At 34.6% G+C, this 461,373-nt stretch carries 477 protein-coding genes, 8 tRNA genes, 1 other RNA gene and 3 pseudogenes (2 of these 489 running past the window's edge); 246 read left to right on the forward strand and 243 right to left on the reverse strand.

Annotation, left to right across the window (positions count from 1 at the left end; genetic code table 11):
- The 3 genes from O5633_RS04585 to O5633_RS04595 form a co-directional block, all read left to right on the forward strand.
- Positions 1-245: the end of a PfkB family carbohydrate kinase gene (locus O5633_RS04585; RefSeq protein ID WP_269610929.1), read on the forward strand. Its footprint begins 598 nt before the window's first position; the window shows 245 of its 843 coding nt (coding positions 599-843); the start codon falls outside the window, past its left edge; the stop codon is at positions 243-245.
- Between the two features lies 1 nt (position 246).
- Positions 247-537 carry a hypothetical protein gene (locus O5633_RS04590; protein ID WP_269610930.1) on the forward strand — a complete coding sequence of 97 codons (291 nt, stop codon included), beginning with the start codon at positions 247-249 and terminating at the stop codon, positions 535-537.
- A 94-nt stretch (positions 538-631) separates the two neighbouring features.
- Positions 632-991 (forward strand): hypothetical protein, encoded by a 360-nt coding sequence (locus O5633_RS04595; protein ID WP_269611304.1) that lies wholly within the window; start codon positions 632-634, stop codon positions 989-991.
- Positions 992-1,585: 594 nt separating this feature from the next.
- On the opposite strand, the gene O5633_RS04600 is transcribed toward O5633_RS04595, so the two are convergent.
- The gene (locus tag O5633_RS04600) at positions 1,586-2,152 is read right to left on the reverse strand and encodes a pentapeptide repeat-containing protein (protein WP_269611305.1); all 567 of its coding nucleotides are present in this window, start codon (positions 2,150-2,152) and stop codon (positions 1,586-1,588) included.
- A 106-nt stretch (positions 2,153-2,258) separates the two neighbouring features.
- A complete protein-coding gene (locus O5633_RS04605; RefSeq protein WP_269610931.1) occupies positions 2,259-2,438 on the reverse strand; it encodes a hypothetical protein in 180 nt (59 codons plus the stop codon).
- A 206-nt stretch (positions 2,439-2,644) separates the two neighbouring features.
- Between O5633_RS04605 and O5633_RS04610 the strand changes: the two genes are divergently transcribed.
- On the forward strand, positions 2,645-2,986 hold the full coding sequence (locus O5633_RS04610) for a phenylpyruvate tautomerase MIF-related protein (protein ID WP_269610932.1): 342 nt from the start codon (positions 2,645-2,647) through the stop codon (positions 2,984-2,986).
- Positions 2,987-3,053: 67 nt separating this feature from the next.
- Here the strand turns inward: O5633_RS04610 and O5633_RS04615 are convergent, their stop codons facing one another.
- Positions 3,054-3,455, reverse strand: a complete 402-nt coding sequence (locus tag O5633_RS04615; RefSeq protein ID WP_269610933.1) for a thiol-disulfide oxidoreductase DCC family protein — start codon at positions 3,453-3,455, stop codon at positions 3,054-3,056.
- A gap of 129 nt (positions 3,456-3,584) precedes the next feature.
- Here O5633_RS04615 and O5633_RS04620 point away from each other — a divergent pair, with 129 nt between their 5' ends.
- Positions 3,585-4,313 (forward strand): hypothetical protein, encoded by a 729-nt coding sequence (locus O5633_RS04620; RefSeq protein ID WP_269610934.1) that lies wholly within the window; start codon positions 3,585-3,587, stop codon positions 4,311-4,313.
- 82 nt (positions 4,314-4,395) lie between these two features.
- On the opposite strand, the gene O5633_RS04625 is transcribed toward O5633_RS04620, so the two are convergent.
- The 3 genes from O5633_RS04625 to O5633_RS04635 all read right to left on the reverse strand — a co-directional run bounded on the left by O5633_RS04625 (position 4,396) and on the right by O5633_RS04635 (position 8,167).
- Complete coding sequence (locus tag O5633_RS04625) at positions 4,396-5,451, reverse strand: chlorophyll a/b binding light-harvesting protein (RefSeq protein ID WP_269610935.1); 1,056 nt, start codon at positions 5,449-5,451, stop codon at positions 4,396-4,398.
- Between the two features lie 176 nt (positions 5,452-5,627).
- The gene (locus tag O5633_RS04630; protein ID WP_269610936.1) at positions 5,628-6,740 is read right to left on the reverse strand and encodes a chlorophyll a/b binding light-harvesting protein; all 1,113 of its coding nucleotides are present in this window, start codon (positions 6,738-6,740) and stop codon (positions 5,628-5,630) included.
- A 380-nt stretch (positions 6,741-7,120) separates the two neighbouring features.
- On the reverse strand, positions 7,121-8,167 hold the full coding sequence (locus O5633_RS04635) for a chlorophyll a/b binding light-harvesting protein (protein ID WP_269610937.1): 1,047 nt from the start codon (positions 8,165-8,167) through the stop codon (positions 7,121-7,123).
- A 178-nt stretch (positions 8,168-8,345) separates the two neighbouring features.
- Here O5633_RS04635 and O5633_RS04640 point away from each other — a divergent pair, with 178 nt between their 5' ends.
- Positions 8,346-8,540 (forward strand): hypothetical protein, encoded by a 195-nt coding sequence (locus O5633_RS04640; protein ID WP_269610938.1) that lies wholly within the window; start codon positions 8,346-8,348, stop codon positions 8,538-8,540.
- Positions 8,541-8,655: 115 nt separating this feature from the next.
- Positions 8,656-8,862, forward strand: a complete 207-nt coding sequence (locus O5633_RS04645; RefSeq protein ID WP_269610939.1) for a hypothetical protein — start codon at positions 8,656-8,658, stop codon at positions 8,860-8,862.
- A 91-nt stretch (positions 8,863-8,953) separates the two neighbouring features.
- Here O5633_RS04645 and O5633_RS04650 read toward each other — a convergent pair whose 3' ends face one another.
- Positions 8,954-10,042, reverse strand: coding sequence for a chlorophyll a/b binding light-harvesting protein (locus tag O5633_RS04650; protein ID WP_269610940.1), 1,089 nt, complete (start codon positions 10,040-10,042; stop codon positions 8,954-8,956).
- A gap of 263 nt (positions 10,043-10,305) precedes the next feature.
- Positions 10,306-11,370 (reverse strand): chlorophyll a/b binding light-harvesting protein, encoded by a 1,065-nt coding sequence (locus tag O5633_RS04655; RefSeq protein WP_269610941.1) that lies wholly within the window; start codon positions 11,368-11,370, stop codon positions 10,306-10,308.
- Positions 11,371-11,841: 471 nt separating this feature from the next.
- Between O5633_RS04655 and O5633_RS04660 the strand changes: the two genes are divergently transcribed.
- The 6 genes from O5633_RS04660 to O5633_RS04685 all read left to right on the forward strand — a co-directional run bounded on the left by O5633_RS04660 (position 11,842) and on the right by O5633_RS04685 (position 16,517).
- Positions 11,842-12,099: a TIGR03643 family protein gene (locus O5633_RS04660; RefSeq protein WP_269610942.1), complete on the forward strand. Its 258-nt coding sequence runs from the start codon at positions 11,842-11,844 to the stop codon at positions 12,097-12,099.
- Complete coding sequence (locus tag O5633_RS04665; RefSeq protein WP_269610943.1) at positions 12,096-12,230, forward strand: DUF2256 domain-containing protein; 135 nt, start codon at positions 12,096-12,098, stop codon at positions 12,228-12,230. Before O5633_RS04660 ends, O5633_RS04665 begins: the two co-directional genes overlap by 4 nt.
- Before the next feature lie 105 nt (positions 12,231-12,335).
- Complete coding sequence (locus O5633_RS04670; protein ID WP_269610944.1) at positions 12,336-13,826, forward strand: cryptochrome/photolyase family protein; 1,491 nt, start codon at positions 12,336-12,338, stop codon at positions 13,824-13,826.
- A gap of 121 nt (positions 13,827-13,947) precedes the next feature.
- The gene (locus O5633_RS04675; protein WP_269610945.1) at positions 13,948-14,397 is read left to right on the forward strand and encodes a peroxiredoxin; all 450 of its coding nucleotides are present in this window, start codon (positions 13,948-13,950) and stop codon (positions 14,395-14,397) included.
- An 18-nt stretch (positions 14,398-14,415) separates the two neighbouring features.
- Positions 14,416-15,534 (forward strand): FAD-binding domain-containing protein, encoded by a 1,119-nt coding sequence (locus O5633_RS04680; RefSeq protein ID WP_269610946.1) that lies wholly within the window; start codon positions 14,416-14,418, stop codon positions 15,532-15,534.
- Positions 15,535-15,614: 80 nt separating this feature from the next.
- Entirely contained in the window at positions 15,615-16,517 is a 903-nt protein-coding gene (locus O5633_RS04685; RefSeq protein ID WP_269610948.1) for an oxidoreductase, read from the forward strand.
- Positions 16,518-16,522: 5 nt separating this feature from the next.
- On the opposite strand, the gene O5633_RS04690 is transcribed toward O5633_RS04685, so the two are convergent.
- Positions 16,523-17,116: a hypothetical protein gene (locus O5633_RS04690; protein ID WP_269610949.1), complete on the reverse strand. Its 594-nt coding sequence runs from the start codon at positions 17,114-17,116 to the stop codon at positions 16,523-16,525.
- A gap of 761 nt (positions 17,117-17,877) precedes the next feature.
- Here O5633_RS04690 and psbA point away from each other — a divergent pair.
- Together psbA and O5633_RS04700 are read left to right on the forward strand one after the other, a co-directional pair.
- A complete protein-coding gene (gene psbA / locus O5633_RS04695) occupies positions 17,878-18,960 on the forward strand; it encodes a photosystem II q(b) protein (RefSeq protein ID WP_011294225.1) in 1,083 nt (360 codons plus the stop codon).
- 611 nt (positions 18,961-19,571) lie between these two features.
- A complete protein-coding gene (locus tag O5633_RS04700; protein WP_269610950.1) occupies positions 19,572-20,420 on the forward strand; it encodes a hypothetical protein in 849 nt (282 codons plus the stop codon).
- Here the strand turns inward: O5633_RS04700 and O5633_RS04705 are convergent.
- Positions 20,395-21,186, reverse strand: coding sequence for a tetratricopeptide repeat protein (locus O5633_RS04705; RefSeq protein WP_269610951.1), 792 nt, complete (start codon positions 21,184-21,186; stop codon positions 20,395-20,397). The genes O5633_RS04700 and O5633_RS04705 overlap by 26 nt on opposite strands.
- 765 nt (positions 21,187-21,951) lie before the next feature.
- On the opposite strand from O5633_RS04705, the gene O5633_RS04710 reads away from it, so the two are divergent.
- Positions 21,952-22,089: a hypothetical protein gene (locus O5633_RS04710; RefSeq protein WP_011824146.1), complete on the forward strand. Its 138-nt coding sequence runs from the start codon at positions 21,952-21,954 to the stop codon at positions 22,087-22,089.
- A 222-nt stretch (positions 22,090-22,311) separates the two neighbouring features.
- Here O5633_RS04710 and O5633_RS04715 read toward each other — a convergent pair whose 3' ends face one another.
- Positions 22,312-22,881, reverse strand: coding sequence for a hypothetical protein (locus O5633_RS04715; RefSeq protein WP_269610953.1), 570 nt, complete (start codon positions 22,879-22,881; stop codon positions 22,312-22,314).
- 354 nt (positions 22,882-23,235) lie between these two features.
- Here O5633_RS04715 and O5633_RS04720 point away from each other — a divergent pair, with 354 nt between their 5' ends.
- Positions 23,236-24,039, forward strand: coding sequence for a 5'-methylthioadenosine/adenosylhomocysteine nucleosidase (locus O5633_RS04720; RefSeq protein ID WP_269610954.1), 804 nt, complete (start codon positions 23,236-23,238; stop codon positions 24,037-24,039).
- Between the two features lie 35 nt (positions 24,040-24,074).
- Here O5633_RS04720 and O5633_RS04725 read toward each other — a convergent pair whose 3' ends face one another.
- The gene (locus O5633_RS04725) at positions 24,075-24,254 is read right to left on the reverse strand and encodes a hypothetical protein (protein WP_269610955.1); all 180 of its coding nucleotides are present in this window, start codon (positions 24,252-24,254) and stop codon (positions 24,075-24,077) included.
- A 588-nt stretch (positions 24,255-24,842) separates the two neighbouring features.
- Here O5633_RS04725 and O5633_RS04730 point away from each other — a divergent pair.
- Positions 24,843-26,771 (forward strand): carbamoyltransferase C-terminal domain-containing protein, encoded by a 1,929-nt coding sequence (locus tag O5633_RS04730; RefSeq protein WP_269610957.1) that lies wholly within the window; start codon positions 24,843-24,845, stop codon positions 26,769-26,771.
- 319 nt (positions 26,772-27,090) lie between these two features.
- On the opposite strand, the gene O5633_RS04735 is transcribed toward O5633_RS04730, so the two are convergent.
- The 5 genes from O5633_RS04735 to ychF all read right to left on the reverse strand — a co-directional run bounded on the left by O5633_RS04735 (position 27,091) and on the right by ychF (position 34,010).
- Entirely contained in the window at positions 27,091-28,761 is a 1,671-nt protein-coding gene (locus O5633_RS04735; protein ID WP_269610958.1) for a GspE/PulE family protein, read from the reverse strand.
- A 600-nt stretch (positions 28,762-29,361) separates the two neighbouring features.
- Complete coding sequence (locus O5633_RS04740; protein ID WP_269610959.1) at positions 29,362-30,819, reverse strand: DUF2079 domain-containing protein; 1,458 nt, start codon at positions 30,817-30,819, stop codon at positions 29,362-29,364.
- Positions 30,820-31,321: 502 nt separating this feature from the next.
- On the reverse strand, positions 31,322-32,353 hold the full coding sequence (locus O5633_RS04745; protein WP_269610961.1) for a hypothetical protein: 1,032 nt from the start codon (positions 32,351-32,353) through the stop codon (positions 31,322-31,324).
- On the reverse strand, positions 32,319-32,714 hold the full coding sequence (locus tag O5633_RS04750; protein WP_269610962.1) for a hypothetical protein: 396 nt from the start codon (positions 32,712-32,714) through the stop codon (positions 32,319-32,321). The genes O5633_RS04745 and O5633_RS04750 overlap by 35 nt, the downstream gene beginning before the upstream one ends.
- A 204-nt stretch (positions 32,715-32,918) precedes the next feature.
- Positions 32,919-34,010, reverse strand: a complete 1,092-nt coding sequence (gene ychF, locus O5633_RS04755; RefSeq protein WP_269610964.1) for a redox-regulated ATPase YchF — start codon at positions 34,008-34,010, stop codon at positions 32,919-32,921.
- A gap of 165 nt (positions 34,011-34,175) precedes the next feature.
- On the opposite strand from ychF, the gene O5633_RS04760 reads away from it, so the two are divergent.
- Genes O5633_RS04760 through cysS form a run of 3 tightly spaced genes read left to right on the forward strand, consistent with a single transcriptional unit; the run spans position 34,176 to position 39,781 of the window.
- A complete protein-coding gene (locus O5633_RS04760; protein WP_269610965.1) occupies positions 34,176-35,249 on the forward strand; it encodes an efflux RND transporter periplasmic adaptor subunit in 1,074 nt (357 codons plus the stop codon).
- Between the two features lie 25 nt (positions 35,250-35,274).
- Positions 35,275-38,235, forward strand: coding sequence for a DNA polymerase I (gene polA, locus O5633_RS04765; protein ID WP_269610966.1), 2,961 nt, complete (start codon positions 35,275-35,277; stop codon positions 38,233-38,235).
- A gap of 43 nt (positions 38,236-38,278) precedes the next feature.
- Entirely contained in the window at positions 38,279-39,781 is a 1,503-nt protein-coding gene (gene cysS / locus O5633_RS04770; protein WP_269610967.1) for a cysteine--tRNA ligase, read from the forward strand.
- On the opposite strand, the gene O5633_RS04775 is transcribed toward cysS, so the two are convergent.
- Positions 39,778-41,103, reverse strand: coding sequence for a sodium-dependent transporter (locus O5633_RS04775; protein WP_269610968.1), 1,326 nt, complete (start codon positions 41,101-41,103; stop codon positions 39,778-39,780). The genes cysS and O5633_RS04775 overlap by 4 nt on opposite strands.
- Before the next feature lie 92 nt (positions 41,104-41,195).
- Between O5633_RS04775 and O5633_RS04780 the strand changes: the two genes are divergently transcribed.
- Positions 41,196-42,434, forward strand: coding sequence for a 1-deoxy-D-xylulose-5-phosphate reductoisomerase (locus tag O5633_RS04780; RefSeq protein WP_269610970.1), 1,239 nt, complete (start codon positions 41,196-41,198; stop codon positions 42,432-42,434).
- A gap of 1 nt (position 42,435) precedes the next feature.
- Here O5633_RS04780 and O5633_RS04785 read toward each other — a convergent pair whose 3' ends face one another.
- The 4 genes from O5633_RS04785 to O5633_RS04800 are packed head-to-tail and all read right to left on the reverse strand — an operon-like array spanning position 42,436 to position 46,406.
- Positions 42,436-43,536 carry an alpha/beta fold hydrolase gene (locus O5633_RS04785; RefSeq protein WP_269610971.1) on the reverse strand — a complete coding sequence of 367 codons (1,101 nt, stop codon included), beginning with the start codon at positions 43,534-43,536 and terminating at the stop codon, positions 42,436-42,438.
- Positions 43,520-44,959 carry an NAD(P)(+) transhydrogenase (Re/Si-specific) subunit beta gene (locus tag O5633_RS04790; RefSeq protein ID WP_269610972.1) on the reverse strand — a complete coding sequence of 480 codons (1,440 nt, stop codon included), beginning with the start codon at positions 44,957-44,959 and terminating at the stop codon, positions 43,520-43,522. The genes O5633_RS04785 and O5633_RS04790 overlap by 17 nt, the downstream gene beginning before the upstream one ends.
- Positions 44,960-44,970: 11 nt before the next feature.
- Positions 44,971-45,264 carry an NAD(P) transhydrogenase subunit alpha gene (locus O5633_RS04795; RefSeq protein WP_011294842.1) on the reverse strand — a complete coding sequence of 98 codons (294 nt, stop codon included), beginning with the start codon at positions 45,262-45,264 and terminating at the stop codon, positions 44,971-44,973.
- On the reverse strand, positions 45,261-46,406 hold the full coding sequence (locus O5633_RS04800; protein WP_269610973.1) for a Re/Si-specific NAD(P)(+) transhydrogenase subunit alpha: 1,146 nt from the start codon (positions 46,404-46,406) through the stop codon (positions 45,261-45,263). The genes O5633_RS04795 and O5633_RS04800 overlap by 4 nt, the downstream gene beginning before the upstream one ends.
- A 133-nt stretch (positions 46,407-46,539) precedes the next feature.
- Here O5633_RS04800 and O5633_RS04805 point away from each other — a divergent pair, with 133 nt between their 5' ends.
- The 3 genes from O5633_RS04805 (at position 46,540) to trxB (ending at position 49,035) form a co-directional block, all read left to right on the forward strand.
- Positions 46,540-47,118: an EF-1 guanine nucleotide exchange domain-containing protein gene (locus tag O5633_RS04805; protein WP_269610974.1), complete on the forward strand. Its 579-nt coding sequence runs from the start codon at positions 46,540-46,542 to the stop codon at positions 47,116-47,118.
- A gap of 207 nt (positions 47,119-47,325) precedes the next feature.
- On the forward strand, positions 47,326-47,556 hold the full coding sequence (locus O5633_RS04810; RefSeq protein ID WP_269611312.1) for a hypothetical protein: 231 nt from the start codon (positions 47,326-47,328) through the stop codon (positions 47,554-47,556).
- Positions 47,557-47,658: 102 nt separating this feature from the next.
- On the forward strand, positions 47,659-49,035 hold the full coding sequence (gene trxB / locus O5633_RS04815; RefSeq protein ID WP_269610975.1) for a thioredoxin-disulfide reductase: 1,377 nt from the start codon (positions 47,659-47,661) through the stop codon (positions 49,033-49,035).
- Positions 49,036-49,039: 4 nt separating this feature from the next.
- Here trxB and infA read toward each other — a convergent pair whose 3' ends face one another.
- From infA to petM, 4 genes are all read right to left on the reverse strand, one after another.
- Positions 49,040-49,309: a translation initiation factor IF-1 gene (infA, locus tag O5633_RS04820; protein WP_011294847.1), complete on the reverse strand. Its 270-nt coding sequence runs from the start codon at positions 49,307-49,309 to the stop codon at positions 49,040-49,042.
- Between the two features lie 76 nt (positions 49,310-49,385).
- Positions 49,386-49,601, reverse strand: a complete 216-nt coding sequence (locus O5633_RS04825; RefSeq protein ID WP_269610976.1) for a hypothetical protein — start codon at positions 49,599-49,601, stop codon at positions 49,386-49,388.
- Between the two features lie 52 nt (positions 49,602-49,653).
- Positions 49,654-50,616 (reverse strand): NAD(P)H-binding protein, encoded by a 963-nt coding sequence (locus tag O5633_RS04830; protein WP_269611313.1) that lies wholly within the window; start codon positions 50,614-50,616, stop codon positions 49,654-49,656.
- A gap of 55 nt (positions 50,617-50,671) precedes the next feature.
- Positions 50,672-50,770 (reverse strand): cytochrome b6-f complex subunit PetM, encoded by a 99-nt coding sequence (petM, locus tag O5633_RS04835; RefSeq protein WP_011294850.1) that lies wholly within the window; start codon positions 50,768-50,770, stop codon positions 50,672-50,674.
- Positions 50,771-50,913: 143 nt separating this feature from the next.
- Here petM and O5633_RS04840 point away from each other — a divergent pair, with 143 nt between their 5' ends.
- Positions 50,914-51,885, forward strand: a complete 972-nt coding sequence (locus O5633_RS04840) for an alpha/beta fold hydrolase (protein WP_269610977.1) — start codon at positions 50,914-50,916, stop codon at positions 51,883-51,885.
- 5 nt (positions 51,886-51,890) lie between these two features.
- Entirely contained in the window at positions 51,891-52,400 is a 510-nt protein-coding gene (ilvN, locus tag O5633_RS04845) for an acetolactate synthase small subunit (protein ID WP_269610978.1), read from the forward strand.
- 10 nt (positions 52,401-52,410) lie between these two features.
- Here the strand turns inward: ilvN and O5633_RS04850 are convergent, their stop codons facing one another.
- A complete protein-coding gene (locus O5633_RS04850) occupies positions 52,411-53,121 on the reverse strand; it encodes a peptidylprolyl isomerase (protein WP_269610979.1) in 711 nt (236 codons plus the stop codon).
- Positions 53,108-53,683 carry a photosystem I assembly protein Ycf4 gene (locus tag O5633_RS04855; RefSeq protein WP_269610980.1) on the reverse strand — a complete coding sequence of 192 codons (576 nt, stop codon included), beginning with the start codon at positions 53,681-53,683 and terminating at the stop codon, positions 53,108-53,110. The genes O5633_RS04850 and O5633_RS04855 overlap by 14 nt, the downstream gene beginning before the upstream one ends.
- A 200-nt stretch (positions 53,684-53,883) precedes the next feature.
- On the opposite strand from O5633_RS04855, the gene psbD reads away from it, so the two are divergent.
- Both psbD and psbC read left to right on the forward strand, forming a co-directional pair.
- Positions 53,884-54,960 (forward strand): photosystem II D2 protein (photosystem q(a) protein), encoded by a 1,077-nt coding sequence (psbD, locus tag O5633_RS04860; protein ID WP_011294855.1) that lies wholly within the window; start codon positions 53,884-53,886, stop codon positions 54,958-54,960.
- Complete coding sequence (gene psbC / locus O5633_RS04865) at positions 54,944-56,326, forward strand: photosystem II reaction center protein CP43 (RefSeq protein WP_011824174.1); 1,383 nt, start codon at positions 54,944-54,946, stop codon at positions 56,324-56,326. The genes psbD and psbC overlap by 17 nt, the downstream gene beginning before the upstream one ends.
- Before the next feature lie 49 nt (positions 56,327-56,375).
- On the opposite strand, the gene O5633_RS04870 is transcribed toward psbC, so the two are convergent.
- Positions 56,376-57,032 carry a nucleoside triphosphate pyrophosphatase gene (locus O5633_RS04870; RefSeq protein ID WP_269610981.1) on the reverse strand — a complete coding sequence of 219 codons (657 nt, stop codon included), beginning with the start codon at positions 57,030-57,032 and terminating at the stop codon, positions 56,376-56,378.
- 71 nt (positions 57,033-57,103) lie between these two features.
- Between O5633_RS04870 and O5633_RS04875 the strand changes: the two genes are divergently transcribed.
- Genes O5633_RS04875 through O5633_RS04885 form a run of 3 tightly spaced genes read left to right on the forward strand, consistent with a single transcriptional unit; the run spans position 57,104 to position 59,231 of the window.
- Positions 57,104-57,478 carry an Npun_F0494 family protein gene (locus tag O5633_RS04875; RefSeq protein WP_269610983.1) on the forward strand — a complete coding sequence of 125 codons (375 nt, stop codon included), beginning with the start codon at positions 57,104-57,106 and terminating at the stop codon, positions 57,476-57,478.
- On the forward strand, positions 57,475-58,989 hold the full coding sequence (locus O5633_RS04880) for a cobyric acid synthase (protein WP_269610985.1): 1,515 nt from the start codon (positions 57,475-57,477) through the stop codon (positions 58,987-58,989). The genes O5633_RS04875 and O5633_RS04880 overlap by 4 nt, the downstream gene beginning before the upstream one ends.
- Positions 58,990-58,997: 8 nt before the next feature.
- Positions 58,998-59,231: a 2Fe-2S iron-sulfur cluster binding domain-containing protein gene (locus O5633_RS04885; protein ID WP_269610986.1), complete on the forward strand. Its 234-nt coding sequence runs from the start codon at positions 58,998-59,000 to the stop codon at positions 59,229-59,231.
- 28 nt (positions 59,232-59,259) lie between these two features.
- On the opposite strand, the gene O5633_RS04890 is transcribed toward O5633_RS04885, so the two are convergent.
- Complete coding sequence (locus O5633_RS04890) at positions 59,260-59,901, reverse strand: hypothetical protein (protein ID WP_269610987.1); 642 nt, start codon at positions 59,899-59,901, stop codon at positions 59,260-59,262.
- A gap of 566 nt (positions 59,902-60,467) precedes the next feature.
- On the opposite strand from O5633_RS04890, the gene O5633_RS04895 reads away from it, so the two are divergent.
- Positions 60,468-60,851 carry a hypothetical protein gene (locus O5633_RS04895; protein ID WP_269610989.1) on the forward strand — a complete coding sequence of 128 codons (384 nt, stop codon included), beginning with the start codon at positions 60,468-60,470 and terminating at the stop codon, positions 60,849-60,851.
- A gap of 34 nt (positions 60,852-60,885) precedes the next feature.
- Here O5633_RS04895 and O5633_RS04900 read toward each other — a convergent pair whose 3' ends face one another.
- Positions 60,886-61,335, reverse strand: coding sequence for a hypothetical protein (locus O5633_RS04900; RefSeq protein WP_269610990.1), 450 nt, complete (start codon positions 61,333-61,335; stop codon positions 60,886-60,888).
- A gap of 97 nt (positions 61,336-61,432) precedes the next feature.
- Here O5633_RS04900 and O5633_RS04905 point away from each other — a divergent pair, with 97 nt between their 5' ends.
- The gene (locus O5633_RS04905; protein WP_269610992.1) at positions 61,433-64,159 is read left to right on the forward strand and encodes a trypsin-like peptidase domain-containing protein; all 2,727 of its coding nucleotides are present in this window, start codon (positions 61,433-61,435) and stop codon (positions 64,157-64,159) included.
- Between the two features lie 98 nt (positions 64,160-64,257).
- Here the strand turns inward: O5633_RS04905 and O5633_RS04910 are convergent.
- Both O5633_RS04910 and O5633_RS04915 read right to left on the reverse strand, forming a co-directional pair.
- Positions 64,258-64,344, reverse strand: a tRNA-Ser gene (locus O5633_RS04910).
- Between the two features lie 73 nt (positions 64,345-64,417).
- Complete coding sequence (locus O5633_RS04915; protein ID WP_269610993.1) at positions 64,418-65,443, reverse strand: extracellular solute-binding protein; 1,026 nt, start codon at positions 65,441-65,443, stop codon at positions 64,418-64,420.
- A 147-nt stretch (positions 65,444-65,590) separates the two neighbouring features.
- On the opposite strand from O5633_RS04915, the gene O5633_RS04920 reads away from it, so the two are divergent.
- A complete protein-coding gene (locus tag O5633_RS04920; RefSeq protein WP_269610995.1) occupies positions 65,591-66,256 on the forward strand; it encodes a Fe2+-dependent dioxygenase in 666 nt (221 codons plus the stop codon).
- Between the two features lie 86 nt (positions 66,257-66,342).
- Positions 66,343-66,588, forward strand: coding sequence for a hypothetical protein (locus O5633_RS04925; RefSeq protein ID WP_269610996.1), 246 nt, complete (start codon positions 66,343-66,345; stop codon positions 66,586-66,588).
- A gap of 95 nt (positions 66,589-66,683) precedes the next feature.
- Here the strand turns inward: O5633_RS04925 and O5633_RS04930 are convergent, their stop codons facing one another.
- Positions 66,684-67,931 carry an iron uptake porin gene (locus O5633_RS04930; protein ID WP_269610998.1) on the reverse strand — a complete coding sequence of 416 codons (1,248 nt, stop codon included), beginning with the start codon at positions 67,929-67,931 and terminating at the stop codon, positions 66,684-66,686.
- A gap of 154 nt (positions 67,932-68,085) precedes the next feature.
- Positions 68,086-68,955, reverse strand: coding sequence for a glycine--tRNA ligase subunit alpha (gene glyQ, locus O5633_RS04935; protein WP_269611000.1), 870 nt, complete (start codon positions 68,953-68,955; stop codon positions 68,086-68,088).
- A 464-nt stretch (positions 68,956-69,419) separates the two neighbouring features.
- Here glyQ and O5633_RS04940 point away from each other — a divergent pair, with 464 nt between their 5' ends.
- From O5633_RS04940 to O5633_RS04965, 6 genes are all read left to right on the forward strand, one after another.
- Complete coding sequence (locus O5633_RS04940) at positions 69,420-71,363, forward strand: tetratricopeptide repeat protein (RefSeq protein ID WP_269611001.1); 1,944 nt, start codon at positions 69,420-69,422, stop codon at positions 71,361-71,363.
- A gap of 869 nt (positions 71,364-72,232) precedes the next feature.
- On the forward strand, positions 72,233-72,853 hold the full coding sequence (locus O5633_RS04945; RefSeq protein ID WP_269611003.1) for a hypothetical protein: 621 nt from the start codon (positions 72,233-72,235) through the stop codon (positions 72,851-72,853).
- A 383-nt stretch (positions 72,854-73,236) separates the two neighbouring features.
- Positions 73,237-73,557 (forward strand): hypothetical protein, encoded by a 321-nt coding sequence (locus tag O5633_RS04950; protein ID WP_269611004.1) that lies wholly within the window; start codon positions 73,237-73,239, stop codon positions 73,555-73,557.
- Between the two features lie 218 nt (positions 73,558-73,775).
- On the forward strand, positions 73,776-73,901 hold the full coding sequence (locus O5633_RS04955) for a hypothetical protein (protein ID WP_269611005.1): 126 nt from the start codon (positions 73,776-73,778) through the stop codon (positions 73,899-73,901).
- A 104-nt stretch (positions 73,902-74,005) separates the two neighbouring features.
- Positions 74,006-74,200: a hypothetical protein gene (locus O5633_RS04960; RefSeq protein ID WP_269611007.1), complete on the forward strand. Its 195-nt coding sequence runs from the start codon at positions 74,006-74,008 to the stop codon at positions 74,198-74,200.
- A gap of 563 nt (positions 74,201-74,763) precedes the next feature.
- Positions 74,764-74,907 carry a hypothetical protein gene (locus O5633_RS04965; protein ID WP_269611008.1) on the forward strand — a complete coding sequence of 48 codons (144 nt, stop codon included), beginning with the start codon at positions 74,764-74,766 and terminating at the stop codon, positions 74,905-74,907.
- A 148-nt stretch (positions 74,908-75,055) separates the two neighbouring features.
- On the opposite strand, the gene O5633_RS04970 is transcribed toward O5633_RS04965, so the two are convergent.
- Together O5633_RS04970 and O5633_RS04975 are read right to left on the reverse strand one after the other, a co-directional pair.
- Positions 75,056-75,274 carry a DUF6737 family protein gene (locus O5633_RS04970; protein ID WP_269611009.1) on the reverse strand — a complete coding sequence of 73 codons (219 nt, stop codon included), beginning with the start codon at positions 75,272-75,274 and terminating at the stop codon, positions 75,056-75,058.
- Between the two features lie 42 nt (positions 75,275-75,316).
- Positions 75,317-75,766, reverse strand: a complete 450-nt coding sequence (locus O5633_RS04975) for a hypothetical protein (protein WP_269611010.1) — start codon at positions 75,764-75,766, stop codon at positions 75,317-75,319.
- Between the two features lie 115 nt (positions 75,767-75,881).
- Between O5633_RS04975 and O5633_RS04980 the strand changes: the two genes are divergently transcribed.
- On the forward strand, positions 75,882-76,307 hold the full coding sequence (locus O5633_RS04980) for a nuclear transport factor 2 family protein (protein WP_269611011.1): 426 nt from the start codon (positions 75,882-75,884) through the stop codon (positions 76,305-76,307).
- A gap of 262 nt (positions 76,308-76,569) precedes the next feature.
- A complete protein-coding gene (locus O5633_RS04985; protein ID WP_269611012.1) occupies positions 76,570-76,929 on the forward strand; it encodes a hypothetical protein in 360 nt (119 codons plus the stop codon).
- A gap of 47 nt (positions 76,930-76,976) precedes the next feature.
- Here O5633_RS04985 and O5633_RS04990 read toward each other — a convergent pair whose 3' ends face one another.
- On the reverse strand, positions 76,977-77,165 hold the full coding sequence (locus tag O5633_RS04990; RefSeq protein ID WP_269611013.1) for a hypothetical protein: 189 nt from the start codon (positions 77,163-77,165) through the stop codon (positions 76,977-76,979).
- A 463-nt stretch (positions 77,166-77,628) separates the two neighbouring features.
- Here O5633_RS04990 and O5633_RS04995 point away from each other — a divergent pair, with 463 nt between their 5' ends.
- Entirely contained in the window at positions 77,629-77,904 is a 276-nt protein-coding gene (locus O5633_RS04995; protein WP_269611014.1) for a hypothetical protein, read from the forward strand.
- A 67-nt stretch (positions 77,905-77,971) separates the two neighbouring features.
- Here the strand turns inward: O5633_RS04995 and O5633_RS05000 are convergent, their stop codons facing one another.
- Positions 77,972-78,427 (reverse strand): peroxiredoxin, encoded by a 456-nt coding sequence (locus O5633_RS05000; protein ID WP_269611015.1) that lies wholly within the window; start codon positions 78,425-78,427, stop codon positions 77,972-77,974.
- Positions 78,428-78,621: 194 nt separating this feature from the next.
- Between O5633_RS05000 and O5633_RS05005 the strand changes: the two genes are divergently transcribed.
- Positions 78,622-80,964, forward strand: a complete 2,343-nt coding sequence (locus O5633_RS05005) for a class I SAM-dependent methyltransferase (RefSeq protein WP_269611016.1) — start codon at positions 78,622-78,624, stop codon at positions 80,962-80,964.
- Here O5633_RS05005 and O5633_RS05010 read toward each other — a convergent pair.
- Positions 80,953-81,120 (reverse strand): hypothetical protein, encoded by a 168-nt coding sequence (locus tag O5633_RS05010; RefSeq protein ID WP_269611017.1) that lies wholly within the window; start codon positions 81,118-81,120, stop codon positions 80,953-80,955. The two genes, O5633_RS05005 and O5633_RS05010, sit on opposite strands and share 12 nt — an antisense overlap.
- A gap of 99 nt (positions 81,121-81,219) precedes the next feature.
- A complete protein-coding gene (locus tag O5633_RS05015; RefSeq protein ID WP_269611018.1) occupies positions 81,220-81,486 on the reverse strand; it encodes a hypothetical protein in 267 nt (88 codons plus the stop codon).
- An 83-nt stretch (positions 81,487-81,569) separates the two neighbouring features.
- Here O5633_RS05015 and O5633_RS05020 point away from each other — a divergent pair, with 83 nt between their 5' ends.
- A complete protein-coding gene (locus tag O5633_RS05020; RefSeq protein ID WP_269611019.1) occupies positions 81,570-81,845 on the forward strand; it encodes a SemiSWEET transporter in 276 nt (91 codons plus the stop codon).
- A gap of 80 nt (positions 81,846-81,925) precedes the next feature.
- Positions 81,926-82,087 (forward strand): hypothetical protein, encoded by a 162-nt coding sequence (locus tag O5633_RS05025; RefSeq protein ID WP_269611020.1) that lies wholly within the window; start codon positions 81,926-81,928, stop codon positions 82,085-82,087.
- A gap of 56 nt (positions 82,088-82,143) precedes the next feature.
- Here the strand turns inward: O5633_RS05025 and O5633_RS05030 are convergent, their stop codons facing one another.
- Entirely contained in the window at positions 82,144-82,665 is a 522-nt protein-coding gene (locus O5633_RS05030; protein WP_269611022.1) for a hypothetical protein, read from the reverse strand.
- A gap of 155 nt (positions 82,666-82,820) precedes the next feature.
- Positions 82,821-83,114 (reverse strand): cytochrome b559 subunit beta, long form, encoded by a 294-nt coding sequence (gene psbF, locus O5633_RS05035; RefSeq protein WP_269606448.1) that lies wholly within the window; start codon positions 83,112-83,114, stop codon positions 82,821-82,823.
- A 192-nt stretch (positions 83,115-83,306) separates the two neighbouring features.
- Between psbF and O5633_RS05040 the strand changes: the two genes are divergently transcribed.
- The 4 genes from O5633_RS05040 to O5633_RS05055 all read left to right on the forward strand — a co-directional run bounded on the left by O5633_RS05040 (position 83,307) and on the right by O5633_RS05055 (position 85,142).
- A complete protein-coding gene (locus O5633_RS05040; protein ID WP_269611023.1) occupies positions 83,307-83,558 on the forward strand; it encodes a hypothetical protein in 252 nt (83 codons plus the stop codon).
- Positions 83,546-83,743 carry a hypothetical protein gene (locus O5633_RS05045; RefSeq protein ID WP_269611025.1) on the forward strand — a complete coding sequence of 66 codons (198 nt, stop codon included), beginning with the start codon at positions 83,546-83,548 and terminating at the stop codon, positions 83,741-83,743. The genes O5633_RS05040 and O5633_RS05045 overlap by 13 nt, the downstream gene beginning before the upstream one ends.
- 467 nt (positions 83,744-84,210) lie before the next feature.
- Positions 84,211-84,726, forward strand: a complete 516-nt coding sequence (fldA, locus tag O5633_RS05050) for a flavodoxin FldA (RefSeq protein ID WP_269611314.1) — start codon at positions 84,211-84,213, stop codon at positions 84,724-84,726.
- Positions 84,727-84,902: 176 nt separating this feature from the next.
- The gene (locus tag O5633_RS05055) at positions 84,903-85,142 is read left to right on the forward strand and encodes a CopG family transcriptional regulator (RefSeq protein WP_269611026.1); all 240 of its coding nucleotides are present in this window, start codon (positions 84,903-84,905) and stop codon (positions 85,140-85,142) included.
- Between the two features lie 14 nt (positions 85,143-85,156).
- Here the strand turns inward: O5633_RS05055 and O5633_RS05060 are convergent, their stop codons facing one another.
- The 3 genes from O5633_RS05060 to O5633_RS05070 are packed head-to-tail and all read right to left on the reverse strand — an operon-like array spanning position 85,157 to position 89,061.
- The gene (locus tag O5633_RS05060) at positions 85,157-86,995 is read right to left on the reverse strand and encodes an ArnT family glycosyltransferase (RefSeq protein ID WP_269611028.1); all 1,839 of its coding nucleotides are present in this window, start codon (positions 86,993-86,995) and stop codon (positions 85,157-85,159) included.
- A gap of 6 nt (positions 86,996-87,001) precedes the next feature.
- Positions 87,002-88,105, reverse strand: a complete 1,104-nt coding sequence (locus tag O5633_RS05065; RefSeq protein ID WP_269611029.1) for a glycosyltransferase — start codon at positions 88,103-88,105, stop codon at positions 87,002-87,004.
- A 5-nt stretch (positions 88,106-88,110) separates the two neighbouring features.
- Complete coding sequence (locus tag O5633_RS05070) at positions 88,111-89,061, reverse strand: DMT family transporter (RefSeq protein WP_269611030.1); 951 nt, start codon at positions 89,059-89,061, stop codon at positions 88,111-88,113.
- A gap of 53 nt (positions 89,062-89,114) precedes the next feature.
- Here O5633_RS05070 and sppA point away from each other — a divergent pair, with 53 nt between their 5' ends.
- From sppA to O5633_RS05130, 12 genes are all read left to right on the forward strand, one after another.
- Positions 89,115-89,924: a signal peptide peptidase SppA gene (gene sppA / locus O5633_RS05075; RefSeq protein ID WP_269611031.1), complete on the forward strand. Its 810-nt coding sequence runs from the start codon at positions 89,115-89,117 to the stop codon at positions 89,922-89,924.
- Complete coding sequence (gene aroH, locus O5633_RS05080) at positions 89,921-90,298, forward strand: chorismate mutase (protein ID WP_269611032.1); 378 nt, start codon at positions 89,921-89,923, stop codon at positions 90,296-90,298. Before sppA ends, aroH begins: the two co-directional genes overlap by 4 nt.
- A 96-nt stretch (positions 90,299-90,394) precedes the next feature.
- Positions 90,395-90,970 carry a DUF2808 domain-containing protein gene (locus O5633_RS05085; RefSeq protein WP_269611034.1) on the forward strand — a complete coding sequence of 192 codons (576 nt, stop codon included), beginning with the start codon at positions 90,395-90,397 and terminating at the stop codon, positions 90,968-90,970.
- A gap of 48 nt (positions 90,971-91,018) precedes the next feature.
- On the forward strand, positions 91,019-91,156 hold the full coding sequence (gene rpmH, locus O5633_RS05090) for a 50S ribosomal protein L34 (RefSeq protein WP_269606465.1): 138 nt from the start codon (positions 91,019-91,021) through the stop codon (positions 91,154-91,156).
- 39 nt (positions 91,157-91,195) lie between these two features.
- Positions 91,196-91,582, forward strand: coding sequence for a ribonuclease P protein component (rnpA, locus tag O5633_RS05095; RefSeq protein WP_269611035.1), 387 nt, complete (start codon positions 91,196-91,198; stop codon positions 91,580-91,582).
- A complete protein-coding gene (locus O5633_RS05100) occupies positions 91,579-91,989 on the forward strand; it encodes a PH domain-containing protein (protein ID WP_269611037.1) in 411 nt (136 codons plus the stop codon). Before rnpA ends, O5633_RS05100 begins: the two co-directional genes overlap by 4 nt.
- Before the next feature lie 84 nt (positions 91,990-92,073).
- The gene (gene yidC / locus O5633_RS05105) at positions 92,074-93,222 is read left to right on the forward strand and encodes a membrane protein insertase YidC (RefSeq protein WP_269611038.1); all 1,149 of its coding nucleotides are present in this window, start codon (positions 92,074-92,076) and stop codon (positions 93,220-93,222) included.
- A 57-nt stretch (positions 93,223-93,279) separates the two neighbouring features.
- Positions 93,280-94,758: an AAA family ATPase gene (locus O5633_RS05110; protein WP_269611039.1), complete on the forward strand. Its 1,479-nt coding sequence runs from the start codon at positions 93,280-93,282 to the stop codon at positions 94,756-94,758.
- Positions 94,759-94,881: 123 nt separating this feature from the next.
- Positions 94,882-96,162 carry a serine--tRNA ligase gene (gene serS / locus O5633_RS05115; RefSeq protein ID WP_269611041.1) on the forward strand — a complete coding sequence of 427 codons (1,281 nt, stop codon included), beginning with the start codon at positions 94,882-94,884 and terminating at the stop codon, positions 96,160-96,162.
- Between the two features lie 19 nt (positions 96,163-96,181).
- Positions 96,182-97,264, forward strand: a complete 1,083-nt coding sequence (gene rseP / locus O5633_RS05120; protein ID WP_269611042.1) for an RIP metalloprotease RseP — start codon at positions 96,182-96,184, stop codon at positions 97,262-97,264.
- Between the two features lie 134 nt (positions 97,265-97,398).
- Positions 97,399-97,701, forward strand: a complete 303-nt coding sequence (gene rpsN, locus O5633_RS05125) for a 30S ribosomal protein S14 (protein ID WP_269606477.1) — start codon at positions 97,399-97,401, stop codon at positions 97,699-97,701.
- Positions 97,702-97,885: 184 nt separating this feature from the next.
- Positions 97,886-100,054 carry a polyribonucleotide nucleotidyltransferase gene (locus tag O5633_RS05130; RefSeq protein WP_269611044.1) on the forward strand — a complete coding sequence of 723 codons (2,169 nt, stop codon included), beginning with the start codon at positions 97,886-97,888 and terminating at the stop codon, positions 100,052-100,054.
- A 3-nt stretch (positions 100,055-100,057) separates the two neighbouring features.
- On the opposite strand, the gene O5633_RS05135 is transcribed toward O5633_RS05130, so the two are convergent.
- Positions 100,058-100,972, reverse strand: a complete 915-nt coding sequence (locus tag O5633_RS05135; protein ID WP_269611046.1) for a 3'(2'),5'-bisphosphate nucleotidase CysQ family protein — start codon at positions 100,970-100,972, stop codon at positions 100,058-100,060.
- 1 nt (position 100,973) lies between these two features.
- Between O5633_RS05135 and rsmI the strand changes: the two genes are divergently transcribed.
- On the forward strand, positions 100,974-101,864 hold the full coding sequence (rsmI, locus tag O5633_RS05140; protein WP_269611047.1) for a 16S rRNA (cytidine(1402)-2'-O)-methyltransferase: 891 nt from the start codon (positions 100,974-100,976) through the stop codon (positions 101,862-101,864).
- 295 nt (positions 101,865-102,159) lie between these two features.
- Here rsmI and O5633_RS05145 read toward each other — a convergent pair whose 3' ends face one another.
- A complete protein-coding gene (locus tag O5633_RS05145; protein ID WP_269611049.1) occupies positions 102,160-102,984 on the reverse strand; it encodes a hypothetical protein in 825 nt (274 codons plus the stop codon).
- Positions 102,985-103,303: 319 nt separating this feature from the next.
- On the opposite strand from O5633_RS05145, the gene O5633_RS05150 reads away from it, so the two are divergent.
- From O5633_RS05150 to O5633_RS05170, 5 genes are all read left to right on the forward strand, one after another.
- Positions 103,304-103,377, forward strand: a tRNA-Arg gene (locus tag O5633_RS05150).
- 282 nt (positions 103,378-103,659) lie between these two features.
- Positions 103,660-104,145, forward strand: a complete 486-nt coding sequence (locus tag O5633_RS05155; RefSeq protein ID WP_269611050.1) for a hypothetical protein — start codon at positions 103,660-103,662, stop codon at positions 104,143-104,145.
- Positions 104,142-105,215: an NADH:flavin oxidoreductase/NADH oxidase gene (locus O5633_RS05160; RefSeq protein ID WP_269611051.1), complete on the forward strand. Its 1,074-nt coding sequence runs from the start codon at positions 104,142-104,144 to the stop codon at positions 105,213-105,215. Before O5633_RS05155 ends, O5633_RS05160 begins: the two co-directional genes overlap by 4 nt.
- A 197-nt stretch (positions 105,216-105,412) precedes the next feature.
- Positions 105,413-106,144, forward strand: a complete 732-nt coding sequence (kdsB, locus tag O5633_RS05165; protein WP_269611053.1) for a 3-deoxy-manno-octulosonate cytidylyltransferase — start codon at positions 105,413-105,415, stop codon at positions 106,142-106,144.
- 711 nt (positions 106,145-106,855) lie between these two features.
- Positions 106,856-107,533 (forward strand): sulfotransferase family 2 domain-containing protein, encoded by a 678-nt coding sequence (locus O5633_RS05170; RefSeq protein WP_269611054.1) that lies wholly within the window; start codon positions 106,856-106,858, stop codon positions 107,531-107,533.
- A gap of 192 nt (positions 107,534-107,725) precedes the next feature.
- Here the strand turns inward: O5633_RS05170 and pyk are convergent, their stop codons facing one another.
- Complete coding sequence (pyk, locus tag O5633_RS05175; protein WP_269611055.1) at positions 107,726-109,144, reverse strand: pyruvate kinase; 1,419 nt, start codon at positions 109,142-109,144, stop codon at positions 107,726-107,728.
- Positions 109,145-109,774: 630 nt separating this feature from the next.
- Here pyk and O5633_RS05180 point away from each other — a divergent pair.
- From O5633_RS05180 to kdsB (O5633_RS05200), 5 genes are all read left to right on the forward strand, one after another.
- On the forward strand, positions 109,775-109,903 hold the full coding sequence (locus tag O5633_RS05180) for a hypothetical protein (protein ID WP_269611056.1): 129 nt from the start codon (positions 109,775-109,777) through the stop codon (positions 109,901-109,903).
- 66 nt (positions 109,904-109,969) lie between these two features.
- Positions 109,970-112,027, forward strand: coding sequence for a tetratricopeptide repeat protein (locus O5633_RS05185; RefSeq protein ID WP_269611057.1), 2,058 nt, complete (start codon positions 109,970-109,972; stop codon positions 112,025-112,027).
- Positions 112,028-112,789: 762 nt separating this feature from the next.
- Complete coding sequence (locus O5633_RS05190) at positions 112,790-113,914, forward strand: aminotransferase class III-fold pyridoxal phosphate-dependent enzyme (protein ID WP_269611059.1); 1,125 nt, start codon at positions 112,790-112,792, stop codon at positions 113,912-113,914.
- Between the two features lie 125 nt (positions 113,915-114,039).
- Entirely contained in the window at positions 114,040-114,900 is an 861-nt protein-coding gene (locus O5633_RS05195) for a radical SAM/SPASM domain-containing protein (RefSeq protein WP_269611060.1), read from the forward strand.
- A gap of 367 nt (positions 114,901-115,267) precedes the next feature.
- On the forward strand, positions 115,268-116,053 hold the full coding sequence (gene kdsB / locus O5633_RS05200; RefSeq protein WP_269611061.1) for a 3-deoxy-manno-octulosonate cytidylyltransferase: 786 nt from the start codon (positions 115,268-115,270) through the stop codon (positions 116,051-116,053).
- A 22-nt stretch (positions 116,054-116,075) separates the two neighbouring features.
- Here the strand turns inward: kdsB (O5633_RS05200) and O5633_RS05205 are convergent, their stop codons facing one another.
- The 4 genes from O5633_RS05205 to O5633_RS05220 all read right to left on the reverse strand — a co-directional run bounded on the left by O5633_RS05205 (position 116,076) and on the right by O5633_RS05220 (position 118,826).
- The gene (locus O5633_RS05205) at positions 116,076-116,597 is read right to left on the reverse strand and encodes a KdsC family phosphatase (RefSeq protein ID WP_269611062.1); all 522 of its coding nucleotides are present in this window, start codon (positions 116,595-116,597) and stop codon (positions 116,076-116,078) included.
- 6 nt (positions 116,598-116,603) lie between these two features.
- A complete protein-coding gene (kdsA, locus tag O5633_RS05210; RefSeq protein WP_269611063.1) occupies positions 116,604-117,428 on the reverse strand; it encodes a 3-deoxy-8-phosphooctulonate synthase in 825 nt (274 codons plus the stop codon).
- Positions 117,429-118,451, reverse strand: a complete 1,023-nt coding sequence (locus tag O5633_RS05215; RefSeq protein ID WP_269611064.1) for a KpsF/GutQ family sugar-phosphate isomerase — start codon at positions 118,449-118,451, stop codon at positions 117,429-117,431.
- A gap of 225 nt (positions 118,452-118,676) precedes the next feature.
- Complete coding sequence (locus tag O5633_RS05220; RefSeq protein ID WP_269611065.1) at positions 118,677-118,826, reverse strand: hypothetical protein; 150 nt, start codon at positions 118,824-118,826, stop codon at positions 118,677-118,679.
- Positions 118,827-119,274: 448 nt separating this feature from the next.
- Here O5633_RS05220 and O5633_RS05225 point away from each other — a divergent pair, with 448 nt between their 5' ends.
- Both O5633_RS05225 and O5633_RS05230 read left to right on the forward strand, forming a co-directional pair.
- Positions 119,275-119,427: a hypothetical protein gene (locus O5633_RS05225; protein WP_269611066.1), complete on the forward strand. Its 153-nt coding sequence runs from the start codon at positions 119,275-119,277 to the stop codon at positions 119,425-119,427.
- 150 nt (positions 119,428-119,577) lie between these two features.
- Positions 119,578-121,770, forward strand: coding sequence for a tetratricopeptide repeat protein (locus tag O5633_RS05230; RefSeq protein WP_269611067.1), 2,193 nt, complete (start codon positions 119,578-119,580; stop codon positions 121,768-121,770).
- Between the two features lie 59 nt (positions 121,771-121,829).
- On the opposite strand, the gene O5633_RS05235 is transcribed toward O5633_RS05230, so the two are convergent.
- Positions 121,830-122,312 carry a DUF2214 family protein gene (locus tag O5633_RS05235; RefSeq protein WP_269611068.1) on the reverse strand — a complete coding sequence of 161 codons (483 nt, stop codon included), beginning with the start codon at positions 122,310-122,312 and terminating at the stop codon, positions 121,830-121,832.
- 279 nt (positions 122,313-122,591) lie between these two features.
- Here O5633_RS05235 and O5633_RS05240 point away from each other — a divergent pair, with 279 nt between their 5' ends.
- A complete protein-coding gene (locus O5633_RS05240; RefSeq protein ID WP_269611070.1) occupies positions 122,592-122,966 on the forward strand; it encodes a hypothetical protein in 375 nt (124 codons plus the stop codon).
- Positions 122,967-123,043: 77 nt separating this feature from the next.
- Here O5633_RS05240 and O5633_RS05245 read toward each other — a convergent pair whose 3' ends face one another.
- Positions 123,044-124,711, reverse strand: coding sequence for a glycosyltransferase family 4 protein (locus O5633_RS05245; protein WP_269611071.1), 1,668 nt, complete (start codon positions 124,709-124,711; stop codon positions 123,044-123,046).
- Between the two features lie 245 nt (positions 124,712-124,956).
- Between O5633_RS05245 and O5633_RS11700 the strand changes: the two are divergent.
- Positions 124,957-125,316 (forward strand): annotated as a pseudogene (locus O5633_RS11700) (GDP-mannose 4,6-dehydratase).
- A 3-nt stretch (positions 125,317-125,319) separates the two neighbouring features.
- Here O5633_RS11700 and O5633_RS05250 read toward each other — a convergent pair.
- The 6 genes from O5633_RS05250 to O5633_RS05275 all read right to left on the reverse strand — a co-directional run bounded on the left by O5633_RS05250 (position 125,320) and on the right by O5633_RS05275 (position 134,627).
- Positions 125,320-126,900: a tetratricopeptide repeat protein gene (locus O5633_RS05250; protein WP_269611073.1), complete on the reverse strand. Its 1,581-nt coding sequence runs from the start codon at positions 126,898-126,900 to the stop codon at positions 125,320-125,322.
- A 96-nt stretch (positions 126,901-126,996) separates the two neighbouring features.
- Positions 126,997-128,694: a carbamoyltransferase C-terminal domain-containing protein gene (locus O5633_RS05255; RefSeq protein ID WP_269611074.1), complete on the reverse strand. Its 1,698-nt coding sequence runs from the start codon at positions 128,692-128,694 to the stop codon at positions 126,997-126,999.
- A 9-nt stretch (positions 128,695-128,703) separates the two neighbouring features.
- The gene (locus O5633_RS05260; protein WP_269611075.1) at positions 128,704-130,023 is read right to left on the reverse strand and encodes a tetratricopeptide repeat protein; all 1,320 of its coding nucleotides are present in this window, start codon (positions 130,021-130,023) and stop codon (positions 128,704-128,706) included.
- Positions 130,024-130,152: 129 nt separating this feature from the next.
- On the reverse strand, positions 130,153-130,389 hold the full coding sequence (locus tag O5633_RS05265) for a hypothetical protein (protein ID WP_269611076.1): 237 nt from the start codon (positions 130,387-130,389) through the stop codon (positions 130,153-130,155).
- 286 nt (positions 130,390-130,675) lie between these two features.
- A complete protein-coding gene (locus O5633_RS05270) occupies positions 130,676-132,532 on the reverse strand; it encodes a tetratricopeptide repeat-containing sulfotransferase family protein (protein WP_269611077.1) in 1,857 nt (618 codons plus the stop codon).
- A 271-nt stretch (positions 132,533-132,803) separates the two neighbouring features.
- Positions 132,804-134,627: a tetratricopeptide repeat protein gene (locus O5633_RS05275; protein WP_269611078.1), complete on the reverse strand. Its 1,824-nt coding sequence runs from the start codon at positions 134,625-134,627 to the stop codon at positions 132,804-132,806.
- Positions 134,628-135,308: 681 nt separating this feature from the next.
- Between O5633_RS05275 and O5633_RS05280 the strand changes: the two genes are divergently transcribed.
- Both O5633_RS05280 and O5633_RS05285 read left to right on the forward strand, forming a co-directional pair.
- On the forward strand, positions 135,309-135,500 hold the full coding sequence (locus O5633_RS05280; RefSeq protein ID WP_269611079.1) for a hypothetical protein: 192 nt from the start codon (positions 135,309-135,311) through the stop codon (positions 135,498-135,500).
- Positions 135,484-135,849, forward strand: coding sequence for a hypothetical protein (locus tag O5633_RS05285; RefSeq protein WP_269611080.1), 366 nt, complete (start codon positions 135,484-135,486; stop codon positions 135,847-135,849). Before O5633_RS05280 ends, O5633_RS05285 begins: the two co-directional genes overlap by 17 nt.
- Positions 135,850-136,816: 967 nt before the next feature.
- Here O5633_RS05285 and O5633_RS05290 read toward each other — a convergent pair.
- On the reverse strand, positions 136,817-137,053 hold the full coding sequence (locus O5633_RS05290) for a hypothetical protein (RefSeq protein WP_269611081.1): 237 nt from the start codon (positions 137,051-137,053) through the stop codon (positions 136,817-136,819).
- Positions 137,054-137,143: 90 nt separating this feature from the next.
- On the opposite strand from O5633_RS05290, the gene O5633_RS05295 reads away from it, so the two are divergent.
- Positions 137,144-138,586, forward strand: a complete 1,443-nt coding sequence (locus O5633_RS05295; RefSeq protein WP_269611082.1) for an arylsulfotransferase family protein — start codon at positions 137,144-137,146, stop codon at positions 138,584-138,586.
- Positions 138,587-138,659: 73 nt separating this feature from the next.
- On the opposite strand, the gene O5633_RS05300 is transcribed toward O5633_RS05295, so the two are convergent.
- Positions 138,660-139,703: a sulfotransferase gene (locus O5633_RS05300; RefSeq protein WP_269611083.1), complete on the reverse strand. Its 1,044-nt coding sequence runs from the start codon at positions 139,701-139,703 to the stop codon at positions 138,660-138,662.
- A gap of 562 nt (positions 139,704-140,265) precedes the next feature.
- On the opposite strand from O5633_RS05300, the gene O5633_RS05305 reads away from it, so the two are divergent.
- Positions 140,266-140,388: a hypothetical protein gene (locus O5633_RS05305; protein ID WP_269611084.1), complete on the forward strand. Its 123-nt coding sequence runs from the start codon at positions 140,266-140,268 to the stop codon at positions 140,386-140,388.
- A 149-nt stretch (positions 140,389-140,537) separates the two neighbouring features.
- Here O5633_RS05305 and O5633_RS05310 read toward each other — a convergent pair whose 3' ends face one another.
- A complete protein-coding gene (locus O5633_RS05310) occupies positions 140,538-142,781 on the reverse strand; it encodes a tetratricopeptide repeat protein (protein ID WP_269611085.1) in 2,244 nt (747 codons plus the stop codon).
- A 531-nt stretch (positions 142,782-143,312) separates the two neighbouring features.
- Between O5633_RS05310 and O5633_RS05315 the strand changes: the two genes are divergently transcribed.
- The 9 genes from O5633_RS05315 to O5633_RS05355 all read left to right on the forward strand — a co-directional run bounded on the left by O5633_RS05315 (position 143,313) and on the right by O5633_RS05355 (position 149,726).
- A tRNA-Ala gene (locus O5633_RS05315) sits at positions 143,313-143,385 on the forward strand.
- Between the two features lie 183 nt (positions 143,386-143,568).
- Positions 143,569-144,054, forward strand: a complete 486-nt coding sequence (locus O5633_RS05320; RefSeq protein WP_269611086.1) for a hypothetical protein — start codon at positions 143,569-143,571, stop codon at positions 144,052-144,054.
- Positions 144,055-144,060: 6 nt separating this feature from the next.
- A complete protein-coding gene (locus O5633_RS05325) occupies positions 144,061-144,300 on the forward strand; it encodes a hypothetical protein (RefSeq protein ID WP_269611087.1) in 240 nt (79 codons plus the stop codon).
- Complete coding sequence (locus O5633_RS05330; protein WP_269611088.1) at positions 144,297-144,605, forward strand: hypothetical protein; 309 nt, start codon at positions 144,297-144,299, stop codon at positions 144,603-144,605. The genes O5633_RS05325 and O5633_RS05330 overlap by 4 nt, the downstream gene beginning before the upstream one ends.
- Entirely contained in the window at positions 144,598-144,987 is a 390-nt protein-coding gene (locus O5633_RS05335) for a hypothetical protein (protein WP_269611089.1), read from the forward strand. The genes O5633_RS05330 and O5633_RS05335 overlap by 8 nt, the downstream gene beginning before the upstream one ends.
- Before the next feature lies 1 nt (position 144,988).
- Positions 144,989-145,849, forward strand: coding sequence for a hypothetical protein (locus O5633_RS05340; protein ID WP_269611091.1), 861 nt, complete (start codon positions 144,989-144,991; stop codon positions 145,847-145,849).
- Complete coding sequence (locus tag O5633_RS05345) at positions 145,833-147,026, forward strand: VapE domain-containing protein (protein ID WP_269611092.1); 1,194 nt, start codon at positions 145,833-145,835, stop codon at positions 147,024-147,026. The genes O5633_RS05340 and O5633_RS05345 overlap by 17 nt, the downstream gene beginning before the upstream one ends.
- 446 nt (positions 147,027-147,472) lie before the next feature.
- Complete coding sequence (locus O5633_RS05350; RefSeq protein ID WP_269611093.1) at positions 147,473-149,104, forward strand: phage major capsid protein; 1,632 nt, start codon at positions 147,473-147,475, stop codon at positions 149,102-149,104.
- A gap of 400 nt (positions 149,105-149,504) precedes the next feature.
- On the forward strand, positions 149,505-149,726 hold the full coding sequence (locus O5633_RS05355) for a hypothetical protein (RefSeq protein WP_269611094.1): 222 nt from the start codon (positions 149,505-149,507) through the stop codon (positions 149,724-149,726).
- A 152-nt stretch (positions 149,727-149,878) separates the two neighbouring features.
- Here O5633_RS05355 and O5633_RS05360 read toward each other — a convergent pair whose 3' ends face one another.
- Positions 149,879-150,106 carry a hypothetical protein gene (locus O5633_RS05360; RefSeq protein WP_269611095.1) on the reverse strand — a complete coding sequence of 76 codons (228 nt, stop codon included), beginning with the start codon at positions 150,104-150,106 and terminating at the stop codon, positions 149,879-149,881.
- A 123-nt stretch (positions 150,107-150,229) separates the two neighbouring features.
- Between O5633_RS05360 and O5633_RS11705 the strand changes: the two genes are divergently transcribed.
- A complete protein-coding gene (locus tag O5633_RS11705) occupies positions 150,230-150,364 on the forward strand; it encodes a helix-turn-helix domain-containing protein (RefSeq protein WP_420063628.1) in 135 nt (44 codons plus the stop codon).
- On the opposite strand, the gene O5633_RS05365 is transcribed toward O5633_RS11705, so the two are convergent.
- Entirely contained in the window at positions 150,342-151,649 is a 1,308-nt protein-coding gene (locus tag O5633_RS05365; RefSeq protein ID WP_269611096.1) for a hypothetical protein, read from the reverse strand. The two genes, O5633_RS11705 and O5633_RS05365, sit on opposite strands and share 23 nt — an antisense overlap.
- 669 nt (positions 151,650-152,318) lie before the next feature.
- On the opposite strand from O5633_RS05365, the gene O5633_RS05370 reads away from it, so the two are divergent.
- Positions 152,319-154,745, forward strand: coding sequence for a tetratricopeptide repeat protein (locus tag O5633_RS05370; protein WP_269611098.1), 2,427 nt, complete (start codon positions 152,319-152,321; stop codon positions 154,743-154,745).
- Between the two features lie 149 nt (positions 154,746-154,894).
- Here the strand turns inward: O5633_RS05370 and O5633_RS05375 are convergent, their stop codons facing one another.
- Positions 154,895-155,017 (reverse strand): hypothetical protein, encoded by a 123-nt coding sequence (locus tag O5633_RS05375; RefSeq protein ID WP_269611084.1) that lies wholly within the window; start codon positions 155,015-155,017, stop codon positions 154,895-154,897.
- A 288-nt stretch (positions 155,018-155,305) separates the two neighbouring features.
- On the opposite strand from O5633_RS05375, the gene O5633_RS05380 reads away from it, so the two are divergent.
- A complete protein-coding gene (locus tag O5633_RS05380; RefSeq protein WP_269611100.1) occupies positions 155,306-157,774 on the forward strand; it encodes a tetratricopeptide repeat protein in 2,469 nt (822 codons plus the stop codon).
- A 6-nt stretch (positions 157,775-157,780) separates the two neighbouring features.
- Here O5633_RS05380 and rfbB read toward each other — a convergent pair whose 3' ends face one another.
- The 8 genes from rfbB to O5633_RS05420 form a co-directional block, all read right to left on the reverse strand.
- The gene (gene rfbB, locus O5633_RS05385; protein ID WP_269611102.1) at positions 157,781-158,839 is read right to left on the reverse strand and encodes a dTDP-glucose 4,6-dehydratase; all 1,059 of its coding nucleotides are present in this window, start codon (positions 158,837-158,839) and stop codon (positions 157,781-157,783) included.
- 79 nt (positions 158,840-158,918) lie between these two features.
- Positions 158,919-159,809: a glucose-1-phosphate thymidylyltransferase RfbA gene (gene rfbA, locus O5633_RS05390; RefSeq protein WP_269611103.1), complete on the reverse strand. Its 891-nt coding sequence runs from the start codon at positions 159,807-159,809 to the stop codon at positions 158,919-158,921.
- Between the two features lie 295 nt (positions 159,810-160,104).
- On the reverse strand, positions 160,105-161,235 hold the full coding sequence (locus tag O5633_RS05395; RefSeq protein ID WP_269611104.1) for a DegT/DnrJ/EryC1/StrS family aminotransferase: 1,131 nt from the start codon (positions 161,233-161,235) through the stop codon (positions 160,105-160,107).
- Positions 161,225-162,418 carry an aminotransferase class I/II-fold pyridoxal phosphate-dependent enzyme gene (locus O5633_RS05400; RefSeq protein WP_269611105.1) on the reverse strand — a complete coding sequence of 398 codons (1,194 nt, stop codon included), beginning with the start codon at positions 162,416-162,418 and terminating at the stop codon, positions 161,225-161,227. Before O5633_RS05400 ends, O5633_RS05395 begins: the two co-directional genes overlap by 11 nt.
- Complete coding sequence (locus O5633_RS05405; protein WP_269611106.1) at positions 162,418-163,110, reverse strand: class I SAM-dependent methyltransferase; 693 nt, start codon at positions 163,108-163,110, stop codon at positions 162,418-162,420. The genes O5633_RS05400 and O5633_RS05405 overlap by 1 nt, the downstream gene beginning before the upstream one ends.
- A gap of 12 nt (positions 163,111-163,122) precedes the next feature.
- The gene (locus tag O5633_RS05410; protein ID WP_332299681.1) at positions 163,123-163,878 is read right to left on the reverse strand and encodes a WbqC family protein; all 756 of its coding nucleotides are present in this window, start codon (positions 163,876-163,878) and stop codon (positions 163,123-163,125) included.
- A 243-nt stretch (positions 163,879-164,121) separates the two neighbouring features.
- Positions 164,122-164,481: a hypothetical protein gene (locus tag O5633_RS05415; RefSeq protein WP_269611107.1), complete on the reverse strand. Its 360-nt coding sequence runs from the start codon at positions 164,479-164,481 to the stop codon at positions 164,122-164,124.
- Positions 164,468-164,710, reverse strand: a complete 243-nt coding sequence (locus O5633_RS05420; protein ID WP_269611108.1) for a hypothetical protein — start codon at positions 164,708-164,710, stop codon at positions 164,468-164,470. The genes O5633_RS05415 and O5633_RS05420 overlap by 14 nt, the downstream gene beginning before the upstream one ends.
- Before the next feature lie 291 nt (positions 164,711-165,001).
- Here O5633_RS05420 and O5633_RS05425 point away from each other — a divergent pair, with 291 nt between their 5' ends.
- Positions 165,002-165,151 (forward strand): hypothetical protein, encoded by a 150-nt coding sequence (locus O5633_RS05425; protein ID WP_269611109.1) that lies wholly within the window; start codon positions 165,002-165,004, stop codon positions 165,149-165,151.
- Between the two features lie 70 nt (positions 165,152-165,221).
- Here the strand turns inward: O5633_RS05425 and O5633_RS05430 are convergent, their stop codons facing one another.
- The 7 genes from O5633_RS05430 to O5633_RS05460 form a co-directional block, all read right to left on the reverse strand.
- Positions 165,222-166,199 carry an NAD-dependent epimerase/dehydratase family protein gene (locus O5633_RS05430; RefSeq protein ID WP_269611110.1) on the reverse strand — a complete coding sequence of 326 codons (978 nt, stop codon included), beginning with the start codon at positions 166,197-166,199 and terminating at the stop codon, positions 165,222-165,224.
- A gap of 233 nt (positions 166,200-166,432) precedes the next feature.
- Positions 166,433-167,419 (reverse strand): Gfo/Idh/MocA family protein, encoded by a 987-nt coding sequence (locus O5633_RS05435; RefSeq protein ID WP_269611111.1) that lies wholly within the window; start codon positions 167,417-167,419, stop codon positions 166,433-166,435.
- 31 nt (positions 167,420-167,450) lie between these two features.
- Positions 167,451-168,698, reverse strand: coding sequence for a class I SAM-dependent methyltransferase (locus O5633_RS05440; protein WP_269611112.1), 1,248 nt, complete (start codon positions 168,696-168,698; stop codon positions 167,451-167,453).
- Between the two features lie 2 nt (positions 168,699-168,700).
- Positions 168,701-169,129 (reverse strand): cupin domain-containing protein, encoded by a 429-nt coding sequence (locus tag O5633_RS05445; protein ID WP_269611113.1) that lies wholly within the window; start codon positions 169,127-169,129, stop codon positions 168,701-168,703.
- A 117-nt stretch (positions 169,130-169,246) separates the two neighbouring features.
- Positions 169,247-170,803, reverse strand: a complete 1,557-nt coding sequence (locus O5633_RS05450; RefSeq protein WP_269611115.1) for a radical SAM protein — start codon at positions 170,801-170,803, stop codon at positions 169,247-169,249.
- A 46-nt stretch (positions 170,804-170,849) separates the two neighbouring features.
- Entirely contained in the window at positions 170,850-172,994 is a 2,145-nt protein-coding gene (locus O5633_RS05455; RefSeq protein ID WP_269611116.1) for a tetratricopeptide repeat protein, read from the reverse strand.
- Between the two features lie 11 nt (positions 172,995-173,005).
- On the reverse strand, positions 173,006-173,161 hold the full coding sequence (locus O5633_RS05460; RefSeq protein ID WP_269611117.1) for a hypothetical protein: 156 nt from the start codon (positions 173,159-173,161) through the stop codon (positions 173,006-173,008).
- 629 nt (positions 173,162-173,790) lie between these two features.
- Here O5633_RS05460 and O5633_RS05465 point away from each other — a divergent pair.
- The 4 genes from O5633_RS05465 (at position 173,791) to O5633_RS05480 (ending at position 179,053) form a co-directional block, all read left to right on the forward strand.
- On the forward strand, positions 173,791-175,272 hold the full coding sequence (locus tag O5633_RS05465; RefSeq protein WP_269611119.1) for a tetratricopeptide repeat protein: 1,482 nt from the start codon (positions 173,791-173,793) through the stop codon (positions 175,270-175,272).
- A complete protein-coding gene (locus O5633_RS05470) occupies positions 175,273-175,869 on the forward strand; it encodes a 2OG-Fe(II) oxygenase (protein WP_269611120.1) in 597 nt (198 codons plus the stop codon).
- Positions 175,870-176,254: 385 nt separating this feature from the next.
- Positions 176,255-178,510 (forward strand): tetratricopeptide repeat protein, encoded by a 2,256-nt coding sequence (locus O5633_RS05475; protein ID WP_269611121.1) that lies wholly within the window; start codon positions 176,255-176,257, stop codon positions 178,508-178,510.
- A 51-nt stretch (positions 178,511-178,561) separates the two neighbouring features.
- Complete coding sequence (locus O5633_RS05480; RefSeq protein ID WP_269611122.1) at positions 178,562-179,053, forward strand: NUDIX domain-containing protein; 492 nt, start codon at positions 178,562-178,564, stop codon at positions 179,051-179,053.
- Positions 179,054-179,090: 37 nt separating this feature from the next.
- Here the strand turns inward: O5633_RS05480 and O5633_RS05485 are convergent, their stop codons facing one another.
- Positions 179,091-180,263, reverse strand: coding sequence for a DegT/DnrJ/EryC1/StrS family aminotransferase (locus O5633_RS05485; RefSeq protein WP_269611123.1), 1,173 nt, complete (start codon positions 180,261-180,263; stop codon positions 179,091-179,093).
- Positions 180,264-180,293: 30 nt separating this feature from the next.
- Positions 180,294-181,214, reverse strand: a complete 921-nt coding sequence (locus tag O5633_RS05490) for a GDP-L-fucose synthase family protein (RefSeq protein ID WP_269611124.1) — start codon at positions 181,212-181,214, stop codon at positions 180,294-180,296.
- Positions 181,215-181,731: 517 nt separating this feature from the next.
- Between O5633_RS05490 and O5633_RS05495 the strand changes: the two genes are divergently transcribed.
- The 5 genes from O5633_RS05495 (at position 181,732) to O5633_RS05515 (ending at position 188,096) form a co-directional block, all read left to right on the forward strand.
- Positions 181,732-183,654: a tetratricopeptide repeat protein gene (locus tag O5633_RS05495; RefSeq protein WP_269611125.1), complete on the forward strand. Its 1,923-nt coding sequence runs from the start codon at positions 181,732-181,734 to the stop codon at positions 183,652-183,654.
- 273 nt (positions 183,655-183,927) lie between these two features.
- Complete coding sequence (locus O5633_RS05500) at positions 183,928-184,338, forward strand: cupin domain-containing protein (RefSeq protein ID WP_269611127.1); 411 nt, start codon at positions 183,928-183,930, stop codon at positions 184,336-184,338.
- 14 nt (positions 184,339-184,352) lie between these two features.
- Positions 184,353-185,048: an NAD-dependent epimerase/dehydratase family protein gene (locus O5633_RS05505; RefSeq protein WP_269611128.1), complete on the forward strand. Its 696-nt coding sequence runs from the start codon at positions 184,353-184,355 to the stop codon at positions 185,046-185,048.
- Between the two features lie 12 nt (positions 185,049-185,060).
- Complete coding sequence (locus tag O5633_RS05510) at positions 185,061-186,323, forward strand: class I SAM-dependent methyltransferase (RefSeq protein ID WP_269611129.1); 1,263 nt, start codon at positions 185,061-185,063, stop codon at positions 186,321-186,323.
- A gap of 1,542 nt (positions 186,324-187,865) precedes the next feature.
- Complete coding sequence (locus O5633_RS05515; protein WP_269611130.1) at positions 187,866-188,096, forward strand: copper-binding protein; 231 nt, start codon at positions 187,866-187,868, stop codon at positions 188,094-188,096.
- Positions 188,097-188,110: 14 nt separating this feature from the next.
- Here O5633_RS05515 and lexA read toward each other — a convergent pair whose 3' ends face one another.
- The 6 genes from lexA to O5633_RS05545 form a co-directional block, all read right to left on the reverse strand.
- The gene (lexA, locus tag O5633_RS05520; RefSeq protein ID WP_269611131.1) at positions 188,111-188,719 is read right to left on the reverse strand and encodes a transcriptional repressor LexA; all 609 of its coding nucleotides are present in this window, start codon (positions 188,717-188,719) and stop codon (positions 188,111-188,113) included.
- A gap of 65 nt (positions 188,720-188,784) precedes the next feature.
- Positions 188,785-189,741: an ornithine carbamoyltransferase gene (gene argF, locus O5633_RS05525; RefSeq protein WP_269611132.1), complete on the reverse strand. Its 957-nt coding sequence runs from the start codon at positions 189,739-189,741 to the stop codon at positions 188,785-188,787.
- A 54-nt stretch (positions 189,742-189,795) separates the two neighbouring features.
- Positions 189,796-191,670 carry an ATP-dependent zinc metalloprotease FtsH gene (gene ftsH, locus O5633_RS05530; protein WP_269611134.1) on the reverse strand — a complete coding sequence of 625 codons (1,875 nt, stop codon included), beginning with the start codon at positions 191,668-191,670 and terminating at the stop codon, positions 189,796-189,798.
- Between the two features lie 103 nt (positions 191,671-191,773).
- Entirely contained in the window at positions 191,774-192,868 is a 1,095-nt protein-coding gene (ribD, locus tag O5633_RS05535) for a bifunctional diaminohydroxyphosphoribosylaminopyrimidine deaminase/5-amino-6-(5-phosphoribosylamino)uracil reductase RibD (RefSeq protein WP_269611135.1), read from the reverse strand.
- Positions 192,869-192,870: 2 nt separating this feature from the next.
- Positions 192,871-193,209 carry a DUF3122 domain-containing protein gene (locus O5633_RS05540; protein WP_269611136.1) on the reverse strand — a complete coding sequence of 113 codons (339 nt, stop codon included), beginning with the start codon at positions 193,207-193,209 and terminating at the stop codon, positions 192,871-192,873.
- Between the two features lie 143 nt (positions 193,210-193,352).
- Positions 193,353-193,640: a hypothetical protein gene (locus O5633_RS05545; RefSeq protein ID WP_269611137.1), complete on the reverse strand. Its 288-nt coding sequence runs from the start codon at positions 193,638-193,640 to the stop codon at positions 193,353-193,355.
- A 98-nt stretch (positions 193,641-193,738) separates the two neighbouring features.
- Between O5633_RS05545 and cbiE the strand changes: the two genes are divergently transcribed.
- On the forward strand, positions 193,739-195,025 hold the full coding sequence (cbiE, locus tag O5633_RS05550; protein WP_269611138.1) for a precorrin-6y C5,15-methyltransferase (decarboxylating) subunit CbiE: 1,287 nt from the start codon (positions 193,739-193,741) through the stop codon (positions 195,023-195,025).
- 4 nt (positions 195,026-195,029) lie between these two features.
- On the opposite strand, the gene O5633_RS05555 is transcribed toward cbiE, so the two are convergent.
- Positions 195,030-195,938, reverse strand: a complete 909-nt coding sequence (locus tag O5633_RS05555; protein ID WP_269611139.1) for an NAD(+) kinase — start codon at positions 195,936-195,938, stop codon at positions 195,030-195,032.
- A gap of 95 nt (positions 195,939-196,033) precedes the next feature.
- Entirely contained in the window at positions 196,034-196,996 is a 963-nt protein-coding gene (gene pheS, locus O5633_RS05560) for a phenylalanine--tRNA ligase subunit alpha (RefSeq protein WP_420063634.1), read from the reverse strand.
- A gap of 113 nt (positions 196,997-197,109) precedes the next feature.
- On the opposite strand from pheS, the gene surE reads away from it, so the two are divergent.
- On the forward strand, positions 197,110-197,898 hold the full coding sequence (gene surE, locus O5633_RS05565) for a 5'/3'-nucleotidase SurE (RefSeq protein WP_269611141.1): 789 nt from the start codon (positions 197,110-197,112) through the stop codon (positions 197,896-197,898).
- A 3-nt stretch (positions 197,899-197,901) separates the two neighbouring features.
- Here the strand turns inward: surE and O5633_RS05570 are convergent, their stop codons facing one another.
- Positions 197,902-198,465: a DUF3611 family protein gene (locus O5633_RS05570; protein ID WP_011294926.1), complete on the reverse strand. Its 564-nt coding sequence runs from the start codon at positions 198,463-198,465 to the stop codon at positions 197,902-197,904.
- A gap of 27 nt (positions 198,466-198,492) precedes the next feature.
- Here O5633_RS05570 and O5633_RS05575 point away from each other — a divergent pair, with 27 nt between their 5' ends.
- From O5633_RS05575 to O5633_RS05600, 6 genes are all read left to right on the forward strand, one after another.
- Entirely contained in the window at positions 198,493-199,464 is a 972-nt protein-coding gene (locus tag O5633_RS05575; protein ID WP_269611144.1) for a bifunctional riboflavin kinase/FAD synthetase, read from the forward strand.
- A 147-nt stretch (positions 199,465-199,611) separates the two neighbouring features.
- The gene (locus tag O5633_RS05580) at positions 199,612-200,658 is read left to right on the forward strand and encodes a thiamine phosphate synthase (RefSeq protein ID WP_269611145.1); all 1,047 of its coding nucleotides are present in this window, start codon (positions 199,612-199,614) and stop codon (positions 200,656-200,658) included.
- A complete protein-coding gene (thiS, locus tag O5633_RS05585; RefSeq protein WP_269611146.1) occupies positions 200,655-200,873 on the forward strand; it encodes a sulfur carrier protein ThiS in 219 nt (72 codons plus the stop codon). The genes O5633_RS05580 and thiS overlap by 4 nt, the downstream gene beginning before the upstream one ends.
- A gap of 18 nt (positions 200,874-200,891) precedes the next feature.
- Positions 200,892-201,857, forward strand: a complete 966-nt coding sequence (locus O5633_RS05590) for a DUF1517 domain-containing protein (RefSeq protein ID WP_269611147.1) — start codon at positions 200,892-200,894, stop codon at positions 201,855-201,857.
- A gap of 126 nt (positions 201,858-201,983) precedes the next feature.
- Positions 201,984-202,151: a hypothetical protein gene (locus O5633_RS05595; RefSeq protein WP_269611148.1), complete on the forward strand. Its 168-nt coding sequence runs from the start codon at positions 201,984-201,986 to the stop codon at positions 202,149-202,151.
- Positions 202,152-202,216: 65 nt separating this feature from the next.
- Positions 202,217-202,375 carry a hypothetical protein gene (locus O5633_RS05600; RefSeq protein ID WP_269611149.1) on the forward strand — a complete coding sequence of 53 codons (159 nt, stop codon included), beginning with the start codon at positions 202,217-202,219 and terminating at the stop codon, positions 202,373-202,375.
- Positions 202,376-202,383: 8 nt separating this feature from the next.
- Here the strand turns inward: O5633_RS05600 and larB are convergent, their stop codons facing one another.
- From larB to era, 4 genes are read right to left on the reverse strand one after another with little or no spacing between them, the layout of a single operon-like run.
- A complete protein-coding gene (larB, locus tag O5633_RS05605) occupies positions 202,384-203,031 on the reverse strand; it encodes a nickel pincer cofactor biosynthesis protein LarB (RefSeq protein WP_269611150.1) in 648 nt (215 codons plus the stop codon).
- 3 nt (positions 203,032-203,034) lie between these two features.
- Positions 203,035-203,490 carry a TIGR03792 family protein gene (locus O5633_RS05610; RefSeq protein WP_269611151.1) on the reverse strand — a complete coding sequence of 152 codons (456 nt, stop codon included), beginning with the start codon at positions 203,488-203,490 and terminating at the stop codon, positions 203,035-203,037.
- A complete protein-coding gene (trmD, locus tag O5633_RS05615; RefSeq protein ID WP_269611152.1) occupies positions 203,477-204,703 on the reverse strand; it encodes a tRNA (guanosine(37)-N1)-methyltransferase TrmD in 1,227 nt (408 codons plus the stop codon). The genes O5633_RS05610 and trmD overlap by 14 nt, the downstream gene beginning before the upstream one ends.
- A 5-nt stretch (positions 204,704-204,708) precedes the next feature.
- The gene (gene era, locus O5633_RS05620; RefSeq protein ID WP_269611153.1) at positions 204,709-205,650 is read right to left on the reverse strand and encodes a GTPase Era; all 942 of its coding nucleotides are present in this window, start codon (positions 205,648-205,650) and stop codon (positions 204,709-204,711) included.
- 50 nt (positions 205,651-205,700) lie between these two features.
- On the opposite strand from era, the gene O5633_RS05625 reads away from it, so the two are divergent.
- Positions 205,701-206,213, forward strand: coding sequence for a hypothetical protein (locus O5633_RS05625; RefSeq protein ID WP_269611154.1), 513 nt, complete (start codon positions 205,701-205,703; stop codon positions 206,211-206,213).
- Positions 206,214-206,258: 45 nt separating this feature from the next.
- Here O5633_RS05625 and O5633_RS05630 read toward each other — a convergent pair whose 3' ends face one another.
- From O5633_RS05630 to O5633_RS05650, 5 genes are all read right to left on the reverse strand, one after another.
- The gene (locus O5633_RS05630) at positions 206,259-206,996 is read right to left on the reverse strand and encodes a Bax inhibitor-1 family protein (protein WP_011294938.1); all 738 of its coding nucleotides are present in this window, start codon (positions 206,994-206,996) and stop codon (positions 206,259-206,261) included.
- 75 nt (positions 206,997-207,071) lie between these two features.
- A complete protein-coding gene (locus O5633_RS05635) occupies positions 207,072-208,049 on the reverse strand; it encodes a PhoH family protein (RefSeq protein WP_269611156.1) in 978 nt (325 codons plus the stop codon).
- Positions 208,050-208,092: 43 nt separating this feature from the next.
- Positions 208,093-208,425, reverse strand: a complete 333-nt coding sequence (gene rpsP, locus O5633_RS05640; RefSeq protein ID WP_269611157.1) for a 30S ribosomal protein S16 — start codon at positions 208,423-208,425, stop codon at positions 208,093-208,095.
- An 87-nt stretch (positions 208,426-208,512) separates the two neighbouring features.
- Positions 208,513-209,976, reverse strand: a complete 1,464-nt coding sequence (gene ffh, locus O5633_RS05645) for a signal recognition particle protein (protein ID WP_269611158.1) — start codon at positions 209,974-209,976, stop codon at positions 208,513-208,515.
- A 36-nt stretch (positions 209,977-210,012) separates the two neighbouring features.
- Positions 210,013-212,067, reverse strand: a complete 2,055-nt coding sequence (locus tag O5633_RS05650; protein ID WP_269611160.1) for an IMS domain-containing protein — start codon at positions 212,065-212,067, stop codon at positions 210,013-210,015.
- A gap of 113 nt (positions 212,068-212,180) precedes the next feature.
- Between O5633_RS05650 and pdhA the strand changes: the two genes are divergently transcribed.
- A complete protein-coding gene (gene pdhA, locus O5633_RS05655) occupies positions 212,181-213,257 on the forward strand; it encodes a pyruvate dehydrogenase (acetyl-transferring) E1 component subunit alpha (protein ID WP_269611316.1) in 1,077 nt (358 codons plus the stop codon).
- 14 nt (positions 213,258-213,271) lie between these two features.
- On the opposite strand, the gene O5633_RS05660 is transcribed toward pdhA, so the two are convergent.
- Together O5633_RS05660 and O5633_RS05665 are read right to left on the reverse strand one after the other, a co-directional pair.
- Complete coding sequence (locus O5633_RS05660) at positions 213,272-214,213, reverse strand: RpoD/SigA family RNA polymerase sigma factor (protein WP_269611161.1); 942 nt, start codon at positions 214,211-214,213, stop codon at positions 213,272-213,274.
- A gap of 158 nt (positions 214,214-214,371) precedes the next feature.
- Positions 214,372-215,919, reverse strand: a complete 1,548-nt coding sequence (locus tag O5633_RS05665; protein ID WP_269611162.1) for an NAD(P)H-hydrate dehydratase — start codon at positions 215,917-215,919, stop codon at positions 214,372-214,374.
- Positions 215,920-215,963: 44 nt separating this feature from the next.
- On the opposite strand from O5633_RS05665, the gene mnmA reads away from it, so the two are divergent.
- Positions 215,964-217,178: a tRNA 2-thiouridine(34) synthase MnmA gene (mnmA, locus tag O5633_RS05670; protein ID WP_269611163.1), complete on the forward strand. Its 1,215-nt coding sequence runs from the start codon at positions 215,964-215,966 to the stop codon at positions 217,176-217,178.
- 2 nt (positions 217,179-217,180) lie between these two features.
- Here mnmA and O5633_RS05675 read toward each other — a convergent pair whose 3' ends face one another.
- Positions 217,181-218,653 (reverse strand): apolipoprotein N-acyltransferase, encoded by a 1,473-nt coding sequence (locus O5633_RS05675; protein ID WP_269611164.1) that lies wholly within the window; start codon positions 218,651-218,653, stop codon positions 217,181-217,183.
- A gap of 163 nt (positions 218,654-218,816) precedes the next feature.
- On the opposite strand from O5633_RS05675, the gene O5633_RS05680 reads away from it, so the two are divergent.
- The 3 genes from O5633_RS05680 to sodX all read left to right on the forward strand — a co-directional run bounded on the left by O5633_RS05680 (position 218,817) and on the right by sodX (position 220,289).
- Positions 218,817-219,371, forward strand: coding sequence for an FKBP-type peptidyl-prolyl cis-trans isomerase (locus O5633_RS05680; protein WP_269611166.1), 555 nt, complete (start codon positions 218,817-218,819; stop codon positions 219,369-219,371).
- 74 nt (positions 219,372-219,445) lie between these two features.
- The gene (gene sodN, locus O5633_RS05685) at positions 219,446-219,937 is read left to right on the forward strand and encodes a superoxide dismutase, Ni (RefSeq protein WP_420063629.1); all 492 of its coding nucleotides are present in this window, start codon (positions 219,446-219,448) and stop codon (positions 219,935-219,937) included.
- Entirely contained in the window at positions 219,912-220,289 is a 378-nt protein-coding gene (sodX, locus tag O5633_RS05690; RefSeq protein ID WP_269611167.1) for a nickel-type superoxide dismutase maturation protease, read from the forward strand. Before sodN ends, sodX begins: the two co-directional genes overlap by 26 nt.
- Positions 220,290-220,322: 33 nt before the next feature.
- On the opposite strand, the gene trpC is transcribed toward sodX, so the two are convergent.
- From trpC to O5633_RS05705, 3 genes are read right to left on the reverse strand one after another with little or no spacing between them, the layout of a single operon-like run.
- Positions 220,323-221,210, reverse strand: a complete 888-nt coding sequence (gene trpC / locus O5633_RS05695; protein ID WP_269611169.1) for an indole-3-glycerol phosphate synthase TrpC — start codon at positions 221,208-221,210, stop codon at positions 220,323-220,325.
- Between the two features lie 41 nt (positions 221,211-221,251).
- Positions 221,252-222,694 (reverse strand): dihydrolipoyl dehydrogenase, encoded by a 1,443-nt coding sequence (gene lpdA, locus O5633_RS05700; RefSeq protein ID WP_269611170.1) that lies wholly within the window; start codon positions 222,692-222,694, stop codon positions 221,252-221,254.
- Positions 222,691-223,527: a TrmH family RNA methyltransferase gene (locus O5633_RS05705; protein ID WP_269611171.1), complete on the reverse strand. Its 837-nt coding sequence runs from the start codon at positions 223,525-223,527 to the stop codon at positions 222,691-222,693. Before O5633_RS05705 ends, lpdA begins: the two co-directional genes overlap by 4 nt.
- A gap of 242 nt (positions 223,528-223,769) precedes the next feature.
- On the opposite strand from O5633_RS05705, the gene murA reads away from it, so the two are divergent.
- From murA to O5633_RS05725, 4 genes are all read left to right on the forward strand, one after another.
- The gene (murA, locus tag O5633_RS05710; protein ID WP_269611172.1) at positions 223,770-225,146 is read left to right on the forward strand and encodes a UDP-N-acetylglucosamine 1-carboxyvinyltransferase; all 1,377 of its coding nucleotides are present in this window, start codon (positions 223,770-223,772) and stop codon (positions 225,144-225,146) included.
- A gap of 39 nt (positions 225,147-225,185) precedes the next feature.
- Positions 225,186-225,267, forward strand: a tRNA-Leu gene (locus tag O5633_RS05715).
- Between the two features lie 8 nt (positions 225,268-225,275).
- Complete coding sequence (locus O5633_RS05720) at positions 225,276-226,457, forward strand: aspartate aminotransferase family protein (protein WP_269611173.1); 1,182 nt, start codon at positions 225,276-225,278, stop codon at positions 226,455-226,457.
- On the forward strand, positions 226,436-227,683 hold the full coding sequence (locus tag O5633_RS05725; RefSeq protein WP_269611174.1) for a bifunctional folylpolyglutamate synthase/dihydrofolate synthase: 1,248 nt from the start codon (positions 226,436-226,438) through the stop codon (positions 227,681-227,683). Before O5633_RS05720 ends, O5633_RS05725 begins: the two co-directional genes overlap by 22 nt.
- Positions 227,684-227,699: 16 nt before the next feature.
- On the opposite strand, the gene O5633_RS05730 is transcribed toward O5633_RS05725, so the two are convergent.
- Positions 227,700-229,052: an FAD-binding oxidoreductase gene (locus O5633_RS05730; RefSeq protein WP_269611175.1), complete on the reverse strand. Its 1,353-nt coding sequence runs from the start codon at positions 229,050-229,052 to the stop codon at positions 227,700-227,702.
- Positions 229,045-230,364 (reverse strand): amidohydrolase family protein, encoded by a 1,320-nt coding sequence (locus O5633_RS05735; protein WP_269611177.1) that lies wholly within the window; start codon positions 230,362-230,364, stop codon positions 229,045-229,047. Before O5633_RS05735 ends, O5633_RS05730 begins: the two co-directional genes overlap by 8 nt.
- A gap of 201 nt (positions 230,365-230,565) precedes the next feature.
- Here O5633_RS05735 and O5633_RS05740 point away from each other — a divergent pair.
- The 6 genes from O5633_RS05740 to ftsZ all read left to right on the forward strand — a co-directional run bounded on the left by O5633_RS05740 (position 230,566) and on the right by ftsZ (position 235,734).
- A tRNA-His gene (locus tag O5633_RS05740) sits at positions 230,566-230,638 on the forward strand.
- A gap of 61 nt (positions 230,639-230,699) precedes the next feature.
- Positions 230,700-232,091, forward strand: coding sequence for a tRNA (N6-isopentenyl adenosine(37)-C2)-methylthiotransferase MiaB (miaB, locus tag O5633_RS05745; RefSeq protein ID WP_269611178.1), 1,392 nt, complete (start codon positions 230,700-230,702; stop codon positions 232,089-232,091).
- A gap of 52 nt (positions 232,092-232,143) precedes the next feature.
- Entirely contained in the window at positions 232,144-233,205 is a 1,062-nt protein-coding gene (locus O5633_RS05750; RefSeq protein ID WP_269611179.1) for a D-alanine--D-alanine ligase family protein, read from the forward strand.
- Between the two features lie 36 nt (positions 233,206-233,241).
- Entirely contained in the window at positions 233,242-233,652 is a 411-nt protein-coding gene (locus tag O5633_RS05755) for a hypothetical protein (protein ID WP_269611181.1), read from the forward strand.
- Positions 233,640-234,467: a cell division protein FtsQ/DivIB gene (locus O5633_RS05760; protein ID WP_269611182.1), complete on the forward strand. Its 828-nt coding sequence runs from the start codon at positions 233,640-233,642 to the stop codon at positions 234,465-234,467. The genes O5633_RS05755 and O5633_RS05760 overlap by 13 nt, the downstream gene beginning before the upstream one ends.
- A gap of 163 nt (positions 234,468-234,630) precedes the next feature.
- A complete protein-coding gene (ftsZ, locus tag O5633_RS05765; protein ID WP_269611183.1) occupies positions 234,631-235,734 on the forward strand; it encodes a cell division protein FtsZ in 1,104 nt (367 codons plus the stop codon).
- A gap of 25 nt (positions 235,735-235,759) precedes the next feature.
- Here ftsZ and ffs read toward each other — a convergent pair.
- Positions 235,760-235,856: signal recognition particle sRNA small type (ffs, locus tag O5633_RS05770), an RNA gene on the reverse strand.
- A gap of 42 nt (positions 235,857-235,898) precedes the next feature.
- Between ffs and panB the strand changes: the two genes are divergently transcribed.
- Positions 235,899-236,717, forward strand: a complete 819-nt coding sequence (panB, locus tag O5633_RS05775; RefSeq protein ID WP_269611184.1) for a 3-methyl-2-oxobutanoate hydroxymethyltransferase — start codon at positions 235,899-235,901, stop codon at positions 236,715-236,717.
- Here the strand turns inward: panB and hemW are convergent.
- The gene (hemW, locus tag O5633_RS05780; RefSeq protein WP_269611186.1) at positions 236,659-237,888 is read right to left on the reverse strand and encodes a radical SAM family heme chaperone HemW; all 1,230 of its coding nucleotides are present in this window, start codon (positions 237,886-237,888) and stop codon (positions 236,659-236,661) included. The genes panB and hemW overlap by 59 nt on opposite strands.
- 108 nt (positions 237,889-237,996) lie before the next feature.
- Between hemW and O5633_RS05785 the strand changes: the two genes are divergently transcribed.
- From O5633_RS05785 to cbiB, 5 genes are all read left to right on the forward strand, one after another.
- Positions 237,997-239,106, forward strand: coding sequence for a PIN/TRAM domain-containing protein (locus O5633_RS05785; RefSeq protein WP_269611187.1), 1,110 nt, complete (start codon positions 237,997-237,999; stop codon positions 239,104-239,106).
- 39 nt (positions 239,107-239,145) lie between these two features.
- Positions 239,146-239,820 (forward strand): ATP-dependent Clp protease proteolytic subunit, encoded by a 675-nt coding sequence (locus O5633_RS05790; RefSeq protein ID WP_269611188.1) that lies wholly within the window; start codon positions 239,146-239,148, stop codon positions 239,818-239,820.
- A gap of 59 nt (positions 239,821-239,879) precedes the next feature.
- A complete protein-coding gene (locus O5633_RS05795; RefSeq protein ID WP_269611189.1) occupies positions 239,880-240,482 on the forward strand; it encodes an ATP-dependent Clp protease proteolytic subunit in 603 nt (200 codons plus the stop codon).
- 127 nt (positions 240,483-240,609) lie between these two features.
- Positions 240,610-241,599: a ketol-acid reductoisomerase gene (ilvC, locus tag O5633_RS05800; RefSeq protein WP_269611190.1), complete on the forward strand. Its 990-nt coding sequence runs from the start codon at positions 240,610-240,612 to the stop codon at positions 241,597-241,599.
- A 20-nt stretch (positions 241,600-241,619) separates the two neighbouring features.
- Positions 241,620-242,621, forward strand: coding sequence for an adenosylcobinamide-phosphate synthase CbiB (gene cbiB, locus O5633_RS05805; RefSeq protein WP_269611318.1), 1,002 nt, complete (start codon positions 241,620-241,622; stop codon positions 242,619-242,621).
- Here cbiB and O5633_RS05810 read toward each other — a convergent pair.
- The 3 genes from O5633_RS05810 to O5633_RS05820 form a co-directional block, all read right to left on the reverse strand.
- A complete protein-coding gene (locus O5633_RS05810; RefSeq protein ID WP_269611191.1) occupies positions 242,618-243,370 on the reverse strand; it encodes a sugar transferase in 753 nt (250 codons plus the stop codon). The two genes, cbiB and O5633_RS05810, sit on opposite strands and share 4 nt — an antisense overlap.
- A 67-nt stretch (positions 243,371-243,437) precedes the next feature.
- Positions 243,438-244,655 (reverse strand): glycosyltransferase, encoded by a 1,218-nt coding sequence (locus tag O5633_RS05815; protein ID WP_269611192.1) that lies wholly within the window; start codon positions 244,653-244,655, stop codon positions 243,438-243,440.
- A 133-nt stretch (positions 244,656-244,788) separates the two neighbouring features.
- Positions 244,789-245,151, reverse strand: a complete 363-nt coding sequence (locus O5633_RS05820; protein WP_269611193.1) for an NAD(P)H-quinone oxidoreductase NdhF — start codon at positions 245,149-245,151, stop codon at positions 244,789-244,791.
- A 566-nt stretch (positions 245,152-245,717) separates the two neighbouring features.
- On the opposite strand from O5633_RS05820, the gene O5633_RS05825 reads away from it, so the two are divergent.
- Complete coding sequence (locus tag O5633_RS05825) at positions 245,718-246,011, forward strand: high light inducible protein (RefSeq protein ID WP_269611194.1); 294 nt, start codon at positions 245,718-245,720, stop codon at positions 246,009-246,011.
- Positions 246,012-246,067: 56 nt separating this feature from the next.
- Positions 246,068-246,280 (forward strand): hypothetical protein, encoded by a 213-nt coding sequence (locus O5633_RS05830; protein WP_269611195.1) that lies wholly within the window; start codon positions 246,068-246,070, stop codon positions 246,278-246,280.
- Here the strand turns inward: O5633_RS05830 and O5633_RS05835 are convergent.
- From O5633_RS05835 to O5633_RS05855, 5 genes are all read right to left on the reverse strand, one after another.
- Positions 246,277-246,516 (reverse strand): hypothetical protein, encoded by a 240-nt coding sequence (locus O5633_RS05835; RefSeq protein WP_269611196.1) that lies wholly within the window; start codon positions 246,514-246,516, stop codon positions 246,277-246,279. The two genes, O5633_RS05830 and O5633_RS05835, sit on opposite strands and share 4 nt — an antisense overlap.
- 56 nt (positions 246,517-246,572) lie before the next feature.
- Positions 246,573-246,761 carry a hypothetical protein gene (locus tag O5633_RS05840; RefSeq protein WP_269611197.1) on the reverse strand — a complete coding sequence of 63 codons (189 nt, stop codon included), beginning with the start codon at positions 246,759-246,761 and terminating at the stop codon, positions 246,573-246,575.
- 175 nt (positions 246,762-246,936) lie between these two features.
- Positions 246,937-247,209: a hypothetical protein gene (locus tag O5633_RS05845; protein WP_269611198.1), complete on the reverse strand. Its 273-nt coding sequence runs from the start codon at positions 247,207-247,209 to the stop codon at positions 246,937-246,939.
- Positions 247,210-247,356: 147 nt separating this feature from the next.
- On the reverse strand, positions 247,357-247,683 hold the full coding sequence (locus O5633_RS05850; RefSeq protein WP_269611200.1) for a hypothetical protein: 327 nt from the start codon (positions 247,681-247,683) through the stop codon (positions 247,357-247,359).
- A 183-nt stretch (positions 247,684-247,866) separates the two neighbouring features.
- Positions 247,867-248,142 (reverse strand): HU family DNA-binding protein, encoded by a 276-nt coding sequence (locus tag O5633_RS05855; protein WP_011295240.1) that lies wholly within the window; start codon positions 248,140-248,142, stop codon positions 247,867-247,869.
- A 761-nt stretch (positions 248,143-248,903) separates the two neighbouring features.
- Here O5633_RS05855 and O5633_RS05860 point away from each other — a divergent pair.
- On the forward strand, positions 248,904-250,964 hold the full coding sequence (locus tag O5633_RS05860; RefSeq protein ID WP_269611201.1) for a glycogen debranching protein: 2,061 nt from the start codon (positions 248,904-248,906) through the stop codon (positions 250,962-250,964).
- A gap of 6 nt (positions 250,965-250,970) precedes the next feature.
- Here the strand turns inward: O5633_RS05860 and O5633_RS05865 are convergent.
- Positions 250,971-251,041: transfer RNA gene (locus O5633_RS05865), tRNA-Gly, on the reverse strand.
- A 137-nt stretch (positions 251,042-251,178) separates the two neighbouring features.
- Between O5633_RS05865 and O5633_RS05870 the strand changes: the two genes are divergently transcribed.
- From O5633_RS05870 to plsY, 5 genes are read left to right on the forward strand one after another with little or no spacing between them, the layout of a single operon-like run.
- Positions 251,179-252,531 (forward strand): MFS transporter, encoded by a 1,353-nt coding sequence (locus O5633_RS05870; RefSeq protein WP_269611320.1) that lies wholly within the window; start codon positions 251,179-251,181, stop codon positions 252,529-252,531.
- Positions 252,531-253,280: an MlaE family ABC transporter permease gene (locus O5633_RS05875; RefSeq protein WP_269611202.1), complete on the forward strand. Its 750-nt coding sequence runs from the start codon at positions 252,531-252,533 to the stop codon at positions 253,278-253,280. The genes O5633_RS05870 and O5633_RS05875 overlap by 1 nt, the downstream gene beginning before the upstream one ends.
- 5 nt (positions 253,281-253,285) lie before the next feature.
- Positions 253,286-253,714, forward strand: coding sequence for a DUF3119 family protein (locus O5633_RS05880; RefSeq protein ID WP_269611203.1), 429 nt, complete (start codon positions 253,286-253,288; stop codon positions 253,712-253,714).
- Between the two features lie 16 nt (positions 253,715-253,730).
- Positions 253,731-254,759 carry a DUF3086 domain-containing protein gene (locus O5633_RS05885; protein ID WP_269611205.1) on the forward strand — a complete coding sequence of 343 codons (1,029 nt, stop codon included), beginning with the start codon at positions 253,731-253,733 and terminating at the stop codon, positions 254,757-254,759.
- Positions 254,760-254,779: 20 nt separating this feature from the next.
- Positions 254,780-255,379, forward strand: coding sequence for a glycerol-3-phosphate 1-O-acyltransferase PlsY (gene plsY, locus O5633_RS05890; protein ID WP_269611206.1), 600 nt, complete (start codon positions 254,780-254,782; stop codon positions 255,377-255,379).
- A 1-nt stretch (position 255,380) separates the two neighbouring features.
- Here the strand turns inward: plsY and pyrF are convergent, their stop codons facing one another.
- The 3 genes from pyrF to O5633_RS05905 are packed head-to-tail and all read right to left on the reverse strand — an operon-like array spanning position 255,381 to position 257,706.
- Positions 255,381-256,106: an orotidine-5'-phosphate decarboxylase gene (pyrF, locus tag O5633_RS05895; protein WP_269611207.1), complete on the reverse strand. Its 726-nt coding sequence runs from the start codon at positions 256,104-256,106 to the stop codon at positions 255,381-255,383.
- Positions 256,107-256,114: 8 nt separating this feature from the next.
- Positions 256,115-257,362: a tyrosine--tRNA ligase gene (gene tyrS, locus O5633_RS05900; protein ID WP_269611208.1), complete on the reverse strand. Its 1,248-nt coding sequence runs from the start codon at positions 257,360-257,362 to the stop codon at positions 256,115-256,117.
- A 26-nt stretch (positions 257,363-257,388) separates the two neighbouring features.
- A complete protein-coding gene (locus O5633_RS05905) occupies positions 257,389-257,706 on the reverse strand; it encodes a DUF1825 family protein (protein WP_011295249.1) in 318 nt (105 codons plus the stop codon).
- A 320-nt stretch (positions 257,707-258,026) separates the two neighbouring features.
- On the opposite strand from O5633_RS05905, the gene O5633_RS05910 reads away from it, so the two are divergent.
- Together O5633_RS05910 and O5633_RS05915 are read left to right on the forward strand one after the other, a co-directional pair.
- Complete coding sequence (locus O5633_RS05910; protein WP_269611210.1) at positions 258,027-258,626, forward strand: GIY-YIG nuclease family protein; 600 nt, start codon at positions 258,027-258,029, stop codon at positions 258,624-258,626.
- Between the two features lie 37 nt (positions 258,627-258,663).
- Entirely contained in the window at positions 258,664-260,151 is a 1,488-nt protein-coding gene (locus O5633_RS05915; RefSeq protein ID WP_269611211.1) for a leucyl aminopeptidase, read from the forward strand.
- Positions 260,152-260,155: 4 nt separating this feature from the next.
- Here O5633_RS05915 and msrA read toward each other — a convergent pair whose 3' ends face one another.
- The 7 genes from msrA to purC form a co-directional block, all read right to left on the reverse strand.
- Positions 260,156-260,764, reverse strand: a complete 609-nt coding sequence (gene msrA / locus O5633_RS05920; RefSeq protein ID WP_269611213.1) for a peptide-methionine (S)-S-oxide reductase MsrA — start codon at positions 260,762-260,764, stop codon at positions 260,156-260,158.
- A complete protein-coding gene (gene lpxB, locus O5633_RS05925; protein ID WP_269611214.1) occupies positions 260,761-261,936 on the reverse strand; it encodes a lipid-A-disaccharide synthase in 1,176 nt (391 codons plus the stop codon). The genes msrA and lpxB overlap by 4 nt, the downstream gene beginning before the upstream one ends.
- 3 nt (positions 261,937-261,939) lie before the next feature.
- A complete protein-coding gene (gene lpxA, locus O5633_RS05930; protein ID WP_269611215.1) occupies positions 261,940-262,791 on the reverse strand; it encodes an acyl-ACP--UDP-N-acetylglucosamine O-acyltransferase in 852 nt (283 codons plus the stop codon).
- A gap of 4 nt (positions 262,792-262,795) precedes the next feature.
- Entirely contained in the window at positions 262,796-263,203 is a 408-nt protein-coding gene (gene fabZ, locus O5633_RS05935) for a 3-hydroxyacyl-ACP dehydratase FabZ (protein WP_269611322.1), read from the reverse strand.
- Between the two features lie 63 nt (positions 263,204-263,266).
- Positions 263,267-264,112 (reverse strand): UDP-3-O-acyl-N-acetylglucosamine deacetylase, encoded by an 846-nt coding sequence (lpxC, locus tag O5633_RS05940; RefSeq protein WP_269611217.1) that lies wholly within the window; start codon positions 264,110-264,112, stop codon positions 263,267-263,269.
- Positions 264,112-266,415 carry a BamA/TamA family outer membrane protein gene (locus O5633_RS05945; protein ID WP_269611218.1) on the reverse strand — a complete coding sequence of 768 codons (2,304 nt, stop codon included), beginning with the start codon at positions 266,413-266,415 and terminating at the stop codon, positions 264,112-264,114. Before O5633_RS05945 ends, lpxC begins: the two co-directional genes overlap by 1 nt.
- 54 nt (positions 266,416-266,469) lie before the next feature.
- A complete protein-coding gene (gene purC, locus O5633_RS05950; protein WP_269611219.1) occupies positions 266,470-267,213 on the reverse strand; it encodes a phosphoribosylaminoimidazolesuccinocarboxamide synthase in 744 nt (247 codons plus the stop codon).
- Positions 267,214-267,402: 189 nt separating this feature from the next.
- Here purC and purD point away from each other — a divergent pair, with 189 nt between their 5' ends.
- Positions 267,403-268,707 carry a phosphoribosylamine--glycine ligase gene (gene purD / locus O5633_RS05955; protein WP_269611220.1) on the forward strand — a complete coding sequence of 435 codons (1,305 nt, stop codon included), beginning with the start codon at positions 267,403-267,405 and terminating at the stop codon, positions 268,705-268,707.
- 15 nt (positions 268,708-268,722) lie between these two features.
- Positions 268,723-270,792 (forward strand): ATP-binding protein, encoded by a 2,070-nt coding sequence (locus O5633_RS05960; RefSeq protein ID WP_269611221.1) that lies wholly within the window; start codon positions 268,723-268,725, stop codon positions 270,790-270,792.
- A 2-nt stretch (positions 270,793-270,794) separates the two neighbouring features.
- Here the strand turns inward: O5633_RS05960 and kaiC are convergent, their stop codons facing one another.
- On the reverse strand, positions 270,795-272,297 hold the full coding sequence (kaiC, locus tag O5633_RS05965) for a circadian clock protein KaiC (RefSeq protein WP_269611222.1): 1,503 nt from the start codon (positions 272,295-272,297) through the stop codon (positions 270,795-270,797).
- A gap of 115 nt (positions 272,298-272,412) precedes the next feature.
- Positions 272,413-272,748 carry a circadian clock protein KaiB gene (gene kaiB, locus O5633_RS05970; RefSeq protein ID WP_269611324.1) on the reverse strand — a complete coding sequence of 112 codons (336 nt, stop codon included), beginning with the start codon at positions 272,746-272,748 and terminating at the stop codon, positions 272,413-272,415.
- 172 nt (positions 272,749-272,920) lie between these two features.
- Here kaiB and rplU point away from each other — a divergent pair, with 172 nt between their 5' ends.
- Together rplU and rpmA are read left to right on the forward strand one after the other, a co-directional pair.
- Positions 272,921-273,346 carry a 50S ribosomal protein L21 gene (rplU, locus tag O5633_RS05975; protein WP_269611223.1) on the forward strand — a complete coding sequence of 142 codons (426 nt, stop codon included), beginning with the start codon at positions 272,921-272,923 and terminating at the stop codon, positions 273,344-273,346.
- Positions 273,347-273,373: 27 nt separating this feature from the next.
- Positions 273,374-273,646, forward strand: a complete 273-nt coding sequence (gene rpmA, locus O5633_RS05980; RefSeq protein WP_269611224.1) for a 50S ribosomal protein L27 — start codon at positions 273,374-273,376, stop codon at positions 273,644-273,646.
- 1 nt (position 273,647) lies between these two features.
- On the opposite strand, the gene O5633_RS05985 is transcribed toward rpmA, so the two are convergent.
- Entirely contained in the window at positions 273,648-274,394 is a 747-nt protein-coding gene (locus tag O5633_RS05985) for a class I SAM-dependent methyltransferase (RefSeq protein ID WP_269611225.1), read from the reverse strand.
- A gap of 96 nt (positions 274,395-274,490) precedes the next feature.
- Here O5633_RS05985 and truB point away from each other — a divergent pair, with 96 nt between their 5' ends.
- A complete protein-coding gene (gene truB / locus O5633_RS05990) occupies positions 274,491-275,432 on the forward strand; it encodes a tRNA pseudouridine(55) synthase TruB (protein ID WP_269611227.1) in 942 nt (313 codons plus the stop codon).
- A gap of 50 nt (positions 275,433-275,482) precedes the next feature.
- Here the strand turns inward: truB and O5633_RS05995 are convergent, their stop codons facing one another.
- On the reverse strand, positions 275,483-276,736 hold the full coding sequence (locus O5633_RS05995) for a SpoIID/LytB domain-containing protein (RefSeq protein ID WP_269611228.1): 1,254 nt from the start codon (positions 276,734-276,736) through the stop codon (positions 275,483-275,485).
- A 97-nt stretch (positions 276,737-276,833) separates the two neighbouring features.
- On the opposite strand from O5633_RS05995, the gene O5633_RS06000 reads away from it, so the two are divergent.
- Together O5633_RS06000 and O5633_RS06005 are read left to right on the forward strand one after the other, a co-directional pair.
- Positions 276,834-277,790: a ribonuclease Z gene (locus O5633_RS06000; RefSeq protein WP_269611229.1), complete on the forward strand. Its 957-nt coding sequence runs from the start codon at positions 276,834-276,836 to the stop codon at positions 277,788-277,790.
- A 75-nt stretch (positions 277,791-277,865) separates the two neighbouring features.
- Positions 277,866-278,414, forward strand: coding sequence for a pentapeptide repeat-containing protein (locus tag O5633_RS06005; protein WP_269611230.1), 549 nt, complete (start codon positions 277,866-277,868; stop codon positions 278,412-278,414).
- Positions 278,415-278,494: 80 nt separating this feature from the next.
- Here the strand turns inward: O5633_RS06005 and O5633_RS06010 are convergent, their stop codons facing one another.
- From O5633_RS06010 to serA, 5 genes are all read right to left on the reverse strand, one after another.
- Complete coding sequence (locus O5633_RS06010; protein WP_158467090.1) at positions 278,495-278,686, reverse strand: hypothetical protein; 192 nt, start codon at positions 278,684-278,686, stop codon at positions 278,495-278,497.
- 143 nt (positions 278,687-278,829) lie between these two features.
- The gene (locus O5633_RS06015) at positions 278,830-279,219 is read right to left on the reverse strand and encodes a hypothetical protein (RefSeq protein ID WP_269611231.1); all 390 of its coding nucleotides are present in this window, start codon (positions 279,217-279,219) and stop codon (positions 278,830-278,832) included.
- Between the two features lie 108 nt (positions 279,220-279,327).
- The gene (locus O5633_RS06020) at positions 279,328-279,627 is read right to left on the reverse strand and encodes a 2Fe-2S iron-sulfur cluster-binding protein (RefSeq protein WP_269611232.1); all 300 of its coding nucleotides are present in this window, start codon (positions 279,625-279,627) and stop codon (positions 279,328-279,330) included.
- A gap of 36 nt (positions 279,628-279,663) precedes the next feature.
- Positions 279,664-280,596, reverse strand: coding sequence for a 50S ribosomal protein L11 methyltransferase (gene prmA, locus O5633_RS06025; protein WP_269611233.1), 933 nt, complete (start codon positions 280,594-280,596; stop codon positions 279,664-279,666).
- Between the two features lie 4 nt (positions 280,597-280,600).
- Positions 280,601-282,187, reverse strand: a complete 1,587-nt coding sequence (serA, locus tag O5633_RS06030) for a phosphoglycerate dehydrogenase (protein WP_269611234.1) — start codon at positions 282,185-282,187, stop codon at positions 280,601-280,603.
- Between the two features lie 104 nt (positions 282,188-282,291).
- Here serA and O5633_RS06035 point away from each other — a divergent pair, with 104 nt between their 5' ends.
- The 3 genes from O5633_RS06035 (at position 282,292) to O5633_RS06045 (ending at position 283,947) form a co-directional block, all read left to right on the forward strand.
- Positions 282,292-282,858 carry a hypothetical protein gene (locus tag O5633_RS06035; RefSeq protein ID WP_269611235.1) on the forward strand — a complete coding sequence of 189 codons (567 nt, stop codon included), beginning with the start codon at positions 282,292-282,294 and terminating at the stop codon, positions 282,856-282,858.
- Positions 282,859-283,020: 162 nt separating this feature from the next.
- A complete protein-coding gene (locus tag O5633_RS06040) occupies positions 283,021-283,809 on the forward strand; it encodes a photosystem II S4 domain protein (RefSeq protein WP_269611236.1) in 789 nt (262 codons plus the stop codon).
- A gap of 66 nt (positions 283,810-283,875) precedes the next feature.
- Positions 283,876-283,947, forward strand: a tRNA-Val gene (locus O5633_RS06045).
- Positions 283,948-284,011: 64 nt separating this feature from the next.
- Here O5633_RS06045 and O5633_RS06050 read toward each other — a convergent pair.
- A complete protein-coding gene (locus O5633_RS06050) occupies positions 284,012-284,158 on the reverse strand; it encodes a hypothetical protein (RefSeq protein WP_269611237.1) in 147 nt (48 codons plus the stop codon).
- Between the two features lie 292 nt (positions 284,159-284,450).
- On the opposite strand from O5633_RS06050, the gene murD reads away from it, so the two are divergent.
- From murD to O5633_RS06070, 4 genes are all read left to right on the forward strand, one after another.
- Entirely contained in the window at positions 284,451-285,860 is a 1,410-nt protein-coding gene (murD, locus tag O5633_RS06055) for a UDP-N-acetylmuramoyl-L-alanine--D-glutamate ligase (RefSeq protein ID WP_269611238.1), read from the forward strand.
- 94 nt (positions 285,861-285,954) lie between these two features.
- Positions 285,955-286,263 carry an MATH domain-containing protein gene (locus tag O5633_RS06060; RefSeq protein WP_269611239.1) on the forward strand — a complete coding sequence of 103 codons (309 nt, stop codon included), beginning with the start codon at positions 285,955-285,957 and terminating at the stop codon, positions 286,261-286,263.
- A gap of 115 nt (positions 286,264-286,378) precedes the next feature.
- On the forward strand, positions 286,379-286,801 hold the full coding sequence (locus tag O5633_RS06065) for a hypothetical protein (protein WP_269611240.1): 423 nt from the start codon (positions 286,379-286,381) through the stop codon (positions 286,799-286,801).
- 47 nt (positions 286,802-286,848) lie between these two features.
- Positions 286,849-287,094, forward strand: coding sequence for a hypothetical protein (locus tag O5633_RS06070; RefSeq protein WP_269611241.1), 246 nt, complete (start codon positions 286,849-286,851; stop codon positions 287,092-287,094).
- Here O5633_RS06070 and O5633_RS06075 read toward each other — a convergent pair.
- The 3 genes from O5633_RS06075 to O5633_RS06085 all read right to left on the reverse strand — a co-directional run bounded on the left by O5633_RS06075 (position 287,091) and on the right by O5633_RS06085 (position 289,293).
- Positions 287,091-287,957, reverse strand: coding sequence for an EamA family transporter (locus O5633_RS06075; RefSeq protein WP_269611242.1), 867 nt, complete (start codon positions 287,955-287,957; stop codon positions 287,091-287,093). The genes O5633_RS06070 and O5633_RS06075 overlap by 4 nt on opposite strands.
- 95 nt (positions 287,958-288,052) lie before the next feature.
- Positions 288,053-288,814 (reverse strand): GAF domain-containing protein, encoded by a 762-nt coding sequence (locus tag O5633_RS06080; RefSeq protein ID WP_269611245.1) that lies wholly within the window; start codon positions 288,812-288,814, stop codon positions 288,053-288,055.
- 230 nt (positions 288,815-289,044) lie between these two features.
- A complete protein-coding gene (locus O5633_RS06085; RefSeq protein ID WP_269611246.1) occupies positions 289,045-289,293 on the reverse strand; it encodes a hypothetical protein in 249 nt (82 codons plus the stop codon).
- A gap of 436 nt (positions 289,294-289,729) precedes the next feature.
- Between O5633_RS06085 and O5633_RS06090 the strand changes: the two genes are divergently transcribed.
- Positions 289,730-290,128 carry a DoxX family protein gene (locus O5633_RS06090; RefSeq protein ID WP_269611248.1) on the forward strand — a complete coding sequence of 133 codons (399 nt, stop codon included), beginning with the start codon at positions 289,730-289,732 and terminating at the stop codon, positions 290,126-290,128.
- Between the two features lie 32 nt (positions 290,129-290,160).
- Here the strand turns inward: O5633_RS06090 and O5633_RS06095 are convergent, their stop codons facing one another.
- Positions 290,161-290,529, reverse strand: coding sequence for an OsmC family protein (locus tag O5633_RS06095; protein WP_269611249.1), 369 nt, complete (start codon positions 290,527-290,529; stop codon positions 290,161-290,163).
- Between the two features lie 209 nt (positions 290,530-290,738).
- On the opposite strand from O5633_RS06095, the gene O5633_RS06100 reads away from it, so the two are divergent.
- Positions 290,739-291,110: a hypothetical protein gene (locus O5633_RS06100; protein ID WP_269611251.1), complete on the forward strand. Its 372-nt coding sequence runs from the start codon at positions 290,739-290,741 to the stop codon at positions 291,108-291,110.
- Positions 291,111-291,178: 68 nt separating this feature from the next.
- Positions 291,179-291,373 carry a hypothetical protein gene (locus O5633_RS06105; RefSeq protein WP_269611253.1) on the forward strand — a complete coding sequence of 65 codons (195 nt, stop codon included), beginning with the start codon at positions 291,179-291,181 and terminating at the stop codon, positions 291,371-291,373.
- 99 nt (positions 291,374-291,472) lie between these two features.
- On the opposite strand, the gene O5633_RS06110 is transcribed toward O5633_RS06105, so the two are convergent.
- The 3 genes from O5633_RS06110 to O5633_RS06120 are packed head-to-tail and all read right to left on the reverse strand — an operon-like array spanning position 291,473 to position 291,857.
- Positions 291,473-291,619 carry a high light inducible protein gene (locus tag O5633_RS06110; RefSeq protein ID WP_269611254.1) on the reverse strand — a complete coding sequence of 49 codons (147 nt, stop codon included), beginning with the start codon at positions 291,617-291,619 and terminating at the stop codon, positions 291,473-291,475.
- Entirely contained in the window at positions 291,619-291,738 is a 120-nt protein-coding gene (locus tag O5633_RS06115) for a high light inducible protein (RefSeq protein ID WP_269611256.1), read from the reverse strand. The genes O5633_RS06110 and O5633_RS06115 overlap by 1 nt, the downstream gene beginning before the upstream one ends.
- 11 nt (positions 291,739-291,749) lie before the next feature.
- Positions 291,750-291,857: a high light inducible protein gene (locus O5633_RS06120; protein ID WP_011125327.1), complete on the reverse strand. Its 108-nt coding sequence runs from the start codon at positions 291,855-291,857 to the stop codon at positions 291,750-291,752.
- Between the two features lie 193 nt (positions 291,858-292,050).
- On the opposite strand from O5633_RS06120, the gene O5633_RS06125 reads away from it, so the two are divergent.
- Complete coding sequence (locus O5633_RS06125; RefSeq protein WP_269611257.1) at positions 292,051-292,311, forward strand: hypothetical protein; 261 nt, start codon at positions 292,051-292,053, stop codon at positions 292,309-292,311.
- A gap of 131 nt (positions 292,312-292,442) precedes the next feature.
- Positions 292,443-293,102: a DUF3386 domain-containing protein gene (locus O5633_RS06130; protein ID WP_269611258.1), complete on the forward strand. Its 660-nt coding sequence runs from the start codon at positions 292,443-292,445 to the stop codon at positions 293,100-293,102.
- A gap of 367 nt (positions 293,103-293,469) precedes the next feature.
- On the opposite strand, the pseudogene O5633_RS06135 reads toward O5633_RS06130, so the two are convergent.
- Positions 293,470-293,671, reverse strand: a pseudogene (locus O5633_RS06135) (high light inducible protein).
- An 876-nt stretch (positions 293,672-294,547) separates the two neighbouring features.
- On the opposite strand from O5633_RS06135, the gene O5633_RS06140 reads away from it, so the two are divergent.
- The 3 genes from O5633_RS06140 (at position 294,548) to O5633_RS06150 (ending at position 295,485) form a co-directional block, all read left to right on the forward strand.
- On the forward strand, positions 294,548-294,757 hold the full coding sequence (locus tag O5633_RS06140) for a hypothetical protein (protein WP_269611259.1): 210 nt from the start codon (positions 294,548-294,550) through the stop codon (positions 294,755-294,757).
- Between the two features lie 46 nt (positions 294,758-294,803).
- The gene (locus O5633_RS06145; protein ID WP_269611260.1) at positions 294,804-295,127 is read left to right on the forward strand and encodes a hypothetical protein; all 324 of its coding nucleotides are present in this window, start codon (positions 294,804-294,806) and stop codon (positions 295,125-295,127) included.
- A gap of 187 nt (positions 295,128-295,314) precedes the next feature.
- Complete coding sequence (locus O5633_RS06150) at positions 295,315-295,485, forward strand: hypothetical protein (protein ID WP_269606777.1); 171 nt, start codon at positions 295,315-295,317, stop codon at positions 295,483-295,485.
- Positions 295,486-295,533: 48 nt separating this feature from the next.
- Here the strand turns inward: O5633_RS06150 and O5633_RS06155 are convergent, their stop codons facing one another.
- The 4 genes from O5633_RS06155 to O5633_RS06170 all read right to left on the reverse strand — a co-directional run bounded on the left by O5633_RS06155 (position 295,534) and on the right by O5633_RS06170 (position 299,270).
- A complete protein-coding gene (locus O5633_RS06155; RefSeq protein ID WP_269611261.1) occupies positions 295,534-295,740 on the reverse strand; it encodes a hypothetical protein in 207 nt (68 codons plus the stop codon).
- A gap of 341 nt (positions 295,741-296,081) precedes the next feature.
- Entirely contained in the window at positions 296,082-296,249 is a 168-nt protein-coding gene (locus O5633_RS06160; protein WP_269611262.1) for a hypothetical protein, read from the reverse strand.
- A gap of 593 nt (positions 296,250-296,842) precedes the next feature.
- On the reverse strand, positions 296,843-298,768 hold the full coding sequence (locus O5633_RS06165; RefSeq protein ID WP_269611264.1) for an ABC-F family ATP-binding cassette domain-containing protein: 1,926 nt from the start codon (positions 298,766-298,768) through the stop codon (positions 296,843-296,845).
- A gap of 292 nt (positions 298,769-299,060) precedes the next feature.
- On the reverse strand, positions 299,061-299,270 hold the full coding sequence (locus O5633_RS06170) for a hypothetical protein (protein WP_269611266.1): 210 nt from the start codon (positions 299,268-299,270) through the stop codon (positions 299,061-299,063).
- A gap of 83 nt (positions 299,271-299,353) precedes the next feature.
- Here O5633_RS06170 and O5633_RS06175 point away from each other — a divergent pair, with 83 nt between their 5' ends.
- From O5633_RS06175 to O5633_RS06190, 4 genes are all read left to right on the forward strand, one after another.
- Entirely contained in the window at positions 299,354-299,761 is a 408-nt protein-coding gene (locus O5633_RS06175) for a DUF805 domain-containing protein (RefSeq protein ID WP_269611268.1), read from the forward strand.
- A 1,457-nt stretch (positions 299,762-301,218) separates the two neighbouring features.
- Positions 301,219-301,554 (forward strand): hypothetical protein, encoded by a 336-nt coding sequence (locus O5633_RS06180; RefSeq protein WP_269611269.1) that lies wholly within the window; start codon positions 301,219-301,221, stop codon positions 301,552-301,554.
- Positions 301,555-301,823: 269 nt separating this feature from the next.
- A complete protein-coding gene (locus O5633_RS06185; RefSeq protein ID WP_269611270.1) occupies positions 301,824-301,970 on the forward strand; it encodes a hypothetical protein in 147 nt (48 codons plus the stop codon).
- Positions 301,971-302,139: 169 nt separating this feature from the next.
- The gene (locus O5633_RS06190) at positions 302,140-302,349 is read left to right on the forward strand and encodes a hypothetical protein (RefSeq protein WP_269611272.1); all 210 of its coding nucleotides are present in this window, start codon (positions 302,140-302,142) and stop codon (positions 302,347-302,349) included.
- An 11-nt stretch (positions 302,350-302,360) separates the two neighbouring features.
- On the opposite strand, the gene O5633_RS06195 is transcribed toward O5633_RS06190, so the two are convergent.
- The 3 genes from O5633_RS06195 to O5633_RS06205 form a co-directional block, all read right to left on the reverse strand.
- The gene (locus O5633_RS06195; RefSeq protein WP_269611273.1) at positions 302,361-302,489 is read right to left on the reverse strand and encodes a hypothetical protein; all 129 of its coding nucleotides are present in this window, start codon (positions 302,487-302,489) and stop codon (positions 302,361-302,363) included.
- A 237-nt stretch (positions 302,490-302,726) separates the two neighbouring features.
- Positions 302,727-303,134 carry an ExbD/TolR family protein gene (locus O5633_RS06200; RefSeq protein WP_269611274.1) on the reverse strand — a complete coding sequence of 136 codons (408 nt, stop codon included), beginning with the start codon at positions 303,132-303,134 and terminating at the stop codon, positions 302,727-302,729.
- A gap of 12 nt (positions 303,135-303,146) precedes the next feature.
- Positions 303,147-303,776, reverse strand: a complete 630-nt coding sequence (locus O5633_RS06205) for a MotA/TolQ/ExbB proton channel family protein (RefSeq protein ID WP_269611275.1) — start codon at positions 303,774-303,776, stop codon at positions 303,147-303,149.
- Between the two features lie 74 nt (positions 303,777-303,850).
- Between O5633_RS06205 and O5633_RS06210 the strand changes: the two genes are divergently transcribed.
- Positions 303,851-304,477 (forward strand): energy transducer TonB, encoded by a 627-nt coding sequence (locus O5633_RS06210; RefSeq protein ID WP_269611276.1) that lies wholly within the window; start codon positions 303,851-303,853, stop codon positions 304,475-304,477.
- Between the two features lie 222 nt (positions 304,478-304,699).
- On the opposite strand, the gene O5633_RS06215 is transcribed toward O5633_RS06210, so the two are convergent.
- Both O5633_RS06215 and O5633_RS06220 read right to left on the reverse strand, forming a co-directional pair.
- Positions 304,700-304,966 carry a hypothetical protein gene (locus O5633_RS06215; RefSeq protein ID WP_269611277.1) on the reverse strand — a complete coding sequence of 89 codons (267 nt, stop codon included), beginning with the start codon at positions 304,964-304,966 and terminating at the stop codon, positions 304,700-304,702.
- A gap of 476 nt (positions 304,967-305,442) precedes the next feature.
- Positions 305,443-305,631 (reverse strand): hypothetical protein, encoded by a 189-nt coding sequence (locus O5633_RS06220; protein ID WP_269611278.1) that lies wholly within the window; start codon positions 305,629-305,631, stop codon positions 305,443-305,445.
- 199 nt (positions 305,632-305,830) lie between these two features.
- Here O5633_RS06220 and O5633_RS06225 point away from each other — a divergent pair, with 199 nt between their 5' ends.
- Positions 305,831-307,588 (forward strand): FAD-dependent oxidoreductase, encoded by a 1,758-nt coding sequence (locus tag O5633_RS06225; RefSeq protein ID WP_269611279.1) that lies wholly within the window; start codon positions 305,831-305,833, stop codon positions 307,586-307,588.
- Between the two features lie 414 nt (positions 307,589-308,002).
- Here the strand turns inward: O5633_RS06225 and O5633_RS06230 are convergent, their stop codons facing one another.
- From O5633_RS06230 to O5633_RS06250, 5 genes are all read right to left on the reverse strand, one after another.
- On the reverse strand, positions 308,003-309,922 hold the full coding sequence (locus tag O5633_RS06230) for a tetratricopeptide repeat protein (RefSeq protein WP_269611281.1): 1,920 nt from the start codon (positions 309,920-309,922) through the stop codon (positions 308,003-308,005).
- Between the two features lie 385 nt (positions 309,923-310,307).
- Positions 310,308-310,904, reverse strand: coding sequence for a 2OG-Fe(II) oxygenase (locus O5633_RS06235; protein WP_269611120.1), 597 nt, complete (start codon positions 310,902-310,904; stop codon positions 310,308-310,310).
- Positions 310,905-311,678 (reverse strand): tetratricopeptide repeat protein, encoded by a 774-nt coding sequence (locus tag O5633_RS06240; RefSeq protein ID WP_269611282.1) that lies wholly within the window; start codon positions 311,676-311,678, stop codon positions 310,905-310,907.
- Positions 311,679-311,906: 228 nt separating this feature from the next.
- Complete coding sequence (locus O5633_RS06245; RefSeq protein ID WP_269611283.1) at positions 311,907-313,754, reverse strand: tetratricopeptide repeat protein; 1,848 nt, start codon at positions 313,752-313,754, stop codon at positions 311,907-311,909.
- A 419-nt stretch (positions 313,755-314,173) separates the two neighbouring features.
- Positions 314,174-314,407 (reverse strand): DUF1651 domain-containing protein, encoded by a 234-nt coding sequence (locus tag O5633_RS06250; protein WP_269608780.1) that lies wholly within the window; start codon positions 314,405-314,407, stop codon positions 314,174-314,176.
- A gap of 623 nt (positions 314,408-315,030) precedes the next feature.
- Between O5633_RS06250 and O5633_RS06255 the strand changes: the two genes are divergently transcribed.
- Positions 315,031-315,663, forward strand: coding sequence for a hypothetical protein (locus tag O5633_RS06255; protein WP_269608781.1), 633 nt, complete (start codon positions 315,031-315,033; stop codon positions 315,661-315,663).
- Positions 315,664-315,786: 123 nt separating this feature from the next.
- On the opposite strand, the gene O5633_RS06260 is transcribed toward O5633_RS06255, so the two are convergent.
- Together O5633_RS06260 and O5633_RS06265 are read right to left on the reverse strand one after the other, a co-directional pair.
- The gene (locus O5633_RS06260) at positions 315,787-317,487 is read right to left on the reverse strand and encodes a tetratricopeptide repeat protein (RefSeq protein ID WP_269608782.1); all 1,701 of its coding nucleotides are present in this window, start codon (positions 317,485-317,487) and stop codon (positions 315,787-315,789) included.
- Between the two features lie 12 nt (positions 317,488-317,499).
- Positions 317,500-319,956: a tetratricopeptide repeat protein gene (locus O5633_RS06265; protein WP_269608783.1), complete on the reverse strand. Its 2,457-nt coding sequence runs from the start codon at positions 319,954-319,956 to the stop codon at positions 317,500-317,502.
- A gap of 288 nt (positions 319,957-320,244) precedes the next feature.
- Between O5633_RS06265 and O5633_RS06270 the strand changes: the two are divergent.
- A pseudogene (locus O5633_RS06270) lies at positions 320,245-321,462 on the forward strand (DNA-directed RNA polymerase).
- Between the two features lie 56 nt (positions 321,463-321,518).
- Here the strand turns inward: O5633_RS06270 and O5633_RS06275 are convergent.
- A complete protein-coding gene (locus tag O5633_RS06275) occupies positions 321,519-323,132 on the reverse strand; it encodes a tetratricopeptide repeat protein (RefSeq protein ID WP_269608784.1) in 1,614 nt (537 codons plus the stop codon).
- 104 nt (positions 323,133-323,236) lie between these two features.
- Here O5633_RS06275 and O5633_RS06280 point away from each other — a divergent pair, with 104 nt between their 5' ends.
- From O5633_RS06280 to O5633_RS06305, 6 genes are all read left to right on the forward strand, one after another.
- Positions 323,237-323,371 carry a hypothetical protein gene (locus O5633_RS06280; protein ID WP_269608785.1) on the forward strand — a complete coding sequence of 45 codons (135 nt, stop codon included), beginning with the start codon at positions 323,237-323,239 and terminating at the stop codon, positions 323,369-323,371.
- A gap of 296 nt (positions 323,372-323,667) precedes the next feature.
- Positions 323,668-324,030, forward strand: coding sequence for a hypothetical protein (locus O5633_RS06285; RefSeq protein WP_269608786.1), 363 nt, complete (start codon positions 323,668-323,670; stop codon positions 324,028-324,030).
- Between the two features lie 66 nt (positions 324,031-324,096).
- Positions 324,097-324,528 carry a hypothetical protein gene (locus tag O5633_RS06290; RefSeq protein ID WP_269608787.1) on the forward strand — a complete coding sequence of 144 codons (432 nt, stop codon included), beginning with the start codon at positions 324,097-324,099 and terminating at the stop codon, positions 324,526-324,528.
- Positions 324,509-324,676 (forward strand): hypothetical protein, encoded by a 168-nt coding sequence (locus O5633_RS06295; RefSeq protein ID WP_269608788.1) that lies wholly within the window; start codon positions 324,509-324,511, stop codon positions 324,674-324,676. The genes O5633_RS06290 and O5633_RS06295 overlap by 20 nt, the downstream gene beginning before the upstream one ends.
- Before the next feature lie 158 nt (positions 324,677-324,834).
- Positions 324,835-324,987, forward strand: a complete 153-nt coding sequence (locus O5633_RS06300; RefSeq protein ID WP_269608789.1) for a hypothetical protein — start codon at positions 324,835-324,837, stop codon at positions 324,985-324,987.
- Positions 324,988-325,760: 773 nt separating this feature from the next.
- Complete coding sequence (locus O5633_RS06305; RefSeq protein ID WP_269608790.1) at positions 325,761-327,350, forward strand: hypothetical protein; 1,590 nt, start codon at positions 325,761-325,763, stop codon at positions 327,348-327,350.
- 179 nt (positions 327,351-327,529) lie between these two features.
- Here O5633_RS06305 and O5633_RS06310 read toward each other — a convergent pair whose 3' ends face one another.
- The 4 genes from O5633_RS06310 to O5633_RS06325 form a co-directional block, all read right to left on the reverse strand.
- A complete protein-coding gene (locus O5633_RS06310; protein ID WP_269608791.1) occupies positions 327,530-327,664 on the reverse strand; it encodes a hypothetical protein in 135 nt (44 codons plus the stop codon).
- A 4-nt stretch (positions 327,665-327,668) separates the two neighbouring features.
- Positions 327,669-327,842, reverse strand: a complete 174-nt coding sequence (locus O5633_RS06315; RefSeq protein ID WP_269608792.1) for a hypothetical protein — start codon at positions 327,840-327,842, stop codon at positions 327,669-327,671.
- A 373-nt stretch (positions 327,843-328,215) separates the two neighbouring features.
- Positions 328,216-328,443: a hypothetical protein gene (locus O5633_RS06320; protein WP_269608793.1), complete on the reverse strand. Its 228-nt coding sequence runs from the start codon at positions 328,441-328,443 to the stop codon at positions 328,216-328,218.
- A gap of 198 nt (positions 328,444-328,641) precedes the next feature.
- The gene (locus tag O5633_RS06325; RefSeq protein ID WP_269608794.1) at positions 328,642-328,824 is read right to left on the reverse strand and encodes a hypothetical protein; all 183 of its coding nucleotides are present in this window, start codon (positions 328,822-328,824) and stop codon (positions 328,642-328,644) included.
- Positions 328,825-328,987: 163 nt separating this feature from the next.
- Between O5633_RS06325 and O5633_RS06330 the strand changes: the two genes are divergently transcribed.
- The 4 genes from O5633_RS06330 to O5633_RS06345 all read left to right on the forward strand — a co-directional run bounded on the left by O5633_RS06330 (position 328,988) and on the right by O5633_RS06345 (position 331,755).
- On the forward strand, positions 328,988-330,487 hold the full coding sequence (locus O5633_RS06330) for an FAD-binding domain-containing protein (RefSeq protein WP_269608795.1): 1,500 nt from the start codon (positions 328,988-328,990) through the stop codon (positions 330,485-330,487).
- Between the two features lie 254 nt (positions 330,488-330,741).
- Positions 330,742-331,101 carry a DoxX family protein gene (locus tag O5633_RS06335; RefSeq protein ID WP_269608796.1) on the forward strand — a complete coding sequence of 120 codons (360 nt, stop codon included), beginning with the start codon at positions 330,742-330,744 and terminating at the stop codon, positions 331,099-331,101.
- Between the two features lie 58 nt (positions 331,102-331,159).
- Positions 331,160-331,621, forward strand: coding sequence for a hypothetical protein (locus O5633_RS06340; RefSeq protein ID WP_269608797.1), 462 nt, complete (start codon positions 331,160-331,162; stop codon positions 331,619-331,621).
- Positions 331,622-331,623: 2 nt separating this feature from the next.
- Positions 331,624-331,755, forward strand: a complete 132-nt coding sequence (locus tag O5633_RS06345; RefSeq protein WP_269608798.1) for a hypothetical protein — start codon at positions 331,624-331,626, stop codon at positions 331,753-331,755.
- A 198-nt stretch (positions 331,756-331,953) separates the two neighbouring features.
- On the opposite strand, the gene O5633_RS06350 is transcribed toward O5633_RS06345, so the two are convergent.
- Positions 331,954-332,115, reverse strand: a complete 162-nt coding sequence (locus O5633_RS06350; RefSeq protein ID WP_269608799.1) for a hypothetical protein — start codon at positions 332,113-332,115, stop codon at positions 331,954-331,956.
- Between the two features lie 407 nt (positions 332,116-332,522).
- On the opposite strand from O5633_RS06350, the gene O5633_RS06355 reads away from it, so the two are divergent.
- From O5633_RS06355 to O5633_RS06365, 3 genes are all read left to right on the forward strand, one after another.
- A complete protein-coding gene (locus O5633_RS06355; protein ID WP_269608800.1) occupies positions 332,523-332,687 on the forward strand; it encodes a hypothetical protein in 165 nt (54 codons plus the stop codon).
- A 475-nt stretch (positions 332,688-333,162) separates the two neighbouring features.
- Positions 333,163-333,294, forward strand: a complete 132-nt coding sequence (locus tag O5633_RS06360; protein ID WP_269608801.1) for a hypothetical protein — start codon at positions 333,163-333,165, stop codon at positions 333,292-333,294.
- Between the two features lie 399 nt (positions 333,295-333,693).
- Complete coding sequence (locus tag O5633_RS06365; RefSeq protein ID WP_269608802.1) at positions 333,694-334,245, forward strand: hypothetical protein; 552 nt, start codon at positions 333,694-333,696, stop codon at positions 334,243-334,245.
- Positions 334,246-334,370: 125 nt separating this feature from the next.
- On the opposite strand, the gene O5633_RS06370 is transcribed toward O5633_RS06365, so the two are convergent.
- Together O5633_RS06370 and O5633_RS06375 are read right to left on the reverse strand one after the other, a co-directional pair.
- Complete coding sequence (locus O5633_RS06370; RefSeq protein ID WP_269608803.1) at positions 334,371-334,604, reverse strand: DUF1651 domain-containing protein; 234 nt, start codon at positions 334,602-334,604, stop codon at positions 334,371-334,373.
- Positions 334,605-334,694: 90 nt separating this feature from the next.
- Positions 334,695-334,862, reverse strand: coding sequence for a hypothetical protein (locus O5633_RS06375; protein ID WP_269608804.1), 168 nt, complete (start codon positions 334,860-334,862; stop codon positions 334,695-334,697).
- A 205-nt stretch (positions 334,863-335,067) separates the two neighbouring features.
- Here O5633_RS06375 and O5633_RS06380 point away from each other — a divergent pair, with 205 nt between their 5' ends.
- Positions 335,068-335,541, forward strand: coding sequence for an EVE domain-containing protein (locus O5633_RS06380; protein ID WP_269608805.1), 474 nt, complete (start codon positions 335,068-335,070; stop codon positions 335,539-335,541).
- 1 nt (position 335,542) lies between these two features.
- On the opposite strand, the gene O5633_RS06385 is transcribed toward O5633_RS06380, so the two are convergent.
- The 3 genes from O5633_RS06385 to O5633_RS06395 all read right to left on the reverse strand — a co-directional run bounded on the left by O5633_RS06385 (position 335,543) and on the right by O5633_RS06395 (position 336,725).
- Complete coding sequence (locus O5633_RS06385; RefSeq protein ID WP_269608806.1) at positions 335,543-335,806, reverse strand: DUF2811 domain-containing protein; 264 nt, start codon at positions 335,804-335,806, stop codon at positions 335,543-335,545.
- A 304-nt stretch (positions 335,807-336,110) separates the two neighbouring features.
- Entirely contained in the window at positions 336,111-336,491 is a 381-nt protein-coding gene (locus O5633_RS06390) for a DUF1818 family protein (RefSeq protein WP_269608807.1), read from the reverse strand.
- Entirely contained in the window at positions 336,492-336,725 is a 234-nt protein-coding gene (locus O5633_RS06395; RefSeq protein ID WP_158467134.1) for a DNA-directed RNA polymerase subunit omega, read from the reverse strand.
- A gap of 145 nt (positions 336,726-336,870) precedes the next feature.
- On the opposite strand from O5633_RS06395, the gene O5633_RS06400 reads away from it, so the two are divergent.
- Positions 336,871-338,499, forward strand: a complete 1,629-nt coding sequence (locus O5633_RS06400) for an Hsp70 family protein (RefSeq protein WP_269608808.1) — start codon at positions 336,871-336,873, stop codon at positions 338,497-338,499.
- A 5-nt stretch (positions 338,500-338,504) separates the two neighbouring features.
- On the opposite strand, the gene pyrR is transcribed toward O5633_RS06400, so the two are convergent.
- Positions 338,505-339,056, reverse strand: coding sequence for a bifunctional pyr operon transcriptional regulator/uracil phosphoribosyltransferase PyrR (gene pyrR / locus O5633_RS06405; protein ID WP_269608809.1), 552 nt, complete (start codon positions 339,054-339,056; stop codon positions 338,505-338,507).
- Between the two features lie 160 nt (positions 339,057-339,216).
- Here pyrR and gpmI point away from each other — a divergent pair, with 160 nt between their 5' ends.
- Entirely contained in the window at positions 339,217-340,842 is a 1,626-nt protein-coding gene (gene gpmI / locus O5633_RS06410; protein ID WP_269608810.1) for a 2,3-bisphosphoglycerate-independent phosphoglycerate mutase, read from the forward strand.
- A gap of 10 nt (positions 340,843-340,852) precedes the next feature.
- Entirely contained in the window at positions 340,853-341,083 is a 231-nt protein-coding gene (secG, locus tag O5633_RS06415; RefSeq protein WP_269608811.1) for a preprotein translocase subunit SecG, read from the forward strand.
- 171 nt (positions 341,084-341,254) lie between these two features.
- Here secG and groL read toward each other — a convergent pair whose 3' ends face one another.
- Positions 341,255-342,883 carry a chaperonin GroEL gene (gene groL / locus O5633_RS06420; protein WP_269608812.1) on the reverse strand — a complete coding sequence of 543 codons (1,629 nt, stop codon included), beginning with the start codon at positions 342,881-342,883 and terminating at the stop codon, positions 341,255-341,257.
- A 64-nt stretch (positions 342,884-342,947) separates the two neighbouring features.
- Positions 342,948-343,259, reverse strand: a complete 312-nt coding sequence (gene groES / locus O5633_RS06425; protein ID WP_269608813.1) for a co-chaperone GroES — start codon at positions 343,257-343,259, stop codon at positions 342,948-342,950.
- A 224-nt stretch (positions 343,260-343,483) separates the two neighbouring features.
- On the opposite strand from groES, the gene atpD reads away from it, so the two are divergent.
- Together atpD and atpC are read left to right on the forward strand one after the other, a co-directional pair.
- Entirely contained in the window at positions 343,484-344,950 is a 1,467-nt protein-coding gene (atpD, locus tag O5633_RS06430) for a F0F1 ATP synthase subunit beta (RefSeq protein WP_269608814.1), read from the forward strand.
- 57 nt (positions 344,951-345,007) lie between these two features.
- Positions 345,008-345,415 (forward strand): ATP synthase F1 subunit epsilon, encoded by a 408-nt coding sequence (gene atpC / locus O5633_RS06435; RefSeq protein WP_269608815.1) that lies wholly within the window; start codon positions 345,008-345,010, stop codon positions 345,413-345,415.
- Between the two features lie 50 nt (positions 345,416-345,465).
- On the opposite strand, the gene O5633_RS06440 is transcribed toward atpC, so the two are convergent.
- Both O5633_RS06440 and O5633_RS06445 read right to left on the reverse strand, forming a co-directional pair.
- A complete protein-coding gene (locus O5633_RS06440) occupies positions 345,466-345,966 on the reverse strand; it encodes a 30S ribosomal protein PSRP-3 (RefSeq protein ID WP_269608816.1) in 501 nt (166 codons plus the stop codon).
- A 203-nt stretch (positions 345,967-346,169) separates the two neighbouring features.
- Positions 346,170-347,489 carry an aminopeptidase P N-terminal domain-containing protein gene (locus O5633_RS06445; protein ID WP_269608817.1) on the reverse strand — a complete coding sequence of 440 codons (1,320 nt, stop codon included), beginning with the start codon at positions 347,487-347,489 and terminating at the stop codon, positions 346,170-346,172.
- Positions 347,490-347,585: 96 nt separating this feature from the next.
- Between O5633_RS06445 and O5633_RS06450 the strand changes: the two genes are divergently transcribed.
- The 4 genes from O5633_RS06450 to O5633_RS06465 are packed head-to-tail and all read left to right on the forward strand — an operon-like array spanning position 347,586 to position 352,178.
- Entirely contained in the window at positions 347,586-348,578 is a 993-nt protein-coding gene (locus tag O5633_RS06450) for a CNNM domain-containing protein (RefSeq protein WP_269608818.1), read from the forward strand.
- Entirely contained in the window at positions 348,575-349,897 is a 1,323-nt protein-coding gene (locus O5633_RS06455) for a GTP-binding protein (protein WP_269608819.1), read from the forward strand. Before O5633_RS06450 ends, O5633_RS06455 begins: the two co-directional genes overlap by 4 nt.
- Positions 349,894-350,478: a nicotinate-nucleotide adenylyltransferase gene (locus O5633_RS06460; protein WP_269608820.1), complete on the forward strand. Its 585-nt coding sequence runs from the start codon at positions 349,894-349,896 to the stop codon at positions 350,476-350,478. Before O5633_RS06455 ends, O5633_RS06460 begins: the two co-directional genes overlap by 4 nt.
- The gene (locus O5633_RS06465) at positions 350,478-352,178 is read left to right on the forward strand and encodes an NAD+ synthase (protein ID WP_269608821.1); all 1,701 of its coding nucleotides are present in this window, start codon (positions 350,478-350,480) and stop codon (positions 352,176-352,178) included. The genes O5633_RS06460 and O5633_RS06465 overlap by 1 nt, the downstream gene beginning before the upstream one ends.
- 16 nt (positions 352,179-352,194) lie before the next feature.
- Here the strand turns inward: O5633_RS06465 and O5633_RS06470 are convergent, their stop codons facing one another.
- From O5633_RS06470 to O5633_RS06515, 10 genes are all read right to left on the reverse strand, one after another.
- Positions 352,195-353,307 carry a DUF3326 domain-containing protein gene (locus tag O5633_RS06470; RefSeq protein ID WP_269608822.1) on the reverse strand — a complete coding sequence of 371 codons (1,113 nt, stop codon included), beginning with the start codon at positions 353,305-353,307 and terminating at the stop codon, positions 352,195-352,197.
- Positions 353,308-353,319: 12 nt separating this feature from the next.
- Positions 353,320-353,547: a hypothetical protein gene (locus tag O5633_RS06475; RefSeq protein ID WP_269608823.1), complete on the reverse strand. Its 228-nt coding sequence runs from the start codon at positions 353,545-353,547 to the stop codon at positions 353,320-353,322.
- Between the two features lie 58 nt (positions 353,548-353,605).
- On the reverse strand, positions 353,606-354,556 hold the full coding sequence (locus O5633_RS06480; RefSeq protein WP_269608824.1) for a F0F1 ATP synthase subunit gamma: 951 nt from the start codon (positions 354,554-354,556) through the stop codon (positions 353,606-353,608).
- A gap of 32 nt (positions 354,557-354,588) precedes the next feature.
- The gene (gene atpA, locus O5633_RS06485) at positions 354,589-356,103 is read right to left on the reverse strand and encodes a F0F1 ATP synthase subunit alpha (RefSeq protein ID WP_269608825.1); all 1,515 of its coding nucleotides are present in this window, start codon (positions 356,101-356,103) and stop codon (positions 354,589-354,591) included.
- Positions 356,104-356,165: 62 nt separating this feature from the next.
- Positions 356,166-356,714 (reverse strand): ATP synthase F1 subunit delta, encoded by a 549-nt coding sequence (atpH, locus tag O5633_RS06490; RefSeq protein WP_269608826.1) that lies wholly within the window; start codon positions 356,712-356,714, stop codon positions 356,166-356,168.
- Positions 356,714-357,226 carry a F0F1 ATP synthase subunit B gene (locus O5633_RS06495; RefSeq protein WP_269608827.1) on the reverse strand — a complete coding sequence of 171 codons (513 nt, stop codon included), beginning with the start codon at positions 357,224-357,226 and terminating at the stop codon, positions 356,714-356,716. Before O5633_RS06495 ends, atpH begins: the two co-directional genes overlap by 1 nt.
- Complete coding sequence (locus O5633_RS06500) at positions 357,223-357,684, reverse strand: F0F1 ATP synthase subunit B' (protein WP_269608828.1); 462 nt, start codon at positions 357,682-357,684, stop codon at positions 357,223-357,225. Before O5633_RS06500 ends, O5633_RS06495 begins: the two co-directional genes overlap by 4 nt.
- Positions 357,685-357,813: 129 nt before the next feature.
- The gene (atpE, locus tag O5633_RS06505) at positions 357,814-358,062 is read right to left on the reverse strand and encodes an ATP synthase F0 subunit C (protein ID WP_011125758.1); all 249 of its coding nucleotides are present in this window, start codon (positions 358,060-358,062) and stop codon (positions 357,814-357,816) included.
- A gap of 167 nt (positions 358,063-358,229) precedes the next feature.
- Positions 358,230-358,955, reverse strand: a complete 726-nt coding sequence (gene atpB / locus O5633_RS06510; protein ID WP_269606848.1) for a F0F1 ATP synthase subunit A — start codon at positions 358,953-358,955, stop codon at positions 358,230-358,232.
- Positions 358,956-359,031: 76 nt separating this feature from the next.
- Positions 359,032-359,451: an ATP synthase subunit I gene (locus O5633_RS06515; RefSeq protein ID WP_269608829.1), complete on the reverse strand. Its 420-nt coding sequence runs from the start codon at positions 359,449-359,451 to the stop codon at positions 359,032-359,034.
- Between the two features lie 427 nt (positions 359,452-359,878).
- Here O5633_RS06515 and O5633_RS06520 point away from each other — a divergent pair, with 427 nt between their 5' ends.
- The 3 genes from O5633_RS06520 to O5633_RS06530 are packed head-to-tail and all read left to right on the forward strand — an operon-like array spanning position 359,879 to position 363,157.
- Positions 359,879-361,111, forward strand: a complete 1,233-nt coding sequence (locus tag O5633_RS06520) for an FtsW/RodA/SpoVE family cell cycle protein (RefSeq protein WP_269608830.1) — start codon at positions 359,879-359,881, stop codon at positions 361,109-361,111.
- A 19-nt stretch (positions 361,112-361,130) separates the two neighbouring features.
- On the forward strand, positions 361,131-361,871 hold the full coding sequence (locus O5633_RS06525) for a cytochrome c biogenesis CcdA family protein (protein ID WP_269608831.1): 741 nt from the start codon (positions 361,131-361,133) through the stop codon (positions 361,869-361,871).
- A 5-nt stretch (positions 361,872-361,876) separates the two neighbouring features.
- On the forward strand, positions 361,877-363,157 hold the full coding sequence (locus O5633_RS06530) for a cytochrome c biogenesis protein ResB (RefSeq protein ID WP_269608832.1): 1,281 nt from the start codon (positions 361,877-361,879) through the stop codon (positions 363,155-363,157).
- Here O5633_RS06530 and queF read toward each other — a convergent pair.
- The gene (gene queF / locus O5633_RS06535) at positions 363,146-363,565 is read right to left on the reverse strand and encodes a preQ(1) synthase (protein ID WP_420063635.1); all 420 of its coding nucleotides are present in this window, start codon (positions 363,563-363,565) and stop codon (positions 363,146-363,148) included. The two genes, O5633_RS06530 and queF, sit on opposite strands and share 12 nt — an antisense overlap.
- A 179-nt stretch (positions 363,566-363,744) precedes the next feature.
- Here queF and O5633_RS06540 point away from each other — a divergent pair, with 179 nt between their 5' ends.
- On the forward strand, positions 363,745-363,972 hold the full coding sequence (locus tag O5633_RS06540; RefSeq protein WP_269608834.1) for a hypothetical protein: 228 nt from the start codon (positions 363,745-363,747) through the stop codon (positions 363,970-363,972).
- Positions 363,973-364,012: 40 nt separating this feature from the next.
- On the forward strand, positions 364,013-364,351 hold the full coding sequence (locus O5633_RS06545; RefSeq protein WP_269608835.1) for a P-II family nitrogen regulator: 339 nt from the start codon (positions 364,013-364,015) through the stop codon (positions 364,349-364,351).
- Here O5633_RS06545 and O5633_RS06550 read toward each other — a convergent pair.
- Entirely contained in the window at positions 364,348-365,148 is an 801-nt protein-coding gene (locus tag O5633_RS06550; protein ID WP_269608836.1) for a TlyA family RNA methyltransferase, read from the reverse strand. The genes O5633_RS06545 and O5633_RS06550 overlap by 4 nt on opposite strands.
- Positions 365,149-365,243: 95 nt before the next feature.
- Here O5633_RS06550 and O5633_RS06555 point away from each other — a divergent pair, with 95 nt between their 5' ends.
- The 3 genes from O5633_RS06555 to O5633_RS06565 all read left to right on the forward strand — a co-directional run bounded on the left by O5633_RS06555 (position 365,244) and on the right by O5633_RS06565 (position 368,358).
- Entirely contained in the window at positions 365,244-365,504 is a 261-nt protein-coding gene (locus O5633_RS06555) for a hypothetical protein (RefSeq protein WP_269608837.1), read from the forward strand.
- Positions 365,505-365,548: 44 nt separating this feature from the next.
- A complete protein-coding gene (gene purB, locus O5633_RS06560) occupies positions 365,549-366,844 on the forward strand; it encodes an adenylosuccinate lyase (protein ID WP_269608838.1) in 1,296 nt (431 codons plus the stop codon).
- A gap of 128 nt (positions 366,845-366,972) precedes the next feature.
- On the forward strand, positions 366,973-368,358 hold the full coding sequence (locus O5633_RS06565) for a class II fumarate hydratase (protein WP_269608839.1): 1,386 nt from the start codon (positions 366,973-366,975) through the stop codon (positions 368,356-368,358).
- Between the two features lie 20 nt (positions 368,359-368,378).
- On the opposite strand, the gene O5633_RS06570 is transcribed toward O5633_RS06565, so the two are convergent.
- The gene (locus O5633_RS06570) at positions 368,379-371,156 is read right to left on the reverse strand and encodes a DEAD/DEAH box helicase (protein WP_269608840.1); all 2,778 of its coding nucleotides are present in this window, start codon (positions 371,154-371,156) and stop codon (positions 368,379-368,381) included.
- Between the two features lie 129 nt (positions 371,157-371,285).
- Between O5633_RS06570 and O5633_RS06575 the strand changes: the two genes are divergently transcribed.
- The 5 genes from O5633_RS06575 to bioA are packed head-to-tail and all read left to right on the forward strand — an operon-like array spanning position 371,286 to position 375,913.
- Positions 371,286-372,428 (forward strand): aminotransferase class I/II-fold pyridoxal phosphate-dependent enzyme, encoded by a 1,143-nt coding sequence (locus O5633_RS06575; protein ID WP_269608841.1) that lies wholly within the window; start codon positions 371,286-371,288, stop codon positions 372,426-372,428.
- On the forward strand, positions 372,425-373,153 hold the full coding sequence (locus tag O5633_RS06580; protein ID WP_269608842.1) for an alpha/beta hydrolase: 729 nt from the start codon (positions 372,425-372,427) through the stop codon (positions 373,151-373,153). Before O5633_RS06575 ends, O5633_RS06580 begins: the two co-directional genes overlap by 4 nt.
- Positions 373,134-373,889, forward strand: a complete 756-nt coding sequence (locus O5633_RS06585; RefSeq protein ID WP_269608843.1) for a methyltransferase domain-containing protein — start codon at positions 373,134-373,136, stop codon at positions 373,887-373,889. Before O5633_RS06580 ends, O5633_RS06585 begins: the two co-directional genes overlap by 20 nt.
- The gene (bioD, locus tag O5633_RS06590; protein ID WP_269608844.1) at positions 373,886-374,536 is read left to right on the forward strand and encodes a dethiobiotin synthase; all 651 of its coding nucleotides are present in this window, start codon (positions 373,886-373,888) and stop codon (positions 374,534-374,536) included. The genes O5633_RS06585 and bioD overlap by 4 nt, the downstream gene beginning before the upstream one ends.
- Before the next feature lie 51 nt (positions 374,537-374,587).
- Positions 374,588-375,913, forward strand: a complete 1,326-nt coding sequence (gene bioA / locus O5633_RS06595) for an adenosylmethionine--8-amino-7-oxononanoate transaminase (protein ID WP_269608845.1) — start codon at positions 374,588-374,590, stop codon at positions 375,911-375,913.
- A 57-nt stretch (positions 375,914-375,970) separates the two neighbouring features.
- On the opposite strand, the gene O5633_RS06600 is transcribed toward bioA, so the two are convergent.
- On the reverse strand, positions 375,971-376,411 hold the full coding sequence (locus tag O5633_RS06600; RefSeq protein ID WP_269608846.1) for a J domain-containing protein: 441 nt from the start codon (positions 376,409-376,411) through the stop codon (positions 375,971-375,973).
- Positions 376,412-376,489: 78 nt separating this feature from the next.
- On the opposite strand from O5633_RS06600, the gene rsmG reads away from it, so the two are divergent.
- Positions 376,490-377,236 carry a 16S rRNA (guanine(527)-N(7))-methyltransferase RsmG gene (gene rsmG, locus O5633_RS06605; protein WP_269608847.1) on the forward strand — a complete coding sequence of 249 codons (747 nt, stop codon included), beginning with the start codon at positions 376,490-376,492 and terminating at the stop codon, positions 377,234-377,236.
- Here rsmG and O5633_RS06610 read toward each other — a convergent pair.
- From O5633_RS06610 to rpsT, 14 genes are all read right to left on the reverse strand, one after another.
- On the reverse strand, positions 377,233-378,459 hold the full coding sequence (locus O5633_RS06610; protein WP_269608848.1) for an aldo/keto reductase: 1,227 nt from the start codon (positions 378,457-378,459) through the stop codon (positions 377,233-377,235). The genes rsmG and O5633_RS06610 overlap by 4 nt on opposite strands.
- 15 nt (positions 378,460-378,474) lie before the next feature.
- Entirely contained in the window at positions 378,475-378,894 is a 420-nt protein-coding gene (locus O5633_RS06615) for a ferredoxin (RefSeq protein WP_269608849.1), read from the reverse strand.
- A 15-nt stretch (positions 378,895-378,909) separates the two neighbouring features.
- Positions 378,910-379,302 (reverse strand): DUF1257 domain-containing protein, encoded by a 393-nt coding sequence (locus O5633_RS06620; RefSeq protein WP_269608850.1) that lies wholly within the window; start codon positions 379,300-379,302, stop codon positions 378,910-378,912.
- A complete protein-coding gene (locus O5633_RS06625) occupies positions 379,302-379,505 on the reverse strand; it encodes a DUF2997 domain-containing protein (protein WP_269608851.1) in 204 nt (67 codons plus the stop codon). Before O5633_RS06625 ends, O5633_RS06620 begins: the two co-directional genes overlap by 1 nt.
- Before the next feature lie 89 nt (positions 379,506-379,594).
- Positions 379,595-380,404: a HEAT repeat domain-containing protein gene (locus O5633_RS06630; protein ID WP_269608852.1), complete on the reverse strand. Its 810-nt coding sequence runs from the start codon at positions 380,402-380,404 to the stop codon at positions 379,595-379,597.
- Positions 380,405-380,427: 23 nt separating this feature from the next.
- Entirely contained in the window at positions 380,428-380,553 is a 126-nt protein-coding gene (locus O5633_RS06635; protein ID WP_269608853.1) for a hypothetical protein, read from the reverse strand.
- A gap of 49 nt (positions 380,554-380,602) precedes the next feature.
- The gene (locus O5633_RS06640) at positions 380,603-382,369 is read right to left on the reverse strand and encodes a sodium:solute symporter family protein (protein WP_269608854.1); all 1,767 of its coding nucleotides are present in this window, start codon (positions 382,367-382,369) and stop codon (positions 380,603-380,605) included.
- A 31-nt stretch (positions 382,370-382,400) separates the two neighbouring features.
- Positions 382,401-383,480 (reverse strand): 23S rRNA (adenine(2503)-C(2))-methyltransferase RlmN, encoded by a 1,080-nt coding sequence (rlmN, locus tag O5633_RS06645; protein ID WP_269608855.1) that lies wholly within the window; start codon positions 383,478-383,480, stop codon positions 382,401-382,403.
- On the reverse strand, positions 383,477-383,629 hold the full coding sequence (locus O5633_RS06650; protein ID WP_269608856.1) for a high light inducible protein: 153 nt from the start codon (positions 383,627-383,629) through the stop codon (positions 383,477-383,479). The genes rlmN and O5633_RS06650 overlap by 4 nt, the downstream gene beginning before the upstream one ends.
- A gap of 62 nt (positions 383,630-383,691) precedes the next feature.
- Positions 383,692-387,801, reverse strand: coding sequence for a DNA-directed RNA polymerase subunit beta' (locus O5633_RS06655; protein ID WP_269608857.1), 4,110 nt, complete (start codon positions 387,799-387,801; stop codon positions 383,692-383,694).
- 43 nt (positions 387,802-387,844) lie between these two features.
- On the reverse strand, positions 387,845-389,752 hold the full coding sequence (locus tag O5633_RS06660) for a DNA-directed RNA polymerase subunit gamma (protein ID WP_269608858.1): 1,908 nt from the start codon (positions 389,750-389,752) through the stop codon (positions 387,845-387,847).
- Positions 389,753-389,794: 42 nt separating this feature from the next.
- Positions 389,795-393,082: a DNA-directed RNA polymerase subunit beta gene (gene rpoB / locus O5633_RS06665; protein WP_269608859.1), complete on the reverse strand. Its 3,288-nt coding sequence runs from the start codon at positions 393,080-393,082 to the stop codon at positions 389,795-389,797.
- Positions 393,083-393,338: 256 nt separating this feature from the next.
- Positions 393,339-394,130, reverse strand: coding sequence for a TatD family hydrolase (locus tag O5633_RS06670; RefSeq protein ID WP_269608860.1), 792 nt, complete (start codon positions 394,128-394,130; stop codon positions 393,339-393,341).
- Positions 394,131-394,180: 50 nt separating this feature from the next.
- Positions 394,181-394,477: a 30S ribosomal protein S20 gene (gene rpsT / locus O5633_RS06675; protein ID WP_269608861.1), complete on the reverse strand. Its 297-nt coding sequence runs from the start codon at positions 394,475-394,477 to the stop codon at positions 394,181-394,183.
- A gap of 174 nt (positions 394,478-394,651) precedes the next feature.
- On the opposite strand from rpsT, the gene hisD reads away from it, so the two are divergent.
- On the forward strand, positions 394,652-395,944 hold the full coding sequence (gene hisD / locus O5633_RS06680) for a histidinol dehydrogenase (protein WP_269611325.1): 1,293 nt from the start codon (positions 394,652-394,654) through the stop codon (positions 395,942-395,944).
- On the opposite strand, the gene rpiA is transcribed toward hisD, so the two are convergent.
- Both rpiA and O5633_RS06690 read right to left on the reverse strand, forming a co-directional pair.
- Complete coding sequence (rpiA, locus tag O5633_RS06685) at positions 395,931-396,641, reverse strand: ribose-5-phosphate isomerase RpiA (RefSeq protein ID WP_269608862.1); 711 nt, start codon at positions 396,639-396,641, stop codon at positions 395,931-395,933. The two genes, hisD and rpiA, sit on opposite strands and share 14 nt — an antisense overlap.
- Positions 396,642-396,677: 36 nt before the next feature.
- Positions 396,678-397,823: a trypsin-like peptidase domain-containing protein gene (locus tag O5633_RS06690; RefSeq protein WP_269608863.1), complete on the reverse strand. Its 1,146-nt coding sequence runs from the start codon at positions 397,821-397,823 to the stop codon at positions 396,678-396,680.
- Positions 397,824-398,005: 182 nt separating this feature from the next.
- Between O5633_RS06690 and O5633_RS06695 the strand changes: the two genes are divergently transcribed.
- The 4 genes from O5633_RS06695 to infB are packed head-to-tail and all read left to right on the forward strand — an operon-like array spanning position 398,006 to position 403,860.
- Positions 398,006-398,476 carry a ribosome maturation factor RimP gene (locus O5633_RS06695; RefSeq protein WP_269608864.1) on the forward strand — a complete coding sequence of 157 codons (471 nt, stop codon included), beginning with the start codon at positions 398,006-398,008 and terminating at the stop codon, positions 398,474-398,476.
- 54 nt (positions 398,477-398,530) lie between these two features.
- The gene (gene nusA, locus O5633_RS06700) at positions 398,531-399,970 is read left to right on the forward strand and encodes a transcription termination factor NusA (RefSeq protein WP_269608865.1); all 1,440 of its coding nucleotides are present in this window, start codon (positions 398,531-398,533) and stop codon (positions 399,968-399,970) included.
- Positions 399,967-400,242, forward strand: a complete 276-nt coding sequence (locus O5633_RS06705; protein WP_269608866.1) for a YlxR family protein — start codon at positions 399,967-399,969, stop codon at positions 400,240-400,242. Before nusA ends, O5633_RS06705 begins: the two co-directional genes overlap by 4 nt.
- A 60-nt stretch (positions 400,243-400,302) precedes the next feature.
- Positions 400,303-403,860, forward strand: coding sequence for a translation initiation factor IF-2 (gene infB / locus O5633_RS06710; protein ID WP_269608867.1), 3,558 nt, complete (start codon positions 400,303-400,305; stop codon positions 403,858-403,860).
- Between the two features lie 57 nt (positions 403,861-403,917).
- Here infB and O5633_RS06715 read toward each other — a convergent pair whose 3' ends face one another.
- On the reverse strand, positions 403,918-404,184 hold the full coding sequence (locus O5633_RS06715) for a DUF3493 domain-containing protein (RefSeq protein ID WP_269608869.1): 267 nt from the start codon (positions 404,182-404,184) through the stop codon (positions 403,918-403,920).
- A 34-nt stretch (positions 404,185-404,218) separates the two neighbouring features.
- On the opposite strand from O5633_RS06715, the gene O5633_RS06720 reads away from it, so the two are divergent.
- Together O5633_RS06720 and folE are read left to right on the forward strand one after the other, a co-directional pair.
- Positions 404,219-404,290: transfer RNA gene (locus O5633_RS06720), tRNA-Thr, on the forward strand.
- A 262-nt stretch (positions 404,291-404,552) separates the two neighbouring features.
- The gene (gene folE / locus O5633_RS06725; protein WP_269608870.1) at positions 404,553-405,299 is read left to right on the forward strand and encodes a GTP cyclohydrolase I; all 747 of its coding nucleotides are present in this window, start codon (positions 404,553-404,555) and stop codon (positions 405,297-405,299) included.
- A gap of 63 nt (positions 405,300-405,362) precedes the next feature.
- On the opposite strand, the gene O5633_RS06730 is transcribed toward folE, so the two are convergent.
- Complete coding sequence (locus O5633_RS06730) at positions 405,363-406,553, reverse strand: hypothetical protein (RefSeq protein WP_269608871.1); 1,191 nt, start codon at positions 406,551-406,553, stop codon at positions 405,363-405,365.
- Between the two features lie 295 nt (positions 406,554-406,848).
- Between O5633_RS06730 and O5633_RS06735 the strand changes: the two genes are divergently transcribed.
- Positions 406,849-407,106 (forward strand): DUF3721 domain-containing protein, encoded by a 258-nt coding sequence (locus tag O5633_RS06735; protein WP_269608872.1) that lies wholly within the window; start codon positions 406,849-406,851, stop codon positions 407,104-407,106.
- Between the two features lie 15 nt (positions 407,107-407,121).
- Positions 407,122-407,565 (forward strand): hypothetical protein, encoded by a 444-nt coding sequence (locus O5633_RS06740; protein ID WP_269608873.1) that lies wholly within the window; start codon positions 407,122-407,124, stop codon positions 407,563-407,565.
- Between the two features lie 132 nt (positions 407,566-407,697).
- Here the strand turns inward: O5633_RS06740 and O5633_RS06745 are convergent, their stop codons facing one another.
- Both O5633_RS06745 and O5633_RS06750 read right to left on the reverse strand, forming a co-directional pair.
- Positions 407,698-408,315 (reverse strand): hypothetical protein, encoded by a 618-nt coding sequence (locus O5633_RS06745; RefSeq protein ID WP_269608874.1) that lies wholly within the window; start codon positions 408,313-408,315, stop codon positions 407,698-407,700.
- 157 nt (positions 408,316-408,472) lie between these two features.
- Positions 408,473-409,258 carry a metal ABC transporter permease gene (locus O5633_RS06750; RefSeq protein WP_269608875.1) on the reverse strand — a complete coding sequence of 262 codons (786 nt, stop codon included), beginning with the start codon at positions 409,256-409,258 and terminating at the stop codon, positions 408,473-408,475.
- Between the two features lie 17 nt (positions 409,259-409,275).
- Between O5633_RS06750 and O5633_RS06755 the strand changes: the two genes are divergently transcribed.
- Complete coding sequence (locus tag O5633_RS06755) at positions 409,276-409,716, forward strand: Fur family transcriptional regulator (protein ID WP_011295378.1); 441 nt, start codon at positions 409,276-409,278, stop codon at positions 409,714-409,716.
- Positions 409,717-409,739: 23 nt separating this feature from the next.
- On the opposite strand, the gene O5633_RS06760 is transcribed toward O5633_RS06755, so the two are convergent.
- Entirely contained in the window at positions 409,740-410,435 is a 696-nt protein-coding gene (locus O5633_RS06760; protein ID WP_269608876.1) for an ABC transporter ATP-binding protein, read from the reverse strand.
- A gap of 89 nt (positions 410,436-410,524) precedes the next feature.
- Between O5633_RS06760 and O5633_RS06765 the strand changes: the two genes are divergently transcribed.
- The 7 genes from O5633_RS06765 to O5633_RS06795 all read left to right on the forward strand — a co-directional run bounded on the left by O5633_RS06765 (position 410,525) and on the right by O5633_RS06795 (position 416,184).
- Entirely contained in the window at positions 410,525-412,012 is a 1,488-nt protein-coding gene (locus O5633_RS06765; protein ID WP_269608877.1) for a metal ABC transporter solute-binding protein, Zn/Mn family, read from the forward strand.
- Between the two features lie 54 nt (positions 412,013-412,066).
- Positions 412,067-412,384 (forward strand): hypothetical protein, encoded by a 318-nt coding sequence (locus tag O5633_RS06770; RefSeq protein WP_269608878.1) that lies wholly within the window; start codon positions 412,067-412,069, stop codon positions 412,382-412,384.
- 9 nt (positions 412,385-412,393) lie between these two features.
- On the forward strand, positions 412,394-413,776 hold the full coding sequence (locus O5633_RS06775; protein WP_269608879.1) for a CobW family GTP-binding protein: 1,383 nt from the start codon (positions 412,394-412,396) through the stop codon (positions 413,774-413,776).
- A complete protein-coding gene (locus O5633_RS06780) occupies positions 413,764-414,837 on the forward strand; it encodes a WD40 repeat domain-containing protein (protein WP_269608880.1) in 1,074 nt (357 codons plus the stop codon). The genes O5633_RS06775 and O5633_RS06780 overlap by 13 nt, the downstream gene beginning before the upstream one ends.
- A gap of 146 nt (positions 414,838-414,983) precedes the next feature.
- Positions 414,984-415,127, forward strand: coding sequence for a hypothetical protein (locus O5633_RS06785; RefSeq protein ID WP_269608881.1), 144 nt, complete (start codon positions 414,984-414,986; stop codon positions 415,125-415,127).
- Between the two features lie 127 nt (positions 415,128-415,254).
- A complete protein-coding gene (locus O5633_RS06790) occupies positions 415,255-415,410 on the forward strand; it encodes a hypothetical protein (protein ID WP_269608882.1) in 156 nt (51 codons plus the stop codon).
- Between the two features lie 144 nt (positions 415,411-415,554).
- Positions 415,555-416,184: a 2OG-Fe(II) oxygenase gene (locus tag O5633_RS06795; protein ID WP_269608883.1), complete on the forward strand. Its 630-nt coding sequence runs from the start codon at positions 415,555-415,557 to the stop codon at positions 416,182-416,184.
- A gap of 943 nt (positions 416,185-417,127) precedes the next feature.
- Here O5633_RS06795 and O5633_RS06800 read toward each other — a convergent pair.
- Positions 417,128-417,334, reverse strand: coding sequence for a hypothetical protein (locus O5633_RS06800; RefSeq protein ID WP_269608884.1), 207 nt, complete (start codon positions 417,332-417,334; stop codon positions 417,128-417,130).
- A 353-nt stretch (positions 417,335-417,687) separates the two neighbouring features.
- Between O5633_RS06800 and O5633_RS06805 the strand changes: the two genes are divergently transcribed.
- Entirely contained in the window at positions 417,688-418,197 is a 510-nt protein-coding gene (locus O5633_RS06805; protein WP_269608886.1) for a hemagglutinin, read from the forward strand.
- A 47-nt stretch (positions 418,198-418,244) separates the two neighbouring features.
- Here O5633_RS06805 and O5633_RS06810 read toward each other — a convergent pair whose 3' ends face one another.
- The 9 genes from O5633_RS06810 to ureE form a co-directional block, all read right to left on the reverse strand.
- The gene (locus O5633_RS06810; protein ID WP_269608887.1) at positions 418,245-418,355 is read right to left on the reverse strand and encodes a chlorophyll a/b-binding protein; all 111 of its coding nucleotides are present in this window, start codon (positions 418,353-418,355) and stop codon (positions 418,245-418,247) included.
- A 340-nt stretch (positions 418,356-418,695) separates the two neighbouring features.
- Complete coding sequence (urtE, locus tag O5633_RS06815; protein WP_269608888.1) at positions 418,696-419,403, reverse strand: urea ABC transporter ATP-binding subunit UrtE; 708 nt, start codon at positions 419,401-419,403, stop codon at positions 418,696-418,698.
- Positions 419,403-420,155, reverse strand: a complete 753-nt coding sequence (gene urtD / locus O5633_RS06820) for an urea ABC transporter ATP-binding protein UrtD (protein ID WP_269608889.1) — start codon at positions 420,153-420,155, stop codon at positions 419,403-419,405. Before urtD ends, urtE begins: the two co-directional genes overlap by 1 nt.
- Entirely contained in the window at positions 420,152-421,279 is a 1,128-nt protein-coding gene (gene urtC / locus O5633_RS06825; protein WP_269608890.1) for an urea ABC transporter permease subunit UrtC, read from the reverse strand. The genes urtD and urtC overlap by 4 nt, the downstream gene beginning before the upstream one ends.
- A gap of 3 nt (positions 421,280-421,282) precedes the next feature.
- The gene (urtB, locus tag O5633_RS06830) at positions 421,283-422,440 is read right to left on the reverse strand and encodes an urea ABC transporter permease subunit UrtB (protein WP_269608891.1); all 1,158 of its coding nucleotides are present in this window, start codon (positions 422,438-422,440) and stop codon (positions 421,283-421,285) included.
- 77 nt (positions 422,441-422,517) lie between these two features.
- Complete coding sequence (gene urtA, locus O5633_RS06835; protein WP_269608892.1) at positions 422,518-423,795, reverse strand: urea ABC transporter substrate-binding protein; 1,278 nt, start codon at positions 423,793-423,795, stop codon at positions 422,518-422,520.
- A 146-nt stretch (positions 423,796-423,941) separates the two neighbouring features.
- A complete protein-coding gene (ureG, locus tag O5633_RS06840; RefSeq protein WP_269608893.1) occupies positions 423,942-424,547 on the reverse strand; it encodes an urease accessory protein UreG in 606 nt (201 codons plus the stop codon).
- A complete protein-coding gene (locus O5633_RS06845; RefSeq protein WP_269608894.1) occupies positions 424,547-425,218 on the reverse strand; it encodes an urease accessory protein UreF in 672 nt (223 codons plus the stop codon). Before O5633_RS06845 ends, ureG begins: the two co-directional genes overlap by 1 nt.
- A 20-nt stretch (positions 425,219-425,238) precedes the next feature.
- On the reverse strand, positions 425,239-425,679 hold the full coding sequence (gene ureE, locus O5633_RS06850) for an urease accessory protein UreE (protein WP_269608895.1): 441 nt from the start codon (positions 425,677-425,679) through the stop codon (positions 425,239-425,241).
- A 102-nt stretch (positions 425,680-425,781) separates the two neighbouring features.
- On the opposite strand from ureE, the gene O5633_RS06855 reads away from it, so the two are divergent.
- Genes O5633_RS06855 through ureC form a run of 4 tightly spaced genes read left to right on the forward strand, consistent with a single transcriptional unit; the run spans position 425,782 to position 429,097 of the window.
- On the forward strand, positions 425,782-426,702 hold the full coding sequence (locus tag O5633_RS06855; RefSeq protein ID WP_269608896.1) for an urease accessory protein UreD: 921 nt from the start codon (positions 425,782-425,784) through the stop codon (positions 426,700-426,702).
- Between the two features lie 52 nt (positions 426,703-426,754).
- Positions 426,755-427,057, forward strand: a complete 303-nt coding sequence (locus O5633_RS06860; RefSeq protein ID WP_269608897.1) for an urease subunit gamma — start codon at positions 426,755-426,757, stop codon at positions 427,055-427,057.
- An 8-nt stretch (positions 427,058-427,065) separates the two neighbouring features.
- Complete coding sequence (locus O5633_RS06865; RefSeq protein WP_269608898.1) at positions 427,066-427,386, forward strand: urease subunit beta; 321 nt, start codon at positions 427,066-427,068, stop codon at positions 427,384-427,386.
- A gap of 1 nt (position 427,387) precedes the next feature.
- Positions 427,388-429,097, forward strand: coding sequence for an urease subunit alpha (ureC, locus tag O5633_RS06870; RefSeq protein ID WP_269608899.1), 1,710 nt, complete (start codon positions 427,388-427,390; stop codon positions 429,095-429,097).
- Between the two features lie 20 nt (positions 429,098-429,117).
- Here ureC and O5633_RS06875 read toward each other — a convergent pair whose 3' ends face one another.
- The gene (locus O5633_RS06875) at positions 429,118-429,357 is read right to left on the reverse strand and encodes a DUF1830 domain-containing protein (protein WP_269608900.1); all 240 of its coding nucleotides are present in this window, start codon (positions 429,355-429,357) and stop codon (positions 429,118-429,120) included.
- Positions 429,358-429,513: 156 nt separating this feature from the next.
- On the opposite strand from O5633_RS06875, the gene O5633_RS06880 reads away from it, so the two are divergent.
- Both O5633_RS06880 and O5633_RS06885 read left to right on the forward strand, forming a co-directional pair.
- Positions 429,514-429,693 carry a hypothetical protein gene (locus tag O5633_RS06880; protein WP_269608901.1) on the forward strand — a complete coding sequence of 60 codons (180 nt, stop codon included), beginning with the start codon at positions 429,514-429,516 and terminating at the stop codon, positions 429,691-429,693.
- 266 nt (positions 429,694-429,959) lie between these two features.
- Positions 429,960-430,970 (forward strand): porin, encoded by a 1,011-nt coding sequence (locus O5633_RS06885; protein ID WP_269608902.1) that lies wholly within the window; start codon positions 429,960-429,962, stop codon positions 430,968-430,970.
- Between the two features lie 688 nt (positions 430,971-431,658).
- Here O5633_RS06885 and O5633_RS06890 read toward each other — a convergent pair.
- Together O5633_RS06890 and O5633_RS06895 are read right to left on the reverse strand one after the other, a co-directional pair.
- Positions 431,659-431,931, reverse strand: coding sequence for a hypothetical protein (locus O5633_RS06890; RefSeq protein ID WP_269608903.1), 273 nt, complete (start codon positions 431,929-431,931; stop codon positions 431,659-431,661).
- Positions 431,932-432,091: 160 nt separating this feature from the next.
- Entirely contained in the window at positions 432,092-432,340 is a 249-nt protein-coding gene (locus O5633_RS06895; protein ID WP_011295404.1) for an RNA recognition motif domain-containing protein, read from the reverse strand.
- A 196-nt stretch (positions 432,341-432,536) separates the two neighbouring features.
- Here O5633_RS06895 and rpsU point away from each other — a divergent pair, with 196 nt between their 5' ends.
- Both rpsU and O5633_RS06905 read left to right on the forward strand, forming a co-directional pair.
- Positions 432,537-432,713: a 30S ribosomal protein S21 gene (rpsU, locus tag O5633_RS06900; protein WP_011295405.1), complete on the forward strand. Its 177-nt coding sequence runs from the start codon at positions 432,537-432,539 to the stop codon at positions 432,711-432,713.
- A 58-nt stretch (positions 432,714-432,771) separates the two neighbouring features.
- Positions 432,772-432,996 (forward strand): hypothetical protein, encoded by a 225-nt coding sequence (locus O5633_RS06905; protein WP_269608904.1) that lies wholly within the window; start codon positions 432,772-432,774, stop codon positions 432,994-432,996.
- Between the two features lie 51 nt (positions 432,997-433,047).
- Here the strand turns inward: O5633_RS06905 and O5633_RS06910 are convergent, their stop codons facing one another.
- The gene (locus O5633_RS06910) at positions 433,048-433,566 is read right to left on the reverse strand and encodes an AbrB family transcriptional regulator (RefSeq protein ID WP_269608905.1); all 519 of its coding nucleotides are present in this window, start codon (positions 433,564-433,566) and stop codon (positions 433,048-433,050) included.
- 290 nt (positions 433,567-433,856) lie between these two features.
- On the opposite strand from O5633_RS06910, the gene O5633_RS06915 reads away from it, so the two are divergent.
- Positions 433,857-435,470, forward strand: a complete 1,614-nt coding sequence (locus O5633_RS06915) for a photosystem II high light acclimation radical SAM protein (RefSeq protein WP_269608906.1) — start codon at positions 433,857-433,859, stop codon at positions 435,468-435,470.
- On the opposite strand, the gene O5633_RS06920 is transcribed toward O5633_RS06915, so the two are convergent.
- The 3 genes from O5633_RS06920 to O5633_RS06930 are packed head-to-tail and all read right to left on the reverse strand — an operon-like array spanning position 435,392 to position 437,882.
- The gene (locus tag O5633_RS06920; protein WP_269608907.1) at positions 435,392-436,243 is read right to left on the reverse strand and encodes a CPBP family intramembrane glutamic endopeptidase; all 852 of its coding nucleotides are present in this window, start codon (positions 436,241-436,243) and stop codon (positions 435,392-435,394) included. The genes O5633_RS06915 and O5633_RS06920 overlap by 79 nt on opposite strands.
- Positions 436,244-436,287: 44 nt before the next feature.
- Positions 436,288-436,599 carry an ATP-dependent Clp protease adapter ClpS gene (clpS, locus tag O5633_RS06925; RefSeq protein ID WP_269611327.1) on the reverse strand — a complete coding sequence of 104 codons (312 nt, stop codon included), beginning with the start codon at positions 436,597-436,599 and terminating at the stop codon, positions 436,288-436,290.
- Positions 436,600-436,658: 59 nt separating this feature from the next.
- Entirely contained in the window at positions 436,659-437,882 is a 1,224-nt protein-coding gene (locus tag O5633_RS06930; protein WP_269611328.1) for an LL-diaminopimelate aminotransferase, read from the reverse strand.
- A gap of 394 nt (positions 437,883-438,276) precedes the next feature.
- Here O5633_RS06930 and O5633_RS06935 point away from each other — a divergent pair, with 394 nt between their 5' ends.
- Both O5633_RS06935 and O5633_RS06940 read left to right on the forward strand, forming a co-directional pair.
- On the forward strand, positions 438,277-440,196 hold the full coding sequence (locus tag O5633_RS06935; RefSeq protein WP_269608908.1) for an Rne/Rng family ribonuclease: 1,920 nt from the start codon (positions 438,277-438,279) through the stop codon (positions 440,194-440,196).
- 2 nt (positions 440,197-440,198) lie between these two features.
- The gene (locus O5633_RS06940) at positions 440,199-440,786 is read left to right on the forward strand and encodes a ribonuclease HII (RefSeq protein ID WP_269608909.1); all 588 of its coding nucleotides are present in this window, start codon (positions 440,199-440,201) and stop codon (positions 440,784-440,786) included.
- Positions 440,787-440,800: 14 nt separating this feature from the next.
- Here the strand turns inward: O5633_RS06940 and O5633_RS06945 are convergent, their stop codons facing one another.
- A complete protein-coding gene (locus O5633_RS06945; protein ID WP_269608910.1) occupies positions 440,801-441,313 on the reverse strand; it encodes a DUF1997 domain-containing protein in 513 nt (170 codons plus the stop codon).
- 56 nt (positions 441,314-441,369) lie between these two features.
- Between O5633_RS06945 and pheA the strand changes: the two genes are divergently transcribed.
- Positions 441,370-442,200: a prephenate dehydratase gene (gene pheA / locus O5633_RS06950; protein ID WP_269608911.1), complete on the forward strand. Its 831-nt coding sequence runs from the start codon at positions 441,370-441,372 to the stop codon at positions 442,198-442,200.
- A gap of 1 nt (position 442,201) precedes the next feature.
- Here pheA and O5633_RS06955 read toward each other — a convergent pair whose 3' ends face one another.
- The 7 genes from O5633_RS06955 to rpsL form a co-directional block, all read right to left on the reverse strand.
- A complete protein-coding gene (locus O5633_RS06955; protein ID WP_269608912.1) occupies positions 442,202-443,134 on the reverse strand; it encodes a methyltransferase domain-containing protein in 933 nt (310 codons plus the stop codon).
- A 2-nt stretch (positions 443,135-443,136) separates the two neighbouring features.
- Complete coding sequence (locus tag O5633_RS06960) at positions 443,137-443,799, reverse strand: LON peptidase substrate-binding domain-containing protein (protein WP_269608913.1); 663 nt, start codon at positions 443,797-443,799, stop codon at positions 443,137-443,139.
- A gap of 60 nt (positions 443,800-443,859) precedes the next feature.
- Complete coding sequence (rpsJ, locus tag O5633_RS06965) at positions 443,860-444,180, reverse strand: 30S ribosomal protein S10 (RefSeq protein ID WP_009788866.1); 321 nt, start codon at positions 444,178-444,180, stop codon at positions 443,860-443,862.
- Between the two features lie 123 nt (positions 444,181-444,303).
- Positions 444,304-445,503, reverse strand: a complete 1,200-nt coding sequence (gene tuf / locus O5633_RS06970; protein ID WP_269608914.1) for an elongation factor Tu — start codon at positions 445,501-445,503, stop codon at positions 444,304-444,306.
- A gap of 41 nt (positions 445,504-445,544) precedes the next feature.
- Positions 445,545-447,620 carry an elongation factor G gene (gene fusA / locus O5633_RS06975; RefSeq protein WP_269608915.1) on the reverse strand — a complete coding sequence of 692 codons (2,076 nt, stop codon included), beginning with the start codon at positions 447,618-447,620 and terminating at the stop codon, positions 445,545-445,547.
- 114 nt (positions 447,621-447,734) lie between these two features.
- Positions 447,735-448,205 (reverse strand): 30S ribosomal protein S7, encoded by a 471-nt coding sequence (gene rpsG, locus O5633_RS06980; RefSeq protein WP_269608916.1) that lies wholly within the window; start codon positions 448,203-448,205, stop codon positions 447,735-447,737.
- A gap of 48 nt (positions 448,206-448,253) precedes the next feature.
- Positions 448,254-448,628, reverse strand: a complete 375-nt coding sequence (gene rpsL / locus O5633_RS06985) for a 30S ribosomal protein S12 (protein ID WP_011824478.1) — start codon at positions 448,626-448,628, stop codon at positions 448,254-448,256.
- A 277-nt stretch (positions 448,629-448,905) separates the two neighbouring features.
- On the opposite strand from rpsL, the gene gltB reads away from it, so the two are divergent.
- Both gltB and O5633_RS06995 read left to right on the forward strand, forming a co-directional pair.
- Positions 448,906-453,495: a glutamate synthase large subunit gene (gltB, locus tag O5633_RS06990; protein ID WP_269608917.1), complete on the forward strand. Its 4,590-nt coding sequence runs from the start codon at positions 448,906-448,908 to the stop codon at positions 453,493-453,495.
- Between the two features lie 10 nt (positions 453,496-453,505).
- Positions 453,506-453,832, forward strand: a complete 327-nt coding sequence (locus tag O5633_RS06995; RefSeq protein ID WP_269608918.1) for a YciI family protein — start codon at positions 453,506-453,508, stop codon at positions 453,830-453,832.
- Here the strand turns inward: O5633_RS06995 and lipA are convergent.
- Positions 453,820-454,689 (reverse strand): lipoyl synthase, encoded by an 870-nt coding sequence (gene lipA / locus O5633_RS07000; protein ID WP_269608919.1) that lies wholly within the window; start codon positions 454,687-454,689, stop codon positions 453,820-453,822. The genes O5633_RS06995 and lipA overlap by 13 nt on opposite strands.
- Before the next feature lie 139 nt (positions 454,690-454,828).
- Positions 454,829-456,604, reverse strand: coding sequence for a precorrin-3B C(17)-methyltransferase (cobJ, locus tag O5633_RS07005; protein ID WP_332299673.1), 1,776 nt, complete (start codon positions 456,602-456,604; stop codon positions 454,829-454,831).
- Between the two features lie 639 nt (positions 456,605-457,243).
- Between cobJ and psaA the strand changes: the two genes are divergently transcribed.
- The gene (psaA, locus tag O5633_RS07010; protein ID WP_269608921.1) at positions 457,244-459,550 is read left to right on the forward strand and encodes a photosystem I core protein PsaA; all 2,307 of its coding nucleotides are present in this window, start codon (positions 457,244-457,246) and stop codon (positions 459,548-459,550) included.
- A gap of 21 nt (positions 459,551-459,571) precedes the next feature.
- Positions 459,572-461,373, forward strand: the 5' portion of a protein-coding gene (psaB, locus tag O5633_RS07015; RefSeq protein WP_269608922.1) for a photosystem I core protein PsaB. Its footprint extends 427 nt past the window's final position; only the first 1,802 of its 2,229 coding nucleotides appear in the window; the start codon lies at positions 459,572-459,574; its stop codon lies off the right edge, out of view.

The raw sequence follows: 461,373 nt of genomic DNA on the forward strand, positions 1-461,373 counted from the left end.
AACTTGAACCTAAACCAGACATATACATTTCAACGAAAGGTAAATCAGGTGGAACAATTTTTCCAAAAAATATTAAATACAAATCAATTAAGCCTAGCTCAAAAGAAATAGACACCTATGGATGTGGTGACTGCTTCGCGGGAGCTGTTACTACTGCTCTCTCAGCGAAACTAAATTTAGAGCAAGCCATTAATATTGGTGCCTATTGCGGAGCTGAATGCTCAACCCACTACGGACCTTACTAAAATGAAAAAGCAAGAGAATAAAAACCCAAACCCAAACCCAAACCCAAACCCAAACCCAAACCCAAACCCAAACCCAAACCCAAACCCAAACCCAAACCCAAACCCAAACCCAAACCCAAACAATAATAATTCTATTACTAATAATTTTATAATTCTAATATTTTCAATTATTTCTCTTTTTGTGGAATCAATAATAATAATAATCAGTATATTTAAAAAAGGTATTTTAAAAAAAGAAATCCTCTCAAAAAAAACGAGTTTAGGATTTGACTTAATAATCAAGAAAAAATAAAATACAGAATCAAGATAAATAAATTTAATAATTTGCAATTAACTGGCTTTATTTCTAGAACTTGCTTTAATTAGTAAGGTTATAATTGTCAATAGTGAAATCAATCCCAGTATTTTTAATAATATTCTTTTTATCTATATTCTTAATTTTCAATAAAAGAAAAAAATTTTCTAACAGAAAGAGTTTAATAGAAAGGTTCAAAAAAAGGTTCAAAAATATAAATATTCGTAGAAAAAGGATATCGGAGGAATTTACGAATTCTCTTTTACTTGACCCCTGTAAAAATATCCCTTTGGGTACATGGTATTCAGAGGATGAATTAAGAGAAAAAGCAGATATTCATAGATCTAGATTAAGTAAATTTGGCAAATCAAAAATCAATGGAGAAATGCTTTTCGTCGGGCCAAAAGGGGGGATTTACAAAATAAGCGATGGAAAGAAAAAATATGTGTAAATCTTAAAAGACAAAAATCAATAATTATAAAAAATTTAATTATTGCTAAAATAATAATGAAAAATTACAGTCAATTAAAAATTGAATTTATACCTAACAGTCTCATTTGGCGAGTTAGAGCTATCTAACCTAATTTTTTGGAGCCTTGTTGGTATAACAGTATTATTTGTCATCTCTTTTATTTTATCAACAATTCCGCTTACTAAAAATATAAAAGCCACAAAAAACATTTCTTCAAAAAAGTAAACTTCAAGCCGCCCTCTTGTATTCTGAAAAATCTCGATTCGCCCAATGTATTCTTTTAATAGATAGATTATCAATCGAAATCTTTTTACCTTCTTCTTTCATAGATATTAAATTGCTATCATTTAGAATCTGATTTGAAATTTGATTAGTTGAGTCTTTGGGGCTGGAGATCTTTAGACGGTACTTACGTGCAAAATTTGGAATTGAGAACCCTTTTGCCTTAGTTCTATGTGGCCAAAAATTCTTCACGATAGATTAAATCTCTTTTCTAAAGAAAACCCAAAAAAACAAAATTGCAACTAATTCTATTTTTTTATAACAAACTTTTTTCTGAATTATCCCTAAAAATCAAGCAGCTGGCATAGCAGGTTTATATGATTCTTTATCTCCCACACATTCAAGACTTTCCCTAGTAGAGACACCCGTAGTTGGATTTACACCATCAGCTATTTTACATAGGTTTCTCTGATCTTCACTATCAAGAATTGCAAATGTGAAATCAGCTCCTTCGATTTGAGCACCAGCAAAGCTACTACCTGAGGCGATCATATTTATCAAAACCGCATTTCTTAGATCTGTTTTTTGGAAATTAACCCTGTCCGAAAGAGTATCTGTAAGGTCTATCCCATTAAGATTTGAACCTTTAAGGTCAGACAAAGTTAATGTTGTTCCATGAAGATCAACATCACTGAAATCAGCATCTCTTGCCATTGCACCAGCTATTGAAGAAAGGTGTAGATCTTCTCCATGAAAATTAAATCCAGTGATATCAGACCGAACATAGCTTGGAACTTCATCCCCCTCTCCCTTAACTGCCACGTTTGCACCAGCAAAAACTGGGTTCACTCCAAAGAATATTATTAAGAAGCTAAATACGTATTTAATTATTTTTGAAAAAAGAAGTTCAAAATTCATGAGTAAAGATGTGATTCCATCTGAATAATGCAATTATCTCTCCTATTAAAGATTTTTATATACATTGATAAGACAAATTAATGTAATAGGAAATATCTAATGGTCATTACAAAAGAGGTCTTCCAGAGATGAATTCATGCATTACTGGGTTCATCCAATAAAATCCTACGAATAACATTATAAACACATTAAAAAATATCAAAGCTCCGCCGAGTAAAAAGGTCGGATCATTTGAAGGGTTGACTTCTGTAGTTTCTTCAACAATTGCCTGAAAATTCTGGTTCATTTTTCATCAAAAGACAGAACTAAGTTACTAGAAAAACAAAATTATTGAGGCCCTAACAGGAGAATTAACAATATCTTTCTAATTTTTTAAGATTTTAAAAATATTTTTTACTGAAAACTTTGAATGATGGTTCTTTGTTTGGATCTTTCTCGATTTTAAAAAAAATCTCCCAGTCCAGTATTAGTATCTGTCAAACAGATTAACTTATGCCATTCATTCAAATCAACACATCCTCCAAAAGTGTTTTAGAAAATGATGATTTGCTCCAAAAAGATATTTCAAAAATGATTGCTGATCTAACAAGAAAACCTGAAAATTACGTAATGACGATGATCCAAAGAGATACCAAAATGACATTCGCTGGAACCGATGAACCATGCTGTTTTATCAAGGTTAAATCAATTGGCTCACTAAACCCCTCTTCAATGAGCAAGTCTTTATGCGAGTTAATTGCATCTAAAACAAATATAAATGCGAATCGGATTTATATTGAATTTTTCGACGTTAAAGCCTCAAATTGGGGCTTCAATGGTTCGACATTTGGATGATACATTTATTATCTTTAATAATTAAAACTGAAAATATTTTTAATAAATAAAATAACTATTAATAACATCAGGAGACTTCACAACCCCTTTTATTACATAATTTTTCTATAGAAGGTCGAAGAGTTATTTTTAATCTGTATTTCGCCCATAATCCATAAATAAACTCAATAAATTTATCAAGAATGGGCAATTTTGTTGGAGCATAAATCCAACCTAAACCAATCAAACTGTAAGCCTCTTGAAAAACCTTAATATCCTTAATTACCGAACCATCACTTTTTAAAGCATGGATTCTTTCCATAGCTTGTTTATAAGTAATTCCGTATTTAAGGTCTAGAGGAAGATCAGAACTATCAATATCAATAAATCTTAGGAATCCCTTTTGATTTCTTGATTGCAAGAACTCAACTTCTCTTCTACACAATGGGCATCCCCCATCAAAAAAAATAGTAAGTTTGGGTGTATTCATAAAAAAATTAATTCTTCACTAGGGATTTAATTTAAGAAAGAAAGGCTATCTTCGTTGTTCAATGTAAATAAAGACTTGATAGCAACAAAATAAAGAGCGATCTTGATGATATCTAACTGATAAAAAAAAATGCTTACCCTATTTATTTTCATATTAATCTCAGTATTAGTTGTTTCAGCCTTGCTTTTCTTCAACAAAGGGGAAAAAGCTCTAGAGATTAAAAGCACTCTCAAAGATATATATGAAAATCTTAAAGAACTCCTCTCAAATTTTAAAAAACTTTATGTGATTGTTAAAGAGTTAATCCCAGCAAAATTAGAGCAAGAACCAACTCAACTGAAAGATGAAGCAACAGAGTCGCAAAATGAAGTGACCGTTGAACCTGAAGTGACTGCTGAACCTGAAGTCAAGGCTGAATCTGAAGTGACCGTTGAACCTAAAGTCAACACTGTATCTGAAGTAATTACTGAGCCTGAAGTTAACACTGAGACTGAAGTAACCGCTGAACCTGAAGTATCAACGGAGAATGAAGTAAACACTGAGACTGAAGTAACCGCTGAACCTGAAGTATCAACGGAGAATGAAGTAAACACTGAGACTGAAGTAACCGCTGAACCTGAAGTATCAACGGAGAATGAAGTAAACACTGAGACTGAAGTAACCGCTGAACCTGAAGTATCAACGGAGCCTGAAGTTAACACTGAGACTGAAGTAACCGCTCAACCTGAAATTAACACTGAGACTGAAGTAACCGCTGAACCTGAAGTATCAACGGAGCCTGAAATCTACCCGATTAGTGAATTAGAACCCCCTTCTGAAGATTCAATTGATGAAGAGAATAAATTTAAAAGGGAATAATTTTTAATTAAATATTTTTCCCAATCAAAAAGCCTCATCAAATTTGATGAGGCTTTTTGATTGAAATTTGAGATTGAATCTACTAACTCTCAGTTGTTGCTAGAGAAGCTACTGATCCAACAACACGACGGAAATCAAAGCCCATAGCTCTAAGAGCATGCCAAATATGACCTTGAATAAAGAAGAATCCAAAGTAATAGTGAACATTTGACAAAGCCGCTCTTGTTGTATGGCCTAAAAACGCAGTGCTATCTGAAACATCTCCAGTATCTACCCAATAAGGAGAAATTCCAAATTTCAAAGCTAAAGGTTCTCCATACCAGTCAATTGGATAAACAGTTGTATTTTGTGCACACCAGAATGCAGCAACAATTGCCATCCAGCCAATGCCGGCTAGTGACCATGAAAGGACCGCTTCTGCCGAGAGCAATCCTTTGCCTTTGAATTCGGTGTATTCACCAAGCTGTTTTGTAGCTATGTGCCATGCACCACCACTTATTTGAACGAATGCCAAGAATGCATGACCGCTCATTACTTCTTCAAGACTATCAATGGTTAGGAAGTCGAACTGATGTCCGTAAACCATTCCAAAATCACCATATCCAGGGAAGATTGTTCTGATTTCGCCTATGGCTGGGTCGTAAATTCCATGCCATCTTGCCCACTCAACGAACCAAATATTTGCAACCCCAAAGAAAATCAAATGATGTCCAAGAATGAATGTCAAATTATCTGGATTGTCCCATTCTAGTTTGAATTTCTTAGTGGTAGGAATAGGACCATCTTTCAAGTCCGGATCAAATAAGAGTGAATGAGCTAACCCAGCAGTTCCATATACAGCTGAGAAAATCAAATGGAAAATAGCAATTGTTGCTACACCAGCTCCTGTCCATACACCAGCCTCATCAAAGCCAATGCCAAGAGAGGCTAAATGAGCAAGAAATATGGAACTTTGATGTCCCATTGGTATCTCTGGGTTGTAGCGTGCAAGCTCCCAAAGAGTGCTTCCACCTGCTGCGAAGCAAATAAGACCTGTGTGGCCTATATGTGACCCTATGAATCGACCTGCGCGATTGGTCACCACAGAATTACCAACCCACCACCCGTAGGTGACGTCTGGATTTCCGTAGGTCTGCATAATTAAGGAATTAAAGTCGAAATTTTGGCTACCTTACACTTATTGGAATTGTTTTTACCAGAATAGTTAGAGGTCTTTATAGGTATCTCTCTTTTTTTACAAAAAAAACACTTTTTACTGCAAAAAACAAAAAAAATACCCCCCAATGGGAGGTATTTTTTTATTTTAAATTAAATTTATCTTGGTGCTCTTCCGTTAAAACCTGCGCCTTCAACTCTAACTGTTGCTCCCTGATTGTTACCAATGGCATCAGCAACTTTCTTGAAGTCAAATCCTAAAGCACGAAGAGCATGCCAAAAATGACCTTGCAAAAAGAAGAAACCAAAGTAGTAATGAACATTCACTAAAGCTGCTCTGGTTGAATGACCAAAGAAAGCTGTGGAATCAGAAAGGTCTCCAGTATCAACCCAATATGGAGCAACAGAGAACTGTAATTTCAATGGTTCACCAAACCACTCTGTTGGATATACGGTTGTGTTAGATGCAGCCCAGAAAGCAGCAACAATTGCCATCCAGCCAATACCAGCAAGAGACCATGAAAGAACTGCTTCTGCAGAGAGTAATTCAGCTCCTTTAAATTTACTCCATTCTCCAAGTCTCTTGTTTTCCCATTGAGTTGAACCAGCAACCATATGAATAGTTGCTCCAGTCAATTCAGCAAAAGCTAGGAAAGCATGCCCACCCATTACATCTTCAAGACTATCAATTTCAATGAAATCAAACTGTCGATTCCAAATCATTGTCAAATCAAGGTTGTAATTAACCTGACGAACGGCTCCTATAGCAGGATCGTAGATGCCATGTATCCTTGCCCATTCAACAAACCATATACAGGCAACACCAAAGAAGAACAAATGGTGACCAAGAATAAAAGTTTGATTATCAGGGTTTTCCCATTCAAGTTTGAATTTTCTAGCACGAGGGACTTCGCTTTCTTCAACATCAGCCTCGAAATAGACTGCATGCAAAAGAGCTCCTCCTCCATAAACCATTGACAAGACCAAATGAACAATAGCTATTGCAGCTACTCCTACACCTGTCCATGCTCCTGCCTCATTGAAACCAATTCCAATTGAAGCCAAATGAGCCAAGAATAATGAGCTCTGATGCCCCATTGGGATCTCAGGGTTGTAACGGGCAAGCTCCCAAAGTGTGCTTCCACCAGCCGCAAATGCGATCAAGCCTGTATGCCCAATATGGGAGGCTATAAATCGGCCTGAGCGGTTGGTGACCACAGAATTACCAGCCCACCAATCATAGGTAACATCTGGATTTCCATAGCTCTGCATAATTTTTAAGCGATACAGGCGAAATATGCGTGCAGATTACACGCTGCTGAAATGATATGTGCAAAATAGTTAGAGGTCGTTATTTAGTTTGACTATTTTTGCCCATTTCAATAATTAAAACGATTTTATAGAAGCTGAGATATTAGCTCGAGGAGATAGTAGAAATCTTCCAAATGCAAGTCATAGCTTAATTTAAATACGCAAAATTCTCGACTAATCATTCAAAAAAGCTCAATCCACAAGATCTAACAATATTTGATATAAAAATTTCAACGTTGTAAAACGAATAATTTTTTTAATCGATCGAATTTAAAAGATAAAAATTTGCAAAAAAAAAGAGGAGGTAAATCTCCTCTTTAAAACATATTGTTTTTGATTAATTAATAAAGCTGCGCTGGAAGAGGCTCTTTAAGAACTTTCTTAAAGTCAAATCCCATTGCCCTTAAAGCATGCCATAGATGACCTTGAAGGAAGAAAAATCCAAAGTAATAATGAACATTTGCTAAAGCAGCCCTAGTGGTATGACCAAAGAAAGCAGGACCTCCTGAAAGATCGACACTATCAATCCAATAAGGAGCAATACCAAACTTCAAGATCAAAGCTTCTCCGTACCAAGCTTCAGGATAAACAGTTGTGTTCTGAGCACACCAGAATGCTGCCACTACAGCCATCCAACCAATACCTGCACATGAGAATGAAAGAATTGATTCTGCTGAAAGAAGACCAGCTCCTTTGAATTTGGTGTATTCACCAACTTGCTTGGTTGCGATATGAAAAGCTCCACCTGTTATCTCGACGAATGCTAGGAATGCATGACCGCCTAGTACATCTTCAAGACTATCGATAGCGAGGAAGTCAAACTGATGGTTCCAAATATTTGTCAAGTTAAGGTTGTACTCAACTTGTCGAACAGCTCCTATGGCAGGATCATAAATTCCATGAATTCGGGCCCATTCAACAAACCAAATACATGCCACACCAAAGAAAAGCAAATGGTGTCCAAGAATAAATGTCTGATTATCTGGGTTGTCCCACTCAAGCTTGAACTTTCTAGCTTGAGGAACCTCAGAATCTTGCATATCGCCAACGAATAGGACTGAATGCAATAAACCACCGGCTCCATAAACCATGGAAAGAACCAAATGTACGATGGCAATAGAAGCGACTCCTGCCCCTGTCCAAGCACCAGCCTCATCAAAGCCGATACCAATTGAAGCTAAATGAGCAAGAAAGATAGAACTCTGATGACCCATTGGGATCTCAGGGTTGTATCTTGCTAGTTCCCAAAGAGTACTTCCACCTGCTGCAAAGGCTATAAGCCCAGTATGCGCAATGTGAGCAGCAATGAATTTACCAGATTTGTTAGTAACCCCAGCGTTTCCAGCCCACCAACCATAGGTGACATCCGGGTTTCCGTAGGTCTGCATGATTTAAGATTTTTGGCGTAATACGGTGAGCACACCTTACAGGCAGCTCAATTCAAAAACTACTATTAGTAATAAGGTCTTATACAGCAGTAGTAAAGTTTTTTTTCTTTAAGTTGGCTTAACCCGCAACTAAACTACGTTTTCATGGAAATACTCAAGAAAAATTTAAATATCAAAAATGAAATCTGCTTTACAACTTGAACTGCAAGACCTTCATGGACTTCCATATATTGCAACAATAATTTGGTTTGTCCTTCTTGGAGTTTGTCTTTTAGCAGTGGTTTTTTATCTGTTTCAAAAAAATTACAGGCCCAAGGCAAAAATCGATGAGGGTCTCCCTCCTGCGAAGAAATCACGACCAAAAGGGTTTTAAATGACTAAGAAAATTTTGTTTTTCAATGTTAGTTCTCAAATTAATGTAATATCCTCAAACACGGGTTTGGCATAGTGGCCACCTGGGTTAACAATAAAAACAATTTTTTTACTCAATGATTGATTTTTCTCACCTTCTTGATTTTGCCACTCAGCTTCCACACCCATCAGATATTGGTTTAATCAAACCATCCGGTGGATTTAATATAGCTGCAGCTCTTTGTGGCCTTGGAGCAGTATTTGGAGCTTCTCAATTCTTCTATTATTCTGACGATTCAAAAAGGATCGATCCTTGGGCTAAGCCTGAAAACTACAAAAACTAAAGAAAGTTAAACCTCTTTAATTTTTTTTCACAAAAAAAGAGCCTCATCTAATGATGAGGCTCTTTTTTATTGGAATCTTAAAAACCAATTATTAATCAGAGAGGGTAACCCTAGCGTTATCAAGATTGCTAATTGAATCAGTAACCTTCTTAAAATCAAAGCCTAAAGCACGTATTGCATGCCAAAGGTGACCTTGAATGAAGAAAAAGCCTAGGTAGTAATGAACATTTGTAAGCCAAGCTCTTGAAGTATGGCCACTAACAACTCCCGTCATATCAGCAGTATCAATCCAATAAGGAGATATACCAAATTTAAGAGCTAATGTTTCTCCATACCAAGCCTCTGGATAAACAGTTGTATTTGTTGCACACCAGAAAGCTGCAATAATTGCCATCCAACCAATACCAGCAAGAGACCATGAAAGTACCGCTTCAGCAGAAAGAATGTTCTTTCCTTTGAATTCGGTGTACTCGCCTACTTGCTTAGTAGCGATATGAAAAGCTCCACCTGTTATCTCAACAAATGCTAAGAATGCGTGACCACCCATAACATCCTCAAGACTATCAATAGCCAAGAAATCAAACTGATGATTCCAAATGTTGGTCAAGTTTAAATTGTACTCAACTTGTCGAACTGCTCCTAATACAGGATCGTAAATACCATGAATTCGAGCCCACTCAACAAACCATATACATGCAACACCAAAGAAAATCAAATGGTGACCAAGAATAAAAGTCTGATTATCTGGATTATCCCATTCAAGCTTGTATCTTGCTGCCTGACGATGTTCAGGACGATCATCAGCAAACAACCCCGAACTATTTTGGGTATCTTCGCTAAAGATCAAAGAGTGCAATAGACCTGCACCCGCATAAACCATTGAACAAATCAGATGGAATACGCCGATAAAAGCAATTGATGTGCCATCGAATACTGTTCCAGTTGGATCAAATCCAATACCAATGGAAGCTAGATGTGGGATACTCACCATTCCTTGGTGTCCCATTGGTATATCTGGGTTGTATCTAGCGAGCTCCCAAAGTGTGTTGGCACCAGCTGCGAAACAAATCAATCCTGTATGAGCAACATGCGAGCCAATAAATCGGCTTGACTTATTTGTTACGACAGAATTACCAACCCACCACCCGTAAGTGACGTCTGGGTTTCCGTAGGACTGCATAATTGAGGAAATTGAAGTCGAAATTCGACCTACCTTACATTTAGTGCAATAAATTTGCTTGAAATCGTAAAAGGTCTTTATTTAATGCACAAAACTAATTAACAAAAGAGTCGTGATTATTCATTGATTTTCCCTACAAAAGCAGTGAGAGATGGAAAGTGAGAATCCTTTATTAATATCAGTCAGTTTTTTTTAAAACACAATAAAAAAGCTCCGAAAAAAATTACGGAGCTTTTTTATTGTCTATCCAATAATTAAATCAGCTAGCCATTAAGAGTAACTTTTGCACTATCTAAACTAGCAACAGCATTTGTAACTCTTCTAAAGTCAAAGCCTAATGCACGGATTGCATGCCATAAATGACCTTGTAAAAAGAAAAATCCAAAATAATAATGGACATTAGTCAATGCAGCTCTTGTTGTGTGACCTGCAAATGCGTTGCTATCACTAACATCTGCCGTATCAATCCAATAAGGAGAAATACCAAATTTCAAAGCCAGAGGCTCTCCATACCAAGCTTCGGGGTAAACAGTTGTGTTTGTTGCGCACCAGAAAGCTGCGACAATAGCCATCCAACCAATACCAGCCAAAGAAAAAGAAAGTACAGCTTCAGCAGAAAGAATGTTCTTTCCTTTAAATTCTGTATATTCACCAACCTGCTTAGTAGCGATATGGAAAGCTCCACCTGTTATCTCAACGAATGCTAGGAATGCATGTCCACCCAGAACGTCTTCAAGATTATCAATAGCTAAGAAATCGAATTGATGATTCCAAATATTGGTCAGATTTAGGTTGTACTCGACTTGTCGAACAGCTCCTATGGCAGGGTCATAAATTCCATGAATTCTGGCCCATTCAACAAAAGCGATACAAGCCACACCAAAGAAAATCAGATGGTGACCAAGAATGAATGTCAAGTTATCAGGATTGTCCCATTCAAGCTTAAATTTCTGAGTAGTAGGTCCTGGCCCATCAGCTAAATCACCATCAAAGAGAAGAGAGTGAGAAAGAGCGCCTCCTGCGTATACAAGCGAAGCAATAATATGGACTATTGCTACTGAAGCAACATTCGCTCCAGTCCAGACACCTGCATCATCAAATCCAATTCCAATAGATGCAAGGTGAGCAAGAAAGATAGAACTTTGATGACCCATCGCTATAGAAGGATCAAACCTAGCCAACTCCCATAGGGTGCTAGCTCCCGCAGCAAATGATATTAGGCCAGTATGACCTGCATGAGCTGCAATAAACTTTCCAGCACGGTTAGTAACCCTTGAATTACCAGCCCACCACCCATAGGTGACATCTGGATTCCCGTAGGTCTGCATATAAAATCAGGGGGGATAAATATATATTTTCCAGACTACAAGTTAGTAGACTTTTTAACTATCTAAAACGTAAAGAAACGACCTATGATTAATAATCTAATATCATTTTATACTCGCATATAAGTAAAACTTAACAATCAAATTAGTATTTATTTATACAAGTTTTACTAATAAGATAAGTCTAATAATTTATTAGAAGGATATAGATAAGTTAAACTTAACTATAAATTATTTTGTTAGTTACTGGGAGAGTGCAAGCACTCTCCCAGTGTTGATAGAGAAACGAACTTCGACTTCAATTCCTATCAACAGCAACTGTCATAACAAAAATCAATCCCGAATGCGAGAACAAATAATTCATTTCATACAACCAAAATAAATTAATAGGCAATGGCGTTTTATAAATCCAATAAGATATGAGGGGTATACGTACCTATTTATCGTTTGAGTTTCTAGTACATTAGTCAAGAAATGAACAAAAAAGTCATACTGAAAGATCTAAGTTTCGTAGAGATTGATCGCATCATAGAAATGGCCTGGGAAGATAGAACTCCATTTGATGCAATTCACTTTCAATTCAACCTTAAAGAGAAAGAGGTAATTAATTTAATGCGCTTTAATCTAAAAGCATCTTCTTTCAGGATGTGGAGAAAAAGAGTCTCAGGAAGGAAAACAAAGCATGGCTTCCCTAACTACAAGATAAAGTTCAAGTCATCGAACCAAAAGTGAAAATTAAACTCACAAAAAATTGTCCAAAGTGCCATAGAGATTTTCAATGGAGAAAGAAATGGGCTAAGGATTGGGAAAATGTCATTTACTGCTCTGAAAGATGCAGAAGAAGAAAGAATAAAGACAAATAATATTGATTGATTTTTTTCGCACTTAAAACAAATTCTGGTTATTTTGAATTGGTATTAGTTTCTTAGACACTTTCTAAGAAATAATAAATTTATTAACAAAAGAAAGTGAGAAAAATATTCCTGATTTTTCCAAATCAATTATTCAAAATAAAAAAACAATTTTTTGACGTTAAAAATATTGCCTTAATTCAAGATAGCTTATTTTTTGGTTGTGATTCACAATGGAAACAAAAATTTCATTGTCAAAAAATAATTTTTCATAAAGCCACTATGGACTCTTATGTAGAAGATCTCAAAAGACATGGATTTAATGTGATTTATATAAAGCACAAAAGAGAAACTAGGACTGAAGATAATCTTAATTATCTTGCCAAAAAAGGTTTTAATTATTTCATTACTTATAAAGCATTTGATTGGTCATTAGAAAAAAGGATAAAGGATTTCTCATCAAAGAATAATACAAAGTTAGAAATCAGAAAGAATGAAATGTTTTTAACTTGTCCAGACATATCAAAAGAAATTATTAATCAAAAAAAAATCTATGGTATGCAGAAATTCTATAGGATTCAAAGACAAAAACTAAATATTTTAATTGAAAAAGATGGCTCACCAAAAGGAGGAGAATGGAGTTTTGATAAGATGAATAGAAAAAAACTATCTACTTCAATTAAAGTTCCTCAAATCCGATATATAAAAACAAACAAGTTCTTAGACAATGCTATCAAAGAAGTTTCAATAAAATATAACGACTATTATGGTAAATATGAAAAATTTAATTATCCATTAACACATAAAGAGGCTGAAGAATGGTTAGAAAATTTTTTAGTTGAAAGATTTAATTTATTTGGAGATTATGAAGATTCAATCAATTCAAATCATAGAATACTTTGGCATAGTGTTATTTCTCCATTAATAAATACTGGTTTACTTACACCAAGACAGATAATCGATAAGGCCTGGGATTATTATCAATCTGAAAATATTGGAATCAATTCATATGAAGGATTTATAAGGCAGATTATTGGCTGGCGAGAATTTATTCTATTAATTTATATGCGTAATAATTTAGAGCTTCGAAATGGAAATTTTTGGGAGTTTGAGGATCAACCAATACCATCAAGTTTTTATAAAGGGAACACAGGTTTAACACCATTAGACGATTCAATAAAAAATATTTTAGAAACAGGTTATGCTCACCACATAGAAAGATTAATGATAATAGGCAATTTAATGCTTCTATGTAGATTCCACCCAAATCAAGTTTATAAATGGTTTATGGAACTATTTATTGATTCATATGATTGGGTTATGGTTCCAAATGTATATGGAATGAGTCAATTTGCAAACGGAGGGTTATTTACAACCAAACCATATATATCAGGATCAAACTACATCTTAAAAATGTCTAACTATAAATTCGATAAATGGTGCGTAACTTGGGATAGTCTTTTTTGGACATTCATAGATGACTACAAGCACAAACTAAAAAAACAATATCGCTTATCAATGATTATGAGAAATCTAGAAAAAATGGATATTAATAAAAAACATACTCACAGAAAGAATGCCAATGAATTTATTTCTAAGCTTACTTAGGAAATTAAATTCAGAATTTAGAAAAAATAATCTAATTAGCATATCTAGGTGTTGTTCTTACTCCAATAGATAGCCCTAATGATAAAAATGATTCACTATAGTAAACATTTATTAGGATAGTGTGAAACTAAAAATCGGTGATCAGATTCCTTCATTTTCTTTGAAAGATCAAAACGGCAAAATCAGAGCATCGTATAAATCCAATAAACCACTCGTTTTGTTCTTCTACCCAAAGGACGATACACCTGGTTGCACGATTGAAGTTTGTGGCTTTCGAGACAAATATGACCTCTTTAAAATTTTAGGAGCTGATGTATGGGGGATTAGTAATGGAGATGTTCAAAGTCATCTTAAATTTGCAAATAAGAATAAACTTCAGTACCCATTACTTTGTGATCAAAACAATATTCTTAGGAAACAATTTGGAGTAGCAAAAACCCTCGGTTTTCTAGAAGGTAGAGTTACATATATAATAAATAGTAAAGGAATAATAATACACATATTTGAAGACCTATTGAATGGTCCAGCACACATAAAAGAAGCCATAATAGCTTTAAAAAAACTTCAATAAAAAATAAATAAATTTTAAATGAATATTTTCAATAAAGCTGATTATAAATTAGATACTTTCATCAATAATAATCTCGCCTTATACCACAAATACAGAAATTATGATTATGGTAAGGGAAATAGATCAAATGTTTCTCAGATTTCTAAGTACACATCACATAGAATCCTTTACGAATATGAAATCATTAAAAAATTAAAAATAATTGATAAGAAAAAAAAGTTCATAGACGAAATTCTTTGGAGAATTTATTGGAAAGGTTACCTTGAAAATCATAAATCTATATGGATTGAATATAAAAATTTTAAAAATAAATCATATATTTCATATATGCTAAAAGCTGCTAAGGAAGGTAAGACAGGTATAGATTGTTTCGATACATGGATAGAAGAACTTCGCGAAAATAACTATTTACATAATCACTCAAGGATGTGGTTTGCAAGCATATGGATATTTACTTTAAAACTTCCATGGCAACTAGGAGCTGAATTTTTCATGAAACACTTATTAGATGGTGATGCTTCATCAAACACCTTAAGTTGGAGATGGGTCGCTGGCATGCATACAAATAAAAAGCCTTATATAGCAACGAAAGAAAATATCAATAAATATACAGTAAATCGATTTAGAAATATAACAATAAAAATATCGAACAAAATGAATTTAATCAAAACAAACATACATAAATCAAATAGACTTCCAACCAGAGGAAAATCATCTAATAGTATTATACTGATAATGTTTGAAAATGATCTGGATATCAGGAATAGATCTAAGCTATTTAATTCATACTTAAAAGTTTATCTTATTTGCAATGGAATTATTAATTATGGATTTGAGCTCAGTGAGAAAGTCAGTAAATATAAAGAAAGTTTAATTGAAAATGTCAACAAGCTGATCCCAAACGGAGTTGTATTAAAATCGTCTGAACTGAAAATCTTTTTGGGTGATTATCACTGTATAGATGTTATCTATCCAGGAGTTGGTTATAATCTAGATTTGATAGAAAAATATGCATATCAAAATAAAACCAAGATTAATTATATATATAGAGATGAAGATCTTAAATATTGGAATTATGCAAATTCAGGATTCTATAAATTTAAAAAAAAATTTTATAAATTAAATAATATAAATTAAATAATTTTAATTCCAATAAAACAAAAGAGCCACAAATTAATAGCCCACAATTATAGTAAAGAAAGTTTTTCAAATAAACGATGGTTAGAATGAATCAAATTAAGACCCAAAATGGGAGAGTATTCTTAATAACTGGAGCGAATAGCGGTCTTGGTTATGAAACATCAAAATTTCTTCTAGAAAAAGGGGCAACAGTGATCATGTGTTGCAGAGACTTGTTCAAAGGAGAGAAAGCTAAACAAAAACTTTTAAAATTTAATAGCTCTGGAAAGATTGAACTAGTTGAATTAGATTTATCAGATTTAAAAAACGTTAAGAAAGCTGTTAATTTTATCAAAAAAAAATTTGATAACTTAGATGTTTTAATAAATAATGCTGGAATAATGGCCCCGCCAAAGACCTATAGCAAGCAAGGTTTCGAAATACAGTTTGCGGTTAATCATCTAGCTCATATGAGTTTAACGATGGAATTATTACCCATGCTTAAAGATAAAAGCAATTCTAGGGTTGTGACCGTAACCTCGGGCGTTCAATATTTTGGAAAAATTCAATGGAACGATCTACAAGGCAATCTTAAATACGATCGTTGGGCTTCATATGCGCAAAGCAAACTTGCAAATGTAATGTTTGGGTTGGAACTGAATTCAATACTTAAAGAAAGCAATTCACCAACATCATCACTACTTGCTCATCCAGGATTTGCTCGTACAAATTTACAACCAAAGTCAGTCGAGGCCAACCAATCATGGCAAGAAGAAATTGCTTATAAATTAATGAACCCTATGTTTCAAAGTGCCAAAATGGGAGCATTACCTCAAATAGCAGCCGCTACATTAACCAGTGCTAAAGGAGGAGAGCAATATGGTCCAAAATTCAACTTCAGAGGTTGGCCAAAAATATGTAGAAATGCTCCAGAAGCATTAAAAAAGAGTTCAAGAAAAAGATTGTGGGATATAAGTGAAAAACTTATAAAAAATGTTTAATTCATTTAAAATAAAGAAAGCAATTCCTCTCCTTTATCACATATTTCTTGTTGAGATGGACAATCTATTTTCCCAGTCCACATAATTAAACCTTTTCTAATTGAACAATTACATTTATCATTTCCAGTCAATTCATTAAGTTCATTGCCCGTCCAAGGCGCTGCATTATCGCTAAGCATTATTTCTTGCAATCGATCAGAAAAGGAATTAGTTAATTGATCATAGATCTGAATTGTCTTAAATAAATCATCAAAGGCCATCTTTTTATTAGCAAATTTTCCTTTTTCGAATTCTTTGTCAAAACAACCTCTCATAAATTTTGTACAGTTAATAGCTTCTGAATTATTAAAAGGTTTTGACTTTTGACTTAAATATTCCCTATTTCTTACAATAGATTCAAGCGACAATATTCTTTTTTCAAACTCCTCAAATTTATTACCATGATTAAATTCAGGAGTTTGTAAATCATCCTCAAACAATGACTTATTAAGTAAATCAGTAATGTGCTCGGTTAGGCTTTTACCAGACCTTATAGCTTGTCTCTTAACATTAGCCAATAAGTCTTTTGAGATTTTAATATTGAACTGGCTTTTAGTCATTAATTAAAAAAATATGACTATATTAATTATAATCAATTATTTAGTAATTTCAAGAAAATAATGAAAAACTATAATTCAAAGACAAATACAATTAACGAAAACATAGGTACTCTATGTTTTCTAGTAGATATAGACAATTAGATCAACTAGAAGAAGTAGTTTAAATAGTTGTTTTTGATCAAAATCAAATAATTTTAATATTTTAATCTAGTTGAGAATAGAAGTTAAGCGGTCTGAAAATAAACTCACTTAAGCTACAACTACATAGATAGAAGATGAAAATAAAAGGACATAACTATAACAATAAGTCAAGAACGCATCAGATCAAAAAATCATATTCAAAATCATTTATAAAAAATACTGCCCATAAATAAATAAAATATTAATAAATGAAAATATCACAAAAAAACTACTTGATATGTAAAGCAGGTATAGAATGTATAAATAATGTGGAAATTCCATGGAAGAGCCTACTGTCTCGATAGGAGTTAATACTGATCTACATGATGGAGCAGATACCTTGGAAATTAGCTAATTATCTCCTTGATTAATTCAATTAATTTATATAAAAAATAGATAAAAGACAATTTAACTTATCGAATAAGAAAAAATTATTCACCTAAACAGATTTACTAATTTCCATTAACCAAATTTTGGTGAGTTTACCCATCCTAGATATCTTATTTAGAAGCTAAATTTGGTCCGTCAGATTTTCTGATCTTACTTAATGCCCTTACGGGCAAAACAAAACGTTCTTATTCATGACCACCATTCAGCAGCAACGTTCTTCGTTGCTCAAAGGTTGGCCACAATTCTGCGAGTGGGTTACTTCCACCAACAACCGTATCTATGTCGGTTGGTTCGGTGTATTGATGATCCCTTGCCTTCTTGCGGCAACAACTTGTTTCATCGTTGCATTTATCGCTGCTCCTCCAGTTGATATCGACGGTATCCGTGAGCCAGTAGCTGGTTCATTTATGTATGGAAACAACATCATTTCTGGTGCTGTTGTTCCTTCAAGTAACGCTATCGGCCTTCACTTCTACCCAATCTGGGAAGCAGCAACTCTTGATGAGTGGCTATATAACGGCGGCCCTTACCAGCTTGTAATCTTCCACTTCCTTATTGGTATCTCTGCATACATGGGACGTCAGTGGGAGCTTTCATACCGTTTAGGTATGCGCCCATGGATCTGTGTTGCTTACTCAGCTCCTGTATCAGCAGCTTTCGCTGTATTCCTTGTTTACCCATTCGGTCAGGGTTCATTCTCTGATGGTATGCCTCTAGGAATCTCTGGAACATTCAACTTCATGTTCGTTTTCCAGGCTGAGCACAACATCTTGATGCACCCATTCCATATGGCTGGTGTAGCAGGTATGTTCGGTGGTGCTTTGTTCTCTGCAATGCACGGTTCTTTGGTTACTTCATCACTTATCCGTGAGACAACAGGACTTGATTCACAGAACTACGGTTACAAGTTTGGACAAGAAGAAGAGACATACAACATCGTTGCAGCTCATGGCTACTTCGGTCGTTTGATCTTCCAATATGCAAGCTTCAACAACAGCCGTAGCCTTCACTTCTTCTTGGCTTCATGGCCAGTGATTTGTGTTTGGTTGACATCTATGGGCATCTGCACCATGGCGTTCAACTTGAACGGTTTCAACTTCAACCAGTCTGTAGTTGATACTTCAGGCAAGGTTGTACCAACCTGGGGTGACGTACTTAACCGTGCAAACCTTGGTATGGAAGTAATGCACGAGCGTAATGCTCACAACTTCCCACTTGACCTAGCAGCTGCTGAGTCTACTTCTGTAGCTCTTGTTGCACCTGCAATCGGTTAAGTCTTTAACTTGATATTTCTAAAGCCCTCTTTGCGAGGGCTTTTTTTTTTGCTTTTGAAAATATTACCTTGATTATGAAAATTAAATGCTTAATTAATTATTTTTACTTGATAAGATAGAGAAGATGGATTAATAGTAGTAGAAATATTTTAGTTTCAATTTTCTAAAAAGAATAAAGCCTGGAATAATTTTTTTTTCATTTATTACGCTGACTTTTTATTTTCTTTTATTTAGTTTATAATGATCAAAAAAAGGTTAATCAATAATTTTAATGTTTTTTTGGTTCCAAGCATGACTATATTTTCAGAAAACTTTATAGAAATATACATTAAATTAAATTTGATATCTATTTCTATGAAATAATCTATATAAATACTTTCTTACTGTCAGAGATAACTTAGTAAAGATTTCAGGGTAGGAGATGAGGCTTATAATGATTTGAATAAATTAAGATCTTGCTAATGAATAAAAAGTGGAATAACCTAATTTCTGAATTTCGCAAGAATGGAGGAGTAGCCGAAAATGTATGTCAGAAGGACGGTGTAAATGGAAGAGGTATCTTTCCTATCAATTTCCAAAAGAAATCAAAAATTTATACTCCCGACACCTTAATGATAAATAAAGATGATATTTATTTGGATGATAACAAATTAAGAATCAAAGAAGATAAAAAATATAGTAAAAATATAAAGGATTTTTTTAGCTATTACCAAGATAATTTCTCATGGGGGGAAGGTGGAAGAGAAGCAACAGAGCTTTTCGAAAAAGGTTTAAAACTCTTTAATCCAGACTTAAAAAGTTTATTAAAACACTATTCAATTATAGACATAGAGAAAAGACATGAAGGGAACTGGAATAATGTGATTCTAAAGCAATTTCTTGATGCTCGAGCATTTAAATTTAAAAAATCTTCAATGATTTGTCCAGTATTAGAACTTGTAAATCATGAGGTAATTTCTCTGCCTTTCATAATTCATCAAGAAGGAATAAGCACACCAAATTACCCACCCTTAAAAACTGAAATAACTCATAATTACAGTCCTAAAAGTTCATTAAGTCGTTTTTTTACTTACGGTTTTTTTTGTAAAGAAACAATAGTTTTTTCGATACCTTTTAATATAAATATCAAAGGGAGAGGAATTAACATTTTTTGTAAAGGAAATGATATTAATGATGACTCTATGAAAATAGAAAGATCTGGGAATAAGATTGCAATAGAAGGATTGCCTATTTCCGATATTAATAATCATAAATTACCAGTAAATTATTTTAATGAGTTAATCAAAAGAATAGATGATGCTAATATTAAAAATGACTTATTCCTAAAAATAATTGAATTGAATATTACAACTAGAAAAAATATTTTAAAAAAATTAAATTCTACAGATGATAATATTATTTTACATGAATTTCGTAAACTCTTAGACTATGATATCAGTTCTCTTTCATCTTATAATTAAAAGTATATGATCCATTTATAGACCATGGTTTAAGCTGAATTATTCTTTGAGAACATCTCAAAGCTTCTTTAAAGTTTCCTGTATCCCTTAAAAGAATCCCTAAATTTAAATGAGCATCTATATAATCAGGTTTAAGTTTAATTGCTTTGCGTATTGATAGATTTGCTTCTTTAAATTTTCCTAGGTCTTTTAATATCGTCCCAAGATTATTATATGCCTCTGGATAATCAGATTTCAATTCAATTGCTTTACGTATTGACATCTCTGCTTCAATTAATTTTCCGACTCTAATTAAGATTGTTCCAAGATTATAATGAGCTTCTGGGTAATCAGATTTGAATTTAATTGCTTTACGAATTGACATCTCTGCTTCAGGTAAGTTGCAAAGATCTATCAATATTATTCCTAAGTTTGAATAAGCTTCTGCAAAATCAAATTTAATTTCAATAGCTTTACGCTGGAAGGCTTCTGCTTCTTTATATTTTCCCATTTGTTTCAATATTACTCCATAATTAGAGAAAACTTTATGATCTTTAAAACCTTGATCAACAAAATACTTATAAAGTTTAACTGCTTCAGAAATATATCCTTGAGAATGAAATCTAAATGCTTTAATAATTATTTCTTCTTTAGAATTTTTGGAAGTTATTATTTTAGAAACATCAGGGTTCTGATTAATTTCTCCCAAACAAAATGGGATAGGAAATATTATTGGTTTTTCCCCTTCATTATTATAAGTAATATTATTCTGTTTTTTAATATCCATAATCCTAACAAAGATTAATATCGCTTGTTTAAGGCTCTACTAAATATACACTGTAATATGATAATTGCTATATTATATAAAGAGGTTAATCTTAAGTCTCGATTATGAAAAGAAAAATTTTATTAGACCTAAGTCAGAAAAGGGCGAAAAGATGATAATAGAAAAGCTATTAGATTAGCTCTATTCTTAAAGAAAAAGATGAATTAGTTCCATAATGACAAATCCACTTATCAAGTTAATCTATTATGCACACATGAAACTTTCTACTTATAATTGTTTTTTTTTGAATATCAAAAACCATATTCAGAAACATTCTTCCATGCAGAATAAAACATCTCAGACAAAAATTTATACTATAAAGTTTACTTTGTAATAGGTTTAAAATATTTAAATAAGAGATATATAGATATCGCTAATAATCAAAGTAATTTTCTAACCGACGTCAGAAGAACGACAGTGTGCACCTCATCACGACGTTGATAATTGTAGACGTTAAATTTCTCAGACATTAAATAAAAACCCCGAAAGATCTATTTATACCAAAAAATACAGCGAAATTTCAGGCTTAGATCAGTAAAAATTAAAGTTATACGCTTTCTCAAACTGACGTTTACAACCCCAATGGCTCAATCTAAAAATGAGAAAGATATTCGATAGGTTTTTATAGCCTTGGAGAATCATTCATAGAAATACTTAATATTTGTTGCCCATTAAACAAATATCAGCTAAAAAAAGTATCAACAACTACAACAATGGCTTCGACCCATGATCAATGAAAACCTTGTAGAAATCCTTCTCGCTGCAATTCTTGTTTCAAATACCTATGACAAGGATCAGCCTGTAATTAAATGGGGCGGAATAGTAATAGCAGTTGCTGGTATAGCTTCAGCTTTATTTGGATAAATTTTAAATCCTTTGATTTTGGCATAATTCAAATAGATCAAAATTCTTTAACTGGGCTGCAAGTATCTTGCAGCCTTTTTTTTGATTGAATAAAAACTCACGCATATTTATAACAGTTGATTCTCAGTAAGAATTGCTGTTAGACGTAAGTTAGAACAGCAGAATGAAGTTCGAACAATTCAATCAGAGAATGAAAGTTAAAACAAATCGAATAATGACTAATCATACAAGATTTTTAACCTCCACAGCGTTTAGGAAAGCTTCATTTAATGGTTCTAATGTGCTGTTAGTCCATTCAGATAAAGCACTTCTCATTCCACAAGATCCATTCCTATAGGCATCTGTCATTTCTAAACCAGTTAATTCATGATTTCCTAAGAGGAGTTCAAAGACTAATTCAGGTTGACTATCATAATTGGCAAGACAAGTAGATAATTCGGCGAAAGCATCTTTTAACGAAAGTTTCTTTTCTTTACGATGTAACTCAAATAATTCTCTGGCAATCTCACCATATTTCTTTGCTCCACTATTAGAAAAGATACTATCAGTTTGATTTAAATCTTTTTCTATATCAAGCGAGAAAGCATTAATTATTTTTAGTTGTTTTTCAACTCTTAAAAGTCTTTGTTCAAGAATATCAATATTCGAAGTTGCTTTTATAGAAACTTGTTCTAGTAACTCAGTGATAAAAGCTGTTAGTGTTTTTCCACTTCTAATTGCTTCAGACTTAAGTCTTAGTAGTAGTTTAGGATCAATCTTAATGTTCAACTGTGACTTGTCTTTACCAGTCATCTTTCTTGTATTTTTTCTACTATATCTAATTATTTAGAGAAAACTATTGCTTCTTGCAAGAATTAAATCATTTATCAATTAAGAAATTCGCCAAGAAACATAATTTAAACTTAGAAAGAATTAAAATAGTAGCGTTCTAGCCATTGAGAATCCCTACCAAGACTGAAATGATATACGTTGGACAAAAACTCGATAACGTACATTTATACCAATCGATTACAAGCAAAAATCACGGTTAGACCAAAACACGAAAAAGTTAGACAAGGCTCTATTGATAACCCCAAGTTATAAATAAAAGAAATCGTTGTTAGATTAAATCGCTAAATTATTAGAATAATCTGATACTTAAAAATATTGGAAAAACCACCTTTTAACCCTTCACACATTGGACTGCTGTGTGCCATGCCTGAGGAAATAGGCGCAACTTTAGAAAATTTGCAAAATCCAATTGAGACTCATTGGGGAGATCTTAGAATTACTTCTGGAGAATGGTATGAGCATGGAGAAAATTGTCCTTCTTTATACATCTCTATTGCATGGAGCGGGTGGGGCAAAGTTAGTGCTGCCAGAGCAGCGACAAGACTTCTAGGCACATACTTTAAGGGAAAAAGTATAGATATTATTTTATTTACTGGAGTCGCAGGCGCTGCCAATTCAACACTTAAGCAATGGGACATTGTTATCCCAACAGAATTGGTTCAACATGATATGGATGCTAGACCTCTTTTCCCGAGATATGTCATTCCAGCTCTTAAGCAAGAGAGAATCTCTGCAATAAATAAATGGGTTGAATGGGCTAGCTATGCGATTAAAGATTCAATTTCCAAAAAACACTGCAAGCATTTTGGGAAAGTAGAGAATGGTTTAATAGCTACAGGAGATCGATTCGTAGCAGAGAAATCCTTAATCGATAATCTTTCTAAAGAGCTACCAGGCTTATGTGCTGTTGAGATGGAAGGAGCAGCAGTTGCTCAAGTTGCCTATCAGGAAAAAGTGCCTTGGCTAATAGTTCGTATTATTTCTGACGGAGCTGATAATTGTGCGGCACAAAATTTCAATGACTTTTTGAAAGATTATAAAAAGTCCTCATGGGATCTTATAGAGACCCTTTTAAAGAAATATAAAACAGCTCCTTGGGAAGAAAAGACAGCTAAATAAAACTCTATTGACACCAGTCAAAGACCCTGCCATGACTAGCATTCTGTACGTTGAATAAAAACTCCATCACCTAACCTTGGATATCCATGAGTGTCTTTTGAATCGATATAAATATCATCTCCATCAGTACCAGACAAATCAGGTTCCATACCTTGATAAACAGCTCCTCCTCCATCAGGAGAAAGAGTATTTGCTGGAATGTAGTAAGTCGCCAATTAATTTTTCCTATTCCAAGCGAATCTAATAATACTATCTGTTATATAAGATCTAGCCCCGACCTAACTCTTAGTTGATTTAGTTTGACTCATCACTTATTCTCACTTGTCTCAAAAAACACAACTTTTCGTCTCAAAAGGTTAGACTAAATTTTTAGACTAAACCTTAGTCTAACTTCTAAAAAGCCTTGGTATAAATAAATTTCTAGACGTTGAATAAAAACTCCTATACATCAAGTCATACCAATCGATTACACGCAAAAATCGCGGTTAGACATAAACGTTAAAGTGTTAGACAACCAGAGGAGACGTCTTGTGATTCCAATAAGCTTTGAAATTGAACTATCATTGAAATCCTTCCGGAAAGAGTGTTTACGCGAACCCTCGCACTCTGGATTTAGTGACATCAGCAACAGTTAAGAAGTCAGGCAAGGTTAGAAAATTTTTCGGGAAGCAAGTAAAATATTGAATGTATAAAAAACTAATTTTTACCTTGCTGTTAGTTAATCCCCATGCAAGAAATCCTATATACTATAGAGACGGAGAAAAGAAATTACTCTTTGTAATCGATAACATTGTCTTTTAAAAATGACGAAGATATTAGCTCTACATTTTGGCCATAATTCTCATGCAGTTCTTTTAAATGATGGCCATATAGATTCATATGTACAAAGAGAACGAATTTCATGCACAAAGAATCATGCTGGAGTTGATAAGATTTTAATAGAGAAATGTCTTTTAGATTCGAATATAGATATTAATCAAATTGAACAAGTTGCTATAACAAATACTCAATATCGTGAATTTATTTTTGAAGATTTTGATTATTTTAATTTTGAATATTCTCAAAACGGTGTCAACTCAGAGATTGATAAATTTTTTACTAAAAATAAGGCTAAATATATTAAAACGTATGAAATAGTCCAATCCCTAACTACTAATAAAAATCCAAGATTAACTAAAGCCAACTCAAAACAATATCCACAATTGATTGAATATACTGATCAAATTAATAAGAAGATTAATCTTCCTTCTCAAGCTTACATGCTTACATCTAGATCAGATTTTAGCGAAATAACAAATTCATTTATAAATAAAGCCGACTCATCATTTGATCAGTCTAGAACATGGGCTATTAAAAACTTTTTTATACCTATAAATGTTTATATTAAAGGAAGAAAAATACCTGGATTTTTTGTTGATCATCATTATTCTCATACATACTCATCTTCTGTAAAATCAAAAATCAAAAAGGCATTAGTTCTTAGTGCTGATGGATCAGGAGCTTCCTTATTAGGCAACTTAGCTTCGATTAAAACAGAATCAGGAATATTTCCTTTGGTACATACAAATTTTCGAGGAGGTCAATTTTATGAGGTTTGCGCAAGTTTAATTGGACTTGATTGTGGAAAGTTTATGGGCTTGGCTTCATACGGTAAAAGTAATCCTGAGTTTATAGATTCTATTTCTTTAAAATTAGGTAAAAATATTAATAACTTAACTGAGAAAGCATTTATTGAATATTATCAAAGTTATTTTTCAATCAATATCATTCGTAAACAATATGACCTTTTATCAAAAGAAATAGTTAATTATGCAGCCAATGTTCAATCTATTTTTGAGTTAAGTTTTTTAAAAACCATCTCTACTTTAAATAGTGTAGTGAAAAATATTTTAGATAATCAGTGTGAAGGAATTATATTATCTGGTGGTTCTGCTTTGAATTGTCCATCTAATAGCTCAATAGCAGAAAAGATAGGATATCAAAATGTTTTTGTAGAGCCAAGCTGTAATGATGAAGGTTTAGGCTTTGGAGCTGCCATAGCTTTAGAGAATGTTATTAATAACAAATTATCAATAAATCAAATAAGAGATAATCAAGTTAATTATTCATCTCCATACCTTGGTCCTAAAGCTATTCCTCTAAGAAATGAGATTATTAAACAATTCTCAAATGAATTGATATTTAAAGAAATTGATACTATTCCATGGAGCGACTATGTTGCGAAAATGTTAGTTAATAGTGCTGTAGGGATAATTTTAAAAGATAATTCCGAGATTGGACCAAGAGCATTAGGCAATAGATCCATAATCGCAATTCCAGATAATTATGAAGTTTCTAATAAAGTAAATTCAATAAAAAATCGAGAAAAGTGGAGGCCCTTAGCACCCGCTTGCCTTGAAAAATACTTTAATTATTTTTTCAATGGTCCTAAGAACCCATATATGTTAATGACATGTAAAGCTAAAAATATATATTTCCCTGGTGTTATACATGTCGATGGTTCTTCGAGAGTTCAGTGTGTAGACAAGGACTCAAATAACTTCTACTTAATATTAAATTCTATCGATAAGTTAATAAATAAACCTATACTTTTATTGAATACATCATGCAATCGAAAAGGAGAACCTATTATAAATGATGCCAATATAGCTCTTGAATATTTAAGAACTTCAAAGATTGATTTTTTAGTTACAGATAAATATCTAATAACAAAAAATCATCTCAAAAGCTAGAATAAGATATAATTAAAGAGCTTAATATCCCTTGCTATCAGTGGCTATTATACGTTGAATAAAAACTCCTTAGCATCCAGCTATGCCAACCGATTACAGCGAAAAAAACAGGGTTAGACGTAAGTTAGAAGAGTAGAACGAAGTTAGAACGCAGCGAAGGTCACAATGCAGGGGAGTGAAAAAACTCCTTGGTTTCAGCTTATCCCAATCGATTGCAATCAAAAACTGCTGAAAAAGCTATGAATAAATAATACTGATTCAAATAAAACATGTCTACTAATATTCTTCTTTTAATTGATAATATAAAGAATATAATTGTTTATTTTTTGCAAACTCTTTCAAGCTCTGAAATAGTAGTTAAATGTTTAAATATTAGTTGTTTTCCATACTCTCTTAAAGTTATCATTCCATCTTCTATTGCAATATCTTGTATTTCTAGATCCGTCATTCCCTTTGTAATCGCATTCTTTATATTTCTATTGATAATTAGCAATTCATATACTCCTATTCTTCCTTTATAGCCTATCCCCATACATTCTTCACAGTAAATAGTATTATTTGTATTTCTTTCTTCTTCTGAAATAACAGAGGCATATCTAATTAGTGTATTACTTTTAATACCAGTTTTATTTGAATCTTCTTGCGTTATTTCTCGTAATTCACTACAGGAATTGCAAACACGCCTCACTAGTCTTTGGGCTAAAACCCCCCTAACTGAAGTATTTAACTTATACCTTGGTACTTCCATATCTAACAATCTAGTTAACGAACTTGCGGCACTATTTGAGTGTAAAGTTGTAAAAACGAGGTGTCCTGTTTCTGATGCATCCATGGAGGCATTTGCAGTCTCTGGATCACGAGTTTCTCCAATCAAAATAACATCAGGATCATGTCTCATAAATGTTCTCAGAAGATATGGAAATGTCTGATTTTTAGATTTATTAACTTGTGTTTGAACAATGTCTCCACCTAAATCATATTCAATTGGATCTTCAGCTGTAACTATTTTATTCTCTCCATTGTCTATCTCTCTCAAAGCAGCTGCTAGAGTAGTAGACTTGCCTGAGCCTGTCAGACCAGAAACAATAATAATTCCATTTTGTAAGCTAATTAAATCCCTAAAAGAGTTCCTTACATATGAAAAATCAATTAAAGTATTCAAGTCTAATGAAGACGAATGACTTTTTAAAAGTCTTAAGACCATGGACTCTCCATTTCTTACTGGAACAGTCGAACATCTAAATTCAAGTTTTTTATTTTTGTATTTTTTATAAATTTTCCCATCCTGACTAGCCCTTTTTTCAGATACATCCATATCCGCTAAATTCTTTAAGCTGGCAACTAATTGCAGTCCTTCTTTGCTTTTTATATTTATAAAATTTTGAAGTATTCCATCTTTTCTTACACGTATTTTGTAATTATATTCATTTGGTTCAATATGAATATCAGAAAAATCATTCTTATAGGATTCACTCAATATAAATTCTACTCTTTCCAATACTTCAGAGCCAGATTCTATATCAAATGAATCAAACTCATCCTCCTTATATTTCTTCATAGTCTCTTTCATTAAAAGCGAATTAGATTGTTTATCAGATAAGAAGTTTAATGAAGAATGAGGATCATAAGCTTTGTTTTTTTCCTTAGAATTAATATTATTATGATTTATTTTAGTATTCTTTCTTCTATTATTTATTTTTTCTGATTCTGCTGAGAAAGGTTCCCAGAGCGAATAAAAGAATCCACGATCTGATTTATCTAACTTAAAACCTTCTTGAAGCCCCTTAATAATAAGAATCATCCAAGGCAATGATCCAATAACTTTGTCACGCGCTAAAAATGGATCATTAGAAAAATTATTGATTGCAGAATATATTAAAGGAATAAAATCTGTAGTAATAAAGAAAAGGACTGAATATGCAAAAATTCTCTTTCGATAGTAGCTTGAAATCTTTTTTTCACTATCATTTAAAAGCTGAATTAAAAACATACAGCTTGGGATTGCCCAACACAGAAGGACTTTGTAAGTGCTTGAAAGGATTAATTCTATCAAATTAACCTTAAATAATCTTTTACGATTCTAATTATCAATGGGATTCAAGCAATACAACAATCAAACAATTAATGTTGGCCACAGAAGTTATAGATTACATGAACGGCTTCTTATCCCTCGACCTCACCATTAATGTCTCTTCGAATCTACTAAAAGTTAGAATAAAGTTAGAATGCAAGCCTATCCAGAACAGTGAGAACCCTTGGTATAACTGGACGCTTATACGTTGAATAAAAACTCCATATAGACTAGTCATACCAACCGATTACAGCCATATTTTCATGTTAGACCAAATCGCTAATTTGTTAGAACAAGTTAGAACATCTCATACTTAGGCAATGAGACAAAGATGAGACAGACTGATCGCGACCAATAGATAGCCTTTTATGATGAACGTTGCATTACGCCGTACCGGTTATTTTTTTTCGAACCGACGATTACATTAAGACTCAAAAAGGTATAGGGATCTAAGTTAAAGATAAAAGATCAAACTAGAACCAAAGCCATCCTTGCTTATTTCCACAGTCATTAGCAAAATTAATAATCCTTTTTAAGTTGAAAGACAGAAAGATTTTTAAAGCCTTTTACCTCTAAGAGATTATTATCAGACTTGAGAGAGTAAAAACATTGATCTAAATTCTTTATATTGAAATGAGATAGTGAAGCATTAGGAGCAATGGCTATTAAAGTACCTTTTTTAAATTTTATTCTCTCATTGCAAAATTTAAAATCCTGAGAGGGGCTATGATTTATATGCGTGAATAATGGAGATTGTAAGTAAATCTTTTCATTCTTAAATTTAGATGTAAGTATTCTAAGTTCCTTATCTAGTTCAATATGAAGGTTAGTTATTGGATTTAAGGCTAATGACATTAAAGGAGATGGTTTAGAAAAACAAAGTATTAATGCAAATATAGGAACTAAAGTAAATTTAAAATAAGTAAAGTTTAACTTCCTTAGGAATGGTAATAACTCTAAAATAATTATACCTGGCATACAAGCAAATAACAAAGGAGAGGTTAAATCATCATAATGGTATTGAGAAGAATACATTGGCTGAAAACTTACAATAATATTTTGGAATAATGCTGGTAAAAATATAACTCCATAACGCCAGAATAGAATAGGAAGAAAAAATAATGGTAGCAATAAATGAATAATATATTTTAACTTTAATCCAGAATCTTGAAAAATCCCAAATCGTTCAAGTTTGGAATATCCATTAATCGAGAATAAAGGTATTACTAATTTTATTAAGAACAACATTGTTATTGAACCCATAAAGACAAGAGCTAAACCTAATTTAATTTTTTTATGTTTAAAGATTAAATATAGTCCGAAACCAATAGATACAAACATAGTATTTTCTTTAAATAAAATTAATCCACCTAAAATTATTAACATTTTAATGTATTTTCCCTCCTCCAAAAATATAAAGGCCATCAAGATAAATGGTGCTGCTAAGGATGAAGGATGAAAAGTAAAATCAGTTGCACTTCTCATTGGTAGATATAAAAACCATGATATACCTAATAAAATAGAAACAAAGAATCTTATATTTATATCTGCTGTATAGATTTTAGTTAATCTATACAGTAAGATAGGCAAGCTACAATAGGTTAAAGCTTGTACTAGCAAGATCCATCGTAGATCTGATTTAATCCAATAAAAAGGTATAAAGATTATCATTATTGGCGAAAAATGTTCTCCTAAATGATTCTTCTCTAAAACAGAAGAATAGAAGAATTTTCCTATAGATGAATTGAAAACTATATTGCCATATATACCAGCATCCCATGTCGGTAAACTAAAAGTACTATAAGAGTGAAAAAAGCTAGCTGTCCATACAATAAAAAAAAATAAAGAAATGAAGATTATATAATAAATAGGATTAATCTTTTTACAAAATCTATGTATATTTTTAGCTGATTTATTGATTCGTACAATTAGATTTCGATTAGCAATTAAAGAAGTTATAAATGCAGCAATTGGCACAAAAAGAGCCAAAAGGTGTCCATTTCTTGGCCCAACACCGCTTATCCAGATTAATACTGAAATAATTAAATATAAACACAAAGATGTTGTTAAAAATGCAGAGCTATATTTAGCTTTGTGATAATATTCTTTAATAACTCCCTTCATAAACTTTCAGGTAGATTTTTTACATACTATATACATAAGATAAATTTGATACATCACTTAGCCTTTTAATAGATACAAGTAAGATTCCGAAGCAGGAAATGCCTTTTAAGGACTAATTGATTAGAAATACATAGAAAAATGCAAAAGTTAGAATAACACCAATTCTAATCTTAAAAAACCCTTGGTATCACTTGTCTGCCATACGTTGAATAAAAACTCCTATACATCAATTCATAGCAACTATTTACAGCGATATTTTGTGGTTAGACCAGTACAACAAAAAGTTAGACTAAATCCTTGTCTCATTGAGACAGTAAAAAGATCTAGAATAAACTCCTTACTCTCTGATTTCTTACTAAGCAATCAAAGCAACAGTATCTGCAAAGCCATTAGAGGTTAAGTAATCGGTCATTTGCTGCAGATTTTGATAGTTAGCGTATTGAATATTGCCATCTGCATGCATCACGGCTCTTAAGTAGGCAGAGTTATCTACTTTGCTCCAATAAAGTTCTTGGAACCCATCACCGTCATAATCTCCAACAGTTTTAAGAATGAGGTTATCGAGTTTTAGGTCATTGATGAAAGTTCTCGAACCATCAAAAACACTATCTTTTTCTACCGTTCCATTTGCAACCAATGGATCTTGATAGATACCAACAATCCTTGTTGTTCCTCCGACTCCATGCTTGGTGTAGTCAAAGGCTCCTGTGATTGGATCAATCGATGATGTCACCCATCTTCCACTGATGCTATTGGTAAATACAGCTTCTATTGTTCCATCACTATTAACATCTAATTGGCCCTGAAATTTATAGGAATAAGTCACAGTCGTTGGTGCATCTCCTAAATATCCATGCAGATTTCCGTCATAGTCTTTTATTCCATCTAATAAATACTTGATTCCAACAATTACATCATTAATGTTATCGGCTATCTGTTGTACATCTCCATTACTGGTTTCATTTTTACTTTCTTCATTGCTTTGATTTCCTGAAGTTTTAAAAGCACTTTCTCCATTACTAAGAAATATTCTATTTTTTAAACCTTGTATGCTTGAATTAAATGTAAGTGATGCTAAAAAATCAACTAAATATTTGGCATCTGGATACTTAATAGCAGAAAGAGAAAATTCATATTTCCATTGATTGTATCCATTAGGATCTTTCTGACGATTTATATATGACTCAATAGATTTTGATGGACCTGTTAAGGCTGATATTCGTTTCTCATTTTCTATACTTAAATTGGGATATTTATCCGAAACACCACCACCTGTAATTAAAATTTCCTCTTCAATCCAACTATAACTAAATGGAGATGGTTTAAATAGATCTCTCCAACATCCGTGTGGATCATAAACAATGGTAAGAGCTGGATTTGAATCCACCCCCCCCCATAGATTCATTTTCAGGGTAATAATGTCGAAACATAATATCGCTTCCTAATACGCCTTCAGGAAGAAATATTTTATCTGTATTAACATTGAAATTCTTTATTATTGGATACCCACCGCCTTCCAAATAAGGATGTTCGACTCGGTTCTTTGCATCGACATCTAAGGCTAAATAATATTTATCTGAACCTGATGTAAAAACTCCATCACCTAAAGTTGGATAGCCATGAGTGTCTTTTGAATCGATATAAATATCATCTCCATCAGAACCAGATAAATCAGGTCCTATACCTTGATAAACAGCTCCTCCTCCACCAGGCGAACGAGTATTTACTGGAATGTAGTAAGTCGCCAATTAATTTTTTCTAATCCAAGCGAATCTAATAATACTATCTGTTATAGAAGATCTAGCTCTATCCTGGTTCTTCGTTGGTTTAGTTTAATTCATCACTTATTCTCACTTGTCTCAAAAACACAACCTTTCGTCTCAAAAGGTTAGACTAAATTGTTAGACTAAAACTTAGTCTAACTGATGAGAAGACTTGGTATAACTGAATTTTTAGACGTTGAATAAAAACTCCATAACGTCTCCCTCGTTTACGACATATTCTTTACCTTCACTTCTTAACCAACCTTTGTTTCGGGCCTCAGAGAGAGATCCTGCTTCAAGTAGTTTTTTATAAGAAATTGTTTGAGCCCGAATAAATCCCTTTTCAAAATCTGTATGAATCACCCCAGCGGCTTGAGGAGCTGTCATCCCATCAGATATAGTCCAGGCTTTAGTTTCTTTTTCTCCAGTAGTGAAATAAGTGCTTAAACCCAACAATCGATATGTAGCTTTAATAAGACTAATTAAACCTCCTTCTTCAACTCCTAAGCCATTTAAATAATCATCTCTTTCCTCATCCCCCAATTCAATTAATTCAGCCTCGACTTGGGCTGAAATCTTCACGCATTCAGAACCTTCTTTCGTTGCCAGTTTATTTACTTCCTCTGAAAAGGGATTACCCTTCGCAAGTTCATCTTCCCCAAGATTAGTTGCATAAATAATTGGTTTTTCCGTTAATAAGCCTAGTGGTTTAATTAATTTTTTCTCTTCATCAGTTAACGAAACACTTCTAACTGTCTTTTCATTCTCAAGGGCTTCGCTTAATTTTTCCAACACCTCATCTTCTAACTTTGATTCCTTATTAGTACTTAATTGTTTTTTTAATCTAGTTCTACGTTTTTCTATCTGATTTAAATCAGACAATGCTAATTCTAAATTTATTATCTCAATATCTCTAGATGGGTCTACTGATCCAGAAACATGAATAACTTCATCATCGCTAAAACACCTAATCACATGAACTATTGCATCGACCTCTCTTATATTTGCTAAGAATTTATTACCCAGTCCCTCACCTTTACTTGCGCCCTTAACAAGACCTGCAATATCAACAAATTCTATTCTAGTAGGAATAATTTGCTTACTATTACTAAGTTCACCAAGTAAATTCAAACGTTGATCCGGTACTGAAACAGAGCCTACATTGGGTTCAATCGTACAAAAAGGAAAGTTTGCTGCTTGAGCTTGAGCATTCGCAACAAGTGCATTAAACAAAGTGGACTTTCCAACATTCGGGAGTCCAACAATTCCGGCCTTAAGCATTGAAATGGGTCTTTGAAAGACGCCAGCTGATTAATTTGACTAAATTAAACCCAATAGTGCCCTTTAACAGCGAAAATATAGTTATAAATCTCCAAAGGAAAGTTTTACGCTTTTTCTTAACGTCATCCAAACTTCTAAAACTCTTGAGCACTTGATTTTCACAAAATGATTTGGAAAAACTTCAAAAATAAAAAATTTTTAAGCCTCATTGCGCTTTCAGTCTTAAGTTTTGGTGGAATAAGTTTGAAACTTTCACAAGAGAATAGATCAAATAAAGACATAACTGAATTTACAATCGCAGCTGAAAGCGGCAGCTTGCCGGGCTTAATAACAGCAAGTGGTGAATTAAAAGCTAATAAAAGCGTCAATGTAAGTCCAAAAAGGCAAGGAATACTTGATGAAATTTTCGTGGAGGAAGGGGATCAGGTCAAGAAAGGAGATCTAATTGCAAAAATGGATTTTGGAGACTTGGAATTTAGGATTAACGAAATAAAAGCAAATTATGAGACTCAAAAAGCGAGTTACCAGAGAAGGAAAATGCTTTTCAATGAAGGTGCTATAAGTGCAGAAGAGTATGAAGAATATAAAAATAAATTTTTAAGAAGCGAAGCTAAATTTAAACAAATAGAAGTTGAGGAGAATGAGACAAACATAAGAGCACCATTTAAAGGAGTAATAACGAGCAGATATGCTGTCCCTGGTGCATTCGTAACTCCTACGACTTCTTCTTCTTCATCAAGAGAGGGGGGAGCTACAAGCTCATCAATAGTTAAACTTTCTCAAGGGCTTGAAATAATTGCGAAAGTTCCTGAGAGTGATATTGGAAGAATAAGAACAGGTCAAGATGCAACTATTAGAGTAGATGCTTTTCCTGACAAGCGCTTTAAGGCATTTGTTTCCAAAATCTCTCCAAGTGCAATCAAGAACAACAACGTAACTTCATTTGAAGTTACGTTGTTGTTGGGCAATAGGCCTGAAGATTTACGCCTGGGAATGACATCTGATATCAACTTTCAAACAGGAGCAACCAAAATCAGCACCCTTATTCCAACAGTTGCAATTGTCACGGAAGAGGGGAAGACCGGGGTTCTTATAGTTGGCAAAAACAATCAACCAGAATTTAAAAAAGTTGAATTAGGTACAAGTAGTGGTAGCAAGACTGCAATAATATCTGGGTTAGAACCAGGAGAGAAAGTTTTTATTGATCTTCCTCCTTGGGCTAAAAAAAGAAAAAGTTAATAAACAAACTCACTGTGACTGATTCATGAAAGAAATAAAAAAGCCAACTTTATTATTGATTGATGGCCATTCGTTAGCTTTTAGAAGTTTTTATGCTTTTAGCAAGGGGGGGGAAGGAGGTCTTACAACCAAAGATGGTTTTCCTACGAGTGTTACCTATGGTTTTCTAAAAAGCCTTTTAGATAATTGCAAATCTATAGAACCTAATGGAATTACAATTGCTTTTGATACCGCTGAGCCAACATTTCGCCACAAAGAAGATCCGAACTACAAAGCAAATAGAGATGTCGCACCTGATATATTTTTTCAAGATTTAGACAAGCTTGAAGAGATTCTTAAAGAAAACCTGAATCTCTCAATCTGCAAAGCCCCAGGCTATGAAGCGGATGATGTCTTAGGAACTCTTGCTAACGATGCCGCTGAAAAAGGATGGAGTGTCAGAATCCTCTCTGGAGATAGAGACTTATTCCAATTAGTGGATGATGCAAGAGATATAGCAGTCTTGTATATGGGAGGAGGTCCCTACGCAAAAAGCGGAAATCCTAAACTTATTAAGGAAGAGGGCGTAAGGGAGAAACTTGGAGTCAATCCAAACAAGGTTATTGATCTGAAAGCCTTAACTGGTGATAGCTCAGATAATATTCCTGGAGTCAAAGGAGTTGGTCCAAAAACGGCTATAAATCTTTTAAACGAAAACAATGATCTTGATGGAGTTTATAAATCACTCCAAGAGCTAGAGAAAGAAGGCGAAAAAGCTAAACGAGGCGCCATAAAAGGAGCCGTAAGATTAAAGCTAAAAGCAGACAAAGACAATGCATATCTCTCAAGAAAACTTGCAGAAATATTAATTAAAATCCCTATAAGTCCAAAAATAGAATATAACTTAGAAGGTATTAACGAATCAAAACTAACTGAAAGCCTTGAAAAACTTGAGTTACATAGTTTATTAAAACAAGTTCCAACTTTTAAAGCTTTATTTTCTAAAGAAGGCTTATCAGAGAAAAACAATAGTCGCTCATTAAAAGAAAGTAAGATCGTTAATAATAAGAGCGAGAATATTGAACTAACTAGGCTTAATGAAACAAAAGAGATTCCTCAGATAGAGCCTAAAATTATAGATAATCTGGAAGAACTTAATAATTTCGTTGCACAAATAATGAAACATACTGATACTACAAAACCAATAGCTATTGATACCGAAACAACCAATTTAAATCCTTTTAAAGCTGAACTTGTTGGCTTAGGATTTTGTTTTGGTGAATCATTAAAAGATATAGTTTATATACCAATAGGACATAAAAACAAAGAAGCCGATTTAATAGAAATTAATCAAATAAATCAATTAAAGATAGAAGAAGTTATTGTTGCACTTCAGGGTTGGTTCTCTAGCAATGAAAATCCTAAAACCCTACAGAATGCAAAATACGACAGATTGATTTTGCTAAGACACGGAATCATATTAAATGGCGTGGTAATTGACACTTTACTTGCAGATTATATATATGATGCAACTCTTAAACATAGTTTAGATGAAATTGCTTATAGAGAATTTGGATTTAAGCCCAAAAGTTTTTCTGATGTTGTCAAAAAAGGAGAAGACTTCTCTTATGTGGACATTAAGTCTGCAAGTATGTACTGCGGGATGGACGTTTATTTAACAAGAAAATTAGCAATTATTTATATTAATAGATTAAAAGAAACTAGTATAAAATTAATAAACTTACTAAAAGAAGTTGAACAACCACTTGAGCAGGTTTTAGCGGAAATCGAATCCACAGGCATCATTATTGATACACCTTATCTAAAAGATTTATCTTTAGAGCTAACAAAAACATTAAATACTATCGCGAAAGAAGTTTATAAGGTTGCAGGAAATGAGTTTAACCTTTCATCACCTAAACAATTAGGTGAATTACTTTTTGAGAAACTTGATTTAGATAGGAAAAAATCAAGAAAAACAAAAACAGGATGGAGTACAGATGCAGGTGTATTGGAAAAGCTGGAATCAGACCATCCAATAGTAAAAATGATCATTGAACATCGCACTATAAGTAAGTTGCTTAATACTTATGTAGATGCTTTGCCTCAGCTTATTGAAAAAGAGACAGGAAGAGTACATACAGATTTCAATCAAGCTGTAACCGCTACTGGAAGATTAAGTAGCAGCAATCCAAATCTCCAAAATATCCCGGTCAGAACTGAATTTAGTAGACGAATAAGAAAAGCTTTTATTCCGCAAAAAGATTGGAAACTTCTAAGCGCAGACTATTCACAAATTGAACTTCGTATACTCACACATCTTTCAGGTGAAGAAGTACTAAAAAATGCTTATTTAAAAAATGAAGATGTCCACTCTTTAACAGCAAAAATTTTATTTGAAAAAGATGCGATTGACGCCGACGAAAGAAGAATAGGAAAAACAATAAATTTTGGGGTTATTTATGGTATGGGGGCTCAAAGGTTTGCAAGATCAACGGGCGTTTCATTAATAGAAGCAAAATATTTTTTAAGTAAATTCAAAGAACGTTATCCAGCCGTTTTTCAATTTTTAGAATATCAAGAAAGACTTGCCCTTAGCCAAGGTTTTGTTGAAACATTGCTAGGGAGAAGACGATATTTTCATTTCAATAGAAATGGGCTTGGAAGACTTCTGGGAACTCCACCAAATGAAATTGATTTAACTACTGCCAGAAGAGCAGGGATGGAAGCACAACAATTAAGAGCCGCAGCGAACGCACCTATTCAAGGCTCAAGCGCAGACATAATTAAGCTAGCAATGATTCAATTGCATTCAGCTTTAAGAAAGACTGGATTGGCAGCGAAAATTCTACTTCAAGTGCATGATGAACTCGTGCTAGAAGTTAATCCCAAAGATTTGGAGGAAACAAAACTCCTTGTCCAAAACACTATGGAAAATGCTGTAAAACTTAGTGTCCCTCTTATCGTTGAAACTGGCGTTGGAGTAAATTGGATGGAGGCAAAATAGTTGCTGACAAATTCAATAATTTCTCACATTTTTATCTAAGAAATTGTCCTTAAGATTCACAAACACCTTATCCAAAAAGAAAGAGGATTTTATTTCTATAAATCCTAATCAAGTTAAAATATATTGTTGTGGTGTAACTGTTTATGATCTTTGTCATCTTGGTCATGCAAGAAGTTATCTTAATTGGGATACATTAAGACGATTTTTAATTTGGAAAGGATTTGAAGTTAAATTCGTACAAAACTTCACTGATATTGATGACAAAATTATTAATCGAGCAAATAAAGAAGGATGTTCTACTGATGAATTAAGTGAAAGAAATATTAATGAATTTCACAAAGATATGGATACTCTTTCCATTCTTAGACCAAGTAGCATGCCAAGAGCAACAAAATGCCTTCATCAAATTATTAATTTTATAGAAGAATTAGAACAAAAAAAAGTAGCTTACTCATCAAATGGTGATGTTTATTTTTCAGTAGATAAACATAAAAATTATGGTAAACTTAGTGGAAGAGAAATTGAGAAACAGATAGATAATGCAGCAGGGAGATTAAAAATAAATCAAAAAGAAAGTAAAAAGAACTCGCTTGATTTTGCTCTCTGGAAAGAATCCAAATCAGGTGAGGTTAGTTACTCTTCGCCTTGGGGAAACGGCAGACCAGGTTGGCATATTGAGTGTTCAGCAATGGTTAAACAAGAATTAGGAGAAAGTATTGATATTCACCTTGGTGGCTCAGACCTGATATTTCCTCATCATGAGAATGAAATAGCTCAATCTGAAGCCTGTAATGGGAAAGAGTTAGCAAAATACTGGCTACACAATGGGATGGTTAATGTGGGGGGTGAAAAGATGAGTAAATCACTAGGGAATTTTACAACCATTAGGTCTTTATTAGATGAAGATATTTCACCTATGACTTTAAGATTTTTTGTGTTACAAACTAATTACCGAAAACCCCTAGATTTCACTGAAGAAGCGCTAAAAGCTGCTTCAAAAGGGTGGGAAAGATTAAATAATTGCCTATCTTTTGGATATATTTATAAAATTAAAGATCAACCTAAAAACGAACTAAACCTAAACAAACCTATAAAAAGATCTGCCAAAAGTAAACTTGATAAAGACTCATTTAAATTATTATCAGACTTTGAAAACTATATGGATGACGACCTAAATACATCTGGGGCTTTATCTATACTTTTTGAATTATCACAACCTATTAGAAAGTGCCTAAATTTATTAAAAGGAAAAGATATAAATGAAGTTGACGAAGATATTTTAAATCAAGTTTTTAACAAATGGGAACTACTCACTGAGTTGGCAGGAGTTCTGGGCTTAAGAGTAAATTTAAATCAAGAAAAACAAAAAATCAATACTGAACTTGACACTAATAAAATTGAAGAACTTATCAAGAATAGATCCTTAGCAAAAGCTAATAAAGACTTTTTACTCGCTGATAAAATAAGAGCTGATTTGAAAAATATTGGAATAGATTTAATTGATAAACCTAAAGGGGTTACTGAATGGGAACAACTTTCAGATTAAGCAAATGTTTCTATTGTAGATAAGACTGTTAAATAAAGTCCTATAGCAATAACTGGTGGAGACACCCAGCGCAACATAAACTTTAGATACCTTCTAACTCTTAAATTAGAATTTGAATTTGCAAGATCCTCATCATAACGATTTGGAACAATCCAACCCAAAAGAATTGAAATCAGAAGACCTCCTAATATCAAGAGTGTATTACAGATAGCATCGGACTTGCCTAAAAAGTCTGTAGAAATAGCAGACGGTATTCCAATCAAGAAGATCAATAATGTTGAAGTCCAAACGGCCTTCTTTCTACTCCAATTCAGCCTGTCCATTAAAGAAGATACTGGTACTTCCATTAATGAAATAGAAGAAGTAATAGCAGCTAAAAAGGCCAATCCGAAGAAAACGGCAGCAATAAATCTCCCAAACAAACCAAGATCAGCAAATCCAGTTGGAAGAGCAATAAATAAAGTCCCAACAGTTGATTCACTGATAACATCTTTCAAACCAAAACTCATAACGACAGGGAATGTAATCAGCCCTGCAAGTAAACCCACAGCAGTATCCAAAGTTGCAACTCTCAAAGCTTCTTTAGGAAGATGATTTTTACGATTTAGATATGAAGAATAAGCAACCATAATTCCAATACCCAAACTTAAAGAAAAGAAAGCTTGTTTAAATGCATTACTTATTGTGTTTTTATCAAAAAGTTGAGCTGAATCCCATTTAAGTAAAAACGATGTATATCCTTCCCATGCCCCAGATAAAGTTGCAGCCCATATAGCTAACAACAAAAGGAGTCCAAATAAAAATGGCATTGCCCATTTTGTTAGTTTTTCAATACCTCCACGAACGCCTGCAACAACAACAAAAGCAGTTAACAATAAGCTGATTATTTGACCTACAAATACACTATTACCACTGCTTATTTTACCAAAAAATTCTCCCGCCTCAGTCATATCTGAGGGTAGACCAATAAATAAGGAATGGAAGAAAGTATCAATTGTCCATCCCATTATCACTGCGTAATAAGAAAGAATTCCACAAGAAGCTATGGCAAATAACCAACCGAGAGGCTTCCAATTCTCTCCAGCAGCTTTGATTGGAGCAAGGAAAGGACTACTTGCAGTGCTTCTCCCCAAGACCATCTCTGCAACTAAGACAGGCAGACAAACAACTAAAACAACCAATACATAAAGGATAAGAAAAGCAAGTCCACCCCCTTGAGATGACCTATAAGCAAAGCCCCAAAGATTTCCAAGGCCTACAGCACTACCGGCCGCGGCGAGTGAGAATCCCAGTCCTGATCTCCATTGTTCCCTTTCTTGCATAATAAATCTCTATTAAAATCCAGAAGAAACTGGTAAATATATAACTGGGTTATACCTTTAAATGGGAGACTGGTCATACTTGACTTCACAATGTGAAAGCCATAAGCGTTTTAGGCTCAACAGGATCTATCGGAACTCAAACACTTCAAATTGCAGAAGAGTTTCCTGATCAATTCAAAATTGTTGCACTAACAGCAGGCAAGAATCTTGATTTAGTAATCAAACAAATTGAAACTCATCAACCTGAAGTCGTTTCACTAGCCGATGAGTCTCTTTTGCCAGAGCTGTCTAGCAGAATAAATAGTTTCAATGAAGATTCAAAAATATTCAAAAAGCCCTTATTGATGGCGGGAGCCGAAGGACTTAATACTGCAGCAGCTTGGGGAAGTGCTGATCTTGTTGTAACTGGAATAGTTGGCTGTGCTGGCCTCCTGCCAACACTTGCAGCTATTGAAGCAGGGAAGGACCTGGCTCTAGCAAATAAAGAAACTTTGATTGCAGCAGGACCAGTTGTCATTCCTGCTTTAAAAAAAAGTGGAAGTAGGCTCTTGCCTGCGGATTCTGAACACTCAGCGATATTTCAATGTCTCCAAGGAACGCCATGGGCTGACAATGCAAGACTTTCAACTGGAGTGCCTACTCCAGGATTTAAATCAATACAATTAACTGCATCAGGAGGAGCATTTAGAGATTGGAAAGCAGAAGATTTAGTGAAAGCAACTGTTGAGGATGCGACTAGCCACCCTAATTGGAGCATGGGAAAGAAAATAACTGTAGATTCTGCAACCCTTATGAATAAGGGACTCGAAGTCATTGAAGCGCATTACCTTTTTGGTCTTTCATATGACCAAATCGAAATCATTATCCATCCACAAAGCATCATTCACTCGATGGTTGAATTGGATGATTCATCAGTTTTAGCTCAATTGGGATGGCCAGATATGAAGCTCCCTATTTTGTATTGTTTAAGTTGGCCTGGTCGACTTAAAACACCATGGCCAAGATTAAAGCTTACTGAAATAGGCAATTTAACTTTTAAAGAACCAGATACTAAAAAATATCCATGTATGGAACTTGCTTACAGTGCAGGAAAATTAGGGGGCACAATGCCAGCAGTACTTAATGCCGCTAATGAAAAAGCAGTAGAACTATTTCTAGAAGAAAGGTTTAAATTTATCGATATTCCAAAAGTAATTGAGACGATTTGCGAGAAACATAAATGCGACCTAAATCTAAATCCAAGCCTCAGTGAAATTCTTGAAATTGACATCTGGGCCAGAGAAGAAGTCTTAGATTATTCAGAAAAAAATATTACAAAAATGCATTTTTAGATTAAAAAGTATTTAAAGATAAAAACCATTTAGAAACAACTTGATCCCCCCAACAACCTTGAACCCCATGAAATCCATTGTGTCCTCCTTTCTCAGTAAAAATAAATTGATTAGCTATTTTATTATTAGAAAATTTCATTTTTTCCATTAGTTTTTCAGCAGCTAAAAAAGGTACCCAAGGATCATCTTTAGATTGAATAAATAATGTTTTAGGAAGAGATTTTTTATTTTCTATAAGAGAGAAGAAAGGAGATGCTTTTGCATAATAATCTCCAACATCTTTATATCCCCACCTTGGAGCAGTTATCAAATTATCAAAAGATCTAATATCATTTATTTTTCTTTCTTTATCCTTTCCATTGATTAACAATGCATTCTTTTCACTTTCTTCTATCCCAAAAGGATCTTCTAAAGTTTGCCTAATTAAACGATTTAACAACCATTTTTGATAAATAAAATTTCTTGGTCTTTCAATAGAAGAGCTACATTCATTCAAATCCAAAGGACTACTTATACATACCAATCCATCTAATAAAGACTCATCACAAATGCAAGCATTTAAAAGAATAGTTCCACCCAAAGAGATCCCAGCTCCAAAGACAGGAATATTTTTTGAAGATTGATAGTCTTCAGTTAATTGATATGAAATCTCTCTGGCACGCCTTAATACAGGAATCAAATCACTATTGCATTCAGCAGCATAGGTACCATCAACAAAATCCCTACAAGGATCTGAACCTCTCAGATTAAGCTTCAAAACAGCGAAATTTGATTGCACCAAAGCACTCGCCATTCTGGTCAAACCTCTTCTGCGAGTAGAACCACCAAGACCATGCAGAAGTAGAACTAAACCATGAATGCTCGATACACTTGATGGCTTATCCAAGTAGGCAACTAAGAAGCCTCCTCCTGTCTTTCTACTTTTAAGAGGTGGGACTTTTATACGAATTTCAGATGAATAGGCATTAGGCAATTCATCTGAGGCAAAAGTATCTCTTAGTGTCTGAAGGTCAGGACCGATCCATGGGAGACGCTCTTTAAAAGGGCTTATTCCTAAATCTGAAAGTAAATCTTCTTTTTTTAAATTATCCTTTACTCCCAACTCCAAGCTCCTTTAATTCCAATAAAAGATCTCCAAGAACCTTTTTTGCATCACCAAAGACCATAGAGGTATTTTGCAAATCAAAAAGGTCATTTTTTATTCCTGAATATCCAGCACTCATTCCTCTCTTAACAACAAATACAGTTCTAGCCTCTTGAACATCTAAAACTGGCATTCCATACAAAGGTGAAGTCTGATCATTCTTGGCCTGAGGGTTAACCACATCATTCGCTCCTAAAACTAATACAACATCCGTCGCGGGAAATTCAGGATTGATAACATCCATTTCTTTTAATTGCTCATAAGGAACATCTGCTTCGGCCAACAGAACGTTCATATGACCAGGCATTCTTCCTGCAACAGGATGAATAGCATATGTGACTTCAATGTCGGCGTTTTCTAAAACTCTGGTGACCTCTCTTAGTGTGTGCTGAGCCTGAGCTACAGCAAGACCATAACCAGGAACAATCACTACTCTCTCAGCCGCCTCAAGAGTAAGTGCACATTCTTCTGGGCTGCAACTAGTAATATTTGTATATTCTCCCCCTCCACCTCCTGAAGTAACAGAACTAGCTCCAAGTGCACCCCCAAACAATACAGAAACTAAAGATCTGTTCATGCCATCGCACATCACTTGAGTAAGAATTAATCCAGCAGCTCCAACCATGGCACCTGCGACAATCAACAGTTGACTACCGACAACAAATCCTGCCGCTGCTGCTGCAACTCCTGAGTAGCTATTTAGCAAAGATATAACTACTGGCATATCGGCTCCTCCAATAGGAAGAGTCACTCCAATACCCAGCAAAGATGAAGCAATTACAATAAGAAAAAGACCATTTTGTCCATCGATTGCAAGATACATTCCACCTATCAAAGCAATAACAGCAAAAAGAATATTGAAGAAATGCCTAGCTTTGCTTTGGGTCCAAGAAGGTGTAGACACCCAACCTTGAAGCTTGGCCATTGCAACAATTGATCCAGAGAATGTAATGGCTCCAACAAAGAGTGAAACGACTATTGAGAAATTTCTAATAAGTTCACCGACTACACCATCTGAGCCGTCTGTCGACGGGAACAAAGCCACACCAAGTGCCACCAATAGCGATGACATCCCTCCACAACCGTTAAACAAAGCTACTATCTCAGGCATCGCAGTCATTGGAACCCTTTTAGCAGTTAAGGCACCTAAAAGACCTCCGATTAAAGTTCCACAAATTATCCAAATCCAAGAGTTAATAGAAATGCCTATAGTTCCTTGAGAGTTAAGCAATACTCCAAAAGCAGCCAATATCATTGCCATGGCGGCAAGCCTATTCGCCTCTCTTGCTGATCTAACTTTTGAAAGGCCTTTGATACCTAAAGCAAGCAATAAAACTGCCAGCAGATCAATAGCAAACTTAACGGGAGCAATAAAAGTCATAAGAGATAATCCTATTTACGAGTTTTTTTACGACTAAACATTGCAAGCATCCTGTCTGTAACAAGGAAGCCACCAATCACATTAAACAAAGCAAATCCAAGAGATATTGATCCAATTATTAGTAAAGGTAAATTGTCTCCGGATTTTATTATTAAAGTTAAAGCTGCAAGCATCGTGATGCCTGAAATTGCATTAGCCCCACTCATTAGTGGAGTGTGCAAAGTTGGAGGGACTTTTCCTATTAGCTCTAATCCCAAAAGGCTTCCAAGGAGAAGCACCCAAAGAGCTTCACTAAAAAAACTCATGACCTAGTTCCTCCATTCTCAATAATCTCTGATTTGAGTATTACTCCATCCTTACTAATCAAAGAACCAGCAATAAGCTCATCATCGTTATCAATTAAAAACTTACCCTCTTTAAACATTGGCTGAAGAAGAGACAATAAATTTCTCGAATATAAGGAACTTGCATGGTTTGGTATTGAGCAAGGGAGATTAGAAGCACCCACAATCTTGACCCCTTTCCTAACAATAGTTTCTCCTGGTATTGAACATGCACAATTGCCACCACTAAGCACAGCAAGATCAACCACTACAGAACCAGGACGCATATCATCCAACATATTTTCATCAATAAGTTTGGGAGCTTTTTTACCAGGCACCTGAGCAGTACAAATTGCCACGTCAGCTTCAGACAATTGAATTGCCAATTCTTTCCTTTGTGCAATCAGAAATTCATCAGAAACTTGTTTTGCATATCCGCCTGACTCTGATGGTGTTTCATCAATCTTTGGAAGCTCAATAAATCTTGCTCCTAGTGATTCAACTTGCTCCTTTACTGCCTCTCGAATATCACTCACATAAACCACAGCACCTAGTCTTTTTGCAGTTGCAATAGCTTGAAGTCCTGCCACTCCAGCGCCTAAAACAACAACTTTTGAAGGCTGAATAGTACCAGCAGCAGTCATTAACATTGGAAAATATCGATCAAGAGCACTAGCAGCTAAAAGTACAGATTTATATCCAGCTATATTTGCTTGAGAAGATAATGCATCTGATGATTGAGCTCTGCTAATTCTCGGAAGCAACTCCAAAGATATTGCAGAAATTTTTTGGGATTTTAATATTTCGGCTAATTCTTTATTCCCATAAGGATCCAAAAGGCCAACAAGGAAAGATCCATATTTTAAATGTGACAGGAATTTTTCTTCAGGAGGTTGAACGCAGAGAACAATATCAACTAATTTTTTTACCTCATTATTTTCCTTTTCAACCAATTCAGCCCCAGCCTTCACATAATAATTATCTAGAAAGCCAGCAGCCTCTCCTGCACCTTTTTCAAAAAAAACTTTACAGCCCAAATCCAAAAACTTTTTAACAGTATCTGGAGTCGCTGAAACGCGTGTTTCCCCTAAAGCTGATTCGCAGGGAATTAAGAAACTAACCAAAGTAAAAATATTTATCCTCCTTCAGATTAGGAGAGGAAAGGTTTGAATACCACCATTTTTAGTTAAGAAAGGTTTTCCTAATAGTTTTCCATGGCTATGAAGGAAATGAGAAAATGTTATCGATCAAGAAAAAATGAGCCTCACCGCTATCGAATGTCCTGATGGTGTTTGTCATAGCCATCACGGTGGGCATGCTGTTCCAAGAACAGCCATGCAAAAAAATCTGCAAAGCCATGGAAAAGAATGGTGTGAGCGATTAGCTGAAAGAATTTACGAAATGTCTGTAGACACTTTTTCACAAACAGTGATGCCAAGCCTTCATTCTTCTGGTTGGCAGAGGAAACATCTCGACTGGGAATTCAAACTGGCAAACAAAGAATCTGAACCAGACGAAGCCTTGGTTGAAGGTATCATCAACGCGACTGAAAGTTTTTTAAGAAGTAGCGAGGTACATCGACTATTTATTCAAGAACTTGTGCAAGGCACATTTGCCGAGGCTAAAGATGATAAATTACCATCTAAGGCTGTTAGGAAAGTAATAGAGAATGAAATAATTGTAATGATTGAAGGTAAAAAAGAAGAATTAACTAATAAGATAGCAAAAGCTTTGGAAGAAGAAGCTAATGGTGATTTTGAATTAGCTAAAGATGCTGCGATTGAGGGTATTAATGATGTTGAAAAACTATTAATAAATCATACAGAAGCAGTTTAACTTGTTAGCAAATAAATATCTAAAGAATCGCATTAATTAGCTATCAATATTGCCTCTGCCATAAAAGAACACTTATAAATCCAAATATTAAGGAAATCTTAAATCTTAAGTGATAATTTCGTTTTCCAGACAAAACGCAAATTTGTACCAAAAAACACAAGTTAATCTACCAATGGCATGTCATGGTGTGGTCGTTGGGGATTAATTATGAATGCTTCTTTCAACAAGAGAATAAGTATAGCAAGCTGTTGGGCAGCAAGCAGAATAGCTTTACTTGATAGCGTGGAAAGATATGAAGATAGTTACGCTATCAACCAGGAATTCTGTGAATGGATTACATGTGTCAATACTTACCCTGAGGGAGTAAAAGCCTCAACCCTACAAGTTCCTAATTTTCAAAAAGAAAATTTTGACGCTGATGAACTTTTAGAGCTTTGATTTTCATTAAATTTGAGATTTAAAAATAATCCTTTCTATGCTTTAGATACACTTTCAAGATTTTTTCTTATATCGTGTAAGTCAGTTTGATATTGGTATGGCATGCCAGCCGAGAAAAAAAAATTAAAAACTGAGAATTTAGTAATTGTAGGCTCAGGACCCGCTGGATATACCGCTGCTATATATGCGGCAAGAGCAAATCTTCAGCCATTGCTTATTACTGGTTTTGAAAAAGGTGGAATCCCTGGTGGTCAATTAATGACGACAACATTTGTAGAGAATTTCCCAGGTTTTCCTAATGGAGTTCAAGGACCAGAATTGATGGATTTAATCAAAGCTCAAGCTGTTAGATGGGGGACAAAATTAATTGAAGAAGATGCCATATCAATTGATCTAAGCAAAAGACCCTTTTCTATTGTTACTTCAACTCAAAATATTAAATCAAACTCGTTAATAATCTCCACTGGAGCAAGCGCCAATCGTCTAGGTCTAAAAAACGAGAATTCGTTCTGGAGCAAAGGTATTAGTGCCTGTGCAATTTGCGATGGGGCAACTCCTCAATTTAGAAACGAAGAATTAGCAGTAGTGGGAGGAGGAGACTCAGCCTGTGAAGAAGCTGAATATCTAACTAAATACGGTAGCCATGTACATTTACTAGTCAGATCAAAAAAGTTAAGGGCTTCTGCTGCAATGGCCGATAGAGTAAAAGCCAATTCCAACATTTCTATTCATTGGGAGACTGAGCTTTTAGATGTTTTAGGTAATGAATGGTTGGAGAAATTAAAAGTTAAAAGAAGAAATACTAACCAGGAAGATGAAATTTCAGCTAAGGGGCTTTTTTACGCAATTGGTCATACTCCTAATACGTCTTTATTCACTAATCAGTTAAATACAGACTCAAAAGGTTACTTACTAACAGAACCTGGAAGACCAGAAACTTCGCTAGAAGGTGTTTACGCAGCTGGAGATGTTGCCGATTCGGAATGGCGTCAAGGCATCACAGCTGCAGGCAGTGGTTGCAAAGCAGCTCTAGCCGCTGAAAGATGGCTAACAAAAAATAACCTAGCAACTCTTATCAAACGAGATGAATTAGAGCCATCAAAGGCTGAGACGACAAAAACTTTAGAAGTAAGTAACGAGGAAAATTTTGATCCCGAGAAAACTTGGCAAAGAGGAAGTTATGCACTGAGAAAGTTGTACCATGAGACCAAAAAACCTCTTTTTGTAATATATACATCTAGTAGTTGTGGGCCTTGCCACATACTCAAGCCACAACTTCACAGAGTTCTTAACGAATCAAATGGAAAAGCAATAGGTGTTGAGATTGACATTGAAAAAGATCAAGATATTGCTAAACAAGCAAAAGTTAGCGGAACTCCAACAGTACATCTTTTCAAAAATAAGGAATTAAAAAAACAATGGAAAGGTGTCAAAGCAAGAAGTGAATATAAATCCGCGTTAGATGAACTAGTGAATTAGCTAATTATCTTTTCCTTGGCCCTCCTGGTCTATTACCGCCTTGCCTTCCACCTCCAGGACCTACATTTCTTTCTCTATAGGTAATACGACCTCTTGTTAAATCATAGGGACTTATTTCAACAAGAACTTTATCTCCTGCGAGCAATTTTATTCTAAATTTTGTCAACTTACCTGCTGCCCTACACAAGCATTGATGTCCAGCGGGCTGTTCAAGAGTTACAAGATAGAATCCATTTCCTTGCTCTTTTTCAATCACGCCGGATGTTTCAATCATGTGTTTTTTTTTGCATCACTAATTAACTAAAATGATTGTATTCTAAAAAGTCTTTAATTAACCAATAAATGTATATTTAACTAAAAATGTCTTGCAACTCTCGAGCAGTTTGAAATTGTCCATAATAATAATTCGCGGAAGCTCTTAAACTGGCGTCAGACAAACCATCAAAAGCTTCAAATCCAATACTTTTCCATAACTCATTACCACATAACTTATCTAGTTCTGAAGAAGCTTCTTTAGATAGATTTTCGAGTCTTCTATTAAGGTTCTTGATTTGACTAATTGACATCAGAAGAGAGATTTTCCTTAATAGTACATATTAACTATATTTTTGCAATAGGTCATATTGGGAATTTCTTTTTTTCTTCAATATCAAGATCAACTCCAATATCTTTAAGCCTTTTCAATATGACTCCGTAATATTCTTTTATATACCCCTCCATTGTTGTTGAATCGACTTGATTCAAGCCAAAAGCATCATAAGTATCATCCATGGGTGCATCCAATTTGCCTCCACTACCGCTCAATTCAGAGAAAGAAAGCCTTTCGGCGACATTTAAGGTTGGTTCAAAAAACGATACAACTGATTGAGCAACGGAAATTATTGTTGGAGAAACTTTTAGTACTCTTGCTCTTTTTTCACTGAACTTTTCACATAGATCTACTAATTCTTTAGCGCTCCAAGCTTTAGGGCCAACGATAGGGAATCTTCTTTTTATGGTTTGGGGCCTATCTAAAGCTGCAACAGCAAATCGAGCTATGTCCTGCGTATTCATGTAAGCAATATCAGTGGGATTTCCACTTATCCAAACTGGCTCATTATTTAAAATAGGAATAGCAAATTGACCTATTACCCCTTGCATGAAAGCAACACCTTGCAAGATGGTGTAGTCCAAAGCTGAACTTACCAATAATTCTTCAGTACAGTATTTAATGTCCATTAATGGGATCTTTCTATAATTTTCTGCACCTAACAAAGATAGAAATACAACTCTTTTCACATTTTTTTCTTCGCAAGCATTATATAAATTTAATTTTCCATCCCAATCTATTTCATAAACGCTGCGAGGATCATCTGGTCTGCTAGTAGCTGCATCAATAACGGCATCAACCCCATCAAGAGCGTACTCAATATCTTTTTTGTTTATTAAGTTGCCACGAGTTAATTCACAACCCCACTCTTGAAGAAATGAAGCAGATTTTGGTTTTCTAACCATACAGCGCACTTTATGCCCTGCATCTATGGCATTTTTGGCTATTTGGCGACCAAGAGTTCCTGTGCCACCAATCACCAGAACTTGCATAGTTGAATTCATTACAAGATTGGAGCTTAAATGGGCAAACTATGGATTGTGGAAATTAATCACCTTGAAGTTTCAAAAGAAGTACTCCTCCTAAAAGCCCAACGGGAATTAAAACCCAAAAGACTGCAGCGATTCCAAAAATTTCTGATGCCATTCAGATAATTTAACTCATTTACTATTAAAACCTAAAGCCCTTACATTCAGATAACAATCCAAAGGCATCCACAAGTTTTTAAAATAAACTTAAACTGGAATGAAAAATAATAAAACTCAAAGTTAACGTGAGTTTCGAACTAAATGCAGTCAAATATTTTTAATAAAGACCCTTTCATTGGATCCCCTGACTGGGGTGAATCTAAATATTGGAGCTACAAAGATCTTAGGGTTCACTTCAGAGTGACTGGAAATGAATCTAATCCTCCCATTGTTCTAATTCATGGTTTTGGAGCGAGCAGTGATCACTGGAGGAATAATGCAGAAGTATTTGCTTCAGAAGGTTTTAGGGTCTTCGGAATAGATTTAATAGGTTTTGGAAAATCGGAGCAAAATCTTCAAGGAAAAATAGAGTATTTAGAAAATCAATTTTGGGCAAATCAATTAGCTTCTTTTCTTGATGAAATTGTAGATATAAAAAAAAACGGTAAGGTTATATTAATTGGAAACTCCCTGGGAGCTTTAACAGCAATCACAACCCTCTCTGAGAGACCTGAGTTAATAAAAACAATAATTGCAGCGCCTATACCAGAGCCAGTTTTTCTTAATCCAATTAAATTTTCTTTTCCAAGTTGGCTAATAAAAGTTAAAACTTTTTTGATAAAAATTGTTTTTCATTTTTTTCCACTTAACACCTTAATAAATTTAATATCAAGAACAAAATTAATTACTTTTGCTCTTCAAAGCGCTTATTTTCGTTCAATTTCAAATGACACTCCATTAAAAAGGATAGTTACAGTCCCTGCGAGGAGAATCAATGCCTCCAAAGCTCTTAGAGCTATGTGCATTGGAATGAGCAATCGACCCAATTCTGCAAAAGGTCCATCTATCATTGAAAAGATTAAAAACCTTCCAAATCGACCACCAATTTTATTGATTTGGGGCAAACAGGATAAATTGATACCAATATTTTTAGCAAAAAAACTAATAAAGCTCCATCCTTGGCTTAAATTATATGTAATTAATGAAGCAGGGCATTGCCTCCACGATGAATTACCTCAACATTTCAATCAAATTGTTCTGAAATGGCTGAAGAACTTAAAAACTTCTAAGTAAAAAATATGAAGCACACACTTTCAGTTTTAGTTGAAGATGAATCTGGAGCATTAAGCAGGATTGCAGGCCTTTTTGCACGAAGAGGATTTAATATTGATAGCTTGGCTGTTGGACCTGCAGAAGCAAAAGGAATATCTAGATTAACAATGGTCGTGCAAGGGGACGAATCAACGCTTCAACAAATGACTAAACAACTCAATAAATTAATAAATGTTTTAGAAGTTCTAGATTTAACCACTTTACCAGCTGTAGAAAGAGAGTTAATGCTCTTGAAGGTCTCTGCATCATCAGAGAACAGAGGGAAAATCTTAGATCTTGTTCAAGTTTTTAGAGCAAAAGTTGTAGATGTTTCTGATAATGCTTTGACACTTGAAGTTGTGGGAGATCCAGGCAAACTTGTTGCTCTAGAAAACTTATTGAAACCTTATGGGATTTTAGAAATAGCCAGGACGGGAAAAGTTGCTCTTAAAAGGGCCTCAGGGGTCAATACAGAAATGTTAAAAGCTAAAAAATAATATTTTCCAATCAAGAATCAACTCTTTTTGCTTCAATAATAAAATCTTCTTCTTCAATCAAATCAACTATATTCATACCACTAATCACTTTTCCAAAAACAGCAAACCTTCCATCAAGTTCTGGAAAAGATTTTAGCAATATATAAAACTGCAAACTTGCTGAATTTACTGCTTTTGATCTTGCCATAGATAAATATGATCTTTTATGCTTAAGTTCGATATTATTTATTTGACTAGACGCATCAATTTCTTTTCCATATGTTGGTAAATTATTCGTTTTTAGTTTTATTTCTAAAGGAATGTATCTTATTTTTCCTGTTTTAGTGTCTAGAAAGTTATTTTTATTTTCTATTAAATTATTTTCTCCACCTCTAATTAAAAAGGGATAAGGTTGTTTTATAACCCTATTGAAAATTGTTTTATTATATAAACCTTTTTCAACCAAGTCTATAAAATTACCAACAGTTATTGGGGCCGATTTTCCATAAAGCTCTAATTTTATATTCCCTTTATTAGTTATTAACAAGACATATTCATTTGATGTTAAGCAGGGAGATTTTGTAGATGAACATATATCTATATTTTCATTTTTCTTTAAAGCAGAACAACCAGTTATTAATATCAAATTGACAATTAAAACAATATAAACTGGTTGAAAAAATCTATAAGTTGAATTATTTGAAATCTTTGCAATTTTATTCCTCTTTTTAAATTCCTTCAAGGTTAACCTCTAAAAATCTCGCAATTTCAGCACCTTCATTCTCTAAATCCAATAATGGTTTAGGAGATCCAACTCTTGATATTGGTAAGTCCTTCCTTCCTTTAATTCTTAAAGATACTCTTCTTAGTGGATTAAAACCTTCTCTAACCTCTAATTTCACACCCTTAATCTCATCAATAGGGATTTCTATTTCTATATTCTTCAATAATCCTCTCCTTGATAAAGATAATACTCCTTTATTTTTATCAAATCTATTAACGCCAGAACCATAATCGATACTTATAAGTCTCCAAAAATAAAGAGCCAACAAGAAAGCCGCTACACCATATAGACCCATAACCAAACCTTGAGGGACGAAAATCAGGGTAGAAGGGTTCCCTAGTGGTAGAAGGTCTCTTCCAAAATAACTAGAGAATGATGCCAACAAAAATCCAACACCACCAATGCTGAGCATCGATGCAACTAGATAGTTCGAAACCTTACGTGAACCTTTAATTTTTTGTTCTAGAACCAAACCAGATACTTCTTTTTCTGATTGGCTTAACTTTGATTCAGATGTCATAATCTCATGAAATTGGGAAGCACATCCCTTTCAAAACATTATATAGACTAAGTTTTTGACAATTAATAAGTAGCAATAAAAAAAATTGATTTTATCTCATTTCAATACAAGGGATTTCATCAAGTTAAAGATTTACCCACAAACCCCGTCATCGTTGTTAAAGTCCTCGACGTATACAAAAGCTCAGCAACGCTCCTCCCATGACGATCGCTGTTGGAAGCGCAACAGAACGAGGTTGGTTTGACGCCCTCGATGACTGGTTAAAGCGCGACCGATTCGTATTTGTTGGTTGGTCTGGACTACTTCTCTTCCCTACAGCTTTCCTAGCTATTGGTGGATGGTTTACAGGTACAACCTTCGTTTCTTCCTGGTACACCCATGGTGTAGCCAGTTCTTACCTTGAGGGATGCAACTTCCTCACTGCCGCTGTTAGTACTCCTGGCGATGCCATGGGTCACAGTCTTCTATTCCTTTGGGGACCAGAAGCTCAGGGCGATTTAACACGTTGGTTCCAGCTTGGTGGCCTATGGAATTTCGTTGCTCTACACGGTGCATTCAGTCTTATTGGCTTCATGCTTCGTCAATTCGAAATTGCAAGACTAGTTGGTATCCGTCCATATAACGCACTTGCTTTCTCAGCAGTTATTGCAGTATTTACGGCTTGCTTCCTTATCTATCCATTAGGACAGCACAGTTGGTTTTTCGCTCCTTCTTTTGGAGTTGCAGCAATATTCCGTTTCATCCTCTTCATCCAAGGATTCCACAATATTACGCTTAACCCATTCCACATGATGGGAGTAGCAGGAATTCTTGGAGGTGCTCTTCTTTGTGCTATTCATGGCGCAACAGTTCAGAACACTCTTTACGAAGATTCAAGTCAGTATTCTGAAGGTAAAGCTCAGAGTTCTACTTTTAGAGGTTTCGATCCAGTACAAGAAGAAGAAACTTACTCATTTATTACGGCAAACCGTTTCTGGAGTCAGATTTTCGGTATTGCTTTCTCAAATAAGCGTTTCCTTCACTTCTTGATGCTCTTTGTACCAGTAACAGGTATGTGGGCTGCATCAATTGGAATCGTTGGACTAGCTCTAAACCTTCGTGCTTACGATTTCGTTAGCCAAGAAATCAGGGCTGCTGAAGATCCTGAATTCGAAACTTTCTACACTAAAAATATCCTTCTTAATGAAGGTATGCGTGCATGGATGTCTTCTGTAGACCAGCCACACGAAAACTTTGTATTCCCTGAGGAGGTACTCCCACGTGGAAACGCCCTTTAATAGTTTACTCAACGCTCCTAATCAAAGTCTTGAAGAGACTGGTTATGCCTGGTATGTAGGAAATGCACGGCTAATCAACCTTTCTGGAAGACTACTAGGTGCTCACATTGCTCACGCAGGACTAATTGTTTTCTGGGCTGGCGCGATGATGCTTTTCGAAGTAAGTCACTTCACAATGGATAAACCCATGTGGGAACAAGGCTTAATTTGCATGCCTCACGTGGCCATGTTTGGATACGGTATTGGTCCAGGCGGAGAAGTAACTGATGTTTGGCCTTTCTTCATTGCTGGTGTTATTCACCTAGTCGCATCTGGGATTCTTGGCTTTGGAGGTGTTTTTCACTCTCTTGCTGGCCCAGAAAAGCTAGAAGAAGATTTCCCATTCTTCTCAACAGACTGGAGAGATAAAAATCAAATGACCAACATTCTTGGTTTTCATTTGGTTGTTCTAGGGGTTGGAGCTCTTTTATGGTCCATTAATTGGATGTACATAGGAGGTGCTTACGACACTTGGGCTCCTGGTGGTGGAGAAGTTAGGTTGATCAACCCAACACTTGATCCAAGAATTATTTTTGGATATCTACTATCAACCCCTTGGGGTGGTGGTGGTTGGATGGTTGGTGTTAACTCAATGGAAGATATTGTCGGAGGACATGTTTACCTGGGTGTGATTGAAATAATTGGTGGTCTTTTCCATATCTTCACTCAGCCTTATGGATGGGCTAGAAGAGCCTTTATCTGGAACGGTGAAGGACTTCTAAGTTATGCGTTAGGTGGAATTTGTGTTGCAAGTTTTGTTGCTTCATGTTTCATCTGGTTCAACAACACAGCTTATCCATCTGAGTTCTACGGTCCAACAAACGCTGAAGCCTCTCAGGCCCAGAGTTTTACATTCCTAGTTCGTGACCAACGAATTGGAGCAAATGTAGGTTCAACAATGGGACCAACTGGTTTAGGTAAATACCTAATGCGTTCTCCTACTGGTGAAATCATCTTTGGTGGAGAGACGATGCGTTTTTGGGATTTCCGAGGACCATGGCTTGAGCCACTTAGAGGACCAAATGGCCTCAGCCTCGAAAAGATTCAAAATGATATTCAGCCTTGGCAAGTTCGCCGTGCTGCTGAATACATGACACATGCTCCTAATGCTTCAATCAACTCTGTTGGTGGAATTATTACCGAGCCAAATGCTGTTAACTTTGTTAACTTGCGTCAATGGCTTGCAGGTGCTCAGTTCTTCCTTGGCTGGTTTACTTTTGTAGGCCATCTTTGGCATGCAGGTCGTGCGAGAGCCGCTGCAGCTGGATTTGAAAAAGGTATTAGTCGTTCACAAGAGCCTGCTCTTTCAATGCCTGATCTAGATTAGATCCATTAATAAATAAAAAAGTCCTCTATATTGAGGGCTTTTTTTATGTTCAAAAATATTTGATCTTATTATTTTTTTCTAAAAGCAACTCAGATAAACCTAGTTTTTCTAAATTAATTTTCAACCAAGGCAAGCTAAGTCCAATTACGTTACTAAAACATCCATCAATTTTTTTTATAAATAGTCCTCCATATCCTTCAATTGCAAAACCGCCTGCGCAATTGTATGGTTCTTGAATTGAAGCATATTTTATGATCTCAATATTGGATAAAGTCATAAATTCAATTTTCGTGCTCACAACCCCATCAGAATATTGATTTAATGAATAACTTTCCATATCTAATTTGGAACTATCATGCGAAATTAAATAGTGACCTGTATGCAAAAAACCAGACTTACCAGACATCCTTTGCCATCTGGATATCAATTGCTCTTTATTAATTGGCTTTTCGAAAATTTCACCCTCAAACTCAAACAAAGAGTCACAACCCAATAAAGCTTGAAAAGTATCTAAGTCATGATTTTCTTTTATCAACTTTTTTAATGCACTATCAGATTTACCCTTAGCTAATAATTTGACCTTCAAAATGGGATCTGGTTCTTGAATCTGTGTCTCATCAAAATCACTTACAATAACTTTGTGTCTCAAAGCTATTTGATCAAGTAATTTTTGACGAGCTTTGGATGCCGAGGCAAGAACAAACATAGAAAACTAAATTTTTTAATGCTTAAGATCATTATTGATCTTCTATTTAAAAAATAAATCCATTTAATTAAATGTCGCTGATTGACCAAAAAATCTTTATAAGAGCGAAAAAAGGGATTAGGAATTGTCCCTTTAACTTATTTCTTTTTCAAAGTCTTCAAAAAGAAAGTCTCAGTGCTCAAGACGTTTTTGAGAATAAATCAAAATATTTGAATAAAGAATTTATGTTTATCAATAGTTCTTTATTCATAGAGAATGAATTTCTTAAATTAATTAAAATTGGTGTCTTAAGAAGAGAAGTTGACGGCCAAGGTCTTACTTCAAAAGTTCGTATTACACCAATAGGAAGACAAATTTTAGAAAGCCGTGCAAATTTATTTACTAAAAAAATATCACCTATAAAAAAATTAATTACATGTCTAAAATATCAATTATCAGCAAGATGAAAATAGAACTCAAACGTACTCCAATAATGGTTTTAGGGACCTCTAGTGGTGCAGGTAAAACACTTATCGCTACTGCAATCTGCAGATGTTTAAAAAGAAAAGGGGAACAGCCAATACCTTTTAAGGGCCAAAACATGAGCAATAACGCCTGGGTTGATACTCAGGGAAGAGAAATGGCATATTCACAAGCCCTTCAATCTTGGTCTGCAGGCTTAGAGCCAAGTGCTGAAATGAATCCTGTTCTTCTGAAGCCAAAAGGGGATTGTACAAGTGAAGTAATTCATCTAGGCAAAAGTGTCGGCACTAGTAAAGCAATAAGTTATTACGAAGATTGGTTCGATTCAGGGTGGGAAGCTATTAAAAAAGGCCTAGCAATATTATTAAATAACAAAAAAGATGGAAGACTTATTCTTGAAGGGGCTGGCAGTCCAGTAGAAGTAAATTTGCAACATAAAGATCTTACAAATTTGAAATTAGCAAAATTTTTAAATGCAAATTGTATTTTAGTAGCAGATATTGAAAGAGGAGGCGTTTTTGCTCAAATCATTGGAACAATTGCATTAATGCAACCTGATGAAAAAAGATTAATTAAAGGAATAATTATTAATAGATTCAGAGGCGATAAAGCCTTATTCGAGTCAGGGGTTACATGGATAGAAAAAGAAACAGGAATCCCAGTTTTAGGAATATTACCTTGGCTAAAAGAGATTTTCCCACCAGAAGATTCGCTTGATTTACTTGAAAGGAAACAAATAAATCAAAGTGCAGAAATAGAAATAGCAATAATAAAATTACCTAGAATTAGCAACTTTTCTGATCTAGATCCTTTCTTTAGCGATCCAACTATTGAAATGAGATGGATAGAACCTGGACAAGAGCTAGGAGAACCAGATGTATTAATAATTCCTGGAAGCAAGCAAACAATTAAAGATTTAGAGAGTTTAAATAACTCTGGTTTGAGCAATCAAATAAAAGATTATGCAAAAAAAGGGGGAAATGTTTTTGGCATTTGTGGAGGTTTACAAATGATAGGAAAATCATTAAAGGACCCCCATAACCAGGAAAATATTAATGAGCTAAGGACATTTTCAAATATAGGTATGAATCTTCTCCCAATCAAAACAACCTTTGGAGAGATCAAGCACACTTCACAAAGAGAAGAACTAGTTTTATGGCCAGATTCACAAAATATAAAGGGGTTTGAGATGCATTACGGAGAAAGTGATTTAATCAATAATAAAAAGTCCGATGTTATTTCTCTATTCAAAAACAGTTCTTTAGGATGGGTAGTTGAAAAAAAAGATAAAAGTTTTATTGGAGGAACTTATTTACATGGAATCTTTGAAAATGATGAATGGCGTAGGCAATGGATAAATAAAATAAGACAGAGCAAGGGATTAAATAAACTAAGTACTAAAGAAGAGAAGAATCTCGATAAAAGAGAGAAGTTATTAGATTTACTAACTGATGCCTTTGAAAGAAATATCAACATAGATAATTTAATCAAATGATCTTAAGAATGAAAAATGTAAAAATCAACTGGCCTAATAAGAAATCAACTAATTGCTCTCCAGGAGTTGATTGGTTAAAAGCTGCATATGATGCAAGTATCGATATCCCTACTGGATGCCTAGGAGGAAGCTGCGGGGCGTGCGAAATAGAAGTCAATGGAGAAGTAATAAGAGCATGTATTGCAAAAGTTCCAGACAGAAAGGAACTTAATGTTGAATTTTTCAGTGACCCATATTGGTAAAAAAATATATGTCCAAATTATTAGATAATCAATAATATTTCTCTGCTCTTCTAATAGCTTTAATAGAACCTTTATAATCTCCAATTTTATACTTCGATTCACTAATAATTTCTAGTTTATTTATTACCTCCTTTATCCTTTTATCACTAATTTTCTTTTTATAATCTGCAATTAAATCATATTTACTTTTTTGTATTTTAGAGCCTTTAATCAAGACATTGTATTTAGGTTCTAGATTTATTTTTATAAAAGTACCTAACAAAATATTTTTATAATCTATTTTAGTATTATCTAATTCCTTGGATTTATCGATTTCCAAAAATCTAATTTTTTTTGCTTTTCTTTTATCCTCTATTGCCCCATAAAAATCTCCGTTCTTATACCTAGAATTACTTCTTCCACTAAATGAAATATCTTTAGACCTTTGTTTTATAATATCTAATTTAGCTTCAAAACAAATTGACCTTGAGAAGTCATCTATAGCAGATAGATTATCTCCCAATTTATCATTCAAAAATCCACAATTTAAATATGCTAAAGCAATATCATCTTGGCTTTGAAGACTATCAATATTCTTTTTAATAGATTTAATAGCCCCCTCATAATCATCTGAATCGATCAAGTTAATTGCTTCATCATAAAAAGATGAAGACTCATCTAGTTTTTTCAAATGATTTCCACTTCTTTTTTATTTTAAGCACATTAAATACAGTCAGTTTAAAAGTCTTCAAAAAAATATGCAGGAGAAAAGCAAATGCTGAATGATACGGAGAAGGTGTCAGTCGCTTTAGGTGATTTCAGGACTTCTGGTAGACAGGAGAGGACAAAGAGAATGCGGAGAGGGTGGTAGTCGATTTGCGTTTAGGAGGGACGGTGAGGGCATAAAGAGGAACAATAAGTCGAGATCGGGGTAAAAATCCCACAACAAATCCCACAACATTATTCACATCACTTTTACAGGAGACTCATAAAAACCAGAAGATCAGTCATACCAATCGATCTAAAGAAATCCCACAACACTGGGTTTTATCCCACAACATTTCCAAAAATCCCACAACAAAATCCCACAACATTTTGCGTTTCCACTAAAGCGATTTCAAGTTCGTGCCATCTCAAAAAGATCCGATAAAGTTGGCAAAATCGTTGAAGATGATAAGACTGAAAAAGTTTAAAATCTATTTTGCTCCAATATTGTTCTGGACAATTCTGCTTTCTGGATCCTTAAGTCATAAGGTTGTGGCACAAAGTAAACCTAAGAATATTCAAACTTCTACAGAAGAATTGAATCAAATGTATTCTAAATGTGTAGATAGTTTTGGTCACGGTATTAATAATGGAGTTGTTGCTTTTTGTTCAGACAAAGTAATAACTGAAGCAAAAACAACCATTAATTCAAAACTTTTAGAAGCGGAAGAGAAAATAACTCCTAAAAATGCCTTTCTACTAACAAAAGGACAATTCTTGGAAAGTCAATCTCTTTGGGAGAAATACATGAAATCACAATGCATCTTGCAAACAAAACTGATAGGTATGGCAATGGAAGGATATTGCCCAATGAAAAAATATCTACAGAGAAATAAGGAATTGGATTTCCTTTTATACCGAAAAGGGGAATTCTGAGTTCCCACTGATTCAATTTGATTTTCAATCAGTCTTAGAAAATCATTCTGCAATTATTAGAAACATGCCAAAAGTCATTAATTGCAGAATAAATTGCAGGATTGTTTATTTGCTCTCTTTTATCGCTATACCAAAGGGATCTACCTAACTCAATAAGAAGAACTCTTCTCTTATAACTGGAAGAGTTATTTGATCGCCCACGAACTGGATATTCTCCTCTAAAGCGCACTACTGATTTCCAATTTTTATTGGGATCTGTCCTCCACCAATATCCTGATAAACCTTCAGATACCAAATCCAAATAAATTGGTGAAATTTTTTGCCCTTCATAGACCAATTGACCTTGCCACTCCGTCTTCACGAAATCCTTTTGACTAAGACCAGGGAATTTAATCAATACTTCTGGAGTTACATCACTTCGCCATTCACATGAAAATGCTGGTTCAATCGTAATTAATGCTGCTAATAGTAGAAGTGACTTCATCTCTATATTCTATAAAAATAAAAAAAGGCATATACGAAATACGCTTTAGAATTTGCGAAGAGAGATGCTGATGCCTCATCTGCTTTTAAATTTGTAAATGATTGATCTCGAAAGAAATAGCAAAAAAGAACCTGTTCCAGCGAAGGGAAGAAGAACGAGAAATATCTACACACCCAATCAGACAAGCGACTTCAAACTCAGCAGAAGTAAGTTCTCTGACTTCTTAACTTGTAAAAGATGTTTCTATCTAGATCGTGTTAAAGGTCTTAAACCACCAGGAACTCCAGGTTGGAGTTTGAACGCTGCAACTGACGAATTATTAAAAAAAGAATTTGACCATTGTAGAAAGCAACAAATTCCTCATCGACTTTTTGCGCCTAATGGATTAAAGGATGTTGTCCCTTTTGATCATCCTGAAATGGATCATTGGAGAGATTCACTACGACATGGATTAATACATAGATATAAAAAAAAGAAAAATATTATTTTGTCGGGTGGTATCGACGATATTTGGCAAAATACAATTACGAAAAAGTTAATAGTCGTAGATTATAAATCTCAGGCAAAAAATGCTGAGGTTAATACTGAGGAATATTTAAGTGATCCATACCATCACGGATACAAAATCCAAATGGATTTCTATGCTTATTTACTTTCAGAGATGGGTTTTGATGTTGATAAGACATCATATTTTCTAGTTTGTAATGCTCAAAAAGATAAAGCAGGTTTTAATAAAGCAATGCATTTTAATGAATATTTAGTTCCTTACCAATGGGATACCTCCTGGATAGAAAAAAAGATTGATGAAATGATTACTTTAATGGACCAAAATAAGATTCCAAGTCCAAATCAATGCTGCAATAATTGTGCATACTCAAATGAATATGCACAATTATTAAAAACATCAAAAAATGAAATCCATGTTAAAGATACAAATATAAATTCTTCAAGAAGTAGTCATTCAGAAGAAAAGAAAGTTTCAAAGCAAGAAAAACCTATTGCGAACATAGATAAGAAAGAAGAAATGAATAATTTAGATATAAAAGAGATTCAAAAGAGTGATAATTTAATTGTCAATAAAAACCCAATTACCAACTCAAATTCAAACTTAGAAATAGATCAATTAGCAGAGAGAATAACTGTTCTAATTCATGGAGATTCCTTTTTTGGGTCGGGTGTCTTAATAAGAAATAAAAATAATTTATATAGTGTTTTAACTGCAAAGCATTTATTTTCTAACTTAAAAAATCAAAATACAATAAAAATTAAAACTTACGACAATGTTACCCATTCGCCGATTTTTGAATCAATTGAATTATTCGCAAATATAGATTTAGCAACCTTAATTTTTGAGTCAAGATATTCTTATTTAACTGCTTCAGTTGATTCTGCAATTAATGTAAAAAGAGGTGATGAGATTTGGGTAACTGGATTCCCTCCAATCAATTTAATCACCGAAAATGTAATACCTATGCTTTATCCAGGGAGATTAATTGGTAAGCAAATTAAAACTTTTCAAGGAGAAGAACTTCTTTATAGCAATCCAACACAACCTGGCACTAGTGGAGGAGCAATTCTTAATCAGAATGGAAAATTAGTAGGAATAAATCATGGGGCATGTCCAAATGAAAGAGCATTAGAAAAAAGTATTGAAGTTAGTAGCGGAATTAATCTAGGAATACCAATTGATTATTATCTAGATCGACAAAAACTTCCCTTAAAAAACTCAAATGTATATTTAAATAATGCCCTTATTAAAGTTAATTCTTGTGACTGGTCAGGAGCAATAGTTGATTGCAAAAAAGCACTAGAAATTAACCCAACTAATTATGCGGCGTATATGACCCGTGGACTTGCCAAGAGCGAAATGAAAGATTATCCAGGGGCAATATCCGATCTCGATAAGGCAATAGAAATTAACCCAATGGATTGTGCTTTGTATTACAATCGTGCGATTATCAAGGGCAATTTAAAAGATTGTCCAGGGGCAATATCTGATCTCGATAAGGCAATAGAAATTAACCCCATTTATGTTGATTCGTATTACAATCGTGCGATTATCAAGAGCGTATTAAAAGATTATTCAGGGGCAATATCTGATTGCAATAAAGCAATAGAAATCAACCCAATGGGTTCTGATTTATATAACCTTCGTAGCAAATCTAAGAACGAATTAAAAGACTATTCAGGGGCAATATCTGATTGCAATAAAGCAATCGAAATTAATCCAATAGATTATAAGGCGTATATGACCCGTGGACTTGCCAAGAGCGTATTAAAAGATTATTCAGGCGCAATATCTGATTACAATAAAGCAATAGAAATCAACCCAACTGAATATTTATTGTATTCAAACAGAGCAGTTGCCAAGAACGAAATGAAAGATTATTCAGGCGCAATATCCGATTACAATAAAGCAATAGAAATCAACCCAATGGATTATGTAACTTATAGATTTCGTGGAGCATGCAAGGGTGAGTTAGGAGATTATTCAGGGTCAATATCTGATTTCGACAAGGCAATAGAAATTAACTCAATGGATGATGTAGCGTATTACAGTCGTGCGATTTCCAAGGGCAATTTAAAAGATTATCCAGGGGCAATATCTGATCTCGATAAGGCAATAGAAATTAACCCAATGGATTATAAGGCGTATATGAACCGTGGACTTGCTAAGAGCGAGATGAAAGATTATCCAGGGGCAATAACTGATTACAAAAAGGTACTAAAAATAAACCCCAAAAATGATAATGCATATACCCAAATTTTAATTTGCAAGGGTAAATTAGGAATTTTTTCAGAAGAAATATCTGATTTTAATTAATATGGAAATTTGATTCTAATTCAAGAAAAGTGTCCTCTCTAAAAATTAAAAATTCTAAGAGCAGGTTTGTACATCATCTAAAAAAGATTATAAAAATGCGGAGAGGGTGGGATTCGAACCCACGGATAGTTTTAGCTATCAAACGATTTCGAGTCGTTCGCTTTCGACCACTCAGCCACCTCTCCCCGAAACAAGCTTAAGGCAATCTTCTATTTTCTCTTAATAATAATCAGAATTAAAAATTTAATTTTTAATTATTTAATCCCAACCTGCCTTTCTCATTAGCTTGATTGCTTTTTTATTATTTGCTCCTAATTGATCAATGGTCACACTATCAGGTGTAAATTCTCCAAATTGTTTAACTTCATCCGTTTTATTAAAACCAACTAAGGGATGTTCAAATGTTGGGCCTGCTAATCCACGACTCCCATCAGGAGAAGCAAGGTATTCTAGGAGTTGAATAGCTTCTTCTTTATTTTCAGCATATCTAGCAATTCCACCTGCGCTAACATTCACATGAGCAGGATTAGGAGTAAGAACATTTACTTTTTTAGCCAACCTTTGATCTTTACTACCATTAACACCGGCTAGCATCCTTGAAACATAATAGTGATTAACTATCCCTACTCCACACTTACCCTGTGCAACAGCTCTTATAACTCCTATATCACCGGGGAAAAAAGGCTGCGAAATATTTGAAATCATACCTTTTAACCATTCTTTAGTTTTTGCTTCTCCTTTATTGACAATTTGATTGGCAACTAAAGATTGATTGTATGGACTGCTCCTTTTCCTCACACAAACAAGGCCCTCCAAAGCAGGATTAGCAAGATCTGAATAATCTTTTATTGAGTTTATATCAACTTTTTTAGGATTAGCGACCATAACCCTCACCCTTCTAGTTAATGCATACCACCTTGCTTGAGGATCTCGATATTCGACCGGAACATTTTTATCTAATTCATTAGATCTATATGACTGAAGAAGACCACTTTTTGCAGCATTGCTAATTCTAGCCGCATCAACAAGAAGAATCACATCTGCTTTGGAATTCGTGCCCTCCCTTTTCAATCTTTCAACTAGAGAAATACCTGTAGCCTCAATTAACCGAATTTTTATCCCAGTCTCCTTGGCAAATTTCTTATAGATCTGCTTATCAGTGTTGTAATGCCTGCCTGAATAAATCCTTACTTCTCTATCGGAGGCTTTTGCATAACTAAAACCCGTAAAAACAAGCAAAGAACTCACGACAGCTGAAGTAAAAAGACGCTTGATTAAATTCATTAAACTATAAAGAAAGTTTTTAAATCTTTTAACAGATTAAACAAGAAGAGTGGGATGAATATCCTTTTGCAAGGTTTATACGTATTTTAGTATAAATTGATATTTTCTTTATACTTTAGGATGATTATTAATTCCTAATTACTAAAGATGGAATATTTAACTCATTCTCTCATTGAGAAATCAGAAGCAATTGAAATAACTCAAAAACTAAAAGCAGATAATTCTTCCTGGCAAGATGGGAAAAGGACTGCAGGTAGCCTTGCTGCAGAAATAAAGAATAATTTTCAACTAGATAAAACCTCAAAAATCTCCAAAGAAATTAAAGATCTTGTTGTCATGAAAATAATCTCAAATTCTCTTATAAAAAGCTTTACTCTTCCAAGCCTTATTCATGGTGTAATGTGTACAAAATCACTCCCAGGGAATGGTTATGGAATGCACGTTGATAATCCATATATGCCATCTGGAAGAAGTGATTTGTCTTTTACATTATTTTTAAACGAGCCTGAGAATTATGAAGGAGGTAACCTTTGTATACAAACAATTAATGAAACGAAGCAAATAAAACTTTCTGCCGGAGAAATTATTATTTATCCAAGTACAAAGCTTCATTCAGTGTCTCAAGTTAAAAAGGGAGAACGTTTTGTTTGTGTTGGCTGGATACAAAGTTATATACAAAATAACGAAGATAGAAATTTCTTATTTGGTCTAGATGCAGGAGCAAAAGGTTTACTCGCTAAGCATGGAAGGTCAGACGAATTAGATTTAGTTTTCCAGGCATATAGCAATCTCTTAAGAAGACTTGGAGATTGAGATTAATCCTTTATACAAACAATCGTAAAAAATGAACTTTCATTGATAGACTTTAGCTATCAAAATATATTTAAAATCAACTACATATGTCTAAAAAAACTCCTGTAGGAATATTCCTAGCTGCAGCAGCGGCTTTAGCTACTAATGCAATTATTCCAGACAATTCAATGGCTGGAGAGAAACATGGAGACATGGGTGGTTTAAAAGAATGGACCTCTGATCAAGAAGCAGATGAAGATGGGAAGCTTGATGAAGCAGCTCAAAAAGCTGCTGATAAAGCTAAGAAATCAAATGTCTGCATTCCTATTGGTGAGGGTGAGAATTGCTGGTAAAGCTTTGACATAAAAAAGGTCCACCAGGGACCTTTTTTTAATGCAAAAAAAACGCCCCTTTAAGGGGCGTTTTTAAATGAACTAATTTATTTAGATTAGAACCTGAATTCAGTTAGAAGAACTGCTCCAGTGACGTCTTTGCCTTCAGCTTCAACATCTGTACTACCAAACACTGCTGGTGTAACTGTTACGCCATCATTAACTTTGAAGGAGTAATAGGCTTCCCAAACAGAGTTATCCTCTGAAGGATCAGAACCACCGCCAACAATATTTGTAGCGCTAACTCTTGAACCAACAGCAAGTCCTGCTCTGTTTCCATCCATGAATAGATCTTTCCAATTAAGGCCAACCATCCATCCTGATGCTTCATCTGCATTACCAGTTCCAGCATCATCGATACTAGATGTGTCATAACCAAGCTGAACTGAAGGAAGCGCACCTGTGTTATCTGGCTTCCAATATGCTCTTAAACCAATTGCAGTTTCAGAACTTCCTGAAGCTCTTGACTTACCTTTGGCTGTTGTGAAATAGCTATCAGACCAGCCATTATCTTTGAAAGCAACGGCTCCAGATACTTGCCATTGTGGTGTGCCATATTCAAGCTTAGTCAACAAAGCTGACTTAGCATCATCTCCAAATAAGCCTTGACCTTCTGCAGACTTAGCACCGCCCTGACTTGTATAAGCAGTACTTAATGCCCATCTACCTTCTGAAGGATCTTCAGTTTGCTGAGTCCATGCAGCACCAAAACCAGCTTTAGTACTTGAACCATAAACTGTTCCATTTCCACCAAGACTAAATTGCTTAGTTACTGGCTTATAAATAGAAGGAGAACTTGCAAGCATGTAATAGTTCTCAATTTTTGGTCCAACCCAAACAGTTAGGCTTTCTCCAACTGGGAACTGGTACCAAATCTTGTCAACTTTTAAAGCGTCAGATGTGTTTTTACCAGCTGAAAGATAAGTACCTTGTCCTTTGTCTACAAAGTGATCAGATACATTACCAGCCTTAATTCTTGTATATAGAAGATCTTCACCAGTGAAACTTGTATTCATGTTCAACTGATACATATATTCCATAGTGATGGAATCAGTATCTGTTTCATTATCATCATCAACATAACCAGTGATGAAAGCAGCCTTACCGCTCATCTTTGTAGATGAAGAGAACTGGCCAGCCATGATTTCGCCGAGTTGAGATTCAACACCATCAACACGAGCTTGAATGACTTCAGAACTTAAGTCTGAATCGTTAGATACCGAAGTAACATCGGCATTTGCAGCTAATGGAGCCATTAGGCCCAAAGCAGCAGGAGCTACCAGCAAACGCTGAAAAAGCTTCATTGTGTCCTCACACAAATATTGTCGAATCAATAATAGTGTATTCAATGAGACATTACAGAGCCTAAACCCCTAAAAGTATCTTTTTATACATCACTGGATATTATCCGATCTATCTATTATCTATAAAAGCTAAATTGTTACTTGGTGTTAACAGCTAATTTAAACAAAGAGGAAAATTTAGAGACTCTCTTTCTTCCAACCAAGCCTCAGCAACTTTTCGAGCCAAAGATCGAATTCTTGCAATAATCTTGGTTCTTTCGGTAACAGATATAACTCCTCTTGCCTCTAATAAATTAAATGTATGGCTACATTTTAGAACATAGTCAAGGGATGGAGCAGGTAGTCTCTTTTCTATTAATTGATGAGCCTCCTCCTCATAAATTTCAAAAAGTTTTCTTAAATTATCAGAGTTAGATTCTTCAAAATTATATTGACATTGACCCTTTTCAAAAGGAAGCCAGATATCACCATATTTATTATTTTTGTTCCAGGAAAGATCCCAAATACTTTCAACATTTTGCAAATACATTGCCAATCTTTCAAGGCCATAAGTGATCTCAATCGAGACAGGCTTGCAATCAAGACCACCACATTGTTGAAAATAAGTAAATTGGGTTACCTCCATACCATCAAGCCAAACTTCCCATCCCACTCCCCAAGCGCCTAAAGTTGGAGATTCCCAATTATCTTCAACAAATCGAATATCGTGTTCAGTAGGCGAAATCCCTAATGCTTCAAGCGAAGACAAATAAATTTCCTGTATGCCGTCGAGAGAAGGCTTAATAAGAACTTGATACTGAAAATAATGCTGTGCTCTATTGGGATTATCTCCATACCTACCATCAGTTGGTCTTCGACAGGGCTCAGGATAAGCGACAGCCCAAGGCTCCGGACCTATGGCTCTCAAAAAAGAATGAGGGCTCATTGTCCCTGCGCCCTTCTCTAAGTCATATGGCAGGAGCAGCAAACAACCTTTCTCACTCCAGAAATTATTGAGGTTAGAAATTATGTCCTGAAAGTACACTATACAGTCCTCCCAATGTTTTTGAAGCTCAGATTTAGGAGAACAAGGGGAGAACAACGATTCAAAACAAACTTAGGAGAACAGATGTGCGATGTGTCAAAAGAACGATAGGAGAACGAAATCGTCATTTTCAATTTTTTCCCCTTTTCTTTTACTCAACTAATCCTATCTATTTGTGTAATCAATGACACTCAAATATCCATGAACAATCAAACAGATCGCTCTATCCATAGGGAGTAATATATGTATTTCTCTGCTATCCAATGAATGGAGATGGTTAGATAAAAGAAGTAAGTGGAGGTAAGCGTATGAGTAGAAAAGTTAAATACTATTTGTGAATGGATATGTTGTCACACCTTATTCCTATTTCTCAAAATAGAAAAATAATATAAAGACCTACTTTTATTCTTGCACTAACTTACGCTATAAGTAAAAAAGTGATTGCTATCAAAAGATAAGCATAGATGAAACAATCTGGTGATAAAAATCAAGGGGGAGAAGAAGTCTTTGAAGTAACTACATTCACAATTCCTTTTGCTTTAGAAGAAACTCAAGGAAATCTTACTATTAATACAAATGCCCCTTCGAAACTTTCAAATGAAGAAATAATCAATCAAGCATTGCATTTTCATTCACAAGGAAATATTACAGAAGCAGCAAAATGCTATCAAAAGTTAATAAATAAAGGATTTAGGGAAGCATTTATTTTTTCTAATTATGGAGTCATTTTAAAAGATGTTGGCAAACTAAAAGAGGCTGAATTAGCACAACGCAAAGCAATAGAAATAAATCCATATTACGCAGAAGCACATTCAAATCTGGGAAATATATTGAGACATATTGGCGAATTGAAAGAAGCTGAATTATCAACTCGCAAAGCAATAAAAATCAAACCTGATTACGCAGAAGCATATTCAAATCTGGGAAATATATTGAGACATATTGGCAAATCAAAAGAAGCTGAATTATCAATTCGTAAAGCAATCGAAATAAAGCCTGATTTGAGCTCCGCTCATTTAAATCTTGGAATACTATTGAGAGAGAATGGTAACAATGAAGAAGCAATTAAAAGCCAAAAAAAAGCTCTAAAGTTAAATCCTTTTTCATCCTCTGCTAGAGCTGAATTGATTAGATCTAAAAAAGATATTTGCGATTGGAGTAATCAAGAAATAGAAAATAATTGGCTAGAAAATATTGGAATTGAAGGAGAAGCTGTTAACCCATGGGATTTCTTATTTGTAGAAGATAATCCTATAAAAAGTTTAAAAAGATCCAAAAAATACTATAAAGATAACTATATCAAGAAATCCTTTAAAATAGCTTCTTTTAAAAATAAAAAAATTCATTTAGGTTACTTCTCTTCTGATTTTTACGAGCACGCAACAATGAATCTAATTGCTTCTATTCTAGAATTACATGATAAGTCTAAGTTCGAAATATATTTATACTCATTTACTCCTAAAGAAGATGAATATACTGAAAGAGCTAAAGCATCTGGATGTTTTTTTAGAGATATAAAGAAATTAAATACTATTGAAAGTGTTAAATTAGCAAGAAGCGACAGGCTAGATATAGCAATTGATCTAAAAGGATATACTAAGAATAATAGAATGGATATCTTTTCTCATAGAGTAGCTCCAATACAAATAAATTATCTTGGATACCCCGGTTCACTTGGAGCAGATACTATTGATTATATTCTCTCAGATAAGATTATAATTCCTGAAGAATATGAAAAATTTTATTCTGAAAAAGTAATACGAATGCCAAGTTGTTATCAATGTAACGACAATAAAAAAGAAATATCTATGGAACCTATTAAACGTAATGATTTTAAACTGCCTGAACAAGGATTTGTCTTTACATGTTTTAATGCTAATAGAAAAATATCACCAAATGAATTTAATATTTGGATGAGATTACTTAAAGAAATAAAAGGAAGTGTACTATGGTTATATCAATCTAATTTATTGGCAAGACAAAATTTATACAAAGAAGCCGAAATAAGAAATGTAGATACAAATAGATTGATTTTTGCTAATAAATTGTGCTTGGATAAACATTTAGCAAGATATTCTCTAGGAGACCTTGGACTTGATACATTTAATTGTAATGGTCATACAACGACATCAGATGCTTTATGGGCTGGCTTACCCGTGCTAACAAAAGTAGGCGAGAGCTTTGCTTCGAGAGTATCTGCCAGTTTGCTCACTTCTCTAGGAATCACGGAGCTGATTACTTACAATGAAAGTGAATATGAAGAAAAGGCTCTACACATTGCAAGGAACCCGGAAATACTTCTAAGACTGAAAAGTTTGGTAGCTAACTTAAGATATAAATCTCAACTTTTTAATTCGGAATTATTTACAAAAAGCCTAGAGAATAAATTGGAAAAACTTCTTATATAAATTAATAAATAATATAGATCTTATATATATTAAAAAAAGACAATCCAATAACAAGAAAAAAGGTCATATTTCAAAAGCATTGCAATATTATAAAGAGTTAACAAATCAAGGCTTAAAAGATCACAGAGTATTTGTTAATCATGGAAACATATTGAAGAATCTTGGCAAATAGAAAGACACGGAATTATCAACTCGCAAAGCAGTTGAACTCAATCATAATTTTGGTGCACACATTAGCCTAGGAGTTCCAATAAGACTAGAAAAAGAATGAGTCTTAGTATCCATTGCTTTGAAGGTTTTATCTAATGCTGCACTGAAAATACATTAGTTTTGATAAAACTGTAATTTAAGGTTATAGGTATAACTTGATTGGGCTAATTAACAAGAAGTATTGCAAAAGATCCTGGGCTTAAATAGCCAAACCGAGAAAATTAATTAAAAGCTAAATCAACTACTGAGCATTTAAGCTTGGGTAGTGAGACGAGGAAAAACGGATGACCATATAAGTATATATACTTAGAAGAGAATTATAGCTAAAATATTCAACAGTATAGTCACTCGATAAGCTCTATAAATACCACTAATAGCCATAACAAAAGCAAGATAAGTTCTGAAGAATTATATAAATATTCATTATGCAAACATTGTAGATTATTGATCTAATTATCTGTTGATTAGCCTTAATCTCAGCCGAGGCTAGCATAGTAAATTTATTTATAAATATAAATCATGCATAAATAAACAGAATTCCCCGACGAATGAAGAAGAAAATTAAAAAAAAATCAAGCCTAAGCAAGAAAATAGTACATCAGTATCCATTGTTCCGATTCGACACAAGGCTTATATTAAACAGGTATTTAGTCAAGTCTATGGACTTATCGCCAACCGAAGTGGTTGACCTAGAAAGTATTCCGCTCAATAACGAGGTCATCAGGGGCCTCGTACCCGCCCAGATAGAATTTGTAAAAGAGTCAGTTGTCGAAATAAATGAAGAACTAGGTTATGTTGGACAGTCACTTAGGGCAGTAGCGGCCAACCTCGCAGATATAAAGAGTAATATCAAGCCGGGGAATTGGAGGGCCTTCTTGAAGTCAGGCGCAATCAACTGTTCCGAAAGATTTGCTGTCGATCTTGTAAGCGCATACACAAATTGGCTGGGCGGCTCTGATATAGACGACAATCTACTTGCCTCTCTAACGCCAAGATCGCTAGCACTTATGGGAAGCAAAGGAGTGACCGACAAAGAGCGTCAAAAGGTATTCCAGGCCGTTGAAAATGGTGAAAGAATGACAGAAGCAGCCGTACGAGTCCTGGTGAAAGGGAGTAAAAAAAAGAAGAATGCATATTCCAAAAAGACTGAAAGCGAAAAGGTAAAGTCCCTAAAAGATAAGATTGAAACTTATAGAAAGATAATTAATAATCTACAAGATGAGAACAAGAAACTAAGTATCTTGCTTTCAAATAGAGAAAAAATAGAACCTCTGGTTTAATGAACAGTCCGCAATTACTTACTCTGCAATATCAATTTCAGAATATGAACCACATCAACTCATCTCCAGGAATGATTTTCCCAAAAAAAACCAAACTTTATCATATCGAGAATTCAAGTCAAAGAAAAACGTCAAAAATGCAAGAAAAGTTCAAGTCTAGCAAATCTCTCCTCGAAATGGTGCCCATGGGAAATAGGCAAGTTAAAAATAGAGTGGGTTAACTTCATGAATATGAATTCAAAATCTAGAAATGGTTTTATCCATTTGTACAACCCCAAAGAAGAAGGGCTAGGATCTTACGATGTTAACTATATAAACGCCTACAAAAAAGATAAACATTTAAAAAGTATATATAAGAAAAACGACAAAGAGAGCTACGCGGCATGATTACATTCATCAGAAGTCTTTCAGAGTTAATGGCAATAACAGAGCCGAGAGACAAACAAACGAATCTCTCGATACATAATGAGATCATCAGCACAACAATGGATAGTGCTCAAAGGAAGAGGTATATAAGATCACTAAACAAAAAAGGAGTCGATCTGCCTACCATACCTAAAACAATAAGAAATAAATGGATCAAGAATAAAGAAGCTTTATCAAAATTTATTGATACATTAGATTATAACAATCAAATACAATCATCATATGATCTCACTTTATTAGAAAGACAACAACAGAGAAACCAAAAGGATGTTGCCTAGTTATGAATAAAAACAAAGTCATCTATCTCATAGAATATTTATCAATGGGCTTAGTATTATCATATTTTATTATTCACAATATCTATTTTGTTTTAATTGGAATTACTTTTTCAATATACTTGATTAATATTGAGCTAATTAATAGTATTAAAGGATCGATCTATAAAAGTCTGGATATAAAAAATATATCTAGAAACTTAATAAAAAACATTAAGGAAGTGAAATCTAATTCTAATGAGATAAAAATAACTACAGAAGAAAGCAAGCTTACATTAGTTGAAGCAATAGAAGAATTTGGATTTATACCATCACAAGATACGCATAATGATATTAATGGTGCATAATAAATTATTTATATTTAAATAGTAAATAAAAATGAATTATTTAGCTATTTGTATCTTTACAAATAAATGAATAGAGGGTAATCTGGAATACATGCAAAATATTAATGAACGAAGATCAAAGAAACATAGAAAAGATTTTGATAACAGGTTTATCTGATATTTTAAAACGAACATTGGAGGTAGATCCTGGAGGTCAACTTGCTATTGCCCAAGAGTATAGAGAGTGGATAAACTGTATATCAGCGAGTGATTTCTCAAAACAAGAAATACTTGTTGTAAATAAGTTTACATTTAAATAAAATATGTATTTGAAGGATAAAATCTACAACCATAACTTATAAATTTACTAATAAAACATTTAATATGATCAATAAATTATCTTATATGATAGAAGGTTCTAAAATTTAATATATGAATGTTGACAATTAAAAGAAGTCTTAATTATCAAAAATACTATTCTAAATAATTCACTATATATACTTAAACACAAAAAATATATATAAATATTTTAAAATTGAGTCTTTTATATATTTATTTGCATTTAGGTGCTTCAACTATCTTACATCAATCAAATTAGTTTGTAAATTTAAATTGAGATTATATTATATTATTTAAAAGAAACTATTAATCAAATAAATTACCTTACATAAAAGCATTAAATTGGCCAACACAAACAAGGCAGAGAATTGACAAGTAGTAATACAGATGTATTATAGTGCATTACGTTATTCGGATCGAAGAATCTCAATTTTTTCCACCCGCTCTAACAACATCATTTAGTTAAAAAACATGCTTAATAGAACGCTCAATAAAGGCACGGGGTTCTTCTCGTATTTAGTCAACCAATTAACTGGAGTATCTAATGGAATCATCAAGCACTTCAAGCTGGAAATCAATAACGAGCCTAAAGCTTTCAAGCGGACTAGGAATAGGAACAGAAGCCCTCATAACAAGATCTAAAAGAGAGTTAGTTGAATTTTATTGGACAAATCGAAAGCGGTATTAAGGAGGTTACATAGGCTTCTCATCTGAAGCAAGTAGGTACCATGGGGAATAAATACTGAACTTGAAATTTCTTATTTGTGTTTTTACGGTCTAAATAGATAATTAATTATTAAGCCTATTGAAAATAAAAATAAAAGAATAACTTATTGTTATTCTTTATCATTAATTAGTTGATATGAATTAGGAGCAAGTATTAAAAATACTATCCACCAAACAAAAATAAAAAAGCCAATAATCGAAGTAATTATAATGTTATTAAATATTTTCCAACTAAAAATTGGAACTAAAACTCCGAAACTAATAATAGACCAAGGTTGACACCAGTATGGCTTTGAATCCCAGAATTTTTTTTTTGAATTTGTATCCATTAAAAAACGTGAGAAATTATTAAATATATCCAATACTAGCGATTACTCAAGCTTTTCTTCTTCATCGGGCTTTGCTTCTTCAACAGGCCTTTCTTCTTCAACAGGCCTTTCTTCTTCAACAGGCCTTTCTTCTTCAACAGGCCTTTCTTCTTTAACAGGCTTTGCTTCTTCAACAGGCTTTGCTTCTTCAACAGGCTTTGCTTCTTCAACAGGCCTTTCTTCTTCAACAGGCTTTGCTTCTTCAACAGGCCTTTCTTCTTCAATCGGCTTAATTTCAACTATGTTTTCAATTGAAGAAGAGGTCTCAGGGTTCGTAAAAATCTGAGAACCCTCCTGAACCGAATCAGATTCAGAGTCCTTAAGTAAAAACTTTAAAACATATCGAAGAGAGACAAACAAAGCTATTGGGAGGAAAAGTCCTAAAAGCAATTTATAGAGGATTATTCCTATTCCAAGGACACCAATAGCAATAAGAATGTTCTTCCTGTTCATATGAGCTAATTGAATAGATACTAAATCTAAGCTATTTCTGAGTTATCTTCATCACTTGCCTTTAACACGATGTCTATTTAAATAATCTAAATTGTGATTATTAACATAGAATTCAATGCTCATCAAAGAAAAAGAATTAAAAAAATTCTTTAATTTATCTTATGGAGAACAAGCTCCATCTAGAGAAAAATGGGAAACTTTATATAACAAACAAGTTAAATTCATCGATCCTACCCAAGAAAGAAATGGAATTGATGCATATATCAAAGCACAAGAAGGATTAATCAAAAGATGTGATGATATTTATTTAGAATCACACTCAATTGCCATAAATAAGGATTTTGCTTTCGTTGAATGGACAATGGGATTGAAAATAAAAGGTCTCGAATTTTTATACGATGGAACAACAAGACTAATTTTTGACGAAGAAGGGAAGGTGAAAGAACATAGAGATTATTTTGATTTTTGTTCAGGAACATTTGGTAATATTCCCGTTATCGGAGCATTCTTTAAATGGTTATACTCAAGATTTATTGATTAAAATAATTTAAATTTATTTAATACAGAAATTCAAATCATTGATTATCATTGATTAATTTCAATAAAAGTTTGCTTTATTCTCTTAACAAGCAATTAAACGTTCTCAATTTTTTTTACTTTATTCTAATACTAAAACAATAAAAGAACTAGTATATTTACCTAATTGAAGTCCACGAAAATAATATTTAGTTTTTTTGAATTTTGTTTGATTACGTAATTAAATTTTTTATTAGCTATAACACTAGGGGTGATGGAAGAATTAAATGGGAAGATTAGTTGATTTAATCAAAGAGACTTACGACCATAATGCATGCCTAGAGATCGCCAGTAGTGGTTGCTCTGAAGGGGCATGCACAAGACATAACTATCAAGCTGACACTCTCTTGCTCTATTTGAGTTACTCAGAGGAGATCATCAAATACACGTCAGATAAACTCGGAAGCTCTTTTCTTTCTAATCTTGCAAGAGATTTTGGGTCACCACTAAAAGCAAATAACGATCAAGATGATTTCTCATGGCAAGAGGTAGTATCGGCTTGTCCAAATAAGGACGACTACAAACATGCCCTTGTATGGAAATTTATAGAATTAGTCGCCAAAGAGAAAACTTTAGAACACTACTAATCAGCATCAACATTAATTGAAAATACATTCTCCAGGACTTTAACGATTTAAGCTACAGATAAATTACTTTTCAAAAAAACATCAAACACAGCTCTTATCCATTGAGGTTGAAAAATCAAATAAACTACAATAAAGAACAAAATAGCACCTATTATTCCATAAAATTGAACCTCAATTTCTTCCCAAATCTCCTCAATCCAAATAAGCAAAGATTTATTTTTACTTTCTTTATCCATTGAAAGATAGATTAGAATTCAATTATATACGTAAAAAAAGATATAAAATAATATTTATTAAAAAAACTTTGATTTATATTCAATTGATAAATTGAATATAAAATTATGGTCAAAAATACTCGTCAGTGAAGATTTTTTACTAGATTATAAATAGACACCCAAAACGAAGATTGAAGAATAACCCCTCTATTGAAGAAATTATTACTGTCACTCTAAGCTGTACCTTAATTAGGATGACTGAAATAAATAAAATAGATAGATCCTTTCTTTATCAGGAATTTAAAGAATGGATTATAAATTCAGATAAAAATGAACAGAACCAAGAAATTTTATGCTTGCGGTACTTAAAAAACGATAGAAAGATGTATTAGAATAACTAATTAATTAATTGTCTGTTTGCAGAAAAAAATAAAAAATCCTCGTCCAAGAATAAAAAACACTAATATAAAGTAAATCTAAAGAAATGTTCGCTTCTTTGTTTTCCTTATTTTTCTCTACTTTGCTTTGGGTTCAAGTGCCCCAATGGAGCGATAATTGGTCAAAGTGTGCAGTAGACGTCCCCGACACTGCTTGCCATTGGTATATAGTTTCTCCTGATAATACTTTTGGGAAAGGATTCAATTGGGCAACAGCTCCTTGGTTTGATGCAAACGGTTTGAATGATGTTGCGAAAATCTCGTCTGAAACAGTTCTAGAAAAACTACAATCAGGAGAAAATTCTAGCAAATTAATCTATTGATGATTTCATGAACAATTAAGGTACTAAATATTCAAATCAAATATATAGATAGAATATAGATAGAAAATTAATTTCTTATTTCACCCAATACCCTAAGTGCCTCATTAACGTGAGCAGGACCATTTAAAAGGTCATTAAAAATATGTCTAATAACGCCTTTTGAATCAATAATATAAGTCACACGACCATCCAGCAAGCCAAGAACTTTAGGCACACCAAAAGCTCTTCTCAAAGAATTATCCTTATCACACAATAAGGGAAAAGGAAGTTTATTTTTGTCGGCAAAAGATCTATGACTCGCTTCATCATCCCCACTCACCCCCCATACTTCAGCACCAAATAGTTTAAAAAGATCGTATTTATCTCTAAAGCCACAATTTTCAGCTGTGCAACCAGGAGTATCATCTTTTGGATAAAAAAATAGAACTAGTGGCCTACCTTTAGCTTGCTTATTAGTCCTAGAAACTCCTAGTTGATCAGAGAGTGTGAAATTAGGTATTTGATCGCCTAACTTTAAAGGCATTTGATTCCTTAACTATATTAATTTATTATATAAAAAATCAAGGCATATTGGAGCTAAAAAGAGTTATTAAAATAGCATTCACTCTATAGTTTATAAATAAACAGCTAGTAAGTAGCTTGTAAACTATGGATTTATTAAGCTAAATAATAAGATTTTTAGGTTTTAGTATAATAGCATTAGTTAAATAAAAATCATTGAGTGGTTTCGGGAAAAAGAAAAAAGAGAATAAAGGCTCTTCTAAAAAACTCCAGAATCTTTCAGAACAAGATCTGAAAGCAAAATCAATAAACTATCATATAAGAGGTAACTTAGATGAAGCAGAAAAAGGTTATATAGCTTTTATAAAAAATGGGTATTCTGATGCAGATATAATTTCAAACTATGCACTTATATGTGAAGAAAAAGAAGAAAATGAAAAAGCTATAAAACTATATATAAAATGTAATGAAAGTTTTCCAAATCATATTTACTCAAAATTAAATTTATCTTTCTTATATTATAAACTAAATAATTTAGGAAAAGCAAAAATAATTATTGATGAAGCAATTAAATTAAAACCAAGCCTACCAAATGGATATTGTATTAGAGGATTAATTTTAAAAGGTTTAAATAAATATGACGAGTCAAAATTATCACTTAAAAAAGCAATAGAATTAGATAAGAATTTTATTGATGCATATATCAACCTAGGTTTACTAAATAAAGATTCTAATAAATATGATGAGGCAGAAAAATATTATTTAAAAGCTTTAGAAATAAATAATAAATCTGCTATCGCTCATTTGAATCTAGGTGCATGCTACAAAGAGAAACAAGAAATAGAAAAGGCTATATTACATACAAAGATGGCAATTGATTTAGATAATGAATTAGAAAACTGTTATTTAAATCTAGCTACAATATATAACCAAATTGGTGATTACAAAAAATCATTATTACTTACAAAAAAAGAACTTTTATTAAACAAAAATAGTGAATTAGGTTTTAAACTAATAAGTGAATTAATTAAAAAAGGAGAATTATTAAACACATCAGAAAAAGATAATAGAGAATTACTTAAAAAGATATTTAATAGAAAAGATATTTCTCATCGAGAATTATTTGGGAATATAAACAGTCTAATCTCAAAAGAAATATTAGAAAAATTATCTATTATAAAATCCGGATTGTTTGAAGATCATGAATTTAATATTCTTATTAAGGACAAGGAATTAGTAAAAGCATTATCTCTACTAATATTTTGCTCTCCTTTATGGGAAAAAGTGTTAGGAAATATACGCAAAAATATTCTTATAAGCTATTCAGAAAAAGGTAAGATAAATAATAGTATTCTTAACTTTACTATTGCACTTGGAGCTCAATGTTTCTTAAATGAGTATGTTTATTACATCTCCAAAGAAGAAAAGGATAGACTAAATCAAATCAAGAGAACAATCAAAAATCAAAATAAAAATCAAGACTATAAATTAGCTATAATCTCATGTTACCAATCTCTATTTTCAATAAATGATGAAATAATTAATTTAAATACATATATATCAGATAATAAAGAATTTAATAATCTACTTAATTTACAATTTAAAGAGTTAAATGATGAAAAAAAGATTTCAAACGGAATTAAAAATATAGGTAATATAAATGATTCTATATCTAAGGAAGTAAAAAAACAGTATGAAATAAATCCATATCCTAGATGGAGATATAATTCATATACTAAAGAAAAAAAATTAAATTTTTTATCAGTTATCAATTCTGAAATTTATCCAAATATAATTAAATCTAATTCAACTCAATTAGAAAATAAAAAAATAAATTTACTTATAGCTGGTTGTGGAACGGGAATTCAAATACTTGAAGCATCTCAATATAGTAATTGTGAAATAACAGCAATTGATTTAAGCAATTCAAGTATCTCATATGCAAAGAGAAAGGTCGATGAATATGGATTCAAAAATGTAGATTTTATAGAAATGGATTTACTTGAATTGACATCACTAAATAAAAGATTTGATTTAATAGAATGTTCAGGTGTTCTTCATCATATGAATGATCCTATTAAAGGATTATCAAATCTATTTGATGTTTTAGAACCTAAAGGTTTTTTAAAGTTAGGTTTGTACAGCAAGTATGCAAGAAAAGAAATACTAAAAGCGAGAGAACTAATCAAAGAAAAAGATATTAAACCAAACCTTGATGGAATAAGAAGCTTCCGAAATGATATTCTTAATGGAGAAATAAAACAGTTAAATAAAATAACTAATTGGTCAGATTTCTATTCAACATCAATGTGTAGAGATCTCTGCTTTCACAGTCATGAAAACTGTTACTCACTAATTGAAATTAAAAAAATGTTAAAAATATCTAATCTGGAATTCCTAGGTTTTACTCTCTCAAAAGATATAAAAGATAAATGTCAGAGAGCTAATAAAAATAAAGACTCTTTAAAAGATTTAGAATTATGGGATAAATTTGAAAAATTAAATCCTAATTCTTTTAGAGAAATGTATCAATTCTGGGCTAGAAAATCAATTAAATAGTTGCTCTTCCAATCCTGGAATAAACAATTTACATAGGGAAAAAATAAATAATATCGCAAGAACATTACCCAGCATTGCTATTGCAAACCGAATTCTTAGATCCTTAGCAAATGGTAGAAGGTTTTCCCAAAGTTGTAATAATGGTCCGCCTGCCATTGGGTATTAATGTTTAATTACTCGTAGTTTACAGTGGGACTACCCTATTGGCTACAAGAAAACCAAGATTTAAAGCAAAAAGATTTTGTTTATATCTTTCTATTTTAATTTGCTTCTCATAACAAATAGAAGTATCAAACCTATCAATATTAGTGCTAAAGGGTAAAGGAATATAAAGAATAGATCTGTTAAGTTTTCTGGTCTATTAAGAATAAATAAACCTACTATGAAAATTATTATTGGCAAAAGGATAAGTGATTTTATTAATAGGCCTTCATTCCATTTTTTAATCTCATTCTCTTCATCTAATAAAGTATCCAATTTATCCTTTAAAACTTTATCATTAAAATCAGACTGCTCACTCATAAGATTTTGATACTACTAACGCAAGATGGAACTATATAATAATTTATTATATAGTTCTGATTTATATTTTTTATAACCAAAGCATGAATCACTTTAATTATATAGATTCATTTGGGTTTTTAGCTGCTTTACTAACTACCATAGCCTTTTTACCCCAGTTATATAAAACATGGAAAACGAAATCAGCAGAGGATGTTTCATTAATTATGTTGATTCTATTTATAATAGGTCTTATTTGTTGGATTATCTATGGTTCAAAAATTGATTCAACTCCAATCATAATTGCTAATGTCGTTACCTTTATTTTTAATTTTTCAATTTTAATTTTAAAAATCACTTATACAGAAAGAAAAGAATAATGAATTTGTTTTATATATATTAAATATTTTTTATTGCGCTCCTTTAGAAGCTATAGTTGTAAAAGAATTAAATTAATTAAATGTCAGGAGAAGAACTACAACTAATTGGTAGATCTCTAGCTTTACATCCTCCTGTGATGATAATCACTCTTAGTTTATTCATGTACATAAGAGGTAAAGCTATTGCAAGTAGCAACCCTACAAAAAAGGTTACTCCATTTTTTCCTTTCAGAAACGTCTGAAAATATAATTAATTCTCAACACCTGTAAAAAATAAAATAAATATTTAACTTAGAGATTAACCAAAAGGGTTACTACCCATTAGTGGTCCTACAAATAAAAATTCCATAACCGCTCCAGTTATTGCAACTGGGAAAACCCAAATAGACATAAATCTAATTCCCATGAATTTCATTCCACCTTTCCCTGCGAATGCATCTTTAGTCATTGTGTACACAGTTTCAGTATCTTGAACTGTGTATGCACTTTCACCAGGATTAGAGTAAGGCTGTGCAAAATTCAAATTGTTAATTAGATTTCTAACTTTGTTGTGAAAGACTATGGGCCAAACCCATAAGAAAAATATCCGACTTGCAAATGCAAAAGTATCAGATTGGGGAATACCTAATTGCTGATTAGCTTTATCCTTTGGAAAAGCATCCTCAATAATAGATGAAATTAAATTTTGATCTGTTGGAAATAGCTCTTTTTTATTAACGTTTTCTGGTTGTTTATCTACGGAAACAATATCAGCAGCATTATTTTCTAAAACAGCTGTTGAGCTATTATTTTCATTCAGATTTGTTTCTTGACTTTCCATAACAAACTTTTTTCTTACCAGATTATAAGCTTTCTAAGTCGCTTTTGATTAAAGAAATATATAATTTAAAAATTATCAATAGAAATTTAAAAATCTCTTTTTATTCCATAAAAAAAGGCCTATCAAAAGATAAGCCTTTTTATTTTTATTTTTATTTATGCGTTTATTACACCACGGCGAATAAATTGCATTGCAAAAATAGCGCCAAGGAAAAAAACTGTTGGGATTCCCAATGCGTTTACCGCCAAGGTTCTAACAGTAAAAACTGGGTAGCCACCAGCAGGTCTTCCTTTATCAGCAACGATCGCAGTATCTTCCCAAACTTGCTCGTTTTTAATAGTAGGGCCATTATCCCAAACAAATACTCCCCACCTACGTAACCAATAATCAGCAAAGGCAAGAGTAAAAATAACTGGAGAAAGAACCAGCAATAATTTAAGTGTGTTCATCCATCTAGGATATTTATGTGACAAATCCTGGCATATGAGAGCCAAAAAGGCTTAACAAGAAGAAGACCCTAAGGATTCTGTAACAAATTGGGCCGAATTTAGAAGCTTTAATAACTCTCTAAGTTGACTCGCATTACTTCTGATATGGTGGAACCATTGCCTGTAAAGGGCGTAAATTAATCGGTTTGATTTATGGAATTCGGTTTTAAAGAAATTCTTTTCGGACTAGCTGGAGTCAGCATGGTTGCTTGGGCTGGCATAATTGGCCTCTGGCATACTTATATGTTTCCAAGATTTTTCAAAGAAGATTCCAGTCGAATTAATAGCACTTCTCAAGTAATTGCCGAGGCTCAATCAGCTCCTATAAACAACAGCACAAACAAGCCATGGTTCCTCAGTGACGAGGGGGGGCTCTTACACCTCAAACCGCGATGGGAGCAATAGGTCTTACAGATAGAGGAAAATACAGCAAAAAATCCTTTGTAGTTGCTGATTTCAATCCTGTTGAATCTGGTTATGGAGTTAACAGGCTTTATTCTTCGGTTTTAATTGGTTTGGCAATAAGTACTTTTGTAATCATTTCCTTTGGACTTCAGAGTGGTTTTGGAATGATGGGACCTAACTTATAAATTGATTCAATTAAAACTTTAAAGGATAGACTCAGTAATCAAAATTTAAATTTTCTAATACCCATAGGGCTTCATAAACTCAAGATTTAAAATTATTTAATTTGAAAATCAACTGCTTGAATCTAAAAAATGCAAATGTTTTCAGATAAAGATCTTTAACAAGAGACTTTTTTGACTGATTTTAAAGTCTTTTTCTCAAGTTAATTACAAATCCATAGCAATCAATTTTTCTTTCGAATACTTTTTTAAGTTTTTCCTCTGAGACCCCTTTTATAGACTGGGTTTAAGAATCATGATTGTCACGAGAAACAATATTAGAAATTAGTTTGCTAGAAAGCAAAGCAATAAATATTGACTTATTAATGTATCAAAAATCAATATTTAATAGACAAGAAAATTTAAAAAAAACCAAATCCACTCCAAATGTGCAAAGCTGCTTTAAAATATTCTTGATTTTAAATTGCTCCATGACTGTAGGAATCTACTTCGCTACAACAACAGGTAAAACCGAAGATATAGCTGAACGGCTGCACGGATTACTTGACTCTGCTGAAGGTCCAAAGGATATTTCAGATGTCGATGACCTTAGTGAATTAGCTGGACATGATGGGGTCATTTGTGGAATCCCTACATGGAATACCGGTGCAGACTCTGAGAGATCAGGAACTGCTTGGGACTCAATCCTTGAAGACATTGGAGAACTAAATCTCAGTGGTAAGAAAGTTGCTATTTTCGGTTTAGGTGATTCCTCTACTTACACCGAGAACTATTGCGATGCAATGGAAGAGCTTCACAGGTACTTCAAGCAAGCAGGTGCTTCAATGGTTGGATACACTGCAAAGACTGATTACACTTTTGACGAGTCAAAAAGTGTAGTGGGAGAAGAATTCTGCGGATTACCTCTTGACGAAGACAGTGAATCAGACATGACTGACGAAAGGCTTGCAGGATGGGCTGAAAAACTTAAAGGCGAAATGTTTTAAGCCTTAATCAAAATTGTTAGATCTTCCTGAGAATTACTTAGGAAGATTTTTTTTGCATTTTTAATTCAAATAAAAATGCAAAAAAGAAAAGTTGAAAATATCCCCAAAAAATTCATTTTCTAAAGGTATTCAAAGGAAAGACCCAAAAGGACCAGCGATATCTTAATGTTTTCTTTATGAACTCAAATAATTGCTCAGATCAAAGCGTTTCTATAAACGTAAACCTTTCTTTAAAGGTTGAGACTTTGCGGATTTTGATAGAGATGTCAAACGATATGGGTGCAAGCCTTGAGGATGTCATAAGCTCAATAACTGAAGACTCGGTAATTGATTTAGAGAGGCTTCAGGATGAATTAGGTATTATTATAATCCCAGAAAAATGCAGTGAACAAGATTTAATAAATTCAATTCAATAGATTTTGAAAGTTTTTTAAAATCTTTCTGGTCTAGGGTTTTTCCAAGTAGAAACAAAACCATCTGTTTTCAAAGATTTAGCTCGCCTTTCAAGAATTTCTCTATTAAGTCTCCAAACGCTATATACCCCGAAGTTACCTAAGACTTTTGGATTAAGTCCTTGCCAATAAGGTTTTTCCACTGATCTTTTATCAATAAGTAAAAGGATAGTTTCTGAGCCATTGGAACCATAGATAGGTATCCCTTCCCAGCCTCTTCTCTTCTCATTTTTAAGTCGATCTATAACATTTATCAAAGCATTTTTAGATCTACCTTCAAAAACAATGACCTGATTAGTATAAAAATGAATTGATGGTTTCATAGCCCCTACCATAACTAAAGGCTCGTTTCTATTTTGAGAATTTATAAGTAATTCTGAAGCTTGCCTTAACGGAAGTTGTCTTAACCTATCTGCCAATTCAAAAGTTGGTAACACAATCAGAAAATGGAATACAACTATAGGAATTTGTAAAATCAATAGTTTTCCATATATTTTTCTAGAGGAAAACATAATTCCTAGAACAGCAATTAAAAGGAATATGAATCCAGCTTTTTCAATTAAAAGACTATGGGTTAATTCTTCGGAAAACCTGGGTATCTCCGGATCATTAAGTAGCTGAATCCATAGTTTTGAAGAGAAGAGAATTATGGAAAAGAGTATGGATAAAAATATTGTTAATTTCCAAGCCAAAGATTTTAGGAATTCCTCTTTAAAATCATTAGTTAAGGAAAATGATATTAAAATTGATGCTGCAGGAGTTGCAGGAAGCCAATAGCTAGGTAGCTTTGTTGCTGAAATAGTAAAGAAGACAAAAACAGAAATTAACCAAAAAAATGAAAACTCAAATAACGACTTATCTGGTTTTTTAATAACCCTTCTAGAGCATTTAAATATATTACAAAAATTCTTCCAAATACTTATCAATAAAAATGGAGTAAACGGTAAAGAAGCAATACATAATACTATTAAAAAAAACCACCAAGATTCTCCATGTGAATTTACTACTGACGTAAATCTTTGAAGATTGTGATACCCAAAGAAACTATCTAAAAAAGGTTTGCCCTCTATTAACAATTCAATTAAGTACCAAGGAAAACTAATAATAAAAACAATAAAAAATCCCGGAATTACCCTTAATGTTTTTAAAGTTCTAAAAAAATCATTTTGAAATAAAGCAAAAAAGAAAATTGTTAACCCAGATAGCACCAATGAGACAGGACCTTTAGTTAAAACTGCCAATGACAAAAAGATCCAAGACAGCCACCAAACTTCTCCTTCTGGATTAGCGTATCTTCTCCATTTAAAAAGTAAGCAAACACCTAGAGTGCTGCAAAGCAGAGCATCACTTACGGCAATCCTTCCCCAAATTATTACTAAAGGCGACAATGCAAATAACAACGAAGTAGAAACTGCAGTTCTTCTAGTGAAATTATTTTCTTCTTGGGGATATCTCATCATTGTGTCCCCTAAAACAAGCATTAAAAAAATTGTTGATAATGCCGAGGGAAGTCTGGCAGCCCATGTTCCTAGAGGGTCCCAAGAAGTATTACCTGGAAATGAAAATCCTATCCCCATCAACCAATAAACCAAAGGAGGTTTATCAAAGCGAGGTAGTCCATTTACTTGAGGAGTTAACCAATTTCCTGTTTCTGCCATTGTTCTACTTGCTGCAGCAAACAGGGGGGGTGTTTCGTCAACTAAACCTGTTGTGCCTAATTGAAAAACAAAGATTATTAATCCAAAAAATAAAATACAAAGAAGACCTCTTCTTCTTTGCTTCAAAGTTGGGGGAAATGATTTCGTTAAACTTTTCAATTAATCTTAAAATTCTGCAGATAAATTTTTATTTAAGCCTTTATTAAGCCAATTCTCAACACGTTCTGCAAAAACTTTATTGGTGGCTTTCTTTTCAAACCAATCCCTACAATTTTTTCTTTTGATTTTAGAGACAAGTTTTGTTGCTTTTATCATTCCTTCTATATCATTAGGCTTAACCAAAAAGCCATTGAATCCATCTTCTATCAATTCACCAGGTCCTCCAAGATCATATGCAATCACTGGAACTCCACAAGCCATCGCTTCAACAATAACGTTCCCGTAAGCTTCATTCCATTTAGGAGTGTTTATTAAAGCCCTACATCTTCCTAGTTGTTCCTGAAATTTATTCGTTGGAATGAATCCTTTCCACTCAATAATTTCTTTTTTAAAAATGTTTTCAGTTTTTGATGCATATTCTTTATCTTCAATAAGTCCCCAAACTAATAATTTTTCACCTAAATCATTTGCAACTCTTACTGCATCTTCTAAACCTTTCTCTGGTGCGATTCTTCCAGCCCAACCTAAAGGACCATTTTCATTTTTATTGTATAAATAATTTTTCTTATCAAAACCATTACCAACAATTATTGGATCAGTTTTTAAGTCGTAATCTTTTGATTGTATTTTTGTATGAAAAGCCAACTGAAAAGGGAATAAATGACTTATTTCACTAATAATTTCTTTCATTATTAGTGATTCAGCACCCATACTAATTAAATGAAATATTTTAATTCCTTGAGTCTTTGTTAACCATAACGGAAGCCAATCGTATGCAAAGTTAATAACTGCGTCAGCTTGATTTGCTAAATCAAGCGCAGCTTCCCATAGCTTCGGTAAAACACTATTAGAGGGAATTATAACTGGATCTGTTTTATTCTGATGTTGCCAACTAGGTTGATCAATTCCATCGATTAATTTTATTTCAAGTAATTCACTTTCAAAAGGTAATTTTGACCCTTTTGGTGCAATTAAAATAATTTTATGACCTAATAAAATTAATCCTTTTATAAGAGAAATAATAGTAAGTTCAACTCCACCACCTTTACCACTCCCTAGGCAACCTATAGGTGTGCTTACAAGAATAAGTTTTAATTGCTTATTGACCAATTAAATCAAGCCTCTTCTATTAATTTCTTATTACTATTACCACCCCAGAACCTTCTTCTCTGGCTAACAAATAGTACTGACATTAAAACCAAAACAACTCCAACCCACTGAAGTAGAAAAAGTCTCTCGCCTAACCAAATTCCACCAGTAATCAATGCAAATACAGGAGTTAAAAATGCAAGAGTACTAAAGCTTGTTAATTCTTTACGGCTTGCAAACCAAAAAAATAATCCATAGGCCAATGCGCTTCCAAACAAACTTGAATAAGACATCAAAGTCCATTCAAAAGCAGACCAATCAGGTACCAATGGCCAATTTTTATCGAAGACATGCCAAAAAAGAAGGGGGACGCTGCCTAAAACCATGTGCCATCCTGTTACTGCGACAGGATCACTGTTTTTACAAGCGAAACGAATAAGCACCGTCCCTAAAGCCATAGAGCCGGCTGCGCATATCATCCAAACCTCTCCATGGCTTAAAAAATTACTTCCTGATTCAAATTTGCCAAGCAAAAACCAATTTCCAAGCAACTCAGTAGGAACTCCGAGACAAATTATTCCCACCAAACCAAGTATCAAGCCGATCCATCCAATTGGATTTATTGCATCTCCAAACAAAATTCTTGCTAATAAAGCAACCATCAGAGGTTGGGAATCTATAAGAACAGAACCCAAACCTGCTCCTGTTTCCATTAAACCTTTTGCTAGAAAAATCTGAAAAAGGGTTGCGTCAATCAAAGTAAATACGAAAAACCACACCAAATCATCTTTTGAAATATTCCAACTTCTCTTTAAGAAAGGCACTGAAGCCAAAACCACTAAACCTGCGGGCAAAAGCCTTAGTGAGGCAACAATCTCGGGTCCCGCGGCATTAACCAAAGGCGCCATAGCCGCCATTGAGGTACCCCAAAGAGCGAACGGCAAGATCATCAAAAACCAATTCCAAATGACAAACATAAGGTCAGAAAGCAATCTCCTTTTTAAGATCAATAAAGTTATGCATAATTTGAATGATTTGGCCCTTGAGACGCAAATCCAAAAAAAGGATGGCACGAATCTGTATTGAAGGTCCTATCAATGCAGAAACTCGAAAAAATGTTCTAAAAGCATTAAAGCAAATTGAAGAAAGAGAGTTCCCAGCCCTATTACTTCGCATTGATAGTCCTGGAGGAACAGTTGGTGATAGCCAAGAAATCCATAGTGCTCTCTTGAGACTAAGAGAAAAAGGTTGTCATGTTGTAGCCAGTTTTGGCAATATTTCAGCCTCAGGAGGAGTCTATATAGGAGTAGGTGCTGAAAAAATTGTTGCCAACCCAGGAACAATAACAGGCTCTATTGGTGTGATTTTAAGAGGAAATAACTTATCTAAGTTATTAGAAAAAGTTGGTATTAAATTTGAGACGGTGAAAAGTGGAATTTATAAAGACATCCTTTCACCTGATCGAGCTTTATCAACTGAAGAAAGGGCACTACTTCAATCTCTAATTGATAGCAGTTATGAACAATTTGTTATGGCAGTTTCAAGAGGAAGAAATTTAACACCAGAAGTTGTTAAGAGTTTTGCCGATGGGAGAGTTTTTACCGGAGAGCAAGCTAAAGAATTTGGTCTGGTTGATGAGATTGGTGATGAAAACGATGCAAAATTACTTGCTATTAAAATTGCAAACCTAGATGAAAAAACAAAGCCAATCACCTTTGGTAAATCCAAAAAGAAATTATTAGGGTTTTTACCAGGTGGAAAATTAATCCACAATCTTCTAAATACATTAAACATGGAGTTCGAGGGAAATGGACAAATCCTTTGGCTCTATAAACCATGAATTTCCAAAATGAATTTACTAATCTCTGTGCATTGAGAGGGGCAACGACTTGTGAAAACAATTCTGTTGAGTCAATCACTTCAGCGGTAGAAGAATTGCTAGTTGAATTAGTCTCAAGAAATAATTTGATCCCAGATCAAATTATTTCTGTTACTTTTTCCGTCACATCAGACTTAGATGCTTGTTTCCCCGCCTCTATTGCTAGAAAAAAAACAGGCTGGGAAAAAATCGCACTTTTAGACTGCCAACAAATGTTTGTTAAAGACGACTTATCGAAATGTATTCGACTTCTTGCTTACGTTTCTTTAGCAAATAATCAGACACCCCAAAATCCTTATCTAGGGAAAGCAAAAAATTTACGTCCAGACAGATAAATTAAGATTTTTCCCAACAACCACTTATATTTAAAAAAATCATGCTTATCCACTTGAAAATATTCAAGTGATTTATATTTCTGAAAAATTCAAATTATGTCCAAGAAGAAATCATTATCAACCATCAAGAAATTTGTTTTTATTGGATTTTCAGCTTTTTTGTTTGGAACAGGTGCTTCTCTCTTCACTCCAAAGTCTTCTGCATCCCCAGGATTCTTTGAACACCAATGGGATCCAGAGCCAGGATACAAAAGATTAAAATATTATCAATCTGCTTCCGAAAGAAATGAAAGAGCTACTTATTACCTCTTTCTTAGAGGCAAGGAAAGAAAAGAAGATATTGTCAAATTGACCATTGCAGTTCCAAATTATTTTAAAGCAAAAATTAAGACCAAAAAATTAAGTCTCTGTAAAGTAAAAGTCGGAGGATATACTGAAAGGACTCGTTGTATAGAAAATATTCCTTCTCTAATTGAAGTTAACAATAAACAAACTTCTATTGAAATCTTTCCAGAAAAGCCAATTCCATCCAACAAGGATAATTACGCTGTAGTAATGAAAATATTTAATCCTAGAAAAAGAGGCATGTTTCAATTTCGAGCACTCTCTCAGAAATCAGGAGACATTCCTATCTCAACATATTTGGGCACTTGGAACATAGACGTTCAATGAGCTGATAAATTAACATCTATATCTAATCCAATACGAGAATAAATAAAAATGACAAAAAGGACCTTTGGAGGAACTAGTAGAAAAAGGAAAAGAGTTTCCGGCTTTAGAGTGAGAATGAGATCTCATACTGGAAGAAGAGTTGTGAGAACTCGCAGGAAACGTGGAAGAGCTCGTTTAACAGTCTAAACATTCTTTTAAAGATACTTACAAGTAAAGTTTCTTCTAATGGTTTTACCAAAACATATGCGACTCAAAGGTCATAGATGTTTTGACTTCATTTATAAAGAGGGCTCAAGGTTTTATAGCCCTTCAATGGTTCTAAGGATTACAAAAGCAAATACAAAGCTTCAATCAAAAGGATTTAACTCACATATTGGGTCCTCCATAAAATGTGCCATTTCAATAAGCAATAAAGTAAGCAAAAAATCAGTTACAAGAAATAAGCTTCGACGGTTATTTCACCATCACTTGTCAGAAAGACTTTCTAATATCTCTTATGAAAATGAAGTTTGGGCTTTTATTTCCTTGAAACCTTCTTGCATGAAAAATTCTAATAGTGCGCTGCTTAGAGAATGTGACAAACTACTCTATAAGGCTGGAATAACAAAATGAAAAACGGTCCTAACGAAGACATTTTTTACGAAGGCGGCCCTGCCAATGGTGATTTAATAATAAATTTGATGGCTGGTATAACACTTATAGGTTTACCTTTTACTTTTGGAGCGCTGGTTAGAGCTTTGTGGGTCAGATACAAAATTACGACTCGTCGAATATCTGTTACAGGTGGCTGGCTAGGCAGAGACAAAACTCAAGTTGTTTATAGTCAAATAAGTGAAATCAGGGCAATTCCAAGAGGTTTAGGGTCTTATGGTGATATGGTTTTAGTCCTTAAAGATGGAGCTCGCTTAGAGATGAGATCACTTCCAAATTTTAGAGAAACAGAATCATATATTCTTCAAAAAATAGAAAATTCACCCACCAATAAACTTGTTAAAGACGTTCAGGGCTTTTCAAACTAATGAGCCCTCGCAAATATGTGAGACAAGAACACATCTTCTAAGGCAAACTGGCCTAACAAACTCAATCTTTCTAAATTAAAAACCGTGATCGGGTACATCTCAGACAATCTACTTATCCCGATCCTAGATTTTTTCTACGGATTAGTTCCTAGTTATGGACTAGCGATTGTCGCATTAACTATAGTTATACGTCTAGCACTTTTTCCTCTTAGCGCTGGCTCCATCAGAAGCGCGAGAAGGATGAAGATAGCTCAGCCTGTAATGCAAAAAAGGCAGGCTGAGATCAAAAGTCGCTACGCAAGCAATCCTCAAAAGCAACAAGAAGAGTTAGGGAAATTAATGGGTGAATTTGGTAGTCCTTTAGCTGGATGCCTTCCTCTTCTTGTTCAGATGCCTATCTTGTTTGCATTATTTGCAACTTTGAGGGGTTCACCTTTTGCTGACGTACCATATCTGGTAAATATTAAAGTTCTGCCTTCAGACCAATTAGCTGCTGTAGAACCCAAACCTTTCAAGACAGCAAAACATTCCATATTTATTACTGAAAAAAATCATTTTCCTGTTATTGCATCTCTTCCTGGAGGCACAAAAATAGGTTCAGGTGAGAAAGTTAAAATCAATTTACAAACAATTAGTGGTGATTCATACGTCAACGAATTGCAGAAATACGAAAATGGAGCTAAATTTTCTCCTTCTTGGAAAGTCACAAAAGGAGAAGAGGTTGTACAAGTATCCGCAGACGGAACTGTAAGTGCAATTAATCCTGGTGATGCGACAGTCGAAGCGAAGATTCCAGGTTTAGCAGCTAAAAGCGGTTTCTTGTTTATAAAAGCACTAGGAAATGTTGGCTTTTATGTAGATGGTGCCATTCATTGGGATATTGCCATTCTAGTAGCAGGCTTTGGTTTAACACTTGTCATTTCGCAGGTCCTTTCGGGAAGAGGGATGCCTGTAAACAAACAACAATCAACTGCTAATAAAATTACACCTGTAATGATAACTGGAATGTTTTTATTCTTCCCTCTACCTGCTGGTGTTTTGCTTTATATGGTCATTGCAAATATTTTCCAAGGGTTACAAACTTTTCTTCTTAGTAGAGAATCTCTACCAGAGAATTTACAAAAAATTCTTGATGACCAATTAAAACAGCAAGATAAGACTTCGGTTTCTGTTACTGCAGAAGTAATATCAGATTCAGATAGATTACCTTTTGAACCAAAAAGTAATAAATAATTTCAGGACCAACTTATTATATAAATGATGTCTTATCTATAATCATAGATTCAACTTATGTCTCATTGGGACGAACAACTTGATCTACTAATTAGAGCAAGAACTCCAATTATTTGGATAAGGAGTAATGAAGAAGAAAGAGTTGAAACTCTTTTAAAAAATTCTACTAAGAGACTTTCGCCAAGAAGACTTGCAACTTGGGATTATATAGATGGGATTGGTAATATTCTTAATTCCAATAAAATTGGCTCTAGGCAGCCAATGGCTGTTCTTGAATGGATTAAAAAACTGGATGAAAGTTCTCCAACGATACTTTTGTTAAAAGATTTTCACCATTTTTGTGAAGATCCAGGCATCCTAAGAATGTTGAAAAATTTAACTGTCTATCTTAGATCAAAGCCTCATTCAATAATTATTAGTTCTGGCTTATGGAGCCCGGCAAACGATTTAGAAGAGGACCTAACTATTCTTGATCTCCCTCTACCTAAAGAAAATGAAATCAAAACACTTTTATCAAATATCTCTAAGGCAAGTAGTTCTCATTTAGAGGATAACGTTCTCAAGGAACTTACAAACGCATGTGGAGGTCTTAGTGAATCCAGAATTCGTAAAGTAGCTGCTAGAGCTCTGGCTCAAAGGGGTCAAATTGGCAAAGAAGATTTAATAGAAGTACTGGAAGAAAAACGCCAATCTATTGCTCGTAGCGAGGTGCTGGAATATTGCAAGACAGATAAGTCGCCAAATGATGTTGGAGGTTTACAAATATTGAAAGATTGGTTGAAGCAAAGAAAACAAGCTTTCTCAGAAGAAGCAAAAGATTTTGGATTGCCTTTACCCAAAGGGGTTTTGCTAGTCGGCCCTCAAGGAACAGGAAAATCTCTAGTAGCTAAAGCAATAGCAAATAGTTGGTCTATGCCCTTATTAAGACTTGATGTAGGTAGATTATTTGCTGGCTTAGTAGGAGCCAGTGAAGCACGAACAAGAGAAACCATTCAGCGCGCTGAAGCTATGGCCCCTTGCATTTTGTGGATTGACGAAATTGACAAGGCTTTTGGTGGAGATGGAAGAAGTGATGGAGGAACCAGTCAAAGAGTCCTTGCAAATATTCTTACTTGGATGTCAGAAAAAACTTCTTCTGTTTTTCTTGTGGCCACTGCAAATGGAATTGATAAGCTTCCTGCTGAACTACTCAGAAAAGGAAGATTCGATGAAATTTTCATGCTGGAATTACCCTCTAGGAATGAAAGACATCGCATCCTTGAACTTCATCTTCAAAAACGAAGACCTAATTTACAAATTGATTTAAAGGCTGCTGTTGATAGAACTGAGGGATTCTCTGGAGCAGAATTAGAACAAACTGTCATAGAAGCAATGTATTTTGCATTTGCAGAGAAAAGAGAGCTTCTTGAAGGAGATTTGATACTTGCTACAAGTCAACTTGTCCCTCTTTCTAGAACGGCAAGAGAACAACTTGAATCTTTAAAAGAATGGGCATCTGGTGGAAGAGCAAGAGCTTCATCACCAAAACTTTTTTAGATTTCTAGTTGTTTTTAGTTTTAACAAAAGAAAAAGTAGTTCTTAATCCAGAAGAAATTAACAAGGGTGATTATTTTTAGGAACAATTAACGATTAGGCTAAAGGGACTTAAATATTTAGATAGTGATAGACCAGCGAATTCTTAGGGAGAATCCTAATTTAATTAAGGAAGGACTTATATCAAGAGGAATGGATGTTGATTTAGGCCCTCTTCAAAAATTATGCAAAGATCTAAAAGAGCTTGAGGAAAAAAGAAGCACTTTACAAGCACAGGGAAATTCAATAGGCAAAGAGGTTGGACAAAAAATAAAAAAAGGTCTTTCTCCAAATTCTGAAGAGATCTCAAACCTACGAATCAAAGGAAACCAAATAAAAAAACAAGTTTCGGTTATTGAAGAGGAAGAAAAATCTATTTCACAAAGATTAAATGAACAAATACTTTGTTTACCCAACCTTCCAGAGAAAAATGCTATTAAAGGAAAAAACGAAAAAGATAACAAGGAAATAAGAAGATGGGGTGAACCTTCATCGGGAAATAATCTCAAAGAGCATTGGGAAATTGCTAGTAAATTAAACCTCTGGGATAGTGAGAAATCATCATTAATAGCCAAAAGTCGATTTGTAACCCTTTTCAACCAGGCTGCAAAACTTGAGAGATCACTCATAAACTTCATGCTTGATTTGCATGTTAAAAAGGGATATTTAGAAGTTCTTCCTCCAGCACTTGTAAACACAGCAAGTCTTACTGGATCAGGACAGTTACCAAAATTTGCAGAAGAAAGTTTTCGATGTGCTGATGATGATTTATGGCTTACTCCTACTGCTGAAGTTCCATTAACGTCTCTTCATAGAGGTGAAATAATCCCTAAAGATTTGCTCCCATTAAAGTACGTTGCTTATAGTCCCTGCTTCAGAAGAGAAGCTGGGAGTTACGGTAGAGACACTAGAGGCCTAATCAGACTTCATCAATTCAATAAAGTAGAACTATATTGGTTCTCTAGTCCTGAAAAGTCTAAAGAAGCTTTAGAACAAATGACTTGTGATGCAGAATCTGTGCTGCAAGAACTAGAACTTCCTTATAGAGTAATTCAGCTTTGCACAGGAGATTTAGGTTTCTCAGCAAAAAGAACATACGATCTGGAGGTTTGGCTGCCAGGTGCAAATAGCTTTAGAGAAATATCTAGTTGCAGCAATTGCGGAGACTTTCAAGCTAGAAGATCTTCAATACGAACAAAAGATAACAATAAAAAAAATATACTTTTACATACTTTAAATGGTAGTGGACTGGCGATAGGTCGCACTATGGCTGCGATTCTGGAAAATGGTCAACAATCTGATGGAAGTATCAATTTACCAAAAGCCTTAATACCTTACTTCGGTTCGGACAAATTACAGCCAGAATAACTCAATCAAAATCTAATTAATGAACGTTCTCTTATCTATAGCTGTACTTGGCCTTCTTATTTTTTTTCATGAGGCTGGTCATTTTTTAGCAGCTGTTATTCAAAAAATTAAAGTTAGTGGGTTTTCAATTGGTTTTGGACCAGCTCTTTTAAAAAAGGAAATAAATGGAATTACTTATTCACTTAGATCTCTTCCTTTAGGGGGGTTTGTCTCCTTCCCTGATGAAGAAACAGATTCACTAGTTAAACCCAATGACCCTGATCTTTTAAAGAATAGGCCAATTCACCAAAGAGCAATAGTTATTTCTGCAGGGGTTGTAGCAAATTTATTACTTGCTTGGATTGTACTTATTGGTCAAGCAAGCTTTGCAGGGATTCCTACTCAACCTGAGCAAGGTGTCATAATTATGGGAATTCAGCCAGACGAGCCTGCATTTAAATCAGGATTAGTTGCTGGAGACAAAATAATAAGCGTAAACGGTCAACCATTAGGCAGAGGGAAAGAAGGGATCATAAATTTAGTCAATATTATTCAGACATCCTCAGGGGAAGAATTACTTTTCGAGAGAGTTAATCAAGATAAAAGTGAAACAGTTTCTATAACCCCCTCTGACAATGAAGGAAGTGGAAGGATAGGAGCTCAATTACAACCCAATCTTCCAAATGAATTATCTAAAGCAAAGAATATTAGTGAAATAGTTAATAGTTCAAATTCACAATTTTATGAATTACTAAGTCGAACAGTTATTGGCTATAAAAGTTTGATTACAAATTTTGCTTCAACTGCTCAACAGTTAAGTGGGCCAGTAAAAATTGTTGAAATTGGTGCTCAGCTTTCTGAACAAGGTGGATCAGGGCTTGTCCTTTTTTCTGCATTAGTTTCAATTAATCTTGCTGTTCTCAACTCGTTACCATTGCCACTTCTTGATGGTGGACAGCTAGTTCTTCTTATTCTAGAAAGTATCCGTGGGAAACCAGTGCCTGAGAAAATTCAATTAGCTTTTATGCAATCAGGCTTTGTCTTACTTGTGGGTCTCAGTGTGGTTTTAATAATCCGTGACACAACACAATTATCTTTAGTGCAACAATTTGTTCACAGATAATTATTCTAAAAATATTCTAAAAATATGGATATTTTTTTGTTGTCAAAATATTTTGAAAATAAATTCCAGGCAATATCTTAAAACAATCAGGCAAGGAGTTAAGATGCTATACAAATGTGCAAAATAAGCTCTTAATGGCCAAAAAGTCGATGATAGCGCGTGATGTAAAGCGCAAAAAACTCGTAGAAAGATACGCAGCTAAGCGTAAAACACTTATTGATGCTTTCAAATCAGCCAAAGATCCTATGGAGAGACTAGAGATTCATAGAAAGATTCAAGCTTTACCTAGAAATTGCGCACCAAATAGAATTAGAAATCGTTGTTGGGCTACAGGAAAGCCAAGAGGTGTTTATAGAGATTTTGGCCTTTGCAGAAATCAACTTAGATCAAGAGCACATAATGGAGAATTGCCTGGAGTAGTTAAATCAAGCTGGTAAAAACTAACAGTAAATTCAATTACACCAAGAAGTGGTAAAGATTAAATCTCCCACTTTTTTTTTAGTTTTAGAGTTTCAGTAATTGTGGTAAATGTTTCCTCAAGGAAACAAATCTATCAAGATTTTTACTCAATTAGTCCCATTAAGTGTAAGAATGTCTGAAGACAAAAAGCTATAAAGTCACGTGCAAGGTCAGACAAAATCCGTTTCCTTCGATGGTAGAGAGATAAAGCTCACTACAGGGAGATTTGCTCCACAGGCTGGTGGTTCAGTAATGATTGAATGTGGGGACACCTCCGTTCTAGTAACAGCAACAAAATCTACAGGGCGAGAAGGGGTAGATTTCCTACCTTTAATGTGTGATTACGAAGAAAGGTTATATGCAGCAGGAAGGATTCCAGGAAGTTTTATGCGACGTGAAGGACGTCCTCCCGAGCGAGCAACTTTAATATCAAGGCTTATTGATCGCCCGATGAGACCTCTTTTCCCTGGTTGGATGAGAGACGATATACAAATAGTTGCGACATGTCTCTCCTTAGATGAACGAGTTCCTGCAGATGTTTTGGCTGTAACTGGATCTTCAATGGCAACGTTGATGGCAGGCATCCCTTTCCAAGGTCCTATGGCCGCTGTTCGAGTTGGTCTATTAGGTGATGACTTCGTTCTTAATCCAAGTTATCGAGAAATCGAAAGAGGTGATCTTGATCTTGTAGTTGCAGGGACTCCAGATGGAGTAGTGATGGTTGAAGCAGGTGCTAATCAACTTTCAGAACAAGATGTTATTGAAGCTATTGACTTTGGCTACGAAGCCATAACTGAATTAATCAATGCTCAAAAGGAAGTTTTAAAAGAAGCAGGAATCAAACAAGAGGTACCAGAAGCGCCTCAAGTAGATGACACAATTTCAAACTATTTAGATAAAAATTGTACGAAATCAATTAGTGAAGTTTTGAAAAACTTCGATCAAACAAAAGAGGAGAGAGACAATAAAATTGAAGACATAAAGATAAGTATTTCTTCAAAAATAGATGGACTAAAGGATGACAATGCTGTTAAGAAATCTCTTTCTTTAAATAACAAGTTGTTAGAAAATAGTTATAAAGCTTTAACCAAAAAGTTAATGAGAGATCAGATAATTAAGGAAGGGAAAAGGGTCGATGGAAGAGAATTAAATGAAGTAAGGGAAATTGATGCAGATGCTGCAGTTTTACCCAATAGAGTTCATGGATCAGCTTTGTTTCAAAGAGGTTTAACTCAAGTTTTATCTACGGCAACATTAGGGACTCCAAGTGATGCACAAGAAATGGATGATTTAAACCCTAATACCGACAAGACATACATACATCACTACAACTTCCCACCTTATTCAGTTGGGGAGACTAAACCAATGAGAACTCCTGGCAGAAGAGAAGTTGGTCATGGAGCTTTAGCAGAAAGAGCCTTGATCCCTGTTCTCCCAGCAAAAGATACTTTCCCTTATGTTCTTAGAGTTGTTAGCGAAGTCTTGAGTTCAAATGGCTCTACTTCAATGGCTTCAGTATGTGGGAGTACTTTAGCCTTGATGGATGCTGGAGTTCCTTTAAAAGCTCCTGTTGGTGGAGCTGCAATGGGATTAATTAAAGAAGGAAAAGAAGTAAGAATTTTAACTGATATTCAAGGGATAGAAGATTTTCTTGGAGATATGGATTTCAAAGTTGCAGGGACAGAGAAAGGAATTACGGCCTTGCAAATGGATATGAAGATAACTGGACTTCCAATTGAGACAATTGGTGAGGCTATAAATCAAGCACTTCCTGCAAGGACTCATATATTAGGAAAAATGTTAGAGGCAATTGAGACACCAAAAGATAATCTTTCTCCTCATGCTCCAAGACTATTAAGTTTTAGAATAGATCCAGAACTTATAGGAACTGTTATTGGACCTGGCGGAAGAACAATAAAAGGTATCACCGAAAGAACCAACACAAAAATCGATATAGAAGATGGAGGGATAGTAACTATTGCATCCCATGATGGAGCAGCCGCAGAAGAAGCTCAAAGAATTATTGAAGGTTTAACAAGAAAAGTACATGAAGGTGAGATTTTCTCTGGCTCCATTACTAGAATCATTCCAATCGGCGCCTTTGTAGAAATCCTTCCTGGCAAAGAAGGAATGATTCATATTTCTCAATTATCTGAAGCACGAGTTGAAAAAGTTGAAGATGTTGTAAAAGTTGGAGACCAAGTCACTGTAAGAGTAAGAGAGATAGATAATCGAGGACGCATCAATTTAACGTTAAGGGGAGTACCTCAAAATGGTGGGATGAACAATTATCCTGAGCCAACTCCTACTCCTGTAGCCCCTCTTACTTAATAATTAGACTTTATATTTAGGTTCTTCTAAAGAGAAAAAATCCATAGCTTTTTGACAAATTTTTTGATGAGATTTACCATGACTAGCTATTAAGCAACCAGATTGAGAATAATTTGTTTTTTGGTAAGTCAATTTTCCTCCATCTGCATGAGAGAACATTCCACCAGCTGCATCAATAAGCGCATGAGGAGCGGCCATATCCCAATCCTTAGGAGAAGTTTTTCCAGATAGAGATATATAAACATCAGCATCTCCTCTTAAAATTGATGCGACTTTACAACCGACGCTACCTATCTTTTTCGTCTCAGCAAACGACAAAGTTGATAGAAGATTTAGAAGTTCTGTTTGTTGATGATTTTTGCTTGAGACGAGCACCAATTCAGATACATCTAGCCTCTCACTAAAAGAAACCGACTTTTTAGAACCATCACGATTTTCATACCAAGCACCACTTCCAAGGATTCCAAACCATAACTCCTCTTTTTCAGGAATCAAAACTATCCCAATTTTTGGTTTTTGCTTGTATGCCAAAGCAATATGAACTGCATAATTTTCAGATCCTTGAAGAAAATCCTTTGTTCCATCAAGTGGATCAATAATCCAGCACCAATCTTTTTTATAATGGCCTCGTTGAAAAGTTTTCTCCTTAGAAGTTTCTTCACTTAAAATATCCCATTCTTTATAAGTGAGATTATCCTTCAACCCAGAGGTCAATAATTCATTCACTGCCGTATCAGCTGCTGATACTGGGCCATCGCCACCTTCTTCTACAGTCAAATGTTTTGGGAAGCCAAAAGGAGGTTCTTGACCTCGCGCATAAGCCATCAAAACATCTGCGGCAGCCCAGCTAAGCTTTCTAAGTTCATCCAATAAAGTCGTTAAGTCGACCTCTTCTGGCACAACAAGATCAATTGACATAATGGATTTAATTGATGATCAACAGCCTCAACAAGAAAGATCCGAACCTTGTCCAGGTACTCTTTACATAGTAGGGACACCAATAGGCAACTTAGGTGATTTGTCTCCAAGGGCAAAGTCGATTCTAAAGAATGTGTCACTAATAGCCTGTGAAGATAGTCGAAGGAGTGGAAAACTAATGAAAATAATAGAATCTAAAGTACCTCTTCTTAGCTATCACAAACATAATTTCAAAAGTCGACAATCTCAATTACTGGAAATTTTAGAAAGTGGTGGAAGTCTTGCATTAATTAGTGATGCTGGATTACCAGGGATAAATGATCCTGGACAAGAGCTTGTTCATGCTGCAAAGTCAAAAAGTTATGAAGTGATTTGCATCCCTGGTCCATGTGCAGCAATAACAGCACTAGTAATAAGTGGATTACCCTCAGAAAGGTTTTGCTTTGAAGGGTTTCTTCCAAAAAAACAAAGTATTAGAAAAAAACGTTTGGAAGATATTTCTCAAGAACAAAGAACGTCAGTAATCTATGAATCACCACATCACTTAATAAAACTTTTAGAAGATTTATCTAATTTATGCGGAAATAAGCGTCCTATTCAAATCGCGAGAGAACTTACAAAAAGATACGAAGAGTCAATAGGAAAGACTATAGAAGAGGTCCTAAGATATTTTATTGTCAATAAGCCTAAAGGAGAATTTACAATTGTTTTAGGAGGAAATAGTAATAATAATAATAATAATAGAATAAGTGAATCTGAAGCATTAAATAAGCTCCATGAATTAATTAAGCAAGGAGAAAAATCAAACATCGCAGCTCGAAAAATCGCAGAAGAAACAGGTTATGAAAAAAAATGGCTTTATTCAAAGTTACATAAGAAACTTGACAAATAGTAATTTTAGCTTAATGCTGATTAAATATAAACTTTAAATTAAAATATTCTATATGTTTTTTAAATTAAAACTTTTAACCTTAAATGTTGCGACATCAATATTACTAATTTTCTTCCTCTGCCTTGGGTCCCAAAACTTAGGTAAGAAATATCGTTTAGATTTTCTCATAAATAAAACTGTATCGCTGCCAATTGGTTTCATAATAGGTACATCATTCACTGTAGGATTAATGTCTGGAGGAGTAACTTCAGTATTAATGATTAATAATAATGATAAAAATTAATCTTTGAAACAACTAATCATCCAAAGCAATAATTGAATCTTCTAGAATTAAACGAGTAATACCTTTTGAAATTAAATATGACTTTGAAAGTTTAAAAATACTTGTGTTTGGAACTTTAATAACTCTCTGATTTTTTGAACAAATTCTTTTCGCAGAACGTTGATTAGCAAATAATAAAATTGCATTTCTTTCTAATTCTTTTTCGGGCAAAAAACTCCATTCTGGCAAATCAGAAATAAGTTGTAAGTCCAGCTCAACTTTCTTATCAACAATCATATAAACTGTCTCAGGAAGGCTTTCATAATTAAGTATTTGAAAATCAGATTTTTTCTTCTCTAGATCAAAATCAAAACTAGAGATCAAGGGAACTATCTCCTCAAAATCTTGATCAAAATTCTGATGATTTTGATTGTGTTGATTATTTTGCATTTTAGAGGTTATATCTTCACCAAAATCATCAGAATCTTCAAGAGCTAAAAAAGCAATTTTTTCAAGCTCTGGGAATGGAGATTCTTCATTCACTTTTAAACTTAGGTCTTCTTGATTAACTTTTTCCTTAAATGAAATTGATGAATTTAACTGTTCTAAATCTTCAATTTTTTCTTTTTCTGTTTCATTGTTAACTAAATTTGTAGTTTTGTTACCGATCTTTGATCTTTTTTTCTTTACAAGTGCATATTCACTTTCTGACAATAGATTTTTGACCGTTCGATTTATAGTATTGGTAGTACAACTATATTTTTCCGCAAGGACATTGGTATTATCTCCAGCCATATAAGCCTCTAAAATTTCTTCTTTTTGCGTCTTGGTCAACCTTCTTGAAATCATTTCTATCATTTCTACTTATCCAAGATAAGACCTAATCACCAGAAGTAGTAAAAAAAATTTTTCAACCTATGAAAAACTCTTATAAAAAATTCAGGAATTAAAATAAATTAAATTCATTTTAATTAAAAACATCATCAATACTTGATTTTTAAAACATGAAAACTACTCTTCTCTCTTTTAAAAATAATCAATATCAACAAATAATTAATCAAGCTATTGTTGGTCTGCTTAATTCCTCTTGTGGCAAGCCTCGTCAGTATGTAATCTTAAATAGTTGATTTTTCAGTTCAAAGCGATGTTTATCGTTTTTCTCTAAAGATCCTCTTTAGCTCCCTTAGCTCAGCTGGATAGAGCAACTGCCTTCTAAGCAGTGGGCCGCTGGTTCGAATCCAGCAGGGAGCGTTCCAAAAACATACAGATACCAATAGACTTCAGAGATCTTGAAATTCCCTGAGTCATCTTGATATGTCGTGATACTTGCCTATATAGCACTTCTGCACCAGAATATTCACCTTAAGCATTTAGTTATACCATTCGAAATGGTCGGTTGGATTTGGATCTAAAAAAATTCAAATAAACTACTCATAATAGTAGAGTAATATGAAAATGAGACTCTCCAAAAGCGATATTAGTTAATCTGCGCCTAGAGAGTTTGTTCCAATTTTCTATAAAAAATTTGTATCGATGAAGGAAGTTAAGGAATGGAAGAATTTAACGAATATTGAGTTTGAAAATGGTGCAGAAGGAGTAGCCATCCTATTATCCAAAGGCTATAGAGTAAGTGAATGGGTACAAGATATTTTTGCCAGAGAGCTGAATAAGAAAATCAAGTTCAATTATCCTATTAAATTAGCTAGAGTGACAGTTGCTTCTCTTGGATTTGACGAACCAACAACACTACTTAAAATTTATGACTCTCTACCAACTCATGAATTAGGACTTGTCTCACCAGAAATAGCTTTGGCATGTCGATTGGACTATCCAGAGCAACCTACTGGAGAATGGTTGCGTTTCGCTACACCAATGAAGTCAATGATTGATAGCGATGGAGTCCCTCATCTTCCAAAACTTGGTAAAGCTCTAGGTCTTTATTTTGTTGAGACTTATTGGGCTTACGAACATGCAATATTTCATCCACACAATGAATTTGTCGTTGAGTTGAATCATTGACAACCAATTTATTTACACCAATAAATCTTTCAGGGCAGTATCTCAAGAATCGATTAGTTGTAGCGCCTATGTGTCAATATTCCTCAAGTAATGGAGAACCATCAGCTTGGCATCGTCGACATTTAGGAACTTTGGCTCTTTCAGGCGCTGGAATGCTTATGATTGAATCCACTGCAGTTTCAATGAAAGGGAGGATATCTTCTAAAGACCTTGTCTTGGAAAATGATGATCAAGTTATTGCGTTTTCTAACCTTTTGAAAGAAATAAAAACTTTATCAGATATTCCAATTTCACTTCAAATTTCTCATGCGGGGAGGAAAGGGTCCGTAAACGTACCATGGGAAAAAAACGGAACATCTCTTGACAAGTATCAGTCTGGATGGGAAACAGTATCGGCTTCTTCTATCGCAAGAGATAAAGGTTGGCAAAAACCTCGTCAAATGAATATTGACGAAATAAATAAGACTGTTAATGATTTTGAATTGACAACAAAAAAGGCTTGCTTGGCAGGCTTTCAAGGTGTTGAAGTCCATATGGCCCATGGCTACCTTCTCCATCAATTTCTCTCGCCAATATCAAATAAGCGGAAGGATCAGTTTGGAGGTGACTTTTTAAATAGATGTAGATTCCCTCTTCAGGTTATCGAGAAAGTCAGGGAAGTACTTCCAAGAGAAAAGATTCTTGGTGTGCGTTTGACAGGGGATGATTGTCTTAATGGGGGGTGGACAATTAACGACTGCATAAGACTTGCTCATAAGTTGAAGACACTTGGTGTGAGCTATTTGTGTATATCTAGTGGTGGGATTTTGCCAATTACAAAACTAAAATTTGGACCTTGCTATCAGGTTCATCTTGCAGAAAAGGTGAAATCTGCTGTGCAAATCCCAGTTCGCACAGCGGGAATGATTACAACTCCCAAGCAGGCAAATGATATTATTAAAAATGGTAAGGCCGATATGGTTGCATTGGGTAGACAATTTATCAGAGATCCATGGTTTGCTATTCGCGCTGCAAATGAGCTCTCAGAAAGATTTATTATGCCTAATCAATACAAAAGATGTCTTCCTTAGAAAATATTACACTTGATAAACTTGATCAATAATCTTAGATTTCAACATTAATAATAGAAAAATATATACTTTATTGAGCAACAATTGTTTTGTTAACTAACGACTTATAAAAACATTTTAATGAGACATTCGCGAGCTATATTTTCTAGAATATATAAAAGATCATTTAATTAAATAAAGACTTTTCTAGATTATTTATGACAGTTAAAACTTCCATTTTTATTCCTGCAAGATTAATGAGCAAAAGGTTTCCTAGGAAACCTTTTGCTTTAATTGATGGAATTCCTATGGTTATTTATTGTGCAAAGAATGCCATAGAAACTGGTTTACCAGTTTATGTATGCACAGACTCAGAAGAGATAAAGTCTTTATGTGAGAGCTATTTTATTAATGTTATTTTAACTCCTGAATGCAATTCAGGAACCGATAGGGTCGCTATAGCATCTAGTCAAGTTGAGACAGATTACGTTATTAACCTTCAAGGTGATGAACCGCTTATTAGCTCAAATTCCTTATCTCAAATCATCTCAATGGTATCTATTCTAGATAATGAAGAAAATTCTATTATTAGTGGTGTTGAACCTATTAATTCTCAAGAAGCTATGGATATAAATGAGGCAAAATGTGCATTAGCAAAAGGGAATACCAAGATACAGTATTTATCAAGACAACCAATTATTAACAATGCAGAAGACTTGTCTGATTATATTTATTTCAAACAATTAGGGCTTTATGCTTTTTCAGTGGAATCATTAAGAAACTTTGCGAGCCTGCCGATGGGGGACTTAGAAAAGGCAGAAGGAATAGAATTGCTTAGGGGTTTGGAAAATGATTTTACTATATTCTCTTGTATATTAAATGATCAAACCACTTCTGTGGATACCCAGATTGACTTGAATAAGGTTATTAGCAAAATAAAAAATAGGTAAATGATTGCTATTCTTTATTTTATTCCTCTAGAACAAGGTTTTTAATTTCCTGTAGAGTATAAAAATGTTCAGATGAAAAATCATGGGCTTTAAAACCTAGTGATTTCGAATAAATCACACCTCTTGTCTAGGTTAAATTTAAAAATGTGGTGCACTTTTGACGGCTCTTTTTTCATTTAAACGAATAAGAAATAAAGTGGTAAAATATAGATATAGACTGAATAGTTCCAATTAATCTTTTCATGGATATGGTGCGCACTTTGATGCACATAACTTTTCAACACTTAGCGCTAAACCTAGTTATAACAATGCTTTACAAGAAAAAAGAAACTGCCTTCTAAGCATTGGGCCGCTGGTTCGAATCCAGCAGTGAGCGTACTCAAACACAATTGAAATTACAGTAAATCTACTAAGAGCTACTACATAGCTGGCCATGGCTAGATATGGCTAAATATTGCTAATGTGCGCACATATGCGCATGCTGAAACCATTGCAAGCACTTTATGAAAGCTCTCATCTAATCACTTCCCCTCGCGGGCAGATGAGCTACTGCTGAAGTTATGAGTTTTTTTATCGGTAAAAATATTGAGAGATCTAGGAAATTCAAACAAGCATTTGATTATCAATCAACTTCTATCAAACAAAATCATAGAAATCTAAATTCTTTCAGGTATGGAATATAATTAATCATATTATTAATTAACGTTTAAAATGCCAATTTATCAATTGGAAGATAGAGGTGTTGAAAACAAATTAACATTTTTTCATGTTCATATTCCAAAAACTGCAGGAACAATGTTAGAGCACTTCTTTCACTCAATTGGCTTGCGCCACTACGGAGCTGGACCCGAATATATGTTCGCAAGACCATATCTGAAATGTCCACCAAATCATTATGATATGAAAATCTTAGAGCAATTATTCTTCTTTGAAAAATTATATTCTTTCGCTATTGTAAGAGAGCCGGTTAAGAGATTCTTTTCCCAATACCAATGGGCAATAAGTAATAAATGCAAAGGGCATGCCTATTTTGAGCGAATGACTTTTGAAGACTTTGTTATTGATTCATTTGAAAAATATTCATCTGATGAATATTACTTAGCAAATTATATAAAGCCACAACACCATTTCATCCCAGAAAAGGTTAATAGAATATTTAAAATAGAGGATGGATTAGAAAATGCAATAAGAACAGTATTTAATGATTTACAAATTAAAATAAAATCCAGAAATAAAGAAACTGATGTGGAGATTTTAGATGATGGTTGGAAATTTCCACGTACTTGGACATCCAAACCATATAATAAAGATCTTGTAAATGACAATACGGTAAAATTGATCAAAGAATTTTATAAAGAAGACTATGAAAAATTTGGCTACGAACTTTAACAGACGGTTCATAATAAATATAAATTATTGTTTACATTATTCAGAAGAAAAAAGCTAAAAAAATGCATAATATAGAATTTAATATTATCAACATCTAAAAGTATTAGATTTCTAAAAGTTTTTCTAGAATAGCCTGAATTTGATTTGCAAATGTAATTTTAGAACTTACAGGAGGCTCTTTTATACAAATAATCAAACTATAAAACCCGCTAATGATTTTAAATAATTTATCTGAATAGTATTTAACCTCAGACCTGCTCCCCCTTCACTTACGTATATAAATGTATAAAGAAGATCAGGATTCCATCCATTATCAATAAGTTGTTTTGCAATAGAGTAAATATGAAACCTATCATTTTTTTTAAATACTACATCAGATAAAATTGGTTGAACATTTCTAAAGATATTTAAATCTCTTATTATTTCATAAGAATCAGTTATGCAATAGAAATCTTTATTTATATATCTAGCAAGGAATCTTACACCTTCTCCTGTTTTGCTAATACATACTAAACCTTTTGATATATTCGAGGAGGCTATTAAACTAACACTTCTTGCCATCAAATCTGCTTGACTAAGTTCATTATTATCAATATATTCTAAGGGATTCTTATTCCTATCTAGAATATATTTCATTGTCAAATCTATAATTGATCTCATGGTTTCTATAGATTCATATGGATATTTTCCCACAGCTGTCTCACCTGAAAGCATTAAGCACGAAGCACCATCTAATACAGAATTGGTAATATCATTACACTCTGCTTTTGTTGGATTAATTGATTTTTGCATTGTATGCAGCATCTCGGTAGCAACAATCACTGGAACACCTAACTTATTTGCTTCAAATAGAATATCCTTTTGAAGAATACCAATACTACTTGTGTTTGTTTCTACAGATAAATCTCCCCTATCTATCATTATTGCAAATGATATTTTGAGGATTTCTGATAAATTATGAATAGCTGTAGCATTTTCAATTTTAGCAATTGCCTTAGGTCGCCTATCTCCAATATAGGTTTTAATGTTATTTAAATAATCAGAATTATCAACAAAGCTGATCCCAATAAAGTCGACTTTATGTTGACAGCAAAAGTCTAAGAAAAATTTATCTTGATCGTTTAAGTTTTTTTCATCGAAGTAACTACCTGGGATATTTATACCTTTGCATTCCTTAAGCAATCCATCACATTTTGTTATGAGAGTAATGTATTCGTTACATACTTCTTTAATAATAAATTTGAGTCTGCCATCATCAGCATATATTTCCATGCCTCTCTTTGCGATATCAAACAATCTATTATTATTTATTTCATAAATAAATCTTGATTCTAGAGGATATTTATCGAATTTATTTGAGACTAAGTATATTATTTGACCTTCCTTAAATTTGTCTTTACATACTTTTGAAGTAGTCCTAATCTTCCTTCCTGGAATATCAACAAGAATAGAACTTGATGGTGTAATTTCTCTTATATTATTTATAACATTTATATGCCATTCAATACTATTGTGAGATAAATTTAACCTGAATATATTTACACCTAAATCGCATAACTTTTTAATTTCATTTTCCGTTGATGGACCAATAGTAGCTATTATTTTAGTCAATTTCCTAAATTAGATCTTGTTTTGACAAAATATTAGATACCTGATATCTAATTAACAAATAAGGCACGTTATTTAAATTTCTTATAAATATACTAACTATAATAACACTGATTTAGAAATCATGTCTTTACTAGCTCAAAAATGCTTATCAGTAATCACACTAATGCATTCTTTACAGCAAGTCCTAAGACACCTAAGAGACGTAAAACACCTAAAACACCTGAAAAGAGCCATAAAAAGAAATAAAAATAATAGATATGAATAGATATAAGTAGTAAGTGTTCAAAAAAACGTGAGTCACCTAAGACACTTTTAATGTCCAACTACTCCACATGCAGTAGGACATTTCCTCCTAATCGTTTGTTAGCAGTAGTTTTCGGTTGAAAAGATGTAAAAATTCGCAGAAGCGTTCGTAAAATCAGAAAATAAGGATAAAAAAACGCTTATAAAAAACACTTAAAAAGACGCTGATTTCTTACGTCGAGGTAGCTATTGGATAGTTAGTTGCGTAAGGAATAAAACTCAAGTCGACATGAGACTTCAAGAGGGGTTAGAAGAGACTAATCCTAGGTCTAGCTGCAAATAGCATCCAATAGGAGCAGTAAAAACGTTCAAGCAGAACATCCATTTATGGAAAAACTTTCCTCTTGCGTTGTAGGTGAATATAGTTTTTCTGGTAGGCATGCCTTAATTGATTCTGGATTAAAACACGCAGAAAACATTACGGCGACTGCTGATGATGCAGAGGCTCAACATTAATTTTTAACTCAAAACTTTAGTGCAAGGTATAATTCTCATTGATAGATCCTTTTCAAAACAAATAATTTGACCGAAGGAAAAAGAAATCACAAGCAATCAGGATTTGAAGTAGAAACATTCCCAGTTCCATTTGCTTTAGAAGAAACACAAGAGAATTTTACAAGTATCTCACTCACTTCTTTTCAAAAACCTAAAGAACAAATAATTAATCAAGCATTCAAGTTTCATTCACAAGGAAATATACCAGAAGCATTAAAGTATTATGAATACTTTATAAATCAAGGATATAAAGATCACAGAGTTTTTTCTAATTATGGAATCATCTTAAAAACTCTTGGTAAGTTAAAAGAAGCAGAATTATCAATCCGGAAAGCAATTAAACTTAATCCTGATTATGCAGAGGCTTATTTAAATCTTGGAAATGTACTTAATAATCTGTACAACTTAAAAGGTGCTGAAAAATCCTATCGCAAAGCAATTGAACTTAATCCTAATTTTGCTAAGGCACATTCAAATCTAGGAACCCTTCTAAAAGATCTTGGTAAATTAGAAGAAGCAGAATTATCAACTCGTAAAGCGATTCAACTTAAACCTAACTTCGCAGAGGCATATTCAAATCTAGGAACCATATCTCATACTCTTGGTAAAATATCAGATTCATATAAATATTTGTTATCTGCATCTAAGTATGCCCCAAATAATATTTTTTATTTTATAAATGCGAATCTAAGACTTTCTACAATAATGAAAAGTAATTCACAAATCGATAAAGAAAGAAGTCAATATAAACAAGCAATCAATCGTTTAAAAAATAAGAAAAATATGTATTATCAAGAACCCATGTCATTCATTACTAGTATTTTTTATTTAGCCTACCAAAATAGGGCCGATGACAGAGAGATTCTTGAAGAATTTTCTGACGTAATTTCAAAGGCAAATGGAATGATATGCAATGGATTTACGCAAGAACAATACTTATTTTCGTCAAGCAAAAGAAAAAATTTTAAAATAGGAGTTTGCTCTATGTTTCTTTATAAAAATCATAGTGTAGGTAAATGTTTCATTAACGTCTTAAAAGACTTATCAGAGACTGATATTGACATGACATTATATGTTATTCCTAATAATCAAAGTAATTATTTAACAAAAGAAAAATATCTAAGAAAAGAAAATTATATAAGAAAAGAACGTAATGCGTATTTTAAAAAAATAATTAATTTACCTAATAATCCACAAATGGCATCAAAAAAAATACTTTCAGATCAACTAGATTTGATCTTTTATCCAGATATTGGTATGGACAGTTTTTCATATATTATGGCTTTATCAAGATTAGCATTAGTGCAAGTTACTAGCTTGGGACATGGCTCTACATCGGGTATTAAAAATATTGATTATTATATAACTCATAGAAATGAACCTGAAAAATCAGATTTAGAATATACAGAGACCTTAATAAGATTTAGAAGATTACCTTTCAATTTCGCTGTTCCAGAAATAGATGAAAACAACATTAAACTTAAAAATATACTAAATTCAAAAAGTAGATTCTATATTGGCTTAATTCAATCATTAGTTAAAATTCATCCAAATTTTGACGAAATACTTGAGTCAATCTTATCAAAAATTGATAACTCATATTTAGTTATAATTACAGATAAGAGTAATTATAACTTCAAAACACTCCAAGATCGATGGAACAAAAAAAATGAATTATTGATAGAAAGATCAATTTTTATTAATAGTACTGGGAGAGATGATTTTCTCAACATAACAAGAAGCTGCGATATAATGTTAGATCCTTTCTACTTTGGAGGTGGCGTAACTTTTTATGAGGCAATGGCTTATGGAATCCCATTTATCACTTACCCTCATAATCAAAAAGTGAGGATAGTCTCAGCAGGTTATGAACAAATGAAAATAAAAAATCCACCTATCGCTAAATCTCCAGAGGATTATATTAATTGGTGTATAAAGTATTCTCAAGATAAATTATTATTAGAATCAATAAAAAAAGAATTAAAACAACAAGCAGAAAAATATTTATTCAATGACAATGAAATATACAAAGATTACTATGAGTTCTTTACAGATTCTATTAAAAAAGCAAGGGAATATATTTGATATTTATCAAATATTAATTAAATTAATTATCTAAAAATATAATTGATGAGGTTAAACTAATTAAAGACTTTAATAGTCCTATTGAGCTCTTCATTTATTACTTAAGATCAATTAGATATATAAAGATGCTTGGATATAGTCATCTACTGAATAATTTCAAAAAATATTGCCATGGATATTCTACCCTGCCATTACTTTATAATACTTAGTGCTAAACCTTGTTATACCAATCCTTTACAAGAGAAAAGTAACTACCTACTAAACAGTGGGGCGCTGGTTCGAATCCAGCAGGGAGCGTAGGCAAAATATAGTGATACCAATAGACTTCAAAGATCAGGGATTCTGTGAGTCATCTTGATATGTCGTGATACTTGCCGTTATGGAACTTCAGCACCAAAATATGCACCATAAGCATTTATTCATACCATCGAAATGGCCGCTTGTATTTGGATCAAAAAAAATTCAAATAAACAACCCAAGATAGTAGAGTAATATGAAAATGAGACTCTCCAAAAGCGATATTAGTTAACCTGCGCCTAGAGAGTTTGTTCCGATTTTCTATAAAAAATTTGTTAAGTAAAACTTCAGTTAATAAATCAAGTAAATTTTTGCCTGATTTGAATTTATTTCAGGGAGATATATGCTCTGAAAACATTAAAACAAGTAGTAAATATGTTTTTATTCTGTTAAGTCAGATTTTATGGTATATCATCGAATCCTTTCCAGTTGTGATTAACAATTGCAATAAGATGCTTAATAAAAATGCAATTTTACAATTCTAATTTAAAGGAAAAATCAGCTTTCGTAGACTCTAGTGGACCTTGGTTAATAGATAACCAAGGTAATCGTTTTTTCGACAGTTGGTTAGGGTCAGGTACTTTAATATTTGGTCATGAAAAAATTAAGCATTTAAATATCAATAAAATGCTGCCAGAGGCAAGCATCTCAAATCTTAATGACATTTCTTTAATAAATAACTTAGTTGATTTTGAAATAGGTTCTTTTGGGATTCAGACCAGTGGTTCTTCTGCAATCACAAGAGCATGCCGGATTGCTAGAGCAGTAACAAATAGAAGACTCATCGCCTTGATTGGAAATTTTTGGCATGGATCGGAGGATGAATTCCTTTTTAGGCATAACTATGAATTGCTTTCTGATGGTCTTGCTATTTCTCCTGGACAAAATTATGTATGGTTTAAAAATTTAGAATCGTTTCTGGCTCAAAAAAATTGCCAAGAATTTGCGGCAATACTTATAGAACCAGTCCAAGGGTCAAATCCTCAAGCAAACATACTAAAAGAACTGATAGATAGTGGTATTAAAGAAAAGATCAGGAAATTTAATATATTGTTGATTTTTGATGAGGTAATAACAGGGTTTAGAAATAATTATGGCTCTTCAAAGCTTTCAAGAAAATGTGATCCAGATATTGTTGTGTTTGGTAAAGCTATAGGCGGTGGATATCCAATAGGAGTTGTAATAGTCAATAAAAAATGTACAGATACAGCCAACTTAAAAAAAATATTTTGGGGTGGAACTTTCTCGGCCAATCCAACACAACTAGAATTAATGATTAATCAATTAAGGAAATTAGAAAGATTAGATTTCAATTTAATTAATCATAATTTAGAAAGTATTTGTCATTTTATATTAGAAAATATACCTATAGAAGCATTAGGGTATCATTTAATAAGAGGTAACGGATTTGCTAGAATTATAAAACCAAATAAAAAATTTATTCCTAGTAGAGGCTTTTTAGTGAAAAAAACAGAATCAGAAATAGAATTAGATGAAGTTTGTAAAGAGAAGAATATTTATATTTCTAAAAACCGACTTATTTTTCCATCTATTTTTAATATAGATAATTGTATTAACTTGAAAACGTAAAAGGAAAATTTATAAAGACCCAAATTCACAGACCAATTAATAAACTAAAACAAACCTAACATTATAGTTTTAATTCTAGTATATAATCACTATAAATAAAAACTATTATTGAAGTACTTTCTTTGATGGAAAAGACTCTGCTTGAGAATTTACAGAGGAAACGTCCAATCATAGATTGCGTTGATTTAACTGAAAATGGTCCAAAGCCTTCTTTTATAGATTTGAATACTGGCGAATATTGCAATAGAAAATGTGTTTTCTGTCCCAGGTTTGACTCTAGTCAGTACCCTAATCAACATTTATATATGAAAATAGACTTGGCAAAAAAAATATCAAAAGATTTAAAGAGTCTAGGTTTTAATGGGATAATTAATATATGTGGTTATGGTGAACCATTAGCCCATCCTGAGATTTGTGATATTGTAGCGATCCTTTCTGATGCGGCTCATGTAGAAATAGTTACCAATGGAGATTTACTTAAATTAGATTTAATTAAAGGTTTATACAAAGCAGGGATTTCTCAGCTAGTAATTAGTGCATATGATGGAGCACATCAGATACCTAAATTCGAAAAACTGATGAATGAGTCTGATATCCCAAATAGTTTATTTAATATTAGAAAAAGGTGGTACAGCAAAGAAGAAGGATATGGAATAAAATTAACAAATAGAGCAGGGTTTTTGAATAATGATAATGAATTAATAGATCAATCCAGATCGTGCGCATATCCTCATTACTCTCTTACTATTGATTGGAATGGTGACGTGCTTCTTTGTGTCCAGGATTGGTATAAGAAATTAAAATTTGGTAATATATTTGCCGATTCAATTGAGGATATATGGTTTAGTAAAAGGATGAATCAATATAGAAAAAATTTAATTAAGGGAAGAAAATGTGCAGGTTTCCCTTGCGAAAATTGTGATGCTGATGGACTTGTTTTTGGCAAGTCTCATTTAGAGGCATGGACGAAATATATTAATAATTAATTCATGATATTTAAATATTTAATAATTATAAATCAGTTTTAAGATATAACTTCGCTTGTTTTTTTAGCTCATCTTTGTTTATCTAAATAAAGTACATCAATAATTTTTTAAAAGAAAATTAACAGCTTCCTTAGACTTTTAAAAAATGCGTCTTTTGGACCATTAAAAGATATATTTTATACCACTTAGCATCCAAAAAAGCTTTTTTAGATTTGTTAGTATTTGATATTAGCCATCAGTCTCTATTGTAACTGTTTGTACCCTTGCTGATCCATCAACATAAATAATTGCGGAATAAAATTTTTGATAATTTACTTATTTATTGCTTGATGCTTTTCTGTTAGGGTTTTCGTGTAAGCATTAAATCATGTCCAAAAACAAATTTATAATTGCCATCCCTGCTCGATTAAATTCTCATCGACTACCAGGCAAAGTATTGGAGCGCATTGGAAATAAAACAATGCTCTACCGCGTAATGGAGAATTCTTTAAATATAAAATATATTGAAGAGACATTTCTATGCACAGATAATAAATTAATTGCTAATGAGGCTAATGATTTACCTATTAAAGTCATTCTTAAATCTGGTAACTTTTCTTCTGGGACCGATCGGATTTTCTATTCCAACACTTTAATTCTAAAAAATATTAAATTTAATTATAATATTAGAAACTTATATGTTATAAATATACAAGCAGATCAACCTTTTATAAATAAAAACCTTATTAATAGATTTATTGAAAATATAAATCTTATGGGTAATCCAGAATTAGTTACTGCTTATTACAAAAAACAATATAGTCTAGAGGAAAACTATGATTTGGTGAAACTTATAACTTCTAAAAAAAGCAAAAGAGTTTTATATTTCAGCCGATCTGTTATTCCATTTATTAAAAAATTTAATGACAGGCAATTAAAAATATCAGAATCAATCTCACTTAAATGTCATATAGGAATCTATGCATATAGGTTTGACATTCTACAGTCTTGGTCAAGTTTACAAAACAGTCAATTAGAAGCAAATGAATCGCTTGAACAACTTAGATGGCTAGAAAATGATATACCAATATATGCATTTGAATATGACAGAGAAGTTCTCTCTGTTGATAATAATGCACAACTAGATCATGCTCGAAAAATAGTTAGATTTTAGCTCTAATGAAAGAGTATCAGTATTAATTTCTATTTTTTAAATTAATTAATATATCACATATTTCTCTTAGAACCCCTTCTCCGCCTTTGGATCTTAACTTTAGATCTGCCTTTATTTTAACTTTATAATTACAATCATTTGGTGCGACAAAAAGACTTACATAAGGTAAAACTTCTAGATCATTCACATCATCACCTATATACAAAGTAGACTCAGGAGAAAAACCTAGTCTCTTTTGTATTTCAATTATTTTTAGACCTTTATCTTCTATATTTGTATGACACTCTTTAATACATAATGATTTAGCTCTTGCTGATGTAGCATCTGACTCTCCACCACTTATAAAAGCTAGATTTATATCATTTGATTGTAACAACTTCACAGCCAGACCATCTTTAACATTAAATAATTTAAGACCATTTATCTTATCACTATATCCAATTGAACCATTTGTTAAGACTCCATCTACATCAGTAACTATTAATTTAATTTTTATTAATTTCTTTCTTAATGTTCTTCTTAAGAACATGAATTTGAATTCCATAATCTATTAAAATTCATTCACTAATTCGTGAATCCTACTTAATTCATTGATTAATGATTTGAATTGCTGAAGATTAAGCATGTTAGGTCCATCACTTAGTGCATTATCTGGATCTGGATGAATCTCTAGAAACACACCATCTACGCCCGCAGCAACTGCTGCTCTTGCTAATAATGGTACTAAATACCTTTTTCCACCTGAACTAGATCCGTTCGCACCAGGCTCTTGCACGGCATGCGTGGCATCCATGATGATTGGACAACCTGTCTTTTTTAAATAATATATACCCTTCATATCTACTACTAAATTATTATAACCAAAAGAAGTTCCTCTTTCAGTCAACCATAGTTGATTCCTTGTTAAATTTGGATTAAAGCACTTAGCCTTTTCAACTACCATTTTACAGTCCCATGGAGCTAAAAACTGACCTTTCTTTATATTTAATGCTGTTGTAATGTAATTATTATTATCTACAGTTTTTATTGATTTTTCAATTAAGCTTGTTTGTCTACATAGATAAGCTGGTATTTGTATTACATCAACTACTTTTGCTACTGAATCAACCTGATATGTTTCATGTACATCTGTTAGGACAGGGATATTAAACTCTTTTCTTATTAAAGATAAAATTGAAAGACCATTTTCCATCCCATTACCTCTAAAGGAATTTGCAGAGGTTCTATTGGCTTTGTCAAAGCTGCCTTTAAATATGAACTCAATTCCTAATTTTGTTGTTGCATTAACAGCAAATTCGGCAACTTCCATGCACATGTCTATACATTCAAGACTACATGGTCCAGCTATTATTGTTAACTTGTTAGATTTAAACATTTAATTATTCATTTTCACTACGTCGTTCATAATTATAAATCCTATTAATTCTTTATCAGAAGTTACTCCAAGACATGTAATAGATCCAGGTTTATTCTTTTCCATTTTTTTTAAAGCATCAATTAAAGTAGCATTCTTATCTATAGTTCTCGGATTTTTCGTACAAATATTTTCAGCAATTATATTATCCCAATCACCAGAAGCATTTTCAAAAAGTGCCCTGCGCAGATCTCCATCAGTAATAAGACCCATAAATGAAGTATCTTTTTTATTCTTAACTAAAGTAAATCCAACACCTTTTATATTTTCCTCTATCGAAGTAATTGATAAAACAATAGACCTTAAGTTAGAGCTATTATATACAATGGGAAGGTCACAAATATCTATCATAATATCTTCAACCTTAAGGGTTAGTCTTTTACCAATGATACCAGCTGGATGATTTATAGCGAAATTTTCATTAGTTATTCCTTTAAAGATAGACCATTGTGCTGCCAAGGCATCTCCAAGTGCTAATGACAACGTAGTACTTGTTGTAGGGGCAAGATTAAGAGGGCAAGATTCTCTATCTATATTACATTCAAAATGAACATTTGATTTTTTAGCTAGAGTAGAGGTTGAATCAGAAGTTATAGAAATTATAGTTTTAATTTTCCTAGTCAGATGAGGTAATAATGAAACAAGCTCTGTAGTTTCTCCACTATTAGATATAATTATTGCTGTATCATTATGCATTGCAATTCCTATATCTCCATGAAGAGCATCTGTTGGATTCAAGAATAAAGCGGGGTAGCCAAGAGAAGTAAATGTTGCGGCGATTTTCCTGGCAACAATTCCACTCTTACCTACGCCCGATAATAACAACTTACCATTATTTTCAAATGTGTAATTCAAAGCAATTAGAGCATTATCACAAATTTTCTTATCTAGTATCTCAGAGGCTTTTTGCAAAGCACGACTATCATGCAATAGGCAATCTTTCATTACAAAAGGAGTTTTTAAAATCAAATCATCATTATTCATTAAATTTACCATTTTGCTTTTTTCGCGAAAAATAAGCTTAATAAGCTCTAGGAAGTTAGTAAAATCTAATTTATTAAGAAAACATTTTATACAAAATACAATACTAGCATGACTCAAGCAAATCAAAGTAAAAACAGATAACTGAGAAATTTATTACTTTCTTAATATAATTAATCTTGCAAACTATCTAATTAATTTATTTTTAATCATATATTATTATATTTTTCAAACTCGATTATTATTGGAGGAATCAGCAGCGAATCCAGCCAGCGAAATTATTAATCTCGCATATACAGCAACGTCGCTTGATTTGTTATTGATTAGCGCTTTCTTTACCAAAAGGATTTGGTTCAGAACAATTAGATGATTGCTCATTTAAAAATAAGTTTGTTGGATGCCAACCGGAAATTGATTCCTCTTGGGATTTCTTGAAAATGCCTCCATCATTGAAAATTGCGATTTAATTATTACTTGTAATACTTCTATTACTCATTCAGCTGGAGGAATGGACAAGAAAGTTTGGTTAATCTTAAGAAATATCCCTTTTTGGACTTAGGGACTGGAAGGGGACAATACATTTTGGGATCCATCAATGAAGTTATTCCTTCAAAAAGAACGACATAATTGGAAAGAGGTTATGAGAAGGGTATCAAGCGCACTTAAAGAAGAATTTGTAGGGAGATAAAACCCTGCCTAATGAAAGGAGCTGAAAATCTTTTTAAAATTTAAATTTCAATACAAGTCATAACTTCAACTAATAGGTTCTAGGTGAAATAAGCAAAACAGCAATTTTCAGCCGATATGTTGCTATTACATTTCAACTTTGCCTTTCACCAAAACTCATTTAATGCTTAATCCCAGAGAGGAACTCGTATTTCTACTTCGAGGATTCTTTGCAACACCACTCCTGACAGCACTTGGGGAAAAAGGTATATTAGATAGTTTTGTTGAAGGTAATGTTGATCTGGCAAATTAGGTGTCACATACCATGCGAAAGGGATTTGGAGTCCATTTGTATTTAAGATGTCGTTAAGTTGGCTAACGATGCAGGTCATCAATTCATTTTGAAAGTGAAAACTTTGGTGCAAGGTATAATACTAATTAAAAGAACCTGAAAGTTTTAAAGATGAAAGGTTTAGGAGAGGAGCATAAATCTAAAAAGAAAATCAAACCATCTAAAGAACAAATAATAAATCAAGCATTTAAATTTCATTCAGAAGGGAACATATCAGAAGCATCAAAATATTATCAATATTTTATTGCACAAGACTATAAAGATCCAAAAGTTTTTTCTAATTATGGAATGATATTGAAAGGACTTGGTAAATTAAAAGAAGCAGAAGTCTTTTACCGCAAAGCAATTGAACTGAAGCCGGATTATGCAATGGCTCATTCCAATCTTGGGAACACATTGAAAGATCTTGGTAAATTAAAAGAAGCAGAATTATCAACTCGAAAAGCAATTCAACTGAAGCCGGATTACGCAATTGCTCATTCCAATCTGGGAAATGTATTGAAAGATCTTGGTAAATTAAAAGAAGCAGAATTATCAACTCGAAAAGCAATTCAATTTAATCCTGATTTCGCAGAGGCTCATTCCAATCTGGGTAGCATTTTGAGAGATCTTGGTAAATTTAAAGAAGCAGAATTATCAACTCGGAAAGCAATCGAACTCAACCCTAATATCGCAGAACCATATGCCAATCTAGGAAGCATATTAAAAGATCTTGGTAAATTTAAAGAAGCTGAAATATCAATGCACAAAGCTATTCAACTCAAGCCTGATTACGCAATGGCGTATTCTAATCTGGGAGGCATATTAAAAGATCTTGGTAAATCAAAAGAAGCGCAAAGTTGTTTTCAAAAATGCCTTGAATTAGATCCAGATGATCTAGCTTATAACATACAAGCTAAACTTTTCATATCAAAAATACCCTTAAATCAATTGCAAATAAATCAAGACAGAGAGGAGATAAATAGACAAATATCATTAATAGGTAATAACAATAATATAATCTATAAAAATAATAGTTTACCAACAACAATAGACTTTATTTTTTATTTAGCCTATCATAATTGTTATAATGATAAAGAGATACTCCAAAATATAGCTAATAATTTATCAAAAAAGGATGGGATATTAAATACTAATTTCCGTTTAGACCAGCATATCAAAGAAAGTCAGGGAAGAAAAAGGATAAGACTCGGAATTTGTTCTAGCTATTTTTTTAATCATTCTGTAACGAAATGTTTTTTAAATTTAATTGAAGATCTTGCTAAATCTGGAATTGAAATAATCATATTTAAAGGAGAACTTGATCATACTGATAAAACAACAGATCATATTATTTCATTAGCGAGTGAAATAATAACATTACCAGATTCCTTAGAAAAATCTTGTCAAAAAGTTCTAAATAGTTCAATTGATATTCTTCTATATCTTGATATTGGAATGTCAGTAAAAACATATTTCATGTCTTTATCAAGGCTAGCTCTAGTTCAAGTCCTTCATAGTGGACACCCACAAACTTCAGGTTCTCAAAATATGGATTACTACATAACCGCATCGCAAAAAGAAAATGAGAATTCTGATAAGTTCTTTTCAGAAAGATTGATAAGAATGACTAGACTTCCAGTAAATTATAGTCTACCTACAATTTTAAATAGTACTATTAAAGCTTCAGATCTAGATATTTATGAGGATGATTTTATAATTGGACTTCCTCATACTTTATTTAAATACCACCCCGACTTTGATGATATTCTAGACAAAGTACTTGAGGAAATTCCTCATTCACGTTTATTATTTTTCGAAGGTGTTAGAGAATACAATACAAAGGAATTATTGTCCAGGTGGGAACAAAATAGTAAGTACATTTCAAGTAGATTAATAATTTGTCCACGTGTTAAATTTGATGATTATTTAACAATTTCAAAAAGATTTGATATCGTACTTGATACTATTTATTTTGGGATGGGTAATACCTTTTTTCAGGCAATGGCATTGGGTATTCCAGTTGTTACTTTGTTACCTGATAAACCACAAGGTGGATGCGTTTCTGCAGGTTATAAGCAGATGGGTATTTTAAATCCACCTATAGCAAAGTCAAAGAAAGAATATATTTCAATATGCAAAAAACTAGCATTTGATAATTCATACAGGGAGAATATTAGTAATCAAATACTTTTAAAAGCAAAAGATAATTTATTTAATGATCAAACAGTTTATAGACAGTATATAGACTTCTTTCAAAAGGCATTGAAAGCTGCATATAAAAAAGAATTACTTCCAAAAAATTGGGAACCATTTAAATACTAAAAAATATGGAATTATTAATTTTTCCCTACAGAAAAAAAAGCTTTTGAAGATCAATTCTTTCAACTTAAGCCAACTCCTCTAGCCATAAGTGTCGCTATAAAAGGGATAGAGGCAAACCCGACCAATTCGACATTAATTATTATTCTCAATCTAGAAACCAAATCCTCAGTTACTTGAGGAAGAGTTCCTTTGCTAAGAGGAATTGCCCATAAAACATAGGTTGTTGTGGGATAAAGAGATAGAGAACCAACTAGAGCAAAAATAATAACTTTTGTCCAAAATACAGGATTTTGAGTATAAAATTCTGAACCCTGACCAAATTTGATAACTCTGTAAATCCCACTTACCAAAAGAGCAATCCCAGCAATTCCATAGATAATGTCGGCAAAAACCATAGATATTGCTTCTTTCCTATTTGGATCAGGCTTCAATGAGATTCGCTCATAAATCAATGCTCCAAAACAAATCATAAAGCTGAGATAATGAATATATGCAACTGAGGCTGATTGCAATAAATCAGTTGGTAGAACGAATCCGAACACAGTAATTAGCTTCTATCAATTTATACACTAGCAAAAATCATAAATCACAGAGCTTGAAAAAGTTAGCCTCCTTGCCCAGCAACCAAAATTGGGCTTAACAAGAATAAATTATTCTCAATCTCAAATCTATTTGGGTGCAAGCCATTTTTTCTGAATATCTTACTTTTTCTGCTCAATGGCATGAAGGCTATTACAAATATTTCAAGAATAGACCTCAATGTAATTTATTGGACTAATTTAAAATTTTTAGAATAGATGATGAGTAGAAAACGAAATAAAGTGATTTTGAACCTTTTTGCATTTATCTTTGCAACTTGTTTTTCACTACTATGTTTTCATACAGAAATCTTATATGCCTCAGAAAGCAATCAACCTGATTTAGTCAAAAAAATCTCACAATCTTATACAAAGAAATTCTGCAATTCGATTGGATTTGGACTTTCAAAGGAAAGTGCTATGAAATTTTCAATAAAAGAAAATAATCAAGTATTTTACAAAAAAAAAGAGTTTAATAACATTAATAAAGAATTACTTGCAGAGACAATAGCTATATCAGTTGTTGAGAAATGTGGCTACCCTATCAACTTATCTGGAGAGAAAGGCATTCAAGAATTTAAAAGTTATTATATATCAAAAGAAAAAGAATACTCATAAACAAAGTATAAAACCAATATTTAGAAATCAATCTATTTTATAAAATAAAATTAAAGTTAATTCTTTTATTAATAAATTCATATTTGCTCTATCATTCCAAATTTCTTTAACATTGACATGACTAATGGCTGCTTTTCAATAGATATTCCAATCTTAGATAAATCTTTAGTATCTAAGAATTGATTTTGATATAAATATTCTATTAGATTATCTATAGAAGTTCCAATGATAATCCTTGAAAGAGAATGATGTAACCTATGTCTAATAAGATTAGGATTAACACTACTCACCTTTACTTTACTATTTTTTATTTTTATCTCATTAGTTCCATAATCTTTAAATAAATATTTAATAGATGGCATAGAGGCTCTGTGAGGCTTAGTTGAAATAGCTTTTGTTCTCTCAATATATAATTCTTCCCATAAATCCCGTAATTGTTTTTGTACTATATCCCAGGAAAATCTAAGTCTCCAATTTGTTTTTGCATTTACACCGATTTCAATTCTTTTTTGTGGATTCTTAGCAAGGAAAATCAGCCTTTCAGCCATTAAATTATAGTCTAAACAAGTAGTCATACTTCTCAGACCAATCATATAATCATGATTTAGTAATCCTAATTGATATTGAATATCAATAAAATCTAATGAATTGTCTGTACCTAGGTAATAAGTAGTTGGTATTAAATAACCGTTTTCTCCATCTAATACGAAGTCTTTATATCCGTTCCAATCACTAATAATAACTGGTAATTCTGCTGACATTGCTTCGACAACAGTTATGCCATAAGTTTCTTGAATATTATCAGATGGAGAAACAAAAACATCTGCAGCCATTAATGCCAATTCCTTTTCTTCTTCTGTAGCATTTTTAACACCACCAAGCCTCTTTAAATTTAGATTTTTAGTGTTTATTGCTAAATCATTATATGCTTCTTCTGAATATTTATTATTAAAAACGCCACATTCCAAGAGTATAACATTCTTATCTTGACAGCTCATTGCAGTCTTAGAAACTGCCTGATAAATACTTAATGGATGAGCCTTAGCATGTGCGCATAATCTTCCTAAATATAAAATTATATAAGAATCCTTAGGTAGTTTTAAAGTATTTCTCGCTTTTATTCTTTTTTCTTGTCTAGTAGTACTGTTATCAGTTATGAAATCTTTTACTGCTAGAGGAATTATAGGTAATTTAATTGATTTTTTTTTAGGTAAAATCATATCAAATTTTTCTTCTAACGACTCATGATGATAATTTCTTATTCTTTCAACTACTTTTTTACCAGATGTCGAAGTGCAAATTAAAGCGTCCCAATCTTCGATAATACCTGTAACTGTATTTTGAATACATTGAATTGCTGATGTGCTACTTAATGTATGTATCATCCCTACAATAGAAAAAATATTGGATTTCATTCCAGATCTTAAAGCATTATATTTTATAATATTTGGATCTTGTATGAATAATGTTTGCAGATCATTTCTTGAAAGTGTCGTAATAATATTTATTTTTGATTCTTTAGGTTTAATATCACATAACAATTTTTCTAATTTTTTTTTAGCTAAATCGCTATCTGTAAATATATTTAATTGTTCGTTCTCTTTCAAGTTCCCAGTAATTCCTTTTACTACATTTAAACCCGCAACTCTCCTTCCCAATAATTGCTTGCTTGTTAAATCAAAACTATCCTCAGGTAATAATAATGTTGCCGCATAGTTTTTATAGTTTTTTTGAAAATCTTCCATTCTATAATTTATCTAAAGATGAGAATAGATTAACCTATTTGGAAGATTTTATGAAATATTATTGATTAATTTTTATAGGAAATTGCCAACAAGAACTTTAATTATTTGGGATGTCAGATAAAATACACAAACAAATTAAAAAGATGTGTCCTTTTGGCTGAAATTCTTGTAACAGGTGGAGCTGGTTTCATATTAAGTCATTTCCTTGAGGTTATCCATAAAGAACAAGCTCTAAAATAATAGTTATTGATAACTTAAGTTATGCTGCAAATTTAGATAGTGTTCCAAGTAATAAACAAATTGAATTTGAATGGTGTGATATTAATAACGAAGAGCATGTTTATTACATTTTTAAAAAGCATAGGCCAACTAAAGTATATCATTTTGCTGCTGAAAGTCATGTTGATAAATCTCTAAAAAATTAGAGGCCTTTTTTAGAGACTAATGTAATTGGAACAATAAATCTTTTAAATGCTTCTCTTTTAGTAGGAATTGAAAAATTTCATTTTATATCTACTGACGAAGTTTATGTCTCATCAGATCATAAAGCTACGGTTGGATTAGCTGCTGATTCTTCATATAACAATCGAGTAAAAAAAATCTAGTAATCAATTTGGCAACAGGTCAAATGCCATAACTATTCGATCAGTATCTGTAGAGAAAGGGATAGTTCTATGATGAAGAGAAGAGGGGAACAAAACTATATCCCCTGCTTCTGGATGATGAATTAAATTGGGAGAGTTAATATTGGAATAATTCGGACCATTTAAACTAAATTCAATTGCCCCTTCATCCTTCCCTAGTGAAGGAACAACCTTTAAATAAATAACGCCACTTAGCCATCCAGAAGGATGTATATGTGCCTCTTGATATCCTTGCTTTTTAAGAATTACATGCCACGCCGTTAAATTTCTATTTGATGGCCATTTTTGAATATAGGAACAAGATTCTTTTTTAAATTTTAAATAATAAGAATCTAATTCATTTAAAATGATTGATTTAAGATATGAAATATTTTCAGATGAGTTGGAAAATAAATTTATATGAGTAGGAGTTTGAAAACCATTACGAGTTGCTTTCTTTGATGGCTCCCAAATAGTTTTAATCTCAGCTAGCTCATTAATTATTTTTTTTATATATTCATCATAATGTTTTAGATGAGATTTTAGATTTGAAAAATATAAAAATGAAATTGGATTCCTACAAAAATTATTAGATGTATCTCTATGTTCCTTTGCTGAAATAAATGAAGCGAATGCAGCTAATCTTATATTTTCATTATCTATTTCTGACGTTTTTTCAATTCTCTTGTAAATCTCATCAACCCTTCCAAGTGCATAAAGAGCTTCCAAAGCAAACGCCCTTGAGTTTTTTGTATTACAAGAATCTGAGTCTTTTAAGGCTCGTTCAAATTCTCCTCTTTCAAAAAGGAATTGCCATCTATTTTTTAATACAGAATATGAATTTGGACTCAAGGTAAGTGCCTTTGAGTAACATGCCTCTACCTCTTCGAATTTACCAAGATAGTTCAAAATAGATCCAAGATTGTTATAAGCATTAGCTAAATCAGGTTTAAGTTCAATTGCTTTTCGAGTAGATATTTCTGCTTCTTTTAGTCTTCCAAGATCTTTTAATATGTTTCCAAGATTGTTATGGGCAACAGCGAAATTAGGTTTAAGTTCAATTGCTTTGCGAGTAGATATTTCTGCTTCTTTTAGTCTTCCAAGATCTTTTAATATGTTTCCAAGATTGGAATAGGCTTTCGCGAAATCAGGATTAAGTTCAATTGCTTTTCGAGTGGATATTTCAGCTTCTTGTAGGTTTCCTCGATCCCATAATATATCTCCCAAATTATTATGAGCTTCTGGAAAATCAGGATTTAGTTTAATTGCTTTGCGTTGTAACAACTCTGCTTCTTCTAATTTGCCTAGATCTTTCAATATGACTCCATAATTAGAAAAAACTCTGTGATCAGTGAAACCTTGATTAATGAAATCTTGATAATATTTTGCTGCTTGTGAAATATTTCCTTGTGAATGAAACTTAAATGCTTGATTAATTATTTGCTTTTTAGACGGCTTCTTGGAGATATCGATAGAAGTAGAAATATTTTCTTTGCTTTCTTTTAAGGCGAATGGAACTGTGAATGTTTTTACTTCAGAGCCTTCTTGTTTTTGATTTCTTTTCATTAGTTTATAAACTTGAATAAAGCTTTAAACTTTCCATTCCTTGAGATTAAAATCTTGAGCAAAGATAAATTAAATAATTGATTTGGAATATTCATCTTAATCACGTGAAATTAAAATATTTCCTATGAATAAGCAGTCCAAGAACCCTAAGGAAAAAGAATGCAAGGCATCATTTGGCGATTCAACAATAGGCTCACCTGGTCGATTAAATGATGTATTTAATAAAATAGGAACACCTATAGTTTTTTCTACCTCTAAAAGCAAACAATACAAAATCTTATTCTGCTTTTTATTTACAGTTTGAACTCGCGCTGTTCCATCCACATGTTTAATTGATAACAGTCTTTTATCCAAGACTTTTACATTTCTCATCATAACTGGCGAACTATCATTAATATCAAAAAACTGATTGGCTTGCTCTTCAATGACAACTGGAGCATATGGTCGATATCTATCTCGACACTTCATTAATTGATCTAATAGATATTTGGTGGAAGTACTAAAAGGATTAGCGAAGATGCTTCTATTGCCTAGTGCTCTTGGACCAAATTCACTTCTGCCTTGAAACCATCCAAAGACTTTTTCTTGTTTAATCATTTCTGCAGCTCTGATATATAATTCATTTTGAGGAAGAACTTTATAACATAAATTGGATTTTAATACTTCCTCCATAATCTCGTCCTTATCATAAAGTCGACCATAATAATCTTTTATTATTGAAAATTTTCTATCTAAACCCATATTTAAATTGGCTGCTATTCCCGCACCAATAGCTGTTCCATTATCTTCAACAGAACCATTTAGAATTATATTTTTAAAATAGTTACTTTGTTTAATACGTTCATTTGCTACTACGTTTAATGCAACTCCACCAGAAAGATATAAAGTATCAGTTGGAAATTCCTTCTTAAGTATATCTAGTAACTTTAAAATTACATTTTCCGTTTCAACTTGTACTTTATGAGCTAGATTCTGATGGTGTTTGCTATTTGATAAATCTACACGGAAAATATTTGCCTTTTTATAAAGATTATTAATTTTATTGAAGTCTAAATTAATTTCCCCATTCCCATTAATTGTCAGAAGATTGCCTTTATTAGATTTATCTTCTTTCCCAAATGCTGCTAAACCCATTACTTTCCCAGCTGAATTTCTTGATCCACAACAATATAAAGAAGCCCATTCCCAGTAATGGCCAATACTTTGTAGAAAGCCTTTTGAATTACAATTGTAATCATCAAGAGCAGACTGTGATGGACTAAATCGATAAATCAGGTAAACTTCTGACCCATCAAACCAATATGCAGAAATAACTTCCTTTCCAGAAAATTTCGTATGATTAATTATTTGTGAGTGATTTTTTTCATGTATATTGAATAGTGATCTATCTTCTTCTAATGATCCACTTCCATCAATTACCAATACTATTCCTGGCTTCTTATTCCCATAGTGAATAATATATTCCATATGAGCTAAATGATGTGGTACATAGAATGTGCCAAGAAAATTTTCTGGTACTCCACCTATATATTGAAATAACTTCTCATTACTAATCTTCTGTACTTTCCATGGTGTTGAAAGAGCAATTGCATTTACATCTTTATATTTAAGACCTGAAGAGTTTAAACAGTACTGTACGCATTTATGTGTTAACTCTATTTCTTTACCTAAAGGTAGGCTTTGACGTTTCTTGCGGGAAATACGTTCTGCTTGTATTGCTGCTTTCACTTCACCATCACATATTAATGCGACACTCCCATTGTGGGTATTGCTAAAACCAAGAATTATGCTCATGATCTTATGCTATAAATTATTTATAAGGTTCATTAAATTGCTTCTAGCTAAGTCTTTCTGATTGAATAATACAAGGCTTCTTCGAATAACAAGCCAACCAAGATCTTCTGTTGCATTATCTTTTAATAGGATCTTGGATGCCTGAATGTTATGTGAGGCTAAATCTTCTATCTCTGAAAACTCTCTTTTTAAGAATTTATACTCGCAGAAACCTAACGTTAGTAATATTTTATCCTTACTAACAGCTGATTCTAAAACCTCATGTAAATCATAGCTGTCAAATACATACTTAATTAATTTATTTATGTCATTATTCCTTTCCTTTATTATTAATAAATTTAAAAAGATTGACAGCAGCTTATGTAGAGAATTCTGATTAACTAGTTCCATACTAAAATTACACCAAAGTTTAATAAATTCATTTACATTGTCTGTAGTAAATTTAGGAGAATTATTGCAAATTTCTTCTAATAAAATCTTTGATTTTTCCCAATCGCAATCATTTATACTTTCCATTAAGATTTTATTTTTTATCAAAGGATATCTATAAAAATCTGATATTTCAAGACCTGCTTTAATACGATATCCTGCGTTTTTGGGGTCAATCTTATATGCTTTATTATAACTTATAGTCGCTTCATTATACCTTCTAAGATCTATCAATATATTTCCAAGATTGTTATAAGCATTAGCTAAATCAGGTTTAAGTTCAATTGCTTTTCGAGTAGATATTTCTGCTTCTTTTAGTCTTCCAAGATCTTTTAATATGTTTCCAAGATTGTTATGGGCAACAGCGAAATTAGGTTTAAGTTCAATTGCTTTGCGAGTAGATATTTCTGCTTCTTTTAGTCTTCCAAGATCTTTTAATATGTTTCCAAGATTGGAATAGGCTTTCGCGAAATCAGGATTAAGTTCAATTGCTTTTCGAGTGGATATTTCAGCTTCTTGTAGGTTTCCTCGATCCCATAATATATCTCCCAAATTATTATGAGCTTCTGGAAAATCAGGATTTAGTTTAATTGCTTTGCGTTGTAACAACTCTGCTTCTTCTAATTTGCCTAGATCTTTCAATATGACTCCATAATTAGAAAAAACTCTGTGATCAGTGAAACCTTGATTAATGAAATCTTGATAATATTTTGCTGCTTGTGAAATATTTCCTTGTGAATGAAACTTAAATGCTTGATTAATTATTTGCTTTTTAGACGGCTTCTTGGAGATATCGATAGAAGTAGAAATATTTTCTTTGCTTTCTTTTAAGGCGAATGGAACTGTGAATGTTTTTACTTCAGAGCCTTCTTGTTTTTGATTCCTTTTCCCCTCAGTCACATCTATTGTTTTATAAAGAATTTATTTATTAGGATTATATGTCTGATTAGGGTTTTTAGTTTTCAACTACAAAAAGAAATTCACCCGTTGTAAAAAGCATGAGAAAATATCTTTTTTGAAGGAAAGTAATTAGTCCAGACCTATTGAAAATAAGAGCGTTTGGTAATTACCTACCGCTTTTTCTTCGGCTAAAACTTCTTCCCCTTCGTTAATAGTGTCGGGAACTTTATCAACTTTAGGTAGTGAAGTATAATGCTTAGGTTGCCTGAGATTGATTGCGATCACTTTCATGTTAACGATTTGGAGCCATAGCTCAGCTGGTAGAGCACCTGCATGGCTGCAGACCCTGAAAACCGCTAAAAGCATTGAAGTGAGTGGGATATTAGAACACTGAAAAACAAATAATGCGCATAACGTTGCGCAATTATAATATAGTATTTAGCTCTAATAAATGTAACATATCCTTTGTTCTGACTTGAGATTTGCCTCTTTTTATTTATATCTTAATCACTAATTGACAGATAGAAGAGCCTCAAATGCATATCCAACATCGAAAATTAAAACTAATTCTCTCTTAAACACCAGCAGGCAATCTCAGCTTTTCTTATTTTACGCGGTGTTTAGTTCTAAATATATTGTTTTTGTTGATTATTTATGAAATCAGGTCTCGATATTTTTTAGTTTGAATAAGAATTTTAATAGCAGGTTTCATCATCTCTTTGTAGTTCTTCCATCCACCAACAGATTTTGAATTAATAGGGAAACGAACTTGAACAGTGCTTGCTGTAGAAACAGAACGTGGATTTAAATGAGGCGATAGATATAAATCATCCCAATGCCAACCTAACCAAGAGATCAAAGATTTAATTTCTTTATTAGGATTGCTGACTAATAAATCATAATCTAAGTCGTATATTTTTGATCTGAATCTATTCTTATATTCTGTCATTATTTCATCTTGATATAAATAAACTCTTGTGCAATCGACTAAGGAAGAAGAATATTCATTTCCTCTGGCAAAATGTGCTCGATAAATTGAAAGAATATTATCTAAAGGATTTCTAAAACAATGAATGATTTTTGCGTTTGGTATTTTCTTAGCAATGATACCTGTGTATTGATAATTAAATAGATTTTTATTAGTTGTAATATTGGCTTTTTTCCTAAGATCTTTAATTTTTTTCCAATACACTTCAGCAAGAGTTAATTCTTGATCAACTTTTTTACTCTCTAGGAAAGATTCCTCAAGGTTCATTCTTTCCCCCAAATCATTCACGCTAGTATTCATACTAAGAATTGATTCCAATAATGTAGAACCACTTCTAAACATACCCACAATAAAAATACTCTCAGGGAATTTCGCGTGTTCTTGTTGATTAATTTCCAGCTTATCAGATTCAATAAGTAAAGCTTTAGATTTATTAAATATCATCTCAGGTTTAGATGGTTTTACCTCCAGTTTAAGGTTATTTGCTAATTGAAGGTATTTTGAACTTTCTTCGTATTTTTTTTCTTTATGAAGAATATTTGCTCTTGCAAAGTAAATATCAATTTGATCTTTTTGTGATTGATTTTTTAAGATACTTTCAGAAAATAGTTTATCCTTCCATAATGTATTTTTATTGGAGTATTTAAGATCCGAAAGAGATAAATATGGTGCAGCAAAATCAGGATTAAGTTCAATTGCTTTGCGAAGGAATACTTCTGCTTCTTCTAAACTGCCCTTCTCTTTTAACATTCCTCCTAGATTATTATGCGCTTTTGCGTGAGTAGGATTGAGTTCAATTGCTTTGCGAGTTGAAAATTCTGCCTCTTTTAATTTGCCTCGAGTATTCAATATGATTCCCAAATTGTAATGCGCTTCAGTTAAATCAGGATTAAGTTCAATTGCTTTGCGTTGTGATAATTCTGCCTCTTTTAATTTGCCACGAGCATTCAATATGTTACCCAAATTGTAATGCGCCAAAGCTAAATCAGGATTGAGTTCAATTGCTTTGCGTTGGGATAATTCTGCTTCTTTTAACTTGCCAAGATCATTCAATATGCTTCCAAGATTGGAATGCGCTTCAGCAGAATTAGGATTAAGTTCAATTGCTTTGCGTTGGGATAATTCTGCTTCTTTTAACTTGCCAAGACCTCTCAAGATGTTTCCAAGATTAGAATGCGCTTTTTCATAATCAGGATTGAATTCAATCGCTTTACGGTAAAAAACTTCTGCTTCTTTTAATTTACCAAGTCCGTTCAATATCATTCCATAATTAGAAAAAACCTTATGATTATTACATCCTTGATTTATTATCTGTTGATATAATTTTGCTGCTTCTGCAATATTTCCTTGTGAATGAAGCTTAATTGCTTGATTAATTAGTTCCTCTTTGCAAGGTTTAGATGGCGTGTTTGTATTAATAGTAAGATTTTCTTGGTTTCCTCTTAAAGGAAATGGCACTGGGAATGTAATTAATTCATAGACTTTCGTTTTCCATTGGTCTTTTTTTCTAGATTGGTCCATTTATACTTTTCTATCTTTTGATACTTCGCATTTTACTACTAATACTGCAATCATTGTTATTTAATTATGCGTGTCATAAAGTAGCATCCTTTTCAATTATTCCCTACGATATCTCTAAGATAATGCCGTCTTCGATAATCTTGAGTTTTTAATCATTTTTATTAATTTCATACGAGTTTCATACAAGATTTCAACATTATAAAATACCAGATTTATTCAGTTATAATATTGCATCCTGGCCTTTCTATATTTAGAGTTATATTGAGTGGAATTAAATTGTTGTTTTCTGGTTTTGATTAGAATGAAAACCTCTATTCAAATAATTCAATATTTTTGGACCTTTTATTTGTTCATTAGTAATTTTATTTACACTTTGATCTCCTATCTTTTGCGCATATGCGATCCAGTTTCGGATTACAAGAAAGTTATTTAAATTAAACCCCTCAATACTTTTGGTTGATTTACCCCAATTTTTATTACCTTGATCGATTTCTTTTTCGATGCTTCTCCAATTTTCATTATAATTCATTGGTTGATCTCCAGATATATTTATTTCTTTGTATTTTGGGAATTCTAGTGGATATTCAGAACAACCTCTTTTTACTTTGGATATTAAATCAATTCTAATATTATTTTGAATATGAAGATTCAACTCTTTAGATATTTCTAATGCCTCACTTAGGCCTAAGCAATATATCAATCCTTTATAGAATCCAGAAACATTAGTTCTTAACTCGACCATACATTTTCTAGTATTGTAATTCTTAAGTTCTAGTGTGTTGAAAACTAGAAATAGTTTGATTAATTCAATTATTGAATTTACTTCAACTTGTACTTTATAACATCCAAAGCAAAATTCAGGAATTATTTTATGCTGTTTAAAAATTAGCATATGCCTTTTACAATTTAAATTTATTTCATTACATTTATATACTTGTGACAAAGATGTTTCTAGATCCAAATTATATCTTCTATAAATTTCTAGTCCATCCTTATAAAGTTGTATTGCTTCTAAATCAGTTATAAGATAGTTATCTTGTTTGCGAAGAATGAGATCTCTAAATTCTTTGTCTATTATATATAATGGATTTGAATTAATGTTTTTTACTTCGTATATAGTTAGTAAATTTAGTAAATTAACTTTAATATTTTGATTGTCAGGATCGAGTTGAATTGCTTTGCGTTGTGATAATTCGGCCTCTTTTAATTTGCCAAGATCTCTCAATATGCTTCCAAGATTAGAATGCGCCATTGCGAAATCAGGTTTGATTTCAATCGCTTTAAGAGTAGATAATTCTGCTTCTTCTAATCTTCCAAGATCTCTCAATATGCTTCCCAGATTAGAATGCGCCATTGCGTAATCAGGATTGAGTTCAATTGCTCTGCGTTGTGATAATTCTGCCTCTTCTAATTTGCCAAGATCTCTCAATATGTTGCCTAAATTGTAATGCGCTTCAGTTAAATTAGGATTCAGTATAATTGCTTTGCGTTGTGATAATTCTGCCTCTTTTAATTTGCCAAGATCTCTCAATATGTTGCCTAAATTGTAATGCGCTTCAGTTAAATTAGGATTGAGTTCAATTGCTTTGCGTTGGGATAATTCTGCCTCTTTTAATCTACCAAGATCATTCAAAATGCTTCCAAGATTAGAATGCGCCATTGCGAATTCAGGATTGAGTTCAATTGCTTTGCGTTGGGATAATTCTGCCTCTTTTAATCTGCCAAGATCTCTCAATATGTTTCCCAGATTGGAATGTGCTTTTGGGTAATCAGGATTCAGTTTAATTGCTTTACGATATAAGATTTCTGCTTCTTCTGATTTGCCTAGATTTTTTAATATTGCTCCATAATTAGTAAAAACTCTGTGATCATTAAACCCTTTATCAATAAAATATTGATAAAGTTTTGCTGCTTTTTGAATATTTCCTTGTGAATGAAACTTAAATGCTTGATCAATTATTTGTTCTTTAGAAGGTTTAGTTTTGCTATTGCTAGGAATAGAAATATTCTCTTTTATTTCTCCTAAAGCAAATGGAACTCGAAATGTTTTTACTTCAGATCCTTCTTGCTTTTGATTCCTTTTCCCCTCAGTCACATCTATTGTTTTATAAAGAATCTATTTATTTGGATTATATGTCTGATTAGGGTTTTTAGTTTTTAACTTCAGAAAGAAATTCACTCGCTGTAAATAAGCATGAGTTGATTTCTCTTTGAAGGGAAGTAATTAGTCCAGACCTATTGAAAATAAAAGCATTTGCTAATTACCCACCGCTTTTTCTTCGGGAAAACTTTTTCCCCTTCGTTAATAGTGTCGGGAACTTTATCAACTTTAGGTAGTGAAGTATAATGCTTAGGTTGCCTGAGATTGATTGCGATCACTTTCATGTTAACGATTTGGAGCCATAGCTCAGCTGGTAGAGCACCTGCATGGCATGCAGAACATCAAACCCTTGAAAATCATTGCAATCACTAAGTTCTCTTGTTAAGTAATAGATAATTACCGCACAATTTACCGCATAACTCTAAAAACTTGTTATCTAAGTTTATTCGGTCTATACCTTTGGTTGTAGCAGTTTTTGGCTTTAATAACTAACCACTAAATAATATAGAAAAGAGCTACTAAAGGGAGTCTAAATCATAAATAAAACCCAATCAAAAGGTGTACTTCAATTGAAATCAATATGTTTTTAAGCTACTTTTGTTGTTACTTTGGTTTCTTATATGGTTAATCAGATTTATAAGCTCATGCTAAATAGCAACGCCTAGAAAATCTCAAATGACTAAAGTCATTCACTCTGATTTTTTAACTGTCGCAGAAGCAATGACTTCCGCCTTTTCAACAATAGAAAATAATCAAGCGTGGGATCTAATGCCTTCTTTGGTTCCTGAGTTGGCATTTTGTTTTCACATGCTCCAGAGGGAATTGAATCTACATTGTATCGAGCTGGAATATGAAAAAAGCCAATAAACAAGAGATGGAATTAAGGGCAGGTTTTGCTGCTGACTTACTTGCGCAAGGTCATAGTTGCACCGTAGTAACGACCCGAGTGACCGAAGAATATGCATTAAGTAGAAGGCAAGCTAGAAGAATTACAGCCAAGGCAATGGATTTGATCGTTCAAGACTTTGAAGAGATCAATATTGAGAGGCCGCAAATGGTGGCGAAATTGCTCGTAAATCTAGAACAAGGTATGCAAAAAGGACTCACCAATAACCAATCAAGTGGCGTTGCTGCCTGTGCAAGACAAATAATTTTACTAGCTGGATTAGCTGCCGATTCTCAATACAACTCAAGAGGAAGGAGAACTTTTCAATAGAGTGCTGATTATGAATTAAGCACTTTTATTTTTGGCTGAAACCTTTCAGTCTTAAGTTCGTGAAAATGTCGCCTCAACTTGAGCAAATACTTTATCTAGTTCATCAGAGACTGATTTCATTTCACCTCTTTGCAATGATTTTTGAAGTTAAAGGGGTATATATAAATAAATAAGTAAAAGTCAAGTTAAAGAAAGCCCAAAATGCACTTAAAGATAAAAAGAGGATGAATAAACCTGTACTTGATTCAATATTCAAAAAATCAGCAGCCTTTATTAGTTCGTTTCCAGTAAAAACCATAAATAATAATTTAACTTACTATAAAATAATCATTTGAAAAGTATTCCATGAGAAATATATGTCGCTAGTCCAACAATTATTCAAAAAAAGATTATTAATGTTTCCAAGCATTTTATTTAAAATTGGACAATAACTTAACAATTTTGTTTTTGATGTCTCTTATTTTTATATAAGTATTGATATTAAAAGCAAGAAAATAGTTCATTTAATCCTGGGTTTACCATTATTTGTAACACGGTAGTCTAAACAAAACTTACAAACTTGATATAGAAATGATTTCATAACAAGTTAGCAATGACATCTATGTAGATTTTTATCATTTTGTCTTATACTAAGGTCATTAGTTGTTGATTCTTTTTAAAGAGTAAATGAATATCTTTAATAGGTTTGATGTCTCATGATTTTATTAACTTTATAACTTACAAAATCTGGGGATCCGAATGAATTTGTAATTCTTCTAATACTCTTTCTTGGCTGAACTAGTTCAACTCATCTTCTTTCTGTATGCAAAGTAAGTTTTTTATTGTTTATACAAACTAGCAAATACAAGAGACATGTATGCAGCTATATTGTCTAAAATATGAACTAAATAAGAGGTTAGTTAAATTATAATTAGTATATTTTTCAGCAATTTATATTATTTGTAAAACACTGTTTATGGATTTTGTTTTATTGCGACTTGGTTTCTTTCTTTTTTGATGATTTTTTCCTAGTTTTATTTAATAGATTTTTTATAAAATTAATTGATTTAAGAATAACTGAAGAAAAAAAAGCAAGAATTACAGTTAATATAACTATTAAAATACCAATTGACGAGCCTGGTCCTGCATATGCATGAGCAGGTAACTGTATTAATGATAAAAACAATGCAATACCTAAGTATTTAACTTTATTTCTTATAATCATGTATGAACTGAAATAATTTAATGATTATATACTATTTAGTTTTTCTAGTGATACAATGTTTAAAAAATTAAATTTATGCAAATCAAGATAATGATTAGAACCTTTATCAAATCAATTTCATATATTGGTGCATTAGTTTTAGTATCTTGGGGTGTACAAGAATTAGCAAATAGGAAAGATGCTTGTATTAATGATCAAAATACACTTTTAAAATTGATATGCTTTTCCCAAAAAGTTAACTCTAAAATAAATACAGAAATAAATATATTTATAAAATCTTTAAAACCTTTGGTTGAAGAGGGGGAAATAAATCCAAGGGGTTCAGATTTACTTTCTAAAGAAAGATTTAAAAATTACAATGAAGGATTTAGTTTTTCTTATCTAAAATCAAATGGAACAGAACGTGGCTTCTTATTATTATCAAGAATTGATCCAAATTTTATGGTCCCAAAAATTGAATTGTGGGATCTTACTCAGCAAAAAATAATACATAAATGGGAAATAAATTTAGACAATTTAATTCAAGAGATAAATATAAATAATAAAGACAAGAAGGTCTTAAGATTTTTACATCCATTATTATTAAAGGATGGTTCAATAATTACTCACATTCAACCCGAACATAGAAATACAGAACTTCTGAAATTTGATTACTGTGGTAACCTTACAAAAATTAGAGCTGATAATTTAGGGTATCATCATTCAATTGAAAAAGATGATGAAGGTAATATATTTGTTCCTATTGCAAGAGTACCTAAACCTTCAAAATATTATTCAAACTATGAAAAGTTCTCTGAAGAATACCGTAATGAAGGTATAGCAATATTAAATAGTGAGTTAGAAATTAAAGAAATAATTGCCTTAGATAAACTATTTGATTCTATTGGTTTACTTAGACATATAAATAGTAGTCCCAATTCTATAAATGACCCTTATCATTTAAATGATGTTCATCCTTTTAAAGATAAAAAAAATAATTTAAATCTTCTATTAAGTTTGAGAAATTTTGGTTTAATTTCTTATAACCATAACAATAAAAAGGTTAATTGGGTCTCATATGGATTAACTGATTTTCAACATGACATTAGTCCATATCTTGACAGTCAGAGTGTTTTTACAATTTTTGATAATGGAGATAGTACTAATCAATCTTTAAATCAACATGAAGGTAACACAATAATAAAATTGGATTTTACTAAATTAATTGATAATAATGAAAAAACTATAGTTATTTTTGGGAAATCACCTAATTTAACAAGCGTTGATATTACAAGAATTAATTTTAAGAATTTAGATGATAATCTTATACCTAATTCTAGATACGAGGGTAGAGGTAGATTTATAGATCAATCTAGAATATATATTGAGGAGACAAATTTTGGTAGGGCATTTGTTTATAATATAGATACAAAAAAACTTGATTGGTCTTATTACAATAAAGGATTAGATGGATATTCTAGATTTCTAAGTTGGTCACGTCACCTAGAAAACGTACCACAAATATTTAAAAAAGAAAATATATGCCAAAAATAATTTTTATAAAAACTTTTTAATTTTTTTACATAATTTAGTCTAAACTAAATTAGTTTTTCAGCTTATAAACAAGTCAATCTAATTCTGTAAGACTTTCATAGATTTCATACGCTTGATTAAGTAATATTTTATCAATTTTATGGGAATCTGGAATATTAATATTTTTATTTTTTAAAATATTATTTTTAATAGGGTTCAATTTTATTCTGTCAAAGATTTCATATATTTTTTTACGATTGTCATTGCAAAGCTCTTCATATGAAACCACTATTAAATTCTTAGGCTTATTACATCTTATAAATTTATAAATCCAAGAGTAGGCATTAATCCAGGACTTAATCCAATAATTAGATTTTTCTTGACTATCAAAAATAGTCTCATTTTGGCTCTCTTTATTATTGTAATTAAAAGGCATTTGATTTAGACCAAATTCTCTATGGCCTATTAAATTCATATACTCTAAGATAAAGGGATCTTTAGTTTGTTCATTACATATCGTCTCGTGGCTTTTACTTAAAGAAAAAGAATGAGAAATAGGATCTCTAAATAAGATGATAAATAAATCATTTTTAAAGAAATTGAAAAGTTGAGGTAAACGCAAATGGTTATTATTATTTTTAATTAAAATACGAGTTTTATTTTGAGATAAAGCATGTTTACTTAGGAAGTTATTATAAAAGTAAAGAGTTTTTTCGTTATATATTCTTTTTGAACTTAAAGCTTCAGAATAATATTTCTGATTTTCTTTGATCCAGAATGGCTCATCAAGACATTCTGGCGAATCAAAAGATATCTTTATTCCATCTTTATGCATTCTTTCTTTATATTCTGAATTCTTTTTGCTTGAAATACTTGAAAATATATTAGACAATGTAGGATTAAGTATAAACGGCATATGAGAATATTTTAAAGAAGCAAATTCGTTTGAAATATAAAGTTGATTTAAGAGCGCAGTCGTACCAGATCTAGCTAATCCAGATATAAATACCTTGCGAATTTGTTTCTTTGGTAGTTCATATTTTTTTATTCTATTAAAAAGAAAGTGAGATATTTCTGTATTACCAAGAAATTGTTTGTGTAAATACTTTTCCAAATAAGAGTAATTAAAAGCACTCATTTCTTTTTCTTGAAAAATAATGGAATGAATATTATTGAAGAAAGTAATATAGATACAGTATAATTAAAAGTTAAGTAAAAGATAAAATGATAAGCAATATAGTATGGAACCAAACATAGACATAAAGAAACTATCAATAAAAGTCCACTTGAAGCTAAACCATCAAGATCCTTACTTGTTATATTTGTCAGAGAAGATGTTACTTTAAATAAATTATCTTTGTAAATTTTAAAGTTATTCTTTATTTTTATTTTTCCCCAAATATAAATAAGTATATATGAAGATGAGGAAATTATTATTGCAAAAAAAAGTGTTTTCATTAGTTCTTACTTATGAATTTAAATGATAAAAACCACATTGGTACCAATATGACCATCCTCTTTAAGGTTTTGCCGCAGATTCATTACCCATTTATCCATAAACCCTGTTGCCTATTGCAAAGAGTTTACCGCAGATTTACCGCAGAATCTACCGCACATTGGGTATATCTGGGTGTATTTGGGTATATTTGAGTGGTGAAGTATAATGGTTATGTTGCCTGAGATTGATTGCAATCACTTTCATGTTAACGATTTGGAGCCATAGCTCAGCTGGTAGAGCACCTGCATGGCATGAAGCACTTCAAATCACCGCAAAGCTACTCGTAAATCTTGAACAAGGTTATGCAACAAAAACTGGTTCATAACCAATCAAGTGGTGTTGCTTGCTGCCTGCGCTAGACAAATAATTTCACTGGCTGGATTAGCTGCTGATTCTTCATATGACAATCGAGTGAGAAAAATCTAGTAATAATTCTATTTACCAAAAATAATAGTTTTATAAAATCACTTTGGATTAAATTTTGCTTGAAGTAAAGGGTTTCCAATTATCTTCAAGAAATTCTCCCTGTCTTGCTATTTTTACAGCCTCAGTAAAAAATGTATAATATTCTTTGTATATTTCATTATCATTAAATAGATATTTCTGAGCTCTTTCTTTTAATTCATCTTTTGTATTTTTAAGAAGCAAACTGTTATTTGCATATTTTTTACACCAATTTATATAATCTTCAGGTGATGAAGCAATAGGAGGATTTTTTACGCCCATTTGTTTATACCCTGAAGCAACTAAACTACCTCTTTGACTGAATGGATAAGTAATAAATGGTATACCAAAAGCCATTGCTTCGTAAAAAGTATTTCCGCTTCCAAAGTAGAATGGATCAAGCATTATATGACAGTTTTTTGTTGTATTAATAAAATCATCTTTAGACATTCTATCTAAAAAGATTGATCTTTCTAGCAGTAAACTACTTTGCTTTTTCCATCTATTTTTTAATTTTTCTGTTGTATATTCATGTTTATCTTTTATAAGTATTAAACATGCATTCTTTATCTCATCTAATATTGATTCTAGTACTTTATCAAAATCAGGATGAAGCTTAAATAACGACTGCGTAAGTCCAATTATAAAATTATCATCAGAATTTATTATATTTTTATTAGACAAGTTTGATTCATTGATTTTTGGAGTTGGATAATTGAAAGGCAATCTACTGAATTTTATTAAGCGTTCTGTATAACTAGATGATGGATGGTGAGGCACTATTTCGTTAGTAATAAAATAATCTATATTCTTAATTCCAGAGGTATTTGGATGACCTAAGCTGGTAGCTTGAACCAATGCTAATCTTGATAATGCAAGAATGTATGTATAGTTAGACATACCAATATCTGGGTAAAATAAGACATCTAGGTCGTCTGAGAATATTAACCTGCTTGCTTTATCTATTGACTTTGGAAGATAGATCACTCTTTTGAAGATATTTTCAACTAGATCTTTATCTGAATGACTGATTTTATTTGGTGGAATATAAATATTAATTTCAATACCAGCTTTTAATAAATCTAATATAACTTTTGTATATAATTTACCAATGGTATGACTATTTCTAAGAAACTCAGAGCAAATACCTACTTTCAAGTTAGTTCTTTTTGATGAAATTGCTAGATATTTCCTCCTAGAAAAATCTTTAAATATTACTCCTTTAACTTTGGATATTGTATCACTCAGTTCCTCAAGAATATACTTATCATCTAATCTGTTTTGATATGCAAAGTAAAAAATATTTGTATTAAAAGTTTGTGTGCCTTCATAAAACATATTTTTATTATTCTTTAATATTTCTAGTTGTCTTTTATATTGTTCACGCTCAGTATCTATTTGTTCAATATTATTCAATATTGGTGATAATCTTAATTTGGAGTTTATATAAAAACAAATATTATTTGGTTGATTTTCTAAAGCATAAGAGAAGTGTTTTTTAGCATCTTTTTCTTTATCTAGACATATCAATATGTTTCCCAGATTGGAATGAGCCTCTGCGAAATCAGGTTTGATTTCAATCGCTTTACGGTATGACAATTCTGCTTCTTCTGATTTGCCGAGATCTCTTAATATATTTCCCAAATTCAAATAGGCATCAGCAAAATCAGGATTCAGCTCAATTGCTTTACGAGTCGATGATTCTGCTTCTTGTAAATTTCCAAGATCTCTCAATATGATTCCCAGATTGTAATGAGAAAGTGTAAAGTTAGGGTTCAGTTCAATTGCTTTATGAGTTGATAATTCTGCTTCTTTTAATCTGCCAAGATCTTGCAATATGATTCCCAAATTGGAATGCGCCATAGCGGAATCAGGTTTGATTTCAATCGCTTTGCGAGTTGATAATTCTGCTTCTTGTAATTTGCCAAAATCTTTCAATATGATTCCCAGATTTAAATAAGCATCAGGGAAATTAGGATTAATTTCAATTGCTTTTCGAGTTGATAATTCTGCTTCTTTTAAGTTGCCAAGACCTCTCAATATGTCTCCATAATTAGTAAAAACTCTGTGATCATTAAACCCTTTATCAATAAAATATTGATAATATTTTGCTGCTTCTGCAATATTTCCTTGTGAATGAAACTTAAATGCTTGATTGATTATTTGTTCTTTAGAAGGTTTAGAAGTAGTATTAGTGATGTTTTCTTTAATCTTTTCTAAAGCAAATGGAACTTGGAATGTTTTGACTTCAGAGTCTTCTTTTTTTTGATTCATTTTTCCCCCTCAGTCACATTTATTTGTCTATAAAGGATCTAATGATTAGCATTATAACTTGCTTGAAGTTTTAACTTTTAAAAGATATTGCCCATTTCAAATAAGCATGAGGTTGTCTTCCCTCAAGGAGAAGTAATTAGTTCAGATCCTTTGTGCCTTAAGCGTTCTATCACAATATGCGTACGTTTATGCGCTGCTTCTCCAAATTTTTATATCTAAATCCTCTATTTACGACCGATTCAAAGGAATTGCACCACTGCATACGGAGTAGTTGGACATCAAAAGTGTCTTAGTTGTCTTACGTCCTTTTGAACACTTACTACCTATTTATACATATCTATTATTTTTTATTTTTTTAGAAAAGGGAAGAGACATAAGACATTTGCCGTAAAGCCATTGTCATTACTAGGCCGCTTTGGCGGGATTCGTGGCGGGATCTTGCTATATATTAATATTAAGCGGTATCAAGCAATATCACCGATTTACCAGAACCCCTCAAATTGCTTGGTATAACTAGTAAAACTGACACATGGGGCCATAGCTCAGCTGGTAGAGCACCTGCATGGCATGCAGGGGGTCAGCGGTTCGAGTCCGCTTGGCTCCATTAGGTTTTAAAGGATCAGGAAAGAGAAACTGGTGTGTTTAGGCGGTGTGTTCCTGCTCGTTACGGAATACCCCATTGTTGCTATTGCAAATAGTGCTAAAGTCTGAGCACTAGAAGGACTGACCGTTCAAATTAACGGGTTAAATCGGGTGATAGCTAGGGAAATATATTTAAAGGATTGGTATGACTAGAAAAAATGACAAGAGAGAGGGAATCCCTCCTCAATATCGACATTTCGATAAAGCCAAGGGGAAGGCAATTGATCATGGTTCCACTGAAGATTTTGTTACTCGTCTTGAGTGGCGTTACTTCAAGTACCTAAGTGATATTTTTTCCTATGCAACTTGGAATGGTGAAAATTGGGTAAAGCCTAATATTGATAATTTCCCTAATCCAATTGAACAGGATTTTCCTAATTTAATTGCAGACAATCTTGAGGTTAGAGATACTCTTATTAGCAAAAAATGGATTTTTCAATCAACTGACCAATATTGGATTGAAGCTCTTAAGTATCATGTTTATTTAGAAAATGGCGGGAAAGATAAATCTCTGCCTAACCCTAATATTCATAAAACTGAGTGGATTGAGAATCCAGAGGCAAAGCCAATCAAAGTCTTATTTAATAATCAGACAGGTGAGGTTTCTCTAGCACCAGTAGAAGAGCAGTAGAAATAAATGAAAAATACTACGGATTTAATGCTTCGGACCTCCGAGGCTGCTCTTGCTTTGGGTTGTTCTACAGACACGCTCAAAAGGAAACGTGAATCACAAGGAGGATTCCTAGAGGCTGGCTTTCATTATTTTTATGGTGATTGCACAAATTCTCCAATTATTTGGAATGTTCAGAGATGCCGAGAAGCATTTCATAAAAGAGGCGTTACAGCTCGTAAGGCTTTAGAGGAGGCGAAAAAATGACTCTTGATTTTGAATGCGACTCCAAAGATATGGATCAAAGAACCGCTGGTTTATTAGAGGCTGCTTCTTCGATTTATCACCTAGTTATTGAATGGTCTCCAGACCTCCAAGAAAGAGACGAAGTTACAAAGCAAGCCCTGATTAATGCTGCATTTATTAAAGGGGTCAATGTTCTCCAGATAATTACTGGTGTTGATCACAAAGATGCAGTCGAATGTCTTATTGAAGCTTGTGACCGAGAGACAAAAAGCAGAGTCAATATTGAATACATCAAAAGACAAATGGGATGGGAGGAAAATGACTGAGCAGAAAAAAAGCCCCGATGCTAACGAGGCTCCTAAAAAAACTATCAAAAAGATCTTAATTGATTTAGCGAATGATTATTTTCAATGCTGGCTGCCAGCTTTAAAAGGAGATAGTTCTAAGTTTTTAGGAAGACGACTTGCCATAGCTCAGGCAGAAATCACTCGGATTGTTAACGACAACGAAATTCTTGTTGCGGCTAATAAGCATTTGCTTGAGCGAGTTGCTCAATTGGAAATCGGTTATTCACAACTATGTGATGCCCATGACGAGAACAAACGATTACACCATGAGATTGGAGTCAGGCAAAAAAAGCACATTGAAACATGTGATAAAAATTTCCTGAATCTCAAGGGTGCAATCGAAGAGTTGAGGGGTTCTTGAAATGGATTCCTCAAAAACTTGGAAAGAGCAAGCCCTAAGGCTTAAACCCTTTGATGGGCATTTAATCCCTGTCAGACCAAACGGCTACAGAATTGATGGACCTGTAAAAGATCACAATTTTACAGTTGAACAAATCCTTGATTATCCAAATCTAAGAGCCATTGAGTTAAGGACTTCAAGCGCGCTTATGTGCATTGATTTTGACTCAGAGAAAGCTTTTGTATTTGCAGAAAGTAAGGGCTTTAACTGGGCTGAAAATCTCACATGGATTATTCAAAGAGATAACCAATTCTCCAGAATGAAAGTTCTTTTTAAGAGAACACTTGAGCAACAAAAACTTGGAGAGTTCTATCTACCCGTCCCTGAACATGATCTAGAAGTATTTTCTAGAAGTACTAAACCTGTAACTGTTCTTGGACATCACAGGGAAAGCGGCATTTATAGATGGTTTGGAACAGGGCCAGAAACATTAATTGATTGCCCCAATAAAGTCTGGAATTTTGTTGTTGGATTAAAGGAGGAAGACGACAAAAAGAAAACTATTAAAACCACTTCGATCAGTAAAAGTTCAAGTGGAAGTTGGAAGCCAATTAGACCGTGCCCAATTTGCAATCGACAAAAAGACGATGATTGCTCAATCAATGTTTTAGGTGATTTTGTTCAATGCCATCACGGCAAAACTAATCATCCACCCCATTTAAAAATGGGAGAAACTATCCATTTATCTGGAGAGGATTGGGCATTTTGTGGCTTTGGTTCAAATGCAATAGGTGAGTTTTCAAAGTTCAAAATTCATAAGCCAACAAATTTACAACTAATCAATAAACAATTACTTGAGAGGGCAAATGTTCAAACTCTCTAATGGATTTAAAACAAAAAATGGTGAGATAAAGGCTCAATCAGTCAATCCTGGGCAATTAACCATGCTCCTAGAAAATGAGTTAGGCAAGGATCTTAAGCTCAATCTTTTAATAAATGAACCAGAATATAAAGGGAAAAAATTGGATAACTATTTTGTAGAAAATTTTTATATCCCCTTAAGTGAAAGGGGTTATGAGATAAGAAAAACTGCTGCTACTGATGCACTAATATTTGCCGCTAGTAAAAATAGTTATCACCCTGTTGTAGATGATTTAAAACGCATTGAACAAGATCAATCAATTCAACCAATTGAACTTGAGAAAGTAGCTACTAATTATTTAAAAACGAATGACAAACTTTATGATGCAATGTTTTCAGTTTGGCTAATTGCTGCGGTTGCTAGAGCTTTTGATAATGGCTGCAAATTTGATAATTGCCTTGTACTTCAAGGGAGGGAAGGTATTAGGAAAAGTACGCTTTTTCAAGCTTTAGCAGGTGATCGAGATTTCTTTTGCGATACATGGCAAACAAATCAGCAAAGGCTATACATGGCTATTGATCAATGCTGGATTTATGAATTAGCAGAGTTAGATCGTATGACTAGAAAAAATGATCAGGAAACATTAAAGGCAATATTTGGAAGTGCATTTGATTCTTATCCACCACCTTATGCAAGGTCAATTGGTAAATTTCCTAGACCGAGTGTTTTTGCAGCTACATCAAATCGGTTTGATTTTCTAAGTGATCCATCCGCAGATCACAGAAGATATTGGGTTATTCCACTAAAACTTAATCCAGATAAAGAGGAATATATAGATGTAGAAAAAGTAGAAGCTGATCGAGATGCAATTTTAAAAGCCGCGATTATTGAATACAGGAAAGGCACCAAACCTAAGTTGCCTCAGAAGCTGCAAACTGAATCAAATAATAGGAATAGTGACTTCTTAGCCGAACATCCTTTCATGGATTCATTAGCTGAATGGGTTATAGGTGAATATGTGTTTACTACTGCGGATGCACTTATAGGTGCAGGTCTTAGAGAAAAGGGAAAAGTCTCAGACTATGACTTAAAGAAAGCCTCTGAGTGCTTACAAGCTTTGGGGTATGAAAAAGATAAGCATCAAACATCTGGAGCGGCTGGAAAGAAAAGATATTGGAGAAAGCCTGAGGAAGCCTGAGTCACGAAAACCCACTAGGCAACTAAAAAGTGATTGATTATCCTCATGTATCATCTTTTTTATAAAAGAAAAAGAATAAATATAAGTAATTAGTGGAAACATTTTCGTAAAAAACGTGAGGTACCTGAGGATGCTTCACTTTGTTGTGAAATTTAATTATTTAGTTTTCTTTTTTAGTTGTATTAAAGACGAATTAACTGAAAATAAGAGACATTTATTAAAGAATTAGCGATAAATAAGAGCAAATAAGAAAAACAAGAAAAAACCCCAGTATTTGCAACCTGCCTCAGGCTTTATCTTTCCTAAAGTCTGCTATATGAGAAATCCAATTCTAGCCAAATATAGAACGGACGACGATCTGCCAAAGGTTCCTGACCCCTCGGAAGACGCTCTCACCTCGGCACAATTTCGCCGTTATCAAAAATCATTATTAGAGGATTCACCTAATGACTACGGCTTCAGCGATTGAGCAAAAAACTTATAGAAGGTTTCTTGAATTAGAAAAGACAGAATTAGAAAATGACACTCTTGAATTGAGCTTTAGTTCAGAGACTCCAGTTCAAAGAGCCTTTGGTTCAGAAGTGCTATCACATGAACCAGACGCAGCAAATCTCACTCGATTAAATGACTCAGCTCCAGTTCTTTGGGCACATGATCCAACTCTGCAAATAGGAGTTGTGCAAAGAGCATGGATTGAAGGCGGTAAGGGAAGAGCAATTATCAAATGGGGTAATTCACAACTAGCTCAGGAGAAAAGAGCAGATGTTGAAAGCGGTGTAATTCGCAATGTGAGCATTGGATATTCAATAGACCAAATGGACGAGAACGAAAAAGGGGAGATGGTCGCTACACGGTGGACGGGCTTGGAGATTTCTCTGGTCAGTGTCGCCAGTGATCCCCATGTCGGCATTGGCCGCAGTCATCCGACTTACTCAACTCCTAAAGAGGAAACTTCAAAAATGTCTAACTATGTAACCGCTTATTCAGAGCCTCAACAAACAAGAGGCGAATTTGAAGAAGAAGCTTCTCAGTTTTCAATTGTTAAAGCGATCCAAGCACAAGCCTCTGGCAACTGGTCAGACGCTGGAAGAGAGCGCGAAGTTCATCAAGAACTAGCTGGTAAATATGGTCAGCGTTCAGCAAATGGTGTTCTAGTTCCTAACCAGTCTTGGCAAAAAAGAACATTCGTTGCGGGCACAGCCTCAGCAGGTGGAAACCTAGTGGCCACAGACGTTTTGGCTGATTCATTCGTGGACGCTTTAAGGCCAACTTCTGTAGTAATGCAAGCGGGTGCAACAGTCCTCGGAAACCTTCAAGGCAATGTTTCAATACCTAAGAGAACAGGATCATCTACTGCTGCATGGTTTGGTGCTGACGATAGCGACGCTCTCTCAGAATCTGTCGGAACTTTCGGAGCTATTGCATTAAGTCCAAAAACTGTTGGCTCATACAGCAAGTACAGCAGATTGATGAAATTGCAGGCCACACCTGATATTGAGAACCTAATTCGCCAAGACATGTTGGAGAAAATTGGAACTCAAATAGACATTGCAGCAATCGCAGGAACTGGAAGTTCTTCACAACCGACTGGAATTTTATCTGCTTCAGATACAACAGTTACAGCCCTTGCCACTAACGGCGCGGCGGCTTCAATTGACACTCTGATCACATTGAAAAAATCTGTATCTGCTGCAAATGCTGATGATGGTTCATGCTGCTATTTGATTAATTCAAAAGTTGAATCAGCACTATCTCAGTTGAAAGATTCCAATGGTGCTTACTTCCTAAATCCTTTTGGTGGTGAATTGGGAGCTGCTCGTTTCGCAGGTCGTCGCATGTTGGTATCTAACAATGTTCCTTCCAACTTGACCAAAGGTTCAGGTTCAAACTTGAGCGCGATCATCTACGGAAGATTTAGTGACGTTATCGTGGCTACATGGTCAGGAATTGAAATAGATGTTGATCCATTTACCGATTTCGCCAAAGGCTCAGTGGGCGTAAGGGCTTTGACCTCTTTAGATGTTGGCGTTCGTCACGGCGAAAGCTTCGGTTTGGTTAAGGATGCTGTAGCTGCGTAATAAAAGAGGGATGATCCGACTTTGCCTTGTCGTTATAAGTCGGGAGAGATTATTACTGTTCTCTCTGGTGGTGCTGTCATCCCTCAACTAATTGGGGGGAAGTCTTTTACAAGTGGGCGGTCAACTACTTGGGTTTGTGATCCCTCCAATACCACTAGGCATTCAATAGTTTTAATCACGGGCTATAGATGTAAGTCCTAATTCTTTTTCCAAAGTGCTCAGGGGTCCTATCTAGCAATACTTTGAGGGTATATTCGAACCGCGGTTTTTTTCTAGCGTCACCCCTGAAAACTGTGGACACCTTAACTAATCCAATTTCCTCTAAGGCCAATTAGAGAGTGATAGAGAAGCTTTTAGGCTTTTAGCTATGGACACTTAAGTTAACCAATGGTTTTCAATTATGGCAATTGCAACTTTTACAGAAGCATCAAATTTGCTCGGCTACAAAAGCAGATCAACCTTGTACAAGCTTAAAAAGGATGGTTTGCTTGATGACTATTTAATCGAAATCAAAGGAAGATCTCACCTGATATTAAAACCAGTAGGAAAGCCCAGATTGGAGGATTATTTACTTCAAATTCTGCAATGGAGACCCAATGGTGTCTTGTGTAAGCATTACTAAAAGTATGGACACGCTATAGCCCCTATTGACAAATTAACCGCTCTAATTGACTGCTATAACTGCCTATTAACCAGTGTCCACAACTATTTTGGTTGACGCTACATAGACTCCGAGCCCTTCGGATGACCCATTCAGGCAGCCCCAGAAAGAACCTATTTACCTTTTAGACAAATTGCACTTATGCCCCAAGCATCGCCATCCCAATTTTTCTTGTTGCGAACAATATCTTTTTGCTCATCACATTCCTCTTCTGAACTGGTTGGAATCTGCCAAGCTGGAGAATCTGTACCTCCATTAACCAATAGCCACCAAGTCTCAGCTTTTGCAACAGTAGGAATAAGAAGCGATGCAAAAAGGGTTACGAATAAAAAGCGGCGCATAAGATAAACAAGTCGAAAGCGTAGGGCGTGTGTCCTCCATCGACATATAAGCATTTCTAAAAACTAATGACATCTATTACATGCGCTTTGGCGTGGCTTTGTGCCGTGCTGATGGTTCCTCTAATGCTGTTTATCTGGGCGTTAGATACCAAGAAAACAAGAATTAACAGGTATAGAAGTTATGGGTGGAGCTGGAAAAAGATCGGCTCTATTTATAACGTCAGTCCTAGCACTGTTAGGAGATGGTCAATGCAGTGATTCTCTTTACAGTTTCAGCAGTGTCTGCCTCTTCAGTCCATTTTCCATAATGCTTTTGATGAGTTACAGGATCATGTCCCATTAGTGCGGCTAAGTCTCTTAAAGGAATAGATCTTGAATAATATTTGGCCCCTCTCCATGCGTAACCATGCCGCAGACCGTATGGAGTTAAGCCACTCCTAGCTTTTAGTAGAGATTGCCAGTAAGGGTGTCTATCCAAATATTGTTTGAATCTCTGGCCGCACTCTTTATATGGGCTAAGTGGTGTTTTATCTTTTTTTGCTCTTTCTTGATTCTTTGCTTTCATTGCTTTTTCATCCTGCAAGGTAAGAATTGCTTTTGGAAGTTTTACTAATCCGCTTGCATATTGTGCAATTACTTTCTGGCCTTCATTTGGTAATTCTTTTAGATCTAAAGCCATCACTCTCCGTTCTTTTTGATCCTCATCATTAGTATTTGCATTTCGTTTAACTGGGCCAACATATAGATTTCCATCTTCAACTTTTAAAGTCATCAACTCTGAGGGTCTTAGTCCGAATAATCCAACAAGTGCTACTGCGAGTTTTAATTCTGGATTGTCATATAAAGAATCCAATAAACCAAATAATTCATCTGGCCTAACAGGAATAGTTGACTTTTTACTATTGGCTTTTGTTCTTTTTCCAATAAGTGATTTTATTTCATCCTTTTCAGGTGGAAGCCATTTTGTATCTGCCCCACATTTTTTGACTGCAAATTCTAAAAATCTTTTTAAGTCTCCAAATGTTGTTACTCTTCCTCTTCCTCCAGATGGAACATCTTTTAAAAACTCAGAATTATATTTTTCAATAACTTGCTTGCCGTCATGTGCGGCATTTTTATTTGCATTTATAAGGCTTATAACTCTTTCAATTTTGTATTTTTCATTAGTGCCATAATTACTTTCTTTTACCTCTCCAGATTTAATTCTTGCTTTTTTATATTCCTCAGAAACTTTTAACCAATCAATCTCATTTGAATTTTCTTTTTTAGGTGTTTTGGCAACTAATAAATAAGCAGCGGCTAAATCTAAATTCAATTCATCCATCTTTGATTTGATGGAATTAACCAAAGCAATCATTTGAGAAACACTGCTTTTTCTAAAAGGTATTTGTGTTCTTACTGTGGGCCTTCTTGCTCCCTTCCTTGGACCATCAATCTTTTGAATTTTAAATCTATCTTTATCACCCTCTAACACCCAACCAGCTCCATGCTCACTCCTTACTAGAGATCTCAGGTCTTTTAGCCAAGTTGGTGCTTTTGCCAAGGGTGGTGTTTCTTGTGGTGTGTTTTTTAGATGCCTGTTGTAGCAGGGCTTTTAAGGATTCTTAATCCATTTTTTCTGATACCCTGCCTGTTATGCAGGTGGTCAATGGATTTATGCAGGTGGTCAAGTTTTAAATCCCCTGAATTGTTGTCAGGGGGTCAAATTTGTAAAAAATAGTGGTGTGTTTATCTGGTGTGTTTTATAGCATTATTTGCCCTAGAAAGCTATAGCAAGTTAAGCAATACTTTTGTAACTCCTTAGTATTACTAGGCTTTTTCGCTGCAACTAAAAGGATCTCAAATATTGATTTCCCTGAATGGCATGCAGGGGGTCAGCGGTTCGAGTCCGCTTGGCTCCATTAGATTTTCTCAGTCACAGCAATAGATTTCAGGGAATTTACGGTAGCGCGTGAATAATACGATATTGCTTGATATAGCTAGATATATCTATTATGCGCTCATTTTTAGCTCTGTAATCCTATGCGGGAACAATGGTTTCAACTATTAAGGAAGCAACTTAAATCTGAGCCTGGAAAAGCTGGGATTTGCACGCAATAGTTGAAATAAAAAGCAGTTCAATTCAGTTAAGTCTTCAATACGCGCATCAGGAGCTTGAGTAGGCCTTACAAGTTATAATCCTAATAAATAGATTCTTTATAAAACAATAGATGTGACTGAGGGGAAAAGGAATCAAAAACAAGAAGGCTCTGAAGTAAAAACATTCACAGTTCCATTCGCCTTAAAAGAAAGCAAAGAAAATATATTCAATAAGGCAAGAAAGTTACATCAAAAAGGAAATATTCCAGAAGCAGTCAAACATTATCAACAGATAATAAATCAAGGATGTAATGATCACAGAGTTTTTTCTAATTATGGAGTGATATTGAGAGGTCTTGGTAAATTAAAAGAAGCAGAATTAGTAACTCGAAAAGCAATTGAACTGAATCCTGATTTTGCAGATTTGCATTCTAATCTGGGAATCATTTTGAGAGATCTAGGTAAATTAGAAGAAGCAGAGTTATCCACTCGTAAGGCAATTGAACTCAATCCTGATTTCACAAATGCTTATGCAAATTTAGGGGAAATATTGAGTAATCTTGGCAACTTAAAAGAAGCAGAATTATCAACTCGAAAAGCAATTGAAATCAAACCTGATTCCGCTATGGCGCATTCCAATTTGGGAATCATATTGCAAGATCTCGGCAAATCAGAAGAAGCAGAATTGTCCACTCGAAAAGCAATTGAAATTAAATCTGATTACGCAGAAGCACATTACAACCTGGGAAATATATTAAGAGATCTTGGTAAATCACAAAAAGCAGAATTGTCCTACCGCAAAGCAATTGAAATCAAACCTGATTACGCAGATGCATATTGCAATTTGGGAAATATATTAAGAGATTTTGGTAAATCACAAGAAGCAGAATTGTCCTACCGCAAAGCAATTAAAATCAAACCTGATTTCGCTATTGCTCTTTCTAATTTGGGAGGTCTATTGATAGATCTCGGCAAATCAGAAGAAGCAGAATTGTCATACCGTAAAGCGATTGAAATCAAACCTGATTTCGCAGAGGCTCATTCCAATCTGGGAAACATATTGATATGTCTAGATAAAGAAAAAGATGCTAAAAAACACTTCTCTTATGCTTTAGAAAATCAACCAAATAATATTTGTTTTTATATAAACTCCAAATTAAGATTATCACCAATATTGAATAATATTGAACAAATAGATACTGAGCGTGAACAATACAAAAGACAACTAGAAATATTAAAGAATAATAAAAATATGTTTTATGAAGGCACACAAACTTTTAATACAAATATTTTTTACTTTGCATATCAAAACAGATTAGATGATAAGTATATTCTTGAGGAACTGAGTGATACAATATCCAAAGTTAAAGGAGTAATATTTAAAGATTTTTCTAGGAGGAAATATCTAGCAATTTCATCAAAAAGAACTAACTTGAAAGTAGGTATTTGCTCTGAGTTTCTTAGAAATAGTCATACCATTGGTAAATTATATACAAAAGTTATATTAGATTTATTAAAAGCTGGTATTGAAATTAATATTTATATTCCACCAAATAAAATCAGTCATTCAGATAAAGATCTAGTTGAAAATATCTTCAAAAGAGTGATCTATCTTCCAAAGTCAATAGATAAAGCAAGCAGGTTAATATTCTCAGACGACCTAGATGTCTTATTTTACCCAGATATTGGTATGTCTAACTATACATACATTCTTGCATTATCAAGATTAGCATTGGTTCAAGCTACCAGCTTAGGTCATCCAAATACCTCTGGAATTAAGAATATAGATTATTTTATTACTAACGAAATAGTGCCTCACCATCCATCATCTAGTTATACAGAACGCTTAATAAAATTCAGTAGATTGCCTTTCAATTATCCAACTCCAAAAATCAATGAATCAAACTTGTCTAATAAAAATATAATAAATTCTGATGATAATTTTATAATTGGACTTACGCAGTCGTTATTTAAGCTTCATCCTGATTTTGATAAAGTACTAGAATCAATATTAGATGAGATAAAGAATGCATGTTTAATACTTATAAAAGATAAACATGAATATACAACAGAAAAATTAAAAAATAGATGGAAAAAGCAAAGTAGTTTACTGCTAGAAAGATCAATCTTTTTAGATAGAATGTCTAAAGATGATTTTATTAATACAACAAAAAACTGTCATATAATGCTTGATCCATTCTACTTTGGAAGCGGAAATACTTTTTACGAAGCAATGGCTTTTGGTATACCATTTATTACTTATCCATTCAGTCAAAGAGGTAGTTTAGTTGCTTCAGGGTATAAACAAATGGGCGTAAAAAATCCTCCTATTGCTTCATCACCTGAAGATTATATAAATTGGTGTAAAAAATATGCAAATAACAGTTTGCTTCTTAAAAATACAAAAGATGAATTAAAAGAAAGAGCTCAGAAATATCTATTTAATGATAATGAAATATACAAAGAATATTATACATTTTTTACTGAGGCTGTAAAAATAGCAAGACAGGGAGAATTTCTTGAAGATAATTGGAAACCCTTTACTTCAAGCAAAATTTAATCCAAAGTGATTTTATAAAACTATTATTTTTGGTAAATAGAATTATTACTAGATTTTTCTCACTCGATTGTCATATGAAGAATCAGCAGCTAATCCAGCCAGTGAAATTATTTGTCTAGCGCAGGCAGCAAGCAACACCACTTGATTGGTTATGAACCAGTTTTTGTTGCATAACCTTGTTCAAGATTTACGAGTAGCTTTGCGGTGATTTGAAGTGCTTCATGCCATGCAGGTGCTCTACCAGCTGAGCTATGGCTCCAAATCGTTAACATGAAAGTGATTGCAATCAATCTCAGGCAACATAACCATTATACTTCACTACCTAAAGTTGATAAAGTTCCCGACACTATTAACGAAGGGGAAAAAGTTTTCCCGAAGAAAAAGCGGTGGGTAATTAGCAAATGCTTTTATTTTCAATAGGTCTGGACTAATTACTTCCCTTCAAAGAGAAATCAACTCATGCTTATTTACAGCGAGTGAATTTCTTTCTGAAGTTAAAAACTAAAAACCCTAATCAGACATATAATCCAAATAAATAGATTCTTTATAAAACAATAGATGTGACTGAGGGGAAAAGGAATCAAAAGCAAGAAGGATCTGAAGTAAAAACATTTCGAGTTCCATTTGCTTTAGGAGAAATAAAAGAGAATATTTCTATTCCTAGCAATAGCAAAACTAAACCTTCTAAAGAACAAATAATTGATCAAGCATTTAAGTTTCATTCACAAGGAAATATTCAAAAAGCAGCAAAACTTTATCAATATTTTATTGATAAAGGGTTTAATGATCACAGAGTTTTTTCTAATTATGGAGTCATATTGAAAGATCTTGGCAAATTAGAAGAAGCAGAGTTGTTACAACGCAAAGCAATTAAACTAAATCCTGATTTTAGTAATGGTCATTCTAATTTAGGAATGATATTGAAAAATCTTGGCAAGTTAAAAGAAGCAGAATTATCCCAACGCAAAGCAATTGAACTCAATCCTAATTTCACAGAGGCGCATTATAATCTGGCAAGTATATTGATAGATCTTGGCAGATTAGAAGAAGCAGAATTAGCTATTCGCAAAGCAATTAAACTAAATCCTAATTTTGCTGAAGCTTATTCTACTCTTGGATGCATATTGAGAGATCTTGGCAGATTAAAAGAATCAGAATTATCACAACGCACAGCGATTGGACTTAAATCTGATTTCGCTGAAGCATATTCCAATCTGGGAAATGTATTGAAAGATCTTGGTAAATTAAAAGAAGCAGAATTATCAACTCGAAAAGCAATTCAATTTAATCCTGATTTCGCAGAGGCTCATTCCAATCTGGGTAGCATTTTGAGAGATCTTGGTAAATTTAAAGAAGCAGAATTATCAACTCGGAAAGCAATCGAACTCAACCCTAATATCGCAGAACCATATGCCAATCTAGGAAGCATATTAAAAGATCTTGGTAAATTTAAAGAAGCTGAAATATCAATGCACAAAGCTATTCAACTCAAGCCTGATTACGCAATGGCGTATTCTAATCTGGGAGGCATATTAAAAGATCTTGGTAAATCAAAAGAAGCGCAAAGTTGTTTTCAAAAATGCCTTGAATTAGATCCAGATGATCTAGCTTATAACATACAAGCTAAACTTTTCATATCAAAAATACCCTTAAATCAATTGCAAATAAATCAAGACAGAGAGGAGATAAATAGACAAATATCATTAATAGGTAATAACAATAATATAATCTATAAAAATAATAGTTTACCAACAACAATAGACTTTATTTTTTATTTAGCCTATCATAATTGTTATAATGATAAAGAGATACTCCAAAATATAGCTAATAATTTATCAAAAAAGGATGGGATATTAAATACTAATTTCCGTTTAGACCAGCATATCAAAGAAAGTCAGGGAAGAAAAAGGATAAGACTCGGAATTTGTTCTAGCTATTTTTTTAATCATTCTGTAACGAAATGTTTTTTAAATTTAATTGAAGATCTTGCTAAATCTGGAATTGAAATAATCATATTTAAAGGAGAACTTGATCATACTGATAAAACAACAGATCATATTATTTCATTAGCGAGTGAAATAATAACATTACCAGATTCCTTAGAAAAATCTTGTCAAAAAGTTCTAAATAGTTCAATTGATATTCTTCTATATCTTGATATTGGAATGTCAGTAAAAACATATTTCATGTCTTTATCAAGGCTAGCTCTAGTTCAAGTCCTTCATAGTGGACACCCACAAACTTCAGGTTCTCAAAATATGGATTACTACATAACCGCATCGCAAAAAGAAAATGAGAATTCTGATAAGTTCTTTTCAGAAAGATTGATAAGAATGACTAGACTTCCAGTAAATTATAGTCTACCTACAATTTTAAATAGTACTATTAAAGCTTCAGATCTAGATATTTATGAGGATGATTTTATAATTGGACTTCCTCATACTTTATTTAAATACCACCCCGACTTTGATGATATTCTAGACAAAGTACTTGAGGAAATTCCTCATTCACGTTTATTGTTTTTCGAAGGTGTTAGAGAATACAATACAAAGGAATTATTGTCCAGGTGGGAACAAAATAGTAAGTACATTTCAAGTAAATTAATAATTTGTCCACGTGTTAAATTTGATGATTATTTAACAATTTCAAAAAGATTTGATATCGTACTTGATACTATTTATTTTGGGATGGGTAATACCTTTTTTCAGGCAATGGCATTGGGTATTCCAGTTGTTACTTTGTTACCTGATAAACCACAAGGTGGATGCGTTTCTGCAGGTTATAAGCAGATGGGTATTTTAAATCCACCTATAGCAAAGTCAAAGAAAGAATATATTTCAATATGCAAAAAACTAGCATTTGATAATTCATACAGGAAAAATATTAGTAATCAAATACTTTTAAAAGCAAAAGATAATTTATTTAATGATCAAACAGTTTATAGACAATATATAGACTTCTTTCAAAAGGCATTGAAAGCTGCATATAAAAAAGAATTACTTCCAAAAAATTGGGAACCATTAGAATAAAACAGATTAAAGGTTTTTATTGGTGTTATCTTTCGAGAATTTATTACACCAATTTACATTTTTTAAATACCATTCAACAGTAAGTTCCATTGCATTTTCAAAATTATATTTAGGTTTCCATTTTAAATCTTCTGAAATTTTTTTATAGTTAATAGCATATCTCCTATCGTGCCCTGGTCTATCTTTTATATAAGATTTAAACCGATTATGTGGTGCATTAAAAGTATTTTTTTTGTCAAGTAAATTACAAATTAATTCTACTATATCATTATTCGATTTTTGTACTCCAGCCCCAATACAATATGACTCTCCTACGCTACCTCGCAATATGACTCTTAATAAGGCATCTATATGATCTTCGACATATATCCAATCGCGTACATTTTTTCCATCACCGTAAATTGGAATCTTTTTATTATTTATAGCATTATTAATAATCACTGGAATAAGTTTTTCAGGAAATTGTCCAGGTCCAAAATTATTACTACAGTTTGTAATTAAGATAGGGATCCCATAAGTTTTATTCCAAGCTTTGACAAGATGATCACTTGCTGCCTTTGTAGCAGAGTATGGACTTCTTGGATCATACGAACTATTTTCAGAAAAAAAGCCTTCGGGTCCAAGTGATCCATAAACCTCATCTGTACTTACATGAAGAAGTTTAAAATTTTTCTTTCTAGGCAATGACAATGATTGCCAATGAGAACTTAATGCTTCTAATAAATTAAAAGTTCCAATTATATTACTTTCTAAAAATATTCTAGGACCTAGAATAGATCTATCTACATGACTTTCAGCTGCTAGATGAAAAACTATATCTGGATTACTAAAATCTATTGCATTTTTAGTATTATCTGAATTAGAAAGATCAATCTTTAATGTTTCTAATCTTTTAGAATCAAAATTCAAATTTAGAATATCTAAATCGCTTTCTTCGCCACATTTATCCAAATTAAATACTTTTAAATTTGTTTCTTTAAGCAATCTTCTCAATAAAGTCTTTCCTATAAATCCTGATCCACCAGTTACAAGTATTCTTTTTACAGATTCAGGAAATATAATCATGTGATTTACAATATTATTAAAGGTTTTTAAAAGTTATTATTTACAAGAGAATGTAATAATTTATTAATGAAAGGTTCATCTACTTTAGCCCTTTTAACAGCATTAAGAGATATTCACCATAACCACTATTCATCAAACTGAAAGCAAGGTTTTCTAAGCATTTGTCATCAATCCAGCCTTGCCTCCAAGCAGCCTCTTCTGGACAACCTACTTTCAAACCTTGTCGTTGTTCAAGAGTACGAATATAACCAGATGCATCCTGAAGAGAATTAAACGATCCGGTATCTAACCAAGCCATCCCCCTACCCATAATCTCTACATTTAATAGATTTTGATTTAAATAATGGTTGTTTAGAGATGTTATTTCTAGCTCTCCTCTTGGTGAAAATCTTAATTCTTTAATTCTTTCAAAAGCGGAGTTATCATAAAAATATAATCCAGTAATAGCATATTGACTTAAAGGATTATCTGGTTTCTCCTCAATATCTAAAATATTCCCTTCCTTATCAAATTGAACAACACCATAATTACGGGGATCACTAACAGGGTAAGCAAAAATACTTCCTCCTTTTATCCTTTTATCTGCCGATCGAAGAAGATTAACTAAGTCATTACCGTGAAAAAGATTATCGCCTAATGCAATTGCAATATTACTGTTTTTAATAAATTTCTCTGCTACCAAAATCGCATGAGCAACACCTTCAGCCTTGTTCTGAATTGCATAACTAAAGTTAACTCCCCATTTATCACCATTTCCTAAAAGTGCTTTAAATAATTCAACAGAATTAGGATTCGTAACAATAAGAATATCTCTTATTCCGCATAACATTAAAGTAGTAATTGGATAATAAATCATTGGCTTGTCATATACAGGTATCAACTGTTTGCTTATTGCTGAGGTTATTGGTGCAAGCCTTGTGCCGTTACCCCCTGCAAGAATAATTCCTCTACGCGATGATAAATACTTCATTTAAAACAGGATTGAAAGATAAAAAATTGCAAGTTTGTTTGATATTACTTGAATGTTGGTATTTTGAAATCATGAACCATAATAAGCTAAAACCGCAGATCAAGAAATAATACACTTTAATAAATAATTCATAAGACAAATATCTTTGACGTAAAGAAAAAAAAGAGAAGAGAGAAGAATCTGAAACACACTCATAGCCGGTTCCATGTAGCTTAAAATGATTATTATTAGGAATAGATGTTTAACAATAAACTAATAAAAAATATAAATTAAATTAAAAATCTATAGTATTTTATTAATTTATCTTTTCAAAGAAATCATTTATAATATCAGTGATGTATTTTACATCTTTACAAGCTATTTGCTGACCTATTGGTAAGCAAATAGTTGATTTAGATAATTCTATTGAGTTTGGGTAATCTATAGGATTTTCATTATTGAATACTGAAAAATCATAATTAAAGTATGATCTCGCTAAAATATTATTTTTATTGAGCTTATCTTGTAATTTATCCCTAAACTCTTTGTAATTCGAATTAAGTATTAAAACAAAATATTGATAACTACTTTCAATTAGTCTGGAGCCAGGTTCAAATATTATATATTTATTTTTAGAATTTAAAAATTTTTTATAAAGATTAAATATCATTTTATTATGTTCTACAGAACTTTTGATTTTAGATAGACTTTTCAAGCATAAACCAGCTTGTAATTCTGACATCCTTCCATTTACTGTTTTAATAGGCATATCTGAATTCCCAATTGCTCCATAGCTTGAACGAATATGACTTAATTTTTCATAAAGACTTTTATTATTGGTTGTAATGCAGCCGCCTTCAAATCCTGTAATAAGCTTAGTTGCATGAAAAGAAAATACTTCTGCATTTCCATTTATAGCAATTTTTTGTTCCTTATATGAACATGAAAATGCCTGAGATGAATCGTATATTAAATCAACATTATATTTATTTAATAAAAAACTAATTTCATCGATATTATTAACAGTTGACCATAAATTAGGTAATAAAACTGTAGAAATAGTCTTGTTATTTTTAAGTTTTTCTTCTAAAGACTCTAGGCATACGTTAGGAGAATACCGCAATGTATCACAATAAAAGAGATTAGATCCAATAATACAAATAGCATTCATTGTCGCAGGGAATGAAAACCTTGGTGTAAGAATGCTTCCTTCTTTATGCAATGCTTCTAATGCAATTATTAATCCAATAGTTCCATTCGTTACTGCTAATACATAATTTACATCTAAGTATATTGCTAACTCTCTCTCAAGTTTTTGTAAAAGTGGTCCATTATTAGTATAATATTTTGTTTTTGATATTTGATCAATTACATCTTTAAAATCTTCAAAAGAGGGTACATAAAGCTGTCCAACATGTAATTTTTTTTCCAATCTATTATCTCCCATTTTTTTTGAAATAAATATCGTCAATAATTTTATTAATTAGCTTCATTATTGGAGATACTTGATTTTTCTTTATTTGCCATCCTGAAGGAAGTAATAATAAGTTTTTAGAGTATATATCAGTATTCTTAAGTTTAAGGCATTTAGTAGCAATTAAGCTCTTTCTTTTTGTGTGAAGTGGGGGAAAATAATACGTCCTAGAAAGTATATCTATAGAATTTAATATCCTTATAAGCTCATCCCTGCAGTCAATATATTTTGGATTCAGTTCAGCTAAAATAATTTTATAAGCAGGTCTGAATTTTTTATTATATCTTCTTATAAAAAGTTTTTCGCTAACAAATCTTTCTGAACTTAAATATTCTTGATATATCACATAATTATGTTTTATAAGTAAATCAAGCTCATCCAATGATGCTAAAGCAAATGCTGCATGACCTTCATTTAATTTAGCATTCATAGAATATTTCTCTGTCAACTCTCCATCTGAATTAAAAGAAAATTTTTGAAACTTCCTAAATTGATCACATAATTTACTATCATTTGTTGTGATATAACCCCCTTCTAAGCCATTAATCAATTTACTTGCATGTAAAGAAAATATTTCACAATTACCAAATTCGCCAATTTTCCCATCAGGTAAAAATTCATTTACAGATTCAACGGAATCAAATACAACAGGGATTGATTTTGACAATGCAAATTGTGAAATTGCATAAGCATTAAGACAGTCAACTAATGGATGTACAGCAAGTATCAATGAGGTATTTTCGAGTTTATTCGGATCAATTGAATTGATATCTAATCCAAGATTAATAGGATCGATATCGCAATATAAAGGAGTAAAACCTGCCCAAAGGACTGCGTCAGCTAGTCTTCTATATGTTAAGGAAGGCATTAGAATATATTTTTTATTTGTTTGAGCTACATTTTTTATGGCAGCCACCAATGCCCAAAATCCACTGCAAAAAGTAATACAATATTTTGTATTATGAAACTTAAGGAGTTTTTCCTCAAGCTGTTCCACTAAAGGGCCTCTATTTGTAAATTGATTATGAAAGTAACTTTTTTTTATATAGTTTAAAACAGTTTCTGAATTAGGAGAATATAAAGAAGAAGTTGAAAGTATTTCACTTCCAATATATTTTTTTTTCTCTTTCAGATATATATGATTAATATCAACCATTACTTAGAAAGCGTAAGATCAAATCTATAATATGATGAATAAAACTCCTTTGGCATGATAGTTGTAGATGTATTCCATCCAAGATGAGAACAAATTCTCTTCAATTCGGAAGGAGAATACCAAACTCCGATAGAAGATTTATGATTTTTTTTTGGAGGAATTATTGGATTAGTATATTTTGAGAAAAATTCTTTATGAAAATCAAGATTTGGTATATTACCAATAAATACCTTAGAGTTTTCTTCTAAAAGATTATAGAGTTTTTTTAATATCATTTTAGCCTCTTCAAACTCAATATATGAAAATGATCCATAGAATAATACCTTATTATAACATTCTTTAAGTTTAATAGTTTCTATAGTCTCAAGGGCGGAAGCCAAGACAAAAGATACACAACTGGAGGAAAAATACTTATTGGCTATTTCGATCATGTATGGAGAGGGATCAAATCCTTTGATACTAGAAACATTAGTTTTTAATAAATTAGTAATAGCCCCATTTCCACAGCCAATATCCAATAATTTATCTGATATTTCAAGTTCTAAACTTTCAATAATTTTAGTTGTTATTAAATTTATATCTCTTTCAGATACAGATTTACCATCTACTGTCCTTTTAACTTGCTTCCAAAATTCCTTTTCATCAAACTGACGAGCATATTGATCATGGTCAAAAAAAGTGTGCGAAGTCATTTACATTATGAATCAAGGTGAAATTAAATCAAAATCGTTATTTAAAAAACTAGACAACTCTGATTTGCTATTCCACATCATTAAATCTATTATAGAAAGTCCAGGAATAAATTCAGGTCTTTTTTGATTATAAACTCCCATCTTAGATTTTAAAAAACTCAATTTAATATTAGAATCTTTAAATTTTTTATTGTAGAATAGATCCTTTCCACCAATTGGATTTATGTATTCTTTTGCACCAATTGACTCACAGATTCTTAGCGCCCAATCTCCAGGACCATTTATATTTAACAATTCCAATTCCATATCAGATAAGACTAAAATTTTTGTTTTTATTCCTAAATAATCAGCTGTATATCTAATAGACCTAGTTACAAATTTAGATAAATTATTTTCATTTGTAATAAATATATTATTTATTAATGAAATAACTTCTTTGTAAAATATTGATTGTTCATTATAGAAAGTTAATTTTCTTATGATACGGTTTTTCCAGTCAAGTTCCTGTTTAATTTTTATATTATTAATTTTAGAAAATCCCTTTCTCGAATCTAAGGGTATTGTTATGTATTGCCATTCTTTTTTAAGTTCAGGATGCAATATTCTATTTCTATTGATCCATCCCCTTTGAATGTACTGAACATTATCAAATACAATCCATAAATCTACATAATTAAGTAACTGAAAATACCCAATATAAGGGAAAAAGTAAGGTTGCATTAATCCTAACTTCATATAGATATTTTTCAAGTAGTTATAAACTATCATAAATTGTCGAAGGGAAAAGAAAAACTGCTCTTATCCGAGGAAATCAATATATCATTTTTTGATAATAATTTCTCCAAATAAGTCGTATCAATTTTTTCAGTCAAAATAAATTTCTTTGAGGATATTAGGTATTTAATTCATATATACTTCATCAAAAAACCAGGCAAATTCGGGAAGAATCAGAAGCATACCTTCAGAGCTATGTATAACTTCTGGATATTCAAAAATAAAAATGAGTGTATACTAGATTTTTCTCACTCGGTTGTCATACGACGAGTCGGCAGCCAAACCAGCTAGTGAAATTATTTGCCTCGTACAGGCAGCGACACCACTTGATTGGTTATTAATAAGTCCTTTCTGCATACCTTGTTCAAGATTTACAAGTAGTTTTGCCACCATTTGTGGCCGCTCAATATTGATCTCTTCAAAGTTTTGAACGATCAAATCCATCACCTTCACTTTGATTCGCCTCGCTTGCCGCCTACTTAAGCCGTATTCTTCGTTCACTGGGGTCGTTACTACGGTGCACCTATGACCTTGAACAAGAAAGTCAGCAGCAAAGCCTGCTCTTAATTCCATCAATTGTTTATTAGCTTTTTTCATATCCCAGCTCGATGCAATGTAGATTCAATTCCATCTGGAGCATGTGCAAACAAAGTCCCAACTCAGGAACCAAAGAAGGCATTAGATCCCGAGCTTGATTATTTTCTATTGTTGAAAAGGCGGAAGTCATTGATTCTGCGACAGTTAAAAAATCAGAATGAATGACTTTAGTCATTTGAGATTTTCTAGGCGTTGCTATTTGGCGTGAACTTATAAATTTATCAATCATATAAGAAACAAAAGCAATAACGAAAGTAGCTTTAAACCATATTGATTTCTATTAAATCACACCTCTTAGCTAGGTCGATTTTCAAGATGTAGACCGCTTTTATTGGCTCTTTTTATGGGCTTAAGTATAAAGATATATCTATCTATATCAGCTTATTCAATATTGATTAGAAGGATTTCTATCTAGGGGTGTCTGGTATGCGCTCAATTATGCGCGCTTACGTTAGGTAAGGTACTTATGAAGAGTTAGTTTTGAATCCATAACTAGAAAAATCAGGAATGCTTGAGCTGCATGGCATGGAGTGGGTCAGCGGTTCAAATCCGCTTGGCTCCATCAAGATTTGAAGTATGGCAAGAGATAGAAATCGATCGAGGAATGCTTCAAAGAGTTCTAATGCCATATATGCCTAGGTCAGACAGATTATTCAACTTAATTTGTTGAAACTTGAGTACAAGAAGAAAATAGAATGTATATATTAGTAGTTTTGAAAGATTTTATATCATAGATTTATTTATATGATTTGATCTTTTATTGCCCAGTTCCATGATTTAGATAGACCTTCTTCTAATGTTACTTTTGGGTGATAGTTTATATTTCTTCTTGCTTTCTCAATTGATGGAAGTCTTCTTAAGGGTTCATCATCAGGGTAGTAATCTGGATATGAAGTTAATTCATAATTTAGATCTATTTTTATAGTTTTTATGAATAGTTTAACTAATTCAACCATTGATATTTCAGGATAGTCATTGCCAATATTATAGGTTTCTCCAAATCCACCATTCTCTAAAACTTTGATGATACCATCTATGGCATCCGTATAATAACAAAATGTTCTTGTCTGTTTACCACTTCCATATATATTTAATTTTTGTTTGTTTAAAGCCGCTTTTATTAGATTAGGTATCATTCTATAATCTGTATTTATAGACATACCTGGTCCATAAATATTGAAGGGCCGTATTATATTAGTTTTTATATCGTATTTAGTATTGTATACATAGCATAATGTTTCTCCTAGCCTTTTGCTTTCGTCATAGCAAGATCTGGACCCTTGACATGACACATAACCTTTATAATCCTCTCTTGTTGGTATGTTTTCAAGGGAAGGATTACCATAAATCTCTGAAGATGAAAAGAATAGGAATCGAGCATTCCATTCTTTGCATTTTTCAAGTAATCTCCTAGTAACAGTTGTGCCAATATCAATCGTTTCGAGGGGGAATTTCTTATAATAAACAGGACTTGCAAGGCTTGCTAAATGAATAACAGTATCAATGTCTTCTACTTGATCGAAATCGAAGCTTATTAAATCAGCCTCGATGAAAGTGTATTTAGTATTGATCTGATTTTTAATTGATCTTTTAGAAGTTATAAAGTTATCAATACCTATTATTTTTTCTATAAATCCAAATTGTTTTTCATCAAGTAATTTAGATAAAATATGTTTACCTAAGAATCCACTGCATCCTGTGATTAGTATTTTTTTCATTTATCTATTCGCCACTAATCCTTATAGATTTATTTGATAATAGTTGAGATCTAGATAAATTAGTATTTAAGAGGAGTTATCTGGTTATTTTGCAACACTTTCTTCATAATATAGATTGTGTTGTGCAAATGGTATCTATGTGCGTTGATATGAATGTCTTTTGATGGTGAGTGATATTCAATTATTTTTGAATGTGCGAAGATCTATTCAAAAGAGTTGATCTATACTTTATGTCAATTTAAAAATTTCATATCATATAAATCCTGGGGTGAGCATTCTTTTAAAAGTCTACTGATTTCTACTCCCATCTCTATACTCCAGTGGTTATTTATACCCCTTCTTATTAAATTAGAAAATGATTCTAAAATACAATAAAGAGGTTCTTTTTTAGAATCTACTTTTATAGTTTGACCTCCTTTACTAGGGAAGTCTCGATGATCCCAGTTACTATGAAATGTTAATGTATTTGTTGATATATCATCAAATACTAGCATTCCCTTTGAGCCTAAAACTCCTATTTTTCTTGATCTAGGCATCATATTTCCTATCAATGTAGTTGATTCTATCTCATTATCAAAAACACAATTAATTTTCCATAAAGATTCATCCTCATTTCTTCTTATGTTTTCTTTGACTTTCTTGGAGAATATTTTTTTGGGAGAGTGTCCCATTAAAGATAATAAAACTGATAGATCATGAGCACCCCAATCCCATAGAACAGGTGTATCTTTCCGATAGGGGCCATAATTTCCTGTTTTTGTAATCAGAAATTTTATATCTCCAACAAGTTTTAATGACTCTTTCAAGGCAATAAATTTTAAATTAAATAGTTGTGTGAAGTCTGTCATTACAAGATTATTATTAGATTTAGAAAGATGATAAATTTTTTTAGCTTCGTCGTAATTAAGTGTCAAAGGCTTCTCAATAAGTACTGGATAACCTTTCTTAATAAAACTTTCACTAATTCTAAAATGTGTTTTTGGAGGGGTGCATACAATAACTCCATCTAATTCAGGATAATCAATAAGGTCCCTCCAGTTTGGAAAGATTTTACAATCCTTCGGAATAAATTTTTTTGTATTTAGATTATTACTTGATACACAGATTAGCTTTAAACCTGGTATTTCCGATGTAGTTTTGACTATATTTCTACCCCAACGCCCGACACCAATTAATCCCAGATTAACCAAGCAATTATCTTTATTTATGTTGCCAATCATGAATAAACCAAGAGAAAAATAAATTGTACTTTTAAATTATTTTTAATTCAGGTAAGGGAACAATAAATTTACCTCCAGAAGATTTAAAATCTATATTATTCTCTATGATTGAGGATGCAAAATTCCAAGCTAAAATAATAATATAATCTACTCTTTTTTCTTTAAGAAAATTTCTAGAGACTATAGGGATATGCATCCCTGGGGAATATAAATTCTGTTTCCATTTGCTATCATCAATTATAAAGCTTATGGTATCTGGTCCAATGCCAAAATGATGCATTAAAGTTGTTGCTTTGGCTGGTGCTCCATAACCCGCAATTGTTTTCCCTTGAGATTTTAAAGTATGAAGTAAGTTATTAAGATCTTTCCCTAAGGAATTTATTTTCCTATTAAAATCATAATAAATATCAATTTTATCTAGGCCGAATTCTTTTTCTTTCTTTATGAAATCTAAAACTGAATTAGAGATATTAAAATTACCACCTATTAATTGAGTACAAACTCTTATTGAGCCTCCATGACTATTTACATGCTCCACATTGATAATTTCAAATCCATTACGTTTAAAAAATCTGTCGAATGAAATAATTGAATGGTAATCTAAATGTTCATGATAGATAGTATCAAACAATTTGTCTTTTATAACGTCTAACAGATAAGAAACCTCAAAAATAAATATTCCCTTAGATTCTTTAATTAAATTTTTAACACCTGCTAAAAAGTCTGTAGGATTATCTATATGAGCAAAAACATTATTGGCAGTAACAACTGAAACTGAATGATATTTATCTAGAATTCTTTCAGATAAATCTTTACTAAAAAATTCAATTAATGTGGGTATTCCATTCGTTATTGCTTCAGTTGCAATTTTTTTTGCAGGTTCTATACCAATTACTTCATAGCCATCTTCTTTGAAGAATTTCAGAAGTGTCCCATCATTTGAACCAATATCAATTACTAACCCATGATCAAAGTAGTTTCCTTTTATAAATTGAAAATATTCTTGAAAATGTTTAACAAATACAGGAGATGTTCCTGAAACATAAAGATATTGTTTGTATAGATAATCTGGATTGATGACATCTAGTAATTGCAAATGATTGCAATTATTACAAAAATAAACATTTAATGGATATAAAGTTTGTTTCTTCGAGATTTCAGATTTTTTTACAAAAGAATTTGCAGGGGGAGTTTCTCTAAGCTTTATAGCTATTGAGAGATTTTTAGAATTACATTGTCTGCAATTAGATCTGAAATAATGATTGTTAATATTGAACATGTTTATGGATTAATTGGAGATATTCTGCAAACATCTGCTTCATAAACTTCCTGAAGCCTAGAGTTTCTTCCCCAGGTTAGGAAATGAGTTTTTTCAGTAAATACCATTGCATGTTCAACCATAGGAGGGGTGAAGAACATCTGTCCTTCTTTAATATTGATCTCTTTGGTTAATTCATTTGTCCCATGAGTACGATAGTAATATTTAAGTTCTCCAGATAATACATAACAGTAATGCCAATCTGTTTTGTGGTAATGATTAGCTCTAACAGATCCTGCTTTTGAAATGATTAAAACTGAGCTACGCATCTCAATGTCTACCAATGGCTGTATCAATCCACGTTCATCAATAAAAGGCATTGGTAGATCCACAATCACAGAAGATGGCAGGCTATTCTTTTCTTTCTCAGAAATGGGCCTTATATTTTTCATTGGATTACAAAAAAATATTATTGTAACTGTTGAAATTTAGATTAAAGTATATTTAGAAATAAAAAAGGAATTGTTAGAAAAATAAAAATTCTAAATAACTAATTCAAGCAAAGATAATTAATCATTTTTTTCCTTGTACCAATTGTTATTAATATCTATCTCTAGATCTTCTAATCTAGGTATTCTTGCTTCAAGTGGTCCTTTTTCATCTCTTATCCCAAATTTAATATCTTCTTCAGTTTGATTAATTAATAATGTCATTAAATGATCATATGAATCCATAAATCTAACATCATCGTTATTTATAAGGATTTTTTCTTTATTCTGTATGAAATTTGTGAGTATGGATTCAAGTGTATTTTCCTCATCTATTCTACCAATAATAAACTTTTTATTCCCAGGACGATCAAGAAAACCAGCTTCTCTAAAAAGATAAATATCGCCAGCAATATCAATTGTCACACAAAGTTGTGGATAACCTGAAACTCTCATTTTATTTCCTTTTACTTTAGCTAAAGGTTTTCCTAATACTCCTTTTGATAATGATTCCATTGCATAACCAAAATCTACATAAAGATCGGGCAGTTCTTTTTCTCTGATATTATTAAAATCCTTAAAAATGCTTAATAGCTTTTCTCTATGTGACTGATCAAGTAATTCATCTAAATTGTACTTCCTGTTATCAGAATTATAATTATCAGATTCTTTGTTAATCTCAGTTACACTACCGAAATCCTCTCTAATTGTTAAGAAGTTAATTCCTTTTCCATTCTCGATTAATTTATTGATACTTTTTATATAATCTAAAAGTTTAATAAGATTTTCAATATTTTCGGGAATTATAATATAATTCAAACCCAACTTTAATTCGGGGTTTATTATGTTTCTTTTTTTAATAAATTGAATAATATTATTTTTTACATTGCCGTACGCAGTTTTATTTCTCGTTATAAAATAGGTAGATTCTTGATCTACACCATATAAGGATATCCTTAATGAATCCAAGTCCCAAATACCGGGGTTTTCTTCTATGTAATTTTTAGTAAGCGAAAAACCATTAGAGATCATTGGGACTTTATGCCCTAGTGATTTTGCATGAGAAATTATTTCTCCCAGTCTTAAATTAGTTAGAGGTTCTAATCCTCCACCAATTGATATTGTAGATTGTTTGGGTAAACCAGATATTATCTTCTTAAATCTTTTTATACCACTTTCTAGAACTTCATTTTTTTTATAAGATGCTTTTTGATTCCTACCACAAAAGCCACAATAAAACATACATGATAGGCCTGGAAATATTGCAATAGTCAAAGGGAATGCATATTTATAATTAATTACTTTCTGGACATAACCGCTTTTAGAGTAAGGTATTATTGTATTCCAATACTTCTTACCTAGGCCTAATTGAGTAATACTTTTTTGTAAAAGATTAGACCTTCTTATATAGGAATTTAATTCAATTAAATCTTCTTTATGTACGTTTATATCTTCTAATAATTCCTCTTGTGTGTACCATGGAATTTCTGATAAACGATGAATTATTTTGGAGGCTGCTAATATCCATTTCTCAGGGATTTTCTCGTCACGTAGTATCTCTATGATCTCTAAAGGTAAATCTTTAGAATATGTCTTTAATAACCAATCTTGAATTTTGTTAACATTTTTATTTATCATAAAACTATTTTAGCATTTAGTTAGTAAAGGCCTTATAAAAGATTGATTAATCTTTTATGTGATGGTAAGAACTTTCTTTTCTCCCATTTTCTATAGCCTCATTGAAGAAATTGTAGTAATCCTTATATATTTCTGAATCATTAAATAAATACTTTTGAGCTTTTTCAATTAATTCCTTTTTAGTATTCTTTAGAAAAAAATCATTTTTAGAGTATAATTTACACCAATTTATATAATCTTGAGGAGATTTTGCTATTGGTGGATTATCAACCTTCATTTGTGCATATCCTGCTGATGCTATTTTTGTTTTTTGATTGTGAGGGTAGGTAATGAATGGGATACCAAATACCATTGCTTCGTAAAAAGTATTGCCACTACCAAAATAGAATGGATCCAACATGATATGGAAGCTTCTTGTTGTATTCATAAAGTCATCAATTGACATTCTATCGAGAAAAATTGATCTTTCTATTAATAATTTATTTTTGTTCCTCCATCTATCTTGAAATACTTTTGTATTGTAATCACATTTATCTTTTAAGAGGATAAAATATGAATTATCTATGTTTATTAATATTGATTCTAAAATTTCATCGTAACTTGGATGTATTTTAAATAATGACTGAGTTAATCCTATTAGAAATTTATTTTTAGGATTAATTATATCTAGGTTTCTTAAATTGCTCTCATTTATTTTAGGAGCTGAGTAGTTAAATGGCAATCTTCTAAATCTTTTTAATTTCTCTGAATAACTTGAATCGGAGCTCGCAGGTTCTAATCCATATGTTATAAAATAATCTATGTTTTTTATGCCTGATGTATTTGCATGACCCAAGCTTGTAACTTGTACTAAGGCTAACTTTGACATTGCAAGGATATAGCAATAACTAGACATTCCGATTTCTGGATAAAATAATAAATCAAGATTATCTGAAAGTATTACTTTTGCTCCAACCTGCGGAGATTCAGGTAAATATATTATTTTTTTAAATAAGGTTTTAATCCTTTCTATTCCTGATGATTTATTTGTTTCTGGTGGTAAATAGACTGTAACATCAAGATCAGTTTTTAATAAGTCAATTAAAACATTAATGTATAATTTGCCAACGGTATGGTTGTCGTTTAAAAATTGAGAGCAAATACCGATTTTCAGTGATTCTCTTTTATGAGATGACTTGAAATATTTGCTTAATGAGAATTTATCGTATTCCATACCTTTTACCATTAAAAGTGTATTGCTGAAATCCTCTAATATTTCCTTGTCATCTTTTCTGTTCTGATATGCTAAGTAAAATATACAGTTCGAATTGAACGTATATATTTTTCCTATATGAAATTCTTTATTTATTTTTATTTTATTTATAGAATTTTTATATTGAATTCTCTCATTATCAATTTGTTCATTACTCTTCATTATCGGAGAAAAGCGTAAATTTGCATTAATAAAAAAATGAATATCATTAGGAGCTTTTTGCGATGCAATTGAATAATATTTATACGCTTCATTTTCTCTACCAAGTACTTCCAATATGTTTCCCATGTTTGAATATGGTTCAATTAAATCAGATCTTAAATCTATGGCTTTCGATGTCGATAGTATTGCTTCTTCTGGCTTTCCAAGAGCTGTCAATATAATTCCAAGATTTGAATGAATTTCAGCATAATTTGGATTTATTTCAATTCCTTTTTTCATTAATATTTCAGCTTCTTTAAAATCTCCAAGCTTTTTCAATATTGTCCCTAGATTCAAATAAGCTTCCGAAAAATTAGGATTAATTTTAATAGCTTTTCGATAAGATATTTCTGCCTCTTTAAATTGGCCTAGTTCGCACAATACTATTCCTAGATTGTAATGAGCTAATGTGTAATCAGGTTTTAGTTTAATTGCTTTGCGTTGATATTTTACAGATTCTTCATATTGCCTAAGATCTTTCAAAATATTTCCATAATTTGAAAATACTCTCGGATCATTACAATCTTGATCAAATAAGCATTGATAGTATTTTTTAGCTTTGGATAGATCCCCTTTTGAATGAAAATTAAATGCTTGATCTCTAATTTCTTCTTTACTTAGTTTGGGATAGCTATCACTAGATATAGATATATTTTCTTGATTATCTTCGATTGATAGTGGAACTGGGAATACAGTTACTTGTTTGTTAAGAAAATTTTGTTTACCAGGTCCTTCCATCTTTTAGTATTTTAGCTGTCGCATTTAATTACTATAAATCTACAGGTTAATTCTCCACTATTTAAATCTAATATTAATGCATTCAAAATATTCGAATCTCTTGGTATTGCACTAATCAATCTAGTACCTGGTGCTCCACCACACCCATTAGATCCATCAGATTGCATTTTATATGAATTAAGATTACTTAGAGTGAACTACTCTTAGCATCCATTGCTTACTTTGCTGATTTAACACTCACTTTTAATTTGTTGTATCGCTCCTATTGCAGCCGTCGCCTTTTGGAGTTTTCTTCTGTGAATCTATTTGATTGTTATTTGGAATAAACCCATCATGACAAACGCTAAAAGCGCTCTAAATTCTGCTCTAACTTTTTTTCTAGTTCCTCCAAATGAAATAGCATAACTAGAATCTTAAATATTTACTTGCATTGTATGCAGGGGATCAGCGATTCGAGTCCGCTTGGCTCCATTTAGATTTCTAAGTTATAGCAATAGATTTAGAAGTATTTAGGTTGGCGTAAATAATAAGATATTCCTTGGCATAGGAAGATATAACTATTTTTCGCTCAGTTATAACCTCATTTTTATCTTTGTAATCCTATGGGGGGGGGGAAATGGTTACAACTATTAAGGAAGCAACTTAAATCTGAGTCTGGAAAGGCTGGGATTTGCACACAATGCTTTGAAATAAAAAGCAGTTCAATTCAGTTAAGTCTTCAATACGCGCATCTGAAGCTTGAGTATGCCTTACAAGTTATAATCCTAATAAAATAGATTCTTTAAATACAATAGATGTGACTGAGGGGAAAAGGAATCAAAAGCAAGCAGGCTCTGAAGTGAAAACATTCTCAGTCCCATTTGCTTTAGGAGAAATTAAAGAGAAAAAAACTATTCCTACCAATAAAGTTACTAAATATTCTAAAGAAGAAATTATTAATCAAGCAATTAACTTTCACCTAAAAGGTAATATTCAAAAAGCTTTAAAATATTATCGTTATTGTCTTAACCAAGGGGTTCAAGACGCAAGAGTTTTTTCTAATTATGGGGCAATATTAAAAGATCTTGGCAATTTAAAGGAAGCTGAAGGAGCTTATCGAAACGCAATTAAAATTAAACCTAATTTCGCTGCGGCTTATTCTAATTTAGGTATTGTTTTAAAAGATCTTGGCAATTTAAAGGAAGCTGAAGAATCTTATCGGCTCGCAATTAAACTTAAACCTGATTTCGCTGAGGCTTATTCGAATCTGGGCGACATATTAAATAATCTTGGTAAATTCAAAGAAGCAGAGTTATTACTAAATAAAGCAATTAAAATTAAACCTGATTTAGCTGAGGCTTATTCCAATTTAGGTATCGTTTTAGTAGAACTAGGCAAACTAGAAAAAGCAGCATTATCGATACGCAAAGCCATCGAACTGAATCCTGATTTTGCTAATGCTCATTTATATTTGGGAGTTATTTTGAAAGATCTTAGCAATTTACAAGAAGCTGAAGCTTCCACGAGAAAAGCAATTGGACTCAATCCTGACTCCCCAGATGCTCATGCCAATCTTGGAAGTATCTTGAGAGATCTTGGCAATTTACAAAAAGCAGAATTATCTACTCGCAAAGCAATTGAACTCAATCCTGATTTTGCTAATGCTCATTTAAATCTTGGAGTCATTTTGAAAGATCTTGATAATTTAAAAGACGCTGAAACCTCCATGAAAAAAGCCATTAAACTTAATCCTGATTTCGCAAATGCTCATTTAAATCTAGGAACTATATTAAAAGAAATTGGCAAATTACAAGAAGCAGAAAAATCATATTGCAAAGCAATTGAACTCAATCCTGATTCCCCAGATGCTCATGCCAATCTTGGAAGCATCTTGAGAGATCTTGGCAATTTACAAAAAGCAGAATTATCTACTCGCAAAGCAATTGAACTCAATCCTGATTTTGCTAATGCTCATTTAAATCTTGGAGTCATTTTGAAAGATCTTGGTAATTTAAAACACGCTGAAACCTCCATCAGAAAAGCCATTAAACTTAATCCTGACTTAGCAAATGCTCATTTAAATCTAGGCACTATATTAAACGAAATTGGTCGTTTAGATGAAGCTATGCTGTGCTATGAGCAAGCAATTAATCTTGATAACAAACTCGACTCCGCTCTCTCTGGAATAGGGAGTATACTTCTAAAAAATGGTAATCATTCAGATGGTATTCATAAATTAAGAGAAGCTAATGGTTCCATCCGTTTTAATCCAAAAAAATCCTCCATAACTATTAATTAAATGAAGAAAATAACATTAGATTTAGGGAATAAAACTCCTAACTTTATTGGCTCCTGGTGTATAGAACCAATCTTAATTTGCGATGATCTTATCTCCTACTTTGAACTTAATATCGCCAAGCAAAAAAGTGGGTACAGTGGAAGTGGTTTAAATCCTGAGATAAAAGATAGTGTTGATATTACTATGAATCCCAAAGATATCATTCTTCCAGGACATGAGGCATTTAAAAAATATTTTGATCAACTTTTTGAATGCTATAAAAACTATGTAGAGGAATGGACTTTCTTAAACAAGATATCTGAAAAATTGGAAATTGGTTCTTTTAATTTACAAAGATATAAACCTGGTCAACATTTTAAGGAAATACATACAGAAAGATCTTCTTTAGCTACTCTTCACCGTATTTTTGCTTTTATGACATATTTAAATGATGTAGAAGAAGGAGGTTCAACATATTTCAGTCATTATGATCTTGAAATACAACCACAAAGAGGATTAACTTTGATTTGGCCTGCTGAATGGACTCACGCACATAAAGGAAACATACTTAAAGAAGGGTCAAAATATATCATTACGGGTTGGATTAATATTTTCTAATCAGTTGTTATTAACAGCATTTGATATTTAATAAGTTGATAAAAAAGACACGAAATAAACTACAAAACATAGAAATAAAATCATCATAATTAAGTAGCTATTAAAGTTAGTCTCATACGATTGAACCATTAATAATTCTAAATTCAAGGTCAGACATCATAATTGAAAGAATAATCGATTTGATAATAAGTAATTTCTGCGTAAACTCTCGTGACACTAATAAGAGGAGATTACAAATTAAAAGTTTCTCAAAGACGATATTAACTTAGAAAGATCGTAGGAAATAATTAAAAGACATCGCTACTTTATGTCACTCAAAATAAAACAACAATAATTGCAGCATTAGTAGTAAAATTGCTGAAGTTAAAAAGATTGAAAAGTATAGATGGAGCAATCTGATAAAAAAGATCAAGAAAAAAAGAAGATCACTGAAGCAAAAACATTCTCTGTTCCGTTTACTTTAGGAGAAAATAAAGAAAATATTAGTATTAATACTAATATTTCTTCTGAACCTTCTAAAGAAAAAATAATCAATCAAGCATTTAAGTTTCATTCACAAGGAAACATTTTAGAAGCAGAAAAATATTATCAACAATTCATCAATCAGGGTTTCACTGACCATAGAGTCTTTTCTAATTATGGAGTCATATTAAAAGACCTTGGCAAATTACAAGAAGCAGAATTATCATACCGCAAAGCAATTGAACTTAACCCTGATTTCTTTCAAGCTCATTCAAATCTAGGAAATATATTAAAAGATCTTGGTAAATTACAAGAAGCAGAATTATCATACCGCAAAGCAATTGAACTTAATCCTGATTGCGCAGATTCCCATTTAAGTCTGGGAAGCATATTGATTGAGCTTGGCAAATTACAAGAAGCAGAATTATCAACTCGCAAAGCAATTGAAATCAAGCCTGATTACCCAGAAGCGCATTACAATCTAGGAAATAGATTAAAAGATCTTGGAAAATTACAAGAAGCAGAATTGTCACACCGCAAGGCAATTGAACTTAAACCTAATTACGCAGAAGCATATTTGAATTTGGGTCACATATTAATAGATCTTGGTGATTTACAAGAAGCAGAATTATACACACGCAAAGCAATTAAACTTAAACCTGATTTCGCAGAAGCTTTTTACAATCTGGGAAACATTTTTAGAGTACTTGGAAAATTAGAAGAAGCAGAATTATCGACTCTTAAAGCGATTGAACTTAAACCTGATTTCGCAAAGGCTTATTCTAATCTGGGATGCATATTGAAAGAGCTTGGGAATTTCGGTGATGCTATAAATCAACTCAAGCAAGCACTAAAATTGAACAATCAATTATCATTAGCTAAGGCTGCTTTAATTGCAACTAAAGGCACTATATGCGATTGGGATGATGAAGAGACTCATAATATTTGGCTAAAATCACTTGGTATAAAAGGAACATCTATTTGCCCATGGGATCTATTCTCATTAGAAGATAATCCTTTAAAGCATTTAAAAAGATCTGAAAAATTTTATAAAGAAAAAATATTTACTCGACCAAGCAAACTTATTAAATCTTCCAAAAGAAATTTAATACATATAGGTTATTTCTCTGCTGATTTCCGGACTCATCCTGTAATGCAACTAATTGCTCGATTACTTGAGCTACATGATAAATCGAAGTTTAAAATATATTTATACTCGTTTGTGCCAAAAGAAGATGAATATACGGAAAGAGCAAGAAAGTCTGGATGCATATTTAGAGATATAAGTAAATTAAACAATATCGAATCGATAGCTTTAGCAAGGGATGATCAAATTGATATTGCTGTAGATCTAATGGGTTATACCAAACATAATAGATTTTCAATATTTTCTTCTAGAGTCGCCCCTATTCAAATAAACTATTTGGGATACCCTGCTTCAGTTGGATCTAATGTTATTGATTATATTCTCGCAGATAAGATTGTAATTCCAGATAATTATGAGAAATTCTACTCAGAGAAGATACTAAGTATGCCCAATTGTTATCTATGCATTGATGATAAAATAGAAATAAGCAATAAACCTATTTCCCGAAAAGATTTCAACCTGCCTGAGCAAGGATTTATATTTACCTGCTTTAATAATAATAACAAAATCACTCCAAAGGAGTTTGATATTTGGATGAGATTGCTGAAAAAAATAAAAGGGAGTGTACTTTGGTTGCGCAAGCCAAATGAATTGGCAATTGAGAATTTATATATTGAAGCAGAAAAAAGAAATGTAGATCCAAAACGATTAATATTCGCAAATAGAGTTCCATTTGATTTGCATTTAGCAAGGCATTCTCTTGGAGACCTTGGACTTGATACTTTTAACTTTAATGGTCATAAAACGACTTGTGATGCATTATATGCAGGATTACCTACCTTAACTAAATTAGGAGAAAACTTTGTTGCAAGAGTTTCATCCAGTCTATTAACTTCAATAGGCATGCCAGAACTAATTACATATGATGAAAATCAATATGAAGAAACAGCACTAAGACTAGCAAGTAGTCATAATGAAATTTTTAAATTAAAATATAAACTTGAAAAACTGAAAAACAAATCATCACTTTTTAATTCAAAATTATACACTAAAGATCTTGAAAAGATTTATCTTAATTTAGTTGAAAAATGACTTTAACCTGCGCTATTAGTAATGTAAAGTAATTAAGTTGATATTTGCTTAATGATTACTGAAAAATTATCTGAAGAGATCTGGAGAACCTGTGTAGATTCCATTCCAATATTTGGTATTGATATGATTATATTTTCTCAAAAATATGGGGTATTAATGGGTCGCAGAATTAACAATCCAGCAAAAGGTAAACTTTTTGTACCAGGTGGAAGAGTTTATAAAAACGAACGAATTATAGATGCTTTTAATAGAATATTAATAAGTGAAACAGGTTTGATTTTTTCTTTTAATAAAACCACTTCATTGGGTTTATACGAACACTTTTATAACGTTACATCTTGGTCAACTTCAGAATGCAGTACGCATTACATTATAGAAGCAAGATTAATAGAAATCGAACCAGAAAATATTAAACAAAAAATAAATTTAAATGAGCAGCATTCAAATTTCGAATGGATTTCTCTAGAAGATATTCAATCAAATACTATTCATTCCTATTCAAAGATGTATTTAAATAAAATTAAAGATCTAAAAGCTAAATGAACAATTTATTTAGAAAAAATCCAATTCAATATAAATGTCATGTGAAATTGTAGGGTTCTGCAACTTTTTGAAACTCAGTACATATTCTATGAACATCGCTTATATCTATATCTGCATTAACAGGAAGATAAATTCCGTATAGATGAACTTGATCAGCATATTTTAGAGAAGTACTTCTTCCACTATATTCCTTCCAAAATGGTTGTTGACCAATACTCCCAGCGATAAGAGGTCTACTTTCAATATTTTTATTCTTTAAATGAATCCAAACTTCTTCAGGATTCTTGACTAAAGTAGCATAGGCAAAACTTGAAATAAAATCGTTAGAAGATTCTTGACACCAAAAATTTGAAAGTTCTTCCCTATATTTATTAAATAGAATTGAACGCTTTGAACAATATTCATCTAAAATGCTCATTTGCATCAAGCCCAAAAAAGCATTCAATTCAGTAGACCTTAAATTATATCCAGGAAAATAAAATGTATATAAATCTCTAAAATCTGAGGTGTTGTATTTTGATCTTAAATTCTTTTGAAATTCCAAATCAAGGTTTCTTCCCCAACCATGAGCCCTTAATGACTTGCTTACTTGATTAAACTCATGATCATTACTACAAAGACATCCCCCCTCAATGGTAGAAATATGATGTCCATAAAAGAATGAAAATGTTGAAGCAAGACCAAATGATCCTAGGGATTTTCCAGAAACGGTAGAACCTAATGATTGGCAATTATCCTCTAAGAGACGTATATCAAATTCTTCGCAAATATCTAGGATTTTCTCAATAGATGAATTATGACCAAGAACATGGACTAAAATCAAACTTCCAATGTCTTCTTCCTTTATTAACTTATATAAATTATCAATATTAACACCTAAATTAATAGGATCTGTATCCAATAGATACGGTTGATAACCTAATTGAATAAATGGTGATACTGTGGTTGACCAAGATAAGGCTGGTATACCAATTTTTTTATTCCTTAAATCTTTAAAAAATAGATTTGTAGTTGCCATTAATAAATTGGCAGAAGAGCCACTGTTAATAAAAGTTGAATCATTTACCTCGATATATTGTGCAAATAAAGATTCAAATTCAACTACTTTTTCTCCTTGAGTCAGTCTTGGATAAGTCTTAATCCATTCAGATAATCTATCAAGATGTTCTTTAGGTATTGTTTCTGAAGCTAAGCCTATTTGTTTATACATTTTGTAAAAATTAAAAATCTTTGATGAATATCATCTATGGCACTCTAAATAATGAGAATAAGTCTTATTAATCCCTAATTCTAAATCATACCTTGGGAACCAACCCAAATCATTTATTTTCTTCACATCTAACAACTTTTGCTTCATTCCTGTAGGTTTACTAAGATTAAATGTAAAAGATCCTTCAAACCCTAAAATCTTAGAGATTTTTTTATAGTAGTCAAAAATCGAATAATCTTCTCCTCTACCAATATTAATTACATTAGGCAATTCCTTTATCCTAGGTAAAGAGAACCAAACTGCATCAGCAAAGTCTTTCGCATACATAAATTCTCTTCTAACAGTACCATCTCCCCAAATTTCAATTTGTTTTATATTATTAAGTTTAGCTGTATGTAGCTTTACTATTATTGAAGCAATTAAATGAGAACGTTTAGGATTATAGTTATCATATTTACCATACAAATTACAAGGCATTAAAGTAATATAATTTCTCGATTTATCTTCGAATCTTAAGTAATCACATAATCTTTGTGCCGCTATCTTAGCGATTGCATAACCTTCATTTGTAGGCTCCAATAATCCATTTAATAAATATTCTTCTTTTAATGGATTAGGTCCATTCTTAGGATACATACAAGAACTTCCCAAATTAATAATATTTTTCACTCCCATAATTGCTGCTTCAGATATTAAATTACAACCTATTTCAAGATTCTCAATTAGAAATTTTGAGGGGTTTGCGATATTTGCATGAATTCCACCAACTAATCCAGCGGCATGAATAATATATTCTGGCCTATTAGCCTTCAAATAACTTCTTATTTGTTCTCTATTGGTTAAATCTAATTCTTTACGAGAAGGAGTTAAAACAGAATAATTGCAGGCATCATGATGCTCCTTTATATTACGTCCAACCATCCCAGTTCCTCCTGTTAGAAGAACACGCATAATAATTTTGCGAAATTAAATAAAGACTTTCTGAAAAAATCTACTTTAGGAAGTCCTTTTGATAGTAAAACATAGCATCAAGAGATATATTTTTTTTTCTTGGTCATCATTTCATTAAATTAATTCTTTATGAGCCAGCAGAGAGAATTGGGGTTTGAATTAATTCCATGACGATTACTAGATTTTCCTCGCTCGATTGTTATGTGAGGAATTAGCCGCTAATCCAAACATTAACTTTGGTTGCTTTGCATAGGCAGAAACGCAACTACTATAATTCTCTACCTAAAGTTAACAAAGTTCCCGATACGATTCCACAAGGCAAATAGGTTTCTGCCGAAGGGAAAGCCGCTAGGGAATCAGCAAGAGTCTTTATTCTTAAGGAGGCTGGACTAATTACTCCCCCTAACTGAGCAATTAACTCATGCTTATTTGCAGCGGGTCAATTTCTTTTGAAAGTTAAAAAACTAATTGGGGTATGTAATATATATAAACTAATAAACTTATAAAAAAAACAGATGTGACTGAGGGGAAAAAATATCAAAAGCAAGAACGATCTGAAGGGAAAACATTCCCAGTTCCATTCGCTTTACAAGAAATCAAAGAGAGTATTTCTACTTCTCTCAAAAACCCCAAGAAATCGACTAAAGAGCAAATAATTAATCAAGCATTTAAATTTCATTCTCAAGGAAAAGTCAGAGAAGCAGCAGAATATTATCAATACTGTATAAAGCAAGGTTTTGCTGATACCAATGTTTTATCGAATTATGGAATGATATTGAAAGATATTGGTAAATTTAAACAAGCCGAGATTTTATTTAGAAAAGCAATTGAACTTAATCCTAATTCTGCTGAGGCGCATTCAAATCTGGGAAATGTTTTGATAGATCTTGACCAATTAAAAGAAGCAGAATTATCGACGCGCAAAGCTATTAAAATCAAGCCTGATTTTTCAGAAGCTTTCTCTAATCTAGGAAATATATTAAGCAGAATTGGTAAACTAAAAGAGGCCGAAATAGCAGCTTACAAATCTATTGAGATTAATCCTAATTCATCTCAGAACCATTTCAATCTTGGAGTAATATTAAAAGATCTAGGTAAACTAAAAGAAGCAGAATTATCAACTCGGAAATCTATAGAAATAAATCCAATTTCCTCTCAAGCTTATTTAAATCTAGGGATAATATTAAAAGATCTAGGTAAACTAAAAGAAGCAGAATTATATACTCGTAAAGCTATAGAAATAAATCCAAGTTCCTCTCAAGCTTATTTAAATCTAGGGATAATATTATTCGGTTTTACAAATATAGAAAAATTAAAAGAAGCAGAATTATATACTCGGAAATCTATAAAAATTAATCCTAATATATCACAAGCATATTTGAACCTTGGAAATATATTAAAAGCATCAGGAAAGCTTGATGAGGCTGAAAAATCTATTAGAAAGGCCATTCAACTTACACCTAACAATCATCATGCTTATTTCAACCTAGCATTACTAAAGCTACTGCAAGAAGACTATTCTACTGGCCTTGAATACTATGAATTTAGATTCACAAAGAAACCAGCTGTATATCTATATGGGAAACCAATAATCAAGAGAAGTGAAACGAATGAATTCAAACAAGGAAGAAAGCTATTAGTTATTAGTGAGCAGGCAGCAGGTGACATAATCTTCTATATGCGTTATTTATTGGCTTTAAAGGAACAAAAGTTAGAAGTTTCATTTTGTGCCCCCGAAAAATTACATAGCTTGATTAAGGATTCAGGAATTGATTCAAATCCTATTTCTCCTGAGGAATGTAGTTTAATTAATGAAGGAGAATGGATTCCTTTGCAATCTCTACTAAGATATTTCTGCGTTAATCCTTATAATCCAGTTATCAATTATGTATATATTAAATCTAAAGAATCACTTAAATTAAAATGGCATAATATTCTATCTAAAGAGAAAAAACCAATCATTGGTATTAATTGGCAAGGTAGCAAAGAACTTGAGCAAAGTTCATACCCTGGACGTTCAATACCTTTAGAAAAATTCTCAATAATTCTTGAAAAAAATGATATTAGTTTCGTCTCTTTCCAAAAAGGGTTTGGCTCTGAGCAAAAAGAAAACTGTCTTTTCAAAGATAATTTTGTTAAATGTCAGGACAAGATTGATGAGATATGGGACTATTCAGAGACTGCTGCAATAATAGATAATTGCGATTTAATAATCACCATAGATTGTAGTATTGCCCCATTAGCGGCTGGAATGGGTAAAGAGGTTTGGCTAATGCTCAAAAAAATACCTTTTTGGACATGGGGTCTAGCGGGTGAAAGAACATTCTGGTACCCAACTATGAGGTTATTTCGACAGAAAGGGTTCTCAAATTGGGATGAGGTAATGGAAAGAATATCTATAGAATTAAATAAATTCATTAAAAATAAAAATGAATTATAACCAAGTCAATCGAAATTTAACTATCTCATCAGTTTCTACAGAACAAATAATATATAAAATTACTATATTAAAAATCAAATAAACAAGAAATCAAATATCAAAAGATTTTGAAGATTAATAATGAGCTGAGTCAAATTCTTTCATAGAATTAAATAAAATTATTTAAAATCATCTCACAATATGAATTAGTATTATCCGAGTAACAAATCAATTTGAACTTATAATATGAATCAATTTAATTGATTAAAAAGAAATCTTTGATAAAATTCAGAAATGGAACAGTTCTCATCCGTAAAACGTAGTAAGGTCGAAATATTAAGACCTCAATGCAACCTAGACACAGTTAGAGATGGGCGAGGAGGAATCTTTACATGGATTCCAGATGAGCCACTTGTAGAATTTAATATGCTTTACTTTCAACCAGGTAAAACAAGAGGATTTCATTACCATCCGCATTTCATTGAATATTCATTAGTAGTATCAGGTTCAGGAGTACTCGTAACACGCGAAGAACCTGAGGACAAAGAAAGTGAGAGCTTCATACATTTAAGTAAAGGTATCTGCATTCGTACTGAAACAAATGTATTTCATACAGTTTATGCTATTACGGAGATGACAATAATCGCAATGTTAACCAAGCGTTGGGACCATTCTGATCCACCTATTGTTAGAATTGATGACTAATAGAGGAAAATAAATTGAAATCAGTAGGCTTAATAGGCGCAAATGGCTTTGTAGGTAGATCAATCAGGAAATACATATTAAATAATAAAGAGATTTCTACAACTTGTATAACCAGAGAAAACTATGAAGAAGCAAAACAAAAAAAAGAATATGATGTATTAATTAATGCTGCAATGCCATCGAAAAGATTTTGGGCAAGTCAAAATCCTCATTTAGACTTTCATGAGACAGTCAAAAAAACATTTGATATAGTAAACGATTGGAAAAGCTCAAAAATTATACAAATTAGCTCTATATCTGCTCGTTCTCAATTAAATACAACATACGGTAGGCATAAAGCTGCTGCAGAAAAAATTGTCAGCAATGAAAATAATCTAATTCTTCGTTTAGGACCTATGTATGGAGAAAGATTGTCTAAAGGTGTTTTAATTGACCTCTTGACAAACAATCGTATCTATATATCTAAGGAAAGTTTATATTGTTTTGCACCCGTTGAATGGGTGGGTGAATGGATAGCTACTAATATGCATTTATGTGGGATACAAGATTTAGGTGGTAATAACGCGATTAGTGTTGGTGAAGTTGCAAGATTAATCAACTCAAAGTCAATATTTGAAGGTCCAATAGATAATCAAGTACTTTCAAAAGAAATAAAATCTGGGCCTGAGTCTAATAATGTAATTAATTATATTTTGTCTAAAAATAACTAATCAGGGTTAATCATGAAAATCACAAAAATAACTTCCTGTCGCTTATGCAATTGCAAGGATCTAATACCTGTTTTTGATTTTGGATTACAAGCACTTTCGACTCGATTCCCAGCTAAAAATGAAGCAGATGCTGAAATAATTCCTCTTAATCTAGTGCAGTGTCGCAATCCTAAATGCAACTTAACTCAGCTTACTCATGACTATGACTTTAATGATTTATATAGAAGGGGTTATGGATATAGATCTGGTATAAATAGAACAATGTGTGATCATCTTAGTACGATAGTCAGACAAATACAACAAATAGTAGAGATTAAAGAAGGTGAGACAGTTTTAGATATCGCAAGTAATGATGGTACTTTATTAAAAAGTTATAAAAGTAACTTTAAAATTAATCTAATAGGAATAGATCCTACTATTACACAATATAGATCATATTATCCTATTGAAAATACTTACTTATCAACTGAATTCTTTTCAAAGCATATTTTTAATTCTATTAGTCCAACTAAAAAAGCAAAAGTAATTTCTTCAATAGCTGTTTTTTATGATGTACCTAACCCAACCAGCTTCGCTAAAGATATTGCTTCCATATTAGATGATAATGGCATTTGGATTATGGAACAATCATATCTACCACTTTTGATTAAAGACTTATCCTTCGATAGTATTTGCCATGAACATTTAGCTTATTATGGACTAAAGCAAATAAAACTAGTAGCAAGTCTTGCAAACCTCAGAGTATTTAATGTCGAAACAAATAATATGAATGGTGGCTCTTTAAGAGTTTTTATATGTCACGCAAATTCCAATTATCCAACAAACAAACAAAATCTTGATCAAATTGAAAATATAGAATCAAAAGCCCAAATAGATAATCATGAAACTTTTATAAACTTTAAAGATAAAATAGTTTCAATAAGAGATGAATTAATGAACTTTTTGCAACAAGAAAAAAATAAAGGTAAGAAAATTCATATCTATGGAGCTTCCACCAAAGGGAATGTTCTTTTACAATTTTTTGGAATCAACAATGAACTAATAGATGCAGCAGCAGAAAGGAATGAATGGAAATATGGACATAGAACTCCTGGTACGAATATACCAATAATATCTGAGGAAGAGTCAAGAGCACTAAAACCAGATTATTATCTGGTTTTGCCTTGGCACTTTAAAAATGAATTTATTGCACGTGAAAAAGATTATATTAACAATGGAGGTAGGCTAATATTTCCTTTGCCTAAAGTAGAAATATACCCTGCCATAAAAAAATAGACAGTAGATAATTTATTTAGAAATTTATTGTTTAGAGCTTACTCTTTTATAGATATTAATTAGTTAATTTCTCATATATGTTGAAAAATAAAAAATGATCTTATCTTAAAGAAATAATATCTATCATTAGAATACCTGCTATCTTTTTTATAAATAATCATACTAAATGTAGAGTTAGATACATTAGATTTTTATGGAAACTTTCCTTCTAATCAATTGTATTCTCAAGGATTACTACTTCCTAAATCAATCAAAATATACAGATTTGATCGAAGGAGATTCCCAGGGAATGGGATAATCATTATTTAAACAATATGGAAGTTTCGATTTTGTATGGCTTGACTGCGGAGAAAAAACAGAGTATTCGAACTTTTTTAAAGAATATTGGAAATATTGCTCCAACTATATTTTCTTTCACTACACATATTTAAATGGGTTACCTAATATTAAACACAAGATTATTCAAGATAACCTAAGCAAAGAACAATTTTCATTTAATTTTGTGGAACCACATAAAAAATGGCAAGGAAGTATAACAATGGTAAAGAAACAATAATAAACAAATACTTAGGGAATTGGTGAATAATTAGCAAAGATTTATTTCATGTAGTTATGAAAATATAACTATGGAATCCTAGCTAAAAATAAGAGCCGATTTAATTCTTCTTTTTCTTATCTAATAAAAGGTAATTATTATCTATCTCAGCACAAAAACTAATCGAAGCAGCTTCTGAGAAGAATTCTCGAATCTTCCAATTAAATTCAAAAGAGGGTTTAGTTTTTTTTGAGTTCAAGGGAGTCTTTATAAAAAAAATATAAGTTTTATAGTTGTTTAGAATTTAATAGATTTTTCTAAAGGTGTCTTAAAATTTTTTTCCATCACAAAAATTCACCAAGAAAATCGGACCATACTGTGAAAAAAAATGGATAAATCCATCGATTTCTTACGTAAAAAGTTCTCTTTCGAGAGATCGTTGTACATTATGATACTTTTCCACATTTTCATCGTTTCCTCATATTACAAATGGTTTTGTCTGCGATTTTAAAAACTAACATTTTAATGTATCAAGAGATACTGAATCCTTGAAAACGACTGCAGTATCAGAGATTTACCAGCTCATTTTTTTTTTGTAATTAATCCACTTATTCAATTGACATGATCTCTGTTGAGATTTTTTTAAAATTATGATTTTTGTGGAAAAGTGGAAAACTCCCTATTTAGCACCTTCTAAAGTCAATTATTTTTATTGCTATTAAAAAAAAATCATCCTTTTCAAATATATCTTTGAAATTTAAAAGAAAAGATAATTAAACGCAAGAAATCCACTCGGAGCTAGTTAATCTAGTCTTTGTATATCAAACCAGTCTTCTCGCTTTTTTCTCTTAAATAAATAGTTCTAATTAATTTTTAATTTAAAAGCGTCAATTTTTTATGTTGAAAATAAATTCTAATATCTGTCAGCAAAATAAATTAATTAGTTAATTAATTTATTTTGCTGACTTTCACATCACTAAAAGAGAATGCAGGGTCATAGTGTTTTCATGCCTAATCCGTTCACCATTGATTGGAATAAAAATTGGACCTTTCAAATAGTTCACATGGAAGGTGGTATTTATTTAGAAGCAAAAGGAATGGGGGTTCTTATAAGAAAACCTTTCTTGGCAACTGAAAGCCCATTTACTGCCGCTGACAATTTAGTTTATAGCGAAGATAAAATTAGAAAATCTTTGTTCAAATCTTGGAAGTCAAAAAAAATTAGTAATTTTAATTAATTGTGAAAACAGAATTAAGTTTTCCTCCATACAGCTGCTAACTTTCCTTGAACATGAACTTGTTCAGCATCAATTTCTATAGGTTCATAAGCTGTATTAGCGGCTTCTAAACGAACTAAGCCACCATCTCGAAAAAAATGCTTCAATGTAGTACCAAGGCCAGGAACCATTGCACTCACAATAGTTCCGTTTCTCAACCGAGAAGGATCATTAACAGGTTCCATTAAGACCATATCTCCGTCAGCGATAAAAGAATCAATCATTGAATCTCCATTTACCATTAAAGCAAAAAGTCCTTTTAGTTGAAGAACTGAATGTAAGTCCAGAGTTTCTTGTACATCATCAAAAGTTTCAACGAGTCCACCGGCGGCAATTGCCCCTAAAACAGGAACACCAGAAATACTCTCCTCTATCAACTGAAGCGTTCTTGCTTGGCCTTCTTGCCATTTTATCCACCCTTTTTGTTGTAAATGTCTCAAACGGCTTTGTATCGGTGCTGGAGACCTCAGGCCCATTGCCTGCATCATCTGCCTGATTGAAGGACTGTGATGATGATCTCCTATAAATTCCACAAGCCAATCATAAAGTTCTTGCTGGGCCGTAGTTAGAGCTTCATCAGGCATTCGATTAGTTTGAGTACATATGTCCTTCAATACATATGTACCTAAAAATCCTCTTGCATGCAACCCTAGAGTCCTCCCAGCTGAACAGCAAGCAAGGCTTGCTGAACGTGAAGACGATTCTCCGCTTGATCAAAAACATGGCTACTTGGACTCTCTAAAACCTCTTCTGTGATTTCTTCTCCTCTATGAGCAGGCAAGCAATGCAAAACAATTAGATCATCATCAGCGAGATCTATTAAATTTCGATTAACTTTATACTTTTCAAAAATCTTTTTCCTCTTTAAATATTCTTCCTCTTGACCCATTGAAGCCCAAACATCTGTGTAAATCACTTGAGCTTCTTTGACTGATTTTGAAGGATCATTGCAAATAGATATTTTCGAACCAAATTCCGAGAGTGATTTAGCCTTATTTACAATACGTTGGTCTGCTTCAAAACCATTTGGAGAGCAAATTGTCACATTAACTCCCAACATCGCACCACAGATCATCAATGAATTTGCAACATTATTTCCATCCCCAATGTAAGAAAGATTTATCCCTTTAAGCGCTCCAAACTTCTCCTGAATCGTCAGATAATCAGCCAGTGCCTGACAAGGATGCTCAAGGTCAGTTAGAGCATTAATCACAGGAATAGTGGCCCATTCTGCATATTCTTCTAATTCTTGCTGAGCAAAAGTCCGAATTGCAAGGACATCACAGTATCGGCTCAAAACTCTTGCTGTATCTTTGATTGGTTCGCCTCTTCCAAGTTGAGTAACCTGAGGGTTCAAATCGACTGTCTGACCTCCAAGCCTTGCCATCGCTACTTGAAAACTTACTCTTGTCCTTGTAGAAGCTTTTTTAAAAATCAAACCAAGGACTCGATTCCCAAGGTCTATCCTTCTATTTCCTATTTTTAGCTGTTTTGCTAATTCAAATAAAGAAAGTATCTGATTATTTTTCAAATCAGATGAAGAAAGAAAATTGTTTTTACTAAAAGAATTTAATTCTGAAGCTAAGCCGAGAGATGCTGAAGCCATAAATAAGCCTCAAATATCCTTTATCGGAGATAAAGGATATAAAAGTCAAGTCTTTTAATTTAAAACCTTTTCGGGCATGACACTTTTTGAGAGCATTTCTTTAAGCTCATCTCCCTCTATAACCTCTTTTTCAAGGATCTTTTGAGAAATATCTTCTAATAAAGAAAGATTATTCTTAAGAATGTTTAAGGCATTTTCGTGAGCATGATCTACCAAACTTCTGACTTCTTTATCGATAGCTTGTGCTGTTGCATCGCTTAGTTCTCTTCTTGGGTTGTTATTACCGCCAAGGAATTGACCTCCTCCTTGCTTATCGTAGGCCAAAGGTCCAAGAATATCACTCATACCATAAGTTCCTACCATTTGTTCTGCTAAATCAGTTGCTCTTTGAAGATCATTTGAAGCTCCAGTAGTGATTTTCCCAAAAATTATTTCCTCTGCGGATCTACCACCAAGGAGAGTGGCTATTTGACCTTGTAAATCCTCTTTTGAATTTAGAAATCTTTCTTCAGTGGGCAATTGGAGTGTATATCCCAAGGCACTCATTCCTCTTGGAACGATAGATATTTTTGCTACTTTGCTACCTCCAGGCATTAAGTGACCAACTATTGCATGGCCAACTTCATGATAAGCAACGATCTTTTTCTCATCGTCTTGCAAAACTCTACTTTTTTTCTCTAAACCAGCAACTACTCTTTCAATTGCTTCATTTAAATCTTTTTGTTCTACTGATGTTCTTTTGCCTCTGGCAGCTAAAAGGGCTGCTTCGTTGACCATATTGGCAAGGTCAGCACCTGCAAATCCACTAGTTGCTTGAGCAATACGATCTAAATCAATTTCGTTAGAGAGTTTAACTTTCTTTGTGTAAATTTCTAAGATAGTTTTTCTTCCAGATAAATCAGGTCTATCGACAAGAACTTGTCTATCAAATCTACCTGGACGTAATAAAGCAGCGTCCAAGACTTCAGGTTGGTTTGTAGCTGCGAGCACAATAACTGGCTTATCTGTTGAAGCAAAACCATCCATCTCTGTAAGAAGTTGATTTAAAGTTTGCTCTCTTTCGTCATTACCACCAACGACACCCATTGAACCTGATCTGCTTTTACCAATAGCGTCTAATTCATCAATAAAAATTATGCATGGTGCCTTTTTCTTTGCCTGTTCAAATAAATCTCTTACTCTCGCTGCACCTGCGCCAACAAATAATTCAACGAATTCAGAACCAGAAATAATAAAGAAAGGAACTTCTGCTTCACCTGCAACGGCTTTTGATAAAAGAGTTTTACCAGTTCCAGGAGGACCAACCAATAGAACACCTTTAGGAATTCTTGCACCAATGTCTGTATATCTTTGAGGCTTTTTAAGGAAATCTACAATCTCAGTCAATTCATCTTTAGCCTCATCAACTCCAGCCACATCGTCAAAAGTAACCTTTGATTCATCATCTGGAACATATACTTTCGCTTTACTTTTTGTGAAGCTAAGAGCTCCCTGGGCTCCTCCTCCACCCATGCTTCGGCGTGCAAAAAATTGTAAGACAAGAATAAAAATTAGAGGTGGTACTACCCAGCTAAGAATCGTCGTGAAAATGTTTGGCTTTTTAGGAGGCGCTGCAGCAAATTCGACTCCTTTTTTCTCAAGCCTCTGAGGTAACTCCATATCAAAAATTGGAGTTGTGGCAAGGACTGAAGGTGCGCCTTCTTCTGCTGTAGAAAGTTCGTATCTAATTTGATCTTGAGTTATGTATGCTCGTTTAACTTCTCCATCATCAACTTGATTTATAAATAGAGAATAAGGAACTCTAGGAACTTGTGTATTTGAACTCGGGAAAAAACTACTAAAAAGCAGAAGGGCTCCAAAACCTATGAGAATTAAATTAATTATTCCAAAACGTCTATTTGGTTGATTTTCATCCTGTCGTATTGGCATAGCAAAAACTTATTTGTTCCTAAGTTAGTAAACTATCCTGCCAAATCGACTTGTTGAACTGGAGGGAGATCCGAACGAATATCAAATTTTAAAAATTAATGCCCTAAAGAAGTAAACTCCAACAAAGATCTTTCCCTTTTTGTTCTAAAAAAGAATGTTGCAATTTGTAGGTAGAACTTATTGATTCAAATCCAAAACTGTTCAGAGGGCTCATTGCAGACTTGCCTCCTAAGAGTTTTGGTGCAACAAAAACCACTAATTCCTGAACACACTCAGCTTCAATTGCACTTGTAGCTAAAAGAGGACCACATTCCCAGAGGATTTTATTGCAACCTTTTTTCGAAAGCGAAGTTAGCAATTCAGATGGGTCATTCGAATTTAATCTCAATTTCTCTGGACCATCTGGTAAATCAGAAAAAAAAGCTTCATCCCCTTCTGGCCCATATGCAATTATTGTTTTGGCAATTTTTGTATCCCAAAGTTTTGCTGATTTAGGCAAATCCAATGACCTTGAGAAAATCACCCTCAAAGGTTCAAAATTTGATTTTCCCCTTGAAGTTAAAAGAGGATCATCGGCCCGAACTGTTCCTCCTCCAACTATTACTGCATCACACTTTGATCTAATTTGATGAACTTTTTCCCTCGCAGGTTCATTTGTAATCCACTTACTACAGCCATTAGGTAAACCTATTCTTCCATCAAGGCTCATTGCCCATTTCAGAATTCCCCATGGACGACCATTAAGAACTCGAAAAATAAAATCACGATTAATCTCTTCACATTCCTGCTTTAAAACCCCTTCTATCACTTCTAATCCAGCATCTTTTAATCTTGAAATTCCATTCCCTGAAACTCTTGGATCCGGATCAACCATTCCAATAACAACTCTCTTCAAACCTGCTTTTATTATTGCTTCTGTACAAGGTGGTGTTAAGCCTTGATGACAGCATGGTTCTAGGGTTACAACTATTGTTCCTTCAATTGACTTATCCCCAGCTTGATTAAGTGCTTCTACTTCTGCATGAGCATTTCCTGCCCCAGAATGAAACCCTTCACCAGCAAGTCTCCCACTTTTGTCAAGCAAAATTGCTCCTACAAGTGGATTAGGGCTTGTTCTACCTTCTGCCAATAGTGCTAATTGGATTGAACGTCTCATCCATAGCACCCATTTTTTCTGATCCACAGGTAAATCAATCATTTTTATTGGACCAATGTTCTCCATTCACTTACTAAATAAGGAGGGATTGGTAAATCATTTATTAATCCTGGCAAGCTCAGTCTTAGAGGTCTGTTTTTATCCAAATCAGCAATCAAAGGGCCTATATCAAATTCTGCAGCAGAATCATTCAAAGTTTCAAATTCAACTTTGCTTTTCCTTGTTATGTCTTTGAGCTCCCAATTCTTTCTTCCTGAATTTACAAGTAAATCAGTAGGATGATCAAACCTTAAGGACCCTGGAAAACCGACAATTCTTAAAGTTAAATTCTTTGTGACTGTAGAACTTGGATATACGATGACTTGCCAAGTTTGGTAATCCAAGTCTCTCAAGCTTTCTAAACTTCTTTTAATCTCTCTTTGCTGATTAGGAATGTTGTCATTAGAATCTGCATAAGTGCTTATTGCGATTGTAAAAAAAAAAACAACAACAAATCAAAAAATAAGAAAGTATTTGAAGAAAAACCTTAGGAAAACTTTCCATCACTAATTTCATATTGTTCTGAGTCAAGTAGCGCATCTAATGCAATTGCTGAGCGAACGAGTGACTGATACTTCTTAATGATACGTTGATTGCGTTGAATTATTTTCGAAGAATCATATTTTTCTGAATGATTAGTAGGATTTTGAAAGACCTCAACGCCTTCGTCCATTAATTCTAAATCTTTTTGTTGCTTTATAAGAGCTATCAAAATTTCATGTAGTCGGGATCTTCTGGTTAAGTGTTCCTCAGCTTTATTTTTTTTAAGATTCACAAAACTTTCAAGCTAACTATTGAAGTTTTAGTTGATTTTCATAGAAAAAATAGTAAAGCTATAAAAAAGACATTTTTCTACGTCCATTTATTTAAACTATGTCTAGTGAGTCAAAGGAGATACATGTAATAGGAATTGATACTTCAAATGTTGAAAGTTTTTTTGAAGCTAAAAAAATCCCAATTTTCAAAGCTGAAAGAATCACTGGACCAAAAAGAATTTTAGATTCATTCAAAACTTGGTTAAAAGATAAAAATATAAAAAATCATAATTTTGAGTTCATTGCAACTGACAAACTAAATGAGTTTATAGATCTATTAAAAAAAGAAGAGAAAAAAACAATTGTGTTTTCAGGTGGTGATCCTCTTTGGTTCGGAATTGGTAGATTATTAATTCAAAATTTTCCTTTATCAAAACTTTCTTTTGAGCCAGCAGCTACATCTTTTCAACTGGCTTTTTCCCGACTTGGAAAGCCTTGGCAAAATACGCAATGGATCAGTCTTCATGGTAGAGACCCGCTTCCATTTGAAAAGACAATTAAAAAGCTGCCCTCTTCACTTGTAGTTTTAACTGACTCAAAGAGATCTGGTGCTAAAGAGGTTTATCAATTACTTGATTCATTAGAGCTTCAGAAAAAATATGAATTTTGGACTTTCGAAAGACTTGGGTACCTAAATGAAAGAATTACAAAAATCACTTCTATTGATGATTTTCCACTTGATCTTGATCCATTGCATCTTGTAATTCTTTTTGAAAGAGAAGAGCCACCAGTAAAATCAGAAGAATTGCCCTTATTTGGAATTAATGATTCAGTTTTTCTTCAAAATCCAGACTGCCCCGGATTAATTACAAAAAAAGAGGTTAGAGTTCAAATCCTTGCTGAGCTTAACCTCCCAAAACAAGGAGTAATCTGGGACATAGGTAGTGGGGTTGGAAGTATAGGACTGGAAACATTAAGGATATCTCCAAACCTAAAATTAGTATCCATTGAGAAGAGGGTTGGAAGTAAGAATATTATTAAAGAAAATGCTAGAAGGCTTGGCGTTAATCCATCTTTAATAATTGAAGATGAAGCATTAAATATATTTAAAGAAAATAAAATTCCTTATAATCTCTTACATCCAGATAGAGTTATTATAGGAGGAGGAGGATCAAGCTTGGATTTAATTATTGAAGAGGTATTAAAAAAAATAAATAATTTATGTGTTTTAATCATACCTTTAATATCATTAAGATCTTTATCAAAATTAGAGTCTATTTTAAAGCCAAAAGTTCAGAAGTTATCTATTAGTCAACATCAATCATATAGAGGTGTAAGTATTGGAGAAGATATAAGATTATCTCCTTTAAATCCTGTTTTTATTTTGAAAGGTGAAATTCAATAATTTTTTATGTTTTATCAGGTTTCGCAACATGGGGTAGTCCCCAGCCTAATTTATTTCTTAGAACTTGAAAGAACTCATGATCTGAAAGTCTAATGAACTTAACTGGATGATCACTTTTTCTAATTAAAACTCTATCCTCTGGCCATACATAACAGCCAGCACTACCATCTACTACCATCATTAATCTTTCAGGTGTGGCAGGGAAAATTGTTACTGGCTCTTCATTACTGAATACAAGAGCTCTTGAGGCCAATGAATGAGGAGATACAGGGGTAAGCTGCAAAACAGGACAATCTGGAGTAATTACTGGTCCACCAGCACTTAAAGAGTAAGCAGTTGAGCCAGTAGGAGTAGAGAGAATTACACCATCTGCAGAAATATCGACGGGCGCATGCCGTCCAACAGAAATTTCAAAATGACACATACTTGTCATAGGTTCTCTATGTAATGCCATTTCATTAAGGCAAAGAGCTTCCCACCTACATTGATCACCTCTCATAACACTTACTACTAGGCTTGTTCTCTCCTCAATATTCCATTTCCTTGAAACTAAATGTTTAAAAATTTTATCTATATCCGAGAGATACGCCTCAGCCAAAAAACCTAAATGTCCTGTATTTACAGTGAGAATGGGTATACCCAATGGTGCAGTTTGTCTAGCCGCAGACAAGACAGTCCCATCCCCTCCTAATACAACGGCAAACAAAATTGAAGAATCAAAGCCATCTGGAATGCATGAGTTGTATCCCTGTGAACTCATATATTGATCAGGATTAGTAAAGCCTAATAAACCGCCTGCGCTACTAACTCTGACAACATCAAAACCAGAATCTTCTAGTTTCTTTTGAAAAGTTTTTGCTGTCTTAACAGCAAGCTCTTTCCCGTCATTAACGATCAGTCCTACTCGGGGCACCGATCATACTTCACAAACTATCGTTCAATATTAGCAATTAAATGTCAATAATATTTATTTAATACAATTAAAAGTTAATTCAAAAATATCTAACTTTAAAATTGTTCTAAAAACCTGAGATCACTTGTATAGAACTTTCTAATATCGTCTATTCCATGACGAACCATGCAAAATCTTTCCACCCCAAGTCCAGCCGCGAATCCACTATATTTTTCTGGATCAATCCCTAATTCCTCTAGGACTGCGGGATCTACCATCCCGCAACCCATAACTTCTAACCATTTACCTCTCCATTGAACATCAACTTCTGCTGATGGCTCCGTAAATGGGAAATAACTAGCTCTGAATCGAATAGGAAGATCTCCAAAAAACGCTTTTAAAAAAGCCATTACTGTTCCTCTTAAATGACTAAAGTCAAGCTTTTCATCTATTGCTAAGACCTCAATCTGATGGAATACCGGCGAATGAGTAGCATCAACTGCATCTCTTCGATAAACCCGACCAGGAGAAACAATTCTTACAGGAGGTTTTTTGCTTTCAAGGCAACGAATCTGAACAGGCGAAGTATGCGTTCTTAAAAGATATTCACCTCCCAAATAAAAAGTATCTTGCATATCTCTTGCAGGATGGTCAGGTGGAATATTTAGTGCCTCGAAATTGTAGTAATCATTTTCTATCTCAGGTCCTTCAGAAACTTGGTACCCAAGGCCTAAAAAAAGATCAATTATTTGCTCAGTAGTTGTTATCAAGGGGTGCCGATGTCCTTGATAAATACCAGTTGAAGGCGCTGTAACATCTATAGTTTCTTTTATTAGTAACTGATTTAAAGCCTGAGTTTTTAAAATTTCAAGCTTTTCCTTTATTAATTCTTGCAATTGAGTTTTTAAAACGTTCGCTCTTTGACCAATTTCAGGTCTTTCCTCACTAGAAAGATTTTTCATCCCTCCCAAAAGAAGTGAGAGTTTTCCTTTCTTTCCAAGGAAAGCCAACCTTAACTTCTCTATTGATTCAGAATTTTCAGCAGCAGCAATATCTTTTGCCGCCTCGCTTTCTAGAATCTTAAGCTCATTAATGAGCTGTTTTAGGGATAATGTTGAACTCAATGAATTCCAGTCTCGAGTACTAGTTTAATCGGCAACCAGTCCCAGTTCTAAAAACCAATAGATAAAAAATGAAACCATTGAGAATTTTAATTAGTAATGATGATGGAGTTTTTGCAGAAGGGATAAGAACACTTGCCATATCTGCAGCGAGCAGAGGACATAAAATTACTGTCGTTTGTCCAGATCAAGAAAGATCAGCAACCGGGCATGGATTAACTTTACATTCCCCTATACGTGCTGAAAAAGCAAACGAATTATTTGGAGAAGGTATTCAAGCCTGGGGATGTAGTGGCACCCCTGCTGATTGCGTAAAACTCGCACTTAATGAACTTCTTGATCAAAAACCAGATTTAATCCTTTCGGGAATTAATCATGGACCTAATCTTGGGACAGATATTTTTTGCTCAGGGACTGTTGCTGCTGCACTTGAGGGGACTTTGGATGGAATCCCATCTATTGCAGTAAGCATTGCAAGTTTTCAATGGAAAAGTTTTAGTTTTGCTGGGAAACTAGCCTTAGATATTGCAGAGAAAGCAATTCAACAAAGTTGGCCAAAGAACTTACTATTAAATTTAAATATTCCCCCTTGTGAAGAAAAAGAAATGGGGGCTTTAGTATGGACAAGACTTTCAATCAGACAATACGAGGAGCAATTCATTCGTAGGGTCGATCCAAGAGGGAACACCTATTTTTGGATGGCTGGGGAGGCAGTAAAAGATCTTCAATCGGCTGGAGAAGGACCTAAAGAATGGCCAAGTGATGTTTCTCAAATTGCTTTATGCTCCCCCTCCTTAACACCAATTCAACCTGATCTTTTTTGGAGAGGAAATTTGGATAATTTGCCAAAATTAATATAACAATTAGTTTTTCCTGAAAATCCTTTGCAATAACCATAAAGAAAAAATCAGACCAATCAAATGGGCAAATAAAACTTGGGTATTACTCAAGACAGAAAGCATTTCTAAAGAAGTAATTGGATAGTTTTCCATTGCTCTCATACCTGTACCAATTGAAATTCCAGGGGCTTGCATTGAAGCCTGCACGAACAAAGCTCCTGCTAAAGATTGGTAACCGACAGAAGAAAAAACCAATCCGACTAAATCGACAATCAAGCCTCTCTTTAGCAATCGACTAGTTTCACCTCTGCTTGGGCGCGCCTCGCTGCCTAAAGCCCTTCCAGTCTTTACTATCAACCATCCTTGCCAAAGGCTAAATAGCAACAGAATGAATGCCAATGTCGTGAGAGACAAACCTGGTCCTAATCCCAATGCTCTCTCCGAATTTCTAGCTAAACTACTTCCAACATTGTTGAACAACAAAACACCCACTACCACTACACCTAAAATTGTTTGAATCCAAAACCGAAGCCAACCAATTCTTCTCATACCTAGAGAAAGCAATTGAAAGTCGCGTTGATCTGCCATCACGATGAATAAGGCGATAAACCAAACTTGCCATCTAAGCACAAAAATTGCACGTTTATCTTGATTCCTCTCTGTGCTCCTGAAAACGCAAAACTACCTACAGCACTGGCTTTAGGTAGTTTCGATGGTCTTCACTTAGGTCATAAAAAAGTAATAAAAGCCATCTTAAAAGAGCCAGTTGGCGTTCCAACAGTTGTCAGTTTCTGGCCTCATCCTCGTGAGGTTCTATTTGGAGAATCAAGATTAAGATTAGATTTACCTAATGAAAAAACATTTCTGCTCGAGCCACTAGGAATAGAACAATTAGTTTTGGTTCCTTTCAATAAAACTCTTGCCTCTAAAAGTGCTGAGAGATTTGTAGATGAAATTCTAGTAAAAACCCTTCATGCTAAACACATAGCAGTTGGAGAAAATTTTAGGTTTGGACACAATAGAGAAGGTGACATTTCTACTTTAAAAAAGATAGGTGCATCTCTAGGAATAAAAATTTCTATTATTCCTATCCTTGAAGACGAGCATGGTCGACTTAGTAGTAGCAGAGTACGAAAAGCACTCAACGATGGTGATTTAAAACAAGCAAAATATCTATTGAAGCGTCCGTATACTTTTAGAGGGACAGTTGAGAAAGGGAGAGGTTTAGGCAAAAAAATTGGATGGCCAACAGCAAATTTAAAAATAGACGGGCGAAAATTTCTTCCATCTTTGGGGGTTTATGCGGCCTGGGCTTCGATAGCAAACAAAAAAGAACGTTTCTCAGCAGTTATGAATATGGGCCCTCAGCCTACAATTGATCCAAACTCATTATCAGCAGTAGAAGTTCACCTTCTTGAGAAAAAAATCAACCTATTAGGACAAGAATTAATTATTGAACCTGTGCAAAGAATTAGACTTCAAAAAAAGTTTGAGAGCATTGAAGCACTGAGCCAGCAAATAAGTTTAGATGCAATACAGTCAAAAGAGATATTGGAAACAATCACTAAATCTACTAAATCTAAGTAATTGAGGGATAAGCATTAGATAATCCCCATACAACAAATAAACCTATGCCTCCCAACAAAAAAACGCCCCAAATAAGAACGGTCATATTGCTCTCAGAATCATTTTCCACAATAAAATTTAAATACATATCATCTAATAAAGGATGACATGAAATCAATGTCTGTCACCCCTCCATCTGATAATCGTATTGCTCAATTAATTGACGCGAACCTTGATCGCGCTAGGGAAGGGCTTCGAGTCATGGAAGATTGGTGCAGGTTTGGTCTAAAGAGAAGTGATTTTTCTATTCAAATCAAAGATTGGAGGCAACAACTAGGGGGACATCATCACATTATTTATCGAAAAGCGAGGCTCACATCAAACGACCCAGCTATGGGAATTTCACATCCGTTACAAAAAGTCAGATCAACTCCAGAGGCTGTATTTATTGCGAACTCATCTAGAGTTCAAGAAGCCTTAAGAGTAATAGAAGAATTTACTCGAATAACAGATCCAAAGCTCTGTGAAGTGGCCACCAAGATTAGATACGAAACTTATGAGATCGAGATAAAAGTGCTTAGTACTACTGAGGGTATACAAAAAAGAGAAACCTTAAAAGATTGTTCCATATATTTAATCACCACAAAAAAGAGAAATCTCGAAGAAATTGTTCATCAGTCCCTCAAAGCTGGTGTAAAAATAGTTCAATACAGAGAGAAATTTTTAAATGATAATGAAAAAATTTCTCAAGCTAAATGCCTAGCCTCTCTTTGTAAAAAATACAATTCACTTTTTATTGTCAATGACCGTATCGATATTGCTCTGGCTGTTGAAGCCGATGGGATTCATCTAGGGCAAGAAGATATGCCAACAAAAATAGCGAGAGAACTACTAGGACCTGAAAAGATCATTGGCCGAAGCACACACTGCATTGAAGACATAAAAAATGCCGAAAAGGAAGGCTGTGATTATATTGGTATAGGGCCAATTTTCCCATCTGAAACAAAGAAGAAACTAAGCCCTCTTGGTATTGACTACCTTACAAAGGGGTTAAGTGAAACTTTCCTACCCGCATTTGCTATTGGTGGAATCAATAGCTCAAATATCAAAAAATTAAACCAGATTAATAATCTACGAATAGCCGTGTCTAATGCAGTCATTAACGCAAGTGACCCCTTTTCAAAAACCGAAGAGCTTCTCAAATTTCTAACATGAAATTAAAAATTAACGGCGAAATTAAAACCATTAAAAACTCTAATAAAGATTTTCTCCTGGAAGCTTTACTTGAACATTTAGGTTACAAACCTCAATTAGTTGTGGTTGAGTTAAATGGTGCAATTATCAATCCAAAAGATTGGATAATTACAAAAATAAATAATGGCGATTGCTTAGAGGTTGTGACAATTGTTGGTGGAGGTTCCTACAGTTAGTAAATCCTGAATATATAAGTGTTCAAATCTATTCGCTTTAGTTGGATTAAAAGAAAACAGATTTTTTCTTTTCTGGTTGTTTCAACAATCATCTTTTTTTCTTTATTTACCAATCCCAACACTGCAGCAGCAGCTAGTGGAGGAAGAATAGGTGGAGGAAGTTTTCAGGCACCTTCTGCGCCACGAAGACAAAATTACGGAGGCTATGGAGGCAATAACTTTCGAGGTTATGGAAGTGGGTATAGAGGAGGTGGTATAGGTTTTCCTTTCTTATTGCCAATATTTGGCTTTGGTGGAGGTGGGATTTTTGGTTTTTTAATACTTATGTCAATTGTTGGTGTAATTGTTAATTCATTTAAAAGCTCTTCAAATATTTCCAACGCAAGCAATAACTCAATAGTTTCTCAATCAACGAACCCATCCAAGGTTTCGTTAATTCAGTTTCAAATTGGCTTACTGGCAAGTGCAAAAGAAATTCAAGTGAACCTAAGGGAGCTTGCTTCCTCTTCAAACACCTCAACGTCATCTGGCCTTCAAAGAGTTCTTCAAGACACAACACTGTCCTTGCTTAGGAAGCCTGAATTATGGGTCTATTCCAATATAGAAACAGGTTCTGTTCCATATGCCTCAGCAGAATCAACATTTAATCGGATATCAATAACTGAAAGAAGCAAACTAAAAGCAGAGCTCACATCAAACTATTCTGGTCAAATATCTAGCTCAACAAATAAGCAATCCAATCCTGGGGATTCTGATTCAACAAATGAATACATCGCAATAACCATTCTCGTAGCAACAAAAAAAGATTTAAGTCTTCAAAACTCCGCAAACACCGAAGTCATCACAGAAGCTTTGAGAATCTTAGGGTCAATATCATCTAATGACTTAATTGCCTTAGAAGTTATCTGGCAACCTGACGGAGAAGGAGAGACACTGAGAGAAGAAGAACTAATAATTCAATACCCAAATCTTAAACATTTATAAAGTCAGTGTCCAAAATAACCAAAAAACGGATTTCTTTATATTTTTTTCATCTTATTTACGTAAACAACAGTCAATTTTTACGTAAATAGCAGTTAGGATTCGCTCACATATTTATTAATTACGGAAGTGTCGGCTTCTTCGCAACCAGAACCTCGCTCAATGAAATGGGAAAGCTCGGGAGAGTTAGCTCAAAGAGATTTATCAGAATTAGTCACTCGTCTTCTAGATGTTGAATCGAGCAACAATAGTGATGAGCTAACAAGACTTAGTAGCAAATATGACGGAGGATCTTAAGACTACAAATAACCCCTTGCGCTCCTCAAGTTATTAGTTCAACTTAGGGGAAATAAGTGAGTTTAATGAGAAGAAAGACTATTCAATGGATAAATACTCCTGTTATTTCTGAAGCAATATTCCGTTATGAGAAAGGTCTACTTCCTAACTCAATGAAACTATGGTTAGAGCAGGTTCTAGAAATAAAATCAGAAAAATCTATACAAAAATCCTCTACAAAATAAAATCAAAATTAAGTTGATAAAATTCTCATAGCTGCCATCGCGGCTCCATAACCATTATCAATATTCACTACTGTTAATCCCGGCGCACAACTTGCAAGCATTCCCTCCAAAGCAGTTTTACCTCCACCACTCATCCCATATCCAACTGAGACAGGAAGTCCAATAATTGGCTGAGGTATTAACCCAGCCAGAACCGTAGGTAAAGCTCCCTCCATTCCTGCACATGCAATAACTACTTTTGCTAATTTTATTTCTTCAAGCCTGTCTAGCAACCTGTGAAGTCCTGCTACGCCAACATCAATCAACAATTTAGTTTTTATTCCATGCAAGTTCAAAGCTATTTCTGCTTCTGATGCCACTCCAACATCACTGGTTCCTCCAGTCAAAATAATTACTTCTTCCTCAGAAGAAGAACATTCCTTAAATTCCCCCAAAGTTAGGCAACCAGATATTTCATGAAATTCTGCAGAAGGAAATTCAACTAAAAGTTTTTGACCCTTTTCTTTAGTTAGTCTTGTCACTAAAGCAGTTTCACACTCACGTTGAAATTTTTTCAATATTTCAGATATTTGTTCAATTGTTTTATGCTCCCCCCATATCGCCTCAACTACTCCGAGTCGGGTTCGCCTCTGAAAATCAATAATTGATTCATTCATTATTTACTCTGGATTTAATTCCCCCTCAAAGATCAATGGAAAAGGATTTCCACTTCGTTCACCTGTTTCCTTTCTGGCAATCTTTTCAAAGTCATGCTGGACAAGATTTATTTCTGTCTGCGAGATGCTTTTCCAAACGGCTCTTGACTCCCATCCAATTAATAAGGTTGCTTCCTCTTCTTTAGGATCCCAAAAAAGTTGGCGTCCTAAAAAACCATCTTGTTTTAACAACCATGGCTCCCAACTTCCTTCTTCAGCTTTTAACCAAGCATTTTTAAATTTTTTCGGAACATCAAGCTTTAGGTGCTCGACAATAGATTCCTTTGGAAAATTCACTTTCAATAAAGATTCAGCTTGAATATTTTCCACGTTTCCAAAAATAGTTGAAATAAAAATCACACTTAATAAAAGGAAACTAAATATTTTTTCGATAAAATATTTAGTTCTAAGAGTTTTCATTCCTTTTCATTAAAACAACTGCATGACAACATATACCCTCTTCTCTTCCCTCCGCACCTAATTTCTCATTTGTAGTTGCTTTAACTCCTACATCATCAATGTTCACTCCTATTTTCTTAGATATCTTCTCCTTCATTAAGTCGATATAAGGTTTTAATTTTGGCCTTTCAGCAACAATAACTGAATCAATATTTTGAATCTGCCAACCTTGCTTCTCAATTAATTCCATGACGTGTCCAAGCAGAATTAAACTGTCTGCATTTTTCCACTTAGGGTCATCTGGAGGAAAATACTTTCCAATATCGCCCAATGATAACGCACCTAATATTGCGTCCATAATTGCATGAGTAAGAACATCTGCATCACTATGCCCATCAAGGCCTAAACCCTCTGGATGGTTTAAGGTGACTCCTCCAAGAATTAAAGGTCGTCCAGAAACCAATCGGTGCATGTCATAACCGTTGCCTATTCGTAAGTTCACTTCAGTTTTCAATAATGAACTTCTTTTAATAGATGATAATTGGTCGAGCTTCCAAAGTTCGAACAAATCGGGTCTACGTGACTGCGTCCTGAGTTCTCTTTGCTTCTGCCTCCATTCTCTAATTAATTTATGGTTACCACTTAAAAGGACATCAGGAACTTTCACACCTCTAAATTCTGCGGGTCGGGTGTATTGGGGATGTTCTAAAAGAAACTCATTATGACTTTCTTCTTCTAATGATTCGGCACTGCCTAAAGTTCCCGGTAATAGACGTACAACTCCATTAATAAGAGTTATCGCAGGAATTTCTCCACCCGTAAGAACAAAGTCTCCAATTGAAATTTCTTCATCAGCTAAAGACCGAATCCTTTCATCAAATCCCTCATAGCTTCCACATATCAATATGAGTTGATCTTCTTTTGACCATCTAGAAAAATCAGATTGAGATATTTTTCTACCTTGTGGAGTCATCAAAAGTATTCTTTTTTTATTGAGCTTTGGAATTTGATCAAAAACCGAAAAATAGGGTTCTGGCTTTAAGACCATTCCTGCTCCTCCGCCATATGGCTCATCATCAACTTTTCGATAATTATCTATCGCGTGGTTACGAGGATTATGTATGTGAATTGATGCAATCTTCTCTTCAAATGCTTTTTTTATTAGTCCATGATTAAAAAAATTTTTAAAAGCTTCTGGGAAAAGGCTTACGACATCGAATCTTAATTTACTCATATAAATTAGCTACCTTCATAACCAAACTCATTAAGCCGAGAAGATTTACTTCTCCAGTCAGGAACAACTTTAACAAACAGTTCTAGATAGACATTTCCATTAATTAAAGTTTGAATTTGCATTCTTGATTCCTGGCCAATTTTCTTCAACATGCTTCCCCCTTTACCTATTAAAATTCCTTTCTGACTTTTTTTCTCAACACAAATAGTTGCAAGAATTCCAGTTCTTGATTTCTGTTCAGATTTTTTTTTCGAGGTTATGTCTTCAATTTTATCAATAGAGACTGCAACACTATGAGGTACTTCTTCGCGTGTATTTATTAAAACTTGTTCTCTTATAAATTCAGCTATCAAAAACTTCTCAGGATGGTCACAATTCATATCACTTGGATATAGCTGAGGTCCAAAAGGTAGTGTTTCTTCTATTTCACTAATTAATTCATTACATCCCTGACCTGTAAGAGCGCTACAACAAAAGACTGGCCAATTAGTACCATCTAAAAATTCTAAATATTCTTTCTTTCTTTCTTTAGATTGACTCAACGCTAAAAGATCCCATTTATTCAAGGCAACAATGACAGGGATTTTTAAATTCCTGATCAAATTCAAAATAAATGCGTCCCCCCTCCCTGGAGAATGGCTGGCTTCAAAAATAACTAAGACTGCATCGACATCTCCAATAGATCTCTTTGCACTCTGAACAAGTCTTTCACCTAATAAATGATGTGGTTTATGAATACCAGGAGTATCTACAAAAATAATCTGAGACTTTTCATTCGTGAGTATTACTTTCAATCGATTTCTAGTGGTTTGAGCAATTGGAGATGTAATTGCTATTTTCTCACCTATAAATTTGTTTATGAAAGTTGATTTGCCTACATTGGGTCTACCTATTAATGCAATAAATCCTGATTTAAAATCGTCATGATTTAAATCTCCCAAAGACATTTCTTTCTCTACGATTATCTATAGCCTTACTATAAAAGTGCAATAAAACCATGAATGATCAGAAACCAACTTTTAAAGAAGCAATGGAAGCAACAATGATTTGGTGCAAAAGTTGGGAAAATGATGAAATAAGTGACGAAGTTATTTCTGATCGAATTGGAGAGCTTATTAAGACAGTAGAGGGTGCAAGAGGATTTTTTGTTGTAAGTCTCTCAATAGATTGCCCTTTAATGGATAGATTTCCGGATGCTTTGATTTTCCAATTAAGAAGTTCTGGAGATATTATTGTTGATTTAACCGTAAAAAATCTTGCAATGAGTTCAGCAATGGTTGTAACACATCATGAAAATAATGATTCACAGGAAATCCAGTCAGAGCGAATAAAAATTCGATGTATTGAGTTACTTAAGCTATTAGATTCAACTCAGGTGAAAAAACGTTTAGATGTTTTGCTTGAAGCAACAAAAGGAAATGGAACTGACTTGAAGTTTATTAATAAATGGGGTTATAACGATAAACAAATCAATGCTATATCAGAAAGTATCTATGAAGTTGCGACATAAAAAAAGAGCCTTGCGGCTCTTTTTTTATGTCGCAACTTCATAGAATTAATCTCTTCTTCCACCACCTTGAAGAGCAATGATTAGACGAAGAACAAAAACAAATAAGTTTATGTAAGTTAGGTACATACCTAATGCTCCAGCCAAGTACTGCTCGTCGTTATATCTTCTTGGCATTGTGTAGAAATCTACAAAAGACATTGCAACAAAAAGTACAGTTCCAAAACCGGCAATCATCAATTCAAAGCCACTGCCTCCAAACATTCCTGGAGCAAATAGACCTCCAACAAATTGGAAAACCATAGCGATAATCAAACCAAGCAATCCAAGACCAACTGCACCTTGCAAAGCTTGGCCAACGTTATCACTCATTTTTCTGCCAACTGAAGAAGCAATTACGAAAGTAATTCCAGTCGCAAATACTGCAGTTCCTATCGCGCCCATTCCTGCAACTTGAATTGCTAAGCCAACAATCCCACTGAGAGTGAAACCAGTAAGCAAGCTAAATCCAGTCAAGAGAGGAAGAGCTTTGGAGTTATTTGCATTATTGGCAGCGCTACTTGCCATAAAAAATAAAACTATTTCTGCAATAAATGCGACTATAAATAGAGGGCCGAATAAAGGATTGTTAGTTGCTTGTAAAGAAAGTCCACCTAAAACACCTAATCCAGTTAATGCCATTCCTCCGCCTACATAAGGCAAGGCTTTGTTAACTACATTTGGGCCAATAAGTGCACTAGATTGTGCTTCACGAATAGCTTGTTGAAAATTGCTGTTTGCTGGCATAACGCACCAGATAATTATTAATACCTATTTTGGCACAAAAAAAATAAGTCTCCATGAATGTGAATGCGGATCACCCTATCGTCTTTTTTTATCTAGTTCTGCATAAGCATCAACAACGCTTTGAACAAGTGGATGTCTTACTACATCTGCTGAAGTAAGTCTGCAAACTGAAATTCCATCAACCTTTTCGAGTAAGTCTGCTGCTTCTATAAGTCCGCTCATTTGTCCATATGGCAAGTCAACCTGGGTTACATCGCCAGTTACTACCATCCTTGACCTCTCACCTAATCTGGTAAGAACCATCCTCATTTGTGCTGGTGTCGTATTTTGAGCCTCATCAAGTATGACAAAAGATTCTTCTAAAGTCCTACCTCGCATGTAAGCCAAAGGCGCAACTTCAATTACGTTTTTTTCTATAAGTAAATTAGTTTTTTCTTGTCCAAGTAAAGAATGAAGTGAATCATATAAAGGTCTTAAATAAGGATCAACCTTTTGCTGTAAGTCCCCAGGTAAAAACCCCAATCTTTCGCCAGCTTCAACTGCAGGTCTTGTCAAAATAATTTTCTCAATTTTTCTCTCAGTAAGCATTCGAACCGCTAATACAGTTGCTAAAAATGTTTTACCTGTTCCTGCTGGGCCTAAAGCAAAAGTAAGATCACTTTTTTCCATAGCTTCTACATAAAATTTTTGTCTAATTGTTCTTGGTCTTAAAAGATTTCCTCTTTGACTTCTGGCTAAAACTTTATTTGTTGATTTGGCATGATCATTTTTTTTACCATTATCCAATGCTTTAGCCGCGGCATGTAAATCAACGGCCGAAACAATTTGTCCTGCTTCCCAAATTGGCCTAACTAATTCAACAATTGCAGCAGCTCTCTCTAATTGATAAGAAGTTCCTTTTATTTCGAGTTGCAATCCCCTTAACGCAAAAGTAGCACCTGTAAGGATTTCTAATCTATGAAGTGTTGACTGACCAGTTCCTGACAAAGCAGTAGCAGCATTGGAATCAGGCAGATCTATACAAAAGCGACCTTGGGTGGCTGCTTCAGACATAAATATAAATATTCATGAAATTATTGATACTCATCAAAAATTCTTATTCAGAAGTTTTCGATGCCGCTGCATCTTTTTTCTTTGCTGATCTTTCTTTTTCTTGTTTTTGCTTACCTAAAACTTCAGCTGGTCGAACTTTCTTTTCAAGGATTCCTCCTTTTTCTAATAAAGTTCTTACTGCATCAGTAGGCTGAGCACCTTGTCCTAGTCGAGTTCTTAAAGCCTCTGTATCTAACCTAGTTTCTTTGGTTCTTGGATTGTAAAAGCCTAGCTCTTGTAGAGGGCGACCATCTCGCCTTGAAGTGCTATTACAGGCAACTAGACGAAAACTGGATTCACGCTTTTTACCAAACCGCTTAAGGCGGAGCTTGATCATCTTCGATTTATTTGTAAGTGGATTGAACTCAAAAGTTCTTCAATCTAATAATACTCCACAGATGATTAATTTAGCCTTTTGATATCTCTAAAGATCACCAAAACCTTTCTTTTTCTTAACTGGTCTCTGTCTTCGGGGTGCAGAACCAGGTCCTCCTTTTCCTTTTCTTGACTGATATGGATTAGGACCTGATGAAGACATTCCAGGAAGTCCTCCCATTCCAGGTAGTCCTCCCTCCATACCAGGAAGTCCTCCTCCAGTAGACATCTGCTTCATCAAGCCTCGCATCCTCTGGAAATCCGCGAGAACCTTGTCAACGTCTGCTGGCTGATGTCCACTGCCACTAGCAACTCTCCGACGTCTTGATGGTTGTGCTGCCAATAATTCAGGCTTATTCCTTTCTTCTACTGACATTGAACCAATCATTGCTTCGATTTTTTTAAGTTGATCTTCTCCACTTTTGATCATTCCATCATCAATTTTATTCATGCCAGGAATCATTTTTAGCAGCCCCCCTAACGAGCCCATTCGCTTTATCATTCTCATCTGTTTTACGAAATCCGAAAAATCAAAAGTTGCTTCTTGAAGCTTCTTTTGCATGATTTCTGCATCAGCAATTTCAACTTCTTTCTGCGCTTTTTCAACAAGAGTTAAGACATCACCCATCCCTAAGATTCTGCTAGCCATCCTCTCGGGATAGAAAGGTTGCAATGCCTCAACCTTTTCTCCAGTCCCTATAAATTTAATTGGTTTACCACTGATTTTTCTTATGGAAAGAGCAGCTCCACCTCTTGAATCTCCATCTAACTTTGTGAGAACAGCGCCTGTTATTCCTACTTTTTCATGAAAACTTCTTGTAATATCTGCGGCCTCTTGGCCAATCATTGAATCAACTACTAACAAAACCTCATCAGGTTGAACAGCCTCTTTAATACGAACCATCTCGCCCATCATTTGTGTATCAATTTGAAGTCGACCAGCAGTATCCACAAGAACAGTGTCAAATCCTTCGTCTTTAGCTTTTTCCAAGCCTTTTCTGGCAATCTCTTCTGGCTTTAAGTCGGAACTTAAATTAAAAACCTCCACATCAATTTGATTCCCCAGCGTTACTAATTGATCAATAGCTGCTGGTCTGTATGTATCAGCCGCAACCAGTAATGGTTTCTGATTTTTTTCTTTAAGAAGCAATCCAAGTTTTGCTGTTGCTGTAGTCTTCCCTGCCCCCTGAAGTCCAGCCATCAAAATCACAGTTGGTTTTTCTTTTGAATTTGCCAAGGGGTCATTCTCTCCACCCATGACATTTACAAGTTGCTCGTGGACTACTTGAATAAATTTCTGCCCGGGGTTTATACCTCTGACGACTTCTGTACCAACAGCCTTTACTCTTACTTCTTCGATAAATTCCTTTACTACTGACAAACTAACATCTGCTTCTAAAAGAGCTCGTCTGACCTGCTTAAGTGCTTCATCAACATTTTCCTCTGAAATTTTTGCTTCACCTTTAAATGCCTTTACAGCATCTTCAAATTGATTAGTCAGTTCATCAAACATTTTCTTTGAGTTACAGAAAAAATTTTAAATTATTTTTTAATTTCCACTAATATAATCAACGACTAGCCAATTATTTTTATTCTTACCTATTATATATTTTACTTTCAAAGAAGGAATAACAGTTTCTGATAAAACCTCACCAGAAGAACTAATGCTTTTATCTTGATAATTTAATTCTACATCTGCTGCTATTCTTTTATCTGACCTTTGAACAATTTTGATTGAAGTTATATTTGTATCAATAATCTGTCTTTGACCTAATAATTTATCTCTCTTTCTTTGTTCAAGAACTCTATTAAAAAGGGAAGGTCTTGCAACAGAACTAAGAAATTGACTTTCTAAACCATTCAATATATCTGCTTTACCTTTCAACCAAGATTCAATAAGAAATTGAATTTCTTGATCAGATGGTATTAATGAAATAAGAGGGATTGATTTATTTAAGTTTGATCTTTCTTTGTTATTAGATATTTGACTTAAATTATTATCATTAGTTTTGATTTCATCTGTTTTAACAACTTCAGAGCTTGCAATATTAGTGAGATTTTTATTTTCATATGGTTTTCGCTGTGTAAGTATTCCGATACTAGTTCCAATAATAAATAGACCAGTAAAAGCTAAAGCACTTGTATAAATTGGCCGATTAACTATAAAAAATTTAAAATTTGAATTTTTTATAAATTCCAATGCTGAGGAATATTTTGAAATTATGTTTTTGACTAAATCATATTTCAAGAAAGCTTCTTTACTTCGTAATCGTGATTTGAATGACTTTTCTTTCAGAATTTCATCTAAAGCCCCTCCTGGCATTGGCAAATCTGCTTTTTCCCCGAGATTTTTAGATAAATTATTCTCAAGTTGTTGCTCAGGAGTCAATGACGATAGAAACGAAAATCCTGCCTTTGCGATACCTAATGCTCCCTTTTTCTCAAGCTGGTCTACGTACTCTTGTACTTCTTTATTGGCAAACCAATCATCAAGATTGACATTTTGCATTTCTACATCCTTAAAACCAACTAAAACATCTTTTTTTAACCAATTTCGGCAATAGTCACAAAGAGCCGCCAAAGTTTCACCAGGATAGTTATCTAACCAATCTTTTAATTTCTCATCTGAGCTACTTCTAAAACGAGCTTCTGCCTGTTTTACATCCCCTAATAAAAGGTCTAGGCATCCAATTAATGGCATAGGGTCAAAACCATTAATGTTGATATTTCGAAGATATTTACGAGCCTCTTGTAAAAGTTCCGGATTCCTATAAGAAAATCCAGACGCAACTAAAGCGAAAGCGGCAAGAAAGCCTGCATCTTCAGAACCTCTTCTATACCAATTCAAGTATAGTTTTGACTGTTCTTTTGCAGTTAAAAATTTTCTAATTTGAAGAAAAAATAGCTCAAAGTCAGTTTGATTTAATCCTCCTATCTTTTCTGAATTTCTTTTTCCTTCAAGTCCGCCCCTTTTATTAACAAAATCTTCCAGCAAACTCAGGCCATCAAAATGAGACTTTTCATCTTCTTTATTTCTACTTAATAAATCAAGAATTCTGTATGGAAGTAATGCCTCTAAATCAGATTCAAGGGTCTTTCTTTCTTCAACAAGCTTTCCCATTCTTTGTAGTAACTGTATACCTTCCTGAAGCAACTCAGCCCCTGAGGCGTATCTTCTAAAAGCCTGTTCATCAATTGAGGCATCTCTACAAGATAAAGCTGCTATTAACGTCAAATCAGACTCTCTACCACTTCCAAGTGCAGGGGCTTGTGGAGGTTGTAATGCTTTTTTTGCAAGCTTAAAAGCTTGGAAAGAAGCTTTTGATTCCCAAAGAAGAAGTAAACCAGCAACTTCTCGATTTGAAGACAAATCAAGACCTGAAGAACCCTCAATAAGGGCGAGTTCGTAAGATTGACGTTCTTTAGGATTGGATAGAAGATCGGCAGAAAGTCGTAATAGCTCAGATCTCTGAGCTAAAAGTTCATATGTAAAGCCTTGTTTGGGAGGACGATCTAGTCTTAGCTGAAAAGCCCTGAGGACTTCCTCAGCATTTGAAGAAGGGCTAACCCCCAATAAGCGAAAATGATCAATAGGTAATTCCAATCGCTACTAGGTAATTACAAAAAAGCTCTAGGCATCGTAAGGCGTTTTAACCATTTTGCATCCATTGACCCTTAAAGTCTAAATAGGATTGATAAGTGAATATGACCGAAGTCATGTCTCCCAACCCAGACAAAACCAGCCAAGACCCTTGTCCTAGCAGGGAACACGCGGACAGACTAAGCAATCTTTCTGATACAAAACCAGCTAAAATCAATAGAGACATTGCTTTAAATCTTTTCAAAGACATGACTTTGGGAAGACGTTTTGAAGACAAATGTGCTGAAATGTATTACAGAGGAAAGATGTTTGGTTTTGTCCATCTTTACAACGGACAGGAGGCGATAAGCACAGGTGTCATTGGTGCAATGCAACGTAAACATGACTGGTTTTGTAGTACTTACAGAGATCATGTCCATGCTTTGAGTGCTGGAGTTCCTGCTAAAGAGGTAATGAGCGAGCTATTTGGGAAAGAAACAGGCTGCAGTAAGGGCAGAGGTGGATCTATGCATCTTTTTTCAAAAGAACATCATCTTCTTGGAGGTTATGCATTTATTGGTGAAGGAATTCCAGTTGCACTTGGGGCCGCTTTCACTAGCAAATACAGAAGGGAGGCTCTCAAAGAGAATAGTGATTCAGTAACTGCAGCTTTTTTTGGAGATGGAACTTGCAATATTGGTCAGTTTTATGAATGTTTAAATATGGCCCAATTATGGAAATTACCGATCATATTTGTAGTCGAAAATAATAAATGGGCAATTGGAATGGCCCATGACAGAGCAACTAGTGAGACTGAGATATGGAGAAAAGCCTCTGCATTTGGTATGCCAGGAGAAGAGATTGATGGAATGGACGTATTAGCCGTAAGGGGGGCCGCTCAAAGAGCCCTAGAGAGAGCAAGAGCTGGGGAAGGTCCCACTTTAATAGAATGCTTAACTTATCGATTCAGAGGGCATTCTTTGGCTGATCCGGATGAACTTAGATCTGAGAAAGAAAAAGAATTCTGGGCTAAAAGAGATCCAATAAAAAAGCTAAAAAATGATCTAACTACTGCTGGATTAGTTACTGATGAAGAATTAAAAAATATTGAGAAAGAAATTGATCTAGAAGTTAATGATGCTGTTGAATTTGCTCTAAACGCACCAGAGCCTGACCCTAGTGAATTAACTAAATATATCTGGGCAGAGAACTAAATATTAATAAATTTTCAAATTCCACTTGGAAGTTTTCTAGTAAGGTTTCTCAATTTCCTTAGAGCTTTGAGCTCAACTTGTCTAACCCTCTCACGTGAAACTTGTAAAAGTCTTCCTATCTCAGCGAGAGTATGTCTTTCATTACCCTCTAATCCAAATCTAAGTCTAATCACATGTTGTTCTTGTTCACTTAAATGACTTAGCCACCTTCCCAATTGCTCTTGATGGATTTTTTGTTCAACTTTATCCAGTGGTTCTTCCCCTGAGCCATCTGCTATTAGATCGCCTAAAAAGCTTCGGCCTTCATCGCCATTGACTGGAGCATCGAGACTGCTTGTAGTAAGGGCTTGCCTCAAAATAGAATCAAGTTCTTCTAACTCAATTTCCATTGCCTCAGCTATTTCTATACGACTAGGCATTGCGCCTAGCTTATGAGCCAAATCCAAGCTGACTTTTCTAATGGTTGCTAATCTCTCACTTAAATGAACAGGAAGTCGGATTGTTCTTGACTGGCAAGCAATAGCCCTAGTCATGCTTTGCCTTATCCACCAAAAAGCATACGTAGAAAACTTATAGCCACGAGTAGGGTCGAATTTTTCAACCGCCCTTTCTAATCCAAGAGAACCTTCCTGCACTAAATCTAGAAGTTCTAGACCTTTTCCTTGGTATTTTTTTGCAACACTTACTACTAGCCGAAGATTGGCTTTCATCATTCTCTCCTTTGCCCTCCTTCCAATTCGAATCAATCTTCTCTGATGAGTATTAAATTCTTTGCTCTGGTCTTTGATTTGCCCATCTTCAGTGAGATTCATCATGGTTTGAACCTGATTACCAAGTTCAATTTCTTCAGCAGGCGTTAGGAGAGGAACCCTTCCAATAGAGGAAAGGTACCAACTAATTGGATCACTGCTGCGTCGTTTTTGTGATTCAGCAGGCTTGGGTGCAGTTGAAACCATTGTTTCTTGACCCCTTACTTCAAAGTGGTAAGACTTTCCTACAGAAATCGTCAAATAAGCCTGGGTTTCAAGAAGGCTTCAGATTCTGTTGACGATTAGTTAACAAATGACACCAAATCGACCATTTCGAGCGCTATAAATGTTTGTTTCAAAACATTTCAAGAGCTATCTTTTTTTATTAATTCTCCAAGAAAAGTGCAAATAGCACTTGCGGTGCCCCCTCTTGAGCAAGATGCACCAGCATATGCATGCATCAATGCAGATGCAGCGAGCAAATTAGTATCCAATCGCTTACCACTTGTCAGCCCAATAGCTCCCATCCCAGAAACGAAACCAGCCAAAATATCGCCGAGGCCAGTTCTTGCAACACTTGAATTCACTTGTCCTATTTGCCAGATTTTGCCTTCTGGATCAGAAATAACACTATGAGCACATTTCAATAAGACCGAAGAGCTGCAAAGTTTTGCAGCCTCAATTCCAGCCTTCAATGGATTCGAGCAATCAATAAAAGGAAATAGCCTCTTAAATTCATCCAAATGAGGAGTAATCCAGGTAGGGCCATTTCTATCATTTAGCCATTCCCAACCTTTCGAAGTTATCGACAGACGATTTATTGCATCAGCATCAAGAATAAGTAGGCCTTTGAAATCCTTTAATTCAGTTCCAAAACAATCTTTTTCTGCTGATATCCCTAATCCTGGTCCAAGCAAAATCGAGTCGAACCTATTCAGATCAACTTCAAGCAAAACATTAGAAAAACCTGAAGAGCCGTCCTGAAAAGTATTTAGATCTCCAAGCAATAAGACTTCAGGGTGAGTACACCAAAGAGCAGATGAAACTGAACTAGGTAAAAAAGCGCTTACACTACCTGCTCCACTTGCTAAAGCTCCATTCAAAGCAAGAGATGCTGCTCCTCTGTATTTCTCACTTCCTGCAATCACCAGCACTCTTCCTCTCTGGTATTTACTTTTACTTTTACTTGGCTTAGGCCAAACGAAAGTAGATAAATCTGAAAATGAAATCCTCAGAGGCTGGGTTTCAGGAAGATCAGCCAAAATCTTATCTGGAATCCCAATATCTACCCTCTCTAAATCACCGACAAAATCAATAGCTGAATCTTGAATCAACCCAGTCTTAAATAAGCCTAAAGTTAGTGTGGAACTAGCTTTACATGATGTATTTGATACTGTACTTCCATTGTCTGAGTCTAATCCCGCGGGAACATCAATACTAATTAATTTATCAGGACTTGATTTCATCTTCGAATTCAATAAGTGCACTATTTCATCAGAAATAATTCTTGATTGACCTAATCCAAATAATGCCTCAATCCATAATGAATCAGAATTCGAATCAGGTTTTTGCTCCAAGTTTTGAATACCTATTCGAATTGCATAATCGAAATGTTTTTGTGTTAATTCTTTTTTCAATGGAAATGGACACCAAATAGATATATCAACGCCTGCCATATAAAGTTCTCTTGCAACAACAAGTCCATCGCCTCCGTTGTGCCCTGGCCCTACTAAAACGATTGCACCATTTTCAATCAATCCTTGTCTGTCTAATATCCATGTAGAGATACCAATCCCTACTTTTTCCATAAGAGCTTCAACAGGCATACCAATAGAAAACATTTCTTTTTCTATGTTTTGCATCTGCTCCGAGGAAACCATCAAATGTTCCGAATCAGATTGAGGCCAATTCAAAATAAAAAAGCAACCAAACCCACTATGAATAGAAGCTACTATCAATGCCCATGAATGTGGAAAAAAGAGAAACAAAAAAAATTTTAAATCATTTGACTTCAGAAGAAACAGTCGCGAAAACATTAAAAAGACTGCAAGCATTTTCTGGAAATCATTCGGTTGTAGTGGGCCTTTCCGGAGGCGTAGATAGCTCCTTAACAGCTGCTCTCCTCTGTGAAGCTGGTTGGAATGTAGTGGGATTAACTTTGTGGCTAATGAAAGGGAAAGGGTCTTGCTGCTCAGATGGATTAATTGATGCAGCAGGGATATGTGATCAACTTGGAATTAAGCATCACATAGTCGATTCAAAAGAAATTTTCCAACAAGAAATCATCAATAATGTCGTGAAAGGATATGAAGAAGGAATTACTCCTTTACCCTGCTCTCGCTGCAATAAATCAGTCAAATTTTCAGAAATGCTTAAATGGGTTAAAGAAAATAAAAATATCGAAAAGATCGCTACAGGGCATTACGCAAGGATTAGATATTCAAATGAATCTTTCGATAGAAATGATCTTCCGAGTGATGGAATTAAAAGACATAAGCTTTTAAGAGGTAAAGATCTCAACAAAGATCAAAGCTATTTTTTATATGATCTCCCACAAGAAATCTTAGGAAAAACAATTTTTCCTCTTGGAGAATTGACTAAAGAGATAACACGAATCGAAGCTTTTAAATATTCATTAAAAACTGCAGAAAAGCCAGAAAGTCAAGACCTTTGTCTTGCTGAACATTACGGATCAATGAATGCTTTTATTGATAAGTATCTACCCCAAAAGAAAGGAGAGGTTGTCCTTAAAAACGGCCAAATCATAGGCTCCCATAATGGAATTCAGCATTTCACGATAGGACAAAGAAAGGGATTAGGTATTGCTTGGGAAGTACCTTTGCATGTTGTTGAAATTGATGCCTCTTTAAACAGAGTAATTGTTGCCCCAAGAGAAGATTCTGGGAAGTCAGAATGTATTGTAAAAGATATAAATTGGGTATCAATTGAAGCACCTCAAGAGCCAATTGAAGTTGAGGTCCAAATTAGATATAGAAGTAAAGCAGTTAAAGCAAAGTTAATACCAATCATTGATATTACTAAAGAAAATTATTGTTATAAATGTAATCTTCATTTTAAAGAAGATCAATTTTCAATCACTCCTGGACAAGCAGCAGTATTTTATAAGGGTGATTATGTATTAGGTGGAGGAGTTATTTCGAAAGAATATTAATATTAACCATACTTACGTGATCGCAAAACACCTATTAAACTTATAAATAAAACTAAAATCAAAGGCAAGTCAGAAATAAATGTATATAATGTTTTCTTTCCATTTAATTCAAGATCAACGAGTTGAACAAGTTCTTTATTTGGTTTAAGGAGGGTATCAATTTTTCCATTACTTTTAATCAAAGATGTTGGTCCGGTATTGGAGACAGCTATTAAATTTTTTGATGTTTCAATACTCCTTAATTGAGCAATAGATAAAAATTGTCTTTGCAAAGAAATAGGATAGGGATCTAAATTTGCAATTACTAAAATCCATTTAGCCCCTTGATTTACTGCTTTAGCTATAGCTTTCCCATTACTCAATTCATAACAAATAGCACCTGCAAAAGATGGCCCATCCCAATCAAGAAGTCTTGATGGATTCCCACTTTCAATTCCACCTACTGCAGAAAGGCCATTTTTCAAAAAGTTTGGCAATGCAGGAATCCATTCCCCCAAAGGGACTAATCTAGATTTATCCAATACTTCCGAAAAAGACTCTTCACCTTGATTAAAAACTAATAGTGAACTTCGTAGAGAACCATTTATTTCCCTAAAACCTCCAGAGAGGAATTTAACAGGAAAATCTCGAATCTTTGATCTATCCAGAGGCAACGTTCCCTCTGGAGCAATTAAAAAAGATGCATTCATTTCAACAGCATCAGTTAATGCTCTATCTACTTTTGAAGGCAAAGCATTTATTTTTTCCTGACTAAATTTTTGTCTTATTGGAATATTTGTTTGCCACATCGCAACCTGTTCTGCCGAATCAGTTGGAGAGTCCAACAACAAGATAAATCCAATTAAATGAGCTAACGAAAAATAAATAAAGCCACGAAGAATCAATTTCTTGATTTTTTTTCTAGCTTGAAAAGCAATTGAAAGTTGCCAAATCCACCATCCAGCTAAAAGATGGATAGAGGCCAAGCCGCCCGAACCTATCCATCTTGCTAATCCAGCCAAAAATCTATCTTGTGGTAATAAACTTGGCCCTACACCCATCCAAAACAAAGGGCCTCTAGATAGGATTTCTTCAGTTAGGCCCCATATTGTTGATAATAAGACGGCATAAACAAACTTATTTTCTAATTTAGAAAACTGAAGTCTTTCAGGAGCCAAAAAACCACCCAAAGCTGACCAACTAAAAACCAGAGTCCCTCCAAAAGCTCCACAAAAAAGCCATATAAAAATGGTAATGGGCAAGCTTAAATTTGAGTTTATCCCTACCCAACTGAGTGGATGCAAAGATAGCAACCACTTATGACTCCATAAAATAGCCATCGCACCCCAACAAAAGCCCCCCCATGGATTCTTACTAGCAGGCCAAAGTAAAGATATTCCCAAAAGCATGGATAAATAATTGCCTTCACTAAGGGAGATTCCTGCTAGAGCTCCACCAGCAAAAGCTTTAATAAAAAGAGAATAGATATTATTCATAAACTTAATTTAATAAAATATACACCTACAAAATTCATACTCTCTGGTTAGTTATCTTTTAAATAGATGTAATTTGGGTATTAATCTGCAAGAATATTTCATACTACTTAATATTGCTGTGAGAGAAATCTTAATTAGCTTTTCTGTTTGCCTTAGCTGCTTGATGATTGCAGTGATCAGCCAAATCATCTCACCAACTCCAACGAATGCCTTACAAATTGACCAACCAATCCAAGCGGATGTAAGGCAATCCACAAAAACCAGCGAGTCTGTAACTAATCCATTTGAATTAGACCCAGAAGACCCAAATCCATCATTTTTTACTATGGCTTCAGATAAAACCAGTTCAAGCAACGCTCCTCTCGGAGGAGCGGAGATAGGAGCATCTCAAGTAACTTCAAGTGGACTAAAAATTACTGAATTAGTTTTAGGTGATGGTCAAGAAGCCACTCCAGGAACAAGTGTCTCAGTAAATTACAAGGGTACTCTTGATGATGGGAAAGAATTTGACAGTAGTTATGGAAGAGGTCCTTTTGAATTTTCTTTAGGTGCAGGGATGGTGATAAAAGGTTGGGATGAGGGAGTCGCAGGAATGAAAGTTGGAGGTAAAAGAAAATTAGTCATCCCACCAGAATTGGGGTATGGCAGCAGAGGAATAGGTCCAATCCCCCCTAATTCAGTTTTAACTTTTGAAGTGGAATTATTGGGTGTTAAGTGAATTTCTTAAATTATTCAGAAAGCTCTAGAAAAAGTTATGGCGTTTGTTGACAAACGCCATTAATGTAAAAAAAAATGTTCACAAATTATTTTCAGATGTTGAGCGAAACACTTACATCAATCTTTAACAAGCTTCCAGCAAAATCTGTTCACGCTCACTGTGACGGACCTTGCGGTGTATATGACCCTGCTTCTGCAAGAGTTGCCGCAGAGGCAGTTTTGTCTATGACAAAAAAACTTATTGCTCTAGCGCCAGCTGGTAACGATCAAGCTTCCATTTCAGCCTATAACAACACTTTTTCTCGCTTCGTTGCGATTAAAGAAGAAGAATCACAAAAGACCAAAAAAGAACTGCTAATCCTCTGGACTGATTACTTCAAGCCTGAACACTTAGCTACATATCCAGATCTTCATGACCCTTTTTGGAAAGCAGCAAAGCTTTGTAGTGCATGCAAGGTAAATATCGATCAAACCAAAGCAGAAGAATTATTAGCAGCTGTGCAAAAAATTCACTCTATGTTTTGGTCTTCAAAAGGTAGAAGTGATAGCTGGGTTACCGCAAGCTGATCAAAGTCTTTTCCAGAAGCCAGACTTATTTACTTTATTTACTTTAATAATCGGTTACCGACAACATTTACGTGTTGTCGGTACTTCAATGGAAAAAACTCTTAAAGAGGGAGATTTAGTAACATATAAAAAGTTAAACCCAAAAAATATTGACTTAGAGATTGGCGATATCGTCGTTGCCTATCATCCAAAAACAAAAAACAAGTTAATAATTAAAAGAATTCATAGGATTTATCAAAACAAATTTGATTTAAGGGGAGACAACTCCTTAGCAAGCACTGACAGTAGAGAGTTGGGTTTAATTGAATTAGATTTAATCATTGGAAAAGTAGACAAAATCTTCTCTAATTAGATTTAAGAGATTGGTAGCGATCTTTTCCTTAATTTATAACTTACCAATTAACTTTTTAACTCCACATAAAATATCTTCCTGTGACATAAGAGATTCACCAACCAAAACAGCATCAGCCCCATAACTCTTTACTAAATTCAAATCCTCACGAGTAAATAAACCTGACTCGCTTACCAAAGTGATAGTATTTTCCTTGATTTGGTTAGCATAATTCTTGGCCAACTTCTTTGTAACTTCAAGATCAGTTTTAAAACTCTTTAAATTTCTATTATTAATGCCTATTAATTTAAATATATTAATGTTTAGTACTCTTTCAAGTTCTTCTGAGTTATGAACCTCTACTAGTATTGTCAATCCCAAATGTTCTGCAACCTTAGATAAGTATTTTAAATCAGAATCAGTCAGTATTGCGGCTATCAAAAGTGCAGCATCAGCGCCAGCAGCTCTTGCTTGGTAAAGCTGATAAGGATAAAGAATAAAATCCTTACAGAGGATTGGGATTGTGATTTCCTTTCTAACTTCAACTAAGACATCAAAGCCACCTTGAAAAAATTTTTTATCTGTTAAGACTGATATACAGTTAGCACCTCCATCTTGATACATTTTGCCTATCATTCTCGCGTCAAAATCCTCTCTAATTATCCCTCTACTTGGACTAGCTTTTTTGATTTCTGAGATTAATGCTGGTTTCGAATTACTATTTCTTAATGCATCTATAAAATTTTTTGTTTCGGGTAAACCCTTAATCTTTTTCTTTAAATCTTCAAGTGAAACTTTTTTTCTTGCAATCTCAACTTCTAGATGTTTTTCCCAAACAATTTCCTCCAAGATATTTTTAGGTTTTGAATCTGGGTGAGGGATTGCATACTCTAAATTAGCTACTTTTATACTTGGGTTAGGAGGTCTTCTTCTGATTTCCATAATTTAAATAATTAATGATCTATAAAATAAAATTTGATTTACTACTTCTTTATTTGTAAAGATGCCTGTTTATAGGCAACCTCTACAACTTCGCTTAATGTTGGATGCGTATGAACTTCTTTTGCTAAATCATTTACTCGTTGTCTTCTAGAAATTGCATTAGAAACCTCTTGTATAAGATCAGCCGCATGTAATCCATAAATATGAGCCCCAAGGACCTCCCCCGTCTCTTTATTAAAAATCAACTTCATAATTCCATCACTTTCTAATTCAGCCAAAGCCTTAGAGTTCGCTTTAAAATAGCTTCTAACAATTCCAAGTTCAAAGCCTTCATTTTTCGCTAGATCTTTTGCTTCTTCTTCCGAAAGTCCAACGGAACTTATCTCAGGGTGAGTAAAAGTCGCTGCAGGAATACTTCTGTAATCAATTTCTATTGCTTTACCTAAAATATTTTCTACGGCAATACTCCCTTGCGCTGCAGCGGTATGGGCCAACATCAACTTACCCGTAACATCTCCCACTGCCCATAGATTAGAAACTGGTTTTTCATTTACCAATACTCTCATCTGATCATCAATTGGAATAAAACCTCTCGTTGTTTCAACTCCAACAGATTGTAGATTAAGATTTTTAGTCGACGGTACTCGGCCTGTTGCGACCAGAACAGCGTCAACTTGTAACTCCTCAATTACTTCTCGACTCTTAGCATCTGTAAGCTCGACCTCGACGGGACAACCTGGCTTAACTTTAGTAGCGAACACTCCAGCTCGAGTTTCAATATCTCTTTTATCAATTAGGTTTCTTGAAGCAATTTTCGTGATATCAGGATCAAAAGTAGGCATTACTTTATCAAGAGCTTCAATCATGGTTACCTCACAACCTAAAGCTGTATAAATATCAGCGAATTCCAAACCTATATAGCCACTACCAATTATTGCAATCCATCTTGGCAACCACTCTAAATTAATAGCCTCATCACTTGTGAAAACAGTTCGTCCATCAATTTCAATTCCAGGCGGTACAAAAGGGTCTGAGCCTGTAGCCAAGATAATATCTCTGGCGGAAAAAATTCTATCAACTCCATTTGTTTCTCTTAAACCGACCTTTTGATTACCTTCTAAACGTCCTTCTCCTCTAAGTATCTCAACTCCCGATCTTTCTAATGTTTTAGTTAGATTTTTCCGAATTGTCTCAACTAAATTTTTTGCATGTTCGGCAATTTTTTTACGTTCAAATCTAACTGGAGCGGAATGTATGCCAAATTCAGAAAGATGAGGAACATTTGCAAGCTCACGAACTTTACCACTGGCTGCTAGTAATGCTTTAGAAGGGACACAGCCTCTGTTGACACAGGTTCCGCCCATCTCTCTTGATTCGACAATCGCCACTTTCAAACCAGCCTCTGCTGCATGTTTAGCAGCATCAAAACCTCCATATCCAGCTCCAACAACAATTAAGTCAAAGTCAAAAGAAATTTCGCTCACGGTTTTTTTTGGATACCCTTAACCATTTTTACTCTTTGTCGCTCCAACAAGAGAGGAACTGCCGCAGATGCCACATTTAGTGAATCAACTAATGAGCTATGAGGCAACGTAACAAAGTCTGAACAACAGGCTTCAATTGAAGAATGAACACCTGAGCCTTCATTACCAAGAACCAATACAGTAGGGAGATCCCAGTCTAATTCCCAATAAGGTTTCACTTTCTTATCAGTAATTTTATTCGGTGAAATTGTTCCTACTACTTGATAATTATTATCAATTGCAATATTGAGTTTTGAAACAAGCATTTCAATACTTGAAGAGGATGAATCTCCAATCCGTTCAAAAGGTAAATGAAGAACTGAGCCAGCTGAGGATCGTAAAACCTTTTGATTTAGGGGATCTGCTCCAGAAGCCAACCACATGACTTCATATTCACCAGCAAGGGCTGATCGAAATAAATTTCCCAAATTGCCAGGATCTTGAATCCTATCTAAAGCTAAAATGTGTTTTGGGGCTTTTACGGGCTTTGGTAAACCTGGTATTGGGAATATCGCCGCGACACCATCAGGTGTCACTGTTGATAATGATGCTTCTAAAACATTTGTAGTTACAAGGGTTAGCAAAGATCTTGAAGCTATTTTTTTTAAAATTTCCTCATGCTCATTACACCATTCAGAAGTTGCAATAACTTCTGTTGGCAAAAAATTTGTTTTCAAAGCCTCTTCTAACAAATGAGACCCCTCAAGCAAAAGAGAAGAATGCTCTTCACGTCCAGTTTTTTTCAAAAGACCCCTTAATTTTCTAACCAAAGGGTTTCTTTTACTTGTAATCAATGGCGAATATGAATTATTAATTTTCTAACCTCAAATTATTTAAATTTTGAAAAGCAGAACAGTTTCTTGCATTTAAATAAAAACTGAATTTTCTTATTAAATTCAATAGAAACTATATTAAAATTTTATTCAAACTTTCAACATTATCAATATTTAATTTGAACCCATCAATTTTCACTAAGTTTGACTGGACTATTTTAAATCCACTTGGCATTATGGCTGGGTAAGCAGTTCGCTCCAATATGAGTAGTGTGGCGACAATTAAAAGGAATATTATTCCGCCACATCTGGAGGTAAAAGGAGGGCGTCCGCTTAGTGGAGTTTTAAAAGTTAGTGGGGCAAAAAATTCTTCGCTAGCTTTAATGGCTGCGTCTCTTCTTACGAAAGAAAAACTCCTCATTAAAAATGTCCCACAACTTACGGACATTGAAGTCATGTCAGAGATTCTCCGTAATTTGGGCGCAAAGTTAACTAAAAAAAATAATTCTATCGAGATTAATTCAGAGTCAATTCATAACGTTGAATTACCCTATCAATTAGTTCATAGCTTGAGAGCAAGTTTCTTCTGTGTTGGACCCTTACTTACAAGACTTGGAGAAGCAAAAATTCCTTTACCTGGTGGTTGCAATATTGGAGCAAGACCTATTGATGAACATATCAATGGTCTAAAAGCTTTAGGAGCGGAAGTTGAAGTTATAAATGATGTTGTAAAAGCTCAAGTTTCAACCAAAAACAAAAGATTACGTGGAGCAAATATTACTCTTAAATATCCTAGCGTTGGAGCTACGGAAACCATCTTGATGGCTTCTTGCTTAGCTTTAGGCAAAACAACAATATCGAATCCTGCTAGAGAACCAGAGATCCAGGATCTTGCGAAAATGCTTAATTCAATGGGAGCAAAGGTTTTTGGAGCTGGAACAAAAAGAATCACAATTATTGGAGTGGAATCTTTAAGCGGGACTTCTCATTGTGTTATCCCCGACAGGATAGAAGCAGGAACATTTCTTATTGCTGCAGCAATAACACGATCGCCTCTCATTATTGGTCCAGTAATCCCAAATCATTTGAGCGCTGTTATTTCAAAATTACAAGAATGTGGTTGTTCAATATCTCATCATGGGAATCATCATTTAAAAATTATTCCAAGAGAGGTTTCAGGAGTTGACATAACCACAAGTCCATTTCCTGGCTTTCCAACTGATCTTCAGGCTCCATTTATGTCATTAATGGCCACAGCTAAAGGTTCAAGCAAAATCAAAGAAAGAGTTTTTGAGAAGAGAATGCAACATGTTTTGGAGCTAAATAAAATGGGCGCCTGCATTTATCTAGAAAACAATACTGCTCACATAAAAGGAGTAAAAAAACTTATAGGTTCAAATGTAAAGGGAGGAGATTTACGTTCTTCTGCTGCCATTATCCTTGCATGTCTCTCTGCTAAAGGAAATAGTATTTTTACGGGCCTCGAGCACTTAGATAGAGGCTATGAAAAGTTAGAAGAAAAATTAACTAATGCAGGTTCTATTATTTCAAGAAAATTTGATCAAACAACATCTCATAGTTCTTTCTCTAACAAAATAATTAATGAAGACAATATTGATACTCAAAAAAATGCAGCTTAGTTTCATATTTTTGCTAGTTTTGACATAAAATAAGCATATGGGAGCGTGGTGGAATTGGTAGACGCACCGCACTCAAAATGCGGCACCTTCGGGTTTGTCGGTTCAAGTCCGACCGCTCCCACTTCATTGATGAAAACTTACAATCGTTTTCCCTTAGATCTCAGCAGGGGTAAAGGTTCATGGGTGTGGGACAAAAAAGGCCGTAAATATCTTGATGCTGTAGCTGGCATTGCAACTTGTTCACTAGGCCACAGTGATAAAGCATTAATCAAATCCTTATCAAAACAATTAAGAAGACTTCAACATGTATCTAACCTTTACGAGATACCAGAGCAAGAAGAACTAGCTCAATGGTTAACTTCACAAAGTTTTGCCAAGAGTGCATTTTTTTGCAATAGCGGTGCTGAAGCAAATGAAGCTGCAATTAAATTGGCAAGAAAATATGGCCATATTGAACGTAACATCGACAACCCAGTCATTCTTTGCGCAAAGGAAAGCTTTCACGGAAGAACACTCGCAGCTGTAAGTGCTACGGGGCAACCGAAATACCACAAAGGTTTCGAGCCAATGGTTGAAGGATTTAAGTTTTTTTCTTATAACGACAGTGAATCTTTTAAAAATCTATTTGATGATTTAGAAAAATCAGGTCCACAAATTGCAGCTGTATTTCTTGAACCTATACAAGGTGAGGGAGGCATAAATATTGGAAAAAAATCATTTTTTGAGCTCTTAAGAAAAAAATGTTCCCAAAGCAATGTTTTATTAATATTTGACGAAGTCCAAACTGGAATGGGAAGGACAGGGACTCTTTGGGGATATGAACAACTGGGTATTGAACCTGATGTTTTCACACTAGCCAAAGGACTTGGTGGAGGTCATGCCATTGGTGCTCTATTGGTTAATCAATTGGCTGATGTCTTTCAACCCGGTGATCATGCAAGCACTTTTGGAGGAAATCCTTTCGCTTGCAGAGCAGCTCTAACCGTTGGAAAAGAAATACAAAAAAGAGACCTCCTAAATAAAGTCACCGAGAGAGGGGCTCAATTAAAAGAAGGATTAATTAAACTTTCAAATAAATATTCAGACATATTTATTTCCACTAGAGGCGTTGGGCTTATTCAAGGTCTCGTTATAAAAGACAATATCGAAATAACATCTCATGATATTGTCAAATCCGCCTTAGAAGAGAAACTTCTTCTAGTATCAGCTGGTGTAAAAGTATTAAGAATAGTACCTCCTCTAACTATTACAAAAAAAGAAATCAACGAGCTTTTATCGAGACTAGACAAATGTCTGATGAAACTTTCATAGCTCAATCGAATTTCATTTTTGAAAGCAAGAGCAAAGAATATAAAGATATGAATCTGGGCATAGATCGTATGTCATTGGCCATTAATGCCATGGGAGATCCCTGTAAAAAAATACCTGCTATTCACATAGCAGGAACAAATGGGAAAGGCTCTATTGCGGCTTTTATAAATAGTGTTCTTAGCTTAGTAAATATCAAAACTGGAGTTACCACTTCTCCCCATTTAGTTGATTGGATCGAGAGAATATGTATCAACAAGACTCCAATATCAAAAGAAGAATTTCAATCATTAAGCCTGTCTCTTACTCCTATTGCAAAAAAATATAGATTGACTCCTTTTGAATGTGTTATTGCGATAGCACTTCAATATTTTACTTTAAAGGAAGTTGAGCTTCTTATTCTTGAAGTAGGGCTTGGAGGTAGACTTGATGCAACAACCGCGCATCAATATAGACCTATTATTGCATTTGGAGCTATTGGGCTTGATCATTGTGAATACTTAGGCAATAATCTAGAAAAGATAGCTATTGAGAAAGCAGCTGTAATAACTACAAAGAGTACTGTCATTACAGCTGCTCAACATAATATTGTAAAAAGAGTTTTCGAGGAGACTGCTAAGAGGAAACAAGCAGTTATTCATTGGGTAGATCCAATCTCATCAGACTGGGAACTCGGTCTATCAGGCTCAATACAGAAAGAAAATGCAGCTGTAGCCAAAAGGGTTATTGAATCCTTAAAAAATATTGGATGGAATATTTCTGAAGGACAAATTCGAGAAGGCTTATCTCTTGCTAAATGGCCTGGAAGACTTCAAACAACAAAATGGGAAGGGATGCCCATAGTTGTTGATGGTGCACATAATCCTCATGCGGCTAAGCAATTATCAAATGAAAGAGACGCATGGACTGATCAAGAAAGTGGAATTATTTGGATACTAGGGATTCAAATAAGAAAAGACTTGAGAAGCATTTTGCGTAAGCTAATTAGAGAAAAAGATGTAGCTTGGATAGTTCCTGTCCCAGGCCAAAAAAGCTGGTCAAAAGATAAAGTTTTAAGTTTTTGCCCTGAATATAAAGACCAAATCAAAGAAGCACTTAGTGTAGAAGAAGTTTTATCAACACTTAAAAAACAACATAGATGGCCATCTCCACCACCTGTCATTTCAGGATCGCTATATTTAATAGGTGATCTTTTTCAAAGAAAAATATTGACAAGTTATATTGTTTAAAAATAGAGAAATCAAATCAATTGACTTTTAGATTCCACCCTTTGAGTTTACCTGGATTGAGAATCCCTTTTGGATCAAAATTACTCTTAGCTTGCACTTGATCAGAATCAATTACACCTAGGCCTCCATCTTCAACAGTGATTGTATGCGGATTAAAAATCACTGCACCAAGATCTTTGCATTGACTGATTAATTGATTCATAGCTTCTTCACCTTGCCATTTAACAAGCGGGAGTGAGGCTATTCTTTGAACTCCATTTTGACGAACACATTCCAAATGCCATAAAAGATTTGATCCCCACTGAGATTTCAATTTTCTCATCATTTCAGATTCTGGCTGAGGAAGAAGCATTTGCAAATATGTCCAACTAGGGTCAATGCCACGCATATGTAAAGTTGTATGGTTCCAAGAAAGCTCTCGAAGGCCTGTTCCTGCTTTCAGATTTTCCGGTCCTAAGTCATAAAAGTCAGCACCGGCTGATTTTGCAAGACGCTCGATTGTAGTAATACCATCAGGCGAGACTAACAGTAAAATCCTATGTTTACCTGAGGGTTCACCAGACCAATGTGGAAGACAATTAACAATTTCTTTTTCTAATAAAGTTCCCAAATAAAGTTCCAGTGCAGCACGATTAAATTTGCTTAACAAGTCAACAGCTTGATTCCAATCAAAACAATCGACAACTATTTGTTGCCATTTTATATATGGAGCAGTTGTTAATTTCAACGCGGTAATAATTCCGTTAGTTCCATAAGCATGATTCAAAGCCTCTGAATTATTTGCGTTCAATTCTAGTTTTCTTGGTGGATCCTCAGTCGTTATTATTTCTAAGAATTGCAAATGCCCAGGATCTCGAAGAAATCCCCAACGAACGGATCCTATTCCACCTGAACCACCAGCAATAAAGCCACCAATTGAGGCGCTTCTCCATGTACTTGGAAGCAACCGCAACTGACGACCATGCTTAATCAACTCATCATTTATATCTCTAAGTAAACAACCAGATTCAACTGTAATTTCACCTGATTTTGAATTGAAATTTCTAATTCTCTTAAGACCGGACATAACCATAACAACTCCACCATTAAGAGGAACACACTGCCCATAGTTTCCTGTCCCTGAACCTCTAAGAGTCAAAGGAGTTGAATGCTTATTACAAATTTGAGCCACAATAATAATTGCATCTACCGAAAGTGGTCGAACGACTATGTCAGCGACACAATCTTTTAATTCATTAATCAATATTGGTGAATAATCAAAGAAATCTTTAGAGAACCTTTTTAAATCATTATTTTTTTGAAAAACCTCTAGATCAGAAATTGATTTTAGTTCTTTTAAAAGCAACTCTATTTTCTCTTTATTAATCATGGCTCATCACTTGTGAATATTGATTTTTTATTTTAGGCAATTCATTCAAGAATTCACCATTAACTACTACTCTTCGTTTAGGTTTGTCAGACAAAGCTTTTACCCAACTATTTGAATCTAACAAAATAAAATCGGCAGGGCTTCCCTTTTGAAAAAGGCCATCCCATTGAAGGCTAAGAACGTGTGCTGCAGATGAGGTAAACGGAGAAAGGCCTAATCTATCCCAGGGAGATAAATGAGCAATTGGCATAGAAAAAGCCATTAAATTTATTGGATCAAAATTAGATAAAGGAAACCATGCATCATTTACATTGTCTCCTCCAACAGATACAACAACTCCAGCCTTTTGAAGTTGAAATATTGGAGCCAGTGGTCTCTTAATTAAAGTAGATCGATCTTTTCTTCCAAGAAGCCAAGAATTAGTTAGTGGTAAAGCAACAACTTTTAATTTATTTTTAGCCATTTTTTTTGCCAAATGTGAAATCGCCTTTTCTCTTAGCAATCCCAAACTGCTTAAATGACTACAAGTTATTGATATCTCGTTTTCAACTTGACCTAATACTTCAAAAAGCAATTTCAATCCTCCAGCGGCATAATACTGAGACTCATCAATATGTAGATCAATATCACAATTAAGTCTATTTGCAAGTTGCACTAAATGTAATAAAGACTTAAAAGTCTTCCTCTTGTTGAAAGGAGGGGCTATTACCCCACCTAAAAGATCTCCATTAGAGGCAACTCTTTGAGCCAAAAGCTCACCTTCACAAGTTTGCCAAAAATCCAATGGAACCAAAGCTACAAACTGTAAGAAAATTTTCTCTTGCCATTTTTTTCTAATATTGTCCAATAAATCCCAATCTCGCATCGCAGTTTTTCCAAAGCTATCAATATGGGACCTAATTGCCCTTATCCCATTAACAAGAGCAAGATTGAGAGACTTTTCAACGCTGAAAATTAATTCATCTTTGGACCTCAATTCATATTCACTCAGATTCGCTTCTAATGCTTCATGGTAAGTACCCATCAAGTTAGATGAACGTGACCATGAGAATGCTTTATCTAAATGTGCATGAGGTTCAGCAAATCTTGGTAGAAGAATTTCATCTGGAACTTTAGAGCTTTCTTTTAAACCCTTAATTGAGGTAATCGTTCCATCCCTCCACTCAACTTGAATGGATGACAATCCCTCTTTATCAATTGAAGTTCCTAATACATCCTGTCCATTACCAATCAAACATCTTGGAACAAGAACATCTATTCGCCCAGACTTTGGAGGGCTTGCAATCAATTCAACATTTTTTGCGAAATTCACTTTTGAATAAACTTCAATCCCGAGCTTTTATTAATCCGGGTTTTAATTACACACTAACTTCAATATAGGTCAATTGCGTTGTGATCAAGATATAAAAAGTGATAATTTCAATCCGTACTATTTAGAATAATATCAAGCTATATTTTTTTACCAAAATCATTCTGGAATCTCAAAATGATTTTGGTAGATTAATAGCACAAGGCGGGCGTCGCCAAGTGGTTAAGGCAGCGGCTTGTGGCGCCGCTATTCGGGGGTTCGAATCCCCTCGCTCGCCCTTGAACATTTCTTTGGAATCAATCTAAAAATCTTTTTCCCCAGGGGAAAATAAAACTGCGATGACAGCATCCATAGCTCCTAATAAAAAAAGCACATCTTTCAGGACTAAGAGAGGGAGCTATTGGATTACCACTTTTGGATGTCAAATGAATAAAGCTGATTCAGAAAGAATGTCAGGCATTTTACAAACAATGGGCTATCAGCTTGCAGAGGAGGAACTTAAAGCAGATTTAATTCTCTATAACACGTGTACTATTCGTGATAATGCCGAGCAAAAAGTTTATAGTTATTTAGGAAGGCAAGCTAGGAGGAAAAAATCAGATCCACATTTGAAAATCATCATTGCAGGATGCTTAGCGCAACAAGAAGGTGAATCCCTATTAAGACGAGTTCCTGAAATAGATCTTGTAATGGGGCCTCAGCATGCAAATCGGCTGGAGACTCTTCTTAATCAAGTTGATAACGGACACCAGGTATTGGCAACCGATGAACAGCACATATACGAAGACATAGCAACGGCAAGAAGAGAGAGCTCTATATGCGGTTGGGTCAACATCATCTATGGATGTAATGAGCGATGCACTTATTGCGTAGTCCCCTCCGTTAGGGGCAAAGAACAATCAAGAACTCCTCAAGCTATTAAAAATGAAATAGAAGAATTAGCAAGAATTGGATATAAAGAAATAACCCTTTTAGGGCAAAATATAGATGCTTATGGCAGAGACTTTAAACCTTATGAATTTAATAAATCTGGACAATTAACACTTTCATATTTATTAGAATATGTTCATGATATTGTAGGGATTGAGCGTATTAGATTTGCCACAAGTCATCCTAGGTATTTTACGAAAGAGTTAATAGATGTATGCGCAAAGCTTCCTAAGATTTGTGAACATTTTCATATCCCATTCCAAAGTGGAAGTAATAAAATACTTAAAAATATGGGTCGAGGATATACTGTTCAAACCTATAAAGATATTGTAAATTATATAAAACAAATAATGCCGGAGTCATCTATTACTTCTGATGCAATTGTAGCTTTTCCTGGCGAGACAAGAGATGAATTCGAAGAGACATTATCACTTATAGAAGATGTTAAATTTGATCTTGTCAATACTGCAGCATATTCTCCAAGACCCAATACACCAGCAGCTTTATGGCCTAATCAATTATCTGAAACAATAAAAATTGATCGACTAAGAGAAATAAATAACTTAGTCGAAAAGACCGCAAAGGAAAGGAATTTAAGGTACAAAGACTCTTCACAGGAAATACTCATTGAGAATATAAATTCTAAAGACAATTCACAATTAATGGGAAGAACTAGAACAAATCGATTAACATTTTTTCCAAGGTTCTCAAGCAATAGACAATCGCATCAACCCGGAGAAATAGTAAATATAAAAATCAATGAAATACGTCCATTCTCTTTAACTGGAAGATTGCTATAAAGATTAATGAATTTAATAAACTACCTTATAAAATATTCAGAATTATATAGATATGTCGAATAAAAAACTCACTATTGGACTTGTTTTTGGTGGAAATTCAAGCGAACATGAAGTCTCTATCGAATCAGCTAAAACTATTTATAATGCCTTATCTCATTCTTTAAATAGTGATCGCTTTGTTGTAAATCCAATTTACATAGATAAGCATGGTTTTTGGGAAGATTCAGAATACTCAAAGTCAATTTTATTTGAAAACAAAGAATCAACTATAACAACTGAAAGCCATAAAGACCCCATGGATAGGATCACTAATCTTCCAAAAGAAAGTAACAAGATTGATGTATGGTTCCCCGCTTTACATGGTCCAAACGGGGAAGATGGAGTTATTCAAGGATTATTTAAATTAACAGGAAAACCTTTTGTTGGATCAGGAACTCTTGGTTCATCTCTAGGCATGGATAAAATAGCAATGAAATCAATTTTTAAATCATTTAATCTTCCTCAAGCTCCATATGTTTATTTACACAAAGAGAATATATTGAATAAATTATTTATGAAGTCGATTTTTAATCAAATAGAAAAGATAATAAGCTATCCATGTTTTGTAAAGCCGGGTAACCTAGGATCTTCTATTGGCATAACTAAAGCATACTCAAAGCAAGAGCTAATCAATGGAATAGAAATTGCAGCCAGATATGATGAAAGAATTATAATAGAAAAAAATATTGCAGGAAGAGAACTTGAATGTGGAGTATTAGGAAAGTCCATAATGAAATCATCAGTTATTGGCGAAGTTAAATTTCAAACTGATTGGTATACATATGAATCAAAATATGATGCAAATCTAAGTAGTACAATTATCCCAGCTGATTTGAATATAGAGATATCTAATAAGATACAAAATCTAGCTATCGAGGCATGTAAGGCTATTAATGCTTTTGGTTTGGCAAGAGTCGATTTCTTTTATCAAGAAAACACGCAACAGATTTATATCAATGAAGTAAATACCTTGCCTGGGTTTACAAAAACGAGCATGTATCCAATGCTTTGGGAAGCTTCTGGATTAAAACTAGAAAAACTTGTTGCTAGTCTCATAGAAATAGCTAGAGAATAAATCAACCATGACATTTTTAGATCTCTTTTTCAAAAAATGATTCACGGTCTCCTTTGGTTGCCATTATTAATGGCTTTTATTCTCATAGCTTCCCTTGGCTGGCTAGAAAGAAGGCGACAGAATCTTTATTTGATTTGGGCTAAAGGTTCAGAGCTGGCCAAGCTTGATGGAACAGGTGCTGCTCGATTAAAAGATGGCATTTTATGCTGGAGCAGCTTTGAAGCTGGTCGTTTCAAAGAGGAAGCAACTTTCGAAGTTAAAAAATTAGAAATGATTGAGCTAATGGCACTTAGTTCGGGAGAAGCGCCCTTAACAAAAGAATCTCAAGGGCGATGCCGACTTAGACTTGTTGGTTCAGGCAAAGAAAAAGATGTACCTTTTTCTGATGCTGAACGTGCACGCCAATGGATGGATAAACTTATGTCTAAAGCAAGATGCGACCTTTAAACTCAAAAAAAAAAGTAAGCAAATTAAATAAAAATAATCCTATTTCATCCATAAAAGTCTCAGATGTTTCTCAGAGCAAAAATCTTCTAATTGAACTTTGGCAATTACTTTTTTTTTCAACCACTTCAATTATTCTCATTCTTACATTTGTAAATCAGGCATGGAAACCAATAAGTTTTGATGAAACGAAAATAACAGGTCTTTCTGGAATAACAGAAAATGATATTAAAAAAGTTACTAGTATTTTTTACCCTAGAAACCTGTTGGAATTAAATCCAAAAGAAATCGAATCTTATTTAATAAAAAAGCTTCCAATCAAAAAAGTTTCCGTAAGCCGCAAAATTTTCCCCCCTGAAGTTCATTTAAATGTTTTAGAAAGAGAACCAATCGCTTTTGCGAGTCGAGTTATTTCCAAAAATGTCGAGAATGGAATGATTGATATTCAAGGATATTGGATACCACTGCAATTTCTAAATAAATCAAAAAAAAATAAAATAAAATTATCTATAGAAAATTGGAATTCAAATAAAAAAAAAGAAATTCTAAAAATAATTAAAAATAGATTTATTCTTCAAAGCCCTCTCCAAAAAATCAAAATAAATCCTCTCCAAGAAATCAGCATAAAAACCGAGCACTTCAATTCAGTTCTTCTAGGCTCTGATACAGATCGCTTGATCGAGCAAATGAATAATTTAAACCAGCTACAAAAATCATTACCAAATCTTTTAATCAACACAAAAGTAAAAGTCGTAGATCTTAAAGATCCCAGTAAACCAGAATTAAAAATCGAAAAAATCCTTATAGATAGCGATTAAAAGGCTTGCTATGACATGATTTTGCATGAATTCATAAGATATTGAGAGTCTTTTTTAGATGATTTAAGAAATTAATTTGTTAATCAATTTAAACCAATAAACCAACAGAATTCATGGATGATGTTCATAATGCCCAAAACAAGATCTAATCCTGAATATGGTGATGGGAATTGGAAACAAATCTAGTTTCAACATGGATGAAGGAATCCTACCCAGTCAATCTGCACGTATTGAGGTTATTGGTGTTGGGGGTGGAGGAAGTAATGCCGTCAACCGAATGATCAATAGTGATCTTGATGGAGTTACTTACCGAGTACTCAATACAGATGCTCAAGCTCTAATCCAATCATCTGCAACTCATAGAGTTCAACTAGGTCAAAGCTTAACTAGGGGGCTTGGTGCAGGCGGCAATCCAAGCATTGGACAAAAGGCTGCGGAGGAATCAAGGGCTGACCTTCAACAAGCCTTAGAAGGAGTAGATCTAGTCTTTATTGCTGCAGGAATGGGAGGTGGAACCGGTACGGGAGCAGCTCCAGTTGTTGCTCAGGTTGCCAAAGAAAGTGGTGCCTTGACAGTTGGTATAGTAACTAAACCATTTAGTTTTGAAGGCAAACGTCGCTTAAGACAGGCTGATGAAGGTATCGCAAGGCTTGCAGAAAATGTAGATACGTTAATTGTTATCCCAAACGACAGACTAAAAGACGTAATTTCTGGAGCACCTTTGCAAGAAGCTTTTAGAAGCGCTGATGATGTTCTAATGAAAGGAGTTCAAGGAATAAGCGATATAATTACATGTCCTGGATTAGTGAATGTAGATTTTGCTGATGTGCGTTCTGTCATGACAGAAGCTGGAACTGCTCTTTTAGGGATTGGCTTAGGGTCCGGCAGATCTAGAGCCTTAGAAGCCGCCCAAGCAGCAATCAATAGTCCTCTTTTAGAAGCAGCTCGAATAGATGGAGCAAAAGGATGCGTAATAAATATAACTGGAGGAAAAGATATGACTCTTGAAGACATGACATCTGCTTCTGAGGTTATATCAGATGTAGTAGATCCAGAAGCAAATATAATAGTAGGTACAGTTGTTGACGAAAAGCTCGAGGGGGAGATTCAGGTAACAGTAATTGCAACTGGATTTGACAGTAATCAGATTTATTCAAATGAAAGAAATAGGGCAAGACTTTCACCTCAATCTCTTTACGATCAATCAGAAGCCAAGGAAGCAGGTGCCTCAATACCAGAGTTTTTACGTCTAAGACAAAATCGTTGAGATTTATAGACCTACTAAATATTAAGGTGACCCGGATTCCACGCCTGCTTTGAGCATCCAGTATGGCTGCTACCTTCCGGTCCTGACCAGGTTTAGGCGTCACAGCCGCATGGGGCCGAGTCAATAATATTCTAGCAATAGCTAACCACGTTATTAAGAATTAAATGCTAACCACAGATTTGGTTCGTTTTAAAAAGTTGGGCAAACAGATAACTGTATTAACTGCTTGGGATGCTATCTCATCCTCAATAGTAGAAGCATCTGGTGCTGATGTTGTTCTGGTGGGGGATTCACTTGGAATGGTCGTATTAGGACATGCAACGACTCTTCCCGTAACACTTGATCAAATGCTTCACCACACACAGGCTGTTTGTAGAGGTTTTTCTAACCCTGTCGCTAATCAACCTTTAGTAGTTTGTGATCTCCCTTTCTTAAGTTATCAGTGTGGAGAAGACAAGGCGGTTGAAGCTGCTGGAACTTTACTGAAAAATTCCTGTGCTTCAGCAGTGAAGCTTGAAGGAGCTGAACCTGAGACTTTATTGGTCATTAAAAGACTTATAAGGATGGGAATCCCAGTAATGGGCCACCTTGGCTTAACTCCGCAATCAGTTCATCAGCTTGGATATAAATCGCAAGCAAGAGATAAAGATAGTCAAGATAAAATTTTCAAAGATTCCGAAAAGCTTCAAGAATCAGGATGTTTTGCAATAGTCGTTGAACATATTCCAGAGGAAATTGCCAGAAAATTAAAAAGAAATTTGATAGTTCCTGTAATTGGCATTGGCGCAGGAAATGATTGCGATGGTCAGGTAAGAGTTACAGCTGATATCCTTGGCCTTTCAGTTGAACAGCCACCTTTTGCAAAGCCTTTATTTTCAGGACGAGAACTTTGCATTGAAGCTCTAAAAAAATGGATTAAATCCACTAATCCAAACCAAGAGAATCCCACCACAAAAACATCTGAATCAATACCTGATTGCTGATTTGCATTCCATTAGGATCACTTAAAAAATACCTACCATTCTTTTTTAATAGAGATCCTTCGTTTAAAGAATTTAGCCAAAATTTCTCCAGTAATTCTAAATTTTTATCGCATTCTTTTTGCGTCCATCCAGCATTTTTAGCAAGTTCCTCCAAATGAACACCTTCACGTCTTCTGAGACCAATCATCAGTAGTTCATCCAATGGCATTGGTTTTGACTTTTCATAAGACAAGCTTTTCTCTAATAATTGACTCTCTTGCTGATCAATCCATTTTCTATAACCAGCAATTGTTCTGGGTCTAGAAAACCTCTCCCCCCAAGGAGCACTTGTCGCCCCCATCCCAAAACCCCACCAACCAGAACCACTCCAATACATACGATTGTGTCTAGATGCATGACCAGGCAATGAATAACTTGAAATTTCATATCTAGAAAAACCCTTACTTTTAAGAAATCTATTGGTTTCAAAATCTATTTTTTGAGCTTCAGATTCAATGGGGATATTCAAATGCCCTTTTTTGTGAATTCTTCCAAAAACAGTATCTGGTTCGATGGTTAAATCATAGATTGAAAAATGTGGGGCTTCCGTATGAACTGCTTGTTCCAAATTTTTAATCCACTTAGAAAAATTTAATCCTGGGAGATTTTGAATCAAATCAAGACTCCAGCTTCTTAGCATTCCTTTTTTAAATAATTTATTTACCCAATTACAAGCCTCTATTAATTGAGAACAATTATGTTTTCTACCAATAGAAGCCAAAGTAATATCATCAAATGCCTGACCTCCTAAGCTAAATCTATTGATTCCAATTTCTATGTATCCATTCAGATCATTTTCAAAAAATGTTGCAGGATCAACCTCCATAGTTATCTCCGCACCATCTTGAAATCCAAATTTTCTTTGAAGATTTTTCAACAAATCACCCACCTCATTTTTTTTCAACAAAGAAGGTGTTCCACCACCAAAATAGATTGTTGACAATGCAGGACCTCTAGGTGCAATTGAAATCTCTCTATGAAGTAAATCCAAATATGCGTTAATAGAAGTTATCCCTGGACTACCTGGAACTTGAGCGCTATCACCTAAAGGGATAATGGAAAAATCACAGTAAAAACATCTTTTATGGCAAAAGGGTATATGCAAATATGCACTTCTTGGTGGGGCTACCATTTGAGCTCTAGATATACAAATCCAAATAAATGGTCACTTTTACAATCCAAATCTTTGAAAATAAATAAAGCTTTAGTAAAAAACGAGAAGCAAGCATAACCTGAATATATGGCAGACCTAGTTATTCTGGTTTTATTTCTTATATCAGGTGCAATCACCGGATGGATTGGAGTGAATTGGTTACCAGAAGAGACTTTAAACCATATTACTAATCTCAAAAATTTAAAAATTGCCCTATCAGGATTAACCGCTCTCGTCGGGCTTTTAATAGCATTCCTTTTTCAGCAATTTAGAAATAAATTAACTAAAAGGATAAGAACGATGCCAACAGATCTACTAGTTAGTAGATCTGTTGGCATCGTTCTTGGACTTGTCATAGCAACCCTTTTATTAGTTCCTGTACTTCTTCTACCCTTACCAGCTGAATTATTTTTTGTAAAGCCTATTTTTGCTGTACTTAGCAACATTTTTTTTGGAGTTCTTGGATATAACCTTGCCGATGTTCACGGTCGAACCGTTTTACGTCTGTTCAATCCCAATAGCACTGAATCTTTGTTAATGGCAGATGGGATTCTTACTCCAGCCAGTGCAAAAGTTTTAGATACCAGCGTGATAATTGATGGTCGTATTCAGTCCCTCCTAAGATTTGGGCTAATAGAAGGTCAAATAATCGTAGCCCAGTCAGTTATGGATGAGCTACAAAAATTAGCTGATTCAAGTAACAATGAAAAAAGAGGAAAAGGGAGGAGAGGTCTAAAATTACTCAACCAACTAAGAGAAAGTTATGGAAGAAGATTAGTTATCAACAGTACAAAATATGAAGGAGAAGGGACTGATGAAATTCTTTTAAAGTTAACCTCAGATATTTCAGGAATATTAATCACAGTCGATTACAACTTATCTCAAGTGGCTCTAGTCCAAGAAATCAAAGTTCTCAACTTAAGCGATTTAGTACTTGCAGTTAGGCCTGAAGTTCAACCTGGTGAGAAGTTAAATTTAAAAGTTGTTAGAGAAGGTAAGGAAAACTCACAAGGTATTGCCTATCTTGAAGATGGCACAATGGTTGTTATTGAGGAGGGTCTCCAATGGATCGGTAAAAGAATAGAAGTAGTTGTGACTGGAGCATTACAAACACCAACAGGCAGAATGGTTTTTAGTAAAGCTTCAAATGATCAGCCACCGAACAAATTTGAAAAAACAAAAGCATCTCAAGGCTAGATCTAGCTAGGCTCAAATCCAATAGGACTTCACTTCATAATGACCACATCTGCTCCGTATTATGGCGATTCTGCCGTAATGAGAACTCCGCCACCTGATTTACCATCACTTCTTCTAAAAGAAAGGATAGTTTATTTAGGCTTGCCACTATTTTCCGATGATGATGCCAAAAGGCAACTCGGAATGGATGTAACTGAACTAATTATTGCCCAACTTCTTTTTCTGGAATTTGATAATTCTGAGAAACCTATTTATTTTTACATTAACTCAACTGGAACAAGCTGGTACACAGGAGATGCAATCGGATTTGAAACTGAAGCCTTTGCAATCTGCGACACTCTAAGATACGTAAAACCCCCAGTCCATACCATTTGCATAGGGCAAGCCATGGGGACCGCTGCAGTAATACTCTCGGCTGGGACAAAAGGGCAACGCGCGGCATTACCACATGCATCAATTGTTCTTCATCAGCCTAGAAGTGGTGCTCAAGGCCAAGCAACTGATATTCAAATCAGAGCGAATGAGGTCATTCACAACAAGAAAGCAATGCTAGAAATCCTTAGTCATAACACTGGAAGATCAGTAGATCAATTATCCAAAGACTCAGATCGAATGAGTTATCTAAACCCACATGAAGCAGTAGATTATGGGATTATAGATCGTGTTCTTACGAGTAGAAAAGACTTGCCAAGCGAGAGAGTTTTGCCCAAATAATCGAATAATTTTTCCAATTTTTTAATCATTAACATCAATTACTCAACATTAAATTAGCCATGCCTATCGGTACTCCAAGCGTTCCATACCGTCTTCCAGGAAGTCAATTCGAAAGATGGGTTGATATATATACAAGACTTGGTGCGGAGAGAATTCTATTTCTTGGTCAAGAAGTAAATGACGGCATTGCAAATAGCCTCGTAGCACAAATGCTTTATCTTGATTCTGAAGACAGTAGTAAGCCGATCTATTTGTATATCAATAGTCCTGGAGGCTCCGTAACAGCGGGTTTAGCCATCTATGACACTATGAAATATGTAAAAAGTGACGTGGTAACCATTTGTGTTGGTTTAGCGGCCTCAATGGGTGCTTTTTTACTCTCTGCAGGAACAAAAGGTAAAAGGCTTGCACTACCCCATAGCAGAATCATGATCCACCAGCCACTAGGTGGTACTGCTCAAAGACAAGCGAGTGACATAGAAATTGAAGCACGAGAGATTCTTAGAATAAAAGAAATGCTCAATAAATCCATGGCAGAGATGACGGGACAAACATATGAAAAGATAGAAAAAGATACTGATCGTGATTACTTTTTGAGCGCGGAAGAAGCAAAAGTCTATGGCCTAATCGATCGAGTGATAACCCATCCAAGCGAAAGTTAAGATGAGAAATTTGTTGTTCTTATTAATTAAATTGTCTTGATAGTCAAAAAAATATATCAATGGCAGTAGTTTCGATAGCACTCTATTTCGTAAGCTCAGCCTTAATTAGTTCTGAAATACCAAACACATGGCAAAACTTTTTTACGACTCCGATGCAGACCTAGGTCTTCTTCAAGATAAAACCGTTGCAATTATTGGCTATGGATCTCAAGGCCACGCCCATGCATTGAATTTAAAAGATAGTGGTATCAAAGTTGTTGTTGGACTTTATGAAGGAAGTCGCTCAGCGAGCAAAGCAACTTCTGATGGATTGGAAGTTTTAAGCGTCGCAGAGGCTTCTGAGAAGGCAGATTGGATTATGGTACTTTTGCCTGATGAGTTTCAAAAAGATGTTTATAACAAAGAGATAGCTCCTCATTTAAAACCAGGCAAAGTACTAAGTTTTGCGCATGGTTTCAATATTCGCTTTGAATTAATAAAACCACCTGAATTTGTCGATGTTGTAATGATTGCCCCAAAAGGACCAGGTCACACTGTCAGGTGGGAGTATCAAAATGGTCAAGGGGTTCCAGCTTTATTTGCAATTGAGCAAGATGCCTCCGGCAATGCAAGATCACTTGCGATGGCATATGCAAAAGGTATCGGCGGCACACGCGCTGGGATTTTAGAAACTAATTTCAAAGAAGAAACAGAAACTGATCTTTTTGGAGAACAAGCAGTTTTGTGCGGAGGCCTATCAGAGTTAGTCAAAGCAGGTTTTGAAACTCTTGTAGAAGCAGGTTATCAACCTGAATTGGCCTACTTTGAATGCTTACATGAAGTCAAATTAATCGTTGACCTCATGGTTAAAGGAGGTCTTACTGCAATGAGGGATTCGATTTCAAATACAGCTGAATATGGAGATTACGTAAGCGGACCAAGATTAATAACCAAAGAGACAAAAGAAGAAATGAAAAATATTCTTGCCGATATTCAAGATGGTACTTTTGCTATGAACTTTGTAAAAGAATGCGAAGCAGGCAAACCTGAAATGAAGAAAATTCGCCAAAAAGACTCAGAGCTTCCAATAGAAAAAGTAGGAAAAACACTTCGTTCGATGTTTAGTTGGCTTAAATAAGACTAAAAATCATTTTTTTAATTTTAGTTGCAGTTATTCTTGACCTTTTAATAGGTGATCCCAAAAGCTTGCCACACCCAGTCCAATTCATGGGTTGGATTATTAGTTTTTTGAAAGGATTAACTGAGGGAATTAAGAAAGAAAATAAATCAAAGTTATATATTGGAGGCTTAATAATTACACTTATGGTCGTATCATTAAGTGGAATTTCTGGATGGATTATAGAAAGATTATTTTTATTTTTTGATACAAAAAATCCTATATTAAGTACATTAATTTTTGCTTTTGTTTTAAGTAGTTCGCTTGCATCAAGAAGTCTAAATAAAAGTATATTAGAAATTTTAAATTTAATAAGCAAAGAAATTCATAGTGAAAATTTACGTGATTTGAGACAAAAATTATGTCTTATAGTTGGTAGAGATGTTGAGAATTTAGATACTAATGAGATTCTTAGAGCCGCAGCGGAGACAGCAAGTGAAAATTCTGTGGATGGCATTTTTGCGCCATTATTTTGGATGTTTTTAGGAACTATTTTCTGGGAATTCAATCAATCTATGCCTGGGCCATTAGCAATGGCATGGATCTTTAAATCATCTAGCACTATTGATTCAATGCTTGGATACAAAGAGGGAAAATTAAAGTGGCTTGGCTTTACCGGTGCGAAGCTGGATGATCTAATGGTATGGATTCCTTCAAGGATTGTATTAATTACGCTTCCTTTTTGTTGTAAGACAAATCAATCAATTTACAAAACAATAAGGGATTCCTGGAAAGATGGAATTGTTGATTCTTCTCCAAACTCAGGTATTTCCGAAGCAATATTTGCTTATTGTGCTGAAGTAAGAATGGGAGGAGTAAACTATTATAAAGGCGTGAAAAAAATAAAACCCATAATTGCAAAGTCCTATCCAATAGCAAGTATAAATTCTGTCAAAAAGATACTTAATTTGAGTCTTAGACTTCAACTTGCCTGGCTATTAGGTTTTTCCTTAATAATGAAATTAATTAATTTATTAATTTAAAAAGCACCTCTATCCATTGGAAAAAGTAAAACACCTAATGTAAGAATAATTATTTCTAAGTCAAGTATGAAATTTCTATTTCTTGCATATAACAAATCCAATTCAACCCTTTTTTTGTAACTAAGGTTATTTCTACCACTTACCTGCCATAATCCGGTCAGTCCTGGTCTCACAGATATAACTTCTTCCATAAAAAGACTATATTTGTTAATCTCATTACTAACAATTGGTCTTGGCCCAACGACACTCATTTCCCCTTTTAAAACATTAAAGAATTGAGGTAATTCATCCAGACTAGATCGTCGAAGAAATCTACCTAATTTTGTTACCCTAGGATCCTGACGTAATTTAAAATCTTTTTCAAATTCCTTTCTCATAAGAGGATATTTCTCTAATAAATTTGGTAGTAATTCATCAGCATTTTTATACATAGTACGAAACTTAATACATCCAAATTCTCTATAATTTCTTCCTACTCTTTTTTGAATATAAAAAACAGAGCCACGAGAACTTAACTTTACTAATATGCCAATAAAAATAAATATTGGTGATCCTAAAATTAAAACCAGCAAAGAAAAAATAACATCCCCTATCCTTTTTAATGTGCGTCCATATCGACTCTGATTTCTTATTATTTCTACAGCAGGCAAAGAAGAAGGTTCTTTCGAGATAACTTCAAAAGGAATTATTGGAGATCCTTTACGGAACTCAGACCATCGTAATAAAGATTTTCTAGGATTAGTTTGCACAGATTATTGAGTTAGTAAGCTCAAGACTGCAATAAAATCACACCATACTTAATAAAGATTTTCTTGATCAAGGCCTAAGGTCACTAGTGTCAATGTCACAAGAATTAAGATGCTCATTCCAAGCTCTATTTATGGTTTTCTCAAATCTAAATTTAAATGAATCCTGAGAAAAAGAATTAGCCCAATCTCTAATTAACTCAGGATTTAAATCTTTCCACAGTTGCTTTTCCTTAAAATATTCGACGGCTTCAACCAAAGACTTCACTGTCTGATCAGGGAACAAGAGACCAGTTGCTATTTTATTCGATTTAGAGTTAAAGCATTTAACTGTATCTAGGACCCCACCTTTACCAAAAGCTATGACAGGAGCCCCCGAAGCCATTGCTTCCACAGGAGCGATTCCAAAATCCTCAATACCCGCATAAACAAAAGCTCTACATTTGCTCATTAGATTTTCAATATTCTCCTTACTTTGAAAACCGAGAATTTGAACCGTTGGACCTGCAAGGTCTGTTAAATATGCTTTTTCAACTCCGTCTCCAACAACAATTAATGGCAATTTGAGCCTATTAAAAGCTCTCACAAGTAAATCAACCCTTTTATTAGGAACCAATCTGCAGACACTTAAATAGAAATCTTCTCGAGGCAAATTCCAATCGAAACGATTGACATTAACGGGCGGGTGTAAAACCTCAGAGCGCCTTCTCCAGTATTTCCAAATCCTTTTTGCCGTAAAATTAGAATTTGCAATTAAGTAGTCAACTCTTGAGCTGCTTAGTTGATCCCATTGTCTCAAACTATGCAATTGCCATCTAATTAATGGTCCTAACCCTATTCTTCTTAAAAAAGATCGTTTCAAATATATATTCATCTGATCCCAAGCGTATCTGACAGGTGTATGTACATAACAAATATGAAGTTGATCAGGTGACGTCAAAATGCCCTTTGCCACAAGATGACTACTGCTTATAACCAATGGATATCCTGCTAGATCAAGTTGCTCAATTGCAAAAGGCAAAAGGGGTAAATATTTTTGAACATGTGAGATCCCGAATGGTAATTTTTGAATAAAGCTAGTTCTTACTTTTCTATTTAATAACCAGCTAGTTTTTGGTAAATTTCCTTCATTAACTAAAGAAAAAAGTTCTGGCTGTGAAGAGATTTCAGTCAACAAGTCATCGATCACCTGAACAACATTCTCGGCACCACCTGTTGATCTTGGAGTAAACCATTCATGTACTAATGCGATATTCCTTGGAAGATCTAAACATGAATTTACACTCAAAGTAAAACCTTAAATCCTAAAATTAATTTTATTTTATTACAACTTAGATAGTATGACAATAGAATATCAAATCATCAATTATTTAAACCTTAATTATTTTTGATTCAGCTCTTTGACTTACTCAAGAATCTGTCTAAAAAGAGATAGTTGCTTTATCTATATATGATATTAATGGATCATAAAAGTTATGAAATAAACTACCACTAAAAGAAAACAAGTAAACAAAACCACTCAAGAATCCTAGAAAAACAAAGTATCTAACATAGCCACTTCTTCTTTTTAACTTAGCAACTGAAAAAAGCATAATCAATAAGAAAAGGAAACCTATTGATTCGGCTACTAAAAGTGCTGGTCTATCAACAACCAACTCAAAGTTGCCCCCAAAAATAAGATCATGTCCTGCTATATTTTCTTTAAATAAAATAAAGTTGATTAGCTCAGAGAAACCAAGACTGGCAATAAGAGAATAAGATACAGGCTTTGTAAGCCTATTCATTGTCTTGCTAAAGCTCAATAAGAGCACCGCGATAAAAATAGATGTAATTATTGGTAGCCCAGGGATTAGCCAAGTAAGATTTAATAACATAGTTATAAAACAAGCTTTATTTTATATGCAACTATAAGTTTTTTCATAGGGTCTGGAAGACAAAACATGAAAATCGAGTTGAATTTACAACAATCCTAATCGAAAAACCTCTATTCATTACACAAAAACATTTAATATTTTTCTAGCAAGGAACTGTGGTAAAAACAAGCCCTCAATTAATAGTCAAACAAAACTTAATAAGGGAATAATAAAAATTTTAATTTTGATATAACTCTTTTGTTTCTTGATATAGAAAAACATATAAATTTCTAAATATATAGATTATATGTAATTCAATTTCAATTATTAAACTTAAAAATTTTTACTTATTATTTTTTAATTAAGGTTGCTTACCAAATAAAAGCAAAAGTAATTCACTATAAACAGTCTAAACAAATTGCTAAATCTCAAAGAAAAACGAAGTTCTAACAAAAAACCCTTATAGTTTAAAGATATAACTATGTTTTAAATTCAAAATGTCTGAGATTGATTCAAAGGTCAATAATCAAAGTATCAATTCAGATCTAGATGATACAGAAACAATTGAACCTAAAAATGATCCAAAACCAATTGATCAAAGTCAAAACCTCAATTCATATCCTAAATGGATAAACAATAAAGGCGAAGAGGTAAAACAAGTTTTTGGTTTTAATGAAAATGCTGAACTTGTTAATGCCAGAGTAGCTATGATAGGTTTTTTAATGCTCATACTTACTGAATTGGCTTTTGGTGGCGAACCAGCAACGCTGAAAATTTTTGGAATCAACTAGAAATCAAATCTTTACATTATATTTATTCCATTAACTTACTTGATTTTTTAAAAGCTATGAATAAAAAAACATTAGTTGGTGTTTCATACGTATCTGCTTGGGTAATTATTTGGGGAACAATAGGTTCTCTTATTGATTTTTATTTCCTTCAAAATACATATCTTCCAGGCTCATTAGGACAGTTTTCAACATTTATAATTACAGCTTTGTTCTCTTCAATTATTGCTATATATATTTTCCCGACAATAAATGATAAATTTATAAGTTAATAACGATAACGTTCAACAACTTGAGAAGGCTTGTCATTAATTCCTTTTTCATAAAGGATCCATTGATTAGTTTCCATATCATGATCACAACCCAAGCCTTCTAATTCAACAGATTTCAATCGTAATTCATAATGACATTGCTGATCAGCTTCAAAAGCGGATTTATAGCCAGTAAAATAATATAAATATCCAAAAATTATTGCTATTAGAGATATAAACGCAATAATTATCTTCATGAAAGCTAATAAATCATTGATAACATATTAGCTTTTCTCGTAGACAAAAAAGGAATTTATATTTTTTTTTCGTTTACTGTTTCTAAAGGTATCTCACATTCAGTTAAATCTTGATCGTTTAAACGGTCCAATATACGAACCATATCAAGTGATGATAGCTCCCCATTGCTTCCCCATTTAAGAGTTGTCTTTCGCTGTTGAGGAATCTTTTTCGCCTTTTTATCCTGGCTTCTTTTTTGAACCATTACTACTAAAATGCCTCTAATAAAACATTAAAATATAAAGCTTCCATCCCAGTAATCAAGAAAAAATTCTTAGTCAAACTTTACTTTTATTTTTTTAATAGTAATATTTTCCTATTTTTAGAAATCGCTTTAACACGTCCTTAATGATTTAAATATTAGGTTGATAAAACCACTCTTAACGGCCAAAATTATAAACAAACTCTTGAAATGCAGGATTGTAAAAGTAAACAAGTACACTAATAACTAATAAGACATTCAAACCAATTACTATTGAACCAATAATAACTCTCTGACGCTTTCCTGGGACTTTATATTTCATGCCAGCTGGCAGGTTAACTAATACATCTGGATCATTAGAAGTTGATTTTTTAAACTTATTGCCTTTGACCTTATTGGTCTTAGTTGCCTTATCATTAGTTTTTTTGGAATTAAAAGCTTTGGAGCCCATTTTCTTAGTTAGAAGAATTTCTTTATCTTTATATTTCTAAGTTTACTTAGGCAAATCAGATAAAAACCTATTTTGTTCTAGTTTTTCACATTAGTTTGTTAACTAAGTCAGAAATCAATAATCAAGCGATCAATTTATTGATTATATTTAACAATATTTCTTGATAGAATCAATAATACTTTTGGCTTCCTTTCTTTTGAAATTAGAATCCGTAGCCATTATTAAATTCGCCTCTAAACCCAGTAATCTAGTTTGGCAAGAAAACTTTTTATTTTTTGAAGCAATTTTTTGATATTCATTTATTTTAAATAATGCTTCCTTGCAAAATTTTATATCTCTATAACATATAAATACCAGCTTATCAATTTCCATATAATCTTTGGATTCATTTGCTATCAGTGGATTTATAGGAATAAGCATAGATATAAAAAGAGCAGATACGAATTTGATTTTTTCATATAAAAAACTAATCAAAATATAATCTCCGATAAAATGTGTTGATAATTGTTTAAATATGACTAACAATACCTGAGTGAATAAAAAAAATTATTTTTCTTAATCATTAAAATTTTAGATTTTTACAAAAAAAAGGACTCTTTTTTAAAGAGTCCCTAACAAAAAATAAATTGTCAGATAGCAAAACAGCTTTTTAAGAACTTAACCCTGAACACGGTCCTTAAACAACTTCCCAGCAGTAAAAGCTGGAACTCGCTTAGCAGGTATTGCTATCTTCTCTCCAGTTTTAGGGTTTAATCCCTGACGTGCAGAACGATCACGAGGCTCAAAAGAGCCAAACCCTAGAATGGAGACTTTCTTACCCTCCACTACAGAATCAATAATTGTATCTATGGCAGCATCAACTACCAGAGATACGTCTGTTTTAGTTAGCTCTGTACGAGCTGCAACTAGGTTGACTAAATCTGCTTTGTTCATTGGAAAGGATTGTATGTAGCAGGGAGTAAGAGGAGGGAAACCAATAGATGATTAGTTTCCAAAAAGCTCAATCTTGCTAATGGTATGGACCAAATCACTTACCTGCAACCTAAAGAGCTTGTGACAGTAAGCTTTTTAAAACTATATATGCATTTTTTGTTGATTCAACAATGCCTCAAAGGCTTGAACTAAGCAGCTAAAAAAAAAAATGCATATTCTCCATCTTTGCCAAGAAGCTTGTCAGGGCAAGGCTTCTCGAAAGATAATTTTAAAAATTTATAATCGAGAGCAGCACTGAAGTTTAAAATTAATTATTTTTTTTAACAAAAATCACACATTTTATTAAATTCTCGCGAATTAACAAAGGTCTGCAGAACCGCACATTTATTGGTGTTACAAAATAATACCCACACAAAAAAAAGAGCGCAATAAATCAAAAAACCAGATTTTTCTAGCTCTAGGACATCCATTGTGAAGCCGTAATTGCTAAAAAGCTCTGATTTTTTTTTGCTATTTTTTCCAAACATTCTAAAGATTTAATTTTCAATTGGAATAGAATATATTTGAACTAGTTCAAAAACCAGACGTAAAAACAACGTAATTTCTCGCAAAAACAATTTAGTATTCATTTAAAAAAGCATCAAATGCCTAATAAAATTTCTTTTAAAATTAGATTTCGTTTTTCATATCTTGTTAAAACAAACTAAACACCTAAGTTGTAGGGAAAGTTACTTGATTATTTTCATAAAGGTCAAACACAATTGGGAAAAGTAAAAGTTGGTTCAGCATGGCCTTTGGGTAGCTCAGTTACTCTTGATGGGGTTAATTTCTCTATCGCAGCTCCACATGCAACAAATGTAGAATTACTAATCTTCCAAAATGAAGATGACGAGTATGCAAAAGAAACAATATCCTTAGATCAGAAAAACAGGTCAGGGGATTATTGGCACGTTGAAATAGAGGGACTAACTGAAGGAACGTTATATGGATATAAAGTATCAATTGACGGGTATATGGTTGCCGAGGAACATATTGTTTTAGATCCATGTGCCAGAGCAATTACAGGGTGGGGAAATTACATAAGATATCCAAAAGAGAAAGTGAGCAAAGGTTATGCTAATCACCTAAAGGGAGTAGTAACTAAAAGAGATTATTTTGATTTCAAATCCCACCCAAGACCTAAACATTCATGGAATAAAACAATTATTTATGAATTACATGTTGGTGGGTTTACTAAAAGCAATGATTCAAATATTAGCGAAAGGAAGAAAGGTACATTTATAGGATTAATTGAAAAGATACCTTATCTTAAAAGTTTAGGTATTACATCTATTGAACTACTTCCAGTATTTGCTTTTGATTCTAATGATGCCCCTGAAGGACTAGTTAACTATTGGGGGTATAGCCCTATTAATTGGTTCACACCACATCAAGGTTTTGTAGATAGTTGTAATCCTTTAGAAGCAAGGGAACAATTCAAAAAGTTTGTAGAAGTTTGCCATGATAATGAGCTAGAAGTATTAATCGATGTTGTTTATAATCACACAACAGAAGGGAATCAAAATGGTCCAAGTATAAGTTGGAAAAATTTTGGTCCTAAAACTTACTACCATCAAGATGAAAAGGGAAATTATCAAGATGTGAGTGGATGTGGAAATAGTATTGCTGCTAATCGTCCTTTAGTTAGAAAATTAATATTAGAATCATTGCGTTGTTGGGCAATTGAGTTAGGCGTTGATGGATTTCGTTTTGACTTAGGTATTGCTTTGAGTAGAGGCGAAAACTTAATTCCTTTAGATAAACCTCCCTTATTTGAAGAAATCGAAGCAGATCCTAAGCTTAGTGATGTGAAATTAATAAGTGAGCCATGGGATTGTGGAGGACTTTATAAACTAGGAGATTTCCCAGCAAAAGAATTTAGGACATGGAATGGACACTTTAGAGATGATATTAGAAGATTTTGGAAGGGGGAAAAAGGTACAATATGGTCACTTAAAGATAGATTAATAGGGAATAAATTACTATACAATGATAATAATTTTGCAAATATATTTAGTATTAATTTCATAACTTCTCATGATGGATTCACGTTAAAAGATCTAGTAAGTTTTAATAAAAAGCATAATCTTGCAAATGGGGAAAATAATCGAGATGGAGAGAATAATAACAATAGTTATAATTACGGAATTGAAGGGCCAACTACTAATAAAAAAATAAATAATTTAAGGCAAAGACAACAAAGAAATCTTATTTCAACGCTTCTTTTATCTCCTGGAATTCCAATGCTTTTAATGGGAGACGAGGTGGGCAGAAGCCAAGGAGGGAATAACAACACATGGTGTCAAGACAACCCACTTGGTTGGATGGATTGGGATCATAAAAATTGGGATCAAGACTTAAAAGAATTTGTTATGAAGCTCATATCTCTAAGGAAACAACTACCAGAGTTTTTTAGTCCTAATAGTATTTATGATTGCCAAAAAGAAAATACCAAGGTCAAAACTTCTGATTTTTGGATTCAGTGGCATGGCATTAAACTTAATAAACCTGACTGGAGTGACTGGTCGCATACTATTGGATTTAGCATAAACAAAAACAATGAGGGCTCAGCAGTTTGGCTTGGCTTTAATGCTTACAAAGAAGCAATGCTTTTTGAATTACCAACTCCAATTTCTCCATGGAAAAAATATATTGATACCTCTGTTTTAAAAAATAAAAATATCTCTAGAAAACCATTAGAGAATCAATCAAATATACGTATCGAAAGTAACAGTCTAGTGCTTGTGGTCTCCAGTGATTATTCAAAAAAAATCAAATTATGAGAATCAAGCGGGCGGCGGGAATCGAACCCGCATCATCAGCTTGGAAGGCTGAGGTTTTACCACTAAACTACGCCCGCGCTAGAACTAATGATCTACTCTCATTTGGAGTAAAAATTAATTTAGCTTCTTCCATTATTACCTTGCGAGTCCCATTATCCAAAAAAGAGTGAATAAGTCCACATCGATTTACGAAGAAAATAATCGCACAAGACTAATGATCTCTTATGCAATGGGAGATGCTGGCACGGGTTTAGCCGCGATACAGCTAGGTACTTACCTATTTTTATTTTTCACTTGTGCTGCAGGAATTCCTGCATTTATTGCAGGCTCCTTGCTCATGGTTTCAAAACTTTGGGATGCGATAAATGATCCACTAATTGGATGGATGAGTGATCACACCAGATCAAGATGGGGGCCAAGACTTCCTTGGATGGTAGGAGGTGCTGTTCCCCTTGGTTTTTTCCTTGCAGCAATGTGGTGGGTACCTCCGGGAGAGCTAGGAGCAAAAACGACTTATTACGTCTTCGCTGCAATTTTCTTGATGACTGCTTACACAGCGGTAAATCTGCCTTTTGCCGCATTATCTACAGAGCTAACTGAAAATATAGCTATTAGGACAAGACTAAACGCGGCTAGATTTACTGGGTCTATTTTGGCAGGAACCACTGGGTTAATAGTAGCCGCAGGCTTCTTATCTAAAGGAGTTGAAGGCTATTCTTCAATGGGGAGAGTAACAGGAATTATTGCTACTTTTACAACTTTAATTGCTTGTTGGGGACTTGCCCCATTTGCTAAAAAAGCTAGAAAGCCTGCTTCTCAAACTGAGCCTTTTAATCAACAACTAAAAAGAGTTTTAAATAATAAACTCTTCACACGAATTATTACTCTTTATTTGCTTCTTTGGTGCGGACTTCAATTAATGCAAACTGTTTCATTAATCTATCTTGAACAAGTAATGCTTGTTCCAATTGAAATTTCAAAGTGGATCCCAATACCATTTCAAATAAGTACGCTAGTAGGTCTACAGTTTTGGAGCTTTTACTCAAACAAATACGGGAGAATATCGGCTCTTTTCAAAGGGGGTAAAATTTGGATATTAGCTTGCCTTTTAGTTATGTTTATGCCCCCTATAGCAAAAGGTGTAAGTATAAATAGTTTATATTTATTCAATAATTTTGAAAGCATGAAAATGCTAATCCTTTTGTTAATAATAACATTAGTAGGCTTTGGAGCATCAACAGCCTATCTTATTCCTTGGTCCTTACTCCCAGATGCTATTGATAGAGATCCAGAGAAGCCCTCAGGAATATATACAGCATGGATGGTATTTATTCAAAAAATTGGTATTGGTTTAAGCGTTCAATTCTTAGGTGTTCTTTTATCTTTAGCAGGATATAAGTCATCAACTAATTGCTTATCAAGTTTTGGTGATTTAGATCAACCTTTAACTGCAATTATCACTATTAGATTATGCATGGGATTAATACCTTCTTTTCTTGTGATTGCTGGATTAATAACTATGAAACCCTGGCGAAGTTTGGATTTTAAATCTAAAAGTTTAGGTTAATGAATTATTCACCTCGATGGCTAAGAAGATTCTTTAGCAGCTTGTTAATCGGAGGACAAGCAATTGCATCAATAGCTAATGGAAAAATCAATAAATCAGATTTAATAGATCAATTAATGGAAGCAGGACCGGGTAGCTTCATTATCGTTCTCATAACAGGCATTGCGGCAGGAACGGTTTTCAATATTCAGGTCGCCGCAGAATTGAGTAAACAAGGTTTGGGTTCTGCAGTAGGCGGCCTTTTAGCAATTGGAATGGCGAGAGAAATAGCTCCTTTACTGACCGCAACTCTTCTTACTGGAAAAGTTGCAACTGCTTATGCCGCTCAAATAGGGACAATGAAAGTTACTGAACAAATTGATGCAATTACGATGTTACAAACAGATCCAGTTGAATATCTAGTAGTGCCAAGACTTTGCGCAATGGTTGTAATGGCGCCAATACAATGCTTATTGTTTTTTTCTATAGCTTTATTTAGCGGGCAATTTAGCAGCACTATTCTATATAAAATTCCACCAAGCATCTTTTGGAATTCCGTAAGAGAATGGTTAATAACATCTGATCTGCCATTTATGCTTGTTAAAGCATTAGTGTTTGGTTTCTTAATCGCAATAATTGCTTGCGGATGGGGTTTAACTACTAGAGGAGGACCAAAAGAAGTAGGATCAAGTACTACTGGAGCAGTAGTAATGACTCTAATAACAGTTTCCTTAGTAGATGTTTTACTCACCCAAGTTCTTTTTGCTTGAAAATTATGACTTCTGAAAATCCACTTGACAAAGATAGTGTAATTTTGTCTCCGTCATATCGTTTACCCATCTTTATAGTATTTTTGGGCTTATTATTTTTAATTACACCAATTCATCCTTGGCCAACTATCTTAATTAGCAGTTTTGGTTTTTTTCTATTATTGCAATCTTTTACCTTAAAATTAAAATTTACTAAGGACGATTTAATTGTCATGCAACTTGGTAATGAATTAAGAAGATTTCCTTTTAAAAATTGGATTGCCTGGAGAATTATTTTACCTAAATTGCCAGGTTTTTTATACTTTAGAGAAGAAGCAAGCCCTCATCTATTGCCCATAGTTTTTGAGGTCAACTCATTAAAGGAACAGCTAAGGTTAAGAGTTAAGGATTTAGAAGTAGAAAAAGAAGTAGAATCATCAAAATATAAAAATTAATTGAAGTTTTTGAAATATGGAATCCGAGGAAAATCTATCTAAAGAAAAACAAAATCTAAATCAGAATATTTCTGTGGGTAATTCTTCACCTTTAAAAATTACACATCAAAAGCCTCTAGAGAAACAAACTGAATCACCAATTATCAATAAGCCTGAAAACAACAAAAACATCTCTAATGAACAGACACAGAATTTAATTAACCTTGCTCTTAAAGATCTTAAGCTTTCACGTGAAAATTTAGAAAAAGAACTAGAAGAACTTTCGAAAAAGAAAATACAAATCGAGACTGAACTTAAAAAGTCGTTTTCAGGTCAATCTGACGCAATCGCTCGAAAAGTTAAAGGTTTTCAGGAATATTTAACTGGTGCCTTACAAGACTTAGCTCAATCAGCAGAGCAATTAGAACTTGTTGTACCGCCAGTAATAGTTAAGCCATCTCCACTTGATGAAAATAAAAAAATTGCGCCTTCGAAAGAACAAGAAACCATCATTGCTGTCTCAGATACTTTCAAACCTGATGAGAAATTAATAAGGAGATGTTTTAGTCAATTTCTGGAACAACCAGATTTTTATGCAGAGCCCTGGAAACTTAGAAGGAGTTTAGAGGATAATGATGTTGAAATCCTCGAAGATTGGTTCTTTAGCATGGGTGGTAGAGGTGCTCAACCTAGTAGAGGCAATAGATCTAAAAATGCTCTAGTTGCATCAGGGATTATTGCCATTTTAGGTGAGTTATACGGCGAACAATTTCAGACTTTGGTTTTAGCAAGTCAGCCAGAAAGACTGGGGGAATGGAGAAGATGTCTCCAAGATGCCTTAGGACTTAATCGCGAGGATTTTGGACCAAATAGCGGAATAGTCCTTTTCGAGAGATCCGATGGACTAATTGAAAGAGCAGATCGACTTGAAGAAAGAGGTGAATTACCTTTTATAATTATTGATGCAGCAGAGATAAATATAGAAATTCCAATTCTTCAGTTCCCGACTTGGATAGCCTTTGCAGGAAGTCCAAATGAAATTTATGAAGAAGATGATTTAATATAAAAATTGCTATTTGAACTATTTTGAATCTATTAATTCTATTTTTAGGATACTTATTTGGATCTTTTCCTAGTGGTTATTTAGCTGGAAGAATTACTAAAGGAATTGATATTCGTTCATTAGGTTCAGGGTCAACCGGAGCAACAAATGTTTTAAGACATATTGGGAAACGCGCAGCGATTACAGTTTTTATACTAGATGTTTTAAAAGGAATTCTATCTATTTTATTGGCAAAATATTTCCTCCTAAATGATTCATGGCAAGTAGCTATTGGTCTATCAACTTTAATTGGTCACATTTGGCCCATATGGCTAAATTGGAAAGGTGGTAAAGCTGTAGCTACAGGATTAGGAGTATTTCTCGGCCTTTCATGGCAAGTTGGACTTGCCACTTTAGGCATATTTTTAGTAGTCATTACATTATTTAGAATAGTATCACTTGCAAGTATTAGTTCTGCCTTAGCTCTACCTTTAATAATGTTTCTAAGTTTTAAAAGTTCAAGTACTTCTCTTCCATATCTATTAATTTCATTATTAGCTATGATTTTAGTCATTTGGAGACATCGAGAGAATATAGTTAGACTGATTAAAGGTAAAGAGCCGAAAATCGGAAACCCTAAATAAATTAAATAACAGCTTTATCGCAAAAACTTTTGAACATATAAGCAGGGTCATTTGATTGGGTAATTGCTCTTCCAATAACTAGTTTTGAAGCTCCCATCTTAAGGGCTTCGGATACATCAGAGACCCTAGATTGATCGTTAATGTCTGAATCTATTGACCGGATTCCTGGTGTTATTAACTCAAAAGTCTCAGGATAAACTTTACGGAGGAATTGAACCTCTCGAGGGCTGCAGACACATCCTCCTAAACCAGACTTAGAGGCAATCTCTGCTAGGTGCATAACACGTTGATCTATTGATTGATTGATCAATAGATCATTAGCAAGGCCCTCTTGATTCCAACTAGTCAAGATTGTTATCCCCAAAAGTTTTGGCGGCTTTAAATTAACTTTGGAGGCTCCTTCATATGCAGCTTCATTTGCCATCTTTAAAGCCTTCATGCCGGCACAAGTATGCAAAGAAATAAATTCAGCACCAGTTTGTGAGGCGACAAAACATGCTTTGGCAACTGTAGTTGGAATATCATGAAATTTAAGATCTAAAAATATTTTTTTCCCCTTATCTCTTAAAATTGACAATATATCTGGTCCTTCAGTCACAAACAATTCGAGTCCAACTTTAACCCAGGTAATTTCAGGTATTTTTTCCAGTAATTTGAAAACATTATTCTTATCCATACCATCTAAGGCAATAATTATTTTTTCACTTGAATTATCAATATTTGTCATAAAAACTATCAGTTTGAAACACGAAGAAATTTTTTCTTTCCTACTTGCAATATTTTTCCTATGAGATCATCTGGATTATCAAATTCTAAATTAGGATCCATAATTTTTTTTCCATCAATTCTAACTCCACCTCCAATAATTTGTCTTCTTGCTTCACTGCTACTTGAACACATTTCCATCTTACTAAATAAATAAAATGCTTTAGCTGGAAAATTTACATTAGAAATTGAAGCCTCTGGTATTTCATCAAGAGATTCTTGAGAACCTAAAACTAATTTTTCAGAATTAAATTGAGCTTTTTTTGCGGCTTCAATTCCTTTAAAATTAGATGTTATTTTTAAAGCCATAAATTTTTGAACCTCTCTTGGATTTGAACTTAACTCTTTTAAGTTTTCATTAGTTAGTAAATTCAAATAACTAAAAACTAAATCATCTGGAACCTTTTCTAATTTAGAATACATAGATAATGAATCTTCATTTATACCTACAATATTGTCTAAACTTTTACTCATTTTTTGTGTCCCATCTAATCCAACTAAAATAGGCAATAGCATTCCAAATTGAGGTTTCTGTCCAAAAGCTCGTTGCAGATCTCGACCCATAGCAATATTAAATTTCTGATCTGTACCACCAAGTTCTACATCAGCATTGATTGCAACTGAGTCATATCCTTGAAGAAGAGGATAGAGAAATTCATGAAGAGATATGGGAGTACCAGATTTATATCGATTACTAAAATCTTCCTTGGCTAGCATTTGACCAACAGTTGAATTTGACAAAAGTTCTATAACTTTAGACAAATTAAGATTTTCAAGCCACTCACTATTTCTTCTAATTTCTAAGCGACTAGGAGTTGAAAAATCAAGTAATGAATCTTTGGGTTCTTTACCTAGGCCTAATTGTTCAAGATAATTCAATGCATTTGATTCAACCTCATCTTTAGAAAGCTGAATTCTAGTTTTACTCTTTCCAGTTGGATCTCCAATCCTTGCTGTAAAATCTCCGATTATAAGTACTGCAGTGTGTCCAGCATCTTGAAAAGCTCTTAATTTTCTAAAAAGAATACTATGACCTATATGAATATCAGTTCCTGTTGGGTCAATTCCAAGTTTTACTCGTAAAGGACTTTTTTTTAAAGAAGAAAGTTCTAATCTCTTTATAAAGCTTTGATCTGAATCAATTGAATCATCGTAAGGGAAAAGATCATCTAAACCTCTAGAGATCCAATTAGGTAATTCATAGAATTTTTCTAACATAGTCTAAACATTAAAAAGGTTAATAATCATTTATCCAATTCTGATTTCATTCTCACCAAAGTTTTATTCATCTGATCAAACATTTGATCTGGAGTAATCCCAAATTGACTCAACTGAGTCTTTAACTGCTCTACTGTCATTTTTGCCTGAAAATCTTCTGAAAGTTCAAATCGTTTCATAAAAACTTTATACCTCTCCATTAAATTCTCCATAGTATCAATAAACATTACTTTCCCTTCTCTATCAAATTTGCCATAATCAGAGCCTAATTGCATCAGATTCTGATAATCAGTGAAAAGTTTTTTTGCCTCTTCCTGAACAATTTCGGACTCAAAAAAACTCATATCCTTAAACCTAGAAGATAATTCAATTGCTCGATTTTGAATTCAACGACTGACAATGATTGTAGCATTGAAATCTACTAATAAGTGTAGACCATTTTCACCAAAAAACATTTGCTTAGTGAGTGTAAATAGCCACACCACCTAAAAAAAATATAATTCTTTCTCAAGTTACATAAAAACTTACTAATGAATAAAAACACTTTTTATTTGATCTTGACAAGCTAAGCTCAAACTGTTCCAACTCAAAATAATATAAAATCATGGTCATATCATAATGAAAATATTAATTAAAAATTAACTTTGATTTTAACCTTTTAAAAATGATAAAATTCGATCGACAATATAATTTATTTAACAATTTTGATTTAAATCCTTCGGAAAGAAATCATCTTAAAGATATATTTATTGAAAAAAAAATAATCAAGGAATGGCAAGAAAAAATCATTAATCATCAATCTCCCATTTTTAAATACGGCTATAAGCATATAAATCAATCTTCACTATTTGAATCTATTTCAGGAGAGTTAAACGAATCTTTCAACCCAATCGATCTTTCTCCTTTACCTTTAAGTTTTTGGAGGTGGCCAAAAGCAATGCATGAGGGACCTGCGGTTTATTTTGTAATGGATAAAATTATTGATTCTAATGAAAATATAATTTTATATATCGGAGAAACAACTTCCGCAGAAAAGAGGTGGAAAGGGGAACATGACTGTAAAAATTATCTTTCAAATTATTCGGATTCTTTGCATAAGGCAAATATGTCTTCCAGGTTTAGCATTCGTTTTTGGCTTGATGTTCCAATTAAAACCAAGGAAAGAAGAAAATTAGAGCAAAAGCTTATACAAATTTGGCTTCCACCATTTAATAAAGAGACAAGGGAAATATGGGCAACGCCTTTTACTTCTCAAAGTAATTAGTAAAAATTGTTATCATAAATACAAGTATAAAAATTAAATGCAAATTTCAGCAGTCTCCAAAGAAATTAACGAATGGTCAGGATCAGTTCTTATTGCTGGGGTTTTGGAAGGAACAATCGAAAGTCAAACAAATTTATTTAAGACTTTAATAAAAGATGATTTTCTCAGTAAAAGGTTTAATGATGAAAAGTTCGAAGGCAAAAAAAGTCAGAAGTTTTCTATTGAACTCATTGAAGGCGAAATAAAAAAAGTAATCTTTGTAGGCTTAGGTAAGGCCGAAACTCTTCAAATTAATGATCTACGTAAGGCAGCTGCAATTGGTGCTCGACAAGTTTCAGGTTATGGAAGAAAGTTAGGAATATTTTTCCCTTGGGATGCATTTGAACCTTCTTCAGCTGCTTGCGCAGTTGGCGAAGCAGTTCGATTGTCATCTATTAAAGATCTTAGATTCAAATCAGAATCAAAAAAACCTACTTCTTTAGATGAAGTTGAATTGATAGGCTTGGATACCAACACCACTAAATCAGACATTGCTGAAATAAATCCAATTTGCGATGGAGTTAAATTTGCCAGAGAGCTTGTTTCAGCCCCCCCAAATGTTCTTACCCCATATCAAATGGCTAAAGAGGCTGAAAAATTAGCCAATGATTTTGATCTGGATTTAAAAATTCTTGACAAAAAAGAGTGCGAAGATCAAGGAATGGGAGCTTACTTAGCAGTTGCTAAAGGATCAGATCTAAAGCCATATTTTATACACTTAAAATATTCACCAAAAACCGTAAAAAACAAAGTCGTATTAATTGGTAAAGGCTTAACTTTTGACTCCGGCGGATACAACTTAAAAGTAGGTGCCTCTCAAATTGAAAAAATGAAGTATGACATGGGAGGTAGTGCTGCTGTTCTTGGAACAGCAAGAGTAATCGCAGAACTTAAGCCAAGCTACACCGAGGTTCATTTTATTGTTGCTGCTTGCGAAAATATGATTAATGGTTCTGCATTGCATCCAGGAGATATTATCAAAGCCTCGAACGGAAAAACCATTGAAGTAAACAACACCGATGCAGAGGGAAGATTAACGTTAGCTGATGCTTTGGTTTATGCATGCAAACTTAAACCTGATGCGATCGTTGATCTAGCTACTCTTACCGGGGCTTGTGTTATTGCATTGGGAGATGAAATAGCAGGGTTATGGACTGACAATGATCAGCTCTCTGAACAATTAACTAAAGCTGCTGGTAAAGCTGGGGAAGGTATTTGGAGAATGCCTATGCAAGATTCATATAAATCTGGAATTAAATCATCTATTGCTGATTTACAAAACACAGGTCCTAGGCCAGGGGGATCTATTACTGCTGCATTGTTTCTAAAAGAATTTGTGAATTCAAGCATTCCATGGGCTCACATTGACATAGCAGGTACATGTTGGACTGAAAAAGACAGAGATATAAATCCAAAGGGTGCAACTGGTTATGGAGTAAGAACATTAGTTAATTGGATTAAAGAATTGAATCTCAACGCGAATTAATAAATTACTTATCTTTACCCCAGACCCTTTTTAGTCTATTATCTCTACCGCAACTCGTTCTATAAAAATTATATTTAAGTGGATTTTTAACTGCAAAGTCTTGATGATACTTCTCAGCTATCCAAAAGGCTTTTGAGTCAATAATATCAACTTTTAATTGGTCTAAGGGTATATTTAATGCAACAGAGATTTTTTCTTGACTCTCTTTTGCATCACTCTTTTGTTCTTGATTAGATGTAAAAATAACAGGTTTATATGAATCACCTCTATCACAAAATTGTCCCTTGTCATCAAAAGGATCTATATTCACCCAATACTGTTGAAGCAAGTCTTTATAACTAATAAGATTGGGATCAAAATTAACTTTTACAACCTCTTGATGACCACTATGATTTTCATAGGTTGGATTAATTAGATCTCCTCCGGAATATCCACTTTCTGCCGAAACAACTCCATCAAGTTTCTCCAGATCATGTTCTAAGCACCAAAAACAACCACCTGCAAAAATAGCTTCTTCTGATTCAGCGAATGCTTGCATCGGCCAAACTATTAATAGTTGCAAAAGCATATATGTTACTATTAATATTTTAAAGATTTTAGTCATAGGAATCATTTAACTAATAAGTCTAGAATATCTTTTGATGCTCTATCTGTAACTCCAGGTTTTCCTAATTTATCTTTCAATTTTTCATAACCAATCCTTATCTCTTCTTGTGACGATTTATCTTCAAGGATTTTTAATGCTTCATTAAAGATTTTTTCAGCTTTAAAATCCTCTTGTATAAACTCTGGTATTAACATTTTATTTAAAAGAAGATTAACTGGTGAAATATATTTAACATTGAATTGTAATAAATATCGTGCAAAAAAAGCGGTAACTCTACTCACTTTATATCCAACGATTTGTGGAACTGAGTTTAAAGCTAATTCCATATTTATTGTTCCTGACTTAGCAAAAGCTAGATTAGCAGCCGAAAACAAAAATGGCTTTATATCATCAACTTCATCCGACAATATAATTCTTCCAGATACACCGTATTTATTTAATGCATTATTTAAAATTTCATCAAATTCTTTTAAACCAGAAGGTATAAGGACAATGATTGAAGGATCCTTTTCTTGAAGAAGCTTAGCTGCTTTAAGCAATGTGGGTAAAATATATTTAAGCTCTTGTTTACGAGAAGCAGGAATAAGAAGAAGAAGTTTCTGCTCAGAGGTTAATCCTATTTTTCTGAATGATTCTTCTCTAGTAGGAATATTTCTATAGAAATCCAACATTGGATGACCTACAAATTCTACATTTCCTCCCTTATTTGAATAAAACTTAGCTTCATCTTCAAAGATAGCTAATATTTTATCTGTAAAACTAATCAAATCAGTTGTACCTGAATCACCTAATCTCCACGCCCATTCCTGAGGTGCAATATAATAAATTATTGGAATATTAGGAAACTTTTTTTTTACTTTTAACCCTAGTCGAATATTTGGCCCCATATAGTCAATTAAAACAACTGCATCAGGAGGGGAAGAACTTAAATAATTATCGATTTTTGATTGTGCATTTAAAGTTGGTAGAACATAAGGAAGAGCTTCTAAAAAGCCAATTGCCCCTATTGAAGAAGTATTAGATATTAATTGAGCCCCAGCTTCTCTCATCCTTTGACCACCTAAAGCAATTATCTCTAATTCAATTTTTCTTTTTTCTGCATTAGTCTTTAAAGCCTTTATTAATAAACTTCCTTGCAAATCACCAGAGACTTCACCAGTGCTGATTAATAACTTCATTATTTATTTATTTGGAGTTAAATAAGGCATTGGACCTCTTCTTCCTTTCCCAATAGAAAGTTCTATAAATTCACATAACCTTGCGGAGGATTGGAGTAAGTTTTCTTGTCTTGCAATTTTCAAACCATCAGAAATTACATATTCAGATTTAAATAATAAATTCCAAATTCTTTTCAATTGTAGATATTCTTCTTTATTTCCTTTATCTATACTTTTCCTTTTGATTCCAACTTTATTTAGTCCCCGCATTCTTCCTGGATGACCTTCTGCTATGCAATATGGAGGAACATCTCTATCAACTCTTGTCATGCCTCCGACCATAGCTAGATAACCAATATGAACAAATTGATGTATCCCCAAACAACCTCCAATAACAGCTCTATCTTCAACAATAACGTGACCTGCAATCTGCACACTATTAGCAATTACTACACTGTTTCCAATTTCACAATTATGTCCTAAATGTGAATAAGCCATTAATAAATTTTGATCCCCAACTATAGTTTTCTCACCTTTAAAGGTAGCCCTATTAATAGTTACACATTCTCTAAAAGTATTATTATCTCCAATTAAAACATCAGTAGAGTCTCCTTTATATTTCAGATCTTGAGGTTCTAATCCAATACATGCACCTGGGAAAATCTTATTATTTGATCCTATTTTTACTTTTCCATCAATAATTACATTTGGTCCAATCCAAGTATTGGGACCAACGATCACATCTGGACCAATAACAGCTCCTGAACCAACACATACACCTTTCCCAAGTTCAGCCTTAGGAGACACATCCGCAAAGTCATGAATATTAACTTTGTTATCTCCTATAAAACTTTCAGAGGATTCAAGTTCACTCATCACTTCAATCCACAAGAGAAAACATCAAATCTCCAGAACAAACCAACTTTTCACCAACTTTTGCTTCTCCCCTAATTTTCCCAAATCTCTTCCTTTTAATGCTTATCAATTCACAAGATATTAATAATTGATCACCAGGAACCACTGGACGCCTAAACCTAACTGAATCAATCCCAGCAAAAACAAAAAGACCTTTTGGAAGATTAGGCATTTGAGAAACAATCAAACCACCGACCTGAGCCATTGCTTCAACTATTAAGACTCCTGGCATTAAGGGTCTTTCAGGGAAATGGCCTTGGAATTGAGGCTCATTAAGAGTGACATTCTTTATGGCTATAGCTTTCTTTCCTGGATCATGTTCTATCACTCTGTCAACAAGCGCAAAAGGATATCTATGTGGCAAAAGCCCCATTATTTGCTCGCTATTTAAAACAAGAGGTTCAGAAGAAGAAATGTCAGTCAAAATAAGATTTAATTAAGTTAATGCTTTTTGAAGAGACGAAGCAAATTCCGCATGAAGAGAGTGAGACCCTTTATAAACAAAAATTTGCGCTCTAGGTAATCCAACAAAAGCTAAATCTCCAATCAAGTCAAGCAATTTATGACGCACTGGTTCGTTTAAAAATCTCAAGGGTGGATTCACCCAAGAATCACCATTACAAACCAAAGCATTTTCAAGTGCTCCGCCCTTAATTAGACCAGCTTTCTTTAATTCTTCTAGCTGATCAAGAAAGCCAAAAGTTCGTGCAGGTGCAATTTCTTTAACAAAATTATTTGGAGACAGCTCAATAGAAAACATTTGTTGTCCAATTGCCTTATATGGGAAATCAACCAACCCTATTAATTTCAATTTTTTTGATGGTATCGCAAAAATCACACTTTCTCCTTTGTTTACAAAAATTGGAGATCTTATTTCTGGCCTTGGTCTGGGAGATGATGTGGACTTAATCATTCCTACTTTTTTAATTTCCTCGATCCAACCAATAGCAGAACCATCAAGTAAGGGAATCTCAGTTCCAGTTATTTCTATATGTGCATGAGTTAAGCCTGAACCAATTAATGAAGCCAACAAATGTTCAACCGTAGAAACTTTTTTTCCATTCAGATCAAGTGTTGTACATAGAGGTGTATTCCTTACGTGCGAAATATCTATAGGAATAATCTTATTAGGTTCGTCTGAAAAAGAGATATGAAATCCAGTTAATTCTGTTGGTTTAATAATGACTGTACAGTTAAGACCTGTATGCAATCCAATACCATTTTTTTTAATTTCATTTTGAAGCGTCCAACCTTCTTCATAGTCATGAGGGAAAGAGAACACTAGAATTTCCAGCCTATTCCAATGTTATATCGCCAATTACCACTGAAATCTTGACTCGCTGCCTCTATACGAATTGGGCCAACAGGTGTATTAATGACTGCTCCAGGTCCAACAGAGAACCCAGAGCCTGGTTTCTCTAGAATTTTTCCTGGCTTCCCTGGGACATTTGATTGAGAACCGAAGTCAGATCCTGCGTCAACAAATAAGACTCCTGAAACTAGTCGCCAAATAGGAAATCTATATTCTCCTGTTGCCTCTCCAAAATTTCTTGCAACACCTAGATCACAAGAGTTCCAACCTCGAACAGAGCTTGATCCTCCTAAGCAAAATGCTTCATAAGGAGGTAGATCTCCAATGATTGTTCCAATCTTTGCTTGAAAACCTATCGATTGAGAGCAATCTGATTTTTCACCAGGCTTGGGCCGACAACCCTTATGAAACTTCAACCAATTAACAGGATAAAAACGAGAATAACTAATCCGAGTTCTATTAAAAGTCGGTGAATTCTCACCTAAACTAATAAATTGTTCAGAACCAATATTTAAATAATCTCCAGAGGTTGGATTTCTGGAATTATCTAAATTATTGTAAGTAACGGCACTTTTTAAACTAACTAATGTATTTTCTTTAGAGCAATTATATGCAACACAAATAACTTCATTCTTAGGAACTTTACCGTCTATAAAATTAGTTGATGCTACGCCATAAGGTCTTTTATCTCCGGCATAGTCTATTGGCTTAACTTTCTGGAAATTTGCACCAATAAGTACACTCCAAGGAACCTTTTTTAGAGGCTGACCACCATTTAAAGGTCTTGCGAAGGAGAAGCCTCCTCCTGTTCGCTCTAAGACAATAGAATCACCCTCATAATCAAACCAGCTAAACTGCGGTGCAGATAACTGAGCTGAAGAAACATTAGTAAATGGGCCCGTTTCAATTAAAGTATTATTATCGTTAAAGTCTAATTTTTGAGATTGATTGGTGTCATAACTTGTTAATGAATTAGGGGCTTCATATCTATCTGTAACTCCTCGAATACTTCCTCCCTCTTGACTTCTAAATTCTTGAGGAACTTCTCTACTTAAATACAATGAAGTTCTAAAAGATGTTCTATGCTTATCATTTTTAATCCAGGGATCGTATAAAGAAAGATTTAGTAGTGCTCCATATTCGCCATAAGTCAAATTCATATTTGATGACCATGCTCTTCCAACAAGATTGGACTCTTGCAATCCTATCTGTCCAAATACGCCTTGTCCTCCGCTATAACCAAGGCCTCCCGTCAAAGAGCCTGTTCTTTGCTCTGTTATACCTAGTGAAATGATTACCTTGAAAGGTTTAGAACTTACTGGCTTAAGAGTTACTTTAACATCACTAAATAGCGAGGTTGAGTATAATCTCTTGATATCTGATTCTAATTTATTTCTATTAAAAACATCTCCAACTTTAGTTATTAATTCTCTTTTGATCACCCATTTCTTTGTTTTTCCTTTTATTAACCTGCCTTTTTCGTCTTCTATATTTCCATCTTCATCTATAAAATTTATCTCAATGCCAGAGATATATCCTTCTTGAATATTAAGTTCAACTCTACCTTCTTTAGTTACACGACTTGGACCAGATATCCTTGCTAACGAGTATCCTTTATTAGTATACCAATCCTTAATTTCTTTAATCCTTATTTTCAGAGTATTGAGATTTAAGGTCTTTCCATAATCATTATTAAAAATCTCATTTAATTTTGTATTGGATAGTTTTCTTTCAAGGGGAAATATACTTATCTTATTTAATATCGGATTAGGTTCAATCTTAATCAAAAGTTTTACTCCCAGAGCACTCTGAAAAGACTCGATTTTTGCACCAGAAAACCAGCCTGTTGAATAAATTCTATCTAAATCCTTCTTAACCTCTTCACTCGTAACTTTACTGCCTGGTCTAATTAACATTGCATCATAAGCAATAACTTCCAAGCGCTCTTTGTCAGGATGATCCTCAAGTCCCTCTATAACAATCTCTGAAATTAATACTCTTTTTTCTTTAACAATATCATTATCATCTTTTGGATTTTCACCCTCAGAAATCAAAAAACCATCAAGATTTAAATTAAATTTATCATGATTTGATTGATGATTAAATTGCAAACTTTTATTCTGGTTATTTTCAATAGAAAATTGATTTTTACTTGAGATTATTGTAGAGGCTTTAGTTTCTCCAAAAAGGCTCATAAAAGGAACTGCCAAAGCAATTGCATATGCACTTTTGCTTATCAATTTTTTATTAGAGTTGGCGTGTCTTTTGAACATAAATTTCAAAGCAATCTAATTAAATGATGGAATCCTTGGCCAAGAATGATTTGCTTAAGAATCATTAGAAGAGTCTTTTTCTATACGTTTCAAAATCTCCTCATAAGCATCTATCACTCCTCCAAGATCTTGCCGAAAGCGGTCTTTGTCAAGGATTCGTCCGTTAGGGTCAGGATTTGATTTATCCCAAAACCTACAATTGTCCGGACTTATTTCATCAGCTATCACAATTTCTCCTAATGCGTTAAATCCAAACTCTAATTTAAAATCAACCAATAATAAATCGAGTGAATCAAAATATTCTTTTAAAATTTTATTTACACTTTTAGTAATTCTCTCTACCTCTTCCACCTCAGAAGGACTAATCAAATCAAGCAATTTTAATCTTCTTTCTGTAAGAATAGGGTCTGCTAATTCATCATCTTTATAATAAAAGTCGAGGAGTGGAGGGTTTAATATTGTTCCTTGACTGATTGGTGTCTCCCTACATAATGAACCTGTAGCGATATTGCGAATAACAACTTCTAAAGGTATTACATTGATTTTATCGGCAATCATGAATGTGTCCGATTGAAGTTCTATAAAATGTGTTGGAATTCCATTCAATTCAAGCAATTTAAAAAGGGCCGCAGAAATTTTGCAATTCAAGCGCCCTTTACCGTCAATCTTTGATCGTTTTTTTGCATTAAAAGCTGTAGCATCATTTTTGAACTCTATTAAAACCCTTTTTGGATCTTGACACGCAAAAACTCGTTTTGCCTTGCCTTCATAAATTAGTGATCCTTGGATATGATTCATTAATACCTCTGATATCTAATTAGTATAAATAGACAATGCTACAAAAATCACCTCAATCAAGACAAATTTATTTAAAGCCTAAACTCCAAACAACTAAATAAATTTGCTTAAAACAATGTATTAACTAATAATCAAAAGATAATTAAAGGTCCATTAAAACTATTTTTTCATTCAAGCAAGAGTAAAACTATGACAAAGAAACAAAAGGCTGAAGAATTAAAAAAGATATTAATAGTGGGAAGTGGAGGCAGAGAAAACTCCATTGCTTGGGCTCTATCAAAAAATCAATATATTGAACAAATATATGTTTCTCCTGGCAATGGTGGGACCGCCAACTTTGAAAAATGTATTTGCCTAAAACCTAAATCTGAAGATAAAAAAACAATTATTAGTGAGTGTCAAAGACTTGAAATTGATTTAGTCATCATTGGACCTGAAGTCCCCTTGGCTGAGGGTTGGGCAAATAAAATGCGTGAAGCAGGTTTAACAGTTTTTGGTCCAGGCAAAGATGGTGCTCAATTAGAGGCAAGTAAAGAATGGTCTAAAGCTCTGATGATAGAGAACAATATCCCTACAGCCAAGTACTGGTGTGCAGAATCTAAAGAAGAAGCACTAGAAATTCTTAGAAGATTTAACCAACCTCTTGTTGTCAAAGCAGATGGTCTTGCTGCAGGCAAAGGTGTCACTGTTTGTGAAACCATTGAGGAATCTAAGGAAGCAATTAAAGACATATTTTCTGGAAAGTTTGGCCCTGCAGGAAATAAAGTTATTCTCGAAGAAAAAATTGAAGGGCCAGAAGTTTCTATTTTTGCCCTTTGTGATGGAGAAAAATTAATTGTTCTTCCTCCAGCCCAGGATCATAAAAGATTATTGGATGGAGATAATGGTCCAAATACTGGCGGAATGGGAGCTTATGCACCAGCGCTTTTAATTAATGAACAAGATCTTAAAGACTTAACGGAGCTGATTCTTATCCCAACTTTAAAAGGTTTGAAAAAAAAGAATATAAAATACATAGGCGTCATTTATGCCGGCTTAATGCTCACACCCTCTGGACCAAAAGTTATTGAATTTAATTGCCGCTTTGGCGATCCAGAATGTCAAGCTTTAATGCCCTTAATGGGAGAGGAATTTGCTTCTGTCCTTTTTGCTTGCGCTCGAGGAGAGATTGAAAATGCCCCAAAACTTACATTTAACCCTGAATGCAGTGCTTGTATAGTTGCAGCCTCTAAGGGATACCCTGAAAGCCCACAAAAAGGTGACAAGATTGATATTGATGTTGAATCAAATTCTTCACTCCAAGTTTTTCACGCTGGTACCACAATCGACAAATTTGACAATATAATTGCTTCAGGTGGAAGAGTTCTCTCAATAGTCGCTCAAGGAGAAAGCTTCGACAAAGCCTTCGATTTAGCCTACTCTACTTTAAAAGGAATTAGCTTTGATGGTATGCATTATCGAAAAGATATAGGTTATCAAGTTAGAAATATTTAATCTAATTAATCTTTAATGAATAATTCAAATTTAAATAAAAATAATAATTTTTCAGCATATAAAGATGATCTCTTAAAAGATGATTTAAGTATTTTAGAAAGAATAAATTTATGGTGGTCAAGATTTAACTTAAGGTCAAAATTACTAGCATTTGGAACACTAGTAGTAAGTTTTATAATGACACTCATAACATTTTTTGCCTTAAGTAGCATACAAAAAGATGCTGGTATGAACGATACAAGATATGCAAGAGATTTAGGATTATTATTATCAGGAAATGTTACGGAATTAGTAGCGAAGAATCAAAGCAGAGAACTTTTTAACGTAGCAGAGAAGTTTTGGCGCTCAAGCAGAAACTTAAGGTACATTTTCTTTACTGACCCAGATGGCTTTGTAAAACTGGGTATTCCAGTAAGTGCAACAACTAAAGAATCTGATGTTGAAGGTGCTTTACAACTAACTAGAAAACTTCAACTACCAAGTGAATTAAAAAAACAACCTCAATTCCCATTAGTTAGGCAACATTCAACTCCACAAGGCCAGGTAACTGATGTTTTTGTTCCCATGCTTTGGAAGGGTGAGTATCTAGGCACCTTAGCTCTGGGAGTAACACCAAATAAAAAAGCTCTTGCTACAGCAGCATTAACTAGAGAAATTACTGTTGCAGTATTTATTTCTATTTGGGTTTTAGTAATAATAGGTGCAGTATTTAATGCTCTAACAATCACTCGTCCAATTAGAGAGTTAGTCATTGGAGTCAGAGAGATTGCAAAAGGTAATTTCAAATCAAGAGTAGATCTCCCCATGAGTGGAGAACTTGGAGAACTGTTAACTGGATTTAATGCAATGGCATCCAGACTAGAAGACTATGACGCTGCAAATATCGAAGAATTAAAAGCCGCCCAAGTCAAGCAGCAATCTTTAATAGCCACCATGGCAGATGGAGCGCTTCTTCTTGATGAGCAAGGAAATATTGTTTTAGTCAATCCAACTGCAAGGAGACTCTTTCGCTGGGAAGGAAGAAATCTTGAAGGTCAAAAATTATTGAATCAACTTCCTGATTCTCTTGTAAAAGAACTTGAAACACCAATAACCTCCTTATTAAACAATTTCGGAGACAGCGATGATTTGCGTTGCAATCTTGAAGAGCCACCAAGAACACTTCGTATAGTTTTAAAGTCGGTCAGAGACACAACAGGAGAGAATATCAAGGGTATTGCTGTTACAGTTCAAGATCTCACTAGGGAAGTTCAATTAAACGCAGCACAAAAAAGATTCATCAGTAATGTTTCTCACGAATTGAGAACGCCATTATTTAATATCAAAAGTTATGTTGAGACTCTTTATGATTTAGGAGAACAACTTACAAAAGATGAACAAAAAGAATTTCTGGGTGTTGCAAACTCAGAGACAGATAGGCTTACTTGCTTGGTTAACGATGTTCTTGACTTGTCCAAGTTGGAATCTGGAAGAACGATTCAATTAGAAGCACTAAGTATAAAAGAAGCAATGGAACAAACCCTAAGGAACTATAAACTTAATGCTGAGGATAAAGAGGTAGAATTAATACTAAATGTTGAAAATAATTTAGCTTTTGTTTTAGGTAATTGGGATATGCTTCTACAGGTTTTAGACAACCTGGTTGGTAATGCACTTAAATTTAGTCAAGAGGGAGGAACAATAAATTTAAAAGCCTATACATGGCCAGACATATGCGTTGCTTCTCCAGTTGATCTAGACAATAAAGCTCCACATTGTGAGATAGTATCTCCAATGCCAAAAATCAGAGTTGAGGTATCTGATACGGGATGTGGTATTTCTGAAATTGATCAGCAAAGAATATTTGAACGTTTTTACAGAGTTGAAGATTCAGTTCATACGGAAGTAGGTACTGGACTAGGGCTTTCAATCGTTAAAGGGATAGTAGATAAACACGGAAGTGAGATAAGAATGGCTAGTGAGCCAGATACTGGAACGACTTTTTGGTTTGAACTTCCTCTTGAAGACTCTGACGCTGATCAGCTATTGCTAAAATCTGAAAGAAAAAATTGGGAAATTGAAAATGATAAGTCTTTGATTAAATAAAATTACTCTTCATTTGGCTTAATGCTTTTAAAAACTCCGGGTACGTTCTCTTCAGGATTAATACGATGAGGGGCTCCGCTAAATATCTGTTCAAAGTTAGAGAATGAATCTTTAATTTCAGGTCCTTCATTAGTAATAATGTATTCACGTATCCTTTTGTCATGCCAAGATCCGCGCATCTTAAAAACATTTATTGCTCTTGCCATTTCACCTCTTATTTCTACATATTGCAAAAGCAAAATAGTATCAGTTATCGTTGAGATATGGGAATCAGTGATTGAGTGGCTTCCCATGAATTCTTCTGCAGTATTAGTAAAGAATCCCGCTATTTCTTCTTGTTTTGCATAACCAGTTACTCCAATAACAAACTGTCTAAATGCATTCAGGCTTACACCTCTCGCCAATGCAGATAGAGAATCTATTGCCATTCTGGAAGGTTTATAATCGGTAATCTCTGATTTGATAATTTGCAGATGGTCTTCCAATCCAGTTGATTCTGGATAAGCACAAATAATCTTCAATAATCCATCAGCTTCCATTTTTTCAAAATCAATCCCCCAGCTAGTTGCATTGCGAAGAAGTTGTGCTCTTGATTCTTCATATGCAAAAAGTATTGTTCTTTCTTTATTTTTGTAAGCATCTTCAACAAACTTAGAAACTAGCATTGTCTTCCCAGTACCAGTTGCACCAGTTGCAAGAATAATTGAGTCTTGGAAATAACCTCCTCCACACATTTCATCCAAATCGGGAACACCAGAACTTATGCGAATATTTGATGATCTTTGAGTCAACCTCATTGCGCCTAAAGGAAATGCAACTATTCCTTGAGGACCCATTGTAAAAGGGAACTCTCCCTTCATATGTGTAGTTCCTCTTAATTTCAAAATCTCTACAGTTCTTCTCCTCTTCTCTGCTTCTAAAACATTTCTCAAAATAACAACGTTATCAGAAACGAATTCTTCAACTCCATATCTAGCAATTGGACCATATTCATCTATTCTTTCAGTGGTCATAACAGTAGTCACACCTATTTCCTTAAGTCTTGCTATTAGTCGAAAAATCTCTCTTCTAACAACATAAATAGCGTCATATTGTTGAAAAACTGCTGTCATTGAATCTATCGCTACTCTCTTAGCTTTGAACTTTCTAATTGCATAACTGATCCTTTCAATTAATCCTGACAAGTCAAAACTTCCAGCCACATCTTGTCCATCTGGATCTGGAGATGCATCTAAAATAAAAAGTTTATTTTGGTCAATTAATTCTTGTAAATCCCAACCAAAACTTGCAGCATTTCGAATGATATCCAAAGGAGATTCTTCAAAAGTCACAAAAATGCCAGGTTCATCAAAATTACATATTCCATGATGAAGATATTGCAGAGAAAAAACTGTTTTACCAGTACCTGAAGTTCCGCTAACTAGAGTGCTGCGCGCATTAGGTAACCCACCATGACAAATATCATCAAAGCCCTCAATTCCGGTGGGGAGTTTTTGAACATGCATATTTAGTCGATGTTTTATTGAAAAACGCTGAAAGCTGTTATGTACAAAAGATAATAAACAAACACTGAGATTTGCTTAGTTATCGGTTGGTCTTAAGAATTCATTTACTTCTTGTTTAAATACTCGATTGTTTATCTGAAGAGTAAAACATTTCTTGGTCTGTTAGCTCATCATACAAAAGGTCCAATCCAATTAGCACCTTTTCTCTATCTGATAGGTCACCAATTATTCTTCGGACAGGTGGAGGTAAAATTTTAGCTAAAGTTGGCGTAGCAAGTATTTTATCTTCTTCAGCTAATTGAGGGCTTTTTAAAACATCAATAACTTTAAGAGCATAGACACCTTTGAATTCACTTTCTAAGATTTCCCTCAAAGTATTTAAAGCCCTCATTGAGTTGGGTGTATTCCCAGCCACATAAAGCTTGAGAATATATGTCTTACTTGCCTTCATTTTTAAACCTCTTAAAAATCCAGAGAACATTTGCCCTTCTTAGATCTTGACTAAGTAACCAACAAAAAGCCAGAATGTTAGTTTGTTTTTCGATTACGATTAGGGCTTAATCGATTTAAAGAAAGGAATCTCTTTTTATTTTAATTCGAGCCTTAACGTGTCACCAATAATCATGGCTGATAAAAAATCATCTTCCAAAAAGGAACCTTCACAGGATAAAACTTACGCAATAGTCGAAGCCTCTGGAAAACAATTTTGGCTTCAACCAAACCGTTATTACGATTTAGACAGATGCCATGCAGAAGTTAATGATATTTTAACTATTGAAAAGGTTCTTCTTCTTAACGATGGTAAAGATTTAAAGATTGGCAAACCTTATATAAAAGATGCGAAAGTAGAAATTAAAGTCCTTGAGCATAGAAGAGGGCCAAAAATAATTGTATATAAAATGAGACCAAAGAAAAAAACAAGGAGAAAAAATGGACATCGTCAAGAACTAACAAGAGTTTTAGTTCAATCAATTTCAGTAGGATCAAAAACTAAAAAAGCAAAAGAGACAAAAGATGCCAAAAACAGTGCTAGTAAAGTAGAATCTTAATAAATAAATTAAAAGATTACATAAATCATGGCTCATAAGAAAGGTACCGGATCAACTAGAAATGGAAGAGACTCAAACTCCAAAAGGCTTGGTGTAAAAGCTTATGGTGGTGAGAAAGTTACAGCTGGATCTATTCTTATTCGCCAAAGAGGTACCTCTATCCTTCCAGGAATCAATGTAGGTAGGGGCAAAGACGATACTCTTTTCGCTCTAACTGATGGTTCAGTGCATTTTGAAAGTATTCGTAGAGGCCTAAGGAATAGAAAGAGAATTAATATCTCCACTGGGAAAGCAATCTAGTTTATTTATTTAATGGTTTATAAGCTCGAGTAGTAATTAAAAAAGGATGGAAAACCTCTAGGTAGTTTAATTGTAATGTAGAAAAGAAATTCTCAATCAGACTAGGGTCATCGAAATGGAAAGGATATTCTCCATTCTTTCCTTTGTAAAAATACCAATTCATTAAAGCTATTCCTTTAGGAGAAAGTTTTTCCAAAAATATTTTTAATTGTTTTGCTGGATTTGGAAGATGTTCAAGAACATCCAAGCAAACAAGAGAGTCAAAAATCACATCTGATGTGCTTTCTAAGTCTCTAAAAACTGAAATCTTATTTTCGATACCCAATTCCTTAGACCTATGTTCTACAAAACTTCGGTTTTGAGGATTGAGGTCCACAAACCAAACATGCTCAACATCTGGTAAAAACGCAGCGGCCAGAGCATGTGTACCAATTCCACCACCAAAATCTAAAACTTTTCCAGAAGCAAATTTTTGTTGTAGACGAAGCGTGTCAGCTATGTAATTAGAACTATTTAAATGCCAAGATGCTAGATCTATTAAATGAGCATCTCCAACTTTTTCTTCGTAAAAATCGCATGCATTGTCCTCAGTAAATGCACCTGGATGTAGAGCTGCCAATTCATCAACACCATTGAGTAACCTTTTATCTAATTGATCATTATTAATTTGAAGGAAATCAATAAGGTGTTTTCTTAAATTGAAGCCGTCTTTAATGAAGCGGGAAATACTTAGATCTGAATTGGTCATATTATTTGGCTCGCTGAACACACTGAGTTATAACTTTAAATGTTCAGGGTTACTTGAACAATATTTTCATGCAAGCCTCAACTTACTATATTAATTTTGGAAAAACCTTTTGGATTTGTTGTCATTGATAAGCCTGCTGGGCTTTCTTCTCATGATTGCGTGAATAGACTTAGAAAGGTATTTGGTATCAGAAAAGTTGGGCATAGTGGAACTTTAGACCCCTCAGTCACTGGTGTACTTCCAATAGCGATAGGTGATGCAACAAGACTAATATCTTATTTACAGGGCTCTAAAGCTTATAAAGGAATAATTCAGTTAGGTGCAACTACAAACACCGATGATTCGCAAGGAGAGATTATAGAATCAAGAATTTGGCCATTAATTAGCAAGAACAATTTAAATAATCTACTAGACAATTTTAGAGGTGAGATATTACAAAGACCACCTATATTTTCAAGTGTTCACCTTGAAGGAGAAAGAGCATATAAGAAAGCAAGAAGAGGAGAAAACTTTGATTTATCACATAAGAAAATTACAATAAATAAATTAAATTTAATAAGCTGGGCTCAAAATAAAGGTGAGTTAGTAATTGAAGTTGATTGTTCAACAGGAACTTACATTAGATCTTTAGCTAGAGATATAGGAGATAAAATTGGATGTGGTGCTTACTTAAAGAAATTACGACGTACAAAAGCTTATAATTTCAATGAAAATGATTCAGTATTACTTCCAGAAAAATCAGAATTTCACCCTGAGCAAAGTAAGCCTAAAATTATGAATCCAAACAAATATTTTGAGCATCTTCCTTCTTTCCAATTACGTTCAAATGAAGAAATAACAAGCTGGTGTTGTGGAAGGAAGATAAACTTTCAGAATGATATTGAACGCTTAAAGTTAGCGAATAAGAATGGGAGTGAAGATAGTATATATGATAATAAAGTATTAGTATTTAACTTAGATAAAAATATCGCAGGCATAGCAGATTTAGAAGAAGGTTTTACACTTAAACCCAAAGTTGTTTTCAATGCAATTGGATAGAAATAATTATATATAAACCTTAAATTTTTTATAGCTACTTAACTATTATTTTAAAAAGTCTTTATTTGTACTCCAGTATAATAGTGTTTGAGGATCTTATGAAAACTTGCTCCCCTCTCAGCCATAGCCCTAGCACCCCATTGACTCATTCCAACTCCATGTCCAGCGCCATAACCTTTCACTAATAAAAAATAATCTATTGGAATTACTGGAAGAGGGTAAGGTGCAAAATCAGAATCTAATTTTTTATCTAAATTGAATTTATTTTTGCCATAAATATAATTAATTTTCATCATCTTATCATCTTGGTTGATTTGATTAAATTTCAAATTTAAATCAAATTTATTACTTAGTAATTTTAATTTTTTTCTTAAAGTTCTACCAGAAATATTTTCATTCCCTTTGGGCCCGTAAAGTCTAACCTTTAAGACTCTATCAGTATTACTTTTTTTTATAATTTGAATACTATTTAGTCCGCCCAAACCGGAAAATATTTGATCTAATTCTGAAGAACTAATTTCTTTTGTCCATCTATATTTTATACTATTTTGATCATAATCAACAACACTCCTTAGATAAGGTAATTGATACTTCCAGACTTGACCACTATTCTCAGTTCTACCGCCAGAACTACTATGAAAAACTGCCTCTATAAGTTCATTTTTATAAAATAAAGCAAGTGAACTTGTACTTTTAACTGCTCTATTTATTTTTGCCGTTTCAGCTTCAAGTCCTAAATAAACTTGACTGGCTTGAGTTGAATGAATATCAAAAAATTGATTCTTACCTAAAAGTTTTAAAGCATAAGTCCTAGCTGCAATTGCTTGAGCTTGAAGTGCTGCAATTGGGAATTCTTTAGGCATTTCACTACCAACAACACTTTTTAAATATTTTTCTAATTTTAAATAATTTATTATTTGCAACTTATTATCATTTAATGAAACTCTTAATTCTCCCGCATATCTTCTATTTTTATACCAAATACCACGCTCATGATTATTTTTAATTATTAAATTAAAGTTCTTAGGTAATTCAAACCATGAATTCAGATTGTTATTTAGAGAATAGTTAGCACTACCATTACTGTAAATTATATTTATAGATTTTATAGGTCTTTGTTTAGAAGAAATCCCTTTAACAAAAATAGATTTGGAGCCATCCGCTCTAAATCTCGCCTTGTTTTCTTGACCAATTAAGACACGTATTAATGGCTCTTTTGCACCAATTGCCTTTAATGGAGAGATGAAAAATATAGCGATAAAAACAATGGTCCATCTTGAATTACTTTTAAGTGATGTGCTCACAATAAAAATTGAATTTAGGTACTAATTCTGCCTATAAGAAGGTAGATCTACCAGTGGCCAAAGCTATGAATGGCACCATGTATTAAATGAGGAAAGCTTGCAAGTAACTTTTTTAGGAACAAGCTCAGGAGTTCCAACACTAACTAGAAACGTATCAGCGATGGTACTAAAGCCTCCACAAAGATCAGATTTGTGGTTGTTTGATTGTGGCGAAGGTACTCAACATCAGTTCATACGAAGCAATCTTAAGTTATCTCAAATAAAAAAAATATTCATAACTCATATGCATGGTGATCATGTGTATGGCCTCCCAGGACTTCTAGCCAGTATTGGGTTGGCTGGAAGCAGCTCTGGCATTGAGCTTTATGGACCAGAACCTCTTAAAAATTTTATTGATTCTTGCTTATTCAACAGTTCAAGTAGATTATCTTACTCTTTAAAATTCCATAAAGTCGAAAATTCTGCTATTCAAAAAGAAATTTTATTTGAAGATTCCGATTTAGAAGTAAAAGCTGCTCCACTCAAGCATCGAATCCCATCTTTTGCCTACAGAGTGGATCAGAAATCTAGACCTGGCCGATTCAACATAGACAAAGCAAAATCACAAAAGATACCTCCTGGCCCTGTATATGCTGCACTCCAAAGAGGAGAGGAAGTGCGCTTAGAAGATGGACGTACTTTTTCTGGGAAAGAATTCTGCGGACCTTCTAGAACTGGCATTAGCTTGGTTTACTGCACAGATACTGTTTATACAGAATCCGCAATAGAAATTTCGAGAGAAGCCGATCTATTAATTCATGAAGCTACATATGCTTATCAAGAAACCGAGATGGCTTATCAACGCGGTCATTCAACTGCCACCATGGCGGCACAAATTGCTGCAAAAGCGAACGTAAATCAATTAATTTTGACTCATTTGAGCCCGAGATATACCCCTGGGAATGAAACAAGTCCTAATGATTTGCTTAATGAAGCAAAAGCAATATTTCCAAATACCCAGTTGGCGAAAGACTTTTTACAAATTGACCTAAAAAAACGCTGCAACAGTTCTTGATCCCTTTGCCTATGAAATGCCACTACATGAAACAATGGTCGGGTTTGGTGCTTCCGTCAATCGCTGGCGTTATTAATGGACTCTCTTATTTCTTCTCTTAAACGGTCCCTTACAAGACTCTTTGTTTTGATACCTGTGCTTGTAAGTCTCAGTATTAGTCCTCTTTCTGTAAGTGCCTTGTATCCCAGCGACCCTTCTTCAGTGGAGACCTTAGATACAAGCTTGGCTGGTCAGGACTTACAAAATACAGAATATGTAAAATACGACTTATCAGGAAAAGATCTTGGTGGGGCGAATTTCACTGGGGCTTATTTCAGTGTCTCAAGCTTGAAGGACTCTGATCTAACAGGCGCAAACATGACTAATGTTATTGCCTATGCAACAAGGTTTGATAATGCAAACCTTACAAATGTAAATCTCACAGGTGCAGAATTACTAAAAAGTATTTTTGATGGTGCGACCATTGATGGTGCTGACTTTACTGATGCTGTATTAGATAGAAGTCAACAAAAAAACCTATGCAAAGTAGCTACTGGTAACACAGCCGATAGTCTTGGTTGTAGCACCACAGCTGCTGGATATGTTCCTGCGACAAAAGGTCAAGGTTTCAATCCAGGTACATAAATTTATCTAAAAATTTATTAACCAATAAAAAAAGGGCTAAGGGCCCTTTTTTTATTGGTTAATTTAAGATCTAACTTTTATCACTTTGTGATAAGAAAGAAAGCCGCTGCCGCTCCTCCGACTGCAAACATTGGCAGCCCAACAAGCAAATGTGAGGTACCAAAGCCAAAGCCTTTTTGACGCAATATAAAATAGCCAACCCCAGCAGCTCCAGCCGCTAAAGGAATAGCAGCAGTAGCCGCAGAAGCAACAGCGTGATAGTCGAAGTTCATCCCTGTGTTGAAATTTATTTACTTACAATTATCCTTCAAATTTGTGAAATGGTATGAACTTATCCGTGAAATGCTTCATATCTTCATCACTTTAAATTCAAATACAATTTCAGTTGACAAAAAACTTTCCATTTTTTGTACATTCATGCCAGAAGAGGTGCAATATTTGAACTATCTCTAGAACGAGGATGTTTGCTATACCACCATTCCTGAATATTTGAATCTAAACGACGAGAAAATAAAGTCAAAACTGTTGTTGTTGGTTTCACTCCTGGCTGGATAATCTCAACAGAATATGATGGGCATTTTTGTGCAGCAATATCAGCAACCAATCTTTTCCCAATTCTTCTCCAGCTAGGTTCTTTACTTCGCCATGAGAGCCTACAACAAGGCCAAGGTAATTCCTCTCGATCATATAGACGACAACATGGGCCTAAGACCCTAAAACTAAATTGGCCGCCAAGACTTGAGTGAATAGAGCCATGATCTAAAAGACCTTGAACTTTATCGGTTGGCAAAACTTCTGAAGTCAATTAATCCCTAAATAATTTTATTTGCGCCCATGAGCACACAAAACAGATGTTGGCGAGAAAGAAGATATTTGGCAAGCAAAACGATTCAAATATCTGAAAAAATTTATATCAATACAATTCTTCTTCAGCATGGGTTCTGATTGTGCAATCTGAAGTCGGATATGCCACACAAATCAAAACATAACCTTTTTTAATCTGATCATCGTCCAAAAAACTTTGATCCTGTTGGTCAACCTCTCCTTTTTCTAATTTAGCAACGCAAGTTGAACAAGCTCCCGAGCGACAGGAGAAAGGAAGCTCTATATTTTGTTCACATGCAGCATCAAGAATATATTTGTCATCAGGGATATCAATAATTTCTTTAAGACCACTTAATTCATTAATAAAAGTAATCTTAAAAGATGTCATGAAGGTTTTTAATCTGAAAATTTAGAATTTATTTAATCAAGGTAGATCCAGAGTCAATACCATTAAGGCCCAGTGATCCTTTATTTTGATTTCAAGAATTTGCCAACCAAGTGGTAAAAAGAATTCTTGAAGTTCTTCAATTTGCTCAACTAATAAACCAGACAAAATTACTTTCCCTTTATGAGCAATAATTTTTTCGAAACCTGGTCCTATTAATTTTATTACAGGTGCAAGAATATTGCAGAGCACCAAATCAATTTTTTTTTTCGGCATATTCGCCTCAACTTCTTCAATAGAACCAAGAAAAACATTTAAGAGAGTTTGAGGAAAATCATTTAAGGCAGAATTAATTTTAGTGGCTGATATCGCTAAAGAATCAATATCAACTGAGAAAGTACTCTTTGCTCCTAATTTCAATGCAGTCAAAGATAGTATTCCGCTTCCACAACCTATATCAGCAATTACTTGCCCTATTGGAGGATCATCATCCAAGGCTTCAATGCATAGCCTAGTAGAAGGATGGCTACCAGTTCCAAAAGAAATTCCAGGATCTAAACGAATAATTTTTCGTTTTAAAAATTTTTCAGGAACGTCTAACCACGCCGGTAAAATCAAAATGGATCTTCCTACTGGATCAGGTTTCCAATTTTTTTTCCAACTTAAGCTCCAATCCTCATCTTTTACTTGAATCCATTTGCAAGGAGGCAATGTAAAGTCAAAAGTTTTTGCCAACGCGATTAATGACTGTACTAGGGTTTCTTGCTCTCTAACTGACCACTCATTCAACGTAAGCCATACAAATAAGGTTTGAGTGGTGTTTTTCTTTGGATCATGCTCAAAAGAAAATCTATGAATTTCTAAATTACTCAAAAGCCAATAAAAAGAATCTTCTAGATCAACTGGAAATTCCTGCTCCAATCTCAACCAAAGCTGCTGGAAGTTTTGCAAATCTATAGTTTTTTCAACCAACAATTTATAAAGTTACAGAATGAGCTTCGTTTATTCCTTGCATTGAAAGAATTGAGCCTAACAATTCAGATGGGATAGGATCATCGATACTTAAGACCATAACTGCCTCACCTCTTACAATCCTTCTTCCTACTTGCATTGAAGCGATATTAACATTGTGTTTTCCAAGAAGTGAACCTATCTGACCAATGATTCCAGGCATATCCCTATGCCTGGTAAAAAGCATATGCCTACTTGGCACAAAATTTATCGGGTACTCATCAATACTTGTAATACCAAGATCGCCATCCCCAAAAACAGTTCCAGAGACGCTATGTCCACCTTTGTCGCTAAAGCTATCCAACTGCAAAGAGCCTCTAGAAAACTCCGGGCTCAACTCATCCTTAATTTCTACGACATCAATACCACGTCCTCTCGCTTCCAATGAAGCGTTTACATAATTAATTTTATCTCCCAATGCGCTGGTGAGTAATCCCTTCAAAGTTGCAATAACAAGAGGTTGAGATGGATGTTGAGCGAATTCTCCTTGCAAACGAACTTCTAATTTTTGAATCTGTCCCCCTGAAATTTGACTAACTAATAATCCTAATGTCTCTGCAAGTTTTAAATGTGGTTTAAGACTATCCATTATCTCTGCGCTCAATCCTGGAATATTTACGGCGCTGCGTGCTGGCAAACCTAAAAGAACATCTCTAATTTGTTCTGCAACATCAATAGCCACATTTTGTTGAGCTTCAACAGTTGAAGCCCCTAGATGAGGAGTAAGTACCAAGCCTTTTTTTACAGAACGTAGAGGTGAATTTTCAGCCAATGGTTCTTTTGCATAAACATCGATTGCAGCACCTTGAATCACATTTTCCTCTAATGCATGAGCTAAATCATTTTCATTAATAATCCCGCCCCTTGCACAATTAACCAATCTCGCAGTTGGTTTCATTTTTTTTAGTAGGTCAATATCAACTAAATTCTCTGTTTCAGGGGTCCTTGGAAGATGAAGGGTTACATAATCAGATTCTTTAAACAACTCATCAAGATCACTTAATCGAACCTGCATTTGCTGAGCTCTTTCAGTTGAAACAAAAGGATCAAATCCAATGACTTCCATGCCCATCGCATTAGCAACTTTTGCAACGTGAGATCCAATCTTACCAAGTCCAACTACTCCTAAAGTTTTCTTATAAAGCTCATTTCCTACATATTTCTTCCGATCCCAACCTCCAGCAAACATACTTGAATGAGCTTGAGGAATATTTCTAGATAATGCAAGGATCATTGCCAAAGCATGCTCAGCTGCAGCGATCGTATTCCCACCAGGCGAATTAACTACTAAGACTCCCTTTCTAGTAGCAGATAGCACATCAACATTATCTACGCCAACTCCTGCTCTCCCAATGATTCTCAATTTCTTTGCCTCAGAAATTACATCCGAGGTAACTTGAGTCCCTGAACGGATCATTAATCCGTCATAATCACAAATTATATTCTTTAACTCATCTATAGAAAGACCTACTTTTTGGTCAACCTGAGCAACCTGAGTAAGAATATCTATACCTGCTTGATCAATCGGATCAGAAACAAGAACTTTCGTCATTAAAGGCGATAAACGTGCCGTTCTGAACTTTAGTGATCTATTTGCCGCTGACCAGAATTATGTTGAGCAGGATTGAATATCCAAACATTTCGAGGAGCTAATTAGTGTCCATACACGTCATCATCCTAAAGGAAAAGAAACCAGCAAAAGAGTTGCTACTCGAATTGAGAAAAGCTCAAACACCTATCCTTAATTGCGATCTTGTAGAACCATTGGATAATAAATCGGACCATGAGAATTCAAATTTAGATACATCTGAAGAAGTATTTGCTAATCAATCAAATTTTAATAATATCAAGCTTTTGAATCCAGCTCTTGCTCGAAAGGATCGCCAAAAAACTTTAGCGACATGGTTAATACCCTTTGGTTTTATCGCAGGTCTAAGCTTTTCTCAAATGACCGATCTAAAGACATTTGCAGATATGGGATTTCCAAATCAATTAGAGAAGCTTTTAGGTGGCCTCGTTGGAATGATTTCAGGAGCGCTGGGAAGTTTTTTTTCGGCTGGAGGCATTAGCCAAGAAATAGTTGATGATTTGAGAGCTATTCGAAAAAAAAGTGAAGAAGGTTTTTGGCTGTTAATTCTAGAATTACCAATAGGAATAGAAGCACCTTGGGCACTGCTAAAAGGAATAGAAAGCCTAGAAATAATAACCCTAAGCAAAGAATAGTACTAAGTTAAATAATATTTTAAAAAAGTGACTATAAATATTAATATTAATAGTTTTGATCCAAGATTATATATTATATTTGTCTAAATATATAAGAAAAAAGAAAAAAGAAAAATGGTTTAAACTATTTATGTATAAAATGAGAAAATTCTATCTCTTTTTATGCATCTTCCAAAAGAAAAGATTCTATTTAAAAGTCCTTTTCGTAAAGAGTTAGAAAGCTTACTTCATTTCGCTGAAAAGGCTCTCAACAATAGAGAAGCCATATGGACTCCTTTTGTTTCATCACAATTAATAGAAGAAGTTAAAAATAAATTTGATAATTTAAACGATATAAGTCTTCTTTTCGAGGGAGGATTCCCGCGCGCGGAACGTAGAAAAATATGTTTCCTAAGATCAGAAGAAGAGATTAACTCTCACTCTATCGATATTCCCATAAAAGGTATTTATATTAAAGGTAATTTCCTCTTTGATAGAGCCAAACAAAATGATTTTAGAGATGTCTTATATGCACTTCATGCGCAAGAAGATGAAATTGGAGACATTTGGTTAATAAGAGATAGAGGAGCTCAAGCTATTTGCTCCAAAAAATGTGCTGATTCATTAAATCAAAAGAATGGAAACCTAAGAGAAGTTGAAATATCAATCCAGGCATTAGACATTAGCGAGATGGAGATCCCTTTTAATAGGCCAGAGAAAGTAATCAATACGGTTGAGGCATCTACCAGGATTGACGCAATAGCTTCTGCAGGTTTTGGATTATCAAGGTCAAAAATAAACACACAAATCAAGAAAGGATTGTTGCGACTTAACTGGGCTTTGAATGATCAGCCCAGCAAATCCGTAAATATTGGAGACCATATTCATTTGGAGAAAAAAGGTTCACTTAAAATTTTAAATATCGACAAAACGAAAAAAGAGCGTTGGAGAATCAAATTACTAAGGCAATGATTATTAGGTCCTATTGCCTGCTAACTTCATTGAGGACCTAAAGTTCAGTTTTAAAGTGACTTACAAGGGCGATTAGCTCAGAGGTAGAGCACTACCTTGACACGGTAGGAGTCACTGGTTCGATTCCAGTATCGCCCATTTACCAACATTGGATGGCGAAGACATTTCTAGTGAAAAGTAATAAAGAAAGTTTTTAAACTCTTTACTTATCAAACATTTGATGAAGTTTAATCCATGTAATTTCACTCTCGTTCTGATCTACCAAACCATTTAGAGAATACTCAACATTCGTTGGCTCTTGAATTTCTTTTTGTTTTAAAATTTCAATACCCTGAATTTTTGCAGCCATTAAAAAGAAGAATATGCATTAGTATCAAAACAACATCTAAAGAATAAAGCTATAGGTATTAACGTTTTTTTAATCTTATTAAAATCAATTCAAAAATTTCAACTTTTATCTTAAAAGGGAAGAGATTCAAGAACTGTTGCATAAAAAATCTTTATTTAAAAATCAAAACAATACTAATATAAAAAAATTTTATATTAGAGAGTAGTTAAAATTGGATGCACTCAAATTCGTTCTAAGTAAACTTTGCTCCCAACCCACGAGAAAAGCTATTTAAATTAAAATCTAAATTAAATTGTCAAAACAAAAAAAATCAAATCAAATACATATTGTACTTGGACTAGGCAGCTCAGGAATAAGTGCAGCAAAACTACTTAAATCAGAGGGAAAGAACGTTTTAGTATTAGAGAATAATTCTAATAAGAAACTAATAAATATATCTAATCAATTAAAATCAGAAGGAATTAAAGTTATCTTACTTGGTAAACCCCTTCATATTAATAATTTCACGCCATGGATAGAAAGAATTTGTTCTATTACTGTAAGTCCAGGAATAGATTGGGAGCATATAGCTCTAAAAGAATTAAGATATAAAAAAATCAATACTCAGGGTGAAGTAGAATTAGCTTGGGAAAGATTAAATCATATCCCATCTATTGGTATAACTGGAACTAATGGTAAAACAACCGTCACAAATATGCTTAACCATATTCTTAAATTAAATAATTTAATTACTGACATGGGAGGAAATATTGGGAAGGCATTATCCAAAATTGCTTTAGAAAGTATGCAAAATAATTACCAAGAGTTAAACTGGTTAATAATAGAATTAAGTAGTTATCAAATTGAGAGTTCACCAAAAGTAGCACCAACTATAGGTATCTGGACAACATTTACACCTGATCATTTAGAAAGACATAATGATATAGAAACTTACTTCAAAATAAAGCGTAGTTTACTAGAGAAATCATCCATTCGAATTTATAATTCTGATGATCAATATTTATTCAGTAAAAGAAAAGAATTACCTAAAGGTATATGGGTTGGAACAAATCAACAGTCCTTCTATTCTCAACATCCAAAATTCTGGATCGATCAAAAAGGTTATATATTTGAAGACCAAAAACAACTATTTCACAGTACTGTACTTAAGATACCTGGTAAACATAATTTGCAAAACCTCTTGCTCGTAACAGCAGCAGCAAGAGAAATAGGTCTTGACCATTCTTCAATAGCTGCATCTATAAATTCATTTAAATCAATCCCCCATAGATTGGAGTACTTAGGAAAGGTAAACAATTTAAGTTTTTTTAACGATAGTAAAGCCACTAATTTCGACTCTTCACTAAGTGGTTTAGAATCTATCCCTCATCCAATAATTTTAATAGCTGGTGGCATACAAAAAAAAGGAGATTATCTGCCGTGGATGAAACAAATAAAGCAATCTACTAATGGGATAGTTTTATTTGGACTTAGTGCAAACAGCCTAAGGGAAGCATTATTAATGTCTTCTTATACAGGAGAAATAATTGTCAAACAAAATCTAGAGGAAGCGACAATAGCATCTATTGATATAGCAAGAAAAACAAATTCAAACAACATACTACTATCTCCAGCCTGTGCCAGTTTTGATCAATACCAAAATTACGAGGAAAGAGGAGATCATTTCAAAAAACTAGTTAAAAAATATAGAGATAGCAAATGATCTACTTTTAAAAAACGAATTAGATTTGGTCGGGGATCCACCCTTGGAGTTATTTTTACGCATGATAATTTATTAAAAGATTCTTAGATGTAAATTGAATAACAACCAATTCTCACACAGCGCTATCAGTCATAAGAAATTAAATGACTATTTAATCAAAGCCAAAAAAGATATTTCTTCAATTAATACCTCTGAAAATAATCAAATCAAGGAAAATCAAGAATTCAATGATTTAATAAAAACATGGACAGAAACAAGTCAAAAAATATTATTTATGATGAATAAGGAGCAGGAAATTTTAACTGAAAATAAAAATCCTAAATCTCTTATGGCCTTTGGGGCTATGGGGGTACATATAAATATGGCATTACAAGCACTCAAAGCAACAGAATCTGATAAATGAAGGTTAAATATTAGAAAGTTTATTACATAAGAAATTTAAAGAGTTAAATCTACTTTTTAAAAAATATAATAGGTATTAAATCCTTTTTAAAAAAGGGTTATACATCTATCTTATTTTGTCCGAACAAAACCAAAATCCACTTGTTCTCGTTCCAGAGTCAACAGCTAAATCGATGAAGTCGATATCAGGCAACAGTAAAGGATCGGTTGATGATTTGATTTATTGTCACCTTTATGGCGTTGTAGGTGATTGGTACCTTTCGGAAATATCAGAAGACAGGGAAAAAGCCTTTGGATTTCAAATAATAAATTCTGAACCTGTTTGGGAAATGGATAATTGGTTAACTAATTCCAGTAAATGGGGAGAAATTCCGATAAAAGTACTGCAGGAACTTGTTAATGAGAAATTTTTAAAAGAGAAAGATATTCGTTTCTTGATTACAAGAGATTTATTTTGGGAACCTATCAAGTTTTCAGCAATTAATATTGATCAAAATACTCTTTTCTATCCGGGAACAACTGATAGAACTTTATCTTGAATATATGAAAGACTGAATCTCACCTACCTAAATAATTTCTAATTAAAATGAAAGAAATAGACCCAAAAAGCGATCCTCTTTATTTATTAACAAAAGCTGTTGAGCAAGGTGATCCTGAAGTTTCTAAAAAAGTCAAAGATCGTCTTGATAAATCAGATGACCCTTCAGAAATGAGATATTTGGAAGGATTGCTCATACTACTAGGTGAAACGCCTGGAGAACTAGAAGATCCACCCGACGTCGAAGATGATCCAGATGAATATTGGCAAGAAAATGATTACTTTGAAGTCTAGATCAAAGCAATAGCAACTCCAATAAAAGATAAAAAAGAATAAAAAATTGTTAATTTATTTATTACATCTCCCTCTCTCTTTGAAATAAAAAGTGCAAAAATAGGAGAAAGACTTAATAATGTCCAACCAATACCAATGGGTAAAAATTTAAAAACTATCTGTTGAAATAATATTCCACAATTAGTACCAAGTAAGGTTGATAAAATTAAACTTAAATGATTTTTTTTAGTTATTGATCGATTTCCAAGGAGATCCAAGAAATCTTTTTTAAATATTAAAAATAAAAATATTGTTGCAGCTAGAAGTCTAATTTCAGTTGTTTGTATAGGGGTTAATGTGGAGCTGATTAAAATTACTCTTGACATTAAAGCTGCCAAAACAGCACAAAAGACCGAACCCAATGCGCAGAGGATCCCAAGAATATTTATTTTTCTAGAGTCCTCTTTTTGAAATGTATTTTGACGTACAATCATCAATAAAGAAAAAGAGACAATCAAAGACCCAATCCATACTTTTTGAGGATATATCTCATTGATACTCAAGGTTCCTAAAGTAGTTGCAATTATTGGCGTTAAAGCTTCAAATGAAAGAGTTTTTCTAGTCCCTATTATTTTTAAAGACTTTATATATAAAGTATCACCTATAGAAATACCGACTATTCCACTTATCATCAATACAAATATAGAAAATACATCAGAAAACCAACTTATCGTAAAAGCAACTGGTAAAAAGAAGATTGAAGCAAGAACATTTTTATAAATGTTGATTTGCCTAGGTAACAAGTTTTCAGATTCTCTACGCCAAATAGAACACGCAAAAGTCCAAGCTAATACTGCAGAGATTGCCGCAAAAGAACCAATCATATTTCGAAATTTTTTGATAAATAAATTTAAAAGAATTCAATATTCATAAAAAGTTTAGGAAGAAACTAACTCACATAAATTTATTTTCTAGGAAACTAACTGCTTTTTTTGCATTCTGGCTTGTTTTTTTTACTGTTTAAATTAAGCTTGTCATCACTCCAAACTTCTAGTACATCAGGGAAGTGCTTCTCCATACATAAATCGCAAATCCCATGACTAAAACGAATATCTGCGATTTTTGAAAGGTATTTTTCTAAATGCTGCCACTCACCATCCGAATCCCTGACCTCTTTGCAATATGAACATGTCGTTAAAATACCTTCCGTGTTATGCATATGTGTAAGAGCATCAAGAAGACGAATAGATCTTTTACGAAGTTCCAATAAGGTTACAACCTGTCTAGATAATGCCTCCATAACTTGATGCTGTTGATCAGACAAATAACCCGGCTTTCTATCAATCACGCAGAGAGTTCCTATTCTCTGATCATTTGGGGTTTGCAATGGAAACCCAGCATACAAACGAATTTTTGGTTCCTCAACCACCAAAGGATTTGATTTAAATCGCTCATCTAACAGGGCATCCTCAATAATCAAAGGTTCTGGACTAGCAATTGCATGAGCACAAAAAGAAACGTCCCTTGATGTTTCTTTCGTCTCAAACCCACACATTGATTTAAACCATTGTCTATCTGTATCAACCAAACTCATTAAAGAAATAGGGGTCCCACAAGTTAAAGAAGCAATTTTCGTTATGTCGTCATAACATTGCTCAGGTTGAGTACCTAAAATCCTGTATTCAGCAAGAGCTCTTAATCGCTCTTCTTCATTACTTATTTTTGGGGCACCAAAACCCAAAACAATTCCTTATTAATTAATATAAGAATAGATAGTGCCGAGTAATAAAAAAGCATCTCTTCTCAATAATAAATAATTAAGTTTTTCTAAGAAATACTTCCAAAACATTAAGAAAAGCCCGATATATAAAATATGAACTCAAAAAAGAACTAACGCTAGAAGATCTACTAAAAGTAGCTCTGTGAGTGTTTTCTTTTTAAAGTAAATTGAAAAAACTTAAAAATTTTTATTCAAAAGGTCTTCGTAGACCTGATTTTAAAACTACTTTTAGTTATCAAAGCATCATCACTAATATCTAATCCTTTGGCGCTAGAGATCTGACCTTTCAGTCCCTCTGATTGAAGTTGATCAATCATCTGTTGAATAACCTGAGTTTCTACTAATTGCTGATCAATCATCTCTGGAGTCATTTTCTCAAATAATTTACCTGCTTTAGAGGCAACCACATCTGATGAATTAGTAATTTCGAGAAGAATCATAATTAAATAAACTTAGATAAATTGAAATCAAATTCAATCTATTTACAATTTAATATTATATAAATTCATCACTAATCTAATATTAAAGAATTATGGAAATACAAGTCAAGTAAGCATCAATATAAAAATTTGAATTATAGCCAGGCATATAAAGATCCAAAGCAATATCATCCCTATTTTATTATGAAACGATCCCTTCTTATAAAATGATGGTCCTGAGTCCCAATCCCTTCTCATTATCAAAAGTAAAATAATCTAAAAATAACATAGCAATATATTTTATTTGCTCACAAAAAAGCAATACAATTTAAAATTATAATTCTAAAAAATATCTAGAAAAATCCACAAAAATAAATTATTTGTTACATAATAATAATGTAATGAAATCTAAAATATTAGAATCTAAGATTATTTTTTCACCCCTTATATTGATTCAATGAATTTTGAACAAACAAAAAATTTAATTGGAAGAATATTTATTTCAGCTATATTTATTTATTCAATCCCTGGAAAAATAATAAATTTCGAGCGGACTGTTGAAGTTATCTCAAATAAAAATATACCTGCTACTTTAGCTCCATTCCTATTAGTTTTGGCCATTATTTGCTTAATCTTCGGCTCAATACTTTTTATCTCAGGATTTAAGCAAAGATTAGGTGTATATCTTCTACTAATATTTATAGTCCCAACAACTTTTATATTTCATTTTTTTCCTTTCCAAGTAAAAGCTGTTCTAATGAACGCTGGTCTAATTGGAGGATTAATTTTAGGTCTAAATCATGTAAAAAGTAAGTCTCTTAAAGAACTTTTTAATAATCAAACAATTAAAGAATAATCAATATAGCTACTTATATTTTAAATATTTGTTTAATGCCAATTCAATTTAATATCCACAGAGCACTCAAGATTAAGCTTAACAGGACAGTCTTCAGCTGTTCTTTGAAGAATTTTATACTTTTCAGCATCTAATTCAGATGGCATAAAAATTTCTAGCGCAAGAGTCTTTATTTGCCTAGGACCCTCTGATGTCATTGTTTTATAAACATCAATTTTAATCTTACCAAGTTCCCACCCTCTACGTTTTGCCTCAATACCCATAATTGTTATTACACAAGTTCCCAACGAAGAAGCTAATAAATCAGTTGGAGCAAAATCTTTTCCTTCTCCGTCATGATCTTTGGGTGCATCAGTATGGATAACACACCCCGAGAGAGAATGTTTTGCTTCAGTGTGCAAATCCCCAAGATATGTACAACTTATTTTCGTAGAATTGGAATTAGTATCTTTTGAGTGTTTGATTTGGCGAACCTATTGAATGAATTTATTTTACCGAATTTTCACTCTAATCAAGTATTCAAAAAGTTCCTTTTATTAAATAAAAACGAATTATAATCAAAAATAATAATATTATCTTCACAGAAAAATTTCTCTTATAATCAAAACAAATGATTTTTATTTCATTTTTTCTTAGTTTACTTATTACTCTTAATCCTTCTTCAATTTTTAATTGTGATGGAGATAAATTAACTGCGGTCATCAGGAATAATTTAAATGGAGATTTCGCAATAACTAATGATCTTGAAAATATTGATAAAGGAGCATTTATAGTTCTTAATTGGCGCGATATCAATCTGATGCTCCCAGTATCTTTTAAGGTCGGTGACATTTCGTTCACGGACAAAAAATGGTTGTGGAGTTATCAGGATGAGAAAAATGGATTAAGAATGGATGATCCCAGATTTGCTCAACTTTTGCCTAATGGAGAAATTCAAGAATTTTCATGTCAAGCTATTTACACGGACAATAGGGTTTCATAAAGAAAGTGTTAAGCAGGAAATATTCAAGACATGGTATAGCTAGGTATGGGGTAGTCGAAAAAACTTACATGACTGTCTCAAGATCAAAGAGATTTGTATTTATAGATACGAAGCAAAATGTAAGCAAACAACAAGTTTTTATTTTTGGATCAATAATTGCTAGTGGTTGCCTGAGTGGTGCATTTTTAATCGCTTTCTATATTGAATATCTTCATAATCCAGCTTTTCACAGCTTTGTTCAATCAAGTGGAATATTCCTTTGAATTTTGAGTTCATTGATATTAGATAAACCTTCTAAAAAACCAAAAAATTGCCAAACATCAATTAGAAGGTTCGGCAATTTTTTGAAAACTTTTTATCGGCTACACAAAACCGGGGATGATTTGACCTGTTGTTGAATATGCTCCAACCAACGCAATACAACCAAATAATGCTGCATAGCCATTAAGCCTTTCTGCGGTTACCTTCTCAGGATCAATGTTTCTTGTATTGTTGTTTTGAGTAGACATTACACAACACCAGGGATTAGTTGGCCAGTTGTTAGGTAGATACCTGTAAGAAATACGAAAGCCATCATTGCTGGCCTTCCGATACTTCTTTCTAGAATTGTTTTGTTAGAAGGTTGCATAATTAAAAAATTTAGAAGATGCCAGGGATTATTTGTCCTGTTGTTGCATATGCGCCAAAGGCTGCAACGAAGCCAAGCATTGCTGCCCAACCGTTAAACTTTTCTGCTTCAGGTGTCATTTGATAATGGATTTATTATGTAAAGGAATGTAACGTAGCTATACCTGCGGTTGATGGTGGGCAACCGAACATACTAGTAAAAATGATCAAATACATTAGAAAAATCTATATAAAAAACGAAACTTTATTCAATACCTTTTCTTTGAACCGCTTGTTAAATTCCTATAATCAAAAAATCTAATGAGAAAATAACTTGTACGACCCCTCGATTGGACAAGAATCACTCACTGCAGTTGATGTTGTAGGAGTACTTATCGGACATGCCCTTTTTGGAGTTGCCGCAACACTTTTAATTGATTGGAGTTGGATTCCCTTAAGTACTCAACAAAGAGAGAGTGGTCGATCACTAAAAGAAATCAAAAGAAGCTGGGGTTGGGATGAAAAAACTGATATCAAGGATGAGTCTCTAAGCTCAGAAAATAGAACATCATCAGTTGAAGAAAACAACGAGTAATCTTTTAATTACTAATAAAGTCAAATAATTTGCAGTGAAAAGTATAAAATCTAAAAATTTTTTGGAAGATATATTAAAATATTTAATTGACTAAAATAAGTCATAAACTGAGTTTGATTCTAACCAATGAAATGACAAGAACAGATTGTACGCATTTATTTAAGTCTGCCTATGAAAATCGCTACACATGGGAATTAGATTTTTCAGGTTATAAAGGTAGATGTTCTTGGACTGATGGCGAAAGAGAAGTAGAAGGAAGCTTTTGCGTAGGACAAGATTTAAAAGCTACTGTTAAAGAAATAGATGACGAAGAAATACACAAAGCCATTTCTTCACAACTTTGGGAAGTTGCTATTCATAGAGTCAGAAGATCATTTGAACAAACTCATGGTAAAAACACCTTTACTTTTGGAGATACAAATGAAATTGGCTCAGAAATTATAGTTGGAGGGAAAAACGAAGGTGACAAATATAGGGTCAAAAACGATGTTGTTACAATGGTTCATAGGCATATTCATGGAAATCTAATAATCATCCTCACTAAGGATGTGACTCATACTGGTAATGGCTACTTAAGCAAAAGTTATTCCAGTCAATATCTTGATCCAATTTCAAAAAAAGATTTAAAGAAAAAAAGCTTTTACAAAGATGCTTTTATACCTTTATTCAAAGGTGGGCCTTGGGTTTTATCATCTAGAACCATACATCAAGAATCATCAGAAGGCTCAATAATAAATAAACAAGTATTTTCTTTTTCGGAGTTAAAAAGTCTTGGTTCTGAGCAAGGATAGTTTACGGAAACATAGCCAGAATCATAATTTACATAAGAATATCTGCCTAGGTGAGAACAGGGGGGGGGTGGACAAATACTTCTTCAATTCGTCCCTATTCGTGTTTTTCGTGAAACACCGCAAGTATTATTTTTTGACACAGGCGTAAATGGATCAAAAGGCGTCGATGTAGTCATCCATCACAAAAATGGCATATCTCCTCATGATGATGGCAACTTTGAGCAATATTTTTAATCAATACTAGACATACAGATATAAACAATACAACATTTTGTAGTCGTATAAATATGATCTGATTAATAAATTTAATTGACAGTTGCTGATCAGAAAAATTATCAGATCAGCGATTTTTTTATTAACTTACCTTTTAGAAAAAGCCAGGGATAATTTGTCCTGTTGTTGCATATGCGCCATTAAGAGAAATTATACCAATCATTGCCCAACGTCCATTTGTTTTTTTCAGCTTCATTTGGATAGCTCGTATAGTTTTCTACTAATTGTGGAGGAGTTTCACGAGCAAATATGTTTTGCTTACCATATTCAGTAATTACATTAGAAGAAGATGTCATGTGCTAATTACCAACTAGCCCCTTAAGTAAATACTTTATTAAGGAATCTAAAGATACGGTTGTGTTCGGCTTGCACACTTTCGAAGCAAAACAAGAGATAAAGCTATGCCCAAACAGCAAATTCTGACTGCAAAAAAGACTTTAGAAAGAAAAACGAACTAGCAATAATAGCAATCGTCCACAAGACATACTGCCTAGTGCGACACTGATGTGTCACACCTAAAAACCTCGCAGCGAGTGGTTAGCTGTCATGAACCTTCTAAAATTGTGAATTGATAGCTATCCCGAGTTAAATAGGCCATCCCATCTCCATCAAAGCTAGAAATAAAAATTCAAATTCCCAGCAATGCAAGAAATCCTGAGGCAAAAACCAGTAATTTACGTAAAGATATCCTCAGGAAACCTGCTCAATGCTTCTCAAGCTCAAACAAGAATTTATTGTTTAGCTGCTTTTTTTAGTGTTTTTGAAGTCCTATTATTCTTTTTAGCCAGATCAGCCTTGCTTGGATTAGGAATACTGAACTGAGTTAGTAATTTCATGAAAATCTTGAGAAATCAAAAAATATTCAAAACTTATAGATAACTAATCATTATCAACTTGAAACTCTTTCAATGAGTCTCCATAATAACTCATAGCCAATTGAAGCAAAACCCAATTCACAGCTCTAGACATAGTGATCTCGAAATGAATTCAACTTAAAGATGGCTTATGATTCAAAGCTTTGCCATGAGTAATTATTATTTTTAAAGGATTTAAAAAACCCGTCTCTATTTAAGAATCAAATTAGTCATCAATCTTAGTTCTAAGCACAAGTAACGATAAGTAATTATTCATAGCATTTATGCATTTTAAATATAAACTTTGCTCATAAAGCAATGAAAAGGTATTGCATGGTTTTCCTATCGAATCCTCAGGTGTGGCACTTACCTGGCACTTGGTCAGAACAACCTATTGATGGTCCTTACTTAGGGATGACCTCAAGCCAATTAAGTTGGGTGGCTGCCTCGATTTTGGTAACTCTATTGATAGCTTTTAGTGTTTACATCCTTGAGACGAGCAACTCAAAGCGTAAAAGAAGTTCTTAGTATAGTTTGATTAATTAAAATCGACTTACTGGGTAAGTGATATTTCATGACTTATTTTATTTTATATTTTTTTGGGATAGCTTCAATTTGGTGGGTTTATCGTGTTGGATGGACTGAAGCTCTAAAAACCATTCTCAGTGTTTTAATTCCTTCTTTATTAATTATTCTTTTTAATGTCAAAGCAGGAAGACTATTATTCAAAAATCCTGCAGTTGGGATAATAAGTGTTCTTCCTACCGCAATTTTTATTTATCGAGGATCAAAGCCTCTCGTCTTTGGACTTAATAATTGGATAGATAGGAAAAGAAATGAATTTGTTGATTCAAAAGAAGTGGTTGATGCCGAAGTTGTTTCTAAAGAGGAAGCATAAATTTTGAATTTAACAACTTAGTCATAGCTAGAGGTTTGAAGAGAAGAAAACCCTCAACCCTTTTATATAGATCTCTTTCCCATTGAAGAAAATTGGATTATATTTTGAATTTCGAAAAAATTAGGAGTTTCTTTATTCTTTTATTAGTTATATTTGTTGAACGCTTTGGATAAATGGCAATAATAAAGTGATTAATAATTCAACCATGACAGATAACGAGCCAAAGTGGGATTACACCACCAAAGAAGGAAATTTTGCTGCTGGAGCGGCCGTTGTTGGAGGGAATTTACTAGTTCTTATTATTTACATTCTCTATAGAACGGTTCCCTCTGTTCACCATTTCATCATAGGGAGATAACTCAAGCGTTACCTGGAGAACAACTTTAATTATTGGAGAACAGAATTCTCAGTATCTTAGGTTAGTTGTTGATTGCGTCCAGATGAATGCCAATAAAAAAGCCATTCCAATTAAAGGGAGAAGGGTTTTAATTAACCCAACTAGAACCAAAACCCCTATCCCGGCAGAGCTATAAATTGCCCATTTCGGAACATATCTACCTGCTCTGCTCCCTTTATTACTTGAAGGGGGAATTACTTCTGGATCAATAACCATTTTCAACTGAAAGATAATCTAACTTTTATCAGAATAAATTCATTCAAAAGGAAAACAAGCACCTAATGGATACTGTAATCATGAGAATTTGTTGTCAACCATATCCTTATATCTAAGTTTAATGAAGCATCTATGTATTTTTAGTTTCTTCGAATAATCCAGAAAAAGTCCATGCTATTAATGAAATAAGTCCTATTAGCAAAAAAATGATGGAAAAAGCAAATTTCCCTAAAAAAAGAATTGCAATAGCTATTGTTATGAAAATCAAAGAAAAAATTAGATAAATATTTGGAGGGATTTTTTTTAGAAACTCCATAATTCATCTATTAAAAACATCTTTATTAAAAAGGAAACTCAGATGTTATCCATAAGGCAGAAATAACTTTCATAAGTAACCACATAACTAAAGCGCCCTCAAGGAAACCAAACCAATAAAGGGCGTAGTTGGATATCCCCATTTCTTTTTGAGCACGTTCAACAAATGATTTATGCCATTTAATCAACTTCACAAATAATCTGTGTACATAAAATTATTATAGCTAAAAGCGACAAATCACAAATTTTCAAGGACGATAGCATCTCTTATTCTTGTGAGGGATTTTTCTATGCCACAATTCTAAGGCTAGCGAAATAAAGACAAACATAATTTTTTTTGTCTTGTATTAATAACTACAAAAACGAGTCATTTAAAATTTATAAAAACATAACTGCACTGATTTAACTAATTCAGCTAACTTGAATAGTCATAAAAATAATACAATCTTATCCTAAAATATGGATATCTTGAGATGCATTAAATTATTAGAGGTATGAATTTATCTTGAATAATTTAATCCCCTATAAGTAAGCTTTATCTGAGGCTTTGAAGCTGAATTACAATATACGAAGATCTTCCATTGAAATACACATTGACCATAGTACAGACTCCTTGAAAGCGCTCAAGCTCCCGTCCTGTGGCTTGACTCGAACTGCGATCTACGTAGGCAGATCGAACAATTGGGTAGCAAAAACTGCAACTCCTTTATAGTATTTATACTCAAACATGTCAATAATAACGACTTGGTCTCTATCTGTTTTTCTACGCCACAAAAAAATTACGTTGTTACTTGGCTGCCTCAGATAACTCACTTAGTTCAATCCATCTATCCTCATACTCCTGAATAGATTCAATTAGCTCTGCTAATCGAAGACTGGTTTCACTAATGTCTACATCACTATCAATTATTTTTTTTTCTAAATATATTTTCTGTTTTTCTAACATAGGTAATTTTAGATCGAGTTCTTTTAATTCTCTAGCTTCTTTAAAACTTAATTTTCTCTTATTATTTTTAGGATTTGATTTTATTTCTGATCCACGCTTGTTTTGTGAATTATTAACTATCTTATCTCGTTCTTTTGTTTCATTATTTCGCTCCTGTAACATTTTTTGTTCTAGGAATCGAGAGTAATTACCTTCATATCTTCGCAAGTGACCATTCTCAAAATTAAAAATTCGATCAATTGTTCGATCAAGAAAATATCTATCATGCGATACAACTACGACACAACCTTTGAAGTCCTCAAGAAAATCTTCTAACACGCTTAGTGTTTGTATATCTAAATCATTAGTAGGTTCATCAAGCAACAATACATTGGGCGCTTGTATCAGCATTTTACAGAGGGCAAGTCTTCTTTTTTCTCCTCCTGAAAGTTTAAGTAGAGGACTATGTTGTTGACTGGGTGGAAACAGGAATTTTTCTAAGAGTTGTGATGCGGTAATTTGTTTTCCTCCATGATCTATTCGTAATGCAGATTCCTCCACGAATTCGATAACTTTGCGGCTTAAGCCACTCCCTTGATTTAAATCATTTGTATGTTGATCGAGATAGCCAATATGAACAGTTTCTCCAAGTTTTATTTCCCCACTAGTAGGCAATCTTTTACCTGCAATTAGATCTAAAAGAGTCGATTTACCACTTCCATTTGGACCAATAATACCTACTCGATCCTCTGGACTAAAGCTATAAGTGAAATCATATAAAAGATCCAAATTATTCTCTTTATCATTTAAAGAGAGTCCTACACCTTCAGCTTCAATTGCGATTTTTCCAATTCTTCTACTCAATGAATTCATTTCTAATTTAGCTTTGACATGATTTTTAGGTTTCGCTTGCATTTCGGCAATCCTTTGAATACGTGCTTTTTGTTTTGTACTTCTTGCTTTAGGACCTTGCCTTAACCAAGCTAATTCCTTTCTTAAAACACCTTGAAATTTTTTCTTTGTAGATGCCTCTGATTGTTCTTGTTCAACTTTTTGTTGAAGAAATTGACGATAATTTCCCAAATACTTGCGAGCTTCTCCATTATTGATTTCGACCATCCTAGTAGTAATGCGATCAAGCACATATCTATCGTGAGTTATCAAAACAAGAGCTCCCTCATAATGGTCTAACCAATTTTGAAGCCATTCCACTGCAGATGCATCTAGGTGATTGGTAGGTTCATCAAGAAGTAAGACGTCAGGTTTAGAGACAAGTGCAGCCGCCAGTCCTACTCTTTTGCGGTAACCACCAGAAAGATCTTTTACTGGCTTGTCTAAATCTTTTATACCTAGTCTTCTTAGAATATCTTGGCATTGCTGTTCTAAATTCCATGCCCCAGTAGCATCCATAAGTTCACTCGCCTGACCTAGTTTTTTCAAAAGACGTTCATCTTTTGGATTTTCAGCGATTTTTCTACTTAGCTTACTGAAATTAAGTAATAATTTTCTTTTTTCGCCACACCCTTCCAGAACTTCTTCCAAAATACTTTTTTCACTGTCGTACCTTGTCTCTTGCCCTACTAGAGATATCCGCAAAGATGATAAACATCTCCTTTCTCCCTCCATCAAAGGTTCAATTCCTGCAAGGACTCTCAAAAGTGTTGACTTACCAGATCCATTTGGACCAATCAAACCAAGTCTCTCCTTCTTATTTATGTGAAGATCTAAATTTCTAAAAAGATTTTTTATTCCAAAGTCTGTTGAAGCATTAACAAGACTAATCAACACAGGTTAGGTCCTCAAATCCAAAACTAAAGCTCCCTATGAAATAATACCCCTTTAGCCTCTAGATCTTATACAACTCTTGATCATAAAATTTTTAAAAGGCGCATAACTTAATTTTCATATTGAAAATTTATTGACAGGTTTTTTACATAATGAAGAGAAAGACTGGAAACCTAACACGAACTTATAAGTAAATTCTATTATTAGCTAAATAGCTAACAATTTATCCATCAACAATTAATCAACTACTGAATATTGGGTTTGGACGCAGGAATGAAAAACGTAATCAGAGAATTTAGCGAAAGAAATTACAGTACTGCTCAACTCTTGAGCTAACTCTACCAGAATCTTTTAAGCCTAATAACCTTGCTGCATCTCCACCGTTAAGTTCCACTGCATAATATCGACCACAAATATTCTTAGTTTCATAAATTCGATCATCAGAATTAACAGCCATCGGAGACATAAGTAAGAAATATAATGCCATGAGAAAAATTTGATTCATTATTATCTTTTATAAGAAGAAAAACTCATAGAGCCTTTTATGAGTAAGATCTTACATAATTGTAAATACACATGAGAATAAGTATGAATTTTTTAGAGAGAGTTCTTTCAAATTACTTTCTGGCTTGGAGTCAGATTTTTAATTACAAAGACAAAACAAGTAGAATCCCATTTTGGCACTTTTTTATACTTGATGGACTAATAGGAGCTTTAGTTTCAATATTATCTAACAACAGTTTAGTTAATGATCCAAATGATTTTTATTCAATCGCTGAAGGATATGAGTGGAGTTATATATATAGTATTCCTTCATTTCTAGTGTTTTTAGCCTTATTAGTAAGAAGACTTAGAGATATTGGTAAAGAAAACTTAGTTTTATGGACATTTTGTTCATTTATTCCCTTCTACAATCTATATATATTTTCACAGCCTTCTTCAAAACAAGAAATGAAACTTACTCAGGCGTTAGGGTCAGATGTTGAAAAAAAATAATTTAGCTCAGCTTAGTTTTTAGTTTCTTATCTATACCTTCTCAAATTCGCCTGATCAATAAACTATATGACGCTAATACGTAGCCATATTAATAGTTACCAAGTCAAAACCCTATTTATTAATTACTCATTTTTTTCAAACAATACTAGTTTAATAGGTTTAAAAACTAATTAATATAAACTCTAAACCGAATTTAACCAAGATTAATTCCTCATGAAAGATTTATATTTTTGTTATTTCCTACCACTAAAAGTGCGTGGATAAGGTACGTTAAGAGCATTAAATTTTCGAAGTTTTTTCCTACGCTTATAACGCTTATAATACAAATCAAATAATTTCGACACTCCTAACCAAGACAATATACAACCTAAAAATATTCTAGCTCCTTCAGTAGATGCAATCCAATAAATAATAGGATTAACAATAAAATTAATACTAATCAAGAGACCAATCAATAAAGCGCTAATAAGAGATGCGATAAAACCTAAGATTCTCAAGGATTTTTTTGTACGGAAATATTTCATATACATATATTAGAAATAATACTTCTCCTCTCTGTATTTTCCATTTTGCAAAGGGAGGGAGTGAGTAGATTATAATGTAGAGTAAAAGAAATTGATCAATAATTAATTTCAAATCACTCATAGTTTAGAGATTCGAAGTTTAGAAAGCGATCCAAGAAGATATTTTATATTAGCTAGATGTAACAAATGGTATTCCATCAACCTGTAAAGGAAACCAAATCAAAAGTTGTATGTCATATGCTAAAAAAGACTGACAAAGTCAAAATAGGAGATCAGTTAGCGATAAGTCAAAATATTAAGAATGGATAAAATACATACAAAAAAGAAAACTTATTCCACAAAAAATGCTATTCATTTATTAATACATCTACCTTTAGAAAAAAATTTCAATAAAATTTATGCCTTTCGATTACGCTAAGGTCTTAAACTTCAAGAGATAGTTTCTTATTAGTTAGGGCAACTCAATAGATTGGCAGAAGCTCAAAAGTGGTTTTAGCTTTTAGAGTCAGTTGAGAACAAAGGCCTCCTACACAAGATTATCTTTTAAATTTGAACTAGTGAATCCTTTATTTATTTTTTGTATCATATCATTAGTCATCAAGGAATAGACAACGCTGACTCATTAAAACAACTATCATAATAATGAACTAGTCGGTTTTAAAAGTTTTTATATCTTCAATCAATGGACGATTCATCCAAAAACATTTACAAGCTCGATTGAATTTGTTAAAAATTATCTAGTTAGAATATAACCTCTGTGTCATTACCAAACTCCGTATTTTCAATATCACTATGGTCTAAAAATTTTAAACTATTTGAATCGAACAGAAGTAAGACTATCAAATAAGACTGATTGTAAGAACAAATAATTATTACAACAGCCAAAACAATTACTACATCCTCTAAGCCAATACACCTACAGCTCAATAACGAATGACTACTGATCTGCCTATCATTCCTTCTTCAAAATCAAAAAAGAGAAAGCAAGCAGATAATAGAATTCCTAAATGGACTCTTTTTTCTCTTTGTTTTATAACTACTCTAGTAGTCGTTAGCTTAATTAAAGCTTATCTTCCATTACTTGTATCTGCACTTGCTATGCTTTTTGTATGGAGTCAAATAACTAAACCAATAGCAGAGATAAAGACTAAAGCCTCGAATGATGACAGCAACCAGTTAAATCTATTCCATAGGCAATACAAGATTGGGAGAAAGTATTCGAAGGTCAAGAAGGTATTACAAGAAAAGGAAGATCCTAAAGTTGCTTAATATATAGTCCTTTAGAGAAAAATACCGGTCACAATCTATGAGATTAACTTTAATGAGTGAGATGCAAGAACCGAAGATGATTGGATTGGATCTATAACGTACGAGACCTCTACGAGTAGTTGTCGCTTCCTTCACGGAGGGAATTGACAACCTATACAGACATGTGAAAATCAATTCATCCAAGCATAACTTGTGAGGCTTAATGGTTACTCTTTTCTGTTTTCTGTGCTTGCGAATCACCATCAGCACCGCCACGAGTATTTAATTAAATGACACACCCAAAAAAAGCACGTCTTGAACTAACTGAATCAGAACTACTTACCATTAAGGATCGAATTAAAACATGGAGTACAAAGGATCAAGTTATAGATATGATGAGATATCGATATGGTCGACTGGAGGATCAAGCTGCTTAACAGGCTCAGCATAAATGCTGCTTGGGATCCTCAGTTAAAACTAATGATTATACAAAATCATTAAATAGCTAAAATCTAAAAACTTATATTGAAAGCATAAAATCACTCTTCGCCCCTATTGCGATCATCAACTACTTAGGTAAAGCTTAGTTTATCAATATAAATTCAAATGCCTTTAGAGTTCTACATCTTAGTTATTCCATTCTGCGTTATTCCTGTATTTCTAGTCTCGCTCGATTACTTAAATAAAAGTGCTGATATCAAGAGAAAAAGTTATAATGTGATTGACTTTGATAAATTCGTCAAAAGGAAAGAAGAAGGCGATGTTGTAGATAGTGATATTGCTAAACTATTAGATATTGAGAAAATTGCAGCATGAATATTACCTGCTTATAATTGATTTTTTAGGGTTTCTAAACTCAATACCTCATCAAAACTTACGCCATCATGTAACCACTCTCTGCATTCTTGACTAATAGCAACTTGATCAAATTCATTAAGGCTTTTAGATCGGATCATTAAACCGGTCTTAGCATCAGCTATAACTCATCAATATATGGCTTATGACTCACCGATATTCTCTCAAATATTTATAGATGTTAATCTGAATTTTCAAAATCAATGCTTCCAGAAGTTTCATGAACATCGTTATCCATTCTTTAGCTATCTGATTGAAGGGGGTTAACGAATATGTTCAAATTCACTCAAACTTATCTTGTAAATTTTCAATGATAAAACTTAAGGCATAGAATTCAACTAGTTCACTGACCTTGTAGAAATTGCTATTTTCAAATCATCAATACTTCTAAGCACATCTAACACATCAATTATATAACCATGTGAAATATTTTTATCTGCATTCAAAACAATAAGATTCTGGGTTTCATCAATCAAATTAACTACTTTTACTTTTAAGTCTTCAAATTTAATGCTTTCCTTATTTATAAATATATTACCCAACTTATCAATTGATATATTGACAAACTTATTATTCTGCTTGATAGAATTACTTGCCTTTGGTAAATCAACATCAATAGTATCAACACGAGTCAAATAAAGACTAGAAATTATTAAAAAAGCTAAAATAGCAAAGATTATATCTATCATTGGTAAGATATCAATTTTATTTTTTTTATTAATATCCTCTTCTTTAAGATAAAGCATTATTTTAATTCACTAAAAATTATTTTTTCTATATAGAATTTCGAATTTACCACAATACTGATTTAGAATTGAATTTTGTTTCTTCCATAAACTATTAAAATAATTAGAAAAAACAAGTGTCATAATAGCAACTATTAGTCCAGTAGCAGTGGAAATCAATGCCTCACTTATTCCCCCAGTAACTTCTAGAGCATTAACACCAGCATCTCCCAACCTTATATATGAGAAAGAATCTATAAGTCCCAAAACTGTTCCCAATAGGCCAAGCAAAGGAGAAACAGTAATAATTGTAGAGAATAAGTTGCTAAATTTTCCTAATTCAGATTGCATTGCATGAATTGATATTTCTAAAGCAAGTTTAATATCAATACTTTTTCTATCATCTAAAATACTATGATCAATCAATTTCAATGTATCTACTAATACTCTCTCAAGGGGAATGAAAACAGAATTTTCTTTCTTGAAATAATTAGTGGAATTAATAGTTGAATATTTTTCAACAGTAAGGTTTAGTTGCTTATCATTTTTTATAATCGACTCTTTCCAAAATGAAAGTCGTTCAAATATACATGCTAATGAAATGATCGAAATCATCAATAGTGGCCACATAACTATACCACCAGATTTAAAAAGATCTATCAAGAAGACTTATACCAAACATTTCTATGATAATACTATTCAAAGAAAGCTAAACCAATCTGTAATACCCGAGAGAAATGAATAGATTCAAGATTAGTTACTACATTCTTCTATCAATATTGATCCATATGTTCATGCTTTTACATACAGCCAAAGAAAAGGATATAACTATAGAGGCAAAGATTGTTCCAGTAGAAATAATTGATAATTTAATTGATCCAGGCGAAGTAGAAGATTCAACTAGGCAATCTTTAGATGGACTGAAATCAACTCAAGATAAACTCAAATTAAATAATAAGACTATAGAAAACAAAAAAAAGCGGGATAAAGGAAAAACTAAAACTACAAGCACACAAGAACAATCTTTCAGAAAGGAGAAAATAGGTAGTGCATCTAAAGCTGGAGTAATAAATAATGAGCCAGAAAAAGATTCAGTCTTAGATTCTAGAAAGATAAAAATCGCATGTCTAGAATGTATTCGTCCTAAATATCCTCCAATTGCATTAAGAAGGGGAGAAGAGGGAACTCCAATAGTAAAAGTGTGGATAAATAAAAATGGTAAAGTTAAAAAAGCAAAATTAATTACTGTCAGTGGAATTGAATCAATTGATAATGCTGCAAAAAATGCAGCTCTTAGTTCAAGTTTTTATCCTTTAGATAAAGAATCTACAATAAATATTGAATATGACTTAAAGATTAAATAATAAATTCACTAAATATTTGAAATAAATCAAGAGCTAAAAGGCTAAATTAAGCAAAATAAAAGTGAAAAAATGACATAGAAATGTATAATAATTTTCTAAATAGTAAAAGTCAAAATCTTGAAGAAAAACATAGTACTAAGGAAAATATTTCTGTAGCTGAAAATATAATAAGCAATAATAATGAGAAGTAAAAAAAAGATTGAGGATAGTCATGAAAACTATTCAAGAAGGATGAAACTTCTTATATAATTGATTTTCTGATAATTCAATTCCAAAACATACAATATTATCAAAGTCACCATTCTTATGCATAATCGTCATATTATCCTTAATTTCTTGAACATCAAATATCAATCCAAAATCACCACAATATTTAAGTAATATATTCATCGCAGCCTCATGATTAGTAAGGAATTCTTCACAAAGTTCTGATAAATTCTCTTCATTCAAACTATTTATCATTTTTTGAAAATCGTTAAAAGTGCTCATTTTTTTTCTTGAAGTCGAAGTTATTTATTCATAACTTTTTTTTTATAGTGTCGTCATAACAAATTTTGCTATTGTGCGTAATGAAATACTCATCAGCGTGTAACTTTATCGAAAAGCATAGTCAGAAAGGCAACTCTTATCTCTAGCTAAAATTTAAAGTCAAAGTGTAATACTTTTTATCACTACAGATTATTAAAAGAAGTTAATTTTTGTTTTTCCAGGAAGTATCAATTTAGACTAAGCTATGTATTTATTAATAGTATTTATTTATTAAGCAAGTAAGTAAAATGACTAAATAATAAAATAAAACGTTTCTCAATATGAATAAAGATCTAAGTCAGATGACAATTGAGAAAAATATAACCCAAGTCAATTATCCAACACTTTTCAAAGGGATATGGACTGGTGTTTTAATCTGCTTGATAATGCATGAGTTTATCAATCATTAAAATTTTATTCTATTAAGCAACTAGTTTTTATGCTGCAAGATTTCCTCTCAAGCCTCTATCCCTACTTCCTTTAAACCATACAGGTCTTGGAAGAAGTTCTATCTCTGCAAACAAGTGGCCTGCCTCTGAAAAAGGCTTCTTAAGGATTGAAGCTTCTGCAAGGAAAGCTTTATAGTTATTAATTGAAACATCACTTCGAGATAGTTGAGAAGGCATATTTATTAGCTTTTTCACAAATGATCCAACAATAGTCAGAACAAGGAATTCAGTGCGAACTTTTATTGAAGAGTATTTTGAAGATCAGTTTTATTAGTTTCAGATCTTAGGTATTCTTTAGAGAGCAGACAAGGTTAAAAACAATCAATAATTCCTATTCCAACTCAAGTAAAACTTTGAATTATTTTCAGAAAATTCAATGACTAATTATAACCACACAACTCAAATTTCAAATATTTTGGTAATTGGCTGTGGAGGTGCAGGATTAAGAGCTGCTATTGAAGTCAAACTCGCTGGACTTCAAGTATCAGTACTTGGGAAGCGAGAAAAGACAGATTCGCATACTGTTTTGGCCGCAGGAGGAATTAATGCCGCATTTGGAAATGTCGATCAAGAAGATTCTTGGGAACGACATTTTGCAGATACTTATATCGAGGGGTATGGAATTGGAGACGCCTCCCAAATTGAGATAATGGCTAAAGAAGCTCCATCACTTGTTCAAGAAATAGATCAGTGGGGAGCAAATTTTGCAAAATTAAAAAATGGGCTTCTTGATCAAAGATTTTTTGGAGCTCATTCGTATAGAAGAACTTGTTACTCAGGAGATTTTACAGGTTTATCAATTTTAAAAACACTTCTTAAAAAAGCAGAGTCTTTAAATATTCCAATTCATGACAACCAATACGTCACTGAGATTCTTATAAGAGATGAGATTTGCTTTGGAGCCATGTCATTCGATACAAGTACAGCTGAAAGGACAGTGCATTTAGCTGATGCTGTTATTCTTTGTACAGGAGGTCATACAAAAGTATGGAAAAGAAGTTCTTCTAGAAAAAAAGAGAATACAGGAGACGGCTTGTACTTAAGCCTCAAAGCAGGTTGCGAATTAAGAGATATGGAAATGGTTCAATTTCACCCCTCAGGAATGCTTTTTCCAGAAGAAATTGCAGGAACATTAGTCACAGAAGCAGTTCGAGGTGAAGGAGGAAAACTTATAAATAACCAAGGAGAAAGATTCATGGTTAATTATGATAAAGAGAGAATGGAGCTTTCAACTAGAGATAGAGTCGCTATAGCAAATTACACAGAAATAGCCGAAGGGCGAGGCACCCCTAACGGAGGTGTGTATCTAGATATAAGTCATATGAGTAAAGATTTCATAATGCAAAAAATACCAAGTATTTATAGGCAGTTTTTAGATGCACAAATGCTAGACATCTCAAAAGAGCCAATGGAGGTCGCTCCAACAGCACACTATTCGATGGGAGGTATTGTGATAAGCCCTGAAGAGCATTGCACATCAGTCAGGGGGTTATATGCCGCAGGAGAAGTAGCTGGTGGATTACATGGTGCAAATCGTCTAGGAGGTAATTCTCTCGCGGAAATTTTAATTTTCGGGAAGAGGGCTGGAATAGCTAGTGTTAATTATTCAAACCAATTAAAATCACAAGTAAGATCTGATATATCAATAAAAAATGCCCATGACCACATAAATAAATTCATACATAAAGGTACAGAATTAGCAAAGCCTTTGCAACATGAATTAAATAGCGTCATGTGGAAGCATTGTGGTGTGATTAAAAATAAAAAATTATTAGAATCAGGACTAAAGAAAATTCTAGGCATCAAAAATACTATAAAAGACATTGATGTTAGAATTGACTATCAAAGTTGTGATGATCTTGTTCAGGTCTTTGATTTAGAAGCATCATTAATTTCTGCCGAAGCCACAATCCTATCTGCATTAGCCAGACAAGAAAGTATAGGTTCGCACCAAAGAAGTGACTATGAGCAATTAAATACTGTTGAAAAATGCAATTATTACGTCAAGTTGAATAAACAAACTTTCGATTTAGAAATTTCAAAACGACGTATTTCTCCATTAAGAAAGGATCTTCAAAATATTATTAACCAAACAATCAAAGTAATTAATCTCAAAAATAAATTACTTGAATAGTCGTATTTTATCTATTGATAACTACTAGTAAAAACCTTTTTCAAATAGAATATAAAATCAGGGTGAGAATGTTAAGCCATCCACATAGCATAATATCTCTGAGATCCCATAGCACCAAAGGGAAATTAACTATTGGCATCAACCAAGAGCACTAATTCACGATTGTTTGAAGGTTCTCCCTAACGATGTTGATCACACAAAAGAGAGATTCAAACATAGATTTGTTCAAGGCTGAAAAGTCTATCCATTGACTCGTTTGGCCGATGAGATCGAAATCGTCGGAGCAATTACCAAGACTGAAGCAGGGTTCTAGAGACCTCTCAGCCGTTCTTGATTCGTCTTCGTATTGTTTAATTAGAAGCTACTTCAGTTAACTTGTCCTCTCCATAATCATCAACACAGAGATCAGAAATATTAGATGAGATTAGGTTCTACATCTTCGAAAGAGCGAAGTGCGATTGACACTCTTTCCATCACTTCATTCCAATTATGTCGCTCTTTTTGCCGGAACAATTTCATCGATGGATACCAAAATGTATCCTCCCTTTCCAGTCCCCAAGTCCAAAATGGGATATCTTTTAGCAGTAACCAAACTTTGCTTCCCATCCCTCCTGCCAAATGAGCAATTGAGGTATCACAAGAAATAATTAAATCACAGTTTTCAATGATGGCGGCATTTTCAAGGAAATCCCAAGTCCTATCAATTTGTGGCTGGCAATCAACAAATTTATTTTTAAAAGAGCAAGAATTTAATTGCTCTGAACCAAATCCTTTTTGTAGTGAAAGAAATGTAATTTCATTATTATCTTTAAGTATTGAAAACTTTTCTAAAGGTATTGAGCGTCCTTGATAAGTTTTTTCAGTGCCTAGATTTCCTTGCCAATTAATTCCAATGATTGGTCTTTTTTCTTTCGAAAGAATGTTTTTCCATTTTTTATTTAATTCTTCGGTTGAACAGATATATGGTTGGGTAACGATTGGATTTTCTGGACTTACTTCTAAATCTCTAGCTAAAGATAATAATGGGATCCATTCACCTTCTGAAACTAAAGTCGATTGTTTTGGTGTTAATGGATTTTGATCAATATCTGATGCTTGGATTAATGAATGTAGTTTTGTTTGAGCAGAAAAAGAAATTTCCAGACCTTGATTTCTTAGATATGGAATGTAGCGCATATGTTGAAGCGTATCTCCTAACCCTTGTTCACTAACAACTAAGAGCTTGTCTGCTTTTTTTAATTTTATTCGATTTATTCTTTTGAGCTTTGGTACGCCATGAGGAATCGCTGCTCCATTTTTCGTGAACCTAAACTCATAGTTCTCAAGACCAGATTGATAATTTTCTTTTAGAAGCTCTATTAATGAGAGCATGAAATAAGCATCTGCATGATCAGATTGAAGTTTAATTGTTTTGCGAATAGCTACTTCAGCCTCGTTTAATTTGCCAAGGTCTTTCAAAATATTTCCCAGATTGGAATGAGCATCCGCTAAAGCAGGATTAAGTTCAATCGCTTTTCGAGTCGATGATTCAGCGTCTTTTAATTTGTCAAGATCTTTTAAAATACCTCCTAGATTTAAATAAGCCTCTGCGAAATCAGGATTGAGTTCAATTGCTTTTCGAGTTGATACTTCTGCATCATTTAATATACTTAGATCTTTTAAAATACTTCCTAGATTTAAATGAGCCTCTGCGAAATTAGGATTGAGTTCAATCGCTTTGCGAGTCGATGATTCAGCGTCTTTTAATTTTTCAAGATCTTTTAAAATACCTCCTAGATTTAAATGAGCATTTGCGTCATCAGGTTTAAGTTCAATCGCTTTGCGAACAGCTACTTCAGCCTCATTTAATTTGCCAAGGTCTTTCAAAATGTTTGCCAGATTGGAATGAGCATCCGCTAAAGCAGGATTAAGTTCAATCGCTTTTCGATATGACAATACTGCGTCTTGTAATTTGCCAATACCTTTCAATATAATTCCCAGATTGTAATGAGCCTCTGCATCACCAGGATTAAGTTCAATTGCTTTGCGAGTTGATACTTCTGCGTCTTTTGATTTGCCAAGATTGTTTAAAATGATTCCATAATTAGAAAAGACTCTGTGGTCAGTGAAACCTTGATTGATGAATAGTTGATAATATTTTACTGCTTCTAAAATATTTCCTTGTGAATGAAACTTAAATGCTTGATTGATTATTTTTTCTTTAGAAGGATTAGAAGAAGTATTAGTAGTAATAGTAATATTCTCTTTATTTTCTCCTAAAGTAAACGGAACAGAGAATGTTTTTGCTTCAGTGATCTTCTTTTTTTCTTGATCTTTTTTATCAGATTGCTCCATCTATACTTTTCAATCTTTTTAACTTCAGCAATTTTACTACTAATGCTGCAATTATTGTTGTTTTATTTTGAGTGACATAAAGTAGCGATGTCTTTTAATTATTTCCTACGATCTTTCTAAGTTAATATCGTCTTTGAGAAACTTTTAATTTGTAATCTCCTCTTATTAGTGTCACGAGAGTTTACGCAGAAATTACTTATTATCAAATCGATTATTCTTTCAATTATGATGTCTGACCTTGAATTTAGAATTATTAATGGTTCAATCGTATGAGACTAACTTTAATAGCTACTTAATTATGATGATTTTATTTCTATGTTTTGTAGTTTATTTCGTGTCTTTTTTATCAACTTATTAAATATCAAATGCTGTTAATAACAACTGATTAGAAAATATTAATCCAACCCGTAATGATATATTTTGACCCTTCTTTAAGTATGTTTCCTTTATGTGCGTGAGTCCATTCAGCAGGCCAAATCAAAGTTAATCCTCTTTGTGGTTGTATTTCAAGATCATAATGACTGAAATATGTTGAACCTCCTTCTTCTACATCATTTAAATATGTCATAAAAGCAAAAATACGGTGAAGAGTAGCTAAAGAAGATCTTTCTGTATGTATTTCCTTAAAATGTTGACCAGGTTTATATCTTTGTAAATTAAAAGAACCAATTTCCAATTTTTCAGATATCTTGTTTAAGAAAGTCCATTCCTCTACATAGTTTTTATAGCATTCAAAAAGTTGATCAAAATATTTTTTAAATGCCTCATGTCCTGGAAGAATGATATCTTTGGGATTCATAGTAATATCAACACTATCTTTTATCTCAGGATTTAAACCACTTCCACTGTACCCACTTTTTTGCTTGGCGATATTAAGTTCAAAGTAGGAGATAAGATCATCGCAAATTAAGATTGGTTCTATACACCAGGAGCCAATAAAGTTAGGAGTTTTATTCCCTAAATCTAATGTTATTTTCTTCATTTAATTAATAGTTATGGAGGATTTTTTTGGATTAAAACGGATGGAACCATTAGCTTCTCTTAATTTATGAATACCATCTGAATGATTACCATTTTTTAGAAGTATACTCCCTATTCCAGAGAGAGCGGAGTCGAGTTTGTTATCAAGATTAATTGCTTGCTCATAGCAAAGTATAGCTTCATCTAAACGACCAATTTCGTTTAATATATTTCCTAGATTTAAATGAGCATTTGCGAAGTCAGGTTTAAGTTCAATCGCTTTGCGAACAGCTACTTCAGCCTCATTTAATTTGCCAAGGTCTTTCAAAATGTTTGCCAGATTGGAATGAGCATCCGCTAAAGCAGGATTAAGTTCAATCGCTTTTCGATATGACAATACTGCGTCTTGTAATTTGCCAATACCTTTCAATATAATTCCCAGATTGTAATGAGCCTCTGCATCACCAGGATTAAGTTCAATTGCTTTGCGAGTTGATACTTCTGCGTCTTTTGATTTGCCAAGATTGTTTAAAATGATTCCATAATTAGAAAAGACTCTGTGGTCAGTGAAACCTTGATTGATGAATAGTTGATAATATTTTACTGCTTCTAAAATATTTCCTTGTGAATGAAACTTAAATGCTTGATTGATTATTTTTTCTTTAGAAGGATTAGAAGAAGTATTAGTAGTAATAGTAATATTCTCTTTTATTTCTCCTAAAGCAAATGGAACAGAGAATGTTTTTGCTTCAGTGAATTTATTCTTTCTTTGTTCTTGTTTGTCTGATTTTTCCATATATTTTTTTCGATTAAAGAGACAATAAAATACGTACACATATATTTCCTTTATAAGTGATCAAGATCTATTAAATATTTCTTCTTAATAATTTGCGACTACAACGCCTCAAATGCTGCTTTTACTTATTGATTCTGAACTCGCTATGAGTTGTGAAATGCATTTTCAGTTGAATCTTTTTTAATTTGGACCTTGTTGCCTATCTCTAAGATATCAGTGCCGGGAATATTAGATTAGATCTTGTTCTACATCCTTGAACGAGCTAAGTGCAATTGATACTCTCTCCATAACCTCTTGCCAATTATGTCGCTCTTTTTGTCTAAATAATCTCATTGATGGATACCAAAATGTTCGCTCGCCAGTAAGTCCCCAGTACCAAAAAGGAACATCTCTCAGCAGCAACCAAACTTTTTTACCCATTCCAGCCGCTAAAGGACCTGGTGAGCAGTCATTCGTAATAATTAAATCACAGTTTTCTATGATCGCAGCTGTCTCTGAGTAATCCAATATCCCATCAATCTGTTTCTGACAACTAACAAAATGCTTTTTAAATGAACATTGTTCCAATTGTTCTGAACCATAACCTTTTTGGAGTGAAAGGAAAGTAATGTCATTCTTTTCTAAAAGCTTAGAGAATTCTTCTAAAGGAATTGATCGTCCTTGATAAGTCTTTTCCAGCTTTTTACTTCCTTGCCAATTAATCCCAACGATTGGTCTTTTTTCATTAGAGAGAATCTTTCTCCATTTTTCTTTTAGTGGTTTTGTTGATGAAATATATGGAGTATTAATTACAGGATTATTCGGACTAACAGAAAAATACTTAAGTAAAGATAGTAATGGAATCCATTCTCCTTCTTTTCTTAGAAGAGATTCTTCACGTGTAAGTGGATTATCATGGATGCCAGAGTCCTTAATTAAGCTATGTAGTTTCTCTGGAGCATAGAAAGATATATCTATTCCTTGTTGTTTAAGTGGCAATAAATAACGCATATAAAAAATGACGTCGCCAGGAGCTTGCTCACTAACAACTAAGAGCTTTTCTCCTTTAATTAATTTCCTATTATCTACTTTTTTGATTTTTGGCTTTAAGTCAAGAGTTACTTTATCAAATCTAAATTCATAGGCCTCTAAACCATTTTTATAGTCGCCTTGAAGTAGTTGAAAAAATGAAAGATTAAAAGATGCTTCAGTGAACTCAGGATTAAGTTCAATAGCTTTGCGAGTTGAGACTTCTGCTTCTTGTAAGTTGCCAAGTTCTTTCAAAATGATTCCCAGATTGGAATGTGCTTCTGCGAAATCAGGTTTGATTTCAATCGCTTTGCAATATGACAATTCTGCTTCTTGTAAGTTGCCAAGATCTCTCAATATGTTTCCAAGATTGGAATACGCCTCTGAATAATCAGATTTGATTTCAATAGCTTTGCGAGTTGAGGCTTCTGCTTCTTTTAATTTGCCAAGATCTCTCAATATGATTCCCAAATTGGAATGCGCCACAGCTAAATTAGGATTGAGTTCAATTACTTTGCGTTGGGATAATTCTGCTTCTTTTAATTTGCCAAGATCTCTCAATATGTTTCCCAAATTGTAATGCGCCACAGCTAAATCAGGATTGAGTTCAATTGCTTTGCGTTGGGATAATTCTGCTTCTTTTAACTTGCCAAGATCATTCAATATGCTTCCAAGATTGGAATGCGCCACAGCTAAATTAGGATTGAGTTCAATTGCTTTGCGTTGGGATAATTCTGCTTCTTTTAACTTGCCAAGATCTCTCAATATGTTTCCTAGATTGGAATGCGCTTTTGGGTAATCAGGATTCAGTTCAATTGCTTTACGACAAGAGATTTCTGCTTCTTGTAATTTACCAAGATTTTTTAATATTAATCCATAGTTAGTAAAAACCCTATGGTCTTTGAATCCTTGATTTATGAAATTTTGATAATATTTTATTGCTTCTGAAATATTTCCTTCTGAATGACACTTTAATGCTTGATTAATTATTTTTTCTTTAGATGGGTTGCTGTTTTTATTGCTTATTTCTTTCTTTTTAGATTTACTCTGTTTTCCAAAGCCTTTCATTTTAAACCTTTGAGGTTTTTCTTATAATCATAATATTCTCCTAAAGCAATTTTAATTATTTTTTAATGTAATTTTGATTTTTAGATCGACAAGAAGTAGTAGGAATATTTACGATCTCTTTAATTCCTCCTAAATCAAATGGAACAGAGAATGTTTTATACAGAAACATGCACCACCTTACCTCACTAAATGAATGAGAAATGTGTATGTAGGTTCAAAATATTGTGTAAATAGAAAAAATACAAATACATATTGTGTACGTATTGAATTCAGAATTGTGGAAAAGGACATATTTAATAACCTTAAATATTCAAAATAAATTTGTGAACCCTTTTTACGCATAGAACGAGGACTCAATGTCCCCCATAGGGGTGGGTAGGTCTTGGTTATATGTAAGGGTATTAACCTTTTCTCTATGGCTATTCCCATTGAGGCTTAATTCTTCGCCAGCCATTAGCCAAAAGGTTCTTCCATAGTTCTATCGCCAGATTCCTTCTCATCCTCTTACGACTCTTAAGTAGAGGTATACCGTTACGTTCAAGTCTACCTTTGTCGATAATGACTTTAGGATTCTGATCCCAGCTCGACCAGTCATACCTAAACCTCAATATCCATACTCCACTAGGTTCCTTCAGCCATCCATCACGCTTCATCCTTGGATTACTTATTAGTACAATTATACTAATGTTAGCGTTTTTGTGTCCAGATTTCTGTCCAATTGATGTCCAAAACGCTCAACAACTATGCGAAGCGTTAAAAGATGACTTATCAAATCAAACTATATCTTAATTATCTATAGCCTTGCGTAACTGATGAGGCAACAATTATGCATGTAAAAGTTGTCGTATAGCGAGAAGAGGAAACTGACGCAAAGAACAGCTCCCTCAACTCTCATTGGCGTCCTGCTCACTGGCAATCAACGTGCGAACATATTGGCTCAGAAATCAACCTTTATTGAAGACTACTTACTCAAAGGCACAAATATATTTCTGCTTGCGAGAGTGTCTGGTCATAGCGTGAAAACTCTTATGGATACTTATGAAAGGATAGACATCAGAGAGAGTTAAGGAGCTAACAGATATTGACTACGGAAAGAGAAAGAACGTTCCTCAGATCATCAATTTATTTGAGGAGTAAGCGCCAGAATCTTCTTTGCTCGATACACCGACACAAGCATGAAATTTGTCCAAAAGCATTACTTCCATTACAGAGCTGATTAGTCAACAGAGATTCTTGGTAAAGGTAGAAAGATCAACCCAGCAGAGGAAAGTCTTAGGTGGACTTAGACAAAAAGAATAATGATAATGATCTACAAGGTCAAATAGATGATTTGAATAATCAAATTGATGCTCTAAAGGTTGGAAGCCTTTATAAACTTATATCGATTAAAGATTATGATGGCAATGTTCATGGATTTCTTGGAGATGCTCCTACTGATGTGACAGGTGTATATAAATATCAAGAGAAGTTAGATATAAATAGTGATGGAGTTAATGAAGCAATTTTTACGAATAAAGAGAGTGGTCGTTGGGTGACAGCTTCTATAGATCCAGTTACTGGAACAGTTAATTACTCTAATAATGGAGCAGGAGGAACAACAAGAGTTGTAGGTATTTATCAAGATCCATTAGTGGCAAATGGAACGGTAGAAAAAGATAGTATCTTTGACGGATCGAGAACCTTTATCAATGAGCTAAAACTCGATAACCTGATTCTTAAGACAGTGGGTGACTACAACGGTGATAGATTCCAAGAAGTGTATTGGAGTAAAGTAGATAACTCTGCCTATTTAAGAGCTGTTATGCATGCAGATGGCAATATTCAATACGCTAATTATCAAAACCTGCAGCAAATGACTGATTACTTAACTGGCAATGGATTTGCAGATACTGTTGCTTTGATTGCTTAGATGAGGAAGCTGCTTAGGGACATCCTCCTATTATTCACTTTTAGAAACCCAGAACTGATACATCCCTCTTAAGGTATTTGGATGTTTTGCTTAAACTTTTTCCAGCTGGATATTGCATTGTTTTTATTTTTTGATTATCTCTTTTTTAATTTCGCTCAGCGGAAAGGCCCAATCATTCCTTGTGATTTGTCTAAATATCTTCATAGATGAAAACCAATAACTTTGGATATCTTTTACTCCATATGGCCAATGACTGTGTTTTGGAAGAATAACTTTAGTTTTCATATCCAATGCTCCAGAAAGAGCTGCTGTAACATTATCAATAGTGACTATGTGATCGCAGGCAGTTATTAAGGAGGCTAAACCATCAATGTCATTAAAACAATCAAGTTCTTCTATCTCTAATATTTCTACTCCTAAATTTTTTCTAACATTTTTGATTTCTTCTTTTACATCACCATATTGAAGATTAACAAAGTTTACACCAGGAGAATAGAGTCCTGAAATCATTTTTTCTAATGAGATTAAGCTTTCAGGATATCTTTTACTTTTTGATGTCCATGAAATTCCCACAAGTATTTTATGTTCACTTCTTAGTAATCTTTTTCTATATTCTTTAGTTTTTTCCTTATTAGCTAGTAAAATAATTTTTTTTGATGAAATAAAACTTTCTACTGTTTTTCTTAAATATTGTGCTAACGAACCGAATGGAAGATGATAATCATATTCTTTCTCATCTAAATTTTCTTCTTTACTAATGAAACCTATTTCATGATCGATTGACCTTTGTAAAATAGGTATTAATCTTCTATCAAGTTTAATTATTAATCGATCTACATTATCTTGTAGGTCTGGTATTAATGTTGAAAAATATAATTGATCACCTAGCCCTTGTTCTGCCCATAGTAATAAACAACCTCTTTTCCCCGGATTCCATAGTGGTTTATTAGTTTTTAATCTTAACTTCACATTTTTACTTCTTTTCCATCTCCATTCATATTTTTCCCACCCTTCTTTGAAAAACTTTAATTGTAGAAGTGTATGAGAAAGATTGAAATGTGCTTCGGTAAAATTAGGATTCAGTTCAATTGCTTTGCGGTATGACAATACTGCTTCTTCTAGTTTACCAAAATCTTTCAATATGATTCCAAGATTGGAATGAGCCTTTGCGTAATCAGGTTTTATTTCAATTGCTTTGCGTAGTGATAATTCTGCTTCTTTTAATTTACCTAGATAGCTCAATATGCCTCCCAGATTGGAATATGCTTCTGCGAAGTTAGGATTCAGTTGAATTGCTTTGCGTTGAAATAATTCTGCTTCTTTTAATTTGCCAAGATCTCTCAATACATTTCCCAGATTGTAATGCGCATCTGCGTAATCAGGTTTTATTTCAATTGCTTTGCGTTGAGATAATTCTGCTTCTTCTAATTTGCCAAGATTTTTTAATATGACTCCATAATTAGAAAAAACCCTGTGATCTTTAATACCTTTATTAATGAAATATTGATAATATTTTGCTGCTTCTGAAATCTTTCCTTGTGAATGAAATTTAAATGCTTGATTAATTATTTGTTCTTTTGAAGGTTTAGAAGGAATGTTAGTGGAAATAGAAATATTCTCTTTTATTTCACCTAAAGCAAATGGTACGGGGAATGTTTGTATTTCAGTGATTTGATTCTTTCTTTGTTCTTGAGAAGGTTTGGATTGATTATTGGTGTTAGGAGTAACATTTTCTTTGATTTCTTCTAAAGCAAATGGTAGTGGTAATTCTTTAAACTTATTGACTTTCTTTTTCCCTTGATCTGTTTCACTAGGTTCTTCCATTGGTTTTTATTACTATTTATTCACAAGGTTACTATACATAATTTCTAGTTCATTAGTAAATTTAGAAGAATCGAAAAATGATAATTTATTTTTATTTCTAAGTTTTTCACGAATTGTTTTGAGTTTTTCTTTATTAGTTGCAAGTTCATATGCTAAAGATTCATATTCTGAATAGCTCGTTGTAACTAATTCATTGAGATTACAAGCATTTAGTATGCTTGCTGCTATTCTTGCACTGTAACTCTTGCCTAGCAAAGTTATAACTGGTACATCAGAAGACAAGGCGAAATTTGCTGTATTTGCAGCATTAAAATTGAAAGTATCAAGAAATAAATCAGCACATGAATGTCTTGAGAAATGATCATCTAATTCCATATTTTCAGCAAATATTATTCTTTCTTTATCTATGCCATGATGAGTTAATTCAGCATACAAGTTATTCATTGCAGCCTGATGTGGTTTTTTTATCCATAAAACACTTCTTTCTACTTTATGTAATAACCTGAGCCATATATTAAATTCTTTTCTAGTTATTTTATGGATAGAATTAAAGCATGTAAATACGAAGCCATCTGGTGGAAGTCCTAATTGTTCTCTGCTGAATTTGTTAACTGATATTTTCCTTGTATTATCATGGGGAAAAGAGCTATTAGGAAGGTGTAATACTTTTTCAGTATAAAATTTCTTATTTTCCTCTGGAATTATTACTTTATCAGCAAGAATATAATCATAGGAATCTGATCCAAGTGAACCAGCATAACCAAGATAGTTTATTTGAATAGGTGCTACTCGATAAGAGAAAATAGAAATCCTACTATATTTTGTTATACCATTAAGATCTAATGCTATGTCAATTTGATCATTTCTTGCAAGTTTAACGATATCAAGATCAGATAGATTATGTATTTCTCTAAAAACAGAAACAGCTTTCTGTACTCTTATTGTATAATCATCTTTCATATTAGATAGACTATATGCATAGATCTCGAATTTAGATTTATCATGTAATTCTAGTGTTCTTAGTAGCAGATGAGTTAATGGATGATTTCTGAAATCAGCTGAAAAGTAACCGATCTTAATTTTATTATTATTGTTGTTATGATTGATATTTGGTAATTCTTCTCTTTTATGTTCTTGATTATATTTAATTGCACGTTTTAAGTGATTTAATGGGTTGTCCTCTATATACATTAATGCTAAAGGACCTATAGCCTTTCCCTCTATTCCTATTCTATTTAAATCAGGTAAATACTTTTCTATCTCATCCCACATGCAAAGCCTGGATAAAGTGTAAATTATATTGGAAATTAGGTGAATTTGTTTGGGATCTATTTCTAAGGATTTTTGATACGCTTGATTTGCTTCTTCTAATTTATCTAAATCCATCAAGATGGCTCCCAGGTTGGAATACGCATCAGCGAAATCAGGCTTAAGATCAATCGCTTTGCGTGTAGATATTTCTGCGTCTTGTGATTTGCCAAGATCCATCAATATTGATCCCAGGTTAGAATGCGCCATTGCGTACTTAGGATTAATTTGAATTGCTTTGCGAGTGGATATTTCTGCGTCTTTTAATTTGTCCAGATCTCTCAATATGTTTCCAAGATTTAAATGAGCCTCTGCCAATTCAGGCTTAAGTTCAATTGCTTTACGTGTATATACTTCTGCGTCTTGTGATTTACCCAGATCACTCAATACGCTTCCTAGATTTAAATGAGCCTCTACGAAATCAGGTTTGAGTTCAATTGCTTTGCGTAGTGATAACTCTGCTTCTATTAATTTGCCAAGTTCTTTCAATATATTTCCCAGATTGTAATGCGCCTCTGCGTAATTAGGATTCAGCTCAATTGCTTTGCAATATGACAATTCTGCTTCTATTAATTTGCCAAGTTCTTTCAATATATTTCCCAGATTATAATGCGCTTCTGCGTAATTAGGATTCAGCTCAATTGCTTTGCAATATGACAATTCTGCTTCTTTTAATTTGCCAAGATCGCTAAATATATTTCCCAGATTATAATGAGCTTCTGCGTAATTAGGATTCAGCTCAATTGCTTTTCTCGTGGAGGTTTCTGCTTCTTCTAACTTGCCAAGATCTATTAATATGTTTCCCAGATTGGAATGTGCTTCTGCGAAGTCAGGCTTAAGTTTAATTGCTTTGCGAGTTGAGATTTCTGCTTCTTGTAATTTACCAAGATCTTTCAATATGATTCCATAATTACAGAATACTTTGGTGTCTTTATATCCTTGAGAAAGGCAATATTTATAATACCTTGAAGCTTCTTTAATATTACCTTGTAGATGATATTGAATTGCTTGATTAATTATTTGTTCTTTAGAATATTTTGAAGAAGCATTCGTAGAAAGAGCAATATTCTCTTTCGTTTTCGTGAAAGTGAATGGAACTGGGAATGTTTTTATTTCAGTGAAGTTATTCTTTCTTTGTTCTTGTTTGTCTAATTTTTCCATATATTTTACTACAGTTAAAGAAACAATAAAATACATACATATATATTTCCTTTATAAGTGATCAAGATCTATTAAATATTTCTTCTTAATACTTTGCGACTGCAACGCTTCAAATGCTGCTTTTATTTATTGATTCTGAACTCGCCATTATTATAGTGAAAGAAGCATTTAAACTATCTCGCACTCGATTGGCATCGAGAATAAAGAAATGGGTCACTGCGAACATCGAAAAGAAGTAGCTCGTGATTTGGTTGGTTGAAGCCTTGGAACTGCGATGCAAGAGGAAGAATGTATAGCCAACAGTCATTTCTTCATCCACAATCATCCGATCTAGAACGCGGAATCATCAGGTTTAAAGAAGGCTGCAAACTCAACAAAAGAGGAGAAGAGAATGCAGCCCAAGCGGTAGGAGCTGCATTCCGTGGAAACAAAGTTTCTTATGAAGAGAGAAGTCGTTGGACATACGACAACAAAGAACTCATAAAAGTAATAACGAAAGACCCTCTCGAGATGAGAGAACTTTGGCAAGACTGTGATGAACCTTGGCAGTTCTTACAACTTGCACGAGAGTTCAATCGAGTTTGTTTCCTTGGGGAAACGAATGAATGGAAAGTAGGAATAGGAGCCGACTCAACAGCATCAGGTCTTCAACTCTTAAGTGGAATGAGGAGAGATCCAAAGGGGATGCAATTCACTAACTTCTTACCACCTGACAACCCAAACGATCCGCCTCAAGATGCTTACAAAGAGGTCTTAAGAATTGCAAGAAGGATTGTCTCTGAAGACCCTGCAACCGAATGGCTTGCACAGCATTTACATGACAGAGAACTAGGCAAAAAGATCCTTATGAAAGCGATATATGGAGCATCAACACAAACTTACCGATACGACATAAAAGAGTTTTTTCAGAAACGAGGTTTATTTCCTGAAACCATTAACTACACTCCTCATATTCCATATCTCACCACAGTTCTAGAAGAGGCAAGTCGACAAGTATTTCCAATAGCATTCGAGACTTTGACTTGGCTTAAAAAGCTATGGAAGATAGCGAAAGGTAATGGATCAAGTGCGGCGATATGGACTACTCCCAACAACGACCTAATCCATATCTAGAAAAAGAAAGTCGATGTCATAGAAGTGAAAACAACACACTTAGGGAAAGTCAGCATTGGGACTGGAGAAGGACAGAGAACTGATTACAAAGCAATAGAGAAAGCACTTGCTCCATCATTCGTACATAGCTATGACGCAGCCGTCCTTAAGTCTTCCTTCCAAGATTGGCATCAACCAATAGCTTTAATACATGATTGTTTGAAGGTTCTGCCTAACGATATGGACAAAGCAAAAGAAAGGATCAAACATGGATTTGTTCAAGTTTGCAAAGGCGATCCATTGGCTCGTTTGGCGGATGAGATGGAAGTATCATCAGAGCAATTACCAAGGCTTACAAAGGGTTCTGGAGACCTCTCAGCCGTGCTTGAGTCGTCTTCGTATATGTTTAATTAGAAGCTACTTCCATTGACTTGTCCTCTCCACAATCATCAACAAAGAGACCTGAAATATCAGATGAGATCATGTTTTACATCCTGGAAAGAGCTAAGTGCGATGGATACTCTCTCCATAACTTCTTGCCAATCATGTCGTTTTTTTTGTCGGAATAACCTCATCGAGGGATACCAAAATGTAGTGTCTCCAGTAAGCCCCCAATACCAAAAAGGTACATCTCTTAGTAATAACCAAACCTTCTTACCCATTCCTGCAGCTAAAGGACCCAGGCTGCAGTCATTAGTAATAATCAAATCACAGTTTTCTACGATTGCCGATGTTTCTGAATAATCCCATATGCTGTCTATTTGATCTTGGCAACTAACAAAATGTTCTTTAAATGAACATTTCTCCATTTGCTCAGAGCCGAAACCTTTTTGGAATGAAATCAATCGAATATCATTTTTTTCTAGAAGCTTTGAGAATATTTCTAAAGGAATTGATCGCCCTTGATAAATCTTTTCCATTTCTGGATTTCCTTGCCAATTAACACCAACTATTGGTCTTTTTTCTTTGAAGAGAATATTACGCCATTTTTCTTTTAGTGTTTTTGTTGATGAAATGTATGGGGTATTAATTACAGGATTATGAGGGTTCACAGAGAAATACTTAAGTAAAGATAGTAATGGGATCCATTTCCCTTCTTTTACAAGACTGCATTGCTCAGGGGAAAGAGGGTTAGAGTGTATGCCTGAGTCTTGAATCAAGTTGTGTAGCTTTTCAGGAGCACAAAAAGAAAGGTCTATTCCTTGTTGTTTAAGAGGCAACAAATAACGCATATAAAAAATCACATCTCCTGGAGCTTGCTCACTAACAACTAAAAGCTTTTCTCCCTTTTGTAGTTTTTCCTTAGTTACTTTTTTTATTTTTGTCTTACCGTGAGGAATAATAGGTTTATTTATTTTAAATCTAAATTCATAGTTTTCTAAACCATTTCTATAGTCGCCTTGAAGTAGTTCAAGATGTGAAAGATTCCAAGATGCTTCATTGCAATCAGGATTCAGTTCAATTGCTTTGCGTTGTGATAATTCTGCTTCTTTTAGTTTTCCAAGATCTTTCAATACGACTCCCAAATTGGAATACGCCTCTGCGAAATCAGGTTTGATTCCAATTGCTTTGCAATAGGACAATTCTGCTTCTTCTAATTTGCCAAGATCTTTCAATATGATTCCCAGATTGTAAAGTGCCTCTGCGTGATCAGGTTTAAGTTCAATTGCTTTGCGATAGGACAATTCTGCTTCTTCTAAGTTTTCAAGATCGCTCAATATGCTTCCTAGATTGGAATGTGCCTTTTCATAATCAGGATTTAGCTCAATTGCTTTGCGGTATGACAATTCTGCTTCTTCTAAGTTTCCAAGATTTGCCAATATTGTTCCATAATTGGAAAAAACTCTGTGATCATTGAATCCTTCATTGATGAAATATTGATAATATTTTGCTGCTTCTGAAATGTTTCCCTGTGAATGATATTGAAATGCTTGATTAATTATTTGTTCTCTAGAAGGTTTAGTAGGTGTATTTGTATTAATAGTAAGATTTTCTTCGTTTACTTCTAAAAGAAAAGGCACAGGGAAGATTTTTATATCTGCTAATTTGTTCTTTCTTTGTTCTTGTTTATCTGATTTTTCCATATATTTTATTCCTGTTAAAGAAACAATAAAAAACGTACATAGATATATCCTTTCTAGCTGCTCGAGATCTATTAAAAATTTCTTCTTAATAGTTTACTACGACAATGCCTCAAATGCTTCTCTTATCTATTGACTCTGAACTTGCCAATATTATAGAGAAAGAAGCATTTAAAACTTCCTCACCCTCGATTGGCATCGAGAATAAAGAAATGGGTCACTGCGAATATCGAAAGAAGTAGCTCGTGATTTGGTTGGTTGAAGCCTTGGAACTGAAGACGTAAGGCATCTCAAGTAATACCTATAATTTCAACCCTGTTAGCTAGACGCAATTAGAACGGCGGATACATAAACCTCTCCAAAGTGAAAAGACAACTAAAGAAGGTGAAACACAGGATGTATAAGGCGGCGCCAACCGTTTAAGACGGTTGGAGAAACTTCCATTTACATCCAAGTGAATACTTCATAAAACTATCTATCTACACATCACTCTCATCTTTAAATAGTTAGCAACTATCCACACGTGTGGAATAATTATATGAACAATAAACTAGAGAACGTTCTACTCCCTTTAAACAAACAAGGTGATTTAGACCAAAGATTTAAAGCAAGCATAAAGCGAATAATGATAGACATGAGTAGTGAAGCTGCTCATGTATTATCAGATTTCTATATAAAGACATCAGATCTTCAAAAAAGTGCGAGCAAAGCAGGTCTGGAATTAGTAGAAGCTATTAATAAGGAATCAGACAGACTTTCAAGCCGAGAACACAGACACCCTGATGACGAATATGGATGGATGGGGAAGGCACTTAGAAAAAGTACTGTTGAGATACTCAAGAAAGTTGGTTTCAAAGAAAAGAATGCCAGCAAAATAATCAAAGCAGCAGAGTTCAAATAATCTTTAAGAACTCAAAGTAGTTGGTCAGAGCAACTCTCGGTCTCTCATCTATCTGAACTGGGAAGGATGAATGAAGCTGGTATTAGACAAGCCATAGCCGAATCATCAAGCGCTCAAACTATCTTTATAGGAACAGAGTTCGGCGGCATACCAGGCAAGAACTGGATAGATGTTCCAGTTAGAAGATTCGAAGAAATTAGGAGATTCACCCCTAAGACAATCAGGGAAAATAACCCTTTGTCTGAGTTAGATAGGATTTCCGATCACCAAGACATCCTTACAATCGAGTCTCTTGAAGTTAAAGAAGCAACTCAGGAATCGATAGCCAGAGAGATCGCCTCATTAGCACAACAACTAAACACTAAAGAAGTTTGGAGGGAAAAAGAAATCGTAGAGATACTAAAAGAAGCAGAGCATGAACTCATATCTATTGGACACATGGTTATGCAACCACTTGAGACAGTACCTTCAAAAAAAAATGAACCCCTACCCAAATAAAGAGACAGAGCCTAAAGCAAGGCATATCCGCTTTTGGTCTACTGGCAAGATTCCTAACTCTGCTTACATACAAATCAGAGAACACCAGAGAAAAAAGAACAAAGCATATGAGAGAGCAATGCTAAGTGAATGGATACTCAATTCTTAAAACGCATAAATCTAAAAATACGCAATGACTAAAACATCATTTAAACCAAAGAATAATGCACTCAAACTGATGATCTCAGGAAGTGAACCCATGATCAGAACTAGAAATCATGATCTCAGTATCTCCAACCGAGTCAAACGTAAAACACTCAAAATGAAATGATTACTGAAGAAAAGAAAAGACGAGAAGCATTCAAGTTCAATGCAAATCTCTCAGACAGAGACATAAGACAAATCAGAGCTACTGCTCAGGGAATGACAACTTATCAATATGAGTCCTTCCTAAAAGAGATAGGCATTGAGTACGAATGATATCTAGACCAAAAGGTGATGTCGTTAAAAGCTTCCTATCAGACATAAAAAAAGTCGCACTGTCCTAAGTCCGAATGGATATGGATAGGCACGAGTTATTTACTTTTGGATTAGTGGGATGGATTTGTGACCCATCCTCTAGTCCTCTAAAAATTCAAAAAAAATAAAATTAAAAAAGTAGAAGCGACTCAGAAAATCCGACACAAATGTCTGAAGGGTTATATCTATAGAAGCAGGACGAAAAGCACCCCATACGGGGTATCAAGACCACTAAACATGAGGATCAGCTCGACTATAAACCCGCGTCCAATCCTTGCATACCTGTTGTACAAGCAGTTACGCGAAGCCACGGAAAGCAAGTCATAGTTTGAATCAATCTTGAGTTGTCTCAGCGAATGGGGCTCAGCACATATCTTTGGACACAGATTGGACAGGATTTTGAATACAAAACCTACGATCTCCTAATCATTTCCAGCCCGAGAGGCATCGAGTTAAATCCATCTGAATACTTATAAGTCGATGTCTAGAGATCAGTTTTATTAGTTTCAAAAGTTAGGTAATCTTGGAAGAGGTTTGGATCCCTAGCCTAAGAGCTATCCAAACTTTATCCAAACCACACATTTTCGACAAGATCCATGTCAGACAAAGATATCTCGTATTGGCTAATGAAGAGTTAAAGTTTAGTGGCTTAAAGAGATCTCAAGGAATCGTCAATACTTACTCTAACTTTACTCTAACTTTTATGATACGTTTGGGGAGATTTAACATTCCCCTTGCCAAAGCTCCTAGATAAAAAGAAAGTTCTTAATGGAAGAGGCGAGGTTGTTACTTGGTCAGATTCAAATGTAGGCAAATACTTCTACAGGGAAAAGATCTCAGGTCAGAAAAGGTATCGAAATAAATTAATACCCAATGCCAACACCATGGATGAAGCAGTCTCCATGTGCATGGATATTGCAATTCAACTAAGAGAAGAAGATCCTCACCATCTATCCAAAGATGCAAACCCTAAAGAAAAGATCTCGACTGAATCAACTCAAGGACTTTCATTGGTTGAAAGAGAGGAGAAATTACTAAGAAGAAAAGAAAGATTAGCCAGAGAAGAGAGAAAAAAAGAGCGACCAAAGATGACGACAGAGAAAGCCTTAGATGACTGGCTGGCTGGACAGAAGAAACGAGTTGATGCTGGAACCTTTGAAGAGAACAGTTACTTAGCTAAATACCATGCAGCTCTTCATCTCAAAAGCTATCTCAAGTACAAGAAAATATTCTTTACCTCTCAGATATCAACAGGTACATTTGACGAATATATCGAATTCAGATTCCAGAAAACTCAAAGAAGGATTGTCATCCACAGAGAACTAGCAGTCATAGGTGAATGGATCAAAAGCTACCTAGTCAGATTCAAATATATTCCAGCTCATCTATGGCTTGATGGTCAGTTCTTACCACGTATTGAAGTCAGACAAATAGATAAAGATGCTAACCCTGCTATCAATCCAGACGACTGGAAAGTCATCCTTGATTACACAAGGGATTTGTGGAGGAAACAGGCTTACGAGCCAACTCTAATGACGACGAGCAATCAATTTCATAAGAACATTAATACACAAAGAAAGTCTGAGAAAAAGAGTATCTGGTTTAGAGAAATGTTCTGGCATTGGATATTAGTTGCAAAGAAAACAGGTATGTCACCCGAAGAGATTTGCAAACTTAAATGGAAGAATGTCGAGATTAGAGATGTTGGAAGATATAGCCAGTCCAAGGCAGAGCAAGAGATATATGACCTAGAGCAAGAGGGTATTGAAGTTATCCCTTCTCTCCACGATCCGAAGTCTGGAGATTGGATTGCTGACCCTAGCCACATAGGAAGAGAGGAACGATTAATCGCTTACATCTCAACCATCAGAAAGAAAACATCCCAGCCTAGAGAAATACCATGCAACCTTGGAACCGAATTCAGAAGATGGATGAAATTCTTGAAGACATCAGGGTATGTAATCCGTGGAGATGACTATGTCTTTGCTCAGGTTCACAACGAAATGAAGCAACCAAGCCAAGCCAGAATCAGGCAAGCTTGGAGAAAGATTGTTGATGGATTAATGCTTGAAGGGAAGCTAAAGGGTCATAAATTCTCAGATCGTAAGTACACCCTTTACAGCATGAGGTCTACATTTATTGAAGACCACTTACTCAAAGGCACAGATATTTTTCTGCTTGCGAGAGTGTCTGGTCATAGCGTAAAAACGCTAATGGATACGTACGAAAGAATGGATATTAGAGAAAGAGCAAAAGAGCTAACAGATATTGACTACGGAAAGAGAAAGAATGCACCTCAGATCATCAACTTATTTGAGGAGTAAGAGTCAAATTCTTAACTCGACACACAGATACGAGCATGAAATATATTCAAGACCATTATTTTCATTATAGAGCTGATGAGTCCACGGAGATACTTGGTAAAGGTAGAAAGAATAAGCCAGCAGAGGAAAGTTTGAGGTGGATTCGGTCTTCTTGAATAGAATTCAAGAAGCAATGAGTCTTAACTATTCATACAAGAATAAATATCAAATTCAAGTTGAATCCAATGGCTTTGTTCTGAACTTATTCCCCATAATTCACCTCGATCTGAAGCTTCTAAAATGGATCTATAAAATTCTGGAATATCCTTTGACATTGTTTTAGTTGATTGTTGAAGCAGAAATATTCTCCTCACAAACAGCATCTCCTTCTTCACAGACAACCTCAGCTTTGTCTAAGTGTGAGCTACAACCCATCGCCATAACTGGTGATACACCAAGAACTGTGTGTAGAGTAGTTGCCGAAAACAGAAGGTAAGGAATGATTTTTTTCATAGCCAGCTTTAGATTTTCATCAATGATCTATCAACTAATTACCAACTGTGAGGTTTCAATGTTCGGTTAACTACTTAAAGCAGATAGGAATAGAAACTATTTATGAATAAACTACTCCCAATAAAAGTAACTTATAGAATCAGAGTTACTGATTTTGGCATCCCTCCTATCTATTGATCGACAAATAAATCAAGGAACATGAGTCACTTCCAATTTACTGATGAACAATTTATCGAGATCAGAGAAATCTGGAGAGATATCAATTCTCAATGCAAATTGCTGCAAGAGCAAACTGGTTGTCCTGATAGCGAGATAGTCAAAATGATTGACTCTGCGAAGAGTTATTGGGAAAACAAGAGTTAAAAAAAACTATTTACGCACTCAATTTTTTCCAGATCACCTCAGATTCTTTGATCAAGTCAATAGCCTCATCTCTACCAAGTATCTTTTGTGCATCATTCATTAACTGTATGTATCTAAGCCTTAGTTCTTGTTTATTCATGAGCTGCATTTGTATTTCATGCAGAGATTTCTCACTAAGTGCAACATTATGTTTATTAGGTGAGTGCGAAAAATTTAAAGAGGCATTGTGATGGCTCATTAGAATGAATTTGATTAACTTCTTAGCGAGGGAGGGAAATTGCTATGCAAAACAATTTCCCTAGCTCTAGTTGGGTGTCAAAAAGGCGCTTTGCAAAACCTTTTTAAGCACTTGCAGGTGATTGATCAACCCACACAACGTATTAAATATTTTGGCTAGTCAACTTAGCTATTGAGTTGATTAACCGGTACGGTTTTCCTAATTAAAGGTTGGAACTTGAAGTGTTGCAGCTTTCAGTCCTTCAGGGTAGACATTGAATGATGTTGTCCACTCACAAAATTCTTGGCTAACTGCATAACTATCTTCATACCTCTGTAACTCATCGAGGTAATTCACTCTCTGAGTAGCCCATGCAATAATGAGTCTTTGACTAATATCCATCAATAAATCTTATTCAAGCCAAAAAAGTACCGTGGTTATTACTTGTTAAATCAATATGAAAAGAACATTCAAACGAAAGCTTTTTTATACCTAATTAGTCACGACTAAATCAACTTTTAGATAAAATTACTTTTTAGTTCACAATCTTGTTTAACTTTAAAGAGTGGAGACGATAAATCTAGTTTGGTTCAAAAAAGACTTAAGAACATACGATAATGAAGCACTTTATGAAGCGCTAAAAACTGAAAATGTAATACCAATTTTTGTTGTTGAGCCAGATCTTTGGAAACTTCCTGATCATTCTTCAAGACAATGGGAGTTTGTACGAGAATGTTTAATTGATTTAAACAACTCATTAAGTGATATTGGTTTGAAATTAATTATAAGAGTTGGGAATATTCAAGATGTAATTAAAGAGTTTACGAAAAGGTTTCATGTTAAAGGTATTTATAGTCATGAAGAAACCGGCAATGAATGGACATTTAAACGTGATCAAGATCTAAGGCGTTACACAAAAAACGAAAACATAAATTGGTATGAATACAGACAATTTGGTGTTTTTAGAGGTCTTAAAACACGCAAAAGTTGGTCTCAGAAATGGGAACAACATATGTCAGAGGAACTCATCAATGATCCCAGAAGAGTAAATTATTTTATTGATATTCCAAGTCATAATTTACCATCATCTAAAAGTCTAAAGTTAAATTTAGATAAATGTAGTCATCGAATTCAAGGAGGAAGAAAGCAAGGGCTTCATAAACTGGATGAGTTTCTGAAATACAAAATAGATAATTATCAATATTCTCTATCAAGTCCTTTAAAAGCATTTGATGGATGTTCTCGCTTATCGCCTTACTTAACTTGGGGGTGTCTATCAATTAGAGAGGTAGTCCAAGCAATTAGAAAAACCAAGAAAAGAGGATCCAGCGCAATTGACTCAAGATTACATTGGCATTGTCATTTTATTCAAAAGCTTGAATCAGAGCCTGAATTAGAAAATCGTGAGTACCACCCACACATGAGTGGTATCAGGGTGTCAAATCCAATTTTTTTAGAAGCATGGAGTAGAGGTCTAACTGGGATACCTTTTATAGATGCATGCATGAGATCCCTAAATAATCATGGTTGGATTAATTTTCGAATGAGAGCAATGCTTATGTCATATGCTAGCTACCAACTATGGCTGCCATGGCAAGAGAGTGGTTTATGCCTAGCACGCAAATTTATTGACTACGAGCCAGGAATTCACTGGACACAATGCCAAATGCAATCGGGTACGACATCGATTAATACGATTAGAATTTATAACCCAATTAAACAAGGATATGATCATGACCCAGAGGGAATATTTATTCGAACTTGGGTAAAAGAATTACAATACCTTCCAAGCAAATTCATCCATGAACCATGGGAAATTGATCTATTTCGTCAAAATGATTCATCATTCGTTCTTGGAAAAAATTATCCATTACCTATTGTGGATCCAATTATTAGTACAAAGACAGCACGAGCAAAGCTAAAAGAGATACGAAATAAACCAGACTTCTTTGACATCGCTAAAAATATCCTCGAAAAACATGGCTCAAGAAAAAGGAGAAAGTCAAAGTTAAAAAAGAACCAAAACAATCCCAAGGGACATAATCAATTAACCCTCAAGCTTTAAAATTACAGAACATATGAGTCCACTGAGATCCTTGGTAAAGGTAGAAAGATTAAGCCAGCAGAGGAAAGTCTTAGATGGATTGGATCCAATTAAGTTCACAATCGTCAACTATTTAAGTGCCATATTAGACATTCCTAGGAATCCAAATTCCTGAATTATACTTTCTAGATTATCTAGTGATCATCTACTAATTTTGTGTAGTGGTAAAAAATTGTTTCTTAAGTTATTTATGTAGTATTCGCTACTAAACGATTATGGATTTAACAAGATTTTATTCTTTGAACTTTCTTGGGCGATTGTTGCTAAGTGCAGTTTTTATAAATGCAATACCAGGTAAAATAACAAACTTTGCTGCTCAAGCTGAATACATAACAAACAGAGGGTTTCCCGAGCCAGTTTCAATGATAATGATGGTAGGTGCAATAGCTTTACTTCTTGGTGGTACTGTCCTGTTGATCTTCACAGAACGGATCAAACTCGCTTGTTCACTACTTTTAGTTTTCTTGGTGCCAGCCACAATAATTTTTCATTTGATACCATTTCAACTTGTAGCAGTGGCACGAAACCTATCTTTAATTGGAGGATTGTTAGTTGCCATAGAAAAATCCAAATAACTAATATCGATTCACTATTCAAAATCTTATGGGCTGACTTGAGTCAGTCCTTTTTTTAATGAAAAAACTCCACTTAATTATTGTATGTTTTTGGTTCTTTCAGCCCATCATCGCTAAAGCTAAGCCTGTAAAAGGGATTAGCGACTTTGATGGAGGCTTCAAAGGTGTTGAGAGAATCACTTTTGAATGTCCCGTCAACAACGAAAGAAATATACAAAGAAGTAATGACGAATTTGACGGTCAACAACCAAAAGAAAAATGTTGGGTTGATTTTCACCCAACTTATTTGAATGTTATGAACAAACAGGTGATAAATAAAAAAGATGTAATTAGCTTTTGGCAATCTCCTCCTCAATCAGGCAAGTGTTGTGCAAGTTGGAATTTAATTTATAAGGATGTTGAAGGAAAGAATAAAATCTTATCTATGAGAAAAAAAGAATTTCCATTCCCACTCACAAAGAGAAAATTAAAAATACTTGGCACACCATCAAACATTATCAATCGTTGGCTAGCTCAATAATCATGAATCAATTTAAAAATTTATTCCCTTTTATCGCTGTTATTGGAGTTTTCTTCTTGGCTAGTAATTCGCCTATGTGGAAACAAATGGTCGAAAACGAAATCAAATCTATACCTGTAAAGGAATTTAAATAGTTAGAGAATGTAGCTGTTCCAGTGAAAGAAGTACGCTTACGCCAACCATTAGCAAGGACGAAGAAACCTTAAGTTCTTTTGCCATTTTGGAGAGGTAACTCTTGATTTATTTGTATCGCACGCATTTTTAGGGTTCCGCATCCTCCGATACATTTTTGCAGCAGCAGCAATAAAAGAAGAGAGGCTATTTGCCCCTCTCTAACCGAATCTTTTATTTGATCTAAGCTTTAACGCTTCTTGTAGATAATGTGATCTTATTTCTTTTATATGCGGTTGGTTTTCAGCTCTATCAACTGGCATTGTTCTGGAAGCCTTTACTAATTCGAACGCATACCTATGAGTTTCCTTGTGAGAATCCATAGTCGAAGTAGGGATCTGTAAAAGGCATCTTGGGCAAAACGATAATGATTGTCAATGTATAAATAAAAGTTGAGTATTAATTCCAGAGGTTATTTACCTAGTACTGGTTTTTGAGATAGAGACGTTATTTGCCTCTCTTGTTAGTAGTTTTTCTAAACCTGCAAAGATCGCAGTTGTCTTTTTGAGGAATGGTGAAAGGAGTAAAGAGTTTCATAAGCCCTCCTATTGCTACATCTTTGGTCTACTCCTTCTTTTGGCTTGTAGGGAGTAGGAAAACACTACTTAAATTGACGTAATGGCGGCTTTAACTTCTTATTGTTATTTGTTATAGTTTTTACACGTTCGCTCTAGTTATGGGGTGCATGAGATGGAAGTAAGGAACGGGATTTCCACCAATTAAATAGGTCATGAACAACCTAGTTTTAACCAAAAAGCGAATCGAGAAAGCAGAAAGGCTTCACGCTGCTCAACTTGCAACATTTAAGAAAGGAGTATTTACTTCTTACAAACCTTCAATTTTTGAAGAAAGACAAAAGCAAGCTCGTGAAGAAATTGCAGCAATGGATTCTTAATTCAAAATTTAATTGTTGACAGTCGATCGCTAGGGGGCAATTTGCCCCCTTTTTCATGCCATCCACCGCCTAACTTTTGAAAGATTGGAAAGCCCTACCCCAACCGAACTTTAGTTATAGAGAACTTACTTTTATATTCAATTAACGCAAGAGCGAGTAACTACGTTAAAAGGTGTGTTGCGGATCGAGCTCTAGTCAGAGGAGGGGGTAGTTGTCGAAATCCTATCCTCTCTTCGCAAAATTTCCTCACACAGTTTTTGAAACCCTCAACTGCGAGGGTTTTCTTTTGCGTAGCTCAAAATATACAAATCGGAGAACCTTACGACTAGGCTTTCCTCGCTTAAAGATTAAAGTTGTTAGGTTTCTTGTCTTCTTTATCTGAATCCATGACTTTTATTGGAAGAGCTTCAATGATGGCTTTCGTCTTTATGGCAGCTAGCTATTTCGTGACGGGGCAAATTGTTCCTGGTGTTGCATGAACTTAGAGAAACAACATGCCAAACTTTTAAAACTTCAAGCAAAAGCAGATGCTTGTACTTCAAGGAAAGAGGCTCTAAAAATTTTAAAAAAGTCTGACAAGGCTCTTCATAAACTTTCTAAGCCATAAATGACCGTCTCTACTCAAGCCCAAACGAAGAAAAAGTCCAAGTTCGACCTTGGTGAATTAATAGGTCAGCTTTTGTTTGATTTTTACGCTCGTTACTAAACAATAGAAGAGCGCCTTTAGAACAACCTAAGTTCACACTTATAAGATGTTTCTTCATAGGATTTGAAAATCACGAATTAATCGGTTGATTTATTTCCTGAAATAACATGTCGAATTATTATTATGAGCAATCTTCATCTTCCACTTCTAATCAATTAGAAAATAGTAATTCCAATATCGAAACTAAGCTTGTAACTGTACATACTAAAAGTTCATCTCACCCATATTTTGGTCAAGGATCATCCAAAGGATATTTTATTGATGGAAAAGAATCCCCTTCATTAATACTGAGACAGAACGTTGTATATAGATTCAATCAATCGGACAGCAGCAACACCATCAAACATCAAAAAGGGACAAGGACTTAAATGCTGTTACTCAAGAGGATTTGACTGTATTAATGACGCAATTAATGGCACTCTAAGAGTAATGAATGATCCTGAGTGGCTTTATTTATATGAGTTAAAACGATTTCCTGAATATATAAAACTTGGAATTGCTACCGAAATGACAAAAAAGATTGATGTCGATGAACCTACTATTTTAAGAGATAAAGATCCTGAATATGGAGAAGCTATTTCGTTATGGATCTTTGAAAAAAGGATTGATGCTTACCTCGTAGAAGAGGCATTGTTCTTTGCAACACTACCCTCTAAAGAATATCCAAGTGAACTAGAGAATTGGGTTGGCAGATCTGAGATAAGGAAGTCAGATGGAGAAACAATGGAGAAAATCACACAGCTTCTCGTCGATCATCATCAAGATGTAGGTCGATGGCAATTCGCCTTAGATCAAATTCCATTAGACAATCTTCAAACACAAAAGGTAAAAAGCTTAATTTCAAGCTCTTAATTGATTCTTTTACGCCAAAGACTCCTATCCCTAATCTGCTCTATAAATTCAACACAAATTTCTGAAGCCTCATTACGTATGTTCCAGGGCTCAAAAGTACCCCATAGGGGTGGGTCGATTCTCACCTATTCCCATTGAGGATTGATACGTCTCCAACCATTAGCCAATAGATCTTTCCATAGCTGTATGGCTAGGTTTCGTCTCATCCTTCTACGGGTCTTCAAGAGTGGTATGCCATTCCTTTCCATTCTTCCTTTATCTATTAGGACCTTTGGATTCTGATCCCAGCTCGACCAATCATACCTAAACCTCAAGATCCATACTCCACTCGGTTCCTTCAGCCATCCATCACGCTTCATCCTGCGGGGTTGATTATTAGTACAATTGTATTATTATTGGTGGTTTTACGTCCAGATTCCTGTCCAATTAGTGTCCAGAACGCTCAATAATTATGCGAAGCGTTGAAAGATGATCAACCAAATCAAGCTATATCTCAGCTGCCTATACCTTTGCGTAACTGATGATTGAGCAGTTACGCGAGCTTGCAAGAATGTTTTGGCGAGAAGAGGAAGCTGCTTAGGGACAACTTCCTCGACTCTTGTTGGTGCTTGAGCCAACAATCAATAATTCTCGCCAAGCAGAGAAGCAAGCGTGGGAAAGATGTTGTACGGATAGCAGAAGACGGATTTATTTCGTACGTATTGTGCGATCTGTTTTGACTGCTTGATCTAAGTTAGACTTTACCTAACAAAGAAAGTTAGCGAGTCACTAGATTCAAAGTTACTCTAACTTTACTCTAACCCTGCATTTTCTCCATAATCCATGTCAGTTAAAGAAATCAACTACTGGCTAATGAAAAGTGAGCCAGATGCTTATAGTATTAAAGATTTAAAAAATGAAGTAGAAACACTCTGGGATGGAATTCGAAATTATCAAGCTAGAAACTTTATGAGGTCAATGAAAATTGGAGATAGAGCTTTTTTTTATCATTCAAATACGAAACCACCTGGAATAGTGGGTCTAATGGAAATCATTGAGACAAAGCTAGTCGACCCTTATCAGTTTGATGAAAGTTCAAAGTACTATGATAAAAAATCTCTTATAGACAATCCTCGTTGGGATTGTGTAAAGACTAAATACGTCTCTGAATTTAAAAATATGATCACCTTAAAGGAGCTATCTGAAACTTATACGTCTGAAGAGCTAACTCTAGTTCGTAAAGGGAATAGGCTATCAATAATGCCAATTAAAAAAGATATCGCTTTAGAACTTTTAAAAAAGCTCGAGAAAAATTAATTTAAAAAGAATGAGATCCAAACATATTCCCAATATAAAGGCGTGTTATCAATCTTGAGCTGATACCATTTTGAATCAAGAAACCTGCAAGTGCAGCTTGCAAAAGCCTGTATTGATCCCAATTTGGATGTTTCTCAATAAAAATCTTCATCGCTTGTTGAATATGCTTGGGTATTTCTGTTTGAAAACTAATAGTATCCTCTGATTCCAAAACCTCATCAATTTGGATCGAAGTTTTTACTTTAGTAAAATCAATATTTTTCATTTAAAAGGCTTTTAAAAACATTAGCTTCAGGCACAAACTACTAACAAAATCAAAGATAAAAAAACACTTTCTCGAGCAGTCTCATACTCAGATCAAGCACTCACCTACCTTCCGAAAGAATATATAAGTATTTCTTATTTGAAGTATTAGTACTATTTAATAGCGAAATTAAACTTATCAAAAACAATCTTTTTCCACAGCAATTAGTAAGGACTTGATTAATCGGTTCAATTCTGTGGAAAAAATGTGAGTTAAAGCTAATTTAAGTTGGGGGAAATTTTGAAAAACTTTTAGTTAAGTTCTTTCACAAATAGCCTGAATCCCACATTGTTCTCATGGCATTAGCGACATGATTAGTCACATTTCTCGGCCAATAGACCTCTGCTCCTCGATTTAATAAACCACTTTGATTCAAAATTAATTTAAGGTTCCATCCATATTGATCACCATTCAGAATTGCTAACCAAGGGCTACGTTCTAATTCGAGAGTTATATTCTCATCGCCCATTAGTTGGTCTCTAACATCTGTATATTGATCGGACAATTGAATTACTATTTTTAATAGTTGTTCCCACTCAGATTGGTTCAACTCAATTGCCCAAGTTTCACCACCTATAAGCGTAGAAAAGTTTTTCCTTGATGTATCTCTTATTATTCTCCATCCCGGACCTTCTTTTTTGATCACCTACCCTGGCAAAAGATCAGGTTGATCTTGTTCATCACTTAGTTCAATTATTGCTCTTTGTACTGGCTTGACTGTTGATTCTTCTAAAAGCCCGTCAAAATCATCAAATCTTCTTTGCTTTGCCCTAAAAGCAATGCGCACAGTTGTGAGGTAGCGATTAGTGGAGTGTCTGATAAGACTCTCACCTCTTTTTGCTAAATCCTTGGAATTTACTCCTGAACCTGACTTGATCACACTTAAAACTTTATTGTTACTTTATTCTAGAAGAGAATCGTTCATTTCCATATTTTTCACCAAATAATAACGATAGTGTTAGTTTTTCTAGACTCACTTGATATTTACTAATTCTCACTACTCCAATTAACAATCATCAAGAAATATGGAAATCAATAAAAAAAATCAATTAGAAATCATCAAGTCACCTGAAATCAATACAAATAATTTTGGAACATTAGCAATTGATTTAGGTAGTTCAACTACTGTAGTTGTTTTTCAAAAAGAGCACGGGGAGCATCCTGAGCTTTTAGATTTACCTCCAATTAGTCGTTCCCCCGGCGAAATTCCAAGTTTGATTTGGAAAACAACAGAGAAAAAAGAAAGCTATTTAATAGGACAGCAAATTATCGATTTAGAACTCATTAATGAAGAAAACGAAAATAACTTAAGTCAAGATTTCAAAAGATGGATAGGGGCTCCCGAAATTGCCTCTATATATGATTCAAAAATCACCCCAGAAAAAGCCGGTGAGATATTAATTCAGAACATTTGGGAAAGAGCTTCGGCCCTAGTTAACATCAAAAGACTTGTATTAACTGCTCCAGTAGATACATATCGAGAATATAGAACTTGGATAGTCAAAATATGTAATTCATTAAAAGTAAAAGAAATTGCATTAGTTGATGAACCTACTGCTGCTGCAATGGGTGCTGGCCTGGAGCCAGGGTCAACATTACTTGTTTTAGATTTTGGGGGGAGCACAATTGACATGTCAATTGTTGCTTTAGAGGGAGGTGAAGGACAAGCCTCTCCTATAGCACAACTAGTTAGATTTGATGGAAATAATCTCGAAGGGAAAAGTACTCAAATTCTACGCACAGCGAAAGTCCTAGGCAAAGCCGGAATTCGCATAGGGGGTAAAGATATAGATAGATGGATAGTTAATCATTTATTACCGGATGAAAAGCCAACAAATTCACTCTTGAGTATCGCAGAGGAACTCAAATGTAATTTAAGCAATGTCGACATAAAGGAAACTTTAGTTATTTCAAAAAAAATAATAACCAATCAAAATGAAGAAAAGTTTTTAAGTCTTTCAAAGAAAAGATTGGAAGAGTTACTTATTAATAAAGGACTTCTAGAAAGTATTAAAATCATATTTAACCAAACAATTGATAGTGCTAAAAGAAATTCATTTGAATTAAAAGATCTTGATAGTGTTGTTTTAGTAGGAGGCGGTTCACAAATACCTTTGATTAAAAATTATTTAAATGGTCTTTGCGATTCAATCCCTTTTGTGACTCCTCCCCCTATTGAAGCAATTGCATTGGGAGCATTAAATCTTACTCCTGGAGTTCAAGTGAAAGATGTTCTGAATAAAGGAGTAAGTCTTAGACTCTGGAATAAAAAAAATGCAAAATTTATATGGCATCCTCTTTTCCTAGCAGGTCAACCCTGGCCAACAAGTAAGCCTTTAGAAATAACATTAGCCACAAGTGTAAACAATCAATTAAGAATTGATTTAATAATCGGAGAACCTGAAGAAGTAGGTTCATATGAAATTATCTACACTGATGGATTACCAACTCTAAAACAAATAGAATCTAAGGATAAAATCAAGAAAATTAATAATAGTATTATTTCAATTCCTCTTAATCCTCCTGGTGAGATTGGTAAAGATTGTATTAAATTAAATTTTAATATCAATGACAATTGTCAGCTTGAGATTAAAGGTATTGATTTACGGAATAATAATGTAATTACAAGTCAGAATCTTGGGAAAATAAGATAACTATTTTATTTTTTTTTACAAAGGAATATACCCTCCTGTCCATCAACTTCATTCAATCTCAGATCAATAGTCTCATCTTTACTAGTTGGAACCACACGTCCACAAAAGTCTGGTTGAATTGGAACTTCTCTGTGGCCTCTATCTACCAATATAAGAAGGGTCACTCTTCTTGCACGGCCCCATAAATGGAGAGCTTCTAATGCTGCTTTAATAGTTCTCCCGGTATAAATAACGTCATCAACTAAGACAACCTCTCTATCATCAACGGTAGAGGGTAAATCAGTTACTTGAGCTATTCTAGTACCAACCCTCTCAAGATCATCTCTATGAAAAGTAGGGTCTAAACAACCATTCTCGACAGGTTTACCAGATGATTTTTCTAAACATCTTGCTAATAATTTAGACAAATAAACCCCTCTAGTTGGTATGCCAACAAGCAATAATGAACTGATATTTGGAACCTTTTCCAAAATTTGAGAAGCCAATCTTTTTATGGTTCTATCAAGTTCTTTTTTTGATAGGATTTCTATCTCATTTTGTATTGTTTCATCTGGCATATTTTAAAGTCCTAAAAATTTTATTTTTTCTTAGGGATAACTGAAATACTTTTTTAATCTAATAGGGAAAAGCTAACCAAACATCAAAGAATTAGCCTGTTTACCTATTAGGAAGTAATTTAATACGAAAGACACCCCTATTTGGAATCAATTTCTTTGAATGTCAAACAGTAACCCCGCTGTTTCAATAAGCAAAGATCAAGTAGCGCCAGTCGTATTGGCTATACTTGATGGTTGGGGGCACTCTGACGAAATCAAACATAATTCTATTAAACAAGCATCCACACCTGTAATGGATGCCTTATGGCATGCCTATCCCCACACTCTTATTGAAGCCAGTGGTGCAGATGTTGGTCTCCCAGATAATCAAATGGGAAACTCTGAAGTTGGACACTTAACTATTGGCGCAGGTAGGATAATTCAGCAAGAATTGGTTCGCATATCTAATACAGTTAAAGAAAATAAGTTAATTAAAAACACAGCTCTTAATGAATTTTCAGAAAATTTAAAAAAGAATGAAGGAACTCTTCATATCATGGGCCTTTGCTCTGATGGAGGAGTTCATAGCCATATCAATCATTTGTGCGGATTAATTCAATGGGCTTCTGAAAAAGAACTCAAAAAGGTCTCATTACATCTTTTCACTGATGGGAGAGATACTTCTGCAAAAAGTGCATCAAAATACATAAAGAAAATAGAAGCTACAATTAAAGCAACTGGAATAGGGGAGATCTCTTCAATCTGTGGCAGATATTGGGCTATGGATCGAGATAATCGATGGGAAAGGACTTTAAAAGCCTATGAACTACTTACTAATCCAGACTTTTTAATTAGCGATTTAACGGCAGAAGAAAGTTTAACTAAAAGCTATGAAGAAGGAATAACAGATGAATTTATAGAACCCATTAGGCTTTCTTCTTCCTTCTTAAAAGATGGAGATGGAGTGGTTTTTTTTAATTTCCGCCCTGACAGAGCTAGGCAATTAGTAAAGGCTCTCAAATTAAAAGATTTTGATGGCTTTGAGAGAGCAAATAAAAGAGATATTGACTTACTGACTTTTACACAATATGAATCAGGACTTCCTGTATCAGTTGCTTTTCCACCTGAGCCTCTAAATGATTTGTTAGGTCAAGTTGTCTCTAATCATGGATTAAATCAATATCGGACAGCTGAAACTGAAAAATATCCACATGTAACGTATTTTCTAAATGGGGGTATTGAAAAACCATTAAAAGGGGAAGTTAGACACCTTGTTCCATCTCCAAGAGTTGCAACTTACGATCTACAACCTGAGATGTCAGCTGACGATCTCACTGAAAGTTGTATAAAAGCAATTGAAACTGGAATTTACTCATTAGTTGTAATTAACTTTGCAAATCCAGATATGGTTGGACATTCTGGAATAATGAAAGCAGCTATCAAAGCTAATGAAAAAGTTGATAGCTGCGTTGGGAAATTATTAAATTCAATAGGTAAGTTGGGAGGATCTCTTCTAATAACCGCAGATCATGGTAATTCTGAAATGATGGTTGGCCCAGATGGCCAACCATGGACTGCACATACAACAAATCCAGTTCCGGTTATACTTATAGAGGGTGAAAAGCGAAAATTGAGTGGATATGGAAATGATATAAAGCTTCGAGAAAGCGGAGGTGGATTGTCTGATTTAGCTCCAACTCTTTTACACCTTTTAAACTTACCAAAACCAAAAGCAATGACTGGTGAAACTCTTATTGAACCAATTAACTTACCTAAAAAGCCAAATCTAATTCCTCAGCCCGCATAATAAATAAAAAATGATTATTCCACTATTATCTTGGGCATGGGCAATTTCAGGGATTTTTCTAATACTTTTAGTTCTTCTTCATAGCCCAAAAGGAGATGGAATGGGTGGTCTAGCATCAAGCGGAAGTTCTATGTTCTCTAGTGCCAGTAGTGCCGAATCAACCTTAAATAGAGCAACATGGGCTTGTCTTATATTATTTTTGACTCTTGCTGTTATTCTTAGCGCTGGATGGCTAAAATAAAGCTAATACCTTGAGTTTTTATAGCCTTAATTGAGATATTATTCGATCTTAATTTTTATAATTATTAACGCATTATTGATCAAGTAAGTGGATATTGATTTTTAATAAAAAAATCGGAGAGAAAGCTTTACGCTATCTCTCCGATTTTTTTTATTAAAGATAAATGATTAATTAATAATCAAAATCTCCTCCCATTCCACCTGCGGGGGCTGCCTCTTTTTTCTCAGGTAAATCAGCAACTATGCATTCAGTTGTGAGAACCATTCCAGCTATTGAAGCAGCATTTTGCAATCCAGAGCGGGTTACCTTGGCTGGATCCACAATGCCCGCAGAGAGCATATCTACATATTCGCCAGTTGCGGCGTTATATCCATCATTAACTGGCTTAGATTTAACATTCTCGGCAACAACTGCTCCATTAGCTCCGGCATTTTCAGCTATGCGCATAAGTGGAGAAGTAAGAGCAGCCTCAACAATATTTGCTCCAATTAATTCCTCGCCTGAAAGATTAGCTGAGGACCAATCGCCTAGTGAAGGAGCTAAATGAGCAAGCGTAGTGCCACCGCCAGGAACTATTCCCTCTTCAACTGCAGCTTTAGTTGCATTAATAGCATCCTCTAAACGAAGTTTCTTATCTTTCATCTCAGTCTCAGTTGCGGCTCCAACCTTCACAACAGCTACGCCACCGGATAGTTTAGCCAATCTTTCTTGAAGCTTTTCTTTGTCATAAGTTGAGTCAGTCTCATCCATTTGCTTCTTAATTTGTTCGCATCTAGCCTTAACAGCTACCTCATTACCTTCAGCGACAATTGTGGATGTGTCTTTATTAATGGTGACTCGCCTTGAAGTACCAAGCATATCAAGAGTGGCATTTTCAAGTTTTAAGCCTGCATCCTCAGTTATGAGTTGTCCATTTGTTAAAACAGCCATATCTTCGAGCATCGCTTTTCTGCGATCTCCAAAACCAGGAGCTTTAACCGCTGCAACATTTAAAACACCTCTAAGCCTATTAACCACCAAAGTAGCTAAAGCTTCTTTTTCTATGTCTTCAGCAATTATTAAAAGAGGCTTACCAGTTTTTGCTACTTGTTCTAAAACAGGAACAAGATCTTGAACTAAACCTATTTTTTTGTCCGTAAGCAATATATAAGGCTCATCCAACACTGCTTCCATTCTCTCAGTATCGGTTGCAAAGTAAGGAGAGATATATCCCTTATCAAAGCGCATTCCTTCAGTGACCTCTAACTCAGTGGTCATTGATTTTCCTTCTTCTAGAGAAATAACACCTTCTTTGCCAACTTTATCCATTGCATCAGCAATCATTTTGCCAACTTCTTCATCATTACCAGCAGCAATAGTGCCACACTGTGCAATTGCATTACTGTCACTGATGGGTTTCGAATGATCTTTTATTTTTTCAACCAAAAATTCAGTTGCCTTATCAATTCCCTTTTTCAAAGTAATTGCATTCGCTCCTGCAGCAACATTTTTTAAACCAGCTTTGACCATTGCATGAGCAAGAACTGTTGCTGTGGTTGTGCCATCTCCTGCCGCATCATTGGTTTTAGACGCAGCTTGACGAATTAGAGCAACTCCAGTGTTTTCAATGTGATCTTCGAGTTCTATTTCTTTAGCGATTGTTACACCATCATTGATTATTTGAGGTGCACCAAACTTTTTCTCTAGAACAACATTACGACCTTTCGGTCCTAAAGTGACTGCGACTGATTCAGCCAAAATGTCAATACCTCGCTCGAGTGCACGGCGGGCTTGCTCGTTGTAAATGATGCGCTTAGCCATAAGAGGCGATTTCCTTTAATTTCGAAAAGTTTTTTGGTTTGGACTTCAGCTGAAAAGCTGAGTTTTAGTTGACGACAGCCAGAATGTCTTTCTCTGAGAGAAGTACGTACTCATCGCTGCCAAGTTTGATATCAGTACCTGCGTACTTACTGTAGAGAACATTGTCTCCAACACTTACTTCAGGAGATTGACGAGAACCATCTTCGTTACGTTTTCCAGGACCAACCTGAGCAACTTCACCGACTTGAGGTTTCTCTTTAGCAGTGTCGGGAAGCAATATGCCTCCCGCCGTCTTCTCTTCTGATTCAGAAACTTTTACAAATACACGATCTCCAAGTGGCTTAACAGTGGAGACGCTGAGAGATACAGCTGCCATAAATTAGTGCAGTAGCAGAAAAAACAAAAAGCGCTTAGCGCTGACTCGATAAAGAGTATTACTCATTACCAACGGTATTAATTTATGCATCTAAGTACTCTCAAGACCACATATATTCTGTGCGGTTGACCGAACACTAAAAAAAAATGCCTGTGAAGTGGTAGTCTAAGCCGCTGATAAGAGTATGCAAATCAGAGCATGCTCACAAAGTTTCTAGTTATCTTATGGCCGCTTCTGCTACCGCTACCGTTGGAACTAAGGGTATTGTTCGCCAAGTAATTGGTCCTGTTTTAGATGTTGAATTCCCAGCGGGCAAACTCCCTTCCATCCTTAATGCTTTAAGGATAGAAGGCAAAAATCCTGCTGGGCAAGATGTTGCACTGACTGCAGAAGTTCAACAATTACTAGGTGATCATCGAGTTAGAGCCGTTGCCATGAGCGGAACTGATGGATTAGTTAGAGGTATGGAAGCTTTAGATACTGGAGCTCCCATTTCTGTACCTGTTGGTGAAGCAACGCTTGGAAGAATTTTTAACGTCCTAGGTGAACCGGTTGATGAGCAGGGCGATCTTAAAAACGTAACAACTTCACCAATACACCGTTCAGCTCCAAGCCTTACAGACTTAGAAACCAAACCAAAAGTATTTGAGACAGGTATTAAAGTTATTGATTTGCTTGCTCCATACCGTCAAGGTGGAAAAGTTGGTTTATTTGGAGGAGCAGGCGTAGGAAAAACAGTTCTCATTCAAGAGCTCATAAACAATATTGCTAAAGAACATGGAGGAGTCTCAGTTTTCGGGGGAGTTGGAGAAAGAACAAGAGAAGGTAACGATTTATATGAAGAATTTAAAGAATCTGGCGTTATCAATTCAGAAGATCTAACCAAGTCAAAAGTAGCTTTGTGCTTTGGTCAAATGAATGAGCCGCCAGGGGCAAGGATGAGAGTTGGCCTATCAGCTTTAACGATGGCTGAGCATTTTCGTGATGTAAACAAGCAAGATGTTCTTTTGTTCATTGATAATATTTTCAGATTTGTGCAGGCTGGATCAGAAGTATCTGCATTATTAGGTCGTATGCCCTCAGCTGTTGGATATCAACCGACATTAGGAACTGACGTTGGAGAACTTCAAGAAAGGATTACCTCAACCCTTGAGGGATCCATTACCTCAATTCAAGCTGTTTATGTACCTGCTGACGACTTAACAGATCCTGCTCCTGCTACTACTTTTGCTCATCTAGATGCAACTACTGTTCTAGCAAGAGCTCTTGCTGCTAAAGGTATTTATCCTGCTGTTGATCCACTTGACTCAACTAGCACCATGTTGCAGCCATCTGTTGTGGGTGATGAGCACTACCGCACAGCCAGAGCAGTGCAGTCAACACTTCAAAGATACAAAGAATTGCAGGATATCATTGCTATTCTAGGATTGGACGAACTTTCAGAAGAAGATAGAAAGACAGTAGATCGTGCACGAAAAATTGAGAAATTCCTATCTCAGCCATTCTTTGTAGCTGAAATATTCACAGGCATGTCGGGTAAATATGTGAAATTAGAGGACACAATCAAAGGCTTCAACATGATTCTTGCAGGAGAACTAGACCATCTGCCTGAGCAAGCTTTCTATCTTGTTGGAAGCATTGAGGAAGTAAAGGCTAAAGCAGAAAAAATAGAATCTGAAGCAAAAGCCTAAAAATCTTTTTTCATACTCAAAAACCTTCAGCCAACGTTTTTCTAAAATCCTCAAGAAATGACTTTAACTCTACGAGTGCTTGCTCCTGATCAGAGCGTATTTGACGATACAGCTGATGAAATAATACTTCCAAGCACTACTGGACTATTGGGAATACTACCCGGTCACATTTCAATGGTTACAGCTATTGATTTTGGCGTCCTAAGGGTTTTTAAAAACGGCAATTGGGATTCAATCGCCCTATCGGGAGGCTTCGCAGAAGTTGAATCCAATGAAGTTACAGTTTTAGTAAATAAAGCTGAGTTAGGCAGAAATATTGATTCTGCTCAAGCTGAGGCTGAGTTAGAACAAGCTAAAAATCAACTAAATCAAACTCAAGACAAAGATACCTCCCCTGAAAAGATTAAGGCTCAAGAAGCATTGAATAAAGCGAAAGCTTGGTTTCAAGCTTCAAAATCTGACTAAAAGTTAAAAAAAAATTTTTTCTTTGAGCAAAAATTTTGTTCAATTATTATTTATGCCGTACCGCAGAAGGTTACATCAGGGAATTTAACTTTGGCTTGTTCTAAGGTTTTTCCTTTCCCTTCCTCTTGCCAATAATTAATCACCTCTGTCGCTTTGTTTAATACTTCCACTCTTTCATTATCAGTAATCCAACTTTTTTCTTCCAATTGAGACTTTAGTGTTTCCCATGCATCCTCTCTTGGCCAAAAGAAATAGGCTGTAAGTGGACTAGGTCCTCCTCCAACAATTTGATCAACAGCTAAAGCTACGTTGTCTGGCAACCAAAGAATTTTCAATAAAAATCTCCCTTCATCTGCCTTTGGGGTATGTCCTGAAGGGACTCCATCTGCATCTATCGTTGCAGTTGCCAATGCTGCAGCACCTCCAAGTGCACTTGGTCGACCTGATTTTGTCTCTTCAGAACTAACTTTTCCTTGATTTTCAGATTGTGTGCTTGCCTCAGTACTTGTTACATCTTCTTGAACAGTACCAGCCTCTTCAGAAACCATCATTTCTAAGTTTTCAACTAGCTAACAAAGTACTAACTTAACAGGAACCAGGACCTATTTGAATTACTAGAGTAGGAATTCAATAGGTTTTCTACTATTCGATAATGATGAGATTATGAAAGTAGAAAAATGTTTGGGGAAATTCAATTAAACATAGACAAATTAATTAAACAGATTTTCTTAAAATAATCACTTAATAAATTCAATTAATTTTCCAAATCAATCACATTCTTAGCCGCACTACTACTCAATACTTCTACAGAATCTTTTGTTACTAAAACATCATCTTCAATACGAATCCCAATGCCCTTCCACCTCTCATCTATCTCAGGCTGACCCTCTGGTACTGCTAAACGGTCGCTGATGTAAATACCAGGTTCAACTGTTAAAACCATACCAGGCTCAAGTTTCATATGATAATCACCAAGTCGATATGCCCCCACATCATGAACATCTAGACCTAACCAATGCCCAGTTCGATGCATATACAAATGGGAGTAAGCTTCTTGTTCAATTATCGAATCCACTTCACCTACTAATAGGCCAATATCAATTAAACCTTCAACAAGATGCTTTAAAGCAGTCATATGTACATTCTCCGCGTTACCACCCGGACGAACACATCGAATTGCGGCTTCTTGAGCTTTGAGAGTGATTTCATATAAAGCTTTTTGTTCTACAGAAAACTTGCCATTAGCAGGAAAGGTTCTTGTTATATCACCATTGTAATAATCACCCAAAGAGCAGCCTGCATCTATCAAAACAAGCTCTCCATCTCTTATGTCTGAATTATTTGCTGTGTAATGAAGTACGCATGCATTATCTCCTGAAGCAACTATTGAGCCATAAGCAGGTCCTCTTGTCCCCTTTTCAAGAAAATATTTTTCTATTTGAGCCTGTAAGTCTCTCTCATTCATCCCTGGGCGAGCAAATCCTCTAACTATTTCATGGCCCTCTGCAGAAATTTCTGATGCAATACGCATCCTTTCTATTTCAAACACATCCTTACGAAGTCTCAGATCATGAAGTATTGGGCAAGGTGCAATCATTGACAACGGAGCGAAACCACTCCTTGGAAGTTTTTGTAAATGCTCAGACCAAGTTTTCAAGACCAAAGGTTCCAAACTTGGATGTTTCCCAACTCGAAAAGCAATCCCTTCAGCTCCTTTTAAATAATGAGGTAAAAGGTTTGGTAATTCATTTAAAGGATGAGATATATCAACATCAAAATTATCTAAAACTCCTTTTGTTCCCCACCTAAAGCCTGTCCAAACCTCTGCTGCAGACTCTTTAGGCAATACGAACAATACATATTGCTCCCCCTTGGGTTTATGAGGTAAAAACAACGCCACTGCATTGGGCTCATCAAAACCAGTTAAATACCAAAAATCACTATTTTGCCTGAATGGATATTCACAATCTGCATGATGAGTAACGAGTTCTGCAGCGGGGATAATAGCGGCATATTCGCCTAAATGTGACAAAAATATGTCTCTACGGCGACGATAAACGCTTGAATCAGCCACAAAAATAATCCTATTTACTCTTAAGGATGGCAAGAGAACTAACTTAGTGGAAAAATAAAAACAAAAGATCCTTACTCTCTCAAAAATCTTTAGGCGATGAGCCAAGACATTTTGCTGTTAACTGCTCTTATAGCGTTTATTTTAATGGGTTCTGCAATGTGCTCAGGGATAGAAGCAGCATTATTGGCTGTCAACCCATTACGCGTACATGAGCTTGCCAGAAGAAAACCAAAAGTACTAGGAGCTAGAAGATTAGAAAAATTACGTCACCGCATTGGAAGAACTCTAACTGTAGTAACCATTGCTAATAACAGTTTCAATATTTTTGGAAGTTTAATGGTTGGTAGCTACGCAAGTTTTATATTTCAAAATAGAATCGGAAATGTAAAACCAATATTTTTTATTGGCCTAACCATTCTTGTTTTACTTCTTGGAGAAATTGTTCCTAAAGCACTCGGCACAAGGCTTGCATTGCAAATAAGTTTAACAAGTGCTCCTGTCCTTGATTTCCTAAGTGTAATTATGCGTCCATTGCTAATAGTTCTTGAACGTCTACTACCTATTATCACTGCAAAGAGCGAGCTTACAACAGACGAAGAAGAAATAAGACAGATGGCTAGACTTGGATCCCAAATAGGTCAAATAGAAGCAGATGAGGCTGCAATGATATCCAAAGTCTTTCAGCTTAATGATCTTACTGCTAAAGATCTAATGACTCCACGCGTTGCTGCTCCAACACTTCCAGGAAGAGTTTCTTTGCAATCTGTTAAATCAAACTTAATAGAAAATAATGCCACATGGTGGGTAGTATTAGGTGAAGAAGTAGACAAGGTTGTTGGTGTTGCTAATCGTGAAAAGCTATTAGCCTCTTTACTTAAAGGAGACTCTCATTTAACTCCTTACGACCTAAGCGAAAATGTAGAATTTGTACCAGAAATGATTCGAGTAGACAGACTACTTCTTGGTTTTAATGAAGACAAAAACGGAGTCAGAGTTGTGGTCGATGAGTTTGGTGGATTTGTTGGTTTAATTGGAGCAGAAGCTGTCTTGGCCGTTTTAGCTGGTTGGTGGAGGAAATCAAATAAATGATAAACAAAAGAGATATACCTAATAAATGCAATTTTTCCCTTAATGAATGGAAAAAAAATTTAAATCTTACAAATTACGAGAGATCAAAATATGAAGACATTTTAAATCAACTTGATTTTCAAATAAATAAATTACAAAGGAAAGAACTACAAATATCAGTTTACGGTCGAGTTGGAGTTGGTAAATCAAGCTTATTAAATGCATTAGTTGAAAAGCAAATATTCCCAACAGATATACTCAACGGTAATACAAAGACTAGTAGCTCTTATCAATGGTGTAAAAGATTTAAAAGCTTAAACAAGGTTGAACTAATAGACTCACCTGGTATAGATGAAATAAATAATTCTAATAAAGAAGAAATACATTTTAATTATGTATTAGATACAGATTTAATTCTTTTTGTAATTGATAGTGACATAACACGAATCGACTTGGATTCCATTGAAGAGCTATTAAGGAATAACAAACCCATACTACTAGTTTTAAATCGTTGTGATCAATGGGATAAAAAAGAGACGAAACTAATCCTCTCCAGTATTCACAGAAAATTATCATTTTACAAACAAAAGATTAAAATCGCTCTAGTATCTTCATCGCCAAGAGAAGCAAAAATAAAACCAGACGGAACTATTAGAAGTGAAAAAAAAATGCCTAAAGTTGATATTCTCAAGAACGAACTTAAAGATATTATTGATCAAAGCGGTGAATTATTCCTTTCTATAAATAGTCTAAGAATTGCAGACCAATTCTACAAATTATTAAAGGAGGGACGACTACTGAAAAAGAGAGAAGCAGCACAAAGTTTAATCGGCAAATATGCAACTTTAAAAGCCTCAGGAGTAGCAATTAATCCCTTTATAATGATTGACCTTATTACCGGTCTAGCTTTTGATAGTGCTCTTATTATCCAACTAAGTAAATTATATGGTTTAGAAGTAGGTGGTCCCTCCGCAAGACAATTAGTAAAAAAGCTTAGTTTTCAAAATTCATTACTAGGAGGTGCACAAATAGGAATACAAATTACTTTAAATATTTTCAAGCAAGTACTGATCCTTGCTGCACCTCTTACTGGAGGATTAAGCCTTGCGCCTACAGCTCCTATAGCAATTGTTCAAGCAGTTCTTGCTATTCAAACGACAAAGCTTATAGGTCGTCTCGCAGCTTATAAATTTCTAATGGGGACAAATAGGAATGATGGCAGGCCTAGATTAATGTTGAACTATCTTCTCAAAAGAAATTCAGACTTAAGAATAATGCTTGGTGACTTTAAATTTCTGAGATCAAGTACGGAAAAAAATAAAAATTATTTATTGCCATGAAAGCCGAAATAAATTCAATAGCCTTATTTGGTACAAGCGCTGATCCACCGACTCTTGGTCACGAGGCCTTGTTGAGTGAATTAACAAAAATCTTCCCAAAAGTTATAACATGGGCAAGTGATAACCCTGATAAAAAGCATCAACTTCCACTTCTAAAAAGAACTCAGCTTTTAAGAATTCTGGTAAAAAAAATCTCACATCCTAAATTAGAGATAGTTCAAGAATTAAGTAGCCCTAGGACAATTCATACTTTAACAAAAGCTCTCCAACTATGGCCTGAAGCTAGTTTTAGTTTTGTTATTGGTAGTGATTTAGTTCTTGAAGTTCCAAAGTGGCTTAATGCTAAGTCTATTCTTAATAAAGCAACAATAGCTATCGCGATGAGAGATGGATGGCCAATTAGCGATAAACAATTAAAAGAGATTAAAAAACTTGGAGGTGAATTTAATCTATTACCTTTTAAAATACCTGAATCATCAAGTTCAAAATTTAGAGAGAGACCTCAAGAAGGACTTGTCCCTCGAGAACTTGTCCCGTTTCTTCTTGAAGAGAATCTTTACGGTCTCGCGGACAGCAGATAATGAAATTAGCATTAGCCCAACTCAATCCAGTCATTGGAGATCTCGACGGCAATGCCGAGAAAATATATGAAGTGTGCGAAGAGATCAAAAACAAGGATGTGGATCTAGTAATAACACCAGAGCTTTCTTTGATCGGCTACCCTCCAAAAGACTTATTATTTAATCCACGTCTATTTGAAAAGGAAAAAGATGTACTAAACAAATTAAGTAAAAGGTTAAGTAATCTTAGGCAAAACTTATCTGTATTACTAGGTATTGCAGAACCAACTCCAGATATAGATATTCCTAAACTCTACAATTCAGTTGTTATTTTAGAAAAAGGTACTTGGAGAATCGTAGCGAGGAAGCAACTCCTACCCACTTACGATGTTTTTGATGAAAAACGTTATTTTCGTTCTGCAAAGAATAGTAGTGTTTTAAATTTTAATTCCCAAGAAAAACTTTGGAAGATCGGCATAACTATTTGTGAAGACATATGGGTTGAGCAAAATCTTCAAAATGAAAAGATTCGAGGAAAAGATCCTATAAAATCTCTAGAAAAAGAAAAATTAGATTTGCTTATCAATCTTTCAGCTTCTCCATTTATTGAATCGAAAAGTTTATTACGCCAACGAATAGCTGCCAAAGCAGCGATTCGTCTTTCATGCCCAGTGATCTATGTCAATCAAGTAGGAGGAAATGATGAATTAATCTTTGACGGTTCTAGTTTTGCTCTTAATAAGAAAGGCGAGTTACAACAAGAACTTCCTGCCTTTAAAGAGTCAGTTTCCCTTTTTGACACATCTTCCCTCAAACAACAACCTTCCATATCAAGTACATATCCAACATCACAGGAAGTACTTTTCAGAGCTTTAGTTCTTGGAGTTAAAGATTATGCAAGAAAATGTAATTTCAACAGTGCCGTTATTGGATTAAGTGGGGGGATCGACTCAGCTCTAGTAGCAACTATTGCAGTAGCAGCTTTAGGCATCTCTAAAGTACATGCGATTTTAATGCCCTCTCCATGGAGTTCAGCAGGATCTGTAAAAGATGCAACGACATTAGCTAATCGACTTGGAATAAAGCATCAAAAGATTCCGATTTCAGATGTAATGAATAGTTTTAACGATGTTTTATCCAATTCAACATGGGGTATACCAACTGGTATCACAGCTGAAAATCTACAATCTCGTATTAGAGGAACAATCTTGATGGCTGTAGCAAATCAAAAAAAACATTTGCTTCTATCTACAGGAAACAAGTCAGAACTGGCCGTAGGATATTGCACCCTTTACGGAGACATGAACGGAGGTTTGTCTGTAATTGGGGATCTTTACAAGACAAGTGTATTTGATCTATGTAATTGGATAGATAGTGAGTCGTCATGCAGTTGTAGAAATGATTTCCTTCTCCCTGAAAAAGGAGAAATTATAAGCTCTGAAATAAGAAACAAACCTCCCAGTGCTGAATTACGACCAGAACAATTAGATAGTGACTCTTTGCCTGATTATTTCATTCTTGATCCAATACTTAAAGGATTAATTGAAGAGCACTTACCAATTGAAATCCTCATAGAAAAAGGATTTGATAAAAAAATCGTACATAAAGTAGCCAACTTATTAAAGAACGCTGAATTCAAACGTTATCAAGCACCTCCTTTATTGAAAATCAGTAATCAAGCTTTTGGAAGTGGGTGGAAAAAGCCAATAGCGTCAAGATAAATCCTTTAATTTACTTCTATACATCATTCAATTCCTTTAAGCAATTAATTGGTCTTTGCAGAGATTTGATATTAATCCCTTGACGTAAAGCTGTTATTAATCCTGCAGCCTCCAAATAATTCTCAGCATAAAAAATATTCTTATCTTTATCACCACTCAAGTAATCAAGCCTCATCTTTGTAGAGGTAACATTTAATACTCCTTGATTAGAAACAATGATCAAAGGAATAAATCTTTCGATACAAGACAAAACCGCTTCGCCACCTAGTGCTCCCTGTGGAACAACAACGGCTCCTAAATCTCTATTACTTAGAAAAGTTTTCACCTGTAAAAAAACATTTTCTTGGGTTTTTATGGCTGACTTACAGATAAGATCAGGCGCACGACTAAGACCAACTAAAACACTTTGCAAAAATGTATATCCGATCTCCTCTCCAGAGGTTCGGGGATCTAGATCATAATCAATTGGTAACGGCGCTAACCCCGGTGCATGTGCACATGGAATCAATAAATGTTTTACAAGAAAATGACTTATTACAGCTTCGACCCCCGCGATAAGATCTACACCATTACCTTGACGATAAAGTTTAGTTTCATACTCGTCACTATCATCAGGGAAGCGAGTTATTACAGCAATTGCTGTTGCACCAGCTTTCTTAAGTTTTTCAGCTCCTCTCAAAAGAACATCTGGTTTTTCGATATCCCCCCAACTTGAGCCACTTAAACCTTTTTTTAGATTGATTCCTATAGGCGTTTCAGTGGTAATTACAGGACCAATATCTAGCCCCAAACTTGCAACACAACCATCAGCAACTTGTAAATGTCTTTTCTTTAAATCAGATTCTAAGCCAGCATCTAATAGTAAACCTACTTTTTGTTGTCTTACTGGTTTTAGAAAAACTTCTCCAGCGGCAAAAAGATTTAAACTATATCCTTCTACATATTGGATACAAGTATCTGGCCAATATAAAGATCCACCATTCATAACATTGGGATGAGTTATTAAACATTCACTAGCAGAAGCCAATAATCTTGCAGCAGGGATTGCATCCCCTGCGTATCCACCGACATTGCACCCTATGCCAGTAGGAATAATTAACAATGTTGGCAAAGGTTCAACCTTAGTCATAAAGAAATTAAGTCAATTCAATTCAGTATTATTAACTTTTCCCTTATCTTGATTAATAATCAAAACAACTTCGAGCGATATTATTTGAATTTTTTTTTCCGAATGAGTAGTCACGGAAGTAATGGCCCACCTAAGTGGTTCTCCATATTCGATTAGCCTAGATAGAATATAATTTTTTAAATCAAAAATACTTAATTCAGAAGGCCAATCAAGGTCTAATTCTATAAATTCAAGATTCACTTTATTAATTTAATTACTGATACTTTAAAGATTTGTCAAGTTAGAGACAGATAAGAAACTACGCTGCAGCGCCACCTACAACTTCTAAAATTTCTTGCGTAATTGCGGCTTGTCTAGCCTTGTTATAGTCAATAGTAAGATTTTTAGCTAATTCCTTAGCATTATCACTAGCGTTATTCATTGCAGTCATTCTACTTGCCAACTCTGAAGCAGCAGACTCCTGTAATGCACGTAGTAATTGATTCTGTAAATAAAGAGGTAAAAGAGCATTCAAAAGTTGATCAGGACTTTGTTCAAAAACAATATCCGATGGTAATTTGGGCTCTTCATTTGAAGGAGCAGAATCTTTCTCAATAATTAGTTGGCTGTCTTTTGTAGTTAATCTAAAAATTTCATCTTCTGAATCTGCTATTCCTTGAGGATCTAAAGGTAAAAGAGTTTGTATTGTTGGATTACAACTAACCAAGCTTACAAACTTGGTAAAAATTACCTCTACTCGATCAGTACTCTCAGAAATAAATTCTGCTAATACTTCACTAGTAATGGAGCTGGCATCTTCTGCAGTCGGAACTTGTTCTAATTCTTTAAAAGTAGCTCTTATATTATAAAGACTAGATCTATTCTCGAAATATCCTATCGCTTTCTTACCAATTAAAACTAGATCGGGATTATATCCCTGACCTTTTAATTCAGCGTAGCGTTTCTCTGTTCGTTTAATAATATTTGCGTTGTAGCCCCCACATAATCCTCTATCTCCAGTCACAGCTAAGAGAGTAATTGTCTTAACTTCACGTTTATTGAGCAGAGGAGAGTCTGCAGCTTCAAACTGCATTCTTGATTGTATATTTTCTAACACCCTTGCCAATCGATCAGCAAAAGGTCTACTTCGTAGGACCTGATCCTGTGCTCTCCTAACTTTTGCAGCAGCGACGAGTCTCATCGCTTCTGTGATTTTCCTGGTGTTTTTGACAGATACAATTCTGTCTCTTATGTCCTTGAGGTTAGCCATAGGTGATTGTCTCTCTTAGATAGCCTTTGTATTCAAGCCGCAAGCATGGAGGATTTAACCTCGTTTATAGCGTCTTTAAGTATTGATTCGGATTCTTCACTTAAGACTTTTTCAGAGAGAACATTCTTAATGAAATCAGCCTTATTCGTTTTTAGATAATCACGCAATTCACGAGCAAACTTTGTCACTTCCTCCTCAGGCACCTCATCAATCAATCCTTTCACACCTGCATAAACAATAGCTACTTGTTCAGCTAAATTTAGAGGGTCAAATTGAGGTTGTTTAAGGAGTTCTCTTAGCCTCTTTCCTCTACCTAACTGCTTTTGAGTAGCCTCATCAAGATCTGAAGCAAATTGAGAGAATGCCGCAAGTTCATCAAACTGAGCTAGTTCAAGTTTTAAAGTACCTGCAATTTTCTTGATAGCTTTTGTTTGCGCAGCTCCTCCTACTCGACTAACTGATATACCAACGTTAATAGCAGGTCTTAAACCAGAGTTGAATAAATCTGAACTCAAGAAGATCTGACCATCAGTAATTGAAATAACGTTGGTTGGAATATAAGCAGAAACGTCACCAGCCTGGGTTTCAATAATAGGTAGGGAGGTCATTGATCCTGCACCCATCGCGTCAGAAAGTTTTGCAGCCCTTTCAAGTAAACGACTATGGCAATAAAAAACATCTCCTGGATATGCTTCACGACCAGGTAGACGACGTAAAAGCAATGACATTTGCCTATAAGCCTGCGCTTGCTTTGTTAAGTCGTCATAAATAACTAGTGTCGCCTTACCTTGATACATAAAGTGCTCAGCAATTGCTGCCCCTGTGTAAGGAGCTAAATATTGCAAGGCTGCAGCTTCAGATGCCCCTGCATTAACAATAATCGTGTAATCCAAAGCTCCTTTTTCTTTGAGAACTTCAACTACATTTGCAACTGATGCTTGTTTTTGACCAACCGCTACATAAACACAAACAACATCTTGACCTTTTTGGTTGATGATTGTATCGATTGCTATTGCAGTTTTACCTGTTTGACGATCTCCAATAATCAACTCTCTCTGCCCTCTTCCAATAGGGATCATCGCATCAATAGATGTGATGCCCGTTTGCATAGGCTCATGAACTGACTTTCTTTTAATAATTCCAGGAGCTATTGACTCAATTAATCTTGAGTCAGTTGTAGCCATCTCTCCTTTTCCATCAATTTGCTGTCCAAGAGGATTAACAACTCTTCCCAGCATTGCCTCACCAACTGGGACTGAAGCAATCTTTCCAGTTGCTTTAACTGTGCTGCCCTCTTGTACTCCTAAAGCTTCACCCATCAAAACAACACCAACATTGTCATCCTCAAGGTTTAGAGCAATTCCTTCTGTTCCATCTTCAAATTCAACTAGTTCACCTGCCATAACCTTTTCAAGGCCATAAACTCTTGCGATACCATCACCAATTTGTAAAACAGTACCTACATTGCTCACAGAAACTGATTTATCGTAATCAGCAATCTGCTGTTTAAGGATTGAACTGATCTCGTCGGGACGTATAGAAACCATGGGATTAACTTAAGTTGGGGAAGAGGAAAAGAAGAAAGAAGAGGAAGAAAGTCAGTAGAGAATTAGCTGACTTTGGCCAAAGCAAGACCAAGTCGCCTAACTTGCCCTGCGATGCTGGCATCAATGACCTTTGATCCAACATTGACCACAAAGCCACCTAGCAATTCAGAGTCGACTTTGAGATCGATTTCTAAATTATCTGTACCAGCTATAGATTGTACTTTCTTGAGTAGCTCAGATTGTTGATCTTCATTTAAAGCCGAAGCTGAAGTAATTGTTGCTAAAGCAATATTTCTTTGTTCTCGATAGATTTCCAATAATCTTTCAAGAACAGAATTCAACAATCCTATTCTCTGTCGATCTGCCAAAAGTTTTAGAAGGTTTAAGAAAGAGGGAGTAACCTGACTAGAGAAAAGCTTTTCTAAAGCTGCTTTCTTCTGATTAACCTCTAAAACTGGCGATGCCATAGCATCACTAAATTCAGGGCAAGTATTCCAAAGTTCTAAAATAGATTTAGCTTGAGTTACTACTTCATCCACTTCGTTTCTGCTCTCAGCAACTTGAAGAAACGCTTCAGCATATGGAGTAGTAATAGTATTAAGTAGTGGCATTAGTTGTCTCCAATATTTCTAATTGACTGTTTAAGAAAATTATCTTGAGTATTTGAATCTAACTTTTTAGGAAGCATTGCTAATGCTTTTTCAATAGCAAGTTCTGCAGCCTCTTTTCTTAATTGAGAAGTGACTCTTGCAGCTTCAGCATTTAAGTCAGATGCAGCGCCTTGTTTAATTCTTGCCATTTCCTCAACAGTTCTTTTTTCACTCTCTAGACGAATTGCTTCTGCTCTAGCTTTGCAATCATTTCTGATTTTGTCTGCTTTTTGCTTGGCCGAGGCAAGCTCGTCTTTTGCTTGTGAAAGAGAATCTTGTGCTTGAGCTAAACGCTCTTCTGCTTCTTTCAAGTCAGAAAGGATTGTAGTTCTTCGTCTTTCAAGAATTTTTCCTAAAAAGCCTGGCAAGAACTTATAGAGACCAAAAACAACAACAGCTAAGTTGATAATGTTGGTCTCAAAAATATTTAAATTTAGGCCAAAGCCTTCGGAAGCGAAAATTAAAGAAGTCATTTTTTTGCCAAGAGTCTGTCAATAATCAAATCACCAAGATTGTCAGCCTCGCTTTTAAGTTGATTAAGAGCTTCATCTCTTTGTGAATCAATCTCACGCCTAGCTTTCTCTCTTGATGCATTTGCCTCTGAAGTAGCAAGAGCAAGAGCTTCTTTATAAAGATTCTCAGAATCCTGCTCTGCCTCAAGAATGACTTTCTGAGCTTCAAGACGAGCTTCTTTGAGCTGATCTTTAAGCTCAGTCTCTAGTCGTTCAACCTCAGAGATTTTTTTCTTTGCTTCTGCCCGACTTGTATTTACATAATCCTCTCTTTCTTCAACTACCCGTCCTACAGGTTTGAAGAAAAGAGCATTAAGTATGAAAGTAAGTAATACAACCTGAACCGCCATCAGCGGAAGTGTTGCATCGAAATCAAACAGACCTCCCTCAGAGGCACCAAACAAAAACAAAGTTGGCATTAGCTAGGGGTGCAAGAATTTAAGCGAGCCGCATAACGGCAATTGAAATTTGCTAAAGAATTTTCAAATGTTTGGGCTGAAAGTTAATCAAATTAATTGATTTACTCAATCAGCCCATTTTTGAAATATTCAACCAGCAAAAGGGTTAGCAAAGAGAAGAACCAATGCAACCACAAGACCATAAATGGTGAGTGATTCCATGAATGCGAAAGAAAGAAGCAAAGTACCTCTGATTTTTCCCTCAGCTTCTGGTTGACGGGCTATACCCTCTACTGCGCCTTGTGCAGCACTACCCTGACCGATACCAGGGCCTATTGCGCCAAGGCCTACAGCTAACCCAGCTGCAACAACTGATGCGGCGGTGGTAATGGAATCCATAATTCAGCTAAAGATGTGTAGCGCTTTTAACGCTTAAGAGTTGTGACCGGGAGTTTATACCTGCGAGGGGGGCATCTCATAGTTCTTGAGATGATACTGAAAGAATTTCAGACCTCAAAGCAAGTAATTTGCCATTGAAAAGTTATTTCAGTAGCAAAAAATCATGATTAATGATGCTCTTCAACTGCTTCCCCGATGTAATAAGCAGCAAGAGTTGCAAAAATCAGAGCTTGAATAGCACTAGTAAACAAGCCTAGAAACATAACTGGAACTGGAAGAACAAGGGGTACTAGGAAAACAAGTACCGCTACAACAAGTTCATCTGCCAAAATGTTTCCAAATAAACGGAAAGAGAGAGATAAAGGCTTTGTAAAATCTTCTACAATTTTGAATGGGAGCATTATTGGCGTTGGGTGAACGTAGTACTCGAAGTAACGCAAACCCTTATTGCTCAAACCCGCATAGAAATATGAAAGAGATACCAGTAGTGCTAGAGCAACAGTTGTATTTATGTCAGCTGTTGGAGCCCCAAGTTCACCACTTGGGAGTTCGATCAGCTTCCAGGGAACTAGTGCTCCGCCCCAATTGCTCACGAAAATGAACAAAAAGAGGGTTCCGATGAAAGGCATCCAATCTCTATAAACCTTCTCACCAATTTGTGTTCTTGCTAGATCACGTATGTAATCCCAAAGAAATTCCAAAAGGTTCTGAACACCCTTTGGATCACGTTCCATTTTTTTAGTACCAATGACAACTAAGGCAAGCAAAGCGCCTATTAGAAGCCATGAAGTCATAAAGACTTGGCCGTGAATTCTAAAATTTCCAATTTGCCAATAGAGATGTTGACCCACCTCTAACTCAGCCAAAGGAAAAACAAATGGCAAAAAACCCATTTATCTGGAAGTTAGGTTGCGTAGAAAATAAAAGCCAAACAAACAAAACTTAAAAATTAGATTTCTAAATAAGCCTTTACGGCATAGACAGAAATTGAATAATTAACGCTGGTTTATAAAGCAAAAATCCTAATAAAGCCGGAATCAAATCAATTTGATGAAATCTAGAAGACACCAAAACCAAAAGGACCGGAACTAACAACTGGACTTTACCGACAATTTTTGATGAAGTACCTAATCTTCCAACTCCGCGAGCAAGCAAGCGAAAATAAAAAATCCCTGATAAAGCACCAATAAAAAGGCTTGCACTAGCATTGATTCCCCAAAAGAAACCCGCTATGCCAACAGAAAAAATAGTCAATAAAAATGCCAGACGGAATACTCGAAATTGCAGTTCAAGGTATTCGTCTGATTTGACTCCGGAAGATGAATCCGCCGAATCAATATCCAGAAGAGGATCAAGACTTGAGCAATTTTCAACAATCTCAGATGTCACAAAAATTCCTCATATTGGAGATCCTTAGTGCTATTGAGAAGTTGTTTTGCAAACAAGACACCTAAGCTCTCTGCAAAGGCCCGGGGAATCTATCACGAGACTTGCATCAAAACAAAAAAAATTTTTTTTAGTAAATTTATAAAGTTTGTAAATTTACTAATAAGTTAAAAATATTTTAAGAAAAATTTTATCTCTCAAAAACAAATCAATAGATAATGTTTTCAAAAATTTAATGGTAATAATATACAATTAAATAATTAATAATAGATCTATTTTTTAATTTCTACCGAAAACTAACAACTAAATTTAACTTATAAATAAAGTTCTTGGATTTTGTTCAAATCAATAAAAAAGTAAATTCATTAATTTCAAAAGACTTGGCAAATTGGCAATTAGGAGGCTCAATGGAATATAAGCAAAAGATTCTTTGAATAATATTTCTAACAAAAAATTTCCAACTATGCACCATGGGAAAAATGATCAGGAATCAAAAAATTACTTGAGTAATTTAATAAACAACAAGGTACTTCCATTGCCTTGGCCTTTTTGGCCCAAAGAAGGACGTTTGATAATTGGATTAATTGCATTTTGGAGCATATCAGGGATTTTCATACTTGGATCAGCTAGTTGGTGGGTAGCCACAAGAGAAATGGGTGAAGGTGCTTATTACATAAAAAGACAAATCATATGGATGATTGCTAGTTGGAGCATTTTCTACTTCGCAATAAAAATCAATCTAAAAAGCTGGCTAAAACTCTCAGGGCCATGCCTTTTACTAGGCATGGCCCTGATTGCCTCAACAAGCTTTTTCGGCAGCACTGTTAATGGGTCTACTAGATGGTTAATTATCGGTCCAATCCAAGTTCAACCATCGGAGTTAATCAAACCTTTTATTATTCTCCAAAGTGCAAAGCTTTTTGGTCAATGGGAAAGAATAAATTCAGAAAAAAAACTTTTTTGGTTAACTATTTTTGCATCCATTATTTTATTAATTATAAAACAGCCAAATTTAAGCACCGCTGCATTAACTGGAATATTACTTTGGATGATTGCCTTAGCCGCTGGCATTAATTTCCGCTATCTATTTAATACTGCTTTAACAGGCTTAAGTGTTGGTTCAATAAGTATTTTTTTTAATGCTTATCAACAAAGTCGCGTTTTGTCATTTATTAATCCATGGAAAGATCCACAAGAAAGTGGATATCAATTAATTCAAAGTCTTTATGCTATTGGTTCGGGTGGTCTATTTGGAGAAGGCTATGGTCTTTCAATGCAAAAACTACAATACCTACCATACAGAAGTACTGATTTTATATTTGCTGTTTTTGCTGAAGAATTTGGTTTCTTTGGATCTATTTTACTTTTATCATTTCTACTTGTAGTTGCATATTTAACTCTTAAAATATCTCTTAATTGTAGAAATAATTATTCAAAGCTAATTGCTATTGGATCAGGTACTATTCTTGTTGGACAATCAATTATGCACATAGCAGTCTCGTCAGGGGCAATGCCTACAACTGGTCTACCTTTTCCTTTGATTAGTTACGGAGGAAACTCATTAATTTCAAGCTTACTAATAGCTGCCTTGCTGGTCAGATCCTCTATTGAATCTTCAGATTTATTAGTTAAAAATCCCTCCAAAAGACTTCTGACTAGATAATCTAGAGCTAGGACATAGAATGGTAAATCTATTTTTGAACATTTCTTCTATAAGTTTAATTTTCTCTGATTTGACTCGTAATGGCGAGCAATTAATTAATAATGGGTTAAACAACCCAAGTCCCCTTGCACTTCTGATAGTTTTCATAGGAGGGCTTTTGACTAGTTTAGGTCCCTGTTCATTGTCACTTTTACCAATAACAGTTGCATATTTAGCTGGATTTGAAAACGACCAAACCCCTTTACAAAAAACTATTAGTTTCTGCAGCGGTATAGTCATATCACTTGTGGTATTAGGAATTCTAAGCGGGTTTGTGGGCAAAGTTTATGGGCAATTGCCAGGCTTTTTCTCAATATTTATAAGTTTTCTAGCAATAATTATGGGTCTTAATCTGCTTGGATTGTTCAAATTCTCACTTCCATCTGGTCCTGACCCTGAAATTTGGACAAATCAAGTTCCTCCTTCATTAGCACCAGTTTCAGCAGGTTTGGCTTTTGGATTAGCCTCCTCACCTTGCACAACTCCTGTTCTTGCCGTTCTTCTCGCCTGGGTTGCCAAACAAGGAAACCCTCTAAGTGGGACAATTTTTCTTGGAAGCTTTGCGATTGGACAAATTGTTCCTTTATTTGTTGCAGGCAGTTTTGCCGCAACTATTCCGAAATTATTATCATTAAGACCTATAGGGAAGTGGGTTCCACCAATTAGTGGAGTTATTTTGTTAACCGTAGGTCTTATGAGCCTTCTTTCTATTTGGATATAAAATAGATGAAAAATATTAGCCAAGTTTTAAATTGGCTTTCTAGCTTAAAGATTGCGATATTACTTTTATTATTGATAGCTATGTCATGCGCAGTTGGGACTTTAATTCCACAACAAGAATCAGATCAATTCTATTATGATAACTTTGATAAAAATCCTTTTTTAGGAATAATAAATGGAAATATATTACTACTGCTTGAGTTCAATCATATTTATACAAGTTTTTGGTTTTTATTGCTACTCAGTTGGCTTGGTTTGGCTCTTGCAGTTTGTAGTTTAAGACGACAATTACCGATACTTAAATCAGCATTAAGTTGGATCGATTATAAATCGCCTCGTCAAATAGCAAAACTTTCTATATCTCAAACAATTCAAACAGATAGTCCTTCGAAAAACTTAGAAAAACTTACACTTAATTTGAAGAAGACAGGCTGGAATATTAGAGAAACAGATGGAAGGATAGCGGCCAGACAAGGAGTCATCGGTAGACTAGGACCTATATTAATTCATCTCGGTATGATCCTATTAATGATAGGTGCTACATACGGATCATTAAATGGGATCACCATAGAAAAATTCTTAGCCCCTGGAAGATCAATAGATTTATTAAACAATAATGAAGAGAAAGGATTAACTATTAAATTGGAAAAGTTCCAAATAGAAAGAGACCCTCAAGGAAGAGCAGAGCAATATAGATCGATAGTAAAAATTATTGAGCCAGATGGCTATAATGAAGAAAAAGAGATTAGTGTTAATTATCCATTAAGGTACAAAGGTTTAACATTATATCAAGCCGACTGGTCATTAGCTGCAATTACTATTCAGATTAAAAATAGTCCAAAGTTACAAATCCCGTTAAAAGCTATTCCTGATCTAGGTGAACAAGTTTATGGGACAATAATACCTACAAAAAAAGATGGGAATGATCCAATCTTATTAACGGTAGAGAGTGAACTAGGACCAGTAAAAATTTATGATAGTGATGGCACAATATTGACTGCCTTAGGTAGAAATAAGGAAGCAGAAGTAAAAGATACACTAATAAAGATAATAAATATCATTCCAAGTAGTGGATTGCTTTTAAAGCGAGATCCTGGAGTACCTCTTGTATATACAAGTTTTGCTATAATACTTTTAGGAGGTTCATTAAGTATAATCTCCACTAAAAAAATATGGGTATTACATGAAAAAGAAAAATCGCTGATTTATATTGGTGGTTTAAGTAATAGAAATCTTTCTGGTCTTTCAAAAGAATTGCCTAAATTGGTTAGTTTCTTAGTCAATTAGCTCTAGATTATTTCTTTTCCCATGACAAACTCTGATAATAGTATGAATATTTCCTCTAGGGTTAAAGTCTGCTTCTAATTGCATCCACTTAGGATCAGAAACTTCAACTAAATCATCTATTATTTTATTTGTAACTTCTTCATGAGAAACTTTCTTTTCCCGAAAGCTATTGAAATAAAGTTTAATTGCTTTTAGTTCTATTACCTTTGTATTTGGTTGATATATTATCCTTAAATTCGCAAAATCTGGATAACCTGAAAAAGGACATTTACATGTAAATTCAGGGAAATCTATTGAAATCTCATAGTCTCTATCATTGTTAGGATTTGGGAAGCAAATCAAGCTACCGGAGGCTATTTCCCTTTCCCCATACAGAATTTCGCTTTTAGTCTGCTTTTCTCGCTTAATCACATTTACCTAGCGTTTAAATTACACACTACATAAAAAGCTTGTTTGAAAAATTTAAATACCAATAAATTCTTCTTATCAAAACGCAGCCAAATCATGTCAAAAAGCTAGTTTGTATCATCAAGCACAAAACCAATCCCTGTTGTACCCCCTAATAGAAATATAAATAAGGGATTTATATGGACATCAGTCTTTCAGATAAACTCAAAGGTACTCAAATAGAACCGAATAGTGTTCATGGAATCCTTTGGCTGCAAACTCATTTTGAATCCGAATATTGGGAATCAATCAGTAATGGTTTAGCAATAATTCCTACCAAAGATGCACAAATGCTTGCTGAAGACGCAACAAATGCTGGAATAAATGTAAATTTCATAAAATCTCTAAGTCAAATAGACAAAATCTGATCAAAAACTATCTAAAGTCCTAATAGTTACTAAAAGTGATATGAAAAAGATAGAAGCAATAATTCGTCCTTTTAAATTGGAGGATGTAAAAATTGCATTAGTTAATGCAGGCATAGTTGGTATGACAGTAAGCGAAGTAAGAGGATTTGGCCGACAAAAAGGACAAGTCGAGAGATACCGGGGTTCGGAGTTCACCGTTGAATTTCTTCAAAAACTTAAAATCGAAGTGGTCGTACCAGATGAAAAAACTGAAATTGTTTTAAAAGCCATTGCTGATGCAGCCAAAACTGGTGAGATTGGCGATGGAAAGATATTCATTACTCCAATTGATTCTGTAGTTCGAATTAGAACAGGCGATAGAAACGAAACCGCTCTTTAAACATTCAAAAAATTTGTCAATTTTTCGATTTCAATATTTCCATTTACTTCATCACCCATCCAAAGAAGATATTCTTGATTACCTGCAGGTCCCTTTAAAGGAGATGCAATTAGTCCTTTGGGGTACCATCCATATTTTTTAGATTCCATAACCACACCCTCTATAGCTTCAATATGAAGTGAATGGTCACGAACAACACCACCCTTACCAACTTTTTCTTTACCAACCTCAAATTGAGGTTTCACTAAAACGAGTAATTCTGATCGCTTATGTTGAAGAAGAGATTTAATACTAGGCAAAACAATTCTAAGAGAGATAAAAGATAAGTCTGCAACTGCGAAGTCTGGTCTTGCGTCTCCATCATTAAATAATTTTTCAGGAGTTAAATATCGAATATTAGTTCGTTCAAAAAGAACCACTCTTGGATCATTTCTAATACTCCATGCAGTCTGTCCATAACCAACATCAACTCCATAAACCTTTGCTGCTCCTAACTGCAAAAGACAATCTGTAAAACCACCTGTTGAAATGCCAGCATCTAAACAAACTCGATTCTTAATATCGAGAGGAAATTGATTAAACGCTTCAGCCAACTTTTCACCTCCCCTAGATACATACTTCAAAGGCTCCGTAACTTTTATCTCAAGATCTTTTAAAACTTCTTGGCCAGGCTTATCAAGGATTTGCCCGTTGAGCGTTTTAACTTTGCCAGCTCTGATAAGCCTCTGTGCCTCTTGACGTGATTGAACCAACCCTTTAGTCAGCAAGTGAAGATCTAATCGCGATTTTTTAGTCATTTGTTTACAAAAACAAACAGGAAACGGAACAAAAACCGCAGAACTCGTGATAATCCTCTTTTTCAATAGAGAATCTAATCAACTGAACCAAGGTTGTGTCTAAAAAGCTCAGACATCCAATTAATGAAAATGAGCTATCTAGCCATGGTCATTTTCATCTAACCCCAAAAAAGAAAACAGGAGAAGTCCTTGAACTTCTGCCTCCAGGAAGTTTTGCTAAATTTGCAAATCAACCAAATGATTTACCTCCCTTTCAAGTAATTGATTGCAAGGGGGGGAGATGCAGAGTAAGACAGCAAACCTGGGGAAGATATGTTCATTGGGAAGTTGAACACAATAGACTCAAGTCAGCTTGACCTTAAAGAACTAAATTAAAACTAACCTTTGACTTTGTAGCACTTTGATTGAGCGTTACACAAACCCAGAAATGGGAAATATATGGTCTGAACACTCTAAGTTCCAAACTTGGCTTGATGTAGAGATAGCCGCATGTGAGGCTAATTGCAAATTGGGAAATATCCCTATTAGTGCAATGGAAAAAATTCGATCACAAGCAAGTTTCAAACCAGAGCGCATACTCGAAATAGAAGCCGAAGTTCGACATGACGTAATTGCTTTTCTAACAAATGTGAATGAATATGTTGGAGATGCAGGTCGCTACATACACGTTGGCATGACCAGTAGCGATGTCCTTGATACTGGTCTTGCACTTCAATTAAAGTCATCAGTAAAGCTTCTAAAAAAAGAGCTTTTATTACTTGAAGAATCAATTAGAGATTTAGCAAAACAACACAAGGACACCGTAATGATTGGTCGCTCTCATGCAATCCATGGGGAGCCTATCACTTTTGGATTCAAGCTAGCAGGATGGCTAGCTGAAACACTTAGAAATAAGGACAGGTTAAATAATCTTGAGAAAGACATCTCCGTAGGTCAAATTAGTGGTGCAATGGGGACTTATGCCAATACTGATCCAGAAATAGAAAGAATAACTTGCGAACTGTTGGAGCTTGATGTTGATACAGCTAGCACTCAAGTTATCTCTAGAGATAGGCATGCTAATTATGTACAGATTCTTGCGTTGATTGGTTCTTCCTTGGATCGTTTTTCTACAGAAATCAGAAATCTTCAGAGAACAGATGTTCTTGAAGTAGAGGAAAACTTTGCTAAAGGGCAAAAAGGTAGTTCTGCTATGCCTCATAAAAGAAATCCCATTCGAAGTGAGCGAGTAAGCGGTCTTTCCAGGGTTTTAAGAAGTTATGTAGTGGCAGCTCTCGAAAATGTAGCTCTATGGCATGAAAGAGATATTAGCCACAGCTCAAATGAAAGACTAATGCTGCCAGACACATCTATTACTCTTCATTTTATGATCACAGAAATGACCGCAATAATAAAAGGTCTTGGCGTGTATCCAGAAAATATGCTGAATAATTTGAACATTTATGGAGGAGTAGTTTTTAGTCAAAGAGTTCTTTTAGCTTTAGTTGAGAATGGGATGAGTCGAGAAGAATCTTATAGACTAGTCCAAAAAAATGCTCATTCAGCCTGGAATAAACCCGAAGGGAATTTCAAGGAAAACCTTGAGAATGATCCAGAAGTAATGAATAGTCTCTCACCAAAAAAACTTTCTGACTGCTTTTCAACAGAATTACATCAATCGAAATTAAAAGTTATTTGGGAAAGACTTGGTATATAACTCCAAAAGCTAAAGCAATTGTAACTAATTAGTAAACTAGAAAAGGGGTATAGCATTAGATCCATCTAAAACCTTTAGCTATAATCTTTTACTCCATAAGAAAACTTGAAATTTTCAACCCAAGATCAATGTCCAATATGAAACGACTTGAAAAAGATAGCCTAGGTTCAATTGATGTTCCAAAAGAGGCGCTATGGGGAGCTCAAACGCAACGATCAATATTAAATTTCGCTATTGGTGATGAGGTCATGCCTCTTGAAATCATCTATGCAATTGCCCAAATAAAAGCCTCTGCTGCTCGAGTGAACAATCATCTAGGTCTAATAAATACAGAAATCACAAAATTGATCACCGAAGCAAGTTCAGAAATTATTGAAGGAAAACATAATGATCAATTCCCATTGAAAGTATGGCAAACAGGTAGTGGTACGCAAACTAATATGAATGTCAATGAGGTGATAAGCAATATTGCTTCAAAGCGCTTTAATAACCCTTTAGGTAGCCATAATCCACTACATCCCAATGATCATGTCAATTGCTCTCAATCTACAAACGATGTTTTTCCAGCAGCAATCCAGATAGCCACAATAAAAAGTTTAAAAGGCTCATTAATACCTGAATTAAAAAAGCTGATTAATCTATTCCAAAAAAAAAGTAAAGAATGGAAGGACATCATAAAAATAGGACGTACTCATCTTCAAGATGCAGTACCACTAACACTTGGGCAAGAAGCCTCTGCTTGGGAGTCTCAATTAGAAGCTGCATTAAGACGCATTGAAATAAACATTGAAGAACTTTATCCGCTTCCATTAGGAGGAACCGCAATTGGAACCGGGCTCAATGCTCCTGAAAATTTCGATAATCTTATTGCTCTTGATATTGCTAAAACAACAAATCTACCTTTTGCAACTGCCTCTAATAAGTTTGCCATCATGGCTAGTCATGATAGTCTTGTAAACGTCATGTCTCAACTGAAATTATTAGCGATTACTTTACTTAAAATTGTTAATGATCTTAGACTTTTATCTTGTGGACCAAGAGCTGGATTATCAGAGCTACAGCTACCATCTAATGAACCTGGCAGCTCAATAATGCCAGGGAAAATTAATCCTACTCAATGTGAAGCGATGGCAATGATATGTACTCAAATCATTGGAATGGACACTTCAGTATCAATCGCAGGAAGTGGGGGACATCTACAAATGAACGTTTATAAACCACTGATTGGCTATAATATTTTAAAAAGTATAAATCTTATTCAAAATTCATGTAAAAGTTGCAGAAAAAATATGATTGAAGGGATTCAACCTAACAAAGCAAAAATCAAACAGTATCTTGATAATTCCTTAATGTTAGTAACTGCATTAGCACCATCAATTGGATACGAAAAAGCAAGTAAGATTGCCCAATTAGCACATGAGAAAAATCTCAGTCTACGTCAGGCATCCAATCAACTAAACTATATAGATGAAAAAGAGTTTGATAGACTTGTTGATCCAAAATCTATGATTTAACATAATTAAAAAATAAATTTTTAATTATTTCTTTCTGTTGCTGGGTTGATAATTTCATGTTTGTTTTCTTTTGCTTGATTAATATATTCAGCTTCACATATAGGAAATCTATCCATCAATTTCATTGCTGCTTTAGCATTATTTCTGAGCTGCCTACTCACCGCCTCGCAATATGGGATTTGTGAAAGTAAATCATTTGTTCTTCTCAGAATTCTTACAACATCTCCCTCATCTAAAGAAGTATTTGCAATTAGATCAGTCCAAGTACTACCTCGTGCCCAAGCTTCTACTAAACCCATTAACTCTGGACTCCATAAAATTGGGACTTCTATACCAAACCGTTCTTGAACTCTAAACAATTCTCCTCGGATATTTGATAAATCATTAAATGCTTCTTCAGCAACTGTACTGGGAATAAATCCAGACCATAGATCAGGACGATTAACTTCCGTAGTAATTGACTGAATAACTCCAGCTAATTCTACTGGAGTTAGTTCATCAAGATTCCCACTGATCAAGACCAAACCTATCCATAACTCATTTTCACCTCTTAAAGATCCAATACCTCTGCCAATTTCGGTTGGTGTTAAATCATCCAAGCATCCGAAGTAGTTTAGTACTTTAATTAATGATAAGAAAGTGTCCCAGTGACGATTAGACCTGTCATAAAGCATCTGCTCACGTTGATGTATTTCAAGACCTAGTTCGTCCATTCTTCGTCTATGCTTCTTTAATTTTTTCTTATCACCCCATCGATGAGCTGGCTGAACCAATAGTTCATCATCTAGAGATTTAACTAATTTAGCTTGAGATAAAACTTCACTAGCAAGATCATATTGAGCCGTTCTCATATCATTTTCCTGAGCCAAATTTGAAATTATTGAAGCTGTTTCATTACTTAACAAATCACCATGATGTATTTCACCTAATCTACTCATTTGAGGAGTTGTAAGATGTGATACGTCTAAGCAAGTTAATTCAGCATAAAGACTAACAACTTCCTTACAAGCAATCAATATCCAAATATTTTCATCTGTTAAGCATAACAATTGAGATTGTCTGTCGCCTTTTTGTATTTTTTGAACAATGACTGCAGGTGTAACTTTTCCTCGCAAATGTGATGTCTTCAGACTTATGAGAGTTCCATTATTTGCAAATTCCAAGGCTGAGATCAATTCATTAGATAAGGTTTCTGCTGATTGTTTTTTGAGAATTTTTAAGAGTCTTCTCTCTTCCTTTAGATGACTTTTTATTTTCTCATATCTTTCAAAATCTGACCATGGGATGTCTTCTGAAAAAGTTTTATACTCTTTAAACTCCTCTTTTAATCTGGATAATTCTTCTTCTTCTTCAACCAAATCCAAGCTCGCCAAGTATCTACTAAAGCTTCTTTCTATCAATTCTTTTGATTTGTCTAAGTCATAACGCTGTAATAGATTCAGTACCATGCCATAACTTGGTGTGAATTGACTAACCAGTGGATCGGCTGAGCTGGTGGCTAATTGACCAGCTTCTCGAACTCCTTCGAATCGAGTTTGTACAGTGACCACATAGCCTCTAGAATCAAGACCTCTTCTTCCAGCCCTACCAGCCATTTGTAAGAATTCACTCCCCATTAATTGACGATGTCCATTATCTGATCTCTTCGACAAAGTAGATATAATTGTGCTTCTCGCCGGCATATTGATTCCTGCAGCTAAGGTTTCAGTTGCAAAAACAACCTTTATCAATCCTTTTTGAAATAATTCCTCAATTAACTCCTTCCATGCAGGAAGAACTCCTGCATGATGAGATGCGATTCCATTAAATAAAGCTTTTATATGTAAATCATCTCTCAAACCTTCTGAATTTAGAATTGTATATTTTTTAAATCGATCTTGAATTGATTGTCTTTCTTCTTGGTTCACTAAACACGTGCTAGCTATTGTTTTCACAGCCTTGTCACAACCACGACGACTAAATATGAAATAAATAGCGGGTAACATATTTCTTTCTGCCAACTTCGATATCACCAAGCCAAGTGAGGGAGAGTCAGGTTGAGTAGGCTTGGATAAGCGTCCTCTCTTCTTATGTGATTTTGTTGAGCGCCAAATCTTACAGTTTGGATGTAATCCAGTTCCTTTTTCATTAAGTAATGGATGAAGTCCTTTAGCACTACAAAAATTGAATTCCAGGGGGACTGGTCTTAAATCACTAGATATCAAGTCTGTGGGTCCGTGAACTTGCTCAATCCAATCAGTTAATTGACCTGCATTAGCAACGGTTGCCGATAGAGCAACGAACTGAACGGATTTAGGACAATGAATAATTGATTCCTCCCACACTGTCCCTCTATGAGCATCATTCATATAATGACATTCATCCAGAACAACAGTTTCTATATCAAGTAGAGGATCATCATTTTTATCTGCTGCTGCATAAAGCATATTTCTAAAAATCTCAGTAGTCATGACAAGAATCGAAGCCTCTCTATTCAGGCTTAAATCACCTGTTAAAAGACCCACATTGCTTGAACCAAATTGATTCCTAAAGTCTCTTAGCTTTTGGTTAGATAAAGCTTTTAATGGGGTTGTATAAAACACCTTATTTCCATGAGAAATCGCTCTATAAATTGCATACTCTCCTATTAAGGTTTTTCCTGATCCTGTAGGAGCACTAACAACTACAGAATGCCCTTGATTGAGTGAGTCAATTGCTTTAAGTTGAAATTCATCCAATGAAAAAGGAAAGATTTTCTTTGGATTTAAATTGTTTTGGAGGATTTCGTTCTCAAACGTATCTCTTTCTGATGAAGTCATTGCTAAATCCTAGGGGAATTTTCTATGACCACATGGTTTTTGATGTGGATACATAATAAAATCAAGAAACCAAAGAAAAAATCTCAAGCCAACACCCAAATTTTTTAATAGAGAAAACAAAATAACAATATGCCTGCAATCCCTAACTCTAGAATTCGTAAACTGAGGACTTGGGTTCCAGGGAAAAGATCATCAGAATTGATTGGTGTAGATGAAAATCAAAATCAAATCACGTTAATTGACTTAGCGAGTAATGACTATCTAGACCTTGCAAGACATCCATTATTAATTGAGGCAGCTAGACAAACCTTAGAAACAGATGGGGTTGGTTCTGGAGGATCAAGATTTATTACTGGTAGTAGAAATATTCATCAAAGACTTGAAACAAAGCTTGCCCAATGGCTTGATCGTGAGATTGTCCTAATTTACCCGAGTGGTTTCCAAGCTAATCTGGCTGCTGTTTTAGCACTTACTGATCGTCACACTCCTGTTATTTGTGATCGTCTGATACATCATTCTCTGCTCGTTGGAGTCAAAGCGAGTGGAGCAAAGCTCATTAGATTTAAGCACAACAATTTATCTGAACTAGAAAGACTTTTAAAAAAGTCCAGACAAAGCAATCCTCAAAAACAACCTTTAGTAATTACTGAAAGCCTTTTTAGTATGGAGGGTACAACAGCACCCATAAAGGAAATTTCAAAGCTATGCATTAATTATGATTCAAAGTTATTGATCGACGAAGCTCATGCTTTTGGCGTTATGGGTTCAAAAGGAAGAGGAGAATCTTTTGGACTCAAAGAACCAATATCAATTATCAGTGGGACATTCGGTAAAGCATTTGGAAGTGGGGGAGCATTTCTAGCAACAGACAAGATAACAGGAGCAAATTTAATACAAAACTGTGGGGCATTTCGCTATACAACTGCTTTAGCTCCTCCTCTTTGTGCAAGTGCTTTAGCCGCGTTAAATCTAATTGAAAGCAACCCTAGCTGGGGTAGCGAACTGAAAGAGAAATCAAAAGCTTTAAGAGACAGATTGTCTCAAATCGGGTGGCAACGTCCTATGGGGGGAGGTCCAATAATCTCCATCGTTCTAGGTACAGACGAATTAGCCATGGATTATCAAAAAAAACTTGAAGAACAAGGTCTTCTAACTGTTGCGATCCGTCCACCAACTGTTCCTGAAGGTAAATCGAGACTCAGGTTAGTAATCAGGAGAAATACTCCCGTTCAGGCTATTGAAAAACTTATCGCAGTTCTTAATAACAAATGAAAGAAATAATTGCTATGCATGGCTGGGCTGGTGATAGTCATCAATGGGCAAATTGGGAAAAGATATTTAAAAGTTGTGATTGGGAATGGCAAGCTTCTGAACGCGGATATAAAGAGATAAGTCCTCATACACCCAAATGGAATCACAACTCAAATCAAGTCAAAGATAAAAGAGTTGCCATATGTCACTCTCATGGTTCACATATGATAGATAAAGAAGTTTTGCATTCAGCTACTCATGTTATATTAATCAATAGTTTTAGTCGTTTTATTCCAAGTGACAAAGAGAATCGCCCTATAAAACTGGCCCTCAATAGGATGATGAATGCAATTAATACGTCTAACGAAGAAGCTATGTTAAGAAAATTTCATATAAAAGCTTATAAACCGAATTACATAGCTATTAAATTATCCGAATCATATCTACTTCCTATATCAGATTCAGGAAGGTTGAGACTAAAAAATGATTTAAAACTTCTTATGAATTCTGATTCTCTACCAATTGGCTTAAACAATTCTTCCAAAGTACTTATTGTTAACAGTGAACAAGACTATATTTTAGCTAATCAAACGAAAGAAAAACTAGCTGAAGATTTAATAAAACACTTAGAGGTCATACCCAAAATAATCAACCTTCAAGACGAGGGGCATTACATCACAAAAATTAAAAATATCAAAAAAGTCAAACACTGGCTAGAATTTGATCATGCAAAAAACATGGTCTAGTCAAGTTAATAAAAACTTTAACGAAGCTGCATTAAGTTATAACGAATCAGCATCAATTCAAAAAAGTACTGCTTTAAAGCTTGCAAAAATATGTTCTCATCATTCAATTAAACATGGACTATGGGTTGACCTTGGTTCTGGTACTGGACTACTCGCTAAATCATTAGAAGATTTACATCCAAACCAATATGTAGTGAGATTGGATAATTCTAAAAAGATGATTGATCAACATTCAGAAAAAAGTATCAAACAACTTTGGGATTTAAATAATGGATTACCTAAGTGGTCTGAAAAACCAAATTTATTAGCTTCAAGTTTTGTTTTACATTGGCTTAATAATCCACAAAAGAAACTTAAGGAATGGTTGAATTCTCTGAGTTTAGATGGATGGATTGCTTTAGCAATCCCAATCAAGGGAAGTTTTCCAGAATGGCATGAAGCAGCAGAAAAGGCAAATTTAACATGTACGGCTCTTGATTTACCATCATACGACTCACTAATTAGAGTCGTTCCGAAACAAAGTATTTTATATAATAAAATTGAAGTTATTAAACAAACAGAGAAGAAGGCAACTTCTTTATTAAAACCGATGATCAATGTCGGAGCACAAAGTAGTCAGAAGGAACAATTAAGTGTTTCAGATTGGCGACATCTATTATCTTTTTGGCCAATTTCCAATAAGGATAAACAAGTAAGCCTTAGTTGGTCAATCCAGTTTTTATTAATAAAGCGATGAAACCTTTCTCCAAAAAAATTATTATTTGTGGTACAGATACAGATGTCGGCAAAACGATAGTTAGTAGTTTTTTCGTCCAAGGGCTTAGAGGTATCTACTGGAAACCCATTCAAAGTGGAACAGAGGAAGGTACAGATACCAAAACTGTTTGCAATCTCTTAAATCTTGGACCTAACCGCTATCTTTCTGAAAGATATAAATTCAAGGCTCCTGTCTCTCCACATTGGGCTGCAGAACAAGAGTCTGGTTTTATTGAACCAAGCAACTTAAGATTACCTGACTTAGATGAATTACTAATCGTCGAGACTGCAGGTGGTTTAATGGTTCCTTTAAATCGGGATTGGCTACAAATAGACCAATTAAAGGTTTGGGGAGCTCCAATAATTCTTGTAGCCAGGACCGGTCTTGGTACTCTCAACCACACCTTATTAAGTCTAGAAGCCTTGAAACACAGAAATTTAGACGTGTTAGGAATAGTATTAAATGGCCCTCCACACAAAGACAATCCGAAGACCCTAGAGCAATTTGGAGATACTAAAATTCTTGCAAGTCTTCCTATTTTTGACGAAGTCAACGCAAAAGTACTTTCACAAGAATGGAACAAACAACAATTAGATCAAAAGCTTAAAAAATACATTCGAAATTAAAATTTTATTTTTTTCTTAATCAAAAGATTATTTTGACTTCATTCAAGTTAAATGAAGCAAGTTGGAAAACTAAATTTGATGAATGAGAAAAAAAATTCCAATCAAAGTATTCAAAATCCTCATATATGGCCCCCATTCACACAACTTACATCCTCTAAGCCTCAATTATTGGTTGAAAAAGCCAAAGGTGCCCTTTTACTGCCTAAAGACAGAGCTCCAATAATCGATGGCATAAGTAGCTGGTGGGTCACTCTTCATGGTCATGCAAATGAATATATTGCTAAGGCTATCGCAACTCAAGCAGAGCAATTAGAACAAATTATCTTTGCAGATTTCACTCACCCTCAAGCCGAGCTATTAGCAAATCGACTTAGTAAATCAACAGGTCTAGAAAAGTTATTCTTTTCCGATAATGGCTCTACAGCAGTAGAAGTGGCTTTAAAAATGGCTCGTCAATGGTGGAAGAATAAAGGTGACAATAGATCTCAAATCATTGCATTCGAAGGTGCCTACCATGGAGATACATTTGGAGCAATGGCAGTAGGCGAACGAAATATATTTAGCGAGCCTTTTGATCAAATGCTATTTCCTGTTAGCAGAGTCCCTTGGCCTGAGACATGGTGGGGCGATGAAGATTTTGAAAGACGAGAAAAGGAAGTTTTAAAAACTCTTGACCACCTCCTAAAAAAACCAACTATTGCGGTAATTCTTGAGCCATTAGTTCAAGGGGCTGGAGGAATGCGAATGGTTCGTTCAGAATTTTTAGTAGAAGTCGAAAAAAGAATTCGCCAGGCTGATTCTTTACTGATTACAGATGAAGTCTTAACTGGCTTTGGAAGGTGTGGAGAACTATTCGCTTTTCAAAGAGCAGGATTAAAGCCAGACCTTATATCACTCTCAAAAGGGTTAACCGGTGGGTTCCTTCCGATGGGAGTTACAATGTCCAGCAAAAGGATTTCTGAAGGTTTCCTTGGGGAAGATCCCAAGCAAACTTTCTGGCACGGTCATAGTTTCACAGCTAACCCCTTAGGCTGCGCAGCGGCCAATGCTAGCTTAGATCTGTTAGAAAACTCCCCTCAAAAATATTTAGATTTTGAGTCACGTCATCTACCTCATCTACAAAAAATAGTTAAAGATCCAAGAATTGAATGTCCAAGAATTACAGGAACAATTGCTGCTTTTAATATTAAAGTGAAAGGTAAAAAAGGGTATTTAAGTTCCGTTGGGAAAATTATGAAAGCAAGTGCATTGAGGGTTGGTGTTTTCATTAGGCCATTAGGAGATGTAGTTTATCTAATGCCACCACTGTGTATCACAGATGAAGAACTAGAAAAATGCTATTTTGGAATCCAAGAGGGGTTAAATTCTCTATCCTAGAGTTTTTCTTACCAAGATTCTAAGCACTTAGCTATATAGTTATTTCTGAAATTAAACTTATATCAACCAACTTGGAGTAAAATTCATATTTCCGCCTCTTAAAAAAGCAATAAACATTCCTAAAGCCAAGCTCAAGAAAATAGAAGTGATTAAAAGAAGAAGTGAAAACAGTTCTCCTCCTGATAATGGACGCCTCACTCCTATCGACTTAGAAAATTGTATAGGTTGTATATTCTTTAAGTAAGGTTCTTTTTTCTGACTTATAAGATTATTCTCTTTTTCTATACATAAGTCATAGTTTGCCCTTAAGACAGGATCACTTAATAAATCATAAGCTTCACAAACATTTTGAAATTGCCTTGTCGCTTCATCACTTGGCAAAGATGTCGTATCCGGATGAAGTTGCTTACTTAATTGACGGAAAGCTTTTCTAAGCTCTGCGTTATTAGCAGAGGTAGAAACACCAAGCAGTTCGTAACAATTAGAGGAAGGCGTCAACTAAAGAAAATATGATCTAATAATGTATATATTTTATCTAAATATCTCAGGACTGACTATTTCAAAAAACAATTCAAAATGTCTACTGATAAAAACAACAAAAAAGCAAATCATCTCATGATATGGAATGAGCTTAAATGGGCGCCAAGTGAAAACCAATTAGCTCAATTTATCCATTTACAAGAGTTACTTAAAGAATGGAATAAGAAGACCAACCTTACTCGTTTAGTTGATGGAGATGATTTCTGGACTGCACAAGTATGTGACAGCTTGTTGCCACTGCATGAAGAACTTCAATACCCTAAACTTTCTCATAATTACATAGATATTGGTTCTGGCTGTGGATTTCCCGGTATAGCCATAGCTATAGCAATGCCAAATTCAAATATTACTCTTTTAGATTCTTCAAGTAAAAAAACAACTTTTCTGAAAGAAGTTTCTAAAGAAATTGGATTAAATTCTCGTATAACAGTCATAACTGAACGAGCTGAGATAGCAGGAAGGGATCCAATTCTTCGAAATAATTTTGACTATGCCATTGCAAGAGCAGTTGCTTCTGCAAATGTAGTAGCAGAATATCTCGTGCCTTTTTTAAATTCGACAGGTCAAGCGCTCATATTTAAAGGGAGCTGGAGTGAAGCAGAGCAACAAATACTAAAAAAAGCTTTAACTGAACTAAATGCAGAGATCCAACGAACACATAAGTTCTTACTCCCTAATAATCGCGGCATTAGGAATGTTATTAGGGTTAATTCTATTAATAAATGTCCCAATCAATATCCAAGATCAATTGGTAAACCAAAAAAAAAGCCTTTAGGTTACTAAATACCCCATAACCTATCTCTTCTTTCTCCCCCCAATCTGTCTTTCAATTTTCTTAGTATAAAAGGTATTTCAGAGCTCCACGGGCTATTAATCAAAACTTTTTTCAAGTCATCCTCGCTCACTTCACAATCCAAACAATCTGCGTTTGAGCCTGGGAACCAATGTCCTCCTCTGCCTAAAAGAGCATAACGATCTTTAGCAAAGCTTTCCATATCCCAAGCCTCTAATAAATTATTTAGCCATAGCAAAACAGGTATATTAATCTCTCCTGGAGTTTGGTCCCAACTAGGTAAACCTATCTTCCAAGTGTTCAACCATGATTCTCCAAGCGACTTATATGAGGCATCAACTAGTCTCTTATCTATAGTATTAATTAAACCATGCATTATATCCATTTTAGAGATTGCACTTAAATGAATATCTAGATCTTCAGGCTTTGACGCTCCAACACTCAATGTATGAATTCTTTTATCCCTCAAACAAAACAGATCATTAAATTCTATTGGATGCAAAGGACTACATAAATCAAAAAGCTTCAATGACGGAGTATGCAAATGACCTCCCTTATCAGTAGGACTTATAATGAAAACCCCCATATCATTGGAATTCGCTGCTTGTAAAGCTCTTTCGTTATCCTGACGTATAAAATACCAATGCAAATTAACATAATCAAAAAGTCCTGTTTCAATTGTTTTAATGATTAGGTCAACATTTGCATGAGTTGAGAAGCCAACATGACCAACAAGACCATCTTTTTGCCATTGACGAACAATCTGTAGACATCCATTAGGACGAATAGTCATATCTAAGTGATCAGGGATATTTATACCATGAATAGCTAATAAATCAATTTTTTTGGAACCTAATCTACTCATACTTAATTCAAGTTCCTGCTCAAATATCGAAGGGTCATTATTTGGTGGGATTTTCGTTTGCAATATTCTTTTTGGGTCATCAATTTGACCGAAGATCCAGCCTATCTGGCGCTCTGATGTTCCATAATGACGAGCAGTTTCTATATGATGCATACCTTTTTGAGACGCATGCTTAATAGTTTTTCGCAAGATGTCTTGTTGTTGATTATCAATCTCTTTAGGATCTAAATCCTTCCAGCTTTGTTGAAAGCGCATCCCGCCAAGAGATAAGACTGGCATCTGAATCTCTGTTCGACCAAATCTTCTTCTAGGTATTGAATTGTTTTTACTATCTTTAATTCTTGACACTTCTATATTTAATAATCAAGTGACCGGTGGTAAACCTAAATTCCTAAAATGATGGTTTTTTAAAACTTCTTCCAAATTAATTAAGTCTTCAAAAGAAACCCAATCTATGCAATCAACAGGACAGGTATCTATAGCTTCTTGTATTAATTCATCACTATCTCCATCTTGTCTAAACGCTCTTGCTCTGCCTTGTTCAGGCTCCATTGCAAAAGTGTTAGTAGCAACTGAACTGCAATATGTACAGCCTATGCATTTTCTCTCATCAACCCAAACGGCTTTTTCCTTTAATTTCCCTCCAAGTACTGGATCTCTTCCACTAAGCTCGAAATCTTCATTATTACCTGCTTCGTATGCAACATTTGGATCATAAATATCATCTGATAGCTGATATTCAATGGGGCTAGCTTCAAAAGCAGCTCTAGGGTCAAAAGTCAATTTTCCAAGAGGGTCTTAGGAATCCCAACGAGTAACTACTAGTTCTATTGATCCATCTAAATTTTGCTTTTGCTCGGACACTTGAAATCCTTCTTGAGCAGTTGAATCAAGAACAGTATTTAGAGCATAACGTTGAGTGACCTGAGCTAAAAATCTCTCAATTGGTATTGATTGTTTCCAGAGATCAAGGTCAGTTACAAGTTCATATGATTTTGAACCTTCATTCCAACGAAATCCAATATCACCTCCCTTACTCATCTCAACAGTCATTTGAGCTTTTACAGTTTGACCTCTATAGCCTCTAACTAGATTTTCACCTTCGTTGGGGACATACCCTAAGTCTATTAGAGCCTGTTTTAGAAACTCTTTCTTACGAAGTTGAGTTTTAACTGTGCTGAAATGTGACATCAGTGGATTTCTGCTGGAATAGTCTGTTTTTGAACGTTTTCGCGAAGAAAGGTATCTGAGGTTGGCTCTCTCCTTTCAACGGTGCCTAAGGCATCCTCAAGCTTCTCAGTTAAATCAATACATGCCTCACCAACAAGACCTTCGACGGTTTCTTCAACCCGTCCATCTTGTCGGATTTTAAATCGCAATGTGCGTTGTGGCATGAAATTGAAGCCCTAAGTCACGCATGATATAGAAAAAAACTCTAGAAACGCGAATTATTAATTACAACGAATTGTTTTTGTACCAAAAATTAAACCAATTGACCATCATCAATTAATGATTTTAATTTTTTTTGGACCTCTGGATTATCCAATTGCTCCAAAGCTGTCCTTGCTTCATACCGGACAGAAGGCTCTCTATCATTTAATAAAACAGAAATAAAAGTCTCTACTATTTGAATTTGGATTCCCACACTCAAAAGCCCATAAAGGCGGCCTAGGGACCAAATACAGTTACTTCTAACTATTGGTTCACAATCTACTTGCAAACTTTCAAGTAATTGATTCGCTGCTGGTAAAGAGCTTTCTGCTGAATTTAGTCCTACCTCTGCTAGAGAGCTGGATGCCCACAATCTCACTGCAGCGACATCTTGTTTTAATGCATTAATCAGAGGTTCTAGAACTGGGGCGTCAGGGTAATTCCCGAGACTCCATGCAGTAGCTTTTCGCACATAAGCGTTACTATCAAACCTCAATAAAAGCAATAGAAGATCTATTGCTTTTGGACAAGGATTTCTACCTAAAGCATAAACAGCACTCATCCTGACTACAGGAGAAGGCTCGTCAAGTAAAGGCAATAAGAATGGAAGAGCTCTAGGGTCTCTATGTTCGCAAAAGACTCTTAAGCCCTGAAGTCTCTCATTGTTTCCGCATTGAAGCCATTTCAACGCAAGATCACATTCTTTTGATGAATTCCCTTGATCTCCATCAATTTTATCTAATTCAATTTCATCTAGAGGATCTCCTGCCAATTGAGCAGCTAATTCTCTGGCTAAAAGATCAGGGTCTATAGCCAAATTAGCCAACCCTTTTTCACTTAATTTTTGATTTTCATCATTCATAGCTCTGACAGAAGAAGAGCAAACTAATTAATTGGTGCTGGTGCAAGCATATCCCCAGGGAGCCATATCCGAGCGCTGACAGCGAATAAAGCAACAACAAAAAGAGCAACAATTAAAATAGGAAAAAGAGTTGTTCGTAAAAAAACCAAAGTTAAAACTAATTAGAATTCTATTCTGCTCTAAATTTTGACCATTTGGCTATCGAGGGTCAACTTTTTGCGTCATTAATTTTGTTTTCTTCATTAAAAATATACAACTCACAGCAATTGAAAGCGCAATCCAAGCGCTCCTTTCTTGATGCAATAAAAAAGCCCCAATACTAACTAATCCACCATAGAGAATTCCTGATCCTAAAACGAAGCGAGATCCAAGCACGGTAAAATTGTCCACTGGATTAATATTCAGACTTTTCCTTATTTTTTTCCAACCAGGACCTGGGGGTTTTACCTGTTTAACAAATTCATTGAGTGTCGCTTCTGACTCTGGCTCAGTAAAAAATAAAGTAAGCAACCAAATCACAGCTGTAAATAAAGTAGTAAATAAGAGTCTTTTTCCAAAATCTTCAATTGTAAAATAGGGAGAAACTGAGGTGATTAAGCCTATAAAAAAACCACTCAGCATTGCAGAAAGTTCCGCTAGAGCATTAACTCGCCACCAAAACCATCGAAGGACAAGAACAGCTCCTGGTCCTGTACCTATTGCAATAACAAGTCTAAACATTGAACCAATACTGTTACTAAATAGAGCCGTGACGACTCCAATTAGAAGCAACAAAATACTTGCGACCTGGCCGATAAGAATCATTTCTTTAGGGCCAGCCGATGGCCTCATAAATCTTTTATAAAGGTCATGAGCAAGATAACTTGCTCCCCAGTTAATTGAAGTACTTACAGTACTCATAAATGCAGCAACCAATGAAACCACGACTAATCCAAGTCCAACAGGTGGCAAATATGTAACAGCGAGGTTTGGATAACTTAATTCCCAGTCAGTTTGTTGAGGCAAGAGGACTAAACCAGCCAAGCCAACTAAAATCCAAAGCCAACTACGAATAAGATAATTCACAATTAAAAAAACTATTCCTGCCAGAGTTGCTTGTTTTTCATTTTTCGTAGCCAATAAACGCTGAATAAATTCCCCACCACCATCACTACGTCTAAAACTCCACCACTGCAAAGAAATAAAAGCGAAAAAAGTAGTAATACTTATTCCTGAACTATCCAACCAATTGAAACCATCTTTATTTAATGTCCATGGGAATAAAGAAAGGAGCTCAGGTCTATCTAATACCTCTATTTTTGTTAACAAATCCGTCATACCACCTGAAGCATCAAGTGCTACAAAGCAAACAGCAAACGCGCCTAGAAGAGCTAATACAAGTTGTACAAAATCATTAACTACTACTGCCCAAAGGCCGCCTAATACAGTGTAAATAAGCAAAAACAAAGAAACTAAAACCATTAACAATATCGTGTCAGTAAAGGGTCCAAACACAATATGTCCGTCCACGACACCTAATGATTCAGCCACTTTACGCATTGCCAAGAATGCATAACCAATCCCAATACAATTGATTGGAACAGAAAGTAAGAAAGCTTTTATACCTCTTAAGTAAGCTGCTGGTTTACCCCCATAACGTAATTCAGTGAAGGCTGCATCAGTCAATACTCCACTACGCCTCCAAAGTGGTGCGAATATAACTGTCATAGCAACATGTGCAAGTCCAAAACTCCACCATTCCCAATTCCCTGCCAAGCCTCTTGTTCCAATAATTCCAGCCACATAGAGAGGTGTATCAATTGAGAATGTTGTTGCAGCCATTGACATGCCTGCAAGCAAACCATTTAGGCGGCGTCCAGCAACAAAATAATCGGTTTCATTATGATTTTTCAGGGAGATATAAATTCCTAATATCAAGGAAAATGTTAAATAAAAAAATAAAATAAACCAATCAATAAATGTCATAGGAGCTAACAACTAATTTATTTCTACTTGCTTAATTAATATTTATTTTATCTATTGTTTGCCTTCTTAATTGTCCACATGCAGCGTCTTTGTCTCTACCTCTACTTGCGCGAACACTTACAGCTACTCCCATATTTTCTAATAGTTCTCTAAAGCTATCAACCCTAGCTTGGTTTGGTCGTTGAAAGTTTTCTTCAGCAATGGGGTTATAAGCTATCAAATTAACATGGCTCTGAAATCCTCTCATCAGATTAGCTAATTGTTCTGCGTGAATATCTTTATCATTGAAACCTCCAAGTAGAATATATTCAAAACTCACACGTCTACCAGTAAGTTCTATATATTTTTTGCAGTCGTTGAGCAATGAAGTAAGTGGATAAGAACTGGCCGAAGGAATTATTACTTCACGCAACTTCTGATTAGGTGCATGCAGGCTGACAGCAAGGGTGAATTTAACTCTTCCTAAATGCTCTTTAGCTAATTTTGCTAAATCTGGGAGAGTATCAGGTATACCTACAGTACTAAGAGTTATCTTCCTTTGACCAATACCAATATCATTCGTGAGGCATTCAATAGAGTCTAAAACATTTCGAATATTTAGAAGTGGCTCTCCCATACCCATGAAAACAACATGAGTAGGCCTCCTATTCATTGTTTCTCTAACACTAATAACTTGATCAACTATCTCATTCACATTAAGAGATCTATTAAGCCCACCCTTCCCAGTCGCACAAAACTTGCAACCCATGGGACAGCCTATTTGACTTGAAACACAAACGGTAAGTCTTTTGTCAGTTGGTATCCCTACTGTTTCTATAATCTCACCATCAAAAGTCCCCATCAATAATTTTAATGTCTCATCTGCTGCAACAACTCTGTCGACTTCATTAAGTCTTCCAATATTTATTCCTTTATTTTCTAATGAATCTCGCCATTTCTTTGGAAGAACAGTTATGGAATCTAAGCTTTTTGCCCCTCTTTGATAAATCCATTCATGAATTTGCCTACCACGAAAAGGTTGTTCACCTTCCTGACGAGCAAATTCTTCAAGATCTTCCGAACTTAAGCCAAGCAAAGGTGAATTACTTGATAGTTGGAGAAGTTTTGTCACCAATTAATCAAGCCATGTCCAAGTTTAAATTCTAAAAGAACTAATGCAATAAAACCAATCATTGCCCATCTACCATTAACACGTTCGGTATGTGTATGAAAGCCATACCGAGGTAATTTACGCTTTGGAACAACAGGTGGATCAATCATCGATGAACTAGTGGATGAGCTAAATATTAGAAAATTTAAAAGAGTATTGTAGGAAAATTTATTTATTCATCTGAAAGTAAACCTTCTTCTTGCAACCCCTCCAGCGCAGCAGGGTCTGGCATTTGGTCCTCAGGTGAATCATCATCACCAGTTGGGCGAGCAAAGGCAGCAAAATTACTCATAGCAGGATCGATTCCATGTCTACTTCTGGTTGCCTCCAAATCCTCTTCACTAGGATCATCCAAAACAGCAGTATTCTTAGCGACTGGGGAAGAAGGCATGTCGACAGTATAGTCAGGTCTAAGGTTTTGTATCCTTCGATAGCCAGCTGGATCTTCTGCCAGAATATCTGGATGAGGACCTGCTTCATCATTTAATTCTTCAACAAAGCCACTAAAACCTGTACCGGCTGGTATCAGGCGACCAATAATTACATTTTCTTTAAGTCCACGAAGCCAATCAGACTTCCCTTCAATAGCCGCCTCGGTGAGGACTCTAGTTGTTTCTTGGAATGAGGCAGCTGAAATAAAGCTATCAGTATTAAGAGATGCTTTTGTAATACCAAGTAAAACAGGAGTGAATTCTGAAGGAGCTCCTCCAGTAATAGATATAGCCTGATTTGTGTCTTCAACTTGTCTTAGTTCTATCAATTCTCCAGGTAAAAATGTTGTGTCTCCCGCATCTTCTATTCGAACTTTACTGGTCATCTGACGAACTATTACCTCTATGTGTTTATCGTCTATAGCTACTCCCTGAGATTTATAAACATTTTGAACTTCACTTACCATCCTATGCTGAAGCTTAGCTATTGCTTCCTGAGCAGCATCCATTAGAGGTTTTTTATCACGCAAGTCTGCAAAGAAACACTCCAAAAGCTCATGAGGATTTACTGGACCATCAGTCAAGAACTCTCCAGCTACAACTTGTTGGCTATTTCTAACCATTACATTGCGTCCTAACAGAATTGGATATTCGGATATCACGTCATCATCTTCAATAATAGATACAACTAAAGAATCATCTTCATCTCCTTGTTTGATATCTACCGTTCCTGACTTTTTACATAGGATTGCTGAATCCCTAGGTCTACGAGCTTCAAGTAACTCTTCGATCCTTGGCAATCCTTGGACTATATCACCTGTTTTTTGCCTTTCAAAAACCAATAAAGCTAAGCCATCACCTCTTTGTACAAGATCCCCATCACGAACATGAAGGACTGAGTCTGGTGAGACCATATAAGGTCTACCCAGACGCAACTTGATTTTCTTTCCATCAATTTTCTCTATTTCCCCACAAGCACCTATTGGTTGGTCTTTTGAAACTAAGTCTCCATCCACTACTCTTTGCCCTACTTTCAAAAGAGTAGTTCCTTTGGAGTCAATGGTTATTGTATCTTCATCCCTTTCAACGATAAGTCGACGAACAGGATCACCGTCAATAGCGTCAGGAAGTTGAACAATCCCCTCTTGCTTACATAATATCTGAGTTGTAGCAACAACATCTCCAGCTAAGACTAATTGAGCGTTCTCAATCTGTAATTCAGTATGTGTTGAACCATGGCTTGAATCAGATGTGGTATCCCTTCTAACTAAGATACTTTCAAGAATAACTAGTTTTAACCTATTAATACTCTTTGAACTGGAGTCTTCAAAAACCTCTACGTCTACTGTCATCTGGGGTGTTGTATCAAATGTCTCAAGTATCAGTTGAGTCTTAAGCAATTCGATACCTTCAACAGATTTAATAAGCTCACCATCCTTAAAAGCAAGTCTTTGAGATGCTTTAATTCCTAATGATGGGCCTTTGGGTTGTTTAACATGATCCAATTCAGGCAGTTGTGCTTGGTCAGGAATAGTAAATTCCTCTACAGGTCTCAATAAAAGACCTTTACCTTCAGGGGTTTCAACTGATTGAACCATAACCATTGAATCAGTCTTAATACCTTTCGCGATGCTTTCACCAGGGTTAACTATTTGCCCATCACCCTCAAATCTATCAAGTGCTTTACTTTCTTTGCATAGCTTGAAAGTACCACTTCTAACTATGATTTCTCTAAGAATATCATTTTTCTGAGTGACAGTAACTATTCCAGCAGTTTGACTAAAAATATCTTTAACAACTTCTGTGCCTGCCTCTATCCATTGACGATCTTTAATCATCAACAATGAAATATCTTTATTTATTTCATGAGTTTCTTGGGGAATCCATAAAAGAGTTCCACCTTTACTAACCTCATAACCATTCTTTGCCGAACGAGCTTTTTTAATTGTTAGCCCAGGAGCATACTTAACCAGGCCTCCAGTTTCAGTTTTAAAACGATCGTCTGATAACTCAGCTATTACTTCGTTATTTCCAATTTTACTTCCAGGAATAGTATTTAATCTATAACGAGTATTATCTTTTGCTTCAAGATGCCATATCTCACCTGAGTGAGTCGACTCTTCTAGCAATTTAAAATCCTTTAACGTCATAGACGTAGTTACTATTTGAACTTCTCTGGAATCACCAATAGAGTCTCTAAGTCTTACTTCACCTCCAAACTCGCTTGCCTGGCTCGCTTCAGCTAAAACTTGTCCTTTATTTACAGAAACATTTCCAGATACAACTGGCATAGCATTGGGGGGCAAGTTATATACGTCTCCTGCTAGAACCCAAAGTCTACCAAGTCGTTGAGCTTTAAGAGTTATATTACCTTGTCTATCTGTAACTTCTCTAGGTTGGATAATTGTTTCATGCCTTACTTGTCCTGCTAAATCACAGATAACATCTTTAGTAGCTTTTTCAACACTTTTTTGTACAGTCCCACTAGCAATTTGAGCGACAGTAACGTCTACATCTATATCTTGATTATTATCTACAAAAAGTAGAGATCCAATAGGTATATCAATTTTCTGAGACTTGCCACCAGTCGCAGGAACAATGCTAAGGCTAAAATCAACCTCTGCTTGCTGAGCCTCAACACCATGTGGTGTTCTATAGCCTCTAACTCGAGACTTTGAACCAAATTCTACTTTCCCTGAGACTGTAGAGCGAACCACACCAGTCTCTGCTGTTGAAACACCACCGGTGTGGAAAGTCCTCATTGTTAATTGAGTACCTGGCTCTCCAATAGATTGAGCGGCAACAATACCAACTGCTTCCCCTAAATCAACTAGTTGGTTGTGAGCGAGGGCCCATCCATAACATTTACGACACACTGACCTAGTCGCCTCACATGTTAGCGGAGACCTAACCCTTACACCTTGAAGATTTGATTGCTCAAATTTCTTCGATAGCTGTGGGTCAATAGGAGTATCTCTTTCAGCTAAAGTTTCCTGATTAGCATTAACTACTTGTTCGGCTGTCAATCGTCCAACGAGCCTATTACCAAACTTTTCATCCTCTGCGTTTATTAAAATTGATCTAGTCGTACCACAATCTTCTTCTCTAACAATTACATCTTGAGCGACATCAACTAAGCGTCTAGTTAAATATCCAGAGTCAGCTGTTCGTAGAGCAGTGTCAACAAGACCTTTTCGTGCTCCATAAGAAGATATAACATATTCAGTTACTGTAAGACCTTCTCTAAAATTAGTTCGTATGGGTAAGTCAATAATCTCACCTTGGGGATTTGCCATTAACCCTCTCATCCCAACTAGCTGACGAACCTGAGACATATTTCCTCTCGCTCCAGAATTTGCCATCATCCATACTGAATTCAATGGATCGTTTTGATTGAAATTCTTTTTAACAGCATCAACCAATCTTTCATTAGTCTCTGTCCAAGTGTCTATGACTTTTGTATGCCTCTCAACCTCAGTGATTTCTCCTAATCTATAGCATTCCTCTGTAGCAGTTATTTGTTCTTCTGCCTGACCAAGTAAATCTTGCTTAGCTTCTGGAACCTTTAAATCATCAACAGAAATTGAAACTGCTGCCTGGGTTGCATACCTAAAACCTAGGTCCTTCAAATTATCCGCCATAGCAGCAGTTGCAGCGGTTCCATGATGCTTAAAAGCCCATGCCACTAAAGTTTTCAAACCTTTCTTATCAACTACTTTATTTCTAAAAGGTGGAGGAGTTTTAGAAAGTTTTGGCACAACTTTCATCGCTGCTGCTTTCTTTGATTTGGAACCTCTTTTTGCTTTTGATTTAGCGGAGGATTTACGAGTTTTAGGAGAGGAGGAAGTCATGAAAAATGCTATTAAGGGTAAAAGGGGAAATTTATTCTAAAAGTTATGAGGTGGCTGCTACAGCATCAATAATCGTATGATTCATTACTACCCGACCAACTGTAGTCAAAATATATCGGCTAATCAAACTGCCGTCTTCATCTAATCGGTCGCGTCTGTATGTCCATTCCTCAATACGAGTGCCATCTTTCAAAGTCTCCGACTTTCTTGGTTTCTGAAGCTCATCGTCATCTTCAATTTCACCAGAGAATCTAACCCAAACCCAATCATGTAAGTCTATTCTTTTATCTTCTAGAGCTTGTAAAACGTCTTCAAGTGACGCGTATGTGTGTGAATAATCTCCAAACTTAGGTTGAATTGCGTGAGGCTGAATTGCAGTTAGGTAATAGGAACCTAAAACCATATCTTGAGAGGGAGTAACAATAGGATCACCAGTTGCAGGGGAAAGAATATTATTACTGGCTAACATCAACATCCTTGCCTCAGTTTGAGCCTCAATAGCTAAGGGCACATGAACAGCCATTTGATCTCCATCAAAATCAGCATTAAAAGCTGGGCATACCAATGGATGTAACTGAATAGCTCGGCCAGCGACTAATTTAGGCTCAAAAGCTTGAATGCCTAATCGGTGCAAAGTTGGGGCACGGTTGAGAAGGATAGGATGACCATCTATGACTTCCTGTAGTACCTGCATAACTTCATCGTCAGCTTTCTGTATCAATTTCTTTGCTGCTTTAATATTATTGACAATATTCTGACGTATCAATCTGTGAATTACGAAAGGTTGAAAAAGCTCTATTGCCATTTCTTTTGGCAATCCACATTGATGCATTTTTAACTTAGGGCCAACTACTATTACTGAACGACCAGAATAATCAACTCTTTTACCAAGTAAGTTCTGACGAAATCTGCCTTGCTTACCCTCGATAATATCACTTAAAGATTTCAACGCACGATTATTTGCACCAACAACAGTTCTTCCTCTTCTTCCATTATCAATAAGTGCATCTACAGCCTCTTGTAGCATCCTTTTTTCATTTCTTACTATTATTTCTGGTGCTAAGATTTCTTGAAGACGAGCAAGACGGTTGTTCCTGTTAATAACTCTTCTATATAGGTCATTTAAATCTGAAGTTGCGAATCTCCCTCCATCTAATTGGACCATAGGTCTCAAATCAGGAGGTATTACAGGTATCGCATCTAAAACCATCCACTCAGGACTAGCACTTGTAGCAATAAAATTATCTATCACCCTCAACCTTTTGATAAGTTTAGCCCTTTTTTGGCCTTTACTTGTTGAAATTTCTTCTCGCAATTGCTCGGCAACTTCTTTTAAGTCTAAGTCTTCAAGTAATTGCTTTAAGGCCTCTGCACCTATACCCACAATAGGTTCATTCTCGATAGTTGAATCTTCAGCATAAATCTCGTCTTCAATCTCAAGCCATTCATCTTCAGTTAGTAGCTGTTTATATTTGAGGTCCTTACTATCTCCTATATCTAAGACAACATAGCAATTAAAATAAACAATCTGCTCGACATCTCTAAGAGGCATGTCTAATAAAATAGCTACATAGCTAGGAATACCTTTTAGATACCAAACATGAGATACAGGAGCTGCTAATTTAATAAATCCCATTCGATGCCTTCGTACCCGACTCTCTGTTACTTCAACACCACACCTTTCACAAACAATTCCACGATGTCTCACTCTCTTGTATTTTCCACAATGACACTCCCAATCCTTAGATGGGCCAAAAATTTTCTCACAAAATAATCCATCCATCTCCGGCTTCAATGTTCGATAATTTATTGTTTCAGGCTTGGTCACTTCCCCTACAACTTGGCCATTGGGCAAAGTTCTTTGCCCCCATTCCATCACTCTTTCAGGAGATGCTAGTTTGATTTTGACGTAATCAAAATGATTTTCCGTACGTAGATTGCTATTAGTCATGAGAATTTAGAGTGTTTAGATGATTGGTTTCGATTGCGTTGATTACTCCTCGTATTCTTTACCTAATGATTCATAGGTAGGTCTACTTGGTGTGCTCCTACGTGGATTGACATCTTGCATTAAATCAACCTCTTTTCCATCATCTGTATAAACTCCAATATCTAATCCCAATGACTGGAGTTCTCTCATTAAAACCTTGAAAGATTCAGGAGTCCCAGGCCTTGGAATTGGTTTCCCTTTAACGATGGAATTAAGAGCTTCATTACGCCCTTGCATGTCATCAGACTTGACAGTTAACAGCTCTTGTAAAGTGTAGGCTGCCCCATAAGCCTCGAGTGCCCATACTTCCATTTCTCCCAATCTCTGCCCACCTTGCTGCGCTTTTCCACCAAGAGGTTGTTGCGTAACCAAAGAATATGGACCTGTGGAACGAGCATGAATTTTATCGTCTACCAGGTGTACAAGTTTTAGGAAATGGGCATAACCAACAGCAACTGGTTGATCAAAAGGCTCGCCGGTTCGACCATCAGTAAGGAGTAACTTCCCAGGGTCCTCAGGGTTATATGTCCATGATTTACCTGGCTGCTTTGCCGCTTTTTTTAAATAGGCTTGGACTGTCTGATTAGACATCTCTGGTCCATACATCTCATCAAACGGGACAATTTTAACTCGACAATCCAAGTTTGAGGCAGCCCAACCCATTAGCAGTTCAAATACTTGTCCTACATTCATTCGACTTGGAACTCCTAGGGGGTTCAGGCATATATCTACAGGTGTGCCATCAGGGAGGTAAGGCATATCCTCTCTAGGCAATATCCTACTTATGATCCCTTTATTACCATGCCTCCCTGCCATCTTATCCCCAACTTGTATCTTTCTGCGTTGAGCCACATAGACTCTAACAACCATATTTGCTCCAGGTGGAAGCTCATCCCCTTGTTCTCTTGTATAGATTCTGACATCAACAACTCGTCCTCTTTCAGTTGAGGGGACTCGAAGAGAGTTATCTCTTACATCTCTAGCTTTTTCTCCAAAAATAGCTCTTAAAAGTTTTTCCTCAGGCGGTTGATCAGATTCTCCTTTAGGAGTAACTTTTCCAACAAGAATGTCTCCGCTTTCAACAAAAGCTCCTATACGAATAATTCCCATTTCATCTAAATTCCCAAGACTTTCTTCTGAGACATTTGGGATTTCTCTTGTTATTTCTTCTGGGCCTAACTTTGTTTGTCGAGCTTCTATTTCATATTTTTCTATATGAACAGAAGTATATAAATCATCTTTAACCAATCGTTCGCTAACCAGAATTGCATCTTCGTAGTTGTAGCCTTCCCATGGCATGTATGCAATTAATACATTTTGACCAAGTGCTATTTCCCCTCCCTCACAAGCCGAACCATCAGCTAAGACTTGACCAACAATAACAGGATCACCATTAAAGACTATAGGTCTATGGTTTAAACAAGTATCTTGATTAGATCTCTGATATTTTTGCAAATAGTGGGTATGTTCATTACCTTCCTCATCAGTTACAACAATTGCGTTCGCATCCACATAAGTTACGGTTCCATTTACTTTTGAGATGGGAACCATGCCAGAGTCTCTAGCGACTTGAGTCTCCAAACCAGTTCCAACCAGAGGCCTTTCTGGCCGCAAAAGAGGAACTGCTTGTCTTTGCATGTTTGACCCCATCAAAGCTCTATTAGCATCATCGTGTTCCAAAAATGGAATTAACGATGCCGCTACAGAGATAACCTGAACAGGTGATAGTTGGACATAATCAACTTGTTCAGGAGAAACCGTTTCAAAGTCTTGTCGATACCTAACTGGAACAAGTTCTGCCAATATTTTTCCTTCTTTGTCTGTAGCTACATCTCCAGGAGCAACCCTACACTCATCTTCTAAATCTGCAGACAGATAAATAGGATCTCCTTCTTTAATTAATCGTCCATTTTCAACCTTCCAAAATGGTGTCTCAATAAAACCATATTCATTGACTCTTGCATGAGTTGCTAAAGAATTAATCAGACCTGCATTTGGTCCTTCAGGAGTTTCAATTGGACAAAGTCTTCCATAATGAGATGGATGAATATCCCTAACTGCAAAACCAGCTCTTTCCCGTGTCAACCCCCCTGGCCCCAAAGCAGAGATTCGCCTTTTGTGAGTTAGTTCAGCTAATGGATTGGTTTGATCCATAAATTGACTTAGTTGACTTGAGCCAAAAAATTCTTTTATTGCTGCAACTAAAGGTTTTGGATTTACTAATTGTGCTGGAGTAAGTGAATCTGTTTCCCCAACGGTCATCCTCTCTTTAATTATCCTTTCAAGTCTGTTTAAACCAACTCGTACTTGATTTTGTAAAAGTTCACCGACTGACCTAACTCTTCTATTACCTAAATGATCAATATCATCCAGAGTTGCCCCACCAACATCTAATTCTAAATTGATTAAATAATCTAAAGTAGAAAGAACATCTTCGTTCGTAAGTGTTCTTACATTGTCAGGAATAGTTAAGCGTAATTTCTTATTTATTTTATATCTACCAACTCTTCCTAAGTCATATCGTTTTGGATCAAAAAATCTTGTTTGGAGTAGCTGTTGACCACCACTAACTGAAGGAGGCTCGCCGGGCCTTAACTTTTTATAAAGTTCTAACAAAGCTTGGTCTTCTGAACTTATGCCTTCTTCATTTGCCGCATCAATTGACTTTTTATAAAACTCAGGATGCCGTAATTTATCTATTACATCATTATCGGATAAACCCATTGCCCTCATTAAGACATGAGCATTTATTTTTCGTGTTTTATCGACACGAACATGTAGTAAATCATTTTTATCAGTTTCAAACTTTAACCATGCTCCGCGATTAGGAATAACGCTTGCATTGTAGGTTCTTCTACCATTTTTATCTTGCTCATCTTTAAAATAAACTCCTGGACTACGAACTATTTGATTGACTATTACTCTCTCAGCTCCATTAATTATAAAAGTTCCACGTTCAGTCATTAAAGGTAGTTCACCTATGAAAACTTCTTGTTCTTTAATCTCTCCAGTTTCTTTGTTAACTAAACGACAAGTTACATACATTTGAGAGGCAAAAGTTGCATCTCTTCTTTTTGCTTCTTCTACATCATGCCTAGGACGCTTAAGCTTATATTCTGCTCCTATAAAATGTAGTTCAAGCTTACCGGTATAGTCAGTAATGGGAGAGAAATTGTCTAGTTCTTCTATTAAGCCTTTATCCAAAAACCACTTAAAACTTGATCTTTGAACCTCAACCAAATCAGGCAGATATGTAGCTGCTTTGGCTACCTGAATCGCGCTTCTGCTCATTCGAGAACCTGCGTTTATTATGTAGAGGACTGGGTTAATGTCTTGTCCATTAGGTCAAAAAATGATCTTTAATAAGAAAAAAACAAAAAAACAATCTCCTAAAAGACTGAAATTTGAAATTGAATTTACTTAATCAACGAACAAACTGACTCAAAAGGTAGAACCTTAAAGGTTTCAGCGCAGATACCACGCCTATGCAAGACAATAAATAATACTACACTCAAATCAGAGAATTAACTAGAGGAAATGATGATATTTAAGGCAACGCAAACAATTCCCTTGCATTTTGAGTGCTTTTTTCAGCAATTTCAGAAAAGCTTTCACCTCTAATTTCTGAAATTTTATCTACCACATGCTTTACGAAAGATGGTTCATTCCTTTTTCCTCTATGAGGAACAGGTGACAAGAAAGGACTATCAGTTTCAACTAGAAATCTACTTTGCGGAACTTCTTTTGCACATTCATGGATATCAATAGCGTTTTTGAAAGTTACATTTCCACTGAAGCTTATGTAAAAGCCTAGATCAAGAAACCCTCTCATCTCTTTGACATTGCCGCTCCAACAATGCATAACACCTTTTGGACAACAACTATTTTCAGAAAGCTTAGAAAAAATTTCTAACATTTCTTTTGCAGCATCTCTGCAATGAACAATGACTGGCAAATTCAATTCAAAAGCCAAGTTTAATTGCGGCATTAAAATTGAAAGCTGTTCACTCAAGTTCTCTGCTTTGAAAAGATCAAGTCCTAATTCTCCTATTGCAACAACTCGACTATCATCTAGAGCTGCATTTTTTAAAATACTTATAGTTTCAGGTCCCCAATGATGTACATCTAATGGATGAACTCCTACTGAATATCTCATCTCCTTAAATTGATCAGCCATTGATTTAATAGCTGGGATTTCAGAGGGCTCTACGCAAGCGTGTAATAAAGCTTTGACGCCTTGTGATCTCCACCTTTCTGCAACTTTTTCTCTATCTTCATTAAAGTTAGAGAAAACAATATGACAGTGGCTATCAATTATTGAACTTTTAGAATCGCTCAAAATGCAAAATAAACTCCTCTTTCAATATTAAATCTTAGTTTATTTTTTTCTCAAACAACTTCTTTCAAAACTTTCTTAAGGGCAATGCTAAGTCTAGATTTCTGATTAGCTCCTGTGTTTTTATGCAAAACACCTTTTTTAACGGCTTTATCGATTTTGCTAAATGCTAAATTAAATGTTTTTTGAAGATCTGCTTTGGATTCATCGCCAGGCTCTTTTTCAAATATCCCACAAGCTACAAAGCATCGCTTCATTAAAGTGCGAACTGTAGATTTGTAATTTTTGTTTTCAAGGCGGTTACGTTCCGCTATTTGAATTCGCTTTTTAGCTGAGTTGGTATTTGCCACGGAGGCTTAGTGTTTTAATCTTATGTTAATCCACACTACCTCAAGACCATGAAGAAGATCTACATAAATCAAAATTAAGGCATTAAGATAACCAAATTGAACCAATAGCCAAGAGTTCATGATACAAATAATTAGTAAAGATGAGGTTCAAGCCCCCCCCCAAAAAAATTGAACATAAAAACGGTTAATAACATTGGTCAGGCTCAGCTTGAGCTCAAGACAATTACTGAAAGAACTTCTGGAGCCTTTCAAGATAAAGCTATAAAAATAGTTGACGATATTCTTAAAAACGTTAGTGAGAGGGGAGATGAAGCGCTTAAAGAATACACTTCTCAATTTGATGGATTTCTAACGGAAGAATTTCAAGTTTCATCAAATTTAATGCTGAAAGCTTGGGAAGAGACTCCTAAAGAGTTGCAAGATTCACTTTTATTAGCAAAAAAAAGAATTGAAAATTTTCACAGTCTTCAGGTCCCAAAAAACATCACTTATAGCGGACCACATGGAGAATCACTAGGGCGAAGATGGAGTCCTGTTGAAACAGCAGGAATATATGTACCTGGTGGAAGAGCCGCTTATCCAAGCACAGTTTTAATGAATGCTATTCCCGCTTATGTCGCAGGAGTTAATGAAACCATTATGGTTTCTCCTGCCAACTCTCAAGGGGAGTTAAACCAAACCGTATTAGCTGCGGCACATATTACAGATATCAAAAAAGTTTTTCGTATTGGTGGCGCTCAAGCCATTGGCGCGCTTGCTAGTGGAACTGAATCAATTCCAAAAGTAGATGTAATTACTGGACCAGGAAATATTTATGTAACTTTGGCAAAGAAAAAAGTTTATGGAAAGGTAGGAATTGATTCTTTGGCTGGTCCAAGTGAGATCCTAATAATCGCTGATCAATCAGCAAAACTGGAACATGTTGCATCAGATATGTTAGCTCAATCGGAGCATGATCCTTTAGCTTCATCAATACTAATCACTACTAATAAAAAATTAGCGGAGAATTTACCATCAGAAATTGAACGTCAATTAATCAATCATCCAAGATTTGAAATATGCCAAGAATCAATCACTAAATGGGGTTTAATAGTCCTTTGTGATAATTTAGAAACTTGTGCAAAATTAAGTGATACTTTTGCCCCAGAACATCTTGAATTACTTGTAGAGGACCCAAAAGAATTCTCAAAAACTATAAATAATGCTGGGGCAATATTTATGGGGCCATGGAGCCCAGAGGCTATTGGAGATTATCTTGGGGGGCCTAATCACACTCTTCCCACCTCAGGGACTGCAAGATTTGCTGGCGCTCTTGGAGTAGAAACATTTATGAAAAACACTTCACTTATCGATTTCACAAAAGAAGCATTTAATGAGACTAAAAATGCTGTGATACAGCTAGCAAAAAGCGAGGGTTTACATAGTCACGCAGAATCTATACGAATTAGAGATTCTAAACTTTATTAAGTGATTCAACACCCACTTCGCCATTTACTACTTTCCCAACTAAAACTTCATCAGTCAAATTTATAAAAAGTCCATTTTCAAGTACACCTGGAATATTGTTGATTTGACTCTCGAGTAGTTCAGGTTGATCAATACCATTCTTAAAAGTTAAATCGAGTACTAAGTTTCCCTGATCAGTAACTATAGGTCCAGCTTTTTTCTGGGCCATTCTTAGAGCTCCTGCTCCTCCTAACTTTTCTAATGTTTTTTGTACGTGTTTCCAGGCGGTAGGAAGAACTTCTACTGGCAATTTGAAATCAAGGTTCAATTTGTCAACAAGCTTAGTTGAGTCAACAACAACTATAAATTTTTTAGCCAAAGCAGCCACAAGCTTTTCCTGCACATGACACGCTCCTCCACCTTTAATTAGTTGAAATTGGGAGTCAACTTCATCTGCGCCATCAATTGCAAGATCAATTTCAGAAACTGAGGAAAGAGATTTGAGTGGAATTCCTAATTCACTGGCAAGAACTTCACCCTGAAAAGAAGTAGTTACTCCAACAACATCTTTAATTTCACCTGATCTTATTTTTAGAGCAAGAGCTTCAATCATCAATGCTGCGGTGGATCCAGATCCAAGACCAAGAATCATACCGTTTTGAATTTGATCTACAGCAGCCTGAGCAACTGCTTGTTTCATTTGATTTTGGAGATCCATTTAGACGTACCTTTTCGAGTGACAGTAGCAAGGTTCTTAGCTTATTCCAGGTAAAGCTGCGGGCTTAATAGAAAGATTAATCTCTATATTATTCCGAAGCACTTCCAATTCAAATGGCTCGCCAATTTGGGCATTCTCAACTTGCATGAGTAAAGACTTAGGATCATTGATCACATTACCCTCTGCATTGATAACAAGATCACCTCGTCTCAATCCTCCCTCCTCGGCTGGACTTTGAGGAACAACTGATTGAACGAGTGCACCGGATCGTTCAGGTAAAACAATCAATGCATTTGGATCTTGATTATGCTCTTTAGCTATTCTTTCATTCAGTAAAACTAACTGAGCGCCTAAATAAGGATGAATAACCTCACCATTAGTCAGCAGCTGATTAGTAACTTTTGAAGCAAGATTGATTGGGATTGCAAATCCAAGCCCAGCTCCTGGGCCTGATCTAACCAAAGTATTTATTCCAATAACTTCTCCATTTGAATTTATTAATGGTCCGCCAGAATTTCCAGGATTTATTGCTGCGTCAGTTTGAATTAAATCCAATCTCTTATCTGAAAAGCCAAGAGTATTAATATCTCTATGAAGACTACTGACTATGCCCAAAGTGACAGTGCTTTCAAGGCCATAAGGAGTTCCAAGAGCAATTGCCCAATCTCCAACTTGAATATCTTCAGAATCTCCTAATTTTGCACTTTCTAGACCAGAAAATTCATTAATTTTTACCAAAGCTAAATCAGTAACTTCGTCAGTTCCAACAACTCTTCCATCAACTTGATTTCCATTTTGAAGAGTAATTGTTACACGATTGACTCTTTCAACTACATGAGCATTAGTGAGAATTAATCCAGAGTTATCAATTATTACTCCAGAACCTTGTCCTCTCTCTTTTTTTGGGAAAGTCCCTAAATCGCCTAAAAGATCTCTTAATAGAGGGTCTAACAAATCAGACTCAAATTCATCTGTTTGAAACTCCCTTTCTATATCTATTCTCACTACTGATGGTGAAACCTTACTAGCTACATTGGCAACAAAATTATGAGATTGATTTAACAGAAAATCATCTGAGGCAAATAAAGGTAAAGGTCCTAAAAGAAAGCAAAAAAGGATTGATACAAGAAAGAATATATTGCTCGTTTTCCTCATGATTTCTAACTTTTTACGAGCCAGCATAGTGATTTCAATCTCTTAAAAAAACAATAAAGCAATTCAATGAAAAACAATAAGAACTTGATTTTAGAGGTAACCGAAACCTTTATCTAGTAATATTTGATTGCCTGACGGTACCTCTTTAAATAGGGGCGGGTCAAATCTTAAAACCGCTCGGGCTTCCTGCCCGATGTCGACTCTGCCTTTTGTTTAATCCAATCGTTACAGAATTGAAAGTTCTTACAGCAAAGTCAGCAACTAATTTTGGCTTTGATGTAACAGGTTTTAAGATGTTCACACATTCAAATCCGCTATCAATTCAAGTTAATATTCGACACAAAAATCCTGACAAGAAAGTCACTATTGATGACTGCTCTATTCTAAGTGAAGATATTGATGAAGCTATTCAAAATTCTTCTATCATTGATCAACCTTTCACTCTGGAGATTAGTAGCGAAGGAGTTAGTGAAATCTTAACTGAGGAAAAAGATTTTCAAATTTTCAAAGGCTTTCCAATTGAAGTTACTTATCAGGATTTAAAAAAAATTGAACAACAAACAAATGGTTTGCTTCTAAAAAGGACAGATAATGATTTACAAGTAAATCAAAAGGGGAAGACTCTCAGAATCCCAGTCGAAGACGTTATTCAAGTCCGACTCTCAACACCTTCTGGTTAAATCTAGATATTAACTATCTAATCCAATCATTCTCATCTCTATATCCCATCATCGATGGCTCTTGTTTTACTCCCAGGCTTAAATAACTTAATTGAAGACATTAGTGAGGAAAAAAAACTTCCCTCACAAGTTGTCGAAGCTGCTTTAAGAGAAGCACTTCTAAAAGGTTATGAAAGATATCGAAGAACTCTTTACTTAGGAATCAGCGAAGATCCTTTTGAAGAAGATTATTTTAGTAACTTTGATGTTGGTTTGGATTTAGAAGAAGAAGGCTATAGAGTTTTGGCAAGTAAAATAATCGTGGAAGAAGTTGAGAGTGATGATCATCAAATAGCGATAGCTGAGGTCATGCAAGTTGCTGATGATGCTCAAGTTGGAGATACAGTCGTCCTAGATGTAACGCCTGAAAAAGAAGATTTTGGAAGAATGGCTGCAGCTACAACCAAGCAAGTTTTAGCTCAAAAATTGAGAGACCAGCAAAGAAGAATGATTCAAGAGGAATTTGCTGATTTAGAAGATCCAGTCCTCACTGCAAGAGTCATTAGATTTGAAAGGCAATCTGTAATCATGGCGGTAAGTTCAGGCTTAGGGAGACCAGAAGTAGAAGCAGAGCTTCCAAGAAGAGATCAATTGCCAAATGATAATTATCGAGCAAATGCCACATTCAAAGTATTTCTTAAAGAAGTTAGTGAAATTCCTAGGCGAGGGCCTCAACTTTTTGTAAGCAGATCAAATGCTGGACTGGTTGTTTATTTATTTGAGAATGAAGTTCCTGAAATACAAGAAGGATCCGTACGCATTGTTGCTGTTGCTCGTGAAGCTAATCCCCCTTCAAGAGCAGTAGGTCCAAGAACAAAAGTAGCTGTTGACAGTATTGAAAGAGAAGTGGACCCGGTTGGAGCATGTATTGGTGCGAGAGGATCACGAATTCAACAAGTAGTAAATGAACTTCGTGGAGAAAAAATAGATGTAATTCGTTGGTCGTCTGATCCTGTTCAATACATCTGTAACTCATTAAGTCCTGCAAGAGTTGAAGTAGTAAGACTTGTGGATCCTGAAGGTCAACATGCCCATGTACTAGTCCCTCCAGATCAACTTAGCCTTGCAATTGGCAGAGAAGGACAAAATGTAAGGCTTGCGGCAAGGCTTACAGGCTGGAAAATAGATATCAAAAATTCACAAGAATATGATCAAGCAAGTGAAGATTCTGAGGTCGCAGAATTAATTTCCCAAAGGGAAGAAGAAGAATCCTTACAAAGAGAAGCTGAGCAAAGATTAGAGGCAGAACAGGCGGCTAGAGCAGAGGAAGATGCAAGATTAAGAGAGCTATACCCTTTGCCAGAAGACGAAGAAGACTTTCAAGACGAGCAATTATCAGATCCGGATACTAATGAAATAGACACTGAATCTACTGAAATTGATGTTGAAGAAACAACAGAAGAAAAAGTTACTGATGAAGATAAAATAATTACACAAGAGGAAGGAGCCCGGTGAGTCAAAATCCCATTCTGCGTAGATGTGTAGCTTGCAAAAAAGTTCTTGATCGCAAGTATTTTTTAAAAGTTACTAGAGATTTTCAGAATGGAGTAGTTCTCTCAGGTGGGATGGGAAGATCAGCCTATCTATGCCCAACTGAATCATGTTTTGAAGAAGCTTTGAAGCGTAAACGATTACAGAAAGCTTTGAGATGTGATATTCACTCAAGCGTTTTCAATATGCTCCAAAAAGAACTTAATACCTGCATTGATTCAGATACTGAGGCATGATATTCATTAAGAGAACTCAGTAAACTCAAAAACCAAATCTAAAGTTCAAGCACAACATTAATGACCAGCAGCGGCAAAATCAGAATTTATGAATTGTCCAAGGACTTAAGCCTTGACAATAAAGATGTGCTAGACGCAGCTCGAAAACTCTCTATTGCTGCAAAAAGTCATAGCAGTTCAATAAGCAGTCTTGAAGCTGTTCAAATCAAAGATTTTCTAAAAAACAGTAATAGAGTAAAAACCACCAACAAACCAACTAAGAAATTAGATAAAGAAATTCTTTCAGTAAAAAAAAGTCCTACTAAACCAAAAAATGACCATAAACCTCAGCTCAAGCAAAATTCTCCTGGTCCATCAAATCTTTCACAATCAAAGTTAAATGTCCCTTTAAAACCAAGTCAAACTTTAGTTAAAACTCATGAATCAACTCCCTCAAATAACCAAAAAATAGAAAAAAACAAGCTTTCTGATCAAACACAAATAACCGCCCCCTCTAAACCAAACAAACCATTACCTCCAAAGCCAAGAAAAGAATTAAAGCCATCCATTTCTAAGCTGGACCCCAAAACGGAAAGGATTACACAACTTGCCAAGCAAAAAAAAGATAACAAATTCGACAATCAATCTCTAAATTCTGAATTTGCTAAAAAGCCAACCAATCAAGCAAAACCTAATTATCAACAGGAACCTAAGAGGCCACTAGCACCTCCAAGCAGACCAAAAATAAATATACAAGATAAAAAACGAATAGAAGTCAATAGCCTCAAGCCAAAAACAGGAACTAATAAAAGTGAAATTCCTTCTCAAAAAGTTAGTCCAGGTGATTATCAAAGAATTAAAAATCAAAACAAACAGAACTCGCCTTCAAGGAAAACTCAGCCTCCAGCGAAAGGAAATACTCTTGAACTTGTAGGAGCACCCATACGAATAGAAAAGCCCACAAATAAATACCAGACTAATGAAGCAAGAAAAAAACCATTAATGCCCTCCAGACCTGGCGCTCCAAAACCTCCAGTATCTGCAAATCGTCAAGGATTATCAAACCGATATAGTTCCAATAACAGACCAGGAGGAACGGGGCCAATTCGCCCTGGGTCGCAAAATAGGCAAGTTGCTAATCGAGCTGGAGTAGCCAATCGACCTTTTCAAGGTCAAAATCAGTCAGGGTCTAATAATCGCACTGGTGGGCCAGTTCGTTCTGGATCTCCAAACAGAGGCGGGGGACAAAATAGAGCTGGAGTTCCTACCAGGGCAGCTGGTGGGCTAAACCGCTCTAATAATCGTCCAGGGGTTCCATCTGGCATGAGGAAACCAGTTGCTCCTAGTGAATTAATGCAACTGCAAAAGCCACAAGCCAGACCAAATTCACCTCAAAGAAAAGCTGAATCTCCAACTAGTCCTAGACCTAAACGAGAAAACTCATCGGGAGCAAGGCCACCAGTAAACAGACCCACTCCAGCAGCTCCTAAAAAGCCAGCTCATAGACCAGGAGGTACTGCCACAGCCCCAAGAAGGACAGGGAGGCCTGACTGGGACGATAGTGCAAAGCTTGATGCATTAAGAAATAAATCGCCTCAAAAACAGCGTCAAAAAGTCCACATCATTGGCGAAAATGATGATGCTTTAACCGCAGAAACAAGTGGATTTGCAGGAGAGCAACAAGCAGTAGTTCTCTCCGCAAGCTTGGCTCGACCATCGAAGCCTAAATCCGGGAAGAGAAATAATGGAAAGCCTTTAACTGCTCTGAAAAAACGTAAGAAAGAAACAACTCGTCAAAGACAACGAAGACGGGCGATGGAATTAAGGGCTGCTAGAGAAGCAAAACTTGTAAGGCCTGAAATGATTGTTGTTCCAGAGGATAATCTCACGGTTCAAGAACTTGCTGACATGTTGAGTGTTGAAAGCTCTGAAATAATTAAATCATTATTTTTCAAAGGAATTACTGCGACTGTCACTCAATCGCTAGATCTAGCAACAATCGAAACAGTTGCGGAGGAATTCGGGGTACCTGTTCTTCAAGATGATGTTGAAGAGGCTGCGAAGAAGACCGTTGAAATGATTGAAGAGGGAGATTTAAAACACTTAATCAGAAGACCTCCCGTCGTTACTGTGATGGGACATGTCGACCATGGGAAAACATCTTTACTAGACGCCATTAGAAAAGCGAGAGTAGCGGCAGGAGAAGCTGGCGGTATAACTCAACACATTGGTGCCTATCAAATTGAAACTGAACATGATGGATCTACGAGGAAGCTAACTTTTCTTGACACTCCTGGGCATGAAGCCTTCACAGCGATGAGAGCTAGAGGAACAAGGGTTACAGATGTTGCGATTTTGGTTGTAGCCGCTGATGACGGCGTTAGGCCTCAAACCCTTGAAGCTATTAGCCATGCAAGAGCTGCAAAAGTTCCAATTGTCGTGGCGATCAATAAAATTGATAAAGAAGGATCTTCTCCCGACCGCGTAAAACAAGAATTATCAGAGCAAGATTTATTATCAGAGGAATGGGGTGGAGACGTTGTAATGGTTCCCGTTAGTGCCATTAAAGGCGAAAACATAGATAAACTTTTAGAAATGGTTTTGCTAGTAACTGAAGTAGAGGATTTACAAGCCAACCCAGATAGATTGGCAAAAGGTACAGTCATAGAAGCTCACTTAGACAAAGCGAAAGGTCCTGTTGCCACATTACTAGTCCAAAACGGTACCCTGAAGTCAGGAGATGTAGTAGCAGCTGGTCCCGTGCTTGGCAAAGTAAGGGCGATGGTAGACGAAAATGGATCAAGAATTAAAGAAGCAGGTCCATCTTGTCCCGTAGAAGCCCTTGGATTCAGTGAAGTACCGACTGCCGGTGATGAGTTCGAGGTTTACCCAGATGAAAAGGCAGCAAGATCAGTGGTTGGAGAACGTGCCACAAATGCTCGAGCAGCGCGACTGGCTCAGCAAATGGCTTCAAGGCGAGTATCACTTTCTTCCATATCTGGCCAAGCAAGTGAGGGTGAGCTGAAAGAACTAAATATCATACTCAAAGCAGACGTGCAAGGAAGTTTAGAAGCAATACTTGGTTCTCTAGAACAGCTTCCTAAAGACGAAGTGCAAGTACGAGTATTGCTATCAGCTCCTGGTGAAATTACTGAGACTGACGTTGACTTAGCCGCAGCCTCGGGAGCCGTAATAGTTGGATTCAACACTTCAATGGCATCTGGTGCTAAACGTGCAGCTGATGCAAATGGTGTTGATGTAAGAGACTATGAGGTTATTTATAAACTTTTAGAAGATATCCAATTAGCAATGGAGGGGCTACTAGAGCCTGAAATGATAGAAGAAGCCTTAGGGGTTGCTGAGGTTAGGGCAATATTCTCAATTGGCAAAAGTGCCGTTGCGGGATGCTATGTAACAAATGGAAAAATACAACGTAATTGCAGAGCCAGAGTTAAACGTGGAAAGCAAATCGTTTTTGAAGGCGATCTAGATTCACTGAAAAGAAATAAAGATGATGTAAAAGATGTTTCAACAGGGTTCGAATGCGGAATAGGGTGTGATCGTTTTGCAAACTGGGAAGAGGGAGATCAAATAGAAGCCTTCAAACTTGTAACCCAAAGAAGAAAGTTGACCAATTGATTGGCCCAACGAGTTAAAACTTAAGCATAACTAAATAGGATTAACTACAGCAAAACACTAATCATCACTTTGTTTAGTTCTATCTTTAAATAATAAAAATCCAAGAATTAATAATGCTGTGGTTTGGATTGCAAGATCATTACTAGATACAGTATCTCCCCCAATCATATTGGTAACCATAATAAAAAAGCCTAGGGCAGCTGACCCAAAGAGCGCTATCCAAACAGCCCTTCTTAATCCTCGATAAGGATTTTTGGACTCCTTCAAAAGTCGAGCTCTTAAATTAGGATCTAAATTAGATTCAGGCATATTCGTATTAGTCAAAAATAAATTTAAAAGATGATAACTTTATTCTATTGCCGGTGTAGCTCAGGGGTAGAGCAACTGATTCGTAACCAGTAGGTCGGTGGTTCAATTCCACTCATCGGCATCAAGTTATGACAACTCTTTCGTGAAAAATTCCCAGAAAGACGGAATTTTTTATATGTAGCAATTAATCAGATATTTCCTCTCTCTTGAAAACTGTTTTAATTTTTGAAATAAATAAGATCTCTGTATTAAAAAATAACTGTGAATAATCATTAGAGCTCAAGAAGCAAGTAATTCTGTTAATAACGAAAGTGATCTTGATATGTTAGGGTCTTAGCGCTCTAAATGTATGTCATCGGTTTTTCCCCTTACAAATAAAGGTTATGACTTCTACTGCTCCAAATGAGAATGTTAAGGATAATTTAAAAGAACAAATTTCTTGCAAATTAGTCTCAGAGATAATTCGTGAACGTATACAATCAAATGGGGCCAGATTTCACGCTAATGATAATATTTCCGATTTTATTCAGCCAGGAGAACTAGAAACTCTTGAGAGAGAAGTTGCTACAAGAGTTAGAGATCTCCTCAAAACTTTGTTGATTGACGTTGATAATGATCACAACACTCAAGAAACTGCAGAACGCGTTTCAAGAATGTATATCAATGAAGTATTTAAAGGCAGGTATCACCCTCAACCGAAAGTTACTAATTTCCCTAACGATAGAAATTTAGATGAGATTTATACGCTTGGTCCAATAACTGTTCGATCTGCATGTTCTCATCACTTTGTTCCAATCCTCGGAGATTGCTGGATAGGAATCAAACCTGGAGAAAAAGTTATTGGAATTTCTAAGTTTGCAAGAGTAGCTGATTGGGTTTTTTCTAGGCCACATATTCAAGAAGAAGCTGTAATGATTCTTGCTGATGAGATAGAGCGCTTGTGCGAACCCAAAGGTCTTGCAATCCTCGTTAAAGCTCAACACTATTGCATGAAATGGAGAGGAGTAAAAGAACCAGAAACCAGCATGATCAATTCAATTGTTAGGGGTGACTTTCGCCATGATGCAAGCTTGAAGCAGGAGTTCTTCGAACTTGTTAAGCAACAATCCAATTTCGGTAAAAATTATTAGAAAGTTTTAAAAAACTTTCAACTGATTTAAAAGCAAACCCTCAATACTCACGAGGCTTTAGATCTAGAAGTTAAAAGTGGTTTTCACCAAAGCCCCATTTACTTCCTCTTTACCATCTTTCTCGATAACAAAGATAGCTGGGGTAACTGTGACACTATCGCTAACTTTAAAATCGTAAAAAGCTTCCCAAGCTAAAGGATCGTCATAACCACTGTCATCTCTATGAGTTTCTGCTGTTCCAATACCAAAACCAAACTTATTGCCTTCAATCAAGGCGTTATTCCATAAAAATCCAATAGACCATGTATTTCCATCTTCAACTTTATTCATAGAAGTATCAGGGCTATCATCGTTTTCAGGATTCTTCCATCCCAACCCTCCACTCAAGCTGTAGTCGTCTCCAAATTGATAGCTACCACTAATAGCAAAAGAGGAGTAGTCGTTAATATCAGGAGAATTATCAGTTCTTCCGTTGTCTGACTGTGTAAATGCAGCTGCAAGAGTATATCTCTCATCAACCCATGCCAACTGAGTGGTGATGTGGTCTTTGCCTTCATCAGCTAAAAAGCCAATCGAAGAAATTGATGCGTCTTCTGAAACGAAAAGTGCAGAAGCAACTAATTTTTCATTGGACCAAGTAATTCCAGCGCCCGCGCCCATCTTCTTGGAATAAGTATCACTCGCACCTGCCTGATTCAAGACAAACAAAACTCCATCACTTGTGTAAGCACTAGGCCAAACTCCAAGCAAATCATCTTGGCGAAGCTTGGGACCAAAAGTTACTTGAATATCATCTCCAACAGGGAACTGATAATAAGCCTTATGAAGTGCTAACGAATCACTACTACTGAAAGCACTATCTAATCGTGCCTCACCCATCATTCCGAAGGGTTCCATCATTCCAAAGTTACCTACGCGAACAGCAGTTTTAAGCATGTCTTGACCTGTAAAACTGGTCATAAACATTAACTTTGTATCGTAATGAAAAACTGTTCCATCCTTTTCGTCAGCAGTAGACATTCCACCCATTCCACCCATTCCACCCATTCCAGAATCGCTCACGCCATCTACTCCACCCAAAATAAAAGTCGTTTTACCCATAAACATTGTTGAGGGGTATGAATCTCCCATATTCATATGACTACCATGGTGATCATGATGATCTTTGTGCTTTTCACCTCCTGCTTGAACAACCATTGGAGTCACGAAACCTAAGGCAGCAGGGATTGAGATTAATCGAACAAAGAGTCTCATGGATCTAATAAAACTAGTAAAGCTAGTAAAACTATTTATATCTCACAAGGCTAGCTTCACAGTTTTGTTAATGGTATAGAATATGTGCTTTTAGATACTAAAAATCGTGTTTTTTAGTCTTTGCCAGGAAAAAACTGAGAACCAATTTCCATCAAAATCTAGTCTCAAAAAGAAGAGATAAAGAATAGTTGGATTATTTAATTACTTATCTGTTCTAGATTGTGTGAAATATTCAATGACAAAGCGCTGGGCTTGATTAGTCTACAGACTAGGTTTACTAGCCAAAAATAGACAAATGAACAAATTCAAGCCTATTCTCTCTACAATTATTCTTTCTATATCATTTTCACTAATAGGATGTTCAGATAATTCTCAAACAAAAGGTACTCCCTCTCTTTTTGAGACAAAAATAGAAGCCGAAAAAGCAGCCAAAGATTTCAATTGCACTGGAGCTCATAAAATGGGTGACAAATGGATGCCTTGTAAAAGTCATTCTGCTCATGAAGATAATGAACATAACAAGTCCAACAATGAACATCACCATCATCACTAGATTTTCGAACAATAAATGACAACCAAAAATAGTACAAATCAAAAAGATATCGAAGGGCCTTCGCATTGTGGAAGCAAACCAAAAAAAATTGCATTTGGCATAGCACCACTTGGATTCATTTCCATTGGAATTGTTCCCATGGGTATTATTAGCATTGGAATTGTTCCCATGGGTGTCGTTTCTATTGGTGCTGTAGCCATGGGAGTAATAAATGCCTCAATAGTAGGAATGGGAATATTTTCTGCCGGAATAACAACCATGGGTCTAAAGGTATGGAGTCCAGAAAATAATGCTATTCAGGAGTCAATCAATCGCTCTAATTCTTCGTCTTCAAAAAATATATATGCATATCCAACTAAAGCTCAGGCAGAGAGCGAAGCCAAAAAGATCGGATGCAATGGTGTGCATAAGATGGGTAAATTATGGATGCCTTGTGCAATCCATATCAACCCTAACTAATCTTGAAATAATTAAGAATTTAAAGTTGCGGTTTAAAATCCTTGGCAATATATCTACAAACGACTCAATTCATCTCCCTGTTTTTTAACAAATTAGGATTTAATTAACTTTCGAAAAGTGATCTTAATTGGTCTAAGAATATATATCTTCAACTAAAATTGGCCCCTTTTCGCAAATTTGCTGCTGTGAAGGGAACTCTTTATCGGAGCAACAACATTCTCCTCTATCTGAATTGTTGATCCAATTAATAATCCCTGTTCGGATTGGTTGAGGACATACGTCTCCTTCTTTGAGGTGATTAATTTCTTCGCTTGTTAAAGGATCAGCATGTTCAATAAAAAGAGACTCTTTAAGTCTAAAAGAACATGTCTCATCCCATTGTTCAAAACAATTTATATGGTTTATAAAATCATTCCATGCCTCTTTCATTGATCTATATCCCTTTCTTTTTAATTCTTTTCTAAAAACAGCTTTGATAAATTCATTAAAATTTTCTAATTCTTGAGTTGTAAAAGGTTGAGTTCTTTGAGCTTTAAGTGCTGGCAATTGAAGATTATTTTCAATTGATTGGAGCCTTTGTTCAATTGATTGAAATCTAGAATCTATCGATTCAACAGGAAGGTTCTCTATTTGATTAACAAAACAATCAGAGACAAAACCAACCAATGATTTACCAGAAATCCTGGCACTCTCTTTAATCTTTTCTAAGAGTTTTGGATCAATACTGACATTAAGTTGCGTTCTCTTCATGATTCAATCAATAAAAGGACGAATTAGAAATCAACTTGTTCTATTTTATTCAAACTAAAATCAAATCGTTGTTATTTTCAGATTTCTTGATCTAATCCTAGATTCTTAGAGTCTCATCAAATATAGTCAAAAAATTATGAAAATTTTGTATTAAATTCTAATTACTCCTTGGAAGCAAGATCAATGAAATTACACAAAGAACACTAATAAGTGGGCCTGGAGGCAAATTCATAAACATAGCGAACGAAAAACCAATGATCGATAAAACTAATCCAAATATGGAAGATCTAACCATCGCAACCCATAGAGAGCTAGCTTTCTGTAAACCCAACAAAGTTGGAGTTGAGAGTAACGCAATCACAAGGATGACCCCGACTGCTGACATTGAGCTCACAATGACAAGTGCAGTGGTAAATCCCAGAGCTAAATTTAAAAAAGACACATTAACGCCACTTGAGGCAGCTCCTTCTGGGTCTAAACCAATATGAACAAGCTTGTCGTACCCAAAAAGCATTAGGCAAATGAATGCCGAGAACGCAATCAAAGTTCTTAATAAATCGCTCAAATTTGCAGTTAATAAATCTCCAAACAAAACAGCCTCTAAATCAATCCTGATTCCAAGTAAAGGTATAAGCAAAACTCCAAGTCCCATCGAACCAGCAAGAATTGTATTCATTACAGCTTCATAATTTTGATTTTTCTTATTTGTCAAACTCTCTGCTGCAATAGCTCCCACTAATCCGCTTAAGACACCTCCAATAGATGGGTCAATCCCAAGCGCCATAGCCAAGGCAAGTCCTGGCAAAACACAATGTGAAATTAAATTGACTTGAAGAAGCCTTTTATGAGTTATCAATACAGTCCCCATGGCAGGGCAAAGCACTCCTGAAAAGGAAGTTATCAAAAGAGGAATTATCCACCAATTTGTTTTGAAAAAAGACATTAAGCCAATGATTCAGTATGGTCAGTAAGAGAGATCAAGTTAAGATCTTGCTAATGAGTACAAGCAAGCCTGAAATCACTAAACGACAACAACAACTGCTCAATGAACTCAAGAACTGTACTGATGAATTGAGCGGGCAAGAGCTGCATAGACAACTTCATAATGGTGAAAAGGCAATGGGACTGACCACGGTCTATCGAAACCTGCAAGCACTAGTAAAGCAAGGTTTGATTCGTTCCAGACATCTTCCCAACGGTGAGGTTCTTTATGCGCCCGTTGAAAGAGATATTCATCATTTAACTTGCGTAAGCTGTGGAGAAACCACACGCTTGAAGGGATGTCCTGTCAAAATGATGGATCTGTCGAAAAACACCTCCAAAAACTTTGAGCTTTTGTTTCATACTCTTGAGTACTTTGGTCTCTGCCAAACTTGTTCTCAGCAATTGAATGCTGGATAAAAGTATTTGAATATGAATCAAACCTATAACTTCCACCTCAAATAATTAATTGAACTAAGTTTTTCTTGAACTTCCTGAGGGCTACCAGAAGCCAAAATAATTTTATCTAAAGCAACAACTTTGTCATAGGCATTTAAAGATGTTCCCCAGTCGTGACTACTAACAAAAACCGTGAACCCCGAATCGGCTAGCTGACGAATAATTAACAGGAAATCTTCTTTAGCCGGAGGATCAAAGGCGGAGCAAGGTTCATCAAGAAGAAAAATTTTGGCTGGATTCATTAATGTTTTTGCAAGTAATGCTCTTTGTTGCTGTCCACCAGACAAAGCATCAAGTCTCCTTTTTGCTAAATGAGATATTCCAACACGTTGAAGAGCCGCTTCTAATTCACAACAAGTCGATTTCGAATGATTGACTCGGCCCAAAGAAACTAATCCTTCAACAGTAATTGGAAAATTCCAATTTAGCTTCCCCCTCTGAGGCATTAAAGCCACTTGAGATCGATTATTTCGCAATGGTTTCCCATCAACAGTAATTTTCCCTTGATCCGGTTTACTACTCCCTTGCAGCAAGCTTAATAATGTGGACTTACCAGCACCATTCGGACCAACAAGAGCAGTCAAAGTACCTTGCTCAAGCTTTAGAGAAACCTTGCTTAAAGCAGGTTTAATTTTACTTGAATAAGAATATGTCAAATTTTCAGCAATCAAGCTAGGCATCAATTAGAGGATTTGCTGACAAGAAACATAATATACTTGCCAAGACCAAATGAAAATGATTATCGTTTTAGATACGCTTTAAATTTTTAATGTTGAATTTTTCAAATCAGTCCAAAAAGGTTAAACCCATAATCAATAAAACAGTTCTCAAAAGTTCTCTTGTTGCTGGAGCATTTTTATTTTCTGGAATCAATCAGACAGCGCAAGCAAATACAAAATCAATTGTTGCTGTAGAGCCATTGGTTTGCGATGTTGTATCTGCTATTGCACCACCCTCTACGCCCGTAACCTGCTTAATTGACAGAAAGCAAGATGTTCATGATGTCAAGATCACTCCAAGGCAAGCTCAAACACTAAAAAGTGCGAATCAAGTATTTACTCTTGGTTCAGAGATGACCCCTGCAATTAAAAAATGGTTGGATAATCCCTTAACTGTTGTCGTTGGTGTAAGTGCAATAGAAATAGACGATCATGACGACCACGATGATCATGACGATCATTCAGCTGCTAAGCATGATGATCATGACGACCACGATGATCATGGCGATGCCCATGGAGAGGGAGCTTTTGAATGGGCTGGTGTTTTTGATCTTTCCGCAGGAGTCTACAAATGGTCTTTCGCCAAAGTTGATGGAGACTATGCTGATCCTGCGATGAAAATGGTTATTCTTAAGTCTGGTGATATTGAAGCATCAGAAGAGCTTGCTAAAGAATTATTAGGATCCAAAAATTCAGAAGTTAAGCGCAATAATGACAAACTTATTGCGCAGGACAAAGCCTACCTTCTTACATTTAATGAAAAGAAAGACATCACAACATTTACTGTAGAAATCAAAAAATCTGGTAAATACGCTTTCTTTACTGAGCATATGCCGTTTGAGTTTGAAGCCGATGAACATTTCTTTAAAGATGTTTCAGGCGACGATGTTGAACCGATTACCCAAGTACCAGATGAAGGAGATCATCATCACCATGACCATGGAGGCTTAGATCCTCATATTTGGCATGATCCACATAACATCATCAAGATGGGAAATGTAATTTCTAAAAATATCAACAAGAAGATTTCATTCTTTGATAGAGAAACTAAAAAAGTTTTAAAAGAAAGAACTCAATCTGTAAATTCCATTTTGGAAGATCTAGATCAATGGACTCAAGAACAAATAGCTACTATTCCTTCTGATCAAAGGACGATGGTTTCTAAGCACAAAGCCATGGAATATTATGGAGATGCATTTGGATTGAAGACCATGAGCCTACTATATTTTCTTGGTGATTCATCCAGCCTTAGGCCTCAAACTATTTCAACTGTATTAGCTGAGCTTAAAGAAGAAAACGTGAAAGTTTTATTCGCTGAGCAAAAGCCTCCTTCAAAGCTATTGAGAAACCTCAGTAGACAAACTTCCACTCCTATCGCATCAAATCAAATCTATGTTGACGGTCTAATGCCAACAGGGAATACTGTTTCAGTTGCTGTACATAACACCTGCACAATTGTTAATTCACTTGGTGGAGAATGTGATGAGCAAGAGGGCAATGAACTTGAGGGGAAATGGAATTCTTTAATTAATCCTTAACTGTTACAGATACAATCCCGTCTACATTTTTAAATATAGACGGGATTGAAAAAAATGTTTCCAACCAAAGGATATAAAGTTTACAAACAACACTGGGAAGACCAGGCAAGTTTCATGGATAAACCACCATGGGATAAAGATAAGATATTAAAACTTACTGTCGCAACTGATTTTGATGACAATCTAAAAGAACTTCAATTTTCAAATCATTCGCTGAAAAAAGAGAATAGCACGCTTACAGTAAGACTAAAAGTTCCTTACAATTATCATGAGCTTGATGACTTTGAATTAAAATCACTTGAATTGTTGGGTATCCAAAAGAATTGGCTAACTGATATTTCTCTTGACAGCACTCATTGTTCCTATCGTTAATTAAAGAAAATGAGCAACACGCAAAAAGTACCGGTTACAATATTGACTGGTTTTCTAGGATCTGGCAAAACAACCCTACTCAATCGAATCCTGAGCGAAGAGCACGGTAAAAAAATAGCTGTTATTGAGAATGAATATGGTGAAGTTGGCATTGATCAAGGATTAGTCATCAATGCTGATGAAGAGGTCTTCGAGATGTCCAATGGTTGCATTTGCTGCACCGTTCGGGGTGATCTTATTCGTGTACTTGGAAACCTCATGAAGAGGCGAGACAAATTTGACTATGTATTAGTTGAAACCACTGGCCTTGCTGATCCTGGTCCTGTAGCTCAGACATTCTTTATGGACGATGAAATCCGTGAGGAGTTTTCACTTGATGGAATAGTCACACTTGTTGATGCAGCCCATATAGAGCAACAACTTGGTCGAAGTGATGAGAGTTCGGAGCAAGTTGCCTTTGCTGACGTCCTTGTCCTAAATAAAACCGATCTAGTTTCAGATGAATCACTCGACAACTTAGAATCACGGCTACGCGATATGAATCGTATGGCTCGTGTCATACGCAGTAAACAAGCAGACGTCTCAATTGATACTGTGCTAAATCTAAGTGCTTTTGATCTAGATCAAGTACTTCAGCGTCGTCCAACTTTTCTTGAACCAGAATACCCATTTGAGTGGACAGGTGTTTTTTCACTTGAAAAAGGTCGCTATGAACTTACGCTCGAAGAAGGTCCAGACCCCACAATGTCTCTCGTCCAGTTATTAGACCAAGGTAAAAACGAGACAGCTCTTAACACAGGTGCTGAATCATGCGTGAGACTGTACGCAGAACAAGAACAACTTATGAATCCAGGGGATTTGGTTCCAGTCGGCAAGCATGTGAGCCTTCAACTTCAATCCGAAGGGACTAAGTCCTTCTTCATAGATGTTGATAAGGCAAGGGATATAGGTCTATTCACGCAACATACAGCCGAAGAATTTAATATGAAATTAACGAAAGTAAATACTCCTTCTACAGACGAGATAGATAATGATCAGAACATCTCTACAATTTCTCCAATAGCTGAGAGGGTTTGGGTAGCTGAACACGAACACGATGACGAAGTAGGTTCATTCGCTATCGAGCGAGAGGGTGATGTAGATCCTGAGAAACTCAATAGATGGCTAAGTCGACTTTTGTCTGAGAAAGGTGTGGATATATTTCGCACTAAAGGTTTCATTAGTTATGCGGGTGAATCCAGGCGAATAGTTTTTCAAGGTGTACACATGCTCTTCACAGCTCAACCTGATAAAGAATGGGGCAATGAACCTCGCCGCAACCAACTCGTCTTTATCGGTAGAAATCTTGATAAAGCAGAAATGAGTAAAGAGTTTGATAAATGTCTGGTATAGAAGCATTTAGTCCAAAGGGAATGCTTCATGAAGGTTGGTCTGCTCAAGTTGATGACTATGCGATTGTCTGCGGCTGGGCACTACAAGGTAAAACCTTTTTAGTAGGTGATGTTGCTGGAGGTCTTTCCGCATTTGAGGGGAAATCTGGGAAGCTTATTTGGCAATCAAAAGACATACATAAAGGTGGCTTACTAGCAATGTCTATTCATCCAGATGGAAATACTTTTGCAACTGCTGGCCAGGATGGACATGTATGTATATGGGAAAGCAAAGAAGGTAAGTCAACTAAAAATTTGGAACTAGGGAAAGGATGGGTTGAACATATCAAGTGGTCCCAAGACGGAAAATTTTTAGCAGTAGTTTTTACTAAATACGTCTATGTTTTTGATGAAAACGGTCAGGAACATTGGCGATCAGAGGAGCATCCCAGTACTGTCAGCGCGATTTCATGGTCTAATTCCAATGAATTAGCCACAGCATGCTACGGCCAAGTAACTTTTTTTGATGTAGTTAACGACAACATCAATCAAAAGTTGGAATGGCGAGGTTCACTGGTATCTATGGTGCTTAGTCCAAATGGAGACATAGTGGCATGCGGCAGTCAGGATAATTCTGTTCATTTCTGGCGTCGTTCAACTGATCAAGATTCAGAGATGACAGGCTACCCAGGTAAACCAAGCCATCTAGCTTTTGATCAAACCGGCACAGTCCTTGCTACCGGGGGTAGTGATCGAGTGACGGTTTGGAGTTTTCAAGGCGATGGTCCTGAGGGGACTGTGCCAGGAGAGTTAATTCTTCATACGGAACCCATTTCATGCCTTGCTTTCTCACACAGCGGGATGCTTTTAGCTTCTGGTGCGCGAGATGGTTCAGTTTTTTCTTGGTTTCTCCAAAAAGATGGTCAGGGTGATCCAGTTGGTGGTGCATTTGCAGGTGACCTTGTAAGCCAAATCGCTTGGCATCCTGATGACACTGCCTTGGCTGCAATAAATGCAAATGGAGGAATTACGGTTTGGGAGTTTAAGGTTCGGACAAAAACGCCAGCTCAAGGATTCGGATAAGGTCAAAATTTCTTATTTCCAATAGATACTCGAGAGCGGCTCGATTGCTATTGCTTAGAAAATTAAAAATTCAACAAGAGGAGTTTTTACTGATGTATAAATATTCCACATAACTTATATATGGTTATATCCCACCAGAGGACTCAATGAAAAAAACAATTCTTTGGCTTCAAGAATTACTCATTTCAATGGGAAATGCTCTATTTCATCCTTATAAAGAGAACTCACCTCCAAGTTTTGAGGCGCAGCCTTTCAAAGATGACCCTTACAAGAATCGAGGAATTGCATAGGTTAAGGTCAAAATTATTTTAAATTTCAAAGAGGGGTCCCAATGGGCCTCTTTTTTATTAGCTACTCACGAAAAGAAAAAGTAACTACCGAACCATAAAGAATTAGAGAATGTGCTTTAATGGTCCCATGAATACACAGATTAAGAAGAAGTTAAGCACTAGCAAACCTGGCGTTAACTTAAAAAAAGCCGGCAACAAAAAACCTACTTGGCATTTTGAAGTAGAAGGTAGCGGTCAAAGAAAGAGATATTTAAGATCTCTAAGAGACAAATCTGTAGCTTAATTGTTAGCCTTTTAATAAAACAACTTCATCCAAATCAAACATAATTGATAGCCAATCATGAGACGAAAAGTCCTTCTCTAATTATTGAACTGGGACTTTTAAGCGATTTAAAGTATCTAGACATCAAAAACCTTAAAAAATTCTATGAATTTAATAGCTAGTTATAGAAATAAAGGTTTTGAATCTGTTGCAGATGGTGTGATGTCATTTTTCGATCGTCGCACAGACTTGCATCGCACTGGAATCGCTTTTAGTGATGGATCAAATAATGATTCAGATCCTGCAAAAATTTCTACTGACATCAGCCTTGTAGCTATAGATCGAACTGATCCAGAATCATTTGCTTTGTCTGAAGTGATAATAAGAGGAGTCAATGCTGGTCTTCAAAAATACCTTCAAGAACGGCCACTTTTTAGCGAATGTGCTCCAGACAAATCTCTATTTGTTAATCCCATTTTCAACTTACAACGTTATGCTCCCGGAGAAGGTTTTAAGAAATGGCATTGTGATTGGACTATTAGCGAAGAAGCGACCGAACCAATTCACAGAGTCCTAGCATGGATTTTATATTGCAATGATGTCGATTCAGGAGGAACAGAATTCCACTGGCAGGAATATCATGAGAAAGCTGAACGAGGAAAGCTAGTTATTTTTCCCGCTGGTCTTACACATATTCATAGAGGCCGAGTCAACAAGACTCATCAAAAAACAATTGCGACCGGATGGATCAATGCCGGTTCAAGAGATTCATACATTTCTAGACTGGCTAGTTAAAAAATTACTGAATTTAGTCAAATCAAAAGATCTCTTATGGGAAATATTCATTCTGATTCCTTTTAATTGTTGAATGAATAACTAATTCAGAAGTAGATTGATAATAATTTTTGAAGAAGCTTCAACAGATTGGGAATCTATTGTGTATTATCAAACAACGTTCAGCTCAATCTGAGTCGCAATTAGATTCAAGCCATGGAACGGGGACTTGAACAATGAAAATCACTTCAATGGCTGAGCTAACTTACAGAGGACTCAAATACACACAAACCAAATCAGCCAAGGGGGCACATGAAGTGCACTTGCAATATTGCGGTCATGAAATTATGAGTAAGAGAATCCATGAAGCGATGAAAGCCGAAATGGGTTAACAAACAATAAAAACTTATTTTTGATAGAAGTATCATTATAAATTATACTTTTTAAACTTATTATTTTTATAAATAATTAATCAAATAAATCTGACTATTTGGAATCAATAAATACAGATTTAATTTATTGATTCCTTTATTTGTATATTCCTTTCAGCTTAAACATGCAATATGAGCCAGGGACAATAGATTGTCACGTCTTTTTAGAATGCAAAGAGCAAATAGAAAAAATGCTACTTAGATTACATAAAGTAGACAATACTGAGCATATTTGCGACCAACTTCAAGCTGTCTATCAACAAATAGAAGGTATGCACGAATTGAAAAAATTGAAACGAAAAAAAATTCTATCTAATCAAGAACTGATTAGATAAATTCATAAGATATACAAATTCTTGGTAGATTTTTAATTTTGTATCAATTAAGTCTTAACTTTTTCAACTAGATTGCCTATAACTGTTTTATCAGAGAACCCGTTCCAAAGTTTTCTGTAGGGAGGTCACCGCTACTGGGAAGGGCATTGACCTCTCTCCCCAATCTTGAACAAAAGAATATTTAAATTATTTAAATATCTAATTAAATCCTAGTTTTAAAGTGCCCCAAAGATCAAATGCACTAAATAAAAAAGCTATAAAAACCAAGTCCCATGCCTTCTGCTTAATAGCCCAGGGAGCAAAAAAGACCTCACCGATCCCATGGAGAGCTGCCCCTACCCCTAGATGATCTAAAACCAAAAGGCCATGGGATAATAAAAATAATCCGCTAGCAAAGTATCTCAAAAATGTATCGTAGCTTATGAGTTTAATTTTTTTTTATGTTCGAAAAACTTATCGCTGATGCAGGGATAGATTTAAAAGCTTTAACCATTTCATCAACCAAAAGTTTTTTATTTTTAATGCTTGATTTAGACATGTGTTAGCAATATTTTATATGAGATAACTTATTAATATTTTTTATAATCTAATGTATCAATAGTTGCTTTGTTAGCCAAATAAAACAAAACATATTACTACTTTTAAGTATATTTAAATACTTTATTTTTTACTAAAAGCGAATGATTCTCCAAAAATGAATTAATTACTACAGTTAGGAATATATATTCAAGTAATGTCTGAAACGAATAAAATTTTTGATGAAACTCAATTTTGTACCGGTTAATATTTTTCGAGAGACTCCTGAAGTAACTTTTTTAGATGCCAGTGTTGAAGGTTCAAATGGTAGTGATGTTGTTATTCATAGAGGAGGCGCAACTTCACCTCCTGATTTAAATGGCTTTGAGCAATATTATGTACACCATCATCAAACAGATAACAATCTTGTACTTGAGGGAGATAGAACTTTCACACTATTAAATCCTCTATGGGATGAACCCCATCACATAATTTATCTTCATAGATTAATGGGTGCACTTCAAATACCTATCGGTACATTTCATAGATCAATATCTGGAAAGGATGGAAGCATTGTTATCAATCAGGCCATTAGAGATCAACAATTTGAAGCGAATACAGAATTTAATCCTATAAGTATTGAAAACAGAATTGATCTACAACAAGCAAAATCTACAGAGCCTATTATCTGGTTATGGAAAGATGGAGAAATTAAGAGAATAAAAGATTCTCTATTTTTAAAGGTAGCTTAAATAATAGTATATTTTAATAAAGGCTAATTCATTTGATATAAGAACAACTAAGCAATATTTATTTTAGATATAATTCCTAGGAATAAAACAATCAATACACCTGACATCGCTAATCTCCCATGAACTATCTCAGTTCTACTTAGTCTTTCAAAAGACATATACTAAAAATAGATTGTTCAATTTATAACAAACTAAATGAATAAAGAAAGTATCAAAAAATGCATCTTAATGTTAACTAAATGAATGAGTATTATTCATGAAAACTCAAAGACTAGTGTCCAAAAGATCTTGTATCTATTACGACAGACTAAAAATAGTATGCTAAATAAATATAAAAATAAACAAAGCTATAAATGAGTCCACTCTTTAAGTGTCTTGGTTGTGGACAAAACATCGAAAGGTCAACAAAGACTTTTTGGACAAAAAAAGGTCATATTCTTTGCTCTACTTGCCAAGACAAAATAGAGAAAGAAACTGCTTTTGCCGAAACAAAATAGACTAAACACTAAGGAATTTCTCTACCACCGCTTTACTTAATTCACTAGTTGGGCCATTTGCGACTATCCCTCCTCGTTGCATTGCATAGTACCGATCTGCTTGCCTTACAAAATGCAGATGTTGCTCTACCAATAAAACTCCAACACCAGTCTCACTAATGATCCTTCTAACTGCTGACTCAATATCTTGAACAATATTCGGTTGTATTCCTTCGGTTGGTTCGTCAAGTAAAAGTAACTTTGGTTTTCCAAGCAATGCTCGTGCAATCGCAAGTTGTTGCTGTTGCCCACCGCTTAAATCACCTCCTTTACGAGCTAGAAATTGTTTTAAGACAGGAAAAAGTTCATATACAAGTTCATCAATCTTTTTATGCTTTGACAAACCTCCAGGCAACGCTTCCAAGCCAAGTTGAAGATTTTCCTCAACAGTTAAATAAGGTATTATTTCTCGTCCTTGAGGAACATAAGCGATTCCTGAACGAGCCCTTTGATGAGGTGGCTTTCTATTTACCAAATCTCCATTAAAAATAATCTCTCCACGCCTTGGAGTTAATAATCCTATTAAAGATTTAAGCAAAGTTGTTTTACCTACTCCATTTCGACCTATAAGACAAATCATCTCACCCTGATTGATATTCATATCGACATCTCTAAGAATATGACTCTCGCCATAGTAGGTATTCAAGCTTTTTATCTGAAGCATAGTCATTATTCTTCCTCCTCAGATTTGCCTAGATAAACCTCTATCACTAAAGGATCTTTTTGTATATCGCTCATTGAACCCTCTTTCAATACATGACCTTGGTGTAAAACACTAACAGGGCAATCAAGTCTACGAATAAATTCCATATCATGATCAATGACTAAAACAGTATGATCGCCCGCTAAAGATTTAAGAAGATCAGCAGTTAAATCTGTTTCTTCATCAGTCAAGCCAGCTACAGGTTCATCAACAAGTAAAAGATCAGGATCTTGTCCAACTAGCATCGCAATCTCAAGCCATTGTTTTTGACCATGAGAAAGCGCTCCAGCCCTGATATTGGCTTTTGATTGAAGGTTAACAATACTCATTAAGCGTTGAATTTCATCTAAGTTCTGAACCTTTAAACTATTCATTAACAACGACAAAGGAGTTTTAGGTCTACTAACTGATAGAGCTAGGTTTTCTTGTACCGATAGGTTTTCAAAAATCCTTGGACTTTGAAACTTTCTCCCAATCCCTTTACGCGCAATACGAAACTCTTTTTGACCAATCAAAGATTTTTCTTTGAAAATTACATCACCCTTAGTAGGTGCTACTTTTCCAGTTATTACATCTAAAAATGTGGTTTTACCTGCTCCATTGGGACCAATAACTGCTCTAAGATCCCCTTGATTCAAAACCAGATCAAGATCTCTGAGAGCAAGAAATCCTTCAAAACTAACTGAAATTTGTTTTAGCTCTAGTAATGGAGAAGTCATGATTCCACCTCACCTTGTTCATTTACTTCAAGACTTGGATATGTCTCTAGTTTTTTATTAATCCCAAGCAAAAAAAGTAATTTCTTTGGACCGCCTTTGCTGATCCATCCTAATACTCCTTCTGGAAGAGCTGTTACAACAAGAATAAATAATCCACCTTGAATAAACATCCAACTTGCTGGTAATGCTTCACTCACCAAACTTTTTGCATAATTAATTAAAACAGCTCCAAGAATTGCGCCTAGCAAAGTTCCTCTACCTCCAACGGCAACCCAAATGACCATTTCTATAGAGAAAGGGACAGTCATAAACTGCGGAGAAACTATTCCAGATTGAACTGTATACAAAGCCCCTGAAATACCAGCTAATCCTCCTGCAATTGAAAAAATTATTGTTTTAAAAATTACTGGATTATATCCAGTAAAACGAACTCGAGCTTCATCATCTCTAATACCAATAAGAATATTTCCAAATCTATCTCGAACAATCCATCGCGAAAAAAACCATGCACATATCACTAAAATAGCTGTTATCCAAAAGAACCATCTTTGCATTATTTCTGAACCTACCATTTGTCCAAAAAGTTGAGTCACGTCTGTTTTTAAACCATTTGTTCCATTAATTAATTTCTGTTGTCCATTAAAGAAATTGAAAAAAACCAAAAGAGCCGCTTGTGTAAGAATTGAAAAATAAACACCCTTAATTCTATTTCTAAAAACTAAATACCCAAGAAGACCAGCAACTATAGCCGGTATGAACCAAATGGAAATCAGAGTAAAGATTGAACTTTTAAAAGGTTCCCAAAAAAATGGAAGTTTTTCTACTCCATATAAACCAAAAAACTCGGGAATGCCATTTGGGAATTCTCCAGCACTATTCAATTGGAGAAACATCGCTGCACAATAACCACCAAGAGCAAAGAAAATTCCTTGACCTAAACTCAACATTCCTGTGAATCCCCAAATCAAATCAACTCCGAGCGCAACTATTGCAAGAGATAAATATCTTCCTAAAAGATTTAATCTAAAAACAGGGAGTACTGATGGAGCCGCAATAATTAAGGCAATGATTAACACCCAAATAGTTAAGTTAATCCAACTTTTTTTTGTAGAAAAAATACTCATAAATCAAGACTCCACCATTCTTCCTTTTTGAGGGAACATCCCTGTTGGTCTAAATTGAAGGAATATTACTATTAGAGCAAATATCATTACTCTAGCCATGCTTGTTGTCGCGAAAAAATCTACCGTTGAATAAAGAGGGGATGGCATATCTGGCCAAATGGTAAGTAGCCTTCCTGCTCCTATCAAATCGGTCATTATTCCAATAGAGAAAGAAGCAAGGATTGTGCCTAACAAATTGCCTACTCCACCAAGAACAACAACCATAAAACATCCCACAATATAATTGCCACCAACATTTGGTCCCACTGAGCCAAGGAGTGAAACAGCAACTCCTGCAACACCAGCCAGACCAGAACCTATTCCAAAAGTAATAATATCTACTGTTTGTGTTGATATACCTAAACAATCACTCATAGGTCTATTTTGAGTTACTGCTCTAATTCTTATTCCCCAAGCTGTTTTATCAAGAAAGAAAATCACTACTAAAACAGATATTAAGGTAATAAGGATTATTAAAAGACGAGTTTTAGGAAAAGTAATTCCAACAAAATCAATTCCACCTCTCATCCAAGAAGGAGCAGTAACATCAACATTCCTTGCACTAGCACGGCTAAGTTTACTTACTAAAGACGATAAAATACCTCCTGTTGCTACACCTAATAACGCTGAGAGGCCCCAAGTAGACGCCCTTATTAATTTACCTTTTGCGCCATGAAGTAAGTCCTCCGAAATAAATAGCGGTGAAAACAAGCCAAAGAACAGAGCTATCACAAGTCCACTGCCATAGGCTAGTGGAACACTTCTCACGAATTGTTGCAGTATTAAGCTAACTCCCCATGTCGCTAAAAGTGTTTCCAGCGGACTTCCATAGAGACGTCTAATAACTGTTCGCTCTAAAAGAATGCCAACTGTTCCGCTAACTAAAAAAGCAATCCCAATAGCAACAATGACATATGAATCATAAAAAGGTTTTAAAAAAGAAACTTGTTTGAAAATTAATTGGGTTATGTAAGTTGAATATGCTCCAAGCATCATCAATTCACCATGAGCAAGATTGATGACACCCATTAATCCAAAGACAATTGCAAGTCCCAGTGCTGCGACAAGCAAAACTGAGCCAATAGCAACGCCATTAAAAAGGCTTTCGAGAATAAGTTGCACTAACTTGGTTGATATTTTTAAAGAAATAAGGAGCCCGAAGGCTCCTTAATAGATTCTATTTATAACTCAAAAACGAATCATAATCTGTATTTTTCACCTTTCTTAGGATCAGTCCAATCACAAGCGTACCCTTTAGAACTTGGATGTTTTTGGTTCCATGCTTGTGGCTCAACTACTCCTGTTTCTTCAAGAATTGTAAATCCACCCTCTGAGTTGATTTCACCGATTCTTACTGTTTGAGATAGATGATGATTAGGCATAACTTCTACAGGCCCTTGTGGAGCATCGAATGTCTGACCAACCAATGCTTCTCTAACAGCATTGTCATCAAATGTGCCGGCATCTTCAACTGCCTGTTTCCATAGATAAACCATGTTATAAGCGGATTCTTGAGGATCAGCTACAACACGATCGCTACCCCATCTCTTCTTAAAGCTCTTGGCAAATTCCTTAGAAGCTGGTGTATCAATAGACATCATGTAGTTCCAAGCACCATAATGGCCCTCAAGAAACTCAGGTCCAATCGTACTAATCTCTTCTTCCGCAATGGAGTAGTTCATTACGTAGTAACCATTAGAAGGAGTAATTCCTGCGTCCTGGATTTGCTTGAAAAAAGCAACATTTTGATCACCATTTAAGGTGTTAATAATTATTCCGCCATCAGGAAGAGCAACTTTGATCTTGGAGATAATAGGTGCTACCTCTGTGTTACCCAAAGGAAGGTAATCTTCGCCAACAACTTTTCCTCCAAGTTGCTTAACTTGAGCTTTAGTAATTGTATTAGAAGTTCTTGGGAAAACATAATCAGAACCAACTAAGAAGAAATCTCCTCCAGCAGCTGGTGAGCGCTTGTACATGAAATCTGTAGCAGGCTCGGATTGCTGATTAGGAGTCGCTCCAGTGTAGAAAATGTTATTAGAGCACTCTTGGGCTTCATATTGAATTGGGTAGTAAAGGAATGCATCTTTAGATTCATAAACGGGAAGCATTGCCTTACGACTTGCAGATGTCCAGCCACCAAAAACAACTGGTACTCCATCCTGGTCAATTAACTTCTTAGACTTCTCAGCGAAGGTAGGCCAGTCTGAGGCACCATCTTCAACAATGTACTCAATTTTATAGCTTTTACCGTCGATTGTTATACCACCTGATGCATTGATCTCCTCAATAGCCATTTTCTCTGTGTCAACAAGAGTTGATTCGGAGATTGCCATTGTCCCTGATAGAGAATGGAGAATTCCAACAGTTACGGTGTCATCAAAGTTGCCTGAAGAGTCTGATCCACCACAGGCAGTTACAGTAACAGCCAATGAGGCAGTAGCTAAACCTGCAAAAATACGCTTTGAAAGCTTCATGAATTACTAACTAAAGTAGTTGATTGCCCACCTTGGGGGGTCAACGGAAGGTATCCAACTGAACACCCATCTTTTTGTAGCTAATGTGACCTTTTTTACTATTTCAGTGAACGAAAATATTTTTTCGTATTAACAAATACATTTCTTCAAGGGTTTTGTATTTGATTACACAAAAAAGCTTCGATGGTGTTAAGTCCCTCCCCTGTCTTTGTATTTGTAAAGCACCATGGAAGATCTCCCCTCATTAACATGGTGTCTCTCTCCATCACTTCTAAACTTGCACCTACCATTTCAGCAAGATCAATCTTATTGATCACTAATAAATCTGAGCGTGTTATTCCAGGTCCTCCTTTCCTTGGAATCTTATCTCCAGCTGCAACGTCAATTATATAAATACATAAATCTACCAACTCAGGACTAAAGCTTGCAGCAAGATTATCACCACCACTTTCAACAAATACTAAATCTAGAGTTGCAAATCTCTGTTCTAACTCTTCAACAGCAATGCGATTTATAGAACAATCTTCTCTTATCGCTGTATGCGGGCATCCTCCAGTCTCAACTCCTTTGATACGTTCTGGTGCTAAAGCCTTTGAATTAGTCAAAAATTTTGCATCTTCTTGTGTATAAATATCATTTGTTACTACGGCGATCTCTAATTGATCTTTAAGATTTTCGCATAGTCTCTGAATAATAGCCGTTTTGCCAGATCCTACTGGACCAGCTATTCCAACCCTTAATTTACTTTCCATTAGCTTCTGAATAATCTTGAATAAAGTTCTACATGTGACTGTTGAGCCATAATAGCGCCGATATCGCCAACCCAAATTTCTTTGGGATTCTGTTCCAATAAGTAACTTGCTTGAGACTTAATAAGTTTTAGAGATTTCTTTTGAAGCTGTTGAGCTTTTGTTGGTCCTAATGACAAAAGTCTTAGCGCTGCACTTAGCTGATTAGCCACCCAACTATATAAAAACCCCTCCACCAAATCAATTTGAGGTATATCCCAGCAGACTCCAGCCCAAGCCCAAGCTATCGGCCATATAAATTTCTTTTCATTATTAGGAAGAGGGTGATCAAGATCAATGAGCAGCTGTAAAAGAGATTCGCCCATTTGTGTTTGTTGGGATCTAAGCTCTGGAGAATCTCTTAGCGAAGTAAGCCAAGAATTCCACTCTTCAATAAGTGACTTATATTGCTCATCTTTCTTATCCCTCCAATCCACTAAGTCTTCCATGATGTGCGCAATTGAGCTTGCCTCAATTGTTATTTGACCTCGAGATAGTTCGCTTTCAAGCCAATTGAAAAGACTGATTTCGTCATGTACTTTTTTATTTTGGACAAGCCACTCCAATCCCTCTGAATAACTAAAAGCTCCAACTGGTAATGATGGGCTTATTAATTGTAAAAATTCAAGTTTCATAAATGGAGTTAATCTAACCTCTACTCATAAGCTCCAATCTCGGGAGAAAAAGGTCTTTTGAAACTTTCTATTTCAAAACCTTGTCTCTCTAACATCTTTTTCATAACTACATCATTGAGTAAATATAACTCTTTATTATGCAACTCAATCTCAACATGTCTATTACCTAAATGATAAGCAGCTTTTAACAATTTCAATCTATTTTCTGAGCTAATTCTTATTACATCTTCTTGAGCAGCCTCGATGCTTACAAAAACTTTTGAATTTTCACTTTTCAATACCTCTCCAGGCATCAACCTACCTCCTCCTCTAGGCAAATTTAAAATAACATCGATCCCATCTTTAGTTAATCGCTTTCCCCGAAGCTGAGTCCTCTCTTTTGCAGACAAGGGAAGTAAAAGACAATGTTTTATCCCTCGAGCACTAATTCTCTCAGTGAGATAGATTGATTCGTGTGACAAGCTTCAATTCTTTGTAGATATAAATTTCAAAGATTATATCTACCAGATAAGACATTTATTATTTTCTCAATACTAAATGAGCAAAATCGATAAAACTATTCAATGACATCTCAATGGCATGGAACTTGTGATCTAAGGCTTTTCAAGAAGTCAAGTGCTAAGAAGATCGATAGTCTCAAAACAATTCATCAAGCAAAATGCACTGCCCCATTGAAATTAATGAAAGTATTCAATGATAAAAAAGATGGAAGATGTGAAATACCAATTCTCCATAGTGCTGGAGGCATTGTTGGCGGTGATCAACTGAAAATAAATGTAAATGCTGAAAAAGAAAGCAGGGCTATATGTTCTTCAGTAGCAGCTCAAAAAGTTTATGGAAGTAGAGGCAGATCAAAACTAAATCCTAAAGGGAGCTGGGCAAATCAAAAATGTTTTTTTCAAATTAAAAAAAATTCTGACTTTGAGTGGATCCCTCAAGAATTAATTGTCTATCAGGGAGGTCTTTTCGAACAAAATATGACTGTTAATCTTGATCCTTCATCAAGCTTTTTATGCGTTGATTTGGTTCGTTTGGGAAGGACTGCTGCAGGAGAAGAACTTGGTAGTGGAATATGGAGATCATCTTTGGAAATTTTCAGGGAGAATGCTCAAGGAAAACATTATGAGTTTAGTGATCGCTTAGAACTATCTGGAGAAGCTCTAAAGTCTATTCATGGATTAGAACAGAAACCCGTATTTGGATCCTTAACTTGGATAACACCCAAAGAAATAAAGCAAAAAGATTTGTCTGATTTATTAGTAAAATGCCGACAACATAGAGCTGGTCTTGAGGGATTTATGACTTGTAGTCTTCTTGAAAATGGCATATCAGCAAGATACACAGGCTCGTCAACACAATCAGCTCGATTTTGGTTTTATAGAATTTGGAGTCTTACTAGAATTTTAAGAAAATTAAGCATGCCTGAATATATGAGGATTTGGCCATTGCAAGAAAATCCATCAACAGATACAAAATGTCCATAATGAACTTTTAAGCATTTTTTTGCTAGTAAAATGATTTCCTAAATATTAAAAAATGTACTTAAGCCCTCAAGAAAAAGACAAATTACTTGTAGTTACCGCTGCTCTTTTGGCAGAGAGAAGATTAAATAGAGGTTTGAAATTAAATCATCCTGAAGCCGTTGCTTGGCTTAGCTTTCAAGTACTTGAAGGAGCTAGAGATGGAAAGAGTGTCTCAACCTTAATGAGCGAGGGGACCACATGGTTAACAAAAGAACAAGTCATGGAAGGTGTATCCGAACTCATCCATGAAGTTCAAATAGAAGCTGTTTTTCCAGATGGAACGAAGCTGGTAACACTTCACAACCCAATTAGCTAACTAAAATTATGTCTTATTTAATTCCTGGAGAAGTGATTCCCGAAGATGGTTTTATTGAACTCAACAAAGGAAGAGAAATTACAACTCTCAAAGTCGCTAACACTTCTGATCGACCAATACAAATTGGCTCTCATTATCATTTCTATGAGTCTAATAAAGGTCTAGAATTTGATCGTCACAAATCTCTCGGCAAAAGGTTAGACATCCCAGCTGGTACTGCTATCAGATTTGAGCCAGGTGACAAAAGAGACGTTAATCTTGTCCCTTATGCAGGAGAGCGTAAAATTTTTGGGTTTAACGGACTTATAAACGATTCACTTCAACAATAAAATGTCTTTCAAGATTTCTCGCCAAGCATATGCAGAGACTTATGGTCCGACCAAAGGGGATCGTATTAGACTTGCGGATACAGACTTAATACTCGAAGTCGAATATGATCATACTCACTATGGAGATGAAGTCAAATTTGGTGGAGGTAAAGTGATTCGTGATGGGATGGGACAATCACAACAAAGTAGAGATAATGGAGTAGTAGATACAGTTATCACAAATGCACTAATTTTGGATTGGTGGGGAATTGTTAAAGCTGATATTGGCATTAAAGACGGGAAAATCTCAGGTATCGGAAAAGCTGGCAATCCTGATACTCAAGAAGGGGTCAACATTATTGTAGGAGCCAGTACAGAAGCAATTGCAGGAGAAGGAAACATTATTACTGCAGGAGCTATTGATAGTCATATTCATTTTATCTGTCCACAACAAATAGAAACTGCTTTAGCTAGTGGGGTTACCACAATGTTAGGAGGAGGGACAGGTCCAGCAACAGGTACTAATGCAACAACTTGTACACCAGGAGCATTTCATATATCAAGAATGCTGCAATCAGCAGAGGGATTTCCTATGAATCTGGGATTCTTTGGAAAAGGCAATGCAACTAACAAAACAGCATTAGAGGAACAAGTTAGAGCAGGTGCTTGTGGCTTAAAACTTCATGAAGACTGGGGAACGACACCGGCATGTATTGATTCGTGCCTAAGTGTTGCAGATCAACTAGACGTACAAGTTTGTATTCACACAGATACCCTAAACGAAGCTGGTTTTGTTGAAGATACAATTCACGCAATAAAAGGAAGAACAATTCATACTTTCCATACTGAAGGAGCTGGAGGTGGACATGCACCCGACATTATAAAAATTTGTGGGGAATCTAATGTAATCCCCAGCAGCACTAATCCCACAAGGCCTTTCACTCTAAATACTCTCGAAGAGCATTTAGACATGTTGATGGTATGCCATCACTTGGATCCTAAAATCCCTGAGGATGTTGCATTTGCCGAGTCAAGAATACGTCGTGAAACTATTGCTGCCGAGGACATACTTCACGATTTAGGAGCCTTTTCTATTATTGCGAGTGACTCACAGGCTATGGGAAGAGTTGGAGAAGTTATTAGTCGAACTTTTCAAACTGCTCATAAAATGAAAGTTCAAAGAGGAGCCTTACCAGAAGATAATAGAAGGAATGATAATCATCGACTAAAAAGATATATCTCAAAGGTAACTATTAATCCCGCAATAGCTCATGGAATCAGTGGTCATGTTGGATCAATAGAAGTTGGGAAACTAGCAGACTTAGTCCTTTGGAATCCGGGGTTTTTTGGAATCAAACCTGACTTAGTAATCAAAGGTGGATCTATCGCATGGGCTCAAATGGGAGATGCAAATGCCTCCATTCCTACTCCCCAACCAGTATATGGTCGTCCAATGTTTTCTTCCTTTGGAAAGGGAATGAATTCAACATGCCTTACTTTTTTAAGTGAGATCGCAATAGACGCTGGTATACCGGAGCAACTCAAATTGGAACGTTCTTATGCTGCCGTTAAAGACACAAGAAAGATATCTAAACAATCAATGAAACTAAATGATGCAAGACCAAAAATAGAAGTTGACCCTCAAACATATGAAGTTTTTGCAAACGAAGAGCTTTTGACTTGTGAACCGGCGGAATCACTACCACTTGCACAAAGATATCTATTGCTTTGATTAATTAAGTCTTTAAGGGTCTAAGCTGCAACAAGGTCCTCTAAAGAAGAAGAAGAAGAAGAAGAAGATACTCTGAGTCGTTGCTCTAAATTTGGCCCATATGACTCAATACCCCAAATTTCTAGCTGAGAACCTTCTGGAGCCATAGATGAAAAGACTTCTTGAGGGAAGATAGCTCTTTCTAAAAAAAATCTATCCGGTCCAATGCATTTCAATATGACCATGCTTGAAGTGATGTTTTTGTAAGAGAAATCGACCATCAACGTACAAATATTTTTTGAAATTAAAACAAATAAATAAAAAAGTATTTGTACTTTTTTATACAAAACATAAAGCTTCAAATATAGAAAAATTCTAAAAAAGTTCATCAAGAACAACTGCTTAAAGTCCGCTTAGTTAAAAATAAGCAAAAATTTATGATTTCTACTACAACAAAAATTCGAGTACAAAATATACTTAGACGAATAGAAAATAATCAACTAGTTACACTAGAAGAGAGGATTTTTCTTAATAAATTATCTAGTGTTTCTAATGTTGTTTCTCAATGGCTTACTTCTTCCTTAGGGCCAGAAGCTAGCTCAATAGACAATGATTAATTTTTTTTATAATTACTTTGTTTTCAATTAGGCTCGTGAACTTTCAATAAAGCACTCCCGAATTTATTAGCTTTGATCCTTGAACGAACAAGAAATCTAATGGCCAAAAAATCGTAATCAATTAATTAACTTAAAATTGAGAAAAAACTCTGAATTTCAAAATGTAGCCATACTTACATATTGATATCTAATAATGTATTTTCCATTACATCGCACAAAATTGTTAACTAGGAAAATAAATTGTTTATATTTTGTGTGAGGACACAATGAAACTTTTTCAGCGTTTGCTTGCAGCTCCTGCTGTATTGGGATTAATGGCTCCTGTTGCAGCTAATGCAGATACTGCCTTTTCATCAACCACAACTCTTTCTGGTGGTGCTGTTTTTACTATTGGTTCAGTGGCTGATGGTGGTACATCTGACACGGAAGAAGAGCTCTATATGCAATACGGATATGGACTTGATGTAACTTCCAGTTTTACTGGTGAAGACATGCTCTACATGGGCATGGAAACTGGTAATGCTAGTGGCCCACTTGCAAGCATGGATAGCTCAGTCGGGGGCACTGGTGCTATTACTTTGCATTCTTTATATTATGCCTTCCCTGTTGGCGATCTTTCAGTAACTGCTGGACCTTTGGTTGATCAGGATGATGTTGTTGCTGCAACAACTTCTGCTTATTCAGACGCTTTCAGACTAGGCAGCATGCCTTATTCTTTGGCTGGTAACGAAACTGGTCCTGGAGTTGGTGTTGCTTACTCTAACGATAACGGTGTAGTTGCTTCTGTGAGTTTCGTTTCTGTTGGTGGTGCTGATTCAACAGTAGGTATTGGCGCTGATGATGGTGATGATGTTTCAACTTTCACTCTTGGCTATGACGGCGACGGCTTTGGTGGCGGTCTGGTAATCGCTTCTAACGACGGTGAAGGCGGAACAACTGGATACGACACATTTGGTGGTGGTATCTACTACAGCCCAGAGTCAATTGATGCAACATTGAGCGTTGCTTATGACACAACAGATCCAGAAACAGGTGCTGATGCAACTGACTTGTTCGTTGGTGTTGACTACGAAGTTGGTCCAGGAACATTAAGTGCTGCTTACAACTCAACTGATGTTGATGGTAGTGATTCTTTAGATTCAACAGGATTTGAAGTTTCATACAGCTATGGACTTAATGACTATGTATCTGTAACAGCTGGATTTTTCACTGTAGAAGATACAAGTACTGGTGATGACGACACTGGTGTAGTTGCTGAAACTTATTTTAGCTTCTAAATTTGTCTAAATTTGAAGTCAAAACCTAATAAAAAAGCCTCCTAATTAAACAGGAGGCTTTTTTATAAATATAAAAATCAATTTTTAAATTTTAGGCAATTACAATAATTGATATTATTCAATAGTTTTATTTTTTTTCTTAAAAACGACTTTGACTTAATTAAAGCTTCATAAGGATCAAGTTGTTCTAATCTCACAATATCTTCATAGGGGTCAGGAATACCTTTATTGTTTCTTTTGATGTGCTTCATTTATTTTTCATAGATAAATAATTATTAAACATGATTGTCTTTATCATAAAGAGATATCAGAATTGAACCCTTTATTTTTACTAACTTTAAACCATCTCATTTGATGAGTAATACGATGCCCATTGGGATATAAGTAGTTATTATTTTCAATACTATCGTTTTGGATAATCATTTCAGTTCTATTAACTATCTTGTGAGAATTACCAGAGTTTTTACAATTTAATTTCATAATAGATCAATTATATGAAATATTAAAGACATGAAATCGATAGTTTTATGTCCATCATGAACAAAGTTATGATTCTAAAACGAAATAATCCAATCAAAAACATTAAATATTTTAAATTAGTTATTAATTTAAGTTAAATTTTTCATAAAAAAAGGCAGCCAGATTAGCTGCCTTTTAAAACTTAAGTTTAATTTAACTTAATTAGAGTCTAAAAATATTTAAAAGGGAAGAATATCTTATCAGGACCGGCAAGCATCACTGAAGCAGCAATTAGAGCAGTTACTATTTGAACACCAATGAATTGTTTTTGAAGGTATCTATAAGAACCTGATTCAGAAAGTTCAACTGATGGTTCATTCTCAGGTAACCCATAATAATAAATTTGAGAGATCTGAAAAAAGATAACTAAACCTGCAATTGCAGCCAAAGGATTAAATCCACCAAATGTGATTGTTGAGAAAGTGATTGCTGAGTAAACCATTAAAAAGGCATTGCTCTTAACTTCTTATTATTACAGCATTAATTTGAGAAAATGCTTAAAGAGCTAATAGACTGAAATCTAAAATTAATTAAAATTCAAAATTAATTTGACTTCTGTCAGCTTCACCCGCAGACAAAAAAAAAATTTACTCATTATCTAATTAATTGTTTTTAGGCCTTGCTTTTGTCACCCTTATAGCTCTGCCCATCCATTCAACATCTTGAAGATCATCAATTGCTTTTTGTTCTTGAGCATCGTCGCCCATATCAACAAAAGCAAAGCCTCTTTTTCTTCCTGTTTCCCTTTCTAACGGCAGCTTGCAATTGGTAACTTCACCATAACTGCTAAAAACCCCAACAATATCTTCGACTTCTGCATCAAACGAGAGATTCCCTATGTAAATAGTCATTGGATAACGGACCTATGAAGTAATAATGAATGGTCCGAAAAGGGGAAAACCTCAAAAATTTGGCTAGTAAGCAAAACTTGAAGAAAGCTATTTGGATAATTCAAAAAATATATTAGATCTTTTTCTCCCAAAAAGGTCAAAACAAAAATATGCTTTATCGTCCTGTAAAATTATCCAATAGAATTTTTTATCTTTTTTGACTCAAGTAACTGTTGGAGAAAACGAAGGCATTGAATCAGCACTTCGCCGTTTTAAACGTCAAGTTTCCAAAGCCGGCATCTTTGGAGAATTAAAGCGATTGCGTCATCATGAGACCCCTGTTGAAAAATATAAGCGTAAATTGCAACAAAGACGTAGAAGCAGAAGAAGGTGAACAAAATCTTAAAAAAGTGCAAATATTTAAATATTTAGGCTCTTATTAGCTTTATCTAATGGAAAAAGAAAATTGTTGGGTTTGGTTTAAAGGTTCGCTCAAAGAAGGAGGAGTCTGGAAGGGAGGATTTACCTATAAAAAAGATGAGAATTCAGGAGTACTTATTCAAAACCCAGCTTATGTGCAGTGTCGCGTTCCAGATTGGCGCATAAGTACTACTGAGCCTTTGGATAAGTTTAAAGGACCTAAAATTCCTGAAAACTCTGTATGGAAAATTTTATAGTATTTAAAAATACTATTCTAATAATATTGTTGGATTTTTATTACTTAATCTCTAATTAACGTTCATATTAACAATAGGCGCTAAATACTTAACAACAGCTGGAGTAATCAATAAAACAGCTATCAATCTAAATGCATGAATTGCCGCTACTGCAGCTCCTACACCAAGCTCAGCCCCTACAAGGCTCATACCAAGTGTTCCACCAGGCGCAGAACCTAACAAGGCTATTAAAGGGTCAACTCCAAACAAACGGACTACTAGAAATCCAACAAAGAGACCAGTAAGAATCAAAGTAATAGTAATTAAAATAGCTGGCTTCCATAACGTTTGTAACTCTGAAAGAGTATCTCGATTAATACCCGTCCCAATAACAGTACCTACGCCAATTCCAAGTAAAGTTTTGGTACCCATAGGCCATTGAGCAGGTTCAAATTGACCACTGATACTTAAGCATCCTGCCGCTAAAATTGAACCTAGAAGAGGAGCCGCAGGGATACCACTAAGCAGCATCAAACTTCCTATAGCAGCACCGCTGAGAATGTATATGATCAAAGTCATTGTAGGATTCATAATCCAAGCATTAAATCTATATCCTTAGTCTGATCTAATTTTTGTTTTTTAAAGCAATTGATCAATATCAATTAAAAAACCTATGAAAAAACTTTTCATTGCAATTAAATGATTATCTTACTGCTTGCAGAAAAATGTCAAAATGACTTCTACAACTATGTTTTAACTAGATTTTGAATGAACTGGGATTTTTTGACTTTTTACCATTAATCTAATTTTCAATCAAAAAGGTCAACAAATTGTTAGTGTTTATTTCTAAATGATTATTTTTGCTAACAATAGATGTTCTGATGAAAGGAAATTTGACTTCAGAATTGAAAATTCATGGGCCTAAATCTGAGTTTAAGGTCTTGTATGTCAGATTACCTTGTAATCCGATTTTCCCAATTGGACCAATTTATTTAGCTGATCATGTTCATAAATGTTTCCCAGAAATTCAACAATTAATCCTTGATTTAGCATCCTTACCCATATTAGATGTCGAGAGAATATTAATAAATAGTATTAAAAGTTTTCACCCAACATTAATTGTTTTTTCATGGAGAGACATACAAATTTATGCTCCTGTCGATGGAAGAGGAGGAAATCCTTTACAAAATTCATTTGAAGTTTTTTATGCTCGCAATCCACTCAAGAAAATTCGAGGTGCTTTCGGTGGTTTTCAACTAATGAAAACTCATTATGGAGAAATATGGAGAAACCAAAGATTAATTAAAAATGGATTAAAACATGCAAAGAAATTCAATCCAAATGCATCTGCCATTTTAGGTGGAGGTGCTGTTAGTGTTTTTTATAATCAACTAAAAAAATCACTACCGAAGGGCACTATTATCTCTTTAGGAGAAGGAGAATTATTAATAGAGAAATTAATAAGAAATCAATCAATTGCTGATGAGAGATGTTTTGTAGTTGGTGAATCACCGAGAAATAAACTTATTCATGAAAAACCAAATAATATAGTTAAAACCGCATGTGATTATGGCTATATCAAATCTATTTGGCCTGAATTTAAATGGTATTTAGACGGTGGAGATTTCTATATTGGAGTACAAACCAAAAGAGGTTGTCCTCACAACTGTTGTTATTGCATTTATACTGTCATCGAAGGCAAGAAAGTAAGGATTAACCCTGTAAGTGAAGTTATTAAAGAAATAAAACAATTGTATAAACTTGGTGTTCGTGGCTTTTGGTTTACTGATGCCCAATTCATCCCTTCCAGAGGTCACATTCAAAATGCTAAAGATATTCTTCAAGCTATCTATGATGAAGGATTGCATGATATTCATTGGGCCGCATACATAAGAGCTGACAATTTAGATGAAGAATTGGCTGAATTAATGGTTCGAACAGGTATGAGCTATTTTGAAATTGGAATAACCTCTGGCTCCCAAGAACTTGTTAGAAAAATGAGAATGGGATACAACTTAAAAACAGTTTTAAAGAATTGCGAACTTCTAGCAAAAGCAGGTTTTAAAGCACAAGTTTCAGTAAATTATTCATTCAATGTTATTGATGAGCGTCCAGAAACAATAAAACAAACAGTTGCTTACCATAGAGAATTAGAGAAGATTTTTGGAGCTGATATTGTTGAACCTTCCATATTTTTTATAGGATTGCAACCTCACACATTACTAGAAGAGTATGGATTGAAAAATGGCTTATTAAAGCCTGGTTATAACCCTATGAGTTTAATGCCTTGGACTGCTAGAAAACTCCTCTGGAATCCAGAGCCAATGGGTAAAGAGTTTGGAAGGGTTTGTTTAGAGGCCTTTGACACAAATCCAAATGATTTCGGTAGAACAGTTATGAACTTATTAGAGAGAGATTATGGAGTTTCATCTTTAGATGAAGCATTAACTGTCGAGACTAAAAATCGCCCTGTTCTTTCAAAAAGCCTTCGTTGAAAAAATATAATGATTGATAAAATTGTTATCCCAATCACGCTCCCAATGGGATTTATCATATCTTTGCTTGGTCCAAGTAAAAAATAAGGAGTCTCAATAGAAAAAACGACCATTCCCGAATCAAATATATGCCAAATTCCAACCAGTCCACCATGTAAACCTATACAACCCAATAATGATCCTTTATCAATAGTTCGTCTTAAAGTTAGAACTATTCCAAAAAGAAAAAGACCAGTTAGAAAAGGAATTAAAGCTAATAAACCAATATCAGATCTATAGTGGGCGAGACTGAAAATTGCAGATTGGAAAATAATTCCTCTCCTCAAACCAAACAGAAAGACCATTTCCTCCAGCAACCATACTCGAAAAACTATCTCTTCAGCAAAAACAATTCCAACTATCAATAATATTGCGTTGAGTAATGCACCAACTTTAATGTAGCCAATACTATCAACCCAACCGCATAAGAAAATAAATAGAGAAAAGATTAATAAAAGAAAAAATGAAAGTATAAATCCTCTAAAAAATATTTGTATTGCTCTAAATTTATTTTTATAATCTAATCCTATTGATAACCATAGATGCTTAGTTTTCCATCTAATTTTACCCCAACTAGGTAGAAGAATTAAAAACAAACTAAATGTTATTATAGTACCTATAATACTTAAATCATTTGCACTAATATTCCGATTAATTAGGTAAAAAAAATGACTAATAAACCATCCTGCTGGATATAGAAATAAAAACAAACTAAATGTTGGAATCCATTGCATTTTCTGATGCAGCCATCTATTCCAAAATATGTGAATTGGGAATTTCAGCTTTCTAATTCTATTGTGCTTGTTAGACCTTTTGCCTTTAAAGATTCAGAATAAAATTCAGCGGGTTCCAAGTCACAAACGATAACAAGTCCAATGCCATTATTATGTGTTTCCAACATAATATTCAGAGCATCCTGTTCGCTTAATTGAGGAACTACTTGTCTCAAAGTTTCAACTACATAATCCATTGTATTCACTGGATCATTATGAAGTAAAACCTTGTATTTAGGAGATACTTTTCGTACTCTCTGAACTTCGCGATCAATAACAGCAGTGTCTCCTTCAGTTTGATTTGCAGAGTCAACCATAATTAAACTACCAACATGAATAGCTCTTTTCGCAAAGGAACTTACCATGAGAATATGCATCACAATTTTACGATCCTATGCATGGCTTTTTCGACATTTTCTCTACTGTTAAATGCAGACAATCTAAAATAGCCTTCTCCCGCAGCTCCAAAGCCACTTCCAGGTGTTCCAACCACGTTTGCTTTTTCAAGTAAGAAATCAAAAAAATCCCAGGAACTCATGTTTTTTGGAGTTTTTATCCATGCATAAGGGGCATTAATCGCACCAAAAACTTCAAATCCAGCAGAAGTTAAATTTGCCTTGATAATTTGAGCATTATCCATATAAAAACTTACCAATCTTTTAATTTGGGCTTTCCCTTCTTTGGAGTAAACAGCTTCTGCCCCCCTCTGAACCATATAACTTACGCCATTGAATTTAGTACTTTGACGACGACTCCATAAAGACCACAAGTCAACTTCCTGTTTACCTGCTTTACCTTTTAAAGACTTAGGAATAACTGTAAAGGCACATCTTGTTCCAGTGAAACCTGCATTCTTCGAAAAAGAACGAAACTCAATTGCACAATCTTTAGCACCTGGAATTTCATAAATCGAATGAGGAATTGAATCATCTTTAATGAAAGCCTCATAAGCCGCATCAAAAAGAATCAAAGAATTATTTTCTTTAGCATATTGAACCCAGGATGCTAATTGTTCTTTAGTGGCTACTGCCCCAGTTGGGTTATTAGGGAAACAAAGATAAATTAAATCAAATTTTGCTTTTGGTATTTCTGCCTCAAAACCATTTTCTGAATTAATCGGAATATAACTTAAACCATTATATTCACCTAATGAGTTTGCCTCTCCTGTCCTCCCCGCCATCACATTAGTATCGACATATACTGGATACACAGGATCAGTAACTGCTATTTTATTGTCTTTGCCAAGAATATCTAAAATATTACTGCTGTCGCATTTTGACCCATCTGAAACAAAGATTTCTTCTGCTGTAATATCACAGCCACAAGATAAATAATCATTTTTCGAGATAGCTTCACGAAGCCATTGATACCCTTGCTCAGGACCATACCCCCTAAAACCCAGCTCTGTTCCCATCTCTTCAATAGCCACCTTCATTGCTTCTCGACAAGCCAAGGGCAGAGGTTCCGTGACATCACCAATTCCTAAGCGGATCAAATCAGCAGCTGGATTATTAGCGTTAAAATCCTTAATTCTTCTAGAAATCTCTGGAAAAAGGTAACCTGCTTTTAATTTCAGGTAATCAGCATTAACTTGAACCACGTGAAAAACATCCAGATTTATTTCAGGATAATCCCTTGCACACCTTCGTATATTCAAAGAGAAAAGATTCAATAATTAAGAACAAATCATCTTATGGAAACCAAGACTGAAATCAATAATTTTAAAAAAGTGATCTTGTGTTAATATATTTTTATAACTATGCAAAAGGTTTAAGTCCTTATTGTACTTAGTTAACGTCAGTTATTCTTAAAGAGCAACCTAGGTTAAATTTTGGCAACTCCGGAAATTTAAACCGGAATATATTTAATTCACAGTTCGAACAGTAATCAAAAATCTCTTTAAGTTTCTTTGGCGTTCAAAAATTTTAAACCTCTTTATTTGCAGTTTTCTGCCGATCAATTTTTTTATAGCTTGAAAAAGCTCAAAACTATATATGCCCCAGCAAATTGTCATTGCTGAGCAATTACGCATTGCCGCTCTGCTCACTGAAGAGAGAATAGATGAATTAATCGTAGCTCAAGGTAGCTACCAGATAGGAGATGTTTTCTTGGGAACAGTTGAAAATGTTCTCCCAGGAATAGATGCAGCTTTTGTCAATATTGGAGAAAGTGAAAAAAATGGTTTTATTCATGTAAATGATCTTGGACCACTGAGATTAAAAAAAGCTACTGCAGCAATAACAGAGTTACTAGAACCAAGGCAAAAGGTTTTAGTTCAAGTAATGAAAGAGCCCACTGGAACAAAAGGTCCTAGATTAACTGGTAACTTGGCTCTCCCAGGTAGATATCTTGTACTTCAACCCTATGGACAAGGTGTAAATATTTCGAGAAGAATTAACACCGAAAGCGAAAGGAATCGACTTAGAGCATTAGGAGTCCTGGTTAAGCCTCCAAGCACTGGCCTTCTCATAAGGACAGAAGCGCAAGATATTTCTGAAGAATTTTTAATAGATGACCTAGAAAATCTTCTTAAACAATGGGAGCTTATTCAACAAGCATCTGACAGTTGTACCCCTCCAATTCTTTTAAATAGAGATGAAGATTTTATTCATAGAATTCTTCGAGATCATATAGGCCAAAATGTGAACAATATAGTCGTTGATAATCCTGAAGCAGTTGGTCGTATTAAAAATTTCCTTGGAAAAGATGCTAAGGAATTACTAATAGAATTACATAGTGAATCGCAAAATATCTTAGAAAAGTATAGAGTAATCTCTGCAATTACTGATGCGTTAAAACCTAGAGTTGATCTTCCATCTGGTGGCTATATCATAATAGAACCAACCGAAGCTTTAACAGTTATTGATGTCAATTCAGGCTCATTTACTCGTTCTGCAAATTCCAGAGAAACAGTTTTATGGACGAATTGTGAAGCAGCAATTGAAATAGCAAGACAATTAAAATTAAGAAATATTGGTGGGGTAATTATCATTGATTTTATAGATATGGATACAAGAAGAGATCAACTTCAATTATTAGAACATTTCACATCTGCTATTAATGGAGACTCAGCTCGCCCTCAAATTGCTCAACTTACAGAACTTGGGCTTGTTGAGTTAACTAGAAAGAGACAAGGGCAAAATATATATGAATTGTTTGGAAAAACTTGTCCTAACTGCCAGGGGCAAGGTCAACTTCCAAATACAATTATTCAAGAAAAAAACCTTACAAACTCTTCTGAAGTCGGAGTGATTAATTCAACTTTAATTGTAGGAAATGAAATACAGTCTTCACAAGAAAATAATATCAAAAAGAAGCGTGGAAATAAATCAAAGGAAATAGACACAAGCTTAACAAATGAAGAAAATAAATCAACCACTAATAGTTCAATACCTATCTCCTCAGATACAATTGAAGAAGATGCTTCTTTATACAATAACAACAAAAAAGAAAAGACTGTACTTCATATAAATATGAATAAAAACGAGGAGTTAGTATACAGTTTAATGGGATTAGATCCTATACTAATTTTAGATGAACCTCCCTTAAATGAAAACTACACTGTTAAAGTAATTAGGCCTGGAGATGAGACAAGAGGAGAATCAGAAAATGAAGTTCATAAGGAAGGAAAACAAAATATAATTAATAATTCCGATACTAAGTACAACAAAAATAGTAAGGATCTTGTTCGTCTTACAAGCAACAATTCTATTGAACAAAATTCAACCAATCCTGAAGAAACGGAAAATGTCAAGAAAAGTGATATTAATGTAGGTTTAGATGAAGAAAGAAATGAATTAATTATTGCTGATAATATTTTACAAGATGAAAAGAATGAATTAAGTGCAACCGATTCAAAAGAAGTTAATGAAGATCCAAGACGAAAAAGAAGAAGATCATCAGCGTCTTCTTAAACATGGAAGCTCAGGAATCTCTGATTGCAGGAGTTGATGAAGTAGGGAAAGGTTGTTTATTTGGCCCTGTTTTTGCTGGAGCTGTAATATTGAGCAAAGCAAACGAAATAAAGCTATTAAGTCAAGGTTTAAGGGACAGTAAAAAATTAAGTCCTCATCAAAGAAACAACTTAGTTCCTTTAATCAAAAAAAACTCAATAGCATGGTCGATAGGCCAGGCTTCAGCAAGAGAAATTGATAATATCGGTATCCGAGGGGCTACTGAAAAAGCAATGCTAAGAGCATTAGAAAAATTCCCCTCTCCACCAGAATTAATTCTTGTAGATGGAATATTACCTATTCGCTTATGGAAAGGAAAACAAAAAACACAAGTTCGAGGTGAAAGTCATTTCGCCTCAATTGCTGCTGCGAGTGTGTTAGCAAAAGAAACCAGAGATGATTTAATTAAACGACTAGCCCTCAAATACAGTATTTATGGATTAGATAAAAACAAGGGTTATGGAACTGAGATTCATAGAACAAGCTTAATCAAAGCAGGTGCATCAACACTCCATCGAAAAAGTTTTCTCTCAAGATTCGAAATCGATTGATATTAATTTTGTAACTAATTTTCTTTACACCAATTATTGAAATCGACAATTAGCTGCTTCTCAACCCTTGCCTTTATTCCTAACAAAATTCCATTTAATATTGATTGCCCAGTTTTCTCAAGCATTTTGGGAGGAATTAATCTCAATAGTGGAGGCTGACTGACTGTTACACCCAAAAGCGCCTCGCCTTCAAGAGCTGATGGCTTTGCCTCTAAAATTGCATCTAAAGTTAAATCAAAATCATCAACTATTCCCAAGCCATCCAAGTGGCTTTCAGTGACATACATTCTGATTTTCCTCTCAGAATTCTCCACTTCTATTGATACGACTGGATTTATTTGAAGTTGAAAAACCTTAAAACTTGTGACTTCGTACTTAAATTTTCCTGGCCCCAAAGGGGTCAATTTTTTAGGATCAAGCATTGCTCCTACAACTCTTTCCTGTTGTAGGAGATAATCAGGTAGTTGCTCCTGATTATCTTGAACAACTAGATCAATTTTTTGTCGTGCTGTAAAGGCAAGAGACATTATCAAAAGCTTGCTCAGTTTGATCTTATCGGCATTTACCCCATTTTTTTCATCTAATGTCAACTCGAGTGGCCTACCTAGGGCCTAAAGGAACATACGCTGAGAAGGCTGCAAAAGCACTAGCAGAGCTAGAAAAGCTTGAATCGCCAGAGTTTTCTCCGTGCAAAGGATTAAGGTCTGTAGTAGATAATCTTGCAAACAATCTTTGTGAAGCAGCCGTCGTACCAATTGAAAATTCAGTAGAAGGTGGGGTTACCACAACACTAGATTCTCTATGGAGACATAAAAATATATTTATTCACAGAGCCCTGGTACTGCCTATTAAACACTCATTAATGAGCAGCGGATCTATATCAACGATTTCAGAGGTCCTTTCCCATCCTCAGGCTATAGCTCAATGCAGCCAATGGTTAAGCGATAATATTCCAAATGCAGTTCATTTACCAACCAATTCAACTGCAGAAGCAATAAGAATGGTAAAAGGAAGCTCGTTTAGAGCAGCTATAGGGTCAAAAGAGGCAAGTGATGAACTAAATATTCTGGCTTATCCTATTAATGATATTGAAGGTAATTGCACTAGGTTCGTTCTTCTTAGCAAGAACAATATTAAAACAGATGGTAATAAAGCAAGTATGGCTTTTTCTCTTAAGTCAAATAGTCCGGGGGCATTACTAAAAGCATTAAATTGCATAGCAAGTCTTGGCCTGAATATGAGTAGAATTGAATCTCGCCCCTCTAAAAGAGAACTAGGCGAATATGTCTTTTTCATAGATCTTGATTTAAAAAATAATAATCAAAAAGACTTTGAAAAAATTACTAAAGAGTTATCTCCACTGTGCAATCAAATAATTAATTTTGGATGTTATTTCGGATCAGAAGTTGAGTAATTTATCCTCTTGATTTGAATACTCCGAATTTCATTAAACCTCTTGAAAAAGACCATCTCATCATTAATATGGTCGGGATTTCTCTAAATGCCTTTAGTAGTGATCTAAAGCCTAATCTTACGATAGATGAAGGTCTTCTAAACCCTTCGTATATAGATTCATTCCAAGATTGAATTGTGTATTTTGTCCAATTTGAAGTCTCTACAGAACTTCCAAAATAGGGACTGTTTAATAAGTTGTTTTTAAATCCTTCAATACTTGAAAATTCAGGATGTGTCCATTGTATTAGTAATTGATTCATAATGAACTTTTCCAATAAATTTAAGGGATGCTTTTTTGAGTCTCTTTGATTCCAATCTGCAACTGCCAAAACCCCACCGGGTCTAAGAACTCTTAGCATCTCATCTGCAAACGTTTGCTTATCAGAGATATGAGGCCCCGCTTCAACACTCCAAACCCCATCAAAGCTTCCTTTTTCAAACTTCAAGTCAAGTGCATTCATTACCTCAAAACGACATAAATCCTTATTAGATGTTAATTCATTCGCTCTTTTAATTTGTTCTTGACTTATGGAAATACCAATGACATCAAATCCATAATAATCAGATAATATTCTTGAACTTCCGCCTATTCCACAGCCTACATCTAGCACCCTTGAGCCTCTCGGTAGTTTATTTAAACCGCTCCAACGAACTAATTCATGAACAAAATCAACTTTAGCTTTCCTAAAGTCTTTTTTTATTCTTGGTTTTTCGTAAAAGCCAAGATGAATATGTTCACCCCAGAGGTTTTCTAATAAACGGTCATTAGTCCATGAATCATATGAGGATGCAACGCTATTAACAGACTCATATTTGCGACTTTTCATGAGCCACTGAGTAGTTAAAGTGAACAAAAAGAAAGCACTAAAGATACAAATTAATATCCATTGCATAATTAATTGTTTGCTGGATCAGCATTTGAGAAAGTATCTTTCAAAGCAGTTCTAGCAGCCAGTTGTCTTCTTGTGTGATCAAGAAGTTCATATTCTCTTTCCAAGCGGTGGAAAGTATTTGTTAATTCTAATAAATTTTGCTGCTCACTTGCTACTGGACCTCCTAGATGAGCCGCTATCCAAAAAGACAATTCTCTGGGTATATCAGGCAAAGAATCAGGGAGTGTCTTCTCAGATTCAGTTAATTTTGAGGTAAGTGAAACTACATCCCTAAGAGCAATGGAAACTGAGTCTTTTAGCTCCAATAGTTTTGTTTGATCTGAAATTTGTTCATCATCAACCCAACTAACTAGTGCGTTGACAAATGGTGTTTCACTAATAATTTCTAGGATTCGAAATCTTTGCTGTCCAATGGTAACAATATTACTTCTACCATCTTGTGAAGTTTGATGCTTAATAATCTCAGCACAACAACCAACATCTGCCAATTTTTTTTCGATTGGATCCCATCGAACAACCCCGAAACGACTATCCGATTTCAAAACGGATTGAAGCATCACTCTGTAACGAGTCTCAAAAATATGCAGAGGCAAGTACTCTTGAGGAAAAAGCACAACCTCAGGTAATGGGAAAAGTGGTAACTCCCTAACTGAAAGTTCGCTCAAATGGGTATTCCTAATTAAGCATATCCTAGATAATCAATCTCATATTTGAGAGAAAAAGACCTAGAGCTTAACTTCTATATCAACTCCACTAGGTAGGTCCAACTTCATTAAAGCGTCAATAGTCTTTGCTGAAGGGCTGTAAATATCAATAATTCTTCTATGTGTTCTTGTTTCAAAATGCTCTCTTGAATCCTTATCAACATGAGGCGAACGAAGAACACAATAAATTTTCCTTTTTGTAGGAAGAGGAATAGGCCCTATTGCTGAAGCAGCTGTTGTGTCTGCAGTCTCAATTATTTTATCGCAAGATAAATCGAGCATTCTTCTATCAAAAGCCTTCAGACGTATACGTATTTTTTGCTGTGCAATTGCAGTAGACATAATGGAATTACCAAAAACTAATTAAATTTTCGAGGTTCTTTTAACAAATGAACTAATTTAGTCCATTTGTTAATTTAATTTAGAGGATGACCTGAATAAATTACAAGTCATCCTCAGAATCAATTACTCAATAATTTTTGAAACCACTCCGGCTCCAATAGTACGACCCCCTTCTCGAATTGCGAATCTCATTCCTTGCTCAATAGCAACAGGAGCTATTAATTCTCCGGTCATTTTTATTCTGTCACCGGGCATAACCATTTCAACATTACTGCCATCGTCAGATGTGAAAGCTGTAATTTGACCTGTTACATCAGTAGTACGAATGTAAAACTGAGGACGATATCCAGCAAAGAAAGGAGTATGTCTACCACCTTCTTCTTTTTTCAATACATAAACCTCACCTTCAAATTTAGTGTGTGGAGTAATAGATCCTTTTTTAACAAGCACCATCCCTCTTTCAATATCTTCTTTTTGAATACCTCTCAAAAGAAGTCCAACATTATCTCCAGCCATACCTTCATCGAGAAGCTTTCTAAACATCTCTACTCCGGTAACAGTTGTAAGTCTCGTATCTCTGATACCTACAATTTCTACCTCCTCTCCAACCGTTACTTTTCCTCTTTCAATTCGCCCAGTTGCAACTGTTCCACGACCAGTAATTGAAAAAACATCTTCAATAGCCATTAAGAAAGGCTTATCAATTTCTCTTTCTGGTTCTGGAATTGAAGAATCTACAGCAGTCATCAAATCATCTATTTTTGTCTCCCAATCTGCGTCTCCTTCAATAGCTTTTAATCCTGAAACTTGAACAACAGGGATGTCATCACCAGGAAAGTCATAACTTGTGAGAAGTTCACGAATCTCCATTTCTACAAGTTCTATCATTTCTTCATCATCAACCATGTCACATTTGTTTAGTGCAACAACCAATGCAGGTACACCAACCTGCTTGGCCAAAAGAATATGTTCTTTTGTTTGTGCCATTGCTCCATCGGTGGCTGCTACGACAAGAATTGCACCGTCCATCTGAGCAGCACCAGTGATCATGTTTTTTACATAATCAGCATGGCCTGGGCAATCAACATGAGCGTAATGCCTACCATCAGTTTCATATTCAACGTGAGCAGTGTTGATTGTTATACCGCGTTCACGCTCTTCTGGAGCTCCATCAATTTCAGCGTAATCTTGCGCTTCGGCTTGACCTTTTTTGGCTAAAACCTTTGTGATTGCAGCAGTAAGTGTTGTTTTGCCATGGTCAACGTGGCCAATAGTACCTATGTTGACGTGAGGTTTGTTCCTCTCAAACTTCTCGCGAGCCATTTTTTTTAAAGAATCGGGGATTGGTTAGTAAATTTTAGAGATCAGGAATTGCCCTGATTCTTGGAGATAATTGCTTCAGCAACATTACGAGGAACTTCCTCGTAGGTGCTGAACTCCATTGAGAAAATACCCCGACCTTGAGTCATTGATCGGAGTTGAGTGGCATAGCCAAACATTTCGGCTAATGGCACTTTTGCCTGGACTTTGGATTGTCCATCTTCGATGGATTGACCTTCAACCTGACCTCGTCTAGAGGACAGATCTCCAATTATAGAGCCTAGGAAGTCCTCAGGCACTTCTACCTCAACTTTCATCATAGGTTCTAGAAGGACAGGATTGCACTTCTTGATTCCATCTTTGAAAGCCATTGAGCCAGCAATCTTAAAAGCCATCTCTGATGAGTCAACATCATGATAAGAGCCATCAACCAATGTAACTTTTACATCAATTAAAGGGTAGCCAGCAATCACACCAGACTCACATGTTTCTTTCATTCCTGATTCAGCAGGTTTTATATATTCTTTTGGAACAGACCCACCAACAATTTTATTGACAAACTCAAAACCAGTTCCTGGTTCACCTGGCTCAACTTCAATAACAACATGACCATACTGACCTTTACCACCTGTTTGTCTTGCAAACTTTCCTTCGCCTGAAGAGCTTGCTCTAATCGTTTCTCTATAAGAAACTTGAGGTGCTCCAATATTTGCCTCCACCTTAAATTCTCTCAACATACGATCCACTAAAATCTCTAGGTGAAGTTCGCCCATGCCTGCAATTACAGTTTGATTTGTCTCTTGATCAGTACTGACTCTGAATGTTGGATCTTCCTCAGATAGAGATGTCAACGCTTTCCCTAACTTTTCCATGTCACTTTTAGTCTTGGGCTCTACCGCAACTGAAATAACTGGCTCAGGGATATAAAGGGTTTCTAGAACAATTGCCTCTTCGGAAGCGCATAAGGTATCTCCGGTTGTTGTATTTTTCAGGCCAAGCACAGCACCAAGATCCCCAGCTCTTAATTCATCGACTTCCTCACGGTCATCAGCTTTCAAAATTATCAACCTAGATATTCTCTCTTTTGCATCCTTAGTTGAGTTAAGAACATAACTACCTTTTTCAAGGACACCTGAATACATACGCACAAAAGTCAATTTGCCATATGGATCAGCCATTACCTTAAATGCAAGCGCACTAAATGGAGCAGCATCATCGGAAGGCCTAACAGCTTCTTTTCCGTTCGGAAGCAAGCCCTGAATAGGAGGGACATCAACAGGAGCAGGAAGATAATTAACTACTGCATCTAGTAATAACTGAACTCCTTTATTTTTAAAAGCTGAACCACATAACATTGGAACCAAACCATGTTTAAGAACTCCTTCCCTAATCCCAGTTTTAAGTTGGTCAATTGTTAACTCACCATTTTCTAGAAACGCTTCAAGCAATTCTTCTTCAGTTTCTGCTATTGATTCCATTAATTTTGATCGCCAATCAGATACTAGATCAACCATGTCTGATGGAACATCAGTCTGCTCAATATCTTTTCCCAGGTCGTCTTTATAAATGTATGCTTTATTTTCTACAAGATCAATAATACCCTTCAAGTCATTTTCGGCTCCAATAGGTAATTGAATTGGAACTGCATTAGCTTTTAATCTATCTTTGATTTGGCCATGGACTTTGAGGAAATCTGCTCCAGTTCTATCCATTTTATTTACAAATACCATCCTCGGTACTGAATACCTATCGGCTTGACGCCAAACCGTCTCAGATTGAGGCTGTACTCCCCCAACTGCGCAAAAGACAGCAATTACACCATCAAGAACTCTCATCGAGCGCTCAACTTCAATGGTGAAATCAACGTGTCCAGGGGTATCGATGATGTTAATACGGTGATCGTCCCATGTAGTTGAAATCGCTGCAGCGGTAATTGTGATTCCTCTCTCTCTCTCTTGGGCCATCCAATCAGTGACAGCTGCACCATCATGGACCTCTCCCATCTTATGAACGACACCTGAATAGAAGAGAATTCTTTCAGTACAAGTCGTTTTACCAGCATCGATATGTGCAGCAATCCCGATATTTCTTACTCGTTCCAAAGGAAAGGCGCGTGCCACAGAAAATACTCCGACTAAAGGGCTTTAAAATGAGCATGGACTCTACAACTAAGCATGCTAAAAAAGAAATATTTTGTGGATTTAAATAGAAAAATTAGAAAAATTTGACCTAAATCAATATCGATAATGAGCAAAAGCTTTATTTGCTTCGGCCATCTTATGGGTCTCTTCCCTCTTCCTCACTGCATTTCCAGCTTCATTAGCTGCATCCATAAGCTCCCCAGCAAGTTTTTGAGCCATGCTTCTACCATTTCTTGATCTTGAAAAATTTACCAACCATCTGAGTGCCATTGCAGTTCCTCTTTCCTGACGGACTTCCATTGGAACCTGATATGTAGCCCCACCAACTCTTCTCGCTCTCACCTCAACAAGAGGTGTGACATTTTTCACTGCTGTTTCAAATAATTCAATCGGGTCTGAACCAGTTCGTTCATTAATCAAACCAAAGGCATCAGAAAGAATTTTTTGAGCTGTTGATTTCTTTCCATGCTTCATCAATCGATGAACCATCATACTTGCCAAACGATTATTGAATTGAGGATCAGGGAGAACAGGTCTTTTTTCTGCTGCGTTTCTTCTTGACATGAAATTGGATTTGTATAAGGGGGAAATTCAATGAATCAAAATAAGTTTTTATTCCTTAGGAGATTTAGCTCCATATTTTGATCTTGATTGTCTTCGATCTTTAACCCCAGCGGTATCAAGAGTACCTCTGACTATGTGATATCTCACTCCTGGTAGATCCTTAACTCTTCCGCCTCTGAGCAAAACCACAGAGTGCTCTTGAAGGTTGTGACCGATCCCGCCAATATAAGCAGTAACTTCAAAACCTGAGGTTAATCTGACACGAGCTACTTTTCTTAGAGCAGAGTTAGGTTTTTTGGGAGTCGAGGTGTAAACCCTTGTACAGACTCCTCTCCTTTCTGGACAACCTCGCAAAGCAGGAGATTTTGTCTTTGTTTTAAGAGTCTTTCGCTCTGTTCTTATCAACTGTTGAATGGTTGGCATTAATTTTATATTTGGTCTAGGTTCGACCAGATTCAACAATTCTCCAGATTACTTGGTCAAGCACCCAAATTAGTATTTTTTTTCAATTAATATTTTATTTTTATTCCGGTTTAAGCATAAGAAACAAATATTTTAAAGAAAGTATTGAATAGAAAACTAGATGGTAGACAAAAATGTTTAAGATGTAACTCTAGGAACTATCAAATTAATCTAGTCACCTATTTCAAAGCTTACCGATGGCACTTTTGTAAGAAAAGAAAAATAGTAAGTTAAAAACATGCATCAACGACCCTCAAGATCAAATTGGCCATACTGCGATAGCACTTATCCAGATGCCTTTTCTGGGGAAAGAGATTCTTGTGGAGTTGGTTTTATAGCTAGCGTTGAAGGCAAACAAAATCATTGGGTCTTATCTCAGGCATTACGTGGCCTCGGCTGTATGGAACATAGAGGAGGCTGTGGAGCAGATAGTGACTCAGGTGATGGTGCTGGAATTTTGTGTGAAATACCATGGTCATATTTAAAGAAAGTTTGGGAAACCGCTAAAGAATGCGAGCCTCAATCATCAGGAATAGGCATGATTTTCATGCCTAAAGATCCAAAGAATAGAGAAATAGCAAAGAACATATGCGAGCAGGAAGCCGAGTCTTTAGGGTTAACTTCTAATGGATGGAGAGATGTTCCTGTAAATCAAAATGTATTAGGCAAACTTGCTAGAGACAATGCCCCTTTTATTACTCAATGGATAGTTAATATTAAAGATAAAGAAATTAATCTTGAGGCTTTACTTTACAGATTAAGACAAAGGATTTCTAATCGAGCAAATATAGAATTAAAGGAAGATGAATTAGGTCTCTATATTTGCTCTTTAAGTAGCAAAACCATTGTTTATAAAGGAATGGTTAGATCTGAAATATTGGCTCCTTTTTATAATGATTTAAAGGACTATAGATTTGAAGTTTCATATGCGGTTTACCATAGAAGATTTAGTACAAATACATTACCTAAATGGCCTTTAGCTCAACCAATGAGACTTTTAGGTCACAATGGAGAAATAAATACATTACTTGGAAATATAAATTGGGCTAAAGCAACAGAAACAGATATAAGTTCAGTTTGGCAAGAAAATGCAAATGATCTAAAACCTATCGTCAATAATTTATATAGTGATTCAGCAAATCTCGATTTAAATCTTGAACTATTAGTCCGAAGTGGAAGGCCAATAACTGATAGTTTATTAACACTTATACCTGAAGCTTTTAGAGACCAACCAGAATTAATAAATAAACCTGAAATAACTGCTTTTTATGAATATGCTGCAGGAACCCAAGAACCTTGGGATGGACCAGCTTTAATAGTCTTTACTGATGGAAGAAATATAGGCGCAACTCTTGATAGAAATGGTTTAAGACCAGCTCGCTATTGCATCACTAAAAATGGATATGTTGTTATGGGATCTGAAACAGGTGTTGTTGAATTAGAGGAAAATCAAATCCAAGAGAAGGGTCGCCTAGGGCCTGGTCAAATGCTTGCAGTAGATTTAGAAAGCAAAAGAATTTTACGAAACTGGGATGTTAAAGAACAGTCAGCAAATAGATATCCATACTTAGATTGGTTAAAAGCAAATCGTATAAACCTTAACAACCAAAGTTGGGAAATAAATAATAAATTTGATAAGGAAGGATTGCTTCAGCAACAAATTGCATTTGGTTTTAGTGCAGAAGATTTTGATTACATAATTAATAGCATGGCATCAAATGCAAAAGAACCAACTTATTGCATGGGAGACGATATACCACTAGCAATACTTTCTAAGAAATCACATATTCTTTACGACTATTTCAAACAGAGATTTGCACAAGTTACCAATCCACCAATTGATCCTCTTAGAGAAAAGCTAGTTACTAGCCTAGAGATGCATCTTGGTGTTAGAAAAGCACCGTTAAGACCTCATGCAGAATCTGCAAGACTAATTCATATTAAATCACCAATACTTAATGAAAAAGAATTAACTTCAATAACAAAATCAGAACTTTCATGCAAGAAAATATCGACTTTAATTCCTATTAATGATGATAAATTGAACCTCGAAAAAGGTCTCAAAAATCTATGTCAAGAAGCTGAAAATAGTGTAATTAACGGTGGAGAAATACTTATACTCACAGATAGAAATATTAATCGAGAAAATTCCTATATTCCTCCTCTTCTTGCAATTGGCGCAGTTCATCATCATCTACTCAAAAAGGGACTAAGGCTAAAAACCTCGATAATTATAGAAACAGCTCAATGCTGGAGTACGCATCACATAGCCTGTCTGATTGGATTCGGAGCAAGTGCAATTTGTCCTTGGTTGACATGGGAAACCACTCGCCATTGGTGGCAACTACCTAAAACTCAAAAACTTATTTCCGATGGGAAGTTGTCTGGTTTATCCATAGAAATTGCTCAAGAAAATGTTAAGAAAGCAATGGAAGATGGATTAAGAAAAATACTTTCAAAAATAGGAATCTCAGTTCTGGCAAGTTATCACGGAGCGCAAATTTTTGAGGCTATTGGTATTGGTGCAGATTTAATTGATTTAGCTTTCAAAGGAACTACAAGTCGCATAGCGGGACTAACTTTAAAAGAATTATCGCTCGAGACAATTTCATTTCATAAAAAAGCTTTCCCAGAGCTAGATCAAAAAAAACTTGACTTTAATGGATTTGTTCAATATCGCAATAGTGGTGAATTTCATTTAAATAATCCAGAAATGTCAAAAATTCTTCATTCTGCAGTGAAAGCTGGGCCTGGATATGACCACTTCAAAACTTATCAACAACTTCTAGAAAGTCGACCCGCTACTACCCTCAGAGATCTTCTTACATTTAAAACAGCTCCTCAGCCTTTGCCTCTTGAGCAAATAGAGAGTGTTGAGAGTATTTGTCAAAGATTTTGCACCGGTGGAATGAGTCTAGGTGCCCTATCAAGGGAAGCGCATGAGGTTCTTGCAATAGCAATGAATAGAATTGGAGGCAAAAGTAACAGTGGTGAAGGAGGTGAAGATCCTGCAAGATTCAATGTTCTCCAAGATGTTGATGCAAATAATCAATCAAAAACATTACCCAACCTCAAAGGACTTTTAAATGGAGATACAGCCTGTTCTGCAATTAAACAAATTGCTTCTGGCCGATTTGGTGTAACCCCTGAATATATAACCAGCGGAAAGCAATTAGAAATAAAAGTAGCTCAAGGTGCAAAGCCAGGAGAGGGAGGCCAATTACCAGGTCCAAAGGTTGATGAATATATAGCCAAGCTTCGTAATAGCAAGCCAGGTGTAGCTCTTATTTCTCCTCCCCCTCATCATGATATCTACTCCATCGAAGACCTTGCTCAGCTTATTCACGACCTTCATCAAATAAATCCAACGGCAAAAGTCAGTGTGAAATTAGTTGCTGAAATAGGTATTGGCACAATTGCAGGGGGCGTGGCAAAAGCAAATGCTGATGTCATTCAAATTTCAGGACATGATGGAGGAACGGGAGCATCTCCACTTAGTTCAATTAAACATGCTGGTTTGCCATGGGAACTTGGATTAACCGAAGTTCATCGCTCTTTATTAGAAAATGGCCTTCGCAAAAGGGTTTTATTAAGAGCAGATGGAGGTTTAAAGACAGGTTGGGATGTGCTGATTGCAGCTTTACTTGGAGCTGAAGAATATGGTTTTGGAACAATCGCAATGATTGCCGAGGGTTGTATCATGGCGAGGATTTGCCATACAAATAAGTGTCCAGTCGGTGTAGCAACTCAACAAGAAGGCTTAAGAAAAAGATTCCCAGGTCTTCCTGAACATGTTGTTAACTTTTTTATCTTCGTAGCTGAGGAAGTCAGACAATTGCTGAGTCAGGTAGGAGTAACAAAAGTCGAAGATCTTATTGGAAGAACAGATCTATTAATTCCAAGGAATCTAGATTTGACAAAAACAAAAGAAGTGGACTTATCTAGCCTGCTCAAACCTTTGGAAAACTCAACAGATCGTTCATGGTTGAACCACGAAATACAAGCTCATACAAATGGAGAAGTTCTTGAGAATTCTCTACTAAAAGATGAAGAAATTTCTAATGCAATTAAGAATCAGAGAAGCATAACTAAAGAAATTTCAATTGTTAATACAGATAGAAGTGTTTGTGCACGAATCTCCGGGGTGATAGCCAAAAAATATGGAAATAAAGGTTTTAGTGGAAATTTAAATTTGATATTTAAAGGTCCAGCTGGGCAAAGTTTTGGTGCATTTATTTTGGAAGGAATGAATATTTCTTTGATAGGAGAAGCTAATGACTATGTAGGCAAAGGAATTAACGGAGGTTCCATTTCGATTGTCCCCGAAATTATTAATGAAACATCTAGCACTCAGGTAATTCTTGGCAATACATGTCTATATGGAGCAACTGGTGGAAAATTATTCGCCCTTGGAATAGCAGGGGAACGTTTTGGTGTTCGCAATAGTGGAGCTCATGCTGTTATTGAAGGAGCGGGAGACCATTGCTGCGAATATATGACTGGAGGAGTTGTTGTTGTACTCGGAAAAACTGGAAGAAATATTGGAGCAGGAATGACTGGAGGCATAGCATTTATTCTTGACCAAAAAAATGAACTTGACTTAAGAATGAATAAAGAAATTGTTGAAGTGCATGATTTGACTGCAACTAACCAAGAACAATTCTTAAAGGACTTAATTATTGAATATCATCAGAAAACCAAAAGTCCTACAGCAAACAAGATTCTCTCAGATTGGTCTTCGTGGAAAAAATTATTTAAAATAGTAGTTCCCCCAAGCGAAAAAAATAAATTAGGCATTGAAGAAGCTCTTGAAAAAGCAACAATATAGAAAGACAAGAATGCCTATATTTATTAAGACAGAGAAGTTCAAAGAAAAAACCTTAGGATTATCAATTAGTGAAAGAAAAAAATTCTTATTAATGCATAAAAAATGGGTCATAGATATTAGTAAATCTGGACATTACATACATAGTGGATATTTAATAAATGAACAAAAAAAGCCAGGTGGAGGTGGTTTATTAATTTTTGAAGCGAAGAATTATTTAACAGCAAAAAAATTAATAGAAAATGATCCCATGATTAAGCATGAATTAGTTGTTTGGGATCTTCAAGAATGGATATCTATTGATGGGAGTCAACCAAAGTTTTCAAATCATCTTGGATGAGAGATCATTAATTTTTTAACTTCTCCTGCGTGATAACTACTTCTAGTTAATGGTGAGCTAATAACCTGTAAAAATCCTAATTTATTTTCTCCTTCAATACGGTAAACATCAAATTGCGAAGGAGATACAAATCTATTAACGGGCAAATGATTGGGTCCTGGTGATAAATATTGGCCAATAGTTACTATATCAACTTTATTTAAATGAAGATCTTTTAGGACACTCAAAATCTCATTATCTGTTTCCCCTAATCCAGCCATTAGGCCCGATTTTGTATAAACTTTTGGCCAACCTTCACGAACTCTTTTTAATAATTCCAAAGACCTTTCATATTTTCCTTGAGGTCTGACTCTTGGATATAGCCTTGGAACTGTCTCGATATTGTGATTTAGTACATTTGGAGCAGCATCCAAAATAACTTTCAAAGCGTCCCAATTACCACAAAGATCTGGAATTAAGACTTCAATAGAGGTAAAAGGAGATTTGCTTTGAACAGCCTTGATACATTTCAAAAATTGACTAGCACCACCATCTTCTAAATCATCACGATTTACAGAAGTTATCACAACATGAGTTAAGCCCATCCTATAAACAGCCTCACCTAAGCGATCAGGTTCTGATGGGTCTAAAAGCCTTTTCGAATTATCAAACGATATATCACAATAAGGGCATTTCCTAGTGCAAGCAGGGCCCATTATTAAAAAAGTCGCAGTACCTCCTGCAAAACATTCTCCAATATTTGGACAACTTGCTTCCTGACAAACTGTATTGAGTTTTAAATCAACTAATAGATCAGCAACATTGCCAATCCTCTCTTGCTGTGGTGCCTTAACACGTAACCAGTCTGGTTTAAGCAAAGCTCTTTTGATAACAAACTAACTTTAGAAAGAATTTCCAGATTGACTTGATTTTTTTACCTTCTTCTAAACTTAATTACCAAAAAATAATCTTAAAACTAAATATATAATTTCTAATTAATAGAAATAATCAAAAAATTTAATTAGAAAAATAGCCTCTTGGTGTTAAAAATCTATTATTTTTAATAACACTCTGGCTATTACCAATAACCAAAATAGTAAGCATATCGACCTTATTAAATGGCAAAGTTTCTAGAGTATGAATTTCTATACTCTCATCTGGCCTGCCAAGCTCTCGAGCGATAGCAACAGGTGTGCCTGGTTTACGAAATTCAAGTAATAAATCAACAGTCTTTTTTAACTGCCAATCACGCTTGATTGATTTTGGATTAAATATTGCAATAACAAAGTCACCTATGGCTGCGCTTTTTATTCTCTTCTCAATTTGATGCCATGGAGTCAAAAGATCACTTAATGAGATAGAACAAAAATCATGCATAAAAGGAGCCCCCAGTTTTGCAGCAGCCATCTGAAAAGAGCTAATGCCCGGATGAACTTGAAATAAAGGCCTTGACTGAACCGTTTCATTTAGCCAAAGTTCGAGAGCCAACCCTGCCATTCCATAAATTCCACTATCGCCAGATGAAATAAGAGCAACTCTTACTCCCTCTTTTGCAAGATCAAGTGCGTATTTACATCGATCTTTTTCAAAAGTTAATTCTGAATCAATGCGAACCTGATCATGGCGCCGAATTGAATCCAAATAATTTAAGTAAGGTGTATAACCGATCCAAGCAGCGCATCTAGTTAAGGCTCGGCGTGAGTCAGAAGTAAGCATTTCCAAATCTCCAGGCCCACTACCTATTAAATGCAATTCACCTTTATGAGGAGCAAAAGGAGTTGAAATCTCGACCAATGCAATTGTTACGGCCCCACATTCATCTTCGTTGGAAGAATAGATTTGTTTTTCTTGTATTAATCTTCCACCCTTTGCTCCTAATAAAATTGCTGCAGCTTCAGCCACAGAGGCAGTTCCCATTTCATTCAAAACTACATTTGAAGGAGTAGGTACTTTGACTTGTGAAAGTTCAAGAGCACTAAAGAAATAAATTGGCCATTCATTATTTTTTGACAAATTCAATAATCCTATTTCATCATTTTTTTTATCAATAGTTGCTAAACCACAGATTGAAAGAAGTGATAAACCATTTTTTAAAAAAGAATCCTCTATGGCTCGTTGAATCAATTTCTCACTAGTATTTCGCTCGCATCCAATTCCAATGATTATTAGGGGTGGATGCCATGAACATAAATTCGTATTTTCTTGACCTATATACAAGTCGATATTTTCAAAAGATATTGGGTCATTTTTCTCTAAAAAAGAAAAAGTGGAACAGGCTTTTAATTTCTGCCACAATATTGATCCTTTGGATTGAAAAACAATATTTTTTTGCTGTTTAGATTGTCTAATCATTAATTTTCGCCAATCAACATTATCCCCTCCCCTTTTCCAACCCCATTGTTCACCAAAACAATCCAACGGAATTCTTCTTTCTGTGAATGAATCTGAAGTGCAAATCACTTCTGCTGCTATAGCAGCTGCCAGTTCTCTAGCAAACCTGTCTCCCCCTTGCTTATGACCTCCTAATAGAGTAATAACATTTTTTGCTTTTGAATCCATTACCAGTATTGCTGGATCATTTTCTTTAGATCTAACAAAAGGAGATATAAGCCTAACTACAGCACCGATTGAACCTATAAAAATTAATTTATTATTGTTGCCCCAATGATCTTTTAAAAAATCAATTGGCGAGGATTCAACTAAACCTTCAATTTTTTTTTCTAAAGAAAGAGTTGAACCATCAGATATAAAAATTTGATCTATATGTTTGCTTGCTTGTAATCTCTCAAGCAAAGGCAAAGCGCTTAAAGAAAATCCAAATGCAATCTTTTTTGGAGTGTTAACTAATGTTTTTTCCAGAACGAGAGATAAAATAAACTTTTGATTTATTTATACAAGGTAGCCTCTTGAAGAAAACTTTAGTAAATGAAAAATCAAAATCAGTAAAATAGTCTTTAAATAAATTTATTCAAATCAACAAACAGCTCGTAACAAGAAATTCACTAGTATTTTTACCTAACGATAAGCCTATGAATAAACCTATCGAAGTCAAAAACTCTTGCTATAACTCAATTACTAACTAATTAATATTTACAATAAATAAAGCTACTAGACCTAAATTATTTTTTTTTCTGACCTCAACCACAAGCAACGATTTACTAATTAAGAAAAACCATGGATTCACTGACCAATTAGGAATAAAAGTGTAGAACATTTGTTACATGCTTCCGTAGTAACTGACTGTCTACTTTATGCTTATGACATAACCCCTATATAGGTTTTCAAGTAACTTCAAAGGTAGGTCTTGAATTCCTAAAATCTTTAATAAAGCAATCCCGCCTCATAAGTAGAATTGCTTACCAAAGATTTAATCCTAGTTTTTCCTAGACTAGGGCCCCCAAACCTCGATCACATTCCTGAAGGAATCACTCGATGACCATTAGCCCACCAGAAAGAGAACAAAAAAAAGAACCAGTTCTCGATAAACCTATCGAAACTGATGCAATCCCTGTAGATTTTTCCAAGCTTGATAAGCCTGGTTTTTGGTCAAAGTCCCTAGCAAAGGGTCCAAAGACTACTACATGGATATGGAATCTTCATGCTGACGCGCATGATTTTGACACCCATGTTGGAGATCTCCAAGAAACCAGTAGAAAAGTATTTTCTGCTCATTTTGGCCATCTAGCAGTCATCTTTATTTGGATGAGTGCAGCTTTTTTCCATGGAGCTCGCTTTTCTAATTATTCTGGATGGCTTGCTGATCCAACTCATGTCAAACCAGGAGCTCAAGTCGTTTGGCCAATAGTTGGGCAAGAAATGCTCAATGCAGATTTAGGCGGTAATTATCACGGCATTCAGATCACATCAGGAATTTTTCAGATGTGGAGAGGCTGGGGTATTACCAATGAAACAGAGCTTATGGCTTTAGCTATTGGTGCATTACTAATGGCAGCGATAATGTTGCATGGTGGTATATATCACTATCACAAAGCTGCTCCAAAGCTTGATTGGTTCAGAAATCTTGAATCTATGCTCAATCACCACATAGCTGGTCTAGTGGGATTGGGTTCAATTGCATGGGCAGGACACTGCATTCACATTGGAGCACCAACTGCAGCCCTTATGGATGCTATTGATGCAGGCAAGCCACTAATTATTGATGGAATTCCAATAGCTTCAATTGCGGACATGCCATTGCCACATGAGCTTTGCAATCCAGCTATCGCTAGTCAGATATTCCCTGGACTTGCAGGGAGAACAGTAGAAAATTTCTTTACAACCAATTGGTGGGCATTTAGTGATTTTCTTACTTTCAAAGGAGGTCTGAATCCGGTTACTGGAAGTTTGTGGATGACAGATATTTCACATCATCATTTAGCTTTTGGAGTTCTAGCTGTATTTGGTGGACACCTATATAGAACAATGTTTGGAATAGGCCACAGCTTAAAAGAAATACTTGATAATCACGCTGGAGATCCAATTCTTTTCCCTGCTCCAAATGGACATAAGGGAATATATGAGTTTTTAGCTAATAGTTGGCATGCTCAACTTGGCTTAAATCTTGCAATGATCGGCTCCCTCAGCATCATTATTTCTCATCACATGTATGCGATGCCTCCATATCCATACTTGTCAATTGATTATCCAACTGTTTTGGGTCTATTTACCCATCACATGTGGATAGGGGGATTGTTCATTGTTGGTGCAGCAGCTCATGCTGGCATAGCAATGATTAGAGACTATGACCCAGCTGTTCATATTGATAATGTTCTAGACAGAATCTTGAAAGCAAGGGATGCATTGATTAGTCATTTAAACTGGGCATGTATGTTCTTAGGTTTCCATAGTTTCGGTCTCTATATTCATAACGATGTAATGCGTGCGTTAGGAAGACCTGCCGATATGTTTAGTGATACAGGCATCCAACTTCAACCTGTTTTCGCTCAATGGATTCAAAATATTCATCATTCAGCAGCTGGCTCTACCACTCTTGCTGGTGCGAACGTAAACCTTCAAAGTGGCTTAGTTAGCGAGGTCTTTAATGGTTCAGTAAGTCAAGTTGGTGGGAAAATTGGAATCGCTCCTATACCTCTAGGAACTGCTGATTTCATGATTCACCATATCCATGCTTTTACTATCCACGTAACCCTTCTAATTCTTCTAAAAGGAGTTTTATTTGCAAGAAGCTCTCGACTAATTCCCGACAAAGCGAATCTTGGATTTAGATTCCCATGTGATGGCCCAGGAAGAGGAGGTACATGCCAAGTTTCATCTTGGGATCATGTTTTCCTTGGTTTGTTCTGGATGTATAACGGCTTATCAGTAGTTATATTCCACTTCTCATGGAAAATGCAAAGTGATGTATGGGGCCTTACAGGAGGAAACTTTGCTCAAAGCTCCATCACTATTAACGGATGGCTTAGAGATTTCCTCTGGGCCCAGTCATCACAGGTCCTTACAAGTTATGGTCAACCCATAAGTATGTACGGTTTGATGTTCTTGGGAGCACATTTCGTTTGGGCATTTAGTCTTATGTTCCTATTCAGTGGCCGTGGTTACTGGCAAGAATTATTTGAGTCAATTATTTGGGCTCATAATAAACTTAAGTTGGCTCCAACTATTCAACCAAGAGCTCTATCTATTACTCAAGGTCGTGCAGTAGGAGCAGCTCATTTCCTTCTAGGAGGAATTGCTACAACTTGGGCCTTCTTCCACGCTCGCTTAATCGGTCTCGGCTGACCCTCTCTGATCTTTTATAAAATGGCAACTAAATTCCCATCTTTTAGTCAGGGTCTTGCTCAAGACCCTACAACCAGAAGAATCTGGTACGGCATAGCTACCGCTCATGACTTCGAAAGTCATGACGGTATGACAGAGGAGCAGTTATATCAAAAACTCTTCTCTACTCATTTTGGTCACTTAGCCATAATTGGTCTTTGGGTGGCAGGAAATCTTTTTCACATTGCTTGGCAAGGTAACTTTGAGCAATGGGTTCTAGATCCAACTCATACTCGTCCAATTGCTCATGCAATTTGGGATCCTCATTTTGGACAAGGTCTTACTGATGCTCTGACTCAGGCAGGAGCAACTTCTCCAGTTAATATTGCTTACTCAGGCTTATACCACTGGTGGTACACAATTGGTATGAGAACTAATGAGCAGCTTTTTCAAGGTGCAATATTTATAAATATTCTTGTTTGCTGGTTATTGTTTGCTGGATGGCTTCATCTTCAACCCAAATACAGGCCATCATTAGCGTGGTTTAAAAATGCAGAATCCCAGTTAAATCATCACTTGGCTGTTCTTTTTGGATTCAGTAGTATTGCTTGGACTGGTCATTTAATTCATGTAGCCATTCCTGAATCAAGAGGAATTCATGTTGGCTGGGAAAACTGGTTAACTGTTATGCCTCATCCAGAAGGTCTAACTCCATTTTTCTCCGGTAATTGGGGAGCATATGCTCAAAACCCTGATTCACTTGATGCAGTTTTTGGAACTACCCAAGGAGCTGGTACAGCTATTTTTACATTCTTAGGTGGACTACACCCTCAAAGTGAATCACTTTGGCTAACAGATATTGCTCACCATCATTTGGCTATAGGAGTTGTATTTATAATTGCAGGTCATATGTATAGGACTAACTTTGGTATTGGCCATAGCCTTAAAGAAATTGTTGAAGCGCATAATACAAGTCACCCAAAAGATCCACATAGAGGTTATTTCGGGATAAAGCATAACGGTCTTTTCGAGACAGTTAACAATTCACTGCATTTTCAGCTTGGTCTTGCACTTGCTTCTCTAGGAGTGGCTTGCAGCTTAGTTGCTCAGCATATGGGTGCATTACCTTCATATGCATTTATCGCAAGGGATTACACTACTCAATCGGCCCTATATACCCATCATCAATACATAGCAATGTTCTTGATGGTTGGAGCTTTTTCTCACGGAGCTATTTTCTTTGTTAGAGACTATGATCCAGAGCTAAATAAAGATAATGTACTAGCAAGAATTCTAAGTACTAAAGAAGCTTTAATTAGTCACCTCAGTTGGGTAACAATGCTTTTAGGCTTTCATACACTTGGAATTTATGTTCACAATGATGTTGTTGTAGCTTTTGGAACACCAGAAAAACAAATTCTGATTGAGCCTGTTTTTGCACAATTCGCTCAGGCTGCAAGTGGAAAAATGATGTATGGATTTAATGCGTTGCTAGCAAATGCATCAAGTTCTGCATCTATAGCTGCGAATTCCATGCCAGGTAATCACTACTGGATGGACATGATAAATAGACCAGATGCACTTACCAATTTCTTACCAATTGGACCTGCGGATTTCTTAGTTCATCATGCAATTGCCCTAGGACTTCATACAACTGCTTTGATTCTTATAAAAGGTGCTCTTGATGCTAGAGGAACAAAACTAATTCCAGATAAAAAAGACTTAGGTTTTGCTTTCCCTTGTGATGGACCTGGTCGTGGAGGTACTTGTGATAGTTCCTCTTGGGACGCTACTTATTTGGCAATGTTCTGGGCTTTAAATACTATTGCTTGGATTACCTTCTA

Origin of the sequence: Prochlorococcus marinus str. MIT 1013 (assembly GCF_027359395.1) — a bacterium.
GTDB lineage: Bacteria > Cyanobacteriota > Cyanobacteriia > PCC-6307 > Cyanobiaceae > Prochlorococcus_B > Prochlorococcus_B marinus_E.

Excerpts from the sequence above, each read along its gene's own strand:
- O5633_RS05245 (WP_269611071.1), bottom strand. The coding sequence starts at position 124,711 with ATGGAAGATTTTCAAAAAAACTATAAAAACTATGCGGCAACATTATTA.
- O5633_RS06070 (WP_269611241.1), top strand. The coding sequence starts at position 286,849 with ATGAAAGAAATAGACCCAAAAAGCGATCCTCTTTATTTATTAACAAAA.
- urtC (WP_269608890.1), bottom strand. The coding sequence starts at position 421,279 with ATGAGTATTTTTTCTACAAAAAAAAGTTGGATTAACTTAACTATTTGG.
- O5633_RS06010 (WP_158467090.1), bottom strand. The coding sequence starts at position 278,686 with ATGAACTTCGACTATCACGCTGTTGCTTCTGCGGCTACTGCTGCTATT.
- O5633_RS04805 (WP_269610974.1), top strand. The coding sequence starts at position 46,540 with ATGAGCCTCACCGCTATCGAATGTCCTGATGGTGTTTGTCATAGCCAT.
- O5633_RS06550 (WP_269608836.1), bottom strand. The coding sequence starts at position 365,148 with ATGACTAAAAAATCGCGATTAGATCTTCACTTGCTGACTAAAGGGTTG.
- O5633_RS04875 (WP_269610983.1), top strand. The coding sequence starts at position 57,104 with ATGTCGCTGATTGACCAAAAAATCTTTATAAGAGCGAAAAAAGGGATT.
- O5633_RS06865 (WP_269608898.1), top strand. The coding sequence starts at position 427,066 with ATGTCTTATTTAATTCCTGGAGAAGTGATTCCCGAAGATGGTTTTATT.
- rplU (WP_269611223.1), top strand. The coding sequence starts at position 272,921 with ATGGCTGATAAAAAATCATCTTCCAAAAAGGAACCTTCACAGGATAAA.
- O5633_RS06785 (WP_269608881.1), top strand. The coding sequence starts at position 414,984 with ATGAAAAAAACAATTCTTTGGCTTCAAGAATTACTCATTTCAATGGGA.
- O5633_RS04980 (WP_269611011.1), top strand. The coding sequence starts at position 75,882 with ATGCTCATCAAAGAAAAAGAATTAAAAAAATTCTTTAATTTATCTTAT.
- O5633_RS05395 (WP_269611104.1), bottom strand. The coding sequence starts at position 161,235 with ATGGGAGATAATAGATTGGAAAAAAAATTACATGTTGGACAGCTTTAT.
- O5633_RS05055 (WP_269611026.1), top strand. The coding sequence starts at position 84,903 with ATGAACTCAAATAATTGCTCAGATCAAAGCGTTTCTATAAACGTAAAC.
- O5633_RS06400 (WP_269608808.1), top strand. The coding sequence starts at position 336,871 with ATGGAAATCAATAAAAAAAATCAATTAGAAATCATCAAGTCACCTGAA.
- fldA (WP_269611314.1), top strand. The coding sequence starts at position 84,211 with ATGACTGTAGGAATCTACTTCGCTACAACAACAGGTAAAACCGAAGAT.
- O5633_RS05885 (WP_269611205.1), top strand. The coding sequence starts at position 253,731 with ATGGAATCCGAGGAAAATCTATCTAAAGAAAAACAAAATCTAAATCAG.
- O5633_RS05110 (WP_269611039.1), top strand. The coding sequence starts at position 93,280 with ATGTCTCATTGGGACGAACAACTTGATCTACTAATTAGAGCAAGAACT.
- O5633_RS04825 (WP_269610976.1), bottom strand. The coding sequence starts at position 49,601 with ATGTCAATTAGTCAAATCAAGAACCTTAATAGAAGACTCGAAAATCTA.
- O5633_RS04685 (WP_269610948.1), top strand. The coding sequence starts at position 15,615 with ATGGTTAGAATGAATCAAATTAAGACCCAAAATGGGAGAGTATTCTTA.
- O5633_RS05440 (WP_269611112.1), bottom strand. The coding sequence starts at position 168,698 with ATGTTCAATATTAACAATCATTATTTCAGATCTAATTGCAGACAATGT.
- atpA (WP_269608825.1), bottom strand. The coding sequence starts at position 356,103 with ATGGTTTCTATACGTCCCGACGAGATCAGTTCAATCCTTAAACAGCAG.
- O5633_RS04680 (WP_269610946.1), top strand. The coding sequence starts at position 14,416 with ATGAATATTTTCAATAAAGCTGATTATAAATTAGATACTTTCATCAAT.
- O5633_RS05295 (WP_269611082.1), top strand. The coding sequence starts at position 137,144 with ATGATTAGAACCTTTATCAAATCAATTTCATATATTGGTGCATTAGTT.
- O5633_RS06275 (WP_269608784.1), bottom strand. The coding sequence starts at position 323,132 with ATGGAAAAATCAGATAAACAAGAACAAAGAAAGAACAAATTAGCAGAT.
- O5633_RS05015 (WP_269611018.1), bottom strand. The coding sequence starts at position 81,486 with ATGAGTGAGCAGTCTGATTTTAATGATAAAGTTTTAAAGGATAAATTG.
- O5633_RS04790 (WP_269610972.1), bottom strand. The coding sequence starts at position 44,959 with ATGACTTTTATTGCTCCCGTTAAGTTTGCTATTGATCTGCTGGCAGTT.
- O5633_RS06620 (WP_269608850.1), bottom strand. The coding sequence starts at position 379,302 with ATGTCACATTTCAGCACAGTTAAAACTCAACTTCGTAAGAAAGAGTTT.
- ffh (WP_269611158.1), bottom strand. The coding sequence starts at position 209,976 with ATGTTTGATGAACTGACTAATCAATTTGAAGATGCTGTAAAGGCATTT.
- ribD (WP_269611135.1), bottom strand. The coding sequence starts at position 192,868 with ATGATTGATTTACCTGTGGATCAGAAAAAATGGGTGCTATGGATGAGA.
- purD (WP_269611220.1), top strand. The coding sequence starts at position 267,403 with ATGACAAAGAAACAAAAGGCTGAAGAATTAAAAAAGATATTAATAGTG.
- hemW (WP_269611186.1), bottom strand. The coding sequence starts at position 237,888 with ATGGTAGCCCCACCAAGAAGTGCATATTTGCATATACCCTTTTGCCAT.
- O5633_RS06750 (WP_269608875.1), bottom strand. The coding sequence starts at position 409,258 with ATGTCTTTTTTCAAAACAAATTGGTGGATAATTCCTCTTTTGATAACT.
- O5633_RS04810 (WP_269611312.1), top strand. The coding sequence starts at position 47,326 with ATGAATGCTTCTTTCAACAAGAGAATAAGTATAGCAAGCTGTTGGGCA.
- O5633_RS05430 (WP_269611110.1), bottom strand. The coding sequence starts at position 166,199 with ATGAAAAAAATACTAATCACAGGATGCAGTGGATTCTTAGGTAAACAT.
- rnpA (WP_269611035.1), top strand. The coding sequence starts at position 91,196 with ATGGTTTTACCAAAACATATGCGACTCAAAGGTCATAGATGTTTTGAC.
- sppA (WP_269611031.1), top strand. The coding sequence starts at position 89,115 with ATGATTTGGCCCTTGAGACGCAAATCCAAAAAAAGGATGGCACGAATC.
- O5633_RS05030 (WP_269611022.1), bottom strand. The coding sequence starts at position 82,665 with ATGGAAAGTCAAGAAACAAATCTGAATGAAAATAATAGCTCAACAGCT.
- O5633_RS05040 (WP_269611023.1), top strand. The coding sequence starts at position 83,307 with ATGGAATTCGGTTTTAAAGAAATTCTTTTCGGACTAGCTGGAGTCAGC.
- O5633_RS06310 (WP_269608791.1), bottom strand. The coding sequence starts at position 327,664 with ATGTCAAAGGATATTCCAGAATTTTATAGATCCATTTTAGAAGCTTCA.
- ureG (WP_269608893.1), bottom strand. The coding sequence starts at position 424,547 with ATGGAAAGTAAATTAAGGGTTGGAATAGCTGGTCCAGTAGGATCTGGC.
- thiS (WP_269611146.1), top strand. The coding sequence starts at position 200,655 with ATGAAATTAAAAATTAACGGCGAAATTAAAACCATTAAAAACTCTAAT.
- rfbB (WP_269611102.1), bottom strand. The coding sequence starts at position 158,839 with ATGATTATATTTCCTGAATCTGTAAAAAGAATACTTGTAACTGGTGGA.
- msrA (WP_269611213.1), bottom strand. The coding sequence starts at position 260,764 with ATGATTCCTATGACTAAAATCTTTAAAATATTAATAGTAACATATATG.
- O5633_RS06640 (WP_269608854.1), bottom strand. The coding sequence starts at position 382,369 with ATGACATTTATTGATTGGTTTATTTTATTTTTTTATTTAACATTTTCC.
- O5633_RS05340 (WP_269611091.1), top strand. The coding sequence starts at position 144,989 with ATGGATTCCTCAAAAACTTGGAAAGAGCAAGCCCTAAGGCTTAAACCC.
- O5633_RS11705 (WP_420063628.1), top strand. The coding sequence starts at position 150,230 with ATGCTGTTTATCTGGGCGTTAGATACCAAGAAAACAAGAATTAACAGG.
- O5633_RS06300 (WP_269608789.1), top strand. The coding sequence starts at position 324,835 with ATGATTACTGAAGAAAAGAAAAGACGAGAAGCATTCAAGTTCAATGCA.
- O5633_RS06350 (WP_269608799.1), bottom strand. The coding sequence starts at position 332,115 with ATGGATTCTCACAAGGAAACTCATAGGTATGCGTTCGAATTAGTAAAG.
- O5633_RS05600 (WP_269611149.1), top strand. The coding sequence starts at position 202,217 with ATGAGAAGAAAGACTATTCAATGGATAAATACTCCTGTTATTTCTGAA.
- ilvC (WP_269611190.1), top strand. The coding sequence starts at position 240,610 with ATGGCAAAACTTTTTTACGACTCCGATGCAGACCTAGGTCTTCTTCAA.
- O5633_RS06805 (WP_269608886.1), top strand. The coding sequence starts at position 417,688 with ATGAAACTCAATTTTGTACCGGTTAATATTTTTCGAGAGACTCCTGAA.
- O5633_RS05310 (WP_269611085.1), bottom strand. The coding sequence starts at position 142,781 with ATGAATCAAAAAAAAGAAGACTCTGAAGTCAAAACATTCCAAGTTCCA.
- lpxB (WP_269611214.1), bottom strand. The coding sequence starts at position 261,936 with ATGAAGTTATTAATCAGCACTGGTGAAGTCTCTGGTGATTTGCAAGGA.
- O5633_RS05675 (WP_269611164.1), bottom strand. The coding sequence starts at position 218,653 with ATGAATAATATCTATTCTCTTTTTATTAAAGCTTTTGCTGGTGGAGCT.
- O5633_RS05905 (WP_011295249.1), bottom strand. The coding sequence starts at position 257,706 with ATGAGTTTTTTTGAGTCCGAAATTGTTCAGGAAGAGGCAAAAAAACTT.
- O5633_RS06005 (WP_269611230.1), top strand. The coding sequence starts at position 277,866 with ATGGACTCTCTTATTTCTTCTCTTAAACGGTCCCTTACAAGACTCTTT.
- O5633_RS04900 (WP_269610990.1), bottom strand. The coding sequence starts at position 61,335 with ATGAAGTCACTTCTACTATTAGCAGCATTAATTACGATTGAACCAGCA.
- O5633_RS05070 (WP_269611030.1), bottom strand. The coding sequence starts at position 89,061 with ATGTTTGTCATTTGGAATTGGTTTTTGATGATCTTGCCGTTCGCTCTT.
- psbA (WP_011294225.1), top strand. The coding sequence starts at position 17,878 with ATGACCACCATTCAGCAGCAACGTTCTTCGTTGCTCAAAGGTTGGCCA.
- rseP (WP_269611042.1), top strand. The coding sequence starts at position 96,182 with ATGAACGTTCTCTTATCTATAGCTGTACTTGGCCTTCTTATTTTTTTT.
- psaA (WP_269608921.1), top strand. The coding sequence starts at position 457,244 with ATGACCATTAGCCCACCAGAAAGAGAACAAAAAAAAGAACCAGTTCTC.
- O5633_RS06910 (WP_269608905.1), bottom strand. The coding sequence starts at position 433,566 with ATGAATCCTACAATGACTTTGATCATATACATTCTCAGCGGTGCTGCT.
- kaiB (WP_269611324.1), bottom strand. The coding sequence starts at position 272,748 with ATGAAGGCAAGTAAGACATATATTCTCAAGCTTTATGTGGCTGGGAAT.
- groL (WP_269608812.1), bottom strand. The coding sequence starts at position 342,883 with ATGGCTAAGCGCATCATTTACAACGAGCAAGCCCGCCGTGCACTCGAG.
- O5633_RS05280 (WP_269611079.1), top strand. The coding sequence starts at position 135,309 with ATGACTAAAGTCATTCACTCTGATTTTTTAACTGTCGCAGAAGCAATG.
- O5633_RS06495 (WP_269608827.1), bottom strand. The coding sequence starts at position 357,226 with ATGACTTCTTTAATTTTCGCTTCCGAAGGCTTTGGCCTAAATTTAAAT.
- lexA (WP_269611131.1), bottom strand. The coding sequence starts at position 188,719 with ATGCCTGATGAAGCTCTAACTACGGCCCAGCAAGAACTTTATGATTGG.
- O5633_RS06450 (WP_269608818.1), top strand. The coding sequence starts at position 347,586 with ATGAGCCAAGACATTTTGCTGTTAACTGCTCTTATAGCGTTTATTTTA.
- O5633_RS06915 (WP_269608906.1), top strand. The coding sequence starts at position 433,857 with ATGAAAGGAAATTTGACTTCAGAATTGAAAATTCATGGGCCTAAATCT.
- O5633_RS06145 (WP_269611260.1), top strand. The coding sequence starts at position 294,804 with ATGACTTATTTTATTTTATATTTTTTTGGGATAGCTTCAATTTGGTGG.
- O5633_RS06775 (WP_269608879.1), top strand. The coding sequence starts at position 412,394 with ATGAGCAACACGCAAAAAGTACCGGTTACAATATTGACTGGTTTTCTA.
- O5633_RS05785 (WP_269611187.1), top strand. The coding sequence starts at position 237,997 with ATGGCAGACCTAGTTATTCTGGTTTTATTTCTTATATCAGGTGCAATC.
- O5633_RS05190 (WP_269611059.1), top strand. The coding sequence starts at position 112,790 with ATGCAATTTTACAATTCTAATTTAAAGGAAAAATCAGCTTTCGTAGAC.
- era (WP_269611153.1), bottom strand. The coding sequence starts at position 205,650 with ATGTCTTTGGGAGATTTAAATCATGACGATTTTAAATCAGGATTTATT.
- O5633_RS05845 (WP_269611198.1), bottom strand. The coding sequence starts at position 247,209 with ATGGGCTCCAAAGCTTTTAATTCCAAAAAAACTAATGATAAGGCAACT.
- tuf (WP_269608914.1), bottom strand. The coding sequence starts at position 445,503 with ATGGCTCGCGAGAAGTTTGAGAGGAACAAACCTCACGTCAACATAGGT.
- O5633_RS06845 (WP_269608894.1), bottom strand. The coding sequence starts at position 425,218 with ATGAAACTTGAATTTTTACAATTAATAAGCCCATCATTACCAGTTGGA.
- O5633_RS06170 (WP_269611266.1), bottom strand. The coding sequence starts at position 299,270 with ATGAATCAAATTTTTCTCATGGCATTATATTTCTTACTTATGTCTCCG.
- O5633_RS05025 (WP_269611020.1), top strand. The coding sequence starts at position 81,926 with ATGTCAGGAGAAGAACTACAACTAATTGGTAGATCTCTAGCTTTACAT.
- O5633_RS05840 (WP_269611197.1), bottom strand. The coding sequence starts at position 246,761 with ATGGTTCAAAAAAGAAGCCAGGATAAAAAGGCGAAAAAGATTCCTCAA.
- O5633_RS05330 (WP_269611088.1), top strand. The coding sequence starts at position 144,297 with ATGACTCTTGATTTTGAATGCGACTCCAAAGATATGGATCAAAGAACC.
- ureC (WP_269608899.1), top strand. The coding sequence starts at position 427,388 with ATGTCTTTCAAGATTTCTCGCCAAGCATATGCAGAGACTTATGGTCCG.
- O5633_RS05985 (WP_269611225.1), bottom strand. The coding sequence starts at position 274,394 with ATGACCAATTCAGATCTAAGTATTTCCCGCTTCATTAAAGACGGCTTC.
- O5633_RS05220 (WP_269611065.1), bottom strand. The coding sequence starts at position 118,826 with ATGAGCAATCATCTAATTGTTCTGAACCAAATCCTTTTGGTAAAGAAA.
- O5633_RS06920 (WP_269608907.1), bottom strand. The coding sequence starts at position 436,243 with ATGCAATGGATTCCAACATTTAGTTTGTTTTTATTTCTATATCCAGCA.
- O5633_RS06455 (WP_269608819.1), top strand. The coding sequence starts at position 348,575 with ATGATAAACAAAAGAGATATACCTAATAAATGCAATTTTTCCCTTAAT.
- O5633_RS06955 (WP_269608912.1), bottom strand. The coding sequence starts at position 443,134 with ATGCAATGGATATTAATTTGTATCTTTAGTGCTTTCTTTTTGTTCACT.
- trmD (WP_269611152.1), bottom strand. The coding sequence starts at position 204,703 with ATGAGTAAATTAAGATTCGATGTCGTAAGCCTTTTCCCAGAAGCTTTT.
- O5633_RS06340 (WP_269608797.1), top strand. The coding sequence starts at position 331,160 with ATGAAAAAACTCCACTTAATTATTGTATGTTTTTGGTTCTTTCAGCCC.
- rpoB (WP_269608859.1), bottom strand. The coding sequence starts at position 393,082 with ATGAGCAGAAGCGCGATTCAGGTAGCCAAAGCAGCTACATATCTGCCT.
- fabZ (WP_269611322.1), bottom strand. The coding sequence starts at position 263,203 with ATGGGGCTTTTGCCACATAGATATCCTTTTGCGCTTGTTGACAGAGTG.
- O5633_RS06465 (WP_269608821.1), top strand. The coding sequence starts at position 350,478 with ATGAAATTAGCATTAGCCCAACTCAATCCAGTCATTGGAGATCTCGAC.
- O5633_RS05470 (WP_269611120.1), top strand. The coding sequence starts at position 175,273 with ATGAAGAAAATAACATTAGATTTAGGGAATAAAACTCCTAACTTTATT.
- O5633_RS05915 (WP_269611211.1), top strand. The coding sequence starts at position 258,664 with ATGCAAATTTCAGCAGTCTCCAAAGAAATTAACGAATGGTCAGGATCA.
- O5633_RS06630 (WP_269608852.1), bottom strand. The coding sequence starts at position 380,404 with ATGAATGATGAAAATCAAAAATTAAGTGAAAAAGGGTTGGCTAATTTG.
- O5633_RS04995 (WP_269611014.1), top strand. The coding sequence starts at position 77,629 with ATGTTCGCTTCTTTGTTTTCCTTATTTTTCTCTACTTTGCTTTGGGTT.
- groES (WP_269608813.1), bottom strand. The coding sequence starts at position 343,259 with ATGGCAGCTGTATCTCTCAGCGTCTCCACTGTTAAGCCACTTGGAGAT.
- O5633_RS05870 (WP_269611320.1), top strand. The coding sequence starts at position 251,179 with ATGATCTCTTATGCAATGGGAGATGCTGGCACGGGTTTAGCCGCGATA.
- O5633_RS06085 (WP_269611246.1), bottom strand. The coding sequence starts at position 289,293 with ATGATTCTTCTCGAAATTACTAATTCATCAGATGTGGTTGCCTCTAAA.
- O5633_RS04925 (WP_269610996.1), top strand. The coding sequence starts at position 66,343 with ATGTCTAAAAAAACTCCTGTAGGAATATTCCTAGCTGCAGCAGCGGCT.
- O5633_RS06380 (WP_269608805.1), top strand. The coding sequence starts at position 335,068 with ATGTCAGTTAAAGAAATCAACTACTGGCTAATGAAAAGTGAGCCAGAT.
- O5633_RS05945 (WP_269611218.1), bottom strand. The coding sequence starts at position 266,415 with ATGTTCAAAAGACACGCCAACTCTAATAAAAAATTGATAAGCAAAAGT.
- O5633_RS04985 (WP_269611012.1), top strand. The coding sequence starts at position 76,570 with ATGGGAAGATTAGTTGATTTAATCAAAGAGACTTACGACCATAATGCA.
- O5633_RS06370 (WP_269608803.1), bottom strand. The coding sequence starts at position 334,604 with ATGAAGCGTGATGGATGGCTGAAGGAACCGAGTGGAGTATGGATCTTG.
- O5633_RS06050 (WP_269611237.1), bottom strand. The coding sequence starts at position 284,158 with ATGGCTGCAAAAATTCAGGGTATTGAAATTTTAAAACAAAAAGAAATT.
- O5633_RS05510 (WP_269611129.1), top strand. The coding sequence starts at position 185,061 with ATGAAAATCACAAAAATAACTTCCTGTCGCTTATGCAATTGCAAGGAT.
- pyrF (WP_269611207.1), bottom strand. The coding sequence starts at position 256,106 with ATGACAAATATTGATAATTCAAGTGAAAAAATAATTATTGCCTTAGAT.
- infA (WP_011294847.1), bottom strand. The coding sequence starts at position 49,309 with ATGATTGAAACATCCGGCGTGATTGAAAAAGAGCAAGGAAATGGATTC.
- O5633_RS04945 (WP_269611003.1), top strand. The coding sequence starts at position 72,233 with ATGGACTTATCGCCAACCGAAGTGGTTGACCTAGAAAGTATTCCGCTC.
- atpC (WP_269608815.1), top strand. The coding sequence starts at position 345,008 with ATGACTTTAACTCTACGAGTGCTTGCTCCTGATCAGAGCGTATTTGAC.
- O5633_RS04645 (WP_269610939.1), top strand. The coding sequence starts at position 8,656 with ATGATTGATTTTTCTCACCTTCTTGATTTTGCCACTCAGCTTCCACAC.
- O5633_RS05855 (WP_011295240.1), bottom strand. The coding sequence starts at position 248,142 with ATGAACAAAGCAGATTTAGTCAACCTAGTTGCAGCTCGTACAGAGCTA.
- O5633_RS06120 (WP_011125327.1), bottom strand. The coding sequence starts at position 291,857 with ATGACACCTGAAGCAGAAAAGTTTAACGGTTGGGCAGCAATGCTTGGC.
- O5633_RS05135 (WP_269611046.1), bottom strand. The coding sequence starts at position 100,972 with ATGTCAATTGATCTTGTTGTGCCAGAAGAGGTCGACTTAACGACTTTA.
- purC (WP_269611219.1), bottom strand. The coding sequence starts at position 267,213 with ATGAATCATATCCAAGGATCACTAATTTATGAAGGCAAGGCAAAACGA.
- O5633_RS06530 (WP_269608832.1), top strand. The coding sequence starts at position 361,877 with ATGAAAAATATTAGCCAAGTTTTAAATTGGCTTTCTAGCTTAAAGATT.
- urtA (WP_269608892.1), bottom strand. The coding sequence starts at position 423,795 with ATGAAGCTTTCAAAGCGTATTTTTGCAGGTTTAGCTACTGCCTCATTG.
- O5633_RS06540 (WP_269608834.1), top strand. The coding sequence starts at position 363,745 with ATGGACATCAGTCTTTCAGATAAACTCAAAGGTACTCAAATAGAACCG.
- O5633_RS06250 (WP_269608780.1), bottom strand. The coding sequence starts at position 314,407 with ATGAAGCGTGATGGATGGCTGAAGGAACCTAGTGGAGTATGGATATTG.
- ftsZ (WP_269611183.1), top strand. The coding sequence starts at position 234,631 with ATGGGAATTGGAAACAAATCTAGTTTCAACATGGATGAAGGAATCCTA.
- O5633_RS06100 (WP_269611251.1), top strand. The coding sequence starts at position 290,739 with ATGATTTTTATTTCATTTTTTCTTAGTTTACTTATTACTCTTAATCCT.
- O5633_RS05420 (WP_269611108.1), bottom strand. The coding sequence starts at position 164,710 with ATGATTGATAAATTTATAAGTTCACGCCAAATAGCAACGCCTAGAAAA.
- polA (WP_269610966.1), top strand. The coding sequence starts at position 35,275 with ATGAAAGAAATAAAAAAGCCAACTTTATTATTGATTGATGGCCATTCG.
- argF (WP_269611132.1), bottom strand. The coding sequence starts at position 189,741 with ATGGCTTCAGCATCTCTCGGCTTAGCTTCAGAATTAAATTCTTTTAGT.
- bioA (WP_269608845.1), top strand. The coding sequence starts at position 374,588 with ATGAAGCAAGTTGGAAAACTAAATTTGATGAATGAGAAAAAAAATTCC.
- O5633_RS06995 (WP_269608918.1), top strand. The coding sequence starts at position 453,506 with ATGCCTATATTTATTAAGACAGAGAAGTTCAAAGAAAAAACCTTAGGA.
- O5633_RS06290 (WP_269608787.1), top strand. The coding sequence starts at position 324,097 with ATGAATGAAGCTGGTATTAGACAAGCCATAGCCGAATCATCAAGCGCT.
- O5633_RS06140 (WP_269611259.1), top strand. The coding sequence starts at position 294,548 with ATGAAAAGGTATTGCATGGTTTTCCTATCGAATCCTCAGGTGTGGCAC.
- O5633_RS06245 (WP_269611283.1), bottom strand. The coding sequence starts at position 313,754 with ATGAAAGGCTTTGGAAAACAGAGTAAATCTAAAAAGAAAGAAATAAGC.
- O5633_RS06195 (WP_269611273.1), bottom strand. The coding sequence starts at position 302,489 with ATGATCCGATCTAAAAGCCTTAATGAATTTGATCAAGTTGCTATTAGT.
- petM (WP_011294850.1), bottom strand. The coding sequence starts at position 50,770 with ATGGCATCAGAAATTTTTGGAATCGCTGCAGTCTTTTGGGTTTTAATT.
- O5633_RS06765 (WP_269608877.1), top strand. The coding sequence starts at position 410,525 with ATGTTGAATTTTTCAAATCAGTCCAAAAAGGTTAAACCCATAATCAAT.
- O5633_RS06655 (WP_269608857.1), bottom strand. The coding sequence starts at position 387,801 with ATGACTTCCTCCTCTCCTAAAACTCGTAAATCCTCCGCTAAATCAAAA.
- rpsL (WP_011824478.1), bottom strand. The coding sequence starts at position 448,628 with ATGCCAACCATTCAACAGTTGATAAGAACAGAGCGAAAGACTCTTAAA.
- O5633_RS06385 (WP_269608806.1), bottom strand. The coding sequence starts at position 335,806 with ATGAAAAATATTGATTTTACTAAAGTAAAAACTTCGATCCAAATTGAT.
- O5633_RS05610 (WP_269611151.1), bottom strand. The coding sequence starts at position 203,490 with ATGAAAACTCTTAGAACTAAATATTTTATCGAAAAAATATTTAGTTTC.
- O5633_RS06115 (WP_269611256.1), bottom strand. The coding sequence starts at position 291,738 with ATGCAACCTTCTAACAAAACAATTCTAGAAAGAAGTATCGGAAGGCCA.
- O5633_RS06175 (WP_269611268.1), top strand. The coding sequence starts at position 299,354 with ATGAATTTTTTAGAGAGAGTTCTTTCAAATTACTTTCTGGCTTGGAGT.
- O5633_RS06500 (WP_269608828.1), bottom strand. The coding sequence starts at position 357,684 with ATGCCAACTTTGTTTTTGTTTGGTGCCTCTGAGGGAGGTCTGTTTGAT.
- rpsG (WP_269608916.1), bottom strand. The coding sequence starts at position 448,205 with ATGTCAAGAAGAAACGCAGCAGAAAAAAGACCTGTTCTCCCTGATCCT.
- rpmH (WP_269606465.1), top strand. The coding sequence starts at position 91,019 with ATGACAAAAAGGACCTTTGGAGGAACTAGTAGAAAAAGGAAAAGAGTT.
- O5633_RS05485 (WP_269611123.1), bottom strand. The coding sequence starts at position 180,263 with ATGTATAAACAAATAGGCTTAGCTTCAGAAACAATACCTAAAGAACAT.
- O5633_RS05300 (WP_269611083.1), bottom strand. The coding sequence starts at position 139,703 with ATGAGTGCTTTTAATTACTCTTATTTGGAAAAGTATTTACACAAACAA.
- O5633_RS04630 (WP_269610936.1), bottom strand. The coding sequence starts at position 6,740 with ATGCAGAGCTATGGAAATCCAGATGTTACCTATGATTGGTGGGCTGGT.
- pyrR (WP_269608809.1), bottom strand. The coding sequence starts at position 339,056 with ATGCCAGATGAAACAATACAAAATGAGATAGAAATCCTATCAAAAAAA.
- kdsB (WP_269611053.1), top strand. The coding sequence starts at position 105,413 with ATGACAGTTAAAACTTCCATTTTTATTCCTGCAAGATTAATGAGCAAA.
- O5633_RS04655 (WP_269610941.1), bottom strand. The coding sequence starts at position 11,370 with ATGCAGACCTACGGGAATCCAGATGTCACCTATGGGTGGTGGGCTGGT.
- O5633_RS05455 (WP_269611116.1), bottom strand. The coding sequence starts at position 172,994 with ATGGAAGGACCTGGTAAACAAAATTTTCTTAACAAACAAGTAACTGTA.
- O5633_RS06585 (WP_269608843.1), top strand. The coding sequence starts at position 373,134 with ATGCAAAAAACATGGTCTAGTCAAGTTAATAAAAACTTTAACGAAGCT.
- larB (WP_269611150.1), bottom strand. The coding sequence starts at position 203,031 with ATGAATGAATCAATTATTGATTTTCAGAGGCGAACCCGACTCGGAGTA.
- O5633_RS04880 (WP_269610985.1), top strand. The coding sequence starts at position 57,475 with ATGAAAATAGAACTCAAACGTACTCCAATAATGGTTTTAGGGACCTCT.
- atpH (WP_269608826.1), bottom strand. The coding sequence starts at position 356,714 with ATGCCACTACTTAATACTATTACTACTCCATATGCTGAAGCGTTTCTT.
- O5633_RS06575 (WP_269608841.1), top strand. The coding sequence starts at position 371,286 with ATGCCTGCAATCCCTAACTCTAGAATTCGTAAACTGAGGACTTGGGTT.
- O5633_RS06790 (WP_269608882.1), top strand. The coding sequence starts at position 415,255 with ATGAATACACAGATTAAGAAGAAGTTAAGCACTAGCAAACCTGGCGTT.
- urtD (WP_269608889.1), bottom strand. The coding sequence starts at position 420,155 with ATGACTTCTCCATTACTAGAGCTAAAACAAATTTCAGTTAGTTTTGAA.
- ftsH (WP_269611134.1), bottom strand. The coding sequence starts at position 191,670 with ATGCCAATACGACAGGATGAAAATCAACCAAATAGACGTTTTGGAATA.
- O5633_RS05680 (WP_269611166.1), top strand. The coding sequence starts at position 218,817 with ATGATTGCAGTGATCAGCCAAATCATCTCACCAACTCCAACGAATGCC.
- urtE (WP_269608888.1), bottom strand. The coding sequence starts at position 419,403 with ATGACTATGCTTCAGATAAAAAGCTTGAATACCTACTATGGCGAGAGT.
- O5633_RS06020 (WP_269611232.1), bottom strand. The coding sequence starts at position 279,627 with ATGACATCTTTTAAGATTACTTTTATTAATGAATTAAGTGGTCTTAAA.
- O5633_RS05325 (WP_269611087.1), top strand. The coding sequence starts at position 144,061 with ATGAAAAATACTACGGATTTAATGCTTCGGACCTCCGAGGCTGCTCTT.
- O5633_RS05960 (WP_269611221.1), top strand. The coding sequence starts at position 268,723 with ATGAATAATTCAAATTTAAATAAAAATAATAATTTTTCAGCATATAAA.
- O5633_RS04615 (WP_269610933.1), bottom strand. The coding sequence starts at position 3,455 with ATGAATACACCCAAACTTACTATTTTTTTTGATGGGGGATGCCCATTG.
- O5633_RS04625 (WP_269610935.1), bottom strand. The coding sequence starts at position 5,451 with ATGCAGACCTACGGAAATCCAGACGTCACCTACGGGTGGTGGGTTGGT.
- O5633_RS05020 (WP_269611019.1), top strand. The coding sequence starts at position 81,570 with ATGAATCACTTTAATTATATAGATTCATTTGGGTTTTTAGCTGCTTTA.
- lpxA (WP_269611215.1), bottom strand. The coding sequence starts at position 262,791 with ATGAGTGAACTTGAATCCTCTGAAAGTTTTATAGGAGATAACAAAGTT.
- O5633_RS06335 (WP_269608796.1), top strand. The coding sequence starts at position 330,742 with ATGGATTTAACAAGATTTTATTCTTTGAACTTTCTTGGGCGATTGTTG.
- O5633_RS05305 (WP_269611084.1), top strand. The coding sequence starts at position 140,266 with ATGTTAACGATTTGGAGCCATAGCTCAGCTGGTAGAGCACCTGCATGG.
- psbF (WP_269606448.1), bottom strand. The coding sequence starts at position 83,114 with ATGAACACACTTAAATTATTGCTGGTTCTTTCTCCAGTTATTTTTACT.
- O5633_RS06565 (WP_269608839.1), top strand. The coding sequence starts at position 366,973 with ATGTCCAATATGAAACGACTTGAAAAAGATAGCCTAGGTTCAATTGAT.
- O5633_RS06880 (WP_269608901.1), top strand. The coding sequence starts at position 429,514 with ATGATTTCTACTACAACAAAAATTCGAGTACAAAATATACTTAGACGA.
- O5633_RS04970 (WP_269611009.1), bottom strand. The coding sequence starts at position 75,274 with ATGGATACAAATTCAAAAAAAAAATTCTGGGATTCAAAGCCATACTGG.
- O5633_RS06185 (WP_269611270.1), top strand. The coding sequence starts at position 301,824 with ATGACACACCCAAAAAAAGCACGTCTTGAACTAACTGAATCAGAACTA.
- O5633_RS05630 (WP_011294938.1), bottom strand. The coding sequence starts at position 206,996 with ATGCCAGCAAACAGCAATTTTCAACAAGCTATTCGTGAAGCACAATCT.
- O5633_RS04735 (WP_269610958.1), bottom strand. The coding sequence starts at position 28,761 with ATGTTTTTAATTCAGCTTTTAAATGATAGTGAAAAAAAGATTTCAAGC.
- O5633_RS06795 (WP_269608883.1), top strand. The coding sequence starts at position 415,555 with ATGAATTTAATAGCTAGTTATAGAAATAAAGGTTTTGAATCTGTTGCA.
- O5633_RS04905 (WP_269610992.1), top strand. The coding sequence starts at position 61,433 with ATGATTGATCTCGAAAGAAATAGCAAAAAAGAACCTGTTCCAGCGAAG.
- O5633_RS05825 (WP_269611194.1), top strand. The coding sequence starts at position 245,718 with ATGTCTGAGATTGATTCAAAGGTCAATAATCAAAGTATCAATTCAGAT.
- rpmA (WP_269611224.1), top strand. The coding sequence starts at position 273,374 with ATGGCTCATAAGAAAGGTACCGGATCAACTAGAAATGGAAGAGACTCA.
- O5633_RS04975 (WP_269611010.1), bottom strand. The coding sequence starts at position 75,766 with ATGAACAGGAAGAACATTCTTATTGCTATTGGTGTCCTTGGAATAGGA.
- O5633_RS04620 (WP_269610934.1), top strand. The coding sequence starts at position 3,585 with ATGCTTACCCTATTTATTTTCATATTAATCTCAGTATTAGTTGTTTCA.
- O5633_RS06265 (WP_269608783.1), bottom strand. The coding sequence starts at position 319,956 with ATGGAAAAATTAGACAAACAAGAACAAAGAAAGAATAACTTCACTGAA.
- O5633_RS05425 (WP_269611109.1), top strand. The coding sequence starts at position 165,002 with ATGGCATGGAGTGGGTCAGCGGTTCAAATCCGCTTGGCTCCATCAAGA.
- rpsP (WP_269611157.1), bottom strand. The coding sequence starts at position 208,425 with ATGATCAAGCTCCGCCTTAAGCGGTTTGGTAAAAAGCGTGAATCCAGT.
- O5633_RS04660 (WP_269610942.1), top strand. The coding sequence starts at position 11,842 with ATGAACAAAAAAGTCATACTGAAAGATCTAAGTTTCGTAGAGATTGAT.
- O5633_RS06650 (WP_269608856.1), bottom strand. The coding sequence starts at position 383,629 with ATGATTGATCCACCTGTTGTTCCAAAGCGTAAATTACCTCGGTATGGC.
- O5633_RS06180 (WP_269611269.1), top strand. The coding sequence starts at position 301,219 with ATGACTACTGATCTGCCTATCATTCCTTCTTCAAAATCAAAAAAGAGA.
- O5633_RS06755 (WP_011295378.1), top strand. The coding sequence starts at position 409,276 with ATGGTCAGTAAGAGAGATCAAGTTAAGATCTTGCTAATGAGTACAAGC.
- O5633_RS05155 (WP_269611050.1), top strand. The coding sequence starts at position 103,660 with ATGAAGGAAGTTAAGGAATGGAAGAATTTAACGAATATTGAGTTTGAA.
- O5633_RS04795 (WP_011294842.1), bottom strand. The coding sequence starts at position 45,264 with ATGAGTTTTTTTAGTGAAGCTCTTTGGGTGCTTCTCCTTGGAAGCCTT.
- O5633_RS04775 (WP_269610968.1), bottom strand. The coding sequence starts at position 41,103 with ATGCAAGAAAGGGAACAATGGAGATCAGGACTGGGATTCTCACTCGCC.
- clpS (WP_269611327.1), bottom strand. The coding sequence starts at position 436,599 with ATGGTTGACTCTGCAAATCAAACTGAAGGAGACACTGCTGTTATTGAT.
- O5633_RS06570 (WP_269608840.1), bottom strand. The coding sequence starts at position 371,156 with ATGACTTCATCAGAAAGAGATACGTTTGAGAACGAAATCCTCCAAAAC.
- O5633_RS06545 (WP_269608835.1), top strand. The coding sequence starts at position 364,013 with ATGAAAAAGATAGAAGCAATAATTCGTCCTTTTAAATTGGAGGATGTA.
- O5633_RS06280 (WP_269608785.1), top strand. The coding sequence starts at position 323,237 with ATGCCTCAAATGCTTCTCTTATCTATTGACTCTGAACTTGCCAATATT.
- O5633_RS06770 (WP_269608878.1), top strand. The coding sequence starts at position 412,067 with ATGTTTCCAACCAAAGGATATAAAGTTTACAAACAACACTGGGAAGAC.
- O5633_RS05045 (WP_269611025.1), top strand. The coding sequence starts at position 83,546 with ATGGGAGCAATAGGTCTTACAGATAGAGGAAAATACAGCAAAAAATCC.
- O5633_RS04930 (WP_269610998.1), bottom strand. The coding sequence starts at position 67,931 with ATGAAGCTTTTTCAGCGTTTGCTGGTAGCTCCTGCTGCTTTGGGCCTA.
- O5633_RS05345 (WP_269611092.1), top strand. The coding sequence starts at position 145,833 with ATGTTCAAACTCTCTAATGGATTTAAAACAAAAAATGGTGAGATAAAG.
- ilvN (WP_269610978.1), top strand. The coding sequence starts at position 51,891 with ATGAAGCACACACTTTCAGTTTTAGTTGAAGATGAATCTGGAGCATTA.
- O5633_RS06940 (WP_269608909.1), top strand. The coding sequence starts at position 440,199 with ATGGAAGCTCAGGAATCTCTGATTGCAGGAGTTGATGAAGTAGGGAAA.
- O5633_RS04990 (WP_269611013.1), bottom strand. The coding sequence starts at position 77,165 with ATGGATAAAGAAAGTAAAAATAAATCTTTGCTTATTTGGATTGAGGAG.
- O5633_RS06105 (WP_269611253.1), top strand. The coding sequence starts at position 291,179 with ATGACTGTCTCAAGATCAAAGAGATTTGTATTTATAGATACGAAGCAA.
- folE (WP_269608870.1), top strand. The coding sequence starts at position 404,553 with ATGACTTCTACTGCTCCAAATGAGAATGTTAAGGATAATTTAAAAGAA.
- rpsJ (WP_009788866.1), bottom strand. The coding sequence starts at position 444,180 with ATGTCTACTGCAATTGCACAGCAAAAAATACGTATACGTCTGAAGGCT.
- O5633_RS05415 (WP_269611107.1), bottom strand. The coding sequence starts at position 164,481 with ATGAAAAAAGCTAATAAACAATTGATGGAATTAAGAGCAGGCTTTGCT.
- O5633_RS05405 (WP_269611106.1), bottom strand. The coding sequence starts at position 163,110 with ATGACTTCGCACACTTTTTTTGACCATGATCAATATGCTCGTCAGTTT.
- sodN (WP_420063629.1), top strand. The coding sequence starts at position 219,446 with ATGTTCACAAATTATTTTCAGATGTTGAGCGAAACACTTACATCAATC.
- O5633_RS06895 (WP_011295404.1), bottom strand. The coding sequence starts at position 432,340 with ATGACTATTTACATAGGGAATCTCTCGTTTGATGCAGAAGTCGAAGAT.
- O5633_RS05500 (WP_269611127.1), top strand. The coding sequence starts at position 183,928 with ATGGAACAGTTCTCATCCGTAAAACGTAGTAAGGTCGAAATATTAAGA.
- kaiC (WP_269611222.1), bottom strand. The coding sequence starts at position 272,297 with ATGCATGTTCAAAAACTCCCCACCGGAATTGAGGGCTTTGATGATATT.
- O5633_RS04830 (WP_269611313.1), bottom strand. The coding sequence starts at position 50,616 with ATGCAAGTTCTGGTGATTGGTGGCACAGGAACTCTTGGTCGCCAAATA.
- O5633_RS06890 (WP_269608903.1), bottom strand. The coding sequence starts at position 431,931 with ATGGTTTACTCAGCAATCACTTTCTCAACAATCACATTTGGTGGATTT.
- O5633_RS05195 (WP_269611060.1), top strand. The coding sequence starts at position 114,040 with ATGGAAAAGACTCTGCTTGAGAATTTACAGAGGAAACGTCCAATCATA.
- O5633_RS05880 (WP_269611203.1), top strand. The coding sequence starts at position 253,286 with ATGACTTCTGAAAATCCACTTGACAAAGATAGTGTAATTTTGTCTCCG.
- tyrS (WP_269611208.1), bottom strand. The coding sequence starts at position 257,362 with ATGTTAGAAAAATTCTATGAATTACCTAATTGGATCTCTAGAGGTTTA.
- O5633_RS04960 (WP_269611007.1), top strand. The coding sequence starts at position 74,006 with ATGAACGAAGATCAAAGAAACATAGAAAAGATTTTGATAACAGGTTTA.
- O5633_RS05625 (WP_269611154.1), top strand. The coding sequence starts at position 205,701 with ATGAATGATCAGAAACCAACTTTTAAAGAAGCAATGGAAGCAACAATG.
- O5633_RS06460 (WP_269608820.1), top strand. The coding sequence starts at position 349,894 with ATGAAAGCCGAAATAAATTCAATAGCCTTATTTGGTACAAGCGCTGAT.
- atpB (WP_269606848.1), bottom strand. The coding sequence starts at position 358,955 with ATGGGTTTTTTGCCATTTGTTTTTCCTTTGGCTGAGTTAGAGGTGGGT.
- O5633_RS06235 (WP_269611120.1), bottom strand. The coding sequence starts at position 310,904 with ATGAAGAAAATAACATTAGATTTAGGGAATAAAACTCCTAACTTTATT.
- O5633_RS06295 (WP_269608788.1), top strand. The coding sequence starts at position 324,509 with ATGAACCCCTACCCAAATAAAGAGACAGAGCCTAAAGCAAGGCATATC.
- murA (WP_269611172.1), top strand. The coding sequence starts at position 223,770 with ATGAGTAGTGTGGCGACAATTAAAAGGAATATTATTCCGCCACATCTG.
- O5633_RS04700 (WP_269610950.1), top strand. The coding sequence starts at position 19,572 with ATGATAAATAAAGATGATATTTATTTGGATGATAACAAATTAAGAATC.
- O5633_RS06780 (WP_269608880.1), top strand. The coding sequence starts at position 413,764 with ATGTCTGGTATAGAAGCATTTAGTCCAAAGGGAATGCTTCATGAAGGT.
- O5633_RS06040 (WP_269611236.1), top strand. The coding sequence starts at position 283,021 with ATGCATCTTCCAAAAGAAAAGATTCTATTTAAAAGTCCTTTTCGTAAA.
- O5633_RS04870 (WP_269610981.1), bottom strand. The coding sequence starts at position 57,032 with ATGTTTGTTCTTGCCTCGGCATCCAAAGCTCGTCAAAAATTACTTGAT.
- serA (WP_269611234.1), bottom strand. The coding sequence starts at position 282,187 with ATGACGAAAGTTCTTGTTTCTGATCCGATTGATCAAGCAGGTATAGAT.
- O5633_RS04710 (WP_011824146.1), top strand. The coding sequence starts at position 21,952 with ATGATCAATGAAAACCTTGTAGAAATCCTTCTCGCTGCAATTCTTGTT.
- secG (WP_269608811.1), top strand. The coding sequence starts at position 340,853 with ATGATTATTCCACTATTATCTTGGGCATGGGCAATTTCAGGGATTTTT.
- O5633_RS06440 (WP_269608816.1), bottom strand. The coding sequence starts at position 345,966 with ATGATGGTTTCTGAAGAGGCTGGTACTGTTCAAGAAGATGTAACAAGT.
- trpC (WP_269611169.1), bottom strand. The coding sequence starts at position 221,210 with ATGGAAATCAGAAGAAGACCTCCTAACCCAAGTATAAAAGTAGCTAAT.
- O5633_RS05795 (WP_269611189.1), top strand. The coding sequence starts at position 239,880 with ATGCCTATCGGTACTCCAAGCGTTCCATACCGTCTTCCAGGAAGTCAA.
- rsmI (WP_269611047.1), top strand. The coding sequence starts at position 100,974 with ATGGATTTAATTGATGATCAACAGCCTCAACAAGAAAGATCCGAACCT.
- O5633_RS06480 (WP_269608824.1), bottom strand. The coding sequence starts at position 354,556 with ATGGCTAACCTCAAGGACATAAGAGACAGAATTGTATCTGTCAAAAAC.
- O5633_RS06625 (WP_269608851.1), bottom strand. The coding sequence starts at position 379,505 with ATGCCACAACGCACATTGCGATTTAAAATCCGACAAGATGGACGGGTT.
- O5633_RS06945 (WP_269608910.1), bottom strand. The coding sequence starts at position 441,313 with ATGTCTCTTGCCTTTACAGCACGACAAAAAATTGATCTAGTTGTTCAA.
- O5633_RS04940 (WP_269611001.1), top strand. The coding sequence starts at position 69,420 with ATGAAACAATCTGGTGATAAAAATCAAGGGGGAGAAGAAGTCTTTGAA.
- O5633_RS05145 (WP_269611049.1), bottom strand. The coding sequence starts at position 102,984 with ATGATAGAAATGATTTCAAGAAGGTTGACCAAGACGCAAAAAGAAGAA.
- O5633_RS04640 (WP_269610938.1), top strand. The coding sequence starts at position 8,346 with ATGAAATCTGCTTTACAACTTGAACTGCAAGACCTTCATGGACTTCCA.
- O5633_RS04705 (WP_269610951.1), bottom strand. The coding sequence starts at position 21,186 with ATGGATATTAAAAAACAGAATAATATTACTTATAATAATGAAGGGGAA.
- O5633_RS05100 (WP_269611037.1), top strand. The coding sequence starts at position 91,579 with ATGAAAAACGGTCCTAACGAAGACATTTTTTACGAAGGCGGCCCTGCC.
- infB (WP_269608867.1), top strand. The coding sequence starts at position 400,303 with ATGACCAGCAGCGGCAAAATCAGAATTTATGAATTGTCCAAGGACTTA.
- cbiE (WP_269611138.1), top strand. The coding sequence starts at position 193,739 with ATGTCTAGTGAGTCAAAGGAGATACATGTAATAGGAATTGATACTTCA.
- surE (WP_269611141.1), top strand. The coding sequence starts at position 197,110 with ATGAAACCATTGAGAATTTTAATTAGTAATGATGATGGAGTTTTTGCA.
- rfbA (WP_269611103.1), bottom strand. The coding sequence starts at position 159,809 with ATGAAGTATTTATCATCGCGTAGAGGAATTATTCTTGCAGGGGGTAAC.
- O5633_RS06855 (WP_269608896.1), top strand. The coding sequence starts at position 425,782 with ATGACATCTCAATGGCATGGAACTTGTGATCTAAGGCTTTTCAAGAAG.
- O5633_RS06240 (WP_269611282.1), bottom strand. The coding sequence starts at position 311,678 with ATGGAAAAATCAGACAAACAAGAACAAAGAAAGAATAAATTCACTGAA.
- O5633_RS04885 (WP_269610986.1), top strand. The coding sequence starts at position 58,998 with ATGAAAAATGTAAAAATCAACTGGCCTAATAAGAAATCAACTAATTGC.
- miaB (WP_269611178.1), top strand. The coding sequence starts at position 230,700 with ATGACAGCATCCATAGCTCCTAATAAAAAAAGCACATCTTTCAGGACT.
- O5633_RS05515 (WP_269611130.1), top strand. The coding sequence starts at position 187,866 with ATGCCTAATCCGTTCACCATTGATTGGAATAAAAATTGGACCTTTCAA.
- O5633_RS06200 (WP_269611274.1), bottom strand. The coding sequence starts at position 303,134 with ATGCTTTATCTTAAAGAAGAGGATATTAATAAAAAAAATAAAATTGAT.
- O5633_RS05820 (WP_269611193.1), bottom strand. The coding sequence starts at position 245,151 with ATGAATAGGCTTACAAAGCCTGTATCTTATTCTCTTATTGCCAGTCTT.
- O5633_RS06130 (WP_269611258.1), top strand. The coding sequence starts at position 292,443 with ATGACAAGAACAGATTGTACGCATTTATTTAAGTCTGCCTATGAAAAT.
- O5633_RS05320 (WP_269611086.1), top strand. The coding sequence starts at position 143,569 with ATGACTAGAAAAAATGACAAGAGAGAGGGAATCCCTCCTCAATATCGA.
- atpD (WP_269608814.1), top strand. The coding sequence starts at position 343,484 with ATGGCCGCTTCTGCTACCGCTACCGTTGGAACTAAGGGTATTGTTCGC.
- panB (WP_269611184.1), top strand. The coding sequence starts at position 235,899 with ATGCTAACCACAGATTTGGTTCGTTTTAAAAAGTTGGGCAAACAGATA.
- O5633_RS05355 (WP_269611094.1), top strand. The coding sequence starts at position 149,505 with ATGGCAATTGCAACTTTTACAGAAGCATCAAATTTGCTCGGCTACAAA.
- O5633_RS05720 (WP_269611173.1), top strand. The coding sequence starts at position 225,276 with ATGAAAACTTACAATCGTTTTCCCTTAGATCTCAGCAGGGGTAAAGGT.
- O5633_RS04590 (WP_269610930.1), top strand. The coding sequence starts at position 247 with ATGAAAAAGCAAGAGAATAAAAACCCAAACCCAAACCCAAACCCAAAC.
- O5633_RS05730 (WP_269611175.1), bottom strand. The coding sequence starts at position 229,052 with ATGATTAATAAAGAGAAAATAGAGTTGCTTTTAAAAGAACTAAAATCA.
- psbD (WP_011294855.1), top strand. The coding sequence starts at position 53,884 with ATGACGATCGCTGTTGGAAGCGCAACAGAACGAGGTTGGTTTGACGCC.
- O5633_RS04855 (WP_269610980.1), bottom strand. The coding sequence starts at position 53,683 with ATGACATCTGAATCAAAGTTAAGCCAATCAGAAAAAGAAGTATCTGGT.
- O5633_RS04760 (WP_269610965.1), top strand. The coding sequence starts at position 34,176 with ATGATTTGGAAAAACTTCAAAAATAAAAAATTTTTAAGCCTCATTGCG.
- O5633_RS05000 (WP_269611015.1), bottom strand. The coding sequence starts at position 78,427 with ATGCCTTTAAAGTTAGGCGATCAAATACCTAATTTCACACTCTCTGAT.
- O5633_RS05335 (WP_269611089.1), top strand. The coding sequence starts at position 144,598 with ATGACTGAGCAGAAAAAAAGCCCCGATGCTAACGAGGCTCCTAAAAAA.
- O5633_RS06760 (WP_269608876.1), bottom strand. The coding sequence starts at position 410,435 with ATGCCTAGCTTGATTGCTGAAAATTTGACATATTCTTATTCAAGTAAA.
- O5633_RS05790 (WP_269611188.1), top strand. The coding sequence starts at position 239,146 with ATGACCACATCTGCTCCGTATTATGGCGATTCTGCCGTAATGAGAACT.
- O5633_RS05460 (WP_269611117.1), bottom strand. The coding sequence starts at position 173,161 with ATGCAATCTGATGGATCTAATGGGTGTGGTGGAGCACCAGGTACTAGA.
- O5633_RS06110 (WP_269611254.1), bottom strand. The coding sequence starts at position 291,619 with ATGTCTACTCAAAACAACAATACAAGAAACATTGATCCTGAGAAGGTA.
- O5633_RS05755 (WP_269611181.1), top strand. The coding sequence starts at position 233,242 with ATGATTCACGGTCTCCTTTGGTTGCCATTATTAATGGCTTTTATTCTC.
- O5633_RS06315 (WP_269608792.1), bottom strand. The coding sequence starts at position 327,842 with ATGAAAAAAATCATTCCTTACCTTCTGTTTTCGGCAACTACTCTACAC.
- atpE (WP_011125758.1), bottom strand. The coding sequence starts at position 358,062 with ATGGATTCCATTACCACCGCCGCATCAGTTGTTGCAGCTGGGTTAGCT.
- O5633_RS05400 (WP_269611105.1), bottom strand. The coding sequence starts at position 162,418 with ATGGTTGATATTAATCATATATATCTGAAAGAGAAAAAAAAATATATT.
- gltB (WP_269608917.1), top strand. The coding sequence starts at position 448,906 with ATGCATCAACGACCCTCAAGATCAAATTGGCCATACTGCGATAGCACT.
- O5633_RS04730 (WP_269610957.1), top strand. The coding sequence starts at position 24,843 with ATGACGAAGATATTAGCTCTACATTTTGGCCATAATTCTCATGCAGTT.
- gpmI (WP_269608810.1), top strand. The coding sequence starts at position 339,217 with ATGTCAAACAGTAACCCCGCTGTTTCAATAAGCAAAGATCAAGTAGCG.
- O5633_RS06325 (WP_269608794.1), bottom strand. The coding sequence starts at position 328,824 with ATGGATATTAGTCAAAGACTCATTATTGCATGGGCTACTCAGAGAGTG.
- O5633_RS05910 (WP_269611210.1), top strand. The coding sequence starts at position 258,027 with ATGATAAAATTCGATCGACAATATAATTTATTTAACAATTTTGATTTA.
- O5633_RS05230 (WP_269611067.1), top strand. The coding sequence starts at position 119,578 with ATGAAAGGTTTAGGAGAGGAGCATAAATCTAAAAAGAAAATCAAACCA.
- O5633_RS05250 (WP_269611073.1), bottom strand. The coding sequence starts at position 126,900 with ATGAAAAGAAATCAAAAACAAGAAGGCTCTGAAGTAAAAACATTCACA.
- O5633_RS06215 (WP_269611277.1), bottom strand. The coding sequence starts at position 304,966 with ATGAGCACTTTTAACGATTTTCAAAAAATGATAAATAGTTTGAATGAA.
- O5633_RS06885 (WP_269608902.1), top strand. The coding sequence starts at position 429,960 with ATGAAACTTTTTCAGCGTTTGCTTGCAGCTCCTGCTGTATTGGGATTA.
- O5633_RS06525 (WP_269608831.1), top strand. The coding sequence starts at position 361,131 with ATGGTAAATCTATTTTTGAACATTTCTTCTATAAGTTTAATTTTCTCT.
- ychF (WP_269610964.1), bottom strand. The coding sequence starts at position 34,010 with ATGCTTAAGGCCGGAATTGTTGGACTCCCGAATGTTGGAAAGTCCACT.
- kdsA (WP_269611063.1), bottom strand. The coding sequence starts at position 117,428 with ATGTTTAAATCTAACAAGTTAACAATAATAGCTGGACCATGTAGTCTT.
- O5633_RS06875 (WP_269608900.1), bottom strand. The coding sequence starts at position 429,357 with ATGGTCGATTTCTCTTACAAAAACATCACTTCAAGCATGGTCATATTG.
- O5633_RS05360 (WP_269611095.1), bottom strand. The coding sequence starts at position 150,106 with ATGCGCCGCTTTTTATTCGTAACCCTTTTTGCATCGCTTCTTATTCCT.
- kdsB (WP_269611061.1), top strand. The coding sequence starts at position 115,268 with ATGTCCAAAAACAAATTTATAATTGCCATCCCTGCTCGATTAAATTCT.
- O5633_RS05410 (WP_332299681.1), bottom strand. The coding sequence starts at position 163,878 with ATGATAGTTTATAACTACTTGAAAAATATCTATATGAAGTTAGGATTA.
- O5633_RS06210 (WP_269611276.1), top strand. The coding sequence starts at position 303,851 with ATGAATAGATTCAAGATTAGTTACTACATTCTTCTATCAATATTGATC.
- O5633_RS06345 (WP_269608798.1), top strand. The coding sequence starts at position 331,624 with ATGAATCAATTTAAAAATTTATTCCCTTTTATCGCTGTTATTGGAGTT.
- rpiA (WP_269608862.1), bottom strand. The coding sequence starts at position 396,641 with ATGGATCTCCAAAATCAAATGAAACAAGCAGTTGCTCAGGCTGCTGTA.
- rsmG (WP_269608847.1), top strand. The coding sequence starts at position 376,490 with ATGTCTACTGATAAAAACAACAAAAAAGCAAATCATCTCATGATATGG.
- O5633_RS04690 (WP_269610949.1), bottom strand. The coding sequence starts at position 17,116 with ATGACTAAAAGCCAGTTCAATATTAAAATCTCAAAAGACTTATTGGCT.
- O5633_RS06360 (WP_269608801.1), top strand. The coding sequence starts at position 333,163 with ATGAACTTAGAGAAACAACATGCCAAACTTTTAAAACTTCAAGCAAAA.
- O5633_RS05660 (WP_269611161.1), bottom strand. The coding sequence starts at position 214,213 with ATGGTTTCAACTGCACCCAAGCCTGCTGAATCACAAAAACGACGCAGC.
- O5633_RS05170 (WP_269611054.1), top strand. The coding sequence starts at position 106,856 with ATGCCAATTTATCAATTGGAAGATAGAGGTGTTGAAAACAAATTAACA.
- O5633_RS05725 (WP_269611174.1), top strand. The coding sequence starts at position 226,436 with ATGTCTGATGAAACTTTCATAGCTCAATCGAATTTCATTTTTGAAAGC.
- O5633_RS06155 (WP_269611261.1), bottom strand. The coding sequence starts at position 295,740 with ATGGTTATTGATCCAGAAGTAATTCCCCCTTCAAGTAATAAAGGGAGC.
- O5633_RS05835 (WP_269611196.1), bottom strand. The coding sequence starts at position 246,516 with ATGAAGATAATTATTGCGTTTATATCTCTAATAGCAATAATTTTTGGA.
- O5633_RS06745 (WP_269608874.1), bottom strand. The coding sequence starts at position 408,315 with ATGAAGAGAACGCAACTTAATGTCAGTATTGATCCAAAACTCTTAGAA.
- O5633_RS05350 (WP_269611093.1), top strand. The coding sequence starts at position 147,473 with ATGACTACGGCTTCAGCGATTGAGCAAAAAACTTATAGAAGGTTTCTT.
- O5633_RS05180 (WP_269611056.1), top strand. The coding sequence starts at position 109,775 with ATGGAAAAACTTTCCTCTTGCGTTGTAGGTGAATATAGTTTTTCTGGT.
- O5633_RS05875 (WP_269611202.1), top strand. The coding sequence starts at position 252,531 with ATGAATTATTCACCTCGATGGCTAAGAAGATTCTTTAGCAGCTTGTTA.
- O5633_RS05445 (WP_269611113.1), bottom strand. The coding sequence starts at position 169,129 with ATGAAAAATATAAGGCCCATTTCTGAGAAAGAAAAGAATAGCCTGCCA.
- O5633_RS05480 (WP_269611122.1), top strand. The coding sequence starts at position 178,562 with ATGATTACTGAAAAATTATCTGAAGAGATCTGGAGAACCTGTGTAGAT.
- O5633_RS06735 (WP_269608872.1), top strand. The coding sequence starts at position 406,849 with ATGAACAAATTCAAGCCTATTCTCTCTACAATTATTCTTTCTATATCA.
- O5633_RS06580 (WP_269608842.1), top strand. The coding sequence starts at position 372,425 with ATGAAAGAAATAATTGCTATGCATGGCTGGGCTGGTGATAGTCATCAA.
- O5633_RS04600 (WP_269611305.1), bottom strand. The coding sequence starts at position 2,152 with ATGAATTTTGAACTTCTTTTTTCAAAAATAATTAAATACGTATTTAGC.
- nusA (WP_269608865.1), top strand. The coding sequence starts at position 398,531 with ATGGCTCTTGTTTTACTCCCAGGCTTAAATAACTTAATTGAAGACATT.
- O5633_RS06230 (WP_269611281.1), bottom strand. The coding sequence starts at position 309,922 with ATGGAGCAATCTGATAAAAAAGATCAAGAAAAAAAGAAGATCACTGAA.
- O5633_RS05450 (WP_269611115.1), bottom strand. The coding sequence starts at position 170,803 with ATGATAAATAAAAATGTTAACAAAATTCAAGATTGGTTATTAAAGACA.
- pheA (WP_269608911.1), top strand. The coding sequence starts at position 441,370 with ATGTCAACTCGAGTGGCCTACCTAGGGCCTAAAGGAACATACGCTGAG.
- O5633_RS04840 (WP_269610977.1), top strand. The coding sequence starts at position 50,914 with ATGCAGTCAAATATTTTTAATAAAGACCCTTTCATTGGATCCCCTGAC.
- O5633_RS06660 (WP_269608858.1), bottom strand. The coding sequence starts at position 389,752 with ATGACTAATAGCAATCTACGTACGGAAAATCATTTTGATTACGTCAAA.
- O5633_RS05635 (WP_269611156.1), bottom strand. The coding sequence starts at position 208,049 with ATGTCTGAAGCAGCCACCCAAGGTCGCTTTTGTATAGATCTGCCTGAT.
- O5633_RS04915 (WP_269610993.1), bottom strand. The coding sequence starts at position 65,443 with ATGAATTTAATCAAGCGTCTTTTTACTTCAGCTGTCGTGAGTTCTTTG.
- O5633_RS06470 (WP_269608822.1), bottom strand. The coding sequence starts at position 353,307 with ATGACTAAGGTTGAACCTTTGCCAACATTGTTAATTATTCCTACTGGC.
- O5633_RS04610 (WP_269610932.1), top strand. The coding sequence starts at position 2,645 with ATGCCATTCATTCAAATCAACACATCCTCCAAAAGTGTTTTAGAAAAT.
- O5633_RS06860 (WP_269608897.1), top strand. The coding sequence starts at position 426,755 with ATGTACTTAAGCCCTCAAGAAAAAGACAAATTACTTGTAGTTACCGCT.
- O5633_RS06935 (WP_269608908.1), top strand. The coding sequence starts at position 438,277 with ATGCCCCAGCAAATTGTCATTGCTGAGCAATTACGCATTGCCGCTCTG.
- O5633_RS06285 (WP_269608786.1), top strand. The coding sequence starts at position 323,668 with ATGAACAATAAACTAGAGAACGTTCTACTCCCTTTAAACAAACAAGGT.
- O5633_RS05285 (WP_269611080.1), top strand. The coding sequence starts at position 135,484 with ATGAAAAAAGCCAATAAACAAGAGATGGAATTAAGGGCAGGTTTTGCT.
- rpsN (WP_269606477.1), top strand. The coding sequence starts at position 97,399 with ATGGCCAAAAAGTCGATGATAGCGCGTGATGTAAAGCGCAAAAAACTC.
- O5633_RS05255 (WP_269611074.1), bottom strand. The coding sequence starts at position 128,694 with ATGAGCATAATTCTTGGTTTTAGCAATACCCACAATGGGAGTGTCGCA.
- O5633_RS04920 (WP_269610995.1), top strand. The coding sequence starts at position 65,591 with ATGGAATATTTAACTCATTCTCTCATTGAGAAATCAGAAGCAATTGAA.
- O5633_RS06690 (WP_269608863.1), bottom strand. The coding sequence starts at position 397,823 with ATGCTGGCTCGTAAAAAGTTAGAAATCATGAGGAAAACGAGCAATATA.
- O5633_RS05750 (WP_269611179.1), top strand. The coding sequence starts at position 232,144 with ATGTCGAATAAAAAACTCACTATTGGACTTGTTTTTGGTGGAAATTCA.
- O5633_RS04965 (WP_269611008.1), top strand. The coding sequence starts at position 74,764 with ATGGAATCATCAAGCACTTCAAGCTGGAAATCAATAACGAGCCTAAAG.
- O5633_RS06905 (WP_269608904.1), top strand. The coding sequence starts at position 432,772 with ATGGAAAAAGAAAATTGTTGGGTTTGGTTTAAAGGTTCGCTCAAAGAA.
- O5633_RS06730 (WP_269608871.1), bottom strand. The coding sequence starts at position 406,553 with ATGAGACTCTTTGTTCGATTAATCTCAATCCCTGCTGCCTTAGGTTTC.
- O5633_RS04950 (WP_269611004.1), top strand. The coding sequence starts at position 73,237 with ATGATTACATTCATCAGAAGTCTTTCAGAGTTAATGGCAATAACAGAG.
- O5633_RS06075 (WP_269611242.1), bottom strand. The coding sequence starts at position 287,957 with ATGATTGGTTCTTTTGCGGCAATCTCTGCAGTATTAGCTTGGACTTTT.
- O5633_RS05085 (WP_269611034.1), top strand. The coding sequence starts at position 90,395 with ATGTCCAAGAAGAAATCATTATCAACCATCAAGAAATTTGTTTTTATT.
- O5633_RS06810 (WP_269608887.1), bottom strand. The coding sequence starts at position 418,355 with ATGTCTTTTGAAAGACTAAGTAGAACTGAGATAGTTCATGGGAGATTA.
- aroH (WP_269611032.1), top strand. The coding sequence starts at position 89,921 with ATGAATTTCCAAAATGAATTTACTAATCTCTGTGCATTGAGAGGGGCA.
- O5633_RS05290 (WP_269611081.1), bottom strand. The coding sequence starts at position 137,053 with ATGATTATAAGAAATAAAGTTAAATACTTAGGTATTGCATTGTTTTTA.
- O5633_RS06740 (WP_269608873.1), top strand. The coding sequence starts at position 407,122 with ATGACAACCAAAAATAGTACAAATCAAAAAGATATCGAAGGGCCTTCG.
- O5633_RS06220 (WP_269611278.1), bottom strand. The coding sequence starts at position 305,631 with ATGCCTTCTCAACTATCTCGAAGTGATGTTTCAATTAATAACTATAAA.
- O5633_RS05435 (WP_269611111.1), bottom strand. The coding sequence starts at position 167,419 with ATGATTGGCAACATAAATAAAGATAATTGCTTGGTTAATCTGGGATTA.
- pdhA (WP_269611316.1), top strand. The coding sequence starts at position 212,181 with ATGTCTCCCAACCCAGACAAAACCAGCCAAGACCCTTGTCCTAGCAGG.
- O5633_RS05215 (WP_269611064.1), bottom strand. The coding sequence starts at position 118,451 with ATGAATAATGATGATTTGATTTTAAAAACTCCTTTTGTAATGAAAGAT.
- O5633_RS05270 (WP_269611077.1), bottom strand. The coding sequence starts at position 132,532 with ATGGACCAATCTAGAAAAAAAGACCAATGGAAAACGAAAGTCTATGAA.
- O5633_RS05580 (WP_269611145.1), top strand. The coding sequence starts at position 199,612 with ATGAAATCAATGTCTGTCACCCCTCCATCTGATAATCGTATTGCTCAA.
- O5633_RS06320 (WP_269608793.1), bottom strand. The coding sequence starts at position 328,443 with ATGAGCCATCACAATGCCTCTTTAAATTTTTCGCACTCACCTAATAAA.
- O5633_RS05375 (WP_269611084.1), bottom strand. The coding sequence starts at position 155,017 with ATGTTAACGATTTGGAGCCATAGCTCAGCTGGTAGAGCACCTGCATGG.
- O5633_RS05760 (WP_269611182.1), top strand. The coding sequence starts at position 233,640 with ATGCGACCTTTAAACTCAAAAAAAAAAGTAAGCAAATTAAATAAAAAT.
- O5633_RS05570 (WP_011294926.1), bottom strand. The coding sequence starts at position 198,465 with ATGGCAGATCAACGCGACTTTCAATTGCTTTCTCTAGGTATGAGAAGA.
- O5633_RS05010 (WP_269611017.1), bottom strand. The coding sequence starts at position 81,120 with ATGGCAGGCGGACCATTATTACAACTTTGGGAAAACCTTCTACCATTT.
- O5633_RS05265 (WP_269611076.1), bottom strand. The coding sequence starts at position 130,389 with ATGCTTTTAGCGGTTTTCAGGGTCTGCAGCCATGCAGGTGCTCTACCA.
- O5633_RS06355 (WP_269608800.1), top strand. The coding sequence starts at position 332,523 with ATGAACAACCTAGTTTTAACCAAAAAGCGAATCGAGAAAGCAGAAAGG.
- O5633_RS05205 (WP_269611062.1), bottom strand. The coding sequence starts at position 116,597 with ATGGAATTCAAATTCATGTTCTTAAGAAGAACATTAAGAAAGAAATTA.
- O5633_RS04635 (WP_269610937.1), bottom strand. The coding sequence starts at position 8,167 with ATGCAGACCTACGGAAACCCGGATGTCACCTATGGTTGGTGGGCTGGA.
- O5633_RS05475 (WP_269611121.1), top strand. The coding sequence starts at position 176,255 with ATGGAGCAATCTGATAAAAAAGATCAAGAAAAAAAGAAGATCACTGAA.
- O5633_RS04715 (WP_269610953.1), bottom strand. The coding sequence starts at position 22,881 with ATGACTGGTAAAGACAAGTCACAGTTGAACATTAAGATTGATCCTAAA.
- bioD (WP_269608844.1), top strand. The coding sequence starts at position 373,886 with ATGAAACCTTTCTCCAAAAAAATTATTATTTGTGGTACAGATACAGAT.
- O5633_RS04605 (WP_269610931.1), bottom strand. The coding sequence starts at position 2,438 with ATGAACCAGAATTTTCAGGCAATTGTTGAAGAAACTACAGAAGTCAAC.
- mnmA (WP_269611163.1), top strand. The coding sequence starts at position 215,964 with ATGCCCATGAATGTGGAAAAAAGAGAAACAAAAAAAATTTTAAATCAT.
- trxB (WP_269610975.1), top strand. The coding sequence starts at position 47,659 with ATGCCAGCCGAGAAAAAAAAATTAAAAACTGAGAATTTAGTAATTGTA.
- O5633_RS04650 (WP_269610940.1), bottom strand. The coding sequence starts at position 10,042 with ATGCAGTCCTACGGAAACCCAGACGTCACTTACGGGTGGTGGGTTGGT.
- O5633_RS06260 (WP_269608782.1), bottom strand. The coding sequence starts at position 317,487 with ATGGAAGAACCTAGTGAAACAGATCAAGGGAAAAAGAAAGTCAATAAG.
- O5633_RS06190 (WP_269611272.1), top strand. The coding sequence starts at position 302,140 with ATGCCTTTAGAGTTCTACATCTTAGTTATTCCATTCTGCGTTATTCCT.
- O5633_RS06225 (WP_269611279.1), top strand. The coding sequence starts at position 305,831 with ATGACTAATTATAACCACACAACTCAAATTTCAAATATTTTGGTAATT.
- O5633_RS06090 (WP_269611248.1), top strand. The coding sequence starts at position 289,730 with ATGAATTTTGAACAAACAAAAAATTTAATTGGAAGAATATTTATTTCA.
- O5633_RS05490 (WP_269611124.1), bottom strand. The coding sequence starts at position 181,214 with ATGCGTGTTCTTCTAACAGGAGGAACTGGGATGGTTGGACGTAATATA.
- O5633_RS05830 (WP_269611195.1), top strand. The coding sequence starts at position 246,068 with ATGAATAAAAAAACATTAGTTGGTGTTTCATACGTATCTGCTTGGGTA.